We start from the raw sequence: 461373 nt of genomic DNA, 5'->3' as shown, positions 1-461373 counted from the left end.
TACTCTTCTTCCATTTGAAAGTCAAATAAAAAAGAGGCAAGATTTTCATCTCTACCTCTAATTGAACTCTCTATGGATAAATACGGTGTAATAAACGTGGGAATGGACTTGCTTCACGTACGTGTTCAATACCACATACCCAAGTAACAGTTCTTTCAAGACCTAAACCAAAGCCTGAGTGAGGAACTGGACCATATTTTTGTAAGTCTAAGTACCATTCATAATCTTTACGATCTAAACCGTCTTTTTCAATTTGTTCTAATAAATACTCAAATCCGATAGCACGTTCACTACCACCAATGATTTCACCGTATCCTTCTGGAGCAATCATATCAGCACGAATAACAACATCATCTCTTGTTGGATGTGGCTTCATGTAAAATGGACTCATTGATTTAGGATAATTCAAAATGAATACTGGTTTTTCATAATGATTAGCAATGAATGTTTCATGTGGAGAACCAAAATCATCTCCCCATGTAATATCTTCAAAGCCATTTTTTTGTAATAATTCAACAGCTTCATCATAAGAAATTCTTGGGAATGGTAAAACTGTATATTTTTTAAGTAATTCTTTATCACGTCCTAAAACGTCTAAAGCATAGTCACAGTTTTCTAAAACTTTTTCAATCATAAATGCTACATATTGCTCTTGAATTTCTAAACTTTCTTCTTGAGTGACAAACGCCATCTCAGGTTCCATCATCCAAAACTCAGTTAAATGACGACGTGTTTTAGATTTTTCAGCTCTAAAAGTTGGTCCAAATGAAAAGACTTTTCCAAAAGCCATTGCTGCTGCTTCTAAGTACAATTGTCCTGTTTGAGACAGATAAGCAGGATCGCCAAAATAATCTGTTTCAAATAATTCTGTTGTTCCTTCTGGTGCGCTACTTGTTAAAATAGGTGGATCAATTTTAATAAAGTTACGCTCGTTAAAGAACTCGTAAGTTGCACGAATTAACTCATTACGAACTTGCATAACAGCATGTTGTTTAGAAGAACGTAACCATAAATGACGATGATCCATTAAAAAGTCAGTTCCATGTTCTTTTGGTGTAATTGGGTAGTCGTGACTTTCACCAACAACTTCAAGACCAGTAACACCCAATTCATAACCAAATTTAGAACGCGTATCTTCTCTAATTTCACCTGTAACAATAACTGATGTTTCTTGATTTAAGCCTTTTGCTAAATCAAATAACTCATCACCTACTTCTGCTTTTACAACAACCCCTTGGAAGAAGGCTGAGCCATCTCTTAAGTTTAAGAAAGCAATTTTACCACTTGAACGTTTATTTGCAATCCAAGCACCGATTTTTACTGTTTCTCCTACATGATTCTTTGAATCAATAATCTGTATTGTTTTCATTCCAACTCTCCATCCATATTAATTTATTTGATTTGCTTTTTATTAACAAAAGCAATAATCTGATCCATTGCCAAATCTAGAGTTTCTAAATCTGTTGCATAACTTAGACGTATATGTTTACTGGTTCCAAATCCTTCTCCTGTCACAACAGCTACGTGAGCTTCTTCTAGTAAATCATTTACCCAATCAGTCACATTGTCATACCCACATAATTCTAAACATTCAGATATATCAGGATATAAATAAAAAGCACCTTGAGGCTTATCGATCTTAACTCCTGGTATTTCATTAAGTCGTTTATAAGTGAGATTTAAACGTTCTTCAAATACTAAACGCATCTTCTCAACTTGTTCTTGATTTCCTGTTAAAGCTTCAATTGCAGCATACTGACTTACAGCAGATGGATTACTTGTTGCCTGAGAGGCGATTTTTACCATTTGAGAAATAAGTTTCTCATCTCCTAAGGCGTAACCAATTCGCCAACCAGTCATTGCATAACTTTTAGATACTCCATTGATAACGATTGTCTGTTTTTTTATCTCTTCAGACAATGTTGCAATTGGCGTAAAGACATTCCCATTATAAACTAGTTTGCCATAAATATCATCGGCTACTATTAAAATATTATGTTTAACTGCCCATTTACCAATTTTTTCCAATTCTTCCGGCGTATAAATAGCACCAGTTGGATTACAAGGTGAATTTAAAATAAAAGCCTTCGTTTTATTTGTAGTTACTTTCTCTAAATCTTCAACTGTCACTTTAAAATGATTAGACTCAATACCTTCCACAAAAACTGGTATTCCATCACAAATTTCAACCTGTTCTCCGTAACTTACCCAGTAAGGTGATGGAATGATAACTTCATCACCTTCATTCAATAATGCCTGAAACAGAATAAATAAAATAAATTTAGCACCTGTTCCAACCACGACTTGATTAGGTTCATACTCAATACCATAATCTTCTTTTGTCCGGCTAATGACTGCTTCAATCAATTTCTTTTGTCCAGAAACTGCTGTATAAAAGCTAGCTTCTCCACTCTTAATTGCTTTAACAGCAGCATCCTGAATATTTTCAGGTGTATTAAAATCAGGCTCTCCTAGCGCTAAATTTAATACGTTAATTCCTTTTTCGGCTAATTTTTTTGCTTTTGCTGCTGTTTCTAATGTTGTTGATGGTTTTAACTTCAATACTCTATTAGATACTTTCATAGCTATCCTCCCCTATTAAACCTGATTTATTTCATTAACAAGTTCCCCACTTTTAAAATCAATAAGATAATAGTCTAAACCACTTTCTATACTGTCTGCCACTACTTCCCATACTGGCTTTTCTTTATAAATACCAAGTGAAACCTTATTGATTCTCTTTGTTTTTTTCATGTCTAAAACTTTTTTTATAGCTTCATCATTTGTAATTCCATCTTTTTGATTCATAATAACTGCCTCAGAACCATCTTGAGGTAAAAAGACGATTTTTTCAACATTTTTATTATCAGTTCCTACAACTGTAAAGTATGTTTTATCTCGTGTAAACCAATAAAAATCTTGCACATCTGAAATACCTGCAACATTTTTTGAGATTTTAACAGCCTGACTTTTGGCTTTTCTCATTGGGGAAGCTGATTGAAACAAAACAACTCCAACTAGTACAATGGTTAAAATTAAAATGGAGCCAAATATTTTGAGTTGTTGATTTCTTTTTCTATTCACGACAAGCTTGCCTCCTCATTCTTTTTTCCTATTATAGCAACTTTTCAATTTTTTTTCAGTTAATTTCTGTAAAAAACAAACTCATTTGAGCTAAACTAGTTTCCAAACTACATTCTTCTACTTGTAGCCCCTGTGGTAAATAGCCTAATAGTTGCTGCGAATAACTTGATTTTGTTAGTCGATCATCTAATAGTAGAATAACGCCTCTATCTGCATCAGATCTTAATAACCGTCCTAATCCTTGCCTTAATCGCATCCCTGCTTGAGGAATTGCTTCAGTATAGAAAGGATTCATTCCTTGTTCTTCTATAAAGCGATACTTAGCTTCTATCAATGGTCGTTTTGGAGGATCAAATGGAAGCTTAGTCATGATAATTAAATCTAAATTAGGAAGATTTAAATCTACTCCTTCCCAAAAACTATTTGCCCCTAAAATTATACCACCTGCTCGTTTAGCAAATTGCTTCGCTATTTTTTCTTTTGTTCCAGTTATATCTTGAGCATAAAGTTCAACATCTTGCTGGTTATAATGCTGAGAAAGCTGTTGATAAACTTGTTTCAATAGATGATGAGAAGTAAATAGAACCAGCATTGATTCTTTTCCAATATTTCGACTTTCAATAATGGTCTTAGCTATGAACGTTGCCTGATTTGATATTTTCTCTTTTTTAGAAACAACAAGAAATTTTGCATTTTTTTGATAATCAAAAGTATCTTCAATTTTAACTTTCTTGGCATCAGGTATATTCAATTGTTTCTCAAAGTAACTAGAATCTACATCCAATTGAAGTGTCCCGCTTGTATAAATAATTTTTTCAAATGACTGATACCAACGAGTTGTTTGAATAGATAGTTTTGAAAAATCGAGCATTTTTAGAGTAAAATGATCTTTCTTTAAAGTTATCCATCTGACGTTAGTTTTTTCTAATGTTTTAAAGAATGTTGAAAAATGTTTATTCCATTCAGAAAGTTGTTCTAAAACATGAAGATAATCAAGTAAATTAAAGTAATCTTTTGTTTTGATGTTAGACATATTTTTAATAATTTCTTGCTTAAAATCTTCAGTAAGTTGATTAATTTCATTTAAAATGGTTATAAGTTCTTTTAAATTTTTTCTCATTGGGACCGGCCATTCAAGTACTTCTGGTAAATTCTCCATCAGCACCTCTTCTTTCCCTTCTAAAAAACCACCTACTTCTATTAAAAAGCGTTCTAACCAATGTAAGTCTTCTCTAACGTCTATAGAGAAAGTTCCTAACAATTCGACTGTACGATTTAATTTAGAATGATTTAATTTCGCCAACGCTAAATTAGCCTCTTCTGACTCTTTTAGTTTTTTCAATAAAGAAAAGACATGATTAAATGATAAAGAGATCATTTCTTGATTCTCAAATTGACTAATTAATTTATGAGATTCATCAATTACTAAAATAGAAGATTTTGGAATTAATGAGATATCTCGTTTGTTTTCTTCACATAAAAAAGCATGATTAACAACAATAACATCAGCTACTTCTTTCTTCTCTTCTAAATACTTAACAAAATCTTCTTGATAAAAATTTGACTGACTGTTTAATGTATGTACACCTCTATGCTTGATATGATCAAAGAAAACATGTTGTTTATTTAAATTAATTTCATCTAAATCTCCAGTCTCAGTCTCAATTAGCCAAGTTAACACAGCCATTTGGTTAATTGCATATTGTTTTTGTTCAATAGGGCATTCTTTCAACGTCTTATTAAATTTTTCAAGATCAATATAATGCTGATAACTTTTTAAAACCATACCAAATAAGTCATTATCAGTCACTTCTTTTAATTGCTCTAAGGTACTATCAATTAATTGCTCTTGTAGCATGATGGTACTTGTTGAAACAATAATAGGATAATTATTATTGTTGTAGCTCAGAGGCATTAAGTATCCTAAACTTTTTCCAACTCCTGTACTAGCTTCGATAATAAGGTTTTTTCCCTGTTCTTTTTCAACAAAATCAGATATAGTATTCATCATTTTCAATTGTGGCTCTCTGTTGACAAACGAAGATGAAAAAAGTAGTTCTTTTTCCTTATTTGTTTTTGGAAAATCTTTCTTCTCTCTTACTTTTTTTTCTTTAAAAGTATAATCTTTTTCTCTAAGAGAAATACTCTCAATCGTTTTAACCCTATCAAATTCAGTTTGATTCAACTGGCTTTCTTTACTTAAAAGAACTTCTTCAAAAAGCATAGAGTTATCTACCCCAAGTAAATAAGACAATTCAGTCATTTTTTTCAAAGTGACATAAGGAATTGTTTTTAACTTCTCACACAAGCAAATAAAAAGCTCAGCTGTCACATAAGCATCACTTAAAGCTTGATGGGGATTATCATGTGTTAAATTCAATGTTTCAGCTAAATCAGAAACTCTAAATCCTGTCGATGTAGGATAAAGAATTTGAGAGAGTTCAACCGTATCAATACATTTTGTTTTTAATTCTATTTCTCCAGCTCTTGACAATTCACTATTCAAAAAAGAAAAATCAAAATAAACATTATGAGCAACAAATACACAATCTGAAATTAGCTGGCTAATGATTGGTGCTATGTCTTCAAAATAAGGAGCATTAGCAACCTGTTGATTACTAATACCTGTTAAAGATTCGATGTTTTTAGGAATTGCTAGTAGGGGATTAACGTCCGTAGAGAAATAGTTAATGATTTTTCCCTTTTGAACCAAAACGCAAGCAAATTGAATAATTTTATCACGTTCGGGATTTGTTCCAGTTGTCTCAATATCAACAACTGCATAGATGTTTTCATCCATCAAAAATACCCCCTCCTCTTAATAAGACTCCTTTCTATTATACAGACAAACCAGTATTATTTCACTAAAATCGATATTTATTTTACTAGTCATATTTTTGGGAGATAGATTGTTTTAATGAATAAACTGTGGTTAAATAGATGTATAGAAAAAGTTTGATTAGGTGGGCTATAAAAATTATGAGAAATTTGAAAATTGTAGGGGGATTTGTATTCGCTTTTTGGATAATCGCCTTAATTTTAACCTTCAACAATTCATGGATGTGGTGGGCCTACTTGCTTATTTCCAGTGTTGCCTTAATTTTAGCAGCTATTTTGTTGTACCAAACTGAAATTAAAAATCTTTATTATCGTGCAGAAAAAGATGTAACGAAATTAAAAAGTAAGTCTGCACAAAAAATTAGTTATGATGAAGATGAAGAATATTACGATGTTCTTGATAATAAAAAACGTCGAAAAAAACGTAAAAAAAGGCGTCCAAGTAATTATTTAGAGACAACAGCAAGAGAACGTAAAAAAACAAATGAAAATCATGGCTCTTCCGATGAAATTCATCGTATGTCCTCTATTCGTAATAAAGAATATCTTCACACAAAAATTAATCTACTGTATAATGGCGAAAAACAACAGCTTTTATTTGAAACCATTCAACAGTTAAAAGCTAATAACTTCTTTTCAAGTTATTATGCCGGTGTAACTAATGATGATTTAGTTAATAATTTTGAAGAGTATGAGGAAAGAAACATTTTTGAGTTATATGATAATTTAATTCCAAATACTTATGCTAAGGTTCTTTATGATCCTAAATCCGATAGTAATAGAATCGGTATTTTTTTAGGAACAACAGGAGATAATCAAGATGAAATGATGCTTGGTTTTATCGCATTAGAAGACAGCTACAAAGCAGATTTATTACTTAAAAAATACGCCAATATACAAGTTTTCCCGACTATTTTAGGTGGAACTTATAAACGTGTTTACCGAAATAGATCTGGAGAAATTAAAATCATAAAAGATTTCATCAACTATGATTTAACAATTTCACTTGCATTTTATAACAATTAAAAAACCGTGTAAGCTAATAACTTACACGGTTTTTTTAAATACTGCTTTTTTAGAGATAATATAATTAATAACAATTGCTAAGACTTGTACAAAAAGAGCGAAGATAAACTCATTTAATAATTTTGAGCTACCGATAAAGTGTTTAGTCAATGAACTACTAAACAGGACAAATTCATAATTAATTTTATCTAAAAATAATAGATGAATAAAAAAATCAGGAAATTTTTCAACTGTTAAAAAGGTAATCCCAACGTCTAATCCAAAAACAAATAGTCGTCCTACTATAAAACCAAACAGTTGTTTTAAAACCTGCTTAAATCCCCATTCCTTATTCTTAAAAACAAATATCTTGTTCGTAATATAAGCAAATAGGATGGCTGTAACTTGTGCTAAAACAACTCCTAACATTGAATTATCTGTTATTGCAATAACCGTGAAACGTGTTACAAAATAAACAACTGTCGTCAGCACACCAAATATTAAGTAGCTCATACTTTCTCTATTAATAATTTTATTCATTTTAATTCTCCTTCACCCATAAGCCAAATAAAACGCCTGCAACTGGGAAGATTATCCATGAAATCGACCAATTATTAAATACAAAACTAATTAATAAATAAACAGCTACAATGATTAACCAAAAACTATCATTAAATTTCTTCCAGAAAATTTTTCGATCTAATTCTTTTTGAGAAATAGACTCATCTATCGCATTTTCCAATAAAAAAGAATAGCTAGATTTAACACATCCAGCATAAATTAAGAAGAAGCATCCAATAGTCGATATAACAACTGTCACAGCAGTATAGAGTAGAATATAGTCTGCTCTCTGGCTTCCAATTAAAACAGGTATAGAGGATAAAATACAGATAACAATTCCTATAACCAAAGCCATAGTGAATGATTTAGTATAATTTTTATCTTCCGCTACAATATACTCTCTATTTCTATGATTAAGGAAAAATCCTTTTTCTAAATGATTGAATTTACTCAATTTTAATCCATTCATAACAAATAATCCCACAGAGATTGCTACAATTGCAATACACGTTATGATTCCTATTATAATAAGATTAAATTGTAATCCCATTAAAATCGCAGCTACTCCCATACCACAACCAATAACACCTAGTCCAATACCAACAGCTGTTTCTCTCTTAATTGCTATGTACTCATCAATCTCATCTAGATCTAAAGTAGGAAAATCATTTTTAAAAATATTGTTATTCTTTGTTTCTTTTTTTATTTCTAATTCATTTAATAATTCATCTACATTACCAAATTCTGAAATAACTGAACCAATAGCTTCATTTTCAGTCATTCCCTGACTAACTAACTCTTCATATTTTTCAATCATATTTAGTAAGATATCATTTTTTAAATGTTGAATTTCTTCTGTTTCAGGTAAATTCATAAACATCGTTTCAACATAATTTTCAATTGCTATCATTTTATTTTCCTCCTAAAAATTTATCGACTACTTCTTTAGTAATTTGCCATTCTTTTTCTTTCTCTAAATAAAAAGCAAGCCCAGCAGATGTTATTTTGTAGTATGTTCTCTTTTTACCAAATGTTTCTTCACCTGGATAAGATGTTATAAATCCCTTTTTTTTTAATCGTGTGAAAGCTGAATATAAAGTTGTTTCCTTGATAATGTATTTTTCATCTGTAATTGTTCTTATTTTTTTAGATATCTCATAACCATAAGAATCCCCATCAATTAATATTGATAAAATAATTGAATCATTATATCCTCGAATGATATCACTACTAATCATTTTTATTCACCTACTCTTTTACTCTACCAATCGTAGTAGTATCTTATCATTATTACTACGACTAATCAAGTAATTTTGAGTAAATAACTAGAATGATTTTACTAAAAATGATATGATTTAATCAATGAATTGAAAGGATGTTTTGCAAAATGAAAATGGCACATACTTGTGTTCGAGTTAAAGATTTAGAAGCTTCTGTTGATTTTTATACAAAAGCATTTGATTTTAAAGAAAGTCGAAGAAGGGATTTTCCAGAAAACAAATTCACTCTAGTCTATTTAACATTACCAAATGATTCTTATGAATTAGAATTAACATATAACTATGATTCTGAAGGGTATGATTTAGGAAATGGTTATGGTCACATTGCTATTGCAACAGATGATTTAGAAGGCCTACACCAAAAACATAAAGAAGCTGGTTTTAACCTAACTGATTTAAAAAATTTACCTGGTGTTCCTCCTTCATATTATTTTATAGTTGATCCTGACGGCTATAAAATTGAAGTAATTCGTGAAAAATAGTAATAAAAAAAGCTATGAATTATTGATTCATAGCTTTTTTTTATGTTATTATTTAAAAATTCAACAAAAAAAGAGTAAATCACTGATTTACTCTTTTAAACTCCGGCAGTAGGACTCGAACCTACGACATCATGATTAACAGTCATGCGCTACTACCAACTGAGCTATGCCGGATAATTATAATAAGCATGGCAACGTCCTACTCTCACAAAGGGAAACCCTTCACTACCCTCGGCGCTAAGAAGCTTAACTTCTGTGTTCGGCATGGGAACAGGTGTATCCTTCTTGCCATCATCGCCACACTTATTTTTTTGAGTGATTATTCACTCAAAACTGGATGTTTTAGTTATATTCAACATTGTCACCGATATTTTGGTTAAGTCCTCGACCGATTAGTACTAGTCCGCTCCGTACATCGCTGCACTTCCACTCCTAGCCTATCTACCTGATCATCTTTCAGGGGTCTTACTTTCTTAAAGAAATGGGAAATCTCATCTTGAGGGGGGCTTCACGCTTAGATGCTTTCAGCGTTTATCCCGTCCATACATAGCTACCCAGCAATGCCCTTGGCAGAACAACTGGTACACCAGAGGTATGTCCATCCCGGTCCTCTCGTACTAAGGACAGCTCCTCTCAAATTTCCAACGCCCGCGACGGATAGGGACCGAACTGTCTCACGACGTTCTGAACCCAGCTCGCGTGCCGCTTTAATGGGCGAACAGCCCAACCCTTGGGACCGACTACAGCCCCAGGATGCGACGAGCCGACATCGAGGTGCCAAACCTCCCCGTCGATGTGAACTCTTGGGGGAGATAAGCCTGTTATCCCCAGGGTAGCTTTTATCCGTTGAGCGATGGCCCTTCCATGCGGAACCACCGGATCACTAAGCCCGACTTTCGTCCCTGCTCGAGTTGTAGCTCTCGCAGTCAAGCTCCCTTCTGCCTTTGCACTCTACGAATGATTTCCAACCATTCTGAGGGAACCTTTGGGCGCCTCCGTTACATTTTAGGAGGCGACCGCCCCAGTCAAACTGTCCATCTGACACTGTCTCCCGCCACGATAAGTGGCGCGGGTTAGAATGGTCATAACACAAGGGTAGTATCCCACCAATGCCTCCCTCGAGACTAGCGTCCCGAGCTCTACGGCTCCTACCTATCCTGTACATGTGTCACAAACATTCAATATCAAACTACAGTAAAGCTCCATGGGGTCTTTCCGTCCTGTCGCGGGTAACCTGCATCTTCACAGGTACTAAAATTTCACCGAGTCTCTCGTTGAGACAGTGCCCAAATCGTTACGCCTTTCGTGCGGGTCGGAACTTACCCGACAAGGAATTTCGCTACCTTAGGACCGTTATAGTTACGGCCGCCGTTTACTGGGGCTTCAATTCTGAGCTTCGCTATTGCTAACCCATCCTCTTAACCTTCCAGCACCGGGCAGGCGTCAGCCCCTATACGTCATCTTTCGATTTTGCAGAGACCTGTGTTTTTGATAAACAGTCGCTTGGGCCTATTCACTGCGGCTGAACTTGCGTTCAGCACCCCTTCTCCCTAAGTTACGGGGTCATTTTGCCGAGTTCCTTAACGAGAGTTCTCTCGCTCACCTTAGGATTCTCTCCTCGACTACCTGTGTCGGTTTGCGGTACGGGCCGTTTGTTTCTAACTAGAAGCTTTTCTTGGCAGTGTGATATTAAGACTTTGGTACTAAATTTCCCTCCTCATCACAACTTGTCCTTAGAGATAAAAGCATTTGACTCTTATCAAGACTTATTGCTTGAACGCACATATCCAACAGTGCGAACTTGTAACCTACTGCGTCCCTCCATTGTTCAAACAAAACAAACGGGTACAGGAATCTCAACCTGTTATCCATCGCCTACGCCTATCGGCCTCGGCTTAGGTCCCGACTAACCCTGGGAGGACGAGCCTTCCCCAGGAAACCTTAGTCATTCGGTGGACAGGATTCTCACCTGTCTTTCGCTACTCATACCGGCATTCTCACTTCTAAGCGCTCCACCAGTCCTTACGATCTAGCTTCGACGCCCTTAGAACGCTCTCCTACCATAGAACCAAAAGGTTCTATCCACAGCTTCGGTAATATGTTTAGCCCCGGTACATTTTCGGCGCAAGGGCACTCGACTAGTGAGCTATTACGCACTCTTTAAATGATGGCTGCTTCTGAGCCAACATCCTAGTTGTTTGTGCACCCTCACATCCTTTTCCACTTAACATATATTTGGGGACCTTAGCTGGTGGTCTGGGCTGTTTCCCTTTCGACAATGGATCTTATCACTCACTGTCTGACTCCCGGACATAAATGAATGGCATTCGGAGTTTATCTGAATTCGGTAACCCAAGACGGGCCCCTAGTCCAAACAGTGCTCTACCTCCATCATTCTTAATTCCGAGGCTAGCCCTAAAGCTATTTCGGAGAGAACCAGCTATCTCCAAGTTCGTTTGGAATTTCTCCGCTACCCACACCTCATCCCCGCACTTTTCAACGTACGTGGGTTCGGTCCTCCAGTGCGTTTTACCGCACCTTCAACCTGGACATGGGTAGGTCACATGGTTTCGGGTCTACGACTACATACTCACTCGCCCTATTCAGACTCGCTTTCGCTACGGCTCCGCTTCTTCAGCTTAACCTCGCATGCAATCGTAACTCGCCGGTTCATTCTGCAAAAGGCACGCCATCACCCATTAACGGGCTCTGACTTGTTGTAGGCACACGGTTTCAGGTTCTATTTCACTCCCCTTCCGGGGTGCTTTTCACCTTTCCCTCACGGTACTGGTTCACTATCGGTCACTAGAGAGTATTTAGCCTTGGGAGATGGTCCTCCCGGATTCCGACGGAATTTCTCGTGTTCCGCCGTACTCAGGATACTCATAGGTGTGTTGTCGATTTCGTCTACGGGGCTTTTACCCGCTCCGGCTGATCTTTCCAGATCGATTCAACTATCCACAACAGCTACCACAGCTGAGTCCTACAACCCCAAGAAGCAAGCTTCTTGGTTTGGGCTGTTTCCGTTTCGCTCGCCGCTACTAAGGAAATCGAATTTTCTTTCTCTTCCTGCAGGTACTTAGATGTTTCAGTTCTCTGCGTCTACCTCTAACAAGCTATGTATTCACTTGAAAGTAACATCCTATAAAAGATGCTGGGTTCCCCCATTCGGAAATCTCTGGATCATAGCTTACTTACAGCTCCCCAAAGCATATCGGAGTTAGTCCCGTCCTTCATCGGCTTCTAGTGCCAAGGCATCCACCGTGCGCCCTTATTCACTTAACCTTTTCTAACTATATATGAGTTAGATGTTTCTGATTTTACTTAAATAGCGATATTCAAGTAAAACTATTTATGTGTCACAATTTTACTAATAAAACTGATCAACTCGGTGTGTTAAAAATTAATGTTGATGTCTAACTTCAACTATCCAGTTTTCAATGAACAATACAAATGGTGTCAAAGACACCAATGGAGCCTAGCGGGATCGAACCGCTGACCTCCTGCGTGCAAGGCAGGCGCTCTCCCAGCTGAGCTAAGGCCCCTATTTAGAGATATAAAAACAAGAGAATAAATCTCTCAAAACTGAACAAAGTAAGTACCAATGTGTTTTCCGTAATATTCCTTAGAAAGGAGGTGATCCAGCCGCACCTTCCGATACGGCTACCTTGTTACGACTTCACCCCAATCATCTATCCCACCTTAGGCGGCTGGCTCCAAAAGGTTACCTCACCGACTTTGGGTGTTACAAACTCTCGTGGTGTGACGGGCGGTGTGTACAAGGCCCGGGAACGTATTCACCGTGGCGTGCTGATCCACGATTACTAGCGATTCCGGCTTCATGTAGGCGAGTTGCAGCCTACAATCCGAACTGAGAACGGCTTTAAGAGATTAGCTAAACCTCGCGGTCTTGCGACTCATTGTACCGTCCATTGTAGCACGTGTGTAGCCCAGGTCATAAGGGGCATGATGATTTGACGTCATCCCCACCTTCCTCCGGTTTGTCACCGGCAGTCTCGCTAGAGTGCCCAACTGAATGATGGCAACTAACAATAAGGGTTGCGCTCGTTGCGGGACTTAACCCAACATCTCACGACACGAGCTGACGACAACCATGCACCACCTGTCACTTTGTCCCCGAAGGGAAAGCTCTATCTCTAGAGTGGTCAAAGGATGTCAAGACCTGGTAAGGTTCTTCGCGTTGCTTCGAATTAAACCACATGCTCCACCGCTTGTGCGGGCCCCCGTCAATTCCTTTGAGTTTCAGCCTTGCGGCCGTACTCCCCAGGCGGAGTGCTTAATGCGTTAACTGCAGCACTGAAGGGCGGAAACCCTCCAACACTTAGCACTCATCGTTTACGGCGTGGACTACCAGGGTATCTAATCCTGTTTGCTCCCCACGCTTTCGAGCCTCAGCGTCAGTTACAGACCAGAGAGTCGCCTTCGCCACTGGTGTTCCTCCATATATCTACGCATTTCACCGCTACACATGGAATTCCACTCTCCTCTTCTGCACTCAAGTTCCCCAGTTTCCAATGACCTTCCTCGGTTGAGCCGAGGGCTTTCACATCAGACTTAAGAAACCGCCTGCGCTCGCTTTACGCCCAATAAATCCGGACAACGCTTGCCACCTACGTATTACCGCGGCTGCTGGCACGTAGTTAGCCGTGGCTTTCTGGTTAGATACCGTCAAGGTGAGAACAGTAACTCTCTCACTTGTTCTTCTCTAACAACAGAGTTTTACGATCCGAAAACCTTCTTCACTCACGCGGCGTTGCTCGGTCAGACTTTCGTCCATTGCCGAAGATTCCCTACTGCTGCCTCCCGTAGGAGTCTGGGCCGTGTCTCAGTCCCAGTGTGGCCGATCACCCTCTCAGGTCGGCTATGCATCATGGTCTTGGTAGGCCGTTACCCCACCAACTAACTAATGCAGCGCGGGCCCATCCAACAGTGACACCGAAGCATCTTTTATTATTCTTCCATGCGGAAAAACAAATTATGCGGTATTAGCACCTGTTTCCAAGTGTTATCCCCCTCTGTTGGGCAGGTTGCCCACGTGTTACTCACCCGTCCGCCACTCTTTGATTTTCGGTGGAGCAAGCTCCGGTGAAAATCAAAGCGTTCGACTTGCATGTATTAGGCACGCCGCCAGCGTTCGTCCTGAGCCAGGATCAAACTCTCAATAAAAGTTGATTAACATCTTGCGATGTTTAGCTCATTAATTTTAAAACTTGCTAGCGAATGTTATTCACTAAATATGGTTTGTTTTTACTAGAAGTAAAAACGCCCTACACATTTGGTTTGTCTTACTTTGTTCAGTTTTCAAAGATCTATCTCTTTTTAATTACGTTGTCGTAACAACTTTTATATAATAACATGTTATTAAAAATATGTCAACAATATTTTTTGTTTTTATTTTTTCATAACGTTTGTTACAAAGCTGTTTCAATCAACTTTTATATAATAACAATTTTTTAAAAATAAGTCAACAATAAAATAAAATATTTTTAACTTAAATATGGAACACCACTTATTTGAAAATTTTGAAGAACTTCTCTTAATGTAGAAGGTTCTTCCCAAGTGAATTGTTCTTGTTCGAAACTCAAATTATTTTTTTCCTCATCTAAACTAAAAACAAAAAGCGGCATCTTAACATTGCCAACATTAATATTAGTCAATTCGACTAAATCCATATCAGTGGTATTCAAATGAACTTCATCTCTGATTTCATTTAAAATACAAGCTAAACTTGTATAATTTGCATCAACTTCTGTCATAACAAACTCAACATGATCGTGTTCCTTTTTAACTAGAAACTTTTTATGTCCATTCTCTTGATTAAGAATAACTGTTCCAGCTACTTTTGCTTGTGTCAACATATTCCACCTCTTAAGTTTGATTGGTTTAATGCTTAATTTGATCAACAAAAAGAAGTATAACATATTTTCAGAAAGAAATCAGTTATTTTCCAAGGTTTCTTTTAGAGCATCTTGCGTCCACTTATCTAAACGCTCTTCAATACTAGCAAATCCTATTTTTTTATTTTTATTAGTAAAATATTTTTTCTTTCTATACACAGCAGGTGGTGTTTCTTGTAACACTCTTAATGATAGACTAATTTTTTTAGTGTACTCATCTATATCAATTACTTTTACAGTAACTTCTTGACCTATTTCTAGTTCTTCAGAAATATTTTTTATGAATCCATGCTTAACTTCAGAGACATGAATTAGCCCCTGATGATTTCCGTCTAAAGAGACAAATGCTCCATAAGGTTGGATACCTGTTATTTTCCCAGAAATAATCATGCCAATTTTATATTCCATAAATGCCATCTCCTTAAATATAATTCATCAATAGTTTATCATAAAAAAAGATTGAGAGCATTTATACTCTCAATCTTTTTGATTATTCATTTATTTCAACACCATCAATTGTAATATCATATAAAGGTCGATCTTGTGGATCTCTTTGGACAGATGACATTTCGTCAACAACATCCATTCCTTCAATTACATGACCAAAAACAGTATGTCTGAAATCTAGCCATGGTGTTCCACCATTCTTATAAGCTTCAATCACTTCTTCAGGGAAACCTGCTCCTTCAAGTTGACCTAACATGTTAGCTGGTACATTTTGATTTTGAACGATGAAGAATTGACTACCATTAGTATTAGGACCAGCGTTAGCCATTGATAGAGCTCCTCTTAAATTAAATAAATCTTTAGAAAACTCATCTTCAAATTTTGCTCCGTAAATACTTTCTCCACCCATACCTGTTCCAGTTGGATCGCCACCTTGGATCATAAAATCAGGAATAATTCTATGGAAGATAACTCCATCATAGTAACCTTTTTTACTTAACTCAATAAAGTTCTTTACAGTTTTAGGTGCTTGCTCTGGGAATAAAGCTACTTTGATATCCCCTCTGTTTGTTTTAATGACAGCTGTCACCTTATTTTCTTCTAAATTTAATTGTGGAAATTGACTCATGTTAATTCCTCCTTATTTCTATCTATTATAGTAGAAAATAAAATTAATTTTCTAAAATACTTCTTACTTTTGTTGTTAATAAATCAATGGCTACTTGATTTTCGCCACCTTCTGGCACAATTATATCAGCGTATTTTTTGGTTGGTTCTATAAATTGATGATGCATCGGTTTCACAACATTTAGATACTGCTCTATGACAGAATCCAATGAACGACCTCTGTCTTCCATATCACGTTTAATTCGACGAATAATTCTAATATCATCTTCAGTATCAACGTATACTTTGATATCCATTAAATCTCTTAATCTCTCATCTTCTAAAATTAAGATACCTTCTAAAATAATGACTTCTTTAGGGTCTTGATGTACAACTTCTGCACTTCTTGTGTGAGCCTCATAATCATAAACTGGTTTGTCAATCGATTGATAAGACATCAATTGTTTTAAATGTTCTATCAACAAATCTGTATCAAACGCCAAGGGATGATCATAATTTGTATTTAATCTTTCTTCAAATGACAAGTGACTTTGATCTTTATAATAAGAGTCTTGCTCAAAAAGTAAGATTGAATGGTTTGGTAGAGCATTTAAAATTGCACGACTAACACTTGTTTTACCACTTCCTGAACCACCTGTGACTCCTATTACAACGGGGCGCTCATTTTTTGTTTGCATGGGTATCCCTCACTTAATTCTATTTAATCCTTCTTTGATATCCTACTCTATCAAGCACTTACTTTCAAGATTTTCGTAATGAATTTCTTATTTTTTATCTACTTTTTTATAAAGTGTTGTCATTTTTTCTAAAAAACCAGTTGATTGATATAAATTAAAAGCATTTTTATTTTTATTCAAAACACTTAACTCAATATATTCTGCCTTTTTTTGATAAGCCCACTCTTCAATTTGTGATAATAGTTTACTAGCAATTCCTTGAGCTCGATAATCTTTTGTGACAACAAGATCTAAACAATAACAAAATGTGTGTTTTTCAAAAATGGGATAATCAGGTGTCTCTTGTAATTGAATAATCGCTAACCCTACAAGATTGGCACCATCTTTTACTATTAGTATATCTGAATTTTTGGAAAGGATCATCTCTTCAAAGAAAGAGTTTCTTTGCTGAGCATCTTTAAAAAAATCAGGTTCTAATTCATGAATTCTTTGCGTCAACTCTTGATATAAAGCTTTTATTTGAGGAATATCTACTGTTGTTGCTTGATCATAAATCATTACCTGTCCTCCTTTTTATTTTCTTATTCAAATATACTATAAAAAACGATAAACAACTACTCATATGAAGATGACTATCACTATCATTTAAGTAATTTTACTTAGAATAAAAAAGACTGCATGCTACAATGAGTCCTGGTTATAGGAGGTTAACAATGACAAATACTATTATAAAAACAGATCAATTAAGCTATAGCGCTAACGATAAAAATATATTAAAAAATATTTCATTTCAAGTTAAAGAAGGAGACTTAATAACTATCAGCGGACCATCAGGTAGTGGCAAAAGTACTCTTTTAAAATTAATTGCCAATATGATTAGACCAACAAGTGGCGATATTTACTTTAATGACAAAAAAATAGATCTATATCTCTCCACAGATTACCGAAAAGAAGTTTCCTATTTTTTCCAGAATCCAGTTTTATTTGGTGAAACTGTCCGCGATAATCTAACTTTTCCATATGAAATAAGAAATCTTTCATTTGATGAAACAAAAGCAATCTCCTTACTCGAATCAGTCAAATTAACATCTGATTATCTTAATAAATCAATCGATTCTTTATCAGGTGGAGAAAAACAACGGATAGCTTTTGTTAGAAATCTACTATTTCAACCTAAAGTTCTTTTATTAGATGAAGTTACTAGTGCTCTTGATCATGAAAACAGACAAATTATTTATAATATTATCCACAGCTTAAATCAAAATAAGCAGATAACTATTCTTTGGGTCACCCATAATGAGGAAGAGTTTCTTTCATCCAATCAACAATTAATTATTGATAATGGAACGATAAAGGAGGATATTAATGAATAATTTAGATATTTCAAATACCTCTCTATTTTTTGCTAGTTCACTTGTTTTAATCGCCCTTATTATTGATTACAAAGAGAAGCTCGGATTAGGTAAAGACATTTTTATTGCAGCAATTCGAGCTGTCATACAATTATTTATTATCGGCTATGTTCTAAGTGCCATTTTCAAATTGGATAATGTTATTACAACTACTGTCATGGTTCTTTTTATTATTTTTAACGCAGCTTATAATGCAGGAAAAAGAGCAAATCATTTAAAAAACAGTTTTCAAATTTCACTTATTGCTATTGGTGTTGGAACATTTGTCTCACTTACCGTTCTCTATTTATCTGGCACTCTAAAATGGACACCTTCTCAAATTGTTCCAATCACCGGTATGATTGCTAGTAATGCAATGACTGCTATTGGTGTTGGATATAGAACCATGCAATCAAAATTTACAGATCAAAAACAACAAGTTCAAGAAAAATTGGCATTAGGTGCAACTAAAAAACAAGCAACGCTTCCAATTATTAGAGAAAGTATTAAAACCGCTATGTCACCAAGTATTGATAGCACCAAAACAGTTGGTCTAGTTAGCCTTCCTGGTATGATGAGTGGATTGATGTTTGCTGGTATTGATCCAACAACGGCTATTCGTTATCAAATAGTAGTTATGTTTATGCTCATCTCAACAACTGGTTTTGCTACGATGATTGCTACTTACTTAAGTTATGGAAAATATTTCAATGATTTTGATCAACTAAACTAAAAAAAGTGAACTCAAGAGATGGATAAATCTCATTGAGTTCACTTTTTTATTATCTTTCTTGAACGTATTTATACGCAGTTCCTAATGAAATGTTACATTCTTCAGCAATTTGGCGTAGTGTATATCGATTATTATTATACAAATATCTAATTTGCTCGATTGTTTCTTCCGAAATTTTTGGTCTTCCACCAACACGACCTTTACGGCGAGCTTCTTGCAATCCTTTTGTTGTTCTTTCACGAATAATCATTTTTTCCATTTCAGCAATTTTCAAAATCATCTCAACATAAGGAGCATCTTTAATATCACTATATGCAGCACCTTTTTTTACTACAATTAATTGAATGTTTCTTTCTTTTAAATCGCTTAAAAATTCAGCTAGCTGAATAATAGACTTCCCTAAACAACGTAGTTCATAGACAACTAATTCATCCCCAGAATCTAGACTCTCTACCACTTCTTTTAAAACAGCATCATTTTGAGCGACACCTGACATATCTTCTTTTTCTATTGAAACAGTTTCAATTTCAAATGCTTTTAACCCTTCAATCTGCTCTTTTACATAACTTTCCTCACTAGACGCGTACACATACCCTATTTTCTTCATATTTTTTCCCCCTATATGTAAACTCTGTATTATAAATTTATTATACTACTCAATTATGTTCATACTATATCTCTTTTTTAAAAAACCTGCCTTATCAAACTTTTCTTAAGGTTAGGAAATTTCTGGCAAAAAAAGAGCTTTTTATGAATATTTGTGATTATTACTCTTATTATTTAGTTATTTAACTAAATAGTTCAAATGTGTTTCCACCTAGTATATACTTAAATCTAAGGAAGTGATACATATGGATATTTCATTATTTAAAGAGAAACTAGCTGAAATTGAAACGGATTTTTACAAAGGTTTAAAACGTATCATGAAAATTAATAGCGTAAAATCTACTCCAGAAAAAAATGCTCCTTTTGGTTTAGGTCCAAAACTTGTCTTGGATGAAGCTATTCTTCTTTCAAAAGAACTTGGATTTAAAACAAAAATAATTAACAATGCAGTTGGTTACGCTCAGCTTGGTGATGACGATAACAATTACATTGGCATAGTCGGACATTTAGATGTTGTTGCTGAAGGAGATGGTTGGGATTATCCACCGTTTGATTTAACACTAGACAACGGCATTTTTTATGGTCGAGGTGTTTTAGATAATAAAGGACCTATCATTGCTAACCTATATGCATTATATGTTTTAAAAGAAATAAACTATCCTATAACAAAAACCGTTCGAATTATTTTTGGAACTGACGAAGAAAGTGGTTCAGCTGATATTCCTCTTTATTTAGAAAAGGAAAATCCTCCATTATATGGTTATACACCTGATTGTAAGTATCCTGCAGTGTACGGGGAACGGGGGATGATTCGTTTAGAAATCGAAACACCTATTACTGATAATTCTCTAGACACACTTACCTATTTTAAAGGGAATTTTGATAGAAGTGCTATTCCTGATAGATTAGAAGTAACTATAAATCAAAAAAAATATTTAATTGAAGGAAAACGTGCACCTAGTAATGCTCCTGATTTAGGAGAAAATGTGATTACTCTTTTTGCTAATAAAATGGTGAGTACAAATCTCGTTTCAGGCGACTTCAATTCTTTTTTAATTTGGCTAAATAATAGTTTACATAATCAACATGACGGTTCTGGTTTAAAGATAAATTATCACGATCAAGAATCAGGTGATTTGTCACTCACCCCCTTTGAATTAACATTTGAAGAAAATAAAATTAAGCTTGGTCTATCTATTAGATACCCAGTTACCATGAAAAAAGAGGATTTATTAAGTAAGTTACAAAAATCTTTACCCAAATCCTCTACTCTTCATGTCAAAAGGGAACTTCCAGCAACTTTTTTTGATAAAAATCACCCAATGATTAAATCAATGACACAGGTTTACGAAGAATTAACTGGTTTAGATGGTACCCCTGTCACAACAACTGGAGCAACATACGCTCGCACTATGCCTAATATTGTTGCTTTTGGACCTTCTTTTCCTGGTCAAAAAGGAATTGCTCATAACAAAAATGAGTACATGACTCAAAAAGATTTACTTAAAAATTTAGAAATATATACCTATCTTTTAGCAGAACTAATTAAATAAATGAACGGAGTGATGATGATGACTTTTGGTACTATCGCAACTTGGAGAATGGCTCATGACAGTGTTGTTGAAGCAACTAAGCTTTTAGAATCTGGAACAAACGCCTCTGATGCACTTGAAGTTGCTATTAAACAGGTAGAAGATTATCCTTTTTATAAATCAGTAGGATACGGTGGGCTTCCTAATGCAAAAGGTATTCTAGAAATGGATGCCGCTTTTATGAATGGAGATACCTTCCAAATTGGTGCTGTAGCAGGTATTGTGGATATAAAAAACCCTATATCAGTTGCTAAAAAACTCAGTGAGGAAAAATTTAACAGCTTTTTAGTTGGTGAAGGAGCAACTCAATACGCAAAAGATGAAGGTTTTGAAGTAAAAGAGATGCTGACAGAACGAGCCAAAAAAATATGGGAAAAACGGATAGAAGATATGAAAAGTAAACAGTTAAATCCGTATGACGGCCATGATACTGTTGGAGTTGTAACTCTGGATCAAATGGGATCTATGTCAGTTGGAACTTCCAGCTCAGGACTCTTCATGAAAAAAACTGGACGAGTTGGTGACTCACCTTTATCCGGTTCAGGATTTTATGTGGATAGTACAATTGGTGGCGCTGCTGCAACAGGACTAGGAGAAGATTTGATGAAAGGAATCCTTTCCTACGAAATTGTTCGAAAAATGTCAGAAGGTCTTTCTCCACAAGAGGCGTGTGATCAAACCGTTTATCCATTCCATGACCTACTAACCAAACGCTACGGTAAAGCAGGTGCTTTTTCTTTAATTGCCATGAATAAAAAAGGAGAATGGGGTGTCGCAACCAATGTTGAATTTACTTTTTCAGTTGCAAACGACACCACAAAACCAACCATTTTCATGGCAAATAGAGGAGAAAATCAAACAACTAGTATCACCCCTATCACAAAAGAATGGTTAGATGCTTATGAAAAAAGAATCAAAGCTCCCATAGAATAGAAAAAAGACTGGAACCTAGTTATCAGGTTTCAGTCTTTTTTATCTATAAGAAACAGTAGCCGGGGGAAATATCTACTGATCTTTCTTCTTCAATAGTTTATCCCTGTACATCTCAACTTCATCTTCACTACAATAAACAAAATGCTCGGGACCAACTTCACGCAAACTACGTTCCTTTGTATCTTGTTGATTTGGCTTGTATGTGATTCGTTGGCGATTTCTTTCATAGTCTGGGTCTGGTAATGGAATAGCAGATAACAAACTTTCAGTATAAGGATGCAAACCATAATTATAAATTTCTTCTGCTGTTCCGACCTCTACTAATCTCCCAAAATACATAACTCCAATACGATCACTAATATATTTAACCATAGATAAATCATGAGCAATAAATAAATAAGTTAATTTTTGTTGCTCTTGTAATTCTTGCAGTAAATTCACAACTTGAGCTTGGATGGACACATCTAAAGCTGAGATAGGTTCATCACAAATAATAAACTTAGGCTCTACAGCTAGTGCACGTGCAATACCAATTCTTTGTCTTTGTCCTCCAGAAAACTCATGTGGATAACGAGTTCCATGACTTGGATCAAGACCTACCGTTTTCAATAATTCATTAACTCGATTAGTTCGATCTTCATCATTTTTGGCTAAACCATGAACATCAATTCCCTCAGCGATAATATCCTTTACTTTCATTCGTGGATTCAAAGAAGCATAAGGATCTTGATAAATCATTTGAACATCACGTCTAAACTGATTCAAATTTTTACGACCTTTGATTTTAGCAATATCCTCACCATCAAATTGAATTTCCCCACTAGTTGGATGATACAAGCGAATAATACTTCGACCTGTTGTAGATTTACCACAGCCTGACTCACCAACTAGTCCAAATGTTTCCCCTTCATAAATTGAAAAACTAATCCCATCAACAGCTTTTACCTCATCTTCTCTTCCAACATTAAAATGTTGTTTAAGATTTTTTACATCTAATAAAACTTTTTTATCTTTTAGCTCTTGCATCCAATCACCCCTTTCCTATGCTCCAAAACGTTCTTTATATTTTTCACGACGACGAACTATTTCAGCAGGCGGTGTTACTTTAGGTGCATTTGGTGCTAGTAACCAAGTTGCTGCTTTATGAGTTGGTGAAACATCAAAGAATGGTGGTGCTTCTTCTGTATCAATTTGCATAGCAAACTCATTTCGAGGATAAAAAGCATCTCCTTTTGGTGGATCTAATAAATCTGGTGGTGATCCAGGAATAGCATACAATTTTTCTTCACTTGTCTCTAGAGTTGGCATCGAACTAAGAAGCCCCCACGTATACGGATGTTGTGGGTTATAAAAAATCTCATCAGATGTTCCGATTTCAATAATTCGACCACCATACATAACAGCCACTCTATCTGCTACATTGGCGACAACCCCTAAGTCATGGGTAATAAAAATAATCGATGTTTGGATTTTCTTTTGAATATCCTTCATCAAATCAATAATCTGCGCTTGAATTGTTACGTCTAATGCCGTTGTCGGCTCATCAGCAATTAATACTTCCGGGTAACAAATTAGTGCAATCGCAATAACTATTCTTTGTCTTTGTCCACCAGAAAATTGATGTGGATAATTTTTTAATCGTTTTTCCGCATTTGGAATCCCGACTAGTTTTAATAAATCAAGAGCTCTTTCTAATGCTTCTTTTTTCGAAATTTTTCTATGTTTTCTTAATGACTCTGCTACTTGATTTCCAATGTTCATTGTCGGATCAAGAGATGTCATTGGGTCCTGAAAAATCATCGCGATGTCTTTTCCACGAATTGACTGCATTTGTTTCTCTGATTTATGAACTAAATCTTCTCCTTTAAAAAGGATTTCGCCTTCATCTATGTTTGCATTATTGGCTAATAATCGCATAATCGTTCTAGTCGTTACTGACTTACCTGAGCCAGATTCTCCTACTATTGCTAGTGTTTCACCTTTATGTAAATCAAAGTTTACCCCACGAATGGCATGAACTTTACCAGCAAAAGTATCAAATGAAATATTTAAATCTTTAACTTCTAATACTTTCTCCATTTTTCATCACCATCCTAATCATTCATTTTTGGATCAAAAGCATCCCGTAATCCATCAGCTAATAAGTTAAAACAAATCATAATCACTGATAAAGTAATTGCAGGTGCCCACATCAAATGAGGTAAAAATCTAAATGTTTTATATCCTTCATTTAACAATGTTCCTAAAGAAGCTGTTGGTGGCGTTAACCCTAAACCGATAAAACTTAAAAAGGCTTCAAAGAAAATAGCAGAAGGAATACTAAACATCATCTGAACAATAATAACCCCTGAAATATTTGGTAACACATGTTTCATAGCAATTTTTGCTTTAGACTCACCTAAAGTTGTTGCGGCTAAAACATACTCTTGGTCTTTTATTTTTAACGTTTGTGCACGGACAATCCGAGCCATTGTAATCCATCCTGTTACAATCATTGCTAAAATAATTGACATCATACCTGGTTTAAACACTGTTAACATTAAAATCATAACAACTAAATTTGGTACACCTGATAAAATCTCTAATATCCGCTGCATCACATTATCTGTTTTACCGCCCTTCATTCCTGAGATCATCCCGTAGATAACTCCAAAGGTTAAATCAAGAAAGGCTGCGACAAAAGCAATAATAAGTGACATTCTTGTTCCCATCAACAATCTAGATAACTCATCTCTTCCCAAGCCATCTGTCCCTAAATAAAAATGAGTATTCTCCGGTACTTTTGCTTGCTCATATTTATCCACTCGTTTCCCACCAACTACTGCTGTTCCATTAAATCCGTCAATATTAACACCGGGTATTTTTGGAGGCAAGTTGATATACTTAGGATTTTGTTTAGTTGGATCATGCGGTGAAACAAAAATTGAGCCAAACGCTAAAATCGAAATAATTCCTAGTAAAATAAGTGAAACAACTGCACCTTTATTTTTTTTCAATCGTCTCCAAGAATCTTGAATAAAGTTTAAAGAAGGGGCACTAATTTTTTCTCTATCTAAATTATCTTGAATAGAGATTGGTTTAAATTTATCTTCTGAAATATGTTGAATATCAATTTTTTCCATTATTCTTTGCCACCTCCTGATACTCGAATACGAGGATCTACAATACCATATAGTAAATCAACGATTAATATAACTACAACTAACATAGCAGAGAACATAATTGTTACAGCCATTATCGTTGGGTAATCGTTTGTCATAATTGACTTAACAAATTGCTCACCAATTCCTGGTATTGCAAAAATATTTTCTACTACTAGTGAACCAGTCATTAAAGCAACTGCAAGAGGCCCAAGTAATGTAATCAGTGGAATCAAACTATTTCTTAATCCATGTCTGAAAACAACTTGCATTCTGCTTAAACCTTTAGCTCTTGCTAACTCAATGTAGTCACTACTTAAAACTTCAACCATCTCTGTTCTAATAAAACGTGCTGAGTCAGCTAACGGTGACATAGCAAGTGCTAGGGTTGGTAAAATAGTTGAAGCAAATCCTTGATCCCATTTAGCAATTGGTAAGATGCCTAATTTTATCGCAAAGAAATACTGCAATAGGACAGCAAATACAAAGTTTGGTATCGACCTTCCTAAAATGGCGACTAACGTGGCGACTGTATCCACCCATGTATTTTGTTTCATAGCAGCAATAGCTCCTAAAATAATGCCAATTATGGTTCCGAATATAATTGCCTGAGCACCTAGCTGAACTGAAGGTCCTATTCTTTCCTTCAATAATTTAGAAACAGGTTGGTTTTTAAATTGGAATGACGTTCCAAAATCACCTTTTACTAAGTTGCCCATATAGATTCCATACTGTTGAATGACTGGTTTATCTAATCCAGCCTGTTCATTTAACATTTCAATTTGTTCTGGTGATAATTTTTCCTGATTGGCATAAGGTGAACCAGGTAATAATTTCATTAAGAAAAAAGTAATAGTGGAAATCAACCATAAGGTAATTAACATAAACATAACGCGTTTAAGAAAATATTTCGCAAAATTTTTCATTTATTTTTCCCCCTTTAAAATATTTTGACATCGATTAATAAATGAATTAGAGTTAGTTTATTAATCAAACAGATAAGGATTGTAATTATGACCAATAAGAAAAAAACAGCAATTTGCCTAATAGGCCTATTTTCTATTATTCCAGCAATAACTTGGTTAACGAAAAAAGAAATAACTTTAAAGTATCTATCTGATAACTTTTTTATGTTCGCTCTTTTCTTTTTAATAGTAGGAGGATTTATTCTAGTTCTATCTTCTGGTTTTTTTGACTTATTTCAAAAAAATATGAAACATCTTATCCAATTAAGAAAAAATAATGAACCTAAGGAATACGTTCCCTTTTCTCAAATTTTTAAGAAAAAACCTGTTTTTTGGTTTATCATTGGAGTTAGTTTGTTAGTAACCAGTTTAATCCTTGCCCTAATTGCCTAATATTAAAAAAAATCCTATAACTTGAGTTATAGGATTTTTTGTTTTCTTTTGAAGATAACTATTATCCTTTTATTGTTGCTTAACTAAACTCTATGATTAAAAATAGCTGTTAGTAGATTAATCTACTTTATAAGTCCATTTGTAATCGAACATTGCGCCTGCCGGATGTGATACCACACCTTTAACTTTATCAGAACGTAAGTGAGCTTCTGCCTCTTGAATCACAGGAACTACACCAACTTCTTTTGTTACTAATTGTTCTGCTTTAATCATGTCATCCCAACGTTTTTCAGGGTCATTCACATGAGTTGTTGCAGCATCTTCTAATAATTTATCGTATTCTTTATTAGAGAATTTACCTCTGTTATATGGGTTTTCTGTTCCAAATAAATCTAAGAAACTACTTGGGTCTGGATAATCTGCAATCCAACCGCTATAAACCATACTGAAATCACCCTTATTAGAACGATCCAAACGTACACTAAATGGTACAGGGCTTAAGTTAACTTTCAATCCTGGTAATTCTTCTTCCAGAGAACCTTTTAAGAACTCGATAACTTTTTTAGTTGAGTCGTTATCTGAAGCTAATAAATCCACTTCAATTTTATCTTTTCCTAAATCTTTTTTAGCTTTCTTCCAGTGATCTTTCGCTTTCTTGCTATCATACTCTAATTGGCTTCCAGCTTCTTTAGAAAAATCCTTTTTGTCTTTTGGACTTTCAGCTACATTTTTAGGAACTAATCCAGTTGAAGCAACAGAACCATCAGATAAAATTTGATTAGCTAACGCATCTCGATCAATCGCGTAAGAGATAGCTTTTCTTAAATCTTCATTTCTAAATTCAGATTTATCATCTCTTTGGTTTAATTCAATGTAACGAGATGAAGCTTTCATTTCACTAACAAATTGAGGATCATCAGCTTTTTGTTGAGCTAACTCACCAGCTAAAATAATATCTTCTGCTTTGCCACTTTCAAAAAGATTCAAACTAGTTGAAGCTTCTTTTACAACACTTACATTAATACGATCTAATTTAACTGTATCCTTATCCCAATACTCATCATTTTTAACATAAGCCCACTCAGTATCTGTTCCAGGTCCATCAAAATCCGCTAATTTAAATGGCCCATTATAAACAGCTTTTTCACTTGTAGTTGTATATTCTTTACCATATTTTTCTACAATGTCTTCACGTTGTGGCATGTAAGTTGTAAAGGCTAATAAGTAATCAAAATAAGGTGTTGCTTTTTCTAAAGTAACCTCTAATTCATAATCACTCACTGCTTTAATACCAAGCTCACTCTTGTCTTTTTTCCCTGCTGTAATGTCTGCTGCATTTTTAACTGATTCATGTAATGAGGCATACTCAGAAGCTGTTTTAGGGTCAACCGTTCTTTGCCATCCGTAAACATAATCTTTTGCCGTTACAGGTTTTCCATCTGACCATTTAGCATCTTCACGTAATTTAATTTTATATACTAACCCATCTTCACTGACTTCAGCTTTTTCTGTTGCTCCTGCAGGTTGTGGTTTCTGATCTTTATCTAAACGATAAATTCCTTCATACACATTATTCAAAGCAACTGAACCAATTACATCTGTGTTAAGTGATAAATCTGCTGAAGGCATCTCTTGTTGAACATTGACAGAAAATTCTTGCTTTTCAGCCAATACTTCTTTACCATCTGATTTTCCACTCTCTTTAGTTGATGATTCTTTTCCATTACCGCCTCCACACGCTGCTAATGATAAAACAACTGTTGAAAGCAAACCAACGTATAACATTTTTTTCGTTTTCATAATAAGTTCCCCCTTAAATTCAGATATCATTAATATTAAAATTAAATTAGAATATGCTAACAATCATATATTAATTTTAATCTTAATGCAACAAAAATAATTCATTTATTCAAATTTAAAGCAGAAATATCCTTATTTTTTGAATGAAACCGGTTAATAAAAGAATATTCTGTTCATTTATTCTCTCATTTTCACCTAATAAAAAAGAGCAATCCTCTCATATTCCTGAAAGAATTACTCATTTTTATTTTTTTTCGTAAAAATATTTTTAACACTTCTTTGTAGAACTTGAAAAAAACTGAGGGACTTAACTATTCGGTCTGGAGTGATATAAACCCGAATAGCTCGCAACACTTTTTTAGGATCCTTCGTAGAAAAAGTGAATGTACCATTTTGCTTTGTTTTAATAGCAAATCGTGGAATCCATTTCCCTTTGAACATAACAGAAGTAATAACGATATCTACTTCTTCCCATGGAATTTGGATAAAGTTCTTAGCATCTCGCTCATTGTAGAACTCGAACCCTTTATCGCCAACCATAATTTTACCGTAGTCTGCCATACCTAAAAAAGAAGTTGCCTTTTCTACTACATCTACTTTTGTATTAATTGATTGTACCAATGACTATTCAACTCCGTTCCTAAATGCTTTCTAAAAAAATTATAACATAGTTAATACAATTCATAAAAAAGAGTCTTAAAAGAAAAATATAAAAGTGAGACAAAATCACTTGTTGAATTTGTCTCACTTTTACTTTATTTAAACGATTAATTACATTAAACCAATAACGTGTAATAATACACCTGAAACAAATAATCCTAAAATAATAACAATAGGAGATACTTTTTTCTTAAGTAACCACATACATAATAATGTTAATAGAAGCCCAACTAACCCAGTAATTAAACTATCTAAGTTATCTTGTAATGTTGTTACTTTGAACTCACTAAGTGAAAGGCCTGCTGCTTGTTGTTCTAACGCAGTTTTAACTCCTTCAATTCCATTTGGTAAGTTCTTCCAATCAATAAAAGCACCATCATCTAATTTTACTTTAGAGACAACTGGTGTGAAATTAATAGATACCCATCTATTAACCAAGGAACCTAAGATAAACATCCCGAGGATAGAGGCACCTTTAGTAATATCTTGAAGAATACCACCAGATAAATCTTCTGTAATTTTTGATCCTGCTTTATAACCAAATTCTTGTGTATACCACATGAATGCCATACGAATTAAGTTCCATGCAACAAAATAAATAATTGGTCCTAAGATATTACCACTAATCGCTAAAGTTGCTGCTAATGCACCTAAAATAGGTTTAACTGTGAACCAGAATACTGGATCCCCAATACCTGCTAAAGGTCCCATCATACCAACTTTAACCCCTTGAATAGCTGCATCATCTACAGGAGCGCCATTAGCACGTTCTTCTTCAAGAGCTAAGGTTACACCTAAAATTGGTGAAGCTACATATGGGTGAGTATTAAAGAATTCCAAGTGACGTTCTAATGCTGCTGCGCGATCTTCTTTTGTTGTATATAATTTCTTAATCGCTGGGATCATTGAGAAGGCCCAACCACCATTTTGCATACGTTCATAGTTCCAAGAACCTTGTAAAAATGTTGAACGCCAGAAAACAGACTTACGATCCTTTTTAGTTAATTCAATTCTATGTTGTTCTGTCATTTTTTTGTCCCCTCCTTTTAATAGTTATCTATAATATCGCCGACAGGGTCACCAGTATTAGATCCCCCATTACCACCTGAGCCGCCACCTTGTTTAGAAAGGGCTAAGTAGATAAGAGCTAGTGACATACCAATTACACCAAGTCCGATAAGAGTAATTTCTGAAACTGTTGCAATAACAAAACCTAAAGCAAAGAATGGCCATACTTCTTTTGTTGCCATCATGTTAATAACCATTGCAAAACCAACAGCTACTACCATTCCACCACCAATTGCTAAACCTTTTGTTAACCACTCTGGCATAGATAAGAGTAAAGATTTCACTGGACCTTCACCAATTGCTAAAATAAGACCTGCTGGAATTGCGATACGAATACCTTGTAAACCAATAGCCATAATGTGCCAGAATTCGATTTTTTTGAAATCTCCTTCTTTAGCCGCAGCGTCCATAAAATGAACGAATGCTGTTGCAATTGTACGACATAAAATTGTTAATAAAAGACCTGCTACTGCTAAAGGAATAGCTAATGCGATAGCTGAATCTACTCCTGCTTTACCTTGTCCACCTAAAACTAAAATAATTGCTGATGCTACTGAAGCTAGAGCAGCGTCGGGTGCCACAGCAGCCCCAATGTTTGCCCAACCAAGTGCCAATAACTGTAAGGTACCACCTAAAATAAGACAAGGAACTAGTTGTCCTGTAACTAATCCGATTAACGTACATGCAATAACTGGTTGATGGAAATGAAACTCATCTAAAATTCCTTCCATACCTGCTAAAAATGCAACGATAATGACTAATATCATTTGAATAGCATTTAATTCCATGATAATTTATCCTCCATTTTTCTTTTTAATAATTACTTTTTGTTAATTTCTTCTTGTGCTTTTTTAATAATTTCTTCCATATTTCCTTTTGAATCGCTAGGAACTTTACGGACATCAAATTTAACGCCAGCTTCTTTTAATTTATTGAATGTATCAATATCATCTTGACCAAAAGCTAACACTTTATTTGGTTGAACTTTTCCTGGTGAGTGAGCCATTGATCCCACGTTAACTGTCTCTAATGGTACGCCACCTTCAACTGCTCTTAAAACGTCTTGAGGTGTTTCAAATAATAATAACGCTTTTTGTCCACCAAAATGTTGATCATCTTTAGAGATTTTAATCATTTGTTCAATCGGTACCACATGAGCTTTCACTCCTGGTGGTGCTGCTTGTTGAATTAATTTCTTACGTAATTCATCTTTTGCAACAGCATCAGAAACAACAATAATACGAGTTGGACCAGTCGTTTTTGTCCAAGCAGTTGCTACTTGACCGTGTAATAAACGAGTGTCAATACGAGCTAACACATAAGATAATTTACCAGGTTTTCCAGCACTTGCTGATTGCTCAACAACTGCTCCTTTTTCTTCTTCAGGTTCAAGCTCTTCTGGCTTAACTTTAACGCCTTCTTTAGCTGTTCCTAAGATGTGAGTAGCAATTTCTTGCGCACTTTCCATTGAGAATCGAGAAGCATAAGCTTCAATGACCATTGGTAAATTCATACCTGCCACAATTGCCCAATTTTCTTTGTGTTCTTCAAACAAACTATTCGCTTGATTGAAAGGTGTACCGCCCCATAAATCTACTAAGAACAGCACTTCATCTTGATTGTCAAAGCCTTGAACTGCGTCTTGCATTTTTTTCTTAATATCTTCAGGTCCTTCTGAAGGCATTAACGTTACAGCCGCAACATTTTCTTGTTCGCCAAAAATCATTGATGCTGATTGTAAAATACCTGATGCAAATTCGCCATGACTTGCTAGGATAATCCCTACCATTCCTCTACCTCCTACTTTTTATTTTTTATCTATAAAGTAAATGAACGACTCTTCATACACTTTATTTTCTTATAAGAAGTTCTGTTTTTTTAAAAGTTCGACTAAGTTCTGTTTGTGGTCTGCAGGAACTTTTCTAATTTCAAGTTCGATCCCTTGTTCTGACAAATAGATGAAAGAAGCAATATCTTTTTCATCAACAGAAATAAAATTAGTTAACATTTTTTTATCACTTGAAAAACTCATTCCTCCAATATTAATAGAAGAAAGTTCCATTCCTTGTCTAACCAATACCTCTACATCTTGAGGTGAAGTAAACAGTAACGCGACTTTTTCAAATTGTAAAATGTTACTTTGATACACTTCATGCATTCTGGCAACACTAATAACATTCACTCGAATACCACTAGGTGCTGCTTGTTTCAGCAAAAGTTTTCGTATTTGATTTTCAGCAGCTTCATCACTGATAACTAAAATACGATCAATTTCCATTTGTTTAGACCAAGCTGTTGCAACCTGACCATGAATTAAACGATCATCAATTCGAGCTAATCGAATATCTATGGCCATAAAACCCCTCCTTATATCATCAACTTTAAAAAATGATACAAACTGTATCAAACAGAGTATTCCTCTCATACGTCTTTATATATGCAACTACTGTGCCAACTTTTTATAATTATTAAATTTACCTTAAGAAAGTTGTTATGTAAGCTTTTAAACTATTTTACTTATAGATACACTAATAAAAAAATACAGTAAAAATACACTGTTTTTTTAGCTTAAGTGTATTTTTACTGTATTATATAACAATATTTATCTTTTTGATTTTTCGTTTTCAATGATTTGATAAATAAAATAGATTTCATTATCAGAAAAAGATAACTGTAACATTTGATTCAATTCCTCAAATATAGGAACTATCCGTTGATACACTAGTGTATCTTTCATCTCTTCCAAATCATCTTTAGAAACCGTTAATGTATCCTGTCTAAGCTCTCTTTCAATAGCTCCAGCTGTATGCATACATAAGTTGATATAAAAGCCTGGTTCAGCCTGAATTAATTCAACTTCTGCTATTTTTTGTGAGAACAACCAAATAGAAGGTAACAATTTGTCTGGATTAATAAAAGTAAAACTCTCTTTAACATAGTCATAACAAATACTTTTCGCCTTTTCCATGGTCAACTCCATCGGTTGATCGTCCTCTTCAAATCGTTTCATTAACACTTCTTCCAACACATCTGGACCTTTTTCAGAAAATAGTGTATCCATTGAAATAAAAGGAACATTTAGTTTAGGATCTTTAATGCCTGTGGATGCAATAATTTCATAATTTTCTTGAATTTTTTTAATTTCTTGATTCAATTCAACAATTGAAATGGGAAAAACAGCGATATCTGTTTTGAGTTTCGATAGGAGGTAATGATCAATCAACTCTTTCATTCGTTGTGCTGTTCCTTTACCAGAGGCACAAATAGCTACAATCGCTTCTTCTTTATACGAAAGACCTGTTGATACCTGTACTTCCTCTTGACTAGTCATTGTATAACCGTGAAAATGTGCCAATGATTCATACAAATCTTCTAATGTCGTATCTAATAAACTAGACTTTCTAGCTGCCTCTAAAACAATAGAAGTCGTTACCATATCTACGACTTTAACTTCAATGCCTGTTTCTAATTTTATATCATCTGCAAAGGTGACAAGAGATCCCATATCAACTAAAAGCATGACGCCACTACCTTCATTTACCGATACAACTTCCTCAACAATCTTTTCAAAGGCCTCTTTTGGCTTCATCTCTAATGGCATATCAACACTTCTTAAATTATCTACTTTTAATAATTGCGTCACTACTTGAACCATACTGGAAGCTGTTGTATTACCATGAGCTGCTACAACAACGCCAATCCGTCCATCCTCTTTATTCTCTCTTAAAGAAACTAATAGAACTGTTAAATAATGAACCTCTGATAGAGGAACTTCGACTTGATAATCTTCTTCGATAATTTGCTTAAAAATTTTAGCAACTTCCATTTCTTGAGGATAATGGGCAACCATGTTTTTAATATTCTCATTATCTTGTGTTAAAAGCTCTGATTTATTTTGAAGTCGGTTTAAAAACGAACTAATGTGAAGTCCCATAGCATATAAAAAATTGGTTTGGAAATCGTAATCTAAAGCTTCTCTCGCATATTCATAAATTTTTCTGGTTGTATTAATGATTCGTTCATCGATGATTTCTGTTAATTTATTTTCTGTATCAAATGTAAACCCGTGATTTCGGTAAAATGATTTTAAATGGACATTTATATCTGTTGAAATAAAATGATTAATCGCGTCTTGTGACAAACCATCTTCTTTTAAAACAGCCGCTTTATCCCCAATAATTTCGTATAAATTATACGGTAGTTCATAGGAGTCTTCTTCAAACATATCTAAAGGTTCATTAGGTGAAATAACCAACTGAGGTGTTAATAAAGGAGTTAACTCAGATAGGCTCTTTCGATCATGAGAAAGGGTAATCAACCCTTCTTTAATACTCTCATTTAATTCTTCAAGAGTAATTTGGATTTCATCTTGTTCCATATGGTTTAAAAAAGATTGAGCCGTGACCAATTGGACATTAGATTTTAATTGTCCCACATTTCCATAAGAAACACTTCCAATCAACGCTTTTACCACGTCTTCACTTAAAATAATTTTTCGTTGAATCCGTTTAGCTTCCATCGTCATCATGATCTTAACTAAATCAATTTTTTCTTTTGCTGTTCGATCTTTAAAATTAGGTAACTGAATCGTTATAGGAATTCGTCTGACAAAAGTATTCAACAATGAAGAAGATGGATCTTCTGTTGTAGCACAAATAATTCGAACACTTGAGTGATGACTCTTTTGTGTTTCACCTAATTTAGCAAAGGTTCCATTGTCCATAAAATAAAAGACCATTTCTTGCCCTTCTGGTGGTAAACGGTGTATCTCATCTAAAAACAGGAAACTGTCATTTGCTAAACTAATTAATCCTTCTTTTTCTTGATCAGCTCCTGTAAACGCTCCTTTGACATGACCAAATAAATGACTCATCAAAAGCTCTGGATTACTAGCATAATCCGCACAGTTAAAGACAATCATTTCTTTATTTTTAGCTATTACTTGGTTTTTTTTAGCAAACTGAAACATGGTATGAGCAAAAAAAGTTTTCCCCGAGCCAGTTGGCCCAATAATCAAAGAATTCAATCCTTTTGGAGGATATAAAATAGCCGCTTTTGCTTGTTCAGTGGCATTTTTCATACTTCCATAAGCTCCTACGACTCTTTTAAAAATATCATCAGAATTGAAAAATTCTTCTTTTGTTTTTTTAGGTAATGGCGCTTCTGTTTCTCGGTAACTCTCCACATATTTAGATAGTGGTTTGTGCCTAAAAACTGATTTACAAACATAGCGAACAGGTCTTCCATCCAATTTATCAATTAAACCTTCTCGAACTAAACTGTTCAAATCCTTGCTAGCATTACTTCTTTGAATATTAAAATGTTCCGCCACTTGATTTGTCGTAATTCCTGAGCCGTTATCCAATTTATCTACATCTAAATGTTTCGTCTCTTCTTTTATGTATTGGTACACCCTATCAATTCGTTTCATTGGTATCCTCCTATAAATACACTAAAACTACTGTATTCATAGTGTATCAAAATTTCAGAAAAATACATACTATTTTTATTTATGGTTATTAATCCTCTACTAAATGGCAAGTATTTCGTGAATAATCCATGTACTCACCTAATTTTTCTAGCTTTCTTTTCTTGATTCTTTCAACTTCGACTTCAGATAAAGAGGATATCATTTCTTCTTCTTGTAATAAATCCATTACTGCGACTAACTGATAAAATTCAGTTAAGATTTCAGCTTCATTTGTTAAATCAGGACGCTCTGGATGGTGATCTTCTAGTCCAAAACGTAAACTTTTAGCAACTGCTTGTTGAACTTCCGCACATTCTTCCATTAAACAAACTAGTAGATGCTCACTTCTTTTCATCTAACTCCCTCTTTCTCAACTATTTTTCCTTTAAATACTAAAATGAGGCTGACAAAACGTCAACCTCACTTTTTTTAATTATTTAATAAATTCTGATGCTTGTTTACCTGATTGACGACCAAACACAATAATATCTCCCACTGAGTTACCACCGATTCGGTTTTCACCATGTAAGCCACCTGTTAATTCACCAGAAGCATATAAACCTTTGATTGCTTTTCCATCTTTGTCTAACACTTCTGTTTTATCATTGATTTTCACGCCACCCATTGTGTAATGAATACCTGGTGCTATTTTTATCGCATAAAAGTCAGCTTTTTCTAATCCGTTATCCATACCAGTTTCACGGTTAAATTCTGAATCTTTTTTATCTGCTACTGCTTTATTCCAAGTATCAACTGTTTCTTTTAATGTTTTAGCATCCATATCAATTTCTTTCGCTAAACCTTCAACCGTATCTGATTTTTTAACAAAACCTTGTTTTTCATAAAAATCAATTGCTTTAACACGTTCTTTAACGCCTGCATCAAAAATTAAATAAGAAGATTTTTCTTTTAATTTATTTTCAGCAGCAGAAACATTATCACGTGTATCCATTTCATTTACAAAACGTTTTCCTTCTTGAGAAACTAAGATTCCGCCTTCACCACGAACAGCTTCACCAATTAAGATTCCTTTATCTTGTTGAACAGTTGGATGGATTTGAATTTGATCCATATCCACTGTTTGTCCACCAAGTTTTTCAATCATCTTGATACCATCACCAGTACTGCCTTCTGAGTTAGTTGTCACATAACCTTTTAATTCAGGTTTTTCTTTTTCTAACATTTCAGGGTTAGCACCATAACCACCTGTTGTGACTACGACAGCTTTACTTTTAATTTCTTTTTCTTTTTTGTCAATTTTAACTTTAACACCGTCTACAGTATTATCTTTTTCAGTAATTTCAGTTACATCAGCATTTACAAAAATAGGAATTTTCTTTTCATGAACATTTCTTAGTAAGCCATCTACTAAATAACCACCTACTGCTGAACCATCTTCAGGACGGTGAGTTCTTTTTTCGCTCATACCACCAGTGATCGTTAAGTTATTTAGTTTAATTCCCATACCATCTAACCAATCAATCGCATCTGCCGAATTATCCACATAATAACGTAATAGCTCTTTATCGTTTGTTCCATGACCACCTTTTAAAGTTTCTTCATAGAATTTATCATTACTATCTTTAATTCCTTGATCTTTTTGGAATTTTGTTTCTGAAGCATTCATTCCACTTGATGATTTTAAGGTATTACCACCTGCAACTGGCATTTTTTCTAAAATAACGGGATTTTTTCCTTCATCCTTAGCTTCAATAGCGGCTGCCATTCCTGCTCCACCAGCACCAACAATAACAATGTCATATTCATCCTTTAATTCTTTAGGATCAGTGTAGCCCTTTTCAGATGCGCCTGTTGTTACCTCTGAGCTTGAGCTTTCTGTTTTTTTCGTTTCATCTTTTTTAGCTGTCTCTTTTCCACCGGCACAACCTGCCAAAAGAAACATGACTGCTAAACTAGTTGTCACAGTTTTTAACACTTTGTTTTTCATTGTTATTCTCCTTTATTGTGATTATTTGAACAATAAAAGTTTACAACAGTTTTTTTGTGAAATCAACCTTTTTACGTATTTAAATTCACAAAGTTTAAAGATTTTTTTCTTATTTACTTAATTCTTTTAATTTTTCAATATATCGTTGAGCCATCAAAGTAGTATCATTTTTAGTATCCGTCAGTTCTCCACCTACACTAACTACTTCTGCACCTGCTTGAAACCAATCTAATAAATTCTCACTATTAACTCCACCACTTGGCATAATAGTCACCTGCGGTAGTGGTGCATGAATAGAAGAAATAATAGTTGGTTCAAATTGATTACTTGGAAATAACTTAACGATATCCACTCCAGCTACTAGAGCATTTTTCATTTCATTTACAGTCATACAACCCGGTATATAGGGAATCTGATATAAGTGGCATAAAGAACAAACCTCTTCATCAAATACAGGACTCACAATAAATTCAGCACCAGCTTGAATGGATAAGAGAGCTGACTCTTTATCCAAAACAGTTCCTGCACCAATAATAGATTCTTGATTTTGGTACTCTTGTTTTAAACAAGTAACTATTTCTAAAGCATTGGGTGTCGTTAAAGTTACTTCAATCCCCTTAATTCCACTCTCCAACAATTTACGACTAACATCTAGAGCTTCACTTTTTTTACTACCTCTTATAACAGCAACAATTTGAGCATTTCTTATTTTTAACAATCGATTAACACGTTCCATTTTTATTCCTCTATTCTACGTTAACATGTCCTTTAAAAGCATCTTCGTTAGATGTATGATCTCGATTCGCAATTTTTAACGCTAAGGCATCCAGAGTGATATGGACTGTTTGATCAAATAAAGAAGACAACAACTGGATAGATTTAATACCTGCTCCTGTTTTAGTTGCTCCTGGAACCACAATCACACTATCAGCTAATTGAGCTAACTCAGAATGACGATTACTTGTTAGAACAACGATACTTAAACCTTTTTCTTTGGCTATTTTAGTGTCTGCAATAATGCCTTTTGTTGTTCCTGAACCTGAAATGGCAACCCAAGTGTCACCAGATTGAATGGAAGGCGTAATAGTTTCTCCCATGACATAATCGGTGTAACCAATATGCATCAAGCGCATAGCAAATCCTTTTCCTTGAAAGCCACTTCTTCCAGCTCCAGTAACAAAAATTCTTTTATTTTTATCAAAATAAGGTAAAGCATTGTCTAATTCTTTTTCATCAATTAAACTCATCACTTCATTTATTTCACTCATTATATTAGTTACTACGTTCATTCTTTAATTCCTCCATAAATTTACTTGCTTCTTCTACAGCATTTTTAGATTTCGTAATATGAGAACCAACAACAATGATTTCAATTAACCCTTGTTGATTTAATTCTTTTGCTTGAGTTAAATCAATTCCACCTGCAATAGCAAGCCTTTTTAATTTTGGAAAAGACTTTTGAAAAGTTGATATTGTCTCCAATACATGCCAATCATTCACTTTATCAATTGAATGATGTAAACAAAAAACAGCTTCCTCAAACTCTTCTAACTCTTTTATTTTTTCTTCATTAACTTCTAGTAAATCAATCATCATTGTCTTTTGGTATTCGCGACTAACTTTATAACAAGCTCTAATGGTTTCAATGGAGGATGCTCCCATAACGGTTAAAACATCCCCACCAAACGTAAAACCTTGTTTAAATTCATAAGCACCTTCATCAATAGTTTTCAAATCAATTAATAAATCACTTTCACTTAAAGCATTTCTTATTTGCTTGATCCCTTCTATACCATAATCTTTAACCAGAGATGTGCCCATTTCAATCAAATCAACTTGCCCATCCAATCTTTTAGAAAGATTAACTGCCTCTTCTAGACTGACTCTATCAATTGCAACTTGTAATTTCATCGAACAACCTCTTTACTAGATTCTAAAAATTTTTGCAACTCTTCTATAGTAGGGTAACCATCATTATCTCCAGGACTTTGGACCGCTAAAGCACCTGTAGCATTCGCTCTAATAACAGCCTCTTTCATGCTTTCCCCATCCATTAAAGCACTGATTAAACCTGCTGCAAATCCATCTCCTGCGCCAACTGTATCTACAACTTGTTCAACGCTAAAGCCTGGAACAGTATAACTTTCGCCATCTCTATGTTTAACAAATGCTCCCTCTTCTCCTAATTTAACAATAACCACTTGAGTTGCCTTCCCATTAGCTAAGTAAAAATCAGCTATTTCCTCAGGATCACGACTTCCCATTAAAATTTCACCTTCATTAATACCTGGTAAAATAACATTGGCATGGCTTGCAAGTTCATTAATCGTTTCAATCATCACTTCTTTACTTTTCCATAGTTGAGGTCTTAAGTTCGGATCAAAAGTCGTCATTATCTTATGTTCCTCTAATAGTTCAACAAAATAACGAAAACTTTCTAAGGCTTCTTCTGAAATAGCAGGAAAAATACCTGAAAGATGAGCAAATTTAGTTTCAGAAAAATCAATTTTATCTAAGACACTTTTTTCAAAATGAGCTGCTGCTGATCCTTTTCTAAAATAATGGATACTTGGATCTCCTTGGCTAACACGGTCTTTTAATTGAAAAGCTGTCCAATAATCAGTCGTTTCTGAAATATAATCTGTTCCAATTTGATTCTTTTTTAATTCATCAATGATAAAATCTCCAAAAGGATCTTTTCCTAATGCTGTAATATATTGTGTACTATGTCCATATCTTGAAACACCTACAGCCACATTAACTTCTGCACCTGCTAAAAATTTTTGAAAATGTTTTGCTTCTTTTAAACTTTTATCTACTTCTTCTGAACCAAATAAAGCAATTGGTTCTCCTATTGTTAAAAATTCACTCATTGTTTTTTCCTCCATTTATTTTTATAGTAAAAAGTATGCTGCAAACAGATTAAGAACTGTGGCTATCCAAGCCCAAGGTAAACCTGTTAATAAGAAAGTTTTTGTATCTAATTCTGCATATTGTACCGACCATAAATTCCATGACTGAGTAATACAAGCTGAGATTCCCATCATAGATGGAACAACTAACAAACCATATAAAAAGTATTGATCAAACATGCCTGTTCCAACTAAAATAGCCGCTGTTGCTGCCCCTGCTCCGTAAAGCATTAACGGACCTCTAAAATAAGAAAGTGGTGCAATGATAGCTACAATGATAATGAGGACTAACTTGCTGCTTGGTAAAACAGCTTGGAAGAAGTCTGTAAATCCTGACATAGCATGAATAGCGGCTGCTTGAAACATCGTTAAAACAAATAACATAATCAATAAGCCCGCAATATCACTAATCGCATGTTTAGCGGTTTCATTCATACTCGTTACAAATTTGGTATACGTTTTCATATGTCCAGTTGCAAAAAAAGCAATGACAATAGATAAGAGTAACGCAGGAACGGCATCCCATTTAGCAAAAATACTTAGCAGTACTGGTAAAACTGGTAAGATGTAAGTCCACTTAGAAACTTCTTGAACGGTATCACTTTGTTCACTCTTAACAATCACAGGTTTACCATTTCTTATTTTTTTAGCATTAAATAGAATAAATAAAACCACAATGACCATTTGAATTGCCATAGCAACAAAACCAAATCTTTGGTAATGAATTCCCCATTCTACCTTAGGAAAGAAAACTTGAAATTGGACAAATAAAACATTGTTAACATACATAGCTGCTCCTATTGATAAAGTAAAAATAGTAACAGCGATATTTTTAGGAACTCCTATTGAAAACATAATTGGTAAAAGAATAACTCCTACAGCAATTGCAGAACCAACACCATAAGAACTCGTAAAAATAAGTGCAATAACTAGTGCAATCAGAACAGTAGCTAAAACTGGACTTTTTTTACCAACTATTTCCGTTTTTCTACTAATACTTCCAGCAATTCCCGTATCAACTAAAACTCGTCCAAACCACGAACCAAAAATAATGTAAGCCGCTGTTTTACCATAATTAAGAACTGGTTCGGTAAATATTTCTTTGATGGCTTGATTGAAAGGAACTTGTCCAATGACTGTCCACAAAACAGCCATGACAAAGAATCCAACTGTTAAATTGCCACCTTTCATGGCATAAATAATAAAAATAACAAAAGTTAAAACCAATAAAATTCCTGTTATAGCACTTGTCATCTTTAACTCTCCTAACTAATATTGATTAAGTTCACTTAAAATTTTTTGATAAGTAGATCCTTTTACATGTGATGTTTCTTCAAAAAAAGTATTTTCTAAATTGTTAAATCTTTGTGCTATATAATAGGCAGTTAGATAAGCCGCAAGAGATTCTTTTGCTTTTGCTTCCATATTTTCAGTACTGACGTGTTCGTGAGACAGACTATTCATAAAATGATAAGCAAATATTTCAGGATCAATTTTAGTTTGTTTTTCCATAATCGATTACACCTCTTCTAATAATTCTTTTGCTGTAAGTATTTCTTTTGATGAACGAGTTGGGTATTCAATAGCGATTGGTACATCACTTGGCAGAATTGCTAAACAAGCTCTCCAATCGATATCTCCATGATCAAGGGGTTTTACTAATGGTTTATCTTGTTGTTTTTTAACATCTTTAACATGGATATACTTAACATATTGAGCTAATTTTTTAGCAGCTTCCGTTTCGTCTTCTTCTACAAACGGCCAATTACCTAAATCATAAACATAACCAATGTTAACCCCCACTTTAGTTACCGCTTTCATAAATGCTTCAATAGCTTTAATTTTTCCTGATAACTCAGTTTGATCATTTTCAATATTAACTTTGATGCCTTGATTAGTTAAAACTGTCAGTTCAGTTAACTCTCCTTTGAAATTTTCAAAGTCTCCAATATTCCACTTAATATGTTTTGCACCAAAAGCTTTGGCTTCTTCTAAATAAGTTTGTAAATTAGTATTTATTTCTCCCTGTTTAAAAACTTCATCTGGAACACTATAAAATAACTCTAAATCAAAATTGTTAGCTAGTTTTTTGATATCAATTGACTCTTTTTCTATGTTAGAAAAATACTCTCTTCTTACTTCAAATTGATTAAAACCTAACTTGATTCCCTCTCTGATTAAGTTACTTTGTAAGTTTCCTTTTTTTACTTGTTCATCAAACACTAGTAGGTTTAATACTATATTACTCATCATTACAACACCTTCCATCATTTGGTTAACCGGTTTCCTTAATTAGATAGTAAACCGGTTTCCTAAAACTGTCAAGCCGTTTCTTTTTAAAAAACACTCTGAAAAATCAATAAAAAAAAAAGCCTCTAGGAAACCGTTTCCCTAAAAGCTTGTTTCTTCTATTTTTTTATTATTAAATAACAAAAATTATAATGAATTTCTTAATTGAATATCAGCTGGAACAATAAAAGTTTCGATGACAATCGGTTCATCATCTAGATACGATAGTATTTTTTTCCCACTTTCTTCTCCAATTAATTTCGTTTTTTGTTCGACACTAGTAATTCCTGGACCTACTAATGCTGATAAATTCCAATCATCAAAACCAACAATTCCTATATCTGATGGAATTTCTATCTTTTTTGTCACCAAGATTGTTAGTATATCCATTAGCATGCGACCATTGGAAGCAAAAATAGCTATTTTTTTCGTAGAGTTAACTAACTCAAATAAAACTTGTTCTAAATCTAATTTTTTATCAACTTCTATTAGTTTTACTTCTTTTTTATTTTCTAAAACTTTCTCTTTAACAGAATTATATCTTACTTCTCGCGTAATAATATCTTTTAAAGGTTCACTAATCACAACAATTTCATCATACTTCTTATCAAGAATGACCTGCACTATTTTTTTTGTAGCATCCTCATTATCTGTTGTAACCAACGGGAAAATTAAAGGCTCTACTTCCCGATCAACAAGTAAAATAGGAATATTTGCTTCTTTTAAGAAACTATAATGATTAGCATCTCTTGATGAAGCTTGTAAAATAATCCCTTCAACACTTTGATCAATTAATTTATTAAGCAATTCTTTTTCTTGTTCGATTGAATTAGCAGCATCCATAATAATCATTTGATAGCCTGCTTTACCTAACACTTCACCTATTCCCTTTAATAATAAAGATGAATACATATTAGAAATATCAGATACAACAACACCAATTAAATAGCTTCTTTTAGATTTTAGAGATTGAGCTTGCTTGTTAGGACGATAATTTAATTCTTTTATAACTGCTTCAATCTTTTCTTTTGTCTCTTGAGACATTTTTCCAAATTGACCATTTAAATATCTAGATACAGTTGTTTTTGAAACACCTGCCTCTAAGGCAACATCAGAAATTGTAATATTCTTCTTCATTTTTCATTCCTCTTATTTAATCATTAGTTACTCTATTATCCTAAAGATTAAATAAGTTAGCAACCACTTGTTTTTAATAAAAAGAGAGACTGACCTATTTAGTCAGTCTCTCAAACTGTATTTATCTAATCTACTCGGCCAAATAACTTTTATAATACAGCTCCATTTGTCTTAATGACTTGTTTATACCACTCAAAAGATTTTTTCTTTTTACGTTCATTACTGCCTGTTCCTTCGTTGTTTTGATCAACATAAATAAAACCGTATCTTTTACTCAATTCACCACTACTAGCACTGACTAAATCAATTGGCCCCCAAGAGGTATATCCCATTAAATCAACACCATCTTCATCAACAGCAGCAATCATCATTTTTATATGTTCTCTAAGATAGTCGATTCGGTAATCATCATTAATCATTCCATCAGGTTCTACAACATCATTGGCACCTAACCCATTTTCAACAATAAATAACGGCTTTTGATAACGATCATATAAGCTATTCATTGTGATTCTCAAACCTAGTGGATCGATTAACCAACCCCATTCGCTTGATTTCAAATAAGGATTATTTAAGGTTGGGAACAAATTGCCTTCTGTTGTTTCCTGAATAGCTGGATCAGCACTGATTAAACTAGAAGAATAATAAGAAAAACCAATAAAATCAACTGTATGATTAGATAATAAATCAAGAACATTTTCTGAAAAATCTAATTCAATTTTTTCACGTTCCAATCTTTTTTTGAAATAACTTGGGTAATAGCCTCTCACTTGAACATCTGTAAAAAAATAATTTTCGCGATCAGCTAATTTTGCAGCCCATACATCTTCAGGAGCACATGTATAACCATAAGTATCTCCTGCAGCTAACATACAACCTATTTGATTATTGGAATCAATTTCTTTCGCTAATTTTGTTGCTTTAGCACTTGCAATCAACTGATGATGAGCGGCTTGATAAATGGCTTGATTCTTGTTTTCTTCATCAGCTATTCGTATACCTGTTGCCATGTAAGGTGCATGTAAAATCATATTGATTTCATTGAAAGTAATCCAATATTTAACTAATCCTTTGAACCTAGTAAATAAGGTATTACAGTAATTCAAATAGAAATCAATCATTTTTTTATTAGCCCATGAACCATAATGTTCAATCAAATGTGCTGGACACTCAAAATGACTAATCGTTACAAGAGGTTCGATATTGTAATTTTGACATGTTTCAAAAACTTGTTGATAAAATTTAAGACCTTCTTCATTAGGTTCTTTTTCGTCTCCATTTGGAAAAATTCGCGACCAAGAGATAGATAGGCGGTACACAGAAAAACCCATCTCTGCAAATAAAGCAATATCTTCCTCATAATGATGATACATATCAATCGCTTTTCTACTTGGATAATACAAACCAGATTGATCAGTGAAATCAGCAACACCATTAACAATGATTTCATCTCTTAAAGGTCCACTTGGAACAAAATCCATATTTGATCTACCTCTGGATGCTTTATCAAATGCTCCTTCAGTTTGATTAGCAGCGGTTGCTCCGCCCCATAAAAAATTAGTTGGTAAACTCATCTAAATTCCTCCTAAACAATTGTTGTAATAATTAATTCTTCTTTTTCAATAGATTTTGGATCAAGAGTAATGATATCCATAAAGTCATCTGAATTCGTAATAACAATTGGTGTTTCTACTGAAAAACCAGCTGCCTTAATTTTTTCAATATCAAAGGATAAGATATGTTGTCCTTTTTCTACTTTCGCTCCTTGCTCTACAAATGTGGTAAATCCTTCACCTTCCATTTGAACCGTATCAAGACCAACATGAATCAAGACTTCAATACCACTTTCAGAAACAAGACCAATCGCATGTTTAGTTGGAAAAATCGAAACAACTGTTCCAGTAAATGGCGCATAGAGTTTGCCTTTTGTTGGAATGAGACCCACACCTTTTCCTAACAAACCTTGTGAGAATGCTTCATCTTTTATATCCGATAATGGAATAACTTGTCCTTCCATTGGGCTATAAATAGCCTGAGGTGAAGACTCGAATTTAGTTGTTTCTTTTGTTACTGTTTTTTCTACTTTAGGTGCCACTGTTTCTTCATCTTTATAAAAAATCATCGTTAAAATAAAAGCAATTGGGATAGCAATAGCCAAACCAATTAATGCAACCCAAATATCTCCCATCCCTTTTGTTTCTGGGTTAATCATGGCAGGAAATTCAAAAATACCCATACCACCAAATATATACTCTCTTAAATTAGCATAACCATAGTAAGCACCAGCAATCCCTGAAGCAATACAACTAATAATAAATGGTTTCTTTCTTGGTAAAGTAATCCCGTAAATAGCCGGTTCTGTAATACCAAAAATACCTGAAATAACTGATGATGCTGTTAGAGCTTTTAATTGTTTGTCTTTTGTTTTTAACATCATGGCAAAAACAACTGCAGTTTGAGCAAAAGTTGTCGCAAAAAATGGCATCATCACATTGTCATAACCTAGTGTAGCAATATTATTAACGTAGAGTGGAATAATACCCCAATGCAGTCCAAAAATAACTAATATTTGCCAGAAGAACCCAATAAAAGCACCTGCTAACATCGGACTGAAGCTTCTAATAAGCATCACACCTTCAGCAATTAAATTAGACGCATAAGTAGCTAATGGACCAATTACTAAGAAACCTAGAGTCATAGATATAACAATTGTTAACATAGGGACCATGAATAATTTTAAAACATCTGGAATTCTTTTCTCCAAGAATGATTGGCACTTAGCTGCTACATAAACAATAAAAATTACTGGTAAAACAGTAGATGTATAATCCATTGTTATAATAGGAATATTAAAAAATTCCATATAAATTGGTGTGCTAAATACACCTGAATTAGCAAATAAGGTATATAACGGCTTACCCGCTTCTGATAAAGCACTTAATTGAATAGCTGGATAACATAACGATAATCCAAGTAACATACCAATCATAGGTTTTAATCCAAATTTTTTAGCTGACGTATAACCTAGAAAAACAGGTAAAAACATGAATAGGACATCTGACATAGCGTTAAATAGTTGATACGCTCCACTTGTGTCAGAATAGAGCCCCATGACACTAAATAAAATATTGAACCCTTTTAACATACCTGCAGCTGACATAATCCCTAATACAGGTTGGAATACACCAGAAATAATATCGATAAACTTATCCATTATTTTTTTTGAATCACCAGACTCTACTTTTTCTGTCGATTCAGTTGAAATATTGGCTACTTTAACAACTTCAGCATAGACATCTGGTACATGATTCCCAATGACAACTTGAAATTGCCCTCCTGATTTCATGACAGTAATCACACCATCAAGTTGTTTTAAAAAGGATTCATCAGCGCTTTTTTCATCTTTTAATTTAAATCTTAACCGTGTCACACAATGAGTGAGACTATTAATATTTTTTTCCCCACCTACATGCTCAACAATTTCTTTTGCTAACTGTTCATATTTACTCATTTTAATTACCTCCATCAATTTTTATGAGTGAAGGTTTGGCCAACTTAATGTCACCATCCACGAAAAAAACAAAACACCTCTTTTTTTAATAATTTATCTTAATCAACTGATTACAAAGAATTACTGTAAACAATTCTTTGTATGTGAACAGTCAAATATAACCGTTCTTCAATTGTTAATTCATAATGATACTTCTCTAAAATAAACTCACTAATCTTATCCACACATTTTGATGCATTTCCATATTTTTCAGAAACCATTTTAAATAGTTCTGGATCTGGAGATTCTGAATGACTTGTTCCTGCTAATAATCGTTTAGAGAAGAATTTTAAGTGAGAAACAAATCGAAAATAATGCGTCGAATCTTCTGAAATTTCAATTTTAAAGAAATAGCGAATAATATTTAAAATCTCCTGAATCAAGATGGTTGTTTTATACCCTTCCGATTCAATTACATCATGTTGGTTTTCATCGATAACAGCATTAACAATATGAGTAGCAATAAATGCTGCTTCATCTTCATTCAAAGTAACACGGAAACGTTCATTGATTATCTCTAATGCGGACATTCCTATTTTAAATTCCTTAGGATAAATTCGCTTGATATCCCAAGTTAAAGGGTTCGAAATAGTTATCCCTTCTTCATACCTTCTAACACTTGAAAAAATATGGTCAGATAAAGAGATTAACAGCGTTTCATTCCATTTCTCACTAATTTCTTTTTCAACCATCTCTAAAATCTGGCTAGTTATTTCAAAATAATCAATTGGAATATCTTTCATAACATCTTGAAGTTTAAAGAAGATTTCAGAATCTGACACAGGAAAAACTTTCTCAATCACTGCTACATCAACTAAATCTCCAACTTTTTTGTTAAATGCCAATCCTTTTCCCCAAACAATTGCCTCTTCGCCAAACTGGTCATCAATCATGACTACATTATTATTTAAAATCTTTTTGATTCTCATCTTTGACTCTCCTTTTAATAAAAAAATAGACCTGGGAACACAAAGAGACTTAAGTCTGTTTCAACTTAATATGTCTTTGTATTCACACAGGTCTAGCTTGTACTTAAACAATCACTATCCATTTTTGTGATTCCCGTATTTAATTTAAATGCATTTTACTATATTAATTAAAAGTTGTCAACGCTTCCTTTTTAATAACTCTAATTATTCATTTTTACTTTCTTTCACAATTTCAATTAATGTTTGTGTCGCTGTCTCCATAGCTTCTAGTGTAATAAACTCATATTGACCATGAAAATTCTCTCCACCAGTAAAAATATTAGGTGTTGGAAGTCCCATTAAAGAGATTTTTGAGCCATCTGTTCCACCTCTAAAGGGAGTGATAATTGGTTCAATTGATAAATTTTTCATGGCTCGAATGGCAACATCAACTGATCGCTTATCTTTTTCAATAACCTCTCCCATATTGTAGTATTGATCCTTCAATTGAATCGTTATCCTAGAACGATCTAATTCTTGATTTAATTTTGCCACACTTTCCACTAAGTGCTGTTTTCTTTCTTCAAACTTAACTTTGTCATGATCTCTAATAATATAAACCATTTTTGCCTGATCTATAGTCCCACTAAAATCATGAAGTAAGTAAAAGCCTTCTCTATCTTTGGTTTTTTCAGGAACTTCATTTTGTGGTAAATAACTATCTAGTGTTTGGCCTACTTTGATGGCATTAACCATCATGCCATAAGCAGTTCCTGGATGAACACTTGTACCATCAATTTCAATAGTCGCTTGAGCCGCGTTAAAAGTTTCATATTCAAAATGACCCACACGACCACTATCAACCGTATAAGCATATTCAGCTGGAAAAGAAGCGACATCAAAAAGATCGGCTCCTTGGCCAATTTCTTCATCTGGACCAAATGCTACCCAAATATCACCGTGAGATTCATTTGGATGCGTTAAAAAGTAATCCAGCGTACTTAATATTTCAACAATTCCAGCCTTGTCATCAGCTCCTAAAAGGGTTGTCCCATCAGTTGTTATAAGTGTTTGTCCAACATAATCTTTTAAATTAGGAAACTCAGAAACTTTCATTATGATTTGTTCCTCTTCATTTAGTAAAACATCTTGTCCATCATAATTTGAATGAATTTTTGGTGTGATGTTTTCAGCACTAAAATCCGCTGTATCTAAATGAGCAATTAATCCAATGGCTGGGTATTTTTCTGAATTCTTGGGAAGGTAAGCCGTTAAAAAACCATTAGACTGATTATAATAAATGTTTAAAAGTTTCATTTGTTCTAGCTCTTCTTTTAAGATAAAAGCAAATTCTTCTTGTCCTTTTGTTGTTGGTATCGTTGAACTGTTTGCATCTGACCTTGTATTAAGTTTGACATAGGTTATAAATCGTTCGAGTAATTTTTCTTTCATTATTCTCTCCTATTTTTCTGTAACTTCTGCATTTCTTAAGAAGAAGTAACCACCATAAAGTGGGTATTCAACATGACTAATTTTAGGATTAACTAAATAGTTTGAAGCACTTTGATAAATTGGTACTTGTGCTGATTCTTGATTTAACAAAATGTCTTCTGCTTTTTTATAGTCTGCAAACTGTTTATCTGGATGATTAGCATTAATCGTTTTAGCATCAGTCACTAATTTAGTATACTCTTCATTATTAAAGTTACCATAATTGTATGAAGAATCTTTTGCGTAAAGATTGAAATAAGAATCTAATTCGCTGCTTCCAGCAATCCAACCAGATAAAGATAACTCATAGTCTTTTTCTCTTCTTGATTGATTTAAGTTATTAGCCGGTTGTAAATTCACTGAAATTTTTAGTCCTTTTAAATTTTTCTCTAATTCACTTTGAATATATTCTGATACTTTCTTACCTTGATCTGTATCTGCTGCAAGCAGCTTAATTTCAACTGTTTTTCCTACTTCTTTTTTAGCTTTGTCCCAACTTTTATTAGCTTCTTTTAAGTTATAAGTTGCAAATTCTTCAGCATATTTACGGTAATCTTCTTTTGTATCTGGGTTTTCATAAAGATTAGCAGGTACTAATCCATTCAGTGGTTTTGAACCATCTGCTAGAACATTTTCTGTTAAAGCCTTTTTATCAATGGCAAGTGAAATTGCTTTTCTAACATTCACATTTGCTAATGGAGAGCCTTCCTTTTGGTTAAAATCTAAAAAGCTATTTGAGACATCTGAAAAAGTAACATAACCGGGTAAGTCTTTATATTGAGCTACATTTTGGCCACTTATGCGAACCAAATCTAACTCTTCGCTTTCAAATAAATTGATTCCTGTATTTTCTTCTTTCAAAGTCTGAACGTCTACCTCTTTTAGTTTTACTGACTTTTCATCATAATAAGCTTCATTTTTTTCTAAAGTCCATGTATCACTTGTTCCATCCCATTTCGTTAAAACAAATGGACCATTATATAAAATTGATTCACTCGTTGTTCCATACTTATCTCCAGCTTCCTTAACAAATTTTTCTTGTTGCGGAGCTAACCAGCCGATTGCTAATACAGATAAAAAGGACGGTTGAGGATTTTCTAATTCCACTTTAAATTCAGTATCAGAAACAGCTTTAAATCCAACCTCATCAATTCCTTTTTCAGCATTTCTAATAGCTAACCCGTTTACCACATTATCAAGTAAGTAAGCATTAGGTCCTTGAGTTTTAGGATTTAACAATCTTTTCCAAGAGAACTCAAAATCTTGTGCTGTGATTTTATCACCATTACTCCATTTAGCATCATCTCTCAACTTAAAATTATACGTTTTACCATCTTCACTGACATCAATTTTCTCTGCTATCCCTGGAACTGGATTTGTTTTCTCATCAAACCGCGTTAATCCTTCAAACAAGTGTTGAACCATTGTGAATGTATTTTTATCTGTTGTTTGCGTTGTATCAAGAGTTGAGATAGGAGCCGGTGTACTAATAGCTATTTTTTGCTCAACACCAGTCTTTTGACTAGTTGAAGAACTACTTTTTTCTGTCTCCTGGTTTCCACCACAGGCGCTTAAGATAACTCCTAATGTCACAATACTGCTAAATAATATTTTCTTTTTCATTGTTATTTCTCCTTTATAGTCTTTATTAAAAATGTAAAAAAAGAAAACAAAAAAAGAATCCTCGCCCTTTTAAAGGGCAAAGATTCTTACTTTGCGACCACCTTTTTATCAAAAGCGCCTGCTTATCCGGTACTAACATACCATTGTGCGATAACAGGCACCCCCGTATAGGTTTAATTAGTCAACCTATCTGTTCAAAGGCCATTTTCCTTATTTCTTTCACTATCTCTTTTCACCAACCGAGACTCTCTAAAAGTTTCCAAAATAAGTACTTTCCTTTTCCATACATTTAAAACTCAGACCATTTATTTATTTGTTATTAGTGATAATACCAGACGATTTTCACATCGTCAACTCATTTTTTTAATTATTTTTTCATTTCTAAATATTTATACTCATAAGAAGCTCCTGCACTGTGAGCAATATAACCTTTTAAATCAGGGTTTCTCAAGTGCCCTTCAACTACTTGATAGACTGGAATAACTGCTGCATCATCTTCTAAAAGAATTTTTTCTGCATCTAAGTAATTTTTCCAACGAGCTTTTGCATCAGTTGCATTTTTAGTTCTTGCTTCATCGATTAATTTGTCATAGCTCTTACTTGAGTATTCCCCTCTATTGTAGCTATTTCCTGTTACAAATAAATCTAAGAATGAACTAACATCAGTATAATCTGCTCCCCAAGCAGTAACTACCATATCAAAATCACCTTTATCAGTTCTCTCCAAACGAATTGGTTTTGTTACCGGTGTTACTGTTGTTTTAATGCCTAACTTATCTTTAAATGAGCCTTGCAAATATTCTGCTAATTTTTTAGTTGAATCATTATCATCTGTTAAAATGTCAAACGTAATTTCTTTTGTATTTAATTCTTTTTTAGCTTTTTCTAAATAATCTTTTGCTTTTTTCTCATCGTATGTTTTATATTTTCCAGACTCATCAACAAAGTCTTTTTTAGTTTCTGGATTTAGAGCCAATTCTTTTGGTACGATACCATTAACAGCTTCTGAACCATCCCCTAAAACTGTATCAACAATAGCTTTATTATCAATTGAATAATACAGAGCTTTTCTTAAATTCAGGTTATCAAATGGAACTTTTTTACTCTTTTTATTCGTATCAATATAAACCACACGTCCATCTTTTTCACCTACAAAATTTGGATCATCTTTATATTGTTTCGCTAATTCACCTGTTACAATCACATCATCTAACTGGCCATCTTCATATAAGTTAAGAGCTGTTGACGCTTCTTTAATTACAGTCGCTTGTACTTCGCCTATCTTAACTTCTTTTTCGTCCCAATAATCTTTATTCTTTAAATATTTCCATTCAATATCAGAACCTGGGCCATCAAATTCAGCTAATGTAAATGGTCCATTATAAATAACTTTCTCACTTGTATTAAAAGCATCTTTTCCAAATTCTTCTACAGATTTTTCATTTAAAGGAAAGAAACTAGGAAAAGCCAATAGTGAATCAAAATAAGGAATAGCATGATCTAATGTAATTTTTACCTCGTGCTCATTTACTGCTTCAATCCCTAATTCTGTTGGTTCTTTTTCGCCAGCCATAATCGCTTTACCGTTTTTAACATTTTCAAGTAAGTAAGCATACTCAGAGGCTGTTTCTGGTTTTACGACACGTTGCCACGCATAGACATAATCCTTTGCAACAACTGGATCACCATTTGACCATTTTGATTCTTCTCGTAACTTAAGTGTGTAAGTTAAACCATCTTCACTTACTTCAGCCAATTCTTTTGCTCCTGCTGGTTGCGGGATATTTTTTTCATCCATTCGGTAAAAACCTTCATAAATTTGATTCATTACACCAAAACTAACTTTATCCGTTGCTTTTGCTGGATCAATTGAAGCAATTTCTTGAGGAATACCAAACTTAGCTACTTGTTCTATTTTGCCATCTTTCTTTTTGCTATCATCAGTTTTTTTTGCAGTACCGCTTGAACACCCTACCAAAAGAAGTACAGAACTCACTATGAGCATTGAACCTACTATTTTTTTATATTTCATGAAACTTTTCCCCCTTTTTTAATTATAAATGTTATCTTAAATGAAAGATTAGAAAAAAGCAACTTATTTTTAATCTTTTTTTAATTTAAAGCTAATCAAAAACAAAAAAACATAGTATTCATTAGGATTTTTTATGCATAATTCATTCAATATACTATTATTTATGCATAAATAACTCGTATTATTAATATTTTTATTCAAATATACAATTTTTAATTGCATATATCCTTTTTTTTATGTATAATTCAATCATTGATAAAAAAGGAGTGCTTTGTATGATAAAAAAATGGCAGCAAAAATTTGCCATGTTAATGGTCTTATTAATTAGTTTTATTGGTTTTACATCGGTTTACGGGGAAAGTAGTGATCCCACTTTAAAAAAAGTGGAAGATAAAGGTGTACTAACAGTTGGTCTTTCTGCCGACTACGCTCCTTATGAGTTCCATGCAACAGTTGATGGAAAAGATAAAATTGTCGGAACAGATATCGATATCGCGCAAAAAATAGCTGATGATATGGGTGTCAAACTAAAAATTGAAGAATACGGTTTTGACGCTTTGATTGGTGCTTTAAAAACGGGTAAAATCGACATGGTTATTTCTGGTATGTCACCCACTCCAGAACGTTTAAAAGAAGTCGATTTCTCAGATCCTTATATGACAGTGGATCAAAAAGTTATTATCAGAAAAGAAGATAAAGAAAAATATCAAACTATTGATGATTTAAAAGGAAAAAAAGTTGGCGCTCAAAAACAATCTATTCAGGAAGAATTGGCTAATAAAGAAGTAGAAGCTAACACAGTCTCTCTTCAACGCCTTCCAGATATTATTCTACAACTTCAAAATAAAAAAGTAGAAGCAGCTATTATGGAAGGTCCAGTTGCTGATGCCTATGTTTTACAAAATGATGCTTTAGTCATTCCAAAAAATGTGACGTTTAAAGATGCCGCAAAAGAAACAGCGGTTGCTATTCCTAAAGATTCAACAGAATTTGCAGAAGCTATTAACCATTCAATTAAAGAAATCAAAGATGACAACTTAATGAAGGGTTATAAAGAAAATGCGGCAAAATTAATGTTTGAAGATGAATCCTTCTTTAAAAAATATAGTTCATTCTATGTTAAAGGGACTCTTTATACGATTTTCTTAGCCTTTATTGGTGTGTTTTTCGGTTCTATTTTAGGAGCCATCTTAGCTTTAATGAAACTTTCTAAAAATAAATTACTAAAAGGAATTGCTTATATTTATATTGAGTATGTCCGTGGAACGCCCTTACTCGTTCAAATTTTCTTAGTATTCTTTGGTTCAAATGTTCTTGGTCTTGAACTAAGCGCTCTTGTTGCTAGTTGTTTGGCGTTAGCATTAAACAGTGGAGCATATGTAGCGGAAGTTGTACGTGCTGGGATTAAAGCAGTTAATGTAGGACAAACAGAAGCAGCTCGTTCACTTGGAATGAACCAAGCACAAGCAATGCGTCACATTGTTTTACCACAAGCCATTAAGAATATTTTACCGGCACTTGGAAATGAGTTTGTTACAGTTATTAAAGAATCATCTGTTGTTTCTGTTATTGGTGTTTCTGAGTTAATGTTCCAAGGTGGCGTGGTCCAAGGTGCTAGTTTTAAACCATTCTTACCAATCGTGATTGTTTCATTGATTTATTTTGTTTTAACATTTACATTATCTAGAGTTCTAGGTGTTGCTGAAAGGAGAATGGGATCAAATGATTAATATTAAAGGATTAACTAAAACATTCGATAAAAATGAAGTCTTAAAAGGAATTGATTTAACCATCAACCAAGGAGAGGTAGTTGTCGTTATTGGCCCTTCTGGTAGTGGTAAAAGTACCTTTTTAAGATGTTTAAACCTTTTAGAAGAACCTACAAGTGGTGACATTGAATTTGAAGGTGTTAATTTAGTTGATAAGAAAACTGACATCAATCAACTTCGTCAAAAAATGGGAATGGTCTTTCAAAGTTTCAACCTATTTCCTCATAAAACAGTGTTAGATAACTTAACCATTAGCCCTATCAAAGTTAAAGGGGAATCACCTGAATCTGCTAATAAGAAAGCTTTAAAATTATTAGACCGAGTTGGTCTTAAGGACAAGGCAAATAGCTTCCCTTCACAATTATCAGGTGGACAACAGCAACGTGTCGCAATAGCTAGAGCTTTAGCTATGAATCCTGATGTGATGTTGTTTGATGAACCAACCTCAGCACTTGATCCTGAGATGGTTGGAGAAGTGTTAGCAGTTATGAAAGATTTAGCTAAAGAAGGGATGACGATGGTCGTCGTTACTCATGAAATGGGATTTGCCAAAGAAGTGGCAGACCGTGTCATTTTCATGGCTGATGGTTTTATCGCAGAAGAAGGAACTCCTGATGAGCTATTCAATCATCCAAAAAACCCAAGAACTCAAGACTTTTTAAGTAAAGTGTTGTAAAATGAAGATACCAACCCATTAAAAAGACATAAAATAGGTTGGTGTCTATTTTCATAATTAAGGAGGAGATTTATATGGATTCAACTTTTTTATCAAAAATCTATCAAGAACCTGAGGCAAATATTCTATTAGAATTTGGTGCAATGGCAAGTAAGATGGATGACTTGCTTGATTTATCATATGGTGATCCTGATATTACAACTGATGCCCGCATAATAGAAGCTGCATTTAATGACGCTAAAAATGGGCACACTCACTATACTGCTCCTAGTGGAGACAAAGAATTTCTTAAAGAAGCACAGCATTACTATAATAGTCGATATGGTTTATCAGTTGAGCTTAATCAAATACGCGCAACAGTTGGTGCTCTTCATGGTATCTTTCTTGCTTTAACAGTTTTATTAGATGAAGGTGATGAAGTTATTATTCATGAACCCTATTTCACTCCTTATAAAACTCAGATAAGAGATGCTGGCGGAAAAGCTGTCATTATTCCAACATATGAAAAAGATGACTTTCAAATCGATATAGATATTCTAAAAAAAGCCATCACTCCTAGAACTAAAGTTTTGATTCTCAATACACCAAACAATCCAACTGGTTCTGTTTTTTCAACTGAAACGTTGAAAAAAATTGCAGAGTTGGCTATTGAACATAATTTTTATATTTTTTCTGATGAAGTTTATGATTCTTTTTGCTTTGAAAAAGAATATGTTTCTATCGCTAAGTTTGCTCCTGAAAATACAGTTATTTTTAATAGTTTTTCAAAAACATTTGCTATGACAGGCTGGCGAGTTGGGTACATGATTGCCCCAACCTTCATAAACGAAGCGTGTTACCATCTAGATGAAGGAATTTGCTTTTCTGCACCATCAATATCTCAACGAGCTGGTGTCTACGCTCTACAACATATTAACGAGATTATGCCTGATGTAACTAGTCTATTTGAAGAAAGACTAAGATATATCGAAAAACGTGTTGAGAATATCCCATTTATGTCATTAAAACCTATCAAAGGAAGCATATATGCTTTTATAAATATTTCAGGAACAGGTCTATCATCCGTTGATTTTTCTATGAAACTATTAGAGGAGCAAAAAGTACTTGTGGTTCCAGGAAAAGCATTTGGTGATAGTGGAGATAACTATATTAGATTTGCTGCTACTCGTGACTTAGATACCTTAAAAGAAGCCTTTGATAAAATCGAAAAATTAACTTTTTAAAACTAACTTTTTTTGAAAAGTAGCTATTAATATTGTTATAATTTAAATCACTATGCTACAATATTCGTAGGGAGTGATCATCATGGCTAGAAATAAATTATCTATTATAACTATTACAAATGAAGTATTAGCATCACCGCTTTATGTTGAAAAAGGAATTCTAGTTGTTATTTACAATAACACGAAAAGAACAGTTTACGACAACATTGACTTTTTTGAATTTGAATATAGCGGAGAAGATCTTTACTTAAACTTTTCTACAATTGGTACTGAAGAAACATATAACGAACGAATTGATTTATCAACGGTTAACAATATTAATGGTGTATTAATCAACCCGTTCAATTAGAGAAAACTAGATAGTTTTCTCTTTTTTGTTTTCCTTTCAATTTTTTTAGGACGACTTAATTATTTTTTTCCATCTTTTCTAAACCACCTCCCCTCTGTTATACTTTCATTCAGTTATTAAAAAAGGGAGTCGATTATTCATGTCAGAAAGAAGTGCCGAATTAAAACAAGCAGAAAAAGGGGCTATTATTAGTATCTTTGCCTACATTATTCTAGCAGTCTTTAAATTAGGCGTTGGGAGCTATGCTGGCTCAAAAGCACTATCTGCTGACGGATTAAACAATTTTACAGATACTATTGCTTCTGTTGCTATTTTAGTTGGTTTAAGACTTTCAAGAAAACCAGCAGATAACGAACATCGATACGGACATTGGAAAGCAGAAAATGTTGCAAGTCTTCTAACTTCTTTAATTATGTTTGCTGTCGGTTGTGAAGTCTTAATTTCAGCGGTTAAATCTGTTATCGATAAAGATATTCAACAACCAGAACCCATTGCTGCTATTGTTGGGATTATCTCTGCTATCATTATGTACCTTGTCTATTTATATAATAAAAAATTGGGAGAAAAATATAATAGTAGCTCTCTAACTGCTGTTGCTAAAGATAATTTTAGTGATATGCTAACAAGTCTTGGGACAGCAATCGCTGTTTTTACTGCAAGTTTTCATTTATCATGGCTAGATACACTAACAGCTGTAATTATCGCTTTTGTCATTTTAAAAACAGCCATTGACATATTTAAAGAGAGTGCCTTCTATTTATCAGATGGTTTTGATAGAGATACACTTATCGTCTATAAACTTGAAATTTTAAAAATTAAAGGAATCAAAGAAGTACCTGTATTGAGAGCAAGAAATTTAGGTGCCAATGTCTTTTTAGATGTGACAGTTCGAATGGACCCTAATTTAACTGTTAAAGAAAGTCATGAAATTGTAGATAATATGGAAGCTGATTTAAAAAGGAAATTTAATATATTTGATATTGATGTTCATGTAGAACCGTATGAATGCGATGAATGTCTAGAGAAAAAGAATTAATCCAAGTGATTTTTTCTTTTTTTGTTTAATTGAAGATCACATCATCTATTTAGAAAACTATCAAACTAAAAAAATCGTATTGATAAAAACATCTTTCAATACGATTTAATATGTGGTTTTATATTTTCTAATAATTATATTTATCCTTATATTCTATATTAAGTAACATATAAAGAAATGCTCAACTAAAAGACTTCCCAATTTTTATTTAGTTGAAAATCGTTATCCCCTTCAATTTCTATTCACTAAATTAATGCCGCAATAGCAGTATAATCTCTATGTTGATCCTCTGCTATTTCTTTATTGGTCAATACGCCTCCATATATATCAATTCCTTTTAATAGTGAGGGATCATTTTTGATAGCTTCAATTAAACCTAAGTTTGCTAGTTTGCTTGAATACGGTAACGTTACATTTTCCAGAGCAATTGTAGAGGTTCTTGGAACAGAGCCTGGAATATTTGGAACAGCGTAATGAACCACACCGTGTTTAACGTAAGTCGGATCATCTAAGGTAGTTGTTCTTGTTGTCGTCTCAAATATTCCACCTTGATCAATTGCTATATCCACAATAACAGAACCAGTTTTCATTTGTTTTACCATCTCTTCAGAAACTAATTTTGGAGCTCTATGCCCTGGTAGGAGAACTGCTCCAATCACTAAGTCTGCTTGAATAACAGATTGAGTAATGTTATAGGTGTTTGACATTAATGTAGTAATTGAATTACCAAATATATTTTCTAATTCATCCAAACGATTTGGATTGACATCAAGAATTGTTACTTCAGCACCTAAACCTATAGCAATTTTAGCTGCATTTACCCCAGCAACTCCACCCCGATAATCGTTACCTTTGCTTTTTCAACACCTGGTACGCCAGCTAGTAATACACCAATACCATTCGTAATTTTTTGTAGATGATATGCGCCTACTTGAGCTGACATTCTACCTGCAACTTGTGACATTGGTGCTAACAAAGGGAGTTTTCCATCAGCTGTTTGAACTGATTCATATGCAATCGCATGAACCTTATTTTCTATCAAAGCTTCTGTTAATGCCTCATTAGGGGCTAAATGCAAGAATGTAAATAAAATTAAATTAGGTCTAAAATAGTGAAATTCTGATTCAAGTGGCTCTTTTACTTTAAGCACCATATCAGCTTCCCAAACTTCTTTAGCTGTTCGTTTAATCTCTGCTCCATACTTTGTAAATTCTTCATCTAGAAAACCAGATCCCAATCCGGCATCTGTTTCTATCCAAACTTGATGGCCATTTTTTATTAAGGTCATAACGCCTCTTGGTGTTAAAGCTATTCTTGATTCATTATTTTTAATTTCTTTAGGTACTCCGATAATCATATGTCATAACATTCCCTTCATTAGTTATTATTCCTAATTTTGTACAATTATCTTCCTTTTAACAAATATTTAAAAGGAGTTGAAACTTCTTTCTTTTCTTGTTAAATTAAAAATGAGCGTTTCGTGCAAGATAAATTGTGTAATGCTTTATACAATAAAAAATATTTTTGTTAACTAGGTAGCGCTTACCTTCACAAACATTGTAACCTATTACAACCCGTCCGTATATGAAATAAATGACTAATAGAGCAATTTCTTTTATTAAAAATAACCTATTTTTTTATTTTATTTGTGAAAAATAAACTTTGGAACAATGGAGGCCTCATTATGAACAATATGATTGATCAAACAAGTTTAGCTATATTAAATCTACTTTCTAAAAATAGCCGAATGCCTATTAAAGATATTTCAAAACAAGTTGCTTTATCCGAACCTAGTGTAAAAAAAAGAATTGATAGAATGATTGATTTAGGAATTATTAAAGGATTTACTACTAGAGTCGCCCTCTCAAACATAGGGTATAAAATTATCTTTTTTACAAAAGTATCCGAACTCGCTATTCCGAATGCTGTTTTTCTAAAGAAAATTAAATTAACAAAAGAATTTATTGAGTGTTACTCAGTTACTGGTAAAGAAAACTACATTTTAAAAGGAGTAGCAGAAGATATTCAACAAGTTGAAAGTATTTTAAACGAGCTTACTTCTTTTTCGAAGGTTGAAACATCCATTATTTTAGAAGAAATTAACTTAGAAAATAAACTTTTACAATAAAAAATAATTTCTTATAAAAATAGTAACTATTTTTTTTAAATGGAGGAAAATATGACTAAAACAATTGGTATTATTGGTGGAGGCATTGTCGGTTCAACTGCTGCTTACTATCTAACCAAAAATAATAAAAATGTAACAGTTTTTGATGATGGTGTTGGACAGGCTACCTCTGCTTCAGCAGGAATTATTTCACCTTGGTTATCTCAAAGACGAAATAAAGAATGGTATTTTTTAGCAAAAGAAGGAGCTAAATTTTACTCTCAATTAATAGATGATTTAAGCCAAACAAATGAAACAAAAGACGTTTATCAAAAAACAGGTACTTTACTCTATAAAAAAAATGAAACTCTTCTTGCTAAATTAAATAAATTAGCAGAAGATAGAAAAGTAGAAGCGCCAGAAATTGGGGATATAACAGTATTATCTAAAAGTGATATCATAAAATTATTCCCTGAAATAACATTAGAAGATTCAGCTCTCTTTATCACGGGTGGTGCTAAAATAGATGGGGCTAAATTAGTCCAAATGCTTCTCAATGAAACAAAAAAAGCTAGTGGTACAATCATTAAAACGAAAATAACTGAAATTTCATATCAAAATGAACAATGGCATTTAAAAGAAGCAGAAAATACTCATATTTTTGATCATTTAATTTTAGCTGGTGGTGCTTGGGTTGGTGATTTGTTACGTCCTCTTGACTTAGATGTTGATATCAGACCTCAAAAAGGGCAACTAATAGAAATAGAAGTCCCCTTTTCAACAAACGAATTACCTGTTGTCATGCCTGTAGGAGAAACTGATATTATTCCCTTTGATCAGGGTAAGATTTTAATCGGCGCCACACATGAAAATGAGCAAGGATTCGACCTTACGCCAGATAATTCATTACTTCAAGGCTTAAAACAAGACGCAACTAACTTACTTTCTTCCATCGAAGAAGCATCAATTACTAACACAAGAGTTGGAACACGTGCTTACACCTCCGATTTTTCACCCTTTTTTGGTGAAGTAGCTGATTTACCACAGTTTTTAGTAGCTAGTGGACTTGGCTCATCTGGTTTAACAACAGGTGCAATTATTGGTAAAACTTTAGCTGATTGGACACTTGAGAAAGAAACAAACTTTGAATCCTATCGTCATTTACCTAATCAGTATATTTGTTCCAAAAAAAGTGACGATTAGCTAGTAAACATGTTATGATATAAAAAAGAAAAGGATGTGCTCTTATGGGAATGACGTTTAAGAAAAAAGACAGTTTAGAAAAGTTATTTGAAGAATTTGCCATCGATCCTGATAAAAAAGAAAACGAAAAAGCAATTAATAAAAATAACACATTCACTGTGGATATGACAAACGCAACAGTAACCGTAAAAAATGACGAAAATAAAAAATAATCAAAAAAAGTGTTGTGGGTAAACTATTTAGTTTTTCCCGCAACACTTTTTTATTATAAATATTTTTCGATCGCTTTCCAAGCTGGTTCTTTACCTTCTTTAGTTTCAGAAGAAAAGATAATAAAATCATCAGCTGGATCAAAATTTAGTTTTTTCTTAATAGCTGATTCATGTTTATTCCATTGACCACGTTTAATTTTATCGCTCTTAGTTGCAACAACTATTACTGGAATTTGATAATATTTTAGAAATTCATACATTTGAATATCATCTTCTGTTGGGTCGTGTCTCATGTCAACCAAGGATACCACTGCTTTTAACTGCTCTCTTTGAGTTAAATAAGTTTCAATCATCTGTCCCCATTTAGCTCTTTCTGTTTTAGATACTTTTGCATAACCATAACCTGGAACATCAACAAAATGTAGTGCTTCTTCGATTAAATAGAAATTCAAAGTTTGAGTCTTACCTGGCTTACCTGACGTTCTTGCTAAACTTTTTCGATTAATCAATGTGTTAATAAAAGAAGATTTTCCTACATTCGAACGACCTGCTAAAGCAATCTCTGGTAATTTAGTTTTTGGATATTGTTCAGGGGAAACCGCGCTGATAACAATCTCTGCTTTATGTACTTGCATAATATTCTCTACTTTCTTTTTTTATTCTTTCTTATCTTATCAAAAAAAAGAGGATGTGACAAAAGGTTTAAATACTTTTGCCATATCCTCTTCCTATTATTTAATATCTAAGTAGTTAGTTGGGTTAATATAACCTGACCATAATTCAGTATTAATCGCAAAGTGTAAATGAGGGCCAGTTGAGTTACCAGTTGAACCGACATAACCAATCATGTCGCCCATTTCTACTTTTTCATCAATTGATACAGCTGATCTTGTCATATGGAAATAACTTGTGAACAAACCATTTTCATGTTGTAAAATCACATAATTTCCTGCTGAAGGATCAAATCCTTTAGCTACCACTTTACCTTTTGAACTAGCATAAATTAGTGTGTTACTTGCTACTGCCATATCGACACCATTGTGATGTTCGCCGCCTCTTGCGCCAAATGGACTAGTTACTGTGTAACCTTCTTTTAAAGGAATGATAAATTCGCTTGTTTCTTTAGTCTTAACATTTTTAATTTGATAAGTTGAAATTTTTCTTTGACCAATAATAACACGTTTGTGATCTGTTAATTCTTTCTTATCAGTTAAAATTGCTTTATTCCATTTTTGGAAATCTTTTTCTTCAATATGATGTTCAGAAAGAATAGATTCAATCGTATCTCCTTTTTTCACATCATAGTAGATATTTTGAATTCTAGCATCTCCGTTTAATTTTTGATCAAAAAAAGTTAAATCATATGTTTCAATTAATTTATTTAATTTCTTATCATAACTTGTATCAGTCGCATACTTACCTGTTAAAGATTTAGTTGCATCTTTATAAGTTTTAGTATTTTTCTTCCAAGTTTCTTTATAGAAATTGCCATTTCCTTTTTTAGTATCCGTTAATAATTCCGCATAATCTTCAAAAGATTCTTTGTATCCAGGGTATTTTCTAAAGCTTGCGTTGATTGAATACAAGTTTCCTTTTCCATTATCTTCACTGGTACTAAATGAAACTGAGTCACCTTTATAACTTCCTTTAATCCCAAACAAGTTATGATTTGGTGGTTGACTCAATTGACTATTTCCTGAACCTGTTTCAAGAATGGCTTGTGCAATCATAACTGATGCATACAAGTCGTATTCTTGACCAATTTCTCTTGCTTTATCTCCAATACTTTCAACAAATTCTTCGGTTGTATTATTTTTGATAAAGTTAATATCTGATGTTGAAACATAAGAAGAATTATCTTCATTTGTTGCAATCACACCTGATTCTTCACCAACTGCTACACTTTCAACAGGTGAGCCAGAGGTTTCTGTTATTGAAACTTCATTCTTAGACTCTTTTTTCTCCTTAATTGAAGGTTTTGGTTTTGTTGGTTTTGGTTTAATCGGTTTTGGTTTAGACGTTTCTGTTGTTGAGTCAGTCGTTGAATCAGTTGTACTTGTTTCAGTCGTTTCAACTTCTTCTTTTTCTGAACTCTCATCGACTTCGGATTCCGCTTTTGTTTCAGTTGTTTCTTCAATAGTTGATTCTTCCGTCGTACTCTCCGTCGTCTCTTCTATATCTTCCTCTGTATCCTCAGTTTCTTCCATTTCATTATCTTCAACTTGTTCTGATGGGGCATCAAATTCAATTGTTTCTGCTGCAAATGTTGCCACAGGAGCAATTAACCCGCTAGTGAAGGTAGCTACAATGAAGATGGTTAATAATTTTTGTTTCATTACTCCCCGCCTCTCCTTAATTTACAAAATTACGCACCTAGTTATTATAGCACTTTAAGAGATTTTATCCTAATGTTTCCAATCACTTGTTATAAAAAGGACTATACTCTTAATAAAAAAATAATACTTTGTTTCATTAAACTAACATATATTGATCAAACAAACAATTATTTTAGCTTGAAAAGAAGAAGTGGTTTTGCTTTTTTTTTTATTATTTAGTAGGATAGAAATAAAAGAGTTAGGAGGGATTTTATTGGTTAATAAAAAAGAAACGAGACTCCCTCGTTATCAACAAATTGCCCTTGAAATTGCTGAAAGAATCGTAGATAATCGCTACCAAGTAGGAGAAAAAATACATGCCCGCTCTACCCTTGCTTCAACCTTTGGCGTTTCTCCTGAGACAGCAAGAAAAGCTGTCAATATTTTAGTTGACCTTGGTATTATGGAAGTCAAACATGGCAGTGGTGTTTTTGTATCTTCTAAAATCAAAGCTGTTTCTTTTTTGGAGCAATACCAAGACGTACAATCCATTGAAGAAGTGAAAACAGATTTATTTAATAGCTTAAGCCGACAAAAAAAAGAACTAGATGATTTTACTCAAATTATTAATCAATTAGTTTCTCAAACCGTTAAGCTTAATAAAGTAAGTCCTTTCCTTCCATCAGAATTAGAGATTACCCAAGATGCGGCTCATTTAAATACATCCATCTCAGATTTAAACCTCTGGCATGAAACCAGTGCTACTGTTATCGGTATATTACATGATGAAGAACTGGTACTATCACCAGGACCTTATGCCGTTTTAAATCCAGGGGACACGTTATACTTTATCGGAGACGAATATGCTACTCAAAGAGTAATTAACTTTTTCTACCCAAGTAAATAAAAAAACTTTTAAAAGAAGTGAGATTAGCTTTTTACAGCAATCTCATTTCTTTTTTAATTTGTTTTTTTGACAAAGTGACCACCCGATGTTAGTATGATGTGGTCACTTTATTTTTCAGAAAATAAAAGAAATTTACAAAAAAGGGGAGATATACATGGTAAAAGTTCAAGTCAAACACTTAACAAAAGTTTTTGGTAAAAAGAACCAAGCCGCTCTTAAAATGATTCAAGAGCAAAGGCCCAAAACAGAAATACTTGAAAAAACAGGAGCAACTGTTGGTGTATATGACGCCAATTTTGACGTTAACGAAGGGGAAATTTTCGTTATCATGGGGCTATCAGGTAGTGGTAAATCCACATTAATTCGCTTGATTAACCGACTTATTGAACCAACTTCAGGGGATATATATATTGATGGAAAAGACATCGCTAAAATGGACAAGGAAGAACTAAGAGAAGTCAGACGCCATAAAATGAGTATGGTTTTCCAAAACTTTGGTCTGTTCCCTCATCGTACTATTTTAGAAAATACAGAATTTGGATTAGAAGTTAGAGGCATTTCTAAAGAAGAAAGAACTAAGCGTGCTGAAAAAGCATTAGAAAACTCTGGTTTAATTTCATTTAAAGATCAATATCCTGGACAACTCTCAGGTGGTATGCAGCAACGTGTTGGCCTTGCTCGTGCACTTGCAAATGATCCTGAGATTCTTTTAATGGACGAAGCTTTCTCTGCTCTTGATCCTTTAATCCGTCGTGAAATGCAAGATGAATTAATCGACCTTCAAGCAAACGTTAAGAAAACAATCATTTTTATTACACATGATTTAAATGAAGCTCTACGTATTGGAGATCGAATTGCTTTAATGAAAGATGGTCAAATCATGCAAATCGGAACAGGAGAAGAAATTTTAACTAATCCTGCTAACGACTACGTTCGTGAGTTCGTAGAAGACGTTGACCGTTCGAAAGTTCTTACAGCAAGCAATATTATGGTTCCAGCTATTACAACCAATATTGAACTTGATGGACCTAACGTAGCTATTCAACGCATGCGCGCTGATGATGTTAGTATGCTTCTTGCCGTTGATAAAAAGCGTAACTTACGTGGTTACATTACGGCAGATGAAGCCCATAGAGCTCGTAAAAGAGGATTAACTTTAGAGGAAGTCATGGTAGAAGAAGTGACAACTGTTTCTAAAGATATGCTAGTCAGTGATATTTTTAATATTGTCTATGACTCACCAATGCCTCTAGCTGTTGTTGATGAAGGACGCTTACTAGGCGTTATTATTCGTGGACGTGTCATTGAAGCTCTAGCTGGGACTCCTGATGAAACGCAAGAGGAGGAATTAATGAATGAATAATCTATTACTTTTTGCCAAATTACCTGTTGCTGATTGGGTGGAAACACTCACTTCTTGGATGACAGATACCTTCTCAGGTCTCTTCTCCTTCTTCCAAGTAATTGGTCAAACGATTATGGATGGTTTAACTAATGGTTTACTATTTATTCCACCAATCGTTTTTATTGCATTAATAACAGTTGTTGCCTATTTTATTTCAAATAAAAAATGGGGCTTAACTAGTTTCACTTTCTTTGGTTTACTTTTCATTTTAAACCAAGGCTTGTGGACGGATTTAATGAATACTTTAACTCTTGTTTTAATCTCTAGTGTCATCTCAATTATCATTGGTGTTCCTCTTGGTATTTTGATGGCTAAAAATGAGACAGCACAAAAAATTATCACACCTATTCTTGACTTCATGCAAACTATGCCAGGTTTTGTTTATCTAATTCCTGCTGTTGCTTTCTTTGGAATTGGGATGGTACCTGGTGTGTTCGCTTCTGTTATTTTTGCTTTACCGCCAACGGTTCGATTTACTAACCTTGGTATTCGACAAGTACCAAAAGAATTAGTCGAAGCTTCTGATTCATTTGGTGGAACTGGAAAACAAAAACTATTCAAGTTGGAGTTACCATTAGCTAAAAATACAATTTTAGCTGGGATTAACCAAACAACAATGCTTTCTCTTTCTATGGTAGTTATTGCTTCAATGATTGGTGCACCTGGTCTTGGTCGTGGTGTTTTATCAGCATTACAAAGAGCACAAGTTGGTAATGGTTTTGTTAATGGTGTTGCACTTGTTATTTTAGCCATTATCATTGACCGCTTTACACAACACTTAAATAAACCAAAACAATTAACTGAAAAACCTAAAACAAACAAAAGTAAAAAGAAACAAACTTTTTCAATTGTGGGTGCAGTTCTTTTAGTTCTCGGTGGGTTATCTGTTTTTTCATTATTCTCAGATAAAAACGATAAAGGAACTATTAATTTAGCTTATGTTGAATGGGATTCAGAAGTTGCTTCTACTAATGTTGTAGGAGAAGTTTTGAAACAAATGGGATACAAAGTTAATATGACACCTCTTGATAATGCGATCATGTGGGAATCTATCTCTAAAGGCGAATCTGACGCGATGGTTTCTGCTTGGCTACCAAAAACTCATGAAGCTCAGTTTGAACAATATAAAAACTCATTAGATCCTTTAAATGCTAATTTAAAAGGAGCTAAAGTTGGTTTAGTTGTTCCTAGCTATATGGATGTTAACAGCATTGAAGATTTAACGGATGAAGCAAATCAAGTAGTGACAGGTATCGAACCTGGAGCTGGTGTTGTATCTGCTGCTGAAGAGACGTTAAAAGCTTATCCTAATCTAAAAGATTGGAAACTAGAAACAGCTTCTTCTGGTGCAATGGTTGTTGCTCTTGATCAAGCAATCAAAAATAAAGAACCAATCGTTATTACGGGTTGGTCACCACATTGGATGTTCTCTAAATATGACTTAAAATATTTAGAAGACCCTAAACAAACAATGGGTAGTGAAGAAACAATCAATACAATGGCTAGAAAAGGGTTGAAAGATGATGAACCTGAAGCCTATAATGTTATCAAAAACTTCCATTGGGAAACAAAAGATATTGAAAGCATTATGTTAAAAGTAAATAACGGTGAAGCTCCAGAAACAGCAGCGAAAGATTGGATTAAAGATAATCCAGATAAAGTTGCTGAATGGAAAAAATAAACACAAAGAGGTTGACGATTTAGTCAACCTCTTTTTTTAATAGTATTTCTTCTTTTAGTAATGAATAATCAGACAATTCAACATCGGGTTTTACATCTGTGTCATTCAATTTTCTTCCATATTTGTTTAGCCAAATCATATACCAACCTGCTGATTTTGCTCCTACTACATCATTCTCATACGAGTCTCCAATGTAAATACAATTTTCTGATTGTGTTTCAAACGTTTCTTCTATATTTCTAAAAGCAAGTACATCAGGTTTAGCAACTCCCATTTCCTCTGAAATAAAGACTTTTCCTTCATCAAGAAATGAAGATAATCCTAATTGAACAATCTTTTCTTTTTGATGATTAGTTGGCCCATTTGTTAAAATACCAACAGGTACCTGTTTACTAGTCAAATCCTCCAACAACTCAAAAACATCATCTCTCAATTCAATCTTTCCTTGGTAGTAATGATAAGCTTCTTGAAACTTTTTAGCTGAATGCTCTGAAACTGAAAAAGAAAAATCTCTTAAGGCTTCAGTAATCCGATAAACTCTCATATCTTCTAATGAAAGGCTACCATCCTCAGTTAAATGGAATACCTTATCACTATAATGCCTAAACCTTAAATACAAAACTTCTTTTTTTGAACTAAGTTTTTCATACTCATTAGGAAAAACCTCAATCATTGCTCTTTTGAAAGGTTCAATTTGATCGTACAATGTATCATCTACATCAAAAATAACTGTCTTCATTTATTTCTCCTTATCTAACTTGATATTTTTCAATCATCTTATACGCGTGATAAACTGTTTTTGTCGCTTTTTTTACCAAACTTTCAACATCTTCTATTGCTTCTTTTAACGACAATGGTTCGTGTATAATATCAACAATTAAATCAATGCCCTGTTGATAACTATTTTCCTGCTCATAAGACTGACTCCCTACAATTGCCATTAAAGGGATTCCAACTTTTTTAGTTAATCTAGCTATTCCGATAGGGACTTTTCCAAGTTGACTTTGATTATCAATTCTACCTTCTCCCGTTATGACTAAATCATAAGTCGATAGCTTTTCTTCTATTTTATTTAATTGAAGTATCGTTTCTATCCCTGATTGAAAAGAAATATTAGGCAATACCTGTAAAGCTAAGCCTAGGCCACCTGCTGCACCTGTTCCTGGTATAGTTGCTAATTCTCGCCCCACTTCTTGACTTAACAATTGGCAAAACTTTAGCATGTATTGATCTACTTCTAATAGAGACTCTTTTGGTAATCCTTTTTGTGGACCAAACACATAAGTGGCTCCTTTTTCACCACAAATTGTATTTTCCACATCACTTAATACAACTATTTTAGTTTCTTTTAAAAGTGGTTCTAATCCAGATAAATCAATTGTTGAAACCTTCTTCAATCCTTTAATGCCAACACTAACTTCTTGATTCTTTTTATCTAAAAATCTCCCACCTAATGCTTGAAGAAAACCTAAACCACCATCATTAGTGGCAGTTCCTCCAATACCAAAGTAAATGGTTTTAGGATGATACGTATGTAACACTTCTTTAAAGAGAACTCCTAAACCATAAGAAGAAGCTTCAAACGGATTTAACGCTTCTTTCTTAATTGATTCAATACCAATCACTTCAGCACTTTCAATCAAAATGGTTTCATTAGATACACCGTATTTAGCTATTTTATCATTCAAAAATATATCTTTTACTACTATCTTTTTTTCTTCACCTGAAATGGCTGAAAGAAGTGCTTCTAGAGTCCCTTCCCCACCATCTGCAAATGGATAGACATCAACACTAAATGCTTCATCCATCTCATTTAAACTTGATTTAATCCAGTTTCCGACCTCTAAAGAAGAAGCACTTGATTTGAAAGAATCTGAAAGAACCATCACTTTTGTCATAGTAAATCCTCCCTTTTAAAATAGTATAACAAAAAAACTGATGGCAACCTCCTAGAAGTTACCATCAGTCTATTTTCTTAATCTAAATAATGTGTGTTTGGTTTATCTAGCCACGCATAAACTAAACCAATAATTAGTCCTCCACCAATATAGTTACCAATAAAGGCAAAAACTAAATTATGAATAACTGCTCCAGTTGTCATATTCGCAATCGTGCCACCTGATGCAAAGAAAGCTAATGAAAAAGCTGGGAAATTTGCGATAACATGCTCATAACCTAAGAAGGCAAAGATAAAGATAATAAAGATAATCGCTGGCACTTTCCCACCGTCATCTTTCATTCTTAAACTAACTAAAACAGCTGTATTAACAACGATATTAGCAAAAGCACCTTCAACAATAATTTGAATCGTTGATTTATCTAATTTAGCTGCAATTGCTTCAAACATGTAATTATTAGCATCCATATTTAAAAATGGTCCTGTTAGAGAAACAAAGTAGGCAAAAATAACTCCACCAATTAGATTAAACAAAACACAAGTGAAAAGTATTTTAAGTGCTTTAGCTACATTTATTTTTTTTCGATAAACGCCAACAGTCACATATAACATGTTGGATGTTCCTAACTCTGCATTCATATAAAGAATCATAACTAGTGACCAACTAAACATAAACGCATATAACATCTTACCTAACCCATGTACAATATTTTCCCCTTGAATAGCAATCCAAAATGCCACTGCAGTTCCTAAAGTTAAAAATAGACAAGCTAACATAGCTCTCACTGCATAACGAACAAAATGATTATCAATTAAATCAACTTTTTTAGTAATTGATCCATCGATTTGCTCAAACATTGGTGAATAAGTTTTCATTTTTTTTACTCCTCTAATTCAATTTTCTCGTCAACAGACTCATTCTAACCATTAAATCAACATTTGTAAAGAAGTTTCAGAAAGCTTAATAATTTTCAGAAAACAAAAAGACTGACTTAAATTTAAAGTCAATCTTCCGTTAAAAATCATTTAATATAACTTAACTTAAAGGTTTAAGTAGTCTGATACTATTAATCAAAACAATTAAAGTACTTCCTTCATGAATTAATATACCTAATGGTAAGTTCATTGAATTAAATATATTCATTACTACTAAAAATAAGACAACCAGCATTGAAAAAATAATATTCTGAGTAATTAGTTTATCTAATTTTTTCGATACTTTATGAGCATAACTTAATTTAGTTAAATCATTTTTCATTAGAACCACATCTGCAACATCAATAGCAATATCTGTTCCATCTCCCATGGCAATACCAACATCTGCTTTCACTAGAGCAGGAGCATCATTTACGCCATCTCCTACCATAGCTGTGGAACCTTCTTTCACCATTAAATTTTCAATAATTTTTGATTTATTCTCAGGTAATACATTGGCAAATACTTGATCAATTTTTAAATTTTTAGCAACTGCCTCTCCTGTTTTTTGAGCGTCACCTGTAATCATAGCTGTCACAACACCTTGAGTCTGGAAGTACTCAATAACTTTCTTGGCATTTTCATTAGGTAAATCCATCATAGCAATCATAGCAATAATTTCATCATCTTCTGAAATATAGACTACTGTCTTACCTTCGTTAGCATATGTTAATGTTAGGTCTTTTAATAATTCAGAGACATTCTCAAATATACTTGGTTTTCCAATTATATAATTTTTTTCTTTATAAACAGCTACTAGCCCTTTTCCAATTTGGTTTTCAATTTCCAACTCCAAGATTTCTGTTGGTTCTAAAGCATCAACAATTGCATCAGCTAATGGATGATTAGCCTGTTTTTCCATAGCTACAATCAAGTTAGTATAAAATTCTGCTTTAGAATCATCTACAAAATAGACATTAGTTACTTTAGGTTTTCCTTCTGTTAAGGTACCTGTTTTATCAAAAGCGATTGCCTTTAAATCGACCAAGCTTGCTAGAAAAGAACCACCCTTAAACAGCACCCCTCTTTTTGCCAAATTAGAAATTCCAGATAAGGTAGCAGGTATTGCACTAGCCGCCAACGCACATGGTGAAACAGCTACTAAAAATACCATTCCCTTATAAAAGCTATAGTTATAAGTTACTGAAAAAATGATTGGTGCTAAAATTATATAAAGTGTAACTGATAACAATGCAATAGTGACATAGGTTGGTTCGAATTGTTTAATTCGTGTCGCTCTTTTAGATAAATTGGATTGCGATTGACTAACCAATTGCATAATTTTAGCAAAAACAGTATCTGTACTAGCTTTAGTTACTTCAATTTCAATTGTTCCATTTCCATTTATCGTACTCCCAAACACATAGTCACCAACCGTTTTATCCGCGGGCATACTCTCTCCATTTATTGAAGATTCGTTAATAGACGTAGCACCTGAAAGAATCATTCCATCAGTTGGAATTTGATCACCGTTTAATACTTTAACCTTGTCCCCTATTTTTAAGACAGATACGTCAACAACTTCTGTCGTCCCATCAGCTTTAATTAATCTAGCTTCTGTAGGATTCATTTTCAATAAATTAGTAATTTCCCTTTTACTTTTTCCTTCAACATATTCTTCTAAATAATGTGCACCTGCGAAAATAACTATCAGCAACGCACCTTCTCTGTAGTTACCAAGAATACATGCTCCTACTGTGGCTAGAGCCATTAGGAGATGGACGTTAGGCATGAAACGTTTTTTATCAATACTCTCAGTGACTGTACTTTTAATACCATCAATAATAATATGATAACCTGCTGTAAAAATGGTAAAAACTGACAAAATATTTTTAATAAAACCTTCAGGAATAAAAATTGCTAGAATAAACACTGACAAACCAATAAAAAACAAAACAACTGATACATTACCGTGTTCTTTTTTTCTTTCAACTTCTTGTTTTTCTCTCATCGTTCTCATCCTCCTAATTAAAAAATTTTAATTGTCGTCCATCTATTCATATGATTGTATATTCATATGATAACATATACCACTTTATCTTTCAAGTTAAACAATAAAAAAAAAGCGTGAATACTATATATAAATAGCATTCACACTTCAAATAATTAACCCATACCAATTACAAAATAAAGTAACTTATCAGAATAAGTAATTTTTGTCTCATCTACTAGAGTTTGATTTAACATATCCATTTGATCCGTAATAATACCGTCTACTCCGTAAAACATCATCCGAGTCATCGTTTCTTCATCATTAGGAGTCCAAGCATAAACATCTTTTCCTTTTGCATTAGCACTTGTAATAAATGATGCATTTAGAGTTGTATACTCCATAGTGATAAAGTCCATCTCTCCGTCTGGCGGCCCTACAATACTAAAGGGCATGATATATCCTACAACAATTTTAGGCTCTTTTTTCTTAAGTTCCTCGACAATATCAAAAGATAAAGATTGAATAATATGACCATGTTTTAAAATATTCTTACCATATCTTTCTAGGAAATGATCAATCATCTCAGGACTATCATCTTTTGTCGGCTTAATTTCAATCATTAGTTTTTGATTTATTTTATTTGCCGTTTCAATATAATCATCAAATGAGGTTATTAACTCTTCTTGGTCATTTTCATGAACGGTTAATTTAGTTAATTCGTTCAAATTCAATTCATTAGGTTTCTTACTCAAACCTGTTAAACTCTTTAAATTAAAATCATGATAAACAACAAACTGTTGATCTTTTGTTTCTTGGATATCCATTTCGATATAATCTGGATGTGTATCCTGACTTGTTTTCTTAAGTGCTGCAATCGAATTTTGTACACCATTAGCATTATCAACCCCACGATGAGACACAGTAACAGGTCTTACCGTAGTTGGATGCTCTAGAAAATCATAATTATTGGTACCAATGATAACCATACCACCCAATATAAGAATTAAAATCCCTTTAGATTTAACTTGCTTAATCCACTGTTTTTGTTCTTTTTTAATTTCAGGAACAAACCAAACTGGTTTTTCAGGTAAAAAATTATGACTATCCATATAATCAATAATAATAAAGAAAATACCAACAGAAGAAAAGATAACACTTAATAGCCAAACCATTTGAAGGACTGTCATTAAAGCAATAGCTGATCCTAAACTGTAGTTAGCAAAATATTTTTCAACAAAAGTTTGAGCAAAAATAATTAAACCATATGAAATCCCAGTAAATCCAACTAACGTTAATGAAACAATCAATATTTGACTGAAAATCCTAAAAAAGTTACCTTTTGTTTCATTCCAACTGAACTTAATTGATTTTTTAAAGGTTTGCTCTTTTAATATCATTTCAGGTAAAGCAAAAATAAATCGGACTGCTAAATAAATAAGAATTAAATAACCGATAATGAAAAGTGCAATAAACAAGATACGATTCTCAAAGATAAAATCCATAATGAACATTGGTATTTCAAACTTAGAAAGTAATTCTGAATTGAACTTCATTCCTGTTATAGGTAAAACTAAGAAAAAATAAAATAGGAAGAATAACAAAGTTCCAAATTTTATTTTTTTAAGTTGTAAAAGTGTCCCTTTTAACAGTTGTCTTAATGAAATCGGCTGCCTAATCTGAATGAAATAAATACTTAGTAGTAAAAAAGTAAACTCAAAAAAAACAGAAATAACTAACAATATCAACATACCAATTAGACTAACAAAAACGAAAGGGTGATTAAAAGCAATCATCCCTAGATTATCATAAGAAATATAGGCCAAATTACCTTGCCTTAAAATAAAACGTGTCATACTTGCTAAAAAGGGGGTTAAGAAAAACAATAGAAAACCATGCATTAATAAAACATCTCTAAAATATGATTTTGCCTCCTTTATAAATTGCCACGTTTTGATAAAATTTCTTTTAAAATAACTCATAACAAACTCCTAACTTCTAACTTATCTCTCTTTTAAAACGAAGAATTCGGTTCTTTTAAGAAGGCAACCTCTTCAGCAGTTGATTCTCTTTTTAATATCTCGTTTCGATGTGGATATCTCCCAAAACGTTTAATGATATCAAAATGACGGTTCTCAAAATCTAAGTAAGTCTCCATTCCTTTCTCAGAAAATAAAGTCACAGCAACCTCATGAATAGCACTTGATTCCGAATGCATAAAAGGCATAAATAAAAAGGCTTTTTCATCTAAGGTCAACTGGTTAATCTCTCCTGTTCTAATCGCTTCTTGCGCTAGGACAAGACTCATGCCATCAAACTTGAAGGACTCTGGTTTTCCTCTAAAAAGATTTCTTGAAAACTGATCCAAAACAATCACTTCAGCTAATCTACCTTGAATGGTTTCACGCCAACTAGAAGCTTCTCCCTTTGAAACAGACTCGTGTAATTCACCAAAACGTTCTCTAAGTAGCTCATCAAAAGCCTCATCTTTTTTGAAGCGTTGTTCCGCAGTAATCTCATTAAACCAAAAAGTTAAAATATCTTGATAATTCATGCGCCCATCTCCTTAAAATTTGTTCTGTGCCTTATATTATATAATACTTTTAGTCAATTAGTTAATAAAGTTTGTCACAATCCTTTTTAAATAACAAAAAACGATTGAAATCTATCCTTTTTGATAGATTCCAATCGTTTAGAATTTAAGCTCTTTGCTCACGTTTTAATTCTTGAATAACACTAATCTTAACAAATGGCATATAAATAATAATAGAAATTAATAAGTTAACTGCTGCTAAAATACCACCTCTAAAACTACTTGTTGCCAGAATTCCTCCTAATACAGGTGGTGTTACCCAAGGTGGCATACTAATAGCTGCCGGCACCAAACCTAGTTTAGTAGAAAAATAAGCTGTTGTAACTAAAACCATTGGTGTTAAGATAAACGGAATAAACATAATTGGATTTAGTACAATTGGTAAACCAAATAACATTGGCTCATTAATATTGAAAACACCTGGCCCTGCACTTAGTTTATTCACAACGCTAAATGACTCATGTTTTTTACCAACTAAGAAAATAGCAATCACTAAACCTAAAGTCGCTCCTGTTCCTCCCAAGTTAACAAACACATCAATAAATGGTTTATTAACAATGTAAGGAGCAGCTTTTCCTGCTGACATAGCCAAAGCATTTGCTTCAATTGCTGGTGCGTTGATTGTTTGCATAAACGGATCTATCATATTAGCACCATGTAAACCAAAGAACCATAAGAAAGGTGTAATAAAGGCAATTAATAACGCCGCTGGATAAGTGCTTGCTAAGCCCATAAACGGTGCTTGAACAGCATCATAAAATGATGTAATAATATCTTCTACTCCAAAACCTGCAAAAATAGCAGCAATTAGACCAAAAATACTAACAATAATCATAGCTGGAAGTAACGCTGCAAAAGATTTAGCTACTGCCGGTGGAACACCATCAGGCATTTTAATAACTAATTTTTCATTTCCAATTAAACGAACAAATAGTTCAGTTGAAACAAGACTGACAATAAGTGCAATAAATAATCCATTAGATGACATACCAGTTGCGCCACCTAAAGCAAAGAATGAAGCTAATGAAACTGTTCCTGCTGAAACGCCGTCTTTTCCGTAGTGATTAGCTAAGTTATAAGCAACTAAAAAAGCAATCGCTACTGAAAGAATAGCAAACGTTCCATTCCAAACACTACCTCCAAATCCTTTCCATGACTCTCCTTTAAAAATACTTGTCATGAAATCTTGAAAAACAGGAATTGGCAAGTTATTAATCATAACTGCTAAAGCCCCTAAAATCATTAATGGCATCGTTACCATAAAGGCATCACGAATGGCGACTAAATGACGTTGAGCCCCAATTTTAGATGCAATAGGTATAAACTTTGCTTCCATAAAACTAACAAATCCATCCATTACAAATCCTCCTACTCATTTTTTTCTTACACTTTACTATAAGCAATCAGCGTGCCAATTATTTTCTTTTTAAACCCTTTACATTAACGTCTCTTACTTAAATAATCAAATGACACACTACAAACATCCTCTTACACACTAAAAAAACAAAAATAATTTCGCTTTTAAAATTAGCAAAACTACTTTTGTTCGTATTTTCTAGTTTTTTCTATTTAAAACTGTTTCATTTTCAATCAATGTATGAGGTATAATCACTCTTTTTTTAATTGCATCAGGTTCTTTCAATTGAAGTAAAAATTCTTGGACAGCTGTTTTTCCAAGCTGAGTCGCATTAACATCAATTGAAGTAATATATGGATGAAGTAAACTTGTAAAAATAGAGTTATTAAAACTAATCACTGAAATATCATCTGGTACTTTGAAACCTGACAAATTAAGCATTTGAATCAACCTAAGCGCAAACATATCATCAATTGCAATACACGCTGTTGGTTGCTCTTCTTTTAAAAAGTCATCTAGAGCAATAAAATCATCTGGTGTAATAAGTGGCATCGCAGGATAAGCCGTTAATTGATTATCCATCATTCCTTTTTGATACCCAAAAAAGCGCTCTCTAAAAAAGTTCTCATGATTGTTATTAGTGACAAAAGCGATTCTTTCATGCCCTTTATCAACTAAATGTTGCGTTGCTGTCCAGCCTAACAATTGATTATCGTTATCCACACAACTAGCTTCATTATGAAACTTATAAGGCTGGCCTATCATTGTAAAAGGTACTTTGTTTTCGATTAAATAATCAAGAACCATATCATCTTCTTCTACGTAAAGCATAATAAAACCATCTACTCGTTTTTGACGATACATTAATTGGACATTTTCTAATAACTCTTGTTGTGTTTTTCCTGAAGCAATTGACAGTGTTACTTTTTGTTGACTAGCTTCTTCATTCATTGCCGTAATAATTTCTAAATAAAACGGATTACTTTTACGTTCTTTTGAACCAATTACTGGTAAAATAGCACCAATGGTATTCACATGTTTATTGGCTAAATTTTGGGCAGACACATTAGGGACATAACCTAATTTATCCATTGCTTTTCGAACTTTTTCCTTTGTTTCTCTGGAAATACTAGGATGATCCCTTAATGTCCTAGAAACAGTCGAAGGAGCTACACCAACTTCTTTTGCCACATCCTTGATTGTCACACTCATCTTAATCCCCCTTTTTATGATGCCGTTTCAATCATAATGCCTAAATGATCACTAACAATCGGGCCAGTGATATCATTAAAAATCACTTGATATGATAACACATCTACTGGTTTCAAAACAAATCCAAAATCAATTCTTAATTTTTCTGTATTGTCACTCCAACCGTCAATTGTTTGATCGACTGTATAAGAACCATACTTTTTATCAGCCATTTCAAACATATCTGTCATTGTTTCTTTAACTAAATCATAACCTTCATTTTTTAAATGTGACGGTGCGTTAAAATCACCAAATAACATAACTTGACCTTTTTCTTCTTTAATTCTTTCGAGTAGTTGTTGCCACTCATAATAGAATCCTTCTTCTTGATTATCTGACCACCAAGAAAAATGACAACTTGCAATCGTTAAGGGTGTTTCGAACTCTTCAAAATGAGCTAATAAAATTTGTCTGGTATGATAATCAGTCATATCATTTGTTGGGGAGACTAGTAAACTTTCAGCCTTAAAAGGGTATTTAGACAAAATAGCTGAACCTTCCTCATAAATATCATAACCAATATGGCTACAAGTCCATCCCCAGTAATAAGTAAATCCCTTCTCTTCTAGGTACGCAACTAACAGTCTAGCATAATTATCTTCTTTAATAGGAACTTGCTCGTTTAGCGAACAAAAAGTAGCTGACTTATCAGAAATGCTTGCTTCGATTTTCTGATTGACTTCTTGAAGAGCAATCATCTCAACATCATTTGCCATAATAAATTCAGCTGTCTCTTTCATTTTTTGAAGAGGCTTTTCTTCCATCCAACTATGGGTATTTAATGATATGTATTTCATTTTGGTTGTCAATCTCCATTCTAAAAAAGAGGCCGACTTGAATCAGTCTAAGCCTCTTTTACTTATTTTAAATCTTTAAGCGGCCAACACTTGTTGCTTTTTGTTGTTGTCCTAATAAAATCATTTCAAGTGCTTCATATTTTTCCACATTTGTAAAGACAACAACAATCGTTGTTCCTTTACCTTCTGCTTTAACAGCTTCCCAATTTGCATTAGCTAAAAGTTGGCCTGCTGCTACTGTATCGCCTTCACTAACAACGACATCAAAAGCAGGTTCTTTCATTTGAACAGTATCAAGCCCCATATGAACTAACACTTCAATACCATCTTCACTCATTAAACCAATGGCGTGTTTAGAAGGGAAAACTGAAACAACTTTACCTGAAACAGGTGAAACGACTTCATTTGCTACAGGCTCTACAGCAAACCCGTCTCCCATCATTTTTTGAGAAAAGACTTCATCTTTTACTTGTTCAATTGGTAATACTTCACCTTCTGCTACAGATAAGAACTCAACTTGTTTATTTAAGAATTGGCTCTTAGAATCTTTTGGAGCTACTTCTTCTTTTTCAACTTCACTCTTTGGAATTTCAACACCTGAATCAAGGACATCCTGAATATCAGATTTTAAAATATCAGCTTTTGGACCGTAAACAGCTTGGACACCGTTGTCTTTAATAATTAAGCCCATCGCACCGGCTTTTTTCCAAGCTTCTTCAGAACCAACCTTATCTTTGTTTTTAACTGAAACTCTTAAACGAGTCATACAAGCATCCACATCAGAAATGTTTTCCTTACCACCTAGTAAATTAATCACATCAATAACTTGTTGATCAATTCCTGAAGCTGTCTTTCCAGTTGAACCACTTGTTTCTTCAGCACCGTCTACTTCATAGTTACCATTTCTACCTGGAGTAGCATAGTTAAATTTCTTGATTAAGAAATTAGCTAAGAAATAAGTACCAATACCAAAGACAATCGTACAAATCACAAAGTTAACAACGTCCATACCTAATCCAGCTTTAACTGAAATTGGTAATCTTGTTAATAATTCGATATTACCAAATGAATGGATACGTAAGTTAATAATATCAGCCATAGCAAATGCTAACCCTTGAATCACAGCATAAACACCGTATAAAGGCATAGCAACAAACATAAACATAAATTCTAGAGGTTCAGTAACCCCTGTTAAAAAGACTGCTAAAGCAGCTGAGAAGTACATTGATTTATATTGAGGTTTTTTATCGCTATCTACATTTTTATACATCGCATAAGCCATACCCATTAAAATACCAGAAGAACCAATCATTTGTCCTACTTTAAAACGAGCTGGTGTGAAGTTGGTTAAAACTTCTTTGTATTGTGTCATATCTCCTGCCGATTTTAAGTTTAATAAATCAGTTGCCCAAGCTAACCATAATGGATCTTGTCCGTAAACCATTGTTCCTGCTTGTGCGCCAGAAAGAATTTCATAAGTTCCACCTAACTGTGTATAGTTAATCGGAATAGTTAACATATGATGTAAACCAAATGGAAGCAATAGACGTTCTAGTGTTCCATATAGAAACGGTGCTAGGATTGGCGCTGTATCTTGACTTGTTGCAATCCATAAACCAAAGTTGTTAATACCAGATTGAATAATTGGCCAAATAACTGCTAACACTAAAGAAACGATAACTGACCAAAGAATAACAACGAAAGGAACAAAACGTTTACCATTAAAGAATGATAAAGCATCTGGTAATTTACGATAGTTATAGTATTTGTTAAAAGCCATAGCCCCAACAAAACCAGCAATAATCCCTACAAACACTCCCATATTTAAAGCAGGAGCTTCTAAAACACTTGTAAAGAATCCTTTAACCATAATTTTTGTGCCAAATAAAGTGTGAGTGAATGCTTTTGGATCATTTAACATGTCACCAGTCACACCAAAAATAGCACCTGTGATACGGTTAATTAAAACGAAGGAAATACCAGCAGCAAACGCGCCTCCAGCTTTCTCTTTAGCCCAGCTACCACCAATTGCTAATGCAAATAGTAAATGCAAGTTACCAATAATTGCCCAACCAATATTTTCTACAACACCACCTGTTGTTACGAGCATACCCATGTTTGGATTAATTAAAGGAATTGTTTTTCCTATACTAATCATTAAACCAGCAGCAGGCATAACTGCAATAACAACCATTAGAGCTTTACCAAATTTTTGCCAAAACTCAAAACTCAATAATTTTTTCATCTCATTCACCTTTCCTGTTTCCTTTGCGTCGATTAACGCAATCGGTTTCGTAACTAAATTATATCTTGTCTATTTATCTTTGTAAAGATGTATTAAGATTAAAAGTTTAAAAATGTTACCGGTAGCAAATTAAAAATGTGGAAGTTTTTCTATTGATTTCGCAAACGTTTGCGTTTATGATGAATTTATAAAATTAATCGAGGGGGATACTTTTAGTGAAACATTTAAAACGGTTATTCGAAATTAATCCATGGAAAATTGCTACACATGAACTACATCAAGATGACATTCGCTTGCAAGAGTCATTAACAAGTACAGGGAACGGTTATATGGGAATGCGCGGAAACTTTGAAGAAGGTTTCAGTGGTGACCATCATCAAGGAACTTACATTGCTGGCGTTTGGTACCCAGACAAAACTCGTGTGGGTTGGTGGAAAAACGGTTATCCAGAATACTTTGGTAAAGTAATTAATGCAATTAATTTTATCGCAATGGATCTTTATATCAATGAAACTAAAATTGATCTAGCAACTCAAAAAGTAACTGACTTCTATCAAGAATTAGATATGGAACACGGTATTTTATCACGCCGTTTCACAGTTGAAGCCGATAATATGAAAGTAGCCTTCTCTTTTGAGCGCTTCTTAAGTATTACAACAAAAGAACTTGGTGTTATTAGTTTAAAAGCTAATGTTCTTGAAGGCGAAGGATCTATTAAAGTTGTTTCTAAACTAGATAACAACGTTCAAAACGAAGATAGCAACTATGAAGAAATGTTCTGGGAAGAATGTGCTGTTGGAACTAACTTTGTGACAGCTCGTACTGTTCCAAATAACTTTGGAATTGAACAATTTACGATTACTGCTTTAATGGAAAACACAGCAACAGGCTCTTATACAAGTGAATCATACAAAGATACATTCTTAGCAACTGAAAATATTATGTTTAATGTTTCTAAGGGTGACACTCTTACATTAGATAAAAAAGTTGTTATTACAACTAGTCGCGACATCGAAGAAAGCAAACAATTAGATGAAGCTAAAAAAATTATGACAACAATCAACAGCTCTTCTATAGAAGAATTAAAAGCAGCTCACTCTCTTGCTTGGGAAAAACGCTGGGAATTAGCTGATGTCGTAATTGAAGGTGATGACGAAGCACAACAAGGAATTCGTTTTAATTTATTCCAATTATTCTCAACTTATTACGGAGAAGATGACCGCTTAAATATTGGACCTAAAGGCTTTACCGGTGAAAAATACGGTGGTGCAACTTATTGGGATACAGAAGCTTATGCCGTTCCTTTATATCTTGCTTTAGCTGATCCAAGTGTGACTGAAAACTTACTTAAATACCGTCATAATCAATTACCACAAGCTCAACATAACGCTCGCCAACAAGGACTTAAAGGAGCTCTTTATCCAATGGTAACCTTTACTGGTGTTGAGTGTCATAACGAGTGGGAAATTACATTTGAAGAAATTCATCGTAATGGTGCTATTGCTTACGCTATCTATAACTATACAAACTACACAGGAGATACTTCTTACATCAAAGGTGATGGACTTGAAGTTCTATCTGAAATCGCTCGTTTCTGGGCTGATCGTATTCACTACTCTAAACGCAATCAAAAATACATGATGCACGGAGTAACTGGTCCTAACGAATATGAAAATAACGTTAATAATAACTGGTACACTAACTATATCGCCGTATGGGTATTGAAATACACACTAGATAACTATAAAAAATTCCAAGCTGAAACAACAGTGAATTTATCTGCTGAAGAAATCAGTCATTGGGAAGATATTATCGAAAACATGTATTTCCCATATGATGAAGAATTAGATGTTTTCGTCCAACATGATACATTCTTAGATAAAGATTTAATGCCTGTTTCTGATTTAGCAGCAAGTGATGTGCCTTTAAACCAAAACTGGTCATGGGATCATATCTTACGTTCATGTTTCATCAAACAAGCTGATGTTTTACAAGGAATTTACTTCTTTAATGATGAATTTACAATGGAAGAAAAACGTAAAAACTTTGAATTCTACGAACCAATGACAGTTCATGAATCTTCTCTATCTCCTTGTATCCATTCTATTTTGGCAGCGGAGCTTGGAATGGAAGAAAAAGCAATTGAAATGTATCAAAGAACAGCTCGTCTTGACTTAGATAACTACAACAATGATACAGAAGATGGTCTGCATATTACATCAATGACAGGTAGCTGGTTAGCAATCGTTCAAGGGTTCGCTCAAATGAAAACTTATAACGAAACATTAAGCTTCGCCCCATTCTTACCTGAAAAATGGAGTAAATATGCGTTCCACATTAGTTACCGTGGACGTTTACTACACATTTTAATTGATGAAAATGTCACAATTACTTTATTAAGCGGTGACGCACTAGATGTTGATGTTTACGGTGAAACACAACACGTAACAGATACAACAGTAGTTGCATTAAAAAAGTAACTTGTATAGACAAATTTTAAAATTTGAATTAAACTAATAATAAATCGAGGTTGTGACAACAAATTTTTACGTTGATGTCACACCTCATTTTTGAAAAAGAAAGGATGTTTTACATGTTTAAAGGTGTTTTATTTGATTTAGATGGTGTTATTACTGATACAGCAGAGTACCATTTTCTAGCATGGAAAAAATTAGCTGATGATTTAGGAATTGAAATTGATCGTGAGTTTAACGAAAAATTAAAAGGTGTGAGTCGTGAAGATTCATTAACTCTTATTTTAGAACATGGACATAAGTTAGAAGAAATTAGTGCAGAAAAATTTGCTGAATTAGCGAAAGAAAAAAATGAAAACTATGTCGAAATGATTCAAGCCATTTCACCTAAAGATATCTACCCAGGTATCTTAGAATTATTAACTGAATTAAAAGAAAATGACATTAAAATCGCTTTAGCCTCAGCAAGTAAAAATGGCCCTCTTTTACTAGATAAAATGGAAATCAGTCACTTCTTTGATGCTATTGTTGACCCTGCTTCTTTAAAAGCTGGAAAACCTGCACCTGATATTTTCCTAGCAGCAGCTAAAGCCGTTGGTATTTCAATTAATGATGCCATTGGAGTTGAAGATGCTAAAGCTGGTATCACAGCTATTAAAGCAAGTGGTGCTCTTCCTGTTGGTGTTGGTCAAAAAGATGAATTAGGACATGACATTGCTATTGTTCCTGATACAAGTCATCTATCTTTAAGCTATCTAACAACTGTTTGGAATGAAAAATAAATGAATTATACGATTCAACAAGATAAAAAGACTGGAATCGACTTTATTACATTAGAGAATAATAACCTTTCAGCTACCTTTCTAAATTTTGGCGCAAGATGGCATAACTTTCTTACGCCAAATAAGAAAGGAATTAAAGAAAACATCCTACTTTCATTAGATACACCTGAAAGTATTTTAAATGATCCAGCTCAATTCGGGGCTCTTGTAGGTCCTGTTGCTGGCCGAATCAAACAAGCTAAGTGGAACAATATTAGTCTCGAAAAAAACAACGGTGAACATCACATTCATGGTGGTAGTCAAGGGTGGTGGTGTCAGTTTTGGGATTATTCAATTGAAGAAACAACTCACTCAATAAAAGTTATTTTTTCTTTAACCGATACTAAATCAGGTTATCCAGGACCAATCCATGTCACTAATACCTATGAATTAACTAATAATTCAGTTCTTATGACAACAAGCATTGTTTCTGAATCCCTAACGATTGTTAATCCAACAAATCATGTTTATTTTAACTTATCAGGGAACGCAAAAGAAACCATTAAAAATCATGACCTTTTTATTAATAGTAAAAAGATTCTTGAAACGGATGAAGACAATATTCCAACAGGAAAAATGCTTTCAATTGAAAAAACTGGGTATGACTTTTCAACTCTCCAACCATTACATACTGCCCTTTCCAAAATAAATGGTGGTATCGATGATGCTTATCCTTTAGAATCTAATAATCCTCAAATTACTTTATATGAGCCTGAAAGCTCTCGTCAGCTTTCTATCTCTTCAGATAGAGGAGCAGTCGTGGTTTTCTCAACCACAGGATTTAATGACACCTTTAAAGTAAACGGTCAACCTATGTCGTCAGAGTTGGGAATAGCAATTGAAACACAAGAACTACCTGATATACCTAATCATCCTAAATGGGGTAATATCAAGTTACAACCAGGTATCATAAAAACCTTTAGAACAGAATATAGCATAAATATCAAATAAACATGTAAAGAAAACTTTACATGTTTATTTTTTTGTTTTATAATTAAGTAAAGATATCTTTACTTAATTATAAAAGGAGGCTAAAAGAATGGCGATAACTGTTCAAAATAAAATTAAAGAAATTCGCGAATCTAGAAAAATTCAACAAAACGATATGGCCAAAGCTCTTAACGTCTCCAGACAAACCATGACAGCCATTGAAAAAATGAAATACAACCCAAGTTTAGAACTTGCTTTAAAAATTGCTCACTACTTTGATTTATCCGTGGAAGACATTTTTATATTAAATTCGGAGGTGGATTAACATGATGTACGTTGGTTTTTTATTTATCTCATTTATGACTGTCATGAGTTTTTACAGCTTTTTCTCTATTATTTCATTTGCTGGGACAGTCTCTTACTTAAAAGGAAATCAATTGGATGAGCTACAAAAACAAGTAGTCTATGAATCATTTGCCTATACTTTTTTAACCATCGTTGGTCTTCACTTTATACAACTAGCAGCTGTTTTCTTTCGCGTAGACTTAACCCACATTGTTTCTCCAGGAACGTTTCAAGGTACTTTTATCGGGATGGATAAAGGGTTTCATATGGATAGTTTCTTTTTCGATTGTTTAATTCTCAGCTTTGTCTATTTTTTACGAAAAGTGAAGTATGGTTTGATTTCTCCAAAAGAAGCTAGAAAAAGAGTTCTTATTCCGACCATCCTAACACTTATTCTATTTGCTGTCTGTTCTGTTTTTTATTACTTAGGTACGTGGTAAAAAAGAAGCAGTGCCTTTCACTATCTCATAATAAAAGGAATCCCATTAATCCGGGATTCCTTTTTCTTTTAGTTAGCTCAATTGAGATTCATAATTTGAAATTTGGCTACATTATTATACTTGATTATACTTGCTATTTAGTAAAATAAATAATTATAAAATTTTTTTATACACTTTAGTTACATTGTCTATTTCATAATAAATTTCAATAGAATCTCCTACTTGGCTATTTATTGATACATTAATTCTATTTTGAGAATAGCATACTTGATTATCTATTTCATACTTAATAACAGCTGTTTTAGCATTATTTATACGTTGTTTTGTTTCAGGAATATTAGTAAAAATTTCTGAAATAGTACCAGTTATTAATTTTTTATTTTTTGAAATCATAACATATTCTCCCTCTAGCTTAATTATTAAATACATTATATCACTTATTTCCAACTTAATATTTCTACTATTACGTCTACCAAAAAATAATTAATTCAAATTACCATAACATCTTCTTTATAGTTATAAATATCATTCCTAAAACGATAAATGTAAGCCACCAAAAATCATATAAAAAATCTAATACTGTTTTAGTTCTTTCATCATTAATAATTTCTTTTTCAATGTGTGCAAGATATTTTTTATTAAACACTAATTCATCTAAACTTATTTCAAAAAAATTAGCCAAATTTACTAAATTTTCTAAATCTGGTGTTGTTTCTCCAAGTTCCCACTTAGAAATAGTTTGTCTTGATACAAGCAACTTATCTGCAATAAATTCTTGTGATATACCTTTTTCTTTTCTCAAAGCAATCAGTTTTTTTGGAAATTCTATAGTCATTTTTAACCACCCTAACGTCTGTCTTTAAAACCAGTTTAAATCATATGAAATCAAAAAGATATTTAAATATCTAAGCACTTTCGCAACTAAGTTTAACATCTTAACGTGCAATCACATTTTAATAGGTTTCTATTGGATAAAACTATCAGTTATAGTAGCTAAATTATTGTATAATATTTATAAAAGGAGGTTTCTTATGTACAAATCACTTTTAGAAAAACAATTTGAAATAGATTTTAATGTTAATGAAATTCCAATCGAAAATAATTTATTTGTCACATCAAATAGTTCAAAAAATTCTCGTTATTGGGCTAGGAACAAGGCTGATATTGTCTGCTATAAAGATATACTATTAGTTAGAACTAATAACGAAAAACTAACTGAAGAGTTACAATCAACATTCTCTAATACAAACTCTGAGTGGTTTTTAGAAATGAAGAACGTAAATAAACTCAGTTCTGTCTTAGAAAAATATAACTTAAAAATTGAACGTTTAGCACCTTTTTTTATTCCGAATGAATTAATAATAGCTGATAATTTTGACTTACCTATTAAATTCTTTAATCAATTAGACATATTAGATTTCAAATCTAATCCTAACATTACCGAAGCATTTTGCTATTCAAATGAAGATCCTGATCAATTAGGTATAGGTTATTATAATAATTCTGAATTGGTTGCTATTTGTGGGGCTAATAAAAATGGCAAATATACTTGGGAAATTGGGATTGAAATTTTGGATAACACTTTCAGAGGAAAAGGTATTGCAACCACTCTAGTTAAACTATTAATAGCAAAAATACAATCAGAAAACTCTGAAATTATTCCCGTTTATAGCACTTCTTTTTCTCATGTTAGTTCCATGAATGTTGCTATCAGCGCTGGTTTAAAACTTGGATGGACCGAAATTATCATATCTGAAAACAACTCGCTATAGCTGCGAATATATAAAACTATAGCTATCATTTAAAATATGATGGAGGAATGAATACTATGGAAATCAAAGAAAATATAAGTTGGAAATATTACCTAGGAAGTCTTGATGAGTTTGACACTGAAAATATTGGAAAATGGATGTATTTTTTTGATAAGAACGGTTTTGAGTATGCTGAAACGGTTTGCTCAGAGGTAGTCAAAGAAAAAATAGTATCTCAAGCAAAACATACCAATATAGAACCATTAACACATCGAGGAACCGGTGTAATTTGTTTCTATGTAGGACTTAATGATATTCAAACTCACAAAAAGATAATTACATACTTATTAAAAAAAGATATGATTAAAAAGACAAAATCAGGTAAATATCGAAATGAAGCTTTTAAATTAGATACTGACACTAAAAACAATAAATACGGCAAAGACTTTGTAGCAAAAATAAACCTCGAAAAATTTATTGATTTGAATACTGGGGAATGGATCATCTAAAATAGATTAAATAATTTAGTCAGAATTGTAAATATCAAAAGCTCTTAGAATAATTCTAAGAGCTTTTATGATTTACTCATTTTTTTACTTTCTTTACCCTATCTTCAATGTAAAACGAAGTTAATAAATTACATCCTCCTATTACAACAAATGCAATTAATACCAGATATGGTAAATCAGACACAAAGACAACTAGCATTGTACATAATGAAATAAGAATATTACATATTTGAATTACTCTTAATGTCTTGAGTTCCATATCATGTTTAATATTTTCCACGATACTTGATCCCTCCAATAATAAATTATCTAAAGATAAATCAAATAAGTTTGCTAATCGAATTAAGCTGTCTAAATCAGGAGTCGTTTTTCCTGTTTCCCAGTTAGATATTGTTTTTTTTGAAACAAATATTTTTTCAGATAATTCTTCCTGAGTTAATTCATGTTCAGCTCTTTTTTCTTTTAACATTTTTCCTATTTCCATTTATCTTCACCTACAATTTACTATTTGAGTTATATTCTCTCAACCCAATGTATTACACTTCACCATAAAAGTCGATAGCAAATAATTGCTTCCCTTGATTTAACAGCATTTGTAGCTTGTTATAAATGAGTTCATGATAATTAAAAAAAAATAAACCATTAGTATAAAATGCCTTTTTTTAAAAAGCTGATGATGTAATAATACCTCGTCCACCTTTTAGCTGAAATTTTTAGCAAGAAAGGGGTATTATACATGCAATACTTCTTGGAGCTCCTTATTTCTATTATGGCAAACATTGCTGCATACTTCGTTTGTAAACGGCTTGATGGAGATAAAAATGACAGTAAGCTTTGCTCGTTAATAGAATTCATTCAAATTATTAAAGGTCAAGTATCTTCTTTCTACCAATTACTCATTAGTAAACATTACTTTATTATTCCCTAAAACAATAAGGATGCTATACTAGAAAAAATAAGGCGTTTTGCAAAAATTCTATTAAATAATTAGAAATGGAGTTGTTTATCAATGTCGATAACTGTAAAGCTAATAACCAAAGCCAATGAAGATGCTATTAATCTTAAAAATGAACCCTTTGACCTGTTTGGAAGAATGGACTTATGAGGTGGAAAAATTTAAGACTATTGAAACGATGTGTTTCCCTGATGAAGCTTATCATTTTGATGAGATGAGTCAAGTTTCTGTTTTTCTTGGTGCATTTGACGGTGACAAATGTGTTGGTCTTGGAATCTTTAAAGAAGCTTTTTTTAAATACATGTATTTATATGATTTGAAAATTAATCAAGCTTATCGTGGTCAACAAATAGGAGAAAAGTTAATAAAAGAAGCTCAAAAAATCGCACAAGAGAAAAATTATATAGGCATCTATACACAAGCTCAAGATAATAACTTAGGAGCGTGCTTATTCTATTTAAAAACAAGCTTTAAGATCGGTGGACTAGATACAAACGTTTATAAGGGAACACCTCAAGAAAATAAAAAAGATATTCTTTTTTATTTAGATTTTAATTAGTATTGACCATAAAAAAAGCGTTCAAAAGATTTTCACCTTTTGAACACTTTTTACATAACTATTTACTTTAAATTCAAACTAACAAAATTCATAGCTGCTCCAATTAGATTAGCGTCATTTGAAAAATGACATGTTTCAATAACTGGCATAATATCTGGAACTGAGCGTTTTTCTAGCAAGCTTTTCAGTCTGTTAGCTATTTCAATAGAGACTTCTTTTCTTTTAGAAACACCGCCTCCAATAATAATCAACTCCGGGTCAATCGAAACTTGAACATTGTAGAGTGCGTGAGCAATAGCCCAATACATTTCATCTACTAATTCCATAGCTAATGAGTCTTCTTCTTCAAGTAGTTCAAAAATAGCTTTGCCATCTACTTGTTTTCCTGTTTGAGCTTCATATTTGTTAGCAACTTTAACGATTGAACCCACGTTACTTAATGGTCTATCAGACTCACTAACGAGTAAACCAAACTCACCACCAAATAAGTGAGAGCCTTTGTAAAGTTTTCGATTAATAAAAATGGAGCCACCGACACCTGTTCCTAAAACTAAGAACACAGCGTTTGTTGCCTTTTTACCGGCACCTAATTCAATTTCTGCAATTCCTGCACAATTGGCGTCATTTTCAATCGTTACAGGTAAATTAAATAGGGCTTCTAACTCATCAAATACTGGGTATTCATGTAAATAAGGAACTGCACTGAGTCCATCAATTCGTCGTTGATCCACATTAACCGCACCAGGAGAGCTGATAGCCACCCCATCAATTTGTTTTCCTTGATGTGTTTTGACAACGCGCAACATCTCTTCTTTCATCTCATCAAAACTTTTTGGTGTGCTAAATTGACCTTGTTCTGTTAAAGTTTCATCTGACCAAAAGCCATATTTTACGGCTGTTCCACCAATATCAAAAACAACTAATCCCATCTGTCTGCCTCTTTCTCACTAAAATCCGTTATTTTCACTTAACTCTTTATACCATAAACCACTTTTTTTCATAGTTCGTTTAAAGTTATCATCATCTAAGTCAACACGGTAGAAACCATAACGATTACGGTAGCCATTTAACCATGACCAGCAATCAACAAATGTCCATGTATGATACCCAAAACAATTACTACCAGCTTCAATTCCTTTATGGAGTTGCGTTAAATGCTCTTCCATAAATTCGATTCGGTAATCATCTTGGATCATTCCAGAGTCATCCATGAAACGTTCTTCATCTGCGACACCCATTCCATTTTCTGAAACGTACCAAGGAATATTATTGTAATCTTCCTTCATCATAATAGAGACATCATATAACGCTTCTGGGTAAATTTCCCAACCTCTATAAGGGTTAATTCTCTTTTCTGGCCAATCATATGGTGCAAAAAGATCAGTCGTTGTTAACGCTGGTACACGCTTAGTAGCAGGAGCTTCAACACGCATTGGTTGATAGTAATTAATCCCAATAAAATCAACTGGGTAGTTTTTAATAGCTTCTTTGTCACCTGTTTCTGTAACAGGTGTTAAATCATGCTCTTTAACTAATTCAATTAAACCTTCAGGAACAACACCTAATACACAAGGGTCTAAGAAGCTCTTAATAACAAGTAAATCAGCTGCATTTTTAGCTTCTTGGTCTTCTTTTGATTCACTCTTCGCATAAGTTGGTGTCACATTTAAAATAATACCAATTCTGCCCTTAAAGTCTCCTTCTTTAAAAGCTTTAACAGAAAAAATATGTGCCATTAATGTATGATACCCTACTTGAATTGCCTTTTTAAAGTCAACAATCGCTGGGTAATGGAAACCATATAAATAACCACATTCAATATGAACTAAAGGTTCATTAAAAGTTGTCCACTCTTCAACTAAATCACCAAATAGTTCAAAGGCTGTTTTAGCATAAAAGGAAAAAGCATCTACTGATTCTCTCGTTTCCCAGCCACCTTTTTCCATTAACCACCAAGGCATATCAAAGTGGAATAAGTTAATGATAGGCTTAATACCAGCTTTATTTAATTCTTCAAAATAATCACGGTAAAACGCAACTGCTTCTTCATTAACTGTTTTGCCATCTGGTAAAAGTCTTGCCCAAGAAATAGATGTACGATATGAGTTCATTCCAATTTCCTTCATACGCTCAATGTCTTCTTTGTATAATTCGTAAACATTTGATGTATCTTTAGGCCCTTGTCCTTCATTAAATTTTTCAGGGTTTAGCTCAATCCACTTATCCCAAGTTGTTGCACTTTTACCATTTAATAAAGCGTGTCCTTCTGTTTGTGGGGCAGATGCTGCCGATCCCCATAAAAAATTAGCTGGAAATTTTAACATGTTAATAGCTCCTTCTTCTTATTATTACTGAGTTAATATAGCTTCTGCTTGTAACCATTTTTGTACTGAATCTGAATACAAATGAATATATCTTTCATAAACAATATCCAGTTGGATTAAAATAGGTATTTGTGGCGAGATATTACCAAGAGATTCTTCTTTCGTTAATGTCGCTGCCATTAGCGTCGCTTGAGCAAAAGGTTTTAAAGGTGAATGTTGATTTGCTGTAATCAGTAAGACAGAAACGCCTCTTTCCTTTGCCATAGCTAGTGCCTGTGACATGGAATCATCAATTCCTCTTAAACTACAGGCAATAATCAACTCATCTTTTTCTGCAAATTCAGCTGACAGCTTAATCGAATTTTGATCAGAAATCACTCGCACATATTTACCCAATCTCGAAAACTTAAACTGAAAATCTGCTCCTGCATAAGAGTTAAATCCCATCCCTAAAAAATGAATGATTTTATACTCATGAATCAAATGACAAAACTCATCGACACTTGCTTCGTCAAAAATAGCAGAACTTCTTGTTGCTAATGCATGATACAAACTAGTCACCGCAGTTGAGGCTAATTTTTCATCTTTACCTTTTCGCATCGATAAATTATAAAGAAAAATTAACTCCTTATAGTTATTCAAGCCAATTTTTTTACAAAAACGGGTGATAGATGCCTTTGATACAGCTAACGTTTTAGATAGCTTATCGATGGTCAACGGCTCTTTTTTACTTAAAAAGTAATTAGCAACTACTTGCTCGACATCTGTAAATTCTAAACGGTGGGACTCAATCAATAAAAAGATATCTTCTTGCATGATTTTCACATCCTAAAATAGTTTAACTGTTTTTATTTCACCTGGTTTAAAAGAACCTAAATCTATTTTATCATTATTTTTTAAAGAAGTTAAAGCCTCACCCTTCAAATCTACAATTTGATAACTCATTCCTTTAGAAAGTTCAATCATTCCACCTTCACAAGAGTCTGTTAGGCTTGGGTTAAATAATCTAATTTCAATACCATCTCCTGATCGAGATTTTCTTAAAGAACTATATACTAGGGAATCACTAACGCACTCAAGAAACTCTTTAGCTTGGGTGTTAGTAGGTAATGGATTTGAAACAAAGTATTTTAATGTCGTTGTGAAACGATTCATCTCTTGAATTTGATAAAACGGAACAGAGACAACTTGTTTTTGGAAATCTTTCATCACTTTCGCTTCATTAAAGCTTTCATCTAATTGAATCATAAATTTAAAGGTTAGTGTTTCTTGGAGTTGGCTATCAGGTGTTGGAATATATTTAAACTCATTACCTGAAGCAATACCTGGGCGACGAATTAAATCTGGTCTACCTAAGAAACCAACTGACCTAAAGAGAGTCAAAGCTATTTTGTCATAGTTGTCTCCAACAATTTGGTATTCTTTAATCCCTTTTGAAAAACAAGTAACACTGCTTGTTTCATTATGTAGATTGACGTAGTTTAACATTGGGAAAATAGTTGTCGGCTCTTCTCTCCAACCTAAATCTTTCCAGTCATTAATATGAGCATCTACAACTTCTCTTTCCACTGTACCAAATGGTGTATTGGTTAATGATTTTTTACTAGCAATCTTAGTATCCACTAAAACACGCATGCGGTGATCTAGTGCTTCATTATTAATCGTCAAATGACAATCTAATAGATTTTTTTGGTTATCTAAAGAAATAATCAATTGGTAAGAAACGGATTGTGTTTGCTTCTTATTACTTCTTTCTTCTAAATCTTTAGGTAAAATCCATTCACCTGATAACTTCATCTCATTTCTTAATGGACCATTTGTAACTTTAACTGCTGCTTCATTAAAGTTTAGAGATAAGACATCATCTTCATAAGGAGGTGAATAATCATAAGTATCGCCTTCATCACCACTATCTTCAATCGTTAAAAAGTTGAAGTATTTTTCTTGTGTTACTTTATCTGTTAAATGAAGCATACCATCTGAATAAGATACATGATAAAACTCATTTTCAATCCCATGAGTCATTGCTTGATTAGAGATTTCTTCACTCTTACTTTTTTCCACTACTTGAATCGTTGTAAAGTTCAAAGCAGGTAAATCCACTTCAACTAACAAGTCATGAATATAATAAAATTTTTCTGGGTCCATCTCTTCTGGATTTTTTCGAATCGAACCTGAATTTTCTTTTTTTGTTTCGATTAATTGATAAGTCAATTTTTCACCGTTTGAAACTAAATCAAAGTCTTCGCTCATCAAAGAAATAGAACACTTGATTATTTCTTTTCGACTAAAAGGTAACGTGTTGAAAAAGACTAAATCATTCTCTTTAACTTCTTCTCTTGATTCTGCTATTTTTCGAGTTAAGTAGTCAACTGCAGAGTAAGAAAGTTGATCTGCTTCGATAAATCTTTCCATAATAATTTTATTAGTTTTATCACTGTTACAACCGCCAGCACTATCGTGAGCTTGATTTTTACTTAGTAATTTCCAAATACGGTCTAACAATCCTTGTTTATAAGGAATTCCTTGTGTTTCTGCTAATACCATTAATGGTTCTAATTGATAAATCATTCGACGTTCAATTTTGTCATTCATGTATTTATGATCATAACGGGAAGAATAGATAGAACGATGGATTTTAGAAACAGAGCTTGATATAAATTCGCCTTCAACTGTTTGAAGTTTATCTTCATCAATTGAATCAAAAAATAAATCATAGTTACTTTCAACTAATTCATAATCATCTAATTGATTATTGTAAAGTTCAATACGCTCTCTTAAATCAAAATCAATATAGCGTTGATCACCACCTACTGGTAAAACAAGCTGATCTGACGTTGCACCTGATTCGATAACTTCCATTAAGTCTTGTGCGTCATCACTATAAATTAGACCAACACCAACAAAATAACCATTTTTGATGTTAGAAGCTAAAACTTTTGAACCATCTTCACTTTGCCACATAAATTCTCTATCTTCTGTGACGTCATTTGGAACACCACGCCAGAAAACAGTTTTATCTAAACCAAATCCTTGATAAATTTTAGGCATATCTTTTCCTTGTCCAAAAGAATCTGGTAAATAACCGGCTTTAAAATAGCCTCCTAATTCATTCGCAATAGTAATACCTAAATCAAGATTTCTAATAATTGATTCACCAGCAATAATTAATTCATCTGTTTGGGTATACCACGGTCCGATAAATAATTTTTCAGCTTTAACTAGTTGAACCAGTCGCTCCTTTTGTTCTGGAAAACTTTGCAGATACTCATCTACAATACTTAGTTGTCCATCTAATAAATAAAAATCAATCAAGTTATTCTCTAAAGCACTCATTACTTCGTCCATATGATAAGATAGTTGAACGAAAGATTCATGGTTAGTAAAATACCATTCAAAATCCCAATGAGTATGGTGAACAACGTGTACTTTTTTCTTCATATATCTTTTCTCCCTCGTCGATAGTAAAAAGGAGGTTGAGACTAACGTCCCAGCCTCCCTTTTTTAAAATGATATTTCGTCAATGATTTCAGCTAATTTATTCGGCTCATTTTCGTTTAAAATACCTTCTCTAAATTGGTTGTCAATTAATTTTCTTGCAATTAAACTAAGTAATTTCAAGTGCTCAGTTGCACCTTCTTCTGGAATAGTTAATGCAAATCCAACTTTTACATCTTTTTGATCTAACGCATTCCATGGAATATCGTTAGCAAATTTTACTAAGAACATACCTGGTTTTAAAACTGCTTTATTTTTACTGTGAGGAATCGCGATATGATCTTTAAAACCAGTTGTCGCTTCTTCTTCTCTTTGTTTTAATCCATTGTAAAATTCTTCTTTATCTGACACATATCCTTTTTCAAATGCAAAACTAGCAATACTTTTAAAAGCCTCATCTTGAGTTGTTGATGTTGTATCAAATAAAATGTGTTCTTCATTAAAAATCTCTTTGTTCATCATAACTTCCTCCTTAAAAAATTAATTTTCTTCTACAACGACCATTTCTTCAGGTGTCTTTTTCATAAATCCGATTAATAATGCCGTTGTTAAAATACCTGCTGACACACATAAAATCCAAGTAATAAATGGAATTGGTTGTTCAATGTAACCAATAAATGTTCCTAATGGAGAACCAATACCACCGTAGAATTTACAACCAGTTGCAGCAACTAAACCACCAGCAACGGCTGAACCTGTAACATTAGCAATAATCATACGAACTGGGTCAGAGGCAACAAATGGAATAGCTCCTTCTGTTACACCAACAATCCCCATACCAAAAGCTGCACTAGCTGCTACTTTTTCATCTTTACTAAATTTATGTTTAAAGATGATAGTTGCTAACCATACTCCTAAAGGAGCTACAGAAATAGCTGCTTGAGTTGCTGTACCTGGTACAAAGTTTGCACCATCAATTCCGTATTTTGTCAAAGTATCTGTAAAAATAGCTGTTCCGAAAACTAAAGCTGTTTTGTTAACTGGTCCACCTAAGTCAAATCCAATCATCGCACCGCAGATAGCACCAATAATAACTGGAGCACCTGCATAGTTTTCATTTAATGAAGTCAATCCTTCATACATACCATCCATTGCTAATGAAATTGGTGTTCCAATAACATAAAGTACAATTAATGTAATTGCTAAAGTAGCAAGGAATGGAATAATCATAATCGGTACAATTGGTCTAACCAATTTAGGCCATTTGATTTTTTTCAATCCTTTTACCATGTAACCTACGATGAAAGCAACTGCAATCGCACCAATAAAACCACCACCAGCGTCAGCACCTAAAAATTCAGGGTCATTAGCTAAGTAGGCACCAATCATAGCTGGAGCAATCGCTGGTTTATCAGCAATTGAGTTAGCGACAAAACCGGCAAATAATGGAATCATCAATTTAAATCCAACTTGCCCTACATAAAACAGTTTTGACATTAAAAGTCCCATTTGAGTATCTGTATTAAATCCCCACTCAACAATACGACCTAAGTCATCCTTTTGAAACGCATACAAATTAGCAATTGTTAAAATAAGTCCGGCAGCAATAACCATAGGTACCATGTAAGAAATACCACTCATAATATGAGTAAAGAAGTTTACTTTTTCTTTGTCATTCCCAATTTGGATTTTTCCAACTTTAGAACCTTTTTTACCAAATACTTCAGCTTCGTCAAATGCTTTTTTGATTAATCCTTCTGCATCTTCAATGGCCGGTATTGATTTAGTAACGAATAATGGCTTGCCAGAGAATCTGATTGGATCAATTTTAATATCTGAAGCAATTAACACTAAGTCAGCGTTTTCAATATCTTCATTAGTTAACACATTTTCAGCACCAATAGCACCATTTGTTTCAACTTTAACATCGTAACCTAACTCTTTTGCTGCTCTTTCTAGCGACTCAGCCGCCATATAAGTGTGAGCAATTCCTGCTGCACAGGCTGTAACTGCGACAATTTTTTTTGTCATTTATTTTCCACTCCCCTTAGTTTTTGAGCTCTGACCAAATAATAGCAAAAATTTTTTTCAATTGATATGCTTTGTAACCGTTTTGATTTTAGTATCATAAAAAAATTTTTTTATGATATTTTTTTCAATTCACAAAAAAATCATTTTTAGATGTTTGATCACTATCTCACTCATAACCTGTTACTATTGGTTTTAAATTTCACAAACAGAGATAAAACCGTTCAAAAAATAATCTTTTTATCACTATTCATCACAAGCAAATAAATCGTTCTTTGTGCTTGTCTCTGATATATTTACTCTTGTCATAGGTAAAATGGTAGAATATAACTAATAGAATTGTGACAAAATTATTTTGAAAGGACTGACTAATAATGAAAGTTGTTGTTGTTGGTTGTACTCACGCTGGAACGTCAGCGGTTAAAAAGATTCTTACTACTCACCCAGATGCTGAGGTGCTAGTTTATGAAAGAAACGATAATGTTTCCTTCTTATCATGCGGGATTGCTCTTTATGTTGGAGGCGTTGTAAAAAATGCTCAAGACTTATTCTATTCTAATCCCCAAGAGCTTGCTTCTTTAGGAGCAACATTAAAAATGGAGCATGCGGTAACTCGTATCGATACAGATAGTAAAACAATTACTGCTGGAAACCTAAATACAGGGGAAGTTGAAACTGTCAATTATGATAAATTAGTAATGACAACTGGTTCTTGGCCAATCATCCCACCAATTCCTGGTATCCGTTACGAAAATATTTTATTATGTAAAAACTTCAATCAAGCGAATGAAATCATTGCTAAATCTCAATCAGCTAAAAAAATAGTGGTTGTTGGTGGCGGTTATATTGGTATTGAATTAGTGGAAGCTTTCGTAGAATCAGGTAAAGAAGTGACTTTAATCGATGGATTGGACCGTATTTTAAACAAGTACTTAGACAAACCATTTACTGATAAGTTAGAAGAAGAATTAAAAAATCGTGGCGTTAACTTTGCACTTGGCGAAAATGTTCAATCATTTGATGCTGACGCTTCTGGTAAAGTTTCTAAAGTTCATACAAGTAGCCAATCATTTGATGCTGATATGGTTATCATGTGTGTTGGTTTCACTCCATCTACTGAATTACTTAAAGATAAAGTAGAGATGTTACCAAATGGAGCTATCGTTGTAGATGAATACATGAAAACAAGTAACCCTGATATTTTTGCAGCTGGTGACTGTGCGGTTGTTCATTACAATCCAACTAAGAGTCACAGCTATATTCCTTTAGCAACTAATGCTGTTCGTCAAGGATTATTAGTTGGTGCTAACATTAAAGGCGATACACTTGCTTACAGAGGAACTCAAGGAACTTCAGGTCTTTACTTATTTGGTTGGAAAATTGGTTCAACAGGTATGACTATCGAAAATGCTAAATTAAATAATATCGATGCAGATTATGTTTACTTTGAAGATAACTACCGTCCAGAATTCATGCCAACAACTGAAAAAGTGATGATGCAATTAGTTTTTGAAAAAGGCACAAAACGTATTATCGGTGGACAATTAATGTCTAAATACGATATTACTCAATCAGCTAATACATTATCTCTTGCGATTCAAAATAATATGACTGTCGAAGATTTAGCTTTATGTGATTTCTTCTTCCAACCACATTTTGATCGTCCTTGGAACTACTTAAACTTACTTGCTCAAGAAGCAATGAAAAAATAAAATTAATGAGAGACGATAATTTAAGTTTTGAGACTTAAACAATCGTCTCTCTCTTTTTAGTTTACATGCATTTGAATTAAAATACCATTTGGATCTACTAAATGAAATTCTTGATCATTTACTTCAAAAAAATCTACTTCTTGCTGCTTTAAATGAGCTTTTAATTGTTCAAATGATTCCTTTTCCCAAATCATTTGATAGTAATCTAAACCAAGATAATGGTCTTCTCTTTTTTTAATGCCGATTCCTTGCCAGTTATTGACCCCAATATGATGATGGTAGCCATCAACTGAAAAGAATCTCGCATGACCTCCCAAGTCATCTGTTAATTGGAAATTTAAAGTCTTACCATAAAACTGTTCATTGGCTTTAAAATCTGCCACACTCAAATGAACATGTCCCATTTTTGTTCCAATAGGCATTTTTTTAATTGATTGATCCGTTAAACTAAAAAGATCCTCTGCATCTAACTCAAGTGTCACGCCTTTAATTTTCCCATCAGTCTGAATATCCCATTTATCTAAAGATTTGTCCGCATAAATTTCGATTCCATTTCCTTCTAAATCTTCTAAATAAATTGCTTCGCTATATCCGTGATCAGCTGCTCCAATTAGTGGTGCTTTGATTTCAATTAAATGGCGTAAAAAACCACTTAAATCTATTCTTGATGGGAGTAGTAAAGCTAGGTGATATAAACCGGTTGTTTTTTCGGATTGATAGCCTTTCGAAGAAGTTACTAAAGAAACTAATACCTCGCCTGTTTCCTTAATACCTAACTCAACTTTTTGTGAAGTTTCTTCTATTATATGTAAGCCAATTACTTCTTGGTAAAAATTCTTTTGTTTCACTAAATCATTTACTCTTAATGAGACTTTGCCTAATGTCATTGTCGTCATAAAAACACTCCTTACTTTTTATTAGTTAGAGTATACTCGATTTATTTCATTTACCATAATATTTTGCTTACAAAAACAGTACCGTTTTTCAATTCTTTTTCTGCTATTTTTCGTAGCAAAAACCTTCGTATATTATTTTAGTCTTAATTATTTATGATAAGATTAAACGAAAAAATGCCTAAACAAAACGTTAAAAAAGCTTATAGTGATTAGATTTATTAGTTTTTTAGGCATCGTGTTCTTAAATTAATTGTTCAATTTTTCACTTATCCTACGTCTTATGAGTGATAGTCATTGGAGTAATTTACTATTTGTAAGATGATAGTCGTAAATAAATCTACAATTATGATAATATGTATATATATAAACAATTGCAAAATAATATAAGGAGGATATGAAATTGAGCAACAAGTCAACAATTCACACTCCCAATCATGAACAAAGTCTTCATATTTTTCATATCGACTATGATATCGATGATTCTGGTAGTATGAAGCAAATGGAAAATAAATTTTATAATGAACTTTTTAACAATATTCCTAATTTTGCTTTTGGAAAGCATCAAGTAGAGAAACGACTAAAAGATGGAGATAGTATAATTCCTATAGTCAGAGAAGCTATGGAGAAAATCTATAGTATACCTGAAATTCAAGAAGCTAGAGAATACTATACAGGTAATCTTGATGTAGAGGATAAATACATAAAAAGAGGAGAATTTGGCGAATTAATATTATATCACCTACTTCATGAATATTTTGACGCAGATGCTTTGATATCAAAAATTTATTTTAAAGATAGCTTAAGCCTAGCTCCCCATGGGTTTGATGCCGTACATGTCGATTCCGAAAAAAGAAATCTATGGCTTGGTGAATCTAAACTCTATAAAGATGGTTACAAAGCAATCTATGAGTTAATCAATGACCTCAAAGGTCACTTTCAAACAGATTTTTTTCATTCTGAATTTACAATTATCTCTAATCGAGTCCAAGATGACGATGGAGAAGATGATGATTTCATAAAAGAATTAATAGCACCCGAGACAAAGTGCTTAGATAAACTTGCAAATATTAAGATTGCATTATTTGCTGGCTATTCTAGCGATTGTATAAATCAAGTTGATCCATCAGAAGATTTATTCTTAGAAAAATTAAAAATTGAAGGACAAAAAATGATGGATAGTTTAAATGCTGGAAAAGAAAAACATCCTTGGAGAAATCATTTAAATGTTTATCTTTTCTTATTGCCCGTAAAGAACAAAACTGAATTTGTAAAATCTTTGCATTTAAAACTATTAGGAGGACAACAGATATAAATGAAAGTTGAAGTTCAAGAAATTTTAAAAATTAATAAGCTAGAATCTATCGAGGATAGTTTTAAATTGGCAAAATATGTATCTTCTAAAGTAGATGATGATGAAGCTCGAAGAATCATTATTCATGTACTTGAAATATGGGATAATGTGAACGCTCAAAGTAAATCAATTTGGATGGATTTAATTGAGCGTGCTGGTTTTTATCCATACCTTAGTGATAAAGATGAAACATCACTTGGCATACAGGCAAAAATACGGAAGCAATGGTATAAATCTGAGCATCTAGAAGGAGTATTCTTTCATACTAAACAAAAGATTATTGAGCAAAAAATTTATAAAGGAAAAAATGTAGCTGTTAGTGCTCCCACAAGCTTTGGAAAAAGTCTGTTAATTGAAGAAATAGTAGCTCGGAATGCATTCAATAACATACTAATCATCCAACCAACACTTGCTTTAATAGATGAGACAAGAAGAAAGATGAGTAAGTATAGTAATTACAACCTTGTAGTAAATACATTACAAGAACCAAGAGAACAAAATATATTTATCCTCACTGCAGAACGAGTCCTTGAATATGAAAATCTGCCGGTAGTTGACTTCTTCATAGTTGATGAATTCTATAAAGTAAGTAACAGGCGAGGGGATGAACGAATTGATGTTCTAAATATAGCCATACATAAAATACTTTCTAGTGGACCTCAAGCTTTGTTCTTAACCCCTTCAATTGATGCCCTTTCTAATGATTTTATTAATAAATACGACATTGACTTTTTAAGAACAGACTATTCACTGGTTAACACAAATATTCAAGAGGTAAGGTTTAAAAATAATAAAGAAAAGAAAAATATACTTTTCAAAATGCTTACTGAAAGGAAAGAACCATCACTCGTCTATATGTCCTCACCATATAAAGCATATTCTTTAGCAAACGAATATAAAGAATTTCTTTGCAAAAATAACCTTATAAGAAAACAAATTGATCCTCCACTCACAGAATGGATTGATAATAATATTTCTGAAGACTGGGACTTAAAAAGGCTTCTCAACTCTAGAATAGGAGTTCACAATGGCGAACTTCCAAGGCATGTAGTCACAAGTCAATTAGAATATTTTGAAGAAAAAATTTTAGATGTACTATTTGTGACAACTTCACTGATAGAGGGCGTCAATACTTCTGCTAAAACAATGTTCATTTTTGAAACAATGAAAGCAAAAACACAAATTGACTTTTTTGATTACTCTAACATTAAAGGACGAGCAGGAAGAATGAATAAATTTTTTACTGGTGATGTATTTATTTTCGGTGAAATTCCAACTGAAGAAGATTTTAAAATAGATGTCCCTTTTGTAGAGCAAAAAGAAATTTCAGATGAAGTTTTAATCAATCTAGACGATGACATAAAAGAAGAGCATATAGATCGAGTAGATAATATAAAGAAAGACATTCCTGAAGATTTAATGACATTGTTCAAAAAGAATGTTATTAATATCGATGGCCAAAAAAAGCTATATAGATATATTGAAGACAATTATCAATCTTTGATGCCCACACTAATTTGGAGCGGTATTCCAGATTATCTACAATTGTCAGAATCTTTATATTTAATATATCGGTTTTTAGAGTCGGAAAATATAACTGAAAAATATACAAATATGTTAGCGGCTAGATCTCTAAATATGATAAATTCTGTATCATTAAAAAAAGTAATTAGCGAACATGAAAATTATTTATTCAATGAAGAGATTAAAAAAATGAAAAAGAAGAAAAAGGATGTAAATTCAGATAATATCCCTGTAATAAAGAAAAAAATTAAAGAAAAAGCAATTAGAGAAATACTGCGTTTTACTAGAAAAGATGCTGGGTATAAGATTCCTAAATTACTTAATGTTCTTAGAACAATTCAAGAATATGTTTATAGTCAACATTTGCTACCTTTTGGAGATTACTCTTATTTTTCTGCTAGACTTGAAAATGAACAAGTTGATGACCGGTTGAGAATGCTAATAGATTTTGGAGTGCCCACGAGTGCTATTAGAAGTATCTCAAAAACAATTCCAGAATACCTTAAAAGTGAAGAAGAGATAATTTTTTACATAAAAATAAACTTTCAAAGTATATCACAGAACCTAATTGAATATGAGAAAAAATTACTTTTTCAAGCTATAAAATAGCGAAATATAATCAGAATGTTAGTAACAAAAAGACCTTCGATAATGAAGGTCTTTTTTGAGTATAGGCGAATCTATTTTATTTATTTAATCTCTCTATTCGTGTTTACAGTTGTTAATACTTCCGTTTTGAATTTTCAAATTCTTCTATTAAATAGATTTATAGAACCCTATTTTTATATTAGTTTCTCTGATTTTATTTCAATTTCTTCTTCTTTTTCCTCTTTAAAAGATACTCGTCGATGAACTTTTTTATATGTATCCACTGAAAATTGAAGGTTATTATAAGCCGCAATCTTTTCTGCTGCTTCAAGAACTAAGATTTCCATTTTTTTCGTAAAACTTTCTAGCATATCTACCTCGCATGGCGTATAAGATAATAAAAAGTTTGTTTCTAAATGAGATAATTTTGTTTTGCGTCCTTCATATTTTGCCCAATCTAAATTCTTATTTGGCATATAACCTTTTGAAACATACCACATAGAAACTAAACTGTGCTTGATAGCCATTGTTAAGTCTTCTAAATAGTTATATTCTTCTCGCTTCCAAGTACGATACAACTCAAAATAGTATGCATAGTACTTATTAACTAATTGATCGAATTCCTCTTGCGTAATTCGATACTCCATTTGATTAGATATATCAACTAACTCTTGGATGAAGCCATCATCTTTCACTATTTCAACTTGTTTGAATAAAACACTTGGCTCTAACATATTAGGTCGATAAATAAATAAGTTCAATTTAATAAACGTTGCATAATGGATGACTGAGCATTCTTCTGTAAAAGTCTCAACAAATAAGTACTCACCAATAGAACGAATCACTTCTTGCTGCTTTCTCATTAAATTAACGTTATCTTTCACTATAATTCGTGCATCAATGTCTGAATAGAAATCTTCTGTGCGCTTTCCAATGGAACCACTGAAAAAACAACCAATAATTTCTTCATCTTCTTTGACTAATCGAATTAATCTATTTTTTAATCGATCACGATCTACAGGTAAATTAGAATCTACTAGCATAGGTTTCACTTCCTTTCACTCTCCTACTATTATATAGACATTTGGTTCAGATGTCTAAAAACAAATCAACAAAGTAAGATTTTTTTATCTATTTAGAAAGAAAATCAAGCTTTTTTAGTTGTTTTTTTCTTAATTTCACAAAAAATCCATCTTTTTTTTGACTACAAAAAGATTTCCATTTCCAATTTTTGGTAATAGACGTAATAAATGAATTTAATATTCAGTTTTATGAGGAGCAAATAATTGACAAGCTTTCTTTAGTTTTCAGTAAACATTCAGGAAAAATAATTACTTTATTTAAAAAGATACTTGTTTAAAATACATAAAAATAAAAATAGTCGTTGAAGTAGACGTTTATTAAAAAGACTTACTTTTTCTCACTTTAGAATTTTTTAATATTTCTTATTCGGTTCCTTTGTTACAAAATCAAGCTTCCTGTAATGAAATTAAACTATTTTCTTTACCTACGAAATATTTTTCGATGATAAAGTATGTCTTGTCGTTGGCACTAGCCATGGCAACGAAAAAAAATTATTAAAATGAGAAGGGGATTTTTATTTTTATGAAATCACTAAAAACAGTATTATTCGGAACAACTATTGCATTAGGTTTAGGATTCTTTGGAACTAGCGCACTTGCAGACACTTTATATACAGTAAAATCAGGAGATACTTTATCTACTATCTCTAACAACTTTGCAGGAAACAACAGCCTAGTTGACCAAATTGCAAAAGACAACAAAATTTCTGATATTAACTTAATCCATGTAGGACAAGAATTAACAATCAAAACTGACGGAACACCTTCAGTCGCTGCACCTCAACAAGTAGAAGCTACTAACAATGAAGTTGAATACGTTGCTGAACCAGTTCAAGAAGCTGCTCCAGTACAACAAGAACAAACTCAAGAAGCTTACACTGGAAACTCTTCTAGTGCCAAAGAATGGATTGCTCAAAAAGAATCTGGTGGTAGTTACTCAGCTTCAAACGGATACCATGTAGGTCGTTACCAATTAGATCCAAACTACTTAAATGGAGATCATTCACCAGAAAATCAAGAACGCGTTGCTGATCAATATGTAGCAGATCGTTATGGTTCATGGGAAAATGCTCAATCATTCTGGATGAGTAATGGTTGGTACTAAGATAAAATAAAAGTTTGAAAAAGACTGTTTCCTAGAGATTCAGTCTTTTTTTTTAAACTCAAGTGTAAACGTTTGCAATATTTTTAGATGCATGGTATAAATAATGTGTAAGGAGCATATAAATTTCCATGAGTTGTAAGAGTTAAAATTCATTCAACACATTTCAAAGTTTATATGTCACTCAATTTAGTAAAGGATGTGGGAATTTGACTCTCCTTACTTGTACCGTTAAAGGTTAGTGGGTATCTTTGTTTTATTAATTAGTAGGCTATACCGTTTGACTATTAGTAAATATTTAAAAAAACTCCAAAAGTAAGATAAGCAGTTGAATCAAAGAAACATCGTCTGAAGTATGAAAGCGAATAAATTAAAGATTTAAATAACAAGTAACAAATATAATTAAGCTTTATCCAATTCACTCTCAACCCCACTAACCTTGATTTTGATTATGACAAAGAGCTAAGCCTTAATGGTTTAGCTCTTTTTTGGAACTAAAAAAGAACTATGAAGTAAAACTTCATAGTTCCTCATTATTTATCTTGAAGGTTTGAATCGTTTCAAACGTAAAGCATTTAATAAAACGGAGACAGAACTAAAACTCATTGCAGCTCCCGCGATAATTGGACTTAATAATGGTCCTCCAAAAGCGTAAAGAACACCCATAGCAACTGGAATACCTAATGTATTATAAGCAAAAGCCCAGAAAAGATTTTCTTTAATATTCTTAATAGTCGCATGAGATAATTCAATTGCAGTAGGAACATCCATCAAGTCACTACGCATTAAAACAATATCTGCTGATTCCATTGCAACATCTGTACCCGAACCTATCGCAATACCAATATCAGCTTGTGCAAGAGCTGGTGCATCATTAATACCATCTCCAACCATCGCTACTTTTTTACCTTCTTGTTGTAATTTTTTCACTTCATTTGCTTTATCTTCAGGTAAAACTTCACTTAACACTCGGTCAATACCAACTTGTTTAGCAATTGCTTCTGCTGTTCGTTTATTATCACCTGTAATCATGGCTACTTCAATGCCCATACGGTGTAATTTTTCAATAGCAGCAATACTGCTTTCCTTAATCGTATCGGCTACAGCGATAATTCCTAGTAAATGCTCTTTATTAGCTACATACATAGGTGTTTTTCCTTCTGAAGCTAATCTATCTGATTCTGCTTCAATCGAAGATAAATCAATTTTTCTTTCGACCATTAATTTCTTATTACCAAGGATAAGCGTCTCGCCTTCAATAACCACTTCAATCCCGTGACCTGGAATAGCTTCAAAGTTAGTTACTTCTTGCACAGCTAATCCTAAACGATCTCCTTCTTGAGTGATAGCCTCACCTAGAGGATGTTCTGATCCTCTTTCTGCAGAAGCTGCTAGTTGAAGTAGTTTGGTTTTATCAATGAAATTAGTTGTTACGACATCTGTTACAACTGGTTTTCCTTCAGTAATTGTTCCTGTTTTATCGAAGACAATGGTTTGAATTTTATGAGTTGTTTCAAGAGCATCTCCACCCTTAATCAACACGCCATTTTCCGCACCCTTACCAGTTCCCACCATAATAGCTGTAGGAGTAGCTAGACCAAGAGCACACGGACATGCAATAACTAATACTGAAATTGTAATCGTTAAGGCAAATACCCATGATTCTTGACCTAAAAAGAACCAGACAATTCCTGAAAGAACTGCTAAAACAATAACAACGGGAACAAAAACACCAGAAACTTTGTCAGCCATCTGAGCAATCGGAGCTTTTGAACCTTGAGCATCTTCTACCAATTTAATAATTTGAGATAAAGTCGTATCTTTCCCAACCTTAGTCGCTTCAAATCTAAAGGAACCATTTTTATTAATGCTTGCACCAATAACAGTGTCCCCAATTTCTTTTTCAACAGGAATACTCTCACCTGTAATCATGGATTCATCAACTGCACTATTACCAGAAACTAATACCCCATCAACTGGAATTTTTTCACCTGGTTTCACAACAACAATATCACCTAATTGCACATCTTCTACTTGAATTTCGACTTCCACACCATCTCTAACAACCATAGCTGTTTTTGGTGCTAGACCCATTAATTTTTTAATAGCTTCAGATGTTTTTCCTTTTGAAACAGCTTCGAAATATTTACCTAATGTAATTAGAGTTAAAATCACTCCAGCAGTTTCATAGTAAAGATTCATCGCAAAATGAGCATCCCCTAAAAGAACCATGATTGTTCCATAAGCACTATATGCTACTGCTGCACTTGTTCCTAAAGCCACTAAAGAATCCATATTAGGATGACCTTTAAATAAAGCCTTAAAACCTACTGTAAAAAATGAACGACCAACAATTAACGTCGGTGTTACTAAAATAACTTGAAGGAGAGCAAAACGTTCAGGATACACCATTGGATCAACTAAACTAGGTATGGGTAAACCGACCATTTCTCCCATCGCAATATAAAGAAGTGGTAATGCAAAAATACCTGAAACCCAGAACCTTCTCCACAAATCTTTAATTTGTTTTTCTTTTTTTTCTTTATCTAAATCTGCTTGAGCTTCTTGAGATAGACTTTCTTTGGCAGAATAGCCTGCATCTTTGACCGTCTTCATAATATCTTCTGAAGACACGATAGAAGGATCAAAATCAACTGTCATTTTTTCGGTCGCTAAGTTAACAGCTGCTTCTTTGACGCCTTCTAATTTATTAACAACTTTTTCAACTGTTTGACTACATGACGCACAAGTCATTCCATCGATATCATACTGAATATGATTACCTTGTGTCACAACTTGATAGCCTGCTTGATCAACAGCTTTAATAATTTCATCTTCATTTAAAACAGAGTCATCATAAGTTACACTCAATTTTTCTGTTGCTAAATTGACGCTAGCCTCAGTCATTCCTGGTAACTTACTTGTTACTTTTTCGACTGTTTGAGCGCAGGAAGCACAAGTCATTCCCTCTATACTATATACTTTTTGTTCACTCACTTTTTCTTTCCTCCTTTTTTAACACTGGCATTGACCGGGAATACAGTTACAAGCTACCTCACCAGGAGCTGTTTTCTTTTTTTCAGCAAGTAACTGTTCCAATTTTTCGATATCAGTATAACTTAATTCTTTTTCTTTAATAATTTCATAAACCATACCACCGATTTTCTTATTACAGATTTTATCTAATAATTCATTTCTAGCTTCTCTAACAGCATTTTCTTCTAGGACAGAAGCTTGATAGATAAATTGTTTACCTTCTTTTCTAGTAAATAAATAATCTTTAGAGACTAAGCGTGATAACAATGTTTTGACGGTTGAAGGTTTCCATGCCATTTTAGAGTCTAATATTTCTATAATTTCTGTACTCGTTGTTTCCTTTTTAGTCCATACAACTCTCATGATCTCCCACTCAGCATCTGTTATGGTTTCTATTTTTGTTAAAGACATTTATTTTTCCTCCTTTAATATCTCTTTTCTTATGTATGAACCTATCATACTCTTAAAGTTTACAAACGTCAACTGTTTAATTTTAAAAAAGGTTGATACTCAATTGTATCAACCTTTTCTATGCTAATGGCAACCTAACAATAACTGTTGTGCCTTCGTTAACATCACTCGTTAATGTTACAGTACCACCAAGTATTTCAGTATAGTGTTGGACAATAGACAAACCTAATCCCGAACCACCTGTATTTCTTTGACGCGACTCACTCACTCGGTAAAAACGTTCAAAAATTCGCTTTTGATCTATCTCAGAGATACCAATTCCTGTATCCTCTACAGTTAATATAATTTCTCCGTCCTGTTCTTTTAGATAGATAAAAATGGAATCTTTTTCTCGTGTGTACTCCACTGCATTTTCGATTAAATTTTTTACAATTAATTGAAACGCATTACCAGGTAAATTAATTGATGTATGCGTCGCGCTATCAAAGGTAACATTTAAACTTTTTTCATTTATCTTAAATTGATAACGTTCCAATTCTTCTGAAATAACCGTGACTGGATCACTGACTACTGTATCTAAAAGATAAATATCTTTCTCTGTTTTTAAAAGAGTCATAATATTTTGAATGAGAACTAGAAGCCTTTTACCTTCAGTTTCAATAATTTGAAGAAATTGCTCGGATATTTCTGGATCATCCTTTGCACCTGCAAGAAGCGTTTCCGCAAAACCAATAATAGAAGTTGTTGGCGTTTTTAACTCATGAGAGATATTACTAATAAAGTCCTCATGAACTTGCTCAATTTGCTTCATCTCTGTGACATCATAAATAATTCCTACATATTCTGTTATATCGCCTTCTAACAAACGAATGACCACATTTAAATCATGATTTTTAGGATTAGTAATTCGAATCTCACCTTGAACTTGCTCCTTTTGAGAAATCGCAGTTTTAATCAATTGATTCATTTTTTGATGATTGAACCACTCTTTATAGTTCTTCTTTTCCTTTTTCTTTGAAAACAAATGTTCAGTAACTTGATTAGCTAAGACAAGATCTAAATTTTCATCTAAAATAAAAATACCAATATCTAGATTTTCAAAGAGAAAAGATAATTTCTCTTCATTCTGTAATTGTTTATAGTAAAGAAGACTTGCTTCATCCATTAATTCATACACTGTTTGATACAACTCCTGCCATTCACTTGGGGCATCAACAACAATTTGTTTTTTCTCTGGATTTCGGATAGCTTGGCGTAAAATTGGAAGAATAAATTGAATTGGTTTTTGGCTCTGTCTCCAAATATAAACATACATTCCTACAATAATTAATGCCATGATTAATAAGATAGAAAAAATATTTCTTTGAAAGTTCTTCAAAGAGCTTGTAATTTCTGTATACTCTTCAGACAAACGTAAAACACCAATTAATTCTCCATCATGATAGATTCCTTTAGCCACATAAATCATTTTCTCATCGACTGTTTGACTCTCTCTAATGGCATAACCTTCTTGTTGTCCTTCTTCCAATATTTTTCTAATTTCTGGTCTCTTTTCCCTTGTTCCTTTAGCAAGTGAACCATGTGTAGAATCATATTGAATATCACCATTCTCATCTAAAATGGTTAATCTTTCTGTCTTTGTGATACTATCATCTAATTTTTTTTCATCAATCGATAACTTATTTCCTTCAAACAAGTAGGGTGTCAACATATCAATCTCTGTTGTTAACTTTTCCTTTTGTTGACTTAACACTTCTTCCTTAAAAAAAGAGGTGGTATAAAAACCACCTCCTATAAATAAGAAGACAATCAATATTAAGACGAGTTGAGGGGTTAACTCTTTTTTATGTCTTCTCATGCATCTGACTCCTGAAATTTATAACCAAATCCTCGAACCGTTTTTATAAATTTCGGTTTTTTAGGATCATCTTCTATTTTCTCTCTTAAGTGACTCACGTGAATATCAACTGTGCGTGACAGATGATACATATCATCTTGCCAAATAGAATTCATCAACTCATCTCTTCCAATGATTCGATTTTGTCGTTCCATAAAATAAATGAGTAACTCAAATTCTTTTTTAGTAAAATTTAACTCCTCACCATCTTTTGTCACGCGGTAATTTTTAGGATAAGCAATTAAGTTTCCTACTTGAATCTCCTCACCAGAAGTAGACTCAGTTTGTTTATTTCCTGCTAATTCTAAACGTCTTTCAACAGCACGAATTCGTGCAATTAACTCACGGGGACTAAAGGGTTTTGTGACATAATCATCTGCACCAACTTCTAAGCCAATAATTTTATCTAGGGTTTCATCTTTAGCTGTCAGCATGATAATGGGTGTATGGATATTATTTTTACGTAATTGCTTTGTAACCTCAAAACCATTAATTTGAGGTAGCATCAAATCAAGAATGATAAAATCAAACTGATTGTTTGTTGCTAGTTCCAAGGCAGACTCACCATCGTGGCAAACTTCAACTTCGAAATTTTCTTTTTCAAGGTTGTATTTTAACAGTGTGGTAATCGATAGTTCGTCATCCACAACTAAAATTCTTTTCACTCAAAAGCACGTCCCTTCCGTCAATTATCAATTTATTTTACTATACCACAGAACGACGGTGCTTTCTAAATGAATGCTTGTTATTTTATCTTCCCATCTAGGTCTCTTTCAACCTTCATATCTGAAATGGCAATGTATCCTAATTCTTTAATCACATTTTTTTGGACATCATCACTCTTCATATAATCAAGGAATGTGATGACTTCTTTCTTAGCATCTTTTTGTGTATACATATGCTCGTATGCCCAAATTTTCCATGAGTTGTCAGTAACATTCTCATCTTTTGGTTCCACCCCATCAATTGCTAAGCCTTGAATAGACTCATCAATGTATGAGAAAGCTAAGTAACTAATAGCGCCTGGTGTTTCTGCAACGATTTTTCTAACCGTTCCTGAAGAATCTTGCTCTTGCCCTTTTGCAGGTTCTGCTCCTTCTAGTCCCCATTTTTCAAATGTTGCACGAGTTCCACTTCCTGCTGCACGATTAATGATTTCAATTTTTTGATCTTTACCACCAACATCTTTCCAGTTAGTCGTCTTTCCTGTAAAGATATCTTTTAATTGGTCTTTCGTAATATCTTTAACACCTGCTTCTTTATTGATAACTGGAGCAACACCAACTACTGCAATTTGATGATCTTCAATTTTAGAAGCATCAATGCCGTCTTTTTCCTCAGCATAAACATCTGAATTACCAATATCTACTGCACCACTTGATACTTGGGTTAATCCAGTACCACTTCCACCGCCTTGTACAGTGATTGTATAGTTAGGATTATCTGTCATATAAATTTCCGCTACTTTTTCAACAAGTGGTTGTAAGGCTGTTGACCCAACTGATGTTATTTCCACTTTTTCAGTTGAACTTGCCTTTTTACTTTCTCCTGTTGAATCTTTCGTATCAGAAGAACCTCCACACGCTGCTAATGTAAATAAAATACCTACTGTTGATAATGATAAGAGAATTTTTTTCATGGTTGTAATAACTCCTTTAATATTTTGATTACACACAGAGTGTAACAAGCCAATGTAAAATTTAATCCCTTTTATCTGTAAAATATATGTAAAAATAACTCCTGTTTTACTTTTTCTTTACGTCATTCCATCTTTTAAATAAAGTAAACGTAAATTTTATGACAAAATAAAAAAAGTTCCGAGGAGTAATCCTCGAAACTTTACAAATTAACTAACTTTTTTCTTTTGTAATTCTGGTTGGCCATCACCATCAACTGCTTCTTTTGTAATAACCACTTTAGCGACATCTTCACGTGTTGGAATTTCATACATCACATTCATCATGACATGCTCAATAATTGATCTAAGTCCACGTGCACCTGTGTCTCTTTCAATTGCTTGAGAAGCAATCGCATTAAGAGCTCCTGGTGTAAAGTCTAAAGTAACATCATCTAGTGACAATAATTTTTTATATTGTTTAGTCAACGCATTTTTAGGCTCAGTTAAGATACGAACTAAATCTGCTTCTGTTAATTTTTCTAATGAAGCCATAACTGGTAATCGACCGATGAACTCAGGGATTAAACCAAATTTAAGTAAATCTTCTGGAATAATTTGAGACATAATACTTAAGTCTTCATCACGTTTTTTATTATTTGAACCAAAACCAATGACTTTTTCGCCTAAACGTTCTTTAACGATTGTTTCAATGCCATCAAAAGCACCACCAACAATAAATAAAATCTCAGTCGTATCAATTTGAATTAACTCTTGTTGTGGATGTTTACGTCCTCCTTGAGGTGGAACACTAGCAACAGTTCCTTCAAGAATTTTTAACAATGCTTGTTGGACCCCTTCGCCAGATACATCACGAGTAATTGAAACATTCTCGCTTTTACGAGCAATTTTATCAATCTCATCAATATAGATAATACCACGTTGAGCTTTTTCTACATTGTAATCAGCAGCTTGTAAAAGTTTTAAAAGGATGTTTTCTACATCTTCCCCTACATAACCTGCTTCAGTTAAACTAGTTGCATCAGCAATAGCAAATGGCACGTTTAATGTTCTTGCTAAAGTTTGAGCTAAGAATGTTTTACCAGAACCTGTTGGTCCAATTAAACAAATGTTACTCTTTTGAAGTTCAACTTCATCAGTTGCTTCATCTGATTCTTCTTGGATGGACATTTGTTGCACACGTTTATAGTGATTATAAACCGCAACTGCTAAAACTTTTTTAGCTCTTTCTTGTCCAATGACATATTCATTTAAAATTTCTAAAATTTCTTGTGGTTTTAATACATTAATTAGATCTGATGCCATCTCATCTTGAATTTCTTCATCTATGATCTCTTTACATAAATCGATACATTCATTACATATATATACTCCAGGACCTGCTACTAATTTTTTAACTTCATCCTGCGATTTACCACAAAAAGAACAGCGAACCTCATTGTTCTCATCTGTATTATCGTACATGTGCTTCCCTCCTGTTGAACAAAGGCTTTTTATTATACTAGCCCTTCATGACGTCTACCCCGTATATTCTAACACACTACTTTATTTCATGCACCAAAAAGGTAATAAATGAAGGAGCTTAGCCAAAAGCTTTTAAATTTTTATTAAATTAGAAAAGAAAAAACTGGAACAGTGCTAAAAATAGTTCTGTCCCAGCTTATAATCAATTGAATTTTTAAAAATTACGCTTCTTTAGCAGTTGAAGTAATTACATCAACAGCACGTTTCATTTTAATGTCATGAGCTAACATGTCATTGTTTAACGCGCCACGAACAGCACTTTCTTCCATTCCGTATTGTTCAGCTAAATCTTTGATTTCAGCATCAATATCTTCGTCAGTTACTTCGTAATTTTCAGCAGCTACAATTGCTTCAATAACTAAGTTAGTTTTAGTTCTTGTTTCTGCTTCGCCTTCGAATTGTTCATGTAAATCTTGTTCAGTTGTTCCAGTCATTTGGTAGTATAATTCTGGAGAAATACCTTGTTGTTGCATATTTCCTAAGAATTCGTTCATACCACGGTGTACTTCGTCATGAACCATTACGTGTGGTAATTCAACGATTTCAGCGTTTTCTACTGCTTGAGCAATAGCTGCTTCTTCGATAGCGTTTTTAGCAGCTTCTTCTTTAGAAGCAGTTAAATCAGCTTTAATTTTTTCTTTTAATTCTGCTAATGTTTCTACTGAATCATCAACATCTTTAGCAAATTCATCATCTAATTCAGGTAATTCTTTTGCTTTAACTTCATGAACTTTTACTTTAAATACAGCTTCTTGACCAGCTAAGTCTTCAGCTTGGTATTCTTCTGGGAAAGTAACAGTTACATCTAATTCATCATTTGCTTTTGTTCCAACTAATTGGTCTTCAAAACCAGGAATGAATGAACCTGAACCTAATTCTAATGAGTAGTTTTCGCCTTTTCCGCCTTCAAAAGCAACATCGCCTTTGAATCCTTCAAAGTCAATAACAACTGTGTCGCCATTAACTGCTGCTTCGTCTTCTTTAATAACTAATTCAGCTTGGCTAGCTTGTTTTTGTTTTAAGTTTTCTTCAACATCAGCATCTGTAACTTCGCGATCTTGTTTTTCAACTGTTAAGTTTTTGTATTCACCTAATTTAACTTCAGGTTTTACAGTAACTTCAGCAGTAATAGTCCAAGGTTGACCTTTTTCCATGCTAACAACATCAATGTTTGGTTGAGAAACTGGTTCTAAACCTGCTTCTTCAATAGCTGCTCCGTAGATTTCAGGTAATACGTGGTTTAAAGCATCTTCATATAATGCTTCTTCACCGTACATTTTGTTAAATACTTGACGTGAAACTTTTCCTTTACGGAATCCAGGCACGCTAATATTTTTTTTCACTTTGTTAAATGCAGCTTTTAAGCCTTCTTCGATTTTATCTTGTGAAACTTCAAATGTTAAAATCCCATCGTTAGTTCCTTTTTTTTCCCATTTTGCAGACATAATCTGTACCTCCAAGTTATCTATTAATCTTATTTTTACTTCCTTGCATACCCTACAATCTTACACTAAAGGTCATTAATTGTAAACATTTTTCCTTTGATTGTTTACTGAAATATCAATAACTTTGTGATCTCTTCATCTAGCTTTTGTTGATAGGTGTAAATGCTTTCTAATGCTTTATCAGACGTCTCATCAAGGTACCGGTGGATATAACTATTTACCCAATCAGAAACAGGTTGCATCGTTTCTTTTTCAAAGGGATACATGCAGCCAATATGAAGCTTCATTAGCTGTAGTACTTCTTGTTTTAAACTAGGTTGATTCATCGTATAATATTCAGCTACCTCTTTTACAATCTCACTATCACGGTAACTATCTGCCAAAGACACTCCTTTTGACGGAACAAATTCTCTTTGTACCTCTTCCCAGGTTAAAAGGGTGATTTCTTCTTCTACTTTAAGTTGAACTAGCTGATTAACTAATTCATTTCTTAAAAAAATAGGAAGTTGTTTGGCTATTATTAGTTCTTTAGCTAATTCAACAAACACCTCTTTAGGGAAATAAACCATTTGTTTTAAAATCATTGTTTGCTCTAATGGTTTTTTTTCAGGAATTGACAAAAATAAAGTTTTTAATTCATCGAATTTTTTCTGATTAATCACCAATTGATAGTCTTTAGCTATTTCATATTTTTTTCCCCACTCAGCTTTGATAGTCACATGAGAGAGTAAGAAAAACTTTTCAATTTCTAAAAAAAGATGACATTTATTAAGTAATGTAAAATAAACATCATGATATTCTTTATTTTGTAAGTAATCCTTCTTATGTTCCACCATTATCTTATACGCATCATCATAAGCTTCTAACTCCATTAATGACTTAGTCAGACTAACATTAGCAACTAAATCATCCTTTATATCATAGGCTTTTTCAAAATGCTCACTTGCTTCTATAAATTCTTTATTTTCTACATGTTTTTGACCAATCAACATGTGGCGTTCAAATAAATCGGGCATCTCAAGCATTTATTTACTTCCCTTCTTGTCATTGGTATAAAAAAAAGAAGGTGGACACAATTTGTCTCACACTCCTTTTTTGAGTGAGTAAACCAGTACTGGTCTACTCTGTTAATCTTAGTCTTGTAATAATTCAAAGATTTCTAATGCAACTAAATCAATGTCATCAAATTGATAAACTTGTTGAGAACCAGTTTCTGTTAACTCAAACATTTCGTTGCTGCTATCAAATGTTACGATGCATCGCTCTTGTCCTTCGCGTTCAAAACGGCGAACTTGAACTTCACTGTCTTCAGCCTCTACCATTGCACTCAATCTCTTAAGGATTGCAGTTAGTTGAGAATTTTTCATAGAGCAAGCCTCCTTAAAATTTCTACTGTCTTATTGTAACAGAAAGATACACAACATGCATTTAAAATATCGAACTTTTTCGGTAAAATTTGAAAAAAGTTAATCATTCCACCAAAGTTTGATTAATGCTTGGGTGCCATCATTTTCAAAACCACTCTCAATTAGTGCTTCATATAGATCTCTAGCCTTTTTAGTCGCTGGTAAATCAATGTTCATATTTTCAGCTTCAGCTAAAGCAATATTCAAATCTTTAACAAAATGCTTAACAAAGAATCCAGGTGTAAAATCACGTTTTAAAATTCTTGGTGCATAATTTGTTAACGACCAGTTAGCTGCACTTCCTCCGCCAACTGTATCTAAAACTTTCTCTAAATCTAAATTAGCAGCTTTAGCATAAACCAAAAGTTCTGTCATACCTGTCATAGTTCCAGCGATCATAATTTGGTTAGCCATCTTAGTGTGTTGACCACTACCAGGTGCTCCTTGTAAATTCACTTTTCCACTAAAGACATTAAAAATTGGTTCTACTTTAGTATAAGCTTCTTTTTCGCCACCAACCATCGTAGTTAATGTGCCGTTTTTAGCACCTAAGTCACCACCAGAAACAGGGGCATCTAAACTAACACCGCCAGCTTCTTTAGCTGTTTCAGCAATTTTTTGAGCTAGAGAAGGTGTACTAGTTGTCATATCAACTACAATTTTACCTTTGATATCTGCTTTAAAAATGCCCGCTTCACCATAATAAATACCTTCAACATCTTTTGGAAATCCAACCATACTAAAGATAACATCACTTGCTTCTGTCACTTCTTGAGGTGTTTCCTTCCAAGTTGCGCCTAATTCAACTAAATTATCTGTCTTACTTTTTGTTCGATTATAGACAGCTACTTCATAACCTGCATTTAGTAAATGTTTAACAATCGAAGCTCCCATAACACCAGTTCCGATAAATCCAATTTTCTCCATTAGCTTCACCTCTTCGTATTAATACCTTAATTATAGACAAGCATGGAGAAATAATAAAGGATTAAAACAAATTGACTGTTAGACAATTGTTTCAATCCTTTTAGTTTGATTAGTAGAAATGTCAGGTTTAATAAATAAAGCAATTAATCCCAGTACAATTCCCATGTAGTAAGTCACTATACGCCATAAAAAAATAGCTAAAACTAGCTTCCCTGGCACAAAAATAAAAGTACCAAAAAGAAGTGTAAAACTATATTCTGCTCCTCCCGTTCCACCAGGAATTGGAAAAAGCGAAATAATCATAATAATGAATGCATGAAAGACAATCACTTTAAAAACATTCACATTTTCTGTGTTTAAAGCAAGTAGAACAAAATACGGTACGATGTAATACATAATTAATTGCATAATCGTTAAAAAACTTGTTTTAAAAATCAATGTTCCCTGATTTCTCATATAATTACTTTGTTCATAGAAAGTTGTCATTTTATTTAATAAAGGTTGTCTAAATTTTTGTAACCTTTTACCCAGTTTAAGGTGGTTTAGAAAGTTGAACACGCCATTAACAATATTTTTAGTTAGTGAGTGCCAAAACATTACCATCAGTAGGCAAAAGACAACAATAAAATGAATAGCAAATCCAATTAAAATTAAATAGGACAAACTCTCCAGACTATTAGATACCCATTTAAATCCAAGAACAATACAAATGATAAAGTTGAAAACTATCCAGACTTGATAAACAATAAACTTCATTAAAGAAACAGAAGCCGCGACGCCATAATCAACTCCCGATTTTCCAAGAGCTACTATCTGAGCAGGTTGTCCGCCTGTTGAAAACGGCGTAATCGCATTAAATAAATGCTCGATCAAAGGAATTCGGTAGGCATTTTTAAAAGAGTAATCCGGATTACTTCGCTTTAAAAACAATTGAGTAATTCTACCCTCAATGCCCCAGTGTATTAACATACAGAGAAAAGCAACGATTAGCCAACCCCATTTGATAGTAACAATCTCCGCATAAATCTCATCAAAGCTCACTTTTTTTAATTCTGTCCAAATGACGATAAAGCCTAGCAGTACAGCTATACCTAAATAAATACCATTTTTTCTACTCATCGACTACCTCACACTTATTTTTTAAAAATTCTAAGTGAGTTGAGGCCTTCATCTTCTGGAGATTCTTCCTCTTCTTGATACAAACGAAAATAATTAGTAGATTTAATATAAAACTCTTCTACTCTCTCTCCAAATGCCTCACTTGAAATTTCGTAAAGTTTTTCTTTTATTAATGCTTCTTTTGTTTCATGAGGATTCTTAACATATTCAATCAGAGCATCAGCAAAATCTTCATCCTCTTTGTAAGTCACCCCTAAACTTAAATCATCAAACAAAGGATCTAAATAAGCATTTCCTTTAGCGACAACTCGTGTTTTAGCTGCCATACTTTCTGTATACGTTAAACCTTGTGTTTCCGAATCCGAGGCACTAACAAAGATATCAGCAGCCTGATAAAACGGCGATATATCCTCATTTGGCACTTCACCAGCAAATATGACATAGTCAGAAATACCTAGTTCTTCTGCTTGTTTTTCTAAATCTTTTTTGTAAGGACCTTCTCCTACAATTAATAACCTAGCTTGAGGTAGCTCCTCTATCACTTTAGGCATGCCATTTAAAATGGTTTGAATATTTTTTTCATAGGAAATACGACTAACCGATAGTAAGAAAAGATGCTCATCTGTTAGTTGGTATTTATTTTTAACTGCTTGTTTTTCCTCTTCAGGAACCGGTTTAAATTTGGAAACATCAATTCCTGTCGGGATAATAAACTTAGGCGTTGTAATGTCATATTCATTTAGTTTATCCACCACCCGCTGGCTAGGACAAACAATACCCGATAAATGAGTGGTAAAAAGCTTAGAAAACTGCTTCACATGAACTGGTCGAATCAACTTACCATTTGCAATATAATGCAAATAATCCTCATACATTGTGTGATAGGTATGAACACATGGAATTTCAAGTGCTTTAGCTACATGCTTTCCAAGTAAACCTAAACCAAATTCAGTATGCGTATGAATTATATCTAGCTCCAAATCTTTTGCTACATAATAAGCATAAAGCATTCCTCGAACCACGACTCTTCTTTCTTTAAAAGAAATAAATGGAATACTTGGCATTCTGATGATTCGCTCTTCATTTTCAGAAGCATTGGGGTCAGTTGTTGTGAAAATATAAACCTCATGACCTCTTTTTTCTAATTCTTGTTTTAATGTTCTAATAGATGTAGAAACCCCACTTACTTGGGGAAAATAGGTATCTGTAAAAAAACCAATTTTCACAACACTCACCTCCTTTTATTTTTTAATTGAATTTGTATAATAATCAAACCAGATTTTGGCAATATTCTCTTCTGAATAATAAACAGCTGCTTTCTTTGATTTACGACGATAAGTTTCTAGTATATCTTTATTTTTTAAGATAGAAGAAAGAACTTCCTGCATCTCTTTTACGTCTTTTGTTTTAATATAATCATCTTCAATAATAGCGTGATACAACTCTAAATCTCTTAACATAACCGGAGTACCCGAGTTGAATGCTTCTAAAATACACATCGGAAACAACTCATTGTATGATGGTAATAGAAATACATCGGCCATATTATAATATTTTACTAACTCTTGTCGATCAATAATTCCTGTAAATTTTAGATTACTAGGTGGATTATCATAAACTTTTTTATAGCGATCATAGCCATCTGTGATTTTTCCAAATGAAAAACCACCAGCCCATACAAATTGAATCTCCGGATTATTTTTGGCTAGAGAAATAAAATCATCTAATCCTTTACGTTGTTGTATCTGTCCTGCTCCTAAAATAATCAAATCATCTTTAGAAAATTTATTTTCACTTCGCCATCTTTCTTTATCTTCTTCTGTCGCTTCAAAAAAGACTTCACTAGAAACAAAATTAGGAATATACGTTACTTTTTCAGTATGGATTCCTGCTGCTTCTAGTTTAGGGATAAATGATGGATTTACCACAACTAATTGATCCATTCGCTTGTAAAATGAAATTAAATAGCGATCAAATATTTTTTGAAAGGGAGAAAAAATGGATATACTTCCTTCTAAAGTCTCTGGTAAAAAATGAACATACCCTACTTTAATACCTCTTTTTTTCTTAAAAAAAGTAGATAGGTAAAATAGTGGGTCTACCGTATGATAATGAGATATATCTGAGGCTGAATACTTATTTATTTTTATATCAAATTGAGTAGAAAAATGCTTGTTTAACATCTTGATCAACTCATTATATGCACTTCCGACACCTTGACCTTTGACTTTGTCAGCGGAAGAAAACATATTAATTTTCAGCAATTCTTTCACTCCTTGTGTTCACTATACTGAAAAAAAGATGTTAACACATCCTACTATAGCCTGAGTTTTTCCTTTTAATTATAGCATAAGATAATAATTGTTAAAAAAAGGAAACCATCAACCATTTTACCACGTTTTACTCAAAATAAAAAACTTGTGGCAAAAAAGATTGATTAATCTTTTTCTTAGTATCCAAAAAAAGAGATTGGCATTTTCAGCCAACCTCTTCTAATAGTTAAATTTACTCAGCAGTATATTCTTCAACTAAAGCCACAACTTCTGCTGCTGTATCGCATTCAGTAATTGCTTTATTAGCTAATTCTGCCATTTTAGTTGAGTCTAAACGTTTCATTAAGCTTCTAGTACGTAAAATACTTGTTGCACTCATTGAAAATTCGTCTAAACCTAAACCAACTAATAATGGAACAGCTGTTTGATCGCCAGCCATCTCTCCACACATACCAGCCCATTTACCTTCAGCATGCGCTGAATCAATAACGTTTTTAATTAAACGTAAGATTGCGGGATTATATGGTTGGTACAGATAAGAAACGCGTTCGTTCATACGGTCTGCTGCCATTGTGTATTGAATTAAGTCATTTGTTCCGATACTGAAGAAGTCAACTTCTTTAGCAAATCTGTCAGCAATAACTGCTGCAGCTGGAATTTCAATCATGATACCAACTTGGATATCATCTGAAACTTCAACACCTTCAGCTACTAATTTAGCTTTTTCTTCTAATAACATTGCTTTAGCATCACGGAATTCTTGTAATGTAGCAATCATTGGGAACATAATGCGTAAGTTACCGTAAGTTGAGGCACGTAAAAGTGCACGTAACTGTGTACGGAACATGTCGTCTTCTGCTAAACAGATACGGATTGCGCGGTAACCTAAGAATGGGTTCATTTCTTCAGGGAGTTTCAAGTATGGTAACTCTTTATCTCCACCGATATCCATTGTACGAACCACAACTGGTTTGCCATCCATACCTTCTAAAACAGCTTTGTATGCTTCAAATTGATCATCTTCATTAGGGAAATCTGGTGAATCCATGTATAAGAATTCTGTACGGTATAAACCAACAGCTTCTCCACCATGACCATTAACACCTTCTAAATCTTTAGGTGTTCCAATATTTCCAGCTAACTCAAAATGTTTACCATCAGCAGTTACTGTTTTAGCATTTTTTAATTTATCCCATTCAGCTTTTAAATCTTCGAAAGCTTGTCTCTTACTTTCAAAGTCAGCTACCTGTTCAGAAGTTGGGTTAACGATAACGTCACCTTCACTACCGTCAACAGCGATCATGTCGCCTTCAACAACCATTTCAGTGATTTCTTTTGTTCCAACAACTGCTGGAATTTCTAGTGAACGCGCCATGATAGCAGAGTGAGATGTACGTCCACCAATGTTTGTTACAAAGGCACGGACAAAATTACGATCTAACTGTGCTGTATCACTAGGTGTTAAATCTTCAGCAATGATGATAACTTCTTCATCAATCATTGATAAATCGGGTAATTTAACTCCTACTAAATGACTCATTACGCGTTTCATTACATCTTTAATATCTGCTGCACGTTCTTGCATGTAAGGATTGTCTTCCATGCTTTCAAACATGCCAACAAACATATCTGTTACGTCTTTCAAAGCTGATTCTGCGTTGACTTGATTATCTTTTATATTACCTTCAACAGCTCCAACTAGCTCTGGATCTGCTAAAACCATTAAATGAGCATCAAATACTTGTGCTTCTTCTTCACCTAAGCTTTTAACTGCTTTATTACGGATAGTTTGTAATTCTGCAGTTGATTTTTCAAGTGCATCAGAAAGACGAGCAACTTCTTGATCGACGTTATCAGTTGATATTTTTTCAAATGATAAGTCAGGCTCAACTAAAAGATAAGCTTTTGCAACCGCAATACCATCACTAACGGCAATACCTTTTAATTGTTTAGTCATTATTCTGATAAACCTTCTTTTTTCATTGTTTCTTCGATTGCAGCAATTGCTTCTGCTTCGTCAGCACCTTCAGCTGAAATAATAACGTCAGCACCTTGGCCAACACCTAAAGACATAACGCCCATGATTGATTTCAAGTTAACTGATTTGCCTTTGTATTCTAAATTGATATCTGAACTGAATTTGCTAGCAGTTTGTACTAGTAATGTTGCTGGACGAGCGTGAATACCTGTGTCTGCTACTACGTGAAATTCTTTTTTTTCCATAATTAATCATTCTCCTTTAATAATACGAATGTTTTTTTGCGAGCCATTTTCAAAAACAAAAATGCTTTTTAGTAATAACCCTTTCAATGATAAAGAATACCATGTTTTAGTACCTGTGACAACTTATTTCCTTTAAAAAATTCAGCCACACTGAAACATTCATTTTTCTTTTCATCCTTGTTTTCTATAAATGACTTTGCCACCTAAACCTGCTTCACCGACGATTTGTTTTTTGTTTGGATGACTATTCCAAACTTCTCTAAATGAAAAGAATTCATCTTTCTCAACGATAATTTCTTCAATTTCGCCATTTAGTAAAGCTTCAACCTGCGCTTCAAAAGAATTTTCTGTCACTCCATCACCTTCCTTTGTCTGTATAACTCTATTTTACCATTTTTTCTTCTATATCCTAGTCATCAAGAGACATCTTTTTTACTCAAGGTCTATTTCTTGATAAGAGACTGGCACTTACGATATAATAGTTTCAAAGGTCAAACAAGGTCAAAAGACTTAGTTTGATTTATATTCAACAAGGAGAGTGATTAAATGCTTTGTCAAAATTGTCAATCAAATGAAGCAACTATTCATCTATATACAAACGTCCAAGGTCAAAAGAAACAAGTCGATCTTTGCCAACAATGCTACAGACAAATTAAGCAACAAGAAGACTTAGCTCATCGTGAACGCATGATGCAAGATCCTTATGGTTTTGGTTCACTTAACGATTTATTCCGTCAATTATCAGAACAAAATAGAAATCAACAAGCAAGTCAACCAAATACACCACCAACTCAAGCTGGAAGAATGGGACCTCCTATGCCTCCAACTCAAGGTGGAAATTCGATTTTACAAGAGTTTGGTGAAAATCTAACTCAAGAAGCAAGAGATGGAAAAATTGATCCAGTTATTGGACGAGATGAAGAAATTACAAGAGTAATCGAAATACTAAATAGAAGAACTAAAAATAATCCTGTTCTGATAGGGGAACCTGGTGTTGGTAAAACAGCTGTTGTAGAAGGATTAGCTCTAAAAATTGTCGAAGGTAATGTCCCTCAAAAACTACTTGAAAAAGAAGTCATTCGTTTAGATGTTGCGTCTCTTGTTCAAGGAACAGGCATTCGTGGACAGTTTGAAGAAAGAATGCAAAATCTAATCAATGAGTTAAAAGAAAACGATTCTGTTATCCTTTTCATAGACGAAGTTCACGAAATTGTCGGTGCTGGTAATGCTGGTGACGGTAACATGGATGCAGGAAATATCTTAAAACCTGCTTTAGCTCGTGGCGAACTTCAAATGGTCGGAGCTACCACTTTAAATGAATATCGAATCATTGAAAAAGACGCAGCCCTTGAAAGAAGAATGCAACCTGTTCGTGTGGATGAACCTTCTGAAGAAGAAACGATTACTATTCTAAAAGGAATTCAAAAACGTTACGAAGATTTTCACCATGTTGCTTATACAGATGAAGCAATCATTGGAGCTGTTAAGTTATCTAGTCGTTTTATTCAAGACAGACAACTACCTGATAAGGCTATTGATTTATTAGATGAGACTGGCTCAAAGAAAAACTTAACAATTCAAGCACTTGACCCTAAAGTGATCGAGCAACGTTTAAATGAAGCCGAGAAACAAAAACAACTAGCTTCTAAGGAAGAAGACTTTGAGCGCGCTGCTTATTACCGCGACCAAGTGGCTAAGCTAACAAAACTCCAAGAAACTCAAGTTGCTGATGAGGATGTACCAACTGTTACTATTAAAGATATGGAACAAGTTGTTGAAGCAAAAACAGGTATTCCTGTTGGTGACTTAAAAGAAAAAGAACAAACTCAAATGAAAAACTTGGACAAAGACATCAAGCAACATGTCATCGGACAAGATGAAGCCGTCGATAAAGTATCCCGTGCTATTCGTCGTAACCGAATTGGCTTAAACAAAAAGAACCGACCAATTGGTTCATTCCTATTTGTTGGACCAACTGGTGTCGGAAAAACTGAGCTTGCTAAACAACTTGCCTTTGAACTTTTTGGTGCCAAAGACAGTATGGTTCGTTTTGATATGAGTGAGTATATGGAAAAACACAGTGTGGCTAAACTGATTGGTTCTCCTCCTGGTTATGTGGGATATGAAGAAGCTGGTCAATTGACTGAACGCATCAGAAGAAATCCATATAGTTTAATTCTATTGGATGAAATTGAAAAAGCTCATCCTGATGTTTTACATATGTTCCTTCAAATTTTAGATGATGGTCGTTTAACAGATGCTAAAGGAAGAACTGTTAGCTTTAAAGATACAATCATTATTATGACAAGTAACGCGGGAACTGGTGCCATTGAAGCAAGTGTAGGATTTGGCGCAGCTAAAGATGGAACTTCTCAATCTGTTTTAGGTCAATTAAGTAACTTCTTTAAACCAGAATTTTTAAACAGATTTGATGGGATCATCGAATTTTCTCCGTTATCTAAAGAAAACTTATTATCTATTGTTTCCTTAATGCTTGATGATGTGAACAGTTTACTAGAAAATCAAGAAATTCATATTGATACCACTCAAGAAGTGAAAGAAAAATTAGTCGAACTTGGTTATGACCCTAAAATGGGGGCTAGACCTTTAAGACGAGTTATTCAAGAACACATTGAAGATGGCATTGCTGATTTCTATCTTGATCATCCAACAACTAAATCACTAGAAGCTGTTTTAGTTGATGATAAAATTGTTGTGACAGAGAAAAAACAGGCAGAATAACCACCTAATAAATAGAAATAACGAAACTGACAACTTAATGTCACTTTCGTTATTTTTTCCGTTCATTTTTGTTCAAAATAAATAAAGAAAAGTGCCCAGTTTCCGTTATTTTTTTTTATTTATGTTATAATTAGATTAGAAATTGAAAGATGTTTCAATAATAGTTAGAGGTGAAGAGGATGAAATTAATTGATGTAACAAACAGTTATGCAGTATTAGTTTCAAAGCAATTGGAAAATACAGATGCTAACTTAGTAAAAGTGTATTCTCTAGGAAAAACGCTTGTTGTTCACAGTATCGCTGATAGTCATATCGAAGTGGTCATTGTAAATAAAATGCGTGAAGTTAAAGACTTTGAAGTTGAGCATGTATTGAATGAAATTCTTGAAAGAGGAATTGATAGTGACGATTTGGACATCATACGAACGAAAGGTGTCGTCGAAATTTCAATGCCCGTAGCCAAAAAGAAAAAACAGGCCAATGAAAAATAAACTCCTCGCAATTATTTTAAATAAAAACAAATAAAACCTTCTACGAAGTGCCAGTTACTAGCATTCGTAGAAGGTTTTTAAGTTATTTTTAGAATCTATTAATTAAAGTGGCTTAATAACATCTTCCCAACTCGCTAACGATTCTTGTTCAACTTTATCAAAATCATATGGACTGAAAATTTGCTCATTATCTAGATAGTCTAACCAACCTTTAGTAATACTTTCTTGATCATTTTTTACTACCATCGCAACCGGTGCAGCATTTTCAGGCTGTCCTTTTTGTAATCCACGTGAAGTAGCTGGAATCTCAACTGTTATGACATTTGTATTAACAGCTAATGATTCAAATACTACCAAACCTAATCCCTCATATAAACTTGTAAAAACAAAAGCTTCACAATATTTTAAAAGTGAATATGGGTTTTGCATTCCACCAACAATATAAATATGCTCATTGGCAGAAGACTCTTTAGCTTGATTAATTGTTTGATTTTTTAAAGGTCCATGTGGAGCAATTATAACTAATCTTGTATTCGGATGATGTTTATGAACTTCTTCAAATGCAGTCAACAAACGATCATGTCCTTTTTGCTTATCAAAACGACCGATATTAGAAAACACCTTCACATTAGGATCCAACAAATCATCAATCAGTTTTAATTTAGATAATCCATAAATATAACCTAACTCTTCGTTTGTAATTTCTAAACTGTCTGTCACTTTAAACAACTCTGTATATTTCGATTGAAAAATTCCATCTAGTTCACTTTTATACTTTTTAACATTAGGAATTAAATCACTTTCACCAATGTTTCGTCTTTGAATAATTGTTTTAAACAATCGGTCAATTGGAGTAAAAGAATTGTCTTCTTTAATTTGAACAGGTAAAGAATCATGAATTGTTTTCTTAATTCCGCCATAATGAGTAATTGATGTATCTAATAGTGATGTAAATAAGCTTTCTTCTGATGCTTCTATGATCTTATCTGTTCCAAGGAAATTATCTAAAATTTTTATATTTTTTATTTTAGGATAATTAGAAACCAATCTTTCTCTTAATTCCTCATTAACCAGAACAACTTGATCAACTTTTTCATAACTATTTTTCAAGACTTTTTTATTGATATTTTTTTTAGCATCGTACTCTTCGAACATATCTGTATGATAAAAAATAGTTGTTTTTATTTTTTCACCAGAAATAGCTTGAGTCATCGCTGCATACGCACGTTCAAATCCTGTGTAATGAATAAAATGATTAATTTCCAAATTATTAAACATTCGTCGAAAATCTAAACGGTACATTTTCATAACAACTGTTTCAATTGTTTTTCTCATGAATTTGTTTCCAAACCATTCCTTCTTCAAATACAGGTGGGTGAAAATACCTTCAAAAAAACTGTACTGAGCTACACCGGATGTCAATATATAAGGAATTTGTAGCTCTTTTAATTTATATTTATGTGCATACTTCACGCTTTTATCTTTCAAATGCAAGATATAGTTATTTTCTTCTAAATCAATTGCATCCAATGTATTGAAAAAAGCTTGCGTAATTCCATTATCCCAAAGTGGTCCAGCAAAGAATACTACGTTATCCTTCTCATTTCTCAAACTAAATTCTTTGATGTTGCTACAAGCTTTACCTGAGAATAGATAGTCTACTAACTCTTTTGTTCCTTCTAAGTTATCATTACTAATGTACTTATCTTGGAAATTTTTGTCTGTTAGCTCATCCTCATCTCTTAGATGAGTAATCAATTCGTCAATAGTACTTACTTTTAAGAAAGGGTAATCAGCAATATCTTCATATAATCCTCTTTGCTTATAATAAGCTGCTTTATCATAAGTAAATAAGATTGTTGATCTATTTGTACACAAGAAATCGTACATAATAGAACTATAATCTGTTATTAAAGTATCCACCGCTGTTAGAAACTCATACGTTTCATATTTACTTGGAAAAGGTTTTACATGTTTCAAATCATGAATATTTAAAGTCATCTTTTCAGCATCAAACGGATGTAGTTTTACAAATAATACTTCGTTATCGGTTAAGTTTTTATCCAGAGCTAATAATGCTTTTTCTGTATAAGAGATTGATGTTCCTTCATCTCTATAAGTTGGCATGTACATATAAACTTTTTTATTATCTAAATCTAGCTCATTTCTAACTTTTTCTCTAACTAAATCATCAAATAATATAGAGTTTCTTGCAGAAGGTGCGACAACAACTTTTGTACTTGCAATATTATTTAAGTTATAACTTTCAACTAATTTATCTTTCGTATAGTCGTTACTAACGACTAAATAATCAGAAGCTAAAAAATTCTTTTGAACATTTCCAAATCCGTCCAAATTCATGTCTTTTCCTAATTTTTTTAGGGGCGTTCCATGCCATATATTAATGTAAACTTGCTCAGGTCTCTTATTAAAAAATGACCAAAAAGTTGTGTCATTAATCAGATACTTACTTGTAGCTAAGGCCAAAAAATAATCTTTACTTAAAAATTCAACTACTTTTACTTTATCAGTAATATTTTGTTTCTTTAATAATAATTGAAGCCAATCTTTTTTTTCTGGAACAATCGAAATAACTAATTGCATTTGAGGATATCTTTCCGCTAAGTCTTTGCAGACATAAAGAACATGACCACTAAAATCTCTACTTTGTGTTGATTCAAGTAAAATTTGGTTTTCCTCAATTGATTTATGCTTAAGATACTTCAGATATTTAAACTCATAAGATTTTGACATTTTATTTTTTATTGTATTTTTCACTTTTTTGTTTAACATTTACAAAAAAACTCTCCATTCAAAATTATTTTGATAAACAACTACTTCCCACGTTTTGTTATATAAAACTAATTATTTTTAAAAAATAACTAAAATGAATGAAATTTATTTAAAATTAATTATTCGTTAATTATCTTTATTCACTTTACTACTCTCTTTAATAATATAAATCGGTCTTCTTTTTGTTTCTAAGAAAGTTTTGCCTAAATATTGACCCACAACGCCTAAACATAGAAGTTGCAAACCGCCTAAGGCTAAAATAATACAGACAAGGGATGGCCATCCTGAAGTTGGGTCACCATACACTAACGCCCGGATAATAATAAAAATCAAAGCAATAATAGCTCCAACAAATGAAAACAAACCAACAAACGCAGAAAAAACTAGAGGAAATTCCGAGAATGCTACAATCCCATCTAGAGAATATTTAAATAAACTCCAAAAGGACCAAGAAGTTTCCCCGTCTGTTCTTTCCACATTTTCAAACTCCAAATAGTAAGTATCAAAACCCACCCAACTAAAAATTCCTTTTGAAAAACGATTGTATTCTTTTACTTCTAAAATGGCATCAACCATCTGTCTGGTCATTAAACGATAGTCTCTGGCTCCATCTACTATTTCCACATCAGAAATCCGATTAATCACTCGGTAAAATTGACGCGCGAAAAAAGACCTGATTTTAGGCTCACCTTTACGACTAACACGTCTTGTTCCTACACAATCGTATTTTTCTTCTGTGATCAACTGATACATTTTTGGTAGTAAAGAAGGGGGATCTTGTAAATCCACATCCATCACCGTTACATAATCACCAGTAGAATGTTGCAATCCCGCATATAGAGCTGCTTCTTTTCCAAAATTCCTAGAAAATGATAGATAATGATACTTCTCATTTACCTTTGAGAGCTCTTTTAAAACAGGTAGCGTATTATCGGTTGAGCCATCATTTATAAAAATATACTCAAAATTCGTTGCTTCAAATTGTTTTTCGATTTTTGACATTTCATCAACAAAATGTTGAATCGCCTGTTCTTCATTGAAACAAGGAATAATAATTGTAATTAATTGATTCATTTGTTTTTCGTCCTTATTCTTCCCCATTGACTAGTGACTTACAATAAACTCTTAAGTTCCACTTCCGGATATTTATCCGTAAACCAACGCATTGCAAATTGATTTTCAAATAAAAATAGTGGTTGGTCAAAACGGTCTCTAGCTAAAATATTTCGACTAGAGCTCATTTTTTCATCTAATTGCTCAGGATTAATCCAACGAGCAATCTTAGTTCCCATAGGATCCATGATGACTTCTGTATTGTATTCTCCTTGCATACGATGTTTGAACACTTCAAATTGAAGTTGTCCAACAGCACCGATAATAAAGTCTTCTGTCAAATACGTTTTATATAACTGAATTGCACCTTCTTGAACTAATTGATTTAGCCCTTTGTAGAAGGACTTTTGTTTCATAACGTTTTTAGCTGTTACTCGCATAAATAATTCTGGAGTAAAGTGAGGTAAATCTTCGAACTCTACTTTTTCTTTCCCAGTATAAATAGTGTCTCCAATTTGGTAAGTACCTGTATCGTATAAACCAATGATATCACCCGCAACTGCTTCTTCTACCTGTTCACGAGAATCCGCCATAAATTGAGTTGAATTATTTAATTTAATTTTTTTACTCTCACGAGATAATTGAACGTCCATCCCACGACTAAATGAGCCTGAACAAATACGGACAAATGCAATTCTGTCTCGGTGAGCAGGGTTCATATTAGCTTGGATTTTAAAGATAAAACCTGAGAAGTCTTCGCTATAAGGACTCACTTCTCCCTCATCTTTTGTTTTATGTGCTGATGGAGCTGGAGCAAATTTTAAGAAAGTCTCTAAAAATGTCTCTACCCCAAAGTTAGTTAAAGCTGAACCAAAGAACACAGGTGTTAATTGTCCGTTAGCAATTTTTTCTTCAGAAAATTCATTTCCTGCTTCTAATAACAACTCAGCATCATCCATCACTTGATCAAAAATTGAAAGCTGTTTGATTGGATGATCTATTTCAAGTTCATGATTTTCATTTAATGGTAAGAAACGCTCGCCATCATAACGCTCTGGACGGTGGATTTCTACTCTGTTATTAAAGATATCATATAACCCTTCAAACCCTTTACCCATACCAATTGGCCAGTTCATTGGGTAAGATTCGATTTCTAAAACTTCTTCAAGTTCTTCCAATAACTCTAATGGTTCACGACCATCTCTATCTAATTTATTGATGAACGTAAAAATAGGAATACCACGCATACGACAAACTTGGAATAATTTTTTAGTTTGTGCTTCAATACCTTTGGCGCTATCAATTACCATAACAGCACTGTCAACGGCCATAAGTGTTCGATAAGTATCCTCTGAGAAATCCTCATGTCCTGGTGTATCCAAGATATTAACGCGTTTGTCTTCAAAATCAAACTGCATCACAGAACTTGTTACAGAAATCCCTCTTTGTTTTTCAATATCCATCCAGTCAGATTTAGCAAAGTTACCTGTTTTCTTTCCCTTAACTGTACCAGCGCTTCTAATAGCGCCCCCAAACAATAGTAACTGCTCTGTAATCGTTGTTTTCCCCGCATCCGGATGGGAAATGATAGCAAATGTCCTTCTACGCTCAACTTCTTTTTGTTGATTAAACCCCATAATATTCTCCTAACTAAATTTTATATTTAAATTGATTCTCTTTTTATCAAAACATTGTTAATTATATCATGTTTACCCCTTAAAGTGAATGAATGCCCATTTATTCTTCTCTTTGTTTTCAAAATAAAAAGACATCAGACAAACAGTCCTGATATCTTATAATCTTATTTAATCTCTAACCTTTATTAATAAGTAATGTGCCTGCAAGGATTAAAACAATCCCTACCATACCATATATATTAATTGTTTCTTTCAACACAACGGATGAACCAACTAAAATTAAAACATTGGTTAAGCCTAAACCTAACGGAACGATAAAACTGACATCAGATTTTGAAATGATAATCATCCATAGAATAAAACTCACTAAATAGCAAAGTAATCCTAAAATACTTAAAGCTGGAAAATTCATATTCAATTGATTACTTACCATTTTTATTGATAAGTCAGCAGAACCTAACTTAAATAAAATGATACCTGATGAAGATAAAATAACGTAAACAAAAAATAATAACATCTTATTTATCCTTTCTTTCTATCTTTTCTTTTAAAATTGACACTTCTTGAACGAGCGTTTTTATATCATTGGACTGTTTAGTAATATGTTTCGTAAAAATAATTAACTGAATTAAACTAAATAAAACAGCCATTACTAATAAAAAATTAGACATTGTTTCAAAGCCTAGCAATTCAGAAAATTTTTCGGGAATACTTGGAAAAACTGAAAATACTAACATAATAATACCAATACCTAACCACATAAGTGAATGCTCTAGAGTAAATGTCGCATTTCTGATTAGCTTAATAATAAAAATTAAAAATATAAGAGAGAAAAAAATCATCGTTATTGATAAAATATCCATTATTTATCCCTCCCTGTACTTAATAAAATAATTGAAGTTAATACTTCTATCATATAGCGGATTGACTTCAATGGTGTGATAGAAGATTTTCCTTCTAATCGTTCAAACATATTTACCCCGATTTCTTCTACTCGCTTATTTTGTTTAACTAAAAGCGCATTTGTCTCTGGTTCAGGATATTTTTTAGGATAGTGCTGAGAAAAATACTCTATTACGTCGCGATTAGCAGCTCGATATCCGGAAGTAACGTCCAATAAACGACGTCCTGTTTTTATCTTGATGAAAGAAGAAATCAGATTAATACCCATTCGTCTAGAAAAAGAAGTCTTGAATTCAGAAGGGGATCCTTCTACAAACCGAGAACCAATAGTAAAATCTGACTGTTCATCTATAATTGGTTTAACAAGTGCTTCAATAGATGTAATATCATGTTGACCATCTCCATCAAACTGCACAGCTATATCGTAATCATTGTAGTAAGCATATAAGTAGCCCGTTTGAACTGCACCACCAATTCCCAAATTCTTAATTAGGTGAACAGCTGGAATCTGTTGTTCAATCAACAAGTCTTTTGTTTTATCAGTTGAACCATCGTTAATGACAATGTAATCTAACGTAAACGAAACCTGTTTTTTAAACTCTTCTATAGATTTAGTTGTCTTAACAATACTACCTTCCTCATTGTAAGCAGGAATAATCATTAATACTTTTGTCATTTAATTTCTCCTTAAAGGTGTCGTTTCCTTATTGGTTGATAAAAAGAAACCAAACAGAAATGGAACGACTAATATAACTGGTAGGAAATAACGTATATACCCCATCGTGATCGGACCTGCAATTAGGGTTCCTACAATGCCTAAAGCAGGGATACAAATAGCCGCGTATTTCCCTTTTTTATCTCGTAAATAAATCGCAAACATAACAAATAATAAAAAGATATAGCTTCCATAATTATTAATTTGAGATAAAATAGGCAATTGATCCCACCAATGATAAAAATTCAAACGTGTACGACTTAACTGAGTTGCACGTTTTTTTTCTTTAAAACTATGTTTTTCACCAAAATTAATATACGCTTCTGGAATTTCACCTGGCTCATCCACATAAATTTCACTATCATAATAGCTATTCATTGAACGGTTCAAATTAAATAAATTGCCATGACTAGCTGCTAACGATTCAAAAGCTAATAACGGGTGAGTCAAAGATTGTTTAATAAACAATTTAAAATATGCTGACATCTCTTCAGATGTCGCCTCTTCATTATGTGTTTTTTTTACCGAATCTGAACGATAAGGATCATAATTTTTCCTTATCACATCGTAATCTAGAACACGGTTTATAATTTCTTTTTCCTCTTTCGTTACTTCATCATCATGATACTTTGCATATCTTGCTGTTTGCTGAAACGGAACAGATAACATTTCTCGTCTCTTTGGTTCAGGCTGAGCCTCTACAAATTGATTTACTAAAGCAGTATTCAATAAGTTTGCTGAAACTAACCCAATAATCCCCATAACAATAATCGACTTATAAAAACGAGTTTCCTTTTTAACAAAGAAATAACCAATTAAATAAATTAATAGTGTCGGGGCAACAAAATGTAACGTGTTATATCTAAACAACATCATAAGAATGATTGAAACAACATGTGCTAAGTAAAGTTTATGCTGAAAAAAGTATCGATTATCATAAAAATAAGCAATTAAAGTTGCTATATAAACGATAAAGAAAGCACTAAACGGAATATCTTTAGTCAAAACAAGAACAGTTCCATGAACACTTGGAATAGTACCGACTAATAAAACCATCACTAGCCCCATCCCAGCTTGTCTAGTTAGCTTAACAAACAGAGAAACAGCATAACTAAACGCAGTTGAAACAAGAGTTAATTGAAACAAAGTAAGAAGGAAAATACCTATATTACCACTTCCAAAAAATTCTCCTAATTGAATAAACCAGCCTGTTGTAAGTGTTGATAATACAGGATGTTCAGCAGCTCTTTCATAAACACCATAGTACATCAAAATTTGATCCATTGTGTCTCCCATAAAGGTGCCTGGATATGTTGTTATAGCAATTATACTCCAAAATAATGTTAGCAAGGCAAAACTCCATAAAAAAGGAGACTTCTTGAATTGTTCAATAAAGTTATTCAGCCATTTACTTTTAATAGATAAATGGCGCCATTCATTTTCATAATAAAGAAGTAAAATTATTTTTTGAATACTTTCTAGTAACCAATACATACCTAAAATACTACAAAAACTATATAAAACTCCTGCTGGTCTTCCTGATAATACTTGGTTAATAGTTGGTACATCCGATGTGTATACAGTTGTTAACCAGGTACATAAACTAAAAAAGAAAGAGATAATTTTTTGTAAAATAGTAGTTTTATAATGAATAGTTGATATTTTTTTAAAGAAATAAGTTAATCCAATAATTGAAAATAGTAGTAAGTAAGGGCTATTCACTAATGCTGAATAAAGCGCGGTAAATCCCTTCTCTTCACTTACAACTGAAAAATAAATTGATAAGCCGAGCGTTGTCAAAATACTTTTTAATAAGTAAATCATATATGCCTCCAAAACCTTTTAATAATTTCTATATTTTATCATATTTTTTAAGACTTTAACATGACATTTGTAATATTTAAGTTCGATACAAAAAAAGATTGACTGCATTTCGCAATCAATCTTCTTTTTCTTTTTCCTTGTCCTTGTCTTTATCAGTCGAACCTTTTAGACGTCTGTATTTCTCTTCTTCAGGTTCTTCTTCTTTTTCATGGACTTTTACTTTGATTTCAATCAAACGTGTTCCTTCAACTTTATGAGTTGTCAGCGTCACATTTTCAACATCAATGGATAAAGTTTCGTTCATCTCAGGAATGACGCCAAGCGCTGTGATAACATAACCTGCCATCGTATCCACATCATTCATATCAAGTGTTGTTTCAAAATGTTCATTAAAATCATCAATCGGCATACGAGCTTGAATGATATACTCATCCTCACCAATTTGAGTGTACAACTCTTCAATCGTTAACTCATCAGACTCATCATCAATCTCACCAACGATTTCTTCTAGTAAGTCTTCAAATGTTACTAAACCAACAACTCCACCATATTCATCTAGAAGAATTGCCATATGGTTTTGTGTGCGTTTAAGTTCTACTAACAAGTCATCAATAAAAATAGTTTCAGGAACAAACAACGGTTCGTGAATGACTTTTAATAAATCGACATTTTCAAACCCTGTTTTTCTTGCTTCTTTTAATAAGTTTTTTAAATGTAATATACCAATAACTTTATCTTTATCATCATCATAAACCGGAATACGAGAAAAATTATTTGATAAGACTTTATCAATATTCTCTGTTGCCGAATCATGGATATCAATCATAAAGGCTTCTGTACGAGGTACCATCACTTCACGAGCTAGAGTTGTATCTAAATCAAATATCCCTTGAACCATTTCAAGTTCATCTGAATCTAAAACTCCTTCATTCGTTAGCATATAAGCCATCTCTTCACGAGTCATTTTATCGCTCTCATCATCGAATGTCATTGGTGTAATTCGGCTCAACAAATTTGTTGAGGCTGAAAGCAACCAGACAAAAGGTTTCATAAGAACACCTAAAACTTTAATTGGCCCTAAAGCGAATTTTGCGACTTCTTCAGATTTATTAAGAGCAATCCTTTTTGGATAAAGCTCCCCAAATACAATTGAAATATACGTTAATAAAATCAAAACAATCACCTGAGAGGCTTGTTTTGCCCACGAAACATCTCCAAACAATGGCGCTAATTTTTTAGCAAACGAATTAGCTAAAGAAGCACCAGACAAGATGGTTACAAGTGTAATACCTACTTGGATGGTCGATAGAAACGTACTTGAATCATTAATTAATCGTAACAGTTTAACTGATGCTTTATCTCCCTCTCCTGCTTTTTGCTCCACACGGCTTTTATTAACCGATACAACCGCCATTTCTGCTGCTGCAAAAAAAGCATTGAGCAAAGTTAAAACAACTAATACAATTACGTTAATTAAAATAGACTGACTATCAGGGTCAGCGTTCATAAGCTTGTTCTCTCCTTAAAATAAAATGCGTCATTACTTGTTAAGTAATTACTATGAAATCGTATCACAATTAAACAAATTTGACAATTGAATAACCTACTTTTTTTGTTCCTCAACTGGGGAGTTTCAAGCTTTCCCTTCTTATTTAATTGCACCATATCAAAGACATAAACAAAGATTGTTTTACACACTGCATATAACGGAACTCCAAGAATCATTCCTAATAATCCTGCAATGTTTCCAGCTACTAATAATAGAATAATAATCGTTAGTGGATGAATATCTAAACTTTTACCAATGACATTTGGATAAATGATATTACCATCAATTTGTTGAACAACTAGTACAACAATACAAGCAAAAACTGCTTTCCATGGATCTGTAAAAACTGTTACTAAAACTGCTGGAGCTAATCCAATATATGGTCCAATGTATGGAATCATATTAGTTAATCCCGCAATGAACCCAAAAAGAAACGCATAATCTACGCCAATGAGCATATATCCTAAACTAGTTGAAACACCAACGAATAAGCACTCAATCATTTGACCACTAATATATTTTGAAATAGTTTCACTCATTTTACTTAAGAGCTCTAACATTTCTTTTTTATGCTTCGATGGAAAATACTTTTCAACAGCCGGAATAAATTTATGGCCATCTTTTAACATGTAAAATAGAATAAATGGAACCGTCACAACTAACATCACAATCCCTGCGACAGAAGATAGGAAAGAACCAATTCCAGAGCTTAAGCCATTAAACGTTTGTTGGGCAATATTTCCAATTGATAAATTCCATTTATCTAGATAAGATTGAACATCAATATTTTGAGTCATTGGGTGATGAGCTAATTGATCTGCCCAATCTTCCACCACCGTAATAAATTGTGGCATTTTTTTCATTAAAGCAGTAATTTGAGCAATTAATGTTGGAATAAGAGATGAAATCGAAAGAACAATAATTCCAACTAGAAGTAACATCACGATAGTAACTGCCAATGTTTTACCAATACCTCTTTTTTCTAAAAAAGAAACGATTGGTTTAAATAAATAGTATAAAAATCCTGAAATTAGGATAGGTGCAAACATTGTTGTAAACATGGTTGCAATAGGTTTGAATAAAAAGTTAATTTTGGTTCCAACTAATACTAATGTGGCTAATATTAATAACTCCGCTGACCAAAACATTAATTTTGAATGTTTAAATTTTTCGTACATTCTTTTTCCTCCGTTTGTTTTTATTTTTTATGTTTCATTTCATTTGGTTTATGTAATTACCCTATAGTATAATATATTCTAATAAAAATTGCTTTTATTATTTGATTAAAAGTTACAAAAAAACTAAAGGAGATTATTTTATGATAACAATTAAACACACTGAAGATATTCATTCAACAATTTACGAAGATGCCTTAGCTATTAGAAAAGAAGTATTTGTCACTGAACAACAGGTTCCTTTATCTCTAGAGGTTGAGGACGAAGAACTCTGTGTTCATTTTGTTTTATATGATGATAATGAACCAGCTGCTACAGTGCGTTTATTTCCAAAAGATAACTCTACATATAAAATCCAACGAATGGCTGTATTAAAGCAGTATAGAAAAAAAGGATACGGTAGAAAAATTATGATTGCAGCAGAAGAATACGCTAAGAATGTTGGTAAAACACAAACTCTTTTAGGTGCTCAAACACACGCTTTAGCCTTTTATGAATCTATGGGTTATGAAGCATTTGGTGATGAATTTTTAGATGCTGGCATTAAACATTTTAATATGAAAAAAGAAATCTAACAAAAAAACTCTAACTCTGATATTATTAAATTGATGATTTTTTTATTATTGTCTATTTATTTTTAGAAAGGGTTTAACATGAAAAAGTACTATTCTAGCTTGGATACATTACGAGCTATTGCTATTCTTTCTGTCATCTTTTATCACACAATACCCCACATCTTTCCTGGGGGATTTTTAGGAGTCAATCTCTTTTTTGTTTTGTCGGGATATTTGATGACAGCAAGTATTATTATGGAGTTATTTTCTACTAAAAACTTTGATTTCAAGCGTTTCTATCAAAAAAGACTACGTAGAATCTATCCACCTCTATTGCTTTTAATAGGAACACTCTCTGTTTTTGTTTTACTGACTAACAGTGTTGATCCTATAGATTTTTTCAAAGATAGTTTAGCAAGTCTATTAGGTGTTAATAATCAGTGGCAACTGGTCAATCAAGTTTCTTATTTCGACCAATTTAAAAGCCTTTACTTACTCAAACACCTTTGGTCATTGTCAGTTGAACTGCAATTTTATATTTTTTATCCTTTATTCCTAGTGAATATTTTTTTTATGCAAGATAATAAGAAAATTGTGAGAATCCAGAGAATTCTAATTCTTGTTACACTATTTTCTATTCTTGTTATGAGTTATTTGTATTTTTATACGGATATTAATTTTACTTACTATTCGACTCTTTCTAGATTATCAGCATTTACAATTGGCGGGATGTTTTTTATAAAAAGTGGAACACGAAAAAACAAACAAAATATGGCCTATCCTTTCAAAGTAACACTCTGTTTTCTAGCTCTACTTTTTTTTATGCTAACATTAAATGACCATTCACTTCTTACATATAACGGCGGAATGTTTGCTTTTAGTATGATTAGTGGATTCTTAATTTTCTTTATTGTGGAGTCAAAGAAAATCAACACTTTTCTTGATATACCACTATTTACATTTATTGGAAAAAGAAGCTATGATATGTATCTTTTTTACCTACCTACTATTTTAATTTTTGAGTATTACTCAGGCTGGGACGGTAAAAATCCGTATCTCGTAACAATGCTTCTTACATTCATAATTATAGCGTTGGGACATTTGTCTTATCACATAACGCAAAAAGTATCTGGAAAAGATATTTTATTTAGTTCAATTATTATCAGCTCCCTTATTATCCTAATCTTTTTCTTATCTAAAATGGGGGGATTCACAACAAAGCCTAATAAACTTCCCAAAACAAATGATTCGAGTTACGTATCTTCTAGCACATCTTCTGAAAAAGAAACAACTAGCTCTTCAACTACTGAAGAAAGTATTGATACAAGACCTAAAGAATTACTATTTGTTGGAGACTCCGTTTTATTAGGAACAAAAGACTACCTAAATGACCTATTTAAGGACGATCAAATTGAAATTGATGCCAAAGTAGGCCGTCAGCTATACGAGGTGAAACAAATCATTGAATCTCACCCTGTATCTGACAATCTTATCTATGTGTTGAGTACTGGGAATAACGGGCTTGTTTCAAAAGAAGAAATAGAAGAGATTGTTAAAAGCATAGATAATCATTCTCTATACTTTATTACAACAGCCGTCCCAAGATCATGGAAAACAGCAACTAATAATGTTTTAAAAGAAACAGCAAAAAATCATAAGAATGTTCATATCATTGATTGGGAAGAAAAAGTACTCAACAATCCTGACAATAACTGGTTTGACGGTGATGACATTCATTTAAATCAAGAAGGAGCTAAAGTTTACGGAGAGTTAATTCAATCTAACTTAGATAAAAAATAAGAGATAGCATTGACATCTTTTGACAACTTATATACATTTAAATTATAAAAGTTAATAAAGTTAGGAGTTTAACTAAGTGAAAAAGAAAAAAATAGGTTTATTAGTTGGTCTAGGTTGTACAACTCTGCTACTAGCAAGTTGTGGCAACTCACCTCAAAAGGAGTTTGCTTCTTTTATTGAAGAACAAAATAGTCAAACAGTCGGTACATGGGACTTTAATATGGCCATTGATGATATGAAATTGTCAGAAGGCACAAGTAGTCAGCCAGCTGATCCAATCGTTAATATGATTATTACTCAAGTAAAAGATGCCTCAATTGATGGTACTGTTCAAGTTGATATGGCAAAAGATATTAAATTTGGTCTTGATATGAAAATGAAAGCTATGGGAATGGAAATTCCATTTAACATGATTGGAGATTTTGGTAAAGAACCTAAATTGTACATGGCAACAGATATGATGGAGTATGTGATGACAATTGCCCAATCAATGGCTGGAGGAACACCTGAAACACAACCTGATTTCAGTAAAATAAAAGGTAAATACATTGATATAAGTGAAACACCTACTGCTGAATCAAAAAAAGAATGGAAAGAACTTTATAAAGAAGTAGCTCATTCAAAAGAAGATCAAAAAGAGTTTACTAAATTATATGTTGATTTTATTAAAGGTTTAGATAAAAAGACATTCACTAAAAAAGAAGATGTCATTTCACACACCTTTACTAAAAAAGAAATAGAAGATTTATTTACTGAAATTGCTAAAGCTTCTGAAGAAAAAGATGCAGATGTTAAAGAAGTATTTAAAGACTTTAAAGATATGACACTAAAAGTTGATGTTAACCCTAAAAAAAATAGCATGGTAAGTTTAGTTACTTTATCTCCTAAAGGTGAAAAAAATGCTAAATCTGGGATTGATTCAATGGCTCTTAAAATTAAAACAAATTTGAAAGATAAAAAAGCTAACATCAAATTACCTAAAAAAGAAGATATCATTAGCCAGGAAGAATTTGAAAAAGCAATGCCTAGCGGAGCTGCTCTAGGAGGAGATTCTGAAAAAATCTCTAAAGAAGAATTTGAAGAAGTAAAATCAATGCTTACTGAAAATAAAGATACAATAGATAAAGAAGCAGCCCAAGAATTTTTAGAAACACAAAAGGAATCCTTTACTGAAGAGCAGTACAAGGAACTTCAAGAATTATTAAAATAGCAAAAAATGACTGTCCTATAAGTATAAAAACTTATGAGACAGTCATTCTTTTTTTGGTAACTCCACTAAGCGTGGTGTTTTAAGGACTCCAACCATTTCTTCCCCGATTAAATCCATCCCTTCATTATTAGGATGTAACTTATCATAAAGGTATTTTTCTGATGTTTTGTGGTTAATTTCAAAGTGATGATAAATGTCGACAAACTCAATCTGATTTAAATGAGTAACATATCTCATCTCTTCAACTAATTTTTCCATATCTTCTTTAGGTCGTTCTTTTAAGTTAGATGTATAAATGGGTGAAAAAACGACAATTCTAGCATTTGTTGTTTCTTTCAAATAGTTCAATAATAAATTAAAAGCACCTAAAGTTGTTTTAGGATTATCCAAAGTACTATGATCTCCAATAATAAAATTAGTAGAAATATCATTTGTTCCTGCGAAAATAGTAATATAGTCATGATCTTTTATATTTGCTTTCTTATTAAGAACCAAATCATCATAAAGTGAACCATGTTCTCTTGTTGACATCTCTTTACTATATTGTTTAAATGTTGCACCTGAAATACCATAAGAATCAACAATCGCACCTTCATTTCTGAAAGCTTGTTGATACCCAATGATTTTTCCACCTCTTATTTCTTTATTATCTAAGTAAGTCATCGAGTCCCCAATACACAGAATTTTTTTATCTTTTAATATATTCTCTGTTGGTTCTTCTTCATATTCACTTGAAGAACTTACATGTGGTTTCATAATAGAACTTGATGTATCTACAGAGTAATCATCATTGCTGATAGCTTCATTAGATATCGTTTCAATTTCACCAATTTGTTCTTCTTCACTATTTAATTGTTGAACATGTCCGTAAATTATCTTTATACCAACTGCAATACATATCCCCATCAATAAACTTATAAAAACGAGTGGTTTTTTCTTTCTCATAAACTTCTTCTCTCCCACTGACCCTTAAATATCGTTTTCCATCTTCCCACAAAATTTATATTTCGTCAAATCAAAAAAAGAAACGCTAGAAAAAAATTCTAACGTTTCTTTTTATTATTTTCTACGCAACATGATAGATAAGTTACTGTCTTCTTGATAATTGTTGATAACGTTTATACCACACATCAACGTACTCCATAGAAAATGGGCCCTTTTCATTGTTAATCCAGTCAACTAATGTTTTGACATTTTCTTTCAATACTAAATCAATTTCATCTGGATAATTCATTTGAGCACGATGATCTTCATACTCATCAACATCTAAAAGGCGTTTTTCTCCATCAGGAAAAACCTTAATATCCAAGTCGTAATCGATGTATTTTAAAGCTTCTTCATCCAAAACATAAGGTGAAGCCAGATTACAGTAATAAGAAACCCCCTTCTCACGTATCATTGCAATTATATTGAACCAGTACTTCGTATGAAAATACAAAATAGCTGGCTCCCGTGTCACCCAACGTCTACCATCAGACTCTGTCACTAATGTGTGATCATTAATCCCGATAATAGAGCATTCACTGGTTTTTAAAACCATCGTGTCACGCCAAGTTCGATGTAAACTTCCGTCATGCTTGTAACTTTGGATCGTTATAAACTCTCCTTCTTTAGGTACACGCATCTACTATTACCCTACTTTCCTTGGCTATCTTTAGGCCAAATTATTCACTAGGGTGTTCATTACACCAATATCAAAATTATTATATCATAAATAAAGTTTAAGTAGCACTATTAATTCCTTTTTTGTTTAAAATAGCTACCATTTTTTGCTGAGGCTTTGGAAAGACAAAGTCATCAAAGTCTGTCTTACTTGCCCACACATCACTTTCTTCAAGTAATATTTTTTCTTGGTCTTTTTCAAATCCTGAAGCTAATAGTAAATGCCATTTTCTATGACTAAAGATATGAGTTGCTTCACCAATTGGTTGTTTTTGCCAGACTATTTTTGGTTGTTTGTCTACTAATTTAGCTAAAAAACAACCTGTTAATAGGCTTGCTGTTTCATCTGCCACAAAATCAAAGAGAGTTGGTTCTTTTGTATCTAATTGATAGTTCTTCCAATCTTTCACCATCTCTTCATAAGCAGCCTTTGAGACTTCAAGAAGTGGAAATGTCCACATATCAGCTAACAAACCATCACTAGGACGTTTTCTTAATAGATACTCGCCCTTTTCATTTTGGATAGCAAGAGCCACATAGTACATCGGAACAGTCTTAATTTTTTTCTTTTTAACAGGAAACTCTTCCAGTCTGCCTTGCTTATGGGCTTCATACAAATCTTTTAATGGATCTATCTCAATCTTAGGTGAGGTAGGTGTACAAATCGTTGCTCCTAAATCCATCAAAGCTTGGTTAAAATCACCAGGTCTGTCATGACTAATGGTTTCTCTCACCTTTTGTTCAAATATTTTTCGTGATTTTGGGTCTGCTATATCGTCTTCGATACAAAATAGACGACTATAAACACGCATGACGTTGCCATCAACAGCAGGCTCTGGTAAATCAAAAGCAATACTAGCAATCGCACCAGCCGTATAGGGTCCAATCCCTTTTAAACTTAGTAAATCCTTCAAATTATCTGGCATTTTACCACCAAATTTTTCTACAATTGTTTTAGCTGCTTCTTGCATGTTTCTAACCCGAGAGTAGTAACCTAGACCTTCCCATGCTTTTAATAGCTTATCTTCATCAGCTTCTGCTAAATCTTTAATCGTTGGAAACCACTCTAAAAAACGATGAAAATAAGGAATAACTGTTACTACTTGTGTTTGTTGGAGCATGATTTCAGAGACCCAAATTCGGTATGGATCTTTATTTTCACGCCATGGTAGTAATCTTTTTTCTTGATCGTACCAAGCAAGGAGCTTATCTTGCATCTCTTTTACTTGCTCTTCATTCCACTCAATTACTTCTTTACTCGTCATCTTCTAGCTCTTTCTCCTCTATGAAACGATTAATCGCATCAAAGTCATATCCTTTTTGAAACAGGGACTGACGCATCTTTTGTTTTTTCTTAGCTTTATCCAAGCGTTGATGCTTACGCCATAACTTATCCCCTTCTCTAACAAGTGTTTCCCACTCATCGTCTTCATCTTTTTCCACTTCTAAATTAGACATGACTAAATTAATTAAGTCGCCACTATACCCTTTAGTAAAGAGATGCTGACGAACTTTGTTGATTTGTTCCTTATGGCTTTTTGATTTATATTTTCTAAGAGCTTTTTCAGCAACCTTCATTGCTACTTCTTCTTGGTCATCAAATGAATACTGCTCAAGAGCTTTTGCGATATTTTCCTCAGAGATTCCTTTTTTAAAGAGTTGTTGCTTAATGGTTTGTGGACCTTTATCTTGCGTCTTCATCACCGTTCTGACATAGCTTTCAGCAAAAACTAAGTCATCCAGTAAGTTCATCTCACGAAGTTTAATTATTACATAGGAAATTCCCTCTTCAGAAATTTCTTTTTTCTTCAAGTGATCTTTGATTTCTTTTTCAGAACGCAGTTGGTAACTTAAAAAAGACAAAGCTAGTTGGTAACCAATATCTAACTCGGCCTCTTTTTCGATTATTTCTAATGTGTTTTCGGAAACTTCTTCTCCTTTTAGTAAACGATGTTTCACTAGTGTGTCTTCCGATATTCTTATTTTACGTCCACTTTCAGTTGTTAAAGTATAATGATTATTTTTTAATTTGCGGATTGATTTAATTTTTTCCATGACGTCACACCCTTATTTCGATACCTTTAACTATAGCATAAATCAGGGTTTGTTTCTAAAGAGAGAACTTTGATTCCCCTTCAAATTCTTCCCAATATTCTTTTATTACAGGAAAATTTAATTCAGTTCGAACGATTTCTTTAATTTGCTTAAACTCATCTACTGTGAGCTTAGAGACGACATTGGTTCTAATCGATTTCATCTCTTTGTGTAACACCCCTTGCCAGTCTTTTAAATAACCAAATCCATGATTATCTCTATGAAGTAACCCGTTGTGGTGAAAATAAACGGAATGACATTCAAAAGCAAATGCGAATTTACGGTAATTTGATTGATATCTTTTTGGGATAACTAAATCTAAATAATTTGAAAATGAAAGAAGCGTCTGACCATCTGGATAACTTTCCATACCATTAAGCATTGAAAAATTGATGTAATCTGGATGTTTACCTGAAGGTCCATCTAGGGGAATTAGTAAAGCGTCCAGTTCAATTTCAGGCACACAACATAATTTTCGACCATATATTTTTTCAAGAACACCTTTTTTAATCTCATGGCTATTATTATCTTCTAAACGGTAAATTTTAATTAATTCAGTTGTCGTCTTTTTAGAAAAAGCAGGCAGACCATTACTAAAAATTAAGAGACTTGCATAGGGAGTATCAATCTTCGTTAAATCAATCAAAGCAAGTATGTCCTTTGTGATTTTTATAGCTGCGTTAGATACACAACATGACTTTAGAGCTTCATAAATATCATCTATATTTATCTCTTCTCCTTGTGAAATTTCACTAAATATTTCTTCTTTAGTTTCTTTTAAGTTCATTAATTGATCCTCCCCAATACTTTTAGAAAGCGGTTAAATATTTTTCTTTTTCACATGATAACAACTTTTCCCCAATAATCATAAACATTTTCCTTTAAAAGAGGATTTTTTAAACAAAAATTAAACTTTTTTGATTTTGTTTAATATTAGTACTTATTTTAAACTACTCTCGACTGGCCAGTCTAAAACTAATCGAAGAGGGATACTATGGAAAATCAATTATTAGAAGACCATCATGTATTAATTTTAGGCGCATTAAAAAAATGTCACGTAACTCCTTTCCATCCATTATTTGAAGACTACCTACAAATTGCTAGATGGACACTCATTGAAACTCATCGTCGCTTTGTTAAAGAAGGTAAAGATTTATCCTCTTTTAATAATTACGTTTATCAACGCATTTATTGGAAAATCACAGATGAAATCAGAAAAGAATTACATTTAAAAGAAAAAATGCAAACCGAAAGCTCAGATGAGCTATTCTCTGAAATTCCTGATACTACTCAAGAAGACTTATTAGAAGTGACAGATATCTTAGTTCAATTAAGTGAGCAACTAACAGAACAAGAAAAAATATTTTTAGAAGAAGCTTACTTTAATGAGCTGTCCGTTACTGATATCGCAAGGAAATATAAGGTCGCAAGACAGACAGTTTATAACTGGCGAGACAGGGTTGCTTTAAAAACAATCAAATATTTTAAAAATTAGTTGGACACTTTGGACATTCATTTCGTTACTAGTAGTGTAAGGCGCGCAACTTACTAAACTAAATTATAGGACGTGAAAAACATGGAACCAATCTTTGAAGGAAAAAAATTAGAGTTACATTATGACAACGTAGGTGAAGAAAAAGCACGCAGCCAATCTCTAGGGAACTTAAAGAAAAAAGCAAGTAACGAAGACATCCTTGCTTTTGGTCAGTTAATGGGAGAACTTGCTCCAGAAGAGGAAAGTATTAAATCACTTGTAACAGTCGAAAAACAACGCTTTGACATTTAATTAAAGGAGAGAAAAACACATGAAAAAACTAACAATGACATTTTTAAACGAAGCAGGAAATAAAACTTACTTAAAACCAACTGTGGCTAGTGAAGACTTGGCAGCTGATAAAGTAAAAGAAGTCATGGACAGCATCACTGATTTAGATTTATTTGAAAAATCTGGTGAAAAAATGTATGTAGAAACAAAATCAGCTAAATACACTGAAACAACTGTTACTGAATTATTCTAGTCACATCAACAGATTAACCTACCAAAAAGATTGGGATTTTTCCCAGTCTTTTTGATTAGACAGGAGGAATCACATGTTAAAAGTCATTGATGTTTCAAATCATCAACGTGGACTCAAACTAAGCACACTAAATGCGGATGCTTTTATCTTCAAACTAACAGAAGGAACAAGCTTTTATGATGACACTGCAGAAGATTTTATCAAACAAGCAAGATCGCTAAATAAGCCATTTGGTTTGTATCATTTTCTAAATGGAGAAAATATTTCAGCTCAAGCAGATTTTTTTCTAAAAAAATGCGTACCTTATATTGGAGAAGCTGTTTTAGTATTAGACTATGAAGAATACGGCAGACAAGGAAGTAAAAAAAGCAAAGAATTTCTAGATATTGTCTTTAATCAGACAAAAGTCAGACCCCTCATCTACATGAATGAATCAGATGCCAACTCAGATGATTGGTCTGAGGTCATTAAAGCAGACTTTGGTCTGTGGGTGGCTAAATACTCCAGTAACTTACCAAAGCTCACACAGTGGCCGAATTACGCCATGTGGCAGTATACAAATTCTCCATATGATACTAGTCACTTTTATGGAGATCTTAATGCCTTTAAAAAATACGCTACACCAATCACTAAAAATGAGAAAAAATACCACACCAAAGGAAGACGATTCAAAGCTTTAAAAGATTTAATTGTTAAAGCAGATGAAACCTGGAAAAAAGACACTGGCATGTTGTTTTCCAAAAGTAGCATTATTGATATCGAAACAATTTGCCACACCAAAACAACAACGCACGCTCGTCTTAACTATAATCATCGTGAAGTATTTGTTACACTTCATACGGATTATGTGGAGATGATAAAGGAATAAAAAAAACTCGTATGGACAAAATGACTTGTTCATACGAGTTTTTTAGTGACTTCGAATTTTTTATTAACACTCAATAACTTACTTTATTCAACTCTAACAGAAAGCGTATTTCTACCATTCATGTCATTATAAAATAAAAAGACATTATGATTTTTTTTAGTAACATCATCATGAAAACTAATAAGAAATTCTTTACTCTCCTTATGCATACTACTTGTCTTTCTAATTAGAAATTTAGAACTACTGAAAAGAACTTTTATTTCTTGAGGCAATAAGACAACACTATTAACTAGTTCATCATGAAAAGCTACAACTCCTTTCCCTTTTCTGATAAGCTCTGTTTCTTGAGTCCTAGATTCCTTAGAATCATTTTCTATATCTTTTGTTTGATTACCAAAAAAAGATACTTGAATAGCATTTTCGTTAGTTACTTCTATATCTCTAAAACTATTAACTGATAAAATTGCAATACCATCTCCACTATTAACACATACTAACTCATAACCTGAAGGACAACCTTTGTCATCAAACTTACTTCTTAAAGCAAAATTTAAAGCAGGCAAAGGATTAAGCTGTGCCTCTAAAGCCTCTTTTGCCATTTTATTAGAAACCTCCGATTGCTTATAGGCAAAATAAGCAAATAATAAAGCAAATAATGTTGCAAATGCTGAAATAATATCAGACTTTGTTCCCCAACGATTACCAGATAAATAAGAAAATATCACTAATACTAAAACTAAAACTGTAATAATTCCAACTTTTTTGTTACGGCTCATTTTTTTATCTCCATCCTATCACATTAAGGTCTTTAAGTTGTTATAAAAAAGATTAAAAGAACTATATATGCTTTTTATAACCAATAATAGATTAACACATTATAATGAATAATCAAATAAACTTTTAGTCCTTTTAATTATAGATTGTGTATACTATAAGAGTAGAGAAAAATGAAAGTTGGTATATTAGTGAAGAAAAAAAAAGATTGGAAAATTTGGAAATCCCTTTGTCTATTCTTTAATGATTGGTTAAATCTATTTAGACTAATCGTTGTTTTTATTGCATTAGCAATTCTTATACACTTTAGTCGGTTTGATGCTGATTTTACTTGGTTAGATCTTTTTGATATTCCCTTGTTCGTTTCTATCCTATTTTTAATTATTGCTGAAGGTGCCTTTAAGGTTATTAAAAATATAACTGAGGATTTAGCTAAGGTTTCAGAAGATTTTGTATCTATTTCTGATAAATATAAAAGTGAGCCTTTGGTTGAATACAATGGTAACAAAATACCAATCGTCGAAATCTTAAAAAAAGAAGATTTCAAAAAAGACTTCAGTCTTACTTTTAATCCTGATGCTTACGTTTTACCTGATCTATGTATGACTTATTTAGAACAACTAATTGATGCTCACGGAAAATCTAAAACTTACAATCAAGATTTAATACGAGTTGATAATATCACTTCGAGTAATGATAAAATTAATATCACATACTCAAAGACAACTTTTTTTAACTCACTTCTAACGAATCGATCACAAGATGTTACACTACCAAATAATCTTTCCTTGAGAAGATTTTATGAGCCTGGACCTTTTTTATCGCCTTTAAATAATTCTCAGTATTCTAATCATTTAGGAGTCAATATTATTGTAATCACCGATGATCATAAAGTTATTTTTGTTAAAAGAAGTAAAGATATCTCGATTGGGAAGAGAAAACTTGGGATTAGTGTTGGAGCAAGTATTAAACCAAAATATTTTGAAAATCATTTCTCTCAAATTGGGATTTCTGATATTGAAAATTCTATAAAAGAAGAAATTCAAGATGAACTTGGTGTTTCTCCAGACGAGTACTTCGAAAGTTTTTCTTTAAAGCGTAACACAGTCTCTCTTTTCAGTGAACTTTTCGAAGGAGGAAAACCACAACTACTAATGGCTTTAAAAAGTCCTCTTACTTTTAAAGAACATAACCACTTTTTCCAAGAACATTTAAGTAAAGAAAAAAGTGAGAAAATGATAGTTGACGGAAAAGAATTAATTGGTATTTCCGATATCGAATTAAAAGAACAGTTAGATAATGGAGAAATATTTAAATCAACCTTACTAAAAATTGATTCAAAATACTTTGAAATATCCCCTGCTCACTTAGCAGTATTAGCTTTATATTTTAATATCAACAAGGAGCTATAGTATGAATATTATTGAATACTTCTCAAAAGGAAAATCCTATAATGATGAAGAGAATGAAGATGGGTTGTATCAAGATGAAAATTTTATTGCGGTAATTGACGGAGTAACTGATAAAGACTCTACTTATGCTTGGAAAGACAAGCCAGGAAAAGTGTGTAAAGATATAATCATGAAGAGGATTTCTCAGTTACCACACAATATTAACTCCAATGATTTTTTTTATGCCATCACTGATGCCATATCTGCACAGTATCAAGAGAATAAAAATTTCTTTATATCAAATAACAATGACCGACTACAAGCCACTATTATTCTATTTAGTGCTTACTGGCAAGAAATTTGGATTTATGGGGATTCTAAGTGTTTGATTAACCATGTTGAAATCAATAACGAAAAAGAAATTGATAAAATTAATGGTGAAATAAGAAGTCAGGTTTTAACAACCTATTATAAAATTAACAACATCCCCTTCTCTCAAATACTAGAAGAGGATATTGGAAGAAAAGCAATACTACCTCTTTTAAAAAATCAAAGTAAACTTGCTAATTCCGACCATGAACTTGGTTATCCTGTTTTAGATGGTATTAACTTTAATCATCATTATTTAAAAAAAATTACAGTTTCACCAAATGATACGATCGTTCTTGCTTCTGATGGTTACCCTGTTCTTAAAAACTCACTTAAAGAAAGTGAAAAACACTTGGAATCTATCATTGAACTGGATCCAATGATGTTTCATCAATATAAAAGTACAAAAGGTATAAAACCTAATCAATCATCCTATGATGATAGAACGTATATTAAATTTATTGTATAAAAAGAACCAAATCATTCATTTGATTTGGTTCTTTTTAAATTTATTTCTTTTCATTTTTTCTAATCTCATCACTTTTATCTAAAATAAATTGTTTCAAGTCATCTTTAATTTGAGGATGTTGTAAACCATATTCAATACTTGTCTTCATAAAGCCATATTTATCTCCAACATCATAACGAGTACCAGTAAAGTTATGAGCAAATACGCGTTGTGTTTTATTCAATGTATCAATGGCATCAGTCAATTGAATTTCATTACCTGCTCCTGGTTTTTGATTAGCTAAAATGTCAAAAATTTGTGGTGTTAGCAAATATCTTCCAATAATAGCCATATTGCTTGGAGCATCTTCAATAGCTGGTTTTTCCACAAAATTATTCACACTAAATAGTCCTTTTTCCACTTCTTGCCCTGGAGCAATAATACCATATTTAGAAACATCTTCCTTAGGTACTTCCATTACCGCAATCGTAGAAGAATGAGTTCTATCATAGTTATCAATTAATTGCTTAGTTAAAGGTACTTCATCTGACATCAAGTCATCACCTAACATAACAACAAATGGTTCATCACCTACGAAAGACTTAGCTTGCAATACAGCATGACCCAAACCTAGTGGATGAGATTGTCTAATGAAGTGCATATTAAGGCCTGTTGTTTCTTCTACTAATTGTAGTAAGTCATCTTTACCCTTTTGCTTTAAGTTAGTCTCTAATTCGATATTTGAGTCAAAATGATCTTCGATTGGTCTTTTAGCTTTCCCTGTTACAATCAAAATATCTTCAATTCCTGATTTAATAGCCTCTTCAACAATAAACTGAATCGTTGGTTTATCTACAATTGGAAGCATTTCTTTTGCCATTGCTTTTGTTGCTGGTAAAAATCTAGTTCCTAATCCCGCAGCTGGTATAATTGCTTTTTTTACTCTTGTCATTTTTATTCTCCTAATAGTTTTATTCATAAAAAAAAGTTACTAAACAAAGTCTAGTAACTTTTTTGTTTATTTAGCTAATTTCTTATCGTTTAAATCTTTTTTGATTTGAGATGTTGAAATTTCTGGTGTACGTTCTAAGTAAACAACTTCCGCACCGGTTTCTTTAACAAAGTCAAATTTACCTTTCCAGTCATCTCCCATGACAAATACATCAACTTTAAATTCATCGATATCAGTTATCTTTTGTTCCCAGCCATTTTCTGGGATAACTAAATCCACATAGCGAATAGCTTCAAGAAGCATTTTTCTCTTTTCATAAGAGAAATAACATTTCTTTTGTTTTTCATCCCAGTTAAACTCATCTGTAGATAATGCAACAATTAAATAGTCTCCTTGCTCTTTAGCACGTCGTAACAAATTGATATGACCATAATGAAGTAAATCAAATGTTCCATATGTAATTACTTTTCTCATTTTTAAACCACCTTATGTTGTCTAATTTAATAATTAATAGAAATCAAACTAATTTTAACTTCATTAAATAATTTTTTAACCCTGTTTCAATTGTATAACTACATACAAAGCCCAATTTCTCTAGCTCATTTATATCTGCCACAGAATTACGTATATCTCCATCCCTTTCTTCCATTCTTTCTATATTTAACTCCATTTTTAAAAATTTAGAAATTATTATCAAAATATCATTAATACTTGTTTCATTTCCAGTACCTACATTAAAAGTTTTTCCAAATGTGCTGTCAGAGATTGCTACTATCCAGAGAGCATTAATTACATCATCAATATAAATAAAATCTCTTGTTTGTTTTCCATCCCCAAATAAACTAAATTTAGTCATTTCTCCATTAAGATTTTTTTTAAACTTATCCAGAATTATTGAAATTACTCCCGAATAAGGTGAAGTTGGGTTTTGATTTGGTCCAAATACATTAAAAAATCGCACTGCAGTTGTCGGTATATCATACAAATTGTTATAGGTAAGAACATATTTTTCTGATGCAAACTTATCTATTGCGTATGGAGATAGCGGTTGTATATTAGAATTTTCTTTTTTGGGTAGTATTTTATCATCACCATAGACAGCAGCTGATGAAGAAAACACAAATTTTTTTAAATTCCGATTACTCATTTTTCTTAATATTTCTAAAATGATTAATGTTGACATAAAATTAACCTCATGGGTTTCTTGTGGTCTCTTGACAGAATCAGCAACACTTGCCACTGCTGCTAGATGAAAAATATAATCAAAATTTTCCCTATTTAATAATCTTTTCATAAAATCTTTATTTAGAACACTTTCTTCATAAAATACTACATTATCCACATTTCTTAAATTTTCTTTTTTTCCCATGCTCAAATCATCTACTATAAATATTTCAGCTTGACTAGAAAGTTTTTCAGCTAAATTAGAGCCTATAAATCCAGCTCCACCAGTAATAAGTATTTTCATAATTAATTTTCACCTTCTACTTTCGATATTAGCATATTTTAAATTATTTTGTTAGCATTAACTTAAAATATTTTTTTTCAATCTCGTTAACAACATTTTTTACATCAAAATCTTCAAATTCTTCTAAACTAACTAATCTTAACTCATTAAAATTAATATTCAGAATACATTTTTGCCACTCTTCTATATGTTCATTTGACAATATAAATATTTTTTCCTTTAAAATTATCGCTTCCTCTGGAATATTCTGACTAATTAAGCAATTTAAACCATTAATTTGAGCCTCCAATAATGAAATACCTAAACCTTCGTATAAAGATGGAAAAATAAAAAGGTCAAACATACTTAAATAATCCTCAACATTTTTAACACCATCGATTATTTTAACCACATCAATAAGCTTTAATTCTTTAATTTTATTTTCTATTTCTTTTTTTAAATCTCCTTCGCCAACCAAAACCAATCTGTATCTATCATCATTTAAATATAATTTATTAAAAATATCGATAGTGAATAATGGATTTTTTTGTGCAGAAAATCTTGAAGTATTACCTAAAACAATGTCTTTTTCTCCAATATCATAGTACTGTCTTAATTTGTCTCTGGATAATTTGTTAAACCTGTACTTATGAATATCAAAGCCATTACGTATATATACGGTCTTATTCTGACTTCTTTTTCTAAACATCCATTTGGTTGCTGCAGAACTACATGACAACCTTAAATCTATATACCTGTCTTGAGAGTTTTTTAATATATAATGGAGCATTCTTCTTTTAAAAGATGCTGAAGAATTATGAGAGTGTAGAATTACTTTTACTCCCATTTTTTTTGCCCAGTAAGCTTCAAAAAAAGTAAAAGCATACACTGAATGTATATGAATAATGTTATAATTCTTTACTATTTTGATAAACTGTTTTTTATATTCGATAAAATTTTTACTCTTATTTGGTAATCTATAAATTTTTCCACCTAAACTATTAACTTCATCTTCATAAAAATTTTTATCTTTTTTATGAACAATGTAATCAAATTTATAATTTGTTTTATCGATGTATCGATTTATATTTATAATAAAATTTTCTATTCCACCTACATCTAAATTTCCTGGTAAGCAATGTAAAATTCTTTCCATTTTAAACACCCACATTAAAAACTTTCATTTTTTTTAAAATTTTTTTTAAATAAGCATTTCTAAAAAAAATAGCTACAAATAAGATAATATACGTAAAAACAGATACTAATAAAATAATCATAAACTCAATTAAACTATTATTTAATTCTAACAATAATATTTTATTTTTTAATACCGTTATTATCGCAGCAAATATAAACGTGACACTAGAATAAAAAGCTAATTTGACAAAGTAGTGATACGGTTTCTTATTAAAAGCATGTTTGTATAATATATACGGTTCAATCCATACACTAGTTAATACCATACTTAAAATAGTACCTATTAAAACACCAGAAAGACCTAATATTTGAACAAAAAATACGGAAAGAAAAATATTCAATACTGATTCTATTATTGGTTTATACCTATCAAACCAATATAAGCCTAGAGCATCCCTAAAAGTTAAAACTCCTCTTCTTATCTGAACTATAAAAAAATTTATACAAATAAAGATGACAATTGTGTTATTCAAAATATAACTGGAGCCTACCCATATTCTAATAAATGGATTTAATAAAATATATAACATAACTGTTGAAAATGATACTATAAAAAAACAATAAAAAAATACTGCATTAAAAGTTGTTTCTACTCTTTCTTTACTTTCTTCTACTCCTAAATTTCCGATGCTAGCAATAATAGATGAAAATATTTGTCCAAAAATCATATTAAGTGAATTAGTTATCAATAGATAATTTGAATACATACCTACTACTGATAATCCTAAAAATTTTGTTATTACGATGTTGTCTGTTGAATTAACAACAACACCACCTATCTTGTGAAAACTCATTGCATACGTATTTTTTAATATTTCTTTTTTTATATTTTTATCTAAAGGGGATATTTTTTTTTCTTTTAAATATGGATATAATTGATCTGCTTTTTTAGACATAAAAAAGTTTTCTAAAAAAGTAAAAATCAACATAATTACCAAATATAAAAAATAATTTTTCCATACCAATAAAATTATTAATTGTATTAGTACCATAATAAAGTAAAATGAGTATCTATAAATTATTGTTATATGTCTATGCTGATCAGCGATAACTAGAGTTTTTTTGTATGAATAAAAGTACGAAATACCACTGTTAATAACAAATAATATAAAATATATACCTATGTTATTAATATTACCTTCTGCCGATTTAATAATGATAGGTGTAATAGAAATACCAATAACGAAAATAGCAATTCCAATTTTTTTATAAATATTCTTATAAAAAAACATTAGAGACTTTATTCTTTCTACATTATTTTCCGATATTGGTCTATACAAACTATAATTTATTGCAGATCCTACACCTAACTCGGCTAATGACAGCATTGATACAATACTTACAAACAAACTATCTATTCCCAAATAATCTTTTCCTAAACTTCTGACAAACACCATACGTAAAATAAAACTAATTAATAACGCAGATATTTGACCAATCAAAGCATACGAAATGTTTTTCATAGATTTTTGTGCTCTATCTGATCCATTCAATTACTTTCTTCCTCCTCTACCAACAAAATCCATTACACTAACAGGTAGATCATTAAAAATTGTTGAATAATTATAATAATTATTTTCTCCGGATAAAACTGTAAATATTAAGGAATACACCATTAATCCCATAATTATTTTTTTTCTAACTAACGTTCTTATTTCAATTTTTGATAATTTAGACACTAATAGTGGAATAAGCAATATTAGTAACTGAAAACAATAATACGATATTCTGTTAATATAATACAATCTTAATGAAACTATCGATAACATTAAACCAATAATCATAACTTTAAGAAGTATGTACTCAAAATTATTAATTTTAATTTTTCCGTTCTGTATATTTTTTATAATAATGTGTAAAATAATTGTATGAATAATTACAAAAAATAATACATTCACTATAAATCGCATATCTCCTCTATCCAATGGACTTTCTAAATACATTTGATATTTAGAAAATATCGAGATATTAGCAGCTAATTTAAAAACAACATTTGAAAAAGGTAGCACCAAAAAGCTGAAAAAAACTGATAAATAAAGAACATTTAGTGATAATCTCACTTTTGTGAATTTCGCTATCAAGAGAATTGCAACGAAAACTAAAGCTGTAATATGAAAATAAGTAGAAATTAGACATAATATAGTAAATAATAAATATCTTTTTTTCAAAAAAAAGATTACTGCTAAAAACATCACAGACATTGCTAATGATTGTTTTAAAATATTTAAAGAAATAAGAAAATATCCCATAAATAAATAGAGCGAAACGCTTAGTAATGGATATGGTGAGTATTTAGAGATTATATAAAAAATTAAAGAATTTATTATTACAGCACATACAAAAAAAATAAAAAATTCATTTTCGAAAGTTTGCTTTACTAAATAACTTAATACCATATATCCTTGTTGAAACCCACTTCTAAAAATATCTGACACTGAATTATAGTATCTAATGGAATTATTATACATTGAGTAATAATTAAAATAATCTGAACCTGTATTTACCCTTATAGCAGAAATTATTACCAATACTGTAAATCCTGTTATTAGACCACTATTCTTTTTTTTTAAAACACTTTTTATAATTAACATTACAAACAATAAAATTAAACAAAAAAACAAGTACTCAATTGAAAAAAAGAACATATCGTGATATCTTGATTCCATTCTTATTCCTCCTCAAAAATATTTTTTACCACGCTTGCAACAACTGAGCTATCAGACGCTAAAAATATTTTCTTTTGTTTTTTTGCGTAAACATTGTATTTTTTTTCATCCATATTTTTTATTATATTTATTAATTCTTTTTCTTCAAAAAACGGTCCATCTAAAAAAATTTCTTCATAACCATCATACAAACCTCTATTTTCAGAATATTCTTTGAAGTCATAAGCATATGAAAAATATGGATTACCAGTAATTAAATAATCGAGTATTATGCTTGAATAATCTGACACTAAAATATCTGATATTAATATAAGATCATTAATATAAGGATATTTAAAAGCATTAAATACAAAATTACTCTCTTTAGGGATATTTAGAAGTTCTGATACCTCGTAGTGCGCTGTTACCAATAAAACATAATCTTCAGATAATTCTTTTTCCCACAGAGCAAAGTCGAATGGTATAGATAAATAATTAGCATATTTTGAATCTTTTTTATACTCTCTAAAAGTTGGTGCATATAATATCACCTTTTTATCTAATGGCACATTTAACTTCATTTTTAATCTTTCGATTTTTTCAGAATCTCTATCCTCAAATAATTCATCATTTCTTGGTAATCCCAGATTATGTAATACAGATTCATCAACATTCCAAGCATGTTTTAATATTGAAATTTCTTTATCTGTTCCTTGAATAAATATTTTTTCAAATTTTTCATCGAAACCTCCAAATGAGGTATTTTCTGGACTTAAATCGAAACCTATTTTTTTTATTCCAGCTGTTCCATGTGAAAAGAATATATTCTTTGTTTTCTTTTGTTTAAATTTTAAACCTCTTGCACAACTTGAATTAGTTATCCAATATCCGGATTGAAGAGCTTTTATAAAATAAGAAATTGTGTCTATTTTTACTATTTCGTCTTCAGAAACATTTTCTAAGTTTTCCTCCACATTATCAAAAGCCCATACATATTTATAATCATCATAATTACCAGATTTTTTCATGTACTCATAAACAAAACGTGGGCTATCATCGTATCTTTTCCCACCATATACAACAAATAATATTTGTTTTGGTCGAACTTTAATAAAAAGACCGAATATTTTTAATATTAAACTAAATACAACATGATAGCATTTATAAAAGGTTTTATTACTTTTAAGAAAATTTTTTATTAAGTTTTTCATTTATATCATTCCCTTTGCAACCTATTAAAAACTCTAATGAAAAAAATAGAAAGGTAGTCTTATTAATATATTTTCTTCATAATATCCTTAACTACATTTTTATCGTATTTAAATGCCATCTTATGACTATTAATTTCAAATTGTTTTTTTAATTCAGGTTTTTCATAAATATTTTGTATATCAGTAACCATCTTATCTACATTATTTATTTCAGAAAGATAACCATTATAATCATTAATTACCAAGTCTTTATTTCCTCTACAATTAGATGCTACTATTGGTTTTGAACTTGCTAATCCTTCAATAATATTTACAGGTAATCCCTCTCTTTTAGAAGCAGATACTAGTATATCAGATAAAGCAATCAACTCTGGTATATCTTCTCTATAACCAAGTATTTTCACATTATCATATATATTTAATTCTTTAATTCTTTTTTTTAATTCTATTTCAGCAGAACCTTTTCCTACCAATAACAACCTTACTTCAGGAATTGTTTTTTTTAATGATTTTGTTACCTCAAGTAAATGATTTTGATTTTTATTGCTATTCAGTTCTCCTATACATATCAATATATAATCATTTTTATTCAAACCTAATTCTTGATATTTAGAATCATCAAAGTCTATATTATTAAATTTATCTACATCTACTCCTATTCCTGGAATAGCAACTACTTTTGTATTTTTAAATTTTTTTTCTGCCAACAAATAATCTTCTTTATTTATTGTAATTAAAACATCTGTATGCTTAGAAAATATTTTTTCGATTGGGTAAAATATCAGCCAATTTTTTAGAGGAGCTCCTTCATAAAAATGAAATCCGTGTGCAGTATAAACTACTTTACTTTTTTTGTTCCTAAAAACGATTCGTCCTATTATTCCACCCACTGGTGAATGCAGATGAACTAATGTGTATTCATTCTCTGCAATTTTACTTAATTGTTTTTTGGCTAATAAAAAATATTGGAAATCCATAGGGCTTCTAGCAAAATCTACTTGAAAACATTTTACATTTAACTTTTCCAAATCTCTTTTTAATTCATCAGATTTTTCTAAACTTATATTTCCTGGTTCATTAAAATTTGTTGCTACATGGACTTCGTATCCAAGTTGTTTTAAAATCACTATGTTTTCCATATTAAATTGTTGTATCATTGATGCCACAGATGACACAATTAAGGCCTTTTTCATTTAAAACATTCCGTTTCTTTTATACTTGAATATAAATTTATAAATTCACACTCTAATACATTTTTTTCATAAACCAAATTTCCAAATGCTTTATTTGTTAAATTACCAATTCTACCTGGTATATAACTTAACAAATAAATACTCCAATTCATAAATTTAAACAATCTTATTTTTTTTGTATGTGCACCGGCAATTTCTCTAACCATGTAACTAGTTCTTACATACTCATTATTTTGCGGACAATAAATACCAGTTAATAGTTTTCCATCAATCATTTTTTTTACAAAAATCATCAAATTTCCAACAAATAGCATAGATCTCTCATTAGGTATATCTGGAAAAAATGGAAGTTTAAGCGCTAACTTCCTTAACTGTGGATAATTTCCTTTACTCTTTGGTCCATAGATCATTGGCGGACGGACAATACACACTTGAAAATTATTATCTGCCAACGGCTGTATTTTTAATTCAGCCTGTAGCTTGCTATCTCCATAAAAATTTGATGGATTTGGTTTTGTATTTTTTGTAATAACTCTCTTTTTTCTAATACTCACATTATCTCCGTAAACTATAATAGAACTCATATAGATAAATTGTGAAAAAGCATCTTTTCGATCTTCTTTATATTTTTTTGCAACCTCATAAGTCAAATCTCTATTTACTTTATAATATAATTCTTGTTGTTCTTTTGTTACTTTACCAACATCTGCGTGAGCAATTCCGGCAACATGATAAATAGCATCATATAAAGAAAAATCTTTTTGTTTCCATTCATCGTCTCTAACTGAAATAGTGTCTACTAAGTAATCATCTTGATATTGTTTCATAAATGTACCAAAAGAAGTGCCGATGTAACTATTTTCACCTGTAATTAAAATTCTCTTCACTGACTTACTACTCCTTTTCTACACTTTCTTTTGTTCCTGTTCCACCTTCTAAAACACCATCAGATTTAAACACTGAAACAATTGTTCCAAAGAAACATTTTACATCCATTGAAAAACTCTCTTTGTCGACATAGTAACCATCTAATTGAGCCTTGTATTCAATTTCTAATTCGTCACGACCGTTAATTTGAGCCCATCCTGTCAATCCTGGACGAATATCATTTGCTCCATATTTATCTCGTTCTGCTATTAAATCATCTTGATTCCATAGAGCAGGTCTTGGACCAATGATAGCCATATCACCTTTTAAGATATTGAATAATTGTGGTAATTCATCTAAGCTTGTTTTTCTAAGAAATTTTCCAACTTTAGTAATAAAATAATCTGGATTATCCAACAAATGTGTTGGCATTTCTTTAGGTGTATCAATTCTCATTGTTCTAAATTTATAAATATTAAATGTTTCTTTATTTTTTGCAATACGCTTTTGCTTAAAAATCACTGGACCCTTTGAATCTAATTTAATCGCTATAACTAAAATTAAGAAAACTGGTGATAACACGATAATTCCAATTAAAGAGAGTACAAAGTCTATTACTCTCTTCAAACCATTTTTATACATATTTACTCCTCACTTGATAAATTGGCAAAACCAATTAACTCTCTTGATAATGATTCTTCATCATTTGGTAAGCTATTTACTTTTTCAATAACTTCATCATAAGTAAAGCCGTTCACATTTCCTACAAAAATTTTATCGTGAACTTGTTCTTTAGATATTTCTTTATCTACTAATAATTCTTCATACAATTTTTCGCCAGGTCTAATGCCAGTCTCAATAATGGCCACTTCATTTTCAGTGTAACCACTTAACTTAATAATCTTCTTAGCTAAATCATATATTTTAACAGGTTCTCCCATGTCTAATATAAAGATTTCTCCACCTTTTGCTAATGAACCGGATTGGATTACCAAACGGCTTGCTTCTGGAATTGTCATAAAGTATCTGGTCATTCTAAAATCGGTAACCGTTAATGGTCCGCCTTTAGCTACTTGCTCTTTAAACAAAGGAACAACACTGCCTCGGCTTCCTAACACATTACCAAATCGAACAGCTGAAAACTTAGTTGTTCCTTTGCCATTAAGCCCTGTTACAATCATTTCAGCAATCCGTTTTGTAGCCCCCATAACATTTGGCGGTTTAACTGCTTTGTCTGTTGAAATCATCACAAAAGATTTTACGTCATTTGCTAAAGATGCCTCGGCTACATTCTTAGTGCCATAGATATTATTTTTTAATGCTTCCGTTGGATTATACTGCATTAACGGTACATGTTTGTGTGCTGCTGCATGATAGACAATATCAGGTCTGTGTTGCGCCATGACTTCAAATATTCGACTTGCATCTCTAATATCCGCAATTACAGGGACTATCTCTGTATTTTTTTTACTAAATTTTTGGCGAAGTTCTTTCTCAATTAAATAAATCGAATTTTCCCCATGTCCCAATAATAAAATTTTGCTTGGTGAGAACTCCATTATTTGGCGACAAATCTCAGAACCTATTGAACCACCTGCTCCAGTCACCATAATAACTTTATTAGTCAATTGATTTTGAATAACTTCCATGTCTAGTTTAACTTCTTCTCGACCTAATAAATCAACTACATCAATTTCTCTAAGTTTTGTTACCTCAACTTGTCCTGTTGCTAATTCTTCAATAGAAGGAATTGAAAATATCTTTACGTCTAAAGGATTGGTTATATCAAGTAATCGTTCATACTCAGAAGCAGTCATAGATGGAATAGCTACAGTTAAAACTTCCACTTGATAGTCCTTAACTAGCTTAGGTAAATCTTCAATGTTACCTAATACCTTTTTACCTGATAAGACTGTTTTGTATTTATTTACATCATCATCTATAAATCCTTTTATTTCTAAATGAGATTTATCCGTACTTTTCTTTAGTGTATTATAAAGAAATTCTCCTGCATCTCCTGCACCGATGATAAACGCATTTTGCATTTCAATTTCTTCTTTCACATTATTTGTCTTATGCTCTACTAAAACTCGCCAAATAATGCGACTACTCATAATTAACAATAGGGTTAAAAAATAGGAAGATATCGTTTGAGCTAAGTCTGCAAAATCACTTTTTAACACACTAAAAAAAACAAATTCCAATCCACTTGATAATGTTACTGCCGCAAAAATTGATATTAGAGAATTGATACTTGTATAACGATTAATACGATTAAACACATTAAATATGAAGCCAAACAAGATATATAGTGTCCACTGGAGGACCAGTGCGTACACCATATATCTTCTTGAAACTGGCATTATCGAATTTAAATAAATATTACTTAATAAACTAGCAAAAACAATGATTAAAGAATCAATGCTCAATATTATTGCCATTTTTGTTTTTCTACTCATTTAACACAACCACCTAACCAAACAATTTAAACTTTTTTTTGTACTCTTCATGCGGCAAGATAGTTGTTTTTTCCCCATTTACAATATCCTTAACCGTTTGCTTAAAGTATTGACACTTTTCGTCACCAAATTCTTTCTCTAACTTATCGTATGCTTCCTTTGTAAAGAAACTACGATGTCCCGTGCTATGAGCATCTGAAGCTAACATATGAACCAAATTATGTTCAATCATCACTTTAGATACTTTTTGGATTTCTTTCCCAAATTGGCCTGTGTAGCTTGCACAAGTTACTTGACCCAAGCATCCCATTTCTATGAAGGGAATCATTAAATTCGGGTTTTTCATGATTTGTCCATTTCTTTCTGGATGGACAATAACCGGTTTGTAACCATTCGTACATAGATCAAACAATACACGATGTGCATACAAAGGAACTTCACTAGATGGAAATTCAATCAAAATATACGTATCATCTAAATCAGTAAACAAGATCTCATTTTGTGCTACTCTTTTTAATAAATCATGAGATATTCTTACTTCTTGTCCCTCGTACAAGGTTAAAGGAATCTTTTTTTCATCCAAAACAGTTTGTAATTCAGATACACACGGAATTACTTGATCTTTTTTATTCATGTACACTCCGTTATTATGATGGGGTGTACAAAGAATATGTGTAATGCCTTCTGATACAGCTAGTTCAGCCATAGCCAATGAATCTTCAATGGTTTGGGCACCATCATCGATGCCTGGTAAAATGTGACAATGTATATCGACAAGCATTTATTATTTCCCCTTTAACTCTTAGCTATAATAATAGCTGTAATCCTGACTTTGATTTTCGCCTACATAAACAGTTCCTAATACATCTGAATCAACTTGTTGTATTAATTTTACTGCTCTTTCTAGTCCCGCTTTTTCTGTTTTGCCTTCACGAACTACTAACACAGCACCATCTACTTGTGATGCAATTAATTGAGCATCTGTTACTGTAGTAATTGGCGGAACGTCAAAGATAATAAAATCATATTGACTTTTTAATATTGTCATTACTTTACGCATACGTGCTGATGATAATAGCTCTGATGGATTAGGTGAAATTGGTCCACTCGGAAGTAAACTTAAGTTATGAACATCACTCTCTTGAATGACATCTCCTAAAGACATACGACGAACACTTAACAAACTGCTTAATCCCTTGGTATTATCAATGTCAAAACTTCGATGAACGGTTGGTCTTCTTAAATCCGCATCCACTAATAATGTTTTAATACCAGATTGAGCAAAAACCACTGCTAAATTAGCAGATGTTGTTGACTTACCTTCTGCTGGACCTGATGAGGTTACAATTACGCTTTGTGTTTTACTCTCAGCTTTTGAATAAATAATATTGGTGCGAATCGTTCTGTATTGCTCCGAAATTGGAGACAAGGGATCAACAATCGTGAATAACGTTGCTGCCTCAGGATTTAATAAATGATTTTTATATTTTTTAGCCATTTTTGAGCTCCTCTTTATAATAGTTCACTTCTTTATCTTTTACGTCTACTATCTGGTTTCTTTGATAATATATCAGCTTCATTTTCCAAGTTAGTTAGGTCTATTTTAGTAATATTAAGCTCTGACAAGTCAATCGTTTCTTCTAAATTTACATCTTTTCTCAAACTTGATAAGTCTGCTTCTAAACCATCAACCTCGTCATCTAAATCAAACTCATAATGATCATTTGAACCTTCAATAGTTGAATTAGCATCTTCTAAAGCAGCCCACTGTTTCTTGCGGACTTCGTTAATACTTTTATCATCCATTAATGGTATACTTCCTAAAATCGGAATATTCAATTGATCTGACATGTAATCAATCGATTTCACTGTACGATTGAACAATTGGCTTAATAACGATAATCCAATACCAATAATTAAACCTAAAACTCCTCCAATTGCTAAATTTATTTTTTTATTTGGAGACACTGGACTCGTTGGTGTTTCAGCTTTAGATATGACGGACACTTTATCTGCATCTGTATACTCTTTAGCTTCTTTTTTAAAAATATCAGAAACTACATTTGCAACCGTAGCTGCTTCTTCTGGATTTTCAGAAGTTACAACAATCGAAAACATTTGTGATTGTTGCGTTTGTTCAACTGCAATCATATTTTTAATATCATCTGCTGTACCTTTAAATCCATGTTCTTCTTCTAATTTTTCTCTAGCTGTTTCTGTTACAACTCTTCCTTTGATAAAATCTTTATAAGTATTAATCATCATTAAGTTACTATTAATACTATCAGTATTTGCATTTGTATTATCTTTACTCTGAGAAGTTGCAATCAACTGTGATGTCGCACTATACTTCGGTGTGATTACCATAAATGTAATTAAAGCTGACAACCCAACCCCAATAAAAAACATTGATAAAATCAATACAGCTTTTTTCTTTAATAACGTAATTATCTCCTGTAAACTAATTGTCTCTTCCATTTGTTCCTCCAAATTGTTAACTTTTTAATATTTTTTTGATTCATTGCTAACTTTATTTATTACCATATTCCTTGAGTGCTTTCGCAATTCGTTTACTTGCTAAGCCATCTCCATAAGGATTTCCTTTTGTACTCAAGGACTTATAATACCTTGTATCCTCCATCAAGTCTTTTACGGCGTTTAAAATAGTTTGTGTATTAGTTCCAACTAATTTTAAAATGCCTGTTTCTAGGCCTTCTGGACGTTCTGTTACGTCTCGTAAAACCAATACTGGTTTTCCTAAAGACGGTGCTTCTTCTTGGATGCCACCTGAGTCACTCATAATAAAGTAACTTTCTTTCATACAATTATGAAAATCTATCACATCCATCGGCTCAACTAAATGAATTCGCTCTTGCTTTTCAAACATCTCCTCAGCTAATTTCTTCACATTCGGATTTGGATGAACGGGATAAATGACCTCAATATCCTCATATGTTTCAACCATATCAACGACAGCTTTGAAAATGTTTCTCATTGGCTCACCAAAATTTTCTCTCCTGTGACAAGTTAAAAGAATTTTTTTACTATCCTTTTTCAATTCTTTAGTCACTGGATGAGTAAATCCATGTAGAGTTGTTTCACTTAGCGCATCTACCACTGTGTTTCCTGTAACAATTATTTTAGCTTCGTCAATGTTTGATGCCAGTAGATTTTTTTTACTCAGCTCGGTTGGAGCAAAGTATAAATCACTTAAGCAATCCGTCATCTGCCGATTCATTTCTTCTGGGTACGGTGCGTATTTATCCCATGTTCTAAGACCTGCTTCTACGTGTCCTATACTTATTTGATGATAAAAGGCTCCTAGACTTGCGACAAATGAAGTCGTTGTGTCTCCGTGAACCAAAATAATGTCTGGCCTTTCTTCAGCCAAAATAGGATCTAATTTCTCTAACACGCGACTCGTGATTTGAGATAGCGTCTGATTAGGTAACATTATATCCAAATCATAATCTGGTTTTATCTTAAAAACAGATAAGACTTGATCTAGCATCTCTCTTTGTTGAGCTGTAATCACTACAATTGATTCAAACTCAGGGCTTTTTTCCAGCTCTTTTACAACTGGTGCCATCTTGATGGCTTCTGGCCTTGTTCCAAAGATGCTCATGATTTTCTTCTTATTCATCCTGTCACTTAGCTCCTTTATTATTCAGCATAAAAAAGGAGTGCTCCAGACACTCCACTCTATAATATAGCTATCCAAACAAATATTCAATATATTTTTTGTTAAAACGTTATAATATTCGATAAAATAAAAACAAAATTGGTTTTAGACCTCTGTTTGTTAGATTCTTCTCACATATTATTAACTTTTCAACTTAATTACCGAAAAATGTCAAAATACTCACTATTTTAATTTATAGAGCTGCTTATTTTTACTAACTTACATTTTACAATAAATCATAGAACATTTGAAGAGCTAGTTTGTTGTATTTATAAGCATCAAATGTTTTAAAACTGTGTTTCCCATTAATTAACTCTTCGATTGCCTCATTTACCCCTGCTGCATCATTGCTTTTTGCTAGTACACCATACTCTCCGTCTTCTAATACCTTCCTACAAGCCGGAATATCGGTTGACATACATTTCATTCCTAATGTTAAGGCTTCTAAAAGGACCATTGATTGACCTTCATAGAGTGATGTTAAAGCAAATACATCACAGTGCTTCATAAAAGCAAAAGGATTATAGATTTGACCTAAAAGAGTAACTTCTTTTTCTAACGATAATTCTTTGATTTTTTCTTCCAAGTGATTTTTTTCAGGGCCTGAGCCAATAATATACAAATGACTTTCCGAATTTTTTTCTTGGAATAAAGCAAAAGCTTCAATCAATGTCACTTGATTCTTTTCTTGAGACAAGCGACCCGTTGTTACGATATTTGTCTTCTCTTTATCTGGAAATGGTACTAACTCATCTTCTGCATTTAAGATTCCATCTAGTGGTTCAGCATGGGTTAACTCTTTTTCAACCCATAATTCTTTTTCTTCCCACTGAACTAACACAAACTCTCGGCTTAGTGATGTTTTCATCTCTTTGATGGCAATTGCTTTAGGTAATGCTTTTGCTAGAGTCATATTTCCTGCTAGGCATTCTTCTTTAGAAGCGTAAACAGGTACTTCTTGTCTTAAGAATGTTACTTCGTCATAAACTTCTTTTTCAAAGATAATCATTTCATCTACAATCGGAGATAAAATCAATTCTTCAAATTGAATCCACTGTGTTTTTCCTGACTCATCTAATGTTTCAAACCAACGGCCATTAGCTGTCGTGCAAAGTGAATTGACATAAATTAAAGTTACAACGCCTAGGTCTTGATGTGACTCTAACACTTTAGGTTGTGCGTAACCTTTAACTGAATGAGTTGTACTATTAGTAAAGTAACCTTCAATGACCTCTTTTTTCAGTGGTCGATACTGAACATTTTTGATTGTCTGCCTGCGCTCCAAATGATTAATTGTTAAAGTTAATCTTCTTAAAGCTTTGATTTTCATTGGTGGATGATTATCTTTAGTCCAATTTAGTTTCCTTGAGTAAGTCATCTTACTTTTTGGTAACCAACCTAGCTCTTTTCCACCTAATTTAATTTTGACAGATGTCTCTTCTTGAGTGATGACCTCTTCTTCAATTGGAAGGTAGATATTTTTTAAACCACCTGCATTTGAAAGAGGATAGCTTGTTTCTAATCCAATTGGTTCTGTTTGAAGGTAATCACTGCCTCGTGTATTAATTTTTGCAAAGTAACTTACCTCATTTTTAGCTAAAACTTTAGTTGGCTCAACTTCAACCTCATCACCTTTAATCCAACCGACGTAAGCTCCATTTTGAGTAAATTTATAATAATCTTCTTCGTTATAAGTAAATTTCCCTAAAAGATTAATTTTCGACTCATCAAAACGTCTTGTCTGACGATTTCCTAAAACCATATCTGGTCTTGAGGTACGGATAATATGGTCTTCTTTTGGATGAATCAAGTGTGCATCTCTAAAGAACATCTCTGTCTCCAATACGTCTTCTTTTTCAGCTTCTTGTTTTTTCCCTAATATCTTGTCAGGATCAATTGTGTTAACTGCATAAGTGAACTTTTCAGGCGCTGCATATTTCGCTAACTTCTCTTGATTCACTTCTTTAATGGCTTCTGATACAGAGACAAGCTCATCGTAACGGTGGTAAGCACTGAATATGCCTTGCAAGTTCATTTTATGAATTTTTCTACCGTTTACTTCACGCTCTTTGTCTTGCATCATATCACTGTGCAAGTAGCACACATACTTATCAGCTTTAGCTCCTAAGATGTATTTGCTCCAGTTTAAGCTATAACCACTAAAGTCAATTGCCACGTCAAATCGTTGTCCACCTAAAAGACGTCTAACTTCTCTTTCATAGATATCTTGTGGGTATTTATCTTCTTTTCCTTTTTTGACCCCGTGCATATGAATATGCAAATCTTGGTATCTTTCTTTCACTGTATAGTTGGCTATATCAAACCTAAAAAGGAAAGAAACATTCTCTGGTAAGAAAGAAACATTTTTAACTTGATCTGCTGTTCCGATATTGTCTAAGAAACAAACCACATCATACTCATCAAAATCGATATTTTGAAGTAAGTTGATAAAACTACTTGTAATCCCATTACTTCTCATCCCGCCTGGATAGATTAGTAATCGTTTTTTGATACTTGTTGGTTCAATGACTTTTACTTGAGGTAATTTTTCCTTTTTAAAGATAATATCCACTAAACGCTCTGTTACGTGTCCATCATCATACGGTGTAAATCTCTCTTTGAACGTTGCGTAGTTTTCTTTGTAGATTTCTTTTTGCTCATCCATCGTTTCTAACTTTAGGATAAGTTCTTCTATATTAAAGGCAACTGGTCCAGGTAACTCTTCGTACTCAAAATACTTACCTCGTTTATTGGAATATAAATCATCATCCCAACAATAGAAGAATATTGGTTTATCAGTTACTAGGTAATCAAAGAAGATACTTGAGTAATCTGTTACTAAACAATCCACAATCCCTAATAAGAGGTTGGTATCTATAATGTCTGGTATCAAGTAAGGGACAAGCTCTGGATAACTCTTAGCCTCTTCGTAAAGGAATGGATGGACTTTAATCAAGACATTATACGTTTCACCAAATTTTTCTCGGACTAAACTCATTTCATGATGGATTTGAGCCACTTCGTTTTTAGAAGCAGATAAGTTACCACCTTTCCAAGTAGGGGTATAAAGTAAAATTTGTTTACTTAAATCAATCTCAACTTGAAACTCAAACAATGTTTTTAACAAGTGATCCACATTATCTTTGTAGGTTTGATCAATCCTTGGATACCCATCTTCAATGATTTGTCCCATGTAATTGTCATGTAGTCGATAACTTTTAACAAACATGTCTGTGGTGTGTTGATTCGGACTGATTAAATAATCTGCCATAAAGAAGTTACGTACCACGTTTTTAGCATCTGCCGGATTTCCCGGAATATCAAATCCCATGGTTTTTAGCGGCGTTCCGTGCCAAGTATTGATATAAGTTTGCTCTTTTTTGATTGTTACAAAAGGTTGAAACGTCGAGTTATTAATTAAGTACTCTGCTTTTGTGAGCCATTTTAAGTAATCATTAGAGTTTCTAACAACAAACTGGACGTTGCTTCTATCTTTATATGTTGCCATTACTTTTTCTAATTCAGCACTTGGTGTCACTACCCAAACATGGGTGTAATCTAAATTTTTATCAGTCTTTAATAAATACTCAAAAATAGCAAAAGGAGAGTCTGTTAAGGATTTTCCGTCTCTACTTTCGTATAAAATTGTATTTTTTTCAACTGATTCTGATAAATAATACTTCGTGTATTGATCTATCGTTTTTTTATGATAAGAAATTTTTGGTAAGATGGCTGGTCCTACCAACCTCATTCCTTTACTTACTAATCCCATGGTTTAATCCTTTCTCTTACTAACTATTGCATCTGACACTTTTTTAGCCGCTTGATTTGTTTCAAGCTGTGTAAATTTGGTTTTAAATGCTTCATATGTTGAAGGTTTTATACTTTCTGAATTTTCTTCCCACTGATGTAGCTCTTCAAGTAATTCATGTTTTGTTTTTACTAATTTCCCTGGAACAGTTTCTTCCATTGGAAAATAAAAACCGCGCATCTCTTCTTCGTAATTTTTTTGATCTGGTATAAAGAAAAGCATCGGTTGATTCGTTATCGCAAAATCAAAGAAACAAGAGGAGTAATCCGTTATTAGGAGGTCTGCCACTGCTAATAAATCACTCATATCATAACCTGTTGAGACATTAATAACTTTTCCAGCATACTTAGAAAAATCAAATTGTTGCGCTACTAAGTAATGCATCCTTACTAATAAAATAGCTTCTTCGCCAAACTGCTCCACTACTTCATCAAAAGGAAATTCTGTTGTAAAAGCATACTTTCCTTTTTCTCGATTTTCCGTTTCACGCCAGGTTGGTGCATATAGCACTAATTTTTTATCTACTGGAAAATGATGTTTAATTTTTAACGTTTGCTCAATTGTTTTCTCTTGTGCTTTTTGAACTAACACATCATTTCTTGGATAACCTACTTCTAACATGTTCCCGTGATAATCAAAGGCTTGTTTGAAAATACGTGTACAATATTCATTGGGTGACACCAGATAGTCCCATCTTTTAGATTCGTCAGAAAAAGATTGGTCATACGTTTCTTTTGTATAACCTGGTATATTCACTTGAGAAATGTCACGTCCGATTTTCTTCAATGGTGTTCCATGCCACGTTTGAATATAAGTCGTTTTTTTATTCTTAGCTAACCAAAGCGGCGTTCTTGTATTAATGACCCAAGCGCCTGCTCTTGGCATCGTCAAAAACCATTTAAGAGAAAAGCGTAATACATAAGAAACCTTTTCTTCACGAAAAGGTTCCTCACTTCCCTTGTTCACGCCCCATACAAGGGTGTACTCAGGATATTCATCTCTCATCCATTCAAAAACAGCTCTTGGATTATCACTGTACTGCGAACCATGAAAGCTTTCAAAATAGATAATTTGGTCATTATGAAAGAAGCCAATCAATTTAAATAGTTGTTTAATCGCTGATTCAACGAGACCCTTCATGTCTGTGCTCCTTTAATCTTAAATAAAGTCAACAAATCGTGCTCTAAATTTCATATGGATATGAGAGCCGACAATAAGTAGGAACATGACAACTAACCAGAAAAAGATCGTTTGTGTTCCTTTTTCCCAGAACCATCCCTTCGAAAGGAATGAGTCTCTAAAACCATCAATAATGTAATAAATTGGATTTAACTCTAATAATCTAATAAACCATCTGTGGCTTGTTCCTCTAAACATTGTTTTAAAGTTCCAAATTGGACCTGAAATGTAGAATAATAATCTCAAAATAGATTGAAGCATAATATGGTAATCTCTTACTAAAACTGTAATCGTCGAGTTTAAAACACCAAAGGCGAATAAAAAGGCAATCATACAGATAAAGTAATAGATATACTGTAACCAATAAATAGTTGGGGAAATGCCAAAACCAAACATCGTTCCCATTAGAAGAATCATCATCGCACGGTAGCTAACAAAGTTACTGGTAATATTCACTAATGGTAAAATACTCACAGGGAACTTCATCTTAGATACCATACCAACTTGGCGGTAAATACTATTAGAACCACCTAAGATGGAGCTGTTGATAAAGAACCAAGCAATGATCCCGATTAACATCCAAACAATATAAGGAACCCCATCTGCTTTACGACCTTGGTTTACACCAAGTCCAAATACTAGATAATAAATCCCAATTTGAATGGCAGGATTTAGAAACTGCCAAATAAGTCCAAGATAGTGACTTTGATAGGTTGCTTTTTCTTCGTATTTAGAAATACGTCGAATAATCCCAAAATTATTGATTTGCTCTAAAATTATTGTTTTTACGTCATTCACGTTTAAAACTCTCCTTAATGTTCCCCATTTTTCCGATTCCAGCTAAGTGCTTTTAAGACAAAGACTGGTAGTTGAAAAATTCGGTAAAATCTTTTCGGGTTAGCGCATGAGCGATATAACCACTCTAGATTTGTTTTAATAAAAAACTCAGGTGCTCGTTTAACTGTGCCACTAATGACATCTAAACTTCCGCCAACAGTTTGATAGACAATCGCATTTAATACAGATAGATTGTTTTGTAGCCATTCTTCTTGTTTCGGGCTACCCATTGCAACAAAAACCATATCTGTCTGAGCTTGATTCATTTTACTAACAATATCATGGTCACTCATTTTCGTGTAACCATCAATCCAACCTGCCACCGTTAGATTTGGAAAATCTCTTGCAATATTTTCTGAAGCGCGTTGTGCCACTTCTGGTTTTGCGCCTAATAAAAAGATTCTCTTTTTGTGTTCGTTAGCAAAATGAAGCACTTCATGCATCACTTCAATTCCTGCGACTCTTGTTTTAATCTGGCCTTTGGTCCATTTTGAAACCTTAACTAAGCCAATGCCATCAGGAATTTTATGGGTTGAATTTTTAACAAATTCCTTAACCTTTTCGTTTTGTTCTGCCATCAATAAAATCTGAGGGTTCACACTCGTTAAAGTCATTTTTTTATTTTCTTCAAAATAAGTCAGTAAATCACGTTTGATATCTGACATGGTTAAAATATCGACGGGAACGCCTAAGATATCTTCTTGTTTATAGCTCATGTATTTCCATCCATTTTCTCTGCAATCTTCTCTAGCAGTCTTTTTGTAGCCTGTCCATCATTGTATGTATTCCATATTTTATTGAAGTGAGATAAATCTTGTTGTTGACTCTTAATTTCAGCAACCACTTCTTCAATGGAGTGACATACCTGACTTGGTAAGCTTTCTTTTATATTTGGTTGAAGCCCTGTTTCTTTTATGTAACGAGCTTCATCGTACCAATAAAATATCAGCTTACCTGCTGGATTAATCAAACTATAATCAAAAGCAACAGACGAATAATCTGTTATTAAGATATCAGCCTCAAGTAAGAGCTTATCTGCTGATTCATCACTTTTAACTAGTTCAATCTGACTAGATGTTTTTATCAATTCCTCTTGAGTTATCTCCTCATGAGGATGTGTTTTTATTTTCAGATAATACGTGTCATCTAAACTCTCCACCAATTTTACCATATCATCTGTTAAGTGTTGATTCTTTTCCTGACGATAGGTTGGTAAATAGAGTATTTTCGTCTGAGTAGATTCAGTATTCTTTTCTTTTACTTCCTTTAGTAGATAGTCAGTTCTTGGAAAACCCGTGTAACAAATGTTGGATTCCTTCACACCATAGCTTCTAATGAAGACCTCACCCATTTTTTTTGACCCAACAACAAAGTAATCAAAGCTATTGTAAACACGCTTAAATCGTTCTTGATCACTCTTAGATCGCGCTTTACTTTTGACATCTTCCAAACCAAATTGTTTAATCGCTCCAGTAGCATGCCAGATTTGAAAGAAACTCTGACTCTCTTGCTTTTCTATATCACCTAGAAAAGCAAAATAATTGTCTGCTAGAACTACTTGACTCTCACTAACAGCCTGCACTGTTTCTCTTAAACCACTAAAGCTATCAATCAAGTGAATTTCAATGCCTAGTTCTTTTAATACTAGTGCTTCACTTGCCATATTTTTCGTATAGCAAACAACAACAGGGTATTTTTCGTTTAACTCTTCAATTAAACCATGATTGTTGTTTGGAAAACTCAATAAATAAACCACTTGTTGTTTCAATTCTTTCGAGTGACTTTTTCTAGAGAGCTTATTTACATAAGCTGAATAGATATTTTTTAACTGACTAACTAGAAAGTTTTTCATGGTCATCTATTCCAAGAGTACTTGCTTGAATCAACGTTGTTTCGCTAGTTGCCACTTGGCTTGTTTCATCTGCTTTAGCTAAAATAGATGAGAAGGCACGACCACTTAAGTGGAGATAACCAAATAACATCATTGAAAGTAGCATTGCCACTAAAAGAAGCTTCGTTAAGATTGACATCTTCCCAATAGCAGGTCCCTTTAGAGCCGCTTCATCATGGTTTCTTTCCATAGCAATTTTCTTTAATTCTTCTTCATTGAATTCAACTTGTTTTACCTTATAGTCTTCTTGGTATTTTTTCTTATCTGCTGCACTTTGTTTTCTAAACCATTTAATAAAATCATTATAATGTTCTACTACTTCTTTTGTTTCACCATATTCCCTTAGCTCACCGTAATGAATCCAAGCTACTTTGTCACATAACTTTTCAATTTGTGATAATGAATGGGAAACGAAGAAGATTGTTTTACCTTCTGATTTGAATTTCAAAATACGTTCCACACATTTTTGATAGAAAGTATCATCCCCAACAGAAAGAGCCTCATCAATGATTAAAACATCTGGATTGTTATGCACGGCAATCGCAAAACCTAATCGAGAGCGCATCCCACTTGAGTAATTTTTTACAGGTTGATCAATAAAATCGCCCAAGTCAGCAAATGCTTTAATATCTTCCATCATGTCGTCAATTTGTTCATTGGTAAATCCACTCATCAAACATTTTAATCGAATATTTTCTTTTCCAGTTAATTGAGGTTTTAACCCTGCCCCAATCGCAATTATTGAGGTTTCTCCGTCGATCATCATTTGTCCTGTCGTTTGCGGAATTATCCCTGCTAGGATATTAGAAAGAGTTGATTTACCTGAACCATTAATCCCGATTAGACCAACTGCTTCTCCTGCATAGACTTTTAAATCAATACCTTTGAGTCCCCAAAAATGAGGAACACTTTTTTCAGAAAATTTAAAGAGTGCTTTAATTTTGTCTGATTTTTTCTTATATAGATCATATTCTTTTGTGATCATTGTTAATTGAACTTTTACATTCTCTTCTTGTTTCAAAGTTGTCTCATCCTATCTTTGTATCATTGAAACCTCATAGAGATTTTACACTAAAATACATTATTTTTCAAAAATACTAAAGAATTTTATAAGATTCTTAGTTTTTATCAACAAAAAAAGGAAAGGGTTAAAACCATGTCATCGTTTTGCCTTTCCTTTTCTTTATTTTTTAGTTAATAACTGCTGCCCCATCATTTGGGAATGTTTCAGGTGATACAACACCGTCTGTTTCATATTTATATCCCGGTTCATCTCGTTTGTCTTTTTTATCTAGACCAAGAGAAACTCTAAATCTGTGTGAGATATAATCAATACTATCTTGGTGAAGGGCAACCATGCTGATTGGTTCACCAAATGGAGCATAATCAAATCCAACCCATGAAAAGGCATAAGAATCAAATTTGTAATCTTTTGTTAAACCTGATTGAGCCACTGATAATATTTTGTTTGATGGCATATCTGTTTTGATATGACCATCTAATGCTTCTAAAATACTCTTATATTTTGCAATTGTTCCAACATCCATTGCTTTTTTAGCAATCGCTTCTAGCACTTGTTGTTGTCTTTTACCACGTTCGATATCGTTATCAATGTAACGAGTTCTTGAGAAGGCTAAAGCTTCTTCTCCGTTAAGTAGATGTTTTCCTTCTTTTAACTCAACAACCTTCTCACCTTTTGAGTTTTGTTCCGTTAAAGTAAACGGCACATCAATCTCAACACCACCTAAGGCATCTACAATATTGTTAAAGGCTCTAAAGTCTGCTGTTGCATAATAGTTAATTGGAACGTTTAGTAAGTTTTCAACAGCATCAATGGTTGAATCAATCCCACCATAAGCAAATGCCGAGTTAATTTTATCTTTTCCAACAAATTCTTTTGACTCGATTTGTGTGTACGTATCACGAGGAATACTTGTCATTGTGACTAGCTCTTCTGTTGGATTGATTGTTAATAGCAGCATCGAATCTGTTCTCGCACTACCTAGTTCTCGTTCACTATTGTCATCTAGCCCTAAGATTAAGACTGATATTGGGTCCTTTTGAACGTCTATTTTATCATTTTCTACCGATTTAGAGGATCTTGGTGTATAAGATTTATTTAGGAAATCATTTGTATCCATTAAACCTTTCACAAAATAGACAACACCGCCTAAGATAGCCAGTAGTAAAACAATGACTAGTCCTTTTCCCATAGTTACCCAAATATTATTCTTTTTAGGCTTTGCATTATTTCTTCTTCTATTAAAGTCTCGATCTTCATTGTACTCGATTGCTAAGGGTTCGTTCTCTTTTTGTTTATCTCTTCGTTTATTTCTTCTTTTATCTTTTGTCAAAGTCAAAACTCCTACGTCTTCAATTATTCTTAGATAGTATAACATAGGGTATCTTTCAAAAATAGATAATATCGGTATTTTTAAATATTTTAAGAAATTCCTAACAAATTTCCGCATTGTTTAGAGCCCAAATCTCGTGTATAATACTTGTTGAATTGTGAAAGTAGGTAAATAATATATGGATTTTCTTTTAAAAATAGCCTTGCGTTTATTTTTAACTATGATCCTAGCATTTTTAATGACACCTTTAATAAAAAAACTTTCTTTAAAAATTGGTGCAGTAGATAAACCAAACTCTAGAAGAATCAATAAAGTCCCTATGCCTACAGCAGGTGGGCTAGCTATTTATATTGCTTTTTCTATTTCAATCCTTTTTCTATTCCCTGACTTAATTCCCTTTAGATATGCGATTCATTTAGTCATCTCATCTGGAATTGTTGTCTTGACAGGATTGATTGATGACATCTTCGAATTAAAACCAAGACAAAAATTAATTGGCGTGATGATTGCTGCCCTTTATGTTTGCTTTGTTTTTGATATCACTGTAAGTACAATTACTTTGCCACATATTGGACTTGTTCCTTTAGATTGGTTAAGTTATCCAATTACGGTACTTTGGATTGTCGGTTTAACTAATGCTATTAATCTTGTGGATGGTTTAGATGGTTTGGCCTCTGGTATCTCAATCATTGCCTTAACTACCATTGGGATTGTTGGTTACGTAGCTTCTTCAACAGGCGCTGTTCAACTTCAAGTTCCACTGGCTATTTTTATTTTATTAATGAGTGTACTAGGATTTTTCCCTTTTAATTTCTATCCAGCCAAAATATTTTTGGGGGACACGGGTGCTTTGCAACTCGGCTTTTTAATTTCAGTTCTTTCTATACAGGGACTTAAAAATGCCACGTTCATCACGTTGATTACACCACTTATTATTTTAGGTGTACCTATCACAGATACTTTGTTTGCGATGATTAGAAGACGTCTTAATAAACGCCCTATCTCTTCGGCTGATAAAATGCATCTGCATCATCGTTTGATTTCTTTGGGTTTTACTCATCGAGGAGCTGTTTTAGCCATCTATTGTATGGCACTTATTTTTTCAATTATCGCTCTTCTTTACATGTTTACTAACACATGGGCAACGATTCTTTTAACGATTGCTTGTCTGTTCGGTTTACAAATTTTCATCGAAATGATTGGCTTAACTGGCGTTGATAAACAACCTCTTTTAAATGCTCTTAAATTTCTTGGAAATAAAGCCTACCGAAAAGAAGTGTTGAAGAAAAGAGAAGAAAAAAAGAAATAAGAGTATGAAGTAGTCATTAGAACTGCTCCATACTCTTATTTTTTATCCCTTAACTGAGGCACTTGATACTGCGTCTGCTTCATCCTTTTTAGAAGCACTAGATACAGCATTCACATCTCCTACTAAGGTTTGTCCTGTTTGTTTTAAATACCAATCAACTATTGGTTTAAAATCTAAAATATATTCATTGATACCAGCATAATTTCCATCATTATCATGAATGGCTTGATAATTATGAACCACAAATTTATCTGGTCCATGAGTCGGAACGTTTACTCGGACACAATCTGTAGCTCCTGTTCTTAACTCTTGTATCACCCACTCCACGCCTTTAAGTGCGGCTTCTGGGTGACAGTTAGCTAGTGGGTTTCCTACTTGATCAGGCGTTCTAGACGCGAACATCTCATCAGCTTCCGACACATGATTATAATAAAGAAATTGATTATTACTATCAGCATATGTTAACTCCATCGGCATTGATGATAGGAAATAATTAATTTGATCAACTGTTAAAATGCCTCGATTCAATTTAACATAAGTATCACCTTCTACTGCCCCTACTTTTTCAGCTGCTTGTTCTACCCAATCTCCTGCACTCATATCAACATCTTCAATGGTAGTTGCTATTTTTCCTGTAGCATGTAAATCCTCTGGTTCAGCTTTTGGTTTATCTGCTTCATCCAATTTATTAACGAGGGTAACAAATTGAATAAATTTAATCAGGGTACTTGCTAAAAACTTTTTAGTCTGATTATCTTTTAAATTTCCTTTATCATCAAAAGCTTCTTTTACTTTTCCAAGTAAGAACTCATTACCTGGTAATACCATGGCATTTACTCCTGGCGCATCTAAAATCTGACGCAAATCAAGCTGCGCACGCGAAGATCCTTGATCATAATATGATGCTCCTACAATCATTACAGGTTTGTCTTCTAATGGATGAATATTAAAAGATAGCCATTCTAGCACACTTTTTAGAGCTGCTGGGATAGTTCGATTATGCTCAGGTGTCGCAATAATCACACCATCTGCTGCTAATATTTTTTGATTTAATTTTTGAATAGGAGCACTCATTGTTTCATCTTTACTTTGATTAAATAAAGGTATATCAGCTATCTCTAGCACTTCAATTTCTACAAGAGACTTGAATTCTTTTGACATATAATTTAACAACATTCTATTATATGATACTTCAGCATTTGATCCTACAATTCCTACTAATTTCATGATGTTATCTCCTTTTTATAAATTTTCCCAAGAAAAATTTTCAGCTTCTTTTTTATTCAACAAGTGAGTTTGGTTAAATGTTTTGACCATTTCAGAAAAAAGAACAAAATCACTGAATAATCCTTCTAATTTTTTAATTTGTATTTGATCTTTTAAGTTTCCCTCATCATCAAAAGCTTGTAAGGAGTGACTTAATAAAAATTCAGAACTAGGCATAATGCGAGCTTTTAATTCAGGTGAATCCAACGTTTGTCTTAGATGTTGTTGAGCTCTAGATGATCCTAATGTCCCGTAAGACGCTCCTGTAATCATTACTGGTTTATCAACAAATGGATAGATGTGATAAGACAACCAGTTTAAAGCATTCATCAAAGAAGCTGGTACTGCATGATCATATTCCGGTGTGCTGATAATAACGCCATCAGAAGCTTCGATTTTTTGGGCTAATTCTTTAATAAGTGGTGGAACCTCTTTAGATTCTGGTTTGTTAAATAGAGGTATCTCTTTAATTTCTACAACCTCAATTTCTGCTACATCTTTAAAATGTCTTGCCATAAATTTCAGTAACTCTCTATTGGTTGAGTTATCAGAGTTAGTTCCTACGATACCAATCATTTTTTTCATTTGTCTCTTTCCTTTCACTATTTCAATTTTTATAAATATTGTTTTATACCAGCTGATAAGTAGGACATTGTCTTAGTGATAACAATACCTTCAATACCTTTAGTCTGGTTAATTTCCTTGATCATCTCTTCTGCTTTTTTTCCAAATAAGCGAGTTGTCCAAATCTCGCCTTCTACTGATTTATCTGAGAGAATGGTTAGACTTAGTACATCAGTGTCAACAGGATACCCCGTACTTGGGTTGATTATATGGTGATAAACTTGATTCCCTTTTTTCAATACTCGTTCGTAAACACCAGAAGTCACGATTGATTTATCGTTAACCTTCATTAAAAATCGTTCTTTACTTTGACTTTGTTCAGGCACTTGAACTTCTATATACCATTCATCTCGATTCTCGTTTGGTGGATTTCCAAAAACTAGTACATTTCCGCCCAAATTAATCATTCCTGATGTCACTTGCTTCCTTTTTAAATCTGCAACCATCAAATCCGCTATGTAACCTTTTGCTAAAGCACCTAAATCAATAGAGGTTTCTTCTTCTAAATAAATGGATTGATTTGCTCCGTTCAAATGGATTCTATTAGGGTTAATTTTTTTTAATAGACTTGTTATTTCAGCTTGTTCTGGAACTCGAGCATCTTCAAAACCAATATGCCAAGCTTGAGTTAGAGGTCCTATCGCAATATTCAAATGGCTATCTACCGGTAGACTATGCTCTTTTCCTAATTTGATTAATTCAAATAAATTTCTGTGAACCTTAACTTCGCTTTTTCCTGCTTGTAAATTAATGGCCATTAGTTCTGAAGTTTGACTATTGGCACTAAACATTTTTTCATAGCACTTCAATTCTTCCACACAGTTATTCAGCAAAATAGTTGGTTCTTCGTGCTCGATCATAATATCGATAACTGTACCCATTAAATGAATTTGTTCTTTAGACCATGCCATTTCTAATTTTTATCCTTCTTTTTAAATTGAGGTTCTAGGTTCTCAATTTCTTTTAGTAATACATGATTTTGATTGATTTTCGCATACGCTCGTGCATCATAAAGTCTCTCCAAAACAATCTCATTAGGTTGATTTTCTTCAACACTATTTAAAGCAAGTTGAAAAGCAGCTCTTGCTAAGTAATACGTCAAGTGATTTTCTGAGCATATCGTAATAGCATACTCTAACAAAGCATTACTTGCTTCTAGCTCTTTGATATCTGCATAAAAAACACCACTATGAAAGACAATATTTAAAACACGCCATGTGTCTTCTACTGTATTTGTTGGACAATAATAAATTTTTTCGATTACTTTACTAAAATAATATTCTGCTTTTTCATAATCTTTCTCACGACTATAAGTCATTCCGATTCCTGTATATGCTAATAAACTAAAAATATTACCTTCTTTTATTTCTTCTTCTAATAAAATTTGATCAAAATTAAATAAAATCTCTGTCACTGGCTCATTATTAAATATCATTAAAAACCCTTTTAAGTATAAGAACCGTAGATACAAATCCGAATCTACTTCTTTTTCAACCTTAATATCATCTAGAATCTTTTGAGCTTTTTTATACTCACTTGTAATAAAGTAAAATTCTACTTGATTCATTGCTTCAACAACTTCAGAATTTTTTACTCCAACTTTTGGAAATATTTCTCCAATAGATAAATTTAACCGGTTACAAAGTTTTAGTAGTATTTTTAAACTTGGTGCTTGCCCATTATTTTCAAATCGACTTAGTGTCGCTTGTGTACAAATACCATCAGCCAACTCACTTTGGGACATTCCCTTAGCTTTCCTCGCATCAATAAAAGTATCAACATTCATTTTATTTACCACTCCTATTGTTCTTTTTTTCACATGTTTCTTGCCATAATAATATCTCGATATATAATTTAAGTCAAATGTTTTATATAAAATTTTATATATTATTTTGATAAAAAATGAATATATATCTAAATAACCCCTATCTTATTAGAACAAATGATAGTGATTCTCAATTATTTGTTGCTTTTTTCTCAAACTCATCTTATTGTTTACACGTAAACAATATTACAGGAGGTAACTTTATGGCAAATGTATTAATCATTCAAGCTCATCCGAAGACAGAAGATTTTTCTTATTCGTTAACTGTTGCAGATAGCTTTATTTCCACTTATAAAGAAAAAAATCCAGAGGACAATGTCACGATTCGAAATGTCTACACAGATGGGGTACCACCTATTAATGACATCACTTTTGATGCCTGGTTAAAACTAAAACAAGCTAACTCTCACGACTTGTCATCTATTCAACAAGAAATGATGACTAAACACCATGATTGGTTGGAAGAATTTATTAATCATGATAAATATGTTTTTGTAAACCCTATGTATAATCATTTTTTACCAGCAGAAATGAAACAATATATCGACTTAGTCTCAGTAGCTCGTAAAACATTTAAATATACTGAAGATGGTTTAGTAGGACTTTTACCAGATAGAAAGGTTGTACATATTCAAGCTGCTGGGGGATATTATCACCCTAATCATCAAACGGATTTAGGAGCAGAATATTTAAAAAATACTTTAAATCGTTTTGGTTGTTCTGAAATTGATTCCATTTATATTGAAGGTATGAGTGCTCAACCTGAAAAAGCTGAAGACATCTTGAATGCAGCTAAAGAAAAAGCTAAACTAATAGCAAATACGTTTTAAAGGACTGGGAAAAAGTGAAAGAAATAGAAAAGGAAATTATTCAAACGATGCAATTTTTAAGATATGGTGAACCTCTCGAAATGAATCAAGATTGGCTACTAGAGCAAATTAAGTCTCCAAAGTTAAAAGCTGTTATCAAAAAACATTCTATTCTCTCTCTCAATGTTCTTTATGAAATAGGCAGGCATAAGGATCAAAACCCAGCAACTATCGCTGAAAGTTTAAATGTCACTCGAGGTGGTGTCTCTCGAATCAGCAAGCGTTTGCTAAATGACTCACTGATTGAAGTCACGCAAAAATCAGATAATCAAAAAGAAAAATTTTATATGTTAACATCACAAGGACAACTGGTTTATGAAGCTTATGACAAGTTAGTTCAAAAAATTTATCAAAAAAATCTTGATATTATTCATCAATTTAATGCTGAAGAACAACAAACTATTTTTTCCTACATCAAAAAAGTTAGTGAGTTATCTGTTCAAGGCGAATAAAAAAGAAGAAGACCGTTATTTAGGGTCTTCTTCTTTGATTTTTTTAGGTAATTTCTTTTCAATGTATTCTCTTAATACACTTCGTTTTTGCTTTATTTCTCCATAAATTATTTTTTCAAAGGTGACATTGATGACACCACCGATAATAATCAGTGTTGCGGCAATGTTTAACCATAAAATGAAGAAAATAACACTTCCAATCAATCCGTAACTATTGATTCGCTTAGAAAAATACGTGATATATATACCGTAGAATTGAGTAACTCCCATCCAACCAAGTGTTGTAAAGATAGTTCCTGGGATAATCGTTTTAAAATGAACCTTAGCACTTGGAACAAAATAAAACAGCATAAATATCGTGACAAGAAGTACAGATGAAGTAACAGGCCATTTTAAGGCTTTAAAGGTTGTTAAAATCTCTTCTGGTTGGCCAAATATGGGTAGAATGTACTCTAAAATCGTTTGTCCAAATCCCATAATTAATAGTAATAAAAAGATAGCGAATATCAGAATAAATACCATTAAAAAAGAAAAAATTCGACGAATAAATTGCAAGCTTTCTCGACTTACACCATAAGCTTTATCCAAGCTAATTCGTATCGCGTTAATTCCCTTACTCATCGCCCAAAATGTACCAATAGCAGAAATAGAAAGTAATCCACCATTACTTTTTTCAAGCAAATTACCAATAATGTCTTTCATAGTTCCATAAATATATGGTGGTAATAGTTCTTTTATATAAGGTAAAACACTTTCTTTACTTAAATTCAAAAAAGGAAGAATATTTCCTAATGCAATCAGCAAAGGAAAGAAAGATAGCAGTAAATAGTATGTAATTACAATGGCATAGATATTTACTTCTGCCTGTTGAAACGTTTCGAAAAATATTTTAAAAGACTCTTTCCAACTAGGTCTTTTCTTTTCTTGCTGCTCCATGTAGTTACTCCTTGTTTAGTCTTGTAAAGTTAATAATTTAGGTCCCTCTTTAGTGATAGCTAATGTATGTTCATATTGACATGATAAACCGCCATCTTTAGTGCGAGCAGTCCAGCCATTATTATCCATTTTCATTTGCCAAGTACCAGTATTTACCATTGGTTCAATCGTAATAACCATACCTTCTTTTAGACGAAGACCTTTTCCTTTTTCTCCGTAGTGAGGTACTTGTGGCGCTTCATGGATTGTTGGTCCAATGCCGTGACCTATGAAGTCTCTTACGACAGAAAGGTTTTCACCTTCTACATAAGTTTGAATCGCATGACCAATGTCACCGATTCGGTTACCAACTTGTGCTTGTTCAATTCCTAAGTATAAAGCTTTTTCAGTTACTGCCATTAAATGGTCGATCTCTGGTGTAGACTCTCCTACAACATATGCCCAACATGAATCAGACATCGCACCTTTATATTCCACACACATATCAACTTTGATTAAGTCATTATCTTTTAGGACTTCTTTACGTGGAAAACCATGACAAATTTCATCATTGATACTACAACAAGTAGCATATTTATAACCTTCAAAACCGATTTGAGCTGCTACAGCATTATTTTTTTTGATGATGTCATGAACGAATAACTCAATATCCCAGCTTGTAATCCCTGGTTTGATAAAATCACGTAACGCACGATGAACACTTGCCAAAACAGCTCCTGAATCAGCCATCATTTCAATCTCTCTTGGTGATTTTAATGTAATCATTTATATTTCCCCACTTTCTCTTAATTAGCATTATCATTTTAGCACAAACCATTAGATACGCCAAATAGCTTCCGTAGTCTACCGAGGCTTAATTTCATTGAAAAAATCATCAAATTTGATATAATTTGATTAGATTTATTAATGAAAGGGGTTTTTTTAGTGACTGTTGCTAAAATCGTTTATGCAAGTCTTACTGGTAACACAGAGGAAATTGCAGATATCGTTGCTGAGGCTTTAGAATCACATGATGTCGAGGTTGAAGTTAACGAATGTACCCAAGTAGATGCAGCTGACTTTTTAGATGCTGACATTTGTATTGTGGCTTCTTATACGTATGACGACTTTTTACTACCAGATGAAATTATTGATTTCCATGAAGAATTATTAGACCTTGATTTAACTGGAAAAGTTTACGGTGTTGTTGGTAGTGGGGATACATTTTATCCATACTTCTGCCAAGTAGTTGATCAATTTGATAAAGCATTCGCTTCTGTTGGCGCTACTAAAGGTGCTCAATCTGTTAAGGTTGAACTTGCACCTGAAGAACAAGATATTGTAGCTCTTCAATCATTTGCGAAAATTTTAGTTGAAAAAAGTAAATTAAATTAGATAAAAAACCATCTTTATTCTAAAAAAATATTGATGGTTTTTTGTTTTGTTCACAATAAAAAAAGGCGCCTTTTCCGAACGAATAGGCGCCAAACAAGTCCGATTACATAGTAATCGTAAATGTTGGGTTTCTCTTGATTGATTTGTTTACGATATTCAAAATACTTACCATCTCTTCAGTTGTCGGATGAATTCTTTCACTTGTCGCAAGTGACGCTAAGCCAGTTGCTGTAATCCAGTTACCTAGAAAGGCCGTGTTCAATTCCTCATCTGAAACCCCTTGATATAATTCTGAGTCTTTTGCTTTTTCGATAAACATCTTTAACCCAAACTCATTTAACAATTGACCACCAGCGTGATCTTCAACAAATAATGCGCGGAATAACATCTTTTCTTTCCGTGCAAACTCGACATAATTTAGAGTTAAGTCGATGATTGGATCCCCTGAAACTTCTTTGTTAAAAACTTCATTTCTCAAATAATCTTCAACTTCTTCAAAAAAAGCCTCTCGCAATTCTTCCATGTTTTTAAACTCTAAATAAATCGGTTGTGTCGAACTTTTCATTTTGCTGGCAATGTTACGTGCTGTAAAACCTGAAAATCCTTCCGTTGCAACAACTTCATGAGTAGCATTTAAAATATGTTCTCTTGTGATTGTTTTTCTTCTAGCCATAAGACACACCCACCTTTTTAATTTTATTTTTTTTTGTAAAAAAACAATTCAAATAAAAAAACTTTTTTGTTTTTCTATCCTAACTTAATTGTATCATGTATTTCTAATAATACAATTAATTTATGTAAAAATTTTGTCATTTTTTAAAAAAATTTAATTTTTTTTGTAAGTGCTTTTCCCTATGCTTCAATTGATATAACCCTGTTCTTATGCTACTATTTAAACAAATAAAACTATTAGGAGGATTTCATTTATGGTCTTACAAAATTTCGATACGTTATTAAAAAAATACGCTAAATTGATTGTTGAGGTTGGCGTTAATGTTCAAAAAAGTCACACAGTTGTTCTTTCAATTCAAGTAGAGCAAGCTCCTTTAGCTCGTCATATTGTTGAAGAAGCTTATAAACTAGGCGCAAAACAAGTTATCGTTCAGTGGGCTGATGATTCTGTCAGTCGTGAAACTTTTATTAACGCTGATCAAGAAGTTATCGAAACTGTTCCCCAATATAAGATTGACGAGATAAACGATTGGGTAGAAAAAGGGGCAAGCCGTATTGGTATTGTTTCTCAAGATCCTGATGCTTATGCTGGTGTTGATAATGATCGATTATCTACTTTCCAATCTGCTATGGGTAAAGCAATGATGCCACTTCGCCAAGCAACACAAGCAAATAAAGTTAGTTGGGTAGTTGCAGCTGCTGCTGGTACTCAATGGGCTAAAAAAGTTTTCCCTGAACTTTCTACTAACGAAGAGCAAGTAGATGCTTTATGGGATGCTATTTTTAAAACAACTCGTATTTATGAAGAAGATCCAGTTGCTGCATGGGTTGCTCATGATAAATCTCTTGAAGCAAAAGCTGCTGAATTAAATGCTGAACAGTTTGATTCACTACATTATACTGCTCCAGGTACTGATTTAATCATTGGTTTACCTGAAAATCATCACTGGGAAGGTGCCGGTAGTGTCAACGTTCGTGGTGAACGCTTCATGGCTAATATGCCTACCGAAGAAGTCTTCACTGCCCCTGATAACCGCAGAATTGATGGTGTGATTGTTAGTACAAAACCTCTAAGCTACTCAGGTAATACCTTAGAAAATATGACATTTACATTTAAAGACGGTAAAGTAGTCGATGCTAAGGCTGAAAAAGGTGAAGAAGTTCTTAAAAAATTACTAGAAACAGATGAAGGAGCTAAAAGTTTAGGTGAAGTTGCCTTAGTACCTGATAGCTCTCAAATCTCCCAATCTGGTTTAACTTTCTTCAATACTTTATTTGATGAAAATGCCTCTAATCACTTAGCTTTAGGTTCAGCTTATGCCTTTAATATTAAAGGTGGTACTGAGATGAGTGAAGAAGAATTAGAAGCAGCTGGTCTTAACCGCAGTCTAACTCACGTGGACTTCATGGTTGGTTCTGACAAAATGAATATTGATGGTATTAAAAAAGATGGTACACGCGTTCCTGTTTTTAGAAACGGCGAGTGGGCATAAAATTTTTATGAAAAAAGCTGATGAACGAGAATGTTCATCAGCTTTTTAAATTAGCTAGTTTTAATTATTTTTGGTTTGTCTTTTCTTAAAGAATACGAACCCTGCTCCTAAAATAATCATTAATCCAATTACTACAGTAACCATTGTTTGTTTTTCACCAGTTTGAGGTAGTTTAGGATTTACAGGTGCTGGTTTTATTGCTGGTTTAGTATTAGTTGTGGCATTGTCATTAACTTGCTTTTCTACTTCATTCCACAAAGCATCTAATTCTTCAATTGTTTGACAAGTTTTAAGTTTAGCTAGGAATTTATCTCCTTGATCTTTTGTCAATTTTCCTTGTTGAATATACTGATTAATACCATTTTCAACTTTAGCATATTTTTCTTTAAAAACTCCTACTAGAGTTGCTTCATTATCTTTTACTTGTTTATCAACTTCTACTTCAATTTGGTCCCATTCTTCTAAAAGACCAGCTTCTACTCTCTTTAAAAAAGCATCTCCTTGGTCTTTAGTTAACTTTCCTTGATTCATCAACTCTTTTATTTTCTTTATTAGTTTTTCTTTTCTTTCTATAAGAGCATTTGGATTGACTAAATGAGAGACTTCTCCATAAATGGCATCAACTTCTTCAACTGTTTTAGACTCAGCAATTCTTTTAAGCAATTTATCACTTTCATCTTTAGATAACTTTCCCTGTTTGTAAAAAGTTTTAATTACTTCTGAAACAGCATCTTTTTGCATTTGTAGCTTCTGCTCCATGATTAGCTTGTCTAATTCTTGCTCAATTGCCCTTACCTCTTCCATCGTAGTAAGTTTTTCCACTCTAGCTGTTAATTCAGCTTTTTTTTCGGCAGTTATAGAATATGTTAATGAGTCAATTTTATTTTTAAGATTGGTCTTATTTCCTACTATATCAAAACTATTTGTTGGGTCTACTTGTTTTTCAGGTTCCTTTACTTCTGATGAGTCATCTTGTTTTACTGGTTCTTTTTTCTCAACTTTCATAACACTCGTTTCTGTTTTAGTTACACTCGCTTCCTCAGCCTTCACAACGCCACCTAGTCCCAATGCCAACATACCAACTATCAAACAACCTATCACACGCTTTCTCATCACAATCCCTTCTTTCTTATTTATTTTATTTAACTCATTTTTTTAGCATTAATTTTTATAGTTACAAAAGAAACTTCCTTGTAATACAATTGTAACATTAGTATTTAAAAATTACCATTAACTACTTATTAAGGATTCTTTAAGATTGGGAATTACTTTCTATCATCTAGTCCTTACAAAAAAAACGTGTAGGTATTTTACCCACACGTTCTTCTCTTTTTTATAGAGTTTCTAACTCTTTCTTTGTCTTTTCTTGAAAAATACAACTCCTACTCCTAAAAGAAATACTAAACCAATAACAACACTCATAATAGTTTGCTTTTCTCCTGTTTGAGGTAGGATACTTTTTGGTTTTGTTGTTGTAGTTTTAGACGCTTCGTTATCTTTAACTTGTTTTTCAATTTCATTTGAAAGAGCATTTAATTCATCAATTGTTTGACATTTTTTTAGTTTTGCTAAAAAGTTATCACCTTGTTCTTTCGTTAATTTATTTTGTTCTACATATTGCTTTATAGAACTTTCTATTGCAGCATATTTTTCTTTAAAGTTAGCTTCACCTGATGTTTCATTTAGTTTTACTTGCTTATCTACTTCTGCTTCAATTATTTCAAGTTCTGCTACATATCTGCTAACTTCAATTTGACCTAAAAATTTGTCTCCCTGCTCTTTCGTTAGCTTTCCTTGTTTCACTAATTCATTTACTTTTGACGTTAACTTATCTCTTTTTTCGACAAGAGCATTACCATCAATTAAACCTGCTACTTCAGAGAATATGTCTTTTGCTTCTTGACTTGTTTTGGCATTATCTAATTTAGCAATTAACTCATCTGCTTTTTCTTTAGTAATTTTATTTAGCTTTTGCAAATCGCTTATTGTATTTTTATAAGAATTAACTTCGATTGCTAATGCGTAATCTGCCCATAATTGAGATGCTTCATTAGAAATTGCTTGAACTTCTTCCATTGTTACTGCTTTTTCCAATCGACTTAATAATCCTGGTACTTTATCTTTTGCATTTGTATCATTTAAAGATTCTACTTTTTGTTTCACTTCAATTTTTTGAGCAGCCACATCTTGATCCACTTGTTTTGGTGGATCTACTTGTTTGACTGGTTCAGAAGTTTCTCCCTCTTCTTTATTAATATCTTCATTTGCTACTGCTGTAACACTCTCGTCTGTTTTATTTACTTCTGCTTCCTCTGCTTTTGCTCCAATTCCAAAACCTAGCATCAATGAACTAACCAATACAAACCCTAACATTCTTTTTTTCATTTTAATCTCCTCTTTCTTTATATTACTTTTACATTTCTTTTTGTTACTATTGAGTAACTTTTGTAACATAAATGTAACATAAGTTTCAAATAATTACTATCATTATTTTATTAAGGATTTATTAAGTTATTAATGAACCATTCAAATTATCTTTATCAGAGTTTTTTCCTTTCATGATATACTTTTCTTATTAACAAAAAAGGAGTGAGTTTATGAAAAAAATTTGTATTATTGGCTCTTCTGGTGCTGGTAAATCAACTTTAGCAAATAAATTAGGAACTAAATTAACCCTTGATATTCACCACCTAGACGCCTACTTTTGGCAACCTGGTTGGATGATGTGTTCATCGTCAGAACAAATTGCTATTCAAAATCAATTAGTGAAAAAGCATAGTTGGATTATTGATGGCAATTACGGAGATACACTAAATCTACGTATAAAAGCCTCTGACACCATTATTTTCCTAGATATTCCCCGTTTGACTTGTCTTTATCACGTCTTGAAACGAGTTATTCGTTATAACAACAAAACCCGTCCTGATATGGGAAAAGATTGTCCTGAAAAATTTGATCCTTCATTTTTAAAATGGACTTGGAATTTCAGGAAAAATCAACGCCCTCACATTTTAAAAGAACTATCCAATTTATCTAATAATCAAGAAGTCATCATTTTGCATTCCACTAAAGAAATAAATGCTTTTTTAGACTCCCTTTAATTTTCTTTAATCAATAAAGATTTAATCCGATCTACTGTTCCTTGTTGATACAACTCTTGATTTTGAACCTTTTGATAATCAATTACTTTTTCTTTCAAGTAAGCTTGTCCCTTAAATAAATCATTTAATTTTTCTTCAAAAATAAGATAGTCTGATTGAGCTAATCTTGCTTTGACTTCTACTTCAGAATTGGTTTCATTTACTTGCAATATAGTTGCCTCTAACTTACTTAGTTCACTGATTGCTTTTCCTAAATACTGTTTATCTGTTATAAGAGAAATCTCAAGAATTGGTTCTACGATAAAAGTCCCTGCATTTAGTAGTGCTTTATAAAGAGCATATGGGGTTAGCTGTCTAAATTCTGACGGTGTACTAACTGGACTAAAGAATTCGGCGTCTGTTAAAGTAATTGTTGCATTGATCAATTCGTAATCGTACAGTCCAGTTTTTATTGATTCTTTGACACTTGTTTCGATAGCATGTTGGAATGACTGTTTGAGATAACCGGTTGTCACTAAGCTATTAAAGCAAATCCCTTGATTATCATTTGCTTCAATCGATAATGTCATCGTTGCCCAATAAGGATTTAAGGATTCATCGACTTCAATTGTGCCATATCCTTTTTCTTTCACCACTTCTTTATAAACAACTTTAGGTAAAGACAAACTAAGAGTTGTAAAGTTGTAGCGTCTTCTTAAACTTTCTTCTACATATTCTTTTTGCACTCTTCCAAAAATATTCACTGATATTTCTGAGGTATCAGGATCAATAGCCATTTGTAGTAATGGGTCCTCTATTGTCATCTCTTTTAGTAAATCTAACAAAATAAGGCGTTCTTTTTGCTCTATTTCAAAAGTAATTTTTAACGTTGGTTTTGGTAAGGAAATTTCTTTTGGCGGTCTATTACCTATCCAATCACCAATTTTTAATCGCTCTTCATTAGGTATCATAAAAATTTCATTTGGGTGAACTGTATCACTTAAAACAAATTGATTATCTTCTAAACAAAAGAAGCGATTCATTTTGATACTGTCTGCTCCATTTAAAAGCTGTGTTTCATATCGATTGATTTGACCGGCAATAAGTTTAAAAAAAGCTTGTTTTTGCCCATTCGTAAAAGTAATTTTATACAAATAAGCAAGTAATTCTTTCTCTTTTGAAGGAAGCTCTAATTGATTCAAACTATCTAACAAGACTTCGATTCCTTCTCCACTAATTGCTGAGCCATGAATAGTAGGAAAAATATTCCCTAAAAGAGTGCTTTTGTTGTAAGCTTTTTGGATTTCTTCCTCGCTTATCTTATTTCCATCGATAAATCTTTCTAATAAGGTTTCATCTCTTTCAATAATTTTGTCTACTATTTCTTCTTTTGATTGCGTTAAATCTATCAGATTTTTAGTTAGTTTATTGGTAATTTCGCTCATTATATAATCTGGTTGAGCCGTACTAACATCTGTTTTATTAATGAAAAAGATAGTTGGTATTTTAGCTTCTTTTAAGGTATCAAATATTCTTCTTGTTTGTGTTGGTAATTCTCCTACACTCGAAACAACAAGGACTGCAACATCAATAACATTTAATCCTCGAATCACTTCTCCAAAAAATTCGATATGTCCTGGCATATCAATTAAATTGATTTTTGATTCTTTCCATTCAAGAGATACTGAAGCCGATTTTATGGTGATACCTCTTTCTTTTTCTAACTCTAACGTATCTGTTACGGTGTTAGCTTTTTTTATACTTCCCGCCTCATATAACGTATGTGTTTTACTATATAATTTTTCTGTTAGAGATGTCTTTCCAGCATCTACATGAGCAACTATTCCTACATTTATAATTTTTTTCATACAAAAAAGACTTCTATGGTTTTTGCTTAGTCAAAAAATACTCTCGCTAAATACCATAGAAGCCTAAATTCACGACCTTCTACTCAAAGTTCAAGAGCATTTCTTTTAATCGCACACCAAATAAGCCTTCTGTTTTAAGTCTTATTAAAATGTGCTATAAAGAAATACTCCGAAGCATATGAAGATCACTCACTTATTTTATTTGGTTTAATTTTCACTAGTTTAACACAATTTGAATGAATTGATAAGTAATTTACAAAATTATTTAACCGGTCGATTGTCTTTACTACCATAATAATTTAGCACTTCTTTGGGAGAGTTTAACAGTTCACTAATTGTGACTAGTTCGTAATTTTCTTCTTTTAAAAATGTTAAAATATCTGGTAATGCTTTTGCTGATTGTTCTTGTATGTCATGAAGTAAAATAATCGAGCCTGGATAAACAGTTGATTTCACTCTCTCTGCAATTTTCTCTTTATTCTTTAGAGACCAATCATTTGAATCTACTGACCACTGAATTAAAGGACGTTTGATTATTCCTGCAACTTTCTTATTAACTGCACCATATGGAGGTCTAATATAAGCTGGTTTTTCTCCTGTAATTTCTTTAATCGCCTGATCGCTTTTATCAATATCTGCTTCTACTTGTTCTGGTGTTAATGTGGTTAAATCACTGTGAGCATTTGTATGACTAGCAATTTCATGATTTGCTTTTTTTATATCTTTTACAATATCTGGATTACTTTGAGCATTTGTTCCTAGTAAGAAAAAAGTAGCCTTAACTTGGTATTCATCCAATGCTTTTAAAACTTCTGGTGTTGTCTTAGGGTTAGGACCATCATCAAATGTTAGTGCGACTCTTTTTTCACTTGTCGTCTTTTCTATTTCTTTTTCTGTGGAACTAACACTAGTTAATTCGTTTTTAGAGCTTGATTCTTTCACTGGTTGTTCTGCCGAACTTGATTCAAGCTGTCTTTTAGCATTTTTTTGATTCAGTTGTATATCTTTACTAACAGCTTCATAGGCTTTATCTATTCCAATCAAGATAACGGAAAATAGTAACACACTCAATAAAATTATTTTAATATTTTTATTCATTTAGATTCATTCCTTTTCTTATTTACTAATAAGAAGATATCATCAGAATGTATCTACATTGTATCAAGTCTTTTTAAGGACTCGTCACCTTAACATAGGCTTGCATATTAAAATAAGAATCTCGTTCATCAAACATAAAATTAATCATTTCTCCTGTTTTTAATTGAACTTCAAAAATATCATTGTCTTGTTTTATTTTCTCTTCTTTTAATCCTAAATAACCTAAATAATTAGTTACTAATTCTTTTTTCGAAACTTTTTTTATTGGGTCATAGTAAAAAATTGAGAACTGAAGGATTTGAGATGTGCTGTCATCTACAACAAAATCACCATACGCATCTGATTGGGTTGAGACAAAGTGAGTATTCCAAAAAACAAGATCCTCTACTAACTCCGCTTTACCGTTTGTTATGATAAATTTTTCTAGTGGTAAGTTTAATGCTTGAAATAACTCTTCAAGACTCTTTTTTAATACCTTTACTCGGTCCTCGTCTACATAGGTTCTATTTTGACCACTCCACTGTTCATTAGCTAAAATCATTCTCTCCGGTAAGCTGATCGAGCTTTCTGTATTTAACTTGTTACGATTGACCGTCACCATCTCACTTGAGTGATAGACTTTTTCTTCAATTAATTTAGGGCTAAAAAAAAGAAGTAAGACTAAAGAGGTAAAAGCTATAAAAAAGAAAATATAATTTTTATTCATTGGCTAACTCCTTTTTGAAAGTCACTATAACTGTCGTTTCGATTCCTTCAGTGCTCTCAATTAATAAATTACCTTGATGTAATTTAACTACCTTTTGAACAATCGAGAGACCTAATCCTAAGTGTTGATCACTTCTTGATTCATTATTTGTCACAAATGCTTCGGTAACAGTTTCAACTAAATCAACTGGTATACCAGGCCCATTATCACTAAATTTCAATTGATAAGAATCCTTTTGATTCATACCTCTTATTTCTATTTCACTTGGTTTCTCAAAAGCATTTAAGCTGTTTAAAACAATGTTATAAGCCATTAATTTAAAGAGATTGTAATCAAGAGGTAACTCGCTTTCTTCAAGAGAGACACTAAATCCATGCTGGCTTTCATTTCCTTTAAAGAAAAGTTCCAAATCTTCTCTAATGAGAGTTGTCTTGATGGGTTTTATCTCTAACTGATACGTATTTAATTGAGTCAATTTTAAAATATCTTTTGATAAATTAGTTAATCTTTGACTTTCATTATAGATATACTCAACTGACTCTAAATCATCCGGTTCCAAATCACTCCATTTCAACATCTGAGAATAGCCACTAATAGATGTAAGTGGTGTTCTAATTTCATGTGCTAAGTTAGCCAAAAATAAATCTTGGCTGTCTTTTGCCTGTTGAATTTGATCAATATCTTTACTAAATTTATCAGCCATATTATTTAAGCCTTTACCCAGTTCACCTAGTTCATCATTTGTGGGTGATACCACTCGTTTTTCTACATGTCCCTTTGAAATATCTTCGGTTGTTTTTATCAACTGCTTGATTGGCTTGATTAACATATTAGCTAATAAAAATGAAACAATGGCACTTGCAATAATTATTCCGATTAGTAAAAAGCGATAGATCATTTTAAACTCTTCCATGTTTTTAGTTAACTCTACTAGAGGGTCTACCAATACAATACCAAAGTTTTTATTTGGAATTTTCTCAGAAAGAAGAAGATATTTTTTGTTATTCACTAGTTGTACATCACTAATTTGGACAATATCTTCTTTTGGTGGTAATTCAATTGTTAACTTTTCTTTTGGTAAATTCGGTTCTGCACTGTATAAAATGTTGTCTTTATTATCAACTAAAAAGAAATTTTCACCACTTGATTTTTTGACAAAATCCCCTAACTCTTGATAGTCTATTTTTTCATTTCGATTACTTAATTTGGAGTTAATTAGTAAATAAACAATGTGTTCTTTTGAGACAGCCGTTTCTTTTTCTTGTTTCAACGTGTTTTGATAGACCGAATATAGAAAAAGAAAACTAATCGAGCCAAATAATAATACAATACTAAAAAAAATCGATGTATAAATTTTATAGAAATAGGTCATTTTTCTATCTCCAATAAATATCCTGTTCCATAGACTGTTTTCAATTCATTCTCTTTAAATAGTTTGTTTCTAATTCTTTGAATATGTAAATCCAACGTCCTACTCTCGTCTGTAAATTCTTTTTCCCATACATTGGAATATAAAGCTTCTCTTGTCATAATGATATTTTTATTAACAGCTAACATAACCAATAAATCAAATTCTTTAGGGGTTAATGACACTATTTCTTCTTCTTTTTTCACTTGTTTCTTTTCGACATTTATTTCAATATCATTTAAGTAAATCATTTTGCTTGTTTCATTCACTCCATACACGCGTCTTCTGATCACTTCAATTCTAGCTATTAACTCTAATATATCAAAGGGTTTAGTCATGTAATCCTCAGCCCCAATACTTAACCCCTTAATTTTATCTTTTTGCTGATCTCTTGCTGTTAAAAAAATAGTTGGAATATCATATTCTTTTAAATATTCAATAAGCTCCCATCCATTAATTTTAGGGAGCATAATATCAACAATCGCAAACTCAATTTTACTTGTCTCAATTAGATTAGCAGCCTCTTCCCCGTCAAAAGCAGCAATAACTGTATAACCTTGTTTAGTCAGACTTTTTTTCAGTAAATTATTGATACTCAAATCATCTTCAACAATTAATAGATGCATGTTTTTTTCTCTCCTAAAATTATCTTTTTTATGATTACAGTTATACTAAAAACGGTTAGCCATAAGAGAAAATAAATAAAGATTGAAAATGTCATTTTTGATGTAAAAATAACTTTACTTTCTTCCAAAAGTTGAAGGTAATTCAATCGATTCATTTTAGCAAACCACTCTAAATGAGTCAGAATAGAACCCAGAAAAAATAGACCACTAGCTAGTATAAAAATACTAAAATGATGATTCAGTCTTTTCTTAATACTCTGAAGCATTTCTTCAATTATCCAACTATTTATGACTATCGCCATTATTAATAATACCCAATTATTTTTCTCTTTAATAAAAGTATAACCTGTTGTCCCAATTTTTTCATAAACTGAATAGAGTAAATTTAAAATTATTTGAAGCATAAATAACCAAACAAAAAAAATCATGCTCTTGTTCACATGATTTTGATCATTTTTAAACAGTTTACCTAAACAAAATAAAATGCTTGTAAAAATTATTAAATGACTCATTCTTTACTCCTTAAATGACAATAGTTGTCTGACTCGTTCTCTTTCATTTTCCGAAATCACTTCATACGAAACACCATCAATAAACGTATTTTCACCCTGTACTTGCTCTGTTTTTAAATCTAAATTAAGCTTAGTCAAATCGATTGATTTAATTAATTCTTCAATAGGAATATTTGTTTTTAAATTCTCTCCTAAAACAGCTAATAATTGAGGCATCTTATATAGATTTTCTACTTTTGTTAAATGATTAACTAGTTGCTTCACTAACTCTTGTTGCCTCATTTGTCTGCCATAATTACCTCGTGGGTCTTCATAACGCATTCTTACCCAAGCAAGAGCTTGATCAGGTTCTAATAAAATATCACCTTGTTTAAAGTGACAATCATCATAACTAAATTCAAATGAATTATAAACGGTGATTGGGCCAGCAATCTCTAAGATTGATTGGAAACCTTTCATATTAACGGTAACGTAATATGGAATTTCAGTATTAAACAATTGCTCAATTGTTTTTTGAGATGTCTCAACCCCGCCATAAGCATAAGCTGCATTTAGTTTATTTTGATTTGAATAGCCTGGTATCTCCACTAACGAATCTCTTTCAATACTTAAAAGTGTGTGTTCATTGTTATCAAAGTTTAAGTGAGTTAATAATATCGTATCCGATCTTCCTCGGTCATCTCGCCCTAAATCTCCTGTATCAATACCTAAAACTAATATATTCATTTTTTTATCAAATGGGATTTGAGTTTCTTTTGCCTTATTATCCATATTTATAACTGGTTTAACACTCTTAATTGTTTTTTGTACTTGGTAGTAACCATACCCTGCTACCGATAACATACTTACCGATAGAGTAACACCTAAAAAAAGAAGTATCTTTTTTAACACCTGTATACCTCCTAATTTTTATTTGATTTACTTTACCAATGAAATGTATCTAAAATGCATCCAAAATTTTAGACAAAAAAATAGAAGAGGCTCTTTAAAAAAAGTGCTTCTTCTCAGGTAAAAAATTTTAACGAAATAAGTATCAATTAGCTAGTTTTTCGTTCATTCATCTTTCTATTTATCTAAATAAAAAAACACTTATTATAGATATGAACTAAAAGATTGAAAAAAGAAAACTTAATCTTCTTGATGACTTGATTTCTATTTATATTGTCCACTGTGACTAGCACAGTCCCCTTCCCAAAGGAAATATAAATCATCTCTGGAATTATTATACAGCCTACTCCTTAAATATATTCCTATAAATCGGGACAATTTGTTTCAAATAAAAAAACAAACCTTGTAATCCTAAATCTATCGCGTTAGTATGGAGATATAATAGATTAAAGAAAAGGAGAATTGAGCCAATGAACCTTAAATTTTTTGTCAGTAATAAAGAAATTATGAAGATTGAAATTCTAAATGAAATTCTAACATCTAATCGAAGAATTTTTTTAAAAGACTTAACAAGAAAGTTTAATGTTTCAAAAAATTCAATTCTTCGTTATACTGCTGAATTACGAGATGACTTAAACGTTTTATTCGAAGATATTAAGCTCCTCTACTCTGAAGACGGTAACTACGTTATCACAACAAAAAGCTCCCAAGACCATGCTTATCTAATTAATAAAGTACAAGAATACTATATTGAAAACAGCACTTTGTTTCTTATTCTAAAAAAGATTCTAGAAACAGACTGGTCCATTACTCAAATTTCTAATTCTCTTAATTTTTCCCTATCAACTGTCTACGCTAAAATAGCTCAACTAAATGAATTTGCTAAACCATATAATATTGAATTGAGTTTACTACAAAACGGCCGATTTAAAGGTAATGAGTTTAATGTCAGATATTTTATCTATCGTTTAGTTTTATTTGAAAACAAAACTAATAAAGATAACCCGTTTAACCCTTTAATTTCAAAATCCTTTATAGATATTACTAATGTTAATAACGTCTTACTTAATAAAAAAAATCTTACTTCATCTGAAGAAATGAGATTACGAATGCTACAAGGTGTTTCTCTACACAGACTTAAAAGGAATCATCGACCACTAGAGTATGATCAACCTTTTTTAGATGATATTACTTTTTTTAATGTACCAGATTTTCACTTATTTGAAAGCACTCCACTTATTTCAGAGGAACAAAGAAAATTAGAATCTTTTGTTTTTTGTTTCTTATTAAGATCAACTATTTTTGAAATTGAATCAAATGAAAAAAAATCAAACATTGTTAATAAATACAAGCATTCAAATTTAGCTATTGCAAAAGATACTGAATTCTTACTTCAAGAGTTCTCTAAACAGTTTGATATAATTTATACTAGTGAACAAACACAATTAGATTCATATTACTTACTTTTAATTAATTTAATTTACTTTAAACATACAAGTATTAATCTATCAGTTTTTTTCGAAAATGAGTTTATTTGTTCTGACAGTGACATAAATAAACCTGGGTCAAACACTAAAAATAAGAATGACATTGACTTATTTTTACTCTCAGCTCCAGTTAGAGAACATTTTTCTGGTTGTACAGAAGAATCCTTATTACAACTTTCTCATATTTTTCATTATATCTATGATGTCAATAAACCACTTAAAAAAATCAGAGTTTTTGTTCAATTCTCTAAAAACATCCATACAGTTAACCTGATTAATCAATGTTTAATTAATGCATTCAATCCTGATTCCCTTGAAATTATCAAAGATCCAACTCAAGCTGATTTAATCGTTTCAGATACTTACGAAGGTAAAAAATTTGATACGAATCATTTTTATTTTGATAATACGTATGATCCGAATCAATATAAACAATTAGTTCAATATGTAGGTAACTTATGTTGTAACAACATGTTTAGAGAATCAAAATAAGAACTGCGTGATAAATCAGCACGCAGTTCTTATTTATAACTTATTTTAATTTACGTCCCCGATACGATTCGAACGTACGACACCTGCCTTAGGAGGGCAGTGCTCTATCCAGCTGAGCTACGAGGACAAATGAAATAACTGTTCTTATTCTAAAGTTAATCTTAGAAAGTGTCAATACATTGAGTGAAACACGAAAACAAGGTCGTTAAAACTCGTTTTTCTCTGTGCACCTTTTTATCCTCTGGCTAGTAAAGCTAATCAAGAAATAAGAGAAACTGACTAAAATTCTCTCATGATTATAATATACACCTAAAAGTTCAGATATTACATTTGGAATTGAACTTTTTTATTTGATTTTTTTGTAACAAGACCTCACATCTCCATAAATCCATTATGGTTTTTATTGATTAAAAGAACTTCTTCACCATTTTCTTGCGCTTTATTTATTCTATTTTCTCCCCAAATAGACATCGTTATGAGTACTTCTCTTAAAGTTTTCCCTTCCTCTGTTAAAGAGTATATAACTTTAGGCGGTACCTCATTATATACTTGACGAGAAATAATGCCATCTGCCTCTAATTCCTTAAGCTGTTCTGTTAGTACTTTTTGACTCACTCCTGGAATCTTTTTCTTAAGTTCGCCTGATCTTACTTCTCCATATCCTAAATGACAAAGAATTATTGGTTTCCATTTTCCACCAATTATTTTGAGAGTTGCTTCTATTCCTAATTGATAAACTTGTTGTGCCATTCTATTCTCTCCTTTTCACATTAGATACTAAAAAGTGCCTATCCCACAATATTGTGCGTACTTCCATTTTATTTTTTTAAAATTATACTAACATATATAAAGAAGTTTCACATCTTTATAATAATTTTAGGAGTGATTTAAATGAAACACTACCCATTTTTAGAACCACTAACCCTTAATAACGGAATAACTTTGAAAAACAAAATTGTCATGTCTCCTATGACCACAATGTCTAGTTTTTACAACGGAATGATTTCTGATGATGAATTAGACTACTACAGTATTCGTTCTAGTGGACCAGGTATGGTAATTACTGCCGTTGCAAATGTGACTGATGATGGTAAAGGCTTTGAAGGAGAACTATCAGTATCAAATGACGATATGATTCCAGGTTTAAAACAATTAGCTGATGTTATCAAAAAAGACGATACTAAAGCAATTTTACAAATTTTTCATGCAGGTAGAAAATCAAACTCTAAAATCCTACGTGGAAATAAACCAGTTGCTCCTAGTTCTATTGCAGCAGTATATCCTGTAGACTCTGAAACGCCAAAAGAATTAACTGATGAAGAGATACATGACATTATAAAAGCATTTGGACAAGCAACAAAACGAGCTATTTTAGCTGGGTTTGATGGAGTTGAACTACATGGTGCAAATACTTATTTACTACAACAATTTTATTCAGAAAATTCTAATCAACGAACTGATAAATGGGGTGGTTCTAGAGAAAAGAGGTTAACTTTTGCTATGGAGGTTCTTAAAGAAGTCCATGAAATCGTTGAAGAATTTTCCAATCCTTCTTTTATTATTGGATACAGAATGTCTCCTGAAGAAATAGAAAAACCAGGAATTACTTTAGAAGATTCTTTATATTTTGCTGATAAAATAAAGAATAAAGTAAGCTACTTACATCTTTCAATTGGAAGCTATAAAAGAACCTCTTTAAACAATCCAAATGATAAAACTCCAATTATTACTCAGTTTGCAAAAACTTTAGATAACCAAATACCTTTAATAGGAGTTGGTTCTGTAGAATCTCCAGAAGACGCAGAACATGTTCTTTCATACGGTGGAAATTTAATCGCTATTGGGCGAGAGTTAATAAGAGAACCTAAATGGGTTCAAAAAGTACAATCTGGAGATTTAGCAAGTTTACGAACTTCAATTAGTCCTTTTGATTTAGACGAACTAAAAATTCCTCGTGTCATGCAAACTTACTTAAAAGAATCGTTTTATGATGTAATGAATTTTACAACTGATAAAAAAAATGGATCCAATTACCAATCAAAACTAGCACCAATGGAAGGTTTTGAAAAAAAATTATAATAATTTTTAACATTTAAACACCACTTGTCGTTTTGATTTAGAACATGAAAAATAAAAATAGAAGGTAAGATCATCTCGAAATGATTATACCTTCTATTTTCAGTATGATTTATCTATTGTTCTTGTTTTAAACGACGATGAAGCTCAATAATTTCTACTGCTACGTCTTTAAAAGAAATAGCAGTCATCAAATGATCTTGACTATGGACTGTTAAAAGAGTCACTGTCATGTTCTCGCCTTGAGCTTCTTTTGTTAGAAGGCCTGTTTGAGATTGATGTGCTAATGTTAATGATTCATCTGCTGCTTTTAATTTTTCATCTGCTAATTCAAAGTTACCTTCTTTGGCTGCTTGGATAGCTTCCATAGCATCACTCTTAGCATTTCCAGCATTCATGATTAATCCCATGATTGCTTGTAAATTTTGTTCATCCATAACTTTACTCTCCCATTAATTGTAGTGCTTGATTTAAAACATTCTCACCATTCATCATGCCATAATCAGCCATATTAATTACTTCTAGAGGAATATTTTTATCTGCTAATTTTTGTTCAAATTGAGATTTCATAAAACGTACTTGAGGTCCTAATAATAGAACATCAACACCTTTTTTCTCAATATTAATATCTGCTTCAGATGCTGATACGGCAAAAATTTCTGCTTCTAATCCTCTATCTTCTGCTGCTTTTTCCATTTTAGTTACTAACAAACTTGTACTCATTCCTGCTGAACACACTAACATAATTGTTTTTTTTGACATATCTATCACTCCTAATTTAATTTACACTTATATATAAGCAAGTTACGTGCCAATTATTTTTTACGGTAAAGTCTACTATTATTCACTTTATCCGCTCTTTTTGAATCCCACTACTATTACACACTAACACAGTGTGTTGTTTTTTACTTCAAATTAATAAGAACTCTCAACTTGTTCTAACATTTTCATAAATCGTTTCTTTTTAAATTTACCTAATATAAATCGAAACAAACTGTCATTTAGTTTTTGAAGTGTTCCGTGAGAAATCATCTCTTCTTCATAAGCCACAACACACATAGTATCAGATAAAGATTCAATCTTATATGAAGCTGTAAAATCATTCTTTGTGGTTGATGTGGAGTAACTATAACTTTGATTTGGGACTAATTGATTAATCTTAATTTTAGCATATTGCTTTCCTGGAAACTCCTTAACATACTCACAATTTTCTAAATTACTTTCATTAATGACCTCACCAGTACTTTTGCTAACATCATGTAAAACGGACTCCACTAACTTATGATAGAAATAAGCCGCTGGAATATTTAACTCTTTACTTATCTTCATTCACGACGCCTCTTTTCTTCTTTCCTTTTCTAAAAACAAACAAGCCAATCATCATAAAGCTACCTGCTGTTATCATACTCAAAAAGTCATAGGTTCCTAATCTTGCATTGGCACTAACCACAAAAATAACAAGACCGATACTTATTAGTGCTAATCCGTTTTTTTCCATCATCATGCGTCCCTTCTTCTTTATTTACCGATTGCTTGGAAGTACAATACTTTTCCCCAGGCTTCTTGTTTAATAGCATCTTTAGCAATTTTAGCTGCTTCTTCTGAATTTGATGTATCTATCTTAAATAATAATTTGATTCCTTGTTTCTTGTCAAAGGTAAATGTCACCCCTTTAACCTCTTTTCCATCTAGTAAGCTTTTTATCGCTTCTTGTTGCATGGCTGAGCTGATTTCAATCATATAAATTCTCCTTTAGTCAATAATTTCTGTTTTATTGGCTGCAATTACAAATGGTGCCCAAATAATAAAGGCTACAACTAAGTTAACCAATGTTAATACAATAGCACGCCAGTCTCCACCTGTTGCTAAAAAGCCACTTAACATTGTTGGCATTACCCAAATAACATTTACTACCACTGGTTTAACAAGTCCAGCTACCGTTGCAAAATAAGCAATCGTTGCTGTTGCGATTGGTGCTAAAACAAATGGAATACCAAACATCGGATTTAATACAACTGGTAAACCAAACATAACTGGTTCGTTAATATTGAATAATCCTGGTCCAATTCCAAGTTTACCAACTGTTTTATAATCTGCTCGTTTTGAGAAGATTAATATAGTCACTAATAGAATTAATGTAACTCCTGCTCCTCCTGGCCAAACAAAGGCTTCAAAAGATCCAGCTACCCATTTATATGGAATGGCTTGACCTTGTTGGAAAGCATTACTATTTTCAACCATTGCTACTCCGTAAACCGATTGTAAAACTGGCCCCATAATGTTTGTTCCATGTAAACCAAAGAACCATAACACGTGAACAAGTAACACAATAATAAAGACTGCCCCATAACCTTGAGATAACCCAAGTAATGGTTTTTGAATTGTTTCTGTAATCCAGTCAATGAGTGGCATGCCTACAAATTTTTCAAAGACAAAATAAATAATACCTGAAACATATAAAGCTACTGCCCCTGGAATAATCGCTGCAAATGCTTTTGATACAGCCGGTGGAACACTATCAGGCATTTTAATAATAATATTTTTCTTCATTAGAAAAGCAAAAATTAAAACAGATACAAAACCAAAAATAATTGCTGTGAATAAACTAGTTGCTCCCATATACTTACTGAACGGGAAGAATCCCCAACCAGCTGTATTAATTGTCTGTACACCATCTTTAACAGCAACTTCTGCCCCTGCCGATGTAATAATATTTACGGCTTCTTTTGAGATTTTTTCTGGTAATTCTAAAGCTGTTGTTGCTGTTTGTGGAATTCCCATAATAAAAGCAACTAATGAGACAATCGCACCTGACAGTGGATCTACCTCATAAGCTTTGGCTAAGTTGTAACCAAAAGATGCGGCAAAAATGACTGCCATAATCGCTAGTGTTCCTGTCCATACTAATCCATTAATACCAATAACTGGTTCAAAAAATGCGGTTATCTTATTGCCTTCTCCAATATAAGTATTAGGAAAATCACGCATAAAAGCATTTAGTAGTGTCGCAACAGCTCCTGCCATTGTCGCTGGCATCATACTAATAAAGGCATCTCTTAACGCTACCAAATGTTTTTCTGATCCTATTTTTGCTGCTGTAGGTAATACATACTTCTCCATCCAATTAACTAAACCATTCATTCCTTATAAATCCCCCTTTTGATAATAACGTTATACTCTTTTATATTTAAGAAATCTCCTTTCCTCACTTTACTATAAGCAAGTGTCATGCCAACTTAACAACTTGAGAAAACCTTTACATTATAACGTTATCAACTTGTTCAAGTGTGCATTTATAGGCTTACACACTTGTTTACTGTGTAAAAAAAGACTATGACTTAAGAATAGCCTCTTAAATCATAGTCTCGAATTTTATTCAGTTTCATCATTTTGTTTTCTAAAATCTAGCCAATATAAAAATAAACTACCTGGTAAAACAACCGCAAACATTAAAAATAAAACAGTTGTTAAATTTCTCTCTGAAAAAACAATGATTAGCATAACTACTGCTAAAGCAAGAATCGGCAAAATATCACTTTTGGCTAATTTGTATTTAGGTCTACTTTTTTTATCGATCACTATATCACGCTCTCTTGTCTTATCTCTTAAAGCTATTGTACCCAATATTCTTTGCTTAAGTGTTAACAAAGCATGTTTTATTTCTTAAGTTTTATTAAGTGCAATAAAAAAAGATAACAAACATTACAATAGACGTAATCTTTGTTATCTTATTCTTAAATTTTATTGTTTAAATACATTTCAGTTAGGTAAGCTACTTCATCTTCTGGTATTTCTATTTTATATTTCTTCTCCAAAACAATTACGTTCATTTTAACAATATCAACTTCGTAACGATGAGTCTTTTTAAATTGTTCTAGTTCATTAAATAAACGTTGATGTTTGTCTGTTAATAAATTATCCACTAGGAAAGTTAAATGAAGAAAAATTCCCATATCAACTCCTGGTTCAAGAACCAAAGCTAAATCTTTTTCGATTTTTTCAGTTACCTGTTTTGTCTCTTCTAACAAAGCATAAAGAGATGGCACACTTTTTATCGCACCTTCTAATGAATGTGACAACTCACTAACAGATATTTCCTTACTAACTAATTGTCTCAAACGAGTTAGTTGGTCTTCTTTAAAAATATCATAGGCTGAGAAAAAGGGAATATTTTGGTAATCAATATCGACTGTTCCCACGATTGCTTTGATTTCATAAGTATCCATCAAATCATCTATTCGATTTCTAAAAGCTGCTTTTTCAAGAAATTGCATTTGAATAATCTGGATTTCTTCTGTCTCCATAACTGGTTTAATGCGTTCTGCTAATTTATTTGAAACGCCCTCTCCAGTAAAACAAGTAACAACAACAGCCTTTTTCAATGTTTGATTAGTTCTAAATTGTCCGTGAACTGCTGATTCAAAAGAAACTTGAATATTTTGGTAGATTTCCTTTAAACTACGGCCGACACTGGCCATTCTAACTGATTCAAGCACAACAAGAGTTGATACCATCGAAATCGATTTGGTGACAATCCCTGTCTCTTCTGTCAACATATGGCTAAACGTATTTAAAGAGCCCATATCCGTTAAAATCAAAATACCACTAGTCAGCTCTTCTTTATTTTGATTTACGTAATTTTTAACTTGCTCGTACATTTGAGTGACTTCCATCGTCAGCGGCATGTTAAAAGCTACGCCTGATTCAATCCCCAACAAGTCTTGAACCGCTTCCAACATACTTGATGCTGTTGACTTTCCGTGCATTAAAAGGAATACTTTAACTTTATTATCTTGTTTTTCGATGTCATCACTGATATCTAAAGTTAAAAACATGGTAATAAACCCAATCTCATCAAAGGGAATATCCACACCACACTCTTTTTCAATCAGGCTTGATAATTCAATGGCCACTTGAAATTCTGTTAAGTATTTTTTTCTAACTTCATTTAGATTAGGATGAACAATCATTTTGCCATTTCTAATTCGCTCAATGGTACTTTGTAAATGCATTGAAAAAGTGAATCTAGTTCTCTCATTAAATGTTCGATCTAATTTTTCTTCTGCGATATTATAAAGTTCATCTGTTAATTTCCAGATTTTAGGTTCAATTAATTCTTGATGAATATCGTTTCTTGATAATTCATTAACGTAAACTTCAAAGTATTCATTTAAGTTCTGCTCTATCAACTGTTCTAAATCAATGGTTTCTAAATCAACTTTAGATAAAGAAGATACTTTATCTTCAATCGTTGAGTAGACATCCATATTTTGAGTCGTGTCTTGAGTCCAAACGACATTTTTAGCACCAGGTTCAAAGGTTAACTCTCTAGCTGCTGCATCAAAGAAATGATCTGTTCGTTCACTAATTTCTTTCACTTTCAGTAAACCTTTTTGAACTGGTAGTGGTAAATCACTTACACCAACGCTTAGATGCGGTGTTCCATTAGTTCGATGATGTAGGAAAGCTTTAGCACAAACTAATTTCAAATCACGCTTTACTTGTCCAATATTACCTTCTGTGTCATACAACATGAATGCTAATAAAACATCTTTTTCTACTACTATTTTCTTCTTTAATCTGCTTGCTTCCTGATTTAAAAAGAGCGTCACGATTTCAAAGCGTTCATCCAAAGTTCGATTACTTAAAGGCGGTAAGGTAATACTCATTGGGATACGACGATTAAAGGTTGCCAGAAAAACGTCTGAATTTTCCGTTGTCGCACCAATAATTTGAACAGACGCTTCATAGGTTTTCGAGCTCTCTCCTAATGGACGGTACACCCCTTTATCGATAAAGGTAAAAAGCATCTCTTGCCCTTCTGGTGGTAGGCGGTGAATCTCATCTAAAAATAGAATGCCACCATTTGCCTTTTCAATCAAACCAGGTTTATCTTGCTCAGCTCCTGTAAATGCCCCTTTTTTTACTCCAAAAATATGACTAAATAAAAGTTGTGGGGTTTGAGCATAATCGGCACAGTTAAAGGAAATAAATGGTGCTTCCTTTGACAAACTTTCTGAAGTAAGTCCAAACTCATACATACACTCAGCAAATAAAGACTTACCTGTTCCGCTTTCACCAAAAAGAATCGTATGCAGACCCTTTGGTGGGTATAGCATGGCAGCTTGTGCTTGCTGAATGGGAATTTTTAAAGACTCTTCTTTTCCAACTAAGTGATTAAAAGAAAGTAATTTAGATTCTTCTTGCGAGCTTACGTCCTGTTTTATTTGGTATAAAACAGGACGTCCTTCAATTCGATCTATTTTCTTTTCTTTAAATAATTCAGATAGATGACGACTCACATTACTTCGATCAAGTTCTAAATTTTCAGCTATTTCTGTAGCACTAAGTGGTTCTTTTGCTTTTTCTAGTGCTGCATAAATTTGTTTTTTTCTACTAGACATATTTATCCCCCTAATGCCTATTTCCAACTAGCCCCTTTATTTTTATTACGATTTGTTCTATTTTTTTTCTTCTTTTTCTTAGGCTGTTCTTTTTTGGGTTCTTTTGGTTTCATTTTTAGCTCGCCACTTTTTGAAACAGGCAATTCTACTTTTTTCGTTTCTTTTTTAGATTCTTTTTTAGGCTCTTCTTCTACCTGTGAGCTTTCAATTTTTTCATCAACTAATTGACCATGACTCACAAAAGTTTCCGTTAAATCACGATTTAAACTATTCGTAATTTTTCTTAAAATTCTTACGTCTCGTTCGTTGATTAAACTAATCACTTCACCAGGTTTACCCATTCGTCCAACTCGACCAGAACGATGGATATAATTTTCTGCATGAAGAGCTAAATCATATTGCACCACATAATGTAAATCAGAAAAATCTAACCCTCTAGCTCCAATGTCAGTTGTTAATAAAAGAGCGACTTTATTATTTTCGAAGTCTTCAATAGCTCGTTTTCGCTCTGTCTGATGTTGATCAGAAGCAAGAGTTCGGTGCTCAATCCCTAGATAATCTAGTCTTTCTGAAGCAACTCCTAACTCACTTAATTGGTTGAAAAAGACTAACCCTTTAAAGCCTTCCACATGAGCCAATCGTCTTAATGTGTCTGAGCGTTTTCTAGTTGGTGTAATGATATAAGAATGTTTAATGGTTCCTTTGGTGTCATCTGTTTCTGTTACATCGATTACCTCTGGCGCTGTTCTAAATAACTGGTCGATTTCAGGTAAAATCACTTGACCTGTAGCAGAAACAGCAACTACTTGAGTATCTGCTAAAACAGTTTTCATTACACTTTTTGCAGCATTATAATCTTCTTGAGAAACTAAATCATCTACCTCATCTAAAACTAAACAGTTGATTAAATGAGCTTTGATTTTTTTAGCTTTAATCAGCTCTAATACTCGTCCGGGTGTTCCAACTAATACTTCTGGACGTTTCTTCAAACGTTCAATTTGTCTACTAATATTAGCTCCACCAATAATCGTTTGAATGTTTAACTCTAAAGGTTTAATCCACTCTCTGGTTACATCTGCTACTTGGGAAGCTAATTCTTGAGAAGGCAGTAAAATTAATAACTGATTGCCTTCTCCTTTTTTTATTTGTTGCATTAGAGGAAGAAGATATGCCAACGTTTTTCCTGATCCTGTCGGTGAAATACCTAACACACTTTTTCCACTGCTTAAAGGTTCATACATCTTTTCTTGAATCAAACTTGGGTCTTTAAACTTTTTTTCGACCCATTTTTCTTGCCACTCTTTAGGCAAATTTTCTATCATTGTCATGACTGTTACTCCTAATTTTTATTTATCTGCATCAAAAACGATGCCTGTTTGTTTTCTCAATGACTCCATTACACAGTGAACTTCTTTAGCTAATTGAATCCAATCTTGGTATCTCTTTTGTTGTTTAACACTCATTGGTTGATTGATGACTTCGCTAAATGCGATAGCTTCTTCAATCATTGGGTTTTCTGAATTTGCTTCACCGTAACTTAATTCGATTAATTCTTTGTCTTCACGTTTTTTTACTTTAATTTCTTGGATTGAGTTAATAGCATCTAAACAAATAGTGCTATCACTTAAATAGATTTCAGAAGGTAAGTAACTATCGGCATTTTTCCCTGTCATCATCGTCACATCAAAGCCGTCATATCTGAAAATCATTGTTCCTAGTCCATCAACGCCTGTCGGTAATTTTTGGTTAAAGTAAAAACTTTCTTTTGGTTTTCCAAACCAGCTAATAGCTGTATAAACAAGGTAGACACCTAAGTCCATCAACGCACCACCTGAGAATTTTGGTGAGAAGATATTTGGTTCTTCACCTCTTAAAACGGCATCATAACGAGAAGAGTATTTCATGAAATTTAGGTTGGCACCTAAGATATCCTCTCTGTTTTTTAACATGACAGCCACTCGTTCAAAGTTTTCTTCATGGATATGTCTAGCCGCTTCAAAATAAAACACTTCTTTTTCTTCAGCCAAATCAATTAATTCTTCTAATTCCTCTAATCTTGAAACAGCTGGTTTTTCAACGATGACATGTTTTCCAGCTTCAATAGCACCTTTGGCTTGTTCATAATGCAAACTATTGGGAGAAGCAATATAAATAACATCGATTTCTTCTAGATGAAAAAACTCAACAAGATCGGTTGAGGCAATCACACTTTTAGCATTAGGATATTTACTTGCAAATTCTTTTGCTTTGTCTTCATTTCTTGAATAGACTGCGCTTAATTGATACTCGCCACTTGTGGTTGCTGCGCCTACAAATTCGTGGGTAATCCAATTTGTTCCAATAATTCCTAAATTTAACATAAGTAACTCAACCTTTCTATTTCCTACAATAATTTAAATGGGACTTGTTCTTTAATGACTACTTCATCAGGAGTAACATGACAATTATAAGCTAATACTTCTAGCCCTTGTTCCATACCCTTTTGAAAGGCAGCTTGCAAATCAGGCTGCATCTCTTTATTAATAGTCGCCACATCAATACTTTCAAATTGAACCACAAATAGCACAGCTCTTAAATAGCCATCTTCGTTTGCGTCAATTAATGTTTCTACATGTTTAAGACCTCTTAACGTCGGGGCATCTGGAAATGAGCCTATTCTATCAGCTTCTAAGGTCATTCCTTTTACTTCAACTAGTAGCTTTTCTCCTAAATCAGTTTCAATTAAAAAATCAATTCTTGAATCTTTATACGTGAACTCTCTTTTTAGATCCGTCACTTTGCCCCTTAGTATAGCAAATTTTATCAGATTTTGCTTGATACCTTCTTCAACTAAGTCATTAGGTAGTTGACTGTCAATATTGAACCAAGCTCCCTCTTTTTTGACAGATACTAAATCATACTTAGTTTTTCTTGTTGCTTTATCTTGAAAATTAACAGCCACTTGAACGCCTGGTATTAGTAGTTCTTTACATCTTCCAGTATTTTTGACATGAGTAATAATCTCCTCACCAGTGTCTTTTATGCAAGTAGCGATAAATCTATTTTGTCTTTCTTTAAAGGTTACGATTTCAATTCCAGCATATTCAGCCATCTCTTTGCTCCTTACTTTTTATACTAATTTATTATTAATTATAAATCGAATAATAACTAGGTTTTCTATAATAAAGATACTTAACATCACTAGAACTCCAATAAGATATTCTCTATTATCTGAAGAAAAAAGTAACTTTATTTTTTTCTTTTTAAATAAAAAATTATCGATCAACATGACAAGAACTAGAAAACTAGCGCCTGTCATTGCTCCATTACATTTCCATTGTTAGGACTAGCATAATTATCGATAAACATTGGCCCTTCTATATCTTTTAATGTTAGATATATATCAAATAAAAAATAAATAAAGACAACACTCATTGGTAAAAAGCTTGTCCATTTTAAAAATCGTTTTTTCACTATCCAACAACTCCTTAAATTGATTATAACATTTTCTTTTACATCCAAAGTTGTAGAGAATTTTCAATCTAAGGCTTGTCGTTAATTGCTTAATTTTAGCTGATAATAAACTTAAGAAAACACAAGAGAGGATATGACATCATGAAAGAGGGACTGATTGCTTCTTTTTTAATCATAGTAGTGGCAACAGCTGGTTATTATACTTATGACAACTATCATAGAACAGAGGAGTATTACACAAAAGTAGTAACAGAAGGAGAACCGATTACCTTAAAAAAAGAAGACGGTGAAACATTCAATCGATACCGCTACCAATTAGAAAGCTATAAATCTCCTAGCGTTTCTAAAAAAGTTGAAATTGATTCAGTGGAAAATCAACCATTTAAAAAAGATACTTATCTAAAAGTTAAGTTTAGCCAAGAAGAAGGTGTCACTTCATTAGAAGAAATCAAAGACGTTCCTTCTGACATAAAGAACGAGCTAGATCGCTTATAAAAAAACAGATGACTTTTGTTAAAATTTCTAACAACTAGCCATCTGCTTTTTTATTCATTTGGTTCTGATGTCCACTCTTTCAACTCACCTTGTTCTGAAAAAACTTTTTCCTCGTCAGGTAAATAATAAACTGCCTCATCTGGGTAATACGTGATATCATTAGCTACATTTAAGCCTACATCTAATATTTCTAGAACCTCCTCTCCACTATTAATAAATTGATGAGCATGTTGTTTCCCAGCTGGTTTTGCTACAAAATCGCCTTTTTTAACCAGATATTCTTCACCATCATATCTCAAAGTTGCTGCACCTTTTAAGATTAAAAAGAATTCTTCTTGCCTTGCATGACTATGATATTTACAACTTTTTTGTCCAGGCTCTATTTTATCGATGTTAACATACATCTTTTCACTACCAGCTGCTTTTCCTAGATAAGCAGTCCTTGCTTTGTCTAAGTAATTAACCTCGACTCCTTCAGGCAACTCATTCATGTTTAGTATCTGCATAGAAACTCTCCTCAATTCTTTTTCTTAATTATCTCACAAAGATAGGTTACAATAAAAGGAAATCAAAAGAAGGTGAATCTTATGTACAATCATTACGGCGAATTAGCCACAACTGTTTACGAATTAACTAAACCCGCAGGAGCTTCTTTAAACGGAGACATCGACTACTATATGGAGCGACTTGAAGGAGTAACAGGTCGAATTCTTGAAGCTGGAGTTGGGAGTGGACGTATGCTGATTCCTTTACTGGAAGAGGGATTTCATATAGAAGGAATTGATCAGTCAAAAGACATGTTAGACGCTTGTCAAAAAAACTTATCTGCACACCACTTAACTACTGCTATTTATCAAGATGACTTGGCTTTCTTTTCAATTAGTGATAACTATTATGATGCAATCATTATGCCGACTTCTACATTTTGCTTGATTCAAACAGAAGAACTTGCCAATCAAGTTTTAGAGAACTTTCATCGTCATTTAAAACCTAACGGCAAAATTATTATTGACTTAGATTTACCTTTTTATCCAGAACTTGGGGAGTCTTCTACCAATAGTTTCCCCATCTCTTCAAAAGAACTAATTACTTATGAGAAAAAAATTGTTGAAATTGATTGGTTAAAACAACACACTATCTATCATCTAACTTATGCTAAATGGGTTGAGGGCGTGCTAGTTAAACAAGAGCTACAACAATTTTTACTTCGATGGTATGGTTTAAATGAATTTAAGTTAATACTCGAAAAAGTAGGCTTTCAAGATATTAGTATCTCTTCAGATTATGAATTTGATGTTCATCCTGTTGATAGCAATCAAACTATTACCTTTGAGGCAATAAAAAAATAGAGGCCGACATTTTCGTCAGTCTCTATTTTTATACTCACCTTATTGTTTTACTCTGCTTCTTCTTGGAACTGGCTATTATACAGTTTTTCGTAGAAGCCTTTTTTAGCTATTAATGTTTCGTGATTTCCTTGTTCGATGATTTGTCCTTGATCCATCACAAGAATTAAATCAGCGTCACGAATGGTTGATAGACGATGGGCAATTACAAAACTCGTTCTACCTTCCATCACACGATCCATTGCTTTTTGAATCAAACCTTCTAATCTAGTATCCACAGAACTAGTTGCTTCATCTAAAATCAGAATTTTAGGATCTGAGATAACAGCACGAGCAATAGTTAGTAGCTGTTTTTGACCAAGAGACACATTGTCCCCTTCTTCATTAATTGCCATATTATAACCATCAGGCATTGTTCGAATGAAATGATCCACATTCGCGGTTTTTGCTGCATCAACAACCTCATAATCAGTTGCATCTAACTTACCAAAACGAATATTTTCTGAGATGCTGTCATTATATAGCCAAGCATCTTGTAGAACCATTCCAAAAAGAGAACGAACATCACTACGATTCATTGCCTTTGTATCAATACCATCAATCTTAATAGAACCTTCTGTCACATCATAAAAACGCATCAACAAATTAATAAGAGTTGTTTTCCCTGCACCCGTTGGTCCGACTACCGCAACAGTCTGTCCACTTTTCACTTCAATATTTAAGTTCTGAATCAACGGTTTTTGAGGATCATAACTAAATGATACATTTTCAAATGTTACATTACCTTCAATTTTTTCTGGTAAAGGAATATCTTGTTCATTTAAGATTTCTTCTGGTTCATCCATGATTTCAAACACACGTTTTGTAGCAGCAGAAGCACTTTGAATCACTGAAGACAATTGGGTAATTTGTCCCATTGGTTGACTCACTTGCCATACGTATTGAATGAACGCTTGTAAGTTACCAAGTAATAAAACGCCTTGGATAATATAATAAGAACCTAACACAGCAACACCAATATAAGCACTATAAGCTGTTAGATTAACTAACGGCATCATCAAGCCTGATAAAGCAGCTGCTTTAAAACCATTTTTAGCTAAGTTACCATTTACTTCTTTAAAATCAGATATCGTTTGTTCTTCTCGTCCATATAATTTCAATACGTTAAATCCTGTTAGATTTTCTTGTACGAAACCATTCAAATCACCTAAAGAATCTTGTTGCTTCTTAAAGTAACGTTGAGAAATATTAACCACAATTTTTGAAATAATAATGGATAGAGGAATAATTACCATAACGACCATCGCTAATTTTATGTTGATCATTAACATTGCAACAATTGCCATCACAATTCCTAAAATAGCGTTAATAATCGCGATAAAACTTTGTTGCATCGCATTACTCACTGCATCCACGTCATTTGTGATACGAGATAAAACATCTCCAAATTGATTTTTATCAAAATAAGAGACTGGCAAGCGATTAATTTTCTTATCCAAATCTTGTCTTAAATCACGCATTGAATGTTGGACAACATTTGTCATAAACATTTGAGCTAAGAAACTTGCTATACTCCAGGCTGTCCCAATGAGAAGTAAAATGACTATGATTTTTCCAATATAGGTAAAATCAACAGACTCTCCATTTTTCACATTTTGAGCTATTCGAGTGGTCGGTAATCCTGTCACCCAAGGTAAAATCCCATTTAAAACAATAGCAATAATAGTCATAAAAATGGCTGAGAAAAAATGAAGCTTATAAGGAGAGATGTAGGCATAAAGTCTGTTTAAAGAACCAGTTGATTTTTTCATGCTAACTCCTCCTCTGTTAATTGAGATGAGGCTATATCATAGTAAATAGAACATGATTTTAATAAATCATGATGTGTTCCAATACCAACGACATCGCCTTCGTTTAATACAACAATCTTATCAGCATGCATAATCGTACTCACACGTTGTGCCACGATTAACACTGTAGATTCTGTCGTTTCTTTCTTTAATCTATTTCTTAAAGTGGCATCTGTTTTGTAATCAAGTGCTGAAAAACTATCATCAAATACATAAATAGCTGGTTTTCTAATTAACGCTCTAGCAATTGCTAAACGTTGTTTTTGTCCACCTGAGAAGTTAGAGCCCCCTTCTGAAATCGGTTCTTCTAACCCTTTCTCTTTTTGAGAAATAAATTCTGTTGCTTGTGCGATATCAATTGCTTCCCGCATCTCTCTTTCAGTTGCATCTGGTTTTCCGTATCTTAAGTTATCTTCAATTGTTCCAGAAAACAGTAAAGCTTTTTGAGGAATGTAACCAATTTTGTCACGTAAAGCTGATAGATCGTAATCTCTAACGTCTACTCCATCAATTAAAATAGACCCTCTTGAAACATCATAAAACCTTGGAATTAACTGAATTAAAGTAGATTTTCCACTTCCCGTACTTCCAATAAAGGCAACCGTTTCACCTGGATTAGCTGTAAACGAGACATTCCGAATAACTGGACTTTCTGAGTTTCCTGGATAAGCAAATGACACATCTTTAAATTCTAGTACACCATTTGTTTTTGTTTCAGTAACACCATTTTCAGGACTTGAGATAGAAGGTTCCATGTCTAGTACTTCTTGGACACGACCGGCAGAGACAGCTGCTCGAGGATACATCATAAATACCGTAGAAAAAAGCAAGAATGAGAATAGCGCGTGGAAAATATATTCAATAAAAGCAATTAAATTACCTACTTCTAAGTTACCACCATCAATTTGAACACTACCAAACCAAATAACTAATACCATAACAATGTTAAATAAAAAGAAAAAGGCCGGTTGAGCTGAAGCCATTAATTTAAATAATTTTTTAGAACTTTCAGTGTAATCACGGTTCACACGATCAAAACGTTTTTCTTCAAATTTTTCATTAACAAAAGCTCGAATAACTCGTAGTCCCGTTAAATTTTCTCTTAAAATCATATTGATATTATCGAGATTTTTTTGTTGTAATCTAGATAAAGGTTCTGAACGCTTACCTATAACAATAATTCCGCCAAGTAAAAATGGCAATGCTCCAATAACAAACGCTGTTAATGAAGGACTTGTTCTAACAATCATCACAATACTTGAGATAAACATAAAAGGAGTGATAAAGCCGATTCTTAAAATCATTCCCATAAATGTCATCACTTGAAACGCATCATTTGTTGTACGAGTGATAAGAGAAGATATACCTAATTTTTCATATTCTTGATGAGAAAAACGTTGCATATTCTCCATCATATCGTTTCTCATTTGTTGAACAAGACGTGTGTTGATTCTTGCACCGACTACGGCTAATCCAATGTAGAGGACAATCCCTACAAGGACTGTTGCAATCATATAGGTACCCATCTTTTTAACATATTCAAAATCACTATTAACGATTCCCACATCTAACATTTTAGCTAGTAGTGTTGGCAACCCTAATTCAATAATAATAAATCCAAATACGCAAACTATATTGATTGCTAGTAAGCCTTTTTGTCGCATGGCATAATGCCACATTGTTTTCACTTAATCATCTCCTATCTATTATGAACATATGTTGCTATTTTATAACATACCACATTTTTTTAATAAAAGCCCCAGTTTTACTGTCCTTTTTTAAGCGACAGTTTTGCTATTTGTCGCTTAAAACCTGAACTACTAGATTTTCTCAAGACAAAAAAAGATTGGCTCCTAAAAATGCCAATCTTTTCTATCTATTCATTTCTTATTGCTTGTTTCTTTTCTCTTATCAAATCATATAAAATACCGAGTAATCCAATTGTAAATAAAACATTAATGCCTGATAGTCCGGGACCAAATTTAAAGAAAATAGCAAAGTTAATCAATGTGCCAAATACAATTAATTTTAGCATCGTCCATCTTCCTTTCTATTATTTGTTCATCCTACTATTCTAATTTAATTTTACTGTTTAGTTTTTAAGATATTCTTAAGTTTTTACGAAAAATTTAAGAAATATTTAACTTACTAAAAGGAAGCAGATGTTTTATTTTTATGTTATACTTAATTCTCAATATATTTTCTTGAAAGGAATAAACTCTTATGTCAAATATCAATGAAGCAAATGTACCTGAAAAAGAATTACTAGACGCTGGATATCGTAAGTATTCCGGTAAAGAAATGGATATCTACTACAATCAGCAAATTTGTGAACATGCTGGAAACTGTGTTCGAGGAAATCCTGATGTTTTTGAAGTTGGTAGACGTCCGTGGATTATAGCTGATAACGGTGAAACTAAATCAAATGAACGCGTTCTTAACTCATGCCCTACTGGTGCACTAAAGTATATTAAAAAGGAGACTGCCTAAATGAACTATATTGAAGAAGAAACTCGTTTTGTTGTTTTAGATGACAACAAACAAGAAATTGGTGAAATGACTTGGTCAAATGCTGGTGAAAGCTTAATCATTATTGACCATACTTTTGTTGATGATAATCATCGTGGTCAAGGAATTGCTGAAAAATTAGTCTCTCTAGGTGTTGATTATGCACGTCGAAATGGTAAAAAAGTTATACCACTTTGTCCTTTTGCTAAAAAAGAATTTGATCGAAAAAAAGAATATCAAGATGTTTTACATTAAACTTAAAAAAGAGCTGAGGACTATAATCCTCGGCTCTTTTTAGTTTACTCGTATATTATTTAAAGCCTTTACATGAGTTAATGATTCTATACAATGCTCGCGGTATATGATAGAATGTACCTAATTGTTGGAGAATACAACTCCACACACGAGACGGTGAATTTATTTCTTTTATAATGAAACAAAACAAGGTTTCATGTTACTTTGAAGATTTCTTTAAGGCTAACCATATGACAAAAATAGGTGTATTTTACACCTCAGTTTGTTGCGTTTAAAAATAAATTAACTCACTAAAAACTATTGAAGGAGATTTTTATATGATTTTTAAAGTATATTATCAAGAAGACAAAGCACGTAGTCCCCAAAGAGAGAAAACTGTATCCCTATACATTGAGGCAGAAACACCTGTTGAAGCTAGAAAAATAATTGAGCAACATACACCCTATAATATTGAACTAATTCAAGCACTTGAAGGAAATCACTTAGACTACGAAAAAGAAAATGCTGATTTCAAACTTGTGGAGTTTGACTAGTTATGAAAGTTCAAATAAAAAACAATGAAACAGGTGTATTTGGCATCGGTGGACTTGGTGAAATTGGGAAAAATATGTATGGGGTCCAATTTCAAGATGAAATCATCATCATTGATGCTGGTATCAAATTCCCAGAAGACGATTTATTAGGAATTGATTATGTTATTCCTGACTATCAATACATCCTTAAAAATCTTTCTAAAGTGAAAGCTTTAGTAATTACCCATGGACACGAAGATCATATTGGTGGCGTTCCATTTCTATTAAAACAAGCTAATATTCCGATTTATGCAGGCCCTCTTGCTATGGCTCTTATTCGTAACAAACTAGACGAACATGGTTTACTTCGTGATGCTGAATTACATGAAGTCAACGAGGATTCTGTTATTAAATTCAGAAAAACATCAGTAAGTTTTTATCGCACAACTCATAGTATTCCAGAAGCAAACGGTGTAATTGTTAAAACACCTTCTGGTAATATTGTTTATTCTGGTGACTTTAAATTTGATTTTACTCCTGTCGGTGAGCCTGCTGATTTACATAAAATGGCTCGACTTGGAGAAGAAGGCGTTCTTTGTTTATTATCAGATAGCACGAATGCTGAAGTGCCTGATTTTACCAAATCTGAAAAAGTTATTGGCGATTCAATTTTAAGAATTATTGAAAAAGTTGAAGGCCGTGTCATATTTGCTACATTTGCTTCAAATATTTTCAGATTACAACAAACAGCAGAAGCTGCTGTTAAAACTGGTCGTAAAATTGCTGTTTTCGGTCGTAGTATGGAAAACGCAATGGTTAATGGTCGTGCATTAGGTTACATCAATGTACCAGACGATACGTTTATTGATAGTCGAGAAATCAATAATTATCCAGCTAATGAAATCATGATTTTATGTACGGGTTCTCAGGGTGAACCAATGGCTGCCTTAAGTCGTATTGCTAATGGAACTCACCGCCAAATTGCAATTCAGCCTGATGATACAGTTATTTTTTCAAGCTCTCCAATTCCTGGAAACACAACAAGTGTTAATCGCTTGATTAACTTACTTTCAGAAGCTGGTGCTAACGTGATTCATGGTAAAGTTAATAATATTCATACTTCTGGTCACGGCGGCCAACAAGAACAAAAATTATTACTTCGCTTACTTAAACCAAAATATTTTATCCCTGTTCACGGTGAATACAGAATGTTAAATGTACATTCACAATCTGCTCAAGCAACAGGCGTTAAAAAAGAAAACTGCTATATCTTAGAAAATGGAGATGTCTTAGCTTTAACTGCTGAAAGTGCTAGAAAAGCTGGTCATTTTAATGCAGATGATGTTTATGTAGATGGTAGCGGTATTGGTGATATTGGCAACATCGTCTTAAAAGATCGTCGTATTCTTTCTGAAGATGGTTTGGTTTTAGCTGTTGCAACAGTTAACTATGAAACTCAAACAATTGTGGCTGGTCCAGACATCTTATCTCGTGGATTTATCTATATGAGAGAATCCGGAGAACTTATCCAAGAATCACAACGAATTTTATTTAATGCCATTCGTAAAGCTTTGAAAAACAAAGATTGTGATGAAGCTATGTTAAATGAAGTTATTATTAACGCCATCCAACCTTTCTTAATCGAACAAACTGAAAGACATCCAATGATTCTTCCAGTTGTTCTTGAAGCTAACTAGATTATTTCAAAACAGGAGAATGCCTTTGCATTTCCCTGTTTTTTTGTTATTAACTATAAATAGATTAAATTATTTGATATGATGAAAAAGGAAATAAATAACACAGTTAAAAGAAAGGAATGAAAAATGAAAGCGTTTAAAGGGATGGTTTATGTTTTATCATTACTCACATTAGTTGGGTGCTCACAAAAGGGGACAAATAACGAATCAAAAGAGACGACTGAAAGTACGAGTGTCTCACAAACAAAGACAAGTACCTCTTCAAAAGAAATAGAAAAGACTCTATTTACCGATGAAGATTATGCAGCTGCTGGTTATCTCTCTATTTATTTAGAAGCTAAAGATAATAAACAATCAATCGATGATTTATTTTACTTTATTACAAAAGAGCCTGAAGGAAATGTCACTTTCACCAAAGAAAAAGATGGTTTTACTTTAGGTCAAGGAACTGCAGGGTCTACTATGACATTCAAAGTTGACAAAGATAAAGTCACTCGTATTTCTCCAGCAGAAAATAATTTTTCGTGGTCAAAAAAAGAATTAGACAAAACTTTTAAAGATTATCAAAAGTTAGTAGAAAAGTTAGTAGTTATTGGAAAAGAAAATAAAGAGAATCATAAACAAGCAGAAGTTGAAGCAGCCAAAAAAGAAGTTATTGACCCTAAAAATCTAACAGAAGAACAAGCTATTACTTGGATTAAAAACTATTTAATTCAAAATGGTGCTACTGAAGAAGGATTAAATAAAAATTCAGAATTTCAATCAGATATGGTTGATGGTTACTTAATCATTTCTCAATACTTACCTGTGCCAACAGGTGCTCATAAAAAAATGACTTATCAATTCAGAGTTAATAGTAATGGCCATTTGGAAAAGAAATATGTCGCTTCAAATGAAAACTGGGAAGTCATTAGTACTGAGTATATCTACAAAGAAGATTTAGAAGGACCTGTCGCAACAAAATCTGATATGTCAGCAACTATGGTACAAGATGGAACTGATGGCCCTGGTATGTTCTATACTTTAACGATTAAAAATACGTCTGATCATAATATTAAAGTATCAGCAGAAGAACTTGCTTTAAATAAAAATTCAAGTCTATCAGATGTTGATGAGGATATTCCTGTTCGCTATCAAAAAAACGTTGTTATTCCAACAGGAAAAGAACATGAATTTAAACAGCTTTTAGGACCCGTTTCTGGGGATACTCCTCTTTACAACAATCTTGATGTTACTTATCAAGGAGAAGTTATTTTTCATCAAGCAGCTGGTATGGAAAGTTATAAATAGAATCAACAAAAAAAGTGTAAGTAGACAAGCTACTTACACTTTTTATTCATTAAATTTTAAATTAAGCTTTTGTTACGTTAGCTGCTTGTGGTCCACGATCAGTTTCTTCGACTTCAAAGTTCACTGCTTGACCTTCTTCTAAAGTTTTGAATCCGTCACCTTCGATTGCTGAGAAATGTACGAATACGTCATTTCCTTCTTCTTGTTGGATAAATCCGAAACCTTTTTCAGCGTTAAACCATTTTACTGTTCCTTGAGCCATTGTTTTTCCTCCTCGTGCCATAAGCACTAAATAATATTTTGTATACTTGCTTTCGGTCGATAGAGGTGGTTGAAACATTTGTTACAACTTCTATTGAATCCCAAAACCAAATTACAATTCAATCATAACGCAACTATTATGTAAATGCAAGTCTGTAAGTAAACGTTTTTGTTTAAATTACGTCAGTTTCTTTCAAGCTGATATAGCTGTTTTCACCTATTATTAAATGGTCAAGAACCTCAATTCCCATCAATTTACCACACTCGACTAAACGATGTGTGAAAGCGATGTCTTGTTTAGAGGGATTAGGGTTTCCAGATGGATGATTGTGGACAATTATGATTCTAGCTGCTGAACATTTTACGGCAATTCTAAAGATTTCTCGAGGGTGTGCGACAGATTGATTTAATGAACCAATAAATACCGTTTGTCTTTTTAATACCTCGTTTTTCGTATTTAAATATAACACAAGTAAATGTTCTTGTTGAAAATCCTTCATTTCCTTAATTAATTGCTGTCCGAGTTCATGACTGGAGACAATGACTCCTAGTTTTTCTCTATGACTAAGTGCCAAACGTTTACCAAACTCAATCACTGCCTGAAGCTCAATTGCCTTTACATTTCCTATACCATCTATTTTGGTCAGCTCTTCAATGCTCGCCGTTTTTAATTCAAACAAGTTGTCAAAATTAACTAGCACTTGATTGGCTAATTCCAATACATTCTGTGTTTTATTACCTGTCCTTAAAATAATAGCTAGTAACTCTTGATGCGTTAGACTTTCTGCCCCGTATTTCTTACATCTTTCTCTTGGTTGAAGTTCTTCGTGATATTCTTTGACTGACAATGACAAAAAAAGTCCTCCCTTCTTCTCTCTATGTAAGATACGAAAAAGGTAGGACAATTTTTAATTTTTTAGAATAAGTTTTTTACTTCAAATAAATCTTTTTTAACAGCATATACTTTCTCTAAAGCTTCGTCATCTGGTTCAATTAAATCAGGAACCATAATCACTGGTACGTTAGCTGAATAAGAAGCTCTAATACCGTTTAAGGAATCTTCTAGCATAACTGTTTCACTTGGATTAGTTCCAAGCTTTTCCACAGCTTTTTCCACAATTTCAGGATGTGGTTTCGCATGAGTAACTTCATCACCTGAAACAGTATCAATAAAGTAATTAGTTAAATTGGCTTTGGTTAACAACTGGTCAATGGCATCTCTTGTATTGCTTGAAGCAACAATACAAGGAATTTCTTGCTCATTTAGAAAAGTTAATAACTCTACTACACCTGGTTTTAAAGGTGCTCCACTTTCTTTAAATGTTTTTCTGACTTTATTACGACTTTCATCAAAAAAGGCTTGAATTGTTTCTTTCGGTAAATAACTATAATCTGCTAAGTATTTTTCAAAAGCATGCTCTTCACTTAAACCAATTTCCGTTCGGTAATAAGCTTCGTCATACTCTTTTAAACCAAATTCTTTAGCCATTTCAACATTACTCGCACAATAAATAGCTTCTGTATCAAAAATTAAACCATCCATATCAAAAATGACACCGTTAAATGTTTTCAATTAATTTCCTCCTAAAAGTGTTTCTCTTACTTGAGAAATAAAATAAAGAGAACCAGTTACTAAAACTAAGTCATCACCTGTTAATTCTTCAAGAGTTTCAGCTAGTGCTTCTTGCCAACTATTATAGGCATTTAAACCTAACTCTTCATACTGTTCTTTGGTAAAAGCTTTTGGATAATCAAAGGTCGTTACTTTTAAATCAAGATTTGGAACTGTCTTTAAATCCTTAATCATAGAAGCAATATCTTTTGTGGATAACGCTCCAAAAATTGTATGAATGTGTTGACCTTTAAACTCTGTCTTTAAATTTTGAACCAACACTTGCATGGCATGATCATTATGAGCACCATCTAAAACAATTAGTGGTTCATCTGATATTTTTTCCATTCGTCCTGGCCAAAAAGCTTTCTTCAAACCTTTTTGGATATCTTTTCCAGTAACTGGAAGTCCTAAGCTTTTTGATACAATTGAATATAGTTCTATAGCGACACTGGCATTATCGACTTGGTGTTTTCCAAGTAAACTAATTTTTAAATGAGATAAATCTAACTCCTGAGACCTAAAGTTAAAAATTTCTCCCCAGCTTTCATCAGGTTGAATGTATTTACTTGTAAACTCTTCTCCGTACTGAAAAACAGGACTATTCAAGTTAGCAGCTTCTTCTTTAATAACTTTAAGGGCTGCTTCTTCAACTTTTCCAATGACAATAGGAACATTTTCTTTAATAATTCCTGCTTTTTGACTAGCAATTTCTTCAATAGAATCACCTAAGATATCCACATGATCTAAACCGATTGTTGTAATAGCTGAAGCAAGAGGTGTGATGACATTTGTACAGTCATATCTTCCACCCAGTCCAACTTCAACTAAAACGATATCGACTTCTTTTTCTAAAAAGTATTGGAACATAATCGCCGTTAAAATTTCAAATTCAACCGCATTTTTTAGCTCTTCTACTGTATCCATCTCATCGACAATAGGTTTGATTTTTTTTACTAATTCAACCAAATCTTCATCTGGAATAGGTTGTCCATTAATTGCTACTCGCTCATTAAAGCTTTCAATATATGGAGATGTAAATGTTCCAACTGTTAGGCCTTGCTCTTCCAATAAACAACGAAGAAACGTGGTCGTGGATCCTTTACCATTGGTTCCGCCGATATGTACCGTTTTTAACTTATTTTGTGGATTATCTAAACGATCTAATAATTCATTAATTCTAATTAATCCTGGACGAATACCAAATTTGATGCGGTCATGAATCCAGGCTACAGTTTCTTCATAATTCATTGTTCAACCACCTATGCTTTGATTATTTTTTTAATTGATTAATTCTTTCTGTAACAGCTGCTTGTTTTTCTAAATAATCTTTTTCTTTTGCTTTCTCGCCTTCAACAACGGCTTCTGGAGCACTTGAAACGAATCGTTCATTGCTTAATTTCTTTTGAACGCGTTCAACTTCTTTAGACCATTTATCTAATTCTTTTTCTAGACGTTTAATTTCTTCTTCAATGTTGATTAAATCTTCTAATGGTAAGAAAATTTCTGCTCCTGTAATGACAGCACTCATTGATAACTCAGGTGCGTCAACACTCTCAGCAATAACTAACTCTTCTGGATTACAGAAACGTTCAATGTATTTTGTATTTTCATTAAAGAATAAGTTTACCTTTTTCTCGTTTGTTTTAATGAGTAAGGTAATTGGTTTAGACATTGGTGTATTAACCTCAGCACGAATGTTACGTACGGCACGAATTAATTCTTGTAGAACTTCCATCCCTCTTGCTGATGTTTCATCAGTGTATTCTGGTACAACAACTGGATAAGGAGCTGTTACAAGTGACTCACCTTCATGAGGAATTTTTTCCCAGATTTCTTCTGTTACAAACGGCATAATTGGATGTAATAATTTTAAGATTTTATCTAGTGTATACGTTAAGATACTGCGTGTCATATTTTTCTGAGCTTCATCTTCTCCGTAAAGAATTTCTTTACTCATCTCAATATACCAATCACAGAAGTCATCCCAGATAAAGTTATACAATTGACGTCCTGCTTCACCAAATTCAAAACGATCGAAGAAATAAGTTACTTTTTCAATTGTTTCGTTTAAGCGAGTTAAAATCCATTTATCAGCAACTGTTTTTTCACCATCTAGATTAACATCTTCGTAGTTAAATCCTTCTAAATTCATGATAACAAAACGAGAAGCATTCCAGATTTTATTGATAAAGTTCCAAGAAGCATCCATTTTTTCATAACTAAATCGCATGTCTTGTCCTGGTGTTGAGCCGTTTGATAAGAACCAGCGTAATGCATCTGCACCGTATTTATCAATAACGTCCATTGGATCAATTCCGTTACCTAAAGATTTACTCATTTTACGTCCATCTTCAGCACGAATTAACCCATGCATTAATACTTTTTCAAATGGTGATTTACCAGTAAATTCTAAACTTTGGAAAATCATACGACTTACCCAGAAGAAAATAATATCATAGCCTGTTACTAGTGTGCTTGTTGGGAAATAACGTTTGAAATCTTCTGATTCTTCATCAGGCCAACCCATTGTTGAAAATGGCCATAATGCACTTGAGAACCATGTATCTAAAACATCTTCATCTTGAGTCCAGTTTTCAATGTCGCCCGGTGCATCTTCTCCTACATACATTTCGCCAGTTTCATTGTGATACCATGCTGGAATTTGATGTCCCCACCATAATTGACGTGAGATAACCCAATCATGAACATTTTCCATCCATGTTAAGAAGGTTTGATCAAAACGCGGTGGATAAAAATCAACTTTATTGTCAGTTTCCTGATTCTTAATTGCCATTTCAGCTAAAGGTTTCATTTTAACGAACCATTGTGTTGAAAGTCTTGGCTCAACAACAACGCCTGTTCTTTCAGAATGTCCAACACTATGAACATGTTTTTCGATTTCCTTCATCAAACCTAATTCTTCTAAATCTTTTACAACGGCTTTACGAGCTGTAAAACGGTCCATGCCAGCATATTTACCAGCTGTTTCATTCATCACAGCACTAGCATCCATTACATTAACACGTGGTAAATTATGACGATTACCTACCTCAAAGTCATTAGGGTCATGGGCTGGTGTAATTTTAACAACACCTGTTCCAAAATCCATTTCCACGTATTCATCTGCAATAATTGGAATTTCTTTATCTACTAAAGGTAAAATAACTTTTTTACCAATTAAGTCTTTATAACGTTCATCTTCTGGATGGACTGCAACAGCAGTATCTCCTAGCATTGTTTCTGGACGAGTTGTTGCAATTTCTAACTTGCCACTTCCATCTGCTAAAGGGTAATACATATGGTAAAAAGCACCTTCAACATCTTTATGGATAACTTCAATATCTGATAAAGCTGTTTTTGCTTGAGGGTCCCAATTAATAATATACTCCCCACGATAGATTAAATCTTTTTCGTATAATTTCACAAAAACTTTTTTAACAGCATCTGATAATCCATCATCTAATGTGAATCTCTCACGAGAGTAGTCTACTGATAGCCCTAATTTACCCCATTGCTCACGGATATGGCCTGCGTATTCTTCTTTCCATTCTTTAGTTGACTCAACAAATTTTTCACGGCCTAAGTCATAACGAGTTAATCCTTCACTACGTAACTTTTCTTCTACTTTGGCTTGTGTTGCAATCCCGGCGTGGTCCATTCCTGGTACCCACAAAGTATCAAATCCTTGCATTCTCTTTTGACGGATAATCATGTCTTGGAGTGTTGTATCCCATGCATGACCTAAATGAAGTCTACCTGTTACGTTTGGTGGTGGAATAACAATTGAGTAAGCTGGTGCGCTCTTGTCTCCACTAGGTTTAAAAACATCTTTGTCTAACCATTTCTGGTAACGACCTTTTTCAACAGATGTCGGATCAAATTTAGGTGCTAAATTTTTTTCTTCTGTCATAATATCTTTCCTTTCTTATTTAACATTCGGCAATAAAAAAAGTCCTAAAGTATTTCTACTTTAGGACGAATTTACACGCGGTACCACCTAGATTACAGTGCTAAAAAACACTGTCACTTAAAAGTGAGTTAACGATCACTAATCGAAAAAAACTTTCAGCTCCTAAGCAACCTTCACACTCTTTAAAGGAAAACCTTTCAGCCAGTGGGTTTTCTTTCTATTTGCTTCTCACAAGTGCTACTCCTCTTAATCTAAGCATTTTCTTATTTCACTCATTTTACAATGAAACACATTTTTCGTCAAACTTAAATCAAAGTTTTTGCTGCTTCAATTGCTTTTGTATAATCTGGCTCTTGAGCAATTTCAGGAACGATTTCTTCGTAAGTCACTACACCTTCTTGATTAATAACAAAAATTGCTCTGGCTAAATGATTAATTTCAGGAATATATAAACCGTATCCCTTACCAAAAGCTAAATCAGTATCACGAAGCATCATCATATCAACGCCCTCAGCTGCACACCAATTACTTTGTTGCTCTTTTGAGTTATTTGAAATAGTTACGAAATTGATTTCCTCCATTGAAGCTGCTTCTTGATTAAATCGTTTCGTTTGAATCGCGCAAACACTTGTATCAATATCTGGAACCACACTAATGACTAATGGTTTAGCTAATAAATCTGATAATTCGACTGTTGAATCGTTTAAATCTACTAAAGAAAAGTTAACGGCCTTTTCACCTGTGACAGGTTGATTTCCTTTTAATTCTAATGGTTGACCTTTTAATGTTACTTGCATAAAAAAACACTCCCTTATCTTTATTCTTCCTTTAGTATAAAGAATAAGAAGAATAAAGACAAAAGAGATGCTTGAGTTTTAGATAGTTTCTAGTTCTGGATGATTATAGTTTTCATCATAATAGATTAATGTTTGAAGTTCCGTTGTTAAATCAATGTATTGAACTTGTACGTTATGTGGAACACGTAGTCTTCTTGGAGCAAAATTTAAGATAGCCGTAACGCCAGCTTCCACAACTGAATCAATTACTTCTTGCGCTTTGCCACTTGGAACAGTCATAATAACTGTTGAAATAGCTTCTTTCTTGATAATTTCTCCCACTTTTTCGATATCCTCAATTTGTACGCCATTGATTGTTTGGCCGATTAACTCAGGATTTGCATCAAATGCGACTACAATATTTAAGTTAGTATTATTTCGAAAATTATTGTTAATCAGTGCTTTTCCTAAATTACCTACTCCAATTAACGCAATGCGTTTTTCGATTTCGGTGTTTAAAATATTACTAAACACTTGAATTAAGTAGGGAACATCATAACCATACCCACTACGTCCTAATTCGCCAAAATGTGAAAAATCACGACGAATCGTAGCTGAAGGAATTTGAATCATTTTACTAAACTCTTTTGATTTAATTCGCTTGACTCCACTTTGATCTAAGGTTTTTAAATAACGAAAGTACAAAGGGATTCTTTTGGCCGTTGCTTTTGGAATGGTATGATTTTTTTTTATATTACCCATGTTTACACTCCTTGTCCTAATTGTGACTGTTTTCACATTTAGTGTATCACGGAAGTTTTCACATTTCAATGAATTTGTGAAAATAGCACAAAAAAAGTAAGTTAAGTTAAAATTGTATGTGCCTAAAAGCAAAGAAATGAGGATAGATAATTCATCTATACCTCATTTCTTTCTAATTTTACTTAAAATAATTCATCCATAGCTTCTGTGGTCTCATTTAAAAAATTATCACTTGATTTAATTTCTTCAATGGTAATTCCAGCCATTGCTCTCTCTAGCATTCCTTCAATATCTAATCTTTCTTCGTATTGAAGAACTTTTTCTAATTTTGGTTTTGTTTTTGGTTCTGGTGGAGCGAAAATCGTACAGCAATCTTCAAAAGGTTGAATCGCTAACTCAAATGTATCAATTTCTTCGGCAATTTCAATGATTTCACTTTTATCCATTGTAATAACGGGTCTAATAATTGGTGTTGTAGTCACCTCATTAATAGCCAACATACTATGCATTGTTTGAGAGGCTACTTGGCCTAATGATTCGCCGTTAATAATGGCTAAACCATGTCTTTCTTCACGGATTAAATCAGTCAAGCGTAACATGAATCGTCTAGTCACAGTCATCCAGTAACCAGAAGGGATGGAACGCTTAATTTCTTCTTGGATTTCAGTAAATGGAACCGTAATAAATTGAATACCTCCAACATAAGGTGTTAACTTAACTGTTAAATCTTTAGCTTTTTGTAATGCTTTTTCACTTGTATAGGGTGGGCTATAGAAATGGACTGCTTCAATTTCTACTCCTCGTTTCATTCCTAAATAACCTGCGACAGGAGAATCGATTCCGCCTGATAACATTAACATTCCCTTACCACTTGATCCAACAGGTAAGCCCCCCGGACCAAAGATAGTCAAACAAGAAAGGTAAGCTGCTTCATATCTAACTTCTACATCAACTCGAATATCTGGCTTAATCATTTGAGCTTCGATACCAGGGATACCGTGATAAATAGCTCCACCGACTTCCCTATTCATATCGTTACTATCCCAAATAAATTGCTTATCTGATCTACGACTTTGTACTTTAAAGGTTTGTCCTTCTGTCCAGATTTCTTTTACCATTTTAACAGCTGTTTGACAAATGACTTCTGTGTTTTTTTCAACTCGGATAACAGGTGAAAAACTTTGGATACCAAAAATCGAACCCAAATGACTCATCACTTTATCACTATCTGCCCCGTTTAATATCAAATGCATTCTATCTCGGTCAGCTTGAATTTTAATTTCTTCAAATTCATGTAAGCTTTTTTTAACGTTATTTGATAATTGACTAATAAACAAACGTCTATTTTTTCCTTTTGTTGATAACTCGCCGTAGCGAACCATAATTTCAGTATATTTCATACGTTCTCCCTTTTACCCGTTAATTTTTTCAAATTTATCATGTAACTGTTTTAAGATAATTAAAAATTGTTCTGCTTCAGCCGATGTGTTTTTTTCATCTAAACTAACTCTAATAGCTGTTTCTGCTTGTTTACTTGGTACTCCCATTGATTGTAAAGTACTACTAGACATTTTCTTTTTACTTGAACAGGCACTTGTTGTGGATACATAAATTTCTTTTTCTTCAAAGGCATGTACTAACACTTCGCCTCTAATTCCTTTAAGTCCCATACATAAAATGTGAGGAGCTTGAAGTCTTTCTTCCTCTGGTGAAAAAATAGTTACTTTTGAAAATTTTGCCGCATTCTCGGCAATGTAATCACGAATTCTTTTAATATGTTTTACTTTTAAGTCTTCGTCTTCAAATAATAATCGACAGGCTCTAGCAGTACTTACAATACCTGGTGTATTTTCTGTTGTACTACGTTTATTATTTTCTTGTCCACCGCCTGTTAAAAGTGGTGCTAACTTATTACCTTTTTTCCAATAAAGGATCCCGACACCTCTTGGTCCATGGAATTTATGAGCAGAAAAACTAGCGAAATCAACGCGATCTGTTAACCAGTCTTCTGTTGGTATTTTACCCACTGCTTGAACAGCGTCTACATGATAGTGAATAGATGGATAGTTTTCTAGTACAGAACTAATTTCTTTAATCGGTTGAATTACACCTACTTCGCTATTCACCACGATTGTTGAAACTAAAATCGTTTGGTCTGTAATTAGCTTTTCAAGTTCAGAAACATTAATTTCACCTGATTTTGATACAGGAATATAACTTACTTCAAAGCCAAGGCTTTCCAATTGTTTAGCTGTTTCTGTTACTGAAGGGTGTTCGACTGACGAAATAATTAAGTGATTTCCAAAAGGTCGTTTTTCGATTGCTGTTCCTTTTAACACCCAATTATTACTTTCTGTTCCCCCGCTCGTAAAGTATAATTCTTCTTTTTTGACACCCAATTGTGTGGCAATTTGATCTCTAGATTTATCTAGTAGCACATTTGCCTGTTCTCCTAATCGGTGTAGACTGGATGGGTTCCCAATAAATCTTTCACTGGTTCGTTTATAGGTTTCTAATACACTTTTATCGATAGCTGTTGTCGCACTATTATCAAAATAAATCATTTTAGTCACTCATTTCTAAAAATTCATGTTTCATTATAACGCCTAGTCTCATTTTCATCAACCAAACTCAATTTTTATTGAATCTTATTTTTTTACAGAAAAAAACAGTAGACTAGGCTACTGTTTAAATCATATTATCTTTATTATCATAATAATATTTTCTAATGCGCTCTGTTACTCCCGGTTCGATTCTTTCAATCGCTTCAGAAATAGTATCTAAAGCATCTTGATAAAGATGTTCTCTCGAGAATAAACTTAAGCTTCGATCAATCGCGTTTTTGATTTCTGGATGAGAGAAACGGAAACGGTTAGCGTATTGAATCATTTGCTCTGTTAAAGCAGCACTATCGATTAAGTTATTTGTTTTTTCGTTTAATGTGGCAATATCTTCTTCACATAAACCAACTAATCGATCGATATGATTCATATCTATTCTAATCTTATTAAGCTCGCGGCTTAATTCCTCAATTCTTTCACCAGCTACAAAGAAAAATTCTAGGTAGCTACTTGGTATTCCAGGTAAACGTTGCTTTTCAATATGTCTCTTCAATGTACGCAACTCTAATTCATAGTCATCGATCTTCTTAATGGCATCTCTCTCACGAGGAGCAAAGTCCTTGATAGATTGGCCTGTTTCGATTTGTTCTTCTTCGATATCTTTTAATTGATCTAGACTCTCGCGGTAAAATGCAGCTACTTGTGAAAATACTGCTTTTTTGTTTTTTAATTTGTCTTCTATTGCATCGAATTCTTTCTGCATTTCTTCCATTTGTGCTTGGAAGCCTCGAACTTTACCTAATTCGTTGTTGTTTAACACATAACTTTGAGAGACTGTATCTAATTCAATTAATAATAAATGATTGTTTTTATCTGCATGTTCTAAGAAATTAACTAAAGTCGCTTTGTTTTCATTCACATAGTGACGTGCTTCAATTTCTTTTTGCATCACATCATATAATTGGTCAATTTCTTTAGCGATTTCGCTATTTAATTTCCCAACATTTTCTACTTCTAATTTTTCTAAATTCATTAAAGTAGAACGTACCTTGCCATCTAATTTATCAACGTTTGTTTGAACGATGTCATTTTCAAAGACATAATGGTCTTTTTTCATCGACTCATAACCATCTTTAATTTCCTTCAATTGTTTAGGGAAGACTTTATCCAAAGTTTCAAACAATGGTGGTACTTCATCAATTACTTTTTGAATCTCATAAGTTCTCTTTTCAGCTTTTTCTAATACCGTACGAGCTTCCATTGGGTCGCCAGCAGTATTTAAAGCAACGAACTGTGTAAAATCACGTTCAACATTTTGAATTTGTTTTTCTAATTCTTTATAAGAAACACCGTATTTATCAGAGTCAGATGTAACTGATTCACTGATTGCTTCATACGCATCTAAAGCTTCTTGAACTGCTTCAGAGTTTCTTACTTCGCTTTCTTTTAAGTCACTTAATCCTTTTCGAATTTCTTCGACTTCAGATTCCATGTTTACAAGAGTTAATTCTGCTTCTTCAATCGCATCTTTAACTTTCATCAAGCGGAATGTTTCATTTAAATTTTCAATTTCAAAAATAAGGCTTTCTAATTCAGCAAATGATATGGTAGAAATGTCAATCCATTTTTGGTTCCATTCTCTAAAAGTATTTTGACTTTGGCCTACTAAGTGCATTTTTTTGACGCTATCAACTTCTTCTAGAACTGGTAGATCAAATAACGCAATTTTACGTTTTTCTAACTCCTCCAGTCGATCTTGATTTTTTCGTCTCATAAAAAAAGCTACCAAATACGTTGCAACAGCAAGGATTACAACAATTAGTAAAAGCCATAACCAAAGTTTAGTATTCATGAAATTTCCTCCATTAATGTTATTCACCACTACCCTTTCGTCTCACCAGAAAAAAACAGCTATCAAAGTTTTCCTTTTTCGGTCCTCTTGAAGCTTGTCTATCTTTGCAATCAATCTCATTATTAGAAAATTTACATCTAAGAAAGATTATATCACATTCGCTTCTTTGTATCACTAATAAATTACTAAAACCTCCTTTTTTTTCATCTAAAAATCACTTAAATTCACCTTCTTAAGAAAATTTTCATCTTTTTTCATCTTACTTTTTAGATTTTCTTGCAATTCATTATTCTCTTCTGTATCGTATAAATTAATCAATTTTTAATTTTGGAGGTTTTTAAAATGAAGGTGACAAAGTTTGGTGGGAGTTCTCTTTCAAATACAACACAATTACAAAAAGTTCTTTCTATTGTAAAAGCCGATCCTGAACGACGGTTCGTTATTGTTTCGGCACCAGGAAAGCGAGTAGAATCAGACACGAAAGTCACTGACCTACTTATTCAATATGCTGAAACCTTTTTAAATAAACAAAATACAACTCAGATTGAAGAAGATATTATACATCGCTATGAAGAGATAAGCCGTGAACTAAATTTAAAAACAGCTCTTCCTGAAATCAAACATCTTCTATCTTCCCTAAAAGAAACCACTTATGTTTCCGTTCCTAGAATCATGGATTTATTTAAATCAAGTGGTGAAAATTGCCATGCGATGTTAATAGCTGAATTTTTTAGCCGCAACGGTTTGCCTGCTCAGTACATTCATCCAAAAGAGGCTGGTCTATTAGTTGAAGATATTCCTGGAGATGCGATTATCAAAAAAGAAGCCTATGAAAAGCTATATAACTTACGACAATTAGATAAAGTAGCCGTTATTCCTGGCTTCTTTGGTATAACTGAAAATAATGATATTTGTACTTTTTCAAGAGGTGGTTCTGATGTAACTGGCTCCATTGTTGCAGCAGGTGTTAAAGCTGATCTCTACGAAAATTTTACTGATGTAGATGCTATTTATTCTGCTCATCCTGGGATTATCCCTAATTGCCACGCCATTAAGGAATTAACTTTTAGTGAGATGAGAGAACTAAGTTATTCTGGTTTTAAAGTTTTACACGATGAAGCTTTAATGCCTGCCTTTAAAGCTAATATTCCTGTTGTTATAAAAAACACTAATAATCCAAGTGCTCCAGGTACTTTAATTTCCTCAAAAAGAACAACTTCAAATGAGGCAGTTGTCGGTATTGCTGGTGACTCTGGTTTCACAAGTATCTATATTAGTAAATACTTAATGAATAGACAATTAGGTTTTGGCTACTCCGTTTTAAAAATACTAAAAGATTTAGAATTACAGTATGAGCACCTTCCCTCTGGAATTGATGATATTACAATTATTTTAAGAAAAGATCAGTTAAATAACTCTCTTGAAGCTGAGTTAATCAAGAGACTTCAAGAAACTCTTGATTTAGATGAAATTATTGTTAAACATAACATTTCTATGATAGCTCTTGTTGGAGAAGGCATGCGAAATAACATTGGGGTAGCTTCAAGAGCTACTTCAGCTCTATCAAGAAATCACATCAACTTAGAAATGATTTCTCAGGGATCTTCTGAGGTCAGTATTCTATTTGCGATTGATGACGCGAATGAAAAAGACGCTATTAAAGCTCTTTACTATGAGTTCTTTTGCTTGGCCAAATAATTTAATAAAAGCATGATTATGATCAAAAAATCACAATCATGCTTTTAAATTTACTCCACATCAAATAATGATAGTACTTTTTCTTTTTCTGGAGCGTATAACCCAACTAACGGAATTTCTAGGTGTCTCTTCTTTAACTCTTCCTCTAAAACAGCCATAAACACACCCTTTTCATCCACTCGTCTAATAGACGCTAAATCGTCTTCTAAAGGGCTTTCTCTATCTGAAAATTCTCCCATCCAACAATGAGAACGGTAGGTACAGTCCACACCACAGCTTGGACTCCCATCAACTCCTATAATACCAATAATATCAAAAAGACTTTTTTCTTCATAATACGCTTCCATTTCATCTAAGATAGGTGTTAATATAGAGACGCAATGTTTTTTATAAAAAGGGTTATTAAATTGATCTTTCACATGTCCCCATCTTCTTGGTCCATAAAGAGTAAATTCTGGACAAGGAAGCTGAGCAATGTGGATGTCTTGCTCGATTGCTTTGATTAAGACTTCTTTTCTAAGCTTGTCTTCAGCTGCTAGAGATGCTTCTTCTGATTGCAACTTGGCAGAAGGATTTAACAAACAATGAGCAACATATAGTATCTTTTTCATATCTTTCTCCTTTTTTAACGTTGTATGTATTGTTTTTCTTTAAAATACATTACTTAATCAAATAATAGCAGAGGAGGAATTTTTTAACAATCAAACCCAAAAATTTAATAAAGTAGTTGTGTTTTGAAGATCAACTTTATATAAATAAAAACATTTATTTTTGAAAGGTTGGTTTTGTTATGTTTAATAAGATTAAACAAGATTTTAACTCAATGACTATTTTATTAATCCCGATTGGCGTTGCTATCAATTTTATTGGAGGTCAAATTAATAGCGCACTAAAATTACCTTTGCATCTTGATACAATTGGCACGATACTAAGTAGTGTTCTTGCAGGTCCATGGGTAGGTATTTCTACCGCTCTTGCAGGTAAACTTGTTAGTATGATCACAAGTCCAGGTTATTTTGCATTTATTCTAGTTAGTTTAGGTTTAGCAACAGCTGTTGGTATCTTTTCTAAAAAAGGATATTTCACATCTGTTCCAAAATCTCTTTTAGCTATGTTAATAACTGGTTTACTTGTTGCTATTATTGGTAGTTTTGTTCGTATTACATTTTACGGTGGTATTACTGGAGATGGTTCTTCTTTAATTATTGCAACTCTTTTAGCAAACGGTCAAGAAATGGTTAAATCCATTTTTGGTGTTGTCTTTATTTCAAACTTAGCAGATAAATCTCTTTCTATTATTTTAAGCTTATTGGTCGTAAAAAGCATGCCTGATCGCTTGTTGATCAAATACCCTTGTGGACCAATCTACATCAACAGCAGAAAAAAATAGACGTATGAAAACAACCAATACTCTTGAGACTATCCATCCGCTAACTAAAGCATCTGTTATGACATTTTTATTATTTTTAATTAATTTATTTCCAACGAAAAAAGTCATTATAAGTTTATTCATTATTCTTATTTTACTCTTTTTACTTGTGCCAAATAAGTTAGGGCTTATCAATAAAATATTAATTACTATTTTATTATTATTTCTTCCCATGTTTCTTATGCAAATTTTATTTAAACCGGGAGAACATATTTTATTTTCTTGGTTCATTATCCGAATATCAACTGAGTCCATTAGTTTTGCTGTTAATTTATTTATTAGGTTATGCCTAATTTCAAGTTGTATTTTGCTTTTCTTTCACGTTACTAAAGTGAAAGATTTCACTATAGCATTAGAAGAAATTGGTGTCCCTAAGTCTGTTACTTACGTCTTACTCGCTACTATGATGTTAGTACCACAAATTATTCAGCGCTCTAAAGCTATTATGCAAGCTCAAAAAATTCGTGGAATTGAGATGAGTGGTAGTATTTCAACTAGGTTAAAAGCCTTTTTACCAACGATTACACCATTAATTTTAAGTTCATTAATGTCAACGGAAGAAAGAGCCTTAACCCTTGAAACGAGAGCTTTTTTTTCACCCCATAAAAAAGTTTATTTAAATTCTTTTAAAAAGCATGCTTATGATAAATGGGTTATTACTTTATCTCTTTTAGGTAGTGCTTCTTTAATCTTACTAAAGGTGGTATCCATATGGCCTATATAACTTGTGATAACCTAACTTATAGTTATCCTTTATCTGAAGAACCCGTCTTAAATGACCTATCTTTTGAAGCACAAAAGGGAGAGTTCATCGGAATTGTTGGTCAAAACGGTTCTGGAAAAACAACTTTTTGTCATGCATTAAGGGGTTTTGCTCCACTTTTTTATAAGGGAGAATTTTCTGGACAGATTACATTGGCTGAAAAAAAGATTCATGAAATGAAACGTCTTTCTGATATCGCTGATTTAGTTGGTTATGTTTTTCAAAATCCTTTCACACAGATGAGCGGTATTGAAGAAACTGTATTTCAAGAGATGGCTTTTGGTTTAGAAAATCTAGGTTTGCCTAAGGAAAAAATAATAAATAATGTGACACGTACTCTGACTGATTTGGGATTAACATCGATTCAAGATAAGCACCCCTTGTATCTTTCAGGAGGACAACAACAAAAAGTTGCGCTAGGTTCTGTTCTTGCAATGAATCCTGAGATTTTAATTGCTGATGAACCAACCTCACAACTTGATCCAGCTGCAACAAAAGAAATTTTCTCTCTACTAAAAGAGAATCAAAAAAATGGAAAAACTATTTTTTTAGTTGAGCACAAAATAGACCTTCTCTATGAATATGCAACTCGAATTTTAATTATTCATGAGGGAAAAATAGTTGTCGATGACAAACCAGAGATTGCCTTTTTAGACGATCGATTGGCTATGTTTGGCGTTGAAATGCCAAACATATTGGCGTTGGGCCAGTTACTTAAAGAGACATATTCTCTTGATTTTCTCCCAACAAAGCAACAAGAAATTGAAGAAGTCTTACTGTTTTATCGAGATAGAAAGTAGGTTTTAAAATGAAAGAAGCAATTTGTTTTGAACACGTATCTTATAGATACAATGAAGAAAGTGATTGGGCGTTACAAGATGTTTCCGTTACGATTGAACGCGGTGAACAAACAGCTATTATCGGAGAAAATGGTGCTGGTAAAAGCACATTTGCTAAATTGTGCTGTGGTTTGCTCAATCCTGAACATGGGACTGTTACCATCGATTCAAAAGAGATTTATCCTTTAAAAAATAAGGAAAAAGCATCTCTAATTGGTTATGTCTTTCAAAATCCAGATGATCAAATCTTTTTATCCACTGTGGAAAAAGAGATTAGTTATCCCCATAAAGATTACCCTGATAAAGAATTCTTTCATGAGGTTGTTTCTTTGTGCCAACTAGAGAATCATTTAGATAGTCATCCTTATAACTTGCCTTGGTCAACGCGTAAGTTTATAACAATTGCTAGTATTATTCTTCAAAAACCAACATATATTATTTTCGATGAACCAACAGCAGGACAAGAAAAGAAAGGAAAAGAAATTTTGAAAAATATATTAAGTTATCTAAATAACCAACAGACAACAGTTCTTATGATTTCTCATGACATGGAGTTTATTGCAGAAAACTTTAAGCGTGCCCTTGTCTTAAAAGAAACTAAAGTAATTGCAGATGACTCAACTAAACGTATTTTTTATAACGAAGAGTTGCTTCAATCATCTGGACTCGATCAACCATTTGTACCAAAACTTCTTTCTTCCTTATATTCGGTTGATTCTGAAGTCCTAACAATGGATGATTTGGCTAAGGAACTATGATTTTTTGAGAAAATAATTTCAGCGTGACTGAGAATTTTCTTAATTTTAGGTTTAAAATTAAATAGAAAAAAGTCCACCACATAATGTTTATGAAAGAAAAACATTGATTGGCGGACTTTTTTATTAATTATTTTCTATTTGACGTTTGATTTCAGCTTTTATTTTAGGTTCTGGTGCATAATCTTCTTCCCAATTTTCTGGTTTTAATACTTTTTTAGTTACTTCATGATAACGTGGTTTACCATCTGGAAAAAGTTTCCCCATATTAGCTTGATGAACCATACTAAAAATAGGTGTCGGATCAACATTCATCATAACAAATGAACCGTAAGTAAAATAAAGTAAATCAATCAACGCATCTACTTCATCTGTTAAAGGCTCAACGGATTTATTTTTTTCAAGTATTTTTTCTGTTTCAGAATCTAATGTTTCTTTTAAATAGGCAATACTTTCTTTGAATTCTTTTTCATTACCACCATTAGCAGCATATAAGAATTCAATTATTTCTTCTAACTTAAAACCACTACGATATTCTGCTTCTTGTTTACTTAGTGCTCTCACTGTATCGTGGTTAACAGGATCAAAGTGAGCGTGAAATTCTTTAACTTCTTCAAAAGGTGTTGTCATCCATGAACCTCTTTCTATCTAATAATTTTTAACTCTTGTAAAGCTTTCATAATGCCATCATTGTTATTAGTATCAGTTATGTAATCCGCTAATTCTTTAATATCTTCGTTAGCATTTCCCATAGCAACGCCAATACCAACTTCTTTTAGCATCTCTGTATCATTCCAACTATCTCCAAAAGCGATTGCTTCTTCTTGTTTGATACCATAATATTCTAACGTTTTTTGAATCCCAACTATTTTAGAGCCACCTTTTGGAATAACATCTACTGAATAAGGGTTTGATCTGGTAAAGTGACAATCTGGAAACATTTCTTCTAGTCGTTTTGTTTCACTTTCTGGACTAAGTAAGACACATTGATAAATTGGTTGAGAGAAAATCGGTAAAGACATAAAACGATTATCAGCTTTAGGAAAAATCTGCCATTTTTTCAAAATTTTCTCCAATTCTTTAGCAGATACTTTTTCTGGAAAATAATGATACAGCTGCTTTATCAAGCGTCTTTGGCCCATTCTCATCGACTTACTTCCGTAAAAAGATTTTCGACCACCAAATATCATTTGACGGTTCTCCTCATCCCCAAACATAGCTAAACGCTCTAATGTCTCTTGAGTAAAATAATGCTCATAAATACCCGCGTCATGGGAAAATACAATTTGACCATTGTATAAAATATACGCATCCATTGGCAAATTTCCTACTAAACTTCTGATTCTTTTAGGTCCTCGTCCAGAAGCAATACAACAAATAATATCATTTTGATGTAACTTTTCAATTGCTCTTGACGTTGAAGGTAAGACTTCTGCGTCACTTGTCAATAGTGTGCCATCAATATCAAAAAAAGCTGCTTTAATCATCGAACTCTCTCCTTTAGAATAAAGACGTTTGATTTGGATTTAGCCCTTCGTATTCAACGCCTAGTATTTGTTTTAGTATCATTCCATTAGGGGCTGCGTCCCCTGCAGAGTTATTATTAAAAATAACTGCAATATTTTTTGCTTTTATCCCCTTTAAAACGTCACTCAACTCTTTTAACTCTTCTTTTGAATAACAGTAAAGATTTCTCTTTTTTCGCCAGTCCTCACTATCATCCAGCCAATTCCCTTTATTTCTACCATGAAGTCTGACAAAAACAAAATCTGGATTAGTTACCGATAAATCAAAAGGAACTGAGTGAAGAGCAACTTGAGGCTGATCGACAATAACTAATGAAAACTGATGCTCCTTCATAAACTTAATCATCGATTCCTTCATCTTTTCGTCATACCAACTGCCATTTCTAAATTCAATAGAAATTGGTTCGTTTGGATAATAAACTCTTATCTGTCTTAAGTAGTTCACATTTTCTTTGGTACACTTGAAACTTGCAGGAAATTGAAAAAGAATAGCACTTAATTTCCCTGCCTGTTTTAAAGGTGATAGAAAATTTTCATAAGCTAAAAACATTTCTTTTTCACTTGTATAATAATCATCCCAACTACTATGTCTTGTCATTCCTTTATAAGCTTTCACAATAAATTGAAATGTTTCTGGTGTTTTATTTACCCAATTTTGACTTGTCTTTTCTGACTTAATGCCGTAAAAACAAGTATCTAATTCCACAATCGGAAAATAAGAAGCATACTCTTCTATTGTTAACTTAGGTTTATTTAATAAACTACCATGCTCAACAAAAGTTGTCATACCAATCTGAATCATTTGCTTCACCTCAATACTTATTATAACAAACATCATCATAAAAGGAGACGATTGCCTCTTTAAAGATTTAAAAGGCTTAAGACGGTTTGTTTCATGTCCCTTGTTTTAATATTTGTCTCATGGCGTATTGGTAATTTATCAAGCTCTTCTATCACTTTAGGAATTGGTAATTGCGTTTTTTCGTGTAGCACTGCTACTTCTTTTCCTTCGTGATTTGGACCGATAAAACAAGCCGGGAATTTATAGGGACTTGCTGTTGAAACAATCATCATTTTTAAAGGCTCTTTTTCCATTTTTCTATAATCATCTGCTACTTTTTTAGCTACTGCTGTATGAGGATCAATCACATAACTTGATTCCATAAAGACTTGTTGAATGACTTCTTCGATTTCTTCTTCTTCAGCAAATCCTGCGTAGAAATCTTCCAATTTATTTTTTTCTATTTCCAATAAATGATAGTTACCTTGTTGCTTCAGATCATACATTAAATTATTCAAGCGGCTATTGTCTTTATCCACAACTTCAAATAACAACCTTTCTAAGTTACTTGAGACTAATATATCCATTGAAGGAGAGTTCGTCACAAAGAAATCTCTGTTTTTTAAATAACTTCCTGTATTAAAAAAATCAGTTAACACTTTATTTCTGTTTGAAGCACAAATTAATCGGTTAATTGGTAACCCCATTTTTTTAGCATAGTAACTAGCTAAAATATTTCCAAAGTTACCCGTTGGAACAGACACATTTATTTTCTCACCTAACTCGATTTCTCCTCTTTTAACAAGTTGTTGATATCCATAAAAATAGTAAACAATTTGTGGGACCAAACGACCAATATTAATAGAATTAGCTGAAGAAAATTGCATATGATGCTGATTCAATAGTTCTTCTAATTCTTGGTCTTCAAACATCTGCTTAACAGAAGTCTGAGCGTCATCGAAATTGCCATCAATCCCAACGACAAAAGTGTTGTCACCTCTTTGAGTTAACATTTGCTTTTCTTGAATATCACTTACTCCATCTTTTGGGTAAAACACAATTATTTTAGTTCCTTTAACATTAGAAAATCCTTCCATTGCAGCTTTTCCAGTATCACCAGATGTTGCTGTTAAAATAACGATTTCTTGATCTACTTCTTGTTTTTTTAAAGCTGTTGTCATCAAGTAAGGTAAAATAGACAACGCCATATCTTTAAAAGCTAACGTTGGACCGTGAAATAGTTCTAGATAGTAATCAGCTCCTTGTTTATTTAAAGGTGCTATTTTTTTATCAGTAAATTTATCATTATAAGCTTCTGAAATACATTTTTTTAACTCTTCTTCTGAAAAATCAGCTAACAGTGGCTGCATAATTTTATAAGCTAATTCTTGATAGGTTTGTTGTAAAAATGTTTCTTCAGTTATTAAAATGGTAGGGAATTTTTCTGGAATGTATAAGCCTCCCTTACTTGCTAAACCGTTTAATATGGCTTTTGAAGCTGTTACTCTTTCATTTTTATCTCGTGTACTTTGATACATCATTTAACAAACCTCCATAAAAAGACTTTTAAAAAGTATACCATACTCTCATTATTTTTTAATGATTAATTAAACAAAAAAGAAGCTATAGCAAAAGAGTTTATCCTTTTTACTATAGCTTCTTCTAATGTTTAATTTTCTAATTCTGCTAGTATTTCATCCATATTTTTAGAACCAAATACTACTTTTTCACCATTAATAATCATTGCTGGAACACTCATGATTTTCTTTTCTTTTTTCAACTCTGGGAAAAGACTTGTATCAATCATTTCAGCTGTCACATTATGGTTAATAGAAGCAATTCGTTGGCATGCTGCTACTACATCTGGACATAAGTGACACGTTAATGACACGCAAATCTCAATTTTATTTACTTTCAGTTGCTCAATTCTTTCTTTAACTGCTGCATCAATCTCTTGACCTTGGCTACCTACATTATAAACTGCAAGAACCAATGAATTTAGTTCGTGACCACTTGGAATGCCACTAAATTTAATACCAGTGAATTCATCATTTTCATTTAAGATAGCTAAAGATGGCATACGTGTTAATTGAATGCTTTCTTCTAAAGCAACATCTTCACCTTTATCCACTGAACGGTAAATCATCTTGTCACTTAGACTTGAAAATTCTTTAGCAAAGCTTGCCAATTCAACCGATTTTGGATTGCTCGCATCTAATACATGAAGTAAGGTAACTGATTTTGTTAATTTGCCAAAGATTCCTTTTAGTTGTTCCTTCATCGCGTCTGGGAACCAACCACCACTTGTATTTTGATTAGAAGTTTCTTTCTTCACTTCTTTTGGTTGAGCTTTCTTAGTTTCTTTTGGTTTAGCAATAACTGTTACTTCAATCCCTAATTTTTCTTTTAATTTCTCAACGTATTGTTGCGCTTTTGTTGCTGCAATTGCACCATCAGAAGTTGCTGTTACGATTTGACGAAGTTCTTTCACACGTAAATCTCCAGCTGCATAAACACCTTCGATATTAGTTTCCATGTTATCATTTGTTGGAACAAATCCACGACCATCTAACTCAAGCTGTTCTTTCACCAGTTTTGTATTTGGACTACTTCCCGCAAAAACAAACATACCAAATGAGCCATCTTCTTCTGATGCTTCAAAAACTGATTCTTCTCCTGTTTCATTGTTAACAAAAACAGCTTTTTGTAAAACGCCATCACCAGAAATTTCTTTAACTTCTGTGTTATATGTAATTTCAATATTTGGATGCTCTTTAGCTAGGTTAGCTGTAGCTGGAGCACAAGTAAAGTCAGGCTCTCTAATAATCATGTGTACTTTTTTAGCATATCTTGTTAGATAAACAGATTCTTCTGCTGCTGCAAATCCTCCACCTAAAACGAATACATCCATACCTGTAAATAACTCACCATCACATGTTGAGCAATACGCAATTCCACGGCCTGTATATTCGATTTCTCCTGGGAAACCAATCTTATTTCTAGAAGTTCCTGTTGCAACAATGACAGCATATGCTTTAATTTCTTGGCCATTTTTGTCTACTAAAACTTTTACATCATCAACTAGTTTAGTTTCAACGATTTCTTTAGTAGTGAATTCACAACCAAAAATTTCAGCTTGTTCACGCATTTCTTCAATTAAAGCTGGTCCAGTTGCATCTTTTACACCTGGATAATTGGCAATAGTTGACGTTGTTACTGTTTGCCCACCAATTTTATCCTTCTCGATAATAATTGTATCTAACATAGATCTTCCAGCATAAATACCTGCTGATAAAGCGGCTGCTCCTGCACCAATAATGGCTAAATCATAGATTTTTTCTGTCATCTAATTAATATCCTCTCTTTAAAAAAGAGACTGACCATTAGCGTCAACCTCTTTTAAATTTATTCTATTTTCAAAACGACTAAATTTTACCAACTAAATCTAAACTTGGTGCAATTGTATCTTCACCTGGTTTCCAGTTTGCCGGACATACTTTATCGCCATGTTCTTCAACAAAAATAGCTGCTTCTAATTTACGAACTAATTCTTCTGCATTACGACCAATTCCCATATCATGGATTTCATATGCCTTAATTTCGCCACGTGGGTTAACAATGAATGATCCTCTAAACGCTTGACCTGCATCTTCATCTAATACTTCAAAGAAGCGAGAAATTTTACCACTTGGATCTGCTAACATCGTATATTCGATTTTTCCAATTGTATCTGTTGCATCTGCCCATGCTTTGTGAACAAAGTGGCTATCTGTAGAAACTGAGTAAACTTCACAGTCTAATTCTTTAATTTTTTCATAGTGATCTTGTAGATCTCCTAGTTCAGTTGGACAAACAAAAGAAAAATCTGCTGGATAGAAAAAGAAAATACTCCATTTACCAACAACATCTTCTTTATTTACGGTTACAAACTCACCTTGACGATAAGCATCTGCTTGAAATTCAAATAATTCAGTATTAATCATGTTAGACATTAAAAATTCCTCCTGTTTGTTATTTATTACACTATTATCCTACCAAACTAAAATTACTTTGTCAAAAGAATTATTATAAATAAAAAAATAAATAATAACCTCTAAAAACCCTTTTAACTCAACATTTCAATTGATTATCAAGTAAATACAGTTACTGAGAATGAAGAACATATTTTTTAAGTTGAAATAATAAGTTATACACATATCAACAGGGTTATCCACAATATATGGTGTTTGTTCTTATTTCGTTCTTACTATATGTTGATAAGTAAAATTCTCAAGAAAAAAACTGAGATAAAAAATAGAAAACTATTTCTTATCCCAGTTTATTTTTATTACAATTAATTTTTTTATTGACTATCTACTATAATTTGAGGTTTGGCAGGATAAATTTCTTTATTTCCCTCAAGCACTCTGATTAAGCAATCTTCATTCAGAAGAGACTCAATGCTATTAAAGACATTACGATTTAGTACAAATATTTCTTCAAAATGATTTTCTACTATAAATCGATGCATATCTTCCTTTTTATCAACCTCTTGAATAAGTGGCACAAGATTAATACCATTTTGTTTAAATAAGTCTCTATCGATAAATAATTGAGATTTTTGATCAATGATTAAATTGATCACGCCGTCTTTTTCAATAAAATGGGTTAACCAATAAATAAGTAACTCTTGATGTGTTCTAAATTGAATATCTTGATATCTAATATATTCTAATTCTTTAGCTACTAACTTAATCGTTAAGGCTACTTCACCATTAATATCATAGTATCGCTGAACTTCGTCTCCACCTTCAACAATCTCTCGATCCATTACGATGCTCCCTGCATCATAAACTTCAACATATTCTTTTCTATCATTTACAAAATGGTAGTACTCTAAATTATCTTCTGTCTGTTCTCTTACAGTTAATGTTGTATTTTCCTTTAAATCATAGTAATACTTCACACCATCTTCTTCCTTAGCAAAAAATGGAAGTAAAGATTCTTTTCTGTGATTCATCTGCTCTTTACTAACTGAACGTGATTTTTTTACACCTAGTAAATCATTAAACAAATTATAAATTCGAACATTTTGTGGCAACCAACCTAATTGTTTGTAACGAATCACAGTAGGCATGATTTCTGAATCAAAATCCAATGTTCCAATTTTAACATTATTATTCAGTTGTAATAATGTATTCCACGCTCTAATTGAATCAGCTTCTGCTTGATTTAATTTTTTAGGCAACTCTTCTGTGATTAAAACATAGGCTTCATTCTTCAGTATATTACTCATAATACCTCTTGAATTACCATTCAAATCAAACAAGCGACTTTCAATATATTCCTTTTGACTTGATAAGGTTTCTCTTTCGTCGATAGCTTGTTCAATTCTCATTTCTGCTTGTTTTATTTCTTCTTCAATTTCTCTTTTCTTTAATTGATTATTCGCATCAAATTCTTGAAGAACATCTATTAATTGACCCACTGCTTCTTTTTCATTGGCTAAATAATCCTCAAAAGCAAATTTTCTTTCAACAGATTTCTTTTTATTCATTTCAAGTTCTTGAAGTTTTATTTTCCTACTTGAGACATTTTCAATTAAAGTAGCTGCAGTATCTGTAAATTTATCTAAATTATTTAATTTAGATTCATCTAAAGCTAAAATTCTTTGAACACGCGCTATTCTTCTAGATATTGTTTCAATTTCTGAATCAATATCTTTTAGCTTTTGCGCTAAAACATTCAAACCGTTTATGTTATCAGCCACTTCTTTTTTAAAAGCGATATTTTGTTTATCTAATGTTTTTACTAGTTTTTTATAATGATGGACATCTTGTTTTAAAAATTCTATTTCAAATTTTAGTTGATCAAAATCTCCTACCAATTCTTTTTTTTCACTGTACAGTTCATGAATAATTGTTTCTTCAATCTCATTTTTCTTTTCAATGATTTGATCATATTCACTTTCTAAAGAGCTAATTTTACTTTGAAATTTTGGATTGAAAACAACAGATTCTAACTTTTTCTCTAGTCTTTCTTCTGGTTTGCTTTCTTTAAAAGTACAGTTAAAAGATAATTTTTGTGTCATTTATTCTCATCCTTATTCTTCAACAAATGACCTAAGATATTAATCTTAGGTCATCTATTACTACTTATCTTTCTTGTGCTTCTTCGTCTTCTTTTCTTTTTCTAAAGAATAATGCAGACGCTCCTAATAGAGCTCCTAATCCAATAGTTGTCATTGTATTATCTTCATATTCTCCAGTTTGTGGTAACTTACCGTTTGTTTGATCCGCGCCAGTATTTCCTGATAATTTATTATTACCAGCTGATTGGTTTCCACTATTAGGATTATAAGCCATTGGCATAACGCCTTGATTACCATTTTTGTTATTTGACTTATCATTTAGTTTGCTTTGATTAGCTAATTCTTGTTCTTTCAAGTATTGATTAATCAAGTCCTCTAAATTAGATCCATTTGTATCACCATCACCTTGAACATCAGAACCTGATCCATCTGAGCCTGAGCCATCTGAGTCTGAGCCGTCTGATCCGTCTGAACCGTCCGAACCATCTGAGCCGTCTGAGCCATCTGATCCATCTGATCCATCTGAGCCGTCTGAGTCTGAGCCATCAGATCCATCTGAACCGTCTGATCCGTCTGAGCCGTCTGAGCCATCTGAGCCATCTGATCCATCTGAGCCGTCTGATCCGTCTGAACCATCTGAACCGTCTGAGCCATCTGAGCCATCTGATCCGTCTGAGCCATCTGAGCCATCTGAGCCGTCTGAGCCGTCTGAGCCGTCTGAGCCGTCTGGACCATCAACATCGGAACCATCAATATCAGAACCTGAACCTGATCCATCTGAGTCTGAGCCATCGGAACCGTCCGAACCATCGGAACCATCTGAGCCATCAGATCCGTCTGAACCATCTGAGCCGTCTGAGTCTGAGCCGTCTGAACCATCTGAGCCATCTGAGCCATCTGAACCGTCTGAACCATCTGAACCATCTGAGCCATGATTATTTTCATAATAATTGTCTAATGTATCTTTAGCTTTTTCTAAATCTTTTGTTGCTTGATCTACTTCGTCTTGAGTTGCTTCTAAGTCATCTAATACTTCTTTAGCTTTTTCTCTTGCTTCTTCAAAATCACCATAAATATCATCTGGATATTTTCCATCTTCATTTGAATATTTATTGTCATTTTCTTCATTCTCAGGATTTGTTTCATTATATAGATTTTCAAGCTCTGTCTTATCTACCTCTGTTGATTGATTGACTTCTAATTTTTCAAATGCATCTTTCAATAAACGATAAGCTTCATCTACTTGATCTTGTGTTGCTTCTAAATCTTCTAATACAACTTTTGCATTTTCTCTTGCTATATCAAATTCTTTATAACTTTGAACAGTATATCCATGATCGTCGTTATTTGTATTTTTAACATTAGAGTACAAGTTTTGTAATTTAGATTTATCCACTTTATCTTCTTTACCAACTGTGACAATAGTTTCATCACCAATCTTATCGTCATAACCAGCTTGATGACCTACCAATCTAACTGATATTTCATCTTTATAAGATAGTGTAGGAATGTTAATAGAAAAAGTACCATCTGCATTTAACGTTCCAATATAGGTTGCACCACCATTGACTTTAACTTCTACTGTATACGTTCTACCGCTAGAAAAATCATTATTAATAGATTTACCAATCAGAACATTATCATTAGCTGAAGGTTGTTTCACTTCAATTGGTTGTAATTTCCAATCTTCCCATGCTTGTGATAATTGAACAGTTGCTTCTGAGACTTCACTAAATTTATCTTTCTTACCTGGTTGATGTCCCACAATTTGAACTTCTACCACATCTCCAGCTTTAAGTGTATCGACTTTAACCATGAAATTACCATTTGGATCTAGTTTTTCACGATATGTCTTAGCACCATTAACAGTTACAATCACATCATAAGTTCTACCTAATGAGTTATCGTTTGGAGCAACACCTGTTACATATTCTTTACCTTCAAATAGATTATCTATTGTTGGTTGTTTCACTTCCCAATCTTCGTATAAAGCATCAGCATCTTTTACAGTAATAGTTGTTATGTTAGATGCTAATTCATTACCATTTTTATCTAAAACAGCTTTTCCATCACGATAAGCAATCAATTGAGCTGTGATGATATCTCCAATTTGAAGTGGTGTTTCCAAATCTGTTAATTTAAATAAACCATCTTTTGTCACTGATACAATGTCTACAACTTTACCATTGACAGTTAAGCGGATTTTATATTCTCCGTTATCCATATTTGGTACTAAACCACTGATAGAAGTATCGCCTTCTCCAGCTTGGTTTAGAAGTGGATCAGGAATTCCCCATTCAACATCTGCTTGCCTAATTTGAGGAATGACATCTTGTAATTGTTTCCCTACCCCAACAAGTGTACCAAAACTATTTAACTTACCAGCGTAAACAAATACTTGAGCTTCTACATAACCACCAAATTCAAGTGGCGTTCCTACATAATATTCAAATGCACCTGTTTGACGATCCACACTCACTTCTGATAATTGGATTGCTTTACCATCTGGTGAGTAGTAAGTTAATTTAACTTTATAAACATTTAAGTCATTTGGATTAAAGGCTACATAATTTCCTTTTTGATCCATCATGCCTGAGATATTACCTGAAATAACTTGACTACCATTCTTAATTGGATCTAATGTTACTTCTGGTGCTTTTGCTTTTCCAACTTGCCATTCTTGTTTTGTAGATTCTGAAACAAAACCATGGTCTTTGTTTTCACGAATAACGGTAGCAAAAATCATCTCACCAGCGTTGAATCCTTTAGCTGTAATATTGCCAAACTCATCTTTTTCACCGTAAACAAACATAAAGGTATTATCATCTTTTAGATCTGTATATCCTAATGTTTCTATTTGACCATTAGCACGCTTAATATCAATTCTGACTTTATAAGTATCTCCCTTGATATCAGTGTTGTGATCTTGTTGCACTCGACCGTGAATAACGGTTCCTCCACTAACTAATACATTACCTAATTCAGCTGGTGCAACTGGTTTTTGAGCACTTGCTTTATCACTACCTAAACCTGAAGTAGAGCCATTTGATTTACCTTTAGAGAAGTCATTATTTAACGCATTTGATGTACCTTCTTTTTCTTCACCGACAAAAACAATTGGTTTTTTATTTAACACAGTTAATACTTTCATTGTGTTATCTTCTTCAGTATTTAAAGGTATATAAGTATTATGTTTTCTTGACCATGCTGCTAAATCAAAGTCAAATCCGTAAGCTAGTGAGAACCAAGTTTGTGGTGCTAAATCTAAGATAGACATAGCCATTCTTCTTGTCACAATTCTTAGCGTTGGTACACCACTTTCAGATAAATAATACTCAACTGTAATATCACCTGCTTGTAAGTCAGATAATCTAACTTTTCCAACAGAAAATTCGTCTGATGTTCCAAGTAAAACACCAACAGAGCCATCAGCTGAAATAGTAACATAATCTTTCCAATCATTTGATTCAAAGATAACTTTCATGCTCTTAGGTAGTTCAATTTGCGTTTCAAAACTTGGTGAGTAAACAGCCATACCAATACTATGTTTAGAATTAGCTTTAAATGACAACTTACCATCTTTGATAACTACATCAGAAAAATCACTCTTCGTATTTCCCACAGTCACAAAGTTAAGTTCTCTTGCTTTGATCAAGTTTTCTTGACCATGTTCGATAACTTTTAACATATTAGTTAATTCATCTAATGTTAAACCATAGTTTCTATTTAATTCTGCTTTTGTGTCATTGATGATTTTTTCATAATCATCATACCCAATTACATAATCTTTTGGTCTTAACTTACTAAAATCACTGATATGTTTATCAATTTTTTGTCTAACTTCTGTCGCTTTAGCATCAACGTACTCTGCATTATCTAAAGCTTCTTGTAATGTTTTTTCAGCTGTATAAATTTCATCTGCTGTAGCCTTAGGATCAATTAAAATACTTTCAGCATTCTTGATACTATTTTTGATCGTAAAACCATTTTTATAAAGTTCATTTGGTCGACTAGAATCAGAAGTAATACCTGTTGTTTGTGCTTTTTGTAAGGTTTCTGTTAATTTCTTAGCAGCTTCTTCTTTAGTTGTAACTAAGTTTTCTAAACTAGTACTTAAAGAGTCAATTAAAAGACTTAAATCATCTGCTTCAATTGCTTCACGGTCTAATTTGGATGCTTTATCAAATATTTTTTTGAATGCTTGGTATGATTCATTCAGAGCTGTTTCTTTACCATCATAGTAACTATAATCAACTGCATCGATTGTTTTACCTGATTCTAAAACAATGTCAAGTTGAGCCAATAAATCTTCCTTAGATACTAAATTATTCAAGGCTTTACTCAAATGATTTGTTGCAATTGAAATATCTTCCATTGATGACTCAGATGCTGCTAAAATATCTTTAGCATTATGTAGTTGAATATTTAATTCATTCCAAGTCTTAGTTGTATATTTCCATTTTTCATTTGGTTTAGAAATAATTGCAGACGCGTCACTAATTAAGTTTTGTAATGTTTCGATATTAGATGAAACAACTAAATTATCAATCGCTTTTTGTAAATCAGTTAAAGCTTTATTTAATTCATTAGCTGTTGCTTTTCTATTTTTATCTAATTCTAATGCACGTTTATACGCTTCATTCATTACTGAGAAACTCTTATTAGTGTAATAACTCATTTTTTGCTTATCAATCGCATTTTTTGCTTCCACATAAGTAATTGATAATTGTTTTCTAAGGTCTTCTTTACCAACTAAACTTATTTTGGCTTGCAACAATTGATTTCTAGCTTCTGATAATTCTTCAACAGAAGAGTTTTTATTATCATAAACTTTTTCAGCAAATAAAATAGCTTTTTGCATTTTTTCATAAGAAGCAGTTGTATAATCCGTATCTTTTAATAATTTTGCATTAGTGATTTCTTCTAATAACTGCTCACGACCTTCTTCACCAACTGAAACAACTGGTACCAAGTTAGCCATAGCACGTTTAATTTCATTAAAGGCATTATTAAGTGTCGCTGCATTTGGATTTCCTAATGCTTCGTCCCCTTTACGGATTGCTTCTTGTAGTACTGCAAAACTATATTGTGTGTAATCAGAACCCTTGTAGTTTTTAGCATCAGCAATTAAATCTTCTAATCGTTTTTGGTCAACTGCTGAAGGATCTGTAATACTTGGTGCTTTAAGTTGTGCCATACCATCTGTTAATAAAGTAATCATCTCTTCGATTACTTCTTGAGTTGATGTTGTATCAACTAATGCTTTTTGAGCTTGCTCCATAGAGTCAACTAACACTTTATAAGTCGTTGCACTATATTTTGAAGCACTTAAACCTTCTGCTTCTTTTAATAGAGATTGCAAAGCGTCTAAAGAAACTTGAGTTGGTTTGACACTACTGATTGTTACTAAATTATTAATTGACCCATTCAGCATATCTCTTGCTTTATTTACTTCTACTTGAGTAGCTGCTTCATTGGTAAAGACTGCTTTAGCTTCTTCTAATGATTTAACTAATTTTTCAAAACTTTCTTTTGTATAAGTATTCGTATCATTTGAGTAGAATGAGGCAACATCTATCGCTGCTTCTAAACCATTCTTATTCACTTCAGTGTTTTTAGCTGGAACACGTTTTAAGTTTTCTGCACTTTGTTTCTTACCTGCATCCCCTTGTTGTCCGACAATTACAACTGAAACATCATCGTAAGCTTCTAGAGCTTTATCTAAAGCCACTTTAAAGTTTCCATATTGGTCAACTTCACCAGTGATTACTTTACCGTCATTAATTTTAACTTGAACATAATAAGTTCTGTCATAAGATGAATCAACTTTGACATATCCTGAAATTGATTTATCTCCAATTTGAGGGTCTTTTACTACCGGATGACTAATTTCCCAATCTTCAAACGACTCTTGCATTTCAACTTCAACTGTTGTAGATGCTGATTTTTCACCATCATATCCTTTTTCAGTTCCGTGTAACACAACAACAATTTCGTCTGTTGCTTTGATTTTTTGGCCTAAGTTAATTTGAATACGACCATTTTCACGGTTTAGAGCATCTTCATTAATAGCAATATCAACACCATTAACAGTAACAGTTAAATAATAATCTCTTGTTGGACTATCATCTAGTAAAACAATCCCTGTTAATGTTGATTCACCAATTTTAGGTGGGTTAATCGTTGGTTCGTTTACTACCCATTTATCATTTGCTTCTGAAGTTGCTACTACAATACTTTCAACAACTTCTGAACCAGTCACAGCTTCATTTTTACCAGGTACAAAACCAACAATGCTTACATCGACAACATTACCACGTTCTACTTTTGGTACAGTTACAGTAAACATTCCGTTATCATCAATGTCACCATAGTAAGTTTTATCACCAATTGTGACTTGTACTTTATAGTTAGCTTCATTAAATTTAACCGCATTGACTGGTGCTTGCCCTGAAACAGTTGTACTTCCTTCTTTAATTTGGTTAACAGAAGGTTTTGCAATTTTCCACTCAACTTCTTTAACTGTCATAGTTGAATCGGTATTGTTCAATTGAATACCTGATGAAGATAATTCTCCATTACTATTAACAATTCCTTGATACACATAGCCAATCGCTTCAATTCGGCCACCATATTGTAATGGCATTGATGTAATATAACTAAAGTTACCATTTTTATCTGTTCTAACTTCAGCAAGTTCAATCCCTGTAGATTGACCTGGTGCATAATAAACTAGACGAACTGTATAAACGTTTTTATCAGATGGATCAATCTCCATGCTCTTACCATCTTGAGTCATTAATGTAGTGATTTTACCACTGATTTCTTTACCATTTTGTTTAACTGTATTTAGATTAACTTGTGGTGATTTACCTTTAACAACGTTAATTCCTTTATCTGTTGATGATGTCGTTAAATCATATTTCTCATTAACTCTGACAACAGTTACTTTAATGTTGTCGCCTTGTTTGAAGTTTTGAGCAATAATATTACCTGTCTTACTATCAACAATTGTGTAATTAAAGACAAAGTTACCATCTTTATCTAATTCAGCACGTCCAATTTCTGTGCCATTCAAATCAAAGACAGCTTGGTAGTGATCCCCATCAAGATGCTTATCTTTTGATTGAGTTGCTTTACCAACAATCGTATTAGTTCCATCTACTACATGAGTGTAAATTTCGCCTAATTCTACTTCGTCTTGAACATTTAAGTAGTTCATATCTTGTAGGTTATTGATATCTTTTTTATCACTATAATTAGTTGCTCCAGCAATTCCTTCTTGTAAAACTTTGCTGACAGCTTCAACTACTTTATCGTCACCTTTTTCTTGAATTGGTAAAACGTGACCATCTTTTGTAAATGTATCTAAATCAAAACTTAAGAAGTAGTTTAATTCAAATTCATTTACTGGCATTAAGCCCCAGCCTGGTACCATTTTGTTCGTTGTAATGAATAAAACAGGTTGTCCATCGACTATTTTATAAGTAATTTTCAAGTCTTCTAACACTTTAGGGTCATCCAATGACAATAAATTCAGAGTAGGATCCCAAGTACCACCAATTCCTGCAATACCTCCTGATTTTTTATCTCCAGATTTAACTTCATATGAACCAAATCCAATTGAACCAGTAGAGTTATTGTAAGCAATTTTAATGTATTTACGCCAGTCGCCATTTTCAAAGAATGGTAACAAGTTATGAGGCACTTTTATAGTTGTTTCAAAAGCTGGACTGTAAGTAAAGAAACTTACCAATGGCTGTTTAGCACTCACTTCAACATTAAGTTTGCCATTGTTCATACCTGTTTTCTTACCAACGCTTGTAGTTGTATTAACAACAATTGTTTTAGTACCTTCATCAATCGTTAAATTATTTTTGGCATTATTAATCTTAGTTGCTAATTCATTCATTTCAGCAGTTGTTAAGTTTAAGTTATTTAATAATTCTTTACCTTCACCTGCTGCTTGAGCATATTCTTCGTAACCATGAAGAATTTTCTTACGTTCGTCTTCTGTCATGTTATCAAATGCAGCTACTGCATCTTGTAAATCTTTTTTAGCTGCTTGACGGTCTTTATTACTATACGCCAAATTATTTATCGCTTTTTCTAAATCTTCAGTCACTCGGATAACATCTGCTGTATTAATATCGTCTATGCTATCAACTAAAGCATAAGCTTGTTTAACAACTTGTTGTAATCTACCCCAACTTTCAGATGTATAAGCCGTTTCTTTATCCAATGTAACAAATTTTTCTAATTCTTTTTGAAGAGCAGTAACAGCTTCATTACCTGTTAAGAATAATTGATTCATTGTCATACCAAGTTCGTTGACAATGGCATTTAGTGTATCTGGTGAAACAGTTTGTCTGTTAACAGCTCTAGCTTTGATTAACGCATTTTCAAAGGCTTGCCAAGAACTCACTGTAAATTTATCTTTGTCTTTTTCATAAGCTTCTGATTTAAATAAAAGACTATCTAAATCTTTTAATAAACTATCTCTATCAACCATTTTTTCAATAGCTAAACTTAAATTATGGTAAGCTCTTGAAATTTCATCCACTGTTGATTTAGAATTACTAATTACAGCTTCAGCATAAGATAATTGCTTGTTCAGTGTATTCCATGAAGACTCTGTAAAGTTTCCTTTGCCTAAACCAACTAATTTATTTCCTTCATTGATTAAGCTTTCTAATCCTTTTAGATCTTCAATTTCGATTAAATCGTTCATTGCTTTTTTCAAGTTATTATTAATTTCAACAAGACGATCTGCAGAAACCTGACTAAAGTCAACTGTTTCAGCAATTTTTAATTGTTTTAAGATAATATCAAGTGTTTCATTGGTATAAACTTGTTTCTTTTTATTATCTTTAATCAATTGAGTTGCTTCGTCAATTGTTGCTTGTAAACTATCATTTACATTATCTTTAGAAACTAAATCATCTATGGATTTCATTAATTCATGATAAACATTTGAGTAAGTATCGGTCGACACTTCACTAGCCGCCATAACTTTCTGAGCTTTTCTTAAAGCTTCTGAGAATTTCTTATAGCTTTCAGAAGTATAATCTTTACCTTCGATATTAATGACTTCATCGATTTTTGCCTGTAATTCTTCGGAAGTTCTAATTTTTACTAATTCTTCGATAGCATCATCAATTTGTTTATACGCTAAATAACGCTCTGATTGTGTTGCGTTTGTATTGTTGACAACCATTAGAGCATCTCTAAGAGCATCATTTAATTGTTTATAACTTAAAGCAGTATAATCTAATTGTTTATACTCAGCCATAACATCATCAATATGCGTTTGTAATTGTTCTGATGAAATATCTAAATCTTCAGCGTGTTGTGTCATTTTTTCAACTAATTGGTTGATTTCAGCTTGAGTTACTCCCTCTTTAGCTTGAAGTGCTTTTGCTTCATCTAAAATCTCTTTTACAACTGCTGATTTTTCTTTATTAATAGAGCCTAGATTTAATAAATCTAATTCTAACTGTTTTGTGATATCATCTAAAGCTGTTCTGTCTACTGCTAAATTTTTCATTGCTTGAGTTAAAGAATCTAATGATTTTTGAGCTTCTTCATCTGATAACTCACCTTTAGCTACTTTTTCTTCCAATTCTTTAACAACTTTGTTTAGTGCTTCAACACTTTCTTTTGAGTAATTATCTTCTAACTTACCTAACTTTTCAAGATCTGATAATTTTTTATCTAAAGCATCATTACCAGTTGACACGGCAGGTTTTTCAGCAGTATTTTCTACTTTACCTGATGTTTTAGTTGTGCTACTATTTGTTTGTTCAGAATTTTTATTTTGATTTGAAGTAGACGTTTGGGAATCTGTTGCAGCAGTTTCACCGGATGCTACTTCTTTTTTCTTTTCTTCAGAAGTTGATTTTGACGTTTCTTTTGTTTCAGAACTATTAGTTTCAGCTTCTTGTAATTTTGAAGCTTGTTCTTTCGCTTCTTCTGCAGTTAATGTTTCATTATCAAGCATATCGTAAGACTCATTTAATGCTTGGTTAATAGCAGAATCTTCTGGTGCGCCAGCATGTTTCAAACCTGCTTCACCAGCAACTTGCCCTAAATATTCTTTTGCATCAACAACTTCTACACTTTGTGCCTCACTTGTTGCAGCTTGTTCTTTTGCTGTAGGTGCTTGTTGTGTTTGTGCTTCTTTATTTTCTTGATTGTTAGATGTATCTACATCAGCAGCTTCTACTGTATCTTGTGTTGCACCAACAGCAGTTAATCCATAAGCCGCAACTGTTGAATAAAATATTTTTTTTGATTTTTCTTTTCTTTTATTATTTTTATTCATTTTTTCGATGTAATCGTAATTTTTTTTGCTCAATGTTAATCCTCCTTGATTTACTTTCTAACTCTATTAAAAACCTAAGTTATTTATTTTCTACTTCCAATAAATTTTGCCATTTTTCCAAAACCTTTTCTTTTGAAAATTCTTTAGCAATTTCATAGGCATTATTAGACATTTCTTTATGTAATTCTGTCTGACTTAATAATTCAGACAACCTATCTCTCATTTCATCCACATTATTCTTTTCAACTAGGTAGCCATTTTTTCCTTGCTGAATCATCTCTCTTGGCCCATATCTAATATCATAAGAAATAACTGGTACCCCATGTTCAATTGCCTCTAGCAGAGATAAACAAAAACCTTCAACTGTACTTGTTAAAAGCATTGCCCCAGCTTCATTATATTCAGTATCTAAATCTATCAAGTAACCTCTAAAGAAGACATGTTCTTCAAGATGATGTTCCTTAACGTACTGCTTTAAAAATTTTTCTTCTTTAAATTGATTAGAAGAGTCTCCATAACCAAATAAATGAAGTTCTAACTTTGGAAATTCATGAAGCAATTGTTGAATCACTTTAATTTGATGAAATAATTGTTTTTCAGAAAAATATCTTGCCATACAAACTATTTTGTACGGATTTCTTTTTTCAAATGGCACTTTTTTCATTGTATCAACAGAACCTACAGGAATTGAATAAGCAGTTATATTTTCTGGCAAACGTCTATTCAATTCTTCTTGTTGCCATTTTGTTGATGCAACCACACCTGTGACATACTCTAAATGATTAAAAATACATTGATAAGGCGAAGTAATATCTGATGTTTCCGCTACGAATGGTTGTCTTAGATGAACACTATGAATAACAGGTATTAATTTAATTTTAGTTTTCATAAGCGTCACACTTTTCATAACAGAAATAGTCCTGTCAGAAAAAAAGAGCACATCCTCTAGGTTTAGTTCATCTAAAAAAAAGGCTTGCCATTCATCTTTGTTCTTAAAATAATGTATTTTGTTCTTATAGTTTAAAAGTTCAATTCTTGATATTTTCCGGTCAGTATTGTAATAACAAACTATTTTTTCCTCACCTGAAGGATTAAAAAAACGTTCAGATACAAGCTTATTTTTTTCTCCTAACACTTGAATAACAGACAAAAAACCTCGTTTATCAAAAACTTCGCGTTTAATGATTCTTCTATCTTCATATGGTGTATCAAAATAGTTGATAAAATGAATTTTTTTGAAATCCTCATCATAGAAGTGGGCATAAGCAATATAATCCTCTTCATAAAAAATTTTAACATCATTACTCTTATCTACTAATTGAATTCGGTAATCAGAATCATTTAGCCAGTATTCATAATAGTCTTTCAACGAATATTGATTATCTCCAATTGCTTCTTGAAAATAATCATAAATAGAAAAGACATTACTTGAAACACCAACTATTTCCGCATTATCATATAAATCAACACTATGATTAAGTACAATGATTTTAGCTTTTTCACCTAGTTGATGAAATAACTTTATTCTCTTTACTTGGCTATGCTCAATACCTGGTAATTTCTTGCCTAAACCATTACCTATGCAGTAAATCAATTTACCACCTCATTATCCAATTTCTCCAACAAAGGTTGCATTCCCAATCTTCATTGAAATTTTACTGCCATCATTCTTTAAAGCTACCCAAGCTTTAGAAGTTTGACGTTCCCCTTTTTTTAATGTTTTTCCCTCTTCTAAATCATCTAAAATCACAGCACCTTGTTCCCCTTGCTCATCAAAATACTGGAAAATAGTTCCATTGAATAAGAAATCTCCTTCTGATACATAGACATCATATTCAACTTCTACTACTTGAGACACATCTTTAATTTCGGATTTAACGGTTCTAACTCGTTCATCAGATTCTTTTAACCTAGTAGCTTTAGCAATACTTAATGAAACTTTCCCCTCATTTTCTGTTTTTAACTCAATAAAATCACCGAAAGGAACTTTGGTTAAATAGTCAGTGTACTCTTCTTGTAGTTCTTTTTCTTTTTGGGCTTTAATACTATCTTCTACTTTTTTAATTTCGCCTTCTTTCACATCAGTTGTTAATGTTTCTATGGAGCCTTTTTCGATGGTTGATTCAGTTTTTTGCTTTTTACGAGATTCACTGTACTTAAGTGGATTATTATTAACAGCCCTTAAAACAATAGGACAAGCTAATGCCACTAAAGCAAATAAAACAACCATTACTCTGACAACTTTTTTACTAATTAGACACTCCTCCCTTCTAAAAAAAACAAAGGATCTTTGAAATGTTAATAATAACCTTAGTCAAATTAAAATTATTATTAACTGAATTATACATATATCAATATATCAGTATCTGTTTGAAGATAACTATCGTCTTTTTTGAAATAATTCAAAAAAAATGACATTAAATATGTTTTTAAATACACTAAAAGTCATTTATTGTTTTTAAATAAAAAAAAGAACCAGCTATTTGCTAGTTCAATGTACTACTTATTATCTTATTTTTATCAGAATCGTTATTTTATTTAATTAATTTAATTAAAATTTCTCGAATCATATTTTCATCATACGCATTAAGAATTTCATTTATGACATAGATTTCTTTATATTGGTATGTTGTATCTGTCAAAAATATATCAGTCACAAGTAAATCATAACATTTTGTTCGATCAGCTATTTCGAAAGATACATTAAACTCTTTTGAAAAAGTTGTTTCCAATTTTTTTAGTATATCTTGTTGGGCTAAGTAGTTTACTTGATTGGCTAAGCCTACTGAAATAGATTTGATACATTCACTTTCAATGATTTGTAGAATAAAGCGATAGTTTAAGAAAATATGATCGTACACTGCTGGAGATAAATTCAAAGAAAACAAAGATAAATGTTCATAGATGACATGATTGACAATTGTACTAATGGAGTCATCCATTCTTTTTGAAATCAAATAGCTAGATTCAAAGTAACTCATATAACTATTGAAGTGAATTAATCTAAAATGAAGCTGGAATAAATTACACTCAATATACCATAGTAGTTCTTCTGACAAATAATTTAAATTAAAGTGCTTTCCTATTGTCTCCAATGTATTTTCACTCAAATTAATAATATCTCTAAAAAAATCATTTTTAAAAAAATACATATACTGATCTTTTGATAGTGGTTGCTCATAAATATAAGTTGAGATAAAAAAGATATACAAACAAATTAAGTCGGTTTCGGTCTGAATTGGAGAAACACTGCTAGAGAGTTCTTGATTGGTCGCTTCTATAGCTTTCGTAAACCGTTCACCAATTAGTTTGCGATAAATATCTTGTTGATTAATTTCTAAGGTTGAGCCAAACAACTCTCTTCTCTTACTAATCAGTAACCATAAATAAAGATGATACATATTCTTTTCTTCGATTGGTAATTTCAATTCTTTGGATAAATTCTCAATCAATAAAATAATCGATGGATCTAATGGATGATAGTTAATAACATCAATTGGTAACGTATGATTATAAAATTCAAATAAAAAATACCTAATTTGAAGTTCGTCACCGGTAAATTTAGCATTCTTGATTTGAATTTCAAATTCTGCAATTAGATGATTAATATCTTTTAACCTTCTAAAAAGTGTTGCTTCACTGATTATTAATTCATGACATAAGCGAGGAATAGAAAAGCCATCATGCTTACTTAAGTACATAATAATTTTACAGTTTATCGATTGATTTAAATAATGGATTAAAATGTGTTGCAAGTTAAAATGATAAGGGATTTTCAAATAGACTTTTTTCTTATCAAATTCTAAACTAACTTCCTCACCTAATTCTTCTAATTGTTCATTCATTTGGTTAAGGTATTTATTTAGTGATGCTGATGATACCTTAACTTGTTTTTCTAATTCTTTTACATTCATTTCACCGCCATTGTCTAACAACTGTTGGACAATGTGAACTTGTGTCATTTCTGGTTTATCTAAAAGGTCTAGAATATTCAAGTTACTTACCCCCAAATTATTTCCTAGAAAATAATCCTATCATACAAAATAATAAAAAACGAGTATTTTTGAACAAAAAATAAAAAAAAGTAAACAACCACACTTTAAAACGCCATTTAAGACGCTAAAAACGTTTATGTTTACTAAAGTTGTAGATTTATGCGAGAAAAGGGACTCGAACCCTCACAAAGAATATTCTTTACAAGATCCTTAGTCTTGCGCGTCTGCCAATTCCGCCATTCTCGCTTACTTGATTATCTTACCATGTTTTTTAATTTCCCGCCACATTGACAGACATACTTTTCGGTATTTATTTTGCGAGCTCTTATGATAGTTCCATGACACTTCAAACATTCATAATAATGGTATTTTATATCACTTCTTTTTTGAAGAGGACGAACAAACCTGCTGCCTCCAGTTTCCTTTAATAATCGCTTGAAATCTTGATCTTTATGCTGATATCCTTTTTTCTCAAGATGTAAATGATAGTGACATAACTCATGCTTGATAACACCAACTAGCTCTTCTAATCCATAAATTTCAAATACTCTTGGATTAAAATCTAACCGGTGATCAGATAAATGATATCTACCACCGGTTGTTCTTAATCTGTTATTAAATGTTGCCTGATGCGTAAAGGGGCGATTAAAGCTCTTCAATGAAATATCCTCTACTAGTTGTTGTAATTCTTCATTAGTCATTAGTCTGCAACTTTTTTAGCAACTGGAATCATCGTTAATGAGATTCTTTGCTTTTTAATGTCTACAGAATCAACCCAAACCGTTACAACATCTCCTACTGCAACAGCATCTGTTGGATGCTTAATAAATTTAGTACTTAATTTAGAGATATGAACCATCCCGTCTTGTTTAACACCAATATCCACAAAAGCCCCAAAGTCTACTACGTTTCTGACAGTACCTTGCAGTTCCATACCTGGTTTTAAATCTTCCATACTTAATACATCTTGTCTTAATAATGGAGCTGGCATTTCATCTCTCATGTCTCTACCTGGCTGTAATAAAGCTTTTAAAACATCTTCCAATGTTTCTTTTCCAATTTCAAGGCTTTGACTCATTTCAGCAATAGACACTTTTTCCAACGCTTCTTTTCCATGAGTTGTTCCCAAATCTTTTGAAGTTAAGTCTAACTTCTCAAGCAAGTTCTTAACAATTGAATAGCTTTCTGGGTGAATTCCTGTATTATCTAAAATATTTTTACCACTTGGAATTCTTAAGAAACCAACAGCTTGTTCATACGCTTTTGGTCCTAAACGCGGTACTTTTTTAAGTTGAGCTCGACTAGCAAAGACACCATTTTCCTCTCGATATAAAACAACATTTTTAGCAGTTGTTTTATTTAAGCCTGATACATGTTGTAGTAATTGCGCACTTGCTGTATTCACATTAACACCAACTTGGTTTACTGCTGTTTCAACAACAAAGTCTAATTGTTCTGTCAAACGTTTCTGAGCCACGTCATGCTGATATTGACCAACACCAACAGCCTTAGGGTCAATTTTAACTAACTCTGCTAAAGGATCTTGCAAACGTCTTGCAATACTTGCTGCACTTCTTTCTTCTACTTGTAAATCAGGAAACTCTTCACGAGCTACAGCACTCGCTGAATAAACAGAAGCTCCAGCTTCATTAACGATCACGTAAAATACTTCACGTTTTATTTTCTTTAAGTTCTCTGAAACGAACAGCTCTGATTCACGACTTGCTGTCCCGTTACCAATAGCAATCATCTCTACTTTATACTCTTCGACAAAAGAAATAAATTCATCAGATGCTGCTGCACGCTTACTTTGAGAAGCTGGTTTATGAGGATAAATCACTTTAACAGCTAGTAATTTCCCTGTTTCATCAACCACGGCTAATTTACAACCAGTTCGATAAGCTGGATCGAAACCAAGTACAACTTTTCCTTTTAAAGGTGATTGTAACAGTAAGTTTCTTAAGTTCTCTCCAAAGATAGCAATCGCTTGTTCATCAGCTTTTTCAGTTAGTTCTCCTCGAATTTCTCTTTCAATTGAAGGTCCTATAAATCGTTTATAACTATCTTCATAGGCATCTCTTACGACAGATGTTGCTGTACTATTAACATCTAAGATAATTTTTTTCTCTAAATAGTTAAAAACACGAGCTTCATCAATTGTTAACTCTACTTTTATAACGCCTTCTTTTTCTCCACGGTTAGCAGCTAACACGCGATGAGACGCAATTTTTTTTACAGGTTCATTGAAATCATAATACATTTCATAAACTGACGTTTCATCTAATGAGGCATCTTTTTCCGTTGTTGAAAAAATACCATTTTGCCAAACAAAATCACGTAACCACTCACGATAACTTGGTTCATCACTGATAATTTCTGCAATAATTTCATGAGCTCCTGCCAAGCAATCTTTCACTTCATTGATTTCTTTTTCAGGATTTAAAAAAGTCATTGCTTTTTCTTCTACAGATTCATTTTTAGGAAATGTTAACAACCAATTAGCAAAAGGCTCTAAACCATTTTCCTTAGCAATAGTTGCTTTAGTACGGCGTTTTTGTTTATATGGTCGATATAAATCTTCTACTTGTTGCATTTTTTCAGAAGCATTAATTTTCTTTTCTAACTCAGGTGTAAGCTTTCCTTGTTCATCAATTAAACGAATCACTTCTTCTTTACGTTTAACTAAACCTTGAAGGTAAGCATAACGCTCTTCTATTTCTCTGATTGCCACTTCATCCAATGAACCAGTCATCTCTTTACGATATCTTGCGATAAATGGGACCGTATTACCTTCTTCTAAGAGTTTTAAAACGGTTTGAAGTTGATTATTTTTATAATTGGTTAATTCTTTTTTTAATAATAAGAAAGCTTGTTGTTCTTGCATAATTTAATTTTTCCCCTCATTTAAAAAATACTTATCAATATAATAAGATACTCTTAAATAGTATGTATCCAAATAATTTGATAGTTCAGCATAACCTTTTAATAAATTAAATGCCGACTCGTCAATAGTAACATATTTTTTCTTAAAAATTGATTTTTTCACATCATAGGATAAGTCTTCTTGGAAGTCTTCAACCTCTTCTATATATGGTACACACCACTCTAAGAAGGCAGAATTTTTATCAGCGTCATCCATGATGTACACTTGATCCCACCTAAAACTCAAAAACTTAAAGGCAATGATATATTTTTTATATTCTGAAGCACTAATTTTTACATCATGATACGTTTGAGCATCCGAAGCTTCAAGTATCTCTTTAATTTTTCTTTCATCTTTTACTTGATCTTTCTTTCTGATGTTCATCAATTCTTCAGTTACAACATCTTCTACATAAGGATCAGCTTCATAGGTGAAATACTCATATTCATAATCGTAATCATAGTCGTATTCATCATCTAATTCACTTTCATATATTTCTTCATCATCTATCTCTTTAGCCAACGTTTCAGCTTTAGCTACATTTAGAATACGCTCTGAAAATACTGGTGTGCTTTCTTCTAAATTGCTATCTCTTAACTTAACTTCTAATTTAGAAATCTGAGAGGTTAGTAGATTAATCTCTTGACGATAAGAATACCCCTCCTTATCCAATTCATTAAATTTAGTCTCTAAAATAGCATATTTTTCTTGCCAGTCATCAATGTAATCCCATTTAGCTTTTTGACCTTCATATTTATCTAACTTATCATTTAAAATTTCATTTGTTGCTTTTAAGTTTTTTACTTGCATTTCTTTTTGTTCTAACGCATCTTCTAAATCTTTATGGGTTGTTTCAGAAATTTCTTTTTCATCTTCAAAATCCAAAATATCATTTTCAATTTTTTTCAATTGTTTCTCTCTTGCTTCTGCAGCAAGTTTTTCTTCCGCAAGAGTTTTATTTAATTTAGTAATTTGAATTTCTAACTTTTGACGTTCATTTATTTCAAGCTTTAAATTTTTCTCGGTTTCTTCTAAAGTGTTTTCTAAAGCGCTATAATCTTCTTGTGCTTTTCCAACTAAATCAGTCTGACTCGACTGCAACCTCTCTAGTGATTCATTTAAACGACGGTTCGTGTTTTCGAATTGTTGGCTTAATCGTTGACTATCTAAAAATTGAACTTTAAAATGACTCTTTTCTTTTTCTAGATCTTTTATTTTTTGCTCTAATTTAGCAACGTGAGACATTCTCTTAGCATCAACTTTGTTTTGTTTCAGCATATCATTTAATTTCAAATTCGCTTTATCAAGCTGAACATTAATCTCTTCATTTGTATTAAGTTTAGTTGTTAGTGCTTGAGTCTCTCTAACTAAAGATTTGACTTCTTCTTCTAAAACAGTTACTTGTTTTACTTGTTGCTCATTCACTAACTCTAACTGTTGTAATTTCTGTTGATAAGTATTATTCAGTTTAGCCTTTTCGTCAGCTAATTGATTATTAATGTCAATCAAATTAACTTCTCTTGATTTTAAGAGATTAAATTGTGTTTCATAAGAACTTAATTTACCTCGAAGCTCATTCATTTCAGCCATTATATCTTGATCGGTTACACTAGAAGTTGGTGCTTCAATTTCTTTTATACTTGATAAACCTTTTAATATAGACTCTTGATGTTCTATTTCTAAAGTCAGCTGTCTAATAACATTATCTTGTTCTTTTAACTGATACTCATACTCTTTCATCGCAACACTTTTAGGTCTTTCAATCTGTGGTGATTCAACTTTAGGCTCCGCTTGAACGGAAGTTACTTGTTTTTCTTCAAAGAAAGACTCACCTAAAACCTTCTTAGTTACTTTTTCTAAGCATTCATTTAAAATATCTGTTGCTGTAAAAACAACTTGCTTAATTTGATCTCCTTCTAAATCTTGTGTAACGTTAAATGTTACAAATAGTTTTACTTCATTCTCATTTTTAGTATGGAAAAAAGCTCGATAGATTGGAAAATCAACTAAAACTCGCTCCCACTCTTTTAACATCACACGCCCTATAATTGATACATAGGACTCATCTAGTAATGTATTGTCCCAACTTAGTTCTAGTTGATTTTTAGCTAATTCACTTTTTTGTTTTGGCACAATAGACGTGCTTTCTTTTGACTCCCTAACACGCTCTCGTTTAAAAATACGATATTTTATATTAAATCGATTGCCATTCATTTTATTTCCACTCTCTTCTTTCAACGGTAATTTTAAAATCTCGGTTCCCATATGTATTCACTTTTATATTCAATATCTTGTACAATTCCAGCTTTATCAAAAATAACCCCATGAACTGAACCGCCATAAACACCACCACCGTCAATTCCTATCTTTTCATCAGAAAACCATAATCTTGTTTCTTCTGATTTTTTATAAAGATACATCGTTGGTGTATGACCAAAAACAATAGTTTTACTGGTTTTATTAGGTAATTCATGGAATTTCCCTCGAATCCATAAAAAATCCCGCAACGTTGTTTCTTTCCAAGACGATAATAATAAATTTATGCCAGCATGGACACAAAGATAATGATTCCACTCAAAATAATACGGTAACGACTCTAAACATTTAATGAGTTGTTTGTACCTTGTTTGAATCATTAAAGATATTTCAGTTGGTGAATACTCGTCTATTGCTCCCTTATGAAGCATAGATTCAATGGTTTCCCCACCACCATTTAAGAGATAATTCGAATATCTATTTTCTGGGTCCTTTAAAAAATCTAAAAAAAGTTGCTCATGATTACCACGTAAGTAAACAGCACCTTCTTCTATTAACTCCATACCTAACAATAAGCATTCTTTTGAATTCAATCCTCTATCAAGTAAGTCCCCAATCAATACTAACTGATGTGATTGTTTATCATAATCATTTAGGAGGGACTTAAAAAGAGAAAGGTCCCCATGAATGTCACTAATGACAAATAAATATTTTTCCATTTTTTCATCTCTCCTAAACAAGAGGTTGGGACATAAGTCTCAACCTCTTTCTTTTAGCCTATGTTTTTTTCTTTATTCTTGTGAAAAGTTTAATTGAATTCCAGGTGCATCTAGCGCAATTTCTGTAATTTCAAATGCCATACGTTCAATTAAAACAAATAATGGTCTAACTAATTCGTTCACTTCTTCTTGAGTCAGATCTTCAATTTTTTCAATCTTACGACCAACAATTTGAACAAACTGTGCCACATCTCCTGTTAACATCACTTTTTCTAAAATAATTTTAAATTCAATTCTAAGACCTAAAATTGAATTATCTTCTGGATCAATATTCATTTCTTCTTGGATTTCAAAAGGATTTAAACTTACATTAATTGCTGTTTCTTCAGAATGCTCTTCTGGTAATGCATCATAGTGAAATCCTTGCACAAATTCTTGTTGTCTAATTAATTCCATAAATAATACCTCTTTCTTTTAACAAACTCTTTTTATTATTGTATTTCTTTATTATCTACACTTCTTTATTCTACCGTATAACTCGCATAAAATAAATCTAAATTTACAATAAGCTTTTATTCTGACTATGACTTTCCTTACTTTTTCCACCTTGATAGACATTTCCTAATCCTGGTAGAAAAGGAATACCATATTCTATGGCTTCATAAACAAAATTTTTAGCTTTTTCGACTGATTTTTCGACTGAATAACCTTTAGCCAATCCCGCTGTAATGGCCGAAGCAAATGTACAACCTGCTCCATTATTAAAACCATTCAAAATTTTTTCATGTTTAAACCACCTAAACTGTTTGCCATCATATAGTAAATCATACGCTACAGGCCCTTTAATTCTCTGTCCACCTTTAATGACAACTTGTTTAACTCCCGTTTGATAAATTAATTGAGCAGCCTCTTTCATTTTTTCTAAGGAGTCAATCGGATCGATACCTGATAATAATTCAGCTTCTCTTAAATTAGGTGTTGTCACAGCAGCAAGAGGCATAAGTTCATTTTTAAAAAAATCAATAACATCTCTTTCTGTTGTTAGACCTGATTCTTTTAATGCCAAAACGGGATCCAACACTATTGGAATATTTTTTTGTTTCTTTAAAAATTCTGCTACTAACTTAGCTACTTCAATGCTTGCAAGCATCCCTATTTTTATACCATCTAACTGTTGTTCCTCTTTGAATACTGCTTCCAATTGATGCTCCACCATTTCTAAAGAAACTTCATGAACTTCAACTATATCTGTTTTAGCCTCAACAGTTACTATACAAGTCACAACATTTAATCCTGCTACTCCGTACTCTTCAAAAGTTCTTAAATCAGCTTGTAGTCCACCACCACTTAATGAATCTGATCCTGCAATTGTTAATACTCTCTTCATTATCTTCTCCATCATTCTATTTTTTAGTAAAAAAAAAGCTGAGACATAACTAGTTTGATATGCGCTCATCTTTTTTTACTTTATTGAATCGTTCCTATTTCCTTAATAGGAGCAATTTTCATAACGGCAACACCTTTTATGTCTGACTCATCATACAATCCGACTTTTCTACTATCCGTTACTTTTTGCCTGTTATCTCCTAATAAATAATACTTTCTTTCAGGAATATTGGATAATTCTTCCTTCTGTCCTACAATATGTTTCATATCAAAGTTAGAGGTATAGACTTTTCGAGCATTTCCCTCTTGATATTTAAAATTCACAAAATTATTTTTTAAATAGGACTCTTCATAAATTGAGCCATTAACCTGTAAGGTATCATTGGACATTTTAATATCGTCACCTGGCATGCCAACTACTCGAAGCACATCTTTTTTGCCCTCTTTTTCGACTAAAACTACACTAAATCGACTAATTGGCAGATTAGATTTAAATAAAACTTGATTATTCTTTTCAAGAGTACTAGCCATTGAATTAGTTGGTACGGTATATCGATCATACTTCACTATAACGGTTCCAACAATTCCTACAATAAGTAGCACAAGAATACTCACAATTACTTTAAATAAAGAGAGTTCAAATTTACGATTCTTTTTTTTCTTTTGTTTATTTTTAAAAGCTTTTTCAAATTCTTTTTTTTCTTCTAACTCATCAAAAATTAATTGTAAGTCGTCATCAATACTAGATTCACTTACCTTTTTCTTCTTTTTCTTCCCAGAAGATTTTTTCTTTGGAAAATTATTATCTGTTAAGACTTGCCAAACCGGATTATGATTCATATCTAAATCAGGTATATGCCGCTTTTTACTTTTCTTACTCACAAAAAAACTAGCACCTCCACTACCCACATTATAACGAGACTCCATTTGAAATGGTAGTCTCTTTTTGATTATTCAAAATCTAATTTTTCTTTTTCTCGGTAAATATCCATTTTATGGCTGAAGAGTTCACCATTAGTTGGTGGAGTATAAGTAATCGCATTAGCACCTGCTTCGATTGTCTCAAGGATAGAGGCATCTGTTGGGCCACCTGTAGCCATGATTGGAAATTCTGGATAATCTTCTCTAATCAGACGAACAATTTTGGCAGTATCTTTTCCACCACTGACATTTAAAATTTTAACACCTGCTTCAATCTTTTCTTTCACATCTGTAAATTCAGATGTAATTGTTCCAATTATAGGGATATCAATCATTTGAGAAATATCAACTATTGTTTCTTTTGATGTAGGTGCATTAACAACAACGCCTAAAGAGCCATTTGCCTCAGCAAACATACTCATATTCACTGAACGATTTCCTTGCGTTAACCCTCCACCTACACCTGAAAAAACAGGTATGTCGGCTGCTTCAATAATACATTTTGTAATCGTTGGATGTGGCGTAAATGGATAGACAGCAATGACTGCATCTGCATCTATATTGCGAATAATTGAAATATCTGTTGAGTAACAAATTGATTTAATGCGCTTACCAAAAATTTTAATACCAGTACAATCACGGATGACATTAGGAACGTGAATCGTATCTTTTCTTAAATCTGTCATAATTTCTGGTATATTTCCCTTTACTTTTTTCATTAAATTTCCCCCTATAAAAAAGCCATTAACCTTCCCAAAAGGCTTACTGGCTTTTATTTATCATATTGATATAATTCATTTTTTTCTATTACACTAATAATTTTTGATGCATAATCAGGATCTGTTGCATAACCAGCTGCTTGAAGAGCATTTGCTGCCGTTTTATAATCTGATGCCAACAACACGCCTTGATAAAGATATGGATCCCAATCTACTCCATTTACAAATAACAAAGTATGATCTCTCATGCAGTCTTCCCAACTTGCATAAACTTTAAAATTGGCATTAATTTCAATCCACTTACCGTCTTTAAATTCCTTAGTTTTCAATTTAATAGAATCATCATTTGGACTAAATGATTTAATCCCAAATAGATTGTTGTATTTTGCGCTTAGTTCACTACTTCCCCAGTCTGACTCTAAAATGGCCTGTCCAATAATGATACTTGGCAAGATTCCATGAGCTTGATGAAGCTCTTTTGCCACTGGAACTAGCCTATTGATAAATTCCTCATTTTTCATTTGAACATTTTCTTCAATTGCACCTTGATCTGGTGTATGAGTGAATTTTTTTAAACTGGACATCACGACTAGTAAGCCAATCAAAATAACGGCAATGCTAAAGATAACCGGAATTTTATTTGTACTAGGAGACGCATAATTCATTTTTCTTCGTTTTGCCATTATTTACCTACTTTTTTAGTTGATCAACATATTCTTCTAAGACAAGATGATTCTTTGTCATATACTCTGCATTTTCTTTACCAACATAGCGGATATGCCACGGCTCATAATTAATTCCCGTAATTTTTTCTTTTCCTTTTTGATAGCGAATCACAAAGCCGTAATGGCAAGCATTTTCTCCTAACCACTTCCCAGCTTCTGTTTCACCAAATCCTTCTTCTAACATCTTGCCTTCTTGATACCACTCTACGTCTAATACATCTAATGCAAGACCCGTATGATGTTCACTTAAACCTGGCACCGTTAGATACTCCATTGCTTTTTTCTTTGCTTCGTCTTCTGGAACTCCTTGATAGAGGTTTTCCTCTGTATCTCTTTCAACGATTGCCTCTTGCTCTGCAACAGATCGATAAGCTGAAATAACCGTTAACTCAAATCCAGCTTTTTTGGCACCTTCTACTAAAGATAAATAAGAGTCATATATGCGACTATCCACCTTATGCCCATCAGGTAATTCTTTTAAATTCTTAGGCTCTTCCTTGATTTTGTGTTGCTCATTTACTAAAAGAAGCTCCCAATCATTTAATTTACCTGGTAATTTTTTTTCTTTTGTTTCTTTCTTAGGTTCTTTTTTTACCGTTTCTTTTGTTGATTCTTTTGTGTCGGTTAAAGAAGCAATTTTATCGTATTGACTAGCATAAAAAACAATAGCCAACCCAATAAATAAACAGGTAATCGTTATAAATATTTTTTTTGCCATAAAAGCTAAATTTACCCCTTACTATTTTGACTCATTTTTTCTATGTATAAGTTTCCGCTAGATTTTCATCTACCCATTCTAATAAGTCAACTTTTGATTCAGCAATCTGCTCTTGAATAATGCCTGGCATGCAAAACTCTAATATGTCATCATATCCCCACTCACCATAGCTCATAAAAATTCTTAACGTTACAATGTGCTTTTTAGGATACGTGTTTAGCCTAGTGTCAGAAAAACTTTGTTCAGTAATTAATTCTACTTTACTCATGCCCGTTTTAATCCATTCTTTAGCAATAATTGACTTTAAGCGTTTGTATTCTGCCACTACATAATTTCTCTTTTCAGGGAAAAGGTTTGTTTGTCTAGCAATTTTTTGAATCAACATCCACTCATAATCTGAAAATAGACTCTTCAATTTTTGCATTTTTTCACTAGATAGAGCTGTTGTCCCTTTTTTCCAATCTTGCCACTCTTCAATCGTGATATCTAAAAAATGATCACAAAATATTTTTTCACTGACAAATTGTTCTTGAATTCGATCTAGCATAATATTAACAATTGCTTGATGCATTTCACTCACACCTTTTACATTTGTATTTAAAACACTTAACCTATTTTACCCTTTTCTAAAAAAAAAAGCATCTTTTTCACCACAATAGAAACAAAAACTTAACAAGTCTGACAATTTTACTTGATTGTATTGAAATTCACTTTTATATCTATAAAAGTTTGAATTTCTGTTAAAAACTGATAAAGTCTTGCTCGATTTTCAAACTCTTCTCTTGTTTTAGGCAATGGTTTAATCTCGTAATGTTTGTACACACTTATCACACTTTTTTTTAACTCTACACCATCGTTGTCTTCTCCATATGTTTCATAAATTTTAACTAATAACATTTGTATTTCTTTTGAAACATCTGCTTCAACATCAATTTCATTAATTAAAGAAATCATATCTTCTAAAACCAAAAGTTGCATACGCCTCATTTGAAAATAACTCATTTCATATCCATCTCTTGCTAACAAATGATTATCCATATGCGTTTTAGCGTATCTTTCTCCTTCGTCAATACTTTTTGCCACCTCTTTACAAGTCACTTCACAATTAACTGCGGCAAATGGATTCTTAAAGGCTTCCGACATTTTGACTAATAATAGCTTAATTGATTTATCGACGTTTTCTTTATTTTTTTTAATTTCATCTTCCACGTTTGGCATATACAAATTAGCAATTAATGCTAAACCAACCCCTACCAATAAAAGTAAAATTGAATTAATTATAATGTCTTTGTCCATTGATTTAGCATTTAGAAAATGAGTAATTAACACTGAGTTAACAGGAATAGCTTCCGACATATCTGCTCTAGCAGCTATTGGAATATAAATAAGTAAATACAATCCAAATGCTAGCGGTGTAAATCCCAGTAATTGAAAGCAAATATAAGCAATTCCAATAGCCACAAATAATGCAATTATTCGGCCAATTCCTACTTTAAAAGAAGACTTCTTAGTGTTAGTGACACTTAATATAGCAATAATACCTGCAGTTGATGGGGCATTTAATCCCAAATAATTTGCTAAAATAATAGCTAGTGTTGCTGCAATAACTGTTTTAATTGTTCTTAATCCAATCTTCATTTTTCCACACTCACCCCTTTCCTTTATTAAAAAACATAAATAGATTTACGTCAAATACTAGCAGAAATCAACTCTTTCGTATATCATATAACTTACGGGAGGAATCTGCTATGAAACATAAATGGTCTACCATTTTTCTTTTTTTATCGACACTACTTATTTTAACATCGTGTGGAATGACACAGGAGCTAGATGAATCTCTTGATCTATCTAAAGAATTGTCATCAGTCATAGGACAACAAGAAGCATTGATGAAAGATTTGTTAAAAACAGTTGAGAAGATTCAACCTTCTTTTGAAAAAGACATGGATGCTAAGCCTGATACTGGTCTTTTTCAAGATGAAGAGGGGGATTTATATAAAAACTTTACTAAAAGAAAAGAACTCTTAGATGAACTAACAGCTGGGCAAAAAGAAGTTAAAAAATTTCAAAAAGAATTTAAACGTATCAGTAACAAGAAAGCTGTTGACGTCGATAATGACAAATTACAGCTCATCAGCAGTAGTTTAAATATTATCCATAATAACTACGACTCTCTTATCCTTTATATGAACACAGGTTTTGAACAAGAAGAAGAACTATATAACAACCTACCTGTAGATAACTTAGAAGGACAAGGTTCAGTCATTTACCGAACTTATGGATCAGTTACGATGGTTGCTGAAGAATCTGTCAGCAATATGGAATATACTGCTAGTTTAATCAAACAATATGAAAAACAAGCTGCAAGTACCAAAAAATAAATAAGGGAATTCAACGATAACTTCTTTAGACAAGTTATCATTGAAATTCCCTTATTTTTTTATTCTTCTGATGTTTCGTTTAAGTTAACAACATTCTTAGAGCCTTTTTGAGCAAATGTTTCGATTAAATCTTTAACATCTAAACCAGTTGTTTCTTTCAATGTTTCTTGAGAAGAGGATAATAAGTTAGTTGCATAATTAGTAATTCTATTAGCACCGCTATCTTTACCACCTTGTCCTGTATCAACCACTGAAATTTTATCAATGTTGCTAAATGGTTGAGATGCTTCTTTAACAAGCTCTGGTAACATCTCAATTACCATACTAAGAACAGCTGCTTCGCCGTATTGTTTAAAGGCTTCTGCAATTTTCTCTTTTGCTTCTGCTTCTGCTTGTCCTTGTGCTAAGATGGCGTCTGCCTTGGCTTGACCATCCATACGAACTTGTGCTGCATTTGCTTCTGCCATAGATTCTACTCTAAATTTCTCTGCCTCTGCTTCTGCTACTTCACGAGCTTTACTTGCTAGTGCTTCTTGCTCTTTAGCATAACGATCAGCATCTGCTTTTTTCTTCACTTCTGAATCGTATTGTTTTTCACGACGAGTGATTTCTTTTTCTTCTAATTCAATTTGTTTTTGACGCTCGATTACTTTAACTTCCATCTCTTGAGCAACTACTTGTTGTTGCGCGACAGCACTTTCTAAATTATAAGCTTGATCGGCTTTTGCTTTAGCCACATCTTGCTCTTGTTTATAGGCTGCTAATTTCAATTCTTTTTCCTTAGTTGCTTCAGCAATTTCTGTTTGACGACCAAGTTCTGCTTCTTGAGATTCTTTTTCTGCTTGCGCTTTTTTAATACGAGTTTCTTTCAACGCTTCTGCCTCTGCAATCTCAGCATCACGTTTTACTTGAGCGATACGAGGTTTACCTAAAGAATCTAAGTAACCATTTTTATCTCGTACATCTTTAATAGTAAACGAAACAATCACTAGTCCCATTTTAGCCAAGTCCACACTAGCTACCTCTTGCACACTTTGACTAAATTTATCACGATTTTGGTAGATTTCTTCTACCGTCATCGAACCTAAGATAGAACGTAAATGGCCTTCTAAAACTTCACGAGCTTCGTTTTCTAATTCCTCACGCGTTTTTCCTAAAAATTGTTCTGCTGCTGTTGCTATTTCTTCTACAGATGAACCAATTTTAATAATAGATGTTCCATCTGCCATAACTGGAACCCCTTGTTCCGTATAAACTTCAGGTGTTGAAACATCTAATTTACTTGAAAGTAAACTTAAGCGATTTGAGCGTTGGAAAACTGGTAAGACAAACGCACCACCACCACGAACAATCTTTAATTTATTGCCACTTTCATCTTTATGGACATTTTTTGCTCCTAAGTAACTACCACTAATAATTAATGCTTCATCTGGTTTAGCTGTTTGATACTTCGAAATAAAAACAACTAATAACATTAATAAAATAACCACAACCAAAATAACTGGTAAAAATAAAACTCCCATCATTTAACTATTCTCCTTTTATAAAAAATTTTCTTGATACGGTACAACATAACATACACGATTTTTTATCTCGATAATTAACACATCAGAACCTGCCTTAACTTCTATTTCTTGAGGTTGATAAAAACTAGCTGGTCTTGTGATAATACCTGTTACACTTGATATCTTTATCTCACCCATTCCTTTTACTGGAATCGGGGTAATCACCGTTGCCTTTCGCCCTTCTAAATCTTTTTCAGATACGGCAATACTTGCTTCAGAATTTCTAAGTGGTACTAATATATAGAAATTCATTAAAAAGACGATAATCGTTGAAATACCTCCACCTAGGAATAAGACTAACCCATGATTTAAATCAAAAAGCGATTCAAAAGCAATACCAAAAAGTGATGTAAATGCCAACCAAGGTACAATTAACATCGGATCCACTGGGCCATCAAAATCAAAAATATCACCAAACACAAATAACAAAATCGAGAGTACGGTACAACCAATTAACACGTACAAATAGATAGTATCTATTGGAATTCCTCCAATCAACTTCGTCTCACTCCTTTCTTGATGATCATACCTCTATTTTACCAATAGTTAGCATAAAAGAATAGATAAATCGTAAAAGTAATCATTAAGTAGGTTTTAAATAAACTCTATCAAAATTAATGTTTAACAAAGTGTTTTTGCAACTAAGTTGATCTTTTTTGCAACTAACAAAATTTTTCTATTTATTTTCTAATTTCATTGCTATTCTATGGGTGTAAGGAGGTACGAAACCATTGAAACTAAATTTTTACTGGGAAGAAAATCAATCAACTGATAGCCTTGATATCATTAGTCACCCAACAAATCAAAAACAAGTATTTAAAATAAAAGAGCTATTTAATCAAACAATTCTATTAACTGAACCAAACAATAATCGGAAAAAGGTTATACCAATTGATGAAATAGAATCCATTATCTTTTTAGGTCATTTATCAAAAGTCACTTTAATTAACCAGAAAAGTTATTTTTACGATAAACGTTTAAAAGAGCTGCGTTATCTTGAAAAACTTCATTTCAACCAGATTAACCAATCAACTATCATTAACCTAAATCAAATTAAGTCTTTCCAGGCAGAAAAACAAGCACGTCTTGAATTAATCACTAAAACTAATCAGCATTACATAGTCAGTCGTCATTACACAAAACAATTAAAGGAGAGATTATTATGTTTAACTCATTAAAAACAAGTTTTATTCAAGCAACTTTAGGTGGAACTATTTGGATAACATTCCTCGCCAATCTCGTTTTTCAAAAAGAATTTATTCCTTTTAATTACACTTGGCATTTACTTGCTATTGGTAGTCTAATTGGTATTACTTTTGGAATAATTTACCCATATCTTTGGACCTATTCAACTTTCAGTGCACGACTCAATATTTTTCTTAGCACTCTTATAAATACCTTTTGTGGCTTTGCTGCTGTTTACCTCTTTTCAGTTGAGATGTTTGATTTTATCAAACCATTCTTAGTACCAATTTTTGTTATTACTCTTATTGGACATATCATTGGATTTTACTTTTATTCCAACTATCAAAATAAGAAACAAGTTAAAAAATTGAATCAAATGATTTCTTAAAAAACTGAAAATGAGTCAAAAGTTACTTTGCTTAAAGCAAAACGACTTTTGACTCATCTTTTTTTCTATTCCGTTGATTTCAACGCTTCAATCATATCTACTTTCTTCAATCTGCGATGCATGAAAAACATCACAACGAGAGAAAATAGAACAGTTAAGGCTGCTGAGTAAACATAACTAATGACATGAATATCTGGTGGGAACATCATCATATCCACTTCAGCAGTTTGTAACACAAAACCATGAAGAAGTTTTCCTAGAACGCACCCTAATAATATTCCTAATAGGGTTAAGATATTATTTTCTCTATAAACATACATCGTGACTTCCTTATCATAAAAGCCAAGTACTTTAATGGTAGAGAGTTCTCGAATTCGTTCTGAAATGTTGATATTCGTCAAATTATAAAGAACAATGAATGCTAACATTGCTGCTGAAACAATTAATACCCAAACAACAATATTCAAACTTCCCATTGTATCATCCATGGCTTTTCCAATTTGACTAGTAAAGCTTACATTAATCGCTTTTTTAGTTTTCATTAACTCCTCAGCTAATTTTTCTTCTTGCTTTTCACTAATCTCTTTATTAAATGTTAGTAGATCAACATTATACTCTGGTGATTCCTCAAAGATTTTCTCATAATAACTCGGGGTCATATAAATAAAGTGCATCGCATAGTTTTCCACAATATGTTTCACCTTAACGTTTCGAACTTTGTCGCCACTAGCCTTTATCTTTAAAGTATCTCCTTCTTTAAGATCATATAGCTTACTCAATTTTTCGTTGATAATAACTCCAGTATCATCTAGTTGATATATTTCTCCCGTTTTACGATTATTAAACGTAATAAATTCATTTAATTTAGAACTATCTTTGGGTGTATCTACAACTACTTCTTGTTTTTTATAACCTTTTTGAGTGACTTCAACTGTCTTTTGAGAAAGAGCTAAATGAGCATCATAAATAGCTAGTTCATCTCTTTTTTTCTCATAATCTTTCGTTTCTTCTTTGGTGGCATCAGGATTGTACATCACTGTTGCATCATAATGCCAAATTTTTGAAAACTGAATATCAACAATATCACCTATCGAATCTTTCAAACCAAAACCTGTAATAATCATCGCCATACAACCAGCAATCCCAAGTACCGTCATCAACATCCGCTGTTTATATCTAAACAGATTTCTTGCAGTTACTTTTTGGTTGAAATTCATCTTTGACCAGATCCATTTGATTTTTTCCAACCAAATTCTTTTACCTGGTTTAGGTGCTTTTGGTCTCATTAATACAGCTGGTGTACTGAGTAAATCAACTCTTAAAACAATCATTGATGACAATAGGGTACATAATAGAGCTACCACAATAGACTGAATGGAATAACTTAAATAGTACGTAATAATAACCGGTGGTAAATTATAAAGTGAACCATAGGCATTAAAGATGACTGTTGGAAAAATGTTAAAACCTAATAGAAGACCTAAAACACTTCCAATCACACTAGCCAACGTAGCGTAAATAATAAATTTTTGAGCAATTTCACCGTTACTATAACCTAAGGCTTTTAGAGTTCCTATCTCTCCTCGTTTTTCATCAACCATTCTTGTCATAGTTGTTAAGCAAATTAAAGCTGCTATCATGAAGAAAAATACGGGAAAGACGGTTGCAATTGACGAAATCCGATCTGCATTATCGTTGTATTCTGAGTAAGCCGGATTATCATCTCGATCATAAAAAGCATAATTCAACTTATCTATGTCTGCTACATTTTTTTCCTGCTCGACTAATTCATCTTGCTTTTCTTCTAATTTAGTTGTTTCTTTTGCCAGTTTTTCTTCTTGCTCTTTTAGTTCTTTTTTTGCCTTTTCAATACTTTGCTCAGCTTCTTCTGGGACTGGTTGTCCCATACTTTTAGCAAGTTCGAATGATTTTTCTTGTTCTTCCATTTGTTTCTTGCCATCTGAAAGTTGATTCTTAGCAGTTTCAATTTCTTTCTGACCATTCTCTAACTGAGTTTTTCCTTTATTAATTTGATTCATACTGTCTTGTTTTAAGTCATTAAATCGTTTTGTTGCTATAGGTTTTAGCAGAGATTTTATTTTCTTTTCATTTTTTTCGACAGCTTTTTTATAATCGTCACTGTAGCTAACTAAATCAGTTGTATTTTTATAAGTCACATAAATTTCAGTATAATGTTCCAAATCAAAATCAGTTTTAGGAATGATTCCAAAGAAATCAATAGAACCTTTTCCGATATTTGTATTCCCTCTTGAAACTTGATCGATATACATCGGACTATTAACAATTCCTACGACTTTATATTCTTTTTCTTTAATCTGTTTTTCTTTATCATCTAGAATAATCGTATCTCCTAGATGGTATTTTCTCATCTCTTCTGCTCGATTATCTAAAGCTATTTCACCAGATTTTTTAGGCAGTCTGCCTTCCACTACTCTTGGTTGATTGAGCTTATCTTTTCCCGAGTCATTATAAGACATTAAACGCATCAAATTGTTTTCTTTTTTTTCAGCGATATCAACCGTATAGCTACCTTCAGCTTGTTTGACATAGCTCTCTTTTTTAATCGTATCTAAATCTTTTTGAGTAACACCTATTGGAGAGGTTATTTTAGAATCCATTAAATTTTTATCTTTATAATACGTATCAGCTGTGTTGATCATATCAGGTCCGGTTGCTTTAATCCCTGCATAGAAACAAACGCCCAGAAAAATAATTAACAAAATAGAAAAGAATCTTGCTTTTGATTGAAATATTTCTCGTATATTTGATTTTCTTAACGCTTTTTTACTCATCTAATCCCTCCTACCATTCAATCTCTTCTACTGGTAACGGGTTCTCATTGATTTCAATACTTCTAACTTTAGCATCGTTTACTCGAATGATTCGGTCTGCCATTTTGGCAATTTCAGAGTTATGTGTAATAACAATAACTGTTGTTCGATAGTCTCGACAGGTATTTTCTAAAATTTTTAAAACCTGTTTTCCTGTTTCAAAATCTAAAGCCCCAGTTGGCTCATCACATAACAATAATTTAGGGTTTTTAGCTAGTGCTCTTGCAATAGCCACGCGTTGTTGTTCTCCTCCAGAAAGTTGTGCCGGAAAATTATCTTTTCTATGATCTAAACTCACTAAAGATAAAACTTCATCAACATCTAAAGCTTTCGAGGAAACTTGAGAAGCCAACTCTACGTTTTCTCTAGCCGTTAAATTAGGAACTAAGTTATAAAATTGGAAAACAAATCCAACATCGAGTCTTCTATAAGTCGTCAATTCTTTAGTACTGTGTTTAGCAATATCAACACCATCAACAATGATTTCTCCTTCATCACAGCTATCCATACCACCTAAAATATTTAAAACCGTTGATTTACCTGCGCCACTTGGTCCTAAAATAACGACAAATTCTCCTTCTTCTATAGAAAAAGAGACTCCGTTATTGGCCACAATGACATTATCTCCCATATGATATCGTTTGAATACATCCTTAACTTCTACATAACTCATTAAGCATCCACCTCTTCTGTTCTTTCCTTATCATTATAGCAAAACAATTGCTTAATTTTGATAAATTCCCCTTGAAATGATTTTAAAGATTACATCGAACTGTTGTTCTTATCTTGTTTCTTTTGTATAATGAATCAATAGTATAAATAGGGGGAGAACAATGGCAAAAAAAAATAACTCACAGCGTAAACATCCAGCAGCCATTATTATTGGTATTCTTGTTGCGTTAGGTTTAACATTTGCAGGTATTCAAGTACCTGATTTTTTACAAGATTTCCTTAGTTCTAGTGAAAGTGAAGTCAAAAAAACAAGTCAAGGAACAACTAGCCAATCAGGAGAAAATCCAGGACCAATTGAACATGGAGAAGCAACTTTTACAAAGGAAGAATTAAAAGATAACAAAAAAGGATGGGTTCACTACGGAGAGTATGATGAGTACAATCGTCCCACTACGGCTAACGCTTTAATTAAACCAGAGATGATTGGAACAGGAAGTGGTGCCAAACAAGAAATTAAGCCACCTGGTTTTATTTCAGGACTTGATCCACATAATCATTCAAGAGGACATTTAATTGGCAGACAGTTAGGAGGGAGTGGTGAAGATCCTAAAAACCTGGTAACACTTTATCAAAACCCAGTTAATACACCCTTTATGACAAAATACGAGAACATGGTTCGAAAAGCAGCTGATAATGGTGAAACAATTCGTTACCGAGTTATTCCCGTTTACGAAGGTGATATCGGAATGCCAACAGCTGTTCAAATGGAAGGTAAAAGTTTAAACTCTTCAACGATCAATTTTAATGTTACAATTGAGAATAAAAAGTAAGGAGGTCTAAACCATGCTATTTAAATCTCTAAAAGAAAAAAGTAACACTAGTAACCCCACAGAAATATTAGCTTATCTTAAAGAACAGTCTATCCAAGATTATAACGGTTATTTACTCTTTAATTTAGACCACAAAGAAGAGACTTTTTTTAAAAATCTTTCTTTTTTAGCAGATGAATCAACTTGGACAAAAGAAGATTTAGATGGACAAGTACTGATTGCTCAAACAATTGATAATGATTATTTATTCGCAACAGAATCAAGTGTTACTATTATTCCTTATAGTTTCAATAAACAAGATTCTGAAATCTTTGATTTACCTATTTGGGATTTTCTAATCGCTTTTGAAGAAAATACACTTAAGACAAGTATTTTGGCACTAAACTAAAAACAAAACGAGTCACAATTAATCAATTTTCTGATTAGCTGTGACCCATTTTTTTACCTGTTTCTTCTATTTTATTAAATACTTTATTTAGTGTATTACCATTTCTGATTGTAACATGCTTATAAACTTTGTGTTTCATTAATTTTGAGTATTGACTTCGATAATAGTCTTTTCTTTCAGTAAAAGCTGATGCCCAAAAAATGGCTTCATCCATTACAAAGGCTTTTTCAATTGATTCATCAAAGGTAGGAAATTGATTCGTTAAATGACTTATGTCTATCTCGTCCAGTAAAAATAAGACATTATGGCGCCACTCTTTCTCTTGATTCCACCAATCAGGTAACTGACTTTTTATTTTAAGTAATTTTTCAAAAGTTAGACAAACAATTTTAATCTCTAAACCTAACTTATCAGTTAACTGCCTAGATAACGCGTCATTTTCTACTTCTTCATCAGAGTCAAAAAAGATAACACCAGTATTACCGATTGTTGAAACACTTTGATAGTTTAGTTGTTCAAACTCAAATCGTAAATCTGACATAGCAACTTTATTCTTTCCCCCCACATTTAACCCTCGAATGAAACCTACATACGAAATCATGTCTACGCCTTCTTTCATAACTTGTCTCATTTTATTATAAAGCATTTTTAGCTAGACAAGTTATACTTTTTTAGTCATACTTTAAACTAATTAATTAATTGGAGGCGATTGTATGAGCTTAATTGTGCTAATAGGACCACAAGCAGTTGGCAAAATGACCATTGGCAAGGAACTTGAAAAACGAATAAACGGAAAACTTCTTTTCAATCACCAAACACTTGATTTATATGCGAATTTCCTTGGCTATACAGAGGAAGCTTTTTCTCTATCAGATCAAACAAGGTTTAATTTATTTGAAGCATTTGTTAATAATAAAGAAACAAATCCTACTAACTCAATTATTTTTACTGTTATGATTGATTTTGATGGAAAATATGATATTTCTTTTCTAGAAAAAATAGCTAAAATTTTTCTTAATCACCAAGAAGCAGTTTACTTCGTCGCTCTTACAGCGAATCTTGAAACGAGATTAAAAAGAAATACACATGAAGATAGATTAAAGGCTAAGCCTTCAAAACAAAATCTTGAATTTTCAAAACATGATTTACTTAGCAGTCTAGATAAGTATCGATTAGAAACAACACAAGAGGAACTGACTCACTTATTTCCTAACGTCTCCTCTTTGACAATTGATAATACACATCTTACTCCTCATGAAGTTGCAGAAGAGATTGTTACCACTTTTAACTTAAACTAATATATATCTAGGAGGATTTCTTATGATTCAACTATTTTTAACATCGTCTTTTGCAGATAGCTACAAACAACTAGAGACTTTCGTTAATGATTCTCTAGAAAATAAAACCATTGCTTTTTTTGATACCGCAAGCCAAGTCGAAGAGTATTCTGAATTCAAGGATGAAGCTCTTGCTCTTCTAGAAAAATTAAAAATGACTGTTACGATTATTGATTTAAATCAACCTGATTTTAAAGAACAGATTAAAGCTAGTGATATTATTTTTATCGCTGGTGGCAATACATTTTACTTACTTCAAGAACTAAGACGAAGTGGTGCTGATCAATTAATTGAGGAACACATTAACTCAGGTAAACTTTACATCGGAGAATCGGCTGGCTCTATTATTATGAGTCCCGATATTGATTACATTAAAGAGATGGATGAACCAGAAAAAGCACCCCAACTTGAGTCTACTCAAGCCCTTAATCTCATTGATTCTTATCCATTACCACATATGGATAATGAGTACATGAAAGACGCTGCTAAAATTATTTTAGAAAAATATCAAAATAAGCTTCCATTACATCCTCTAAATGACGATGAAGTCATATTTGTTAAAAAATAAAAAGAGACTGACTTAAATGTCAACCTCTATTAACTCTTAATAGTCAGGAGATAAAAAGTCTGCTCCCACGGCAACTTCGCAAAAATCAATCAATCAAAAAAACTGATTGTTCAATTTTCACTCCAGTTGCTCGGAGCAAAATGACTTTTTACCCACCCTTTTTTTATACATTATAACGACATTCTCCGTCCAGATAAGTCGCTTCTAAATCTAGTTCTTTTGATAAAACGATGAAGTCTGCTGCACGATTACGAGTAATACTACCGCAAACATCTTCCATTTTACAGCTCACAGCAGGAACATAAGTCGCCATCATAATCGCTTCTTCTGGTGTAGCAATTCCCCACTCAACGACATTCTTAATCGCTTCTTTTAATCTTAAAATACTACCAGCTAGATTTCCTTCTTCTAAACGAGCAGTTCCATTACTTACTGTCACAGGAAATTCACCTAACATGTAATGACCATCTGGCATACCGCCAGCCATCATACAATCTGTGATTAATGCAATGTGATCACGTCCAGCTTTTTCCATTAAAATGTTAGCTGCATCTGGATGAACATGATGACCATCACAAATTAATTCAGAGAACACATGTTTTAAATTCATTGCTGCTCCTACCATACCTGGTTCACGATGATTTAAACCGCGCATACCATTAAACGCATGAACAAAAACACTCGCTCCAGATTCAACTGCCTGACTTGCTTCTTCTAAAGTCGCATTACTATGGCCTAAAGCAACTACAACACCACTATCTGTCACTTCTTTAACAAAGTCAGATACTCCTTCTCGCTCAGGAGCTAAGGCAATTTTTTTTATAATATTACCTGATACTTCTTGCCATTCATTGAATACATCAATATCTGGATCTGAGAAATAACCAGGGTTTTGAGCGCCTTTATACTCTTCAGTAAAGAAAGGTCCTTCAAAGTAAATTCCTTGAATTTTTGCTCCTTTGACATCTTGATATACTTCACCAATCGTTTTGGCAACTGCTGTTAGTTGTTCACGACTTGATGTTAAAGTTGTTGGTAAAAATGAAGTGACACCACAAGATAATAAATCTTCAGACATTTGTTTAATGCCCTCTGCATTATTATCCATAACATCATTATTTTTAAAGCCATGAATATGAGTATCCACTAAACCTGGAGCAATCCACTTACCTGTATAATCAATTACTTCGATTTCACCAGTTGGTTTTTCTTTTGTCATTTCTCCAAAAACACCATTACTGATATCTAAATAACCAGGACCAGTAACGCCACTTGTTAAATAAAATTTATCTGCATAAACAACTGTTTTCATAGCTAAAACTTCTTTCTATTTCTAATTTACCTTTAAAATAGCACTATTTTCTTTTCTAGTCAAGGATTGGTCTATACAATTAACACTATTTTACTACATGAGTAGATATCGAACATTTCTAACTTTTATCCAACATATTTTTCAGAAAAAACTCTTTTTTTATACAATTTTGTGGTATAATGAGTCCATAATATAATTATATTTGTTATTTAAAAAAATGTAGCTTTTCAGACGGGAGCGCTTACTTATGGAAATTAATAGTAAAGTAAATTTTGACTGGCAAGGAAACCAATTTGAAGGAATTATTGAGAAAGAATACGAAAACTCATTCCTCATTAATGTGACAAACCCAAACTTTGAAATCACAGACAAATATTTAGGACGCATAGTAATCAGTAAGAAAACTTGTTATCCTTTAGTTAGTGCGCAATAAACAAAAGACTCGAATTTAGAATTCGAGTCTTTTTTCATTTACTTAACACTCATTTTTGTTTATAACGGCTCAAAAAATCATCTAATGCAAGAGTCGTTTTTTCCAAATCGTCAACTTTTGGTAAATATACAATTCTAAAATGATCTGGTGTTGGCATATTAAATCCTTTTCCATGAACTAATAAAACGTGCTTCTCATGAAGAAAATCAAGAACAAACTGTTCATCATCTCTAATGTTGAATTTTTTAGTATCTATTTTTGGAAAAATATAAAAGGCAGCCTTAGGTTTTACTGCTGAAATACCAGGAATATCATTAAGCGCATTGGTGATAAACTCACGCTGCTCATAAATTCTGCCACCTGGTAAAAGTAGCTCGTCCACACTTTGATGTCCTCCAAGTGCTGTTTGAACAATTTGTTGAGATAAAACATTGGAGCATAATCGCATTGATGCCAGCATGTTTAAGCCTTCAATATAGCCTTGGACATATTTTTTATTCCCACTAATTACCATCCAACCAACTCTAAATCCTGCTACTCTATGAGATTTAGATAAACCGTTGAATGTAATCACACATAAATCTGGTGCTAGAGTCGCAATTGAGATATGCTCTAAACCATCCATTACTAATCTGTCATAGATTTCATCTGAATAAATAATTAATTGATGCTCTCTTGCAACTTTAACAATTTCTTCGAGCAATTCTTTAGGATACAAAGCTCCTGTTGGATTATTAGGATTAATAATCACAATCGCTTTAGTTCTATTCGTAATTTTGCTTTTAATATCATCTATATCTGGATACCATTCAGCAGATTCATCACACATATAATGAACAGCATTCCCACCTGCTAAAGTAATAGCTGCTGTCCAAAGGGGATAATCAGGCATTGGAACAAGAATCTCATCTCCATTATCAATCAAGCCTTGCATCGACATGGTAATTAACTCACTCACACCATTACCTGTATAAATATCGTCTATACTAACATTCGGAAAACCTTTTAATTGGCAATATTGTTGAATCGCTTTTCTTGCTGAGAAAATACCTTTTGAATCTGAATAACCTTCAGAATCTCTTGCATGAATAATCAAATCATCAATAATCTCATTAGGCGCTTTAAAACCAAATGAGGCAGGGTTTCCTGTATTTAATTTGATCACATCAATTCCCTTTTTCATCATACGGTCCGCTTCCTCTAACACAGGCCCACGAACATCGTAGCTGACATAATCTAATTTGGATGATTTTGAATAAAATTTCATTTTACTTTCCCCCTTCTTGTAAGAAAATGAAAAAACCTATGCTTTTAAAAGTACCGCTTTTTTAATCAAAATGCAATCTTTTTTTAATAAGCAAAATGAAATTTATTCTTTATTTAATTAGTTTCAACCCATTTAACGTTTGCTTCAGCATTCACCGTATCACCAGAAACGATTTGGTGAATTGAATTTAACCCATCTTTTTGCCACTGACTTTTTGCCACATCCCCATAACGCATTTCTTTATTAAACTTAATAGAGATTGTTTCTGGTATATGACTACTTAAAAAATTAAAATCAAAAGCATCCATCATCCAGTCAAGATAAACGGAATTATTAACATGTTTGTTGCCATCAATATCATAATAACGAACAGCATATGCTTTTTCGCCTTCAACCGTTTCAAGAGAATGTATTTTTTCTGCTCGTTTAACACGTTTAATTTTTTCCGATTCAAAGGGAGCGATTATTTCATCCAACACACTTCCCATCTTTCTCTCAACTAAATCCATTAAAGCAAAAGTAGTCTTCATTAAGACACATTCGTTTCCTGCTTCATCATGAATCCAAAAATTTCGATAACAAAAGAATCTATTATAACTTTCTGCTTCAGTCGTTAAAGTTATTTTCTCTCCTGATTGAGGTAATCTTTTAATAAATACATCATGTTGAATAATAATCCAACCTAAATTAAAAGAGCCTACAAAATCATCACTTACACCTAAACTTTGGCTCTGAGCACCTGATATGGTTATCAACATACGTACCATTGTTGGTATTTTTATATTTTTCATTGTGTCACAATTGTATGATGGAATTTGATGTGTTTCTGAATATTTCTTTGCCATAGCTATCACCTTATTCGTTTTTTTATTAGTATATCATACCTTTATACAATTGGATCACATAAGCTTTCATCAATTCTTAACTAAATTATTTCTTTCTAATTGCTTTGTTACCGGATTACAAGTAAAATGTAAAAAGAATATGATGCAATAGATTTTTATTGCTAAGAAAGTAGGCTATACAATGTCACATGAAAAAAAAGCATTATTCATCATCTTTGGTGGTACAGGTGATTTAGCAAAAAGAAAATTGTACCCTTCCCTTTTCAGACTTTTTAGAAAAGGTAGTATCAACAAACATTTCGCCGTGATAGGTACAGCCCGTCGTGAGTGGTCAGATGACTACTTTAGAGAAGTCGTTACTGACTCAATTCAAAGTCTAAAACCATCTCAACAAGAATTAGCTGACTTCATCAGTCACTTCTATTACCAATCACATAATGTAAATGATACAGAAGAATATAAAATTTTGGGTAATTTAGCTAACGAACTTGATTCAACTTATGAATTAGAAGGAAATCGTCTCTTCTACTTAGCAATGGCTCCAAGATTTTTTGGCACTATCTCAAAACATATCAAATCAGAAAAAATTATGACAGAACACGGATTTAGTCGTCTTGTTATTGAAAAACCTTTCGGAACCGATTTTGAAACAGCTCAACAATTAAACAGTGAAATTGCAGCAGTTTTCAATGAAGATCAAATTTTCCGTATTGACCATTACCTTGGAAAAGAAATGATTCAAAATATTTCAGCTGTCCGATTTGGTAATAATATTTTTGAATCTCTTTGGAATCATCGCTATATCGACAACGTTCAAATCACACTAGCCGAAGATTTAGGAGTTGAAGAACGTGGTGGTTATTACGATCAAAGTGGAGCTTTAAAAGATATGGTTCAAAATCATATCTTACAAGTGGTTGCTTTATTAGCAATGGAACCACCCACTTTATTTTCTGAAGAAGCCATTCGTACTGAAAAAATTACAGCTTTAAAAGCTATCCGTGTTTATAACGACCAAGAAGTGAAAGAAAACTTTGTACGTGGTCAATATGTTGCAGGTAAAACAGCTGATACAAACTACAAAGAAGAACCTGGTGTTGATGAGAATTCTCAAACTGAAACGTTTGTTGCTGGAAAATTAATGATTGATAACTTTAGATGGGCCGGCGTTCCTTTCTATATTCGTACAGGAAAACGTCTTTCTGAAAAAGGAACTCGCATTAATATTGTCTTTAAATCAACACCTATTAACGTTTTTAGAGAAGCTGATACTAGTCATAAAGACTTACCAGATAATATTTTAACTATCTATATTCAACCAACGGAGGGCTTCTCACTAACACTAAATGGTAAAGAAGTCGGAGACGGATTTAACATTGATCCTGTTAAACTTAACTATCGTCACTCTCAAGAAAACCTAGACAACAGTCCTGAAGCCTATGAAAAACTTCTTTTAGACTGCTTGAAGGGAGACGCGACAAACTTTACTCACTGGGATGAAGTCGCTAACTCTTGGAAAATCGTCGATACGGTTAGAGAAACTTGGGATAAAGAAACAACTGATATTCCAACTTATCCTGCAGGTTCAATGGGACCTCACTGTGCGTTTGATTTACTTGAAAAAGATAATCGTCAATGGGTCTGGGAACCAGATTCATGGGATAAATAAAGAACTAAAAAGGAGCTATTGATTAAGTTTTTACACTTAGCCAATAGCTCCTTTTTATTATTCAGATTTTGCCACTTGCTTTCCGACTTTTGAACTCGGATCAAGTCGTTTTTCAACTAAACCAAGCAACCAATCCGTAATGATCGCCATTAAAGCCGTTGGTAATGCTCCTACTAAAATAATCGCTGTCCCATCTGTTGCATTAGTTCCTCGGATAATAATATCACCTAGACCACCAGCTCCTACGAAAGAACCAATCGCCGTAATACCGATGGCAACAACTAAGGCATTTCTAAGTCCTGCCATAATCACTGAAACAGAAAGAGGTAACTCAATTAGATACAATCGCTGAAATTTAGTCATTCCCATCCCTTTTCCAGCATCTAAAATATCACTATCTACTTGCCTCATTCCAGTATAAGTGTTTGATATGATTGGTAGTAAGGAATACAAAAAGACAGTCATAATAACGGTGTTGACGCCTAGGCCAAGTCCTAGCATTAAAATAGAAACCATCGCAAGTGAAGGAATCGTTTGAATAACGTTAGCTATTCCAATCACCCAATCTGCTAGTTTTCTTTTTCTTGAAATAAATATACCAATTGGAATCCCAACAATTGCTGCAAAGATGACTCCATAAATTGAAATCAAGAAATGACGTATAAATTGAGTTAAGACGTATCCACTATTTTGTTGTAAATAGTAAAAAAATTGTTCAAATAAACTCATATTTTCCATTATTTATCATCTCCTTCAAAAAAATTATGGTCTCTTAAAAACTTGCGGGCCACATTTTCAGGCTCTAACAAATCATTGTCAGCTTGATAATTTAATTGTTGCATTGTTTCTGTATCAATTTGTCCTGATAATTTTTCCAATATTTCTTTTAATTCAGGTTTTTGTTTTAGTAATTTATCACTAATAACAATACTGGCATCATAAGGTGGGAAAAATTTTAAGTCATCCTCTAAAATAACCAAATCATAACTCGCAATTCGACCATCTGTTGAATAACCTAAAACAACATCCATCTTTTGAGCTGCAACAGCATCATAAACTAAACCAATCTGCATAGGATAAACTTTTTTAAAATTCACATCGTATTCATCCGAAAAAGCTTTATAGCCATCTCCATCTCGGTTCATCCAAGAAGTATCCACACCTGCTGTTAACTCTCCTGCCACTTCTTTTAAATCACTTATTTTTTTCAACTGATACTTTTCAGCTGTTTCTTTAGAAACCATAAACGCGTAAGTATTCGCAAAGCCATATGAAGGGAGCCATTCTTGTTGATAGCGTTCCTTAAACTCTTTTGAAACAATGTCGTAAGCTTTTTTAGGATCTTTTTCAGGTGGTAAATTAAGCGTTCCACTTAAATCAGTCCCTGTATATCTACCAGCTGAAATGTTAATATCTTCATTAACCATCGCGTTATGAGCAACTGTACTGGTTCCCAAATTATTAATCATCACTACTTTATCATCTGTATAGTGTTCAATCATTAATTTAGCTAAATTAGCTAAAATTTGATTCTCACTAGTCGCAATTGACCCAATTGAAATGGTCTCACTATTTCGATTGGAACCACCTAAACCTGGAAAACTACACCCTCCTAGAATAAGGAATAAAACAAATAGACTCGTTAAAATAATTGAACGTTTCTTTTTCATTAAGCAGTCTCTCCCTTCTGTTTAGGAGAAAATCTTTTTTCTAAAAGACCCAATAAAAAGTCACTTAATAAAGCTAAAATAATAACAGGAATGGTTCCTCCAATAATCAAATCTGGTTTATAAAGGTTTAGTCCACTAAAGATTAAATCTCCTAATCCACCACCACCGATATAAGAAGCCAGTGTTGCCCAGGCAATCACATAAACAGCCCCTAGACGGATACCTCTCATAATCGTTGGGATAGCTAAAGGAAGCTCAACTAACCATACCTGTTGAAAGTTAGTCATCCCCATTCCTTTAGCCGCATCCACTAAATTACGATCTACTTGCTTAACACCTAAATAAGTATTTCTTAAAATAGGAAGTAAAGAGTAGATAAAAAGAGCGACTATTGCAGTATTTTTTCCAACACCAAAAAATGGTATAAACATAGTTAATAATGCTAAGGAAGGAATTGTTTGAAGTAAACTCGCTAAGCCAATAACAATATTAGCCGTTTTTTTAGTTCTTGTTAAAGCAATTCCTAGTGGAACAGCTACTAGAATACCTAAAGCTAAAGAGATGCCAGAAATATAGAGATGTTCTAATGTTTTAACAACTAGTTCATTGCCATGTTGTTGTAAAAAATCATTCATTAGACTTCCTCCTGTTCTTTAACAGGGACTTCTGTCATGGTTTCTGTTGGAGCTGATAAACCATCTTCCTCTTCTCCCCATATTGTTTCATAAACCATATCTACTAATGAAGAACGAGTAATGATCCCAACTAATTTTTTATTTTCATCCACAACTGGCACATACTTCAAACCGCGTTTTAAGATTTTCTGAACCGCATCCCTTAAAAGGGCTTTTTTACGGATAAAGAACACATCTGTATTTGTAATATCACCAACAATGGTCGATTTTCCTCTTTGTTCATTAATTGTTTCTACATCAATAAAACCTTTTAGTATGTTTTGGTTATCCACAACGAGTAGCGTATCCACTCGTTTCTCACGCATCAATCGAATAGCCTCTGATAATGATTTATCTTTTGTAATCGAAATCGCGTGCTGCGTTACGACTTCACCAACTGTAATATAATCTTGTTGGCTGTGGATTAAACGCTCTTCCCCTATTAATTCACGAACAAAATCATTTGCAGGATTTTTTAATATATTTTCAGGTGTGTCACATTGAACCACTTTCCCGTGGCTCATAATAACAATTTTAGTAGCTAATTTTAAAGCTTCATCCATATCATGCGTTACAAAGACAATCGTTTTCCCCATTTTTTCTTGTAGTTCTTTAACAAAGTCTTGTAGCGCATCCCGTGTAATAGGATCGAGTGCTCCAAAAGGTTCATCCATTAGCACAATATTTTGATCTGCTGCTAATGCTCTTACCACACCAATACGTTGTTGCTGACCTCCTGAGAGTTCATGTGGATAACGATCTAACATTTCCACAGGTAGCTCTACTAAGCGAATCATTTGCTCTGCAATTTCTGCACGCTCTTCTTCTGGCCATTTTAATAACTTAGGAACTAAAGTAATGTTATCCCTAATTGTCATGTGTGGCAGTAAACCAATATTTTGAATCACATACCCCACGCTTCTTCTTAGTTCAACTGGATTGATATCTTGAATATTTTTACCATCAATCAAAATTTTTCCAGAAGTCGGTTCAATCATACGATTAATCATTCTCATAGCTGTTGTTTTCCCACTACCACTTGTCCCGATAAAACAAATGAATTCACTATCACCAAATGAAAGTGTGACGTCGGAAACAGCCCTTTTATTACCTTTATAAATTTTGGTAATATTCTGAAATTCGATCATTCTAACATCCCCTTTTTCATTAAATTTAAATGATCATACTATTAATGATGCATGAAAATGTGGCTGATTGCAAATAAGACCCTTTTTAGTAGAAATACAGAAATGTAAAAAAGAGCCTAGAATAACTATTCTAGACCCTTCTTACGTTCATTTTTTATACGATTAATACTTGCTACTCTAATCCTTCTTCCAATGCTACTGGGAAGTTTTCTTCAACAATTGTCGCACAACGATGACATAGAGTTGGTAATTTTTCATGACTACCGACATCTTCTTTAATCGCACGACATCTTTGACAAGTTTCGCCTGTAGCATGTTCTACTAAAACTGACATGTTATCAAATTTAATTGCTTTTTCTGGTACATCTGCATTAATAGCTGCTACTTCAAAGTCTGAAACAATTAAGACTTGTTCAAGGTTGGCGTTTAAAGCATCAATTAATACCTTAACTGGTTCAGTTGGATAAAGTGTTACTTTAGCTTCAAATGATTTACCAATTAATTTTTCATTACGTGCTTCTTCTAATGCTTTCAATACATTATCGCGTAAATCCATAAAGTTATTCCATAGATCTAAAATTTCTTCTTGATCTGAGAACTCTGTATAACCTGGTAATTCAGCTAGTTGTACATACTCTTCTTCCTCTTCTAAGTGGCTCCAAATTTCTTCTGCCGTATGAGGTAAGATTGGTGTCATTAATTTCGTTAAAGTGACTAAAACTTCATAAAAGACTGTTTGCATTGAACGACGGTCATAATTATTTTCAGCTTCAATATAAACAACATCTTTAGCAAAATCTAAATAGAAAGCTGACAAGTCATTGTTACAGAAATTAACAAGACTCTTATACACAGTCGAGAATGAATAACTATCATATCCTTTTTCTCTAATCGTCTTAATTTCTTGATTCAAACGAATCATCAAGTATTTATCCACAGAACGTAACTCGTCATAAGCAACCGTATTTTCTTTTGGATCAAAGTCTGATGTATTAGCTAATAAGAAACGCATTGTATTACGGATTTTACGGTAAACTTCTGCAATTGAGTTTAATGTATTCATATCAACTTTTACATCTGACTCATAATCCACACTTGCTACCCATAAACGTAAAATATCGGCACCTAATTGGTTAATGACTTTACCTGGTTCAATTGTATTTCCTAAAGATTTACTTTGCTTTCTACCTTGAGGATCTAATGTAAATCCTTGAGAAATAACAGACTTGTAAGGTGACACTCCATTAATGGCAACACTTGTTGTGATACTTGAGTTGAACCAACCACGGTATTGGTCAGAACCTTCTAAATATAAATCTGCTGGGAAGGTTAAGTTTTCACGTCCTCGTAAAACTGCTTCATGAGAAGAACCTGAATCAAACCAAACATCCATGATATCTGTTTCTTTTGTAAATTCTCCATTTGGACTTCCTGGATGAGTGAATCCTTCTGGTAGTAACTCTTTTGCTTCACGTTCATACCAAACTCTTGAACCATGCTCAGCAAATAAATTAGCAATATGTTCAATGATTTCAGGTGTGATAATTGGTTCATCGTTTTCAGCATAGAAAATTGGTAATGGCACACCCCAAGCACGTTGACGAGAGATTACCCAATCTCCACGGTCACGAACCATGTTATAAAGACGTGTTTTACCCCAAGGGATAATCCAATCTACTTTTTCAATTTCTGTTAAGATATTATCTCTGAACTTATCAATTGAAGCAAACCATTGTGCAGTCGCTCTAAAGATAACTGGTTTTTTAGTTCTCCAGTCATGTGGATAACTATGTGTAAAGAAGTCTAATTTTAATAGCGCTCCTTTTTCTTCTAGCAATTCAGTAATCATTGGATTAGCTTTGTCATAAAATACACCTTCAAAACCTGGTGCTTCTTCTGTAAAGACTCCGCGATTATCAACAGGAGATAAAACATCTAAGCCGTATTTACGACCAACAATGTAGTCATCATCCCCATGTCCTGGAGCTGTATGAACTAGACCAGTCCCTGCTTCTAGCGTTACGTGGTCTCCTAAAATTAATAAAGATTCACGGTCGTAGAATGGATGTTGAGCTGTTAAACCTTCTAACATATCTCCTTTAAACTCTTCAATGATTTCAGGATTTTCCCAACCAATAGCACTTGAAACTGTTTCTAATAAGTCTTTAGCTACAACATATTTTTGATCATCAACTAGTACAATGACATAATCAAAATCTTTGTTCACAGTAATCGCTAAGTTAGCTGGTAGTGTCCAAGGAGTTGTTGTCCAAATAACAAAATTAACGTCATCTGCTAATTTGCCTTTTCCGTTCTTTACTTTGAAAGCAACATAAATAGAGGCTGATTTCACATCTTTATACTCAATTTCAGCTTCTGCTAAAGAAGATTCACTTGATGGTGACCAGTAAATTGGTTTTAATCCTTTGTAGATATAGCCTTTTTCTGCCATTTTTCCAAACACACGAATTTGAGCTGCTTCGTAGTCTGGAGTTAATGTCACATATGGATTATCCCATTCACCAGCAACACCTAAACGTTTAAAGTCTTCTCTTTGTGTATCAACTTGTGTAAGAGCATATTCTTCACATTTTTTAAGATACTCAGCACGAGACATTTCTTTACGTTTAATTCCTTTATTTGTTAGAACTTGCTCAATTGGTAAACCATGAGTATCCCAACCAGGAACATAAGGTGCTCTGAAACCTGACATTGATTTTGAACGAACAATGATATCTTTACTAATTTTATTTAGGGCATGTCCTAAATGGATGTTACCATTTGCATATGGAGGTCCATCATGTAAAACAAATGTCGGCTTGCCTTCGTTTAATTCTTGACGGCGTTCATAAATTTTCTTTTCTTCCCAATCTTTTTGCCATTCTACTTCTCTGTTTGGTAAATTCCCTCTCATTGGAAATCCAGTTTTTCCTAAATGTAGTGTCTCTTTTGTTTTCATACACTCATTCCTTTCCCTTTTTCTATATAAAAAAAGACCTCTCCCTATAAAGGGACGAAGTCTTCGTGTTACCACCCATGTTTTAGCCAAAAATACTGGCTATACTCTTTCATGATAACGGTTTTTAACCGGAATAACCTACTTGTAAGTTCAATTATTCGTTAAATGAAGGATCTTTCTTAATTCATTGTCTTATTGGGTTTCCACTTTTTCCCAACTCACTGAAAGAATAAAATAAGCTTTTCTGTTTCATTTTTTATTTAACGCGATTACGGCTAGCACGCTCAGGACGTCCACCTTTTTTGTTTGGTTCTTGTGTTGGTTGTGCTTCAGCTTTTGGTGCCTCTGGTTTACTTTGTTGTTTTGGTTGTTGTGGCGCCTTAGGTTGTGGTTTTTGCTGTGGTTTAGGCTCTGATTCATATTGGAATTCAGGCTTCACATCAATTGCAACTGACGTTGGATCACTTCCATTAGCAGCTTCAACAGCATCTAGCACTTGTTTAAAGGCTTGATGACTACTATCCACATAAGCACCAAATGGTTTAAGTAATTCATCCCACTCTTCGCTTTTCACAATTTGTAATTGAGATTCTAAAAGTACAGATAAATTTCTGTGGAAGACACGTGTTTTTTTCTTCAAATCATCTGTTTCTACAGCAAGTGATCTTGCACGTTCACTAGCTTCCATTAAAATTTCGTTAGCTTTATTAGTTGATCCTGTGATTAACTCTTCACTCATTTTGTTGGCATGAGCTAAAATATCTTCAGATTGAGCTTGAGCTTGTTGAATTGCTAAGTCACTTTCTTTAGTAGCATTTTCTTTTAATTTATCTGCTGTGTCTTGAGCCACAATAATTGATTGATTTAATGAATCTTTTAATTCATTGAAGTAGCTTAATTTTTCTTCAGCTTGTTTAGCTTTTTTTTCAAATTCTCTATTTTCAGATACTAATTTTTCCACGTCAAGAGCGATTTGATCTAAGAAATCATCCACTTCATCTTTATCATAGCCTTTAAATTTTGAATTAAAACTTTTGTTTGTAATATCAATTGGTTTTATTGCCATTTTTTCACCTCATAAATAAGTTACTTTCTTAACACACGAATGCCTAAGCGAACTTTATCTTTTTTTGTTTTTCCTTGTTGTTCAACAATTTGGATGCGTCCAAGCTTTCTTACAGAGATAATATCTAAATAATCTACAAGGTAATCCACTCGTTCCGTTTCGACCCAATTTACTTTAACTCTTTTTGACTCTATTACTTGTTTGGCTCTTTGCCTAGATATATTATATACCGAGGAAATAATATTATCAATTCTTAACGATGTGACCGTTAATTCTTCAAATTGCCATTCATCAGTTGGTGTTATCACATCAGTATATAAAAGTTGTTCAAATCTGACACCAAAAGAACCTATTTTATCAATTTGACTTACAACATAGTTAGCCATAGATTCTTTAATAAAAACTTGCCATCTTGTTCCATCTGTAATAATGTCCCCAATGTATTCTCTTTTTATCCCAGTACTCATCAATGTTCCTAAGATTTTCCCATGACTTAACGACCCAAACTTAAGGGGATAATTAATCTCATAAATTGAGATATCATAATCTTCCTCTTTTGGTTCGTAATAACTAGGATAAATAATAGCACACTTTCTTTCAGAGTTCTCAAAACCTCCGTACAACGAATATTTAATATCGTGTTTTTTTCCTATTAATGTTTCAAGTATAAAGGCTTCTCTTGGATTTAAAAAATCTGTTACATAAGGAGCGTACTGATCTTCAACTTGTTCAAACCAACCTGTTACTAAATCTATAAAAGGATGCTCGTCCTTGCGAAAATGCTGATACACATTAGCTAGCAAAAAACTCACATCCTTTCATTTGTAAATAGAATATTATATTCCATATAGTATTCGGCTTAAAAACATTACTAAGCCTTTACTAGCAAAGTTTAAAACAAATAGTGCGACGATTATTGTAAAATCAATCGGTCCAAAACTTAAATTAAGTCGATCAAATAGGCTTAAATATGGACGACTAATCTTAATAATTAGTTGTCCAAGTTTTGTTTCGTAAGCGCCTGGAAACCAGGACATTAAGGCATAAGCTACGAGAACAAAAGAATAGACTTGTACAACTTTAAGCAAAAGTGTTAAAAGTTGAATCATTATCATAGCTGCACATCCCTTAATAGTTTGTTAAATGTGTTGAAACTAAACTTTGTGCAACAGTTGAATCCACATCAACATTAGCTGGTGTACAAATAAAAATTTCTTCACCGATACGTTGAATGTCTCCATCTACTGCATAAATTGTTCCTGTTACAAAATCTACCACTCGACGAGCTTGATGCTCTTCCATTGCAGAAAAAGTAACAATCACTATTTCTTTTCTAAATAAAGCTTGCGCAATTGATTTACAATCTGCATATGCTCTTGGTTCAAATACCGTAATTTTACGGTGAACTCTTTTATTTTCTACTTGGCGATTTCTCTCAGTGCCGCCTTGATAAGAATTCATGGCAACAACTTTTTTATTTGTATATTGATTAGAAGATGATACATCTGAAGTTGGTATTATCTTTTCTTCAGTCGTTTCGAAATTATTAGATGGGTCATTGGTAAATTGCGCCATTTCATTTTCAAAACTTTCTTCGTTTTCAAATTCAAAATCATCATCATGAGAATCATCTAGTCCAAAGAAATTGGACAAACTTGGCTTTTTCTTAAATAAATTCATCTGTACCCACCTCTTTTTCATCATCATCAAAAAAACTTGAGCCAACTCGAACAAATGTTGCTCCTTCACTTATAGCAACGTCATAATCTCGACTCATTCCCATGCTTAATTCTTTACATGGAGCGTAAGCTAGTTGTTTACTCTCAATTGCTGTCTTTAAACGATTCAAATCAGAAAAAATATGATGCAATTCGTCATTACTTGCTTCATAAGGTGCCATAGTCATTAATCCTACAACAACGATATTTTCAAATACTGATAAAGAATCGATAAATTCATCTAAAGAATCAGGAGAAACGCCTTGTTTAGACTCTTCTCCTGACACATTAACTTGAACAAAACATTTTATTTGTTTTTCTGCTCTTTTATCTATCTCTGAAGCTAACTTTACATTATCTAATGCATGAAAATAATCAATCTCATTAATAATTGTTTTAACTTTTCGACGTTGCAAATTGCCAATAAAATGCCATTTAATATGTCTATCTTCTTTAAGGAATTCTTTTTTTTCTAATAGTTTTTCCATTCTATTCTCTGCAAAGTGAACAATGCCTTGATCCACCACTTGTTTAGTTGTTTCGTTATCTACCGATTTGCTCACACAAATCAATTTAATTGAATCAACATCACGACTACTTGTTTCACATGCTTCTTGAATGTTTTTTTCTATTTTTTGAATGTTTGTTTTAAGTGTTTGTTCAAGCAATTCTACTCACCTCTTATTTTTTTCTTCTAAAGAAAGGTGGTGTACTTACTTCATCATCATCATCATCATTTCCATGATCTGATTCCGTATTACTGAATGTATCAAAATCTCTTTTTTCAATTGATTCAAATTGTGTTTCATCTGGAACACTTCTTGTATTAGGTTCGCGACGGATATCCCAATCACCAAAAGCTCCTGTATTAGGTGTATTTGTTGCTTGAGGTTGTGGTTCAACTTCAACTTGTCTTGTTTCTTGGATTGGACGAACTTGACGTTGTACCATTCCTTGAGTTGTTACACTTCCTCTTTGACCGATTGGACGTTCTCTTTTACCTGGATCAATTCCTGTTGCGATAACTGTTACGATGATTTCGTCACCTAACTGTTCGTTTACAGATGTTCCTAAGATAATGTTAACGTCTCCACCAGTTGCACTACCAACAATTTCAGAAGCATCTTGCGCTTCGAATAATGTCATATCTAAGCCACCAGTGATATTTAATAACACTTGCTCCGCACCTTCGATAGATGTTTCTAATAATGGAGAAGCAATTGCTTTTCTTGTTGCTTCGATAACACGGTCTTCACCATTAGCTACACCGATACCCATTAAAGCAGTACCTTGGTCTTCCATAACTGTCTTCACATCAGCGAAGTCTAAGTTAACATAACCAGGAGATGTAATTAAATCTGAAATACCTTGTACACCTTGACGTAATACGTTATCAGCTTCTCTAAATGCTTCTAACATAGGTGTTTTCTTGTCAACGATTTCTAGTAAACGATTATTTGAAATAATCACTAAAGTATCAACATTTTCTTTTAATTCCGAAATACCTTCAGCTGCAAATCTGCTTCTTTTTGGTCCTTCAAAACTAAATGGACGAGTTACAACTCCGACTGTTAAAGCTCCTTGAGCTTTAGCAATACCAGCTACTACAGGTGCAGCACCAGTACCTGTTCCACCACCCATTCCGGCAGTGATAAATACTAAGTCAGCTCCTTGTAATGCTTCTGCAAGTTGTTCTTCACTTTCACCAGCTGCTTTTTGTCCAACGTCTGGTAAAGAACCTGCACCTAAACCTTTAGTAAATTTAGGGCCTAACTGAATAACTGTTTCAGCTTTTGAATGTTGTAAAGCTTGAACGTCTGTGTTAGCAACGATGAATTCAACACCTTTAACGCCTTCATCGATCATGCGGTTAACGGCGTTTCCACCAGCACCACCGACACCGATAACTTTGATAACTGCACCAGTGTTTACTGCACTATCTAAAGAAAATTCCATTGTTTGTTTCCTCCTAGGATATTAGTCGAATATGTTAGACAAGAAACCTTTAAACTTGTTTCCAATTCCTTCTTTTTCTGGTTCTTCCACATTAACTTCTGCTACTACTTCTTGTGGTTGAACAGGTTTTACTTCAGGTTTTGGTTGTTCTACTTGAACTTCTCTGTTTGGTTTAACTGTCTTTTTCTTGTTATCATAAATAGCTAATTTAGTTACATGATAAACTTCATCTAATTGAGCAACATACTCAACGATTGCAATTCCATTTGCGAAAACTGGGTTACGCAAGCCCATATGGTTTGGAACGTATAATTTTACATTGGTTCCAAAAATATCAGCTGCCAGTTCAACTACGCCTGGTAAACTTGCTGCTCCACCAGTTAAAATAACTCCACCTGGTAAATTAAGAGCATCAATACTATCTAAAACAGCTTTAGATTTTGTAAAGATTTGCTCAACACGAGCTTCGATAATTTCTGATAAATAGCGCTCATCAATTTTAACTGGTTCGTTTTTACCAATCACATCAACTGGAAATTCTTCGTTAGATGATGTTCTTTCTGGGTAAGCATAACCGTAATTAATTTTTAACGCTTCAGCATTTGTTAATGATGTATTTAAAACAACAGAAACATCTTTAGTAACGAATTCGCCACCTTCTTGTTCTACGTGAGAGAATTTCAACTCTCTTTCGTACATAACTGAAGTAGTAGTTTGTCCACCACCCATATCAATAATTGTTGTTCCAAAGTCTTTTTCACCATCTGAAAGAATTGATTCAGCAAGTGCCAATGGTGTAATAACCATTTCTTCAATTGCTAAGCCAGCTTTCTCCACACATTTTCTAATGTTATGAACGATTGTTTTAGGCCCTGTAAATAGTAAGCCTTTCATGTCTAAACGAACACCAATCATTCCTCTTGGATCTTTAATTCCTTCAAATCCATCTACTTTGAATTCTTGAGGAATTAAAGTAATCACTTGACGTTCTGGAGGAGTTGAACGAACAACTGCTGCTGAAGCAACATTTTTTACATCTGTTGCAGTGATTTCTTTTGATTCCGTGTTAACAGCAATCATTCCTTCACATTTTTCAACTTGTAATAAGTTCGCTGGAATTCCTACACTTACGCTTCTAATTTGAACGCCTGATTTTTCTTCTGCTTGTTTAACTGCTCTTTGAATAGATTGGACAGCCTTGTCGATATCAATGACAATCCCACGGTCCAACCCTTTTGATTTTGCGTTTCCAACACCAATAATATTAATTTGATTTTCTATGTACTCAGCTACTACGACTTTCACTGAAGTTGTTCCAATATCAAGACTCACATGTATTCCTGTTTTTGCCATGAAAGGTGTTCCCTCCTATTTTCTAACAGAGTCTTCCTCTATTATTGCATAATACCTCACACCATTCTATCATAAAATAGGGTATTAAATAAAGAAGAATGCTATATTTGTTACTATTTTTTTCATTATTATTTTTCAATTCATTACTGCACTATATCTGCTTGTTCTAAACTACTAGATTCAGAGGTCTCAGTCGATTCAGTTTTTTTAAATGGATATGAAAAAACGCCTGATGTTCCAGCTTCCATATCAATAACACCCTTATCTTTCATTTCTGAAGCAATTTTATCGTAAAAAGCCATCTTATCAGCAATCGTAGTTGAAAGACCAATAACTTCATTGCCATCTCTCATTTTAAATTTAATTCTGAATGGGTTTGTTTTTGTGGCTAATGATTCAATGTTCTCGATATTATTTTTTGTTTTATCATCAAATTTTTGATAAGCTTCTAAAAATTCGGATAGATTTTCTCCCTCTTTAAAGTTTACTAAGAGAGGAAGCTCTTTACCCATATCTTGAACAGGTTCTTTTAAAATTTTCCCATTTGATAAAACTTCAAAATTATCATTTCCATTCTTCACATAACCAATCGTTGCATACTCTTTAACAGTTATCTTCAAGTTGTTTAAACCTTCTAAAGAAATATTAGCTGTCTCTACTCTTGGATTTTCTTTAACAATTGCTGCACTAAGCTCACTTTTTTTAAAGTATTGTTCCCACAAACTTTTGTCCGATTTTATCTTAGAAGAAGCAACAATTTCATCTGCATTACTTTTTTTCACTCCTGATAAAATAATTTGGTCCACTTTACTAAATGGTGAAATAAAATAAAGAGTAATAAAAATTCCTATAGCCAAGATACTCAAAATAAAAGATAAGCGTTTAAACAATTCCTTTTCTTTTGGTGTTTGACTATATTTTAATGCACTAAAACTAAATTTTTCTTTTTCCTCGCTAGTTCCATTATCTAATTCGGTGCTTCCTATACCACTGTTATTTTCAATTCGTTGATTCATATTTTCCGTTGTTTTTTCTTCATCTTGTGTGGTTAACATTAACTGGTCTTGTTTTTTATTTTCTTTTTTTTCGTTGTCTTTGTCAGTCACTCTTAACCCTCCTATGAAGTTAGTTCAACAATTAATCGATACAATCTATCAGTTGCATCCTGAATCCCTTCAGCTTTAGAAGCTTTTGCCATCGATTCTTTTTTCTCAGTGTCCATCATTAATTCATCAATGGCTGAAACTAGTGTTTCTTTATTTAAATCAGCATTTCGAACCATTAAAGCAGCATTCTTATTGACTAAGCTTTGAGCATTCTTTGTTTGATGATCATTTGTCACATTGGGACTTGGAATCAAAATAGAAGGTAAACCTAATGAAGTAATTTCTGCAAGGGATGTCGCACCCGCTCTACCAACCACAACATCTACGTTTCTTAGCACATGCTCCATATTTTTAATATAAGGAACTACTTTAATATTCTGATTATCTTCACTTAATGTTTGCCATTTTTTATCAACTTCTTCAAAGTAAATGTCGCCTGATGCATAAAGAACCTGATATTTCTTATCTACTAGTATTGGTAAACTTTCAAGTACAGCATTATTGATTGCCATAGCTCCACGACTACCACCAAAAATTAATACAGTCGGTATTTCTGGATTTAATTCGTATTCTTTTAAGACATCCGACTTTCCAATCCCTGCAATTTCCTGAGCTCTCGGGTTTCCGACCATTACAACTTTTTGACTTGGAAAATCTTTTGCTACATCCGAGAAACAAATACCAATTTTATCCACATATCGAGATAAAAATTTATTAGTTACTCCGGCCACACTATTTTGCTCATGGATAATTGTTGGTATTTTCAACTTATTAGCGGCGTAAACAACTGAGCCACATACATAGCCTCCTGTTCCAATAACAATATCTGGTTGGAACTTTTTGATTATTTTTTTTGCATCCGTAATACTCTTTAAAAACAAATAAACTGTTTTAAAATTACTTGGAGACAATGATCTTTTAAATCCTTGAATTTCTATTGTTTCAAATGGGATTCCTTGATCTGGAACAATTTTACTTTCTAAACCTTTTTTAGTTCCCACAAAAAGAAATTCCGCATCAGGATGCTTTTTTTGAATATATTTAACTAAGGAAACAGCCGGATAAATATGTCCACCTGTTCCACCACCTGAGACTAATACTTTCATTTATCTTCCCTACTTACTATTTGTTTTACTGCTTTAATAAATGCTTCTCCACGAATTTCAAAATTTTTATATTGATCCCAACTTGCACAAGCTGGTGATAATAAAATCACGTCTTTTTCTTCACTAATTTTCCATGCACAATTAACTGCTTCATCCATATTACTTGCTTTTTTCACATGCTTGACATTTGCTTTTTCTGCAGTTGCAACTAACTTATCTGCTGTTTCTCCAATAGCAACTAGTCCTTTAAGGTTAGCAATCGATGGTAGTAATTCATCAAAGCCGTTACCTCTATCTAATCCACCTGCGATTAAAATTAATTTTTCATTTTCAAAGCCACTCAATGCTCTTTCAGTAGCTAAAATATTTGTTGCTTTAGAATCATTGTAAATTTTTCGATTAGAGAATTCACCAATATACTCAGTTCTATGTGGAACACCAGAAAAACGCATCAAAGTTGAGCGAATTGCCTCATTAGAAATTCCCATTAACTTAGCTACTGAAATTGCTGCTAAAGCATTTTCAACATTGTGACTTCCCGGAACACCTAACTCGTCAGCATTCATGATTTTTTCTTCTTTAAAATACAAATTACTATTTAAAAGATAAGCTCCTTCTTTTTCAATGGTTGTAGTTGAGAAAAATAAGACTCTAGCTTTTGTTATTTTAGCTAATTGTCTAACCTCTTCTTGATTACCATTTAAAACAAGGTAATCTTCTGATGTCATATTTTTTTGAATGGCCCATTTAGCTTTAACGTATTCTTCACGACTTCCATGATAATCAAGATGTGCTTCAAAAAGATTCGTTATAACAGCTATTTTAGGTTCAAAATTCTCTATTCCCATTAATTGAAAACTTGACAATTCCGTCACTAACGTATCATTAGATGTAGCTGTTAAAACAACATCACTTGTTGGAAAGCCAATGTTTCCTGCTAGTTTTGCTTCCCCTACTTTTCTTTGACTATTTAAAAGTTCAGCAATCATTGTTGTAGTAGTTGTTTTCCCATTTGTACCGGTAATCCCTACGATATTTGCTTCTGACACGTCATAAGCAATCTCAACTTCTGTTATAATAGGAATTTTTCTTTCCATTGCTTTTTCGAGAATAGGATTCGTATATGGAATCCCAGGGTTTTTTACAATTAAAGAAAACCCTTCGTCAAGTAGATCAATTGGATGGCTACCAGTTATTACAGTCATCCCTGAAGCTAATAATTCTTGTGCTTCTGGATTTTCATCCAATTTTTTTGTGTCATTTACTGTGACAAATGCTCCTAATTGGTGTAATAATTTGGCAGCTGCAACACCGCTTCTTGCTAAACCTAATACTAAAATTTTCTTATTTGCATATTTTGCTGTTGCTTTCATTCCAATCGCTTCTCCTTACAAGTATAAAATGGCTAATGTTATGCCTGACATGACTAATCCTACTATCCAAAAAACAATATCAATTTTCCATTCACTCCAACCACTTAATTCAAAGTGATGGTGAATAGGAGACATTTTAAAAATACGTTTACCAGTTAGTTTAAATGAACCAACCTGTAAAATAACGCTAGCTGTTTCAACTACATAAACAAGACCAATTAAAAGTAATGTCCATTCTTGATGGAGTAAAATTGAAATAGCTGCTAACATTCCACCCAAAGCTAATGAGCCAACATCTCCCATAAAAATCTTAGCTGGTTTTTTATTGTAAACTAAAAACCCTAATAATGCACCCACTGAGGCAATACAAATCAACATAATATCATATTGCTCTTGGTGCCAGGCAATAATAGCGTATGTTCCAAATGAGATTGAACCTAAGCCAGAAACTAACCCATCAATACCATCTGTTAAGTTAACAGCATTAGAAAATCCTACTAACCAAAACACTGCGAAAACGCCATAAACAATCCCTAGATTAACTTCTCCCAAAAAGGGAATATGAAGTAAATCACTAATACCTTCTGTTTTCATAACAGCATATAAAATTATTCCACCAATAATTTGACCAATTAACTTTTGTTTAGAATTCAATCCTAAGTTTCTTTTTTTGAAGACTTTAATAAAATCATCTAAAAATCCTAATAAACCATATAACCCTAAAATAAATAGAATACTCCAAAAAGAGGTTGTTAATTCTTTTTGCCAAATACCCGTAATAATTGATGCTAATAAAATGCTAAACAGAAAAATCACACCACCCATAGTTGGTGTTCCTGTTTTAGCTAAATGAGCTTGTGGTCCTTCTTCTCGAACTGCTTGCCCCATTTTTTTCATTTTAAAAAAGGCAATAAACTGCGGCATTGCCATTAAAACAAAAGCAAACCCCAAAGAAAGGGGTATGAGTAATTGTGGTAGTGTCATAATATTCTCCTATTTCGTTCTTTATTCTTGTGTTCCTGACGTGTCTACTTTAAAAGCATGTTTTAACATACTATTAGAAATATCAGCAATTAACTGTTGCGCACTTCCATGCTCTCCAGTAATAGTTGGACGTTTCATTGTTACATACATGATATATTGTGGGTCTTCCGTTGGTGCAATTTGAACAACAGAATAAAGATAATCATTTGCACCTGTCAAAAGCTTACCATTTTCAAATATCTGAGCCGTACCTGTTTTAGCAGAAACACTAACTCCATCAATACCATATACACCGTAACCAGTTCCATAATCAGGATCTTCAACAGTATCTTTCATGAAATCCAATACTTTAGTCGCTGTTTCTTCCTTAATCGGTTCGCCAACTTTTTTGGGGCCATAAACTTTTTCGTCTTTTCCATTACTTGACGTAATTTTTTCAATATATTGAGGTTTTAACATCGTTCCTTTGTTTGCAATAGCTGTAAAGCCTTGCATCATTTGGAAGTTCGTTACTCCGATTGCTTGTCCAAAAGAAGACATAGCTGTATCAACTGGGTTTTTATCACGAATTGTTCCGGCTTCTTCAAAGGGGAGTCCCGATTTAGTTGACTTCCCGAAACCAAATTTATGTAAATACTCTTGCCAAGTAGTTCCCATTTTTTGTTCCAGTAAAACCATCCCAACGTTACTTGACCAAGACAAGGCTTGACGATAAGTTAAAGCGCCTTTTCCTTCTGGCTTCCAATCGTTAATGGTTGCATCATATACTTGAATTTTACCTGAATTAAATGTTTCATTTTCATTCAAATTCCCAGAATCAATTGCTGAAGCAACCGTAAAAACTTTCATTGTTGAACCAGGTTCAAATGGTGTTTGAATTAATAAGTTTTGCCAAACTGGTTCTGGTTTATCTTTTTCTTCATACAATCCTTGCTTTGTTTGAGGATCAAATGTCGGTCTTTGAGACGCTGCTAAAATATCTCCAGTTTTAGCGTCCATCAACATGGCTGTAATATCATCTGGTGTAGCATTTTTAAAGACATCATCCATTACTTCTTCAAGTCTAAGTTGAAGGTTTGAATCCAAAGTCGTATAGATGTCTTTTCCATCAACTGCTTCTTTATCAACGATTACCGAACCAGGAAGTTCATTTCCTTTACTATCTTTTTGGAAATATTTAAAACCATCCTCACCCTTCAAAATATCATCATAGGCTTTTTCAATTCCCATACCATTCTTACCAGTGATTTTAGAGTCAGCTTCATCTGCTTTTTCAGGCTGTGCATAGCCAACTATATAAGAAGCATACTGACCATTTGGATACATTCTATCTGGATGTTCTGTAAAGTAAACACCTGTAATTTTTTCTTTTTCTAAATCTTTTTCAATTTTTTTCTTTGTTTCAAGGGATAAATTTTTTCCTTTTGAACCAAACTCAGTACTGCCATAATACATGCCATTATTGTTCTTTTTAACTTTTTTACTTAACTGTTTCAGCGTCACTTCTTTTTTTATTCCAGCATGTTTTAAAAATATGTCTGCTATTTTATCATGATCTTTTTCATGAACAAATAACTCCTTATTATTTAAACCAATGTAGTCTTTTCCTATTTCAGCATATAACGAATAGGAAGTAGCATCTTCAGCAATTGGTTGCCCATTTCGATCATAAATGGTTCCTCGTTTTGCTTTTATAATGCTACTTCCCTGGTACAATTCTTGTCTTTTACTGTCTAGACTTTCAGAACCGACTTTACCAACACCAATGATGTAGATAAAACGCACGGCAAAAAGAAGGAAAATGGCAATAGAGGTCGTAAAAAGAATAATTCCGACTTTTTTTCTATTGCCAGCTGGTGTTAAGTTCTTGGATTTTATTTTTTTCTTTACTTTTTTCCTAAGTTCTTTCATCATTTTATTTTCCTTATATTATCTTCTCTCAACTCAATCTCTGACTTTTCTGCAATTCCTTTTACTCGGTCAGCCCTAAGCAATTCATTTTTTTCTTGCTCCAATTTTTCGATACTATTTTTTGAGGCATTCATTTCTTGTTGAACCGTTGTAATAGCTTCTTCTTCTCTGTTGATAGCTGTTGTCATTTTAATAGTGGCAATTGATAAGAAAAGAAATGTCACTACGAATGCGCAAAAAACAATTTTTTCTAATTTACTCACTTTTTTTAGTTTACTCTGAGGAACCACAAATGGCACAGGCTCCTTCAACCTTCTCTCCTCAACAGATGGTAGGTTTTGAGAATAATCATATAATTGTTCTTCTTTTTTTTCTGCTAAAGACATATTACCTAGACCATCCTTTCAGGAGTTATTTTTTCAGCCACTCTAAGTTTTGCGCTTCTTGAACGATTGTTAGCTTCTAACTCTTCCTCAGAAGCAACGATTGGTTTTCTGTTGACTAATTTCAACGTTGGTTGATATTCAACAGGAACTATTGGTAAACCAGGGGGCAAATCTTTTGGTTGACTGTATTCTTTGTAAATATTTTTAACAATTTTATCTTCTAAAGAATGGAATGTAATCACACTAATTCTTCCAGTGTGGTTTAGTAGCTCTATTGCTTGTTCTAGAGACTCACCAATAACATCCAATTCACTATTTACTTCAATTCTAATCGCTTGGAAAATTCGTTTAGCTGGATGTCCACCTTTTCTTCTAGCAGGAGCAGGTATAGCTTCTTTAATTAAATCAACTAATTCTCCTGTTGTCTTAATTGGGGCATCCATCCGTTTTTTCTCAATTAATCTAGCAATCTGCTTTGAAAATTTTTCTTCTCCATAACGGAAAAAAATCTTTACTAATTTTTCATAACTATATTCATTAACCACATGGTAAGCAGTTAGTTCTGCTTGTTGGTCCATTCTCATATCTAGCGGTGCATCTTGATGATAGCTAAATCCTCTTTCTCCTTCATCTAACTGAGGAGAAGAAACACCTAGATCATACAAAATCCCATCAATCTCACTAACATCATATTTAGCTAATTCACTCTTCAAATGCCTAAAATTGGATTGAATAAATGTTACTTTTCCTTCTTCCATCTCTTTAGTCAATTTTACTTTAGCGTGTTTCAGCGCTGTCTCATCTTGATCAAATGCATACAGATGACCCTTGTTTGATAGTTGTGAGAGAAGATACTGGCTATGGCCAGCACCACCTAATGTACAATCAACATAGACACCATCAGGTTTAATATTTAATCCGTCTACCGTTTCCTTTAAAAGAACCGTGACATGTTCAAATGTTTCTGACATATTTTCTTTCTCCAACCTTTAAATTAAAAACCAAAATCAATCATCGTTTCAGCAATATCATCAAAATTCTCTTCAGCATCTTGTGAGAATTCATCCCAACGCTCTTCGCTCCAAATCTCAATTCGATTTGAAACACCAATAATGACGCACGGTTTTTCTAATTGTGCATATTTTCTTAAATTTGAAGGAACATTAATTCTTCCTTGTTTATCAATTTCACATTCTGTTGCTGCGGAATAAAAGAAGCGGACAAAAGTTCTTGCTTCTTTTTTTGAAAGTGGCATATCTTTCATTTTTTCTTCTAACTGTGCCCATTCGTCCATTGGATAGCCAAATAAACATCCATCCATTCCTCTTGTTACGACAAACTTTTCTCCTAAGTCATCTCGTAGTTTTGAAGGAACAATTAGACGTCCTTTTGAGTCAATATTATGTTGATATTCACCCATGAACATACAAGGTCACCTCACAGTCGCCACTCACTAGGACTAGTCTACCACATTCACCCACTTTCTACCACAATCTTATAAAAAAAATTAACATTTGGTATACATTGTAAGCAAATTGACAACAAAAAAGACAATACTAGAAAGTATACTAGTTATTGTCTTAGTTTTTAATTCAAATATAAAATGATGCTAGCTATAATAAGGAGGAAATAAATTAGCAATGTTACTAAAAAAACCACACGCCAAACCATCTTTAAATAGCGTTTATACTTAATTTCTTTAAATTGATACGCTTGGAAAACTGCAATCAACATAGAAACTAATAACACAATCAGTAATGTATAAGGTAAAAAACTCTCATCAAAAGTAGCACGGGATAAGTAATGTATCCCCACCAATAAAAATGGAGTTGCTATATCGGGTGCTTTAACGCCATGTTTTCTTTCTAGTGATGTTTTTTTAATAATGAGAGAGCTCACAAATAATAGTACGATTGGAAAAACATACCAAAAAAAAGTGGCTATTGTTAATTTTTGCATGTAATAGTATCCCTTCACAATTCCTCGCTAATAATTACTACTAAGACTAATGATATTATACGTCATATAGATGTCAATCTAATAACAACTAATAAACTTTACACTACTTCTTTGTAACAATCATTACACAAAGGTTCTTTTCATTTTTCTAACCTGTACATAATTATAGTTCATCTGTTAAGGTGATTCAATTTTTTTCAAATTATTTTTTGTTTCTATGAGAAATCCTTGTACTTTATGTCCAAATCAGTGTAAACTAATATCATTGAATTATTGATTAAAGGACGTGTCAAAACAAAATGAGTAAAAAACCAACAAGTACTTTTTCAAAGATCACCAAGGTTGTTATTTGGGTGATGCTAATTGCTATGGTTGGCGGTTCTATCTTTGGAGCTCTAGCTAGCTTAGGTATTATCTAAACTATTTTTTTAAAAAAAGGGTCGAGTAAGTTTAAAATTACTCGATCCTTTTATTTTTTTCTAGCCATTATGGGCTAATGATAGCAACTCTTTAGCGTGCTCTAGTGTTAATGGCGTTACTTCTGCTCCTGAGAGCATTCTTGCAATTTCATCAACTCGCTCGTTTTTCTTAAGTTCACAAACCGCTGTTTCTGTTCGATCTTTGATAATTTCTTTTTTTATAAAGTACTGAGTATCTGCTATTGCAGCCACTTGAGGTAAGTGAGTGATACACAACACTTGAGAGTTTTTACCAATTTGATGTATTTTTTCAGCAATAGCCTGAGCTACTCGACCACTTACTCCTGTATCAACCTCATCAAATACAATACTTGTAATTTCTTGAGATTGAGAAAAAATGGTTTTAATAGCTAACATCACTCTTGATAACTCTCCTCCAGAAGCGACCTTTACTAAAGGTTTTAATTCTTCACCTAAATTAGTAGATATGAAAAATTCTACTTTATCAACGCCCTGTTCACCAAAGTTAGGTAGTTCTTGAAAGACAACTTCAAATTCTGTGTTTTCCATATACAGCTCTTTTAATTCAAGTAGAATAGCTTGTTCCAATCGTTTAGCTGCTTGTTGTCTTTTTTGTGTTAAGAGACGACTCAGTTCTGTTAATTTTTCTTTTTCTTTTGTTAAATCAAGTTCAAGTTTCTCAATATCCATTCCACCAAATTCAGATAAAGCTAACTCATCAGAGATACTACTAAAATAAGCTAATACTTTTTCGACTGTCTCTCCGTATTTTCTCTTTAGCTGTCTAATGGTATCTAATCTTGCTTCAACTTCACTTAATCTAGTTTCATCTAATTCAAGTCCATCTACTAATGCTGAAACATTATTAAGCGCTTCTTGTAAAGAATAGTAACTCGTCTGGATTAGCTCACTTGTTTCCTTATAAGAAGGATCCAAGTGCTCAATACTTGTCATTTCATTCATTGCTTGAGCAACTAAATCTAGTGCTTGTGTTTCTTCTCCTTCAATATAAGCATATGTATTCTTTAAGGCATCTGTAATTTGCTGAAAGCTAACTAATTTTTTACGTTCCTCTAGCAAACTCTCTTCTTCACCTTCTATTAAAGCTGCTGCCTCGATTTCTTCATACTGAAACTGAAGCATATCCATCCGCTGAACGTATTCTTTTTCATTTGCATAAAATTGTTTTATTTTCGAAGTTAGTTCTTTATAAATTCCATAGTGTTTTTGATAGTCTTTTAAAATTGGCGCTAATATCCCTTGATCAAAACTATCTAGTAACCCTAAATGTCTAGAAGCATTCATTAATTCTTGATGTTCATTTTGTCCATGGATATCAACTAATTGACTACCTATTTCTCTTAGCATTTTAGTATTAACTAACTGTCCATTGATTCGACAATTATTACGACCTGTTCGATAGATTTCCCTTTGAATAATCAGAAGACCGTCTGACACATCAATTCCTTTAGTTTCTAAAAACGTGGTCATTCCTTCTTTATCCGCTATATAAAAAGAACCTTCAATTCGACATTTTTCAGTACCATCTCGAATAAAATCACTAGACCCTCGCCCTCCGACCAACAAGCCCATTGCATCAATGATAATAGATTTTCCCGCACCTGTTTCCCCTGTTAATACGGTCATCCCGTCTTTAAATTCGATATTCAAATTTGAAATAATCGCAAAATCTTGAACAGATAATTCTTGTATCATAACTCGTCACCTTCTCATACGATTTCCAGTAATTTCTTCTCTAATTCGATTGCCTGTTTTTCTGTCTTAGTAATAATTAATATTTTGTCATCGTTTGACATCACCGTAAAAATATCTGCTTTATAAACTTCATCAATCAAATTACCTAATGCAAATCCACTACCTGGTTTTGTTATTAAAGAAATCATCTTATCCATTTGAGTGATATCCACAAAAGAATTCTTTAATAATTTTTCTAACCGAACTTGCCCTGTTTTATTTTTAGTTGGCATAGTATACTTATATATCTTTTCACCATTAGGAACCTTAACTAGTTTCATCTCTTTGATGTCTCTTGAAATAGTCGCCTGTGTTACCGGTATATTCTGTTCTAACAAAATTGCTACCAATTCTTCTTGCTTTGTCACATCTTTTTCAGTAATTATTTTTTCTATCCAGCGATGTCGTTCTTGTTTTCTCATCTCATTTCCTCCAGTTAACTAATTTATGTTAATTTACTGTGAGAGTTTTCCACAATTTCATCAGGAGATACTTTACTTAAAAACTGACCTAAGCCTTCCTTAGAAGGTTTCAAATAGGCTAAAAATTCAATATTACCACCTCCACCTGTAATCGGTGAAAAATCTAGTGCCATCACATCAAAGCCAAATTCTTGAATAAACGCTAACACTTCTTTCAAAACATTCAAATGCACTTTACGATCACGGATAATTCCTTTTTTTCCTACTTGTTCTCTACCAGCTTCAAATTGAGGTTTAATTAACGCCACCACTTCTCCATCATTTGCCAAGATAGTTTTTAAAACAGGTAAAATCAATTTTAATGAAATAAAAGAAACATCAATTGTTGCTATTTCAGGTTGTCCTTTTGTAAAATCCTCTAGTTTAGCATATCTAAAATTAGTTTTTTCCATGACTACAACACGTTCATCTTGTCTTAACTTCCATGCTAACTGATTAGACCCTACATCTAGGGCGTAACTCATTTTTGCACCATTTTGTAAAGCAACATCTGTAAACCCACCAGTCGATGAACCAATATCTAATAAAATTTTATTCGAAAAATCAATATCAAAGGATTTTTTTGATTTCTCTAATTTTAACCCACCACGAGAAACATATGGAAGCACCTGTCCTTTTAATCTTAAAACAGTATCTGCTGGTATTTTTTCACCGGGCTTATCATAACGGAGCCCGTCAACATCACCAACAACTAATCCAGCCATTACATTACGCTTAGCTTTTTCTCTTGTTTCACTTAACCCTTGTTGAACAACTAGTACATCTACTCGTTCTTTTCTTTTCTTCTCACTCATCAGATTACCTTCAACTCTTCTAAAATTCCTTCTAATAATGTTGGCTCTTTTATTTCCAACAACTCTTTGGCTTTTGCTAAAGATTCCTCAGCTAACTCACAATGATTAGCAAATGCATTTTTAGCGCCTTCCAAACCTAATAAAGATACATAAGTATTTTTATTATGAGCTTCATCTGCCCCTATTTTTTTACCTATTTTCGATTCATCTCCAATGACATCCAGAAGATCATCTTTAATTTGGAATGCAATTCCTAAATTTTGTGCATATTCCAATAACCATTTTTTCATTTCAAATTGTTGAGAACAAATAACCACTCCAGCCTCAACAGCATATTGAATGAGAGCACCTGTTTTCTTGCTATGCATTTTTTGAAGATCTTTTAAGCTAATCCGCTCATTTTCACCTAAAATATCATCTACTTGACCTGCAATCATTCCTTCTGATCCAGAAGCTTTTGCTAGTAAACGAATCAATTCTGTTCGAACGCCACTATCTATTTTCATTGTCGCCATCAAGTGAAAGGCTTCTGTTAAAAGAGCATCACCTGATAAGATAGCGATGGCCTCTCCGTAGACTTTATGATTTGTTGGTTTTCCTCTTCTTAAATCATCATCATCCATCGCAGGTAAATCATCATGGATTAGTGAGTAAGTATGAATCATTTCAAGCGCAGCTGCTACTTCATAATGTGTTTTTTCTAATGTTTGAGAAAAAAATGAAACAGTTGCTAAAAATAATAAAGGTCTAAATCTTTTTCCTCCTGCTTCAAGAGAATAATTCATCGCTTCTAACAATCGCTCTGATTTTCCTGACTCTTCCAAAAATTGATACATCGTGCGATCAATAACAGGAATATTTTTTTCAGCAAATTCTTGATAAGTTTTCGTCATCACTATTCACCCACTTCTTCAAAAGGAACTTCTTTACCTTCATCCGACATAATCTTAGTCAACGTTTCTTCGGCTTTAGCTAACGTGTCTTGACACACTTTACTTAATTCAATACCTTTTTGGAATTGATCTAAAGCTTCTTCTAATGGAACTTCTCCAGTTTCTAATTGTTTCACAATCACTTCAAGTTCAGCCATTGATTGCTCAAATGTTTGTGTTTTTTCTTTCGCCATCTTCTATAACTCCTTTTGCTTGATTTCTGACACTCTGGTCTCAACTTCTCCATCTGATAAATGAACTGTTAATGTTTGATTTTCTTTTAACTCAGTTGTCGATTTAATAATTTTTTCATCAACCGTTACATAACTATAACCTCTAAGCATTGTCTTCAAAGGACTTAACATATCTAAATTTAATAATAATTGAGACAAGTTAGTTTGATTATCCTTCATTAGACTTTGCATAGTAGTTAATAGCTTTTCATTTAAATAATTAACTTGTTGCTTCGATACATCAACTTTTCCCTGTGGATGTTGAAAATAAAGTTTCTGCGTTAAGGTACGATATTCTTTTTCTTTAGACTGAACCTCTAAAATTAAACTTTGTTCTAGTCGCCTATTCAACATATCTAATTGAACCGAAAAAGCTTCGTATAAACGTTTTGGTTGTTTAAAAACAAAAGAGTTCATCGCATGATCATATAACTGCTTTTTATACTTCAATTGATTACTCATCGCCTGGTTTAAACGATTTTCTTTTTCTTTTATTTTAAGTAGTTCTTCTGTTAATACTGGTGTTGCTATTTCCGCTGCCGCTGTAGGTGTTGCCGCTCTGACATCAGCTACCAAATCAGCAATCGTTATATCTGTTTCGTGACCCACAGACGAAACGATTGGTGTCCGTGCCTCAAAGATAGCCCTAGCCACATTCTCTTCATTAAAGGGCCACAGATCTTCAATTGATCCACCACCTCTAGCCACAATCATCGTATCAAAATCACCAATTGCATCTACTTCCTTGATCCTTCTTGTAATATCAGCTGCCGCTTTGTCTCCCTGAACAAGAGTTGGAAAGATAACCAACTGGACAATAGGATACCTTCTTTTTATCGTTGTCATAATATCTCTAATAACAGCTCCACTGGGACTCGTGATAACGGCAATTTTTTTAGGAAAACGAACTAAAGGTTGTTTGAAATCTGGATTGAATAACCCTTCTTTTTGAAGTTCTTGTTTTCTTTTTTCAAGAGCTTGATATAAAGCACCTACACCATCTGGTTCCATGTGTTCAATATATATCTGATAATTACCGCTTGCTTCATACAAAGAGATTCGACCAATCACCAAAACTTTCATTCCCTCTTCAGGTTGAAATTTCAATGAGTTAAAAGCCCCTTTAAACATAATCGCTGATATCTTAGAACGATCATCTTTTAAACTAAAATACTGGTGTGCATTAGGACGCATTCTAAAATTTGAAATCTCACCTGTTAAAAATACTCTATCCAGGTAAGGATCTGCTTCAAATTTCCGTTTAATGTATTTAGTTAGTGCGGTGACAGTTAAATATTTTTCAGTCATCTTTTTCACTATCCTTACTTGATTCTTGCGTTATTAACAGTTTGCTCCATTAACATTGTAATCGTCATTGGACCTACACCACCAGGTACTGGAGTAATATAAGAAGCTTTTGGGCTAACATTTTCAAAATTAACATCACCCACTAAATGACCATTTTCATGTCGATTCATCCCCACATCTATTACAACTGCACCTTCTTTAATATAATCAGCCGTTAAAAATTCAGCTTGTCCAATTGCTACTACTATAATATCCGCATTTTGAGTAATTTCTTTTAAATTTTTTGTTCTAGAATGAGTTATTGTTACTGTCGCATCAGCCATCAATAATAATTGCGCCATTGGTTTACCCACAATATTACTCCTACCAATAATAACCGCATTTTTCCCTGCTAATTCAATATCATTAGCTCTTAAAAGCTCCATGATACCGTATGGTGTACAAGGTAATTTATCTGGTTGACCGATAAATAATTTTCCCATGTTTAACGGGTGAAAACCATCCACATCTTTACTTGCATCAATAGCTAATAATATTCTTTCTTCATCAATGTGTTTTGGTAATGGCAATTGAACTAATATTCCATCAATCTGTTGATCTTCATTATATTGAGTGATTCTCTTTAACAGTTCGTCCTCACTTGTTGTTTCTGGCAAACGATCCACTTGAGAATGAAAACCAATTTTTTTAGCTGCTGTTTCTTTATTCCTTACATAAACTTGGCTACCTACATCTTCTCCAATTAAAATGACCACTAATTTCGGAAGTCGTTGCCCTTTAAGTTTCCACTCAGAAACTTCTTGTTTTAACTTTTCTTGTAACTGGTTCGCCAAAAGACGACCATCTAATTTCTTCCCCACAAAAACACCTCCGAATTAATCACATACATCATCATTTTAGCATAAAATAAGAGTGGTAAGAAAACAAAACAAAAAAACTCAAGCAAAACTAATTGCTTGAGTCCATTTCGTTCATTGCTGATGATAAAACACCGTTAACAAAGCGGCGAGATTCGTCATCACTAAAAGTTTTTGCTATTTCTAACGCTTCATTTAAAGAAACTTTAGCTGGAATATCAGAAATGTATAACATTTCAAATAAAGCTAATCTCAAAATAACTAAATCCGTTTTTGCAATCCGACTAACCGTCCAACGTTTTAAATGTTTTTCAATTATCTTATCTAACTCTTCTTGATGCTCTTTCACACCAGTCACTACTACTTCTAGATACTGAGGAACTTCTTGACTACTTTGTTCATCATAATGCTCAAGAACATTTTCAATCGCCTCATTCACTTCAAGATCTTCACTGTATAACATTGAAAAAATCACCTGAAATGCTACTTCCCTTAATTGATGTCTTGTTAAATCCACTTTATTCTTCCTCATCTTCTGAATCAAACAACTCGTCCAAGTCTGGTAAGGTTACTTTTTCAGGTACCACACCTACAACATGAACGTTCACTTCTGACAACTCTAAATCTGTCATATAAAGAACTTGTTGTTTCACTTTTTCTTGCATATCAATGGCTACTTTAGGCACAGACACACCATAGTTCAAGTAACAGAATAAATCAATTTTAATGTTACCTTCTTCGTTTCTTAAAGAAACACCTTTATCATGTACTGAACCACCAAATAACTCTGTTACATTTGATGCTAAGTTACCACGCATTGCATAGACACCGTCAACTTTAGATGCTGCAATCCCGACAATAACTTCTAACACCTCAGGAGCAACAACAATTTCGCCACCAATTTCTTGATTATTATTGCTTAGGACTAAATTTTTACTTTCCGCCATCTGTCTTCCTCCTTCAGTTAACTTTTTCGTATCAATTCATCAATTGTTAATTTCGTTAAATCTCTTATACCTTCGATACGCCATACATAATGATATTACAATCACTATCTTCCTACAAGCATTTTCCATACTTTTAACAGAATTTTTGTATCATCTTTTAATCTAACTATCAACAATCAACCATATCTAGGTTAATAATTAACATTTAAAACTATTTACCCATTCTATAAAATAATAAGCTCTTTTTCAGAATGTGTCAATCTCTTAATCCCATTCTCCGTAACTAACATATCATCTTCTATACGAACGCCACCAATGCCTGGTAAATAAATTCCTGGTTCATTCGTGATAACATTTCCAGGAACAAAAGCCTTCTCTGCTAATCTTGAAACATTAGGTCCTTCATGAATTTCTAAACCTATTCCATGTCCTGTTGAGTGCCCAAACGCTTCACCGTACCCTTTAGAAGCAATATAATCTCTTGCAACTGCATCTAATTCAACTCCGGTCATTCCAGGTTTAGCTACATCTAATACTTTTTGTTGTGCTTCTTTAACAATATCATAGATTTCTCTTAATTTTTGACTAGGTTCTCCTAAAGAAATCGTACGTGTCATATCAGAAACGTAACCATTATAGTAACAACCAAAATCAATTGTAATTAAATCGCCTTGTTCGATTATTTTATCACTTGCAACTCCGTGAGGCATCGCTGATCTAACACCACTAGCAACAATTGTTTCAAAAGAAACTCCTGTTGCACCTAAAGATCTCATGTGAAAATCTAATTCATTCGCTACCTGAATTTCTGTCATCCCTGGTTTAATATAAGTTAAGATGTGACTAAAAGCTTTATCTGCAATTTCACACGCCTGTTCGATGATAATAACTTCTAACTCATCTTTTACTTCTCTTAATGATTCAACCATGCCTGAGATAGGTACTAATTCTGTTTCTAATAACATCTCCAATGAAACAAATTCTTTAAAAGAAACATGAGCTTCTTCGAAAGCCATATTCGGAATTCCTTTTTCGTCGATTAAATCAATTAATTCATCAAAAATCGGACCAACGTTTTGAACAATTTCATATCCCTCACATTGAGTACTTGCTTGTTCTGTATATCTAAAATCTGTAATAAAATAAGCATCATCTAACGTAATGACAGCCATCCCTGTTGTTCCAGTAAATCCTGTTAGATAACGTAAATTATATGGACTTGTAATTAAAAAAGAAGTTAAACTTTCTTCTAACATTTTCTCTCTTAATTTCTCGATTCGTTTTATCATAAAAAAACCTTCTTTCAACATCGTTTCCATTTCTCATTATAGCAAAATCAACTCGTAAAACAAAACAATTCTAGTCTTTTAAAAAAACAAAAAAACAATCCGCTAAATTAGCGAATTGTTTTAATTTAATTATTTAGCTACCGGATAAACAGATACTTGTGTTTTGTCACGGCCTTTACGTTCAAAGCGTACAACACCTTCAACTTTAGCGTATAAAGTGTCATCTCCACCACGTCCAACGTTTACACCTGGATAAATTTTAGTACCGCGTTGACGGTATAAAATTGAACCACCTGAAACTGTTTGTCCGTCAGCACGTTTAGCGCCTAAACGTTTTGATTCTGATTCACGACCATTTGTTGTAGAACCGCCACCTTTTTTATGGGCGAACAATTGTAAATTCATTTTTAACATAGGTAAAGCACCTCCTTGATATTAATTCACTTGAATATATGGACTATACTCTTCTTCGATACCTTTTAAACCAATTAGTAAGCTTTTAAGTAGAATATCCGTCACTTCTTTTTGCTTTTCAGATAAATCTGATAACACTTCAAAGTATAAATATCCATCATCAATAGTTACTATTGGTTGATAACCAGCCAATTCTTCTATACTGTTCACGGCATTTAACGCTAGGCTAGAAGCCGCTGCACAGACAATATCAGAACCTTCTTCTGCAAAGTCAGCATGACCTGTCATTTCAAATGAAACGATAGTCTTTTCAGATTTCACATTAAAATTAGCTTTAATCATCAAGATACCAACTTTCTAATTTAATTACGCGTTAATCGCATCGATCATTACTTTAGTGTATGGTTGACGATGACCTTGTTTACGATGAGAATCTTTTTTAGCTTTGTATTTGTAAGTTACAACTTTCTTTTGTTTTCCTTGTTTTTCAACAGTTCCTTCAACAGTTGCGCCTTTTACAGTTGGAGCACCAATCTTTGTAGTTTCTCCACCTACTAAAACGACTTCATCAAACACAACTTTTTCGCCAGCTTCTACGTTTAATTTTTCAACGTAAATCGCTTGACCAACTTCAACTTTTAATTGTTTACCACCAGTTTTTACAATAGCGTACATGTTTGTTTCGCACCTCCTTCTCTTTTCTTAGACTCGCCAGCATAAGCGTCATATCAAATGATCTTAATAACTTATTTTGTGCGGTTGTAGATGTGGTGCACACAAATACAACATTAATATGATACCAAAAAAAAAAAGATAGGTCAATATAAAATTGACCTATCTGTCTAATTTATTTTATTCAGCATCTGACACAAAAAAGTTTTCTAATCCTACTTCAATAAACAATTCTGAACGGAATAGTTTTGCAACGTTTGTTGCCATGTAATGATTCGCATAAATCTTACCTTCAACTACCCATGCATCTGCGATTCCTAATAAAGCAAATACTAAGAAGTTATTAATTAACTCTTTAGGCATTTTTCTTACAGGAATTGAATTTCCATAGTTTACATGTTCTAAGATATAATCGTATAATTTATCACTAAATAACATACGATATTCTTCAGCATCATTTTCTTTCAACAGAGTAATAAAGAATTCCGGTGATTCACCAATGTATTCAAAAACTCTATCTAAGACAATTTGTGGAATCATTTTTTCTGGATTTCCTTCAAATTCTACGTAGTTAATAACACTATCATAGAAATCTTCAATGATTTCTTCCATAATGGTTTCTACAAATGTATCTTTATCGCGGTAATGTAAATAAAACGTTCCCCTTGTCACTCCCGCTTGATTTGTTAGATCCTTAATATTCATTTCGCTTAATTTGCGTGTTTTTAACAAATCTAAAAAAGCTTGTCTTAATTTTTTGCGAGTTTTTACTACTCGCGGATCAATTTTCCCCATATTATATTCCCCTTAACTAAATTAATATCTTTTTATGTTTAAAAAAGTCTCCCACAACTTTCTCTAACACATAACTGATTATATATCATATCATACCTTTTTGTCTAGTATTATCCTCAACTATTTATCTTATTGTCTATTTAATCTTATGACATTTAATTAGAAAAAAGAGATTTGAATTTTTTTTAATTTTTTTCAAAAATAAGGTTGACTATTCTCGGAAAGTTTATTATGATATTCATGTTGCTTAAAGCTACTATGTCGCAGTAGCTCAGCTGGATAGAGCATTCGCCTTCTAAGCGAACGGTCGGGGGTTCGAATCCCTCCTGCGACGTCATAAAGAAAAGTGAAAGACTTTCGTCTTTCACTTTTTTTGTTATTTAATTTTAAAGTTCTATTTTTTCAACGTCTTTACTAATCATTAATACCCCATCCCCTAAAGGAAGTATTGTGACAGTTAAATCAGGATGTGACAATACTGTGTCATAAAGTTTATTTAATTTACGATAAATCGTTCTTTGACTTTTTGGAACTTCTTTTATGTCATGCATAACTGTTCCCGCCTGAAAGACATCATCAATCATAATAACCCCATCTTTTTTTAATACTCTTAAACATTCCGGTAAAAATTCAATATATTTTGACTTCGCACTGTCCATAAAAATAAAATCATACGGACCATTTAATGTTGGCAAAACATCTTTAGCGTCTCCTTCTAACAAAGTGACTTGTTCAGATAAACCTAATTTTTCAAAAGTCGTTTTGGCCTTGCGAATCATAACATCAAATCGGTCTATAGTGGTCACATGACCTTCTTTTCCCATAGTTTGCGCCATTAAACTAGCAGAAAAACCAATTGCTGTTCCTATTTCTAATACTTCTTTAGCTTTAATTTGTTTTAAAAAAAATTTCAAAAAACTTGCTGTTTCATTCGGAATGATCGGCACATCATTATCATATGCCTCTTGTTGCACTTCTCCTAATGGTCCACCCATTTGTTTTTGTCTATTTCTAACTAATTCTAAAATTTCATCCTTCAATACCGGACGATGCATCATTTCATTTCTCATGTTTCCATCCTTCCTACTTTATATCATTGTTGATTATACAAAGTTTTCTCCATAAAAACAAATAACAAATTGGTATAGATTTGACTAAAGACAAATAATGTCCTATTATAGCTTTAAAAAAGGAAAAGGTATATTTGAAAAATATGAAAAAAGATAAATATTTAGACTTATTAAGTTCAAAATTTGACTCAACAGAAGAAATTGTAAGCGAAATCATTAATCTTAAAGCAATATTAAACTTACCTAAAGGAACCGAACATTTTGTCAGCGATCTCCACGGAGAATACAACGCCTTTCAACATATCTTAAGAAATGGCTCTGGCAACGTGAAAGAAAAAATCAAAGAATTATTCCACCAAACACTTTCTTTTGAGAAGCAGCAAAAATTAGCAACTCTTATTTATTACCCTGAGGAGCGTTTAGAGATCACGAGAGACGAACATACCGATGAGTGGTATAAAGAGACAATTGACTATCTGATTCAGTTAATTCGCTTCTCATCATCTAAATACACACGCTCAAAATTAAGAAAGACATTACCTTCCCGTTTTTCTTATATTATTGAAGAACTTTTATTCCAAAATGATAATCAAACAGATAAAAAAAATTATTACAACCAAATTATTAATAACGTTATCTCTCTCCAACAAGGTGATAAATTAATTATTGACTTATGTTACACCATTCAACGTCTTGTAGTTGACCATTTACATGTTGTAGGAGATATCTATGATAGAGGTCCTGAACCAGATAAAATCATCGAGCGTTTAATGACACATCACTCTCATGATATCCAATGGGGAAATCACGACATTATTTGGATTGGTGCGTGCTCAGGCTCTGCCATTTGTATGATGAATACTATTAGAATTTCTGCACGTTATAATAATTTGTCTATTATAGAAGATACTTACGGTATTAACTTAAGACCTCTTCTTACCTATGCGGAAAAATACTATGAAGATAATCCAGCTTTTAGACCAAAAATGGAAGAAGGAGATCACGTTTGCCATGAAGAAATTTTAGAAACGACTAAAATTCATCAAGCTGCAGCTATCTTGCAATTTAAATTAGAGGAACAATTAGTCCTACGTCGCCCAGAATTCAATATGGAACATCGTCAATTACTAAGCAAAACAGACTACCAAAACAATACCATTGATATTAAAGAAAAAACATACTCGTTACACGATACTTGTTTTAAAACAGTTGATCCACTTAATCCAGGACAATTAACTATCGAGGAAGAAGAATTAATTGAACGTTTGTTACATAATTTCATTTATTCTGAAAAATTAAAACGACATACTAGCTTTCTTCTAGATAAAGGTAGCATGTACCTTGTTTATAACGAGAATTTATTAATTCATGGTTGCGTCCCCTTAAACGAAGACGGCAGCTTCCAGAGCATTACTTTAAACGAAAAAGTATACAAAGGAAAAGAGCTAATTGATCACTTTGAATACGCTCTAAGAAAAGCATATCGTTCGCCTCATGAGTCAACTGACTACGAAACTGATCTTTTATGGTATCTCTGGTCTGGTGAAAGTTCTTCTTTATTTGGTAAAAAAGAAATGACCACTTTTGAGCGCTATTTTATCAAAGAAAAAGAAACGCATGTTGAAGAAAAAAATAGTTATTACAAGTTAAGAGAAGAAGAAGAAACGATTCGTAATATTCTTAAAGAATTTGGTTTAAACGGTGAAGATAGTCACCTAATCAACGGACATACTCCTATCAAAGAGTTAAAAGGCGAGAACCCTATCAAAGCAAACGGTAAATTGATTGTTATTGATGGAGGATTCTCAAAACCGTATCAGAAAACAACTGGACTTGCCGGCTATACACTTCTTTATAATTCTTACGGCATGCAACTAGTCGCCCATAAGCCCTTCTCATCTGTAAAACAAGTTATTGAAGAGCATGACGATATTCTTTCTATGAAGCGTCTTGTTGACCGTCCATTAGAAAGAAAACGTGTCAGCGACACGACAATTGGCTGTAAAATACAAGAAGAAATAAATGAACTTCAATCTCTATTAGAATACTTAAATTATTAAAAAGAAACTGAGACATGACTTTTCGTTCATGTCTCAGTTTCTTTTTATCCATCTTATTTAACTGACTTTCTAACTTCTTCAATCGTGTTCATTTTATGTTGCCAACATTCCATCGATAAATCAACTGGATATTTTTGAGGATTTAAATTACGCTTATATTCTTCCCACAATGTACTTAAATTAGTTTCAGCATATTCCTTGATATCTACTAACTCAGGCAACTCATAAATACGCTCTCCATCAACATAGATATCTTTCAAGATTGGACGAGCATCAAAATTAGTTACTGTTTTATTAATAAACGTATGGACTGGGTGGAACATATACAACTCATCATTTTTTCTAGGATCTTCATTCCAAAGCGTTACATAATCCCCTTCAGATTTACCATCTTTCTTCCCTGTAATGCGCCAAACTTGTTTTTTCCCTGGAGTTGATACCTTTTCCGCATTACCAGATAATTTAATCGTATCAATCATCTTACCTTGGCTATTTTCAATCGAAACTAATTTATAAACAGCCCCTAAAGCCGGTTGATCATAGGCTGTAATCAATTTTGTCCCAATACCCCATACATCGATTTTAGCTTTTTGCATTTTTAGGTTTAAGATAGTTGATTCGTCCAAATCGTTAGATGCATAAATTTTCGCATCTGGGAATCCTGCTGCATCCAATTGTTTCCGAACTTTTTTAGATATATAGGCCATATCACCACTATCGATTCTAACACCTAAAAAATTAATTTTGTCTCCCATTTCCTTAGCAACTCTGATAGCATTTGGCACGCCAGATTTCAATGTATCAAATGTATCCACTAAAAACACACAATCTTTATGTGTAGAAGCATAGGCTTTGAACCCTTCATAATCATCTAAGTATGATTGAATCAAACTATGAGCATGTGTTCCTGAAACCGGAATATCGAAAATTTTCCCTGCTCTTACATTACTGGTTGAGTCAAACCCGCCTATATAAGCAGCCCTTGTTCCCCAAATAGCAGCATCCATTTCCTGAGCTCGTCTTGTCCCGAATTCCATCACCAAGTCATCTTCGCACACAGCTCTAATTCTAGCAGCTTTAGTTGCTATTAGCGTTTGATAATTAATAATATTCAATACTGCTGTTTCCACTAATTGACATTGCGCTAAAGGTCCCTCAACTTGAAAGATTGGTTCGTCATTAAATACCATTTCCCCTTCAACAACGGATCTCACAGTACAAGTAAACTTGAACTCTCGTAAATAAGAAAGAAATTCTTCTGGGTAGTCTGTTGTATCTCTTAAATAAGCAATATCACTCTCTGAAAAAGAAAGGTTATCCAAATAATCTATTACTCTTTCTAGCCCTGCAAAAATAGCATAACCATGTTTAAAAGGCATTTTTCTAAAATAACATTCGAATACCGAGTTCAAATCTGCACGACCTAATTCCCAGTATGTTTTCATCATATTTAATTGATACAGATCTGTATGAAGCGCCAAACTATCATCTTTATACATTTTTTCGTCTTCTCCAATTCTATCCCGCATGTATTTTCAATCTATATTTTACGTGTATCTTGAAACTTTCTCAACCTTTTTATTCTTTTTTCATTTTTAGACAAAATAAAAAAAGGAAAATCCTAAGATTTTCCTTTTACATTCAACTATAAAAATTATTTTACAGTTACTACAGCGCCAACTTCTTCTAAAGAAGCTTTTAAAGCGTCTGCGTCTTCTTTAGAAACGCCTTCTTTGATTGGTGCAGGAGCGCCATCAACTAAAGCTTTAGCTTCTTTAAGACCTAAACCAGTTGCTTCACGAACTGCTTTGATAACTTTAACTTTTGAATCTCCAGCAGAAGTTAATTCTACAGTGAATTCAGTTTGTTCTGCAGCAGCAGATGCTTCACCAGCACCAGCAGCAGCTACAGGAGCAGCAGCAGATACACCAAATTCTTCTTCAATAGCTTTTACTAAATCGTTTAATTCTAAGATAGTTGATTCTTTTAAATCAGCAATAATTTGTTCTACGTTTAATGCCATTATAATATCCTCCGTTATAATCATTATGATTAATTTTTATTTTTTTAGTTTAAACCGAAATTACAATTATGCAACTTCTTCTTTTGATTCTGATACAGCTTTAACTGCGTAAGCAACGTTTCTGACTGGTGCTTGTAATACAGAAAGTAACATAGAAAGTAAACCTTCACGGTTAGGTAATTTAGCAAGAGCAACGATTTCTTCAACTGAAGATACGTTTCCTTCAACGATACCACCTTTGATTTCTAATGCTTTAGCTTCTTTAGCAAAATCATTCATGATTTTAGCTGGTGCAACCACGTCATCATTACTGAAAGCTACAGCAGTAGGTCCAACGAATACATCGCCCATACCTTCTAATCCAGCAGCTTCTGCAGCACGACGCAAGATACCATTTTTGATAACTTTCATCTCAACGTTTGCTTCACGTAATTGTTTACGTAATTCAGTTACTTCGTCTACTGTTAATCCACGGTAGTCAACAACTACTACAGATGCAGCTTCTTTTAACTTAGCAGTAACAACTTCAACTTCTTGAGCTTTTTTTGCGATTGATGCTTCACTCATTTTATTTCACCTCCGTTAATTTAGATGGTGGAATTTTTTTAATAAAAAAACCCCATGCCACCGTTGACATAGAGGGACTATTGATTCATTCAATATCGTCCTCGGTAGGAAATTAAGACTTACGTCACCTACTGTCTTCGGTACAGTTATTATAACCTAGACAACTATATCATAAATAGTTGTCTAGGACAAGTTTTTTTAGAAAGAAAATTTATCTACTTTAACACCAGGGCCAAATGTAGTTGTAACTGTTAAGTTTTTAATGTATTGACCTTTTGTTGCAGCAGGTTTTGCTTTAAGGATTACATCGTTAATTGTATTGAAGTTTTCAATTAATTTAGCATCATCAAATGATACTTTACCAATTGGAACGTGGATATTACCTTGTTTGTCAACACGGTAAGTTACTTTACCAGCTTTAACTTCTTCAACAGCTTTAGTTACATCCATAGTAACAGTTCCTGTTTTAGGGTTTGGCATTAAGCCTTTAGGTCCTAAGACACGTCCTAATTGACCAACTTGTGCCATCATGTCTGGTGTAGCAACAACTACGTCAAATCCAAACCAGCCACCTTTGATTTTATCAACCATGTCAGCATCGCCGACAAAGTCTGCTCCAGCAGCTTCAGCTTCTTTAGCTTTTTCGCCTTTAGCAAAAACTAAAACTGTTTGAGTTTTACCAGTACCGTTTGGTAATACAACAGCACCACGAATTTGTTGATCCGCTTTTTTAGGGTCAACATTTAAGTTATAAGCAACTTCTACAGTTGCGTCAAATTTTGCAATGTTAGTATCTTTAGCTAAAGCAACAGCTTCTGCTACAGAATATTCTTTTACTACGTCTACTTTTTTTAATGCTTCTTGCATTTTTTTACTCTTTTTAGCCATTTTGTTTCCTCCTTGATTGTGGTTATAACGGTTGAACCTCCCACGAATTTATACTTTTCAATATAAACCGACTGAGAAGCTACTTCTAAGTGTCACTTGAATAAAATTATTCTACAGTGATACCCATGCTTCGTGCAGTACCTTCTACCATGCGCATAGCTGCTTCAACGTCAGCTGCGTTTAGGTCTTGCATTTTAGTTTCAGCAATTTCTTTTACTTGATCTTTAGTTACAGTTGCAACTTTTTTAGAATTTGGCTCACCAGAACCTTTATCGATTTTTGCAGCTTTTTTAAGTAATACTGCAGCTGGTGGTGTTTTTGTAATAAATGTAAATGAACGATCTTCATATACAGAAATTACAACTGGAATAATTAATCCAGCTTGGTCTGCTGTACGAGCGTTGAATTCTTTTGTGAATCCCATAATGTTAATTCCCGCTTGACCTAATGCTGGTCCAACTGGTGGTGCTGGAGTTGCTTTCCCTGCTGGGATTTGTAATTTAACTAATTTTTCTACCTTCTTTGCCACGAGACATACCTCCTTAAGTCCGTGATGTGGTTTAATGGAGATGTAAATTTCTCCTCCCACGTTAAAAAAATAAACGTATTTCACTACGCATACTCGAATATTATATAAAATATTCTAAGAACTGTCAATCACTACTTAACAAATTATTCTTATTTCCCATCTTCCTACTATATAATTGTTTATATCTGGTTATCCTTTTCTTGCATGTTACTTGAATCTAAAAATAGACCGTGATAGAGTATGATTAAGATTATTAAGGAGGACTGTTACCTATGATACGTTTAGCAGAACCTAAAGATGCTAACGAAGCAATGGATTTAGTCATGATTGTCCTAAAAGACATGGAACTAGATATATTTAGTAAATTACCCGAATCAAAAGTAAAAGAGTTATTAGTTAAGGCTTATATTGAAGAGCCTGATTATCGCTATGGTTTTAATAATGCGATTGTTAAAGAAATCGAAGGTCAAGTCGCAGGAATTGCTTTTGGTTATCCAGATCATTTAGAAGAAACGATTGATGATGCTTTTATCAACCTTTTACTTGCTCACGATTTATCTGAAGAATATAAACTTTTCGATGATGAAGAAACATTTAAGGATGAATGGTATCTTGATACTTTAGTTACTTCTCCCAACTTTAGAGGAAAAGGTGTTGCTAGAGAATTATTAGATGCTCTGCCTAATTTAGCTAAACAACATAATAGAACCAAATTAGGTTTAAATGTTGATAAAATTAATGACAATGCCCGTAGAATTTATTTGAACAACGGTTTTGAAAAAGTCGGACAAATAGATATTGCTAACCATGATTATGATCACTTACAAAAACAAGTTGGATAATCTTTTTACTATAAAACACCAAAGAATGTCAAAATTCTTTGGTGTTTTTTATGTTTTCTCTTGATTTTTTGGAGATCATCCACTATACTGGACACATGAAGAAATATTCATATGATAATTTTTACATATATTTGAGGAGGAGTTTATTATGGAACATTCTATGGAGCATGACCACAAAAATCACAATCATTCACACGATCACGACCATGGACATGACCACGATCATAGCGGTCACAACCACGATCATGATCACGGAAAATTACCTGTCGTTTTATTTTTTATTGGTTTAGTTACTTATATTGCTAGTCTTTTTGTAGCTGATGGTATTTTCCAAAATATTTTAGCTACTGCAACTATTTTTATGTCAGGTTACCACATTATTATTGAAGGTGTTGAGGATACTATTTCTCAAACAAAACAAAATCGTAAGTTTACCCCTAACGTTCATATTTTAATGACATTAGCTGCCTTTGGTGCTGCAATTATAGGTGATTTCAAAGAAGGGGCACTACTCATTGTTATCTTTGCTGGGGCTCACTTTTTAGAAGATTACGCTGAAGGTAAAAGTAAACGTGAAATCACTAATTTAATGAAAATGAACCCAACTGAAGCTAGACTAATCAAAGCTGATGGATCTACTGAAATTGTTGATGTTGCTACTTTAAAAATTGGCGATCAATTAAAAGTGTTGAATGGAGATCAAATTCCAACAGATGGTCGCATCATTGCAGGTTATACTTCTATTGACGAATCTTCTATTAATGGTGAAAGTATGCCTGCTGAAAAAACAGTTGGTGATGATGTTTTTGGTAGTACAATTAACGGAAATGGCAGTATCACAATTGAAGTAACAAAAGAAAGTTCAGATACAGTTTTTGCTAAAATTTTACAGTTAGTTAATCAATCTCAATCAAATCTTTCTAAAAAAGCAACAAAAATTAAAAAATTAGAACCTAAATATGTAACTGCTGTAATGGTTATTGTTACTCTATATATTGTTGCAATGCCCCTTATTTTTGGTCACACTTGGTATGAAAGTTTCTATAAAGGAATGGTTTTCCTTACTGTTGCTTCACCTTGTGCCTTAGCTGCTAGTGATGTACCTGCTACTTTATCAGGTATTTCAAACTTAGCTAAACGTGGCGTTTTATTCAAAGGTGGTTCTTTCCTTTCAAACTTGGCTGGTATTCGCGCAATTGCATTTGATAAAACAGGTACTTTAACTGAAGGTAAACCAAAAGTAACAGATGTCTTCTTTACTGTAGAAAATAAAAACAACTCAGCTAACTATTTAAACATTATTGCTGCAATGGAAAAACAAGCTAATCACCCATTAGCAGATGCTATTTTAGCTCATATTGATGTAACAGAAACAATTGAACTTGATATCGACAATCAAATTGGTAAAGGTCTAGTTTCTAACTACGGTGGAAATACTTACCGCATTGGTAAACCTTCACAATTTAAGCAAGTCTCAAGTCAAGTTGAACAATTGAATCACGCATATGCTGAACAAGGTAAAACTGTCGTTTACTTCTCTGAAAATGATTCTGTTGTAGGTTTAATTGCTATGATGGACTTACCTAATGAAAATGCTAAAAGTGTTATTTCTTATCTGAAAGAACAAGGTATTCATACAACTATGATTACTGGTGATGCTGAAAAAACTGGTCGCGCTGTTGCTAACCAATTAGGTATGGACCAAGTAATCGGCAATGTCCTTCCAGAAAATAAATCTGCTATTGTTGAAGACTTAGAGAAACAATATGGTTCAACTGCAATGGTTGGTGACGGTGTAAATGACGCACCTGCTCTTGTTAAAGCAGATATTGGTGTAGCAATGGGAGAAGGTACTGATATTGCAATTGATGTAGCTGATGTCGTTTTAATGCAAAACGATTTAACTAAACTTGGTTACGCTCACCGAATCTCTAAACGATTAGACAAAGTAGTTATGCAAAACATCGTTTTCTCAATGTTTATCGTTCTACTTCTTGTCGTGCTTAATATCATTGGTAAGATGAATTTACCTTTAGGTATAATTGCCCATGAGGGTAGTACTTTAATCGTTTTATTCAATGGTTTAAGATTATTAAAACCTTTAAAAGATTAGATATTACAATAAAAAGAAGTGAGTCAGGATTAATTTTTCTGACTCACTTTTTTTAGTTTATTCAAATGTTAGAACTTGTTTTGTTTCAGCGGCTTCAAAGATTGTTTCAATCAATCTTAGCACGCGATAGACTTCTTCATTTTTAACAATTGGTTCTGCTTTTTTTCTAACGACTTCATAAAAATTATGATAGAAAGAATCAAAATCAGCTACTACTTCATTTATTTCATAAGTTGTTGTTGCTTCCTCTGATGGTGGAGCCATTGTTTTAGTTAACCCTTGTCCTGCTTGGATTGGTACAAGATTGTGGTGATCAATCGTTCCTGTTTGTTTAACTATTTTTCCCGATAAATCCCAATCATTGATAACTGCTGCTCCTTCAAAACCTCTGACATACCATCTTGGTAATTTAATAAAATTAGTCGTCCCTACTTCAATGACAGCTCTAACGCCATTTTCAAAAGTTAAATAACTAATGAAGCCATCATCAACTTCATCACCTAAGACATAACTTAAATCAGCTGCTACTGTCGTTAATTTGCTATCAACCATGAATAATAGTTGGTCTAATAAATGAACTCCCCAATCAAGAACCATTCCACCACCGTGTTGTTTTAGATGGCGCCAGTCACCAGGAATACCGTTAGCTCCTTGTACTCTTGATTCAATTTGGAATAATTCTCCTATTTTTGGTTGTTGATATAAATCACGAATAATTAAAAAGTCATTGTCCCAACGCCTATTTTGATGAACCATAAATATTTTTTCTTCTTGCTTAGAGATAGTCATAACTTCCTCTAATTCTTTTGTGTTCATCATAACTGGTTTTTCGCAGACAACATGTTTTCCTGCCTTCATCGCAGCAATAGCCAATTCTTTGTGAGAATCATTTGGTGTCGCTATTAAAACAGCTTCAACTGATTGGTCTGTCAAAACACTCTCTAAGGTTTCATAAACTTCAAAATGATTCTCTTTAGCTAATTCTAACCGTTCAGGATCGATGTCATGGATACCTACAACTTTAACACCATCTGTTTCTTTTATTAATTCTCTAGCGTGATAGCTTCCCATGCCACCATAGCCAATAACAACTAAATTGATTAAGTTCACTTGTCTTCCCCCTTACTGACTAAGCCCACCACATATCTGTTGGTTGATCGTTAATCATGATTGATTTTAAATTTGTGACTGCACGGTCAAACCCTTCGTCAATTGACATCAAAGGATCCTCATGCTCAATGCTTAAAACATAATCATAACCATACAATCTTAAGGCACTAATGATGTCAGACCATTCCTGAATACTATGACCACATCCAACTGATCTAAACGTCCAAGCACGTGTTTGAACATCACTATAAGGTTGCATATCAGTTAAACCGTACATATTAATATTATCTTGATCTAAATAAGTGTCTTTTGCATGAAAATGATGAATCACATTTTCTTTACCTAATATCTTAATAGCTCCCACAGGATCAATTCCTTGCCACCATAAATGAGATGGATCCAAATTACAACCTATTGCTTCACCTGCAGCATCTCTTAATTTCAGCATAGTATAAGGTGTATGAGCAAGAAAACCACCATGAAGTTCGATACCAATTTTCACTCCTGCAGTTTCACACACTTGATTAATATCTTTCCAATAAGGAATCAATTTTTTCTCCCATTGGTAGTGATAAATATCCGTATAATCCGTTGGCCATGGTAATACAGGCCAGTTCACACTCGTATCTGTTTCGTTTCCTCCTGCAACACCAGAAAAACCATTAACAACTGGCACATTCATCAATGAAGCTAACTGGATTGTCTTACGTAATAATTCGTCCGCTTCTTTAGCTTCTTTTGGATTGGGAGAAATCGGATTATGATGGGCGCTAAAAGCACTAATTTCTAACCCTTTATCTTGTAGTTTGGATAAATATTCTTTTCTCTCGTCACTACTTGCTAATAATTTATCTACATCACAATGGGAAGAACCAGGAGATCCTCCTGTTCCGATTTCTACTGTTTGAAGTCCTCTTTTTGCGACTTCTTCTATCATTTGATCAAAATTTAAGTTATTAAAAAGTGGAGTAAATACGCCTAATTTCATTAGATATCAATCCTTTCAATTATAATGTTTCAAGTGGTTTATGATTCCCATAAGTTGGATAATTATGGTCTTTAAGTGCTGCCCACTTCACAGCATTCTTGATAACTTTTTGTACCTTTGGATGATAGTAAGAAGGATAAGTCTCATGTCCTGGTTGGAAATAGAAAATCTTCCCGTTACCTCTCCTATAAGTACATCCTCCGCGAAAAACTTCTCCACCTTGATACCAGTTAATAAAAATCAATTCATCTGGTGCTGGTATATCAAAATGCTCACCATACATCTCTTCTTTTTCTAATTCAATATATTCGCCAATACCTTCGACAATCGGATGACTTGGATTAACATTCCAAATACGACATTTTTCATCTGCTTCACGCCATTTTAAATCACAGCTTGTTCCCATCAACTTGATAAATATTTTAGACATATGACCAGAATGTAAAACTATTAGTCCCATTCCTTGTAAAACACGTTCATGTACACGATTAACAATCTCTTCTGATACTTCATCATGAGCAATATGTCCCCACCAAACTAAGACATCTGTATCATTTAAAACTTCTTCTGTTAACCCATGTTCTTTTTCATCTAAAGTGGCTGTTTTTACAGTAAATTCTTCAGTCAAAAAAGATTTCAATTGTTCGTGAATACCTTCTGGATACATTTCTTTAACTTTTTCATCCGTTTTTTCATGGCGATATTCATTCCATACTGTTACATTAATCATTTCATTCATCCTTTTTATTTATTTAAGAAAACTGGCTCACCAGTTTTAGATGATTCATAAATAGCTTCTAGAATTTCTGTTACAACTAAAGCTTCCTCTGGTTTTACGATAGGTTCTGTATCCGTTAAAATAGCATTAATCCAAGATTCAGCTTCTAAAACGGCTGGGTCTGATCCTGTACCATCGTAAAAATCAACGCCTCCTGTTTCTAACTCAACCTTACGTTCATATAGTAGGCCACGATCTTCACCATTAATCACTAAGCCATCCTTCATATCTGCTCCACCTTTAGTGCCTGAAAGACTTGTTTTAGCTTCTCCTACATCTAAGCTGTTTAATGCCCAAGAAGCTTCTAGTGTAATCGTAGCCCCATTTTCCATTGTGACAAATCCAAATGCTGAATCTTCTACTGTGAATTTCTCTGGATCCCAAGGTCCCCAAGCATTGGCTGCATTTTTGGTTGCTGATAATTTATGATATGTATTACCTACTACATATTTTGGTTTGTAATTATTCATCATCCAAAGTGTTAAGTCTAAGGCATGTGTCCCAATATCAATTAGAGGTCCACCTCCTTGTGCTTCTTCGTCTAAAAAGACACCCCAAGTTGGAACAGCACGGCGACGAATAGCATGAGCTTTGCCTAAATAAATATCTCCTAATTCACCATCTGCACAAACTTCATGTAGATAAGTTGAGTCTGTTCTAAATCGATTTTGATAACCAATCGTTAATTTTTTACCTGTTTCTTTAGCAGCTTCAAGCATAGCTCTAGCTTCTTCACTTGTTTTTGCCATTGGCTTTTCACACATAACGTGTTTACCTGAATGTAGTCCTGCAATTGAAATTTCAGCATGAGAATTATTTGGTGTACAGACATGAATAACATCAATTGTTTTATCTTCAAGTAATTCTTGATAATCTGTATATGTTTTAGCATCACTTGTCCCAAACACTTCTTTTGCTTTTTCCGCACGTTCTAAGATTACATCACAAAAAGCAACCATCTCTACTTCTTCAATTGTTTTTAAAGATGGCATATGTTTATTTGTTCCAATTCCACCACAACCGATAATACCTATTTTTAAAGTCATAAAAAAATACCCCCATCAACGTTTTGTTTGTAACATCATTCTACAAAACTTTGATAGGGGTTTCTTCCTTAATTTAGACTTAATTATTCCCGAATATTGACTTATGAAATTTTAAAGGCGACATACCAACTTGCTCTTTAAACACGTGATGAAAGGTTTTAACACTATTAAACCCTGATTTTTCAGCTACTTCAATCATTGGGATTTTTTCATGAGATAAAATATATTTAGCTTGATTAATTCTATAATCAGTCAAAAATTGCATAAAAGTTTGTCCTGTATTTTTCTTAAAAAAACGAGCGAAATAATAGGAACTAAAACCAACTACTCCTGCTATTTCATCTAGTGTAATTCCTTCACTATAATGATTTTCAATATAAATAAAAATTTCATTTAATCGCTCTAGTGTATCATGATTATTGAGAGCTTCTGTAAAATTAGCACTCTCTTGTTTCTCCTCTTTAGCAGGTATCTCTCGGTAATAAATGGTCATGAGTTTTAACAGGCTACTAATCATCGCATGTTCATAACCTATTTTTAAATATTTCATCTCTTCAAATAAATCACCCAGACAAGCAATGACTTTTTCTTTAACCTCATAAGGCCAATTCACACTGTGATTTTCAGCCTTTTCAAATAATTTCACTAGTTCCATGTGTCCGGTATCTTTAAATAAAGAATCTCTGAAAAGATTTAAATCAAATTGAAAGACTAAACGGTTACTTCCTGGGGACGCAACAAAATAATGGGATTCTCCACTGCCAAATACAAAAATCTCTCCTTCATGCACTTGAATGATTTGCCCATCATACCCAATATTGACAGACCCTTTCGTTACAAAAATCATCTCTATTTCTTTATGCCAATGAGGTGGCACAATAATTTCTCCTACATTTTCAAACGTTCTAAAAGGAAATGATAACGGCCATTCGGGTATTTCTAAATATAAACTCATTTCTAAACTTCCTTTTGATTATTTTTAAAATCAGTATAGCAAAAAAAGCAAAGAAAACCACTATTAGGGCTCATTCTTTGCTTTTTTTCCAACTACCTTAAAAGTAGTTCCTATTCCCTTTTCACTCAAAACATCAATTTTTAAATCACCGTGATATTCCACTATTTTAGAAACAATTGATAAACCTAATCCACTTCCACCTGTTACTGAAGTTCTTGAGGTATCTGCTTTATAGAAGCGCTCAAATATTCTATTTTTTTCCGTTTCATCCATTCCGATTCCAGTATCTTTAATTGAAACAGTAAAAATCTCATCGTCAGTTGTTAACGAAATAAATAATGTATCTTGAGAAGAACTAAAACGAATCGCATTTCCAATTAAGTTTTGCCAAACTTGATACATTAATTCTTCATTGCCTTCATATAGACAGGGTTCCAACTCTATATGGCAAGTCATTTCTTTTTCAGCTAGTTGAATATTAAATAGTGAAATAACTTGTTCCAATTGCTGATTGAGAGAGTAAGTTTTTTTCTCAATTTCTCGATTCTCTTCAAGAGTAGCAAGTCTTAATAAGCTATCACTTAAATCAGACAAACGTAATGATTCTTCTTGAATGTTTTCCAAATAGTAATGCCGCTTTTTCTCGTCTTCATTTTCCTGTTTAGCTAATTGAGTAAACCCAATAATTGATGTTAAAGGAGACCTGATTTCATGAGACACATCAGAAATAAATCCCTGCTTTAACTCTTCCATTTCTTTCAACCTTAAAGACGTTTGGTCTAATTGTTTTAAAAAATCATCCCAATCATCATCAATGTATCTAAAAAGTTTCCCCTCATCTTTTGTATCAATATCAAAATCTCCTTGGCTCATCTTTTTTAACATCCGCTTCATTGTGATAAATAATGTTTTTTCGTTAACAAAAAGACGTCCTATCATAGAAGTAATAACAAAACCTAAAATAGTCACTAAACTTTGTTTCAACCACCAAGAAAAAGTTAAACTAAACATTACTAAAGTTTTATCAACTAACCAATATGACAAAATAAAACAACTCATCGCTAATATAAACGTTGATATATGAATCAGCATTTTGATTAGTTTTCGTTTCAACGGACTTCCTCCAATCGATACCCAACTCCTCGAACTGTTTTAATTTCAACTTGTGACATCTCACTTAACAGCTTTTCTCTCACACGTTTTATGTGAACATCAACTGTTCGTTCGTCTCCTTCATAATCATATCCCCAGAGTTTAGTAATTAGTTCTTCTCTTGTCACTACTTTTTCTTTTCGATTTGCTAAATAGAGTAGTACTTGAAATTCTTTTGGCGCTAAATCCAGATAGTGTTGGTTAACCTTAACCAATTGCTCTTCTGTAAGTAGTGTCAGTTTCCCAACACTTATATTAAGCTGCTGATTAATCCGATATCTTTTAAGTAAGGTTTGCATCCTTAAAATAAGCTCTTCAATCAAAAAAGGTTTTACAATATAATCATCTGCTCCTAAATTAAAGCCTTTAATCTTATCACTCAGCTCACCTCTTGCTGTCAAAAATAGAACAGGGATATCCAGAAAACCTTTGATTTTTTCAGTCAATTCAAACCCGTCCATCTCAGGCATCATCACATCTACAATCGCCAGATCAACTAATGTTTTTTCTAAAATATTAAGAGCCTCAGGACCATTTTCAGCTGAGTAAACTTCAAAATGCTCATTTTCTAGCGCAATCGTTATAAATTCTAATATTTTTTTATCATCATCTACAATTAATACCCTGTTCATTTTTTCACCTCTTCTTAATGAGTTAGTTGCTGTGTTGAAAATTCTCTATACATCTCATGAGTTTCGAGTAACTCTTGATGTGTTCCAATTCCTGTTATTTTCCCATGATCTAAAAAGACAATTTGATCAGCATTCACAACAGTTGATAGTCTATGAGCAATAACTAGAGTTGTTCTATTTTTCATTAAGTTTTGCAGTCCTTCTTGTACAACTTTTTCTGAATGACTATCCAAACTTGCCGTTGCCTCATCTAATAGTAATATATCAGGATTTCTTAAAAAAGCTCTTGCGATGGCAATTCTTTGTCTTTCTCCACCAGATAAAAGTGAGCCTCTTTCACCTACTAAAGAATGATATCTTTCGGGTAAACGTTCAATGATTTCTTTACCACACGCCAGTTCCATCACATGATCTAATTCTGCTTCACTAACATCTCTTTCCAAACCAAATGTTAAATTATCTTTAATTGAACCAGACAACATCATACTTTCTTGTTGAACATAACCAATTTTCTTACGCCATTCTTTTAACGAAAATTCAGTTACATCTTTCTTTCCATATTTAATTTTACCAGATTTTGGTTGATGGAAGGATTCAATTAATGAAAATAAAGTACTTTTACCACTTCCACTAGGACCTACAAAAGCTACTGTTTGATTAATGTTAGCAGAAAAATTGATTTCTTGTAGCAGGGGCGCTTCTTCATTGTAACTAAAGCAAACAGATTCAAATTCTAAAGCCCCTTCATTGATATTAACTACTTCACCTGTTGTTAAATCTTCAATAGGTTCTGCCAATAAATTAATAATTCTTTCTGTTGCACCTTTTATTTTTTGAAGTGATGTAAAAAAAGTACCAAACGCTACAATCGGGGTTACCACTTGAAAAAGATATAAAATAAAAGCAATCAAGGTTCCTGCTGAGAGTGTCCCTTGAGAAACTCGATATCCTCCATATGCTACAATTCCCATAATAATCCCCATTACAACAATCGACATAATTGGATTTAACGTGGCAATAATTCTAGCTTCCTTTTTACCATACGTAAATAATTTATTAATACCATTTTTCATATCTGCTTCGACTGCTTCTTCACCATTAGACGCTTTTACTAAAGGCGAAGCTGACAAAACTTGTCCAAAATCAGCAGAGAACATTGCTGTTTGTTCTTGTGTTTTCTTTGAGATACTAAAAATCTTTTTACCAAGCGGGACAATTACTACAGCAGCTAAAGGAATTGCTAAAAAGATAAGTAATGTCATTTTCCAATCCATGTAAAATAAGATAAAAATGGCGCAAATCAGTGTGACAATACCTGAAATAAAAGTAGGGATGTTTTCACTCACAAAATCTTTAATTAAATTAGTATCATTAATCGTACGACTTACTAATTCTCCTGGCCTTTCTACCTGAAAATAAGAAATCGGAAAATAAATACTTTGATGAGCTAATTTTTCTCGAATCTTTTTCACCATAAAATGCCCTGTATACGCAAGTAAATAAATAGTTATACAACTCAAAACAGCTTGTCCGACAAACAATAAAACTACCATTATCCCTTGATTAAACGAAATTCCTGAAAAAGATTTATCTACCATTTTTTGAATAATCATAGGGACAGCCAAACCAACAAGAGAAGCAAAAATACTTGAAATAACTGATATAGCCAACCAACTTTTTTTGGGTTGGGTTAATTGAAACAACTCTTTTAATCCTGGCTGATTCTTATTCATTTTTTTTATTGATTCTTTTTCTTTTAGTTGTAACATGTGATTCACCTTAACTTTCTTTAATAACCACACTATAAAATAGTTATATGAACGCTAGATGAACAAATTCAACTTTAAATTTACAATATTTTATTTATTAGCAATTCCGATAGTGTAGGATAAACTTACATGTTTTTCTTTCATATTTTTTACTCTAACTTGTATTTTATATGAACCTTCATCTAGAAGTACTAACTGTTCATCTTCTATATGATCCTTAGAATTTTCATAAACGGTGTTATTACTTTGACTATTTTTTATGAGAACCTCTACTTCACCAGAATCAATTTCACCGTCTAATTTCAGTTGATAGTTCCCTTTTTTAGGAACCGCAAAATAACCTACTCCTATTTCTTCCATTTTTTTATTTTTTACATCCATCGTTTTATCATCTTTCATGGTAAACGAAACAGTATTTTTCTTCTGTAGCTCCTTATAAAAGAAGATACCTGAAAAATTAATTCCTACAATTAGAACTATTAATATCATAAACAATGTATTTTTCTTTTTCTTCTCTGAGTCTATTTTTTGAACTACACTCTTATCCCCTTTCAATAGTTCATCTGTTGATACATTAAACTCATCACTCATTTTAACAATTGTTTCTAAATCAGGGACACTTTTCCCATTCTCCCAATTCGAAACAGTTTGTCTTGTCACATTAAATTTTTCGGAAAATTCTTCTTGGCTTAATTTATTTTCCTGACGAATACTTTTAATTTTTTCTCCTAATATCATTTAATAAACAACTCCTTTCACTAAATATTATTTCAATAAATTCTTTTACTTACTATCAAAAGTCATTAACAAGTTCGCAAATTATCTTTGCAAACCTTTAAAGAAAGACATTTTTAACAAAAAAAGAGAACAAATAGTTTTACCATTTGTTCTCTTTCTTGTATTAAGAATTATAATTACTTCGCGTAATCTACTGCTCTAACTTCTCTAACAACAGTTACTTTAATGTGTCCTGGATATTCTAGCTCATTTTCAATTCGCTTACGAACATCTCTAACAAGCAATGTTGCTTCGTCATCTGTTACTTCCTCTGGTTTCACCATGACACGAATTTCTCTACCTGCTTGAATAGCAAAACTTGTATCAACACCAGGGAAGTCATTGGCTATATTTTCCAAACGTTCTAAACGTTTGATATAATTTTCTAACGATTCACTTCTTGCTCCTGGTCTAGCCGCTGATAAAGCATCAGCTGCTGCCACTAACACTGAGATAACTGAAGTTGCTTCAACATCTCCGTGGTGAGAAGCTACTGCGTTAATCACAACTGGATTTTCTTTATACTTACTTACTAATTCAGTTCCGATTTCAACATGCGAACCATCTACCTCATGATCTAATGCTTTACCAATATCATGAAGCAAGCCAGCTCTTCTAGCTAATGTAGCATCTTCGCCAAGTTCTTCAGCTAAGACTCCTGCTAACTTAGATACTTCAATAGAATGGTTTAAAACATTTTGACCATAACTAGTTCTAAATCTCATACGACCTAAAGTTTTAATTAAATCTGGATGTAGTGAGTGAACTCCTACTTCAAAGGCTGCATTCTCACCATACTCACGAATTCTTTCATCCATTTCTTTCCGAGATTTTTCAACCATCTCTTCAATTCGTGCTGGATGAATTCGTCCATCTTGAATTAATTTCTCTAAAGTCATTCGTGCTACTTCACGTCTGATAGGATCAAATCCAGAAAGTACAACTGCTTCTGGAGTATCATCGATAATTAAATCGATTCCTGTCAGTGTTTCAAGTGTGCGGATATTTCGACCCTCACGACCAATGATACGGCCTTTCATGTCATCATTTGGTAAGTTAACCACTGTAACTGTCAACTCAGATACTTGATCTGCTGCACATCTTTGAATTGCTAATGATAGTAAGTTTTTCGCTTTTCTATCTGCTTCTTCTTTAGCACGTTGATCACTTTCTTTAACAAGTATTGCTCTTTCATGAGTCAATTCTTTTTCAGTCTCAGCCATAATGATATCTTTAGCATCGTCTTTTGTTAAAGCCGCAATTTTTTCCAGCTCTTCTTTTTGCTGGTCGATTAATTCTGATACCTCTTGTTCCCGCTCATCAATCAATTGTTTCTTAGAATCAATCTTTTCCTCTTTTTCTTCAAGTGAACGTTCACGCTTTTCTAAAGAGTCATCTTTGCGATCAAGATTATTTTCTTTTTGTAATAGTCTATTTTCTTGATTTTTTAGTTCTACTCTTTCTTCCTTCAGCTCACTTTCGATTTCTAATCGGTAATTCTGATTCTGTTCCTTAGCTTCCAACAAACTCTCTTTTTTTAGAGTTTCGGCTTCTTTTTTTGCTTGTTCAATAATACCTGACGCTGTATTGTTAGCACCCGCTATTGATTTTTCGTGTTTGGACTTCGCAAAAAAATAACCGATTGTCAAACCTACAATTAATCCGATGATAGTGAGGAGTATCAAATTCATAAAAACACCTCCATACTATCTTTAATTATTTTTATGTGTAGATTAAAAGTAAAATATTACTGAATCATGCTCTACAGGCATGAGTGTATAAAACAAAACTATACAATCTCCATTTTAAGCTTTGTTAAAAGGAGTGTCAACTTAAATAATATTTGTGTTCATTATAAAAAACTGCTAAATAAGTTCTCTCACTTATTTAGCAGTTTTCCTATGTTATCTATTCTTCTAAATCTAGTGCTAAATCTTCTGCTGGTTCATCTTCTTCAGGTATTTCTTCTGCATCATCAATGTTGTAAGCCACTCTTACTTTTTGATAAATTTCTTCCATCATTTCTGGATGTTCAGCAAAGTATTTCTTCGCATTTTCTCGACCTTGACCAATACGTTCTTCGTTATATGAGTACCAAGCTCCACTCTTATTCACGATATCTTTATCGGCTGCCATATCGAGTAATTCACCTTCTTGTGAAATACCTTCCCCATACATAATATCTACTTCTGCAATTCTAAATGGTGGGGCTACTTTATTTTTGACTACTTTAATTTTAGTTCTGTTACCAATAATATCTGTTCCTTGTTTCAATTGTTCTGCACGACGCACTTCTAAACGAACAGTTGCGTAAAATTTAAGGGCACGTCCTCCTGGTGTTGTTTCAGGATTACCAAACATAACACCAACTTTTTCACGGATTTGGTTAATGAAAATAGCAATTGTTTTTGTTTTATTAATAGTACCTGATAATTTTCTTAACGCTTGAGACATTAAACGAGCTTGTAATCCAACGTGAGTATCTCCCATTTCTCCATCAATCTCAGCACGAGGAACTAAAGCAGCTACTGAATCGACAACAACGATATCAATAGCACCACTTGAAACCAATGCTTCTGCAATATTTAATCCTTGTTCACCTGTATCTGGTTGAGATAAAAGCAACTCATCAATGTTAACGCCTAATGCTTGGGCATATTTAGGATCTAGAGCATGCTCAGCATCGATAAAGGCAGCTGTTCCACCTTCTTTTTGAACAGATGCAATCGCATGTAAAGCCACTGTTGTTTTACCGGAACTTTCTGGACCGTAAACTTCAACAATTCGTCCTCTTGGATAACCACCTACACCTAGTGCTGAATCTAGCGCTAATGAACCACTTGAAATAGTAGATATTTGTGTATCTACCTTTTCACCCAACTTCATAACTGATCCTTTACCAAAATCTTTTTCTATTTTCTTTAACGCTGCATCTAAGGCAGCTTTACGGTTATCTGACATCAATGTGCCTCCTTTGGTTTCTCTCTTCTCTTAATATAATACTTTCTTTATTAAAAAAAAGCAAGATAAAAGCGAACAAATATTCGCTTTTTTATTCTAAGTGTTTTCTTAACAAGTTAAAAGCATGTTTTACAGCGCCATCTCTAATATAGTCTCTTTCCCTATTAATAATCATGGTTTCACTCAACACTGTAGTTGGTGTTTTTAAAGCTAAGTAAAGTGTGCCAACAGGTTGATCTTCCTCATTTGTTGGACCTGCTATGCCTATAATAGCTAGAGCATAATCGGTTTTCATGCGATTACTCCCTTGAATAGCTAGTTGTTCAACTGTCTGTTGGTTATAAACACCTTTTGATTCCAATTCTTCAACTGATAAACCTAATAAATCAGCTTTACTTTTTGTGGAATAAGTAATGAAGCCACCAGGATAAACACTTGAGCTACCCGGAATATCAGTTAGACGATTTTGACACAATCCTCCTGTTAATCCTTCCACAACGGTTAATGTTTGCTGCTTTTCTTTCAATAAAGAGACCACTACTTCTTCCATAGTAAGATTTTCTCCATAACCGTAGAAATAACCTCCAACTAGTTGATTAATTTCTTTTTCCATTACGTCTAACATTTGGTTACCTTGTTCTTCAGACTCACATTTTGCTGTAATTCTTAACATAACTTCATTGGATTTGGCATAAGGAGCAATGGTTGGATTTGTTTGATTATCAATTAACTCTTTTAAATACGTTACTAATCGAGATTCTCCTATTCCAATAAAACGTAAATATCTTGAAACTAATTTTGTATGATTAGGGAGAATTTCTCTTAATAATGGTGTCACACCATCTTCTGCCATAGCCTTCATTTCACTTGGTGGACCAGGTAATAAAAGGTAACGTGTCCTCTTCTTTTCATAAAATAAACCACAAGCTAAACCTGCATTATTTTGAATCGTTTTAGCTCCTTCAATTGTCAATGCCTGTTGTTTATTATTTTCAGTCATTGGTTTTTTAGAGTATTTAAAAAAGTCAATAACGTGTGCCAGAGCCTCTTCATCATAAACTAATGGTTTTCCGACATATTTAGCAACTGTTTGTTTAGTTAAATCATCTTCAGTTGGTCCTAATCCACCACAGACAACAACTAAATCTGAGCGTTTACTTGCCTCATCAAGAACCTTTAATAGCCTCTCTTCATTATCTCCGACCACTTCTTGATGATATATATCAAACCCTAAATTAGTTAAATACTGAGATAAGTAAGCTGCGTTCGTATTAACAATTTGACCTAATAATATTTCTGTTCCTACTGCAATAATTTCCGCTTTCATATTTTTACCTCACAATCAATATACGCTTTTTTACTTGCTTTATTTTATCACACTCTATTAAAGTAGAAGAATCTTTTAGCTTTTCGCACTTTTCAATGGTTAAAATGAAAAATTTGTTACTTAAAACAAACAAATTTTTCCAATCAAAAGATTTATTAAAAAAAAATTACCAAATAATCATCATTGTAGAATGGAAAATAAGCGTTATCATGTTAGAATACAAATAGAAAAATAGAAGCAAGGAGAATGAATATGGCTCAATATAAAAGTGTCTTTGACATTATCGGACCCGTCATGATTGGTCCAAGTAGCTCGCATACTGCTGGAGCTGCACGTATCGGAAAAGTTGTTCGTCAAATTTTTGGAGAACAGCCTGAAAAAGTTGATCTTTATCTATATGAATCATTTGCCAAAACATACCGCGGACACGGAACAGACATTGCTCTTGTTGGCGGCTTACTTGATATGGAGCCTGATGATGAACGTCTTTCAGATTCTTTAAAAATTGCTCATGAATCTGGAATGGATGTTGCTTTTGTTCCCAAGCAAGAAAAAGCAGACCATCCAAACTCTGTTAAAATTGTTGTTAAAGCAGGAAATCGCTCAATGACTTGTACAGGCATTTCAGTCGGTGGTGGTGCGATTCAAATTTCTGAAATTAATGGTTTCAAAATTAATTTGGATATGTCTACTCCAACTTATTTAACAGTTCATCAAGATAAACCTGGTATTATTGCAAAAGTAACTAATGTGTTGTCTGAACACAATATCAACATTAGCACCATGACAGTTACAAGAGAATCAAAAGGTGAAAAGGCTATTATGATTATTGAAGTAGATGAACGAGTACAAGGTTTAACAGAACTATTAAAAGAAATTGAATATATTGACGAAGTTAGTTTCTTTGGTTAAGGAGGAAGATGCATGTTATTTCAATCAATTGAAGAATTAGTAGAATTAGCAAATAAATGTGGCTCTATTCATGAAGCCATGATTCAAACTGAAATTGAAATGTCTCAATACCCAAGAGAAGTCGTTTTAGAACATATGGGAAAAAATCTTGATGTGATGATGGCTTCTATTGAAAAAGGGGTTAAAGGTGTCACATCCGTTACCGGTTTAACTGGTGGGGATGCTACTAAAATGGATGAGTACATCAAGTCAGGTAATTATTTAGGCGGTAAGACAATTTTATCAGCTGTTAGAAATGCAATCGCAGTTAATGAAGTTAACGCTGAAATGGGACTTATTTGTGCCACACCTACTGCTGGTAGTGCTGGTGTTGCAGCCGGAGTTTTATCTGCTTTAACAGAAGAAAGAGGCTTAACTCGTGAGCAACAAATTAATTTCCTCTTTACAGCAGGCGCTTTTGGATTAGTTATTGCCAATAATGCTTCTATCAGTGGTGCTGCTGGTGGTTGTCAAGCAGAGATAGGTTCTGCTAGTGCTATGGCTAGTGCTGCTCTTGTTGAAGTATGTGGTGGCACACCTGAACAGTCTGCTCAAGCTGTTGCTATTACAATTAAAAATATGATGGGTCTTATCTGTGACCCTGTTGCAGGACTTGTGGAAGTGCCATGTGTTAAACGAAATGCTCTTGGTGCCTCTCAAGCTTACGTTTCAGCAGATATGGCTCTTGCCGGCATCACAAGTGTTATTCCTCCTGATGAAGTCGTTGAAGCCATGCACCGAGTTGGCATGCAAATGCCTAGTATCTTCAAAGAAACTGCAGAGGGTGGTTTAGCAACAACTAAAACTGGTATGGCGATTACTAATAAATTATATCCAAAAGGTTAAGCGAAAATGAAATCGATTGAATTTTTTAATATTGAAACAGGCGCTATTGAAAAAGGTGACTTGATATTATCTGAGTCACTAATTATTTATAATTCAACTATTCAATCTGGTGAGACCTTTTTTGAAATTGGTATAACCATTAATCCAGACTGGTCAGTCAATCGATTTAAAATTACAAAAAATAAAGCAATTATTTTAAGTGGTGAAAAATCAGATACTTTTTGGTTTATTAACCAAGAACCACTAATAACTGATGAATCTATTGATTTTATAGATATCTCAATGACGCCATTTACTAATACTTTGCCAATCAATTTTATGAAAGAATCAAGTAGTCAAAAGAAAACTTTTCCTATGTTGTTTCTTGATGTAAAAAAAGAACAAGCTAACATTTGTCATCAAACTTATTCTTTTCACACTGATTTTATTCTTTATGAAAATATGGAGACGAATTACAGCAATCAATTGACCGTTGATAAAAATGGAATTGTTGTCGACTACCCTAATGCATTTAAACGCATCATTTAATAATGGACTTAGACACACTTAATTGTGTGCCTAAGTCTTTTTTGTAAATAATAAACAAGTGGTGTAAACTTAATAAAACACCTTTAAGGAGTGGATGTTCTTTATGACAGCGCCTAAACAATAATTTTTAAATTAAGTAAGCTATGCTTATTTAGTTTGCTCAAAAATTATTGACAAAGGAGCTTCTATTATGCGGAAACATCACTATTTACTTATTAAAAATCTTCATTCTTTTTCTCTGCCTCTTGTTTTTAATCAATTTTTCAATAGCTTAATTGCTCTTTTTTTGGCTCGAATCACTGGTCATATTTCAATTAACGCAATTGCTATCACAAATATGGTAGACCTTCTTATCTTTTCACTTTTAGGTATTCTAGGTGCTGGTACTCTTTCTTTTAATATCTATTCGTCTCAAATCAAAGACTCTGATAAAACAGCTTTCAATGACTTTTTTCGTTCTGTCATTGAATTAAATTTGATTATTGGATTCTTTTCAATTCTTTTTATTTGGCTTAGTATGCCTTTTATTTTAGCTTACTTCTTTCATCTTAACGGAACACTGCTTTTACTAGGAGAAAAATATACTTTTATCATCTCTTTCAAGCTTATTTTTACTATGCTCATTTTTGCTTTTAGTAATCAATTAAAAGTATATAAAAAAACTAAAACTATTTTTTTAATTGGTATTTTTTCTAGTCTTTTTCAAGTTTTGATAGCTTATATTTTAACAACCCATGTTTTTTCAGGAGATAGTCGAGTATTAGGTATAGCTTTAGCTTCTACCACAACAGTCTGTTTAACTCTTATTTGTCATATCATTCTGATAAAAAAAGAGCTAATTATGCTCTTACATACAACCTCTACTAAAAAGAAATTTTTATTTTTTAAAAGTATACCTTTGTTTATTCAAGAGTTAATTGAAGGCACTTTTTTAAGTTTATTGATTACCTCCTTATTAAGTCAATCAGGCACGCTTTTATACTCCAGTTATGTTCTTTCTAAGTATTTGACGGAACTAGCACTAACTCCCATGTTTATGTATTGTCATGGTTTAATTATTTTTATAGGTGAAAAAATAGCAAAAAAAGAACAACAAGATTTGTTGGTTTTACCACGGCTAGCACTACTTATTATTCTAGCCCTGTATCTTTTTTTGATTACTATAACGTGGCTAATTCAAGGAGATTTATTTTTATTTTTCTCTAAGGATACCAATCTAATTAAACTAGCTTCACTCTACTTCCCTTTGGTTATTTTAGTTGAAGGAAGTAGACCCTTTTATGAAGTTCATAAATATAGTTTGCAAGCACTTGGGTTTGAATCTCTCACATTAAAAATTACTGCTCTTAGTGTGATGACTTTAAGCTTTTTATTTATCTATTTATCCTTAATAAATGCACTTCATTTTTTAACTATTTTGATACTATTAGGTGTCTTCAATTTGATAGTTAGCGGGTTATTCTCTTATTTCTATAAGAAAAAATTATCTCTTTTTATTTAATCAAAAAAAGTTGCAACAAAAGCGTAATGGGCCTTTGTTGCAACTTTTTTAATTAGTTTCTTCTATATAAGTGACGCCTATTCCTGTTACTGCACTGACAATAGAAAATACTGGTGACAATAAACTAAAGAAAACAAATGGAAGGTACGTAAGTGTAGGAACGCCAAATGTACTCGCCACAAAACTTCCAGCAATTCCCCAAGGTATTAAGTAGTTTATAACAGTTCCCCCGTCTTCAAGTGTTCTCCCTAGAACAACAGGATCGAGATTTTTTTCTTTGTAAGCACCTTTAAACGCATTTCCAGGTAAAATCACTGATAAAAATTGCTCTCCAATAAAAATATTGACTCCAATACTTGAGAATAATGTAATAACTATTAGTTGCCAAGTTGAATTTAATTTTTTCACCAAAGCTTCAATAACTGTAGTGATTAGACCTATCTCCATTAGAATACCACCTAAAGATAAGGTTAATATAATTAACGAAACAGTTGGCATCATACTATCAATTCCACCTCTAGATAGTAACAAATCAATTTCTTGATTACCTGTTTCAGATACAAATCCTTTTTCGACCATTGTAGCGATTTTAGCAATTCCAACTGTTGGCGATTGAATCAGAATCATGATAATTCCAACAATAACATTTAATAAAATCGTGATAATTGCAGGAATTTTTTTCCAAGCACACGCTAGCATTAAAACGATTGGAATAATTGACCAAAAAGAAATAGAGAAGTTTTTTTCAAGTACAGTAATAACTGTATCAATACCACTTAAATCTGCATTAGCATTACTCATACCAAATACAGCAAATAATATAAGAGAAATAACAAATGCTGGGACTGTGGACCACATCATGTGTTTGATATGTTTGAAAAGATCTGCTCCTGCTATAGCTGAGGCTAAGTTAGTTGATTCAGATAATGGTGACATCTTATCTCCAAAAACAGAACCAGAAACAATTGCTCCAACAACCAGAGCTGGATTTAATCCAATCGTCGCTCCAATGCCAAAAAAGGCAATTCCGATAGTCGACATAACCGTAAACGCACTACCTACTGCACTACCTACAATGGCACAAACAACAAAAACGGAAGGAACAAACCATTTAACACTGATAATTTTAAAACCAACTACCATAAGTGTTGGGATAATTCCCGCTTGTATCCATACAGCAATCAATGCCCCAACTAATAAAAATATAAAAATCGGAATAATACCTGGTTTTAAACCTGAAACGATTCCCTTATTAATTATTTCCATTGGCATTCTTTTAATCAATACATAAAAAATACTCACACTTATAGCAAATAAAATCGTAATATTAGGTGATAATTTTAAACCTATCACACCAATTGAAATACTTAATATAATCAAACTTAACACAATGCTTGCCTCTAATAGGCTTATTTTTTTATTCATCTTAATCTCTCCTCTAGTATGTTTTTACCTCAACTACTAGAACAACGATAACGAATAATTCCTCCACAACTCTTGTACATTTTTCTCTCCTCCTAATAAATAAAAAAAGCCGCCCTTATAGTATTATCTATAAGGGCGACTTGTAATCGCGGTACCACCTTAGTTTAAAACAATTTCTTGTTTCGTCTCATTAAGTATTTGAATGTTTCTTTTTTAGTGTAATTCAAAAATAAGGTGGGTCGGTTCACAGCAAACACCGACTTTCTGAGGCTCACATTTTATTTTCTACTGGGTTAAAAAAGTAAATCTTGTTTTATATCCTATCCGTTCTTAATTTAAAAGTCAAGGATTAAATCATAACCATAAAAAATTCGATAAGTATTTATCAACATCCTCGTTTTTTCTAAGTGAGCTATGAGCAGCGTTAACACCAAAGATAACCTCACTTTTAACCTTGTACTGATTTTTTTCTAGCAATGAATAAATACCTAAAGAACTACTCAGTGGAACTGTCCCATCGCTAGGTTCGGAATCAGATTTTTGTCCACCAATCAATAAGAAAGAGATATTTTTGGGAATATTATCGATCTGATTTTCATAATTGACTAACTGGTCACTAGTGTTTTCAGGTCCATTTTCTAAAATATCTTCTAACCCTTGATGGCTGTTTTCGATAAAATCATTAAATGGTGCCCCAATCGTTGCAACCTTATTTACTTTAGGTTGCATACTGTCATTTGTATACGTTTCAAGATACAACAAACTACTAATCCCGCCCATAGAAAAACCTACAAGATTAACCTCTTTGACTTGATAGGTTGTTTTCAAATACGACAATGCCTTTTGGATCCAATCTGCTTGATTCCATTGATGACTCTTACTGTCTTCAAACACTAATCGAATCATTGGATTGTTCTTCTTAAAATCTTCTTTTTTAGGTTTTTTATCAATGATCTGACCATCACTTGCTACTTCAATTAATAATTCTTCTTCTGCAAAATCTTTTTCTTCGAACCGCTCCATCATACTTTTCATCGTCTGTTTATTTCCGCTATATCCATGAATAAAAACTGTTGGAATACTTGTTTTTTCTGGTACTGATTCTTGAGTCACTTGATGCTGTTCAAGAGGTGCCTCTTTTTTACAAGCTAATAAGATAAAAAGTAATGGGAGCGTCAGAAGGATTAATTTCCATTTTTTCATAACGACTCCTTTTCTTATAAAAAAAAGAGGAGAATAATTAAATTATCCTCTCCCTCAATTCTTATAATTTGTCAATTTGTTCAAAGTCTAATTCTGTACTTGTTTCACGACCGAACATATCAATGTTTACTTTAAGTTTTTGTTTTTCATTATCAACTTCAGTGATTTCTCCAGTTAAGCCTGAGAATGCACCTTCGATAATAGTTACTGTTTCGCCTACTTCAACATCTAATTCAACGTGACGTTTACTGATACCTAACTTACGTAAGATATGTTCTATTTCTTCATCAAGTAATGGAGCAGGCTTGCTTCCAGCACCATGAGAACCAACGAATCCAGTAACACCTGGTGTATTACGAACAACATACCATGAATCATCTGTCATAACCATTTCAACTAACACGTAACCTGGGAAAGTCTTTTTAGCAGAGATTTTTTCTTTACCATTTTTTACTTCTCTTTCCTCTTGCTCTGGCACAACGACTCTATATATAAAATCTTCCATTCCCATACTTTGCGCACGTGATTCAATATTTGTTTTAACTTTGTTTTCATAACCTGAATATGTATGAAGTACATACCAATGTTTTTCAAATGATTCCATTTGGTTTTTCCCGCCTTTTCTTGATAAAATAAAAAAACCTCAGCTTTTTGCGAAGTTTTTTCCTTTGGTTGTATTATACCACTCTGATATCTCTATTGCTAGTCATATATCTCTTAGACAAATAACTTCATAACAAAATCGATAGCAAAGTCTGAAACAGCGAAAAATGCTGCGAATAAAAGAGTCGATTGAATAACTGTTACAACGTCTTTTGATAACTTAGCTTTTGAAGGCCATGTTACTTCTTGCATTTCTACTTTAACGCTTTTTAAAAATTTCATTTCGGGCACTCCTTTTTTTCGTACTTATATTAAAAACAAAAAAGCCATTAGACACTCTTTAGTATACTCTTAAACAATCATTGATTCAAGCAAAAAAAGTCATTCTTAACGATGACTTTTTTTACTTAGTTTCCCGATGTAGTGTATGTTTTTTACAATACTTACAAAATTTCTTTACTTCTAAACGTTCTGTACGATTAGCGTCATTCACAGCTTTAGAATAATTTCTAGAACCACATTCTGAACAAGCTAGTGCTGATTTTTTAGTTGCCAAAGTAGTAACCTCCTACTCTTTTTCATAATTTCATAAATTTATCATCATTTTAGCATAGTGTCAATTAAAAAACGATGTAAAAAAGAAAAAAACTTGTTTTGTTTCTTAAAATAGATATGTTATTATTACTGTATAATGAAAAAATGAGGGGAGATCTTTATTATGCTAATTGAATCAGTTTGTATACCTAAACGACAATTAACAACTGTCAATGAATCTTGTACGTTAGAAGAAGCCATTGGAATTCTTGAACAATCAGGCTTTCGTTGTGTTCCTGTACTAGATGAATCTGAAAAGATTTTCAGAGGAAATATTTATAAAATGCATATTTATCGCCACAAAGCAAACGGTGGAGATATGTCATTACCTGTAACACATTTGATTAAAAATGCGACAAAATTCATTCATTTGAATTCATCGTTTTTCAAAATTTTCTTTACAATTAAAGAACTTCCATATATTGCTGTTTTAGATAACGACAATATGTTTTATGGTATTTTAACTCATAGTAGTTTACTAGGTATTTTATCTCAGTCATGGAATATTAATGAAGGACGCTTCGCTTTAACTGTGGCATCAACAGGTAAAAAAGGTGACCTAGCTACTATGACAAAAATTATTTCTAAACACTCTGATATTGCAAGCTGTATTACTTTAGATGTCGGTAAAGACGAATACATTCGTAGAACAATCGTTACTTTACCAGCGGGAACAGATAAAGAAACCTGTGATATTATCGTTAAAGCTCTTGAAAAGAAAGACTTTTTCGTAGCTGAAGTAGAAGATTTAACACAAAATTAATCATAATAAAAAGAGAGCTAGCTTTAAGCTACTCTCTTTTGTTTTATTTTCCGTTTAAATCCGATCAAAATGAACGTATTTATTCACATAATAAATCATTGGGGCTGATACACTCATGATGACTAATTCACTTAAGAATAATGAACCATAAGTTCCCCAGAAAAAGGCTGAGCCGATTGCTTGATTGCTTAAAATACAAATCATAATAGCAATTAAAATCATACTCAGAGAAAAGGCAATGGTATTAAAAACCATTCTTTTTTTCGTATCTTTAATCCATTTTTCTGAATAGGCGGTTAACAGTAACGCTAGTAACGTTTGTCCTCCACCAAATAAAACATCCAACAGACCTCCTGTTGAGAAAAATAAATTAAACATGACTACTCCACCAAAAACACCCCATAATAATTTTTTGTTAAATACAACAATATGGTTTAAACTTTCCGAAATTCTAAACTGAATCGGACCTTGAGCAACAGGTGCTACAACAACCGTTAAAATTATGTACAGTGCTGCTAATAAACCATTAAAAATAATCACTTGGGTATTCGTTTGTACTGCTCTTTTTTCCATTTTCTTTTTTCTCCTTCCTAGTTTTTTTATCGCAGGATGGTATCAATGAACTGCGGTTGCTAAAAATGCAACGACACTATCGTACTCCTTAATCTTTAAATTGTCAAAATAATTTGAGTCCTACTCCTATGACCTATATAATAAAAATAAAAGGAGAATTACTATGAATCTTATATTTAATGAACTAACTCAACTGACTGACCCTCATTATGAACTTCTTTTAGATGCTGACCCTTCAAAAAAATTAGTGGACGACTATACTCATCGAGGATTTACTTATGAAGTAACTTTAGATAAGAAATTAGTTGGAACGATTGTCTTATTACCTACAAGACCTGAAACCTTGGAAATTGTTAATATAGCAGTTGAACCTAACTTTCAAAAACAAGGTATTGGTCAGCAAATGTTAGACTTTGCTATTAATTATGCTAAGAAAAATTATTACCGAACATTAGAAATTGGAACTGGTTCGACGAGTATTGGTCAACTTTATCTTTATCAAAAAGTAGGCTTTCGAATTTCAAGTATCGATACTGATTTTTTCATTCATCATTATAGTGAAGAAATAGTAGAAAATGGACTTGTCTTAAGAGACATGATTCGTCTACGTTTAAACCTATAAAAAAAGGCTGTGATTAAGCGTAAAAACTTAAATCACAGCCTTTTTATTTAAAGTTTATTTTTCTAATCTTTCAAACCAAGCTACATAAGCATCTGTAATAACTTGTAAGAACTTAACTGTATCTTCTTTAACACTACCATCCTCATTAATAAAATTCATCACAGAGCCTAAATAAGCTTCTGGTTGTGCCATTGTATGGACATTAACGAATGTTAAAATTTGTCTTAAATGATGGTTTGCACCAAATCCACTAATTGCTCCTGGTGAAGCACTTATGATTGCTCCTGGTTTATCATCCCATACATTTTCTCCATATGGTCTTGAGGCAATATCAATGGCATTTTTTAAAACAGGTGGTACTGATCGATTGTATTCTGGCGTCACAAAAATAACACCATCTAAATTTTTAATTTCTTCACGGAATTTTTTCCATGATTCTGGCGTTTGACCTTCATCATCTAAATCTTGTTCATACATTTCTAGGTGACCAATTTCAGGAAAAACAACTTCAAATTTGTCTGGGAATAATGAAGCAACACTTTCTGCAATTGTTCGGTTAAAAGAACCTTTTCTTGTACTTCCTACAATCATTCCAATTTTTTTACTCATATTAATTCATTTCCTCTCATTTTTAATTATTCTCTATCACTTACTTTAGTATAGTGATAACTTGTATTTTTAGCAAATGATATGATTCAAAAAAACTAAAATAATGACATAAGAATCTTTTTTTTGGTATATTAAACTTATTGGTTAAAAAGGAGATTCAAAAATGAACAGATTTACCTTACATATAGTTGTTAATACTCAGGCTGGTTCTGGTAATGCCAAAAAAGTACTTGCAACAACGGAAAACTATTTAAAAGAAAAAGACATTACCTATACAACTTACTTTACTGAATACGCAGGTCATGAAAAAAAAATTACAAGTGATCTTTTAGATACATTATTAATCGATTGGAATCATTCGACTAAACCATTTCCTTTACTAGTTGTTTTAGGAGGTGATGGAACTTTGCATGAGGTTATTAATGTTTTACAAGCCTTTCCTAATATCCCAATTGCTTATATTCCTGGTGGATCTGGTAATGATTTTGCTCGTGGTATTTCTCTTTCCAGAAAAACGAAAGAAGCCATTGATCGAATTCTTTTTGCAAAAGAACCTCAACCTGTCAACATGATTCGAGCTTGGTTCAAAGAGCAAGATGAAGTTCGCTTTATTCTCAATAATATCGGCATTGGTTTAGACGCTAATATTGTTAGCACTGCTAATCACTCAAAAACAAAAAGATTCTTAAATAAGCTACATTTAGGTTCTTTATCTTATTTAGCAGCTATTTTTAAAGTTGTGAGTAAACAAAAAGCATTTCCTATCTCATTTAAAACAGATCAACAGTCGTTTCATTTCGATCAAGGTTATTTATGCTCTATCACCAATCATCCTTATTTTGGTGGTGGTGTCGCTATTGATCCAACTGCTAGTCCTTTTAATGACGAGATTAGTGTTGTGTTAGTTGAAAAAGTAAATATTTTTGAAATTATTTACTTAGCCGTAAGAATTTTATCTAAAACTCATTTAACTTCTAAATACATTCATCATTTTAAAACAACTCATTTAGAAGTTACTTCACCTAGTGACCAGTTTGCTCAAACAGATGGAGAAATTGTCGGTGAGGAATCCTATACCATTTCTTGTGAGTTAACTAAAAGACTTTTCTGGATATAAAAAAAGACACCAAAACAATTTATTGTTTTTAGTGTCTTTTTTACTATGTCATAAAATCATATGGACTTACTTTTTCCATTCCAATCATTGGATCAATTTTACCTTTTGTTACCAAATCCATCGTTAATTCATAACTAATAGGTTCACTCTTTTCAGCTTCCTCTTCAAATAATGAAATAGAACTTAAATTATCTTTAGGTTGTTTAACTGGTTCTTTTGTTTCTTTTTTTAGCTCTTCTTTAACTTCGTCTATCTTTTCTTCTTCATACTGATTCATTTTCGTTTCTTGTAATTGAAGTGTCGCATCTGTTTCAATTAAGCGTTCTTTTAACGTTGTTTGTCTAGGAATCATTTCACTCTCAATAGCATATTTAAAAGCCTCAACTTCTCCAAGTAAGATTAAAAAATCTTTACTTCTTGTAACAGCCGTATAAATTAGCTTTCTTTGTAGCATTCGGCCATATTGTTTCACCAACGGAAGAATAACCATTTGAAATTCACTACCTTGAGATTTATGAATCGAACAAGCATAGGCAAGTGTAAATTTATTCCATTCTTGACGTTTATAAGTAACTTCTGTTTCATCGAATAATAACGTCATCTCATCAATCTTATCTTCAGTCTCTTTTCCATAAGTGATCCCAGTAATTTCTCCCATATCTCCATTAAAAACATTGAATTCAGGACTATTTACTAAGTGTAGTACCTTGTCTCCAATACGGTAAACTTTGTCTAGCCACTTTACTTCTTTTCTTGTACCATCATCGTTATCATTTAATATTTGTTGCATCATTTGATTCAATTGATCAATTCCAGCTTTTCCTCGGTACATTGGCGCTAAAACTTGAACATCTTGAGGAGAAAAACCTTTATCACTTGCTCTTAATACAACTTGCTGAACCACCGATTCAATTTGGTTAACAGAACAAGGAATAAAAGAACGATCTTTTTGATTTTTAGTTAAATCAGGAGGCATCTGGCCTGTTTTAATGCTATGAGCCAAAGAGATAATTGTCGAACCATCTTCTTGGCGGTAAATATCCGTTAACTCTCTTTTAGGAATTTCTTCTACTGCTAACAAATCAGTTAATACTTGCCCTGGTCCAACTGAAGGTAGCTGATCTTTATCCCCTACAAAAATAACTTGCATGTTATTTGGGATAGATTTCAGTAATGTATTAGCTAACCACGTATCCACCATAGACATTTCATCTACAATTAAAAGACCACCTTCAAGCTCTTTCGCTTCTTCAAGAACTTCCTTCTCGCGGCCTGTTAACCCCAGTAACCTATGAATAGTACTTGCTGGTAAACCTGTCATTTCATTCATTCTCTTTGCCGCACGGCCTGTTGGGGCTGCTAAAAGAATTGGAAAGACTTCTTGTGTGTAATCTTCTAAGTCTAATGATAAACCATTTAATTCAGCAAAAAGAGTGACAATTCCGTTAACAACAGTTGTCTTCCCTGTTCCCGGTCCTCCCGTTAGTATGAAAAACGGAGAAGTAATTGCTTCTTTGATTGCTTGTATTTGAGATTTTCCATATTGAATATCAAATAGCTTCTCAATTGCTTTAATCTGCGTATCAATTTCTTTTTTAGGATAAGAAATTTCTTTTTTTCGTTTTAATAAACGCTTAATAGAAGTTGTAATACCTACTTCCGAAAAATACAAAGATTTCTCATAAAGTTTAGTTTCTTCTTGAATGATAACGCCTTCTTCTGCTAAACGAATCATCTCATCTGCCACATCAGCTGGCTTAATTTCAACTGGTCGACTGCTTTCTAAAGTAGTTATCGCTACTTCTAGAAGTTGCCTTGCTTCCATGTAGGTATTACCTGAATTTAAACAACTTTGAAACAATTCATGAACGATGGCTGCTCTAATTCTCTGAGGAGATTCTGCACTGATTCCAATTTGTTCAGCTAACGCATCTGCTTTTTTAAATCCTACACCATCGATGTCTTCAACTAGCTGATATGGATTTTCATTAATAATTTGAAGGGTTTCTTCTTTATAAAATTGATAAATGCTAAAGGCTAATTGATTACCAAAACCATATTGATTTAAACCTAAAATAACTTGTTCCATGCCATAATTTTCTTTAATCGTTTCAACTAATAAAGCAATTTTTTTGGCATTTAACCCCTTGATTTCACTTAAAATTTCTGGATTTTCAATGATTTTATCAATGGCATTTTCTCCAAGTAAATCCACTATATTTTCTGCCGTTTTTTTACCAATTCCTGGAAATTTATCACTTGATAAATAATTGATCATACCTGAAGCTGAAGTTGGTTTATCTTGTTGGTAACTATCTACTTTCAACTGCTCTCCGTACCTAGGATGATTAACAATATCACCATAAAATCGATACAACTCATCTTCTTGAATTTGACCAAATGTCCCCGTGACGACAATTTCTTGTGCTGTATAAGACGTGTTCGTCTCCTTCACGTTAACAAGTAACACTTTATAAAAATTAGTTGCATTTTCAAAAAAAGTAGTTACTACTTGTCCCACAATGTAATTTTTTTCAGTTTCTTCTTCATTAAAAATAAGGGCAACCTCCCTTCAGATTGATTGAATACTAATTTAAAAAACTTGAATCATTCCACACGTCTAACGTAAATATTCCATCTGTATAATCCACAATTGTCAGGCTATTATTCGACAGTCCACCTTGTTTTCTAACTTCATTTAAAGGTGTTCCTATCAAGGTTTGAATACAGCCACCTAATGTAACTCCGTGACTAACAAATAAAACTGGGCCTGTTTCTGTATTAGAAACAACCTCGTGAACAAAACCAACACTTCTTGCTAACATATCTTCATAAATCTCACCGTCAAAAGGTGTTGGATCATATTGACTAGGATCATTTCGTAAGGTCCACATCTCTTTAGGATACTTTTCTCGGCTATCAATAATTCTCTGCCCTTCTAATTTCCCTAACCCCAATTCTTTTAGCTCTGAAGCAAACTCAATACTTGGCTTTTGATTTAACTCACAGCAAATACCTTCTGCTGTCATTTTGGCACGTTTTAGAGGACTACTATAAATCATCGTAAAAGGAATTTCTTTTAAATGTTGACCTAACTTTTCAATTTCTTCAAAGCTTTCTTGAAGTAATGGAGAATCTCCATGCATTCCTTGTAGTCTCATTTCTTGGTTCCATTCTGTTTTACCGTGTCGTGTGAAATATAGTTTCATTTACTAAACCCTTTCTAGCTAAGCTTATCGTTTTCGTAAATATGTGTTTTCTCTAAATTAGGAAATCCTTGTTGTTTCAGTGCTTCATAAATAATTAAAGCAGCAGTATTAGATAAGTTGAGGGATCTAACATGTTCATCATTCATCGGAATACGAATACAGTTTTCCTCGTACTCTCTCATAAATTCTTCTGGCAAACCCGTTGTCTCTTTACCAAATATAAAGTAATGATCTTCACCATTATCATAGTTCACATCACTATATGTTTTTCTAGCAAATTTACTAACTAAGTGAAGATTTTTTCCTTTAATCGTTTCTAAAAAGTTTTCCAAATTAGGGTAGTACTTAATATTAACATCATGCCAGTAATCTAATCCGGCTCTTTTTAAATGTTTGTCATCTGTCGAGAAGCCTAAAGGCTCAATCAAATGAAGTGGTGTATTAGTTGCAGCACAAGTTCTTGCAATATTTCCCGTATTAGCAGGAATTTGTGGTTCAAAAAGGACAATATGATTCATTCGTTTAACTTCTTTCTATATCAATTTATCTGTACTTGCTCATAATTTTACATAAAAAAAAACGTATCGCCTCGGTGTCAGTTCACTGCGAGTCGTTACGTTGATGGGAAGCCATCCCTCAACAACTTTTATCAGAACAGGAATCTGATAAAAACCTTTGAAAATGACTTTACAACAGTATAGCACCTATTTAGAATTAACACAACCAAGAATGTGAAAATTATGATTTTTTTCCAATTAATATTTTCACATCAATGGTTAACTCTTCAAATGGATGTTCTTTCGCATATATTTTAGCTTTTTCAGTACTTCCCCAATGAATTGGAGACATCATTAAGACGTCTTCGTAGTCTTCTTTTGAGACAGGAAAAGCATAAGTTAACCGTTCTTCTTTCACTAAACTAACATCTTTCTTGAATTTTTCATATACATTTTCATTCGAATAACTTTGTTTTTCAGGATTATCATGATAGAAAAGCTCTCTCATTTCTTTTAAATACATCGCTTCAGGAATAACTTTAATCATCATTCCACCTGGTTTTAAAACCCGATTCATTTCTTCGTAATGACTAGGTGAAAAAATATTCAATAAAATATCAATGCTGTTATCTTCAAATGGCATGTTTGTTACATCACCAATAAAAAAGAATCCATCCTTAGAAAAATCACTGGCTAACTGAACTCCTTCTTTAGATAAATCAAATCCTAAATACGCTAAAGGATTTTTTTCTTGGCTCTTTAAGCGATTAACAAAGCTACCTTCCCCGCATCCCATGTCTACCACATAACTATCTGGGCTTAACTCACTTAACAGTATTAATATTTGATCTTCTATGGGTTGATACAAGCCTTTTTGAATAATCTTTCTTCGACTAGTTAGCATCTCCTTATCATAATCACTTGTCATATGATGATTAGGAAAATGAAGAGTTCCTTTTTTTGATAAATCAAAGTGGTGATTGTTTTGACAAATGGCGCTATTATTTTTTATTTCCTTAAAACTTTGATGACATTTCGGACATTTAAAAATAGCTAAATGTTGCTCTAAAAAGTCTATTCCATACTCTATTTTTTTCTTCAACATCTTTTTAACTGACTCCCTTGTTAAATATTATCCTTATTCTATCATAAAAAAAGAGTAATCAGTATCTCCTTTATGCTATACTATTCTTAACTTAAGATTAAACAAATTGGAGGATTCATTCGTGATTATAAAAGAATTTTGTGCCGAAAATTTTACTAATATTCCAAATGCGATTGCTTCTGGTGCAAATCGAATTGAACTATGTGATAACTTAGCAGTAGGTGGAACAACTGTGAGTAAAGGTGTAATGGTTGAAACTTTAGCCTATTGTTCTGAAAAACAAGTACCTGTAAGAGTCATTATTCGCCCTCGTGGAGGGAATTTTGTTTATACTGATACAGAAATCAAAATTATGGAAGCTGACATTTATGAAGCAAAACAGCTAGGTGTTGACGGCATTGTCATTGGTTGCTTAAATGAAAATAATTGGATTGATGAAGAAGCTATGAATATCTTATTAGATGCTGCTGATGGCATGCAAGTGACTTTTCATATGGCCTTTGATCAAATGAGCCGTGATAATCAATTTAAAGCAATTGATTGGCTATCTAAACGTCATGTGGATAGAATTTTAACTCATGGTGGAATGAGTGGTACTCCTATTGAGAAAAATTTAGAGTATATCAATGATTTAATTTCTTACGCTAACAATCGAATCATTTTATTGCCTGGTGGCGGTATTGATTACAAAAACGTAGATTCTGTGGTTTCATTTTTACAAGTGAAAGAAGTTCACGGAACTAAAATTGTTGAATTACCATTTAGTTAACAAAAAAATAAAAGGTTGTCACAGAAATAATTTCTGCGGCAACCTTTTTACATTTTCCGATTTCTCTTTAGCGCAAGTATCAACCAGATAATAAGAAGAACTGAAAATAAAATTAAGTAAAGCCAACCGTAAGTATTATCTAACTCAGGCAAATTAATGTTCATTCCAAAAAAGCCTGTAATCAAAGTTGGTATAGCCAACGCTAATGACCAAACAGTTAAAAATTTCATTGTATCATTTAAGTTATTATTCATAATGCTATCAAATATTTGAGAAATTTTATTAACAATTTGTGCTTCTAAACCTGTCATATGTGCTACCTGTTCTGCTTCAATTAACGCATCTTCTAATCGTTCTTTTTCAACTTCCGAAAATTGTTGGCCAAAACGTGATTTAGTCAATAGATTTAACACATCTACATTGCTTTCTGTGGCACTTAAAAAGAACGTCAATGTTTGTTGTAAATAGGATAGCTTAATCAGGTCACGATTTGTTAAACGTTTCGTTAACAAATCATCTAGTTTATGACGTTGTTTCGTTATTTCTCTTAATACAGGAATATAACTATCTACTAAAATATTTAAACCTTCTAACATAAATGTTGTTGGTGTGTACTCATTCGTTAAAATTATTTTTTTCTTCAATAACTCATTAGCAATAACCGTTTCTCCTTCGTTAAAGGTAAACAGTATATCTTGTTTGATTAAAAAACTAACTGGCCTTGATATATATCGATTCTGCTCATCTAATTTTGTTGGGATATGAACAATCACTAAATTTAATCCTTCTACTGGATCATGAATATAATTACTTTGTTCATAAATATCTGTCACATAATCTAATATTTCTAATGGGATATCATAATCATTTAGCATGACGTTCTTTTCATGTTCCGTCAGTTGATTAGTTTCCACCCACTTCATTTTTTGATTTATTTTATGTTCTAGTAACATCTTCTATCCTCCCAAAAATTCACTGTGTTCTAATCATACCATACCACTTATTTTAACGTCTCAAAACAATAAAAAAAGAATGTAGCTTAGACAAAAAACTACATTCTTTCGTTCATCAAGTTCCTATAAAAAAGCCCATAAAAAGACTAGCTATATTAAAGTAAATTAATACACTTGTTAAATCACTTAGTGTTGTAATAAATGGTCCACTCGCTACGGCCGGGTCAAACCCCAGTTTTTCCATCAACATCGGAATAAAACTTCCTGCTAAATTAGCTACAGTAATAGCACAGAACATTGCGACACCAATAACAAATCCTAAAATGTAATTGTGCTTCCAAAAACCAACAACAGCAAAGATAACAATTCCTGTTACACTACCTGTAATAGCACCTGTTAAGACCTCATTTAATATTAATTTAAAAAAACCTGGGTCTTTGTCATCTGAAATAGCTAATCTTCTAACAGCTACGGCTAGTGACTGCGTACCAGCATTCCCAGCTGTACCTGTAATTAACGAAATAAAAACGGCTAAAATACTTGCTTCATTGATTAACACTTCATAGTGACTAATTAAAGTTGCCGTAGACATCCCTAAGAATAATAAAGTGATCAACCAAGGCAAGCGTTTCATTGAAGCTTTTAGAGGAGTCTCAGCAATCGCCTCAACGTCAACTCCGGCAAGTCCAGAGTAGTCACTAGCAGCTTCATCATCAATAACGTCAATGATATCATCAACAGTAATAATCCCTAATAGACGATCCTCAGAGTCCACAACTGGAACGGCTAAGAAATCATAGTCTCTGATAGTTTTCGCAACATCTTCTTGGTCATCTGCCACATTAACAGAGATAACCCGCTCTTCTTTCACATCAGAAATAAGCATATCATCTTCTGCCACAATTAAATCTCTTAAAGAAATAACACCTAATAAACGATTAGTTTCACTTACAACGTAAACATAATAAATAATTTCAGCTTCTTGCGCCTTTTTCTTTAACAAATTTAATGCCGAACGAACTGTTTGATTATCGACAATTGAAACATACTCCGTTGCCATAATAGATCCAGCCGTCTTGTCTTCATATCCAAGTAGCTCTTTGATTTTGATAGCATCTTTTGACTTCATCAAACTTAAGTATTTCGCCACTTCTCTTTTATCTAGCTGATTCAATAAATCCACAGCATTATCTGTATACATTTCGTTTAGCATATCTGCAACATATCGTGGAGACATCTCTGCTAAATAATCTTCCATGTCTTCATGGTCTTCTTCAATCACGTCAAACATATCTGCTATTTCTTTTGGAGATAAATAAGTATAAAGACGATGACGCTCTTTTTCATCTAACGTAAAATAAAATTGTCCCTGTTCATAAATATGCCAATCCAAAAATATATCTCTAAATTCAGCCATTTTATCTTCATGAAGCAATCGCCTTAAAAATTCAAATTGTTGGTCCATTTCTACGTTTTCATTCATAAGGTTGCCTCCTATTTTATCGAGTAATAATGGTTTTCATATCTTTTGGTAAAGGTTGATTTAATATTAATTGTTCCTTTGTAAAGGGATGTTCCATCTCTAATTTTGTACAATGAAGTGCTTGTCTAGTCACACCCAAATCCATTCTTCCGTCATACATGCTATCGCCTAAAAGAGGACAGTCAATCGCTGAGAAGTGCACTCTGATTTGATGTGTTCGACCAGTATGAAGTTGGATACCAACTTGAGCGACTTCTTTTGTTTTATTTTCTAACCAATAATCAGTTACTGCTGATTGACCTTCTGATGTCACTTGACGCTTAATGATAGATGACATATCACGGCCTATTGGTAAATCAATTGTTGCTTGCTCGGACAGATTATCTATTTGCCCTGCCACTAATGCAGTGTAATATTTTTTCAACGTACCACTTCGTAATTGCTTATCAAGCATCGCATGAGCAAATCCATGTTTGGCAAACAACATTAATCCTGTCGTATCTCTATCTAATCTTGTTACAACGTGAACAACACGATTAACATAGTCTTGTTCATTATAATAGTGTTTCACTCGATTAGCCATTGTTTCTTTTGGATGATACTGTGCTGGAATAGACGCCACACCACTTGGTTTGTTAATTACTAATAGATGCTCATCTTCAAAAACAATATCAATCGGTTGATTATCTGGAAGGAGTGTTTCGTGCTCTCCTTCATCAGGTATGATAATAACGACTTCATCTCCTAATGATACTTCATAAAGCGCATTTTGAACATTGCCATTAACTAATAAAGTTCCCCTTGAAACTTTATTTTTGCCAACAATTTTTTGGATACACCTTTTTCTTTTAAAAATGACTTTAATTTCATTTTTGGTGTCTCTACCTGCCAACTAAACTTCATCTTTTCTAGCTCCTTCACTCACCAATAAAGGCATCATTTACTCTACGCCAAAAATGAGTGTGACGATAAGAGGCAAACTGAATTCTTTTTTCTGATAACTTCAATGTCATCGATGATAAATTTTCTTGATTCATCACAAAATGATCAATATGAAGTTGATAACTATCCCCACGTTTCAAATCTAAATGAATCCACTCATCATTTGCAATAATCATAGGGGAGCCTAGTGAGCGATAAACTCGATTATTGATTGAGGCTACTTCATTTAATTGAATCGCATTTACTCTTGGATGGAGAACCGCTCCACCTAAACTTTTACTATAAGCTGTTGAACCTGTCGGTGTTGACACCGATAAACCATCACCTCTAAATGTTTCAAAAAGCTCATTTTTTATATAAACTTCTGCAACCATCGTCTTGTCCAAATTTTTCACAGTCGCTTCATTTAATGCTAAATATTTCTTAGATTTTTCTGAATCAGAGTAGTTTAGTTCAACCTCTAAAAGAGGATACGTCACGCTTTTAGAAGTATCTTCTTTCAAGCTTTTAATTAGCTGATCAATTTCATAATCACGCCAATCCGTATAAAATCCTAAATGACCTGTATGAACTCCAATGAAGCGCACTGTATCTAACTGGTCCACATAAGTGTGAAACGCATTCAACAAAGTGCCATCTCCTCCGACGGTTATAACAACATTTGGTCTATCCTTCGTTATTTCAAAATCCTCTTGAATTAATTTTTGTTTTAACTCTTTTCCTACTTTAAGTGACTTAGGAGAGTCATTCATAACAACAGCTATTTTCATTCATCATGAACCTCCCCATCTTCTTTTTCTTGATTCTCTAAAGAATCAGATTCTTGTTTTTTTCTTGGTCCTCTATATGTAAATAGGTGCTGTGCTTCTTGAATCTCATCTCTTATTTTAGACATTTCTTCATCTAAAAGATAAGCGGCTTCTGCCGTTAACTCTAAACGAGTATTAATTTCTTCTGGAAATTCCCCTTGATATTTATAGTTAAGAGAATGTTCAATGGTTGCCCAAAAATTCATCGCTAATGTTCTAATCTGAATCTCAACTAAAATCTTTTTTTCACCTGTAATAAGTTGGACCGGATATTCAATCACCAAATGATAAGAACGATAACCACTTGCTTTTTTATTGGCAATATAATCTCTTTCTTGAACAATCTTAAAATCATTTCTTTGTCTTAGTAAATCTACTACCTCATAGATGTCTTCAACAAACTGGCACATAATTCTCAAACCAGCAATATCTTGTAAATCACTGTCTATATGATTCAGATTAACTTTTCTAACTTTTGTTTTAGTCACAATACTCTCAACCGATTTAACTCTACCAGTGACAAATTCAATGGGGGTGTGCAAATTATTTTCCTTATACTGTTGTCTAATACTCTTTAGTTTTACCTTTAACTCTGAAACAGCTTGTTCGTATGGTGATAGAAATAATTTCCATTCATTCTCTGTCATCTTATTCACGCCCTTATTCTTAAGCATACACCGTTTATTTTATCATAAGTGATAATAAAACGTTAGCCAGAGAAAAACAAGTTAAAAATTGTTTTTCTTTTAAAAAACAGGTAAAATGTTAAATGAGGTGGCTATATGTCTAAAGAAATGGAAATTGAGTTTAAAAACATGCTTAACAAAGAAGAATATGATAGTTTATTAGCCGAATATCAATTATCTGAAAGTTCTTTAAAAACACAAACAAATATTTATTTTGACACGCCCGATTTTAAACTTAAAGCTAAAAAAATGGGGCTTCGAATTAGATTATCTAATAGCACCACTGAGTTTACTTTAAAAACTCCAACTTCTAATCAACATACCTTATTAGAAGTAACAGATTATTTAAGCTCTTTTACTTCAGAACTTTCTTTAGTAGAACAAATTTCATTAGAAACAAGTGAAGTAGCTGAGTATTTGATTCATGAAGGGATTCAACTCTCCAGTTTACAACCAATTGGACAGTTAACGACTACTCGAGGGGAAGTTAGTCTTCAGTCAAACGTTTTACTAGTTTTAGATAAGAGTCTTTATTATGGTAAAACAGATTATGAGCTAGAAATGGAAGTGACTGATGTAAAAGAAGGTTCTCTTATTTTTAAAGATATCCTTAAAAAGCATCACATTCCAGTGCGTCATGCAGATAAAAAGATAGCCCGCATGTTAGCATATAAACAACAGACTGAGGCGTAATAATTTTCACAAGCCTTTTCCTTTTCCTTTAAACGTTTATTTGATAAATTATAGATGGTTAGGGAAGTGGCGTATTGGTTAGGAGGCGTTGCTATTGATCGAAATTTACTTATTTATTAATCCGTTAGACAAACACAGTTTAAATTCTGAAAAGAAATTTTTAGATATCATTCAAAAAGAAAATGAAAAAATTCATTTTAGAATCATTCCGATTTTAAATCCTAGGGTCATTCAAAACTATTTACTTGATTACCACATGCCAACGGCAGATTTAGGTTTTAGAAATGAATTATTCACTACTATTTATTCTGCTTGTCTAGATTTCAAAGCTGTTCAATTACAAGGAAAACAAATTGGCAGAAAATTTTTATTCGAATTACAAAAAAAAGTTGGGCAAGAACAATGTACTTATTCTAAAGAACTAGTTCATGATATTCTTATGGACTTAAAAGTTGATATCAATCTATATACAGCAGATAGACAATCACCTTTAATCGTTGATTTCTTCAAAATAGACCAACAAGTTGCTCACGAGATGGGGATTAACTCATTTTCTGATGCCGTAATCTTCAATTACAACTGTGAAAGAGATTTTGGTGTTTTAGTGAGTGAGCATACACCTAAAGAAATAATTCAAGATTTATTTAAAACAGACTATGATTGCGAAAGATTGTCATCTATTAATGATGATGACCGTCTTCATTTACACTAAAAAAGGTTTAGACTACCCGAGGTAAGTCTAAACCTTTTTATTTGGTTAAAATGTTTCAACAAGTTGTTCTAATTCATTTAATCTTTCTTCAAAGACTTTCATCGCATTTTCAATGTATTCAGCTTGTGTCATATCTACGCCAGCTTTTTTCATCACTTCAATAGGATAATCACTACTTCCAGCTTTTAAGAAACCTAAATAGTTTTCTAAAGCATTCGGTTCTTCTTTTAAGATTTTATCCGCTAAAGCTGAAGCTGCTGAAAAACCTGTTGCATATTGGAACACATAATAATTATAGTAGAAATGAGGAATACGACTCCACTCATAAGCAATTTCTGAATCTTTCTCCACTGCATCTCCGTAGTATTTAGCATTTAAATTACTATAATATTCACTTAAAAATTCACTTGTTAGTGGTGTACCTTTAGCATCTTCTGTGTGAATAAAGTGTTCAAATTCAGCAAATTGAGTTTGTCTAAAGATCGTTCCTTTAACACCATCTAAGTAATGATTTAATACAAAAGCTCTGACTTTAGGGTCTGTCTCTGTTTTTAATAGATATTCTGTTAATAAGTTTTCATTTGTTGTAGAGGCAATTTCTGCTAAGAAAATTGAATAATCTCCATACACATAAGGTTGTGTTTTACGTGTGTAATAGCTATGAACACTATGTCCCATTTCATGAACTAATGTATACAGGTGATTCAAACTATCATGCCAATTTAAAAGAATATACGGTTTTGTATCATAGCTACCTGAAGAGTAAGCTCCACTACGTTTTCCTTTGTTTTCGATGACATCAATCCAACGATCACTGTAAGCTTCTTTAACAATCTCAAGGTATTCTTCCCCTAAAGGAGCCAATCCTTTTAATGAGATTTCTTTTGCTTCTTCATAACTATGTTTAATCGGCGCTTCTCCTAAAACAGGTGTATACATATCATACATATGTAGAGTATCCACATTTAATAGTTTTTTACGCAACGCGACATAACGATGTAATAATGGTAAATTTTTATCAACTACTTCTAAAAGAGTATCATAAACTGATTCTGGTACATGGTTACTACTTAAGGCAGCTTCTCTTGCAGAACTATAATTTCTGACTTTTGCAGTAAAATTATGTTTTTTAACGTTAGCAGATAAAGTACTTGCAAAGGTATTTCTAAATTGCTCATACACGCTATACAGACCAACAAAAGCAGCCTGACGTACTTCACGATTAGTACTTTCCATCATTTGACCGTATAAGCCACTTGATAACTCAACTTTATTTCCTTCTTCATCTTCAATAATTGGGAATTTTAAATCCGCATTATTCAGGACTGAGAACGTATCGCTTGATGCAGACAATACTTCACTTGCATTAGCTAATAATTCTTCTTCTTTTGATGATAAAACGTGAGCTCTTTCATCCGTTATTTCTTTAACAAAAAAGCGATAAATTTCATACTCAGGTTTTTCTTCAAAATAAGCTTGAATGGTTTCATCTGATAAAGTTAATACTTCTGGTTGGAACCAAGCAAGAGCTGCTCCTGATTGAGCCGCTAAAGTACTAGCTCTAGCGTAAAGTGCTTGATAAGTTGTATCACTTGTATCTTGATCGTTTTTTAAATGTGAATACACATAAATTTTTTCTACTTCACGATATACAGCTAATAAATAGTCAATTGCTTCAAAAAAGGCTGTGGCATTTGTATGTAATGTTCCTTGATATTGACTAGCTTGTTCTAATTTTTTACTCAACATTTCATATGCTTCATCAAAAGCTGCATCATCTTTAAAAATTGGAGTTAAATCCCAAGTTGCTTCTACTGATAAATCTGAACGATTTGGTAATTGTTTTGTTTCACTCATTAATTAATAACGCCCCTCTCATAATTTACTTATTAATCATAACATATTTTAATGGAATTCCTAAAATTTCCTTCTCAATTTGCCTAATATTCAATTTTTTCATTTGAAAGATAAAAGTGTTTTCTTTTTTTATGACAATTCCACTTTGAAGTAAAAAACACAAATAAAGAGAAACATGGTATTTAATTAATCTTCTTTTCCCTACTAATAGATAAGACTCCATTTCTTCTTCTTTAAAAATTTGGAAAACTTTTTCATAAATTTGTTCTTTCGTTACCTTTTTTTTATTCATTAGTAATTCATAAATAGCGTGTCTTAAAATTAATTCTTTTTCTTGAAATAGTACACTTTTATAACTAGGTAACATTAATTCACAAGGTAACTCTCTTAAATTTAATCGTTTCGAATAAAAATATTGTTGAAGAAACATTTCTTTTGGCATTCTTTGATTTAATTGATGATTCCATTGTCCTAATTGATGAAACAATTCAATTTCTGTTTCTAATTCATAGAACTGCTTTTCATTTTTTTGATTTGAAAAAGCCAATATCTGAAGAAAATTAACATGACTCAGATTCCACTTTTTCTCTTTTCTTAGTAACTTTTTTGAAGTTGCTACAAGGAAATAATTATTCTTTATCTGTTTTTTTACAACATCCAATTCCCATAAATAATAGCCTAATTCTTTAGACAAATAAATAAAGTTTCTTTGAAGCTTTGTTGGCTTTGATGTCAGGTGCAATTTTTCCCCAAGTATCCAAATAACCTGGTACCCATTATCTTGATATGTGGCTGTTCTTTCTTTAAATCTTGAAATACTTAAAGGACTACACTGAAATTCAATCGCATATTTATTAGCTACTAAGATATCTGGACGCTGTTTTAAATCAGGTAAAAATGCTTCTAGCTCATAAGGAATACTGAATTTTTTGCAATTTTCAGCAATTAATTTTTTTCCTAATAAATGCTCTTTCGATTCATTTTCTGAAAAAGAAGAACAGTCACTCTTTTGTTTATGAGCAAAATGAGAACACATAACATTCCCGTTTTTTATAATGACAACTTCCTGACAAGATGGGCAATACCATTTTTTCTTTTTTAAAGCTTGAATATCACTCTTTTTCTTTAAGCTCAAATCCATCATTTTTCCACTCTGACTTTTAGCAATCAGCATAATTAGCTCCCCTTCCTACAAGATAAAGTTCGCAATTAAGTGGGCTTTTCCTTGAATTTTAATCAGGAATACTAGATACTTAAATAAAAATTGAAAAGGATTCGCCAATTATTATGTATCACACATTAAAAAAAGAAATTATTAAAGCAAGCCAAGAAATTGGCATTGATAAAATTGGGTTTACAACAGCTGAACCCTTTGATCACTTAAAAGAAAGTTTATATGAACAAAAAGAAAATTTACATACAACAGGATTTGAACATCCAAATATTGAAGAGAGAATCTACCCTGATTTAATCTTTCAAGAACCTAAATCGATTATTTCAATTGCTCTGGCTTATCCGAGTCGTTTAAGTCAAAGACCTGAAAAAATTAGAGGTGAAAAACGCGGTAAATTCGCAAAAGCCTCTTGGGGAATTGATTACCATGATATTTTAAGGGATAGAATGGATAAATTAATCGACTTTATTAAAGAGGCAACTGACAATAATCCTGATATTTCTTTTAAGCCGATGGTTGATACAGGAGAGTTAATCGATGTAGCTGTTGCACAAAGAGCTGGTATTGGGTTTATTGGAAAGAATGGACTATTAATTACAGAAGAATTTGGTTCTTATGTTTACTTAGGCGAAATTGTAACAAATATTCCTTTTGAAGCGGACAACCCTAAAGTAAATCAGTGCGGGGAGTGTACTAAGTGTGTTGATTATTGTCCTACTTCTGCTCTTTTAGGAGATGGGCGAATGAACGGAAAAAGATGTTTATCTTATCAAACCCAAACTAAAGGGATGATGCCAGAAGAATTCCGACCTAAAATTAGAACTGTTATCTATGGATGCGATATTTGTCAGGAAGTCTGCCCATTTAATCAAGGTCAAAATAATCATTTTCATCAAGAAATGGAAATTGATCCTGAGATTATTCAACCACTTTTAAAACCGATGCTAACCATTTCAAATAAAGAATTTAAACAAACTTTTGGTATTTTAGCAGGTTCTTGGCGAGGAAAAAAACCTCTTCAAAGAAATGCCATCATTGCATTAGCTAATGCTAGAGATAAGACGGCAGTTCCTAACCTATTACGCTGTCTAGAGGAAGACCCAAGGCCGGTTATCAGAGGTACCGCTGCTTGGGCTTTAAGTATTTTGGCTAAAGGTAATGAAGCTGTTTTATCTTTTTTAGAAGAAAGTTTAGTTAAAGAAACAGATGAAGAAGCTACAACTGAAATAGAAAAAGCCATTACCAGTTTAAAAAAGGGTTGATTATTGCCTTCAGTCCTGTAAAATAACGACTATAATATAAAATAGGAGTTTTAAGAATGGAAGATTTAGGGATTTTAGTTTCTATTGTTGGTTTTTGTTTATTAAGCTTCAGATTTACTGATTTTATTCAATATTTGTCTAAGTGGCAAAAATTAGGCTTTGTCTTACTTTTTGTTGGGCTAATTATCATGGTATTTTTCTTTAACTTCATTGACTCTATTGATAGCTTTCTTAGAGGTTTCTCGGAAGGTTTTAATGGTGAATAACTTGAATTAGCCTTTAAAGAGCTCACCTTGAATAGGTAAAGCTCTTTTTTTGGTTATTTGTACATAAATAAGTTTGAATTTAACATTTTTTTATCATACACTAGATTCATAAACAAAAAAGGAGTGCTTTTATTCATGTACAGTGATTTCAATTATTTGGAGGACCGAGTTGATAAACGTATTAAACAACATAAAAGAAAAGGTTTTTTCTTAAGTTTCTTTTACTACTTTTTCTTCTTAGTTCAAATCTTATCTGCAGCAGCTCTACCACTTATTACCTTATTGCCAGATACAATTATTAAGAATATTGTTATTAGCTCTATTGGAGTGGTTATCCTTATGTGCCAATTACTATTCAATGGGGTGAACTTTAAAGAGAAAATTCAAGATTCTAAAGAAACTTTACACGTTTTAGAAACTGAAAAATACCTTTACCTTAATAAGAGTGGTAAATACGCACAGAAAAGCTCTGATGAAACAATGGATATCTTTGTTGGGGAGATTGAAAAATGTTTTAGTGGCTTACAAAAAAAATCAATGAAACCTAAAAGACGTAGAGACGTCGAATTTAGTTAACAAATAAAAACAGAGATGTAGCTTTCAACTGCATCTCTGTTTTTTTCTATTTGTTATGTGTTAAAAATTGTTTTGTATCTTCTGCTATTTCTTTTGCTTTTGTGTGATGTAGGTAATGATCACCCTCTAAAATTTTAAGCTCTGCTTGTTTATTTCCTTCAATCATTTCTCGATGAATCTTTTCCCAACTTGGATCAGGGTCAGTGCTTTCAGTTGCTAATAAATAAAGAACTGGGAAATTTTTAGTATAACTAATTTTTTTGGTTTTAGAAAAATTCTCAGGCATTGATTTAGCTTCATTTATCGTTGCCGTCGAACCGATATTTTTAAAAGAAATATATTTATATTGCTCAGCTAACTTATTATCCACACCTTCTGGTATGCTTAACAAATCTGGACTCGCCATAGCTAAAACACGGTACAAACCTGAGCTACTTAAAAATTTAATCATCGCTTCTCCATTATCATCCGCATTTCCTTGAGATGGCAAACTACTATCAATTCCAATAAAGGCATTCACTTCTTTTGGGTACTTTTTAATGTACTCTAGGGAATAAATCCCAGAAATCGAGTGAGCCATTAGAGTATAATCATCGATTCCTTTACTTTTAAGCGCTGTATGTATCTCTTCAGTTAAATTCTCTACAGAACGTTCTTTAGTCGTATCATCACTCAGCCCATATCCAAAAGGTTCCACTACCACCACTCGAAAATCCTTTTTTAATTCATCTGTTAAAGGTTTGAAATCAATAATTGGTGATGTTGTCATAAAACCTGGTAGTAACACTATCGTTTCTTTTTTATCTCCATAAATTTGAATATTCATTTTTTGATCATTAACAGTTATCTTCTCACCTACTGGATCAATTTTTTTAGCTTCTCTTGCTAATTGAATTTTATTATTTATAAATATACCTAAAAAAATTAATACGATAATCCCTACTATAATAGTTAAAATGATTCCGATTCGCTTCATTACTTTTTTCATATTATGTTATCCTCTCTAATTGATTCATAATAACCATATAAACCTCATCACTTAATACATCCATCCCACTTTTTCTTAGAATAGTTTGGCTTGTTTTTAACTTCTGAATAAGCCTTTCTCCACTATCTGGAAATAAAGACTCTATAAACCATGTAGTCGTCAGCAAAATAACTATTTCAGACATCTCTTTTGATGATTCTACATTGATAGATCCATCCTGAGTACCTTCAAAAATAAACGTTTCAATCACAGGACCTAATCTCAAACAAATTTGTTGATTGTAAATAGCACTGAAAAGCGGCTCTTTTAATAATACTAGTGAATGACTCATTTCTTTTATTACTACTTCGTTAAACATTCCTTCTAATAAAAGTTGCTGAATTTTTTCTAATCCCGATATGTTTTTATTTTTAAACGCTTGAATTTTTTCATCACTTGGAATCAACTTGTTCGTAATTTCTATTAAAATATCAAACTTTGAATCAAAATGGTGATACACAGCTCCTCTAGTTAGACCGTCTAAATTAGCAACAATATCGCTAATCGATGTTTTTTCATAACCTTTGGTAGCAAAAAGAAGTGCTGCCTGTCGCAAAATTAATTCCTTAACCTCTTCTGCTGTATATTTTTTTTTCATAATTCCTCCTCAAAAAAACATTCAATCAGTATGTTTTTTAAAATATACTACTTTTTTACTTGAAAAGCAACAAAAAAAGACTGACTTGATTGTCAGCCTTTTCACCTCACTTATTAAAACTCTTCTAAAGCTAAAGATACTTCTTCCCACTGATTAAGTAAATCTTCTTGTTGTTTGAAACTTGAGGTTAACGTTTCATTTAATTTTTGTAAGGCTTCATGGTCTTCAAGATTTGCTGGTAACTCCATCTCTTTTTGAATAGATTCAATCGCCTCTTCCATCTCATGAAGTTCTTTTTCTAATTGCTCCACTTGACGTTCTAATGTTCTTTTTTCTTTTTGTTTTTGCTTATCCAGTTCGAAATTTTTCTTCGTCTCTGTTTTTACTTCAACTACTTCATCTGTTTCTTCATTAAGTAACTCTTTTAATTGCTCTTCTTCTAATTTCTTTTCCAAATAGTAATCGTAGTTACCATGATACAATTTACCACCTGTTTCTGATAACTCAAGAACACTAGTTGCAATTCGATTAATAAAGTAACGGTCATGAGAAACAAACAACAAAGTTCCTTCATAATCAATTAAAGCATTTTCTAATACTTCTTTACTATCAATATCCAAATGGTTTGTCGGCTCATCTAGAATTAAAAAATTATCTCGATTCATTGATAGTTTAGCAAGAGCCACACGAGCCTTTTCTCCCCCACTTAATAAGGGAATAGTTTTCTTCACATCTTCACCAGAAAATAAGAAGCTACCTAATACCGTTCTTATGTCTTTTTCTGATGTTGTTCGATGCTCAGACCACAGCTCTTCAAGTACACTTTGTTGTGAATTTAAATTGGCTTGTTCTTGGTCATAATAACCAATTGACACATGATGACCTACTTTAGATTTACCTTTAACAAAAGGAATATCGCCAATAATTGATTTTAGTAATGTAGATTTTCCAACACCATTTGGACCAACTAGGGCAATCGCTTCTTGTTTTCTAATTTGAAAATCAATTGGCTCGCATAAAACGGTTTGATTATAACCAACTGCAGCGTCTTCAACTTCTAATACTTCTCTACCTGATTGGCGTTCAATGCCAAAAAGAAAATGTGCAGATTTTTCATCTCCTTGAGGTCGTTCAATTCTATCCATCTTCTCTAGTTGTTTTCTACGACTTTGAGCTCTTTTAGTCGTTGAAGCTCGAACTAAATTTCGAGCAACAAAATCTTCTAGTTTTGAAATTTCAACTTGTTGCTTCTCGTATTCTTTCCATTCTCTTTCTAGTCGTTCAGCTTTTTGATCCAAATAGCGACTGTAGTTCCCCTTATAGTGACTCATTTTACGTCTACTTATTTCATAAACTTCTTCGACAATCTTATCTAAAAAGTAACGGTCATGGGAAACCATTAACAGAGCACCACGATAATTTTTTAAATAATTTTCTAACCAACTTAGTGTTTCAATATCTAAATGGTTAGTCGGCTCATCCAAAATAAGTAAATCTGGTTTTTCTAATAAGAGTTTAGCTAGTGCTAAGCGTGTCTTTTGCCCACCAGAAAGATTACTAATCAAATGATCTAAATAATCCTCCTCAAATCTAAAGCCATGTAAAACAGATTTAATTTCTGATTCGTAGCCGTATCCATTTAAATCATTAAATTCATGTTGTAAGCGATCATATTCTACTAAAACTTGTTGATATCTTTTTTCATCTGCTTGAATCTGTTCATCCGCAATTTGGCTTTCTAATTGTCTTAATCGTTTTTCCATTTTTTGAATAGGCTCAAAAACTGTCAGCATTTCTTCCCAAATTGTCTTAGTTGATTCTAGTCCTGTATGTTGATCTAAATAACCCATTGTTAAGTCTTTTGTCTTTGAGATAGTTCCTTTGTCTGGCTCTTCAATTCCTGCTAGGATTTTTAAAAGTGTCGATTTACCTGCACCATTACGACCAACTAAGGCTATTCGACTTCTATCTTGTACTTCTAATTGCATATTTTCAAACAAAACTTCGTCTCCAAATAGACGAGCGATTTGATTAGCTTGTAGTAAAATCATCTTGTCCTCCACCTTTGATATTCTTTGCTTAGTTTATCATATTTATTAGGACAATTCTTCGTTCAATTAGTAGAATCTACTCATTTTCTCGATTATTTGTAGGCGTTAAAATTGCAATTACTTCTTTCTAACGTTATCCTAGTAACGTGAAGTATATAACAATACAATAGGTTTTAAGCTAAGTGAGGGAAAAGCAATGAAAGAAACAACTATTCCAAAGGCAACGGCAAAACGTTTGCCTTTATATTATCGATATTTAAAATTTCTATTTGATTCAGGAAAGAACAAAGTGTCTTCAACTGAATTAAGTGAGGCTGTTAAAGTCGACAGCGCAACTATTCGTCGTGATTTTTCGTATTTTGGGGAATTAGGAAAACGCGGATACGGTTATGATGTTGAAAGCTTGATGAATTTCTTTGCTAAAACATTAAATGAAGACGAGTTAACTAACGTTGCCTTAGTCGGTGTTGGTAATTTAGGTCACGCCTTAATTAACTATCGTTTCCATCAAAGTGATAGCATCCGTATTAGTGCTGCTTTTGATGTGAAAGAAGATATCGTCGGCCGTATTTTAGACGGTGTACCTGTTTATTCATCTAATGAGATGTCAAAACAAATTAAAGAACAACATATTGAAGTAGCTATTTTAACTGTTCCAATTGAGTCTGCACAAGAAAATGCTGATAGACTTGTTGAAGCTGGTGTTCGAGGTATTATGAATTTCACTCCAGTTCGCATTAACGTTCCTGATTATGTTCAAGTTCAAAACGTAGACTTAACTAATGAAATGCAAACTTTAATTTACTTCTTATCTCACTATAAAGAAGACAAAGAAGATTAATATACAAAAATCACATTCCAATTAGAATGTGATTTTTTTTATTTTATAAATAAGAGTCTAACAATAACAACTAAAGTATTCATACCAGCATGTGTAATAATCGAAGTTAAAATAGAGCCTGTTTTTTGATACAAATAATAGAAAAACAAACCTAAACCACCATAAAGTAAGTAATGTCCATCTCCATGTAGAACCGAAAAAACAAGAGAACTAATTAAAGCTGATAATATAGTTGGTAGTTTTTGATTTAAAAAATTAATTAGACTAAATCGAAAGACGTATTCTTCCATAATAGGCCCTGCAATCGTAACAGCTATCATGAAAAATGGTGCTTTCTTTATTAAATCAGTCACGTCAGCTGTATTTTGCGAACCCACTGGTTGATTAAATAGCTGAATTTCAATTAACATAATAATGGTTTGTAAAAACCAGCTTAATAAAATTCCTAGTAGTCCTATTCCAATGACTTTCCCCCAACTAGTACGTTTTTCAGAAAGTGTATGCACCTTTGAGGTTTTTAAATAGATACCCGTAATAACAACGGCGCCTATTATATAAGCTCCTGCTGTAAGATTAGGTATTTGAGCTTTCGAAACTGGTAGAAGTGCAAAAAGATTAGGACTCATTAAAGCAGATAAAAAGAAGAAAGCCGTCCACAACATATTTTTATTTAAGCTCATAAAAGGGCCTCCTATCGTATTAGTTCCTTTATCATAACATATTAGAAAAAGTAACTAGCAAATTTCTTGCAAAAAAAATATATTATGGTTATTATGTAAGAGTAAGTTAGCACTCAGAACAAACGAGTGCTAACAATAGAAAAATTATCTTTTATTTGTGGAGGGATATCAATTGTTAAAACCATTAGGAGATCGCGTAATTATTGAAGTTAAAGAGGAAGAGGAAAAATCAGTTGGCGGAATCGTTCTAACTGCTGCTTCCAAAGAAAAATCTCAAACAGGTGTTGTAGTTGCTGTTGGCGACGGTCGTACCCTTGACAATGGGACTAAATTACCAGTCTCAGTAGAAATCAACCAAACAGTTATGTTTGAAAAATACACAGGGCAGGACGTAAAATTCGACGGTAAAGAATACCTTATCGTTCATGAAAAAGACATTATTGCAATCGTAGAATAAAATAAATTATGAGGTGAAAAGTAATCATGACAAAAGATATTAAATTTTCAGAAGACGCACGTAGTTCAATGATGCGTGGTGTTGATACATTAGCTGATATTGTAAAAGTAACATTAGGACCTAAAGGACGTAACGTTGTTTTAGACAAATCATTTGGCTCACCCCTTATTACTAATGACGGTGTGACTATCGCTAAAGAAGTTGAATTAGAAGATCGTTTTGAAAACATGGGAGCTCAATTAGTAGCTGAAGTTGCTTCAAAAACAAATGATATTGCAGGAGACGGAACAACAACTGCAACTGTTTTAACTCAAGCTATTGTGCGTGAAGGACTTAAAAACGTTACAGCTGGAGCAAACCCAATCGGAATTCGCCGCGGAATTGAATTAGCAACTAAAAAAGCTGTTGAAGAATTACATGCTATTTCTAAACAAGTAGACTCAAAAGAAGCTATCTCACAAGTTGCTGCTGTTTCTTCTGGTAGCGAAACTATCGGTGAATTAATCTCTGAAGCGATGGAAAAAGTTGGTAATGACGGTGTTATTACTATTGAAGAATCTAAAGGGATTGAAACTGAATTAGACGTAGTTGAAGGTATGCAATTTGACCGTGGCTACTTGTCACAATACATGGTAACTGATACAGATAAAATGGAAACTGTTTTAGAAAATCCTTATCTATTAATTACTGATAAGAAAATTTCAAACATCCAAGATATCTTACCTTTATTAGAACAAATCTTACAACAAGGTAAACCTTTATTAATTATTGCTGATGATGTTGATGGGGAAGCTTTACCAACATTAGTATTAAACAAAATTCGCGGAACATTTAATGTAGCTGCTGTTAAAGCTCCAGGATTTGGTGACCGTCGTAAAGAAATGTTAGAAGATATTGCTGTATTAACAGGCGCTACAGTTATTACAGACGAATTAGGTTTAGACATTAAAGAAACAACACTTGAAGCATTAGGTACTGCAAGTAAAGTTGTTGTTGATAAAGATACAACAACCATCGTTGAAGGTGGCGGAAATAAAGAAACAATTGAAAATCGCGTTGCTTTAATTCGTACTCAAATTGCTGAAACAACATCTGACTTTGACCGCGAAAAACTGCAGGAACGTTTAGCTAAATTAGCTGGCGGAGTTGCCGTGGTTAAAGTTGGTGCTGCAACAGAAACAGAACTAAAAGAATTAAAATTACGTATTGAAGATGCTTTAAACGCAACTCGTGCTGCTGTTGAAGAAGGAATCGTTTCAGGTGGTGGTACTGCCTTTGTTAACGTATTACCTAAAGTAGCTGAAGTTGAAGCTGAGGGCGATGAAGCAACTGGTGTTAATATCGTATTACGTGCTTTAGAAGAACCAGTTCGTCAAATTGCTGAAAATGCTGGTTTAGAAGGTTCTGTTATTGTTGATAAATTAAAACAAGCAGAATTAGGTACTGGATACAATGCTAAAACTGATGAATGGGTAAACATGATCGATACTGGTATTGTAGATCCAACTAAAGTAACTCGTTCAGCTCTACAAAACGCAGCAAGCGTTGCTGCATTGTTATTAACTACTGAAGGTGTTATTGCTGATAAACCTAGTAAAGACGCTCCTATGATGCCTGGTGGCGGAATGGATCCATCAATGATGGGCGGTATGATGTAAACTCTTTAAAAGACTTACATTGATATAAAAGAAACCACATGAGACTTTTCGTTTCATGTGGTTTTTTGATGCGAATTATGATGTTAAACATTTTAATTTGATAACTCACATTAATTAAAGTTAATATTTTTCTTTTTTATCAATCTCTTTATATTATCTTTTTGAATATTTAATGCTGGATTCTTCTTACTAACTGCATCAATATCTAACGTGTCATCATGTTCCCAAGCTACTTCCACATCGTTTGGCAAAGAATCAATCAAGTATTCCAAAGTATAAAGACAAGATTCCCCCCTACTTAATCCTGTGGACCCAGCAAGATTATTACTTGTTCCTTCACTTATTTTTTCAGCTCCTTTAAATAATTGATATTCAACGTGGTTAAATGAATCATTACCTGAATACTGTGTTTTAATTGTATACATACCTAAGACCTCTTTCATTTTTAATTTATATTAATATTAATTACTTAATGTTAATACCTCTTTTAATAAGTTCTTTCATTATTGCTGTTTGAATATCAGGATAAGTATATTCCGTAGGTTCTCTATCAAGAAAAATAACTTCTTCCATCTCATATTCTAACTCACTTGCAAGCATCTCTATTTCTGCCATAAATACTTGCCCATAATCTTCTAATCCGTCTTTTTCTACACCTAATATGAACAAAGGTTTAAGAGTAAATTTAGTAGCTCCCGTTTCCTCTGTTAGTTCTCTTCTGGCGCATTCTTCTATTGTTTCATTGGGTTCTTTATGACCTCCAGGTATTTCAAAAGTCGTTCTATCTTTATGGCGTACATAAACATTTTTTCCTTTATATTTAGCCACAATCATTGCGATAATTAATAATTCATCTTTCTTTTCTCCTAAATCATAACTATTTATTTTCATAACTTGCTCTCATTTCCTTTTGAATTTTTCTTTCAACTAATCTGTAAATCAACCTAAAAAGAAATAAATTGCATTCACAAGATCAGTTACTCCAATAACCATAATAGTAATGCCAAACATAATGAATGTGTTAAAAATTAATTTAGCCCTATTACTTTCTTGAAAATTCTTTATTTTTTTAAACGCATTGAAATTATAAACAAACAAACTACCATAATAAATAGTTACAAAAGTTCTTGGTGAATATTGCCCATAGCTTTTTTGATTGGTTCCTTTGTTATAAACACTTTGAAAATATAAAAATCCTTTATACCCAAAAATATTTAATCCAGCATCTAAAATAAATGCTAAGATAAGTAAACCAATACCACCTATTACAATCTTTTTATTATAATATTTTTTCATATACCTCAGTCTCCTTTTATTTTACCTAGATAAGAAACTAAATCTGATACATAAGTCTTTTGTATTTTTTTTAAATTAAGAACGAAAAAAGACAGTAGATAAATACCAAAATTAAAAATTTCTATTTGTTCAGAAAAAATAATTTCTGTCTCCTCTTCTGCTATCTTTTTAAAACAACCTTCCCAAGTTCCTTCAAAAAATTTATTCTTCATTTCAAACTGATAAAAAGTATTAGGTTCTAATTTAGTCATATAAAATTCAGTAACATTACCATTTTTGAAAACTTCTCTAAACTTTTTTTCTGAAATAATTTCAGTTTTTTCTAAATCACTTCGCCAAGCAGTTTCTCTATTATTCATAACTACATCGAAAACATCAGTGACATTATATTTCAAAAATTGTTTATAAACGGACTTCCTCTTCATTTACACCACTTCTCTAATTTATTTGTTTACTAAATTTTAACATTATATAAACTTTTTTAAACACAAAAAAGAAAGTAAATTAATCCTTTACTTTCTTTTCACACATTTTATTTATATTTTTCTTCTAAACGACTCATCCATGAACCTAAAAGAGTTCCACCAATTAGCATTAGAAAACATAAGCCATATTCCATTAAACTAAATCCTGTGTAGTCTTTTGGAATAATCATAATAGTAGAAGCAAAAACTACTCCTAAGATAAAATGAAATAATTTAGAATAGGCAATACTAAAGATATAATCCATTACTTTTGATAAAGCTAAAACTGTTACTAATCCACCAATAGCAATAGGAACAATTACACCAAAATCTACTGTTTTAATACCATCTGACATCGCCTTATACATTCCCATATAAACTAAAAAGTTTGAAGGGCTTAATCCTGGAACAATTAAACCTAAACCAATTAATCCACCTGCCATCATCCATGTCCATGTGTTTTGCTCTACTTGTCCATCAAATAAGGTTTCACCATATAATAGAAAAAGAAGTGCTAAAACAAAAGTTACTCCCATAATAATAGTATCTACTTTATTTCTACCTTTTTTACCGGCTTCCTTCCAAAGTGATGGAACAGTTCCAACAATACAACCGACAAAGAACCATAAAATAATTGTTTCAAATTCACCTAATAAAAAACTAACACCGAAAGAAAGTAAAAATACACCTGTTAAACCTCCTAGACCGACTGGTAAAAAGAATAAGACATTCTCTTTAAAGTTTTTTGTTATGTGAGCTAAAAACGAAATAATACGTTCATAGATACCAAAGATGGCTGCTAACGCTCCACCACTTACTCCTGGTAAAATAAATCCTGAACCAATAAACATGCCCTTTACAAAACGAAGGATCCAATCTTTACTGCTTGTTTTTTCCATATTGTTTCTCCTTAAAGTTAGTTCAATCTTTATAATAGCTTAATTAGACAAAAAAAGAAATTAGCTTTTTAAACTAATTTCCTTTTTTTATTATGATTAGTTAGATTAATCCTAACAATAGACAAGAATTAGAATTCTATTATTTAATAAATAAATGGGATCAATTTTTTTTGACTTAAAATTTTCTCTGCCTCTTCTGGGTAGTTTTTTCTTATATATGATTCTTGTCTAGGGATTTGCACAAATGAAAAATCTAAAACTTGTTGAACGAAGATAACAATGAAAATAATAATTGAACCACTGCTTAAATAAAACAAACTTGGTAATGCTAATATTTCTCCAAAATAATTAATACAAATAGCCGATTTAAACATGCCTCTTAAGCGGTAGTTAGCATCAGGTTCTAATTCTTTTATTTTCTTTCTTTGATACTCTGAAAACATCGTTATAAACGTCCCAATAATATATAAACAAAAGAAAAAGAGTTGCCACTTACCACCTAAATTCCACTTAACGAAGAAGGTTTCATGTAAAAATGTATATCCAAATGGAAATACAATAAAAAATAATGAATTTAGTGTGTAATCCATTAAAAATGGTTTTTTCTGACTACTGGATGCTTGAAATGTTAATCGATTTGGCTTTAAAAACCAGATTAAATAGATAAATCTAACTTGATAAATGAACAAAGCTATAAAGAATAATACTCGTTCATAGTTTCTCTCTGAAAAAGTGAATAAAATCCAGACTTCTACAAGCATTGCTAGTAAGATAAAACTAGTAATGATCTTTTTTTCTTTCAAAATTTTCTTTATATCCATCTCTTGAGAACCCCTTTCTCCTAAGCTTTTAATAACATTAATAATTTATCTGATATTTTATTAAATAATTCTTCCACTGTTTCTTCTTCATTATAAAAATAAAATAGTAGACTAGTAAAAATAGCATCATAAATTAGTTCTACTAGCAGTGAAACAGAAACGTCTGCTTTTATATCACCCTTAGTTTGTAGTTTATTAATCACTACTTTAACCTTTTCTATAAATAAATGATCTATCTCAACTAATTCTAAAAAAAGTGCCGGTTTCTTTTCAGCTGCTTTTGTTAATGAAGACAACGAAACTCGCCATGAACTTTTTTCAATAGTAGTCATTTTTTTCATTTCATCCACAATTATATCAATCAATTCTTCAACAGAATCAGGCATACTGTCTATATCTGATTCTGCTCCTAAAATATAGGCTGTTCCTCCTGCTACTAAATACAATTCTTCTTTTGATGCATAGTAATTATAAGCTGTCCCTAAGCCTACACCTGCTCTCTTAGCTATTTTACTCATAGTTACTTGATCAAATTCTTCTTCCAAGAATAATTCCTTAGCCGCTTTTAAAATCTTCTCTTGTAATTCTTTTTTCTTAGTTTCTCTTACTCCCAAAATTTCCACCTCTTTTAAAATGAACTTATTCATGAACATATTCATAATTTAATCTATTTTTTTCATTCAGTCAAGTTGAGTTTTTCAAAATATTTTTCTTTTTTCTTAATTTTCCTTTAGAAAACACTGTTTTTTCACTTTTTCATGATAGAATGTTTAAAGGTAAATTTTCTGAAAAGGAGAGAACATCGATGTCAAAAAAGAAAATTGTTGCCCCATTTTTAAAACCAATTGCTATTCTTAGTATTTCAACAGGTATTAGCGCTACTACCGTCGTTTTAGATAGCAATAATTATAAAAGCCCTAAACCTGAAAAAACAGAACAAACAACCCCTTCAACAGATAAAAACAAAACAAATAATAAAACCACAGTTACAACGGAAGAAGCAAACGAGAAACAAAAAACAGAAAAAAAACCTGAACAAGACATTATAGAATCAAAAGAACCTATTACACAGCAGACACAAGATACAAATCAAAATAATGATAATAAACCTAATAGTAGTGTCGAAGTACCTGCTACCACTCCATCTAGCTCTCAAGAGCCAAACCAAGATAGTCAGGCACCACAGGTAGATGAATCACCTGAACAAGATCAAACACCTTCTAAGAAAACACCTGAAGGAGGAGATAACTAATGGAAGCTCTTATTGCATTGCTATTAACGAATATAGGTAAATTTTTGAATTATTTAAATATTAACCCTCGCTTGCAGAATAAAATTATGACTGTCGTGAGTGTTTTCCCAACTCTTTACATTTTAAGAATTGTTCGAGGCTACTTCTCAAATAAAAATTACTTTAAGGGGTCCATTTATTTAATTATTTTTATTGTTCTAACTTATTTTATTATTCTTAACTTTGTTTATTACTTTAAAAATAAAAAAGTTAAGTGGGATGTCACTAATATGATTGAAGATATCGTACCTGAGGATGTTACCTTTGATGCTGACCATACAGTGGAAATTAAAGGAACAGCAGCTCACGGTATTCAAGGTAAAAAATTACCTTTGATTTTTAATGAAAACAGCCATATTATTATTGAACAGGTCGTCGACGAATTAATCGAACAAAAAGTAATCACTGTACAAGATTTATCAAAAAATGATTACTTGATTGATAAGTACGAATTGATTCCTTTTTATAAAATCAGAAAGCAGTCTCTATTTATTGGTAGTAGCTATAATGATATGAAAGAGGTAGCTAAAATAGAATTATTAGATGACGCTGACAGTTTGGTTCCCTTAGGTGTCTTTGTTTTAGGAGGTACTTATCAAGTAGATGGTATTACCTATAAAGAGCCTTATACGATTCAATTACGAATCAAAGATGAAAAGGAAGATAAGCCAACAGAAGGAATGACCCGTTCTTCTAGAAGTAAAAAAACATCTCGATTTTAGTCTGTTTTTTTACTTAGTTTTAAGGTATTCTATAAGTAACTGATCCATATAAAGGTGGATAAATTATAAAGGAGTTTTCTTACATGAAAGATTTTACACACCCGAAGTTTCCAACAATCCATATTAAACTATTAACAACTACTGACGATTTAGAGCAACTTGAAACATTACTGACACCTTTTTCCGTAAGTCGTGACACTATTACATCTTTTATCCCTGAGCCACGCTCAAAAGATAGTAAGTACTTATACGGTATTTTTGACAACGACACACTTATTGGTGCTATTGATTTAATTGAAGATTATCCAGCTGCACAAAGTTCTTATATTCATCAGTTCATTTTATCAGAAGACTATCAAACAAATAATTTACCAGAAACATTGTATCTTTCACTTGAGAAAACAGCACAAGAAACTGGAACAACATTAATGCACTTAAACACACAACTAAACTCTGATTTTTGGAATAATCAAGGTTTCGAAGCTCATAAAAAAGAAATTTAATTTTCAAAAATGCCAAAGTATCTCTAATTGATACTTTGGCATTTTTTATTAACACAAAAAAGCAAATATGTTATCTTTACTTGATAACATATTTGCCTTCATTCAACCTAAAAATATAAATAACTCTAACTTCTAATTGTTATTTTTTTTAGTATCTTCCATACTTTTTTTTACTTCTTTTAGCTGTTTAGTTAGTTCAGTTTTTAATTTCCCGTCTTCAAGTTTTCCAACATCTGTTTCAACTTTTTTAAACTCGGAATCTTTAATATCTGTTCTAACTTCATTATCTTTAAGATTAGAATACAATCCAGCTACACCGTTCATTGCCTCTCTAGTTATTTTACCAGAATTCTCCATTTCTTCTTTTTTACTAATAGAAGCCGTGGTAGGTTCTTTTGAGGTAGCCTTATTATTTAATTGTTGATAGCCAAACCAACTAACAACCAATATAACGACAGCTACAACAACAAACAGTCGAGTATTCTTCTTTTTTCTATTTTCTAATTGATTTTCTAATCTCATGAAGTACTACAGTCCTATCTTTTTTTTCTGAAAAATACAAATGCAGCTGTTAACATTGATAATAATCCACCAGTAACTGCTCCAGTATTTACTTCTTCACCAGTTTGAGGTAATGAAGATTTTTTGTTAGTAGTTGCTACAGGTTTGCCCTTGCTATTATTATTGTTATTTGAGTTATTATTGTTATTTGAGTTATTATTGTTGTTGTTATTATTATTTGAGTTAGTATTATCTTTCTCATAAACAAATTCTACATTTTGAGGGCCGTCTGAGAACGTTAACTCTAATGATTCTGGACTAACTAATTTATACCCTTTAATTTTAGCTGCTTTAAATGTATGTTTTGTCCCAATTTCTTTTGTTAAGCTTTCTGATTCTTTAATCTCTTTTCCAGATTTATCTACATATTTAACTGTGATAGTACTTTGATTTTCTTTTGCTTCTTCAACAGATTTGTATGTAAATGTAATTGTTTGTGGTGAGTCACTAAACTCTACATCTAAGCTTGATGGACCTTCTACTACATAGCCAGCAATTTCTGCTGCCTTAAATGTATGTTTTGCCCCAATTTCTTTTGTTAACGTATCTGCTGCTTTTATTTCTTTTCCAGCTTGGTCTACATACTTCACTGTTACTGTACTTTCTGTTTCTTTTGCTTCTTCAACAGATTTGTAAGTAAATGTAATTGTTTGTGGTGAATCACTAAATTCTACATCTAAACTTGATGGGCCTTCTACTACATAGCCAGCAATTTCTGCTGCTTTAAACGTATGTTTTGTTCCAATTTCTTTTGTTAACGTATCTGCTGCTTTTATTTCTTTTCCAGCTTGATCTACATGTTTCACTGTTACTGTACTTTCTGTTTCTTTTGCTTCTTCAACAGCTTTGTAAGTAAATGTAATTGTTTGTGGTGAATCACTAAACTCTACATCTAAGCTTGATGGGCCTTCTACTACATAGCCAGCAATTTCTGCTGCTTTAAACGTATGTTTTGCTCCAATTTCTTTTGTTAACGTGTCAGCTTCTTTTATTTCTTTTCCATCTTGGTCTACATACTTCACTGTTACTGTGCTTTCTGTTTCCTTTACTTCTTCAATTGCTTTGTATGTAAATGTAATTGTTTGTGGCACATCACTAAATTCTACTTCTAAACTTGATGGACCTTGTAATTCATATCTTGAAATTTCTGCTGCTTTAAATGTATGTTTTGTTCCTTTTTCTTTTGTTAACGTGTCAGCTTCTTTTATTTCTTTTCCATCTTGGTCTACATATTTAACTGTTATTGTACTCTTATTTTCTACTACTTCTTCAGTTTCTTTTAAGAACCCTAATGCTTTTAATTCATCAATTGATTTTGCATCGTTAATTTTACCTGTCAGTTCCCAAGCTTCTTCATAAGTCACTAAACCTTCATTAAACCACTCTTTTAATTCTGCAAAAGCACGATCTTTAGCCGCTTCTAATTCTTTATCAATTTCTGGTTTTACTTCATTTAAAAAACCTAACGCTTTTAGCTCATCAATTGATTTTGCATCATTAATTTTACCTGTTAATTCCCATGATTCCTCATAAGTTACTAAACCTTCATTAAACCATTCTTTCAATTCTGCAAAAGCTTGATCTTTAGCTGCTTCTAATTCTTTATCAATTTCTGGTTTTGTTTCATTTAAAAAGCCTAGAGATTTTAGTTCATCAATTGATTTTGCATCATTAATTTTATCCATTAACACAAGACCGTCTTCATAGCCAACGATACCTTCATCAACCATAGCTTTTAATTCTGCGAAAGCTTGATTTTTAGCTGCTTCTAATTCTTTATCTACTTCTGGTTTTGTTGGTTCTGTTGGTTTGTAACCCATAATCTCATTAACTGCTTCGATTGTTGTCGCATTAGCAATTGCCATATCAATTCTTAGATACTCTTCATATGAAATATAATCCATACCTAATTGCATTTTTGCATCTGCCATTGCTTTTTCTTTAGCTTTTTCTAGTTCTGTTTTTTCAACTGGTTTCACTGGTTCAGTTGGTTTTGCTGGCTTAATAATCTCATTAACTGCTTCAACTGTTGTTGCATTTGCAACTGCCATATCGATTCGCATATATTCTTCATATGAAATATAATCCATGTCTAATTGCATTTTTGCATCTGCCATTGCTGCTTCTTTGGCTTTTTCTAATTCTGTTTTTTCAGCTGGTTTTACTGGATCCGTTGGTTTTGTTGGTTTTGTTGTTCCATTTACAACTGCTTTTACTTCCTCAACTGTTGTTGCATTTGCAACTCCCATATCAATTCTCATAAATTCTTCTTCTGAAATATAATTCATACCTAATAGCATTTGAGCGTCTGCTATTGCCGCTTCTTTGGCTTTTTCTAATTCTGTTTTTTCAACAGCTTTAGGAGTTGTTGTATCTTGTTTTGGTTCTTCTTTCTTTTGATCTAATTGAGTATTTGGTTGTTCACTAGTAAGTGTCTTTTCACCTTCTACTTCTTTTTTATTTTCATCAACTTGGGCTACCTTATTTGCTTCCTCAGCCCTTACTGTAGTTGATACGACAGGTGCTACTACCGTTCCTGCCAATAAAGCTAATGTTACTGTTGTTAATTTTACTTTTTTCATGCATCTCTCTCCTTATTTTTTATTAGAATTTTTAATTATATTCATATGATGAATCGTGTTGAAAACACATCTTAATTATATCATCTTAAAAACTAACTTCAATTATAAGTAAATTAAATTATTTTTTACCTTTAAAAAAATACATTTAATAAAAAATAAGAATAAAAAAAAGAGGTAAAAGACCTCTTCCTTATCACGTTTCCATATAAATGAAATAAAACAAATATTTTTCTTTCGTTTATTTTACCTTCGTATTTTATAACGAAAATATTTAAGAATAAACTATTTTTTTGCCTTTTCATACAAACTCAAATACAAATTACCATTATTATATTCTCCAAGATAAACATTAGATAATTCTGTATTCTTTTTTTCTAACTCTTTGTCTAACCACTCTCTATCTTTTTCAAACGTTTCTAACATATCCTCATCAACAAATCCATTTGTTATGAGAGGATAGCGAACTAGTTCTTCCCCATACAGAATAATCGTTAATTGGCCATTTTGTTCTTGTATAGCTCGTTTAACTTGTCTTGTATCATAAACATTCGAAGCTCTTAATTTGAACATCAAATCACTAGCAGATATACCTTTTTTAGCACAATTTTCCACTATGACTTCTCCATTTTTAATTAATATAACTGGTTGACCATCAATTAATTTTTTAACAAAGCTGACATTTTCCTTTAAGTACTTAATTAATGTCACAAGAAATGTCCAAATAATCAGAACAAGAAAAAATTGAAGAACAGAAATCTGACTATTATAAATCATTCCCCCAATAATTCCCCCTAACACGAAATTTTGTAATTGATCCAAACTAGAGGTTGGTGCCAAATTACTTTTTCCTAATAAGTTCATTTGAAAAATTAAAGAAATTAATCCAATTGATAACTTTATACCTATTTCTAAATACTCTTTCATATTTACTCCTCCACCATTTTGACTTGATCCACATTCAATAAATATGTTTCTTCTAATTTAAAAGAAGACAAATCAGCATTCATATTAATTTGATAGTAAGTATTATCAATTTTTATTAGCATCTCATCTTTAACATATTTAGAATTCACAGCTAACTCTTTAGGTTCTTTTTTTTGGTTCTCACTGATATTATCTAAAAAATTTACCATTTGAAATGAATTATTTCGATCATTCTTACCAACCTCATACTCATTTACTTGCATACCAGCCATGAATACAATTGCTAAAGAAACTAAAATAATCAAATCCCGGTACTTCATTTTATCCCGACTTCGGAATTTTTTTAAAATCACAAGAAGTAATAATGCTAACAAACTGACAAATATAATATACTTCATCAGATGACTTTGACCTGATTGATTGACAAAATATTGATACGTATAAAATTCCATTATAATTCCCCCAAAAACATTCTATTTTTACTTTGAATACCTTTATTATATCTTAAAAGAACATGAGTTTTCATGAGGTTGCGTCAAGAATTATGTGTAAATGGAAAAAACCATTCTGTCGGTTAAGTTAAAACATTGATTCTAATGTATCTTGTATTTCTTTAAAACCTTTATGAATCCGACACAAAAATTTCTGATTATAGTTGTTGAATTGAGAAACTAAGAATCTCTCTAGAGATTCTTCATTAGGGAATTGTTCTTTTCTTTTTGTATATTTCTTTAATTGTTTGTTAAAACCTTCAATCAAGTTAGTTGAATAAATGGTTCTTCTGATTGATGGAGGAAAATTATAAAAGGTTAATATAGCAGGATTCATGAGTAATTTAACTACTCGTGGATACTGCTTTTTCCATTTATCTATCATAAAACTTATTTGATTCATAGCTTCTTCTTTTGAAGCTGCTTGATAAACCAATTTAAAATCATTACAGACTTCTTGTCGATCACTAACACGAACCTTATGAGCAATATTTCTAGAGATATGGACACAACATTGTTGAAATTGAGCATTTGGATAAATACTATGGATACTATCGTCAATGCCGCTTAAACCATCAGTTACGACTAATAAAACCTCTTCTAAACCACGGTCTTTTAGGTCTTGAAGTATTTCTTTCCAAACATACGAAGACTCAGTTGGAGCAATACTAAACCCAAGAACCTCTTTGGTCCCATCCAGTCGGATACCTATGACAATATATACAGCTTCTTTTGAGACAGTTTGTCTTTTTAAAGGAATGTGAGTAGCATCCATAAAAATGATTGAGTATTGGGATTCTAAGGACCTTTCTTTAAAAGCAACAACATCTTCAGATACTATTTGAGTGATATTGGAAATGGTTTGTGGTGTATAGTAATGACCATACATTTTTTCAATCAACTCAGAGATTTCAGACATAGTGATTCCTTTTTGAAATAATTGGATAATGGTGGTTTCTAAAGAGTCGTTACTTCTTTTATAAGCAGGCAACGTTTGTTGAGAAAACTCTCCATTTCTATCTCTAGGAATTGCCAAATTTAATTCTCCATACTCTGTTTTAAATGAACGAGAATAATTCCCATTTCGGGAATTACCTGAATTAAAACCAGTGCGATCATATTTCTCATAATCAAGAAAAGCCGTTAATTCAGCTTGTAGCAGTGTATTGATAGCTAATTCTAGATGACGACGGAATAAGTCATCCAAATCACCTTTATTGATTAGTGTTTCCATAATTTCTGTAGTAAAATTAGTCATGAGAAAGTCCTCCTATAAAATTTCGGTTGTGGTAACTTTAATTTTACAGAATGGACTTTCTTTTTATCTACCTAAAATTTCTATTTACACAAAATATTTTACGCTATCTTTCATGATTGGTACATCTCTTAATAAATATTAATCTAAACACTTTTATGTTACTATAAATAAAACATGAGAGGTGGAATTTGTATGATTAAAGAAGAAATTATTCACGGTTGGACCCTTCAACTACCTTCTGAAAAACTTGTTGCTTTAACTAATAAAAATGATATGGTGGGTATTCTATATAATGAAAACTCCTTTGGTGACCTTCAAACTTTATTGTTACATGTCACCGAAGATTCTGTTGATATTCTTTCAATGCCTCATTTTATTAATAAAGTTAAAATTACTTTGAATAAGCAAATTATTCTCGTTCTATCTCCTTTTATTTTAGAATCGGAGCAAGAACAAAAATCAGAAAATGAAGCCCCTTTGATGATTTTTGATTAACATCCAAAAACCCAATAGTTGAGACTTAAAGAATCTCAACTACTGGGTTTTATTTATTTTCTTTTTCATCTGGCAAAATAATACGATGCTTTTTCGTTTTCAATCCTTCTTGTTCTAATTCGTCATGGAAAGATTCCGTAATCACAAATTCTTTTTTAGCTTCCTTGATCATATCATCTACAGGTTCTGCGGGTTGTGGAATATAAGGATTGTCACTTTTAATTGGCATAGACATTCTCCTCTACTCTTTATTTTCCCCATTGCTCACTATTATTTTACCATGATAGTGATAATTGCTTTAACAATAACTCTTTTTCTTCTAACAAAAAAAATACCAATCATACGATTGGTAGAAAAAAGGAGTTATTTACTTTGGAGGAGTAAATATAATGAAAAAGTTTGTTAGGGTTGTTTGTTTTGTTGGTATGCTTATATAATAGCTTCGAAGTATGATAAAAATATGAACAAATTATTATCATTCTTTGGGGTTTAGATGAAAAAGAAAAGACTGTGAGCTAAGTATAAAACTTTAACTCACAATCTCTTTCTAAAAGATAAAATAATCTATTTTATTTTGCTACTTCTTGTCCTGCAATGCGTCCAAAGACAATAATATCAGTAATAGCATTACCACCCAGACGGTTACTTCCGTGAATCACTCCTGTTAATTCACCTGCTGCATAAAGACCATCAATTGCTTTACCATCTTTATCTAGTACTTCCGTTTTATCGTTGATCACTAATCCACCCATTGTATGATGTACTGAAGGAACTGCTTTTTCAATATAGTATGGACCCTTATCTAAAGAAACTAATTTACCGCGGTGATTAAAGTCTTTGTCTTTACCCTCTTTGGCATATTGATTTACTTTTTTAACCGTTTCTTCTAAGTTCTTCACATCAATATCAAAGAACTTCGCTGCTTCTTCTAATGTATCAGCTTTAACAATCATTTTTTGTTTTAATAATTCATTGTATTCAGCTTCGTGAACTTCCATCGTTCCTGAAATATCGTTAATTTTATCATTCCATAATTGATACGTATAGCCGCCTGTTTGTTCTAAAATAGCGTTAGAAATAACATCACGACGTTCTAATTCCTCAACAAAACGTTTACCTTCTTGATTAACTAAAATAGCTCCATCAAAACGAGTATCAGCTAATAAAGAGATAACTCCTGTTTTAGGATTACAAATTGGATAAGTTTGAATACTATCCATATTCGTTAAGTCCGCTCCAATTTTTTCAGCCATTACAATACCGTCACCTGTAGAACCTTCAGTTACAGTAGACATATAACTTTCATCCATTTTTTTGTTATATTTTTTACGCATTTCAACATTCGAACCAAATCCACCTGTTGTTAAAACAACACCATCTTTAGCCATATAAGAGATTGTTTGGTCTTTTTTATTGGTAGCTTTGACACCTGTTACTTTTTTATTATCATCTTGAATCAATTCTGTTGCTGTTGTGTTTAATTTAATTGGGATTTTTAATTCATCAGCTTTTGCTCTAAATTTAGTAATAACTTCTTGACCAGTGTGCCCCTTAGGTATTAGAGCACGTTTATAAGAATGTCCACCAAATTGGAATAATTGATCATCTAAAAATTCAACTTTAATATCATCTTTTAACCATTCAGCAGCTGGCAAAGCATTTTTTGTCATCACTTCAATCATATGTGGATCGCCTAATTTATCTCCACCTTTGATTGTATCCTCTGCCATTTTTTCAGGAGAATCCCCTTTGATACCTAATTTCTTTTGTACCCAGTTATTAGGTACATTCATTTCTGCTCCGGAAATTAACGTATTTCCACCTACAGCAGGCATCTTCTCTATGATAACTACTGATTTTCCGGCTTCTTTAGCTTCAATCGCTGCACTGAAACCAGCTCCACCAGAACCGACTACTACAACATCAAATTCTTGTAACTCTTTTTCTTTTTCTTGTTTTTTTCCAGTATTTTTACTTGCAACCAGTGTTACACCAGCTTTTTTAATCGCATCTTCTACAGCTTCGATATAGCCTTCACTAGTTGCAGTAGAGCCTGTCACCACATCAACTTCTGGTGAATTTTTAGCAACAATCGTTTCTTGTAATTCATCATAAACAGGTTCTGCTAATACTTTGTTTTCACCATGCTCTTTCACTTTAATTTTATCAATCTTGCTATCCTTTAGTGTCACTTCAACCTTAATGTCTCCGTGTTTCCCATTTCCTTTACCTTCATAAGTTCCATCTCCTGTGCTACTTTTAGCACCACATGAAGCAAGTAACCCTAAGGCTAGAATAGTCGTTAAACTTCTAGCAAACTTTTTCATCTTTTTTCTCCCCCATACATGATATACTTGTGAGACGACTAATAAGTCTCATTACAATGTGAATTATATAACAATCATTTCTTTTGTCTGTAAACAAATCAGTCTCTTTTTGCATAAATCAGTCTATTGTTACTTTTTTCACTATCAAAAGGTGGATTATTCATGAAAACAATTAAGAAAAAAGTTTTTCTCAGTTTAAGTTTAGTCTTTATTTTTTTATTCCTTATCCTTTTTACTGCTATCCATTATGAAATCACACGTTCTTTACTACCTGTTAACTCTCAAATGACCCAACAAACAGTTGATAATAAAGCTAGGGAAATCAATGCTTGGTTTTCAGAAAGAATTAGTGAGGTAGCTACCTTAGCAGACTATAGTAGTAGACACCACCTCTCAAAGGATGAATTATTTCAAGAAACAAAAGCACTAGAAAATCGGCAGTCAGGTATTTACGAATCTATTCGCCTTGTCTCAGAAGATGGCACTTCTTATTCCTGGATTACACCCTCTTTTTTAATAACTGATCGCCCTTACTTTCAAAAAATAAAAAATACTTCTTTAGAATACACCATTAGTAACGCTCTTCATTCTAAAGAAGCTAAACAAGATATTATTATTATTCTGTACCGTTTACCACATGTTACCTCAGATAACATTGCTTATATTGCAGCCGCTGTAAATGTTAATAAGATGCAAGAAATGGCTGAAGAGATTGAAATTTATGATGGAACAGGAACTTTAGTTAACCAACATGATGAAAGAGCACAATCAACTAATCAACTCTTATCATTTAAAAGCAGTTTGCCTCTTTTACCCGAGTGGCAACTTGTTTATCAAACAACACAAAAGAACTTATTAAGAACAGGAATCCATGTTCAGAAAATTATGATTTGGCTATTTCTCATTTTAGCTGGAACCATTTTTATTTTCTTTCTTTTTCAACTGGATGCTTTTATTAAACCCATTGAAGCTCTCAACAAGACAATGAAACGCGTTGGAAAAGGAGACCAAAACATCCGCTCAACCATTACGCGAAATGACGAGATTGGAGAACTCTCTGATGAGTTTAATCAAATGTTACAAGAATTGTATCGATTTGAAGAAGAAAGTATCGCACGAAACGTTAGATTACTCCAAGAACAAGTTAAACCACATTTTTTGTATAATACATTAAATGCCGTTCAATGGTTAGCTCAAACTGGGGAATTAGAAAAGATGGAAGAAATGATCGAGGCTCTTAGTACTTACTTCAGAGTAGGTTTAAACAATGGCGATACTTGGTCAACCTTTTTTAACGAGACAGAACACTTAAAAAGTTACTTAACTATTCAAAATATTCGCTATGAAAAAAATATTGAACTAATAGTCGACTATCAGGATGAACTCAACGACTTAAAATTACCTAACTTCATTCTTCAACCGTTAGTTGAAAATGCTATTTATCACGGCATTCGTCCATTATCAACTGATAAACAAAGGATTAGTTTAATTGCTTTTGACGAATCTGATACAACTATTATTCAAATACGAAATACTGGTATCATGCCTTCTGAGGAAAAAATACTAGAGATTTCTCAATTTTTGGAAAAAGATGATAGCCAAAAAGACTTAGTTGGTTTTGGTTTATACGGAGTCTATACGCAATTGATGTATGCTTTTTCTAATCAAATCAACATGCGTTTCTTTGTTGAAAATGAAGAATGTGTTGTTCAAATAATATTGCCAAAAGGAGAGTTTCAAAATGAATCTACTCATTATTGATGATGAACCGATTTTTAGTAAAGGTTTCAAAAAAGTAATTGAAAAAAACACGACTTTATTTACTTCTATATTTATTGCTGCTACTGCAAAAGACGTATTGACTCTCATAGATGAGAAGGAAAAGATTGATGTTTTTTTTGTTGATATTAATTTACCTGATATGAACGGTTTAGATTTAATTAAAAAAATTAAAGTTATCTATCCGGAGTCTTTGATTGTTGTTATTAGTGGTTACAATGACTTCAATTATGCTAGACAAGCTATTCATTTAAAAGTCTTTGATTATCTACTGAAACCACTTGCTCCTTCAGACGTTAAACATCTACTTCATAAAATTGAAGAAGAGCTAACCTCTGAAAAAAGAATTTCTAAAAATGAAGAGCTTCCTTTAGTTTCTCCTCTATGCGTTTCTGTTATCAATATTATTAAAGAGCATTATGCTAATAAAGATTTGAATTTAACCAATGTTTCAAATCAATTATTTGTAGATAGCTCCTATTTGAGTAAACAAATGAAAAAATATACTGGAAAATCCTTTAATGATTATCTTACTCATTACCGTATTGAAAAAGCAAAAGAGTTACTTTCTCAGACGGTTATTCATTACAACATACAAGAAATTGGAGAGAGAGTTGGGTATCCTAACCCTCACTATTTCAGTCGTCTTTTTAAACAACATACACAATTAACACCTAGTCAATTCAGAACTAATTTCTATCAATAATTTTTTACATTTATGTTAAAATAAAACTAATGAACAGCTATATTTGGAGGTGTTTTATGCGACTTAAGAAAAAAGAAACCCGGCAATCTATTTACCGAACAAGTTTATTTTTTACTCTCATTTATTTCGTTGTTATTTATTATCAAAAAAGAATTTTAACGGGTTTATTTCAAACACAATTATCTTTTTCAATTCCAGATATTCTAGCCATTTTAACCAGTGAAAATAAACTAGATACCTTTATAGATCGAGCAACAAATGGAACTATTGTAGTAGGCATTTTTTTAACACTTGAGGTCTTACTCTTTGTCGTCTTCATTATTTATCTATTAGTTAAAATTTTCTTTTTACATAAACGAAAAAAATTGCAAAAACATGATTTCTTGTTGATAACAGGACTAATTATTCTTTTATTTGGTAGCTTCTACTATAGCTACATCACAGCCAGTCATACAATTCAATCATTAACTGAAGTTCAACAAATACTAGAACGTTTAAGCCCTAAACAATTAAAAGCACTTAGTAAACAATGGTCTACCTTTTTCTACGAGTATAATTTTTCTGCTCTAAATTTTATGAAAGATTATACAGTAATTGCTGATCAAGTCGCTATTACATTTGGCAATGTTAAAGCTCTTGGAAGAATTCCAAATATTCTTCATTTATGGCTTGATAACTTAAATCTTTTAAAAAATCATTATTTTATAGTGATGTGTATTGGATTTATTTCTACTCTTTTAGCTCAACTATTTAATCGTTATTTAAACGGTCCACTTTTTAGAAGAAGAAAAGATGTTGATGCAATCATTGCTGAAAATGATGCGTTAAAAAAAGAAATTTCATCTCTGAAACGCTCTGAACAGTCATCAAAAACTAAAAAGAGAACAACAAAAAAGAAACATAAAAAAAAAACATAAAAAAGAGCATTAGATATAGCTCTTTTTTATGTTTTTTTAGTTATCCTCTTTTACGGCTTGTTGAATCTCTTGATAAATCTCTTTTACTTCAGCCAAATCTTTTGCATTAGCCCCACTAGCTAAAGGATGTCCACCACCATGATGACGTTTTGCAATAGTATTAATAACTGGTCCTTTTGAGCGTAAGCGTACTCGATAAAAGCCTTCTGGTTGAGCTACAAAAATTCCCCACGCCTTAATTCCCTTAATTTTACCAGGAATTGGAATAGTCGGTGGTGTTTCTGAATCTTCTATTTCAAATTTGTCCAGTACTTCTTGAGGTAATAAAACCATCGCAGCTCCATTCTCATCCACTTCAATGTTTTCAGCCACATATCCAGCTAATCGAGCAATTTTTTCAGAAACTTCATCCATTGTTCGATTTAAACTAGCTGCATCAAACGGATAAGTCATTAATTGACTCGCTACCCATAATGTATGACTTGTTGTTGCTGGATACATAAAACGACCAGTGTCCCCGATAATTCCTGCGTACAATAATTTTGCTGCTTCCGTTGGCATAACTAACTCATCTTTATGAGCTTCAAAAAAGTCATAAATCATTTCACTTGTACTACTTGCCTTAGGGTTAACCCAAGAAATATCTCCGTAAGGCTCATCATCTGGATGATGATCTATTTTGATTAATAAATCTCCTAAGTCATACTGTTTTCCACTAATTCTTGGTTCATTAGCTGTATCTGTTGTAATCACTAATGCACCTTGATACATATCGTCTTCTACCTCATCCATTGTTAATAGGAAATCTAGACCTCCTACAGGGCCCCCAATAACATAGATTTCCTTTTCTGGAAATGATTCTTTTAATATCAACGCTAAACCACCTTGAGAGCCTAACGCATCGGGATCTGGGCTTTGATGTCTGTGAATCATTATTTTATCGTATTCTTTTATTTTGTCTAAAATATTTTGTGTAATTTCCATTTATTTGCCTCCTAGGCCTGCTCCATCAATTGACAGACAATCATGGCTTTTGCCACAATAACATTGTCTATATAAACTTCTACATCCATTTTAGCAGAGCGACGTCCCACATCTATAATTCTTGGTTTCAAATCAATCTCACTATCAATTTGAATTAATTTAAAATAATATAAACTCATTTGTTCAATCACAGAGTTACGCTGATATTTAACTCTCATTGTTCTTTTGGCAACCGTTGAAATAATCTGATTCAAAACACCAAAAGATAATGTTCCCATGCTATTTACCATTTGCGGAGAAACAACAAAAGAATAATCAGGCATATCAGATAAACCTTTGCTATCTTTTTCAATAACTTCATCCGTTATCTGATCTGATAATGTATTGGAAACTTGTGGTTGTTTTTGAGCTAATTGCATCGCCTTCATAACATCCCGTCTTGATACAATACCGATTAAAGTTAAGTCATCTTCAACAACAGGAATAATTTCTAAACCATCCCATATCATTTGGTGTCCAATACTTGCCACACTCATATGTCTTTTAGCTCTTCTTGGGTCTTTTGTCATAATTTTTTCAATCGGTTGTGTCGCTTGTTTATTAACCACATCTTTTGACGTAATGATTCCGACTAACCGATTTGTTTTATTAACCACTGGAAATCTTGTGAATCCTGTTTTTTCAGATATTTTTTGATAATCTTCTAATGTATCCTTTACACCTAACACTACTGTTCTTTCAATTGGTGTTTGAATATCTTCAACTGTCATAATATCTTTTTTTATCATTTGATCGCTAATAGCGCGATTAATAGTTGTTGCGACAGTAAAGGTATCATAAGTTGTACGAATAATTGGCATCTCAACTTCATCTGCTAAAGAAAGGATTTCTTCTGACACATCAAATCCTCCCGTCAATAAGACAGCCGCGCCATTTTCTAGAGCAAGACGTTGCACGCCTTCTCGGTCTCCTACAATCATTAAAGAACCAGATGTAATATATCTCAGCATATTTTCTTCTGTCATAGCCCCAATGATAAATTTCTTCAATATTTTATCTAATCCTTTACGACCAGCTAAAATATCACCTTCAATAATTTTTGACACTTCTCCAAAAGATAATCGTTCAATATTTTCTTTTAATTTTTTTTCAATTCTAATGGTTCCAACTCTTTGAATAGTTGAAACTAAACCAATGTTTTCGGCCTCTTTAATAGCTCTATAAGCAGTTCCTTCACTTACAAGTAAATTTTTAGCGATACCACGAACTGAAATTTTTTCACCAACTGGTAAAGTCTCGATATATTCAAGAATCTGATCATGTTTTGTTACACCCACGCTTTTTCACCTAATTCTCTCTTATACATTGTTATAGTTAGAAAAAGAATCTGTTGCAATTCTTATATCCATTAATATTCTTCATTCTATCATGATTATTATTAAAAATAAATTACAATGATTATAACAGTTCGTAAAAAAAACGCTATTATCAGAAATCTGTATCAATAAAAAATAGAAGAAGCTGACTAAAACGTCTGCTCCTTCTTATACTTTCAAACTATTATTTTTTCATCTCTTTTTTTGCTTTTGAAAAACGCCAAAATGTAATACCTGTTGCAAACAGACAAATGGCAAAAGAAACCATATAAGTAAAATGCATCCCATAAACAAAGATATCTGGTCTACCGTCAATGAAGCCAACAACTCTTTCTCCCATTTCAAAACTCATTGACTGATACAAAATAGTTGTTGAAAGGGAAATCCCTACAACCATACCAAAGTTTCTAGCAAGAGCATTCATACTACCTGCAACACCATACTCTGATTTATCTACGCTTGACATGATAATAGTATTATTAGGCGCTTGGAACATCGCATTTCCTGCTCCTACAAGTGACATAATAAGAATAAAGAGGATAACCGGTGATGACTCTCCTAAAACTAAATACCCAATTTGGCCTAATGTTAACAGGACCAATCCTATCAAAGTAATTAAATGAGGACCTTTTTTATCAGTCAAGTAGCCACTTAATGGAGCTCCGACTACCATTACAAGAGGAAAAACCATCATTAAAAAACCTGCGATATTAGCTTCTAAACCTAAAACATTTTGTAAGTAAAATGGATTAACAACATTGGCAAAAAAGTTAGTTACAAAAATTAATGTTGCCGTTAAAAGGCTGACCGTAAAAATCTGATTACTAAACAAATGGAAATGAACTAATGGACTCTCTTGTTTGTTTTCGTATCGGTAAAACATAACTAAAGATATAAGTGAAACAATCACCATTCCAATAATCAAAGGATTAGTAAAACTCTTTTCTTGCCCTAAAAAGATACCACCAAAGAACAACATGATAAATAAGGCAAAAAGAATAAATCCAATATAATCAATTTTTTCACCACTTTTAAACTCTGTTTTTGGTAAGAAATACCAACCAAACATCATCGTAATAATTCCTACAGGTACATTAATCCAAAAAATATAAGACCAATTAAAATGTGATAAAATCACACCACCTATTCCTGGTCCTGCAATTGCACCAAGTGACACAAATGAACCAATCAAACCTAATGCCCGACCTCTTTCTTGAAGCGGGAATATTTCAGTAATAATTCCTGTACTAGTTGCCATTGTCATACTAGCCCCAATTGCTTGCACAACTCGAGATGCTAATAATAAGCCTAAACTACCCGGTATACCGCATAAAAAAGAACCGATAATAAATACAATGGTTCCTATTTTAAACACTTTTATTTTACCAAAACTGTCACCTACTTTTCCAAAGAAAAGTAAGAAAACACAAATCGCCATCAGATAAACGGATACAACCCATTCAGATTGATTCATGGGAACACCAATATCTTCTGAAATAGTCGGCAATGCTATATTAACAATACTCCCATCAAGTGTTGACATAAACGAAAATAATCCTACTGCGGCTAAACTTAGCCAACGAAACTTGTGTGCTTTTTCCTGATTCATCAAAAAACTCCTTCTCATTAATTCTATATAACGAAAAAATAGAAGACTGGAACAGAGTCAATCATACTGTTCCAGCTTCTCTTTTTATCACTATTTATTTTCTCTTTTGACTTGATTCCATAATCACAGGTAAGATAACCGGTCTTCTCTTAGTTTGTTCATATAGATAGCGACTCAATTGATCTCTAATCTCTTGTTTTAAAACGCCCCAATCAAAATCAGCTTTTTCTAGATTTTCCAAAACAACTGTTTCTACGATGGTTGCACTTTCCTTCATCAAATCAGTGCTTGTTTTAACATAGACAAAACCTCGAGATGTAATTCTTGGTTTTGAAATAATTTTTTTAGCGCGGCGATTAATGGTGATAACAGCAATAAATATACCATCTTCAGATAAAATTTTTCTATCTCTTAAAACGATATTACCAATATCTCCTACACCTAAACCATCAATTAAAACATTATCAGCATCTGTTGAACCAGTCATTCTCAAACGACCTTTTTCAAATTCTAGAATATCACCACGACCAGTGATGAAAATATCTTGGTAAGACATTCCTACCTCGTGAGCTAAATCGGCATGAGCAGCTAACAAACGATACTCACCTTGAACTGGAACAAAATATTTAGGTTTCATCAAGTTCAACATCAACTTCAAATCATTTTCATTTCCATGACCTGATACATATAAGTTATCAGAAATCGTCTTCACTGTTCCACCAGCACGATAAACCATGTCTTCTGTTTTAGCAACTGTTGTTTCAACAGAAATTGCTGGTGTCGTTGTGATATAAATTAAATCACCTTCTTGAATGCTAATTGATTTATGACGTTTACTTGCCATTTTTTGTAACGATTGTAAAGGTTCGCCCATACGACCTGTTTCTAATATTAACAACTCTTCTGGACGTTTATTTTTCATTTGACGCTCTGTAATAATTAAATCCTCATCTGGTAATTGTAATTTACCTAGACGAATTGCTGTACGAACAATTTGTTCCACATCTTTTCCTGTCAATACAACTTGACGGCCTGATTTATGAGCAGCATTAAAAATTTGTTGAACTCGTCTAATATTACTTGCTACACTTGCAACAATAATACGACCTTCCCAGTAGCGAATCGTATCATACACTTCTTCTTCTGTTTGATTTTCAGAAGCAATCAATGAAGAACTTTCTGCATTACTTGAATCACTTAGTAAAGCAAAGACGCCTTCTTTACCAATTTCAGCTAATCTTGAAAAGTCTGTTTGATACGGTTTATTCGCACTTTGGTCAAACTTAAAGTCCCCCGTATAAACAATGTTGCCTTCTTTTGTTTTAATTGAAATACCTATTGAATCTGGAATAGTATGCGTTGTACTAAAGAAACTCACAACCGCATGACCAAAGTCAATTTCCGTAAATTCATCTACCACATGAAACTCTTTAAAATCTTTCGTATTTGGGTACTCACGAACATTTATTTTCGCTAACTCTGTCGTTAACTCCGTTCCAAAAACAGGAACAGAAACATTTTCTAAAAGATAAGGTAACGCACCAATAGCATCCGCATGACCATGACTTAAGAAGATACCTGCAATTTTATCTTTATTTTCTAATAAATAAGAAAAATCTGGAATGACCATATCGATTCCTAGTTGTTCGTTTTCTGGGTATTTAAGCCCACAATCCAGAACAAAAATCTCATCCTCAACTTCGACAACGTAGATACTTTTCCCATTTTCTCTAACGCCACCTAAAGGAACTATTTTTATTTGACTCACTTGTTTTCCACCTCATTAGTTGCTGAAAAAATATCAACAACTTTTCTTTATTTTTATGAATTATTTACTTATTTTTTAATAGATTCATTTCATGCATCGTTTCAGCAATCTGAACAGAATTCCATGCGGCACCCTTTAATAGATTGTCTGATACTACCCATAAATGAAATCCTTTTTTAACATCTAAATCTTGACGTATTCTACCAACAAAAACTTCCTTTTTACCTACAGAATTTAGTGGCTGTGGATAAAGCTGCTCATCTGGATTATCCTCTAAAATAATACCTGGCGCCTCACTTAAAACAGCCTGTATATCTGCTACGGTTACATCAGATTCTTTTAACTCAATGTAAACTGACTCAGAATGACCTGACATAACTGGAACTCTAACGCAAGTCGCCGTCACCTTTAACTCATCATCAGACATTATCTTTTTGGTTTCATTAATCATTTTCCACTCTTCATTTGTATAACCCTCATCTGAAAAAACATCAATTTGAGCTAACGCATTAAAAGCTAAAGGAAAATGTTTTTTGTCACCTGAACAAGGCAAGACATTTGCTTCAATAGTTGTTTTTTCATCTAACATATCTTGGGCTTGTTGTTTTAATTCATTAATAGCCGATATTCCAGCACCACTAACTGCCTGATACGTTGAAACAATGACGCGCTCTAGTCCATATTTTTTTCTAATAGGTTCAAGAGCAACCATCATTTGAATCGTTGAACAATTAGGATTAGCTATAATACCTTGGTGCTGTCTCAATGCTTCTTTATTAACCTCAGGCACCACTAAAGGCACACCTTCACTCATTCGAAAAGCACTTGTATTATCAATTACCACACAACCACGTTTAACTGCTTCTTTGGCATATACTTCTGAAATAGAGCCTCCCGCACTAAATAAGGCGATATCCATTTCCTCAAATGAAGATGCCTTTAACTCTTCAATTTCGTACAGCTTATCTCTAAAACTTATTTTTTTACCAACTGAACGAATAGATGCTAAAAATTTTACCTCTTTGATAGGTAAGGAACTTGTTTCAAGCATCTCTTTCATCTTGGTTCCAACTGCACCTGTCGCCCCAACTATGGCTATCCGATAATCACTCACCTAACTCCTCCTTCATTTATACACATTTATCCCGATTTTACTTATCCTTTATTTTAGCATAAAAAAGAGAAAAATTCTTTAATGAATATTTCTCTTCTTAATTTACTTATTTAATTAGTTTTAAGCGGTCTAAAATATTAATGACAATCATAGATACTATAATTCCAAAGCCATTTTGAATGATATTTCCAATAATCGATGCTAGACCTGCTACTTGACCATATAAAAATGATGTCGCAAAAAAATAGCCAATAATCATCACGATAGATGCAATTACTAAAAAGAAGATTCTTGTCGTCATCTTTTTACTACCAGACCATCTCCCAGCAAGATATCCTTGAAAACCATGAATAACCACTGAGAAAATTATCCACTGTGGATAACCTAAAATTAAATCCAGCATTCCTCCGCTTACACTTCCGACAATTGCTCCGGCTGGCCCACCTAACAACATGGCTGCCGTATATATACCAACCTCTAATAGATTGACATAACCTTTTGTCATTGGAACAGGGAAGATAAATGTTAATGCTAGAACAACTGTTAAAGCTGTTAACATAGCTAGTAACGCTAATCTTTCTTTGATAATTTTCACTGACATACCTCCACTAACTTCTTTTCTTATCTCTTTTTATTATAGCTTAAAACTAACTAAAAAATCTTGCTCCTACAACAAATAAAGCTAGTTACAATCAACCCAAAAACTGGTTGTCATAACTAGCCGTGGTTCCTAAAATTTAAACTAATCTCTAAATTGAGCATCATATAAACGTTTATATGCGCCATTTTTTGCCATCAACTCTTCATGTGTTCCATCTTCTGCTATTCCTTCTTCTGTCACCACAATAATACGAGTTGCTTGTTTAATCGTTGCCAATCTATGAGCAATCATTAGCGTTGTTCTGCCTTCCGATAAAGACATTAATGATTCTTGAATGACATTTTCAGTCTCAGTATCTAAGGCCGAAGTAGCCTCATCTAAAATCAAGATAGGTGGATTTTTTAAGAACATACGAGCAATAGCCACACGTTGCTTTTGTCCTCCTGAAAGCTTGACGCCTCTTTCTCCAATCACTGTTTCAATTCCTTCAGGCATGCCATCAATTACTTTAGATAAATGAGCTAATTGGATAGCTTTTTCAATTTCCTCTTCACTAGCGCCTAATTTTCCATAGGCTATATTTTCTTTAATCGTTCCTGGAAATAGGAAAACATCTTGTTGAACAATTCCAATTTGTTTCCTTAGTGAAGCCATGGTCATATCTTTAATATTTAAATCATCAATTGAAATATCCCCTGAATCAATTTCATAAAAACGAGGTAATAAATGACATAGAGTTGTTTTTCCTGCTCCACTAGGACCCACAAATGCGACTGTTTCACCGTGTTTAATATGAAGTGACAAATCATCTAACACTTTAGTCCCATCACTATAAGAAAACGAGACATTATTATAAGCAATATCTCCATTTAACATTTCAACATCTATCGCATCATCTTTATCTTGAATGCTTGGTTCTTTATCTAATTCTTCTGTAAATCGTTTGAATCCAGCAATCCCCTTAGGATAACTTTCTATCATTGTATTTATTTTTTCTATTGGTCTAGCAAACACATTAGATAGTAGAATAAAACCAACAAAGTTCCCATTTGTTATTTCGCCTTGAATGGTATAGTAAGAACCAAAAAGAAGAGCAAACAAGCTAATCAAACGAATTAACAAATAATTGTAAGACGAACTAAGTGCCATGGTTTTATAGAAAGCAAGCTTTGATTGACGATATAATTGATTAAGCTTATCAAATCTTTTTTCTTCAAATCCTTCATTTGCAAAAGCTTGCGTCACCCGAATCCCACTCACACTTGCCTCAATTCCTGCATTAAACTCACCTAAGTTCTCATAAATTTGTGTATTAACTTTAGTCATTCGTTTATTGAAATAGGCTAAAGCAATTGTAATAAATGGTACCATTATTGCAGTTGCCAGTGCTAATCTACCATGGATATTGTACATCAATGCAAACGACCCCACTAATGTCATAACAGTAATAAAAATATCCTCAGGTCCATGATGGGCAACTTCTGATATTTCAAACAAATCAGTTGTCAGGCGACTCATTAACTTCCCTGTTTTTTGATTATCATAAAATTCAAACGGTTGTTTTTGAAAATGACTAAACAACTCACCGCGCATATCAGTTTCAATATTCGTTCCCAGTTTGTGTCCAAAGTAGACAACAATATATTGAAGCAACGTATTGATTATATAAAATGCAAATAGCAAACCACTTACCATCATTATTAGTTTTAGGTTCTTTAATGGCATTATTTTATCAATCACTTGATTAACAATTACTGGAAAACTAAGTTCCAAAATAGCTGCGATGGTTGCACACCCAAAATCTAATATAAATAAAGCCTGATATGGCTTATAATAAGAAAAAAATCTTTTTAACATAACTTCCCCTCCAAACAATCCTTTGTAAACTACTACTATAACAGAAATAATTATTTTTTTCCTGTAAATGATATTAATTCTCACTAATGACAAAAAGATTCTTTTACGAACCATTTAACCTTTTAAATGTTATAAAAATAACAAATAACAATCCTTTTTGAACTTTAAATAAAAAAAGGAACGAAAACTCTTTACTAAACTTATTAATTGCATTAGTATTGTATGTATATAAAGAAAAGGAGATGTTATAACTATGAACAAAAAGAGTTTATTATTAGGTGCCGCTGCTATTGGATTTTTAGGTATTAATGGATTACAAGCTGAAGCTGCTATTGATGAAACAGTAAAAAATATTGATATTGACTTCTATTATCAAAAAGATCGAGTAAGAATTGATTTTAAACAAGATAAAAAAGGTAAAATTACTAGATCTGATATCCGTAATGATATTAAAGGTGAAAAATTCAGAAAAGAACTTGGTGAACAAAAAATTAGAGAAATGTTTGAAGACGTTGATTTCAATACAGCTTCTAATAATGAAATCTTTATGGCTATTTTAGATTACATTGATGCTCCTTCAGGTTCAGAATTTACTAAAGGAACATTCAACAGTCGTTTCTGGGATGGCAAGAAAACTTTTAACTTCAGTGATAAAGAAGTCTTACAATCAGGCGAAGTTACTAACAATAAAGATTTAAGAAAAATTGACGCTACTGTTTATTACGGTAAAGAAAAAGTAGACTTTAAATATACTGTTTTAAATAAATCTATCAGCTCAAGCTATAGAAACACAATTACAGGTGAAAGATACAAAGGTTTACAATCTGCTGCCAAAGTAAATGATTTATTAAAAGGCTTCCATTTAAGAAATTCTGCTAACTATGAAGTTAATACTTACTTACTTTCTGGTTTAGAAGAATCTACAGGTGGAGCTGAAGCAACAAGAATCGTTCTACGTGCAGAGTTCACAAACGGAGCTAAAAGAAATTATGACGTTCGTCTATAATTAAAAAAACTTCTGGAAATAATTTTCCAGAAGTTTTTTATTTATCCCAATTTATCAATCGGCTCCAACATCTAAAATATCTCTAATGTCTTCCATCGTCATTTTAGCTAAATCCTTCACATCTTCAGAGTTAAGAACTTGTTGAAAGAGTTCTTTTTTCTCTGTTTGAAGTCGATTCATCTTTTCTTCGACTGTTCCTTCAGACATTAAACGCCATACTTCAACTTTTTTCTTTTGCCCCATTCGATGTGCTCTTCCTGTTGCTTGGTCTTCTACCGCTGGATTCCACCACAAATCATAAAGAATAACCGTATCTGCACCAGTTAGATTAAGTCCCGTTCCTCCAGCTTTTAAAGATATTAAGAAAACATCTTTATCTCCTCGATTAAAACGATCAACCATCTCTTGGCGTTTAGTTAATGGAGTACTTCCTCTTAAATAAAACGTTTCAATATCTAACTTGGCCAACTCTTCTTCTAAAATACTTAACATACCAGTAAATTGAGAAAACAGTAATATTCTTCGACCATTTGTTTTAGCCGTTTGAATCATATCTAACGCTTGTATTAATTTACCTGATTCACCCTCATAGTCATCAATAAATAATTTAGGGTGACAACAAATCTGACGTAGCCTTGTTAATCCAGATAAAATTGAAATTCGATTTTGATTCAATTCTGCTTTTGACATGCCAGAAATGCTTTTTTGCATTTGTCTTAAATGTGCCACATAGACTGTTTTTTGTTCTTCAGTTAATTGACTATAGAGGTCTGTTTCCACTTTGTCTGGTAAATCATCCAGCACTTGTTTTTTCTCTCTACGTAAAACAAATGGCTGAATCATTAAGGCAATTGTTTCTGTAGTTAATTGTTTGAAACGTCTTAATGGCGGGAAAAATCCAGGCATTAAAATTCTAAAGAGTGCCCACAATTCCTCCAATTTATTTTCAATTGGGGTGCCACTTAAAGCAAAATAATGGTCCGCTTTTAATGTTTCAATTGTTTGAAAGGTTTTTGTTGCTGCATTTTTTATCATTTGTGCTTCATCCAAAATCATACTATGAAATGGCATTTTTTCATATATATCGTAATCTTGACGAAGTGTTGTGTAAGAGGTCACTAAAATATCTACATTTTCAATTTGCTTGATTAATTCTAAACGTTCTTGTTTACTCCCCACAATCACGCTAACATTTAAATCAGGTGCAAATTTTTCAATTTCAACTTGCCAGTTATAAAGTAAACTAGCTGGTGCCACAATCAATGCAGGTTTCGTTAACTTACCTTCTTCTTTTTCAGACAGTAGGTAGGTAATTGTTTGGACTGTTTTACCAAGTCCCATATCATCAGCTAAAATACCACCAAATTGATAATGACTAAGCATCTTCAACCATTTAAAACCTGTTACTTGATAATCTCTCAATGTAACATTCAACCCTTTTGGTAATGACACATCAAACTGATCAGGTTGTGTCAAATCACTTACCATATGAGTGAATAATTCTGTTGTTTCAACATCTTCCATTTCTGATAAAGCGTGGTTCACCATTAATCCACGATAACGAGGAACCTCTATTTTTCCTTTTCGAACCTTAATATCTCCTCTTAATTGCTGCAAGACAGAACTTGTTTCTTTAAATCCTTGCTCATCTAAAAAGAGTAGTTGCCCACTTTTAAGTTGATGGTAATCTTGTTGTTTCATTAAACTAACTAAGACATCATTAATTTCAGTTTCATCAATGTTAGATATATCAAATTGAATATCCAACCAAGAGCCATCTTCTTTCACACTTACTTTTGGTTGATAATCAGTTGATTTTAAGAATAGTTGCGCTACGTTCGGTGCAATCTCTACTTCTGCATATTTTCTAATAGTTGGTACTTCTTCTCTAATAAAAGCATATAATTCTTGTTCTCTTGGCAAAAGTTTCGTAAACGCATTTTTCCGTCTAGCATACCCAAAATGCTGTAATAATTTTTCAATTCGTTTTTCTTGAACTTGATTCCTTATAACTTGAGATTCTTTTCCTGTTTTAGTTGTGTGGTCCGGATGACTAGAAAAAACAACATCTCCATAAAGATAATCAACCCTTGCTTCAAGTTGTCCTTTAGCTTCTTCAATCCTAATTTTAGAACGAAGAGGAACACGAATCATTTCACTTTGTAAATCATCCGACACATAAATTGTTGCGATGGAATCTAAGTTAGGCAGAATATAAGAAAACAAATCTCCTACATTATCTTTTGTAAACAAGATTTCTGGTTTATCTAAACGTTTGAATAATTGAAGCAGTAACTCATATCGCTCTTTTTGTTCACTCGTTAATTGATAAATTGAATGATTGCCAATAGCCCATTGATATTTTTCTAAGTACATCTCTAACGGATCATCGATTAACATCTTATAATCACTTGTTCCAACAGGTAACACTTTAACTTCAATTGGTAGTTTTCCCTGTTTAAAAAGAATCGTTTGTTTCTTATCTTCTGGTGTATTAAATACTAATCGTTCTGTTTTCGTTAGTTCTTCCACAAAGAATAAGACCGATTCACTACCCAAAATCAAATAACGACGATTTATTTTTCCTTTTTGTTGAACGCCTGTTTGATCTAATAATTCTTGCGACTCTCTTAATTTAAGTAATTTTTCAAGTAAAACAATATCTCTTTGAGCAAAAGAATTATCCCCAATTTCAAACGTTCGATCATTAATCTTATAAGTCATTTTCTTTTCATAACAATCTAAAAACTCTTGGATATTTTTTACCACATAGGTTTTACTACCTGGAAAACGACTACCTAGTTTTAAGGATACTGCAATCACTGATTGTTCTGGATGAAAAGAGAGTGTCTCCACCACATCTAGAATAAACTCAACTTTTAATGGATCACTACTAATCAACGTTTTTTCTGTTTCAGCTTCTTGAAGACGAGCAAAGCTTTTTGAAAAAATATCCGCATGGGTTGGTGGTTGGTAGACTTTTTGAGTATTAATTTGTTTTTTTATATAACGATTTAAACCTTTTTCTCTTAAGGCGAGTTCCGTTGCTACTGTATGCTTACAAAAGCCATGTTGTTGCCAATAAGGACACTGACAGACATCTTCCTCTTTAGCTGTTCCGTCTAATTCAATATGAAAAACTTCTGAACCAACAACATCGGCATACCACACTTGCTGTTCTTCATTTTTACTAATCGAAACAACTCGACCGTCTTTAGCGTATTCCCTACCTTCTTCAACTACTTTTTCGGGGATGGACCATTTCATCGTATCACTTCCTATTCAAATTCTAGTCGTTCAGTTACGTAACTTTTTCCATCTAAGGTTGATTTAATTTGTAATTGTTGTGGTATTCTTTCTTTTAGTTCTCTAACGTGAGAAATAATACCGATTAATCGACCTTCTCCTTCGATACTTTCAAGAGCTCGAATCGCCATCTCTAAAGCATCTTCATCTAATGAACCAAATCCCTCATCAATAAACATAGCCTCAATTTTAATGCCTCCAGCTTCTTCTTGAATGACCTCAGCTAATGACAGCGCTAATGATAAAGCTGCTATAAAACTTTCTCCACCAGATAACGTATTAACACCTCTTAAAGTTCCCGTATTATCATCAAATATATTAATTTCAAGTCCTGTTTTCTTTTTAAACGATCCTTGTTCTTCTTTTAATTCAAATTGATAACGTCCATTAGTTAGTAAGGTTAGTTTCTCATTCCCTCTTTTTAAAATACGTTTTAAATAGGTCTGAAGAACAAATCTCTCCATACTTAATTTATTTGGCCCATCACCTGTCATCACGTTCGCTAATTCCGTTAATTCTTCTAATGCTTCTAGCTGCTCTTTAATACTCAACTCTTTTTCTCTTACTTGAAGAATTATTTTTTTATTTTGACTCATTCGATATTGTAGTGTGTTTAACCGTTCTTTATTTTTTTCTAAACTATTGTTTAAAGTATCTCTTACTAACATCAATGGTTCTAATTCAGGTTTTTCACGCCCATCAAGAAGATGATCCAGTTTAGTCATTTCTTCTTTTAATGCATATGACTCTTTTTCAAACGCTTGAATATCTTCTTCTAACGTGGTTATTTGTTCTACTTGAGTAATCAACTCATTGAGATCAGACATAGAAAACTCCTGAGTCTCCTTAAATAAGTCTACTTTTTTCTGTTCCTGAGCTAATTTATTTTCTAAAACATTCTTTTGTTCTAATTCATTTTTAAGCGTTGTTTTAGTAACTAACTGTTGTTGCTCCGATTTATTAATATCATTTTTTAATGTAGCAACTTCTTTTTCCCATTTCTCAACTTTACTAGACAGTGTTTCACTTTCTTCCATCATCTCTTTTAAAGCTGACCATTTTTTAGGTAATCGCTCATTTATTTCTGCATAAGAAACCGTTACTTGTAAATTTTTATTTTCAAGTTCTCGAACTCTTTCTTGCATTTGATTTAACTGCTCTGACACTTCTTTTTGACGACTTTCAGCTTCTTCTAGTATGGTTATTTGTTCTTCTATCTGATTTAATTCTACTTCATTATGTTGTCGCTTAATTACTAGTTCATCAGTTTTTTCTTGGTTTCTTAATAACCAATCTGATTCTGATACTTCTTTTTCAAACAATAAATTAATCTGATTTCGTAAGTCTTCCAGTTCTTTTTCAAATGTCTCTTTTTCTGATTCTTTAAACTCTTTTGTTTTATCTAAGGAAACAATTGTTTCACTGATTTGTGCTAACTCTATTTCAATTGTTTCAACTTTTTCTTCCAAGAGTATCATTTCTTCTTTTGTCATCACTTCAACATGAGTTGGTGAAGGATGCTCTAAAGAACCGCAAACAGGACACATCTCGCCCTCTACTAATTCTAAACTTAGTTTGGCAATTTGAGCTTTAGCCCAATCACTTTTTACTTGTTTTTGTTCATTTAATTTTATTTCTTTCTGTTCTCTTGTTTTTAAAACTTGTTTTTGAACATCTTCTAACTGAAGGGTTAGCTCCTCCAAAGCAAATTTTTTTTTTTGATACTTCTTAATTTCAACTAATCTTGTTTGGTTATCCTCTTCTTCTTTCACTAGCTGAAATTTAGTTTCAATTGCTTTAGGTTTTTTAGCTAATATATTTTTTCCTGCTACAAGTCGTTGATTGATAGAGTCTTGTTCAAGTGCTAATTTTTTTTGTAACTTTAGTAACGAATCTAGCTCTTCTTTTAAATTTTTTTGTTCTTTCTCAAGGGTTTCTTTTCTTTTAAATAAAGGCAAGCTTGTTTCAATATTTATTAGTTCTTGCTTGTCTTTTTCTATTTCAACTTCGTTAGCTAAACGTTCAGCAAGTATTTCTTGATTTTTTTTTAATTTAACTGAAATAGTCTCTTCTTTAAGTCTTAGTTCTTTTTCTTTTATCAATAAAGAGTCATACTCTTTTTCAAGAGTTAATAAATATTCATAAGTTGGTTTTATTTTTTCAACTTCTTTTAAGAGAGCTACTCGTCTTTTATCTTCTAATATATTAACTTCTTTTTTAGATAAATCATTTTGTTTTTTACGTGCTGACTCTAATTCTTTAAAATACTCCAACCACTTTTTCTCTGCTTGAATCAACTCATCTTGTTTTAAAAGTTCTTTTTTTTCTTTACTTATTACATCTAACTGTGTTTTTTCCTCTTCTTGATACGCTTTTTCTTGGTCCCCATAGAGGGTAAGCAAATCTTGATAATACATATTATCTGTTTGTTTCTCTTTAAAGTCATCTTGCCATTCTATTTGCCCTACTAATAGATTTAATACTTGATGCTCATCCTTCAAAAGACTTTCTTGTGCTTTTTTCTGCGCTCTTAAAGAATCCGCAATATCTTGATAAAAATACGTATTAAATAATTTTCTTAAAACTTTTTCCTTACTATCACTATCAGCATTTAAAAAACGACGAAATTCTCCTTGAGGAAGCATAACAATTTGAGAGAATTGAGATTCGTTTAATTGAATCAACTCACTTAAGAATGGACCTACATCTTTTTGTTTGGTCAATTGCTCAATCTCATTATTATTTTCATCAAAAACCGTTAACCTAACCGTTGCTGGCTGTTCCCTAAAACCTTCACCTCTTAATTTTTTAACTAATTGTTCAGGTTCTCTTACCACTTCATAGGTTTTGTTTTCTTGTTTAAAGGTAAAAGTAACACAAGTCTTACTTCCAACCTCAGCAAAGTTAGAACGCATCTCTTTTCCTTGTCTTAATCCACCTGACGTATTTCCATATAACGCATAAGTCATACCATCAAAAATAGTTGTTTTACCTGCCCCTGTTTTTCCTGTAATCAAAAACAAAGATTGGGCATAAAAATCGGAGAAATCAATCAAACTATCTTCATATGGACCAAAATTTTCTAATTTTAATCGAATTGGTTGCATTTTTTTCCTCCTATTTTTCTAAACTATTTTGGATAATGGCTTCTTCTAACCACGCCTCTTGTCGTTTTGTTAATGGACTAGAAGATACTTCTTCAAAGTAGTTTTTTAACAATACTTCTGGTTTTAATTGAATTAACTCTTCTTCTTTTTCATTTATCTTTTCTTGCTTCGTTTCTTTTACCACTCTATCTAAACTAATTAGGTTGGGATAAATTTGTCGTAATTCATTTAAAGCGTTAAAAATAATGGCTGTATCAGTTAAAGAAATAGCGACATAATCTTCTCTATTTATTTTTTCATAATACTCAGGTGAAGTTAATTCTTTAAACGAACCAGTGATTTGTCTAACATCTCGTAGTGGCTTCAAAGGGATAAATTGATTTTCTACTGATTCATCTTGTAATTCAACTATTCTAATCCCCTTTTCTTGATGTTCTTCAGAAAGCGAGTATTTTAATAAAGAGCCACTATATTGAACATTTCCATTTTCTTTAATGGCATCTTTATAATGCAAGTGTCCTAGCGCCACATAATCAAATACCTCTAACATATCAAGGGGGATACTGTCCAAGCCACCCACTTCTAAAGGTGTTTCTGAATCACTTTTAGTTGACCCAGCCGCAAAAAAATGACTCACTAATACTTGCTTCTTATCTGAATCAAATGTCTTTGCCATCTCTTTTAAAACTAGAGCGATACAGGTTTGAATATTTCGCAGATTATCATCTTCAAAGTATTGTCTAGCATGAAAAGGTTCAAAATAAGGTAATAGATAAAATTGTGTGTTATTTATGACGATTGGTGTCATCGCTTGTTCTAATTTAGTATGAAGATGAAAATTTTGTGCCTTTAGCCAAGGACTGGCTGTATCAAGACGCGTTGCGCTGTCATGATTTCCTGAAATAGCTAACACTGGAAAATTAGCCTTGATGTTCATCTCAATCATCATGTCATTAAATAACGAGACAGCTTCAACTGATGGAACTGAGCGATCATATAAATCTCCAGCTATCACAATCGCTTCTACTTTTTCATCTTTAGCTACTGTCATTAATTTTTCAAATACATCCTTTTGTTCTTCAAGTAGTAAAAAACCATTTAATTTTCGCCCAATATGCCAATCTGCTGTATGTAAAAATTTCATCTTGCTCCTCCTAAAAAAGGTCTTCTTACTATTATATCAAATTTTGGAATAAATTATTGCTTAGAAAGACCAAATAAAAAAACTTTCCACAAATGAAAAGTTTTTCATCGTGAAAAGTTTCTGTTTTCTCGTAGAAATCCAGTTTCTAATATACTTAATTGTTTCCTCGCATCAAACATAACTTGATCGAAAAAGCGTAAATTAGTTACTTTTTCATGCTCCATTGTTTTTTTAGCATCTAACTCGACTTGATTAAAAATCATCAATACCAGTTTGACTACATCTTCTTCAAAGATACCATTTTTTAAAGGTAGCCTTCTAACGATTGTCGCCACCATTTCATAGCTAGCCTTATTCACTCTTTCAAGATAATCATCAATTTCTTGATTCATCTCTTCAGGTAACTGCTCCAAATGACTGTATACATCTAAAATTAGTTGCATCTCAAACTGGTGGCTTTTAGCTAATTCAAATTTTTTCTTTAAAGAGTAATCAAACAAGTCAATTAGACTATTCGTAGGGTATTCTCCTTCATTCATGGCTTTTTCTAGTTGAACAATCGCCTCTCTGATCGTTTCACTGTAAAGATTTTTCTTTGTTTTAAAATAATGAAACACTAAGCCTTTTGAAACATTCGCTTTCTCAGCAATAATATCTGTCTTGGTTTGATAAAAACCATTAGTTGCAAATTCTTCTGTTGCAATTTTTAAAATTTCGATTTGTTTTTCTTCCATTAAATTTCCAAATCCTTTCGTTGATAAATAATGATGGAGAAGATGAATAGCAAAAGACTAATACCTATAAGGATTCCAATTAAAGGATAATCCATTCTCTTTTCTAAAATAGCCGCTGGATTCGCTTTAGCAATTGGTGAAATATCAGTTAGATAAGAAAACTTTTCTTCTAAATCTCCAACAATTCCAAATAAATAAAAGATGAAAACAAGTCCCATACTAATCCCCTGATTAACCTGTTTTAAAAAACTAGACAAAAGAAAACCTAAACTTAAAAAGAAAACTAAAACAACAAATTCAGTTATAAAAATCTTCGATAAAGATGTTATAATTTCTTTATTTTTTAAAAGACCGTCATTGAAAAATAATGTAGTTGCTATACTTACACTATAGGTAACTAGCCAAAAGACAAAAAGCATACTCAAAGTCGCTGCAATTTTTTCTAAAATAATTTTCTTTCTACTAACTGGTTGAGCATATAAAAACTCAATTGTCCCATCTGTTTCTTCTTTAACTAACATTTTGTTGCCTAACATAATAGAAAAAATACTTGCTGCTATAAAAATATATTGAAAGATATAGGCAAAAAAGCCCGTTGGTTCTACTAAACTCGGTCCTGAATTTAGATGAAAAGCTTTTAGCATATTTTGTGGCAGTGTATCTAATTTGGTTGTCATCATTTCTTTCATTCCAGAAGATGACATGGAAGGAAAAATACTCATAAATACAACAATAATCACAGCCAAAGCAATCGTCCAAATCAGCAAACTCTTTCGATTATTTTGCCATTCTATTTTAAAAACTGTCATTTTTCTTACCTCCTACTCGTACATTGATAAGAATTTATCTTCTAAATCAAGAGGTTTTATTTCTAAATCTGTTATTTGGTGATCACTTAAATAGTGAATAAGTTGATCAATCTCTTCTTTGTATAAAAATTGCCAGTTGGTATCGTTCACTTGAACTTGAGTTGCTCCTAATTTTTCAAGGTCTTCTTTTTGAATTGTTTCAGAAACCACATTTACTTTTTTCTCAATCTCTTTTCCTTTATGGATTGTTTCGATTGAAATAATTTTTCCATTTTTTATAAAGGCTGCTCGATCACAGTGTGTTTGAATTTCATGTAAATCATGACTAGATAAAAAAATTGTCATTCCTTCTTTACTTTTCTTCTCTAAAACTTCAAACAACCGGTGTTGAATCATCGGATCTAGCCCATTAGTTGGTTCATCTAAAATAAGTAATTTAGGATTTTGAAGAAGTGCTGAGACAATCGCTACTTTTTTCTTATTCCCTAAAGATAAATCAGCTATTTTTTTATTGGGTTCAATTTCAAAATAAGCTAAATACTCATCAATTAAAGTCTGGCTATTCTTAATGCCATGAAACTCAGCGGTGTATTTAAATATATCTAAGGAGGTCATTTCATGATAGTAGCGAACATCACTAGAGACATAACCAACTTTCTTTTTGATATCAATACTTTGCTTAATACAATCCATTCCAAAAATTCTAGCTTCTCCACTGGTTGGAAATATAAAATTAAGAAGCATTTTTATTGTAGTAGATTTTCCAGCACCATTTGGACCAATAAAACCAAAGATTTCACCTTCTTCAATCTCTAAAGAAATATCATCAACAGCTTTCATATTTTTATACTTTTTTGTTAAATGACAGATTTCAATTACTTTTGACAATTCAAACACCTACTTTCTTCTAATGGATATCCTTATTCTAATCTCTATTGACCTTTTAGTCAATATCGCTCAAAAAAACATTACACTAAAAATCAGTGTAATGTTTTTAAACTTGATTATAATTTTTCAACCCTTGTTTAATTCCAATAATAAATGTTACTACTGTAAAGACAATCATCGGTATAACTTGAATTAATTTTCTTAACAAGTCTTCTTTACTATTTCCTTCGTATACATATTCTTTACTTGGAAAAATCAAATAAGAAATACTATCCCAGAATCCAGAAAAATTAATCACAAAAACAACAAAAGATATGAGGGCTAGTAATAGCCAAAATACAACAATAAAATTAGTTTTTTTCATGTTAATCACTCACTTTCTCTTTTAAAGAAGCAACTACATTTATCAAAAATCACCATCTATTTATACTTCAATTATACTATAGCCTATATCGTTTTTCTAAACATTCATCTAATTTAAAAGTATTTTTGATACCTTTCTAAAATTAACTCTGGTGATAGACCTTCAAAAACCGAATCGTTGGTTAAAAAACTAGTTGTAGCACCAGAATAACCCAGTTCAACGAGGTCTTTGGTCAAATATTTACCTTGTAAGATTCCCCAAATTAAAGAACTGGTAAAAACAGCTGTGGAGCCATTACTATTGAACTCAGGCGTTAAACGTTTCTTTATTTTATAAACATTATCTACTTCCCAATAAGAAACATCACCTGACTTTTCCACAATGAGTAAAGACTTAATGCCTTCAGCTAATATCTTTTTAGTTCGTTGTTCCATTGTAATTAAGTTCTCATCAAAATAATACGCTAATGTTTTTAATTCTAAATCAGAAAGAACTAACAATTCTAGTTTAGATAAAATTGGAATCAATCTTAAAACCTTATTGATAGAAACAGATTTGGCGATAATTGGCACATCCACATATTCACTCAAATGTTTAATCGTTTCTTCTGGTAAATTATCATCAATGACACAATACTTCGACTGATTAATCCGTTGTAAATAACGATTAATTAACTCTGGTGATATATTCTCTAAAATTCTCATATCATCTAGTCCAACTCTAAAATCACTTGCATAATCTTCCAAATAAACAAACGTCGATGTATTAAACCCACTAATTTTTTCACAACAGTCAATTGATAGACCATGCCTTCTAGCATCTAATACAAAACGATCGCCGTTAACATCATCTCCATAAACAGAAATTAGATTGGTACTAATACCTAATTTAGTTAGGGCTAACGCCATATTTCGTCCTGCCCCACCAAAGTAATAATTAATTTTTCCTGGATTAGAATTATTAACAATTACTTTTTCTTTTGGAACAGCTACAATATCCATGTTAATACCACCAATAACAGTGACAAAACTAGGATTATTAACAATATAACCTTTTCCCTTTATGTAGCCTTTCTTCATTAAGTTATGAATATGTGCTGCCACACCTGATCTTGATATGCCTAACTCAAACGCTAATTCTTCTTGAGATATGGTTGGATTATCTCGAATAATAGCTAATATTACTTTTTCTCTTTCTGTCATAAAAAATCTCCACCTCTATTTTTATAAACATTTGTTTATTCACTATATAATAGTTTGACTATTTTTGGAAGCGCATCCTATAATAAATATGTAAATAAATTGATGAGGTGGTTACAGTGGAAGATAAGTACATTGTAGTGGTCGGTGGTTTAAACTTAGACATCGCAGGTTTGTCAGATAAAAACTACCATGAAAAAGATTCAAATATTGGAAAAATAAGTTTGAGTGTCGGTGGTGTTGGACAAAATATTGCTCAAAACCTAACTCGTTTAGAAGCACCAACTTATTTAATTACTGTGTATGGTGATGATAGTTTTGGTGAGATTCTAGAAAAAGAATGTCAAAAAAATCAAATCAATCTTGATCATGCTGAAAAAATTCCTGGTGAAAATAGCTCAACTTATTTATACGTAGCAAATGACCAAGGAGATATGGTAACTGCTATCAACGATATGAGCATTGTAAAACAAATGACTCCTCGTTTTTTAGAAAAAAAATTAGATTTTATCAACAACGCTGAAATGCTTGTACTTGATGGTAATATTTCTCAAGAATCCATTGAATACTTAGCACAGCATGTCACTGTTCCTATTTTTGTTGACCCTGTCTCTATTGCTAAAGTTGGAAAATTTAGGCATGTCCTTGATAAAATTGATACGATTAAACCAAATGACCTCGAAGCAGAACTTTTAACTGGTGTTAAAGTAATCGATTGTGAAACTGGAAAAGAAGCTGCCCATCAATTAAATTTAAAAGGTGTTAAAAATGTTTTTATTTCTTTAGGAAAAAAAGGCATACTATGTTCTCGGCATGACGAGGAACCAACTTTAATTCCTCCAATGGCAGAGACTATTATTAGTACAAATGGTGCTGGTGATTGTACTATGGCAACTATTGCCTGGGCTAGATTTTATTATGGCGATGTTTTACCTCTAAAAGAAATCGGTCAATTGTCTCAAGCTGCTGCAAGTATTACTGTAGAGTCACCTCTTTCAGTATCAGAAGAGTTAAATATCAAAAATATCGTCCATCGATCTACGAAATATATGGAAATTATTTAAAGGAGCGTATTAATTATGGTAAAAAAACAAATTTATTCAATCGTAAATTACAATGAGGCAGTTCAAACAATGGATGCTGGGGCTGACCATATTGGACTTGTGCCAATGCAAACAGGCGGTATTCCTGCTCACCGTGTTCCTTTTGATGTTGTGGATAAAATCTACGCTGAATGCAAACGACGCGGTGTTAAATCAATTGCTATCATGTTAAATAAAGATGTGGAAGAAATGTTCTTTATTATCAAACGCGTTAATCCAGACATTGTTCATATTGCTGGTATGGACTATACTGCTGACAAATCTTTTGCTGATCGTTTACGTAAAGAATGTCCAGGTGTTGAATTAATGCAAGCCGTATTAGTAGATGATGAATCCGCTATTGAGCGAGCTAAAGGCTACGCTGAATATTGTGACTACTTACTAACAGACTCTGGATTAGCTAAAGACACAGGAATCGGTGCCAGTGGTCAAACCCATGATTGGAATATTGATCGTACTATTGTGGAAACTGTTAACATTCCTGTCATCATCGCTGGAGGTCTTGGACCAGATAATGTAGAAGATTGTATCAAACAAATCAAACCATTCGGAGTAGATTCTCTTACAAAGACGTCCTATAAATTTGAAGACGGCGTGACAGAAAAAAATATTCCTAAAGTTCGTGAGTTCTGTGAACGTGCTGATAAAGCAGCTAAAGAAATTGGTTTATAAAAGGAGACAATATGTTAGATTATAAATTAGAACAAAAAGTGAAAGTCCTTGTGACTAATGAACTAGCTACAACAACTCTTGATGTTTTAAATGACAAAGGATATCAAAAACCGCTTATTGTGATTGATAATTTCTTACTATCCACAGATGCTATTAAACAATTGTTGATAACTCTAGAAAAAAATCAAAAAGATTATCTTATTTTTGATAAAGTTATCCCCAATCCTCCTATTGAATTAGTGGATAGCGGTGCTTCTTTCTTCAAAGAACATAATTGTGATGCTATTTTAGCAATTGGTGGCGGTAGCGTAATCGATGCTGCTAGAGGAATGAACATTGTTAGACTTCTAGGTGGAAGTATTGCCGATTATGCATATGATAAAGAAATCACTGAATTTTGTCATGGTTTAATTGCTATTCCGACAACTTCTGGAACAGGTAGTGAATTATCGAATGCTTTGATTGTGACAGATACCATAAAAAATGAAAAGTTAGCTGTTTTATCAAATGAAATTGTTAGTGAGGTAGCTATTTTAGCGCCAGAACTACTGGTCTCTCTACCAAAACAATTAACTATATCAACAGGATTAGATGCTTTCTCCCACGCTGCTGAAGCTTATACATCTAACTTATCCACACCTGTTGTGGATGCCATTTGCGAAAAAATAATGTTTTTAATCTATAACTATTTACCACTGGCAACAACTGATGGACAAAATAAAGAAGCACGCGAAAGAATGATGGTTGCTGCAGCACTTGGCGGCTGGGTATTGAATAATGGCGGCACTCATATTGGGCACTCCCAAGCCCATATCATTGGCGCAAAACTAAATATTCCTCACGGCCAAGCATGTGCTTACGCTTTACCTGGTACACTTAAAGCAACAGCTAGTGTTAAACCTAAAAAAATTAAAGAAATTGGTTACATCTTAGGAGCTACCTTCCCAGAAGGAGCTGATGAAGCTGAGATTGGCAAAATCACCTCACAAAAATACCGTGAATTTAGAGATGACGTTTTAGGATTAACTGCTTTTGATACTTTAAACATAAAAAGAAAAGACGTTTTAGCTTTAACAGCGGATGTCCAACATGAACGTTTTGCTGGTAACACGCCATTTGAATTGTCGAGTGAAATTGTTGAAGAATTATTAGCTGAATTTGGACTATAGATAAAATCAAAACCACCTATTATTAGTAAGTTTAGGTGGTTTTATTATTGATAATATTTCGTTATGTTATAATTTAACGTGATCAAGAAAGGAAGGTATCTCATGACTCTACCCGTTTATGTAGCAAGTGCATTCAGTAAAAATCAAAATGGTGGTAATAAGGCTGGTGTAGTACTCAATCAAGAGACATTAACTGTTAATCAAAAAATGTCGATTGCCAAACAATTAGGCTATGCAGAAACTGCGTTTGTCACAGAATCTGAAATAGCTGATTTTAAAATTGAATACTTTACACCAAAAGAAGAAGTTGATTTATGTGGACATGCAACCATTGGCTCATTTACTATATTGATGCATTTAAATAAATTAACTAAAAATAATTATACCATCGAAACAAAGAGTGGTGTTCTTACGATTACGATTAAAGATGATGTGATCTTCATGGAACAAAACACACCTACTTTTTACGAAACAATTGATTCAAATGAATTGAGAGATTGTTTTGATATCAATGACATCGATACTCATTATCCCATTCAAATTGTATCGACTGGTTTAAAAGATATATTAGTACCCATCAAAAGTGAAAAACAATTAAGTGAATTAACACCTAACTTTGAAAAAATTAAAGAAATTAGCGAACAATATGATGTTATCGGGGCTCATCTTTATACGTTTGATGAAACACGAATCATCTGCCGTAATTTTGCACCTCTTTATGATATCAATGAAGAAGCAGCAACAGGCACTTCAAATGGAGCACTTGCTTGCTATCTTTATGAAAAACATGAGCTTGTTAGAGATACTTATGTATTTGAACAAGGCTACTCTCTAAACTCACCTTCTGAAATACTAGTTAAGCTAGAAACAACGGAGCAAAAAAAAATTAAAAAAGTTTACGTTGGTGGTAGAGGTTTTTACTGTGAAACCAAATCTTTAAGTTTATAAAAAAAAGAAGCTGTGACTAAAGTTTTAAAACTTTAATCATAACTTCTTTTTTACTTCTTCTCTTTTTTCTCAGGTTTAACATAAACAAAATCAGGATTAATTTGATTATCTAATTCCTTAAAGGCTTTTTGCATCCGTCTTTCAACTTCAGCAATCCCTTCTTTGTCTAATTTTTTGATATCTGAAATATCAATTGGTTCACCAAAAGCTAGCGTCACACGACGTTTAGTCCATAAACGGCTAAATTTAACAGGCCCCTGATAAACTGCTGGAACAATCTTCACTTTAGCCATCTTAGCTATAACGGCTGCTCCACCCTTTAAATCGTCCGAATAACGACTGCCACTTGGAAATACCATGACACTTAAATCCGTATTTTTTAATGCTTTGACAGGTGTTTTAATAGCACTAGGGCCAGGATTTTCTCTATCTACTGGGAAAACATGACATTTTTTCAAAATAAAACCTAAAATAGGATTATCAAACAGCTCTTTTTTAGCCATAAATGAAAATTTCTTTGGCCATGCTCCCATAGCAAAGTATAGAGGCTCATACCAAGTTCTATGAGGGCCTACTAAAACATAATTTTCCTCTTTAGGTAAATTGTCTCGACCTATGTAACGGGCGTTTGTATTAATAAAAAATGTTAAAAAGCGAACAACTGCTAATAAAAATCGATACATAATATTTCATCCTTTTTATTTAAATTCCTTATCAGTATGCCTAATTATTCAAAAACTTGCAAGCTTTTCTTATCTAAACATATCTTACCATGCTATAATAAAAACATTGATTTGAAAGGAAGTTTCTCATGGACAATTTATTAAAAAGTGGCGAACGAATTGATCAACTCATTGCTAGAGGGGTTAAAATCATTCAAAGTCCGGATGTCTTTTCATTTTCTCTTGATGCAGTTCTTCTAGCCTACTTCGCCTCTATCCCCAAAAAAGGAACTATTGTTGATTTTTGTTCTGGAAATGGTGCGGTTGCTTTATTTATGGCACCAAAAACAAAGGCATCCATTACTGGAATTGAGCTGCAAGAGCGTTTAGCTGATATGGGAAAAAGAAGTATTTTACTCAATGAATTAGAAGAACAAGTAACCATGGAACAACTTGATATAAAAGAAGTTAGTACAAAAATAAAAAGTGATTCTGTCGATTTTATTACGTGTAATCCACCTTACTTTAAAGAACAACCAAACAGTAAAAAAAATCCTAATCCTTATTATGCTATTGCAAGACATGAAATTCACTTACAGTTAGATGATGTCTTTAAATCTGCCTCAAAATTGTTAAAGATGAATGGAAAAATCGCAATGGTTCATCGCCCTGATCGATTAATGGATATTTTAGATAGTATGAGAAATCATCGAATTGCACCTAAAAAAATTCAATTTATCTACCCTAAGGTAGGAAAAGAAGCCAATACTATTTTAATCGAAGGAATTAAAGATGGGAAAACAGATGGTCTAAAAATATTGCCACCACTTTACGTTTACGGAGAAGATAATGAATACCTACCAGAGATTAAGGAAATGCTCCATGGGACAAAGTGAGGAACATTATTTTTATGTACTATGCTGTAAAGATGATACTTTCTACGGTGGTTACACAACTGATTTAAACAGACGATTAACAGAGCACAACACTGGAAAAGGTGCTAAATATACACGCTTATCTAAACGTCGACCTGCTACAATAATTCATCACGAAGTCTTTGAAACTAAGAGCGAGGCAATGAAAGCAGAATATGCTTTTAAACAATTAAGTAGAAAACAAAAAGAATATTACTTAGAAAACTTTTCAAAAAAATAAAGCCTGCATTTAAGCAGACTTTTATTTTTTTGCACAGAACGTAATTAAAGAAGCTTGAGGATTTTTTCCGTAACCTATCTCATAAGATATCTCAGAAAAACCAGTTTTTAGTAACATTTCTTCAAATTCTTTTATGCCGTACCAGTACAACGTAAAATGAGATAATTCTGTCTCTTTAACTATTCCTTTTTCAACAAATTCGTAACGATGAATATAAGAAACTTTTTGTTCTTGCCAATCTATTTCTTTTGCCGTACTCGTAAATAATAGTCCCTCATCTTCAGATAGCGGATAATTTGCGACACTGATTTCATCTGATTTAAACCACATTGGTAGTTCAATATCAATTAATAATTGACCTGACTCTTTTAGATGCTTAAAAAATGATACCAATACGTCTTGGATAATTTCTCTTGGTAACAAACAAAAACTACCCGTTGGCATCATAATCGCTTCGTATTGCTTATTAAGATTTAATTTCGTTAAATCTTCTTGATAAAGGATACCTGTCACATCAGCTTTAGCCATATTAATCTCGCACTGCTCTAACATTTCTTTTGATAAATCAACACCCTCGATTGCTAAACCCTTTTGTAAAAACGGAATCATCATTCTTCCAGTTCCTACTCCTGCTTCTAGAATCGTCCCCGAGCAATTCTTCAATTTATCATAGTAATATTCAAGATCCCCATCTATTGAAAATCCCACTGGTTTAGTCATTTCATAAAGTTTAGTACTTAATTTACCATATTCAACAAACATTACTACCACTCCTTTTGTCTTCATTCTAACATAAAAAAAGTTGCGACAATTAAGTCACAACTTTTTTTTAATCTAACGGTTCATAAAAATTCCCCATAATAGTTACATTCTCGGATATACTAACAAATGCTTTAGGATCAGAATCACGCATAGCATTTTGTAAAATTGGAATTTGATCACGTGTGATGATTGTAATCAAAATAGTTAACTCATTGTGATTGAAAGCTCCTTCTGCATTATTAACAATCGTAATTCCTCGACGAATTCTTTTTTGCACTTCGCATATAACAGCTTCTGGTTTAGTCGTTATAATCATAATTTGCATTTTTTTCTGCTTGGTAAATACCATATCTACTACTTTTCCATTTACAAAAATTGAAAAAGCACTATAAAAAGCGTACGGCCAACCAAATAGAAAACCTGATGTCATAATAATGCATGCATTAAAAATAATATTTAAAGACCCCACATTACGACCAGTCATTTTACGAATTGTTACACTAACAATATCTAATCCACCAGAAGACAACCCTGCCCTTAAAGCAAGACCAACACCTAACCCACAAATTCCCCCACCAAATATAGCACAAATGATAGGATCTTTTGATAAAGTTGTCACCGGTACTATTTGAATAAAAAACGACGTCATAAAAACTGAAAACATTGTAAAGACGGTAAATTTTTTACTAATTTTGAACCAAGCCAAAATAAATAACGGAATATTTAATGCATAAAGCACAACAGACATTGGTAACTGAACACTTCCAATATCCTCAGATAATGTCACAATAATTTGTCCTAAACCTGTTACACCACTTGCATAAATATGGCCTGGTTGCCAAAATAAGTTTAAGGCGATAGCTTGCAACATCCCATTGATGACAGCCATTGATATTCTTTCCATATACCCATTCTCAATAAACTGTTCTTTAACTGTTTTTAATTTTAACATGTCATCTTTAAACTCCTTCAAGTAAAAGAAAATCTGTAATCACACAACATCCAATTTATTTTTTATCCGTGACAATATTCAAATGTAACTCTTCCATTTGAGCTTTTGACACAAGACCTGGAGCATCAGTCATTAAATCAACTGCACGATTATTTTTAGGGAAGGCAATCACTTCACGAATATTATCTTTTTTCGCTAACAGCATAATCAAACGATCTAATCCTAGAGCAATGCCGCCATGTGGTGGAAAACCATACTCTAATGCGTCTAATAAAAAGCCAAATTGCTCTTGAGCTGATTCTTTTGTAAAACCTAACGCTTTAAACATATCTTCTTGCACGTCACGTTGATAAATTCTTAAAGAACCTCCTCCTAGTTCATAACCATTTAAAACAACGTCATATGCTTCTGCGTAAACTTTTTCTGGAGCTGTTTTTAAGAGCTCTACATCACTTGCTTTTGGCATTGTAAATGGATGATGAGCTGCTGCATAACGTCCTGCTTCTTCGTCATACTCTAATAACGGCCAATCAACAACCCATAAGAAGTTAAATGTGTCTTCATCTATTAACTCTAATTCTTTTCCTAATCGATTTCTTAAAGCACCTAATGAGGCAGCAACAACTTCTTTTTTGTCTGCAACAAACATTAGTAAGTCACCCACCTCAGCGGCAGTTGCTTGAATGATTTCTTCTTGTTTTTCCACTAAGAATTTAGCAATCGGTCCTTTCAGTCCATCTTCTTCAACCTTAACCCAGGCTAATCCTTTTGCACCAAATTGAGATAACCATTGACCTAAATTATCCATGTCTTTTCTTGAATATTTGCTAGCAGCTCCTTTAGCATTTAAAGCTTTGACTGCTCCACCGTTTTCAAGTGTTGATTGGAAAACTTTAAATTCAATATCAGATACAGCATCTTTCATTTCAATTAATTCCATTGCAAAACGCGTATCTGGTTTATCTACACCGTAGCGTGCCATTGCGTCATCATAAGTCATACGAGGAAATGGTAATGTAATCTCTTGATTCATGACTTCTCTCATCACTTTTGCTAACATTTCTTCTGTATAAGTTTGAATTTCCTCAGCTGTTAAAAAGCTTGTCTCAATATCGACTTGGGTAAATTCTGGTTGACGATCTCCACGTAAATCTTCATCTCTAAAACAACGAACGACTTGGTAATATTTGTCAATTCCAGCCCCCATCAGCAATTGTTTGGTTGTTTGTGGTGATTGAGGTAATGCATAAAAATGCCCTTCATGAACTCGTGACGGAACTAAATAATCACGTGCCCCTTCTGGAGTTGATTTATTTAAATAAGGTGTTTCGATATCCATAAAGCCATTATCATTCAAATAATTACGAATGACTTTGCTTGTATCATGACGTAATTTTAAATTAGCAAACATTTCAGGGCGTCTAATATCCATAAAACGATATTTCATTCGGGTGTCTTCATTCACTGTTTGATTATCATCAATTACAAACGGTGGTGTTTTGGCTTCATTGTAGATAACAATGTCACTAGCGATAATTTCAAACTCACCCGTTTTCATTTTAGGGTTAATAGCACTTTCTCGTTTTACAACCGTTCCTGTTACACCAATAACGTATTCACTACGGCATTTATCCGCAACCTCTAAAGCCTCTTTAGAGGTTTCAGGATTAAATACAACTTGGACAATGCCTTCTCTATCACGTAAATCAATAAAGATTAAACCACCTAAATCTCGGCGTTTTTGAACCCATCCTTTTACTGTTACTTCTTGGTTCAAATGCTCTTTAGATATTAATCCGCAATAGCTTGTTCTTTTTTCCATCTCTTCTACTCCTTTAATTTTTTTCAGCTGACAAAAAAAGCCCTTGTTTAAATAAACAAGGACGAATGATGACTCACACGTGGTACCACCTAGATTTGAGAAACTATACCGTCTCTCCTCTTAACTATCGATTAACGCTCGTAACGGAATGATTTTAGTCATTCATCTCCAGAGTGTCTTTCCTTTTTATTAGACTAATCTCACCTTTTTAGTCTTCTCTTTAAGCAAAAAGTACTTTCTCTTTCATTGATATTATACCTAAAAATTACTAGAAATACCCTTAAAAGTCAAGGTATTTTAGATTAAAATATCCTCACTACTCTTATTTTCTATTTTTTGTTATAATTGTCCTTACTACAATAAAATACAGTACTGGAGTATAGAGAAGTGAGAAATTCAGACACAAGTAAAAATACAATTAAGCTTTTAGTGTTTAACCTTATAATAGTCGGTTTAGTCATCGCTGGTTTCTATTTTATGCATGGAACAAATCAAATTGTAGATGTTCAAACAATTGCATTAAATGTTAGAGAAAAGCCAAATGCAACATCTCCTGTTCTAACCCAAGTTCATAGGGAAGACAGAGTAACTATTAAGGAAAAGAAAAAAGGCTGGTATAAAATACAAACTTCTGAAAAAACGGAAGGATGGGTACCAGAATGGCTTATTTTTGATGGCACTTCAGGTCCATATACCTATTTACCTGCTGTTATCACACAGCGAAATACAGAATTAAAAAAATCAAACAGTGAAAACAGTAAAACCATAGACACATTAAAGAGGAAGCAAAAAGTCTTTGTCACTCTAGAATTAAACGGATGGTGTCGAATTTTTGTCGATGGCAATTATGGATGGGTCCCAACAGATACTATTGATATCAGAAAAAACCAACAACCTAAATTTGAAGTTGATGACACACTCCAAGTTGCTCTAGATAATGCGCCTTTGTATTCTAAGCAATCTGAGTCAAGTCAAATAACTGATACTTTAGATTATGCTGAAAAAATAGTTTTGAAAGAAGTCAGTGATTACTGGTATCAAGTTCGTACAGATTCAGGAAAAACAGGTTATATGAGAAGCTGGGAAATAACTAACAATAAAATTAGCCAAAAAGAAAAACGACCTAGGGAACCTCTACCAGAACATGTGATTATGTTAGATCCAGGCCACGGTGGTAATGACCCTGGGGCACAAACAAATGATGGGAAAGTATTTGAGAAAAATTTAACCCTTCAAACAGCTAAAGTCGTTAAAGATAAACTTGAGGCTCAAGGTTATAGCGTCTTAATGACTCGTTCTAAAGATGATTTTGTATCTTTATCAAAAATTGCACGAATTAGTAATGAAAGTCCTGCCGATATTTTTATTAGTATGCACTATGACTCAACTGGTAATCCAAATGAAGGATCAGGAACAACAACATTCTACCGTAATAAAAATGGTAGACAGTTAGCTCAGGCAGTAAATGATCAAATAGCTGCTATTCTACCTCTTGAAAATAGAGGATTCGGCACACAAGACTATCAGGTACTAAGAGAAAACGAAAAACCTGCTATTTTACTTGAATTAGGCTATATCAATAATGATACTGACGCAGCCTATGCTCAAAATAAGAAATACCATAAAAAAGTAGCAGAAGCTATCTATGAAGGTAGTACTAACTATTTCCTTGAACTAAACAAAAAAAAATAAAGGTAAAGCCATTTTTGAGCTTTACCTTTATTTTTTTATTTTTTAAACTGGAATAAGTCCCCATAGTAAAGCCGCAAGTAAACCACCAATCATTGGACCAACAACTGGTACCCAAGAATAGCCCCAATCAGAGCCACCTTTGTTTTTAATTGGTAAAATTTGATGGGCAATACGTGGACCTAAGTCCCTAGCTGGATTAATAGCATATCCTGTTGGACCTCCAAGTGAAAGTCCTAGAGAAAGGATTAAAACACCAACAACCAGAGGGTTTAGACCATCTGCAAACTTATGTTGTGAGAATGCAAGTAATGCAAATACTAAAACGAACGTTCCAATAATTTCTGTGACCGTATTTGAAACAAGACTTCTTATAGCTGGACCTGTGGAGAATGTCCCAAGAATAGTTGCTTCATCTTTTGTTGCTTCCCAATGTGGTAAGTACGTAATCCAAACAAGCATTGCTCCGACAATACCACCTACAATTTGAGCAATAATGAAAGGAACCACTAAGTTCCATGCAAAATTACCTGCAACAGCCATACCAAATGTTACTGCTGGGTTTAAGTGAGCTGGTCCCATGAAGGATGACACGTAAACAGCAATGGTAACTGCTGCTCCCCAACCTAATGTAATAACAACCCAACCGCCATTTTGAGCTTTACTTTTATTTAATGATACCGCAGCTACTACCCCGTTACCAAGTAGTACTAAAATCAGTGTTCCTAAAAACTCACTAAAAATCTGTAAACTATCTCCGCTCATTTTTTATTCCCCTTTTCAAGTGATTAATATGTCTTGAAATAACTAACCTTTATTTTTTACCAATACGCTTAAACATTTGTGTTGCTTTAACAGCCTCTTTCCATCCAGCATATAAATCATCACGTTCTTCTGCTGACATATTTGGATTGAAAGTATCTCCTTCTCCTTGGAAGGCTCTTAAATCATCTAAGTCTTTCCAAATCCCAACACCTAAACCAGCTAAGTAAGCTGCTCCTAAAGCTGTTGTTTCTAAGTTAGGTGCACGCGTTACGTTAGTATCTAAAATATCTGCTTGGAACTGCATCAACGCATCATTTTTAGCTGCACCTCCATCTACTTTAAGTACCGGAATTTCAATACCGGAATCTTCCTTCATGGCATCAATAACATCTTTTGATTGATACGCAACAGCTTGAAGTGTCGCTTTAACAAAATCTTCTTTTGTTGTAGCACGTGTTAAACCAAATATTGCTCCACGCGCATCTGAATCCCAATACGGTGCTCCAAGTCCAGTGAAAGCTGGTACAACATAGACACTATTATCTCCTGTTGAAGCATTAGCTATCTCTTCAGATTCAGGTGCTGTTTCAATCATACGTAAGCCATCTCGCAACCATTGAATTGCTGAACCTGCAACAAACACACTACCTTCTAGTGCATAATAAACTTTTCCATTAATTCCATAGCCAATCGTTGTTAATAGATTATTTTTAGAAATTTGAGGTTTTTCACCAGTATTCATTACAATAAATGCACCTGTACCATAAGTATTTTTGATCATACCAGGTTCAAAAGCTAACTGTCCGAATAACGCAGCCTGCTGATCTCCAGCCATACCAGAAATTGGGACTTCACTACCGTAGAAATGATAACTTTGAGTATAGCCATAAACTTCTGAATTACTCTTAACTTCCGGAAGTAATGATTTAGGAATATTTAATAATTCTAAAATTTCGTCATCCCATTTTAAATCCATAATATTGTACATCATTGTTCTTGCCGCATTTGAGTAGTCCGTCACGTGAACATTACCATCTGTTAATTTCCACAATAACCATGTATCAATTGTTCCAAAAGCAAGTTCTCCTTTTTCCGCTCTTTCTTGAGCGCCTTCTACGTGATCTAAAATCCAACGAACTTTAGTAGCCGAAAAGTAAGCATCCACCACTAAACCAGTTTTTTTGTGAATCATATCCGCATGCCCATCTTCTTTTAACTTGTCTGCAATTGGAGCTGATTGTCTTGATTGCCAAACAACAGCGTTATAAATTGGTTTTCCTGTTTTTCTATCCCAAATAACAGTTGTTTCACGCTGGTTAGTAATCCCAATCGCTTTAACTTTATCTGGTCGAATACCAGATTCAATAAGAGCTCCTGCTATAACAGATTGAACAGAATTCCAAATTTCATTCGCATTGTGCTCAACCCAACCAGATTCTGGAAAAATTTGAGTGAACTCTTTTTGTGAACTACCAATATTTTTTCCTGACTTATCAAAAATAATTGCTCTTGAGCTTGTAGTACCTTGATCGATTGCCATAATGTATTGCTGTTCTGTCATGTTTCTTCCTCCTTATTAAAGATAGCGCTTTCTTTATATAACATATAATACCCCATTTCAAAAAGATAAAAAAGCCTAATCCCTTAAACAATTTTTGATAAATGTACAAAAAGACAAAAAAACTTTGATATAAAGTAGTTTATACCAAAGTTTTATTTAAATTTTTATTTTTTTGTCTCTCAATTTTTTGTGATTATTTATGATCTGTATCAAAAAAGATAGTTACAGGCCCATCATTTTCAAGGGAAACTAGCATATGAGAACCAAACTCACCTTCACTAACTTCTAATTCATAATTTCTTAATTGTTGATTAAAGTAATGATATAATTTCAACGCCTCATCAGGATGAGCTGACTTGATAAAACTTGGACGATTCCCTTTCTTGGTATCAGCTAATAGAGTAAATTGAGAAATAGAAAGAATACTTCCTCCTACCTGATGAATATCTAAATTCATTTTCTCATTCTCATCTTCAAAAATTCTTAATTGGCTAATTTTCTTTGCTAAATAATCAGCTTCTTTTTCTGTATCACCCTCAGCAACACCTACTAATAATACATAACCTTTACCAATTTTACCTATTTCTTTATCTTCAACAACAACATTTCCATGGTTAACTCTTTGTAAAACAACTCTCATTTGTGAATACCTCCTAGCCATGTGTCCGTCTAACACTGTAAACATCTGGAATAGCTTTAATCTTTTCAACAATCTGCTCTAAATGGCTTAAATTTTGAATAGATACTGTCAAGTGAATAACTGCCATTTTATTTTTAGCAGGTCTAGCCTCAACACCTATTAAACGTTTGGTTTGAGCGTTGACCACTAGTAAAACATCATTTAATAAACCTGAACGGTTATAACCATAAATTTCTAAATCTGCATTGTACTCTTGTTTACCATCAGAAGCTGCATCTTCCCATTCAACATCAATTTGTCTCTGTTGAACTTCTGGTGAGTTGTTCATATTGGGACAGTCTTTTCTATGAATCGAAACACCGCGACCTTTAGTAATGTAGCCGACAATTTCATCTCCAGGTACTGGATTACAACATCGACTGATACGAACTAATAAATTATCTGCTCCCTGAATAACGATACCACCTTCATGACGAATTTTCATCTTAGTTGTATCTTTCTTTTGAACAGGCTGCTTCATTAATTCTTCTGCTTCTTCTTTTTGTTTTTTGACACCGCGCTCTTTACGTTCTTTTTCAGTTAAACGATTATAAACAACTTGAGTCGTCACTTCACCAAAACCAATAGCCGCATATAAATCATCTGAGGTTTGGTAATTAAAACGATCTAGCGCATCAGCTATTTTTTCTTTTGTTAAAAAGTCTTTTGGCGCAAAATCATTGTCCAACAAACAACGTTCTAATGAAGTGCGTCCTTTTTCAATATTTTCATCTCGGTCTTTATCTTTAAAGAAACGTTTAATTTTATTTCTTGCTCGACTTGTTCCAACTATATTAACCCAATCTCGACTTGGACCAAAAGAATTAGCCGACGTTAAGATTTCAATGATGTCACCATTTTTCAATTTATAATCAAGAGGTACCATTTTACCATTTACTTTTACACCAGTTGTTTTATTTCCAACTTCTGTATGGATATTGTAAGCAAAATCCAAAGGTCCTGAACCTTTTGGTAACTCAGTTACATCGCCTTTTGGTGTAAAGACGTATACTTTATCACTAAAGATTTCACCTTTAACATTTGCCATAAATTCAGATGCATTGTAACTTTCATCTTGAAGTTCAATAATTTCTCTTAACAAACTAATTTGATTGGCATTTTTATCTTCTTGTTTTTCAGTTTTTCCTTCTTTATAAGCCCAGTGAGCAGCCACACCAAACTCAGCAATTTGATGCATTTCATGAGTTCTTATTTGAATTTCAATTGGGTTACCACTTGGACCAATAACTGTTGTATGAAGAGATTGATACATATTAGTTTTAGGAACAGCGATATAGTCTTTAAATCTACCTGGAAGTGGTTTCCATTTAGTATGAATAGCTCCTAAAACGGCGTAACAGTCTTTGATAGAATCAACCAAAACACGAATAGCTAATAAATCATAAATTTCAGCAAATTCTTTTTTCTTATCTTTCATTTTACGATAGATAGAATAAATATGTTTTGGTCGTCCGTAAATTTCTGCCTCAATTTCTAACTCTTCTGTCGCCTGTTTGATTTCATCAACTGTTTGAATCACATACATTTCACGTTCACCACGTTTTGAATTCATCAAATGAACAATTCGGTAGTACTGTCTTGGATTTAAATAACGTAGTGAGCGGTCTTCAAGCTCCCATTTGATTAAACTAATCCCTAATCGATGAGCTAAGGGCGCATAAATTTCTAATGTTTCTTTAGCAATTCTTCGTTGTTTGTCTTCTCTTAAATGGTTTAGCGTTCTCATATTATGAACTCTATCTGCTAATTTCACCATAATGACTCTTAAATCTTGAGACATAGCAAGTAACATTTTCCGATGATTTTCTGCTAGTTGTTCCTCATGAGATTTATATTTAATTTTTCCAAGTTTTGTAACGCCATCAACCAACATAGCAACATCGGCACCAAATTCTTCTTCTAAATCTTTTAAAGTTACTTCAGTATCTTCAACAACATCATGTAAAAATCCTGTTGCAACTGTATGTGGGTCCATGCGAAGTTCGGCTAAAATGCCTGCTACTTGAATTGGATGGATAATGTAGGGTTCTCCAGACTTTCTAAATTGTTCAGCATGTGCTTTTGTGGCATAATCACATGCTTTTTGTACAAATTCAACATGAGCTGGATTCATATACTCGGCAACCATCTCTATGACTTCTTTATCTGTTAGTACTTTTTCCTTTGACATATGACCCCTCCTTTTATTTTATTAAAAAAAAGTACTTAATCAGTACTTTTCACTTGTTTAGATTAAACTTATTATACTCACTTTAATTTATGATTTCAATCATTTAAAAACAGACTTTCAAGATACTTTCAAAAAACATTCTTATATATCTAGGAATGTTTTCCGTTTTATGTTATCATACACTAAAATAAAAATACGTTTTAGAAAGTGAGTACCAAATGACAAAAAAAAAACTATTCATTCTTCCTTAGAACTATTAGAAGACATTGACCCTTCCAAAATGAGCGCTTTTTTTAAACTCATGTCTGAAGAAATCAGGTTTAAACTTACCTTTATTTTAGCTCATTACGGAGAAGCATGTGTAAGTGATTTAGCAGAATACGTCGATTCAACTGTCACAACAACTTCTCATCATTTGCAAATATTAAAAAAAAATAAGGTTATCAACAGCCGTCGCGAAGGAAAACAAATATTTTATTTTATAGACAATCCCAAAGTCATTCATTTCATTAATGTTGGACTAGACTTTGGACAACTACCTTAATTAAAGAAAGGAGAGTTACTGATGAAAAAACAAACATTAATTATTAGAATTATTTTTTACGGACTTCTTTTAAGCAGTTTAATCGGTTTAATTTCTTTTGGATTTATCTTTCTGGAAAGTAATATTTCTCATTTTTTATGGGATAAACTTTTAAATGATATGCCTTTTAAAGGAATCAGTATACTTATATTTTGCTTAATTGGAGGTTTCTGCATTGGTAAATTAAGAGAAAAATGGGGTGATTATCCTCAAACAGCTCATGATTCTATCGATCAATTAAAAAAAATACAAACCGTTAATTATCGACCAGCCTTTAGAAGCTTATTTGTCGCCTTACTCGTTTTAATTTTTGGCGCTGGAGTTGGGCCCGAAGCTGCTCTTTTAGGAGCTATTGTCATGCTCTCTATTTGGCAAGCTGATAAAATGCGTTATCTCTTCTTTAACCAAGAAACCTTTCTCAACCTTAATCCAATTGAAAGATTCAGACACATGCTTCACCCAACAAAATATTTAGTTGCTTATAATGCTGAATCAGCTCCAAAAGGAGAAAATTTTCTTTCTACCAAAAAAGCTTTAAACATTTTCTTTAGTGTTAACGGACTAATCTCTTTTACTATTTTGATGAAACTTACAAAACAACCTTCTTTTATTAGTAAAATGGGAGACACCTCTTGGCACCTAAAAGATTTATGGGTTTTCATTCCACTACTTATAGTTGGTTTATTGTCTGGAAAAATTTATAATATTTTTAAGAAAAAAATGAATCAGTGGTTTAATTTTTGGCAAGATGAACCAGTTAAAAAAGCTCTTCTAGGTTCTCTTTCTATTTTCATTATAGGATTTTTTTCCCCTAATCTTTTATTTTCAGGACAAGTCGCTCTTGGATCTGTCCCAAAGGAATACGTGAAATTTTCTTTCTTAATACTTCTCTTAGTTGTCGTTATTAAGTTGGTCTTTTTACAAATTTGTTTAAATACTGGATGGATTGGCGGAGATATTTTTCCAATTGTATTTGCCTCTATCATCCAAGGATTCGCTATTTCTCAAATCTTACCTGCTTTTGATGTTATATTTATCGTTGCTACTGTTGCTACTGCTATGGCAGTTACTATTCTCGATTCTCCAATTGGAGTCGCTATCTTTATCGCTCTATTTTTCCCAATACAAATCATTCCTGTAATTTTTATAACAGCTATAACTTTAAAAGTTACTAAACAACTCGTCCAAAAGAAAACTGCGAAGGAGTAATCATTATGTTCGGCTTACTTATTGGATTCAAACGACTCATTAGATGTCTTGTTAGATGTTTTAACAAGGAAGAAACTAAAGCATTACTAGTTGCTACAGGAATTATTCTATTAATTGGAACTATTTTTTATCATAATATTGAAAAAATGACCTTTATCGATTCTTTTTACTTTAGTTTTGTCACTTTAGCAACAATTGGTTACGGTGATTTACATCCTATCACAACAATCGGTAAATTATTCACTGTTCTTTACGGTATTTTAGGTTTGGGTATGGTTAGTTTATCTGTTGGTGTTATTGCAAGAGAACTCGTCCAAATTAGAAATGAAAATCAAGAAAATAACCAAAAAAATAGAGAAGATACTCTTTCATAAGAGTCTTCTCTACTTTTTTATATCCCTTCAATACCATTTCTAATCTCTAACATCTCTTCTTCCATGTTAGAAATTAATTCTGCTGTTTCTCCTAAGCGCTTTGATAAACTTTCATCTGTCACGCCTTGTTTATATCTTAAGCCATGTTCTAAACTCGCCCAGTAATCCATAGCTATTGTTCTAAACTGGATTTCCACTTTAATATTTTTAGTTTCTTTAAAAAAGAAAACTGGAATCTCAACAATTACATGTAAACTTCGATAGCCGCTTGGTTTCGGATTCTTTATGTAGTCTTTGACTTCTAGTATTTTAATATCTGTCTGATGGCTTAGAGATTCTAATACCATGTAAATATCATCCACATAAGCACAAATAACTCGTATACCGGCTACATCAGAAAGTTCTTTTGAAACAATTCCTCTTGAAAAAGGAAGACCTTTTCTATCTAACTTTAATATAATACTTTTTAATGTTTTGACTCTGCTTTGGATTTGATGAATCATATTGCTTCGACCAATATTGGCTGGACTACTTAATTCCCTATCAATAATTTTTAGCTTCGTTTCCACTTCATCAATGGCAGACTGATAATAAATAATTAATGCTCGGTATGTTTCCAACGCTCCTATATAAAAATTTGATTTAGGATCTGAGTCACTTACTAATTTAATTAGTTCACCTGTTGCATATTCTGTCATCTAATCACTCCAATATCATTTATCTCTCTTTTACTATAACCTTAGGATATGAATTTTTATTGAATATATTAGACTTATTAACACAAAAAAAGATGATAAACTTTCACTTATCATCTTTAACTTCTTTATTTAAGTAACTCCCATTGATAACTCATTGCAGAAAGAGCATACAAAGGAGCTGTTTCTGCTCGTAAAATCCTCGGACCTAAACCACATAATACAGCTTTATGAGACTCGAATAATTCGATTTCTTCTGGAGTAATCCCACCTTCTGGGCCGAAAATAATTAAAACATTTTCACCTGGTTGGATCTCTTGAATCACTCTAACAAAACTTTTTGTTTCATTTTCTTTTGCAGACTCTTCATAGGCAACTAAGATATGTTTGTAGTCACTTAGTTGGTTTTCAAATGCTTGAAACTTAGATAATAATTGCACTGTCGGTATTTGACTTCGATGAGATTGCTCAGCAGCTTCTTTAACAATTTTTTCGAATCGTTGCTGTTTTTTTACTAATTTCTTTTCATCCCATTTAACAACTGACGTTTTGCTAGGAAATCCTATCAATTCGCCCATTCCTAGTTCTGTTGCTTTTTGAGCCACCCATTCAAATTTATCTCCCTTAGTAAAACCACAGGCAATCGTTACTGAATAAGGCATCTCTTTTTCTTTTTCTTCTTTTTGAAGTTCTTTTAAAGCTATTTGATTTTCTGTTATGTCTATAACCTCAGCAATTAACACCGTTTCATCATGAAAAGTTAAGAAACACTTATCCCCTGTTTTCATACGCATCACGTGAGCAGCATGATGAAAATCATCTCCTGTTAGATGATAAGCCGTTTTTTCTTCGTAATTTTCTTTTAAAAAATATCGTTGCATGATGACTTACTCCTCAATAGATTTCTTTACAATAAAGGCCAACCAATCCTTTTGTTGGAAACGTTGATCAACTTCAAATCCATTCGCATATAAAGCTTCTAACACAATATCTTCTTTATCTTCAATAATACCAGAAATGATAAAAGTTCCTTCATCATTTAAACAACGGTAAGCATCAGGAATTAATTCGATAATAATATCAGCTAAGATATTAGCCACAATCACATCGGCCTTTTTATCAATACCTACTAATAAGTTATTAGCTGAAACTTCCACATCATGGGCAACTGGATTTAAGTTCATATTATCTTTGGCAGAAGCTACAGCCACATCATCTAAATCATAAGCATAAACTTTATCAGCGCCTAGACATTTACTCGCAATACTTAAAATACCTGAACCAGTCCCTACATCCATCACTGTTTCATTTCCTCTTAACACTACTTCTAAAGCTTGAAGTGTCAAACGAGTTGTCGGATGTGTTCCTGTTCCAAATGCCATTCCAGGATCAAGTTTCATCACATGTTCATCCGCTGAATGTGGCGTATAATCTTGCCACTCAGGAACAATCGTTAAATAACGACTGATAGTCACCGGGTGATAATATTTTTTCCAAGCAGTTGCCCAATCATTCTCGACAACTTCAGATGTTTCAATTTCATTTTTACCAATATCTAGTCCAAAAGAAACCAACTCAGTTACGCGAGAGTTAAGAGTAGGTAAAATTTCTGGTAAAAAAATCGTTTCAGGATAATACGCGTTAACTTTTGCACCTTCTTTAATATGATCAAATGTTGACACATCTAGTATTTCACCAAAGGCATCACTCTCAAAATTAGTCACATCCATCGCATCTTCAATGGCAACACCACTTGCACCTAATTCCATTAATATATTTGATACTGCTTCAACTGCTTCACTTGTTGTTAAAACAGATACTTGATTCCACTTCATGTAAAAACCTCTTTCTTAATATTTAGGGTATGGAACAAATGTTTCTTTTTCAAAAGATGCAACACGTTGGTTAAAGTCTTCATCATTCCAGTTTAATTCAAATGCTTCGATGGATTCGTCTGTTAAAAAGTCTAATAAGTCACTTTGACCTTCTGTTACTACTTCATTTAAATAAATTGCAAACGCACGAATCCATTCTCTTGAAAGTCCTTTTTTACGATTAAAAGGAATCGTTGTTAGGTACTCATCTTTATCAATTACCTCTGCTTCATTCGTGTAAAACAAAATAGCATCTTCAAATTCAATCACTTCTTCTTCGCTAAGAACACCTTCTTCGTCTTCAATAGCTTCTTGGGTTTTATTTTCTGCAAACAAAACAACAATCACTTCGAATTGATGTTTTTTCGTATTCCAATCGATGGCAAAATCAACCTCATTTAAATGTTTTTCTAATTCTTTTTCAATGACTTCTAGCATATTTTCTTTTTTCATTTTCTTCACTCATTTTCTATAGTTTTCTTTCCCTATCATACCGAAATCCCTCCCATTTGCCAATCATAAGATATGATATAATAAAGGGAAAAGATTAAGGAGGACTATGATGCAAAAACCACTTGCTTATCGAATGAGACCAAATACAATTGATGACATTGTCGGTCAACAACATTTAGTTGGAGAAGGTAAGATTATCCGACGTATGGTAGAAGCTAAAATGTTATCTTCTATGATTTTATATGGACCTCCTGGAACAGGAAAAACAAGTATTGCTAGTGCTATTGCAGGCTCTACCCATTATGCTTTTCGCATTTTAAATGCAGCAACAGATACTAAAAAAGATTTACAAGTTGTTGTTGAGGAAGCTAAAATGAGCGGCACAGTTATCCTTTTATTAGATGAAGTTCATCGATTAGATAAACCAAAACAAGATTTTTTACTACCTCATTTAGAAAATGGTCGTATTATCATGATTGGCGCCACAACTGAGAATCCCTATATTGCTATCAACCCTGCCATCAGAAGTCGTTCACAAATTTTTGAAGTGAAATCTCTAACGGAATCAGATATTGAAGCTGCCGTTTTTCGTGCACTGGAGGATAAAGAAAATGGATTAGGCGAGTTAGCTATTCAACTTGATAGTGATGCTTTAATTCATCTCAGCCGTGCCACTAACGGGGATTTAAGAAGTGCCTTAAACGGATTGGAACTTGCTAGTAAATCTACACCACCAGAAGCAGATGGTAAAGTTCATTTGACACTTCAAATTTTAGAAGAATGCATTCAGAAAAAAGCCTTTTCTCATGACAAAGATGGTGATGCTCATTATGATGTTATCTCCGCTTTTCAAAAGTCTATTAGAGGAAGTGATGTAGACGCTGCTCTTCACTATTTAGGTCGTCTTATGGAAGCAGGAGAATTATTGATTGCGTGTCGTAGGCTACTTGTGATTGCTTATGAAGACATTGGCCTTGCTAACCCAGGTGCTTGTTCTAGAACGGTATCCGCTGTTCAAGCAGCTGAAAAATTAGGTCTGCCTGAAGCTCGCATTCCTTTAGCTGAAACAGTTATCGACCTTTGCTTATCTCCAAAATCAAACTCTAGTATCATGGCTATTGATAACGCCTTAGCAGATATTAGACAAGGTAATATTGGAGAAGTTCCAGATCACCTAAAAGATTCTCATTACTCTGGAGCAAAAGAATTAAATAGAGGCGTTGATTATCAATATCCGCACAATTTTCCAGGTGGTTGGGTAAAACAACAGTACTTACCCAACAAACTAAAACATAAAACATATTATGAGCCAAAAGAATCTGGAAAATATGAAACGGGTCTTGCTCAAAGATATTTTAAAATAAATGAATTAAAAAAATAACATTTCTTCTTCAACACTATTAATTGCTGATTTAAAAATCTTGTGTTAAGATAAACCTATAGATATCTGTGATGTGCGTCGTATCCTCACAAGTGTTGACCGAACAATTAATTTTACCTTGGGAGTTACCAAGATATCGTGGAAAACATGCCTTATCACTTGGTAGTTTGAAGCGTTACTAACAATTCCCACCTGCATATAAAGCGGGTTCAACCATTCAGGGTACATAACGGCATCGACGGATATTTTCTTAAGAAATTGAAGCAATTTGCAATTTTTGCAGATTGCTTTTTTTATAAACATTTTTTTCAGATTGGATTGTGATATAATTGATTAAGATAGTTATGTTACTTTTTTCTCTTGTCTTACTAATCATTGGTTGGTACTTAAGAAAAAACGTTAACAAATTAGAACTCGTTTTTACAAAGGAAAATAACCGAAATTTACTTGCTTTTTCTTCTAGTTTTTTAGGACTAGGAATTATTGGCATTCCTGTTAGTTTTATTTTTCCAACCAAGGAATTTGCTTTATTTTTTGTAGCAATTGTTTTAGTTGTTTCTGCAACGTTTTCTATTCGCTTATCTAAAAAAATGAAATAAAAGTATGCAGAAAGGGTGTTTCATATGTTAAAAGAATACAAAAATATCTTAGTGGCGGTGGATGGTTCGAAGGAATCAGAACAAGCTTTTAAAAAGGCTGTCCAAGTTGCTAAAAGGAATGACTCAGTCTTATACATTGCTCACGTTATTGATATCAGAGCTTTTGAATCTGTTTCTAGTTTTGATGAGTCTTTAGCTGAAGAAGCTGCTAAAGTGGCAAAAGAAACGCTAGATTCTTATGTCGATTACGCAAGAGAACATGGCATTGAGGATATTCATTGTTTAATCGAATACGGGGCACCTAAGACTGTCATTACAAAACAACTTCAAAAAGATTATCGCATCGACTTGATTATGCTTGGAGCAACTGGCTTAAATGCTATGGAACGTATCTTAATTGGTTCTGTTTCTAGCTACGTTTCTCGCCATGCTAATTGTGATGTTTTGATTGTAAGAACTGATATTAACAATAAATTATTAGAAAAAGAAAAAAAGAAAAAATAAATACAAAAGACTGATTCAATTTCCACACCACGTGGATTGAATCAGTCTTTTTTTCTTATTTCTATCATTAATATACTTCCTACGACTAATTTTTTGATCTTCAATAGCTGCTCCCATTGTATCAATTCCTCTACCACTAGCACTTCCTCCAACACCAAATCCGTGATGAACTAAAGGCGTCCATCCTTTTAAAGGATCTTTACCTTTTTTTCTTAAGCTATCATTCTTTTCTCTTATCTTTTCAGATTTCAACTTTTCTTGACTCACTTTTCTCACCTCTTTCTAATAATCCAATTGTACCATAAAAAAAAGAGACTGAATCAAGTATCAGTCCCTCTATTATTTATATGAATTATTTTTTTAATGCTTCAACGTCGCGAGCAATCATTAATTCTTCGTCAGTTGGAATTAATAATACTTTAACTTTTGAATCATCTGTAGAAATAACACGTTCATCACCACGAACATCATTTCTAGCTTCGTCGATTTCACAACCAAACCATGTTAAACCATTGATAATTTCTTTACGCATATTAATATCATTTTCACCAATACCAGCAGTAAAGACAATTGCGTCAACACCATTCATAGCACTTACGTAGCTACCAATGTATTTACGAACGCGGTCAGCAAAAATTTCTAATGCTAATTTAGCTGATTCTTTGTCAGAGCTTTCTAAGTCACGCATATCACTAGATACACCTGATAAACCTAAAAGTCCAGATTCTTTATTTAAGATATTGATCATATCTTTAATATCAGTTAATCCTAATTTACCCATTAAATATTGTAATAATGAAGGATCGATATCACCTGATCTAGTTCCCATTGTTAAACCTGCTAATGGTGTGAATCCCATAGATGTATCGATTGATTTACCACCATCAACAGCAGTAATTGAAGCACCATTACCTAAATGACATGTAATAATTTTAGTTTCTTCGATTGGACGACCTAACATTTCTGCTGCTCTTTCAGAAACATAACGATGACTTGTTCCATGAGCTCCATATTTGCGTGCACCAAATTTTTCATAGTATTCAGTGTTAATGCTGTATAAGTAGTTAACAGCTGGCATTGTTGTATGGAAAGAAGTATCAAATACACCAACGTTTAATGTATGTGGTAATACTTTTTGGAAGACACGGATAACTTGTGCTTCTGCTGGGTTATGAAGTGGTGCAAATTCAGCTAATTCATCTACTAATTTTAAAGCTTCGTCATCAATAATTGCTGATTCTTTGAAATGTTCTCCACCAGCAACAATACGGTGACCAGCTCCTGTAATTTCTTCGAATGAATCAATAATGTTTAAAGCTGTTAATTGTTCTAATAACATGTTAATAGCAATTTCATGGTTTTCGATGTCTTTAATAACTTCGTATTTTTGACCTTCTCCATGTTTGATTGTAAAGATTGAATCATTTAATCCAATTCTTTCTACGATTCCTTGAGCGATAACTGTTTCTTCTGGCATAACATATAATTGCCATTTTAAACTTGAACTACCTGCATTAATTGCGATTGTTTTTGACATAATAATAATTCTCCTTTTTATTCATTAATATTTGATTGATACCAAGTTCGAAACTCACTAATAAATTTTAATAATGGTTGTTCGTCCTTAAGGGATGGTAATTCAGCAAGTAATACCTCTGCTGCTTGTTTTGCGTGATCACCTTTGTTTTGAAGTATCAGAATTGATTTGCCTAAACCTTTCTGACTGAAAAGAGAGCTTGGTAATTGCAATACTGCTTGTAAATAGACGTCTTCTTTTAACCAATTTGTTAAAAGCGGTGCTTGATTAGTTTCCAATAGATTACTTGGAACTAAAAATAGACCAAAACCATCTTTTTTAACATGCTTCATTGCCTTTTCCATTAATAGATGATGAGCAAAACTATGCTCGTCAGAAGAAGCCACTTTAAAGTCCGCCACCTTCTCATCTAATGGGTAGTAACCAATGGGTAAATCAGATAAAGCAACATCCACTGGGTCGATCAGTAACGGATCTATGCTATCTTGGTGGAATAAATGAGCGTCTAGTTTCATCCACTCTTGATTTACCGCAGCAATATTTAAAAGCGTATCGTCAACATCTACACCAAAACCAGTAGCACTTTTTTTAGCCAAGTTCAAATTAGTCATTACTGTGTAAAGCAGATTACCTGTCCCAACAGCAACATCTAATATGCTAACTTCCTTACTGTCTTTTGTTAATTGTTCTAATAGGTAAACAAATAAAAAGCCAATACCATCTGGTGTTAATTGATGGTTTGCTTGAATGCCCTCTTCCATTGAACCTTTCAACAAAACTAACTGACTAATTTTACGTTTGTCTTCTTCGGTTAAACTTAGTACCTCTAATTGCTGGTATAAAGACGTTACCTTTTCCACAACTTCTTTTTTTGGAACTCCGTCAATGACACGGACAGTTTGTGAATCAATGAAATTTTCACTGTTCTCAATGTACGCATCAAAAAAAGAAGTGTCGAGTGCTTCTTGTAAAATAGTGACTGCTTCAAACATTAGTTGAAAGCCCTTTTCTACATCAGTATGAGCCAATACTTCCACCTCTTTCATTAACTATAACAATTATCTCTCACCGTTTCATTTTAGCGAATAAATCCGAATAATTCAAGGTTTTGTCACAATAAAAGAGTGAGAAATCATCCGATTCTCACCCTTTTTTGATAAAACTCTTTTTAGTTGTTCGCTTGTAGTTATTTTTTAGACTTGTATTCAACTCTACTTCCTTATTTTTTTCATGCCAAATCACATCAACTTCACCAAGATTATATGTCACTGTCTTATTTTTCACTATTTTTTCTTCCTTAATTTCTTCCCACGTTATGTTCTCTAAAGATTTAGCTAAATAAAAATCTTTTGTATTAACAAGTACTTCTCTTCTAGTTCGATAATCTTCCAAAACATATAAAGTGATGATAGTAAACATCATTAAAACAACTAAGATGGGTAATAAAATCCCTCCTTCATAATCATCAGTTGAATAAAAAGTAGGAATAAGTTTCTCCTTCAAGTGTAGTTACCTCCATTTTGACTAACCCTTTTTTCTCAGAGAAGACAACATGGTCTACTCCCATTACAATAGGTTGATGTCCTTTTGAATCACTTGTTTTTCGAATCATCTGTTTATATTGTTCAAATACAATTCTCTCTTTATCTTCATTCACATAATATAATTTATTTTTCTCTATTTTTTGAAATGTCATCTCTTTTATTTCTGATTCTATTTGAATCTTACCTATTAAAAGCTCTAAGTAATTATCCTTCGTAACGTGTTTATCTACCTGAGTAATCATCGATAAAAAAGGTTTTAAAAAAAGAAGTAATCCCATTAAAACAACTAGAGAGATCAAACATTCCGCCAATGTAAATCCTTGATAAGTGACTAATATTTTTTTATTTCTAAGTATTTGTCATCACACTCAATTCTAAGATGATTTTCATTCCATACTTCAATAGTTGTTTTCTGACCAACTGCTTTTTCTCCCACTTGTTGTTTAGCGTTTTCGTCATTTAAAACAGAAGACATTTCATATAATAAAATAGCTTGTTCCAATTCCTCCTGAGCTTTCTTCTCATCTACCAAGAAAAAAGTGATAGTTCCCATCAAGAATAGTAAAGATGTCACAATGATAACCATAGCAACCATACATTCTAGTAATAAGTATCCACTATTTTTTTTCATCACGGCGAATCACCTTTCCACTCCCTAATTGAAAAGTATAAATAATATTCCGTTTATTTAAACTATCCTCAATTTTAATTCCTTCAATCTCTTTAATATTGCCTGAACCTGGTAGAAATTCAATTGTTTTGATTGTTCTTAGATTTAGAGGTTCCTCTACATATAAAAACTCACGATACAACACATCATGATGATAGTATTCAAACTTCAAAAAGTTGCTATCTGCGCTTTGAGATATCTTCGTTCCATGCTGCTCAATAATAGCACTTTGATGTGTTTGCTGAATTCTTCTTTCCACTTGATTAAGAAACATCTCAACTTTTATTTTTTCCTTCCAATGCTTCAAGCTAATTAAAGGAACGGCTAAAAAAATAGTAATCGTCAAAAGAACAAGCAAGCTCTCTATTAAAGTAAAACCAGCGTTATTAGTTCGTTTCACTATTTCACCTTAATCTCTAATTTATCAGCCTTATCTTTTTGATCTTTTGAAATATACTCTCCAGCAAATAAATCTTGCGTAGTTTTAGGACGTTCATTATGATCTAAATAATACATCTCACTTTGTGTTTCGATTACTTTTTCTAAAGCAGCATCTCCTTGCTTGTTGATACTATCTGTCTGTTTAATTAAGTTTGGTACAAATAAAATAATCAAAACTGCTATAACAAAAAGGACTATTAACATTTCCAACAATGTAAATCCTTGATACTTTTTATTTTTCTTCCTTTTTTTAAACCACTTCATTACTAATATAGATCCCCCATCCCACTATAAATTGGTAATAACAACGCACTGTACACAGATACAATTAAAATAGCAATTAAAAGAAACATCATCGGTTGTAAAAAACGCATTCTTTTTTCTGCTAAATTAATAAAAGCTTTCCATTCTTTTTTTCCATATATCAACAGTTCTTTACCTAAATCTCCTTTTACTTCCCCTTGCAAAATAATTAAATTTAATTCTGGCTTTAAAAAGCGCCAATTTTTTACAGGTCCCTCTATTGAAATACCTTCTTCAATTTTTCTCTCAATTTCTTGCGCCATCTCTTGCATCAAAGGTGTATAACCTGGTTGATTCATGATGAGCACAACGTCTCTAAATTCCATCCCTTGTGTTAATAGCTTTCCCCACTCTAACGAAAATAGAGAAGTATAATAATGAATGACAAACATTTTGATAAGAGGAATTCGGCACAGCCAATTAGCACGGTAAATAGCTGTTTTCTTCGATAAGTACAACTTAATTAAGGTATACCCAATTAAAAGTAACACTAATAAACTCAAAACAATTACCGGGCTATGATTAACTAACATTAACCCAATATTTTGCTGAGTGTTACTGTCATAAAGTTCTGTTAGTTGAGGTAAAATGTACCATTTCATGCCTAGCACCATACTTGATAAAAAAAGTAATAACAATAACGGATAACTAATAACTTTAATCAAATGTTCTCGTTGCTTTTCTTTATCAGACATATGCTGTGACATTCTCAACAAAGTTCCTGTCAAATCCCCATGTACCTCAGCAAAACTTAATTGAGCTTGTTCTGATTCCTTTAAATGAAGAATTTTCAAACAAGTGGGCAAATTTTTTCCTTCCAATAGTCGTCGATTCATCTGTTTTATTTCTTTTTTTCTTTTTGGATTAACCGTTTGCATAAAAGTTAGACTCTTCTCTAAAGTAAATCCATTGTCTAGCAACTCTGCTAGTAAAACCAAAAACTCTTGTTTTTCTTTTCGTTTAAAGGTGTGATGAGTAAAGTTGATAGGTTTCTTGAGTAATGATTTCTTTTTCATACGCTTCTTGCAAGCTTTTTTCCCAATCTGTTTTCACCCCATTCATGGTTAAATCGTACAAGACTGAATATCTATTACTGGTTGTTACAGGAAGTAATTCTTGATACACAATTCCCCTTAAGCTTTGCATTAGCTCAACTTCAGGAATTCCAAATTCTCTTAATCTTGTCATAACACTTTCCTTATCAGTTGCGTGAATTGTTGAAAAAACTAAATGCCCTGTTAACGCAGCTCGAATAACCATCTTAGCCGTTTCTTGATCCCTAATCTCTCCAATAATTAAAATATCTGGGCGATGCCTTAAACAGACTTTAACTAAAGATTGGTAAGTTAAGCCAATTTTCTCATTCACTTGAAATTGTAAAAAACGACTATTTTCAATTTCTACTGGATCCTCAATCGTAATAATTTGTTTGTTTTTCCGCTCATTAATTTTCGTAGCTAAACGATACATAGTAGTTGATTTTCCTGCGCCTGTTGGTCCAGAAAATAAGTATAATCCAGATTTAGTAATTCCTTTTTCCAATAGTTTAAATTGACTATCAAAAACATAATGATACTTTGGATTTTTTTCATTGTTATCCTGTAAAAAACGAATAACTAAAGTTTCGCGATTTAGGTAGTCTCCTACTGTCGATAATCGTATCCTCAACAGTTTTTCTCCCACTTTAATACTCGTACTTCCGACTTGCGTCTTTCTTTTTTCAGAAATATCCATACCTGCTGAATATTTCAAATAAAGAATTAACTTTTCTCCCTCATCACTAGTTAATTGTTGATATTTAGTAATATCATGATGATAACGGAAGGACAATTCATATCCTTTTTGATTTGGAAACACATATAAATCACTAGCTGACATCTTGAATCCTTTTCTTAGTAAATGTCTAGCTTGTTTTTTGACATCCATTATTACCTCCTTTCTTCTTAACATAATATTCGAAAATTTTTTCTTCTTCATTTAAATTTTTTAGCCATTTGTAGCAGCTGTCAATATGGTATAATAAGTCAACAATTATTTGACTGGAGGAGCATATGTTTGTAAACTTATATAACCCAAGAACGAATCAAGCAAAGCAAGCTAAAGTTGGTTTTTCATGGACTGTATTTTTCTTTGGTTCAATTCCTGCTTTATTTAGAGGTGATTGGAAATGGTTTTTTATTATGCTACTTGCTAATACTCTTACAGCAGGTTTTGCACACCTAGTCTTCATGTTTCTTTACAACAAACTCTATTTATCTGATTTAATTGTTGCAGGGTTTGTACCAAGTGATGAAGCTAGCAAAAGAATCTTACTATCAAAAGGCTTTATTGTAGAAACAAGACAGGATAGCCCTTTTGATGACTTTGATGATTTAGACTTTTAAGCAAAAAAATGATGAAGAGTTTAGCCTCTAATAGACTATCTCTTCATCATTTTTTAAATATTTGCCGAAGTATATACTTCAGATACGTCGTCATCTTCTTCTAACACATCAACAATTGTTTGCAGTGTTTCTAAATCTTTTTCTGATAATTCTGTTACGACTTGAGGAACCATTGTTAATTCAGATTGAGCAAACACGTAACCTTCCTTCTCTAATGCATCTCGCACATCAGGAAAATCACTAGCTTCTGTATAAATCTCAAAAACTTCTTCACTAGCTTCTAGTTCTTCTCCACCTGCTTCTAACACACTCATTAGCATAGTATCTTCGTCCACATCTAAACCTTCTCGTTCGATAGCAATATAACCTTTTCGATCAAACATGTAAGCAACAGAACCTGTCTCACCTAATGAACCACCATTCTTATTAAAAGCAACTCGAACATTTGTTGAAGTTCTGTTTCTATTATCTGTTAATGTATGGACTAAAATCGCAACACCAGCGGGACCGTAGCCTTCATAGATAATTTCATCATAGTTTTCACCTTCACCTGATGTAGTGGCTTTTTTAATAGCTCGTTGAACGTTATCATTTGGCATATTAGCCGTTTTTGCTTTATCTAATACTAATCGAAGACTTGGATTAGAGGAAGGGTCTGGACCGCCACTTTTAGCTGCCATGTAAATTTCTCTGGAAAGCTTTTGGAAGATTTTTCCACGCTTGGCATCCTGAGCACCTTTTCGTCCTTTAATGTTATTCCATTTTGAATGTCCTGCCATATAAAATCCCTTCTTTCTAAAAATTTCACTCTATATCATTCTATCATAGTTAATTAGTAAAGAATGTTTATTTCCGACGTTTACCTATTTTACTCTTGTTTTTCAATAAGAAAAGAACTGAGATAATCAGACAAGCTGTCATTGCTCCAACGCTATCTAACATAACATCCTGAAAACTTGGAGTTCTGCCACCTGTTAGCATTTGATGAAACTCATCAAGTGCCGCGTACCCTGTAGCACCTAGCCATGAAAATAAAAAGGCTAAACCTAAGTGTTTAATACGAGGATTAATACCTAGAAAGAAACTTCCTCCTAAAATAAAGTACGTTATAAAGTGGGCTCCTTTTCGAATAAAAAATTCAATGAACTTATGGTAGCCACTTGCTTTAATGCTTACTTCAGACCCACCATAATTAAAAGAGATATTAGATAATGATTCTTTAAAAGGTTCATTTTTTAATATTTTTTCAAGTAACTGTAATTGACTTTGTTGTTCATAGGTTTGAGATGAACTATAAAAAAGTATAGCCATCATTACAAATGCAATAACTAAATAAGCATTGCCATTTTTAAATTGCTTCTGCATAGACACACTCCTTAATCTCATTTATCGTACCTTGTCTGATACAAATTATCAAATTATTTATGATTAAAATAAGTTTCGTGTATAATGTAACTATTAACTGAAGGGAGTTATCATAGATGAAATATTCAATTACATGGGATTTAGATTCACTTTTTAATGGTGGCATTGATTCACCTGAATTAGAACAAAGACTAACTTTACTTGACCAACAAATTTCAGACTATTCTGATGAAATTGCTGCTTGGAATCCGGAGTCAGACGCACCAGCATTTGAAGCTTTTTCTAATATTTTAAAAATACAGGAATTAGTAAAAAATGGCTTTAATCAAGCCATCAGTTTTGTCACTGCTATTCAATCAGCAGATGTTAATGATAAAAAAGCGGGAACAACTTTAGCTAGCCTTTATAGTAAATCAACTAATTTTGAAAACGCTAATGTTTTATTAACTAAGAAATTAACAGCTATGGCTGATACTTTATGGCAAGATTTAGAAAAAACAGAAACTTTAAATCAACCTGGCGTTTCTTTTAATTTAAATGAAACACGTGAACTAGGTAAACGCTTGTTAAGTGAAAACGAGGAAAACATTATCAATCAATTATCAACAGATGGGTTTACGGCTTGGAGTTCTCATTACGATACTTTAGTGGCACAAATTTCAATTCCATTCACAGAAAAAGATGGAAAAACTATTGAACTTTCAGCTGGGCAAGCTTTTAATAAAATGATGGGGGACGCTGACAGCGAAGTTCGTGCCGAGTTATTCGAAAAATGGGAAGAAGCATGGTCTAAAAAAGCTCCTTTATTCGCTGATGCTTTAAACCACTTAGACGGCTTCCGTTTAACAGCTAACAAATTACACGGAATCAATAACCATTTACAAATACCTTTAGAGTATAACCGAATGAAAGAAGATACTCTTAACGCTATGTGGGGAACTATTTCTAAAAACAAACAACCTTTCGTTGACTTTTTAACTCGTAAAGCTCAACTTTTAGGTAAAGAAAAAATGGACTGGCAAGATCAAGATGCGCCTATTATTTTAGGTTCATTCGAAGAAAAACGTTACACATTTGATGAAGCAGCAGACTTTATCATCGAAAACTTCAACCAATTTAGCCCTAAAATGGCAACATTTGCTAAAGAAGCTTTTGAAAAAAGATGGATTGAAGCTGAAGATCGTCCTGGAAAACGTCCAGGTGGTTATTGTACAAGTCTTCCTGAAAATAAAGAATCTCGTATTTTCATGACTTACGGAGAATCAATCAATGAAGTTTCTACTTTAGCTCATGAATTAGGCCATGCTTATCACTCACACGTTATGTGGGACTTACCTGTTATGAGTCGAGATTATGCAATGAACGTTGCTGAAACAGCAAGTACTTTTGCAGAATTAATCGTGGCTGATGCAACTTTAAAACAAGCTACAACAGACGAAGAGAAAATTAACTTAATCGATGTTAAAATGCAAAATGCGATTGCTATGTTTATGAATATTCATACTCGTTTCATCTTTGAAAATAATTTACATGAAGCACGAAAAGAAAATGTTTTAACAGATGAAGAAATAACAGAATTAATGCTTAACGCACAAAAAGAATCTTACTGTGACTCTTTAGGTTCTTATCATCCACATTTCTGGGCAAGTAAATTACACTTTTATATGGATGATGTACCATTTTATAACTTCCCATATACATTTGGTTATTTATTTAGTTTAGGAATTTATGCTCATGCACAAAAACAAGGTAGCTCATTTGAAGATGACTATATTGCTCTTTTACGTGATACAGCTTCAATGACTACTGAAGAACTTGCTAAAAAACATTTAGATGTTGATTTAACAAAACCTGATTTTTGGCAAGACGGTATTGATATCATCAAAAAAGATATCGAAGAGTTCCTAACTATTACAGAAAAATACATTTAATTTCAAAAGAAAACCAGAATAGAACGAACAAATCGTTTTATTCTGGTTTTTATTTATTTTATATGTTGTTGATAGTATTCATACAATTTATGAATATCTTGGCTCATTAAAATTGGTTCAGACTCTTTAATTTCTTCTTCAGTCCAATCAAACCAACGTAATTCTAGTAATAAATCAATTTCTTCTTCGGAAAATCGTTTCTTTATTTCTTTCGCAGGGTTACCTCCTACAACTGTATAAGGTGGAACATCCTTTAAGACCATTGATCCTGCTGCAATAATAGCCCCTTCTCCAATTGTAACGCCAGGCATAATCGTTGCACCCATTCCAATCCATGCATCACTTTTGATGACAGTATCTCCTTTAGGAAGAAATGATTCTTTCACGTGATCTGCAAATGGATACACGGTTATCCAATCTGGATGATGATTATGATTACCACCAAGTAGAATTGTCACGCCACTTGCAATACAGACATAATTACCGATTTCTAGTCGATCTAATTCCCAACCAAAATCTTCCTCTGGGTTAAATAAATCTCTTGTACTACTATCCCCCCAAAGATATCTAACACATCCATTTTCAAAATTATTATTTTCATAAAATCCAGAATAATAAGATTTTTTCCCTACTGTAATTAAAGGATTTGTTACGATATCCTCAAGATATTTTGTCTCTGACCAATTTTTATAATTATTTTTTTCCATTATAATCGCTCCTAAGTATTTTAATTTTCTTACCTAGAAGCTAACTACCACTGAAACATTTTTTAATTCTCTTAACTTTCTGATCAATTTAATCATCCTTTACAAAAAAAGAGGTTGACCTCTTTAGGTCAGCCTCTTAAAAATCAAATTACATACGTACACCAAAGTCTGGTGACCATGCTGAAATACTTTGAACTGTTACACTTTCACCTGGTTGTGGAGCATGGATGTATTGTCCGCCACCAACATAGATACCTACGTGGTGAGTTGATCCTGCTGCTCCCCAGAATACTAAATCTCCTGGTTGTAATTCACTTAGAGAAATACGAGCGCCAGCACTTTCTTGTGGTACTGTCCATCCACCAATTTCTCTACCTGCTGCTACACGATACACATAAGAAGTGAATCCTGAACAGTCAAATGAATCTGGTCCTTTTGCTCCCCAAACATATGGTTTACCAATATGTTTGTAAGCTTCTGCTACTACACCACCGCTACTTGGAGCTGGAGTTGGTGCAGGTGTTGGAGCTGGTTTTTCTGGAGCTGGTGTTGGTTCAGCTGGAGTTGGAGTTGTTGGCGTTGGAGCCGGTGTTTCTTCAACTGGAGCTGGTGTTTCATTATTAGTAGTTGTATTTTCAGTTGGTTGTTCAACATTAGTAGTTGCTGGTTTAGTTTCCTTAGCAGCTTCTTGTTGAGCAGCTACAGCTTGTTGTTCTTTTGCTTGTTTTTCAGCAGCCTCTGCAGCTTTTTTCTGAGCTTCTCTTTGAGCTTCAGCTTCTGCTTGCTCTTTTAAGAATCCTTCTTTTTTACCTTGTTCAGTTTCTTTTTCAGCAGAAATTCCACTTACAGTTGCTTGTTGTGCTAATTCTTGATCAACAAGTTCGCCTTTTTTCTGTTCTAATTCAACAGCTGTTGCTTGTAATTCTGAAGCTTTTTCTTCTGTTTCAACTTTTTTAGTTTCAACAGCATCTTTGTCTTCTTTTTGTTGTTGCATCATGTCGTTGTTAGCACCTACTAATTTAGAAGCTGCCATTACTTTAGTTACAGCGTCTGATACTGAATCAGCGTTTAAAACTAAATCAACAACGTTTGAGCTACCTGAATCAACTTGTACTGAACGAGCTTGTTCTTTAATAGAAGCATCACGTTTTTCAATACGTTTTTCTAAATCTTTTACTTCAGTATTTAAAGTACCGATTTCTTTGTTTAATTCACCTTGTTTTGTTTGTAAAGCTGTTGCTTCTTCTTTAATAGAAGAAATACTGCTTTGGATTGAAGCTAACTGTGTTGAAGCAGCTGCCTCTTTACTTTGTAATTCACTAATTTTTTTGTCTTGAGATGCAATCTTTCGATCAACTGAATCAGCATTCGCTACTAAAGGAAGGGCTGTAGCTGATAACATAAGGCTGCTCATTAACAATGTAGATAAAATCTTCTTTTTCAATTTAATAGTCCCCCAGATATTTTTTAAAATATATAATTTCTAACTTTTAATATTCAAATTCAACGATAAATGAATTGTAGCATAGTGACATGTCATTAATATAATGAGAATGTTACAAACATGTTTCATTACAAATAACATTTATTTTTTTACATTAAACATCTTTTTTAAAGGCACAACTAGTATAGCTATCAATAGAATATTGAGTAAAAGTGTTGGTGCAAGTGTTCTTGCAAAAAAATCTAAAATAGTTGTCTCTGTTAATTTAAACAAGACTAGTAGAAAAACTCTACCTACTGAAAGTAATGTAACAAAGACGATAAAGCTCAAAATGATCGTAAAAGTTGATGGAATGACATGTTCAAATAATCCATACATCAACAAAACAATAATTGGTAATAAAACTAAGTTGATTCCTATAACATTGTAGAAATAAGAATCGTACAGCAATCCAATCAGGCCAGACCAAATAACTAAGTACGGTTTGCCCATTTGAAAAGTAGCAAACATTAAAAACATTAATAATAAGTTGCTGGTAAAATCCATTGGCACAGAAAATAATCCTAATATAGAACTACTTATATGTCCATCAACAAGCATAACTAAAAAGAAAATAACCGGCAACGTATATGGAAAGTATTTTCTTTTTTGCATCATTCATTTGTACCTGCCAATCGTTTAACAACTGTAACAACATTAGCGTCATACATGTCAGCTATTGGTGTCACTAAAATTTCATCATGTAAACCTGTTTTACTCTTCTTAACTTCCTTAACTTCTCCTACTAATAACCCTTTAGGGGAGTTATTGCCTAAACCTGACGTTGTCACGGGAGTTCCTTCTTTAATAGCTTCAGAAGAAGTTAATTGAGATACAACCAATGTATGAGTTTTATTATTGTAAGCTTCCATTAAACCATAGACACTCTTATCTTTTTCACTTTGAATCATAACAGGAAAATGATTGGTATTTTGATTAACAGTTGTTAGTAGCTCCACTTTTGCACTATGGTTTTCAGCAATAATAACTCGACCTATCAAGCCTTTATCTCCCATAACTGCCATATTAACATCAATACCATCTTTTTTACCTTTATCAATTATTAAAACATCTTGCCAACTGTCTGGCGAACGATTAATTACTGTTGCATTAATCTTTTCATAACCTGATAACGTTTCACTTAATTCTAGTTGTGTTTTTAATTTTTCATTCTCTGCTTTTAAATTTTTTACTTCTGCTTCAAGTGAAGCAACGTAATCGATTTTTTTCTTTAAGTCATCATTTTCAGAATAGGTATTAAATAAATTATTAACTGATTTAACTGCATTTTCAATGCCTCTAAAAGGAGCTTTAACTACCTTATCAACAGTTGCAACAACACCATTTACTTCTGATTGTCCTGGCAAACTTTCTTTTTTATTGTCTCTTTGCATTGCACTGAAACTTATTAATAAGACAACAATTATCACAATAGTTAATGCGATAATAATATTTCTACTTGAATTAAATTTTTTCACTTTTCCACCTCAACGAAAGTCTCGAATTTTTAGATGCACATAACCTACATTTTAACATCCTTTACACAAAATCGCTAGAAACCTACTATAAATTTAAGAAAATATAAAAAAGGCTGAGACAAATGAGTCTCAACCTTTATTTAACTTCTTAATTAATTACCTTCGTAAGAATCAACAATGATTTGTTTTAATTCACTGATTAATGGTTCTTTAGGGTTTGCTGTTGTACATTGATCTTCATATGCAAGTTCAGCCATACGGTCTACTGTACTATCCAATGTTTCTTGTGATAAGCCTTGTGCTTTAAGGTTCATATCAATACCAACTCGTTTTCCTAAAGCATCAACTTCAGTCGCTAATGCTTCAACTAATTCAGCTGTTGTGTTTCCTTTAAGACCTAAGAAACGTGCGATATCAGCATAATCAGTATCTGCTCTAAAGTAATCATATTTAGGGAACAATGCGTGTTTTGAAGGATCTTTTGCATTGTAACGGATAATATGTGGTAAAAGAATAGCATTTGTACGACCATGAGGAATACCATATTCTCCACCGATTTTGTGAGCGATTGAGTGACAAATTCCTAGGAAAGCATTGGCAAATGCCATACCAGCCATAGTTGATGCATTATGCATTTTCTCTCTGTTTTCTAAATTAGGATTTTTTACTGAATCTTCTAAGTAATCAAATACTAAACGGATAGCCTGTAAACTTAAACCACGTGTATAATCAGAAGCCATAACTGAAACATATGACTCAATTGCATGAGTTAAAACGTCCATTCCTGTATCAGCTGTAACACTTGCTGGAACACTCATAACAAATTGTGGGTCAATAATTGCCACGTCTGGTGTTAAAGCATAATCTGCTAATGGATATTTAACGTGTGTTTCGCTATCTGTAATAACTGCAAACGGTGTTACTTCAGCACCTGTACCAGATGTTGTTGGAATACAAACCATTTTAGATTTTTTAGCAGCTTCCATTTTATAAGTACGTTTTCTAATATCTAAGAATTTTTGTTTAGCTCCAAAGAATTCTGTTTCTGGATGTTCGTAGAATAACCACATACCTTTAGCCGCATCGATAGCAGAACCACCACCAATAGCAATGATTGTATCAGGTTTGAAATTATTAATCATATCTGTTCCAGCATAAACAGTGTTAGTTGAAGGGTTAGGTTCTACGTCTGAGAAAATTTCGTAAGTTACTTTGTTATTGCGTTTGTTTAACTCATCAATAACTTTTTGTGCGTAACCAAATTGAACCATACCTGGGTCACAAACGATAAATACGCGTTCTAGACCTTCCATTTTTTGTAAGTATTGTAATGAATTTAATTCAAAATAAATTTTTTCTGGAAGTTTAAACCATTGCATATTATTTCTCCGTTTCGTTACTGTTTTTGTATTAATTAAGTTAATAGCTGTAACGTTTTTAGATACTGAGTTTTTAC

General features: G+C 32.8%; 434 protein-coding genes, 5 tRNA genes, 3 rRNA genes, 1 other RNA gene, 5 pseudogenes and 5 other annotated features (1 of these 453 running past the window's edge). Of the genes and pseudogenes, 115 read left to right on the top strand and 333 right to left on the bottom strand.

Going from position 1 to position 461373, the window contains the following annotated elements; all coding sequences use genetic code 11:
- Positions 1-70 precede the first annotated feature (70 nt).
- From asnS to H9L18_RS04600, 4 genes are read right to left on the bottom strand one after another with little or no spacing between them, the layout of a single operon-like run.
- A complete protein-coding gene (gene asnS / locus H9L18_RS04615) occupies positions 71-1369 on the bottom strand; it encodes an asparagine--tRNA ligase (protein ID WP_126795137.1) in 1299 nt (432 codons plus the stop codon).
- A gap of 23 nt (positions 1370-1392) precedes the next feature.
- The gene (locus tag H9L18_RS04610) at positions 1393-2583 is read right to left on the bottom strand and encodes a pyridoxal phosphate-dependent aminotransferase (RefSeq protein WP_126795139.1); all 1191 of its coding nucleotides are present in this window, start codon (positions 2581-2583) and stop codon (positions 1393-1395) included.
- Between the two features lie 15 nt (positions 2584-2598).
- The gene (locus tag H9L18_RS04605; RefSeq protein WP_126795141.1) at positions 2599-3084 is read right to left on the bottom strand and encodes a cell wall elongation regulator TseB-like domain-containing protein; all 486 of its coding nucleotides are present in this window, start codon (positions 3082-3084) and stop codon (positions 2599-2601) included.
- A gap of 55 nt (positions 3085-3139) precedes the next feature.
- Positions 3140-5884 carry a helicase C-terminal domain-containing protein gene (locus tag H9L18_RS04600; RefSeq protein WP_126795143.1) on the bottom strand — a complete coding sequence of 915 codons (2745 nt, stop codon included), beginning with the start codon at positions 5882-5884 and terminating at the stop codon, positions 3140-3142.
- A gap of 179 nt (positions 5885-6063) precedes the next feature.
- On the opposite strand from H9L18_RS04600, the gene H9L18_RS04595 reads away from it, so the two are divergent.
- The gene (locus H9L18_RS04595) at positions 6064-6948 is read left to right on the top strand and encodes a phage holin family protein (RefSeq protein ID WP_126795145.1); all 885 of its coding nucleotides are present in this window, start codon (positions 6064-6066) and stop codon (positions 6946-6948) included.
- A 21-nt stretch (positions 6949-6969) separates the two neighbouring features.
- Here H9L18_RS04595 and H9L18_RS04590 read toward each other — a convergent pair whose 3' ends face one another.
- Genes H9L18_RS04590 through H9L18_RS04580 form a run of 3 tightly spaced genes read right to left on the bottom strand, consistent with a single transcriptional unit; the run spans position 6970 to position 8726 of the window.
- Complete coding sequence (locus H9L18_RS04590; protein WP_126795147.1) at positions 6970-7467, bottom strand: GtrA family protein; 498 nt, start codon at positions 7465-7467, stop codon at positions 6970-6972.
- Position 7468: 1 nt separating this feature from the next.
- Entirely contained in the window at positions 7469-8398 is a 930-nt protein-coding gene (locus H9L18_RS04585; RefSeq protein ID WP_126795149.1) for a permease prefix domain 1-containing protein, read from the bottom strand.
- A 1-nt stretch (position 8399) separates the two neighbouring features.
- The gene (locus H9L18_RS04580) at positions 8400-8726 is read right to left on the bottom strand and encodes a PadR family transcriptional regulator (RefSeq protein ID WP_126795151.1); all 327 of its coding nucleotides are present in this window, start codon (positions 8724-8726) and stop codon (positions 8400-8402) included.
- 149 nt (positions 8727-8875) lie between these two features.
- Here H9L18_RS04580 and gloA point away from each other — a divergent pair, with 149 nt between their 5' ends.
- Positions 8876-9250, top strand: coding sequence for a lactoylglutathione lyase (gene gloA, locus H9L18_RS04575; protein WP_126795153.1), 375 nt, complete (start codon positions 8876-8878; stop codon positions 9248-9250).
- A 100-nt stretch (positions 9251-9350) separates the two neighbouring features.
- On the opposite strand, the gene H9L18_RS04570 is transcribed toward gloA, so the two are convergent.
- The 10 genes from H9L18_RS04570 to H9L18_RS04525 form a co-directional block, all read right to left on the bottom strand.
- A tRNA-Asn gene (locus H9L18_RS04570) sits at positions 9351-9424 on the bottom strand.
- A 12-nt stretch (positions 9425-9436) separates the two neighbouring features.
- A 5S ribosomal RNA gene (gene rrf / locus H9L18_RS04565) occupies positions 9437-9552 on the bottom strand.
- A 70-nt stretch (positions 9553-9622) separates the two neighbouring features.
- Positions 9623-12535 (bottom strand): 23S ribosomal RNA (locus H9L18_RS04560).
- A gap of 187 nt (positions 12536-12722) precedes the next feature.
- A tRNA-Ala gene (locus H9L18_RS04555) sits at positions 12723-12795 on the bottom strand.
- An 84-nt stretch (positions 12796-12879) separates the two neighbouring features.
- A 16S ribosomal RNA gene (locus H9L18_RS04550) occupies positions 12880-14437 on the bottom strand.
- The 16S, 23S and 5S rRNA genes sit together here with 2 tRNA genes alongside, the layout of an rRNA operon.
- 320 nt (positions 14438-14757) lie before the next feature.
- Entirely contained in the window at positions 14758-15129 is a 372-nt protein-coding gene (locus H9L18_RS04545; protein ID WP_126790597.1) for a hypothetical protein, read from the bottom strand.
- A gap of 78 nt (positions 15130-15207) precedes the next feature.
- Positions 15208-15576: a CvfD/Ygs/GSP13 family RNA-binding post-transcriptional regulator gene (locus H9L18_RS04540; protein ID WP_126790598.1), complete on the bottom strand. Its 369-nt coding sequence runs from the start codon at positions 15574-15576 to the stop codon at positions 15208-15210.
- 82 nt (positions 15577-15658) lie between these two features.
- A complete protein-coding gene (locus H9L18_RS04535) occupies positions 15659-16243 on the bottom strand; it encodes a peptidylprolyl isomerase (protein WP_126790599.1) in 585 nt (194 codons plus the stop codon).
- 43 nt (positions 16244-16286) lie between these two features.
- Positions 16287-16919 carry a uridine kinase gene (gene udk, locus H9L18_RS04530; protein WP_126790600.1) on the bottom strand — a complete coding sequence of 211 codons (633 nt, stop codon included), beginning with the start codon at positions 16917-16919 and terminating at the stop codon, positions 16287-16289.
- Between the two features lie 87 nt (positions 16920-17006).
- Positions 17007-17477, bottom strand: a complete 471-nt coding sequence (locus H9L18_RS04525) for a GNAT family N-acetyltransferase (RefSeq protein WP_126790601.1) — start codon at positions 17475-17477, stop codon at positions 17007-17009.
- A 155-nt stretch (positions 17478-17632) separates the two neighbouring features.
- On the opposite strand from H9L18_RS04525, the gene H9L18_RS04520 reads away from it, so the two are divergent.
- Together H9L18_RS04520 and H9L18_RS04515 are read left to right on the top strand one after the other, a co-directional pair.
- Positions 17633-18292, top strand: a complete 660-nt coding sequence (locus H9L18_RS04520; protein ID WP_126790602.1) for an ABC transporter ATP-binding protein — start codon at positions 17633-17635, stop codon at positions 18290-18292.
- Complete coding sequence (locus H9L18_RS04515) at positions 18285-19043, top strand: ABC transporter permease (RefSeq protein ID WP_126790604.1); 759 nt, start codon at positions 18285-18287, stop codon at positions 19041-19043. The genes H9L18_RS04520 and H9L18_RS04515 overlap by 8 nt, the downstream gene beginning before the upstream one ends.
- A gap of 49 nt (positions 19044-19092) precedes the next feature.
- Here the strand turns inward: H9L18_RS04515 and H9L18_RS04510 are convergent, their stop codons facing one another.
- Complete coding sequence (locus tag H9L18_RS04510) at positions 19093-19650, bottom strand: recombinase family protein (protein WP_126790606.1); 558 nt, start codon at positions 19648-19650, stop codon at positions 19093-19095.
- 244 nt (positions 19651-19894) lie between these two features.
- Here H9L18_RS04510 and H9L18_RS04505 point away from each other — a divergent pair, with 244 nt between their 5' ends.
- Together H9L18_RS04505 and H9L18_RS04500 are read left to right on the top strand one after the other, a co-directional pair.
- Positions 19895-21202, top strand: coding sequence for a Sapep family Mn(2+)-dependent dipeptidase (locus tag H9L18_RS04505; protein ID WP_126790608.1), 1308 nt, complete (start codon positions 19895-19897; stop codon positions 21200-21202).
- 18 nt (positions 21203-21220) lie between these two features.
- On the top strand, positions 21221-22174 hold the full coding sequence (locus H9L18_RS04500) for a glycosylasparaginase (RefSeq protein WP_126790611.1): 954 nt from the start codon (positions 21221-21223) through the stop codon (positions 22172-22174).
- A 72-nt stretch (positions 22175-22246) separates the two neighbouring features.
- On the opposite strand, the gene H9L18_RS04495 is transcribed toward H9L18_RS04500, so the two are convergent.
- The 4 genes from H9L18_RS04495 to opp3b are packed head-to-tail and all read right to left on the bottom strand — an operon-like array spanning position 22247 to position 26240.
- Positions 22247-23200: an ABC transporter ATP-binding protein gene (locus H9L18_RS04495; RefSeq protein ID WP_126790613.1), complete on the bottom strand. Its 954-nt coding sequence runs from the start codon at positions 23198-23200 to the stop codon at positions 22247-22249.
- Positions 23201-23215: 15 nt separating this feature from the next.
- Positions 23216-24253, bottom strand: coding sequence for an ABC transporter ATP-binding protein (locus H9L18_RS04490; RefSeq protein WP_126790615.1), 1038 nt, complete (start codon positions 24251-24253; stop codon positions 23216-23218).
- A 14-nt stretch (positions 24254-24267) separates the two neighbouring features.
- Positions 24268-25296: an oligopeptide ABC transporter permease gene (opp3C, locus tag H9L18_RS04485; protein WP_126790617.1), complete on the bottom strand. Its 1029-nt coding sequence runs from the start codon at positions 25294-25296 to the stop codon at positions 24268-24270.
- Complete coding sequence (opp3b, locus tag H9L18_RS04480) at positions 25296-26240, bottom strand: oligopeptide ABC transporter permease (protein WP_126790619.1); 945 nt, start codon at positions 26238-26240, stop codon at positions 25296-25298. Before opp3b ends, opp3C begins: the two co-directional genes overlap by 1 nt.
- Positions 26241-26327: 87 nt before the next feature.
- Between opp3b and H9L18_RS04475 the strand changes: the two genes are divergently transcribed.
- The gene (locus tag H9L18_RS04475; RefSeq protein WP_126790621.1) at positions 26328-26672 is read left to right on the top strand and encodes a DUF3899 domain-containing protein; all 345 of its coding nucleotides are present in this window, start codon (positions 26328-26330) and stop codon (positions 26670-26672) included.
- Between the two features lie 117 nt (positions 26673-26789).
- Here H9L18_RS04475 and H9L18_RS04470 read toward each other — a convergent pair whose 3' ends face one another.
- From H9L18_RS04470 to H9L18_RS04360, 23 genes are all read right to left on the bottom strand, one after another.
- A complete protein-coding gene (locus H9L18_RS04470) occupies positions 26790-28472 on the bottom strand; it encodes a peptide ABC transporter substrate-binding protein (protein ID WP_126790623.1) in 1683 nt (560 codons plus the stop codon).
- Positions 28473-28706: 234 nt separating this feature from the next.
- A complete protein-coding gene (locus H9L18_RS04465; protein WP_126790625.1) occupies positions 28707-29093 on the bottom strand; it encodes a DUF956 family protein in 387 nt (128 codons plus the stop codon).
- Positions 29094-29243: 150 nt separating this feature from the next.
- A complete protein-coding gene (locus H9L18_RS04460) occupies positions 29244-30161 on the bottom strand; it encodes a PTS system mannose/fructose/sorbose family transporter subunit IID (protein ID WP_126790627.1) in 918 nt (305 codons plus the stop codon).
- 17 nt (positions 30162-30178) lie between these two features.
- The gene (locus tag H9L18_RS04455) at positions 30179-30988 is read right to left on the bottom strand and encodes a PTS mannose/fructose/sorbose transporter subunit IIC (protein ID WP_126790629.1); all 810 of its coding nucleotides are present in this window, start codon (positions 30986-30988) and stop codon (positions 30179-30181) included.
- Between the two features lie 32 nt (positions 30989-31020).
- Entirely contained in the window at positions 31021-31989 is a 969-nt protein-coding gene (locus H9L18_RS04450) for a mannose/fructose/sorbose PTS transporter subunit IIA (RefSeq protein ID WP_126790631.1), read from the bottom strand.
- 69 nt (positions 31990-32058) lie between these two features.
- On the bottom strand, positions 32059-32556 hold the full coding sequence (locus H9L18_RS04445) for a PTS sugar transporter subunit IIB (protein ID WP_126790633.1): 498 nt from the start codon (positions 32554-32556) through the stop codon (positions 32059-32061).
- A 246-nt stretch (positions 32557-32802) separates the two neighbouring features.
- Positions 32803-35631, bottom strand: coding sequence for a sigma-54-dependent transcriptional regulator (locus H9L18_RS04440; RefSeq protein WP_126790635.1), 2829 nt, complete (start codon positions 35629-35631; stop codon positions 32803-32805).
- 88 nt (positions 35632-35719) lie between these two features.
- Complete coding sequence (locus H9L18_RS04435) at positions 35720-36025, bottom strand: hypothetical protein (protein ID WP_126790637.1); 306 nt, start codon at positions 36023-36025, stop codon at positions 35720-35722.
- Between the two features lie 78 nt (positions 36026-36103).
- Positions 36104-37618: a flavocytochrome c gene (locus H9L18_RS04430; RefSeq protein WP_126790639.1), complete on the bottom strand. Its 1515-nt coding sequence runs from the start codon at positions 37616-37618 to the stop codon at positions 36104-36106.
- 109 nt (positions 37619-37727) lie between these two features.
- The gene (locus H9L18_RS04425) at positions 37728-38354 is read right to left on the bottom strand and encodes a bifunctional 2-keto-4-hydroxyglutarate aldolase/2-keto-3-deoxy-6-phosphogluconate aldolase (RefSeq protein ID WP_126790641.1); all 627 of its coding nucleotides are present in this window, start codon (positions 38352-38354) and stop codon (positions 37728-37730) included.
- A gap of 10 nt (positions 38355-38364) precedes the next feature.
- Complete coding sequence (hxlB, locus tag H9L18_RS04420; protein WP_126790643.1) at positions 38365-38907, bottom strand: 6-phospho-3-hexuloisomerase; 543 nt, start codon at positions 38905-38907, stop codon at positions 38365-38367.
- A complete protein-coding gene (locus tag H9L18_RS04415; protein ID WP_126790645.1) occupies positions 38891-39529 on the bottom strand; it encodes an orotidine 5'-phosphate decarboxylase / HUMPS family protein in 639 nt (212 codons plus the stop codon). Before H9L18_RS04415 ends, hxlB begins: the two co-directional genes overlap by 17 nt.
- A complete protein-coding gene (locus H9L18_RS04410; protein ID WP_126790647.1) occupies positions 39526-40491 on the bottom strand; it encodes a sugar kinase in 966 nt (321 codons plus the stop codon). Before H9L18_RS04410 ends, H9L18_RS04415 begins: the two co-directional genes overlap by 4 nt.
- A gap of 21 nt (positions 40492-40512) precedes the next feature.
- Positions 40513-41784, bottom strand: a complete 1272-nt coding sequence (locus H9L18_RS04405; RefSeq protein ID WP_126790649.1) for a gluconate:proton symporter — start codon at positions 41782-41784, stop codon at positions 40513-40515.
- A 15-nt stretch (positions 41785-41799) separates the two neighbouring features.
- Positions 41800-42045, bottom strand: a complete 246-nt coding sequence (locus H9L18_RS04400; RefSeq protein WP_126790651.1) for a hypothetical protein — start codon at positions 42043-42045, stop codon at positions 41800-41802.
- Between the two features lie 3 nt (positions 42046-42048).
- The gene (locus H9L18_RS04395) at positions 42049-42783 is read right to left on the bottom strand and encodes a sugar phosphate isomerase/epimerase family protein (protein ID WP_126790653.1); all 735 of its coding nucleotides are present in this window, start codon (positions 42781-42783) and stop codon (positions 42049-42051) included.
- Between the two features lie 183 nt (positions 42784-42966).
- Positions 42967-43956, bottom strand: coding sequence for a LacI family DNA-binding transcriptional regulator (locus H9L18_RS04390; protein WP_187559358.1), 990 nt, complete (start codon positions 43954-43956; stop codon positions 42967-42969).
- A 149-nt stretch (positions 43957-44105) separates the two neighbouring features.
- Positions 44106-45530 carry a 6-phospho-beta-glucosidase gene (locus H9L18_RS04385; RefSeq protein WP_126790657.1) on the bottom strand — a complete coding sequence of 475 codons (1425 nt, stop codon included), beginning with the start codon at positions 45528-45530 and terminating at the stop codon, positions 44106-44108.
- An 11-nt stretch (positions 45531-45541) separates the two neighbouring features.
- The gene (locus H9L18_RS04380; RefSeq protein ID WP_126790659.1) at positions 45542-47467 is read right to left on the bottom strand and encodes a beta-glucoside-specific PTS transporter subunit IIABC; all 1926 of its coding nucleotides are present in this window, start codon (positions 47465-47467) and stop codon (positions 45542-45544) included.
- 110 nt (positions 47468-47577) lie between these two features.
- Complete coding sequence (gene licT, locus H9L18_RS04375) at positions 47578-48435, bottom strand: BglG family transcription antiterminator LicT (RefSeq protein ID WP_126790661.1); 858 nt, start codon at positions 48433-48435, stop codon at positions 47578-47580.
- A gap of 204 nt (positions 48436-48639) precedes the next feature.
- The gene (gene pepT, locus H9L18_RS04370) at positions 48640-49866 is read right to left on the bottom strand and encodes a peptidase T (protein WP_126790663.1); all 1227 of its coding nucleotides are present in this window, start codon (positions 49864-49866) and stop codon (positions 48640-48642) included.
- Between the two features lie 9 nt (positions 49867-49875).
- The gene (locus tag H9L18_RS04365; protein WP_185847386.1) at positions 49876-51534 is read right to left on the bottom strand and encodes a peptide ABC transporter substrate-binding protein; all 1659 of its coding nucleotides are present in this window, start codon (positions 51532-51534) and stop codon (positions 49876-49878) included.
- Positions 51535-51597: 63 nt separating this feature from the next.
- Positions 51598-51821, bottom strand: a binding site (T-box leader).
- 74 nt (positions 51822-51895) lie between these two features.
- On the bottom strand, positions 51896-53560 hold the full coding sequence (locus H9L18_RS04360; RefSeq protein ID WP_126790667.1) for a peptide ABC transporter substrate-binding protein: 1665 nt from the start codon (positions 53558-53560) through the stop codon (positions 51896-51898).
- A gap of 275 nt (positions 53561-53835) precedes the next feature.
- On the opposite strand from H9L18_RS04360, the gene H9L18_RS04355 reads away from it, so the two are divergent.
- The 5 genes from H9L18_RS04355 (at position 53836) to H9L18_RS04335 (ending at position 58613) form a co-directional block, all read left to right on the top strand.
- Positions 53836-55290: an ABC transporter substrate-binding protein/permease gene (locus tag H9L18_RS04355; RefSeq protein WP_126790669.1), complete on the top strand. Its 1455-nt coding sequence runs from the start codon at positions 53836-53838 to the stop codon at positions 55288-55290.
- Positions 55283-56005 carry an amino acid ABC transporter ATP-binding protein gene (locus H9L18_RS04350; protein ID WP_126790671.1) on the top strand — a complete coding sequence of 241 codons (723 nt, stop codon included), beginning with the start codon at positions 55283-55285 and terminating at the stop codon, positions 56003-56005. The genes H9L18_RS04355 and H9L18_RS04350 overlap by 8 nt, the downstream gene beginning before the upstream one ends.
- 74 nt (positions 56006-56079) lie before the next feature.
- Entirely contained in the window at positions 56080-57228 is a 1149-nt protein-coding gene (locus H9L18_RS04345; protein ID WP_126790673.1) for a pyridoxal phosphate-dependent aminotransferase, read from the top strand.
- 82 nt (positions 57229-57310) lie between these two features.
- Positions 57311-57577: a hypothetical protein gene (locus H9L18_RS04340; RefSeq protein ID WP_126790675.1), complete on the top strand. Its 267-nt coding sequence runs from the start codon at positions 57311-57313 to the stop codon at positions 57575-57577.
- 139 nt (positions 57578-57716) lie between these two features.
- On the top strand, positions 57717-58613 hold the full coding sequence (locus H9L18_RS04335) for a cation diffusion facilitator family transporter (protein WP_126790677.1): 897 nt from the start codon (positions 57717-57719) through the stop codon (positions 58611-58613).
- 245 nt (positions 58614-58858) lie between these two features.
- Here the strand turns inward: H9L18_RS04335 and ald are convergent.
- Positions 58859-59970, bottom strand: a pseudogene (ald, locus tag H9L18_RS04330) (alanine dehydrogenase).
- A 327-nt stretch (positions 59971-60297) separates the two neighbouring features.
- Between ald and H9L18_RS04325 the strand changes: the two are divergent.
- Genes H9L18_RS04325 through H9L18_RS04315 form a run of 3 tightly spaced genes read left to right on the top strand, consistent with a single transcriptional unit; the run spans position 60298 to position 62135 of the window.
- A complete protein-coding gene (locus tag H9L18_RS04325; RefSeq protein ID WP_126790681.1) occupies positions 60298-60741 on the top strand; it encodes an Lrp/AsnC family transcriptional regulator in 444 nt (147 codons plus the stop codon).
- A gap of 51 nt (positions 60742-60792) precedes the next feature.
- Positions 60793-61923, top strand: coding sequence for an NAD(P)/FAD-dependent oxidoreductase (locus tag H9L18_RS04320; protein WP_126790683.1), 1131 nt, complete (start codon positions 60793-60795; stop codon positions 61921-61923).
- A 44-nt stretch (positions 61924-61967) separates the two neighbouring features.
- Complete coding sequence (locus tag H9L18_RS04315) at positions 61968-62135, top strand: SPJ_0845 family protein (RefSeq protein ID WP_185847389.1); 168 nt, start codon at positions 61968-61970, stop codon at positions 62133-62135.
- Between the two features lie 53 nt (positions 62136-62188).
- Here H9L18_RS04315 and yihA read toward each other — a convergent pair whose 3' ends face one another.
- Together yihA and H9L18_RS04305 are read right to left on the bottom strand one after the other, a co-directional pair.
- The gene (gene yihA, locus H9L18_RS04310) at positions 62189-62770 is read right to left on the bottom strand and encodes a ribosome biogenesis GTP-binding protein YihA/YsxC (RefSeq protein ID WP_126790685.1); all 582 of its coding nucleotides are present in this window, start codon (positions 62768-62770) and stop codon (positions 62189-62191) included.
- Positions 62771-62866: 96 nt separating this feature from the next.
- Positions 62867-64471, bottom strand: a complete 1605-nt coding sequence (locus tag H9L18_RS04305) for a glucosaminidase domain-containing protein (RefSeq protein WP_126790687.1) — start codon at positions 64469-64471, stop codon at positions 62867-62869.
- Positions 64472-64724: 253 nt separating this feature from the next.
- Here H9L18_RS04305 and H9L18_RS04300 point away from each other — a divergent pair, with 253 nt between their 5' ends.
- From H9L18_RS04300 to H9L18_RS04290, 3 genes are all read left to right on the top strand, one after another.
- On the top strand, positions 64725-65357 hold the full coding sequence (locus tag H9L18_RS04300; protein WP_126790689.1) for a GntR family transcriptional regulator: 633 nt from the start codon (positions 64725-64727) through the stop codon (positions 65355-65357).
- Between the two features lie 154 nt (positions 65358-65511).
- On the top strand, positions 65512-66720 hold the full coding sequence (locus H9L18_RS04295; RefSeq protein ID WP_126790691.1) for a quaternary amine ABC transporter ATP-binding protein: 1209 nt from the start codon (positions 65512-65514) through the stop codon (positions 66718-66720).
- On the top strand, positions 66713-68443 hold the full coding sequence (locus H9L18_RS04290) for an ABC transporter permease/substrate binding protein (RefSeq protein ID WP_126790694.1): 1731 nt from the start codon (positions 66713-66715) through the stop codon (positions 68441-68443). The genes H9L18_RS04295 and H9L18_RS04290 overlap by 8 nt, the downstream gene beginning before the upstream one ends.
- A gap of 19 nt (positions 68444-68462) precedes the next feature.
- On the opposite strand, the gene H9L18_RS04285 is transcribed toward H9L18_RS04290, so the two are convergent.
- From H9L18_RS04285 to H9L18_RS04240, 10 genes are all read right to left on the bottom strand, one after another.
- Entirely contained in the window at positions 68463-69182 is a 720-nt protein-coding gene (locus tag H9L18_RS04285; RefSeq protein ID WP_126790696.1) for an HAD family hydrolase, read from the bottom strand.
- A gap of 10 nt (positions 69183-69192) precedes the next feature.
- The gene (locus H9L18_RS04280; protein WP_126790698.1) at positions 69193-70341 is read right to left on the bottom strand and encodes a glycerate kinase family protein; all 1149 of its coding nucleotides are present in this window, start codon (positions 70339-70341) and stop codon (positions 69193-69195) included.
- Between the two features lie 77 nt (positions 70342-70418).
- Positions 70419-71216, bottom strand: coding sequence for a formate/nitrite transporter family protein (locus H9L18_RS04275; RefSeq protein ID WP_126790700.1), 798 nt, complete (start codon positions 71214-71216; stop codon positions 70419-70421).
- Positions 71217-71376: 160 nt separating this feature from the next.
- Positions 71377-73275, bottom strand: a complete 1899-nt coding sequence (locus H9L18_RS04270; protein WP_126790702.1) for a heavy metal translocating P-type ATPase — start codon at positions 73273-73275, stop codon at positions 71377-71379.
- 146 nt (positions 73276-73421) lie between these two features.
- Entirely contained in the window at positions 73422-75227 is a 1806-nt protein-coding gene (locus tag H9L18_RS04265; RefSeq protein ID WP_126790704.1) for a glycerophosphoryl diester phosphodiesterase membrane domain-containing protein, read from the bottom strand.
- 32 nt (positions 75228-75259) lie between these two features.
- Complete coding sequence (locus H9L18_RS04260; protein WP_126790706.1) at positions 75260-75799, bottom strand: DUF924 family protein; 540 nt, start codon at positions 75797-75799, stop codon at positions 75260-75262.
- Positions 75800-75944: 145 nt separating this feature from the next.
- Positions 75945-77195: a PTS sugar transporter subunit IIC gene (locus tag H9L18_RS04255; RefSeq protein ID WP_126790708.1), complete on the bottom strand. Its 1251-nt coding sequence runs from the start codon at positions 77193-77195 to the stop codon at positions 75945-75947.
- Positions 77196-77393: 198 nt separating this feature from the next.
- Positions 77394-78407, bottom strand: coding sequence for a LacI family DNA-binding transcriptional regulator (locus H9L18_RS04250; RefSeq protein WP_126790710.1), 1014 nt, complete (start codon positions 78405-78407; stop codon positions 77394-77396).
- A 14-nt stretch (positions 78408-78421) separates the two neighbouring features.
- Entirely contained in the window at positions 78422-79243 is an 822-nt protein-coding gene (locus tag H9L18_RS04245; protein WP_126790712.1) for an endonuclease/exonuclease/phosphatase family protein, read from the bottom strand.
- A gap of 67 nt (positions 79244-79310) precedes the next feature.
- Positions 79311-81488: a PTS transporter subunit IIBC gene (locus H9L18_RS04240; protein ID WP_126790714.1), complete on the bottom strand. Its 2178-nt coding sequence runs from the start codon at positions 81486-81488 to the stop codon at positions 79311-79313.
- Between the two features lie 215 nt (positions 81489-81703).
- On the opposite strand from H9L18_RS04240, the gene H9L18_RS04235 reads away from it, so the two are divergent.
- The 5 genes from H9L18_RS04235 (at position 81704) to H9L18_RS04215 (ending at position 86498) form a co-directional block, all read left to right on the top strand.
- Positions 81704-83968, top strand: coding sequence for a glycoside hydrolase family 65 protein (locus H9L18_RS04235; RefSeq protein ID WP_126790716.1), 2265 nt, complete (start codon positions 81704-81706; stop codon positions 83966-83968).
- 113 nt (positions 83969-84081) lie between these two features.
- Positions 84082-84744 carry a beta-phosphoglucomutase gene (pgmB, locus tag H9L18_RS04230; protein ID WP_126790718.1) on the top strand — a complete coding sequence of 221 codons (663 nt, stop codon included), beginning with the start codon at positions 84082-84084 and terminating at the stop codon, positions 84742-84744.
- A complete protein-coding gene (locus tag H9L18_RS04225; RefSeq protein WP_126790720.1) occupies positions 84745-85734 on the top strand; it encodes an aldose epimerase family protein in 990 nt (329 codons plus the stop codon).
- Between the two features lie 94 nt (positions 85735-85828).
- A complete protein-coding gene (locus H9L18_RS04220; RefSeq protein WP_126791302.1) occupies positions 85829-86038 on the top strand; it encodes a helix-turn-helix transcriptional regulator in 210 nt (69 codons plus the stop codon).
- A gap of 1 nt (position 86039) precedes the next feature.
- Complete coding sequence (locus H9L18_RS04215; RefSeq protein WP_126790722.1) at positions 86040-86498, top strand: hypothetical protein; 459 nt, start codon at positions 86040-86042, stop codon at positions 86496-86498.
- A gap of 153 nt (positions 86499-86651) precedes the next feature.
- Here the strand turns inward: H9L18_RS04215 and H9L18_RS04210 are convergent, their stop codons facing one another.
- Together H9L18_RS04210 and H9L18_RS04205 are read right to left on the bottom strand one after the other, a co-directional pair.
- Positions 86652-86891 (bottom strand): hypothetical protein, encoded by a 240-nt coding sequence (locus H9L18_RS04210; RefSeq protein WP_126790724.1) that lies wholly within the window; start codon positions 86889-86891, stop codon positions 86652-86654.
- 100 nt (positions 86892-86991) lie between these two features.
- Positions 86992-87333, bottom strand: coding sequence for a helix-turn-helix domain-containing protein (locus H9L18_RS04205; RefSeq protein WP_221884879.1), 342 nt, complete (start codon positions 87331-87333; stop codon positions 86992-86994).
- 196 nt (positions 87334-87529) lie between these two features.
- Between H9L18_RS04205 and H9L18_RS04200 the strand changes: the two genes are divergently transcribed.
- Both H9L18_RS04200 and H9L18_RS04195 read left to right on the top strand, forming a co-directional pair.
- Entirely contained in the window at positions 87530-88270 is a 741-nt protein-coding gene (locus tag H9L18_RS04200) for a GNAT family N-acetyltransferase (protein ID WP_126790726.1), read from the top strand.
- A 56-nt stretch (positions 88271-88326) separates the two neighbouring features.
- Positions 88327-88758 (top strand): hypothetical protein, encoded by a 432-nt coding sequence (locus H9L18_RS04195; RefSeq protein ID WP_126790728.1) that lies wholly within the window; start codon positions 88327-88329, stop codon positions 88756-88758.
- Positions 88759-88834: 76 nt separating this feature from the next.
- On the opposite strand, the gene H9L18_RS04190 is transcribed toward H9L18_RS04195, so the two are convergent.
- On the bottom strand, positions 88835-89242 hold the full coding sequence (locus tag H9L18_RS04190) for a helix-turn-helix domain-containing protein (protein ID WP_126790730.1): 408 nt from the start codon (positions 89240-89242) through the stop codon (positions 88835-88837).
- A gap of 525 nt (positions 89243-89767) precedes the next feature.
- Here H9L18_RS04190 and H9L18_RS04185 point away from each other — a divergent pair.
- A pseudogene (locus H9L18_RS04185) lies at positions 89768-90272 on the top strand (GNAT family N-acetyltransferase).
- 62 nt (positions 90273-90334) lie between these two features.
- On the opposite strand, the gene H9L18_RS04180 reads toward H9L18_RS04185, so the two are convergent.
- From H9L18_RS04180 to H9L18_RS04155, 6 genes are all read right to left on the bottom strand, one after another.
- Positions 90335-91201 (bottom strand): ROK family protein, encoded by an 867-nt coding sequence (locus H9L18_RS04180; protein ID WP_126790732.1) that lies wholly within the window; start codon positions 91199-91201, stop codon positions 90335-90337.
- An 18-nt stretch (positions 91202-91219) separates the two neighbouring features.
- A complete protein-coding gene (locus H9L18_RS04175) occupies positions 91220-92596 on the bottom strand; it encodes a glycoside hydrolase family 1 protein (protein ID WP_126790734.1) in 1377 nt (458 codons plus the stop codon).
- Positions 92597-92620: 24 nt separating this feature from the next.
- Positions 92621-93412, bottom strand: a complete 792-nt coding sequence (locus H9L18_RS04170; protein ID WP_126790736.1) for a MurR/RpiR family transcriptional regulator — start codon at positions 93410-93412, stop codon at positions 92621-92623.
- Between the two features lie 12 nt (positions 93413-93424).
- Entirely contained in the window at positions 93425-96037 is a 2613-nt protein-coding gene (locus H9L18_RS04165) for a glycoside hydrolase family 38 N-terminal domain-containing protein (RefSeq protein ID WP_126790738.1), read from the bottom strand.
- Positions 96038-96100: 63 nt separating this feature from the next.
- The gene (locus H9L18_RS04160; protein ID WP_126790740.1) at positions 96101-96553 is read right to left on the bottom strand and encodes a PTS sugar transporter subunit IIA; all 453 of its coding nucleotides are present in this window, start codon (positions 96551-96553) and stop codon (positions 96101-96103) included.
- Between the two features lie 21 nt (positions 96554-96574).
- The gene (locus tag H9L18_RS04155) at positions 96575-98065 is read right to left on the bottom strand and encodes a PTS fructose transporter subunit IIC (protein WP_126790742.1); all 1491 of its coding nucleotides are present in this window, start codon (positions 98063-98065) and stop codon (positions 96575-96577) included.
- Positions 98066-98436: 371 nt separating this feature from the next.
- Here H9L18_RS04155 and H9L18_RS04150 point away from each other — a divergent pair, with 371 nt between their 5' ends.
- Positions 98437-99774 (top strand): FAD-dependent oxidoreductase, encoded by a 1338-nt coding sequence (locus H9L18_RS04150; RefSeq protein ID WP_126790744.1) that lies wholly within the window; start codon positions 98437-98439, stop codon positions 99772-99774.
- A 56-nt stretch (positions 99775-99830) separates the two neighbouring features.
- On the opposite strand, the gene H9L18_RS04145 is transcribed toward H9L18_RS04150, so the two are convergent.
- Positions 99831-100670: a VOC family protein gene (locus tag H9L18_RS04145; protein WP_126790746.1), complete on the bottom strand. Its 840-nt coding sequence runs from the start codon at positions 100668-100670 to the stop codon at positions 99831-99833.
- A 394-nt stretch (positions 100671-101064) separates the two neighbouring features.
- Between H9L18_RS04145 and H9L18_RS04140 the strand changes: the two genes are divergently transcribed.
- Positions 101065-101982, top strand: a complete 918-nt coding sequence (locus H9L18_RS04140; protein ID WP_126790748.1) for a HamA C-terminal domain-containing protein — start codon at positions 101065-101067, stop codon at positions 101980-101982.
- Entirely contained in the window at positions 101983-104154 is a 2172-nt protein-coding gene (locus H9L18_RS04135; RefSeq protein WP_126790750.1) for a DEAD/DEAH box helicase, read from the top strand.
- A gap of 173 nt (positions 104155-104327) precedes the next feature.
- Here H9L18_RS04135 and H9L18_RS04130 read toward each other — a convergent pair whose 3' ends face one another.
- On the bottom strand, positions 104328-105176 hold the full coding sequence (locus tag H9L18_RS04130) for a hypothetical protein (protein WP_126790752.1): 849 nt from the start codon (positions 105174-105176) through the stop codon (positions 104328-104330).
- Between the two features lie 562 nt (positions 105177-105738).
- Between H9L18_RS04130 and apf the strand changes: the two genes are divergently transcribed.
- Entirely contained in the window at positions 105739-106320 is a 582-nt protein-coding gene (gene apf / locus H9L18_RS04125; protein WP_126790754.1) for an aggregation-promoting factor, read from the top strand.
- Between the two features lie 534 nt (positions 106321-106854).
- On the opposite strand, the gene H9L18_RS04120 is transcribed toward apf, so the two are convergent.
- From H9L18_RS04120 to H9L18_RS04045, 16 genes are all read right to left on the bottom strand, one after another.
- Entirely contained in the window at positions 106855-109314 is a 2460-nt protein-coding gene (locus H9L18_RS04120) for a heavy metal translocating P-type ATPase (RefSeq protein WP_221884880.1), read from the bottom strand.
- Between the two features lie 18 nt (positions 109315-109332).
- On the bottom strand, positions 109333-109764 hold the full coding sequence (locus H9L18_RS04115; RefSeq protein ID WP_126790756.1) for a CopY/TcrY family copper transport repressor: 432 nt from the start codon (positions 109762-109764) through the stop codon (positions 109333-109335).
- A gap of 118 nt (positions 109765-109882) precedes the next feature.
- Positions 109883-111622, bottom strand: a complete 1740-nt coding sequence (locus H9L18_RS04110; RefSeq protein WP_126790758.1) for a sensor histidine kinase — start codon at positions 111620-111622, stop codon at positions 109883-109885.
- On the bottom strand, positions 111619-112326 hold the full coding sequence (locus tag H9L18_RS04105) for a response regulator transcription factor (RefSeq protein WP_126790760.1): 708 nt from the start codon (positions 112324-112326) through the stop codon (positions 111619-111621). Before H9L18_RS04105 ends, H9L18_RS04110 begins: the two co-directional genes overlap by 4 nt.
- Positions 112327-112406: 80 nt before the next feature.
- Positions 112407-113300: a phosphate ABC transporter substrate-binding protein PstS family protein gene (locus tag H9L18_RS04100; protein ID WP_126790762.1), complete on the bottom strand. Its 894-nt coding sequence runs from the start codon at positions 113298-113300 to the stop codon at positions 112407-112409.
- Between the two features lie 207 nt (positions 113301-113507).
- The gene (gene clpX, locus H9L18_RS04095; RefSeq protein ID WP_126790764.1) at positions 113508-114761 is read right to left on the bottom strand and encodes an ATP-dependent Clp protease ATP-binding subunit ClpX; all 1254 of its coding nucleotides are present in this window, start codon (positions 114759-114761) and stop codon (positions 113508-113510) included.
- A gap of 221 nt (positions 114762-114982) precedes the next feature.
- Positions 114983-116266, bottom strand: coding sequence for a trigger factor (gene tig / locus H9L18_RS04090; protein ID WP_126790766.1), 1284 nt, complete (start codon positions 116264-116266; stop codon positions 114983-114985).
- Positions 116267-116370: 104 nt separating this feature from the next.
- The gene (locus tag H9L18_RS04085; RefSeq protein ID WP_126790768.1) at positions 116371-117291 is read right to left on the bottom strand and encodes a hypothetical protein; all 921 of its coding nucleotides are present in this window, start codon (positions 117289-117291) and stop codon (positions 116371-116373) included.
- A gap of 108 nt (positions 117292-117399) precedes the next feature.
- Positions 117400-117633: a YkuJ family protein gene (locus H9L18_RS04080; RefSeq protein ID WP_126790770.1), complete on the bottom strand. Its 234-nt coding sequence runs from the start codon at positions 117631-117633 to the stop codon at positions 117400-117402.
- 99 nt (positions 117634-117732) lie between these two features.
- Complete coding sequence (locus tag H9L18_RS04075; protein WP_126790772.1) at positions 117733-118599, bottom strand: NAD(P)-dependent oxidoreductase; 867 nt, start codon at positions 118597-118599, stop codon at positions 117733-117735.
- Positions 118600-118677: 78 nt separating this feature from the next.
- The gene (locus H9L18_RS04070) at positions 118678-119718 is read right to left on the bottom strand and encodes a lysylphosphatidylglycerol synthase transmembrane domain-containing protein (protein ID WP_126790774.1); all 1041 of its coding nucleotides are present in this window, start codon (positions 119716-119718) and stop codon (positions 118678-118680) included.
- Between the two features lie 14 nt (positions 119719-119732).
- Entirely contained in the window at positions 119733-120944 is a 1212-nt protein-coding gene (locus H9L18_RS04065) for a glycosyltransferase family 4 protein (RefSeq protein ID WP_126790776.1), read from the bottom strand.
- 15 nt (positions 120945-120959) lie between these two features.
- Complete coding sequence (locus H9L18_RS04060) at positions 120960-121982, bottom strand: glycosyltransferase family 4 protein (RefSeq protein ID WP_126790778.1); 1023 nt, start codon at positions 121980-121982, stop codon at positions 120960-120962.
- A gap of 241 nt (positions 121983-122223) precedes the next feature.
- Positions 122224-123948, bottom strand: coding sequence for a phosphoenolpyruvate--protein phosphotransferase (gene ptsP / locus H9L18_RS04055; RefSeq protein ID WP_126790780.1), 1725 nt, complete (start codon positions 123946-123948; stop codon positions 122224-122226).
- Positions 123948-124214: a phosphocarrier protein HPr gene (locus H9L18_RS04050; protein ID WP_126790782.1), complete on the bottom strand. Its 267-nt coding sequence runs from the start codon at positions 124212-124214 to the stop codon at positions 123948-123950. The genes ptsP and H9L18_RS04050 overlap by 1 nt, the downstream gene beginning before the upstream one ends.
- A 171-nt stretch (positions 124215-124385) precedes the next feature.
- Positions 124386-124568 (bottom strand): hypothetical protein, encoded by a 183-nt coding sequence (locus tag H9L18_RS04045; protein ID WP_126790784.1) that lies wholly within the window; start codon positions 124566-124568, stop codon positions 124386-124388.
- 192 nt (positions 124569-124760) lie between these two features.
- On the opposite strand from H9L18_RS04045, the gene H9L18_RS04040 reads away from it, so the two are divergent.
- Together H9L18_RS04040 and H9L18_RS04035 are read left to right on the top strand one after the other, a co-directional pair.
- Positions 124761-126956 carry an ATP-dependent Clp protease ATP-binding subunit gene (locus H9L18_RS04040; protein ID WP_126790786.1) on the top strand — a complete coding sequence of 732 codons (2196 nt, stop codon included), beginning with the start codon at positions 124761-124763 and terminating at the stop codon, positions 126954-126956.
- 179 nt (positions 126957-127135) lie between these two features.
- Positions 127136-127447 (top strand): DUF1827 family protein, encoded by a 312-nt coding sequence (locus H9L18_RS04035; RefSeq protein WP_126790788.1) that lies wholly within the window; start codon positions 127136-127138, stop codon positions 127445-127447.
- Positions 127448-127549: 102 nt separating this feature from the next.
- Here H9L18_RS04035 and H9L18_RS04030 read toward each other — a convergent pair whose 3' ends face one another.
- From H9L18_RS04030 to H9L18_RS03990, 9 genes are all read right to left on the bottom strand, one after another.
- Positions 127550-130240: a CDP-glycerol glycerophosphotransferase family protein gene (locus tag H9L18_RS04030; RefSeq protein ID WP_126790790.1), complete on the bottom strand. Its 2691-nt coding sequence runs from the start codon at positions 130238-130240 to the stop codon at positions 127550-127552.
- Between the two features lie 126 nt (positions 130241-130366).
- Positions 130367-131314 carry a glycosyltransferase family 2 protein gene (locus H9L18_RS04025; RefSeq protein ID WP_126790792.1) on the bottom strand — a complete coding sequence of 316 codons (948 nt, stop codon included), beginning with the start codon at positions 131312-131314 and terminating at the stop codon, positions 130367-130369.
- A 38-nt stretch (positions 131315-131352) separates the two neighbouring features.
- Positions 131353-132930: a peptide chain release factor 3 gene (locus H9L18_RS04020; RefSeq protein WP_126790794.1), complete on the bottom strand. Its 1578-nt coding sequence runs from the start codon at positions 132928-132930 to the stop codon at positions 131353-131355.
- Between the two features lie 175 nt (positions 132931-133105).
- A complete protein-coding gene (locus H9L18_RS04015; RefSeq protein ID WP_126790796.1) occupies positions 133106-133447 on the bottom strand; it encodes an EamA family transporter in 342 nt (113 codons plus the stop codon).
- Position 133448: 1 nt separating this feature from the next.
- Complete coding sequence (locus tag H9L18_RS04010) at positions 133449-133793, bottom strand: DUF2304 domain-containing protein (RefSeq protein WP_126790798.1); 345 nt, start codon at positions 133791-133793, stop codon at positions 133449-133451.
- A complete protein-coding gene (locus H9L18_RS04005) occupies positions 133793-134509 on the bottom strand; it encodes a glycosyltransferase family 2 protein (RefSeq protein ID WP_246433309.1) in 717 nt (238 codons plus the stop codon). Before H9L18_RS04005 ends, H9L18_RS04010 begins: the two co-directional genes overlap by 1 nt.
- Positions 134510-136372, bottom strand: coding sequence for a DUF6020 family protein (locus tag H9L18_RS04000; RefSeq protein ID WP_126790800.1), 1863 nt, complete (start codon positions 136370-136372; stop codon positions 134510-134512).
- Positions 136373-136487: 115 nt separating this feature from the next.
- Complete coding sequence (locus H9L18_RS03995) at positions 136488-137879, bottom strand: hemolysin family protein (RefSeq protein WP_126790802.1); 1392 nt, start codon at positions 137877-137879, stop codon at positions 136488-136490.
- Positions 137876-139099: an AI-2E family transporter gene (locus H9L18_RS03990; RefSeq protein ID WP_187559356.1), complete on the bottom strand. Its 1224-nt coding sequence runs from the start codon at positions 139097-139099 to the stop codon at positions 137876-137878. Before H9L18_RS03990 ends, H9L18_RS03995 begins: the two co-directional genes overlap by 4 nt.
- Before the next feature lie 140 nt (positions 139100-139239).
- Here H9L18_RS03990 and H9L18_RS03985 point away from each other — a divergent pair, with 140 nt between their 5' ends.
- The 3 genes from H9L18_RS03985 (at position 139240) to H9L18_RS03975 (ending at position 142660) form a co-directional block, all read left to right on the top strand.
- Positions 139240-139671, top strand: coding sequence for a GNAT family N-acetyltransferase (locus H9L18_RS03985; RefSeq protein ID WP_376765008.1), 432 nt, complete (start codon positions 139240-139242; stop codon positions 139669-139671).
- Positions 139672-139749: 78 nt separating this feature from the next.
- Positions 139750-141450: an acyltransferase family protein gene (locus tag H9L18_RS03980; protein ID WP_126790806.1), complete on the top strand. Its 1701-nt coding sequence runs from the start codon at positions 139750-139752 to the stop codon at positions 141448-141450.
- Between the two features lie 76 nt (positions 141451-141526).
- Positions 141527-142660, top strand: coding sequence for a hypothetical protein (locus H9L18_RS03975; protein ID WP_126790808.1), 1134 nt, complete (start codon positions 141527-141529; stop codon positions 142658-142660).
- 42 nt (positions 142661-142702) lie between these two features.
- On the opposite strand, the gene H9L18_RS03970 is transcribed toward H9L18_RS03975, so the two are convergent.
- The 5 genes from H9L18_RS03970 to H9L18_RS03950 all read right to left on the bottom strand — a co-directional run bounded on the left by H9L18_RS03970 (position 142703) and on the right by H9L18_RS03950 (position 147203).
- Positions 142703-143605, bottom strand: a complete 903-nt coding sequence (locus tag H9L18_RS03970; RefSeq protein WP_126790810.1) for an SGNH/GDSL hydrolase family protein — start codon at positions 143603-143605, stop codon at positions 142703-142705.
- A 142-nt stretch (positions 143606-143747) separates the two neighbouring features.
- A complete protein-coding gene (gene ntdP / locus H9L18_RS03965) occupies positions 143748-144284 on the bottom strand; it encodes a nucleoside tri-diphosphate phosphatase (RefSeq protein WP_126790812.1) in 537 nt (178 codons plus the stop codon).
- Between the two features lie 97 nt (positions 144285-144381).
- Complete coding sequence (gene mutY, locus H9L18_RS03960; RefSeq protein WP_126790814.1) at positions 144382-145587, bottom strand: A/G-specific adenine glycosylase; 1206 nt, start codon at positions 145585-145587, stop codon at positions 144382-144384.
- A complete protein-coding gene (gene recX, locus H9L18_RS03955; RefSeq protein ID WP_126790816.1) occupies positions 145577-146377 on the bottom strand; it encodes a recombination regulator RecX in 801 nt (266 codons plus the stop codon). Before recX ends, mutY begins: the two co-directional genes overlap by 11 nt.
- Positions 146378-146432: 55 nt before the next feature.
- Positions 146433-147203, bottom strand: a complete 771-nt coding sequence (locus H9L18_RS03950; protein WP_126790818.1) for a hypothetical protein — start codon at positions 147201-147203, stop codon at positions 146433-146435.
- A 207-nt stretch (positions 147204-147410) separates the two neighbouring features.
- On the opposite strand from H9L18_RS03950, the gene H9L18_RS03945 reads away from it, so the two are divergent.
- From H9L18_RS03945 to H9L18_RS03930, 4 genes are all read left to right on the top strand, one after another.
- Positions 147411-147911 (top strand): sigma-70 family RNA polymerase sigma factor, encoded by a 501-nt coding sequence (locus tag H9L18_RS03945; protein ID WP_126790821.1) that lies wholly within the window; start codon positions 147411-147413, stop codon positions 147909-147911.
- 81 nt (positions 147912-147992) lie between these two features.
- Positions 147993-148202 carry a DUF1659 domain-containing protein gene (locus H9L18_RS03940; protein WP_126790823.1) on the top strand — a complete coding sequence of 70 codons (210 nt, stop codon included), beginning with the start codon at positions 147993-147995 and terminating at the stop codon, positions 148200-148202.
- Positions 148203-148221: 19 nt separating this feature from the next.
- Positions 148222-148434, top strand: a complete 213-nt coding sequence (locus H9L18_RS03935; protein WP_126790825.1) for a DUF2922 domain-containing protein — start codon at positions 148222-148224, stop codon at positions 148432-148434.
- Between the two features lie 73 nt (positions 148435-148507).
- Positions 148508-149302 (top strand): GH25 family lysozyme, encoded by a 795-nt coding sequence (locus tag H9L18_RS03930; RefSeq protein WP_126790827.1) that lies wholly within the window; start codon positions 148508-148510, stop codon positions 149300-149302.
- 83 nt (positions 149303-149385) lie between these two features.
- Here the strand turns inward: H9L18_RS03930 and H9L18_RS03925 are convergent, their stop codons facing one another.
- Complete coding sequence (locus H9L18_RS03925) at positions 149386-150078, bottom strand: hypothetical protein (RefSeq protein ID WP_126790830.1); 693 nt, start codon at positions 150076-150078, stop codon at positions 149386-149388.
- 171 nt (positions 150079-150249) lie between these two features.
- Here H9L18_RS03925 and H9L18_RS03920 point away from each other — a divergent pair, with 171 nt between their 5' ends.
- A complete protein-coding gene (locus H9L18_RS03920) occupies positions 150250-151488 on the top strand; it encodes a hypothetical protein (RefSeq protein ID WP_126790832.1) in 1239 nt (412 codons plus the stop codon).
- 1 nt (position 151489) lies between these two features.
- Positions 151490-152305: a hypothetical protein gene (locus H9L18_RS03915; RefSeq protein ID WP_126790834.1), complete on the top strand. Its 816-nt coding sequence runs from the start codon at positions 151490-151492 to the stop codon at positions 152303-152305.
- Positions 152306-152345: 40 nt separating this feature from the next.
- Here H9L18_RS03915 and galU read toward each other — a convergent pair whose 3' ends face one another.
- The 22 genes from galU to H9L18_RS03805 all read right to left on the bottom strand — a co-directional run bounded on the left by galU (position 152346) and on the right by H9L18_RS03805 (position 178009).
- Positions 152346-153236, bottom strand: a complete 891-nt coding sequence (gene galU / locus H9L18_RS03910) for a UTP--glucose-1-phosphate uridylyltransferase GalU (protein WP_126790836.1) — start codon at positions 153234-153236, stop codon at positions 152346-152348.
- A 66-nt stretch (positions 153237-153302) separates the two neighbouring features.
- Positions 153303-153710, bottom strand: a complete 408-nt coding sequence (gene tagD / locus H9L18_RS03905; RefSeq protein WP_126790838.1) for a glycerol-3-phosphate cytidylyltransferase — start codon at positions 153708-153710, stop codon at positions 153303-153305.
- A gap of 43 nt (positions 153711-153753) precedes the next feature.
- The gene (locus H9L18_RS03900) at positions 153754-154704 is read right to left on the bottom strand and encodes an NAD-dependent epimerase/dehydratase family protein (RefSeq protein WP_376765009.1); all 951 of its coding nucleotides are present in this window, start codon (positions 154702-154704) and stop codon (positions 153754-153756) included.
- Between the two features lie 43 nt (positions 154705-154747).
- Positions 154748-155839, bottom strand: coding sequence for a glycosyltransferase (locus tag H9L18_RS03895; protein WP_185847372.1), 1092 nt, complete (start codon positions 155837-155839; stop codon positions 154748-154750).
- Between the two features lies 1 nt (position 155840).
- Positions 155841-157373, bottom strand: a complete 1533-nt coding sequence (locus H9L18_RS03890) for a lipopolysaccharide biosynthesis protein (RefSeq protein ID WP_126790844.1) — start codon at positions 157371-157373, stop codon at positions 155841-155843.
- Entirely contained in the window at positions 157374-158546 is a 1173-nt protein-coding gene (locus H9L18_RS03885) for an EpsG family protein (RefSeq protein WP_126790846.1), read from the bottom strand. It abuts the gene before it with no gap.
- A gap of 2 nt (positions 158547-158548) precedes the next feature.
- Positions 158549-159736 (bottom strand): CDP-glycerol glycerophosphotransferase family protein, encoded by a 1188-nt coding sequence (locus tag H9L18_RS03880; protein ID WP_126790848.1) that lies wholly within the window; start codon positions 159734-159736, stop codon positions 158549-158551.
- A gap of 62 nt (positions 159737-159798) precedes the next feature.
- Positions 159799-160929, bottom strand: a complete 1131-nt coding sequence (locus tag H9L18_RS03875) for a glycosyltransferase family 4 protein (protein ID WP_126790850.1) — start codon at positions 160927-160929, stop codon at positions 159799-159801.
- The gene (locus tag H9L18_RS03870; protein ID WP_126790852.1) at positions 160926-161816 is read right to left on the bottom strand and encodes an NAD-dependent epimerase/dehydratase family protein; all 891 of its coding nucleotides are present in this window, start codon (positions 161814-161816) and stop codon (positions 160926-160928) included. The genes H9L18_RS03875 and H9L18_RS03870 overlap by 4 nt, the downstream gene beginning before the upstream one ends.
- Before the next feature lie 7 nt (positions 161817-161823).
- On the bottom strand, positions 161824-162438 hold the full coding sequence (locus H9L18_RS03865) for a sugar transferase (RefSeq protein WP_126790854.1): 615 nt from the start codon (positions 162436-162438) through the stop codon (positions 161824-161826).
- A 2-nt stretch (positions 162439-162440) separates the two neighbouring features.
- The gene (locus H9L18_RS03860; RefSeq protein WP_126790856.1) at positions 162441-164255 is read right to left on the bottom strand and encodes a polysaccharide biosynthesis protein; all 1815 of its coding nucleotides are present in this window, start codon (positions 164253-164255) and stop codon (positions 162441-162443) included.
- A 13-nt stretch (positions 164256-164268) separates the two neighbouring features.
- Positions 164269-165036 carry a tyrosine-protein phosphatase gene (locus tag H9L18_RS03855; protein ID WP_126790858.1) on the bottom strand — a complete coding sequence of 256 codons (768 nt, stop codon included), beginning with the start codon at positions 165034-165036 and terminating at the stop codon, positions 164269-164271.
- Positions 165037-165057: 21 nt separating this feature from the next.
- On the bottom strand, positions 165058-165753 hold the full coding sequence (locus tag H9L18_RS03850) for a CpsD/CapB family tyrosine-protein kinase (protein WP_126790860.1): 696 nt from the start codon (positions 165751-165753) through the stop codon (positions 165058-165060).
- A 32-nt stretch (positions 165754-165785) separates the two neighbouring features.
- Positions 165786-166733, bottom strand: a complete 948-nt coding sequence (locus tag H9L18_RS03845; protein WP_126790862.1) for a YveK family protein — start codon at positions 166731-166733, stop codon at positions 165786-165788.
- Between the two features lie 52 nt (positions 166734-166785).
- Positions 166786-167898, bottom strand: a complete 1113-nt coding sequence (gene wecB, locus H9L18_RS03840; RefSeq protein WP_126790864.1) for a non-hydrolyzing UDP-N-acetylglucosamine 2-epimerase — start codon at positions 167896-167898, stop codon at positions 166786-166788.
- Positions 167899-168163: 265 nt separating this feature from the next.
- Complete coding sequence (locus H9L18_RS03835; protein ID WP_126790866.1) at positions 168164-171709, bottom strand: CDP-glycerol glycerophosphotransferase family protein; 3546 nt, start codon at positions 171707-171709, stop codon at positions 168164-168166.
- 3 nt (positions 171710-171712) lie between these two features.
- Positions 171713-172888: a CDP-glycerol glycerophosphotransferase family protein gene (locus H9L18_RS03830; RefSeq protein ID WP_126790868.1), complete on the bottom strand. Its 1176-nt coding sequence runs from the start codon at positions 172886-172888 to the stop codon at positions 171713-171715.
- Positions 172889-172906: 18 nt separating this feature from the next.
- Entirely contained in the window at positions 172907-173725 is an 819-nt protein-coding gene (locus H9L18_RS03825) for an ABC transporter permease (RefSeq protein ID WP_126790870.1), read from the bottom strand.
- A 14-nt stretch (positions 173726-173739) separates the two neighbouring features.
- Entirely contained in the window at positions 173740-174480 is a 741-nt protein-coding gene (locus tag H9L18_RS03820; RefSeq protein WP_126790872.1) for a WecB/TagA/CpsF family glycosyltransferase, read from the bottom strand.
- On the bottom strand, positions 174477-175616 hold the full coding sequence (locus H9L18_RS03815) for a CDP-glycerol glycerophosphotransferase family protein (protein WP_185847373.1): 1140 nt from the start codon (positions 175614-175616) through the stop codon (positions 174477-174479). Before H9L18_RS03815 ends, H9L18_RS03820 begins: the two co-directional genes overlap by 4 nt.
- On the bottom strand, positions 175597-176640 hold the full coding sequence (locus H9L18_RS03810; RefSeq protein ID WP_126791313.1) for an ABC transporter ATP-binding protein: 1044 nt from the start codon (positions 176638-176640) through the stop codon (positions 175597-175599). The genes H9L18_RS03815 and H9L18_RS03810 overlap by 20 nt, the downstream gene beginning before the upstream one ends.
- A gap of 205 nt (positions 176641-176845) precedes the next feature.
- Entirely contained in the window at positions 176846-178009 is a 1164-nt protein-coding gene (locus tag H9L18_RS03805; protein WP_185847374.1) for an LCP family protein, read from the bottom strand.
- A 178-nt stretch (positions 178010-178187) separates the two neighbouring features.
- Here H9L18_RS03805 and H9L18_RS03800 point away from each other — a divergent pair, with 178 nt between their 5' ends.
- On the top strand, positions 178188-179318 hold the full coding sequence (locus H9L18_RS03800; protein WP_126790878.1) for a glycosyltransferase family 4 protein: 1131 nt from the start codon (positions 178188-178190) through the stop codon (positions 179316-179318).
- Between the two features lie 42 nt (positions 179319-179360).
- Here the strand turns inward: H9L18_RS03800 and H9L18_RS03795 are convergent, their stop codons facing one another.
- The 4 genes from H9L18_RS03795 to H9L18_RS03780 are packed head-to-tail and all read right to left on the bottom strand — an operon-like array spanning position 179361 to position 182994.
- On the bottom strand, positions 179361-180545 hold the full coding sequence (locus H9L18_RS03795; RefSeq protein ID WP_126790880.1) for an NADPH-dependent oxidoreductase: 1185 nt from the start codon (positions 180543-180545) through the stop codon (positions 179361-179363).
- Between the two features lie 15 nt (positions 180546-180560).
- Entirely contained in the window at positions 180561-181169 is a 609-nt protein-coding gene (locus tag H9L18_RS03790) for an NADPH-dependent FMN reductase (protein ID WP_126790882.1), read from the bottom strand.
- 29 nt (positions 181170-181198) lie between these two features.
- Positions 181199-182119 carry an FAD:protein FMN transferase gene (locus H9L18_RS03785; protein ID WP_185847375.1) on the bottom strand — a complete coding sequence of 307 codons (921 nt, stop codon included), beginning with the start codon at positions 182117-182119 and terminating at the stop codon, positions 181199-181201.
- Positions 182120-182121: 2 nt separating this feature from the next.
- Positions 182122-182994 (bottom strand): helix-turn-helix domain-containing protein, encoded by an 873-nt coding sequence (locus H9L18_RS03780; protein WP_126790884.1) that lies wholly within the window; start codon positions 182992-182994, stop codon positions 182122-182124.
- Between the two features lie 242 nt (positions 182995-183236).
- On the opposite strand from H9L18_RS03780, the gene H9L18_RS03775 reads away from it, so the two are divergent.
- A complete protein-coding gene (locus tag H9L18_RS03775; protein WP_126790886.1) occupies positions 183237-183863 on the top strand; it encodes an NAD(P)H-dependent oxidoreductase in 627 nt (208 codons plus the stop codon).
- 14 nt (positions 183864-183877) lie between these two features.
- Complete coding sequence (locus H9L18_RS03770) at positions 183878-184354, top strand: MarR family transcriptional regulator (RefSeq protein WP_126790888.1); 477 nt, start codon at positions 183878-183880, stop codon at positions 184352-184354.
- A gap of 15 nt (positions 184355-184369) precedes the next feature.
- Here H9L18_RS03770 and H9L18_RS03765 read toward each other — a convergent pair whose 3' ends face one another.
- Both H9L18_RS03765 and map read right to left on the bottom strand, forming a co-directional pair.
- Positions 184370-185290, bottom strand: a complete 921-nt coding sequence (locus H9L18_RS03765; protein WP_126790890.1) for a YihY/virulence factor BrkB family protein — start codon at positions 185288-185290, stop codon at positions 184370-184372.
- A 15-nt stretch (positions 185291-185305) separates the two neighbouring features.
- A complete protein-coding gene (map, locus tag H9L18_RS03760; RefSeq protein ID WP_126790892.1) occupies positions 185306-186055 on the bottom strand; it encodes a type I methionyl aminopeptidase in 750 nt (249 codons plus the stop codon).
- A gap of 159 nt (positions 186056-186214) precedes the next feature.
- On the opposite strand from map, the gene H9L18_RS03755 reads away from it, so the two are divergent.
- A complete protein-coding gene (locus H9L18_RS03755; RefSeq protein WP_126790894.1) occupies positions 186215-186664 on the top strand; it encodes a flavodoxin in 450 nt (149 codons plus the stop codon).
- Between the two features lie 103 nt (positions 186665-186767).
- On the opposite strand, the gene H9L18_RS03750 is transcribed toward H9L18_RS03755, so the two are convergent.
- A complete protein-coding gene (locus tag H9L18_RS03750) occupies positions 186768-187337 on the bottom strand; it encodes a TetR/AcrR family transcriptional regulator (protein ID WP_126790896.1) in 570 nt (189 codons plus the stop codon).
- Between the two features lie 253 nt (positions 187338-187590).
- Here H9L18_RS03750 and H9L18_RS03745 point away from each other — a divergent pair, with 253 nt between their 5' ends.
- A complete protein-coding gene (locus H9L18_RS03745; RefSeq protein WP_126790898.1) occupies positions 187591-188829 on the top strand; it encodes an aminopeptidase in 1239 nt (412 codons plus the stop codon).
- 60 nt (positions 188830-188889) lie between these two features.
- Here the strand turns inward: H9L18_RS03745 and H9L18_RS03740 are convergent, their stop codons facing one another.
- Together H9L18_RS03740 and H9L18_RS03735 are read right to left on the bottom strand one after the other, a co-directional pair.
- Entirely contained in the window at positions 188890-189942 is a 1053-nt protein-coding gene (locus tag H9L18_RS03740; protein ID WP_126790901.1) for an LPXTG cell wall anchor domain-containing protein, read from the bottom strand.
- A gap of 231 nt (positions 189943-190173) precedes the next feature.
- A complete protein-coding gene (locus H9L18_RS03735) occupies positions 190174-191214 on the bottom strand; it encodes an LPXTG cell wall anchor domain-containing protein (RefSeq protein ID WP_185847376.1) in 1041 nt (346 codons plus the stop codon).
- Positions 191215-191426: 212 nt separating this feature from the next.
- On the opposite strand from H9L18_RS03735, the gene H9L18_RS03730 reads away from it, so the two are divergent.
- Positions 191427-191930 (top strand): DNA topology modulation protein, encoded by a 504-nt coding sequence (locus H9L18_RS03730; RefSeq protein WP_126790905.1) that lies wholly within the window; start codon positions 191427-191429, stop codon positions 191928-191930.
- Here the strand turns inward: H9L18_RS03730 and H9L18_RS03725 are convergent.
- From H9L18_RS03725 to H9L18_RS03695, 7 genes are all read right to left on the bottom strand, one after another.
- Positions 191927-193777: a GTP-binding protein gene (locus H9L18_RS03725; protein WP_126790907.1), complete on the bottom strand. Its 1851-nt coding sequence runs from the start codon at positions 193775-193777 to the stop codon at positions 191927-191929. The genes H9L18_RS03730 and H9L18_RS03725 overlap by 4 nt on opposite strands.
- A gap of 261 nt (positions 193778-194038) precedes the next feature.
- Positions 194039-194875, bottom strand: a complete 837-nt coding sequence (locus H9L18_RS03720; RefSeq protein ID WP_126790909.1) for a polysaccharide deacetylase family protein — start codon at positions 194873-194875, stop codon at positions 194039-194041.
- 73 nt (positions 194876-194948) lie between these two features.
- A complete protein-coding gene (locus tag H9L18_RS03715; RefSeq protein WP_126790911.1) occupies positions 194949-195581 on the bottom strand; it encodes a hypothetical protein in 633 nt (210 codons plus the stop codon).
- The gene (locus H9L18_RS03710; protein WP_126790913.1) at positions 195574-196953 is read right to left on the bottom strand and encodes a HAMP domain-containing sensor histidine kinase; all 1380 of its coding nucleotides are present in this window, start codon (positions 196951-196953) and stop codon (positions 195574-195576) included. The genes H9L18_RS03715 and H9L18_RS03710 overlap by 8 nt, the downstream gene beginning before the upstream one ends.
- Positions 196950-197615: a response regulator transcription factor gene (locus H9L18_RS03705; RefSeq protein WP_126790915.1), complete on the bottom strand. Its 666-nt coding sequence runs from the start codon at positions 197613-197615 to the stop codon at positions 196950-196952. Before H9L18_RS03705 ends, H9L18_RS03710 begins: the two co-directional genes overlap by 4 nt.
- A complete protein-coding gene (locus H9L18_RS03700) occupies positions 197603-198127 on the bottom strand; it encodes a hypothetical protein (RefSeq protein ID WP_126790917.1) in 525 nt (174 codons plus the stop codon). Before H9L18_RS03700 ends, H9L18_RS03705 begins: the two co-directional genes overlap by 13 nt.
- Before the next feature lie 3 nt (positions 198128-198130).
- Positions 198131-199018, bottom strand: coding sequence for an LCP family protein (locus H9L18_RS03695; protein ID WP_126790919.1), 888 nt, complete (start codon positions 199016-199018; stop codon positions 198131-198133).
- Between the two features lie 467 nt (positions 199019-199485).
- On the opposite strand from H9L18_RS03695, the gene H9L18_RS03690 reads away from it, so the two are divergent.
- Positions 199486-200994: a helix-turn-helix domain-containing protein gene (locus H9L18_RS03690; protein WP_126790921.1), complete on the top strand. Its 1509-nt coding sequence runs from the start codon at positions 199486-199488 to the stop codon at positions 200992-200994.
- A 53-nt stretch (positions 200995-201047) separates the two neighbouring features.
- On the opposite strand, the gene H9L18_RS03685 is transcribed toward H9L18_RS03690, so the two are convergent.
- Both H9L18_RS03685 and H9L18_RS03680 read right to left on the bottom strand, forming a co-directional pair.
- Positions 201048-201121 (bottom strand) — tRNA-Arg (locus H9L18_RS03685).
- 245 nt (positions 201122-201366) lie between these two features.
- Entirely contained in the window at positions 201367-201744 is a 378-nt protein-coding gene (locus tag H9L18_RS03680; protein WP_126790923.1) for a winged helix-turn-helix transcriptional regulator, read from the bottom strand.
- Between the two features lie 141 nt (positions 201745-201885).
- Between H9L18_RS03680 and H9L18_RS03675 the strand changes: the two genes are divergently transcribed.
- Entirely contained in the window at positions 201886-203073 is a 1188-nt protein-coding gene (locus H9L18_RS03675; protein WP_126790925.1) for an NADH-dependent flavin oxidoreductase, read from the top strand.
- A 113-nt stretch (positions 203074-203186) separates the two neighbouring features.
- Here the strand turns inward: H9L18_RS03675 and H9L18_RS03670 are convergent, their stop codons facing one another.
- The 12 genes from H9L18_RS03670 to H9L18_RS03615 form a co-directional block, all read right to left on the bottom strand.
- Entirely contained in the window at positions 203187-203507 is a 321-nt protein-coding gene (locus H9L18_RS03670) for a PTS lactose/cellobiose transporter subunit IIA (protein WP_126790927.1), read from the bottom strand.
- Positions 203508-203511: 4 nt separating this feature from the next.
- On the bottom strand, positions 203512-203832 hold the full coding sequence (locus H9L18_RS03665) for a PTS sugar transporter subunit IIB (protein ID WP_126790929.1): 321 nt from the start codon (positions 203830-203832) through the stop codon (positions 203512-203514).
- Positions 203833-203985: 153 nt separating this feature from the next.
- Positions 203986-204399 (bottom strand): DUF3284 domain-containing protein, encoded by a 414-nt coding sequence (locus H9L18_RS03660; protein ID WP_126790931.1) that lies wholly within the window; start codon positions 204397-204399, stop codon positions 203986-203988.
- The gene (locus tag H9L18_RS03655) at positions 204386-204571 is read right to left on the bottom strand and encodes a DUF3188 domain-containing protein (RefSeq protein WP_246433308.1); all 186 of its coding nucleotides are present in this window, start codon (positions 204569-204571) and stop codon (positions 204386-204388) included. The genes H9L18_RS03660 and H9L18_RS03655 overlap by 14 nt, the downstream gene beginning before the upstream one ends.
- Positions 204572-204588: 17 nt before the next feature.
- Entirely contained in the window at positions 204589-204810 is a 222-nt protein-coding gene (locus tag H9L18_RS03650; protein ID WP_126790933.1) for a hypothetical protein, read from the bottom strand.
- A gap of 12 nt (positions 204811-204822) precedes the next feature.
- Positions 204823-206211 (bottom strand): PTS sugar transporter subunit IIC, encoded by a 1389-nt coding sequence (locus tag H9L18_RS03645; RefSeq protein ID WP_126790935.1) that lies wholly within the window; start codon positions 206209-206211, stop codon positions 204823-204825.
- A 231-nt stretch (positions 206212-206442) separates the two neighbouring features.
- Positions 206443-206649 carry a hypothetical protein gene (locus tag H9L18_RS03640; RefSeq protein WP_126790937.1) on the bottom strand — a complete coding sequence of 69 codons (207 nt, stop codon included), beginning with the start codon at positions 206647-206649 and terminating at the stop codon, positions 206443-206445.
- 155 nt (positions 206650-206804) lie between these two features.
- Complete coding sequence (locus H9L18_RS03635; protein WP_126790939.1) at positions 206805-209474, bottom strand: sigma-54-dependent transcriptional regulator; 2670 nt, start codon at positions 209472-209474, stop codon at positions 206805-206807.
- 17 nt (positions 209475-209491) lie between these two features.
- Complete coding sequence (locus H9L18_RS03630) at positions 209492-210802, bottom strand: DEAD/DEAH box helicase (protein WP_126790942.1); 1311 nt, start codon at positions 210800-210802, stop codon at positions 209492-209494.
- Between the two features lie 18 nt (positions 210803-210820).
- Positions 210821-211834, bottom strand: coding sequence for a Gfo/Idh/MocA family protein (locus tag H9L18_RS03625; RefSeq protein ID WP_126790944.1), 1014 nt, complete (start codon positions 211832-211834; stop codon positions 210821-210823).
- Between the two features lie 23 nt (positions 211835-211857).
- Entirely contained in the window at positions 211858-212565 is a 708-nt protein-coding gene (sfsA, locus tag H9L18_RS03620; RefSeq protein WP_126790946.1) for a DNA/RNA nuclease SfsA, read from the bottom strand.
- A gap of 203 nt (positions 212566-212768) precedes the next feature.
- A complete protein-coding gene (locus H9L18_RS03615) occupies positions 212769-212927 on the bottom strand; it encodes a hypothetical protein (protein ID WP_185847377.1) in 159 nt (52 codons plus the stop codon).
- A 141-nt stretch (positions 212928-213068) separates the two neighbouring features.
- Between H9L18_RS03615 and H9L18_RS03610 the strand changes: the two genes are divergently transcribed.
- Complete coding sequence (locus tag H9L18_RS03610; protein WP_126790949.1) at positions 213069-213422, top strand: YxeA family protein; 354 nt, start codon at positions 213069-213071, stop codon at positions 213420-213422.
- A 50-nt stretch (positions 213423-213472) separates the two neighbouring features.
- Here H9L18_RS03610 and H9L18_RS03605 read toward each other — a convergent pair whose 3' ends face one another.
- On the bottom strand, positions 213473-213928 hold the full coding sequence (locus H9L18_RS03605; RefSeq protein WP_126790951.1) for a cupin domain-containing protein: 456 nt from the start codon (positions 213926-213928) through the stop codon (positions 213473-213475).
- Positions 213929-214009: 81 nt separating this feature from the next.
- On the opposite strand from H9L18_RS03605, the gene H9L18_RS03600 reads away from it, so the two are divergent.
- Complete coding sequence (locus H9L18_RS03600; protein ID WP_126790953.1) at positions 214010-214771, top strand: class I SAM-dependent methyltransferase; 762 nt, start codon at positions 214010-214012, stop codon at positions 214769-214771.
- A gap of 47 nt (positions 214772-214818) precedes the next feature.
- On the opposite strand, the gene H9L18_RS03595 is transcribed toward H9L18_RS03600, so the two are convergent.
- The 3 genes from H9L18_RS03595 to H9L18_RS03585 all read right to left on the bottom strand — a co-directional run bounded on the left by H9L18_RS03595 (position 214819) and on the right by H9L18_RS03585 (position 218653).
- Positions 214819-216579 carry an ABC transporter ATP-binding protein gene (locus tag H9L18_RS03595; protein WP_126790955.1) on the bottom strand — a complete coding sequence of 587 codons (1761 nt, stop codon included), beginning with the start codon at positions 216577-216579 and terminating at the stop codon, positions 214819-214821.
- Positions 216576-218306 carry an ABC transporter ATP-binding protein gene (locus tag H9L18_RS03590; RefSeq protein WP_126790957.1) on the bottom strand — a complete coding sequence of 577 codons (1731 nt, stop codon included), beginning with the start codon at positions 218304-218306 and terminating at the stop codon, positions 216576-216578. Before H9L18_RS03590 ends, H9L18_RS03595 begins: the two co-directional genes overlap by 4 nt.
- Positions 218307-218494: 188 nt before the next feature.
- Positions 218495-218653, bottom strand: coding sequence for a hypothetical protein (locus H9L18_RS03585; protein WP_185847378.1), 159 nt, complete (start codon positions 218651-218653; stop codon positions 218495-218497).
- Positions 218654-218841: 188 nt separating this feature from the next.
- Between H9L18_RS03585 and H9L18_RS15305 the strand changes: the two genes are divergently transcribed.
- From H9L18_RS15305 to H9L18_RS03565, 5 genes are all read left to right on the top strand, one after another.
- Positions 218842-219108: a (4Fe-4S)-binding protein gene (locus tag H9L18_RS15305; protein ID WP_126790959.1), complete on the top strand. Its 267-nt coding sequence runs from the start codon at positions 218842-218844 to the stop codon at positions 219106-219108.
- Positions 219109-219381 (top strand): GNAT family N-acetyltransferase, encoded by a 273-nt coding sequence (locus H9L18_RS15300; protein ID WP_126790961.1) that lies wholly within the window; start codon positions 219109-219111, stop codon positions 219379-219381.
- Between the two features lie 317 nt (positions 219382-219698).
- On the top strand, positions 219699-219914 hold the full coding sequence (locus H9L18_RS03575; RefSeq protein ID WP_126790963.1) for a DNA-directed RNA polymerase subunit epsilon: 216 nt from the start codon (positions 219699-219701) through the stop codon (positions 219912-219914).
- Positions 219915-219916: 2 nt separating this feature from the next.
- Positions 219917-221590: a ribonuclease J1 gene (gene rnjA / locus H9L18_RS03570; RefSeq protein ID WP_126790965.1), complete on the top strand. Its 1674-nt coding sequence runs from the start codon at positions 219917-219919 to the stop codon at positions 221588-221590.
- 126 nt (positions 221591-221716) lie between these two features.
- On the top strand, positions 221717-222880 hold the full coding sequence (locus tag H9L18_RS03565) for a hypothetical protein (RefSeq protein WP_126790967.1): 1164 nt from the start codon (positions 221717-221719) through the stop codon (positions 222878-222880).
- Positions 222881-222941: 61 nt separating this feature from the next.
- Here H9L18_RS03565 and H9L18_RS03560 read toward each other — a convergent pair whose 3' ends face one another.
- From H9L18_RS03560 to H9L18_RS03515, 10 genes are all read right to left on the bottom strand, one after another.
- On the bottom strand, positions 222942-223142 hold the full coding sequence (locus tag H9L18_RS03560) for a cold-shock protein (protein ID WP_126790969.1): 201 nt from the start codon (positions 223140-223142) through the stop codon (positions 222942-222944).
- A 172-nt stretch (positions 223143-223314) separates the two neighbouring features.
- Entirely contained in the window at positions 223315-223989 is a 675-nt protein-coding gene (radC, locus tag H9L18_RS03555; protein ID WP_126791319.1) for a RadC family protein, read from the bottom strand.
- A 68-nt stretch (positions 223990-224057) separates the two neighbouring features.
- Complete coding sequence (locus tag H9L18_RS03550; protein WP_126790971.1) at positions 224058-224714, bottom strand: HAD family hydrolase; 657 nt, start codon at positions 224712-224714, stop codon at positions 224058-224060.
- Complete coding sequence (locus H9L18_RS03545; RefSeq protein ID WP_126790973.1) at positions 224715-226004, bottom strand: bifunctional folylpolyglutamate synthase/dihydrofolate synthase; 1290 nt, start codon at positions 226002-226004, stop codon at positions 224715-224717. It lies immediately after the preceding gene.
- Between the two features lie 22 nt (positions 226005-226026).
- Positions 226027-228666, bottom strand: coding sequence for a valine--tRNA ligase (locus H9L18_RS03540; RefSeq protein ID WP_126790975.1), 2640 nt, complete (start codon positions 228664-228666; stop codon positions 226027-226029).
- Positions 228667-228724: 58 nt separating this feature from the next.
- Positions 228725-228929, bottom strand: a binding site (T-box leader).
- A gap of 42 nt (positions 228930-228971) precedes the next feature.
- Positions 228972-229463, bottom strand: a complete 492-nt coding sequence (gene tpx, locus H9L18_RS03535; RefSeq protein WP_126790977.1) for a thiol peroxidase — start codon at positions 229461-229463, stop codon at positions 228972-228974.
- 78 nt (positions 229464-229541) lie between these two features.
- Entirely contained in the window at positions 229542-230204 is a 663-nt protein-coding gene (locus H9L18_RS03530; protein WP_126790979.1) for a redox-sensing transcriptional repressor Rex, read from the bottom strand.
- A gap of 182 nt (positions 230205-230386) precedes the next feature.
- Complete coding sequence (gene thiI / locus H9L18_RS03525) at positions 230387-231604, bottom strand: tRNA uracil 4-sulfurtransferase ThiI (RefSeq protein ID WP_126790981.1); 1218 nt, start codon at positions 231602-231604, stop codon at positions 230387-230389.
- Positions 231605-231616: 12 nt separating this feature from the next.
- The gene (locus tag H9L18_RS03520; RefSeq protein WP_126790983.1) at positions 231617-232768 is read right to left on the bottom strand and encodes a cysteine desulfurase family protein; all 1152 of its coding nucleotides are present in this window, start codon (positions 232766-232768) and stop codon (positions 231617-231619) included.
- Between the two features lie 124 nt (positions 232769-232892).
- Entirely contained in the window at positions 232893-234617 is a 1725-nt protein-coding gene (locus H9L18_RS03515) for a septation ring formation regulator EzrA (RefSeq protein ID WP_126790985.1), read from the bottom strand.
- A 342-nt stretch (positions 234618-234959) separates the two neighbouring features.
- Here H9L18_RS03515 and H9L18_RS03510 point away from each other — a divergent pair, with 342 nt between their 5' ends.
- Entirely contained in the window at positions 234960-236315 is a 1356-nt protein-coding gene (locus H9L18_RS03510; RefSeq protein ID WP_126790987.1) for an aspartate kinase, read from the top strand.
- 50 nt (positions 236316-236365) lie between these two features.
- Here the strand turns inward: H9L18_RS03510 and H9L18_RS03505 are convergent, their stop codons facing one another.
- Complete coding sequence (locus tag H9L18_RS03505; protein ID WP_126790989.1) at positions 236366-236926, bottom strand: CD3072 family TudS-related putative desulfidase; 561 nt, start codon at positions 236924-236926, stop codon at positions 236366-236368.
- Between the two features lie 179 nt (positions 236927-237105).
- Here H9L18_RS03505 and H9L18_RS03500 point away from each other — a divergent pair, with 179 nt between their 5' ends.
- From H9L18_RS03500 to H9L18_RS03485, 4 genes are read left to right on the top strand one after another with little or no spacing between them, the layout of a single operon-like run.
- Positions 237106-237705 (top strand): ECF transporter S component, encoded by a 600-nt coding sequence (locus tag H9L18_RS03500; RefSeq protein ID WP_126790991.1) that lies wholly within the window; start codon positions 237106-237108, stop codon positions 237703-237705.
- Between the two features lie 4 nt (positions 237706-237709).
- The gene (locus H9L18_RS03495; protein WP_126790993.1) at positions 237710-238468 is read left to right on the top strand and encodes an energy-coupling factor transporter transmembrane component T; all 759 of its coding nucleotides are present in this window, start codon (positions 237710-237712) and stop codon (positions 238466-238468) included.
- On the top strand, positions 238456-239307 hold the full coding sequence (locus H9L18_RS03490; protein WP_126790995.1) for an energy-coupling factor ABC transporter ATP-binding protein: 852 nt from the start codon (positions 238456-238458) through the stop codon (positions 239305-239307). Before H9L18_RS03495 ends, H9L18_RS03490 begins: the two co-directional genes overlap by 13 nt.
- Before the next feature lie 8 nt (positions 239308-239315).
- The gene (locus H9L18_RS03485; protein ID WP_126790997.1) at positions 239316-240104 is read left to right on the top strand and encodes an energy-coupling factor ABC transporter ATP-binding protein; all 789 of its coding nucleotides are present in this window, start codon (positions 239316-239318) and stop codon (positions 240102-240104) included.
- A 123-nt stretch (positions 240105-240227) separates the two neighbouring features.
- Here the strand turns inward: H9L18_RS03485 and H9L18_RS03480 are convergent, their stop codons facing one another.
- From H9L18_RS03480 to H9L18_RS03365, 24 genes are all read right to left on the bottom strand, one after another.
- Complete coding sequence (locus H9L18_RS03480; protein WP_126790999.1) at positions 240228-240731, bottom strand: pyrophosphohydrolase domain-containing protein; 504 nt, start codon at positions 240729-240731, stop codon at positions 240228-240230.
- Between the two features lie 14 nt (positions 240732-240745).
- The gene (locus H9L18_RS03475; protein WP_126791001.1) at positions 240746-241588 is read right to left on the bottom strand and encodes a Cof-type HAD-IIB family hydrolase; all 843 of its coding nucleotides are present in this window, start codon (positions 241586-241588) and stop codon (positions 240746-240748) included.
- Positions 241589-241601: 13 nt separating this feature from the next.
- A complete protein-coding gene (locus tag H9L18_RS03470) occupies positions 241602-242429 on the bottom strand; it encodes a DUF72 domain-containing protein (protein WP_126791003.1) in 828 nt (275 codons plus the stop codon).
- A gap of 59 nt (positions 242430-242488) precedes the next feature.
- Positions 242489-243949 carry a threonine synthase gene (gene thrC / locus H9L18_RS03465; protein WP_126791005.1) on the bottom strand — a complete coding sequence of 487 codons (1461 nt, stop codon included), beginning with the start codon at positions 243947-243949 and terminating at the stop codon, positions 242489-242491.
- A gap of 128 nt (positions 243950-244077) precedes the next feature.
- Positions 244078-245754 (bottom strand): FAD-dependent oxidoreductase, encoded by a 1677-nt coding sequence (locus H9L18_RS03460; protein WP_126791007.1) that lies wholly within the window; start codon positions 245752-245754, stop codon positions 244078-244080.
- Between the two features lie 79 nt (positions 245755-245833).
- On the bottom strand, positions 245834-246400 hold the full coding sequence (ahpC, locus tag H9L18_RS03455) for an alkyl hydroperoxide reductase subunit C (RefSeq protein WP_126791009.1): 567 nt from the start codon (positions 246398-246400) through the stop codon (positions 245834-245836).
- Positions 246401-246750: 350 nt separating this feature from the next.
- Entirely contained in the window at positions 246751-248478 is a 1728-nt protein-coding gene (locus H9L18_RS03450) for a hypothetical protein (protein ID WP_126791012.1), read from the bottom strand.
- Between the two features lie 64 nt (positions 248479-248542).
- On the bottom strand, positions 248543-258835 hold the full coding sequence (locus tag H9L18_RS03445; protein WP_126791014.1) for an LPXTG cell wall anchor domain-containing protein: 10293 nt from the start codon (positions 258833-258835) through the stop codon (positions 248543-248545).
- Positions 258836-258881: 46 nt separating this feature from the next.
- Positions 258882-260396 (bottom strand): glycosyltransferase, encoded by a 1515-nt coding sequence (locus H9L18_RS03440; protein ID WP_126791016.1) that lies wholly within the window; start codon positions 260394-260396, stop codon positions 258882-258884.
- A gap of 12 nt (positions 260397-260408) precedes the next feature.
- Positions 260409-261032 (bottom strand): hypothetical protein, encoded by a 624-nt coding sequence (locus tag H9L18_RS03435; protein WP_126791018.1) that lies wholly within the window; start codon positions 261030-261032, stop codon positions 260409-260411.
- 304 nt (positions 261033-261336) lie between these two features.
- The gene (locus tag H9L18_RS03430) at positions 261337-262797 is read right to left on the bottom strand and encodes an AcpB/EbpR/MafR family transcriptional regulator (protein ID WP_126791020.1); all 1461 of its coding nucleotides are present in this window, start codon (positions 262795-262797) and stop codon (positions 261337-261339) included.
- A 160-nt stretch (positions 262798-262957) separates the two neighbouring features.
- Positions 262958-263043, bottom strand: a tRNA-Leu gene (locus H9L18_RS03425).
- A gap of 8 nt (positions 263044-263051) precedes the next feature.
- Positions 263052-263498: a SprT family protein gene (locus H9L18_RS03420; RefSeq protein WP_126791022.1), complete on the bottom strand. Its 447-nt coding sequence runs from the start codon at positions 263496-263498 to the stop codon at positions 263052-263054.
- Complete coding sequence (locus H9L18_RS03415; protein ID WP_126791024.1) at positions 263498-265681, bottom strand: Tex family protein; 2184 nt, start codon at positions 265679-265681, stop codon at positions 263498-263500. The genes H9L18_RS03420 and H9L18_RS03415 overlap by 1 nt, the downstream gene beginning before the upstream one ends.
- 3 nt (positions 265682-265684) lie before the next feature.
- The gene (locus tag H9L18_RS03410; protein WP_126791026.1) at positions 265685-267985 is read right to left on the bottom strand and encodes a coiled-coil domain-containing protein; all 2301 of its coding nucleotides are present in this window, start codon (positions 267983-267985) and stop codon (positions 265685-265687) included.
- Positions 267967-268695 carry a metallophosphoesterase family protein gene (locus tag H9L18_RS03405; RefSeq protein WP_126791028.1) on the bottom strand — a complete coding sequence of 243 codons (729 nt, stop codon included), beginning with the start codon at positions 268693-268695 and terminating at the stop codon, positions 267967-267969. The genes H9L18_RS03410 and H9L18_RS03405 overlap by 19 nt, the downstream gene beginning before the upstream one ends.
- A gap of 72 nt (positions 268696-268767) precedes the next feature.
- A complete protein-coding gene (locus H9L18_RS03400) occupies positions 268768-269151 on the bottom strand; it encodes a DUF1149 family protein (protein WP_126791030.1) in 384 nt (127 codons plus the stop codon).
- 103 nt (positions 269152-269254) lie between these two features.
- On the bottom strand, positions 269255-270082 hold the full coding sequence (locus tag H9L18_RS03395; RefSeq protein ID WP_185847379.1) for a bifunctional hydroxymethylpyrimidine kinase/phosphomethylpyrimidine kinase: 828 nt from the start codon (positions 270080-270082) through the stop codon (positions 269255-269257).
- 80 nt (positions 270083-270162) lie between these two features.
- A complete protein-coding gene (gene lepB, locus H9L18_RS03390) occupies positions 270163-270963 on the bottom strand; it encodes a signal peptidase I (protein ID WP_185847380.1) in 801 nt (266 codons plus the stop codon).
- Between the two features lie 68 nt (positions 270964-271031).
- Positions 271032-271721, bottom strand: coding sequence for a beta/alpha barrel domain-containing protein (locus H9L18_RS03385; protein ID WP_126791036.1), 690 nt, complete (start codon positions 271719-271721; stop codon positions 271032-271034).
- Positions 271722-271774: 53 nt separating this feature from the next.
- The gene (locus H9L18_RS03380; RefSeq protein ID WP_126791038.1) at positions 271775-272404 is read right to left on the bottom strand and encodes a glycoside hydrolase family 73 protein; all 630 of its coding nucleotides are present in this window, start codon (positions 272402-272404) and stop codon (positions 271775-271777) included.
- Positions 272405-272411: 7 nt separating this feature from the next.
- Positions 272412-273164 (bottom strand): M15 family metallopeptidase, encoded by a 753-nt coding sequence (locus H9L18_RS03375; protein ID WP_126791040.1) that lies wholly within the window; start codon positions 273162-273164, stop codon positions 272412-272414.
- 40 nt (positions 273165-273204) lie between these two features.
- Positions 273205-273735 (bottom strand): hypothetical protein, encoded by a 531-nt coding sequence (locus H9L18_RS03370; RefSeq protein ID WP_126791042.1) that lies wholly within the window; start codon positions 273733-273735, stop codon positions 273205-273207.
- Between the two features lie 116 nt (positions 273736-273851).
- On the bottom strand, positions 273852-274802 hold the full coding sequence (locus H9L18_RS03365; protein ID WP_126791044.1) for an aromatic acid exporter family protein: 951 nt from the start codon (positions 274800-274802) through the stop codon (positions 273852-273854).
- Between the two features lie 110 nt (positions 274803-274912).
- Here H9L18_RS03365 and H9L18_RS03360 point away from each other — a divergent pair, with 110 nt between their 5' ends.
- Complete coding sequence (locus H9L18_RS03360; protein WP_126791046.1) at positions 274913-275545, top strand: hypothetical protein; 633 nt, start codon at positions 274913-274915, stop codon at positions 275543-275545.
- Positions 275546-275604: 59 nt separating this feature from the next.
- Here H9L18_RS03360 and floT read toward each other — a convergent pair whose 3' ends face one another.
- Together floT and H9L18_RS03350 are read right to left on the bottom strand one after the other, a co-directional pair.
- Complete coding sequence (floT, locus tag H9L18_RS03355) at positions 275605-277068, bottom strand: flotillin lipid rafts scaffold protein FloT (RefSeq protein WP_126791321.1); 1464 nt, start codon at positions 277066-277068, stop codon at positions 275605-275607.
- Between the two features lie 18 nt (positions 277069-277086).
- Complete coding sequence (locus tag H9L18_RS03350) at positions 277087-277608, bottom strand: NfeD family membrane protein (RefSeq protein ID WP_126791048.1); 522 nt, start codon at positions 277606-277608, stop codon at positions 277087-277089.
- 233 nt (positions 277609-277841) lie between these two features.
- Here H9L18_RS03350 and H9L18_RS03345 point away from each other — a divergent pair, with 233 nt between their 5' ends.
- Both H9L18_RS03345 and H9L18_RS03340 read left to right on the top strand, forming a co-directional pair.
- Positions 277842-278288 carry a LytTR family DNA-binding domain-containing protein gene (locus H9L18_RS03345; RefSeq protein WP_126791050.1) on the top strand — a complete coding sequence of 149 codons (447 nt, stop codon included), beginning with the start codon at positions 277842-277844 and terminating at the stop codon, positions 278286-278288.
- Complete coding sequence (locus tag H9L18_RS03340) at positions 278273-278683, top strand: hypothetical protein (RefSeq protein WP_126791052.1); 411 nt, start codon at positions 278273-278275, stop codon at positions 278681-278683. The genes H9L18_RS03345 and H9L18_RS03340 overlap by 16 nt, the downstream gene beginning before the upstream one ends.
- A 65-nt stretch (positions 278684-278748) precedes the next feature.
- Here H9L18_RS03340 and H9L18_RS03335 read toward each other — a convergent pair whose 3' ends face one another.
- Positions 278749-281496 (bottom strand): ABC transporter permease, encoded by a 2748-nt coding sequence (locus H9L18_RS03335; RefSeq protein WP_126791054.1) that lies wholly within the window; start codon positions 281494-281496, stop codon positions 278749-278751.
- 10 nt (positions 281497-281506) lie between these two features.
- A complete protein-coding gene (locus H9L18_RS03330) occupies positions 281507-282208 on the bottom strand; it encodes an ABC transporter ATP-binding protein (protein WP_126791056.1) in 702 nt (233 codons plus the stop codon).
- Between the two features lie 160 nt (positions 282209-282368).
- Between H9L18_RS03330 and H9L18_RS03325 the strand changes: the two genes are divergently transcribed.
- Positions 282369-283037, top strand: coding sequence for a DNA/RNA non-specific endonuclease (locus tag H9L18_RS03325; RefSeq protein ID WP_126791058.1), 669 nt, complete (start codon positions 282369-282371; stop codon positions 283035-283037).
- Between the two features lie 13 nt (positions 283038-283050).
- The gene (locus H9L18_RS03320; RefSeq protein WP_126791060.1) at positions 283051-283425 is read left to right on the top strand and encodes a hypothetical protein; all 375 of its coding nucleotides are present in this window, start codon (positions 283051-283053) and stop codon (positions 283423-283425) included.
- A 34-nt stretch (positions 283426-283459) separates the two neighbouring features.
- On the opposite strand, the gene H9L18_RS03315 is transcribed toward H9L18_RS03320, so the two are convergent.
- Complete coding sequence (locus tag H9L18_RS03315) at positions 283460-284044, bottom strand: DUF1697 domain-containing protein (protein WP_185847381.1); 585 nt, start codon at positions 284042-284044, stop codon at positions 283460-283462.
- A gap of 94 nt (positions 284045-284138) precedes the next feature.
- On the opposite strand from H9L18_RS03315, the gene H9L18_RS03310 reads away from it, so the two are divergent.
- Together H9L18_RS03310 and H9L18_RS03305 are read left to right on the top strand one after the other, a co-directional pair.
- On the top strand, positions 284139-284723 hold the full coding sequence (locus H9L18_RS03310) for an AAA family ATPase (protein ID WP_126791065.1): 585 nt from the start codon (positions 284139-284141) through the stop codon (positions 284721-284723).
- Positions 284724-284745: 22 nt separating this feature from the next.
- Entirely contained in the window at positions 284746-285330 is a 585-nt protein-coding gene (locus H9L18_RS03305; protein ID WP_126791067.1) for a Type 1 glutamine amidotransferase-like domain-containing protein, read from the top strand.
- A 163-nt stretch (positions 285331-285493) separates the two neighbouring features.
- Here H9L18_RS03305 and nagA read toward each other — a convergent pair whose 3' ends face one another.
- Entirely contained in the window at positions 285494-286642 is a 1149-nt protein-coding gene (gene nagA / locus H9L18_RS03300) for an N-acetylglucosamine-6-phosphate deacetylase (protein ID WP_126791069.1), read from the bottom strand.
- A gap of 247 nt (positions 286643-286889) precedes the next feature.
- On the opposite strand from nagA, the gene H9L18_RS03295 reads away from it, so the two are divergent.
- Positions 286890-287075 (top strand): DUF2187 domain-containing protein, encoded by a 186-nt coding sequence (locus H9L18_RS03295; RefSeq protein ID WP_126791071.1) that lies wholly within the window; start codon positions 286890-286892, stop codon positions 287073-287075.
- A gap of 49 nt (positions 287076-287124) precedes the next feature.
- Here H9L18_RS03295 and H9L18_RS03290 read toward each other — a convergent pair whose 3' ends face one another.
- Positions 287125-288342, bottom strand: coding sequence for a pyridoxal phosphate-dependent aminotransferase (locus H9L18_RS03290; protein WP_126791073.1), 1218 nt, complete (start codon positions 288340-288342; stop codon positions 287125-287127).
- A gap of 113 nt (positions 288343-288455) precedes the next feature.
- The gene (locus H9L18_RS03285; protein ID WP_126791075.1) at positions 288456-289187 is read right to left on the bottom strand and encodes an acyl-[acyl-carrier-protein] thioesterase; all 732 of its coding nucleotides are present in this window, start codon (positions 289185-289187) and stop codon (positions 288456-288458) included.
- Between the two features lie 181 nt (positions 289188-289368).
- On the opposite strand from H9L18_RS03285, the gene zwf reads away from it, so the two are divergent.
- The gene (gene zwf / locus H9L18_RS03280; protein ID WP_126791077.1) at positions 289369-290856 is read left to right on the top strand and encodes a glucose-6-phosphate dehydrogenase; all 1488 of its coding nucleotides are present in this window, start codon (positions 289369-289371) and stop codon (positions 290854-290856) included.
- 57 nt (positions 290857-290913) lie between these two features.
- On the opposite strand, the gene H9L18_RS03275 is transcribed toward zwf, so the two are convergent.
- From H9L18_RS03275 to H9L18_RS03175, 22 genes and pseudogenes are all read right to left on the bottom strand, one after another.
- The gene (locus H9L18_RS03275) at positions 290914-291594 is read right to left on the bottom strand and encodes an ABC transporter permease (RefSeq protein ID WP_126791079.1); all 681 of its coding nucleotides are present in this window, start codon (positions 291592-291594) and stop codon (positions 290914-290916) included.
- Complete coding sequence (locus tag H9L18_RS03270; protein ID WP_126791081.1) at positions 291594-292526, bottom strand: osmoprotectant ABC transporter substrate-binding protein; 933 nt, start codon at positions 292524-292526, stop codon at positions 291594-291596. Before H9L18_RS03270 ends, H9L18_RS03275 begins: the two co-directional genes overlap by 1 nt.
- Positions 292526-293161 (bottom strand): ABC transporter permease, encoded by a 636-nt coding sequence (locus tag H9L18_RS03265; RefSeq protein WP_126791083.1) that lies wholly within the window; start codon positions 293159-293161, stop codon positions 292526-292528. The genes H9L18_RS03270 and H9L18_RS03265 overlap by 1 nt, the downstream gene beginning before the upstream one ends.
- The gene (locus H9L18_RS03260; protein WP_126791085.1) at positions 293161-294348 is read right to left on the bottom strand and encodes a betaine/proline/choline family ABC transporter ATP-binding protein; all 1188 of its coding nucleotides are present in this window, start codon (positions 294346-294348) and stop codon (positions 293161-293163) included. The genes H9L18_RS03265 and H9L18_RS03260 overlap by 1 nt, the downstream gene beginning before the upstream one ends.
- Before the next feature lie 172 nt (positions 294349-294520).
- The gene (gene ileS / locus H9L18_RS03255) at positions 294521-297307 is read right to left on the bottom strand and encodes an isoleucine--tRNA ligase (protein ID WP_126791087.1); all 2787 of its coding nucleotides are present in this window, start codon (positions 297305-297307) and stop codon (positions 294521-294523) included.
- A 256-nt stretch (positions 297308-297563) separates the two neighbouring features.
- Positions 297564-298373, bottom strand: a complete 810-nt coding sequence (locus H9L18_RS03250; RefSeq protein ID WP_126791089.1) for a DivIVA domain-containing protein — start codon at positions 298371-298373, stop codon at positions 297564-297566.
- A 20-nt stretch (positions 298374-298393) separates the two neighbouring features.
- The gene (locus H9L18_RS03245) at positions 298394-299176 is read right to left on the bottom strand and encodes a YlmH family RNA-binding protein (protein WP_126791091.1); all 783 of its coding nucleotides are present in this window, start codon (positions 299174-299176) and stop codon (positions 298394-298396) included.
- Between the two features lie 33 nt (positions 299177-299209).
- Positions 299210-299488, bottom strand: a complete 279-nt coding sequence (locus H9L18_RS03240; protein ID WP_126791093.1) for a YggT family protein — start codon at positions 299486-299488, stop codon at positions 299210-299212.
- 13 nt (positions 299489-299501) lie between these two features.
- Positions 299502-300053 (bottom strand): cell division protein SepF, encoded by a 552-nt coding sequence (locus tag H9L18_RS03235; protein ID WP_185847382.1) that lies wholly within the window; start codon positions 300051-300053, stop codon positions 299502-299504.
- The gene (locus tag H9L18_RS03230) at positions 300040-300759 is read right to left on the bottom strand and encodes a YggS family pyridoxal phosphate-dependent enzyme (protein WP_126791097.1); all 720 of its coding nucleotides are present in this window, start codon (positions 300757-300759) and stop codon (positions 300040-300042) included. The genes H9L18_RS03235 and H9L18_RS03230 overlap by 14 nt, the downstream gene beginning before the upstream one ends.
- Positions 300760-300772: 13 nt before the next feature.
- Positions 300773-300952 (bottom strand): annotated as a pseudogene (locus tag H9L18_RS15550) (cell division protein FtsZ); the annotation flags it as partial.
- Positions 300953-301074: 122 nt separating this feature from the next.
- Positions 301075-302047 (bottom strand): annotated as a pseudogene (gene ftsZ, locus H9L18_RS03225) (cell division protein FtsZ); the annotation flags it as partial.
- Between the two features lie 21 nt (positions 302048-302068).
- A complete protein-coding gene (gene ftsA / locus H9L18_RS03220) occupies positions 302069-303400 on the bottom strand; it encodes a cell division protein FtsA (protein ID WP_126791102.1) in 1332 nt (443 codons plus the stop codon).
- Between the two features lie 143 nt (positions 303401-303543).
- Positions 303544-304506 (bottom strand): cell division protein FtsQ/DivIB, encoded by a 963-nt coding sequence (locus H9L18_RS03215; RefSeq protein ID WP_126791104.1) that lies wholly within the window; start codon positions 304504-304506, stop codon positions 303544-303546.
- An 11-nt stretch (positions 304507-304517) separates the two neighbouring features.
- Positions 304518-305612, bottom strand: coding sequence for an undecaprenyldiphospho-muramoylpentapeptide beta-N-acetylglucosaminyltransferase (gene murG, locus H9L18_RS03210; protein WP_126791106.1), 1095 nt, complete (start codon positions 305610-305612; stop codon positions 304518-304520).
- Positions 305609-306985 carry a UDP-N-acetylmuramoyl-L-alanine--D-glutamate ligase gene (gene murD / locus H9L18_RS03205; protein WP_126791108.1) on the bottom strand — a complete coding sequence of 459 codons (1377 nt, stop codon included), beginning with the start codon at positions 306983-306985 and terminating at the stop codon, positions 305609-305611. Before murD ends, murG begins: the two co-directional genes overlap by 4 nt.
- A gap of 15 nt (positions 306986-307000) precedes the next feature.
- Entirely contained in the window at positions 307001-307969 is a 969-nt protein-coding gene (mraY, locus tag H9L18_RS03200; protein ID WP_126791110.1) for a phospho-N-acetylmuramoyl-pentapeptide-transferase, read from the bottom strand.
- Positions 307970-307990: 21 nt separating this feature from the next.
- A complete protein-coding gene (locus H9L18_RS03195) occupies positions 307991-309880 on the bottom strand; it encodes a peptidoglycan D,D-transpeptidase FtsI family protein (protein WP_126791112.1) in 1890 nt (629 codons plus the stop codon).
- Positions 309880-310266 carry a cell division protein FtsL gene (locus H9L18_RS03190; protein ID WP_126791114.1) on the bottom strand — a complete coding sequence of 129 codons (387 nt, stop codon included), beginning with the start codon at positions 310264-310266 and terminating at the stop codon, positions 309880-309882. Before H9L18_RS03190 ends, H9L18_RS03195 begins: the two co-directional genes overlap by 1 nt.
- Positions 310267-310271: 5 nt before the next feature.
- Entirely contained in the window at positions 310272-311237 is a 966-nt protein-coding gene (gene rsmH / locus H9L18_RS03185) for a 16S rRNA (cytosine(1402)-N(4))-methyltransferase RsmH (RefSeq protein WP_126791116.1), read from the bottom strand.
- Positions 311238-311260: 23 nt separating this feature from the next.
- Entirely contained in the window at positions 311261-311692 is a 432-nt protein-coding gene (mraZ, locus tag H9L18_RS03180; protein ID WP_126791119.1) for a division/cell wall cluster transcriptional repressor MraZ, read from the bottom strand.
- Between the two features lie 161 nt (positions 311693-311853).
- Positions 311854-312225 (bottom strand): DUF3397 domain-containing protein, encoded by a 372-nt coding sequence (locus H9L18_RS03175; protein ID WP_126791121.1) that lies wholly within the window; start codon positions 312223-312225, stop codon positions 311854-311856.
- Between the two features lie 299 nt (positions 312226-312524).
- Here H9L18_RS03175 and H9L18_RS03170 point away from each other — a divergent pair, with 299 nt between their 5' ends.
- Positions 312525-312644, top strand: coding sequence for a DUF4044 domain-containing protein (locus H9L18_RS03170; RefSeq protein ID WP_126791123.1), 120 nt, complete (start codon positions 312525-312527; stop codon positions 312642-312644).
- A gap of 60 nt (positions 312645-312704) precedes the next feature.
- Here the strand turns inward: H9L18_RS03170 and recN are convergent, their stop codons facing one another.
- The 14 genes from recN to H9L18_RS03100 form a co-directional block, all read right to left on the bottom strand.
- On the bottom strand, positions 312705-314381 hold the full coding sequence (gene recN / locus H9L18_RS03165; protein ID WP_126791125.1) for a DNA repair protein RecN: 1677 nt from the start codon (positions 314379-314381) through the stop codon (positions 312705-312707).
- 14 nt (positions 314382-314395) lie between these two features.
- Complete coding sequence (locus H9L18_RS03160; protein ID WP_126791127.1) at positions 314396-314842, bottom strand: arginine repressor; 447 nt, start codon at positions 314840-314842, stop codon at positions 314396-314398.
- Between the two features lie 23 nt (positions 314843-314865).
- A complete protein-coding gene (locus H9L18_RS03155) occupies positions 314866-315696 on the bottom strand; it encodes a TlyA family RNA methyltransferase (RefSeq protein WP_126791129.1) in 831 nt (276 codons plus the stop codon).
- On the bottom strand, positions 315696-316589 hold the full coding sequence (locus H9L18_RS03150; RefSeq protein WP_126791323.1) for a polyprenyl synthetase family protein: 894 nt from the start codon (positions 316587-316589) through the stop codon (positions 315696-315698). The genes H9L18_RS03155 and H9L18_RS03150 overlap by 1 nt, the downstream gene beginning before the upstream one ends.
- 2 nt (positions 316590-316591) lie before the next feature.
- Positions 316592-316822, bottom strand: coding sequence for an exodeoxyribonuclease VII small subunit (locus H9L18_RS03145; RefSeq protein WP_126791131.1), 231 nt, complete (start codon positions 316820-316822; stop codon positions 316592-316594).
- A 3-nt stretch (positions 316823-316825) separates the two neighbouring features.
- The gene (gene xseA / locus H9L18_RS03140; protein WP_126791133.1) at positions 316826-318169 is read right to left on the bottom strand and encodes an exodeoxyribonuclease VII large subunit; all 1344 of its coding nucleotides are present in this window, start codon (positions 318167-318169) and stop codon (positions 316826-316828) included.
- Positions 318170-318183: 14 nt separating this feature from the next.
- Complete coding sequence (locus tag H9L18_RS03135; protein ID WP_126791135.1) at positions 318184-319029, bottom strand: bifunctional methylenetetrahydrofolate dehydrogenase/methenyltetrahydrofolate cyclohydrolase; 846 nt, start codon at positions 319027-319029, stop codon at positions 318184-318186.
- Between the two features lie 88 nt (positions 319030-319117).
- Positions 319118-319543, bottom strand: coding sequence for a transcription antitermination factor NusB (nusB, locus tag H9L18_RS03130; RefSeq protein ID WP_376765010.1), 426 nt, complete (start codon positions 319541-319543; stop codon positions 319118-319120).
- A gap of 1 nt (position 319544) precedes the next feature.
- Complete coding sequence (locus H9L18_RS03125; protein WP_126791137.1) at positions 319545-319973, bottom strand: Asp23/Gls24 family envelope stress response protein; 429 nt, start codon at positions 319971-319973, stop codon at positions 319545-319547.
- A 224-nt stretch (positions 319974-320197) separates the two neighbouring features.
- Positions 320198-321262, bottom strand: coding sequence for a M24 family metallopeptidase (locus H9L18_RS03120; RefSeq protein ID WP_126791139.1), 1065 nt, complete (start codon positions 321260-321262; stop codon positions 320198-320200).
- A 129-nt stretch (positions 321263-321391) separates the two neighbouring features.
- Entirely contained in the window at positions 321392-321676 is a 285-nt protein-coding gene (gene rpmA / locus H9L18_RS03115) for a 50S ribosomal protein L27 (RefSeq protein ID WP_126791141.1), read from the bottom strand.
- A 21-nt stretch (positions 321677-321697) separates the two neighbouring features.
- Positions 321698-322018, bottom strand: a complete 321-nt coding sequence (locus H9L18_RS03110) for a ribosomal-processing cysteine protease Prp (RefSeq protein ID WP_126791143.1) — start codon at positions 322016-322018, stop codon at positions 321698-321700.
- Between the two features lie 24 nt (positions 322019-322042).
- Entirely contained in the window at positions 322043-322351 is a 309-nt protein-coding gene (rplU, locus tag H9L18_RS03105) for a 50S ribosomal protein L21 (protein ID WP_126791145.1), read from the bottom strand.
- 19 nt (positions 322352-322370) lie between these two features.
- Positions 322371-322447 (bottom strand) — a sequence feature (ribosomal protein L21 leader region).
- An 81-nt stretch (positions 322448-322528) separates the two neighbouring features.
- Positions 322529-323143: a TetR/AcrR family transcriptional regulator gene (locus H9L18_RS03100; protein WP_126791147.1), complete on the bottom strand. Its 615-nt coding sequence runs from the start codon at positions 323141-323143 to the stop codon at positions 322529-322531.
- A gap of 260 nt (positions 323144-323403) precedes the next feature.
- Between H9L18_RS03100 and H9L18_RS03095 the strand changes: the two genes are divergently transcribed.
- Positions 323404-323477, top strand: a tRNA-Arg gene (locus H9L18_RS03095).
- Between the two features lie 52 nt (positions 323478-323529).
- On the opposite strand, the gene H9L18_RS03090 is transcribed toward H9L18_RS03095, so the two are convergent.
- Positions 323530-324213 carry an O-methyltransferase gene (locus tag H9L18_RS03090; protein WP_126791149.1) on the bottom strand — a complete coding sequence of 228 codons (684 nt, stop codon included), beginning with the start codon at positions 324211-324213 and terminating at the stop codon, positions 323530-323532.
- A gap of 143 nt (positions 324214-324356) precedes the next feature.
- Here H9L18_RS03090 and H9L18_RS03085 point away from each other — a divergent pair, with 143 nt between their 5' ends.
- Complete coding sequence (locus H9L18_RS03085) at positions 324357-326273, top strand: fructose-1,6-bisphosphatase (protein WP_126791327.1); 1917 nt, start codon at positions 324357-324359, stop codon at positions 326271-326273.
- A gap of 53 nt (positions 326274-326326) precedes the next feature.
- Here the strand turns inward: H9L18_RS03085 and H9L18_RS03080 are convergent, their stop codons facing one another.
- The 5 genes from H9L18_RS03080 to rplK all read right to left on the bottom strand — a co-directional run bounded on the left by H9L18_RS03080 (position 326327) and on the right by rplK (position 330280).
- Positions 326327-327772: a nicotinate phosphoribosyltransferase gene (locus H9L18_RS03080; RefSeq protein WP_246433307.1), complete on the bottom strand. Its 1446-nt coding sequence runs from the start codon at positions 327770-327772 to the stop codon at positions 326327-326329.
- Between the two features lie 155 nt (positions 327773-327927).
- Positions 327928-328296 (bottom strand): 50S ribosomal protein L7/L12, encoded by a 369-nt coding sequence (rplL, locus tag H9L18_RS03075; protein WP_126791153.1) that lies wholly within the window; start codon positions 328294-328296, stop codon positions 327928-327930.
- A 66-nt stretch (positions 328297-328362) separates the two neighbouring features.
- Entirely contained in the window at positions 328363-328863 is a 501-nt protein-coding gene (gene rplJ, locus H9L18_RS03070) for a 50S ribosomal protein L10 (protein WP_126791156.1), read from the bottom strand.
- Positions 328864-328898: 35 nt separating this feature from the next.
- Positions 328899-329022 (bottom strand) — a sequence feature (ribosomal protein L10 leader region).
- A 39-nt stretch (positions 329023-329061) separates the two neighbouring features.
- Positions 329062-329751: a 50S ribosomal protein L1 gene (gene rplA, locus H9L18_RS03065; protein WP_126791158.1), complete on the bottom strand. Its 690-nt coding sequence runs from the start codon at positions 329749-329751 to the stop codon at positions 329062-329064.
- Between the two features lie 106 nt (positions 329752-329857).
- A complete protein-coding gene (rplK, locus tag H9L18_RS03060) occupies positions 329858-330280 on the bottom strand; it encodes a 50S ribosomal protein L11 (RefSeq protein WP_126791160.1) in 423 nt (140 codons plus the stop codon).
- Between the two features lie 272 nt (positions 330281-330552).
- Between rplK and H9L18_RS03055 the strand changes: the two genes are divergently transcribed.
- Positions 330553-331122 carry a GNAT family N-acetyltransferase gene (locus tag H9L18_RS03055; protein WP_126791162.1) on the top strand — a complete coding sequence of 190 codons (570 nt, stop codon included), beginning with the start codon at positions 330553-330555 and terminating at the stop codon, positions 331120-331122.
- A gap of 148 nt (positions 331123-331270) precedes the next feature.
- Positions 331271-333235: a heavy metal translocating P-type ATPase gene (locus tag H9L18_RS03050; RefSeq protein WP_126791164.1), complete on the top strand. Its 1965-nt coding sequence runs from the start codon at positions 331271-331273 to the stop codon at positions 333233-333235.
- Positions 333236-333292: 57 nt separating this feature from the next.
- Here the strand turns inward: H9L18_RS03050 and H9L18_RS03045 are convergent, their stop codons facing one another.
- The 12 genes from H9L18_RS03045 to H9L18_RS02990 all read right to left on the bottom strand — a co-directional run bounded on the left by H9L18_RS03045 (position 333293) and on the right by H9L18_RS02990 (position 346730).
- Positions 333293-334345: a Gfo/Idh/MocA family protein gene (locus H9L18_RS03045; protein ID WP_126791166.1), complete on the bottom strand. Its 1053-nt coding sequence runs from the start codon at positions 334343-334345 to the stop codon at positions 333293-333295.
- 19 nt (positions 334346-334364) lie between these two features.
- Entirely contained in the window at positions 334365-335333 is a 969-nt protein-coding gene (locus H9L18_RS03040; protein ID WP_126791168.1) for a sugar phosphate isomerase/epimerase family protein, read from the bottom strand.
- Between the two features lie 19 nt (positions 335334-335352).
- The gene (locus tag H9L18_RS03035) at positions 335353-336063 is read right to left on the bottom strand and encodes a ThuA domain-containing protein (protein WP_126791170.1); all 711 of its coding nucleotides are present in this window, start codon (positions 336061-336063) and stop codon (positions 335353-335355) included.
- A 14-nt stretch (positions 336064-336077) separates the two neighbouring features.
- Positions 336078-337157: a Gfo/Idh/MocA family protein gene (locus tag H9L18_RS03030; protein WP_126791173.1), complete on the bottom strand. Its 1080-nt coding sequence runs from the start codon at positions 337155-337157 to the stop codon at positions 336078-336080.
- 79 nt (positions 337158-337236) lie between these two features.
- On the bottom strand, positions 337237-338112 hold the full coding sequence (locus H9L18_RS03025) for an AraC family transcriptional regulator (RefSeq protein ID WP_126791175.1): 876 nt from the start codon (positions 338110-338112) through the stop codon (positions 337237-337239).
- 63 nt (positions 338113-338175) lie between these two features.
- Positions 338176-339225: a sensor histidine kinase gene (locus H9L18_RS03020; protein ID WP_126791177.1), complete on the bottom strand. Its 1050-nt coding sequence runs from the start codon at positions 339223-339225 to the stop codon at positions 338176-338178.
- Positions 339222-339896, bottom strand: a complete 675-nt coding sequence (locus tag H9L18_RS03015; protein ID WP_126791179.1) for a response regulator transcription factor — start codon at positions 339894-339896, stop codon at positions 339222-339224. The genes H9L18_RS03020 and H9L18_RS03015 overlap by 4 nt, the downstream gene beginning before the upstream one ends.
- Before the next feature lie 14 nt (positions 339897-339910).
- Positions 339911-341665 carry an ABC transporter ATP-binding protein gene (locus H9L18_RS03010; RefSeq protein WP_126791182.1) on the bottom strand — a complete coding sequence of 585 codons (1755 nt, stop codon included), beginning with the start codon at positions 341663-341665 and terminating at the stop codon, positions 339911-339913.
- Positions 341666-341755: 90 nt separating this feature from the next.
- Entirely contained in the window at positions 341756-342403 is a 648-nt protein-coding gene (locus H9L18_RS03005) for a helix-turn-helix domain-containing protein (RefSeq protein WP_126791184.1), read from the bottom strand.
- Between the two features lie 176 nt (positions 342404-342579).
- The gene (gene rny, locus H9L18_RS03000) at positions 342580-344133 is read right to left on the bottom strand and encodes a ribonuclease Y (RefSeq protein ID WP_126791186.1); all 1554 of its coding nucleotides are present in this window, start codon (positions 344131-344133) and stop codon (positions 342580-342582) included.
- A gap of 217 nt (positions 344134-344350) precedes the next feature.
- Positions 344351-345403, bottom strand: coding sequence for a recombinase RecA (gene recA, locus H9L18_RS02995; RefSeq protein WP_126791189.1), 1053 nt, complete (start codon positions 345401-345403; stop codon positions 344351-344353).
- 91 nt (positions 345404-345494) lie between these two features.
- A complete protein-coding gene (locus H9L18_RS02990) occupies positions 345495-346730 on the bottom strand; it encodes a competence/damage-inducible protein A (RefSeq protein WP_126791191.1) in 1236 nt (411 codons plus the stop codon).
- Positions 346731-346976: 246 nt separating this feature from the next.
- Between H9L18_RS02990 and sdaAB the strand changes: the two genes are divergently transcribed.
- The 4 genes from sdaAB (at position 346977) to H9L18_RS02970 (ending at position 350556) form a co-directional block, all read left to right on the top strand.
- A complete protein-coding gene (sdaAB, locus tag H9L18_RS02985; protein WP_126791193.1) occupies positions 346977-347642 on the top strand; it encodes an L-serine ammonia-lyase, iron-sulfur-dependent subunit beta in 666 nt (221 codons plus the stop codon).
- A gap of 12 nt (positions 347643-347654) precedes the next feature.
- The gene (gene sdaAA, locus H9L18_RS02980; protein WP_126791195.1) at positions 347655-348527 is read left to right on the top strand and encodes an L-serine ammonia-lyase, iron-sulfur-dependent, subunit alpha; all 873 of its coding nucleotides are present in this window, start codon (positions 347655-347657) and stop codon (positions 348525-348527) included.
- A gap of 6 nt (positions 348528-348533) precedes the next feature.
- Positions 348534-349055, top strand: a complete 522-nt coding sequence (locus H9L18_RS02975; RefSeq protein WP_126791197.1) for a putative glycolipid-binding domain-containing protein — start codon at positions 348534-348536, stop codon at positions 349053-349055.
- A gap of 190 nt (positions 349056-349245) precedes the next feature.
- Entirely contained in the window at positions 349246-350556 is a 1311-nt protein-coding gene (locus H9L18_RS02970) for an MATE family efflux transporter (RefSeq protein WP_126791199.1), read from the top strand.
- Positions 350557-350604: 48 nt separating this feature from the next.
- On the opposite strand, the gene nhaC is transcribed toward H9L18_RS02970, so the two are convergent.
- The 5 genes from nhaC to rpmG form a co-directional block, all read right to left on the bottom strand.
- Complete coding sequence (gene nhaC / locus H9L18_RS02965; protein ID WP_126791201.1) at positions 350605-351981, bottom strand: Na+/H+ antiporter NhaC; 1377 nt, start codon at positions 351979-351981, stop codon at positions 350605-350607.
- 354 nt (positions 351982-352335) lie between these two features.
- Complete coding sequence (locus H9L18_RS02960) at positions 352336-353184, bottom strand: alpha/beta fold hydrolase (RefSeq protein WP_126791203.1); 849 nt, start codon at positions 353182-353184, stop codon at positions 352336-352338.
- Between the two features lie 61 nt (positions 353185-353245).
- Positions 353246-353788, bottom strand: a complete 543-nt coding sequence (gene nusG, locus H9L18_RS02955; protein ID WP_126791205.1) for a transcription termination/antitermination protein NusG — start codon at positions 353786-353788, stop codon at positions 353246-353248.
- 113 nt (positions 353789-353901) lie between these two features.
- Complete coding sequence (secE, locus tag H9L18_RS02950) at positions 353902-354069, bottom strand: preprotein translocase subunit SecE (protein ID WP_126791207.1); 168 nt, start codon at positions 354067-354069, stop codon at positions 353902-353904.
- Between the two features lie 121 nt (positions 354070-354190).
- On the bottom strand, positions 354191-354343 hold the full coding sequence (gene rpmG, locus H9L18_RS02945; protein WP_126791209.1) for a 50S ribosomal protein L33: 153 nt from the start codon (positions 354341-354343) through the stop codon (positions 354191-354193).
- A 162-nt stretch (positions 354344-354505) separates the two neighbouring features.
- Here rpmG and cbpA point away from each other — a divergent pair, with 162 nt between their 5' ends.
- Positions 354506-355144 carry a cyclic di-AMP binding protein CbpA gene (gene cbpA, locus H9L18_RS02940; RefSeq protein ID WP_126791211.1) on the top strand — a complete coding sequence of 213 codons (639 nt, stop codon included), beginning with the start codon at positions 354506-354508 and terminating at the stop codon, positions 355142-355144.
- Positions 355145-355198: 54 nt separating this feature from the next.
- On the opposite strand, the gene H9L18_RS02935 is transcribed toward cbpA, so the two are convergent.
- Positions 355199-355717, bottom strand: coding sequence for a QueT transporter family protein (locus tag H9L18_RS02935; protein ID WP_126791213.1), 519 nt, complete (start codon positions 355715-355717; stop codon positions 355199-355201).
- Positions 355718-355880: 163 nt separating this feature from the next.
- Between H9L18_RS02935 and H9L18_RS02930 the strand changes: the two genes are divergently transcribed.
- On the top strand, positions 355881-356339 hold the full coding sequence (locus tag H9L18_RS02930) for a GNAT family N-acetyltransferase (RefSeq protein ID WP_126791216.1): 459 nt from the start codon (positions 355881-355883) through the stop codon (positions 356337-356339).
- A gap of 54 nt (positions 356340-356393) precedes the next feature.
- Here H9L18_RS02930 and H9L18_RS02925 read toward each other — a convergent pair whose 3' ends face one another.
- Positions 356394-356948 (bottom strand): NADPH-dependent FMN reductase, encoded by a 555-nt coding sequence (locus H9L18_RS02925; protein WP_126791218.1) that lies wholly within the window; start codon positions 356946-356948, stop codon positions 356394-356396.
- 163 nt (positions 356949-357111) lie between these two features.
- Here H9L18_RS02925 and H9L18_RS02920 point away from each other — a divergent pair, with 163 nt between their 5' ends.
- Positions 357112-358065: a diacylglycerol/lipid kinase family protein gene (locus H9L18_RS02920; protein WP_126791220.1), complete on the top strand. Its 954-nt coding sequence runs from the start codon at positions 357112-357114 to the stop codon at positions 358063-358065.
- A gap of 43 nt (positions 358066-358108) precedes the next feature.
- Here H9L18_RS02920 and recD2 read toward each other — a convergent pair whose 3' ends face one another.
- The 4 genes from recD2 to H9L18_RS02900 form a co-directional block, all read right to left on the bottom strand.
- Positions 358109-360622: an SF1B family DNA helicase RecD2 gene (recD2, locus tag H9L18_RS02915; RefSeq protein WP_126791222.1), complete on the bottom strand. Its 2514-nt coding sequence runs from the start codon at positions 360620-360622 to the stop codon at positions 358109-358111.
- Positions 360623-360653: 31 nt separating this feature from the next.
- Entirely contained in the window at positions 360654-361274 is a 621-nt protein-coding gene (locus H9L18_RS02910; RefSeq protein ID WP_126791224.1) for a histidine phosphatase family protein, read from the bottom strand.
- A 14-nt stretch (positions 361275-361288) separates the two neighbouring features.
- Entirely contained in the window at positions 361289-361792 is a 504-nt protein-coding gene (gene trmL / locus H9L18_RS02905) for a tRNA (uridine(34)/cytosine(34)/5-carboxymethylaminomethyluridine(34)-2'-O)-methyltransferase TrmL (RefSeq protein WP_126791226.1), read from the bottom strand.
- 220 nt (positions 361793-362012) lie between these two features.
- Positions 362013-362876 (bottom strand): methyltransferase domain-containing protein, encoded by an 864-nt coding sequence (locus tag H9L18_RS02900; protein WP_126791228.1) that lies wholly within the window; start codon positions 362874-362876, stop codon positions 362013-362015.
- 124 nt (positions 362877-363000) lie between these two features.
- On the opposite strand from H9L18_RS02900, the gene H9L18_RS02895 reads away from it, so the two are divergent.
- The gene (locus H9L18_RS02895) at positions 363001-363645 is read left to right on the top strand and encodes a copper homeostasis protein CutC (RefSeq protein WP_126791330.1); all 645 of its coding nucleotides are present in this window, start codon (positions 363001-363003) and stop codon (positions 363643-363645) included.
- Positions 363646-363692: 47 nt separating this feature from the next.
- On the opposite strand, the gene H9L18_RS02890 is transcribed toward H9L18_RS02895, so the two are convergent.
- The 5 genes and pseudogenes from H9L18_RS02890 to yjbM all read right to left on the bottom strand — a co-directional run bounded on the left by H9L18_RS02890 (position 363693) and on the right by yjbM (position 368479).
- Positions 363693-364598 (bottom strand): magnesium transporter CorA family protein, encoded by a 906-nt coding sequence (locus tag H9L18_RS02890; RefSeq protein ID WP_126791230.1) that lies wholly within the window; start codon positions 364596-364598, stop codon positions 363693-363695.
- Between the two features lie 115 nt (positions 364599-364713).
- On the bottom strand, positions 364714-366081 hold the full coding sequence (mgtE, locus tag H9L18_RS02885) for a magnesium transporter (RefSeq protein ID WP_126791232.1): 1368 nt from the start codon (positions 366079-366081) through the stop codon (positions 364714-364716).
- A gap of 16 nt (positions 366082-366097) precedes the next feature.
- Positions 366098-366984 (bottom strand): annotated as a pseudogene (locus H9L18_RS02880) (RluA family pseudouridine synthase).
- Positions 366985-366998: 14 nt separating this feature from the next.
- The gene (locus tag H9L18_RS02875) at positions 366999-367793 is read right to left on the bottom strand and encodes an NAD kinase (RefSeq protein WP_126791236.1); all 795 of its coding nucleotides are present in this window, start codon (positions 367791-367793) and stop codon (positions 366999-367001) included.
- On the bottom strand, positions 367790-368479 hold the full coding sequence (yjbM, locus tag H9L18_RS02870) for a GTP diphosphokinase (protein WP_185847383.1): 690 nt from the start codon (positions 368477-368479) through the stop codon (positions 367790-367792). The genes H9L18_RS02875 and yjbM overlap by 4 nt, the downstream gene beginning before the upstream one ends.
- Before the next feature lie 135 nt (positions 368480-368614).
- Here yjbM and H9L18_RS02865 point away from each other — a divergent pair, with 135 nt between their 5' ends.
- On the top strand, positions 368615-369211 hold the full coding sequence (locus tag H9L18_RS02865) for a CYTH domain-containing protein (RefSeq protein ID WP_126791241.1): 597 nt from the start codon (positions 368615-368617) through the stop codon (positions 369209-369211).
- Positions 369212-369305: 94 nt separating this feature from the next.
- A complete protein-coding gene (locus tag H9L18_RS02860; protein ID WP_185847384.1) occupies positions 369306-369923 on the top strand; it encodes a DsbA family protein in 618 nt (205 codons plus the stop codon).
- A gap of 45 nt (positions 369924-369968) precedes the next feature.
- On the opposite strand, the gene pepF is transcribed toward H9L18_RS02860, so the two are convergent.
- Together pepF and H9L18_RS02850 are read right to left on the bottom strand one after the other, a co-directional pair.
- Complete coding sequence (gene pepF, locus H9L18_RS02855) at positions 369969-371780, bottom strand: oligoendopeptidase F (protein WP_126791245.1); 1812 nt, start codon at positions 371778-371780, stop codon at positions 369969-369971.
- Between the two features lie 25 nt (positions 371781-371805).
- The gene (locus H9L18_RS02850) at positions 371806-372954 is read right to left on the bottom strand and encodes a competence protein CoiA (protein ID WP_126791248.1); all 1149 of its coding nucleotides are present in this window, start codon (positions 372952-372954) and stop codon (positions 371806-371808) included.
- A gap of 113 nt (positions 372955-373067) precedes the next feature.
- Here H9L18_RS02850 and queG point away from each other — a divergent pair, with 113 nt between their 5' ends.
- From queG to H9L18_RS02835, 3 genes are all read left to right on the top strand, one after another.
- On the top strand, positions 373068-374216 hold the full coding sequence (gene queG / locus H9L18_RS02845; protein ID WP_126791250.1) for a tRNA epoxyqueuosine(34) reductase QueG: 1149 nt from the start codon (positions 373068-373070) through the stop codon (positions 374214-374216).
- Positions 374217-374272: 56 nt separating this feature from the next.
- Positions 374273-374482 carry a hypothetical protein gene (locus tag H9L18_RS02840; protein WP_126791252.1) on the top strand — a complete coding sequence of 70 codons (210 nt, stop codon included), beginning with the start codon at positions 374273-374275 and terminating at the stop codon, positions 374480-374482.
- A 135-nt stretch (positions 374483-374617) separates the two neighbouring features.
- A complete protein-coding gene (locus H9L18_RS02835; RefSeq protein ID WP_126791254.1) occupies positions 374618-375058 on the top strand; it encodes a DUF4231 domain-containing protein in 441 nt (146 codons plus the stop codon).
- A 46-nt stretch (positions 375059-375104) separates the two neighbouring features.
- Here the strand turns inward: H9L18_RS02835 and H9L18_RS02830 are convergent, their stop codons facing one another.
- The 3 genes from H9L18_RS02830 to H9L18_RS02820 all read right to left on the bottom strand — a co-directional run bounded on the left by H9L18_RS02830 (position 375105) and on the right by H9L18_RS02820 (position 378734).
- Positions 375105-376046 (bottom strand): alpha/beta fold hydrolase, encoded by a 942-nt coding sequence (locus H9L18_RS02830; protein ID WP_126791256.1) that lies wholly within the window; start codon positions 376044-376046, stop codon positions 375105-375107.
- 1 nt (position 376047) lies between these two features.
- The gene (locus H9L18_RS02825; protein WP_126791258.1) at positions 376048-376683 is read right to left on the bottom strand and encodes a TetR/AcrR family transcriptional regulator; all 636 of its coding nucleotides are present in this window, start codon (positions 376681-376683) and stop codon (positions 376048-376050) included.
- Between the two features lie 113 nt (positions 376684-376796).
- A complete protein-coding gene (locus tag H9L18_RS02820; protein WP_126791260.1) occupies positions 376797-378734 on the bottom strand; it encodes an ABC-F family ATP-binding cassette domain-containing protein in 1938 nt (645 codons plus the stop codon).
- Between the two features lie 196 nt (positions 378735-378930).
- On the opposite strand from H9L18_RS02820, the gene H9L18_RS02815 reads away from it, so the two are divergent.
- Entirely contained in the window at positions 378931-379575 is a 645-nt protein-coding gene (locus H9L18_RS02815) for a redox-sensing transcriptional repressor Rex (protein ID WP_126791263.1), read from the top strand.
- A 38-nt stretch (positions 379576-379613) separates the two neighbouring features.
- Here the strand turns inward: H9L18_RS02815 and H9L18_RS02810 are convergent, their stop codons facing one another.
- Complete coding sequence (locus H9L18_RS02810; RefSeq protein ID WP_126791265.1) at positions 379614-380255, bottom strand: CPBP family intramembrane glutamic endopeptidase; 642 nt, start codon at positions 380253-380255, stop codon at positions 379614-379616.
- 172 nt (positions 380256-380427) lie between these two features.
- Here H9L18_RS02810 and groES point away from each other — a divergent pair, with 172 nt between their 5' ends.
- Positions 380428-380712, top strand: coding sequence for a co-chaperone GroES (groES, locus tag H9L18_RS02805; protein WP_126791267.1), 285 nt, complete (start codon positions 380428-380430; stop codon positions 380710-380712).
- Positions 380713-380738: 26 nt separating this feature from the next.
- Entirely contained in the window at positions 380739-382370 is a 1632-nt protein-coding gene (gene groL / locus H9L18_RS02800) for a chaperonin GroEL (RefSeq protein WP_126791269.1), read from the top strand.
- 110 nt (positions 382371-382480) lie between these two features.
- Here the strand turns inward: groL and H9L18_RS02795 are convergent, their stop codons facing one another.
- The 7 genes from H9L18_RS02795 to H9L18_RS02765 form a co-directional block, all read right to left on the bottom strand.
- On the bottom strand, positions 382481-382795 hold the full coding sequence (locus tag H9L18_RS02795) for a hypothetical protein (protein WP_126791272.1): 315 nt from the start codon (positions 382793-382795) through the stop codon (positions 382481-382483).
- A 40-nt stretch (positions 382796-382835) separates the two neighbouring features.
- Positions 382836-383261, bottom strand: coding sequence for an NUDIX hydrolase (locus tag H9L18_RS02790; protein ID WP_126791274.1), 426 nt, complete (start codon positions 383259-383261; stop codon positions 382836-382838).
- A gap of 48 nt (positions 383262-383309) precedes the next feature.
- Positions 383310-383666 (bottom strand): hypothetical protein, encoded by a 357-nt coding sequence (locus H9L18_RS02785; RefSeq protein WP_126791276.1) that lies wholly within the window; start codon positions 383664-383666, stop codon positions 383310-383312.
- Between the two features lie 5 nt (positions 383667-383671).
- Positions 383672-384091: a hypothetical protein gene (locus H9L18_RS02780; RefSeq protein ID WP_126791278.1), complete on the bottom strand. Its 420-nt coding sequence runs from the start codon at positions 384089-384091 to the stop codon at positions 383672-383674.
- A gap of 107 nt (positions 384092-384198) precedes the next feature.
- Positions 384199-385029: a DUF368 domain-containing protein gene (locus tag H9L18_RS02775; protein WP_126791281.1), complete on the bottom strand. Its 831-nt coding sequence runs from the start codon at positions 385027-385029 to the stop codon at positions 384199-384201.
- 143 nt (positions 385030-385172) lie between these two features.
- On the bottom strand, positions 385173-385850 hold the full coding sequence (locus H9L18_RS02770) for a hypothetical protein (RefSeq protein ID WP_126791283.1): 678 nt from the start codon (positions 385848-385850) through the stop codon (positions 385173-385175).
- A gap of 20 nt (positions 385851-385870) precedes the next feature.
- Positions 385871-386464, bottom strand: a complete 594-nt coding sequence (locus tag H9L18_RS02765; protein WP_185847385.1) for a TetR/AcrR family transcriptional regulator — start codon at positions 386462-386464, stop codon at positions 385871-385873.
- A gap of 191 nt (positions 386465-386655) precedes the next feature.
- Here H9L18_RS02765 and H9L18_RS02760 point away from each other — a divergent pair, with 191 nt between their 5' ends.
- From H9L18_RS02760 to H9L18_RS02750, 3 genes are all read left to right on the top strand, one after another.
- The gene (locus tag H9L18_RS02760) at positions 386656-387102 is read left to right on the top strand and encodes a hypothetical protein (protein WP_126791288.1); all 447 of its coding nucleotides are present in this window, start codon (positions 386656-386658) and stop codon (positions 387100-387102) included.
- Positions 387102-387863 carry a DUF6681 family protein gene (locus H9L18_RS02755; protein ID WP_126791290.1) on the top strand — a complete coding sequence of 254 codons (762 nt, stop codon included), beginning with the start codon at positions 387102-387104 and terminating at the stop codon, positions 387861-387863. The genes H9L18_RS02760 and H9L18_RS02755 overlap by 1 nt, the downstream gene beginning before the upstream one ends.
- Positions 387864-387946: 83 nt before the next feature.
- Positions 387947-388366 (top strand): GNAT family N-acetyltransferase, encoded by a 420-nt coding sequence (locus tag H9L18_RS02750; RefSeq protein WP_126791292.1) that lies wholly within the window; start codon positions 387947-387949, stop codon positions 388364-388366.
- A gap of 132 nt (positions 388367-388498) precedes the next feature.
- Here the strand turns inward: H9L18_RS02750 and H9L18_RS02745 are convergent, their stop codons facing one another.
- From H9L18_RS02745 to H9L18_RS02725, 5 genes are all read right to left on the bottom strand, one after another.
- Entirely contained in the window at positions 388499-388888 is a 390-nt protein-coding gene (locus H9L18_RS02745; RefSeq protein WP_126791294.1) for a hypothetical protein, read from the bottom strand.
- A 14-nt stretch (positions 388889-388902) separates the two neighbouring features.
- Positions 388903-391509: a MucBP domain-containing protein gene (locus H9L18_RS02740; protein WP_126791296.1), complete on the bottom strand. Its 2607-nt coding sequence runs from the start codon at positions 391507-391509 to the stop codon at positions 388903-388905.
- Between the two features lie 282 nt (positions 391510-391791).
- Positions 391792-392433 carry a DUF421 domain-containing protein gene (locus H9L18_RS02735; RefSeq protein WP_126791298.1) on the bottom strand — a complete coding sequence of 214 codons (642 nt, stop codon included), beginning with the start codon at positions 392431-392433 and terminating at the stop codon, positions 391792-391794.
- 2 nt (positions 392434-392435) lie between these two features.
- Positions 392436-392885 (bottom strand): DUF3290 domain-containing protein, encoded by a 450-nt coding sequence (locus H9L18_RS02730; RefSeq protein WP_126791300.1) that lies wholly within the window; start codon positions 392883-392885, stop codon positions 392436-392438.
- 127 nt (positions 392886-393012) lie between these two features.
- Positions 393013-394182 carry an IS256 family transposase gene (locus tag H9L18_RS02725; protein WP_104859673.1) on the bottom strand — a complete coding sequence of 390 codons (1170 nt, stop codon included), beginning with the start codon at positions 394180-394182 and terminating at the stop codon, positions 393013-393015.
- A 192-nt stretch (positions 394183-394374) separates the two neighbouring features.
- Here H9L18_RS02725 and H9L18_RS02720 point away from each other — a divergent pair, with 192 nt between their 5' ends.
- On the top strand, positions 394375-394677 hold the full coding sequence (locus H9L18_RS02720) for a hypothetical protein (protein ID WP_126793827.1): 303 nt from the start codon (positions 394375-394377) through the stop codon (positions 394675-394677).
- A gap of 49 nt (positions 394678-394726) precedes the next feature.
- On the opposite strand, the gene H9L18_RS02715 is transcribed toward H9L18_RS02720, so the two are convergent.
- Together H9L18_RS02715 and H9L18_RS02710 are read right to left on the bottom strand one after the other, a co-directional pair.
- Positions 394727-394906 carry a hypothetical protein gene (locus H9L18_RS02715; protein ID WP_126793824.1) on the bottom strand — a complete coding sequence of 60 codons (180 nt, stop codon included), beginning with the start codon at positions 394904-394906 and terminating at the stop codon, positions 394727-394729.
- 340 nt (positions 394907-395246) lie between these two features.
- Entirely contained in the window at positions 395247-397004 is a 1758-nt protein-coding gene (locus H9L18_RS02710) for a flavocytochrome c (protein WP_126793822.1), read from the bottom strand.
- 162 nt (positions 397005-397166) lie between these two features.
- Between H9L18_RS02710 and H9L18_RS02705 the strand changes: the two genes are divergently transcribed.
- From H9L18_RS02705 to H9L18_RS02695, 3 genes are read left to right on the top strand one after another with little or no spacing between them, the layout of a single operon-like run.
- Complete coding sequence (locus H9L18_RS02705) at positions 397167-398765, top strand: sensor histidine kinase (RefSeq protein ID WP_126793820.1); 1599 nt, start codon at positions 397167-397169, stop codon at positions 398763-398765.
- Positions 398746-399489, top strand: coding sequence for a response regulator transcription factor (locus H9L18_RS02700; protein WP_126793818.1), 744 nt, complete (start codon positions 398746-398748; stop codon positions 399487-399489). Before H9L18_RS02705 ends, H9L18_RS02700 begins: the two co-directional genes overlap by 20 nt.
- 56 nt (positions 399490-399545) lie before the next feature.
- The gene (locus tag H9L18_RS02695; protein WP_126793815.1) at positions 399546-400406 is read left to right on the top strand and encodes a hypothetical protein; all 861 of its coding nucleotides are present in this window, start codon (positions 399546-399548) and stop codon (positions 400404-400406) included.
- Positions 400407-400442: 36 nt separating this feature from the next.
- Here H9L18_RS02695 and H9L18_RS02690 read toward each other — a convergent pair whose 3' ends face one another.
- From H9L18_RS02690 to H9L18_RS02660, 7 genes are all read right to left on the bottom strand, one after another.
- Positions 400443-401390 carry a DHH family phosphoesterase gene (locus H9L18_RS02690; RefSeq protein ID WP_126793813.1) on the bottom strand — a complete coding sequence of 316 codons (948 nt, stop codon included), beginning with the start codon at positions 401388-401390 and terminating at the stop codon, positions 400443-400445.
- Between the two features lie 11 nt (positions 401391-401401).
- Positions 401402-402727, bottom strand: a complete 1326-nt coding sequence (locus H9L18_RS02685) for a DRTGG domain-containing protein (protein WP_126793811.1) — start codon at positions 402725-402727, stop codon at positions 401402-401404.
- Positions 402728-402950: 223 nt separating this feature from the next.
- Positions 402951-404375 (bottom strand): MFS transporter, encoded by a 1425-nt coding sequence (locus H9L18_RS02680; RefSeq protein ID WP_185847475.1) that lies wholly within the window; start codon positions 404373-404375, stop codon positions 402951-402953.
- A 94-nt stretch (positions 404376-404469) separates the two neighbouring features.
- Positions 404470-406143 (bottom strand): ribonuclease J, encoded by a 1674-nt coding sequence (locus tag H9L18_RS02675; protein WP_126793807.1) that lies wholly within the window; start codon positions 406141-406143, stop codon positions 404470-404472.
- Positions 406144-406207: 64 nt separating this feature from the next.
- Positions 406208-407257 carry an aspartate-semialdehyde dehydrogenase gene (locus H9L18_RS02670; RefSeq protein WP_221884893.1) on the bottom strand — a complete coding sequence of 350 codons (1050 nt, stop codon included), beginning with the start codon at positions 407255-407257 and terminating at the stop codon, positions 406208-406210.
- A gap of 106 nt (positions 407258-407363) precedes the next feature.
- Positions 407364-407852: an ECF transporter S component gene (locus H9L18_RS02665; RefSeq protein ID WP_376765014.1), complete on the bottom strand. Its 489-nt coding sequence runs from the start codon at positions 407850-407852 to the stop codon at positions 407364-407366.
- Positions 407853-407999: 147 nt separating this feature from the next.
- Positions 408000-409715, bottom strand: coding sequence for an ABC transporter ATP-binding protein (locus tag H9L18_RS02660; RefSeq protein ID WP_126793803.1), 1716 nt, complete (start codon positions 409713-409715; stop codon positions 408000-408002).
- Positions 409716-409968: 253 nt separating this feature from the next.
- Here H9L18_RS02660 and H9L18_RS02655 point away from each other — a divergent pair, with 253 nt between their 5' ends.
- A complete protein-coding gene (locus H9L18_RS02655; protein WP_126793801.1) occupies positions 409969-410721 on the top strand; it encodes a hypothetical protein in 753 nt (250 codons plus the stop codon).
- Between the two features lie 54 nt (positions 410722-410775).
- On the opposite strand, the gene H9L18_RS02650 is transcribed toward H9L18_RS02655, so the two are convergent.
- The 8 genes from H9L18_RS02650 to H9L18_RS02615 form a co-directional block, all read right to left on the bottom strand.
- On the bottom strand, positions 410776-413988 hold the full coding sequence (locus tag H9L18_RS02650) for a DEAD/DEAH box helicase (RefSeq protein WP_126793799.1): 3213 nt from the start codon (positions 413986-413988) through the stop codon (positions 410776-410778).
- Positions 413989-413999: 11 nt separating this feature from the next.
- Complete coding sequence (locus tag H9L18_RS02645) at positions 414000-417134, bottom strand: AAA family ATPase (RefSeq protein WP_126793797.1); 3135 nt, start codon at positions 417132-417134, stop codon at positions 414000-414002.
- Between the two features lie 10 nt (positions 417135-417144).
- The gene (locus H9L18_RS02640) at positions 417145-418278 is read right to left on the bottom strand and encodes an exonuclease SbcCD subunit D (protein ID WP_126793795.1); all 1134 of its coding nucleotides are present in this window, start codon (positions 418276-418278) and stop codon (positions 417145-417147) included.
- Positions 418279-418382: 104 nt separating this feature from the next.
- Entirely contained in the window at positions 418383-419012 is a 630-nt protein-coding gene (locus tag H9L18_RS02635; RefSeq protein WP_126793793.1) for a TetR/AcrR family transcriptional regulator, read from the bottom strand.
- Positions 419012-419821, bottom strand: a complete 810-nt coding sequence (locus H9L18_RS02630; RefSeq protein WP_126793791.1) for an ABC transporter permease subunit — start codon at positions 419819-419821, stop codon at positions 419012-419014. Before H9L18_RS02630 ends, H9L18_RS02635 begins: the two co-directional genes overlap by 1 nt.
- Before the next feature lie 12 nt (positions 419822-419833).
- Positions 419834-420709: an ABC transporter ATP-binding protein gene (locus H9L18_RS02625; protein ID WP_246433305.1), complete on the bottom strand. Its 876-nt coding sequence runs from the start codon at positions 420707-420709 to the stop codon at positions 419834-419836.
- A 106-nt stretch (positions 420710-420815) separates the two neighbouring features.
- Entirely contained in the window at positions 420816-421073 is a 258-nt protein-coding gene (locus H9L18_RS02620; protein ID WP_126793789.1) for a hypothetical protein, read from the bottom strand.
- 113 nt (positions 421074-421186) lie between these two features.
- Positions 421187-422275 (bottom strand): PfkB family carbohydrate kinase, encoded by a 1089-nt coding sequence (locus tag H9L18_RS02615; protein WP_126793787.1) that lies wholly within the window; start codon positions 422273-422275, stop codon positions 421187-421189.
- Between the two features lie 116 nt (positions 422276-422391).
- Between H9L18_RS02615 and H9L18_RS02610 the strand changes: the two genes are divergently transcribed.
- From H9L18_RS02610 to H9L18_RS02595, 4 genes are all read left to right on the top strand, one after another.
- Positions 422392-423336, top strand: coding sequence for a PfkB family carbohydrate kinase (locus H9L18_RS02610; RefSeq protein WP_126793785.1), 945 nt, complete (start codon positions 422392-422394; stop codon positions 423334-423336).
- Positions 423337-423351: 15 nt separating this feature from the next.
- A complete protein-coding gene (locus H9L18_RS02605) occupies positions 423352-424047 on the top strand; it encodes a phosphoribosylanthranilate isomerase (RefSeq protein WP_126793783.1) in 696 nt (231 codons plus the stop codon).
- 11 nt (positions 424048-424058) lie between these two features.
- Positions 424059-425216 (top strand): iron-containing alcohol dehydrogenase, encoded by a 1158-nt coding sequence (locus tag H9L18_RS02600; RefSeq protein WP_126793781.1) that lies wholly within the window; start codon positions 424059-424061, stop codon positions 425214-425216.
- A 102-nt stretch (positions 425217-425318) separates the two neighbouring features.
- Entirely contained in the window at positions 425319-426164 is an 846-nt protein-coding gene (locus tag H9L18_RS02595; protein WP_126793779.1) for a PhzF family phenazine biosynthesis protein, read from the top strand.
- A 50-nt stretch (positions 426165-426214) separates the two neighbouring features.
- Here H9L18_RS02595 and H9L18_RS02590 read toward each other — a convergent pair whose 3' ends face one another.
- Positions 426215-426850, bottom strand: a complete 636-nt coding sequence (locus H9L18_RS02590) for a lysophospholipid acyltransferase family protein (protein ID WP_126793777.1) — start codon at positions 426848-426850, stop codon at positions 426215-426217.
- A 125-nt stretch (positions 426851-426975) separates the two neighbouring features.
- Here H9L18_RS02590 and H9L18_RS02585 point away from each other — a divergent pair, with 125 nt between their 5' ends.
- Together H9L18_RS02585 and H9L18_RS02580 are read left to right on the top strand one after the other, a co-directional pair.
- The gene (locus H9L18_RS02585) at positions 426976-427722 is read left to right on the top strand and encodes a tRNA1(Val) (adenine(37)-N6)-methyltransferase (RefSeq protein WP_126793775.1); all 747 of its coding nucleotides are present in this window, start codon (positions 426976-426978) and stop codon (positions 427720-427722) included.
- Positions 427709-427981, top strand: a complete 273-nt coding sequence (locus tag H9L18_RS02580; RefSeq protein WP_126793773.1) for a GIY-YIG nuclease family protein — start codon at positions 427709-427711, stop codon at positions 427979-427981. The genes H9L18_RS02585 and H9L18_RS02580 overlap by 14 nt, the downstream gene beginning before the upstream one ends.
- A gap of 21 nt (positions 427982-428002) precedes the next feature.
- Here H9L18_RS02580 and H9L18_RS02575 read toward each other — a convergent pair whose 3' ends face one another.
- The 3 genes from H9L18_RS02575 to aspS all read right to left on the bottom strand — a co-directional run bounded on the left by H9L18_RS02575 (position 428003) and on the right by aspS (position 431517).
- Entirely contained in the window at positions 428003-428743 is a 741-nt protein-coding gene (locus H9L18_RS02575) for a class I SAM-dependent methyltransferase (RefSeq protein WP_185847474.1), read from the bottom strand.
- A 67-nt stretch (positions 428744-428810) separates the two neighbouring features.
- Complete coding sequence (locus H9L18_RS02570; RefSeq protein ID WP_126793769.1) at positions 428811-429695, bottom strand: YitT family protein; 885 nt, start codon at positions 429693-429695, stop codon at positions 428811-428813.
- 55 nt (positions 429696-429750) lie between these two features.
- Positions 429751-431517, bottom strand: a complete 1767-nt coding sequence (aspS, locus tag H9L18_RS02565) for an aspartate--tRNA ligase (protein WP_126793767.1) — start codon at positions 431515-431517, stop codon at positions 429751-429753.
- A 54-nt stretch (positions 431518-431571) separates the two neighbouring features.
- Positions 431572-431773, bottom strand: a binding site (T-box leader).
- A 131-nt stretch (positions 431774-431904) separates the two neighbouring features.
- Between aspS and H9L18_RS02560 the strand changes: the two genes are divergently transcribed.
- Complete coding sequence (locus H9L18_RS02560; protein WP_126793765.1) at positions 431905-433209, top strand: N-acetylmuramoyl-L-alanine amidase family protein; 1305 nt, start codon at positions 431905-431907, stop codon at positions 433207-433209.
- A 42-nt stretch (positions 433210-433251) separates the two neighbouring features.
- Here H9L18_RS02560 and H9L18_RS02555 read toward each other — a convergent pair whose 3' ends face one another.
- From H9L18_RS02555 to H9L18_RS02540, 4 genes are all read right to left on the bottom strand, one after another.
- Positions 433252-433971, bottom strand: a complete 720-nt coding sequence (locus tag H9L18_RS02555) for an MIP/aquaporin family protein (protein ID WP_126793763.1) — start codon at positions 433969-433971, stop codon at positions 433252-433254.
- A gap of 49 nt (positions 433972-434020) precedes the next feature.
- On the bottom strand, positions 434021-435532 hold the full coding sequence (glpK, locus tag H9L18_RS02550) for a glycerol kinase GlpK (RefSeq protein WP_126793761.1): 1512 nt from the start codon (positions 435530-435532) through the stop codon (positions 434021-434023).
- Positions 435533-435725: 193 nt separating this feature from the next.
- Positions 435726-436172: a D-aminoacyl-tRNA deacylase gene (gene dtd / locus H9L18_RS02545; RefSeq protein ID WP_126793759.1), complete on the bottom strand. Its 447-nt coding sequence runs from the start codon at positions 436170-436172 to the stop codon at positions 435726-435728.
- Between the two features lie 13 nt (positions 436173-436185).
- Entirely contained in the window at positions 436186-438402 is a 2217-nt protein-coding gene (locus H9L18_RS02540; RefSeq protein WP_126793757.1) for a RelA/SpoT family protein, read from the bottom strand.
- Positions 438403-438682: 280 nt separating this feature from the next.
- Here H9L18_RS02540 and H9L18_RS02535 point away from each other — a divergent pair, with 280 nt between their 5' ends.
- The 3 genes from H9L18_RS02535 to H9L18_RS02525 are packed head-to-tail and all read left to right on the top strand — an operon-like array spanning position 438683 to position 440568.
- Positions 438683-438946 carry an ArsR/SmtB family transcription factor gene (locus tag H9L18_RS02535; RefSeq protein WP_126793755.1) on the top strand — a complete coding sequence of 88 codons (264 nt, stop codon included), beginning with the start codon at positions 438683-438685 and terminating at the stop codon, positions 438944-438946.
- Between the two features lie 21 nt (positions 438947-438967).
- Positions 438968-440194, top strand: a complete 1227-nt coding sequence (locus H9L18_RS02530; protein ID WP_126793753.1) for a chloride channel protein — start codon at positions 438968-438970, stop codon at positions 440192-440194.
- Between the two features lie 5 nt (positions 440195-440199).
- Positions 440200-440568, top strand: coding sequence for a potassium channel family protein (locus H9L18_RS02525; protein ID WP_126793751.1), 369 nt, complete (start codon positions 440200-440202; stop codon positions 440566-440568).
- A gap of 17 nt (positions 440569-440585) precedes the next feature.
- Here the strand turns inward: H9L18_RS02525 and H9L18_RS02520 are convergent, their stop codons facing one another.
- The 4 genes from H9L18_RS02520 to H9L18_RS02505 form a co-directional block, all read right to left on the bottom strand.
- Positions 440586-441266, bottom strand: coding sequence for a GTP pyrophosphokinase (locus tag H9L18_RS02520; protein WP_126793749.1), 681 nt, complete (start codon positions 441264-441266; stop codon positions 440586-440588).
- 125 nt (positions 441267-441391) lie between these two features.
- Complete coding sequence (locus H9L18_RS02515; protein WP_126793747.1) at positions 441392-442144, bottom strand: 16S rRNA (uracil(1498)-N(3))-methyltransferase; 753 nt, start codon at positions 442142-442144, stop codon at positions 441392-441394.
- Between the two features lie 6 nt (positions 442145-442150).
- Entirely contained in the window at positions 442151-443098 is a 948-nt protein-coding gene (gene prmA / locus H9L18_RS02510) for a 50S ribosomal protein L11 methyltransferase (protein WP_126793745.1), read from the bottom strand.
- Between the two features lie 15 nt (positions 443099-443113).
- Positions 443114-443590: a DUF3013 family protein gene (locus tag H9L18_RS02505; protein ID WP_126793743.1), complete on the bottom strand. Its 477-nt coding sequence runs from the start codon at positions 443588-443590 to the stop codon at positions 443114-443116.
- Between the two features lie 109 nt (positions 443591-443699).
- Between H9L18_RS02505 and H9L18_RS02500 the strand changes: the two genes are divergently transcribed.
- The 4 genes from H9L18_RS02500 to H9L18_RS02485 all read left to right on the top strand — a co-directional run bounded on the left by H9L18_RS02500 (position 443700) and on the right by H9L18_RS02485 (position 446074).
- Positions 443700-444971 carry a replication-associated recombination protein A gene (locus tag H9L18_RS02500; protein WP_126793741.1) on the top strand — a complete coding sequence of 424 codons (1272 nt, stop codon included), beginning with the start codon at positions 443700-443702 and terminating at the stop codon, positions 444969-444971.
- 60 nt (positions 444972-445031) lie between these two features.
- Positions 445032-445220, top strand: a non-coding RNA gene (ssrS, locus tag H9L18_RS02495) — 6S RNA.
- An 80-nt stretch (positions 445221-445300) separates the two neighbouring features.
- A complete protein-coding gene (locus H9L18_RS02490) occupies positions 445301-445570 on the top strand; it encodes a hypothetical protein (protein ID WP_126793739.1) in 270 nt (89 codons plus the stop codon).
- A 24-nt stretch (positions 445571-445594) separates the two neighbouring features.
- Entirely contained in the window at positions 445595-446074 is a 480-nt protein-coding gene (locus H9L18_RS02485) for a universal stress protein (RefSeq protein ID WP_126793737.1), read from the top strand.
- A gap of 15 nt (positions 446075-446089) precedes the next feature.
- Here the strand turns inward: H9L18_RS02485 and H9L18_RS02480 are convergent, their stop codons facing one another.
- The 10 genes from H9L18_RS02480 to comGA form a co-directional block, all read right to left on the bottom strand.
- Positions 446090-446341 (bottom strand): hypothetical protein, encoded by a 252-nt coding sequence (locus H9L18_RS02480; protein ID WP_126793735.1) that lies wholly within the window; start codon positions 446339-446341, stop codon positions 446090-446092.
- Between the two features lie 85 nt (positions 446342-446426).
- Positions 446427-447611: an acetate/propionate family kinase gene (locus H9L18_RS02475; protein ID WP_126793733.1), complete on the bottom strand. Its 1185-nt coding sequence runs from the start codon at positions 447609-447611 to the stop codon at positions 446427-446429.
- A 17-nt stretch (positions 447612-447628) separates the two neighbouring features.
- The gene (locus tag H9L18_RS02470) at positions 447629-448603 is read right to left on the bottom strand and encodes a class I SAM-dependent methyltransferase (protein WP_246433327.1); all 975 of its coding nucleotides are present in this window, start codon (positions 448601-448603) and stop codon (positions 447629-447631) included.
- 151 nt (positions 448604-448754) lie between these two features.
- Positions 448755-449114 carry a competence type IV pilus minor pilin ComGG gene (gene comGG, locus H9L18_RS02465; RefSeq protein WP_126793729.1) on the bottom strand — a complete coding sequence of 120 codons (360 nt, stop codon included), beginning with the start codon at positions 449112-449114 and terminating at the stop codon, positions 448755-448757.
- On the bottom strand, positions 449077-449466 hold the full coding sequence (comGF, locus tag H9L18_RS02460) for a competence type IV pilus minor pilin ComGF (protein ID WP_126793726.1): 390 nt from the start codon (positions 449464-449466) through the stop codon (positions 449077-449079). The genes comGG and comGF overlap by 38 nt, the downstream gene beginning before the upstream one ends.
- Positions 449467-449486: 20 nt before the next feature.
- Entirely contained in the window at positions 449487-449786 is a 300-nt protein-coding gene (locus H9L18_RS02455; RefSeq protein ID WP_126793724.1) for a type II secretion system protein, read from the bottom strand.
- The gene (gene comGD / locus H9L18_RS02450) at positions 449773-450225 is read right to left on the bottom strand and encodes a competence type IV pilus minor pilin ComGD (RefSeq protein ID WP_126793722.1); all 453 of its coding nucleotides are present in this window, start codon (positions 450223-450225) and stop codon (positions 449773-449775) included. The genes H9L18_RS02455 and comGD overlap by 14 nt, the downstream gene beginning before the upstream one ends.
- On the bottom strand, positions 450225-450530 hold the full coding sequence (comGC, locus tag H9L18_RS02445; protein WP_126793720.1) for a competence type IV pilus major pilin ComGC: 306 nt from the start codon (positions 450528-450530) through the stop codon (positions 450225-450227). The genes comGD and comGC overlap by 1 nt, the downstream gene beginning before the upstream one ends.
- 2 nt (positions 450531-450532) lie before the next feature.
- Positions 450533-451585, bottom strand: a complete 1053-nt coding sequence (gene comGB / locus H9L18_RS02440) for a competence type IV pilus assembly protein ComGB (RefSeq protein ID WP_126793718.1) — start codon at positions 451583-451585, stop codon at positions 450533-450535.
- A complete protein-coding gene (gene comGA, locus H9L18_RS02435) occupies positions 451530-452495 on the bottom strand; it encodes a competence type IV pilus ATPase ComGA (RefSeq protein ID WP_185847472.1) in 966 nt (321 codons plus the stop codon). Before comGA ends, comGB begins: the two co-directional genes overlap by 56 nt.
- Positions 452496-452620: 125 nt before the next feature.
- Here comGA and H9L18_RS02430 point away from each other — a divergent pair, with 125 nt between their 5' ends.
- The gene (locus H9L18_RS02430) at positions 452621-452953 is read left to right on the top strand and encodes a DUF2628 domain-containing protein (protein WP_126793714.1); all 333 of its coding nucleotides are present in this window, start codon (positions 452621-452623) and stop codon (positions 452951-452953) included.
- Between the two features lie 53 nt (positions 452954-453006).
- Here H9L18_RS02430 and H9L18_RS02425 read toward each other — a convergent pair whose 3' ends face one another.
- Together H9L18_RS02425 and H9L18_RS02420 are read right to left on the bottom strand one after the other, a co-directional pair.
- A complete protein-coding gene (locus H9L18_RS02425; RefSeq protein WP_126793712.1) occupies positions 453007-453732 on the bottom strand; it encodes a YebC/PmpR family DNA-binding transcriptional regulator in 726 nt (241 codons plus the stop codon).
- Positions 453733-453799: 67 nt separating this feature from the next.
- Entirely contained in the window at positions 453800-454318 is a 519-nt protein-coding gene (locus H9L18_RS02420; protein WP_126793710.1) for a VanZ family protein, read from the bottom strand.
- Between the two features lie 116 nt (positions 454319-454434).
- On the opposite strand from H9L18_RS02420, the gene H9L18_RS02415 reads away from it, so the two are divergent.
- Positions 454435-456249, top strand: coding sequence for a M3 family oligoendopeptidase (locus H9L18_RS02415; RefSeq protein ID WP_126793708.1), 1815 nt, complete (start codon positions 454435-454437; stop codon positions 456247-456249).
- 53 nt (positions 456250-456302) lie between these two features.
- On the opposite strand, the gene H9L18_RS02410 is transcribed toward H9L18_RS02415, so the two are convergent.
- The 5 genes from H9L18_RS02410 to adhE all read right to left on the bottom strand — a co-directional run.
- Positions 456303-456956: a CatB-related O-acetyltransferase gene (locus H9L18_RS02410; protein ID WP_126793706.1), complete on the bottom strand. Its 654-nt coding sequence runs from the start codon at positions 456954-456956 to the stop codon at positions 456303-456305.
- Between the two features lie 148 nt (positions 456957-457104).
- Positions 457105-458400 carry a C40 family peptidase gene (locus tag H9L18_RS02405; protein ID WP_126793704.1) on the bottom strand — a complete coding sequence of 432 codons (1296 nt, stop codon included), beginning with the start codon at positions 458398-458400 and terminating at the stop codon, positions 457105-457107.
- A gap of 141 nt (positions 458401-458541) precedes the next feature.
- Positions 458542-459057, bottom strand: coding sequence for a rod shape-determining protein MreD (gene mreD / locus H9L18_RS02400; RefSeq protein ID WP_126793702.1), 516 nt, complete (start codon positions 459055-459057; stop codon positions 458542-458544).
- Positions 459054-459917: a rod shape-determining protein MreC gene (gene mreC / locus H9L18_RS02395; RefSeq protein ID WP_126793700.1), complete on the bottom strand. Its 864-nt coding sequence runs from the start codon at positions 459915-459917 to the stop codon at positions 459054-459056. The genes mreD and mreC overlap by 4 nt, the downstream gene beginning before the upstream one ends.
- A 152-nt stretch (positions 459918-460069) precedes the next feature.
- On the bottom strand, positions 460070-461373 hold the 3' portion of the coding sequence (gene adhE / locus H9L18_RS02390; protein ID WP_126793698.1) for a bifunctional acetaldehyde-CoA/alcohol dehydrogenase. It continues 1300 nt past the right edge of the window; the window shows 1304 of its 2604 coding nt (coding positions 1301-2604); its start codon lies beyond the right edge, outside the window — the gene reads right to left on this strand; its stop codon occupies positions 460070-460072.

The organism is Vagococcus carniphilus (assembly GCF_014397115.1).
GTDB classification, from domain to species: Bacteria; Bacillota; Bacilli; order Lactobacillales; family Vagococcaceae; genus Vagococcus; species Vagococcus carniphilus.
The sequence above is the reverse complement of the archived record's forward strand: the minus strand, read 5'-3'. Positions and strand labels throughout refer to the sequence as shown.

What these genes read in the sequence shown, in the direction of transcription:
- H9L18_RS04295 (WP_126790691.1), top strand. Translation starts at nt 65,512, where the DNA reads ATGGTAAAAGTTCAAGTCAAACACTTAACAAAAGTTTTTGGTAAAAAG.
- H9L18_RS02415 (WP_126793708.1), top strand. Translation starts at nt 454,435, where the DNA reads ATGAAATATTCAATTACATGGGATTTAGATTCACTTTTTAATGGTGGC.
- H9L18_RS02520 (WP_126793749.1), bottom strand. Translation starts at nt 441,266, where the DNA reads ATGACAGAATATGCAACAGGTGAACTAATTAAATTAGTAAGTGACTCA.
- H9L18_RS02555 (WP_126793763.1), bottom strand. Translation starts at nt 433,971, where the DNA reads ATGAGCGGAGATAGTTTACAGATTTTTAGTGAGTTTTTAGGAACACTG.
- recN (WP_126791125.1), bottom strand. Translation starts at nt 314,381, where the DNA reads ATGATACAAGAATTATCTGTTCAAGATTTTGCGATTATTTCAAATTTG.
- H9L18_RS04115 (WP_126790756.1), bottom strand. Translation starts at nt 109,764, where the DNA reads ATGTCTTTAACAAAAATAGAAACCATAACAGATGCTGAGTGGGAGATC.
- H9L18_RS03520 (WP_126790983.1), bottom strand. Translation starts at nt 232,768, where the DNA reads ATGATTTATTTTGATAATAGTGCGACAACAGCTATCGATAAAAGTGTA.
- H9L18_RS03900 (WP_376765009.1), bottom strand. Translation starts at nt 154,704, where the DNA reads ATGAAAATACTTATTACTGGTGGAGCTGGATTTATAGGCTCTAATTTA.
- H9L18_RS03830 (WP_126790868.1), bottom strand. Translation starts at nt 172,888, where the DNA reads ATGAAGGGTCTCGTTGAATCAGCGATTAAACAACTATTTAAATTGATT.
- H9L18_RS02990 (WP_126791191.1), bottom strand. Translation starts at nt 346,730, where the DNA reads ATGAAAGCGGAAATTATTGCAGTAGGAACAGAAATATTATTAGGTCAA.
- H9L18_RS02745 (WP_126791294.1), bottom strand. Translation starts at nt 388,888, where the DNA reads ATGAGATTAGAAAATCAATTAGAAAATAGAAAAAAGAAGAATACTCGA.
- H9L18_RS02505 (WP_126793743.1), bottom strand. Translation starts at nt 443,590, where the DNA reads ATGAAAAAAGAAAATATGCTAGAAGTCATTGAAAAAGAATTAGAAAAA.
- H9L18_RS03790 (WP_126790882.1), bottom strand. Translation starts at nt 181,169, where the DNA reads ATGAAAAAAATGATTGGTATCGTAGGAACTAACTCTGATAACTCAACC.
- H9L18_RS03585 (WP_185847378.1), bottom strand. Translation starts at nt 218,653, where the DNA reads ATGCTAAAATTAATTGTATTTGGCACATTGATTAACTTTGCTATTTTC.
- ntdP (WP_126790812.1), bottom strand. Translation starts at nt 144,284, where the DNA reads ATGCGTGTACCTAAAGAAGGAGAGTTTATAACGATCCAAAGTTACAAG.
- H9L18_RS04535 (WP_126790599.1), bottom strand. Translation starts at nt 16,243, where the DNA reads ATGAGTCAATTTCCACAATTAAATTTAGAAGAAAATAAGGTGACAGCT.
- H9L18_RS04380 (WP_126790659.1), bottom strand. Translation starts at nt 47,467, where the DNA reads ATGAGTAAATATGAACAGTTAGCAAAAGAAATTGTTGAGCATGTAGGT.
- H9L18_RS04520 (WP_126790602.1), top strand. Translation starts at nt 17,633, where the DNA reads ATGACAAATACTATTATAAAAACAGATCAATTAAGCTATAGCGCTAAC.
- H9L18_RS03395 (WP_185847379.1), bottom strand. Translation starts at nt 270,082, where the DNA reads ATGAAGAGAGTATTAACAATTGCAGGATCAGATTCATTAAGTGGTGGT.
- wecB (WP_126790864.1), bottom strand. Translation starts at nt 167,898, where the DNA reads ATGAATAAGAAGAAAATCATGAGCATCTTTGGAACAAGGCCAGAAGCC.
- murD (WP_126791108.1), bottom strand. Translation starts at nt 306,985, where the DNA reads ATGAAAGCAACAGCAAAATATGCAAATAAGAAAATTTTAGTATTAGGT.
- H9L18_RS02655 (WP_126793801.1), top strand. Translation starts at nt 409,969, where the DNA reads ATGAACAAAAAGAGTTTATTATTAGGTGCCGCTGCTATTGGATTTTTA.
- thiI (WP_126790981.1), bottom strand. Translation starts at nt 231,604, where the DNA reads ATGAAATATACTGAAATTATGGTTCGCTACGGCGAGTTATCAACAAAA.
- H9L18_RS04315 (WP_185847389.1), top strand. Translation starts at nt 61,968, where the DNA reads ATGGGAATGACGTTTAAGAAAAAAGACAGTTTAGAAAAGTTATTTGAA.
- H9L18_RS03295 (WP_126791071.1), top strand. Translation starts at nt 286,890, where the DNA reads ATGGAAATTAATAGTAAAGTAAATTTTGACTGGCAAGGAAACCAATTT.
- H9L18_RS02810 (WP_126791265.1), bottom strand. Translation starts at nt 380,255, where the DNA reads ATGAGCTTAAATAAAAATATGTTGTGGACGGCTTTCTTCTTTTTATCT.
- H9L18_RS02600 (WP_126793781.1), top strand. Translation starts at nt 424,059, where the DNA reads ATGTTAGATTATAAATTAGAACAAAAAGTGAAAGTCCTTGTGACTAAT.
- H9L18_RS02840 (WP_126791252.1), top strand. Translation starts at nt 374,273, where the DNA reads ATGGAAGATTTAGGGATTTTAGTTTCTATTGTTGGTTTTTGTTTATTA.
- H9L18_RS03950 (WP_126790818.1), bottom strand. Translation starts at nt 147,203, where the DNA reads ATGAACTTAAAAGAAACTAAAGAAGAAATATTTAGTGAAATTTCACAA.
- H9L18_RS04545 (WP_126790597.1), bottom strand. Translation starts at nt 15,129, where the DNA reads ATGTTGACACAAGCAAAAGTAGCTGGAACAGTTATTCTTAATCAAGAG.
- H9L18_RS03415 (WP_126791024.1), bottom strand. Translation starts at nt 265,681, where the DNA reads ATGCAAGAACAACAAGCTTTCTTATTATTAAAAAAAGAATTAACCAAT.
- thrC (WP_126791005.1), bottom strand. Translation starts at nt 243,949, where the DNA reads ATGATGTATCAAAGTACACGAGATAAAAATGAAAGAGTAACAGCTTCA.
- H9L18_RS04225 (WP_126790720.1), top strand. Translation starts at nt 84,745, where the DNA reads ATGAATTATACGATTCAACAAGATAAAAAGACTGGAATCGACTTTATT.
- H9L18_RS02920 (WP_126791220.1), top strand. Translation starts at nt 357,112, where the DNA reads ATGAACAGATTTACCTTACATATAGTTGTTAATACTCAGGCTGGTTCT.
- H9L18_RS03515 (WP_126790985.1), bottom strand. Translation starts at nt 234,617, where the DNA reads ATGAATACTAAACTTTGGTTATGGCTTTTACTAATTGTTGTAATCCTT.
- H9L18_RS02825 (WP_126791258.1), bottom strand. Translation starts at nt 376,683, where the DNA reads ATGAAAAAAAAATATACAGCAGAAGAGGTTAAGGAATTAATTTTGCGA.
- H9L18_RS03625 (WP_126790944.1), bottom strand. Translation starts at nt 211,834, where the DNA reads ATGTTAAATTTAGGAATTATTGGAACAAATTGGATTACCCACGAATTT.
- recX (WP_126790816.1), bottom strand. Translation starts at nt 146,377, where the DNA reads ATGGAAAAAATTAAATCAATCCGCAAATTAAAAAATAATCATTATACT.
- H9L18_RS04200 (WP_126790726.1), top strand. Translation starts at nt 87,530, where the DNA reads ATGTACAAATCACTTTTAGAAAAACAATTTGAAATAGATTTTAATGTT.
- H9L18_RS03170 (WP_126791123.1), top strand. Translation starts at nt 312,525, where the DNA reads ATGAGTAAAAAACCAACAAGTACTTTTTCAAAGATCACCAAGGTTGTT.
- H9L18_RS02865 (WP_126791241.1), top strand. Translation starts at nt 368,615, where the DNA reads ATGTCTAAAGAAATGGAAATTGAGTTTAAAAACATGCTTAACAAAGAA.
- H9L18_RS03175 (WP_126791121.1), bottom strand. Translation starts at nt 312,225, where the DNA reads ATGCAAAAATTAACAATAGCCACTTTTTTTTGGTATGTTTTTCCAATC.
- H9L18_RS02650 (WP_126793799.1), bottom strand. Translation starts at nt 413,988, where the DNA reads ATGAAATGGTCCATCCCCGAAAAAGTAGTTGAAGAAGGTAGGGAATAC.
- H9L18_RS02755 (WP_126791290.1), top strand. Translation starts at nt 387,102, where the DNA reads ATGGAAGCTCTTATTGCATTGCTATTAACGAATATAGGTAAATTTTTG.
- H9L18_RS04590 (WP_126795147.1), bottom strand. Translation starts at nt 7,467, where the DNA reads ATGAATAAAATTATTAATAGAGAAAGTATGAGCTACTTAATATTTGGT.
- H9L18_RS03260 (WP_126791085.1), bottom strand. Translation starts at nt 294,348, where the DNA reads ATGATCGAATTTCAGAATATTACCAAAATTTATAAAGGTAATAAAAGG.
- H9L18_RS03190 (WP_126791114.1), bottom strand. Translation starts at nt 310,266, where the DNA reads ATGTCTTTAGCAGAAAAAAAAGAAGAACAATTATATGATTATTCTCAA.
- H9L18_RS02725 (WP_104859673.1), bottom strand. Translation starts at nt 394,182, where the DNA reads ATGACTAATTTTACTACAGAAATTATGGAAACACTAATCAATAAAGGT.
- H9L18_RS02525 (WP_126793751.1), top strand. Translation starts at nt 440,200, where the DNA reads ATGTTCGGCTTACTTATTGGATTCAAACGACTCATTAGATGTCTTGTT.
- H9L18_RS03370 (WP_126791042.1), bottom strand. Translation starts at nt 273,735, where the DNA reads ATGCATCAAGCAATTGTTAATATTATGCTAGATCGAATTCAAGAACAA.
- rny (WP_126791186.1), bottom strand. Translation starts at nt 344,133, where the DNA reads ATGAATTTGATACTCCTCACTATCATCGGATTAATTGTAGGTTTGACA.
- H9L18_RS04190 (WP_126790730.1), bottom strand. Translation starts at nt 89,242, where the DNA reads ATGGAAATAGGAAAAATGTTAAAAGAAAAAAGAGCTGAACATGAATTA.
- H9L18_RS02540 (WP_126793757.1), bottom strand. Translation starts at nt 438,402, where the DNA reads ATGTCAAAGGAAAAAGTACTAACAGATAAAGAAGTCATAGAGATGGTT.
- ftsA (WP_126791102.1), bottom strand. Translation starts at nt 303,400, where the DNA reads ATGGCAAAAACAGGAATACATGTGAGTCTTGATATTGGAACAACTTCA.
- rplL (WP_126791153.1), bottom strand. Translation starts at nt 328,296, where the DNA reads ATGGCATTAAACGTAGAACAAATTATTGCTGATTTAAAAGAATCAACT.
- opp3C (WP_126790617.1), bottom strand. Translation starts at nt 25,296, where the DNA reads ATGGAAAAAATTGATATTCAACATATTTCAGAAGATAAATTTAAACCA.
- H9L18_RS02585 (WP_126793775.1), top strand. Translation starts at nt 426,976, where the DNA reads ATGGACAATTTATTAAAAAGTGGCGAACGAATTGATCAACTCATTGCT.
- H9L18_RS03670 (WP_126790927.1), bottom strand. Translation starts at nt 203,507, where the DNA reads ATGGATGAACAAAATTTACAAGCAATCATGGGATTAATCATGAATGCT.
- H9L18_RS03010 (WP_126791182.1), bottom strand. Translation starts at nt 341,665, where the DNA reads ATGTTACAACTAAAAGAAAAAGAATCAATAAAAAAAATGAATAAGAAT.
- sdaAB (WP_126791193.1), top strand. Translation starts at nt 346,977, where the DNA reads ATGAATATGGCTCAATATAAAAGTGTCTTTGACATTATCGGACCCGTC.
- dtd (WP_126793759.1), bottom strand. Translation starts at nt 436,172, where the DNA reads ATGAGAGTTGTTTTACAAAGAGTTAACCATGGAAATGTTGTTGTTGAA.
- H9L18_RS03690 (WP_126790921.1), top strand. Translation starts at nt 199,486, where the DNA reads ATGAACCTTAAATTTTTTGTCAGTAATAAAGAAATTATGAAGATTGAA.
- H9L18_RS03340 (WP_126791052.1), top strand. Translation starts at nt 278,273, where the DNA reads ATGTTTAACTCATTAAAAACAAGTTTTATTCAAGCAACTTTAGGTGGA.
- H9L18_RS03945 (WP_126790821.1), top strand. Translation starts at nt 147,411, where the DNA reads ATGGAAAATCAATTATTAGAAGACCATCATGTATTAATTTTAGGCGCA.
- H9L18_RS03970 (WP_126790810.1), bottom strand. Translation starts at nt 143,605, where the DNA reads ATGAGAAAGAAAAAACCACTCGTTTTTATAAGTTTATTGATGGGGATA.
- H9L18_RS04085 (WP_126790768.1), bottom strand. Translation starts at nt 117,291, where the DNA reads ATGCTTGAGATGCCCGATTTATTTGAACGCCACATGTTGATTGGTCAA.
- H9L18_RS03725 (WP_126790907.1), bottom strand. Translation starts at nt 193,777, where the DNA reads ATGAAAAAAATTATAAATGTAGGAATAGTTGCTCATGTAGATGCTGGA.
- udk (WP_126790600.1), bottom strand. Translation starts at nt 16,919, where the DNA reads ATGCAAACAAAAAATGAGCGCCCCGTTGTAATAGGAGTCACAGGTGGT.
- H9L18_RS03660 (WP_126790931.1), bottom strand. Translation starts at nt 204,399, where the DNA reads ATGAAGATAAGTAAAGAGTTAAATATTCCAGCGGCTTATTTCTATCAT.
- H9L18_RS03050 (WP_126791164.1), top strand. Translation starts at nt 331,271, where the DNA reads ATGGAACATTCTATGGAGCATGACCACAAAAATCACAATCATTCACAC.
- H9L18_RS04305 (WP_126790687.1), bottom strand. Translation starts at nt 64,471, where the DNA reads ATGAAACAAAAATTATTAACCATCTTCATTGTAGCTACCTTCACTAGC.
- H9L18_RS02875 (WP_126791236.1), bottom strand. Translation starts at nt 367,793, where the DNA reads ATGAAAATAGCTGTTGTTATGAATGACTCTCCTAAGTCACTTAAAGTA.
- H9L18_RS03305 (WP_126791067.1), top strand. Translation starts at nt 284,746, where the DNA reads ATGATTCAACTATTTTTAACATCGTCTTTTGCAGATAGCTACAAACAA.
- H9L18_RS02645 (WP_126793797.1), bottom strand. Translation starts at nt 417,134, where the DNA reads ATGCAACCAATTCGATTAAAATTAGAAAATTTTGGTCCATATGAAGAT.
- H9L18_RS03780 (WP_126790884.1), bottom strand. Translation starts at nt 182,994, where the DNA reads ATGAATGTTGATACTTTTATTGATGCGAGGAAAGCTAAGGGAATGTCC.
- H9L18_RS03575 (WP_126790963.1), top strand. Translation starts at nt 219,699, where the DNA reads ATGATTTTTAAAGTATATTATCAAGAAGACAAAGCACGTAGTCCCCAA.
- H9L18_RS03650 (WP_126790933.1), bottom strand. Translation starts at nt 204,810, where the DNA reads ATGATTGAAATCAGCTCAGCCATGCAACAAGAAGCGATAAAAAGCTTA.
- yihA (WP_126790685.1), bottom strand. Translation starts at nt 62,770, where the DNA reads ATGCAAGTACATAAAGCAGAGATTGTTATCAGCGCGGTTTCCCCTGAA.
- H9L18_RS03710 (WP_126790913.1), bottom strand. Translation starts at nt 196,953, where the DNA reads ATGACCTATTTCTATAAAATTTATACATCGATTTTTTTTAGTATTGTA.
- H9L18_RS03715 (WP_126790911.1), bottom strand. Translation starts at nt 195,581, where the DNA reads ATGAATAAAAATTATATTTTCTTTTTTATAGCTTTTACCTCTTTAGTC.
- H9L18_RS04340 (WP_126790675.1), top strand. Translation starts at nt 57,311, where the DNA reads ATGGCTAGAAATAAATTATCTATTATAACTATTACAAATGAAGTATTA.
- trmL (WP_126791226.1), bottom strand. Translation starts at nt 361,792, where the DNA reads ATGAATCATATTGTCCTTTTTGAACCACAAATTCCTGCTAATACGGGA.
- H9L18_RS04210 (WP_126790724.1), bottom strand. Translation starts at nt 86,891, where the DNA reads ATGATTTCAAAAAATAAAAAATTAATAACTGGTACTATTTCAGAAATT.
- H9L18_RS03930 (WP_126790827.1), top strand. Translation starts at nt 148,508, where the DNA reads ATGTTAAAAGTCATTGATGTTTCAAATCATCAACGTGGACTCAAACTA.
- H9L18_RS03320 (WP_126791060.1), top strand. Translation starts at nt 283,051, where the DNA reads ATGCTATTTAAATCTCTAAAAGAAAAAAGTAACACTAGTAACCCCACA.
- H9L18_RS03540 (WP_126790975.1), bottom strand. Translation starts at nt 228,666, where the DNA reads ATGACAGAAGAAAAAAATTTAGCACCTAAATTTGATCCGACATCTGTT.
- H9L18_RS03310 (WP_126791065.1), top strand. Translation starts at nt 284,139, where the DNA reads ATGAGCTTAATTGTGCTAATAGGACCACAAGCAGTTGGCAAAATGACC.
- H9L18_RS04010 (WP_126790798.1), bottom strand. Translation starts at nt 133,793, where the DNA reads ATGGATATTTTATCAATAACGATGATTTTTTTCTCTCTTATATTTTTA.
- H9L18_RS02475 (WP_126793733.1), bottom strand. Translation starts at nt 447,611, where the DNA reads ATGTCAAAAACAATCGCAATTAATGCAGGTAGTTCAAGTTTAAAATGG.
- cbpA (WP_126791211.1), top strand. Translation starts at nt 354,506, where the DNA reads ATGCTAATTGAATCAGTTTGTATACCTAAACGACAATTAACAACTGTC.
- H9L18_RS04335 (WP_126790677.1), top strand. Translation starts at nt 57,717, where the DNA reads ATGTCAGAAAGAAGTGCCGAATTAAAACAAGCAGAAAAAGGGGCTATT.
- H9L18_RS02575 (WP_185847474.1), bottom strand. Translation starts at nt 428,743, where the DNA reads ATGTTTGTTGAATATGGTAAATTAAGTACTAAACTTTATGAAATGACT.
- H9L18_RS03410 (WP_126791026.1), bottom strand. Translation starts at nt 267,985, where the DNA reads ATGGGAACCGAGATTTTAAAATTACCGTTGAAAGAAGAGAGTGGAAAT.
- H9L18_RS02970 (WP_126791199.1), top strand. Translation starts at nt 349,246, where the DNA reads ATGCGGAAACATCACTATTTACTTATTAAAAATCTTCATTCTTTTTCT.
- H9L18_RS04260 (WP_126790706.1), bottom strand. Translation starts at nt 75,799, where the DNA reads ATGAATTATCAAGATATTTTAACTTTTTGGTTTAATGAGATTACTGCG.
- ileS (WP_126791087.1), bottom strand. Translation starts at nt 297,307, where the DNA reads ATGAAAACAAAAGAGACACTACATTTAGGAAAAACTGGATTTCCAATG.
- H9L18_RS02780 (WP_126791278.1), bottom strand. Translation starts at nt 384,091, where the DNA reads ATGAAGAGGAAGTCCGTTTATAAACAATTTTTGAAATATAATGTCACT.
- H9L18_RS04135 (WP_126790750.1), top strand. Translation starts at nt 101,983, where the DNA reads ATGAAAGTTGAAGTTCAAGAAATTTTAAAAATTAATAAGCTAGAATCT.
- H9L18_RS03705 (WP_126790915.1), bottom strand. Translation starts at nt 197,615, where the DNA reads ATGCATCTATTAATTGTTGAAGATGATTTGAGTATCAATAATTTACTG.
- H9L18_RS03735 (WP_185847376.1), bottom strand. Translation starts at nt 191,214, where the DNA reads ATGAAAAAAAGAATGTTAGGGTTTGTATTGGTTAGTTCATTGATGCTA.
- H9L18_RS04525 (WP_126790601.1), bottom strand. Translation starts at nt 17,477, where the DNA reads ATGATTTATGATCAAGCAACAACAGTAGATATTCCTCAAATAAAAGCT.
- H9L18_RS03600 (WP_126790953.1), top strand. Translation starts at nt 214,010, where the DNA reads ATGTACAATCATTACGGCGAATTAGCCACAACTGTTTACGAATTAACT.
- H9L18_RS04070 (WP_126790774.1), bottom strand. Translation starts at nt 119,718, where the DNA reads ATGAGTAGAAAAAATGGTATTTATTTAGGTATAGCTGTACTGCTAGGC.
- H9L18_RS04325 (WP_126790681.1), top strand. Translation starts at nt 60,298, where the DNA reads ATGAACAATATGATTGATCAAACAAGTTTAGCTATATTAAATCTACTT.
- tig (WP_126790766.1), bottom strand. Translation starts at nt 116,266, where the DNA reads ATGTCTGCAAAATGGGAAAAAAAAGGAACTAACGATGGGATTTTAACA.
- comGA (WP_185847472.1), bottom strand. Translation starts at nt 452,495, where the DNA reads ATGGATGTCAAAAAACAAGCTAGACATTTACTAAGAAAAGGATTCAAG.
- H9L18_RS04425 (WP_126790641.1), bottom strand. Translation starts at nt 38,354, where the DNA reads ATGGAACGTGTTAATCGATTGTTAAAAATAAGAAATGCTCAAATTGTT.
- H9L18_RS03085 (WP_126791327.1), top strand. Translation starts at nt 324,357, where the DNA reads ATGAAAAAAGATAAATATTTAGACTTATTAAGTTCAAAATTTGACTCA.
- H9L18_RS04385 (WP_126790657.1), bottom strand. Translation starts at nt 45,530, where the DNA reads ATGAGTTTACCAACTAATTTTTTATGGGGCGGAGCAACCGCTGCTAAT.
- H9L18_RS02790 (WP_126791274.1), bottom strand. Translation starts at nt 383,261, where the DNA reads ATGAAAATAAATAGTTATGATTTAGGAGAAAAGAAAGATGAATTATTA.
- H9L18_RS04205 (WP_221884879.1), bottom strand. Translation starts at nt 87,333, where the DNA reads ATGACTATAGAATTTCCAAAAAAACTGATTGCTTTGAGAAAAGAAAAA.
- H9L18_RS02515 (WP_126793747.1), bottom strand. Translation starts at nt 442,144, where the DNA reads ATGCAACGATATTTTTTAAAAGAAAATTACGAAGAAAAAACGGCTTAT.
- H9L18_RS04600 (WP_126795143.1), bottom strand. Translation starts at nt 5,884, where the DNA reads ATGGATGAAAACATCTATGCAGTTGTTGATATTGAGACAACTGGAACA.
- mraZ (WP_126791119.1), bottom strand. Translation starts at nt 311,692, where the DNA reads ATGTTCATGGGTGAATATCAACATAATATTGACTCAAAAGGACGTCTA.
- rnjA (WP_126790965.1), top strand. Translation starts at nt 219,917, where the DNA reads ATGAAAGTTCAAATAAAAAACAATGAAACAGGTGTATTTGGCATCGGT.
- H9L18_RS02775 (WP_126791281.1), bottom strand. Translation starts at nt 385,029, where the DNA reads ATGGAAAAAACAAGCAGTAAAGATTGGATCCTTCGTTTTGTAAAGGGC.
- H9L18_RS04460 (WP_126790627.1), bottom strand. Translation starts at nt 30,161, where the DNA reads ATGACAGAACAACATAGAATTGAATTAACTAAAAAGGATCGTAAGTCT.
- H9L18_RS03675 (WP_126790925.1), top strand. Translation starts at nt 201,886, where the DNA reads ATGAAACACTACCCATTTTTAGAACCACTAACCCTTAATAACGGAATA.
- H9L18_RS03875 (WP_126790850.1), bottom strand. Translation starts at nt 160,929, where the DNA reads ATGAAAAAGGCCTTAATTGTGTCATCTGTGGCATCAATGATACAACAA.
- H9L18_RS02700 (WP_126793818.1), top strand. Translation starts at nt 398,746, where the DNA reads ATGAATCTACTCATTATTGATGATGAACCGATTTTTAGTAAAGGTTTC.
- H9L18_RS03125 (WP_126791137.1), bottom strand. Translation starts at nt 319,973, where the DNA reads ATGGCGGAAAGTAAAAATTTAGTCCTAAGCAATAATAATCAAGAAATT.
- H9L18_RS03610 (WP_126790949.1), top strand. Translation starts at nt 213,069, where the DNA reads ATGAAAGAGGGACTGATTGCTTCTTTTTTAATCATAGTAGTGGCAACA.
- murG (WP_126791106.1), bottom strand. Translation starts at nt 305,612, where the DNA reads ATGAAAGTATTAGTCTCAGGTGGTGGAACAGGTGGACATATTTATCCG.
- H9L18_RS03720 (WP_126790909.1), bottom strand. Translation starts at nt 194,875, where the DNA reads ATGAATAAAAATATTAAAATAATTTTATTGAGTGTGTTACTATTTTCC.
- asnS (WP_126795137.1), bottom strand. Translation starts at nt 1,369, where the DNA reads ATGAAAACAATACAGATTATTGATTCAAAGAATCATGTAGGAGAAACA.
- H9L18_RS03795 (WP_126790880.1), bottom strand. Translation starts at nt 180,545, where the DNA reads ATGAAATTAGTAGGAATTGTAGGATCAAATGCTGAAGTATCATATAAT.
- H9L18_RS04150 (WP_126790744.1), top strand. Translation starts at nt 98,437, where the DNA reads ATGAAAGTTGTTGTTGTTGGTTGTACTCACGCTGGAACGTCAGCGGTT.
- H9L18_RS03530 (WP_126790979.1), bottom strand. Translation starts at nt 230,204, where the DNA reads ATGGGTAATATAAAAAAAAATCATACCATTCCAAAAGCAACGGCCAAA.
- H9L18_RS02975 (WP_126791197.1), top strand. Translation starts at nt 348,534, where the DNA reads ATGAAATCGATTGAATTTTTTAATATTGAAACAGGCGCTATTGAAAAA.
- H9L18_RS15305 (WP_126790959.1), top strand. Translation starts at nt 218,842, where the DNA reads ATGTCAAATATCAATGAAGCAAATGTACCTGAAAAAGAATTACTAGAC.
- H9L18_RS03865 (WP_126790854.1), bottom strand. Translation starts at nt 162,438, where the DNA reads ATGTATAAAAATGGTTTGAAGAGAGTAATAGACTTTGTACTCTCTTTA.
- H9L18_RS02740 (WP_126791296.1), bottom strand. Translation starts at nt 391,509, where the DNA reads ATGAAAAAAGTAAAATTAACAACAGTAACATTAGCTTTATTGGCAGGA.
- H9L18_RS04500 (WP_126790611.1), top strand. Translation starts at nt 21,221, where the DNA reads ATGACTTTTGGTACTATCGCAACTTGGAGAATGGCTCATGACAGTGTT.
- H9L18_RS03040 (WP_126791168.1), bottom strand. Translation starts at nt 335,333, where the DNA reads ATGAAATTAGGCGTATTTACTCCACTTTTTAATAACTTAAATTTTGAT.
- H9L18_RS03015 (WP_126791179.1), bottom strand. Translation starts at nt 339,896, where the DNA reads ATGAACAGGGTATTAATTGTAGATGATGATAAAAAAATATTAGAATTT.
- H9L18_RS03080 (WP_246433307.1), bottom strand. Translation starts at nt 327,772, where the DNA reads ATGTATAAAGATGATAGTTTGGCGCTTCATACAGATCTGTATCAATTA.
- H9L18_RS03655 (WP_246433308.1), bottom strand. Translation starts at nt 204,571, where the DNA reads ATGATGGAAAAAAACGGATTAGCACTAATAAGTATCGGTCTTGTTATT.
- H9L18_RS03560 (WP_126790969.1), bottom strand. Translation starts at nt 223,142, where the DNA reads ATGGCTCAAGGAACAGTAAAATGGTTTAACGCTGAAAAAGGTTTCGGA.
- H9L18_RS03985 (WP_376765008.1), top strand. Translation starts at nt 139,240, where the DNA reads ATGATAACAATTAAACACACTGAAGATATTCATTCAACAATTTACGAA.
- H9L18_RS03765 (WP_126790890.1), bottom strand. Translation starts at nt 185,290, where the DNA reads ATGGAGCAGCAAGAAAAGAAAAGACCTAGTTGGAAAGAGTCTTTTAAA.
- H9L18_RS02680 (WP_185847475.1), bottom strand. Translation starts at nt 404,375, where the DNA reads ATGAATCAGGAAAAAGCACACAAGTTTCGTTGGCTAAGTTTAGCCGCA.
- H9L18_RS04020 (WP_126790794.1), bottom strand. Translation starts at nt 132,930, where the DNA reads ATGGGGTTTAATCAACAAAAAGAAGTTGAGCGTAGAAGGACATTTGCT.
- aspS (WP_126793767.1), bottom strand. Translation starts at nt 431,517, where the DNA reads ATGGAAAAAAGAACAAGCTATTGCGGATTAATATCTAAAGAGCATTTG.
- tagD (WP_126790838.1), bottom strand. Translation starts at nt 153,710, where the DNA reads ATGAGAAAAGTAATTACATATGGAACATTTGATTTACTTCATTATGGT.
- H9L18_RS04255 (WP_126790708.1), bottom strand. Translation starts at nt 77,195, where the DNA reads ATGGATGGATTTGTTAGTTTTATGGAAGCAAAGTTTATACCTATTGCA.
- yjbM (WP_185847383.1), bottom strand. Translation starts at nt 368,479, where the DNA reads ATGACAGAGAATGAATGGAAATTATTTCTATCACCATACGAACAAGCT.
- H9L18_RS02930 (WP_126791216.1), top strand. Translation starts at nt 355,881, where the DNA reads ATGAATCTTATATTTAATGAACTAACTCAACTGACTGACCCTCATTAT.
- H9L18_RS03145 (WP_126791131.1), bottom strand. Translation starts at nt 316,822, where the DNA reads ATGGCGAAAGAAAAAACACAAACATTTGAGCAATCAATGGCTGAACTT.
- H9L18_RS02660 (WP_126793803.1), bottom strand. Translation starts at nt 409,715, where the DNA reads ATGTTAAAAAGATTTTTTTCTTATTATAAGCCATATCAGGCTTTATTT.
- H9L18_RS03120 (WP_126791139.1), bottom strand. Translation starts at nt 321,262, where the DNA reads ATGATAAAACGAATCGAGAAATTAAGAGAGAAAATGTTAGAAGAAAGT.
- secE (WP_126791207.1), bottom strand. Translation starts at nt 354,069, where the DNA reads ATGAAATTTTTAAAAAGCGTTAAAGTAGAAATGCAAGAAGTAACATGG.
- gloA (WP_126795153.1), top strand. Translation starts at nt 8,876, where the DNA reads ATGAAAATGGCACATACTTGTGTTCGAGTTAAAGATTTAGAAGCTTCT.
- H9L18_RS03680 (WP_126790923.1), bottom strand. Translation starts at nt 201,744, where the DNA reads ATGGCACAACAAGTTTATCAATTAGGAATAGAAGCAACTCTCAAAATA.
- H9L18_RS02695 (WP_126793815.1), top strand. Translation starts at nt 399,546, where the DNA reads ATGCGACTTAAGAAAAAAGAAACCCGGCAATCTATTTACCGAACAAGT.
- H9L18_RS02835 (WP_126791254.1), top strand. Translation starts at nt 374,618, where the DNA reads ATGTACAGTGATTTCAATTATTTGGAGGACCGAGTTGATAAACGTATT.
- map (WP_126790892.1), bottom strand. Translation starts at nt 186,055, where the DNA reads ATGATTACATTAAAATCACCAAGAGAGATTGAAATGATGGCTGATTCA.
- H9L18_RS02425 (WP_126793712.1), bottom strand. Translation starts at nt 453,732, where the DNA reads ATGGCAGGACATTCAAAATGGAATAACATTAAAGGACGAAAAGGTGCT.
- zwf (WP_126791077.1), top strand. Translation starts at nt 289,369, where the DNA reads ATGTCACATGAAAAAAAAGCATTATTCATCATCTTTGGTGGTACAGGT.
- H9L18_RS02485 (WP_126793737.1), top strand. Translation starts at nt 445,595, where the DNA reads ATGTTAAAAGAATACAAAAATATCTTAGTGGCGGTGGATGGTTCGAAG.
- H9L18_RS04075 (WP_126790772.1), bottom strand. Translation starts at nt 118,599, where the DNA reads ATGGAGAAAATTGGATTTATCGGAACTGGTGTTATGGGAGCTTCGATT.
- H9L18_RS03480 (WP_126790999.1), bottom strand. Translation starts at nt 240,731, where the DNA reads ATGACAACACCTTTTGAAGAAGTTAAAGAATTTCACGCTCACTTTGAT.
- H9L18_RS04415 (WP_126790645.1), bottom strand. Translation starts at nt 39,529, where the DNA reads ATGAAATTACAAGTTGCAATTGATAGAGTCAGTCTAGAAGAGGCAGTT.
- H9L18_RS04510 (WP_126790606.1), bottom strand. Translation starts at nt 19,650, where the DNA reads ATGAAGAAAATAGGGTATGTGTACGCGTCTAGTGAGGAAAGTTATGTA.
- H9L18_RS02750 (WP_126791292.1), top strand. Translation starts at nt 387,947, where the DNA reads ATGAAAGATTTTACACACCCGAAGTTTCCAACAATCCATATTAAACTA.
- H9L18_RS02830 (WP_126791256.1), bottom strand. Translation starts at nt 376,046, where the DNA reads ATGAAAAAAGTAATGAAGCGAATCGGAATCATTTTAACTATTATAGTA.
- recA (WP_126791189.1), bottom strand. Translation starts at nt 345,403, where the DNA reads ATGTCAGATAACCGTAAAGCTGCCTTAGATGCAGCGTTAAAGAAAATA.
- rplJ (WP_126791156.1), bottom strand. Translation starts at nt 328,863, where the DNA reads ATGAGTGAAGCATCAATCGCAAAAAAAGCTCAAGAAGTTGAAGTTGTT.
- apf (WP_126790754.1), top strand. Translation starts at nt 105,739, where the DNA reads ATGAAATCACTAAAAACAGTATTATTCGGAACAACTATTGCATTAGGT.
- sfsA (WP_126790946.1), bottom strand. Translation starts at nt 212,565, where the DNA reads ATGGCTGAATATGCTGGAATTGAAATCGTAACCTTTAAAGAAAGACAA.
- H9L18_RS04175 (WP_126790734.1), bottom strand. Translation starts at nt 92,596, where the DNA reads ATGTTAAAATTTCCAGCTAATTTTTTATGGGGATCGGCAGCATCTGCC.
- H9L18_RS04005 (WP_246433309.1), bottom strand. Translation starts at nt 134,509, where the DNA reads ATGACAAAAGTATTAATGATTATTCCTGCTTACAATGAGGAAGGTAGT.
- H9L18_RS04290 (WP_126790694.1), top strand. Translation starts at nt 66,713, where the DNA reads ATGAATAATCTATTACTTTTTGCCAAATTACCTGTTGCTGATTGGGTG.
- H9L18_RS04100 (WP_126790762.1), bottom strand. Translation starts at nt 113,300, where the DNA reads ATGAAAAAAATTCTCTTATCATTATCAACAGTAGGTATTTTATTTACA.
- H9L18_RS03860 (WP_126790856.1), bottom strand. Translation starts at nt 164,255, where the DNA reads ATGAGTAGAAAAACAAAAATGGCAATAATATTGAGCATTGATTCTTTA.
- H9L18_RS02890 (WP_126791230.1), bottom strand. Translation starts at nt 364,598, where the DNA reads ATGTTACTAGAACATAAAATAAATCAAAAAATGAAGTGGGTGGAAACT.
- ahpC (WP_126791009.1), bottom strand. Translation starts at nt 246,400, where the DNA reads ATGTCTAACATGATTAATACTGAATTATTTGAATTTCAAGCAGATGCT.
- H9L18_RS03935 (WP_126790825.1), top strand. Translation starts at nt 148,222, where the DNA reads ATGAAAAAACTAACAATGACATTTTTAAACGAAGCAGGAAATAAAACT.
- nusG (WP_126791205.1), bottom strand. Translation starts at nt 353,788, where the DNA reads ATGGAATCATTTGAAAAACATTGGTATGTACTTCATACATATTCAGGT.
- H9L18_RS04540 (WP_126790598.1), bottom strand. Translation starts at nt 15,576, where the DNA reads ATGGAATATAAAATTGGCATGATTATTTCTGGGAAAATAACAGGTATC.
- H9L18_RS03400 (WP_126791030.1), bottom strand. Translation starts at nt 269,151, where the DNA reads ATGGAATTAATTAGACAACAAGAATTTGTGCAAGGATTTCACTATGAT.
- H9L18_RS02690 (WP_126793813.1), bottom strand. Translation starts at nt 401,390, where the DNA reads ATGGAAATTACACAAAATATTTTAGACAAAATAAAAGAATACGATAAA.
- H9L18_RS03110 (WP_126791143.1), bottom strand. Translation starts at nt 322,018, where the DNA reads ATGATTAAAGCTAATTTTAATGTGAAATCTGAAAAGACTATCGTTTCA.
- H9L18_RS03920 (WP_126790832.1), top strand. Translation starts at nt 150,250, where the DNA reads ATGAAAGTTGGTATATTAGTGAAGAAAAAAAAAGATTGGAAAATTTGG.
- H9L18_RS04475 (WP_126790621.1), top strand. Translation starts at nt 26,328, where the DNA reads ATGACCAATAAGAAAAAAACAGCAATTTGCCTAATAGGCCTATTTTCT.
- H9L18_RS03030 (WP_126791173.1), bottom strand. Translation starts at nt 337,157, where the DNA reads ATGACTTTAAAAATAGGTATTATCGGTTGTGGTGGAATTGGAACAAAT.
- H9L18_RS03435 (WP_126791018.1), bottom strand. Translation starts at nt 261,032, where the DNA reads ATGGTTGTTTTATTTGCTTTAGTGGCATTAGCTTGTCCTATTGTTTTA.
- H9L18_RS03090 (WP_126791149.1), bottom strand. Translation starts at nt 324,213, where the DNA reads ATGAGAAATGAAATGATGCATCGTCCGGTATTGAAGGATGAAATTTTA.
- floT (WP_126791321.1), bottom strand. Translation starts at nt 277,068, where the DNA reads ATGGGAGTTTTATTTTTACCAGTTATTTTGGTTGTGGTTATTTTATTA.
- H9L18_RS03150 (WP_126791323.1), bottom strand. Translation starts at nt 316,589, where the DNA reads ATGACGAAAACTTATCAAGAATTTGCTGAAAAAAATATTCCTGTTATT.
- H9L18_RS03195 (WP_126791112.1), bottom strand. Translation starts at nt 309,880, where the DNA reads ATGAAAGAACTTAGGAAAAAAGTAAAGAAAAAAATAAAATCCAAGAAC.
- H9L18_RS03485 (WP_126790997.1), top strand. Translation starts at nt 239,316, where the DNA reads ATGAAAGAAGCAATTTGTTTTGAACACGTATCTTATAGATACAATGAA.
- H9L18_RS02795 (WP_126791272.1), bottom strand. Translation starts at nt 382,795, where the DNA reads ATGTATACAATTAAAACACAGTATTCAGGTAATGATTCATTTAACCAC.
- H9L18_RS03155 (WP_126791129.1), bottom strand. Translation starts at nt 315,696, where the DNA reads ATGAGTGAGAAGAAAAGAAAAGAACGAGTAGATGTACTAGTTGTTCAA.
- H9L18_RS03915 (WP_126790834.1), top strand. Translation starts at nt 151,490, where the DNA reads ATGAATATTATTGAATACTTCTCAAAAGGAAAATCCTATAATGATGAA.
- H9L18_RS02900 (WP_126791228.1), bottom strand. Translation starts at nt 362,876, where the DNA reads ATGTTGAAGAAAAAAATAGAGTATGGAATAGACTTTTTAGAGCAACAT.
- H9L18_RS03940 (WP_126790823.1), top strand. Translation starts at nt 147,993, where the DNA reads ATGGAACCAATCTTTGAAGGAAAAAAATTAGAGTTACATTATGACAAC.
- H9L18_RS03845 (WP_126790862.1), bottom strand. Translation starts at nt 166,733, where the DNA reads ATGGAAGAGACAATTAGTTTACAGGAGATAATTACGTTATTAAAGAAA.
- H9L18_RS04495 (WP_126790613.1), bottom strand. Translation starts at nt 23,200, where the DNA reads ATGCAAGAGCTAAAAGATAAAAAAGTTTTATTAGATGTAAAAAATCTT.
- H9L18_RS04285 (WP_126790696.1), bottom strand. Translation starts at nt 69,182, where the DNA reads ATGAAGACAGTTATTTTTGATGTAGATGATACATTGTACGATCAAATT.
- H9L18_RS02605 (WP_126793783.1), top strand. Translation starts at nt 423,352, where the DNA reads ATGGTAAAAAAACAAATTTATTCAATCGTAAATTACAATGAGGCAGTT.
- mreD (WP_126793702.1), bottom strand. Translation starts at nt 459,057, where the DNA reads ATGATGCAAAAAAGAAAATACTTTCCATATACGTTGCCGGTTATTTTC.
- H9L18_RS04435 (WP_126790637.1), bottom strand. Translation starts at nt 36,025, where the DNA reads ATGAAAAGAAGTGAGCATCTACTAGTTTGTTTAATGGAAGAATGTGCG.
- H9L18_RS03815 (WP_185847373.1), bottom strand. Translation starts at nt 175,616, where the DNA reads ATGAAAAACTTTCTAGTTAGTCAGTTAAAAAATATCTATTCAGCTTAT.
- H9L18_RS03605 (WP_126790951.1), bottom strand. Translation starts at nt 213,928, where the DNA reads ATGCAGATACTAAACATGAATGAGTTGCCTGAAGGAGTCGAGGTTAAT.
- H9L18_RS03500 (WP_126790991.1), top strand. Translation starts at nt 237,106, where the DNA reads ATGTTTAATAAGATTAAACAAGATTTTAACTCAATGACTATTTTATTA.
- H9L18_RS02925 (WP_126791218.1), bottom strand. Translation starts at nt 356,948, where the DNA reads ATGAGTAAAAAAATTGGAATGATTGTAGGAAGTACAAGAAAAGGTTCT.
- H9L18_RS04490 (WP_126790615.1), bottom strand. Translation starts at nt 24,253, where the DNA reads ATGGAGAAAGTATTAGAAGTTAAAGATTTAAATATTTCATTTGATACT.
- H9L18_RS04355 (WP_126790669.1), top strand. Translation starts at nt 53,836, where the DNA reads ATGATAAAAAAATGGCAGCAAAAATTTGCCATGTTAATGGTCTTATTA.
- H9L18_RS03035 (WP_126791170.1), bottom strand. Translation starts at nt 336,063, where the DNA reads ATGATTAATGTAACAGTATGGAATGAATATCGCCATGAAAAAACGGAT.
- H9L18_RS04130 (WP_126790752.1), bottom strand. Translation starts at nt 105,176, where the DNA reads ATGCTAGTAGATTCTAATTTACCTGTAGATCGTGATCGATTAAAAAAT.
- H9L18_RS03800 (WP_126790878.1), top strand. Translation starts at nt 178,188, where the DNA reads ATGGATTTTCTTTTAAAAATAGCCTTGCGTTTATTTTTAACTATGATC.
- H9L18_RS02640 (WP_126793795.1), bottom strand. Translation starts at nt 418,278, where the DNA reads ATGAAATTTTTACATACAGCAGATTGGCATATTGGGCGAAAATTAAAT.
- rsmH (WP_126791116.1), bottom strand. Translation starts at nt 311,237, where the DNA reads ATGTCAGAAACATTTGAACATGTCACGGTTCTTTTAAAGGAAACGGTA.
- H9L18_RS03325 (WP_126791058.1), top strand. Translation starts at nt 282,369, where the DNA reads ATGGCAAAAAAAAATAACTCACAGCGTAAACATCCAGCAGCCATTATT.
- H9L18_RS02595 (WP_126793779.1), top strand. Translation starts at nt 425,319, where the DNA reads ATGACTCTACCCGTTTATGTAGCAAGTGCATTCAGTAAAAATCAAAAT.
- pgmB (WP_126790718.1), top strand. Translation starts at nt 84,082, where the DNA reads ATGTTTAAAGGTGTTTTATTTGATTTAGATGGTGTTATTACTGATACA.
- galU (WP_126790836.1), bottom strand. Translation starts at nt 153,236, where the DNA reads ATGACAAGAGTAAAAAAAGCAATTATACCAGCTGCGGGATTAGGAACT.
- H9L18_RS02730 (WP_126791300.1), bottom strand. Translation starts at nt 392,885, where the DNA reads ATGGAATTTTATACGTATCAATATTTTGTCAATCAATCAGGTCAAAGT.
- H9L18_RS04585 (WP_126795149.1), bottom strand. Translation starts at nt 8,398, where the DNA reads ATGATAGCAATTGAAAATTATGTTGAAACGATGTTTATGAATTTACCT.
- H9L18_RS03745 (WP_126790898.1), top strand. Translation starts at nt 187,591, where the DNA reads ATGGTCTTACAAAATTTCGATACGTTATTAAAAAAATACGCTAAATTG.
- H9L18_RS02720 (WP_126793827.1), top strand. Translation starts at nt 394,375, where the DNA reads ATGATTAAAGAAGAAATTATTCACGGTTGGACCCTTCAACTACCTTCT.
- mutY (WP_126790814.1), bottom strand. Translation starts at nt 145,587, where the DNA reads ATGACGAGTAAAGAAGTAATTGAGTGGAATGAAGAGCAAGTAAAAGAG.
- H9L18_RS02470 (WP_246433327.1), bottom strand. Translation starts at nt 448,603, where the DNA reads ATGTTTGAAGCAGTCACTATTTTACAAGAAGCACTCGACACTTCTTTT.
- H9L18_RS03160 (WP_126791127.1), bottom strand. Translation starts at nt 314,842, where the DNA reads ATGAGAAAACAAGAACGACATCGCTGGATAGAAAAAATAATTACTGAA.
- H9L18_RS03270 (WP_126791081.1), bottom strand. Translation starts at nt 292,526, where the DNA reads ATGAAAAAGAAACGTTCAATTATTTTAACGAGTCTATTTGTTTTATTC.
- queG (WP_126791250.1), top strand. Translation starts at nt 373,068, where the DNA reads ATGTATCACACATTAAAAAAAGAAATTATTAAAGCAAGCCAAGAAATT.
- H9L18_RS04215 (WP_126790722.1), top strand. Translation starts at nt 86,040, where the DNA reads ATGATGTACGTTGGTTTTTTATTTATCTCATTTATGACTGTCATGAGT.
- nagA (WP_126791069.1), bottom strand. Translation starts at nt 286,642, where the DNA reads ATGAAAACAGTTGTTTATGCAGATAAATTTTATTTAACAAGTGGCGTT.
- H9L18_RS15300 (WP_126790961.1), top strand. Translation starts at nt 219,109, where the DNA reads ATGAACTATATTGAAGAAGAAACTCGTTTTGTTGTTTTAGATGACAAC.
- H9L18_RS03005 (WP_126791184.1), bottom strand. Translation starts at nt 342,403, where the DNA reads ATGATATTAGGAGAAAAAATTAAAAGTATTCGTCAGGAAAATAAATTA.
- H9L18_RS03635 (WP_126790939.1), bottom strand. Translation starts at nt 209,474, where the DNA reads ATGTCTAGTAGAAAAAAACAAATTTATGCAGCACTAGAAAAAGCAAAA.
- H9L18_RS04360 (WP_126790667.1), bottom strand. Translation starts at nt 53,560, where the DNA reads ATGAAATATAAAAAAATAGTAGGTTCAATGCTCATAGTGAGTTCTGTA.
- H9L18_RS04395 (WP_126790653.1), bottom strand. Translation starts at nt 42,783, where the DNA reads ATGATGAGTAATATAGTATTAAACCTACTAGTGTTTGATGAACAAGTA.
- H9L18_RS02935 (WP_126791213.1), bottom strand. Translation starts at nt 355,717, where the DNA reads ATGGAAAAAAGAGCAGTACAAACGAATACCCAAGTGATTATTTTTAAT.
- H9L18_RS03630 (WP_126790942.1), bottom strand. Translation starts at nt 210,802, where the DNA reads ATGACAATGATAGAAAATTTGCCTAAAGAGTGGCAAGAAAAATGGGTC.
- H9L18_RS03850 (WP_126790860.1), bottom strand. Translation starts at nt 165,753, where the DNA reads ATGGCTAAAAAATATAAAAATCATTTATTAAATCCTGAGGCAGCAACG.
- H9L18_RS03730 (WP_126790905.1), top strand. Translation starts at nt 191,427, where the DNA reads ATGAAAAAAATTTGTATTATTGGCTCTTCTGGTGCTGGTAAATCAACT.
- H9L18_RS03740 (WP_126790901.1), bottom strand. Translation starts at nt 189,942, where the DNA reads ATGAGAAAGCGTGTGATAGGTTGTTTGATAGTTGGTATGTTGGCATTG.
- tpx (WP_126790977.1), bottom strand. Translation starts at nt 229,463, where the DNA reads ATGCAAGTAACATTAAAAGGTCAACCATTAGAATTAAAAGGAAATCAA.
- H9L18_RS04275 (WP_126790700.1), bottom strand. Translation starts at nt 71,216, where the DNA reads ATGAAAACTTATTCACCAATGTTTGAGCAAATCGATGGATCAATTACT.
- H9L18_RS04080 (WP_126790770.1), bottom strand. Translation starts at nt 117,633, where the DNA reads ATGAAAAATTCTCAACTAACTGCAATCCTTAAGAGATTGAGTGCAATG.
- H9L18_RS03995 (WP_126790802.1), bottom strand. Translation starts at nt 137,879, where the DNA reads ATGAACGCTGACCCTGATAGTCAGTCTATTTTAATTAACGTAATTGTA.
- xseA (WP_126791133.1), bottom strand. Translation starts at nt 318,169, where the DNA reads ATGACTGAAAAATATTTAACTGTCACCGCACTAACTAAATACATTAAA.
- mraY (WP_126791110.1), bottom strand. Translation starts at nt 307,969, where the DNA reads ATGACACTACCACAATTACTCATACCCCTTTCTTTGGGGTTTGCTTTT.
- H9L18_RS03365 (WP_126791044.1), bottom strand. Translation starts at nt 274,802, where the DNA reads ATGAAGATTGGATTAAGAACAATTAAAACAGTTATTGCAGCAACACTA.
- H9L18_RS04390 (WP_187559358.1), bottom strand. Translation starts at nt 43,956, where the DNA reads ATGAAGAAGAATATTACAATTTCTGATGTTGCCTTAGAGGCAGGTGTT.
- H9L18_RS03880 (WP_126790848.1), bottom strand. Translation starts at nt 159,736, where the DNA reads ATGAAAAACTTAATAAAAAATTTTCTTAAAAGTAATAAAACCTTTTAT.
- H9L18_RS02500 (WP_126793741.1), top strand. Translation starts at nt 443,700, where the DNA reads ATGCAAAAACCACTTGCTTATCGAATGAGACCAAATACAATTGATGAC.
- H9L18_RS03285 (WP_126791075.1), bottom strand. Translation starts at nt 289,187, where the DNA reads ATGGCAAAGAAATATTCAGAAACACATCAAATTCCATCATACAATTGT.
- sdaAA (WP_126791195.1), top strand. Translation starts at nt 347,655, where the DNA reads ATGTTATTTCAATCAATTGAAGAATTAGTAGAATTAGCAAATAAATGT.
- H9L18_RS03700 (WP_126790917.1), bottom strand. Translation starts at nt 198,127, where the DNA reads ATGAGTCATTTAATAATTTTTACAAGCATTTTATTTTGTTTAGGTAAA.
- H9L18_RS03235 (WP_185847382.1), bottom strand. Translation starts at nt 300,053, where the DNA reads ATGAATTTATTTAAGAAAAAGCCAAGTTTGTCCAATTTCTTTGGACTA.
- H9L18_RS03990 (WP_187559356.1), bottom strand. Translation starts at nt 139,099, where the DNA reads ATGTACGAAAAATTTAAACATTCAAAATTAATGTTTTGGTCAGCGGAG.
- nhaC (WP_126791201.1), bottom strand. Translation starts at nt 351,981, where the DNA reads ATGAATAAAAAAATAAGCCTATTAGAGGCAAGCATTGTGTTAAGTTTG.
- H9L18_RS04450 (WP_126790631.1), bottom strand. Translation starts at nt 31,989, where the DNA reads ATGGTAGGGATTATCCTAGCAAGTCATGGCGAATTTGCATCAGGTATT.
- H9L18_RS02770 (WP_126791283.1), bottom strand. Translation starts at nt 385,850, where the DNA reads ATGGATATAAAGAAAATTTTGAAAGAAAAAAAGATCATTACTAGTTTT.
- H9L18_RS03785 (WP_185847375.1), bottom strand. Translation starts at nt 182,119, where the DNA reads ATGGCATGGTCTAAAGAACAAATTCATTTAATGGGTACAGTTATCGAT.
- H9L18_RS02785 (WP_126791276.1), bottom strand. Translation starts at nt 383,666, where the DNA reads ATGAAAAAATATTATAATAAAAAGATTGTAATAGGTGGTATTGGTTTA.
- H9L18_RS04455 (WP_126790629.1), bottom strand. Translation starts at nt 30,988, where the DNA reads ATGGAATTAAATGCTATTCAAATGATATTAGTCATTATCGTTGCATTT.
- H9L18_RS04250 (WP_126790710.1), bottom strand. Translation starts at nt 78,407, where the DNA reads ATGAGTGTGACAATCAAGGATGTGGCAAAAGAAGTTGGTGTAGCTCCT.
- H9L18_RS03450 (WP_126791012.1), bottom strand. Translation starts at nt 248,478, where the DNA reads ATGACACAAAAATTATCTTTTAACTGTACTTTTAAAGAAAGCAAACCA.
- H9L18_RS02615 (WP_126793787.1), bottom strand. Translation starts at nt 422,275, where the DNA reads ATGACAGAAAGAGAAAAAGTAATATTAGCTATTATTCGAGATAATCCA.
- H9L18_RS02705 (WP_126793820.1), top strand. Translation starts at nt 397,167, where the DNA reads ATGAAAACAATTAAGAAAAAAGTTTTTCTCAGTTTAAGTTTAGTCTTT.
- H9L18_RS02635 (WP_126793793.1), bottom strand. Translation starts at nt 419,012, where the DNA reads ATGGAAGAAAAACAAATCGAAATTTTAAAAATTGCAACAGAAGAATTT.
- H9L18_RS03360 (WP_126791046.1), top strand. Translation starts at nt 274,913, where the DNA reads ATGAAACATAAATGGTCTACCATTTTTCTTTTTTTATCGACACTACTT.
- mgtE (WP_126791232.1), bottom strand. Translation starts at nt 366,081, where the DNA reads ATGAATGAAAACGTAGAAATGGACCAACAATTTGAATTTTTAAGGCGA.
- H9L18_RS04515 (WP_126790604.1), top strand. Translation starts at nt 18,285, where the DNA reads ATGAATAATTTAGATATTTCAAATACCTCTCTATTTTTTGCTAGTTCA.
- H9L18_RS02580 (WP_126793773.1), top strand. Translation starts at nt 427,709, where the DNA reads ATGGGACAAAGTGAGGAACATTATTTTTATGTACTATGCTGTAAAGAT.
- H9L18_RS04430 (WP_126790639.1), bottom strand. Translation starts at nt 37,618, where the DNA reads ATGAAAAACAAAGTGTTAAAAACTGTGACAACTAGTTTAGCAGTCATG.
- H9L18_RS04610 (WP_126795139.1), bottom strand. Translation starts at nt 2,583, where the DNA reads ATGAAAGTATCTAATAGAGTATTGAAGTTAAAACCATCAACAACATTA.
- H9L18_RS03545 (WP_126790973.1), bottom strand. Translation starts at nt 226,004, where the DNA reads ATGAATTATGAAGAAACTGTAGCCTGGATTCATGACCGCATCAAATTT.
- H9L18_RS04280 (WP_126790698.1), bottom strand. Translation starts at nt 70,341, where the DNA reads ATGACAAAAGTGATGGTTCTTTCAGATTCTTTCAAATCAAGTGCTTCT.
- H9L18_RS02815 (WP_126791263.1), top strand. Translation starts at nt 378,931, where the DNA reads ATGAAAGAAACAACTATTCCAAAGGCAACGGCAAAACGTTTGCCTTTA.
- H9L18_RS04145 (WP_126790746.1), bottom strand. Translation starts at nt 100,670, where the DNA reads ATGACGACAATGACATTAGGCAAAGTCTCATTAAGAGTAAATGATTTA.
- hxlB (WP_126790643.1), bottom strand. Translation starts at nt 38,907, where the DNA reads ATGAACGTAGTAACTAATATAATGAGTGAAATAAATGAAGTGATGAGT.
- H9L18_RS02630 (WP_126793791.1), bottom strand. Translation starts at nt 419,821, where the DNA reads ATGACAGTTTTTAAAATAGAATGGCAAAATAATCGAAAGAGTTTGCTG.
- H9L18_RS03505 (WP_126790989.1), bottom strand. Translation starts at nt 236,926, where the DNA reads ATGAAAAAGATACTATATGTTGCTCATTGTTTGTTAAATCCTTCTGCC.
- H9L18_RS04110 (WP_126790758.1), bottom strand. Translation starts at nt 111,622, where the DNA reads ATGAGAAGACATAAAAAAGAGTTAACCCCTCAACTCGTCTTAATATTG.
- H9L18_RS04245 (WP_126790712.1), bottom strand. Translation starts at nt 79,243, where the DNA reads ATGAAATACATATCATTAAATACCCATAGTTGGATGGAAGAAAAGCCT.
- H9L18_RS04265 (WP_126790704.1), bottom strand. Translation starts at nt 75,227, where the DNA reads ATGAGTTATTTTAAAAGAAATTTTATCAAAACGTGGCAATTTATAAAG.
- H9L18_RS04505 (WP_126790608.1), top strand. Translation starts at nt 19,895, where the DNA reads ATGGATATTTCATTATTTAAAGAGAAACTAGCTGAAATTGAAACGGAT.
- prmA (WP_126793745.1), bottom strand. Translation starts at nt 443,098, where the DNA reads ATGAAGTGGAATCAAGTATCTGTTTTAACAACAAGTGAAGCAGTTGAA.
- rpmA (WP_126791141.1), bottom strand. Translation starts at nt 321,676, where the DNA reads ATGTTAAAAATGAATTTACAATTGTTCGCCCATAAAAAAGGTGGCGGT.
- H9L18_RS04160 (WP_126790740.1), bottom strand. Translation starts at nt 96,553, where the DNA reads ATGAACAAAGAGATTTTTAATGAAGAACACATTTTATTTGATACAACA.
- H9L18_RS03100 (WP_126791147.1), bottom strand. Translation starts at nt 323,143, where the DNA reads ATGGGGAAAATTGATCCGCGAGTAGTAAAAACTCGCAAAAAATTAAGA.
- H9L18_RS04140 (WP_126790748.1), top strand. Translation starts at nt 101,065, where the DNA reads ATGAAATTGAGCAACAAGTCAACAATTCACACTCCCAATCATGAACAA.
- H9L18_RS04035 (WP_126790788.1), top strand. Translation starts at nt 127,136, where the DNA reads ATGAAATTAATTGATGTAACAAACAGTTATGCAGTATTAGTTTCAAAG.
- H9L18_RS04440 (WP_126790635.1), bottom strand. Translation starts at nt 35,631, where the DNA reads ATGAAACGAATTGATAGGGTGTACCAATACATAAAAGAAGAGACGAAA.
- H9L18_RS02535 (WP_126793755.1), top strand. Translation starts at nt 438,683, where the DNA reads ATGAGCGCTTTTTTTAAACTCATGTCTGAAGAAATCAGGTTTAAACTT.
- H9L18_RS04155 (WP_126790742.1), bottom strand. Translation starts at nt 98,065, where the DNA reads ATGACAAAAAAAATTGTCGCAGTTACAGCCTGTGCAGCAGGAATTGCT.
- H9L18_RS03925 (WP_126790830.1), bottom strand. Translation starts at nt 150,078, where the DNA reads ATGAGCCGTAACAAAAAAGTTGGAATTATTACAGTTTTAGTTTTAGTA.
- H9L18_RS03240 (WP_126791093.1), bottom strand. Translation starts at nt 299,488, where the DNA reads ATGATAATGATTCAACTTTTAACACTTTTGCTTAAAGTTGTACAAGTC.
- H9L18_RS03475 (WP_126791001.1), bottom strand. Translation starts at nt 241,588, where the DNA reads ATGATTAAAGCAGCTTTTTTTGATATTGATGGCACACTATTGACAAGT.
- H9L18_RS04015 (WP_126790796.1), bottom strand. Translation starts at nt 133,447, where the DNA reads ATGTTATTATTTTTTGTTTACGTTATTTTATCTTCATCAGGTATCATT.
- H9L18_RS02715 (WP_126793824.1), bottom strand. Translation starts at nt 394,906, where the DNA reads ATGCCAATTAAAAGTGACAATCCTTATATTCCACAACCCGCAGAACCT.
- H9L18_RS04025 (WP_126790792.1), bottom strand. Translation starts at nt 131,314, where the DNA reads ATGAATCAATTAATTACAATTATTATTCCTTGTTTCAATGAAGAACAG.
- H9L18_RS03290 (WP_126791073.1), bottom strand. Translation starts at nt 288,342, where the DNA reads ATGAAATTTTATTCAAAATCATCCAAATTAGATTATGTCAGCTACGAT.
- H9L18_RS03420 (WP_126791022.1), bottom strand. Translation starts at nt 263,498, where the DNA reads ATGACTAATGAAGAATTACAACAACTAGTAGAGGATATTTCATTGAAG.
- H9L18_RS04345 (WP_126790673.1), top strand. Translation starts at nt 56,080, where the DNA reads ATGGATTCAACTTTTTTATCAAAAATCTATCAAGAACCTGAGGCAAAT.
- H9L18_RS04195 (WP_126790728.1), top strand. Translation starts at nt 88,327, where the DNA reads ATGGAAATCAAAGAAAATATAAGTTGGAAATATTACCTAGGAAGTCTT.
- H9L18_RS02820 (WP_126791260.1), bottom strand. Translation starts at nt 378,734, where the DNA reads ATGATTTTACTACAAGCTAATCAAATCGCTCGTCTATTTGGAGACGAA.
- H9L18_RS03820 (WP_126790872.1), bottom strand. Translation starts at nt 174,480, where the DNA reads ATGAGCTATAAACAAGAAGATATCTTAGGCGTTCCCGTCGATATTTTA.
- H9L18_RS03335 (WP_126791054.1), bottom strand. Translation starts at nt 281,496, where the DNA reads ATGAGTAAAAAAGCGTTAAGAAAATCAAATATACGAGAAATATTTCAA.
- H9L18_RS03330 (WP_126791056.1), bottom strand. Translation starts at nt 282,208, where the DNA reads ATGAGTTATGTAGAAGTTAAGGATGTATTCAAACGATATCATATGGGA.
- H9L18_RS04410 (WP_126790647.1), bottom strand. Translation starts at nt 40,491, where the DNA reads ATGAGTGAATTTTTAACAATAGGAGAACCAATTGCTTTATTTGGTTCA.
- H9L18_RS02960 (WP_126791203.1), bottom strand. Translation starts at nt 353,184, where the DNA reads ATGAAAAAATGGAAATTAATCCTTCTGACGCTCCCATTACTTTTTATC.
- H9L18_RS03835 (WP_126790866.1), bottom strand. Translation starts at nt 171,709, where the DNA reads ATGGGATTAGTAAGTAAAGGAATGAGGTTGGTAGGACCAGCCATCTTA.
- opp3b (WP_126790619.1), bottom strand. Translation starts at nt 26,240, where the DNA reads ATGAAAAATTTTGCGAAATATTTTCTTAAACGCGTTATGTTTATGTTA.
- rplU (WP_126791145.1), bottom strand. Translation starts at nt 322,351, where the DNA reads ATGTACGCTATTGTAAAAACTGGTGGTAAACAATTAAAAGTTGAAGTT.
- H9L18_RS02455 (WP_126793724.1), bottom strand. Translation starts at nt 449,786, where the DNA reads ATGAAAAAAAATAGTGGATACTTATTACTAGAATGTATGGTTGCTATG.
- H9L18_RS04040 (WP_126790786.1), top strand. Translation starts at nt 124,761, where the DNA reads ATGCTTTGTCAAAATTGTCAATCAAATGAAGCAACTATTCATCTATAT.
- H9L18_RS03895 (WP_185847372.1), bottom strand. Translation starts at nt 155,839, where the DNA reads ATGGAAAGAATTTTACATTGCTTACCAGGAAATTTAGATGTAGGTGGA.
- H9L18_RS04595 (WP_126795145.1), top strand. Translation starts at nt 6,064, where the DNA reads ATGAGAAATTTGAAAATTGTAGGGGGATTTGTATTCGCTTTTTGGATA.
- H9L18_RS02570 (WP_126793769.1), bottom strand. Translation starts at nt 429,695, where the DNA reads ATGTTAAAATTAAAAACAGTTAAAGAACAGTTTATTGAGAATGGGTAT.
- groL (WP_126791269.1), top strand. Translation starts at nt 380,739, where the DNA reads ATGACAAAAGATATTAAATTTTCAGAAGACGCACGTAGTTCAATGATG.
- H9L18_RS03750 (WP_126790896.1), bottom strand. Translation starts at nt 187,337, where the DNA reads ATGGCTAGAAGAAAAACAATCACAAGAGAACATATTTTAAATGCTACT.
- H9L18_RS02530 (WP_126793753.1), top strand. Translation starts at nt 438,968, where the DNA reads ATGAAAAAACAAACATTAATTATTAGAATTATTTTTTACGGACTTCTT.
- H9L18_RS03885 (WP_126790846.1), bottom strand. Translation starts at nt 158,546, where the DNA reads ATGGAATCAAGATATCACGATATGTTCTTTTTTTCAATTGAGTACTTG.
- comGB (WP_126793718.1), bottom strand. Translation starts at nt 451,585, where the DNA reads ATGAAAAAGAAATCATTACTCAAGAAACCTATCAACTTTACTCATCAC.
- H9L18_RS02410 (WP_126793706.1), bottom strand. Translation starts at nt 456,956, where the DNA reads ATGGAAAAAAATAATTATAAAAATTGGTCAGAGACAAAATATCTTGAG.
- ptsP (WP_126790780.1), bottom strand. Translation starts at nt 123,948, where the DNA reads ATGACTAAACAATTAAAAGGTATTGCCGTTAGTGATGGTATTGCGGTT.
- H9L18_RS04470 (WP_126790623.1), bottom strand. Translation starts at nt 28,472, where the DNA reads ATGAAAACGAAAAAAATGTTATACGTTGGTTTGCTTTCAACAGTTGTT.
- H9L18_RS03855 (WP_126790858.1), bottom strand. Translation starts at nt 165,036, where the DNA reads ATGCTTGTCGATATACATTGTCACATTTTACCAGGCATCGATGATGGT.
- H9L18_RS02735 (WP_126791298.1), bottom strand. Translation starts at nt 392,433, where the DNA reads ATGAAAGAGTATTTAGAAATAGGTATAAAGTTATCAATTGGATTAATT.
- H9L18_RS02760 (WP_126791288.1), top strand. Translation starts at nt 386,656, where the DNA reads ATGTCAAAAAAGAAAATTGTTGCCCCATTTTTAAAACCAATTGCTATT.
- H9L18_RS03250 (WP_126791089.1), bottom strand. Translation starts at nt 298,373, where the DNA reads ATGGCAATAAAACCAATTGATATTACAAACAAAAGTTTTAATTCAAAA.
- H9L18_RS04270 (WP_126790702.1), bottom strand. Translation starts at nt 73,275, where the DNA reads ATGAGAACGATGAGAGAAAAACAAGAAGTTGAAAGAAAAAAAGAACAC.
- H9L18_RS03375 (WP_126791040.1), bottom strand. Translation starts at nt 273,164, where the DNA reads ATGGCAAAAAAAATATTTATAACGATTACCTGTTTATTTATTGGGTTG.
- H9L18_RS04030 (WP_126790790.1), bottom strand. Translation starts at nt 130,240, where the DNA reads ATGTTAAACAAAAAAGTGAAAAATACAATAAAAAATAAAATGTCAAAA.
- H9L18_RS02620 (WP_126793789.1), bottom strand. Translation starts at nt 421,073, where the DNA reads ATGAAAAAAACTAATTTTATTGTTGTATTTTGGCTATTACTAGCCCTC.
- H9L18_RS03645 (WP_126790935.1), bottom strand. Translation starts at nt 206,211, where the DNA reads ATGAATGGTTTAGTTAATTGGATGGAGAAGTATGTATTACCTACAGCA.
- H9L18_RS03315 (WP_185847381.1), bottom strand. Translation starts at nt 284,044, where the DNA reads ATGAAAGAAGGCGTAGACATGATTTCGTATGTAGGTTTCATTCGAGGG.
- H9L18_RS03385 (WP_126791036.1), bottom strand. Translation starts at nt 271,721, where the DNA reads ATGAAAAAAGTAAAGGGAAATATACCAGAAATTATGACAGATTTAAGA.
- H9L18_RS02850 (WP_126791248.1), bottom strand. Translation starts at nt 372,954, where the DNA reads ATGCTGATTGCTAAAAGTCAGAGTGGAAAAATGATGGATTTGAGCTTA.
- H9L18_RS02420 (WP_126793710.1), bottom strand. Translation starts at nt 454,318, where the DNA reads ATGCAGAAGCAATTTAAAAATGGCAATGCTTATTTAGTTATTGCATTT.
- H9L18_RS04050 (WP_126790782.1), bottom strand. Translation starts at nt 124,214, where the DNA reads ATGGAAAAAAAAGAATTTCACGTAGTAGCAGACACAGGTATTCACGCT.
- H9L18_RS03775 (WP_126790886.1), top strand. Translation starts at nt 183,237, where the DNA reads ATGGCAAATGTATTAATCATTCAAGCTCATCCGAAGACAGAAGATTTT.
- H9L18_RS04000 (WP_126790800.1), bottom strand. Translation starts at nt 136,372, where the DNA reads ATGATTTACTTATTAAAAAGTATTTTGACAACGCTCGGCTTATCAATT.
- H9L18_RS04405 (WP_126790649.1), bottom strand. Translation starts at nt 41,784, where the DNA reads ATGACAAGTGCTATAACAGGAATTTTATTGGTTTTAACTTTTGTTATT.
- H9L18_RS03595 (WP_126790955.1), bottom strand. Translation starts at nt 216,579, where the DNA reads ATGAAAAAATCAACTGGTTCTTTAAACAGACTTTATGCCTACATCTCT.
- H9L18_RS02910 (WP_126791224.1), bottom strand. Translation starts at nt 361,274, where the DNA reads ATGAAACTATATTTCACACGACACGGTAAAACAGAATGGAACCAAGAA.
- H9L18_RS03495 (WP_126790993.1), top strand. Translation starts at nt 237,710, where the DNA reads ATGAAAACAACCAATACTCTTGAGACTATCCATCCGCTAACTAAAGCA.
- H9L18_RS03490 (WP_126790995.1), top strand. Translation starts at nt 238,456, where the DNA reads ATGGCCTATATAACTTGTGATAACCTAACTTATAGTTATCCTTTATCT.
- H9L18_RS03265 (WP_126791083.1), bottom strand. Translation starts at nt 293,161, where the DNA reads ATGAATGATTTTTTACAACAACATGGCAATGAACTAGTTGTTAAAACA.
- H9L18_RS04180 (WP_126790732.1), bottom strand. Translation starts at nt 91,201, where the DNA reads ATGGGATTAGTTGTTTTTGATATTGGTGGAACAGCCGTAAAATATGGC.
- H9L18_RS03510 (WP_126790987.1), top strand. Translation starts at nt 234,960, where the DNA reads ATGAAGGTGACAAAGTTTGGTGGGAGTTCTCTTTCAAATACAACACAA.
- H9L18_RS03055 (WP_126791162.1), top strand. Translation starts at nt 330,553, where the DNA reads ATGATACGTTTAGCAGAACCTAAAGATGCTAACGAAGCAATGGATTTA.
- H9L18_RS03460 (WP_126791007.1), bottom strand. Translation starts at nt 245,754, where the DNA reads ATGACAGAAAAAATCTATGATTTAGCCATTATTGGTGCAGGAGCAGCC.
- pepT (WP_126790663.1), bottom strand. Translation starts at nt 49,866, where the DNA reads ATGAAAGAAAAATTACTCGAACGATTTATAACCTATGTCAAACTTAAT.
- H9L18_RS03380 (WP_126791038.1), bottom strand. Translation starts at nt 272,404, where the DNA reads ATGGCAAAACGAAGAAAAATGAATTATGCGTCTCCTAGTACAAATAAA.
- pepF (WP_126791245.1), bottom strand. Translation starts at nt 371,780, where the DNA reads ATGAGTGAAACAAAACAATTACCAAATCGTTCAGATTTATCAGTAGAA.
- H9L18_RS03405 (WP_126791028.1), bottom strand. Translation starts at nt 268,695, where the DNA reads ATGGAAAAATATTTATTTGTCATTAGTGACATTCATGGGGACCTTTCT.
- H9L18_RS03810 (WP_126791313.1), bottom strand. Translation starts at nt 176,640, where the DNA reads ATGATCACAAAAGAATATGATCTATATAAGAAAAAATCAGACAAAATT.
- H9L18_RS04350 (WP_126790671.1), top strand. Translation starts at nt 55,283, where the DNA reads ATGATTAATATTAAAGGATTAACTAAAACATTCGATAAAAATGAAGTC.
- H9L18_RS03275 (WP_126791079.1), bottom strand. Translation starts at nt 291,594, where the DNA reads ATGGAAAATATGAGTTTATTTGAACAATTTTTTTACTATTTACAACAA.
- H9L18_RS04170 (WP_126790736.1), bottom strand. Translation starts at nt 93,412, where the DNA reads ATGCAAGAAGATATCTTTTTATTGATTGAGTCCCACCGTTTAGAATTT.
- H9L18_RS04240 (WP_126790714.1), bottom strand. Translation starts at nt 81,488, where the DNA reads ATGAAAAAATTATTGAGTTTTGAGTTTTGGCAAAAATTTGGTAAAGCT.
- H9L18_RS04580 (WP_126795151.1), bottom strand. Translation starts at nt 8,726, where the DNA reads ATGATTAGTAGTGATATCATTCGAGGATATAATGATTCAATTATTTTA.
- H9L18_RS03565 (WP_126790967.1), top strand. Translation starts at nt 221,717, where the DNA reads ATGAAAGCGTTTAAAGGGATGGTTTATGTTTTATCATTACTCACATTA.
- H9L18_RS04320 (WP_126790683.1), top strand. Translation starts at nt 60,793, where the DNA reads ATGACTAAAACAATTGGTATTATTGGTGGAGGCATTGTCGGTTCAACT.
- glpK (WP_126793761.1), bottom strand. Translation starts at nt 435,532, where the DNA reads ATGACAGAACAGCAATACATTATGGCAATCGATCAAGGTACTACAAGC.
- H9L18_RS03980 (WP_126790806.1), top strand. Translation starts at nt 139,750, where the DNA reads ATGAAAAAGTACTATTCTAGCTTGGATACATTACGAGCTATTGCTATT.
- H9L18_RS04165 (WP_126790738.1), bottom strand. Translation starts at nt 96,037, where the DNA reads ATGAAGAAAAAAGTACACGTTGTTCACCATACTCATTGGGATTTTGAA.
- H9L18_RS03665 (WP_126790929.1), bottom strand. Translation starts at nt 203,832, where the DNA reads ATGTCAAAAAAAACAATTATGTTAGTGTGTTCAGCAGGAATGAGTACA.
- H9L18_RS04445 (WP_126790633.1), bottom strand. Translation starts at nt 32,556, where the DNA reads ATGGCCATAGATATTCGATTAGCTCGAATTGATGATCGTTTAATTCAT.
- H9L18_RS02710 (WP_126793822.1), bottom strand. Translation starts at nt 397,004, where the DNA reads ATGAAAAAGTTTGCTAGAAGTTTAACGACTATTCTAGCCTTAGGGTTA.
- clpX (WP_126790764.1), bottom strand. Translation starts at nt 114,761, where the DNA reads ATGTACGATAATACAGATGAGAACAATGAGGTTCGCTGTTCTTTTTGT.
- rplA (WP_126791158.1), bottom strand. Translation starts at nt 329,751, where the DNA reads ATGGCTAAAAAGAGTAAAAAAATGCAAGAAGCATTAAAAAAAGTAGAC.
- H9L18_RS03470 (WP_126791003.1), bottom strand. Translation starts at nt 242,429, where the DNA reads ATGATTCAGATTGGTATGACAACTTTTGTTGAGCATGGTAGTTTATTA.
- H9L18_RS03025 (WP_126791175.1), bottom strand. Translation starts at nt 338,112, where the DNA reads ATGAGTTTATATTTAGAAATACCCGAATGGCCGTTATCATTTCCTTTT.
- H9L18_RS02430 (WP_126793714.1), top strand. Translation starts at nt 452,621, where the DNA reads ATGTTTGTAAACTTATATAACCCAAGAACGAATCAAGCAAAGCAAGCT.
- licT (WP_126790661.1), bottom strand. Translation starts at nt 48,435, where the DNA reads ATGAGAATCAAAAAGATTTTAAATAATAATGTAGTCATGATTGATGAC.
- comGC (WP_126793720.1), bottom strand. Translation starts at nt 450,530, where the DNA reads ATGAAGTGGTTTAAAAAAAGGAAGAAAAATAAAAAGTATCAAGGATTT.